This is a genomic window from Sorangium sp. So ce375 (genome assembly GCF_051473855.1).
Taxonomy (GTDB): Bacteria; Myxococcota_A; Polyangia; order Polyangiales; family Polyangiaceae; genus Sorangium.
This window is the reverse complement of the sequence record NZ_CP150335.1, coordinates 7,274,235-7,735,607: the sequence shown is the minus strand read 5'-3', so window position 1 is coordinate 7,735,607 and position 461,373 is coordinate 7,274,235. Positions and strand designations below refer to the sequence as shown.

Sequence of the window (461,373 nt, the reverse complement as noted above, 5' to 3'; positions counted from 1 at the left end):
AGATCGCGATCCGCGTGGCTGAGGGCTGGTGAGGTGCGGCGGGGAGCGCCGGGATGCCGGCGGGAGAGAGCGGGCGAGCGCTCTCGCGACCGCCGCCCGCCGCCCGCACCGCGCTACTTCGTCTGGATCCGGCGCGCGGACAGGAGGCGCCGGAGCGAGGGCACCTCGAAGGGCAGGAGCCGTCTGGCGAAGGCGCCGAGCGCCCGATACTCCGCGTCTGCGACGAGCGCCAGCTCGACGCTGATCATGAACGCGGCGAACGTGCCGAGCCCCATCATGACGGCGATGCCACCGTGAAACAGGAACGCGCCGGCGAGCGCCAGCCTGCGTGTGTGCCGGTTCATGGCGAACAGGAACGGGAAGCTGAGCTGGAACGCGACCGTCGCGTAGGTCAGCGCCGTCACCACCGCCACGCTGCGGGAGAGGCTCTCGCTGTGGCCGGGCCACGTGAACTCGCCGACGCGGGTGATGTAATAAAGGGCCGTCCCGTTCTGCCACAGCTCCCCCTGCACCTTGTACAGCCCGGCGATTCCATAGACCAGGCACACCTGGACGGCGCAGGCGAGGATCGCCGCGTTGTGGACCATCCCCTTGATCCGCTGGAGGTCTCCGCCGCGCTCCCGCTGCGCGCGGAGGCGGTCGGCGTCGAGCGAGAAGTAGGCGCCGAGCTCGGCGAAGATGCCGTAGAAGAGCGCGAGCCGGACGATGTTGTCGCCGCCGTCGAGCAGGACGGGGTTCCGCTGGTGCAAGGACCAGAGCCCGACGTACGTGAGCAGCGACATGAGCCGCGTGCGGAAGCCGATCACCCACAGCGCCGTGAACAGCATCGCGAGATGGAAGACGACCTCGAAGTAGAGCGGCGATCTGCTGAGCAGGTAAATCGAGAACGCGCCGGTATTGTGGGCTTCCTCGAGCGACCGCGCGAAGGGCCACACCCCCTCGGGGCCATAGAGGTAATGGCGCTGGAAGTAGTTTGCCAGGTAGAGGTGGAGGATGGTCAACCCGGCGACGATCCGGAAGAGGCTGGACCCGATGAGGCAGCGCTCGCGGCTCGCGTGCTCCACAAAGCGTTGCCAGCGTGCGTTCAGCTTGCTCAGCATGGCGTCACCTCCCCTCCGCGACGGCTGCCCGACGGGCCACGGGCGCCTGGAGGTTGTCCTTTGTCGCCGGGTCCAGCGGCGCCACCCGTTGATACGGAGCCCAGTCGAAATCGTAGTACGTCAACTCACCCTTCGAGTCAGGCAGGTCGCGCCGCGAGAAGCGCGGGAACTTCAGCACCGCCAGGCGCATCCGCACGGCGTCGGTGCGGTTCGGGCCGTACAGGCTGTCGCAGTGCGCGGAGCCGGCCCGCTCCAGGACGCTCTTGCCGAGCTGAAAGCCGGCGTCCTGCTCCTTCTTCACCTCGCTCCGGAGCGTGTCGACAACCTGCGCTTCGGCGGTCTCCGGGCTGCCTCCGCCCGCCTCGGCGCGGACTCGATGCTGATCGAGCTTCTTCGCCATCTGCAGCGACGTCGGATCGACGGTGTAGATCATGCGCGCCGCGCCCGTCACCGATCGTCCGAGGCGCGTCGCGGGGCCGAGCCGGTTCTCCAGGTGGCCTTCCCAGTAGGGGGTCGTGATATCGGTCCACCCGGTCTCGGCCGTGCTCCCGTCCGGCTCGTGCAGGCGGCAGGAGACCATCAGGAGGCGTGTGTCGGTGATGGGATCGGGGGCGAAGAGGTGCCAGTTCTGCTGGAAGAACGGGTTCATGTACCCGCTGATGAGCCGCGCGAAGCGGAGCTGGAGCGGGTTCTGCGGCGTCAGATACGCCGCCGTCATGGCGAAATGAAAACAGAGCGCCGCGGCGAGCAGCGCGGGCGCGGACGTCGAGAGCACACGGAGGAAATGGCGCATGGGTTCGTCCATCCCGGGTTCGGGGTCGTCAAAGAGAAGGCCGCGCGCGGCCGGAGCGCCGCGCGCGGCCCGTGGATGGTCCGGCCTCGGCGGGCCGGCCGGGGCCGCTTGCGGCCTCCGGGGTGCGGAGTGGGGCGGAGCCCCGGTGAAACCCAAGCAAGGGCCGCCCGCGCGAAGCCGCCGCGAAGCGGCGCAGAGGTCCGGCCATCTCTGGCCGGACCTCTGGCGGGCGGAGCTAGTTGTCGAAGAGGATGTCTGCTTGACCGGACGCGGGCGCGTCGTTCATCGCCACCCTCCTCCAGCCTCCGTGACCGTAGCCGTGGCCGCGGCCGCCGAAGCCCCCTGCGTTCGCCGCCGCGACACCGATGTTGCCGTACCCGCCAGCCTGGGCGACCGACGACTGGGCGACGGTCCCCGAGGTCCCGATCGCGATGCCTGCGATGCCGATGTTCGTCGACGTCGCCACGTTGGCCCCCGGGTACCCGTAGAAGGACGCTACCCTCTCGGGCGCCCCGGCGCTCGCGTCGGCCTGAAGAACAGAGCGAGGCTTCAGGCTCGACGATGCGGGCGTCGCCGCGTGCGCCATCGCCACGCCGACGAACAACGACATACAAGTGACCGCCGTGATGATCTTTCGTGTCATGTTCTTCCTCTTTCGTTCGATCTTGTGATGGTTAGGGTGGCAGGCATGCCAGCTGCGGTTGTCGAGCGCGCGGAGCCTCGCAGTCGAGGAGCTCCGCAGGACTCGGTGCATCAACCCAGCTCGCCGGTGATCTGCCGTTGCCCGACCGAAGAGCACTCGTCGTGCCAGCCGCTCTCTCCGTCGGCCCGGCACGCGCTCCGCGCCCTCACCGCGGAGATGTCCTGGCCGCGTCCGCTCGGCGGCGCCCTAGGCTGGCGGGCGGCTTGCGTGTTCGAGCAAACCACCGCGCGCAACCGTTTGCTCGGATTGTCTCGTTTGAAGCCGAGAGGGCGCCGCCTGCGGTGGTGACGCGGCGTGACCGCCGAGCTCAGCCAGCGCAGCCAGGCTGGCTCCGCCGTCCGAACACCGCGGACGCACGCGGGGCAGCGCTCCTGTACCCGCCGCGGCGCCGCGATCTCGGCCGCGGGCTGCGCGGCTCGGCACGCCGCGTGCCTCGGGCCTCGGCGATCAATGATGCCCATTCATGGAAGCATCGTTGGCCAGGAGGAGTGAAGATGCGCGGTACGATGTTATCGGTGTTCGTGTTGTCGATGCTGCCCGTTTCCACGGCGCTCCCGACGAGCGTGAGCAGGTGGGTCGTGGACGGCAGCGAGGCGGCGTCTATCGACGCGAGTGAGCCTGGACCGTCGTACGCCAGCGGCGATGATGTCGCGGCGGGCGACGACGACTCGATGGCCTCGTGCGTCGCCAGCTGCCCGAAGGGCAACAAAGTCCTCACCTGCCCAGATGGAGTGTGTGAATGCTACTGTGATGCGAAGGGCAACCCCGTCTGCAAGTGCGGTTGATCGCGCGGCTCGGCGTGTTCATGGCGAGGTGTAGGTTCGTGTGATACGGGCTCATCCGCGAGGCAGGCGAGCGAGGCGTAGGAACGTCCGCCGCAGCGAGCTTCACTCTGCGGGTGAGCCCGTAACGCACGAAGAAACCCTGGAGCGTTCGCGCCTTCTGCCGGCGCGCGGCTCCTACCGGCGGCTCCCCTTCTGGTACGTGCCCACCAGCTCGACGCGCGCGAGGACGTGGCCAGTCATCGCCTTCTCGAGCTCCACCTTGGTGAGCCCGTCCCGCGGGGGGAGCACCGTGTCGAGCGCATACAATTTGAAGAAGTAACGGTGCTTGCCGATCGGCGGGCACGGGCCGCCGTAGCCGGCGCGCTTCCAGTCGTTCTTTCCCTCGAGCGTGCCCGCCGGCAGATCGGCCTTGCGCGCGCCCTCGGGCAACCCGTGGGCGTCGGGCGGGATGTTGTAGAGCACCCAGTGGACCCACGTCGCCTTGGGGGCGCGCGGATCGGGCGCGTCCGGGTCGTCGACGATGAGCGCGAGGCTCTTCGTGCCCCCAGGGACACCCGACCAGGAGAGCGCGGGCGGCGCGTCCTTGCCCTCGCAGGTGTGCACGATCGGGATCACGTCGCCATTGTGGAAGTCGGGAGATTGTAACGAGAGCATCGTATCACCTGGCCTTCCGAGCCTCCCTGAGGCCCATGCTTGATGTCCACCTCCGCGCGGACCGCCCGCGCCAGCCGTCCCTCAGGGCACGACGCCGAGCTCGTCCAGCGCGGCGCCGAGCTCCGCAGGGTCGCGGTATACCCGGTACGCGCCCGCAGCGAGCAGCTCGTCCTGCCCGTAGCCGCCGGAGAGCAACCCGACGCCGAACATGCGGGCGCGGCGCGCGGCGAGCAGGTCCCACACGGAGTCACCGACGACGTAGCAGTCCTCGGCCGCCACACCGAGGCGCTGCTGGCACGCGAAGAAGAGATCGGGCGCCGGCTTCGCGCGGTTCACGTCGCCGCGAGCGACAACGACCATGTCCGGCGGGAGCTCGAGCGCCGCGAGCGAGGCGTCGATCTCCGGCCGCCGCCCCGAGGTGGCGATCCCGTGCGGCACGCCCGCCTCGCGCAGCTGACGGAGCAGCGCGACCGCCCCCGGGAGCGCGCGTCGCTCCGGCAGGATCTGCCGGAAGATCTCGCCGTGGCGCTCCTGGACGAAGCGCGCCTGTTCGGCCGCGAGCGGATAGCCGACCTCGCGCGCCACCGCGCGAGCGAAGAGCCCGCCGCTCATCCCGATGCGCCGGTGGACCCGCCAGGCATCGATCGGCATGCCCGCCTCGGCGAACGCGCGCTGCCACGACAGCACGTGGGCATAGACCGTGTCCACCAAGGTCCCGTCGAGATCGAAGAGCATCGCGTGCACAGCGCTCCCTCGGTTCAATGGATTCACCTCCTCCGGCGCCGCGGTGCCCGCGCGCCCAGCGCGCTTCGCGCCGAGCGCTCCGCGCCGCCGGCGTCACACGCCGGAGGGATAGGTCTCCGGCGGCTCCTTCTCGGCCCGCGGCGCGAGGTGCAGAGGCCGGACGGCCTGCGACTCGTCCACGAACATCAGCGCGTCGTAGCGGCGCGGCAGCGCCGTCGGCACGTAGTTGCCGTACCAGTCGTACTCGGGGTGATAGACGACGCCGACGGCGCGGTGGCCGCGCCAGGCCAGCGACTCCTGCGGCAGCCGCCCCGGGTCGAAGATCAGGAGCCGGTCGTGCTCGCCCGCGTCGTGCAGCAGGTCCTCCCAGCTCTCGGGTCGCCCGACCGGCAAGCGCATCACCTCCATCGGCGCGTCCCACTCCCGGGCGGCGACCACCGCGCCGCGGTGGGTGCCGAAGGCGACGAGCACGACGCGCTCCTCTCCGTAGCGCTCGCGCGCGAGCTGGCCGAGGTTCACCTCACCCCGCTCTGCCATGTCGGTGAATCGCGCGTCGCCGATATGCGTGTTGTGCGCCCAGACGATCGCGCGGGCGCGCGGTCCGTGGCGCTCGAGCAGCCGATCGAGCGTCTCGGCCATGTGCTGATCACGGACGTTCCACGACTCCGCGTTGCTGCGCACCATCGCCCGGTAGTAGGCCTCGGCGTTCTTGACGACGAGCGCGTTCTGCTCGGCGACGAAGTGCCCGTCGCGCCCGTCGGCGCCGAACCCAGGCGCTCTCTTGCGCACCTCGGCGAGCAGCTTGACGGCCTCCGCCTGGCACGACTCCGGCACGAGCACCGTCGCTCGGGCGTACTCCTGGGCATCGTCGGCGTACGGCTCGAAGCAGCGCAGCGCGCGTCTCGCAGCCGGCAGCGCGTCGGGGGCGGCCCGATCGAGGTAGCTCATGACCTCGCGGAGCGAGCCCCAGAGGCTGTAGACGTCCAGCCCGTAGAAGCCGACCCGCTGCCCCTCGGGCCGACCCTCGTTGTGCCTGCGCAGCCACTCGACCAGGTCGGCGACCTCCTCGTTGGCCCACATCCACGTGGGCCAGCGGTCGAAGGCGCGCAGCACAGCGCGTGCGCTGCTCCCCGCGTCCGCGTAGCCCTTCACATAGCGGTTGACGCGGTAGCAGTCCGGCCAGTCGCCCTCGACGACGATGAAGGAGGCGCCCTTCTCGACGATGAGCCGCCTGGAGAGCTCTGCGCGCCACGTGTAGAACTCGTGCGTCCCGTGCGTCGCCTCCCCTAGGAGCACGCAGCGCGCGTCGCCGATGCGCTCTATCAAGGGGTCGAGATCGGCCGCGGAGCGCAGCGGCCGAGCCAGCGCGCGGAGCTCGGACACGAGCTCGGGCGTCGCGCGTGTCCCCGGCTCGATGAGGCGTCGCAGGCGAGCCATGATGGGATCCTCCTGGGGCGCGGCGGCGGAACGGCAAGCTCGCGCGGGGTAAGGGCGAGTGTGCGGGCCGCCTGGCGGCGGAGGAAGGGGCGCGCCGTGCCGCTGAGCCCGTGCCTCCGCGGGCACATCGCCGCCGGAGTCCGGTTCGTCGTCCGACGACGAGCAGGCGACCAAACTCCACGTGAACGCGACGCGACAAAAAACGTCTCGCTACAAAGTGTCGCGTCCTCGGATCTCCCGCAGGTGCGAGCTTTCGTAAGGTGTTCCCGGAGACGATCCGGAGGGGTCACCTCGACTACAAACTCGTTGAACATTTGCATGCCAGCCAAACGCCGCCCGCTCCGTTGTACGATTCCCAGCGATAAGCGTGATCGAACCGCCCTCGGCTGGGAATGCTCATCTGACGATGTCGCTCCGGCCGACCCTCTCCAAACCTCTCCCCCTAACGGCCCTCCTCCCCCTGTTCGTCGCGTGCGGCCCCAGCGATGGCGGCATCACAGTAGATGAGGATGACACCACCAGCACCGGCAGCCCGACCAGCGGCGCTTCGGCGGCTGGCGCCACGCCGTCCGTGGTCGGCACCCGCGGCGGTAGCACCAGCGCTGTGACCTCGGGAACAGACGGTTTCTCGACGAGCGGTGCGGGCGCCGGCGGCTCGGACCCGACGGGCGGCGGGGACACGACGCTGGCCGGGGTCGAGACCCGGGGCGCGGACTGTCCCGTGCCGGACATGTCCGCCTTCAGCGAGCTGAAGGCGTATGACAAGCCGCACGATCCCTTCACCATGATGGATGGTGCGAAGGTGACGATCCGGGCGCCCCGGGAGCGCCGTCCTCATAGCTCGGTTTACGGGTCCTCGGCTTGACGGCGAACGGATCGCACCGCACCCTGAAATTTCTCGTTCACGTGCCATTGGCATGGTCACAACGCAACTTCGCACGCGTTACGAAAGCAGCGTCACCAAAGCGAAAAACGCACTAACTTTCCTATCGTTTTCTATAAGTACGGCGGTTTTTTACGTGTCACGTACTACGTGTCACGCGCCGCGTGTCGCATTTTGACTGCCCTCGAAACATGGAGGCCTTCATGTCTGTCCGTTCTCGTGCCTCGCACAAATTAACCGCTCTCGCGATTCCCGTCCTCGCCCTCTTGAACCTCCCTGGCTGCGCTTCTGAAGTAGGATCCGGCGGTACCGGGGGGGATGCTTCGGGCGCAGGCGGCGGGACAACGAGCGGGAGCGGGGGAGTCACCACGGGGGCAGGCTCTGCGACCGGCGGTGCTTCCGCGACCAGCGGAGCCGCCAGCACGGGCGGCGGTGCTCCGACGAGCGGAGCCGGCACGGGCGGCTCCCCGACTGGCGGGTCTGGTGGGGCTGGCGGGACCGGCGGGACTGGCGGGAGTGGCGGCGGCGACTTCACGTGTACCCTGCCCACGTTGCCTGAGCCGAGCGCTCTGACCAAGGTAAACGAGAAGCTCCCGGATCCGTTCACGTTCTTCAACGGAACGAAGGTCACCACCAAAGAACAGTGGGAGTGCCGCCGCAAGGAAATCCTGGCAATGGCGGCCAAGTACCTTTACGGTCCGGTCCCCTCCGAGCCGGATGAGGTGACCGGAACCGTTTCCGGAGGTAACGTTTCGATCACTGCCAAGGTAGGTGGAAAATCCGAGACCTTCTCGGCGACCATCAGCGGATCCGGCAGTGTGATCGCCCTCAAGTTGTCGGGTGGGATCTTCCCGTCAGCTACTAAAACGCTGTCGTTTGGGAGCGGCTTTGAAGGCAAGATAAGAAACCTCTTCGGCTTGTCCGAGGTCAACACCAATATCGCCAACGGCTGGATGATCGACCGGGTGATGGACGTGTTGGAGCAGAACCCGGGCAGCGGGCATGATCCCACGAAGGTGATGGTGTCGGGGTGCTCCGGGTGTGGAAAAGGTGCTTACCTGGCGGGTGTCTTCAGCCGTGCACCGGTGGTTGTCATCGTGGAGTCGGGCGGCGGTGGTGTATCCAACCTGCGTCAGGCAGAGTGGTTCAGGCACGGTGAAGGTGGTTCTACTTGGCAGTGCTCGGACGCCAAACCTCAGAGCATCGACAACCTCGAGGACAACGGTATCTGCGGACCCTGGGTGACCGGCGCGGCCCGTTGGCTCCGAAGCGACCCCTCGAAGGTATACAACCTCCCCATTGATACGCATTTGATCCTGGCGACCATCGCTCCACGGCATTTGGTGCACTTCACAAATGCCAATGGCACGAACTCATGGTGCCACCTGGGTGGGACCTGTGAAGCGCTCTCCTCGTGGGCAGCAAAATCGGTATGGAGAGCGCTCGGCGTTCCAGAGCGCATGGGTTTCCAGATGTACAGCGCGAACCACTGCGGCGCATCGGGCACTCAGACGGCCCTCGCAGGCGAGATGTTTAAGCGAGCATTCGAAGGCAATGCCAGCGCAAACACCGACGTGATGAACATCATGGACAACGGCGTCCAGCAGCCGGTCAGCGAATGGAAAGACATGTGGATTGACTGGGATATGGAGACAGTGCTGAAGTAGTGATGCCCTCGGGGGGCATGAAGGCCATTCTGGCCTCGCCCCCCGTTCGGCGTAACTCCCGGGCGTCGGTCAGCCGCCGTCCAGGCCCGCGACGAGCGTTTCGGGGGCGGCGGCTCGGACCCGACGGGCGGCGGGGAGACGACGCTGGTCGGGGTCGAGGCCCCCGGTCCGGTCAGCCGACCGGCGGGGGTCCGGTCGACGCGCCGGCGAGGAAAAGCGGAGACGAGGCTCGTTCACTCCCAGCCGGAGCTGCTTGCAGCGCCCAGGATCGCGCTCACGCCGTAGACCTGGCCGTCGCGCATCTTGAACATGTGCATGTCGGTGTTCCCCATGAACATGGTGAACCCGACCCCGAGGCCCCGCTCGACGTCGGCGAAGATGAGGCGAGGATTCAACGCGGGCGACCCCGAGCCCGGCTGGCCTGGATCGCAGCTCGCGCCGGCGCTGCACGTGAACGACCCGCCGCCGTTCTCGATGCGCTTGCAGTTGCTGACCGTGTTGCAGACGCCGCGCGGGAACATCCAGTAGTATTTCTCCATCCAGCCCTCGAGCTCGTCCCGCGAATTGCGCTCGTCCTCCGGAACGGGCTCCTCCCACTCGACGGTATCCCCGCTCGCGATGAGGGCGCCGGTGTTCGAGGCGAAATTTTGCCCGGAGACCTTGTAATCACCCGGCCGCACCGCGATGGTCTCGATCTCGGTGATCTTCTGGCCCTGGAGCTTGAGGCGGAGAGCGACCGGGATGTCCATGCTGCCGTCTGGCACCACGGCCTGGCTCGCCGAGCTACAGGTATCGGTGTCGAGCGCGCTGTGAGCGTATTTGAGCGCTCCGGCGGTCTTCCAGAGTCCTTTCTCACCGAGCGCCAGGGCTTCGCCGTTCTCCGTGAATTTTACGTTGTCGGCGAGGGGCAACGTCGACGGATCGTGCGCCGCGAGCGCCTTGAAATAGGCATCGATTGTGCCCTCCAGGAGCTCGCGCGTACAAGGCGCCGAATTCCCACCTCCCCCTGTCCCGGCGGTCGCGCTGGCACCCCCGCCGCCAGCGGACGATCCTCCCCCACCGGTCCCGCTGGCCGACGACTGACCGGCTCCGCCGCTGCCCGTCGTGCCGACGCTCTCACCGGTTGACGTCGTTCCCATGCCGCTGCTGCTGCTGCTGCCGCTTGTTTCCGGCGACGCCGGCGTGTTATCGCCGTCTCCGCCGCAGGCGATGAGCGCGAGCAGCGGGAGGCAGCCTAGGAGGGAGCGACGCGCAGAGAGCGTGAATCTCATGCCGTGGTCATCCATATCCTCGGCTACATCTCCCGCGCCGGCACGTCAAGGCTATCTTGTCCCTATTGCCCCGGCGCAACTTTCGAATGCTCATTCGAGAGACAGAAAAATATCGTCACGGCGTGCCCGTCATCGCGGCGGGCCGTGGGCCAGATGGTCCTCTCGATGGCCGCCGAGGACTCGACGCTCGCCGGCACGGCGACATCGAGCGTCCGCGGCCCGTGACCCTCCGCCAGCGTGAGCAGGATCCTCCCAGCGGTACGCCGAAGCTCAAACGCTAGTTGCCTTCGAACGGTCCGGGGATGTTCGGACCGGGCGCAAGCAGCTGGCTGCCATCCATCAGCCACACGGCCATCAGGTTCTGTCCGGCATTGTTCCAGAGCACGTCCGCCATGCCGTCGGCGTTGAAGTCGGCAGCGCCCGGCGCGGCCACCCACCCATCGCCGATCGGCCCGGGGATGCTCGGACCGGGCGCAAGCAGCTGGCTGCCGTCCATCAGCCACACGGCCGCCAGATCCTGTCTGGCGTTATGCCACAGCACGTCCGCCATACCGTCGGCGTTGAAGTCGAACCCCGTGATGTTGACCCACCCGTCTCCGATCGGTCCGAGGATGCTCGGCCCCGGCGCGAGCAGCCGCGTGCCGTTCATCAGCCATACGGCCATCAGGTTCTGTCCGGCATTGTTCCAGAGCACGTCCGCCATACCGTCGGCGTTGAAGTCGGCCGTTGACGTGGCGATCCATCCGTCTCCGAGCGGTCCTGGGATGACCGGCCCCGGCGCGAGCAGCTGGGTACCGTCCATCAGCCAGACGGTCATCACATTCCGGCGGGGATTGTTCAAGACCACGTCATTCATTCCGTCAGAGTTGAAGTCGGCAGCGCTCGTTACAGCCACCCACCCGTCTCCGATCGGTCCGGGGATGGCCGGCCCCGGCGCAAGGAGCTGGCTGCCGTTCATCAGCCATATCGCTACCAGGTTCTGCGGGCTGTTGTACCAGAACACGTCCGCCATGTGGTCGTAATTGAAATCGCCAGCCGAGATCGCCACCCATCCATCGCCGCTCGGTCCGGGGATGACCGGCCCAGGTGCAAGGAGCTGGCTGCCGTTCATCCGCCACACGGCCATCAGGTTCGGGCGGGTGTGCTGCCAGAGCACGTCCACCATGCCGTCTTGATTGAAATCGGCTGGGTAGATGGTCTTCCACCCGTTGGCGTCCGACCGCGGCGCCGCCTCGTCGGGCGATGGACTCCGGCCTTCGGAATGCGGACAACTGGTTTCGCGCTCGGCGCCGAACGTGCAGGCCCACAGGGCAGACAGTACAGGGATCACACCCAAGAGATTGGCCACCATGACGAGTCGCATGCCCCCGCCTTCCTTTTTGCGTTCGTGCACTGGCTCCACGCTGTCCATGGTTGCCAGAATAGCCGACGCGCAAAGATAACGTCGTCGCTCCCCTGGCGAGCGCTGTGCGTCGCGGTGACCACGCAATCATCTCTCACCTGCGACCACTCGTGCCGAGCGGTGCGCTACAACGGTATCAGCAAATATGGTGCAACGCGGCCGGCAGCGCCACTTGAACCTCATTGCGGTGCGCAAGCAACATGGCGAAGAGTCACGCCCTTTAAGGTCATCACGACGACCTCGTGACCCTCCTCGGCTTCGGTGGCCACCCCCGAAGGCACCCGGTGATCCTGGGGCCGTACGATGGCAGTTGGCACGGCGCCGCCGCGCGCCAGGGCCCGCGACGGCGGCCGCGGGTCAATGCCGCCGCTTGTTCTGAACGCGCGACTGCGGCAGTCCGGCGCGGTCCTTCTGGAGGTAGCAGATCTCGACGAGCGTCGGCCACAGCTCGAGCGAGCCCTTGAACTGGCTGATCACGTCGTCGACGATGCGGACGAGGTTCTGCTGAAAGAAATCGGGCTCGAACCCATAAAAGGTCTTCTCCAGGGTCACGCCGAAGCGGCGCAGCGCGTCGGCGCGCTCGTGGCTCACGGTCGCCGCTGCCGCGCCCAGCACCCGCGCATGGAGCGCGGTGATCCGCCCGAGGATCCGGTCGCAGTCCTCCGCGGTCACCTCGCCGCCGTAGTCGAAGCTGATGCTGAGATCCTCGATCTTCGAGAGGGTCGACTTGATCTTCAGCTTGAGGAGGTTCGACACCTCCTCGTTGAACACCTCCGCGGCGAGAGGGCTCCGCATGTAGTTGTTCTTGATGTGCGTCTGGGCGGCGTCGACGTGGGCGGCGGCCACGCCTTCCTGCTGGATCCAGAGCCGGTAGATGTAGTCCTCGAACCGGAGCCGCGTCGGGAAGAACGGCGGCAGACCGAAGCTGTTATCATAGCCGGCCACGCCGCAGTCGATGCGCCAGTTCTTGTTGGTGACCGCGGGGCGGAAGTTGACGAGGACGTAGACGTCGCTCAGCTCGTCGAGCTCCACCTGCCCCTCGTCGTCGAGGAACATCTCCACGTAATCGATCGCGTCGATGTCGTTCGTCCCGGACCGGAACGTCTGCGCGACCTTGACCACGGCATCCTCGAGCACGTCGCCCGAGTCGAGGAGCAGCGAGTTCTCGCGGACGAGGCCCTGCGTGGCGTTGGTCTCGAGGTCCATGGCGCTGTCGCGGAGCAGCTCGCCGCGCGCGTGGTTGGCCGGGACGTCCGCGACGCGCCTGCCCAGCACGTCGAGGAACGCGGCCAGGATATCGAACGACTTGCGGGTGAAGCCCCCGCCGCTCGCCTTCAGCAGCTTGCCCCGGCAGATTTCGCCTTTCTCGAGCGACTCCGGACTGTCCTCGACCAGCGCGTAGGGGCGCATATCGTCGTCGGCGCTCAGCATGCGGCTACCCAGCGTGTACATCAGGGTAGTGTTGCGGTTCCCGCCGTAGCTCGGCCGGAACAGGTTCTTGACGAGCGGCTCGAGCTTGCGGTCGCGGAGCCGCTGGTTCAGGTACGCGATGAACGCCTCCTTCTCACGCGGACCGACGTAATAGAGGTCGTTGTAGGTCGCCGTCTCCTCGAGCAGCGCGTAGTATTTCTGCTGGTTGTGGACGTTCGAATCGTCGAAGACGATCAGCGGGATCGCATGTCCGTTTCGCCAGAAGTGCTCATCGTAGAGGCGGATGGTCTCGCCCACGTCGCGAAGCCGGTACGTGGGGATGACGAAGAGTGGTGGCCTGTTCTGCATGACGCGCCCAAAGCTAGGGGCGCCGGCGTCAAGAAACCGTCGAGAGTCGCGCGGGCGGCGTCAAGAAATCCTCAAGCAGAGGGCGCTCGCGGGCTCGGCAGCGGCCAGGGACGCGAGGCGCGCGCGGGCGCACGAGCACCGGTGTCCCGGCGGCGGCCGGGATGCCTGGGCGGTCTCATTGATGTCGTCTTTACCTGCGGAGGGTGCGCCCTGACCACATCTTGACACGGGGAGGGTTACAGTGTCTCTATCGCCGGTTGGCGTTCACCACGGAGCGCGCCATGGAATCGCCGATCACCTCCCTCTCCACCCCTTTCAGGGTGCGTGCTGAAGACGACCCGTCGACCTCGGGGGAGCCACCCCGGACCGACGCGGACCTCACCGCCGTCTTCGCGCTCACGTGGCTCACCTGCGTGATCACGACGATCTCGGCGATCGCGCGGGGCGAGGCGCCCGGGGCCGGCAGCGCGCTGCCGGCGCTCGTCGTGTTCCTCATTCCCTACCTGCTCCGAGACTGGCTGAGACCGCAGGCCCGCCCCAGGGCTCGCTCCTGAACGGCACGTGGGCCGACGCCGACGTTGAGGACACCCTCCGAGCCACGCGGCACGAGGCCCTCCGCTCGGACCTGGAAACCAGAGTTTCTCGCAGGTCGGCATGAAGCGAAGACGGCCCCTTCGATGCGTGTGCAAGTTGTCAACAGCATCGTTTTCCAACAAGGGCGGATGAGGCAAAAGCATGTTTTCGACCCGGAGCAGGTCGTGGTGGAGGGCTTGACGTTTTCGAGACGTTTGGATTTCCTCCTCTCTCATGAACAATAGGGATTCAGCCGCCGGAGCTGCCGGCGAAGGCGTGAGAACCCGGGGGTCGATTCGAGCGTGGCTCGGTCGACTGACGCTGATGGCCGCTGTGTCGTCGTTCGTCGCGTGCGGTTCGGGCGATGGGCACAGCGCAAGCGCGGGCGAGGCGGTCACGGGGGGCTCGGGCGGCGGGGCGAGCGAGGCCTCCAGCAATGCGTCGGGAGGTCCGGGCGGAGGCAGCGACGGCGGCGGGACGGGGGAGGGCGGCCCGGGCGGAGACACGGACCCTGGCGCAACGTCAGGGGCTTCCGCTGGGGGCGCGGGGGGGTCGGGAGAAGGCGGCGCCGGAGAGTGCGAGAGGGGCCCGGAGGCGCTCGAAGGGAGCGTCCATGAAGGCGATCTGCTCATCGCGTCGGACGCGGATGCCCTTGCAGCGCGCGCTTACTCTGCGGTCCATGGAACGATCACGGTCAGCCCCGCGTTCGCCGGAACGCTCGACTTGCCGAGCTTGCTCGAAGTCGGCGGCATCCAAGCCGAGGGCGATGCCTCGGGCGGAGAGCTGAGCGAGGCGAAGATGACAGCGATCCGCATGCCAAACCTGGTGCGAGTTCGCGGCACGTTGTGGATCTATCTCGCGTTTGGCCTGCTGGAGGCCGATTTTCGCAAGCTCGAGACGGTCGACCAGCGGCTCTGGATCCATCGAAATATAAAGCTCGAGACGCTGCGGCTCGATGCGTTGCGCACCGTCGGCGAGGACACACAGATCTCCGGCGACACGGCGCTCCCGGCTTGCCCTCTCGAGATCATCGAAGCCAACCTGATCGCCGGGGGCAATACCGACCTTTTCATCATGCCAGGCTTCCAGGAGACCGACTGTGAGTGCACGCTCGTCTGCGGGCAGGGGCTCTGCTTGTAACGAGCGTCGAGCCGTGGCCGGCCGCGTGGCAGGTCAGGTGAACGACGTGCCGTGAAAGCGCTCGCCGTAGAGGTGGGCGGCGCGAAGAGAACAGCCGGGCGCGCAGCGGCGTCGCCCGGCTGTCGTCCCCTCGATCGCTCGACTCAGCGAATCCAGCGATTGACGATGTTTTCGTACAGCTCTTGCTGACCGCTCGTGAGCTTGACCTCACCGCCGGCGTTGCCGATCTCGGCCAGCTGCTCCAGCGTCAGCTTGCCCTGCTCGAACTCGGCGCCCTTGCCGCCGTCGAAGGACGCGTAGCGCGCCTTGCGCATCGACTCGAGCGGCGACTTGCGGATCAGGTCATCGGCGATGAGCAGCGAGCGAGCGAACACATCCATGCCGCCGATGTGTCCGTGGAAGGTGTCGATGAGATCGCTCGAGTTGCGGCGACGCTTGGCGTCGAAGTTGACGCCGCCGCCCTGGAACCCACCGCTGCGGAGCAGGATGAGCATCATCTCGACCGTCTCGTTGATGTTGTAGGGGAACTGGTCGGTGTCCCACGCGTTCTGATAGTCGCCGCGGTTGGCGTCGATGCTGCCGAGCATGCCGGCGTCCGCGGCCACCTGCATCTCGTGGTCCATGGTGTGGCCCGCGAGCGTCGCGTGGTTCGTCTCCAGGTTGAGCTTGAAGTCCTTGTCCAGGCCGTGCTGACGCAGGAACCCGATCACGGTCTCGGCGTCGAAGTCATACTGGTGCTTGGAGGGCTCCATCGGCTTGGGCTCGATGAAGAAGACGCCCTTGAAGCCGCGCGAGCGCGCGTAGTCGCGCGCCATGGTCAGGAAGCGAGCGAAGTGGGCCTTCTCGCGCTTCATGTCCGTGTTCAGCAGGCTCATGTACCCTTCGCGGCCGCCCCAGAACACATAGTTCTCGCCGTTCAACGCGATGGTGGCGTCGAGGGCGTCCTTGAGCTGAGCGCCGGCGTAGGCCAGCACGGAGAAATCCGGGTTCGTGGAGGCGCCGTTCATGTAACGGGGGTTGGAGAACAGGTTCGCCGTGCCCCACAGGAGCTTGATGCCCGACTGCGCCTGCTTCTGCTTGGCGTACTCGACGATGCTCTGGAGACGACGGGACGTCTCGGCGCGGTTCTCGCCCTCTTCGACAAGGTCGATGTCGTGGAAACAGTAGTGCGTCGCGCCCAGCTTGGTGATGAACTCGAAGTTCGCGTCCATCTTCATGCGAGCACGCGCCAGCGCGTCCTTGCCCTCATCCCACGGAAAGCTGATCGTCCCCGGACCGAACGGATCGTGCCCACGCCCGCAGAACGTGTGCCAGTAACACACCGCAAACTTGAAGTGATCCTTCATCGCCTTGCCGGCAACGACGCGGTTGGCGTCGTACCACTTGAAGGCGAGGGGGTTGTCGGACTCAGGCCCCTCGTAGGGGATCTTGCCAACACCCGGGAAGTACTCTCTGTCTCCAGTTACAACGGTCATAAACGGGATCTCCAGCTCGTGGTTTGCGTGTGCCTTAGTTCTGAGGGCGCCTTCGACAACCGTGTCAGCGAGGTAACCCAGGGCTCTGGCCTCGGGCCAGCGAGGAGCCAGCATCTCCACGCCCAGGTTGGGCTTTCCAGGCACGTTGAGTTTGTTGTGGCTCCAGCTCTCCTCAAGTCAAGTGAACCGCCGACGCGCGTCGATTGCGCTCGTGGTGGAATCGGCTGCTAGCTAATAACATGGTGACCGTGCGGAGGCTAGGGCGGCCCTCCCTCGCCGGCGTCTCGGACCGCTCGCTCTACCCAGCTGAGCCGCGCCGACATCCCCCGGATGGACGGGCGCGACGTTACCGCGGGATCCATCGAGCGGCTCGTGCTGCCGCGCCCTGCGGCGCCGGTCGTGCTGCCCGCGCTTGTCTACGTCGGCTGCGGTGTACTTACAGCGGCGTAGTATTTTAGCGCGTGGTGGCGGAACATCGACGCGGGCGACGCGCAGGTGGGACCCATCCTTGTGCGTCCGTCGCCTCGCGAGGCAAGTGCTCACCCGCATGTTTCGTCGCCAACCGTGTTCGCGTGGACGCTAGGCTGACCTACCAGGTCACCGCGTGCGTGTCAACGATGGCAGACGCCCGGGTCTGCGCCTCCCGAGCTTCCGCTCGTTCACCTGTTCACCGGGAGGTCTCCTCTGCTCGCGGCGCGACCGCGGCGACGGTAGCGTGGCGAGATGCCAAGACGATACATGCGAGTCCTCTGCTCCTTGGTTCTAGTCACCTTGCCCCCGGGCTGCGTGGGCGAGTCCGGCGGCAGCGCATCGAGCGCGAGCGGCGGCGGCGCATCGAGCGCCAGCGGCGGCGGCGCATCGAGCGCCAGCGGCGGCGGCGCATCGGCCGCCAGCGGCGCCGGCGCATCGAGCGCGAGCGGCGGCGGAGCGTCGAGCGCGAGCGGCGGCAGCGCATCGAGCGCCAGCGGCGGCACATCGAGCGCGAGCGGCGTCGGCGCGTCGAGCGCGAGCGGCGGCGGTGGCGCGGGCGGGGATCCGGGCCCGGGCGCGTGTGGCGTCACCCGGGACCGCGTCCGCATCACCGAGGTCGACGTCGGGCGCCGCGTGATCAACAACGAGGACGAGGCCGCGCTGAAGCCGCTCGTCATCTCGCCGATACCGTCCGGCGGGTCGCGGCTGGCATGGATGAGCGACGATGGACAGGTCCACGTCCTCCAGCTCGACGCCGACGACAAGGCCGTGGGGTCCTCGTTCGGCTTGCCGGCGAACGACTTCGCCGACCTGTACGCGGACGACAGCGGCGGCGTGCTGCTGCTCACCCGCGACGCGGAGGGCGGCGGGACGCTGAATTGCGGCGCGCCCTCGAACCTGTGCGGCACGCCGCCGTCGCCTCCGGTCCCGTGTCACGACATGTACATGGTCCGCTTCGACGGCGCGCGCGAGACCTGGGCGACGAAGCTCACGAGCTCGAGCGCCGCGCTGCCGCCCTACTCGACCGGACCCACCGGGCCCGCGGTTTACATGATCTGGTGGTACGCGCACCATGGGCGCATCGCCTTCGACGGCTCGCGCTACGCGGGCTATTTCGGCGCCGCGATCAGCGTCTCTCAAGGCGGGTGCATCAACATCCACCAGGGCGATCGCATGAAGGTCGTCGACGCGGACGGGGAGCTGCAGAAGGACGGCTTCGACTGGGGCTGCAGCCACAGCGGCTACGAGCGCATCCTCTGGGACGACAGCGCGAGGCGGTTCGTGACGGTGTGCAAGACCGACAACAACAACCGCATCGCGTTCGCGCCGAATTATACGACCATCTATCCGCTCGATCTCGCCTACTCGAACCTTGGAAACCTCGTCACGGCGGCCGGCGGCGGCTACTGGCTCACGGCGAGCGATATCCGCGCGGGCCAGCCGGCGGGCTCGAACGGGCTCGCGGACGTGCGGCTGCTCCACTTCACCGACGGCGCCGCGGACAGGGACATCACGATCGCCAGCGACGAGGGCCTGAACCACCGCGCGCCGCACCTGGCCGCGTACGGCCGCTCGCGCATGCTCGCCGCCTGGGAGACCACGACGAGGGCCGGCGACATCGCCCGCAACGACGCGGCGCGCGCGCTGTACCTGCAGACGCGCGATCGCGCCACCGGCGAGGCCGAGGGCGAGCCGCTCGAGGTCGACGTGCTCGGGAATCGTTACCAGGACTTCGTCGCGTTCCCCGACGGGAGCGTGGCGTTCGCCGCGCCCGGCAGCTCGAACACCACGATTCAGGTGCTGCGCATCTTGCCTTGCGAGTAGCGCGCTCCCGCGGCGCGCGCGCGCGCGCGCCGAATGAGCGATTCGTCACCTCCCGGCGGGCGCAGCGACGCCTTCGGCCGTCGACGGCGGGGCCGCGAGCCGGCCGACCGGCCTCGGGAGACAGGCAGATCGACCTTGACAGACCTGTGCTCCATCGCGCTTTCTGGACCACCTCGCCGCGCGTCGTGACGGCGGATCGAGCAAGACCCGTATGCGCCATGGACCGGAACTCTTTGCGACATTGCAGCAGATCGTGCGACGGGCCATGGGGATCGCGCCGCGGGCGCCGCGCGGCGGCCTGCTCCTGTGCGAGGGCCGCCGCCTCGTCTACAGGGTGCTCGAGGGGTTCGACTCGCTCGCTCCGCGAGGGGTGAGCCTCCCAACCGACGCGGGCCTCGCCGGCGAGAGCGGCCCGCGCGCCCCGAGCGCTGCGCCCGACGCGGCGCGCGGGATGTGCGTTGTCCGTGCACACGCGTGGTATGGATCGCACCTGCCTCTCGCGATCGCGGCAGAGGGGGCCGTGCCCGCCGACGCAGGTGTGCTGGTCGCGCCCGTCGTCGTCCGGGGAGCACCTGCCGGCTACCTCGCCCTGGAGCAGGCGACGCTCGCGCCTCCGGAGGGCGAGCGCCGGGCGACGCTCGAGGTGCTCCTGGACGCCGCGGGGGCGGCGCTGGAGCGGAACAGGCTCTATGACGAGAAGGCGAGGTTGGCGCAGGAGATTCGCCTGCTCGAGCAGGTGCTGAACGCGGTAGGCACCACGGTGAAGCCGCACAACCTGGTCGAGACGCTCGCCTACGGCATCAAGAGCGTGCAGATCGACCAGCAATGGACCTCGGTGGAGCTGTGGCTCGTCGAGGACGCGGGCGGCGGGGAGGGCGCTGCCGCCGGAGGCGATCTGGACGGCCGGGTGTTCCGCGCCCCGCGGACGTCTCCAACGACGTACTTCCATAACCTGTGTGACGGCGCGGTCGACGCGGCGCGCGGCCTGGGCCTCTCCGTGGATTTCCGGGTCGGACCCGTCGATGGCCCGGGGTGCCAGCGCGAGATCCTCGAGGACGGCATCCGCCGGGGCGTGAGCGGCATCATCATCGCTCCCGGCGACCCCGAGGCCGCGGAAGAGGGGTTCCGGCGGGCGGCGGAGGCGGGGATTCCGGTGGTCGTCGTCGACACGCCGCCGGCGCCGGGCAGCCGGGCGCCGCTTTACATCGGCACGGACAACGCGGCGGCGGGCAGGCTGGCGGGCGAGGTGATGCGGCGGCTGCTGCCGGGCGGCGGGGTCGTGGCGCCGCAGCGGCCCACGAAGCACGCGATCAACACGCGGGAGCGCGTCGAGGGCTTCTGCGCGGCGATGGAGGGGCCGGGCATCACCGTGCTGCCGTCCTACGAGGACTGCGACTACGACCAGGAGCTCGGGACAGAGCTCGCGCGAGCGGCCCTCCGGCAGCGGCCGGACATCGCTGGCGCCTTCGGGGTGGCGGGCGGCAACGGGCCGGCCTGGGGCCGCGCCGCGCGGGAGATCGGCAGGGGCGGAGAGCTCAAGATCGTCGCGTTCGATCTCTTCTCCGAGACGGTCGCGCTGCTCCGACGGGGCATGATCCACGCCACGATCGTGCAGCGCGAATACGACATGGGGTATCGCGCCGCCGAGATCATCCACCGGATGATCACCCAGGGCGTCGAGCCGACGCTCGCGGGGCTGCCGGCCTCGCGCATCATCCATACCGGCGTCGATTGCATCACCCTCGAGTACACGCCGTGGTCCACGACGCTCAGCGATCACCTCGAGCGCGACACGGCCCGCCGGGTCGCGAGCCGGCGGCTCGATGTCGCCGCGGCCGACGGCCCCGAGAGCGATGTGCTGTTGATCGGCCTCTCGGCGCGCAGGGAGTCCGCCATCGAGGAGCGCGCGACCATTCCGTCGCGCTCGCTGGTGGGCCGTGTGCTCGATGCCGGCCGCCCGCTCGCCGTCGATCCGGCCGGGTACGACGGGCGCGAGGACGCCTCCCTCCTCCGTGGCCACGCCGGCGCGCGGACGATCCTCGGCGTGCCGCTGCGGGCCCGGGGCAACGTGGTCGGCGTCCTCGTCCTGAGCAGCGAGCGCGAGGACGCTTGCGGGAGCGACGACGTGGCGTTCCTGGAGCGCGTGGCCGGCACCGCGGCGGTCGCCATCGAGAATGCCCGGCTGTTCGGCCGGATCTCCGAGCGGACAATCGAGCTCGAGCGCGCCAACCAGCTCCAGGAGTCGATGCTCCGGACGATCAACGAGCTGTCGAGCCCCGTGGTGCCGATCGCGGATGGAATCCTGGTCATGCCCGTGGTGGGCACGATGGATGCCCAGCGATCGAGCCGCTTCATCGCGTCGTTGCTCGAGGAGATCCACGAGCACGACGCGCAGGTGGTGTTGATCGACGTCACGGGGATGGCGGTGGTCGACGCCGAGGCGGCGAACCAGCTCGTCCGGGCGGCGCAGGCGGCCGCGCTCCTCGGCGCGGAGGCGGTGCTTGTCGGCGTGACCGCGGGGGCGGCGCAGATGATGGTCGCCCAGGGCCTCGACCTCGGCGCGATGGTCACGCACGTCAACCTGGCGCGCGGCTTCCGGTACGCCCTGGCGAAGACGGGCGGCCGCATCCTGTATCAGGGCTGAAGCACCCCCTCGCGCCGGGTGGGCGGCTCAAGCCGCGCTCTCGACCGGACTGAGCTTGCTCCGCTCCGCGCCGGCGCTCGCGGCGCCGCCCGCGTGGACGCGCGCGGCGAGCATCGGGCGGAACGCGGCGCGGTACGCGAAGGCGAGGTAGAGCTCGAGGGCGAGGATGAACCACGCGACCGGGTTCCCCGGCGCGAGGAAGGTGTGGAAGGCGACGATGTTCACGATGATGGGCGCGAGGAGCGCCAGCGCGAGCGGGACGTAGCGGTTCGAGAGCAACAGCGCGCCTGCGACGACCTCGGTCCCCTTGATGAGCGGGAACATGTACCCTGTCGCCGCGAGCGCCCCCGCGAAGCTGGCCGCGGCCTCCGGCGCCGGGGGCTGGGGCAGGAACTGCAAGAAGCCGTTGAGCCCGAACACGAAGAACACGAGCCCTTGCAGGGTGCGGGCGACGGCCGGGGCGAAACGCTTGACGTTGTTCATGATGAGCCTCGCTGAGGTGTCGCGGGCTCTCCCGATCGGAGCGCCCACGCCTCTCCTAATGCGCGCTCGCGAGGCACGGTGCTATCGTGCAACGGCTCAACTCAGCGTTGCGTTGGTGCAACCTGGCGCGAGCCCTCCGACCGGCGGAGGTACGCCGCGGCGAGCTTCACTCTGCGGATGGGCCCGTAGCGCGCGAACCTGCTCCCCGCTAGAGTGAGGTCCTCGCATGCCCCGCCCTCGCGCGCCAGCCCGGGCGCCCCAGCTCGATGAGATCGCCGCGTTCGCCAGGGTGGCGGAGCTGGGCTCGTTCACCGCCGCGGCGGCGCAGCTCGGGGTCCCGAAGTCGACGGTGAGCCGCGCGGTGACGCGGCTGGAGGACGGCCTGAAGGTGCGGCTCCTCCAGCGATCGCCGCGCGCCGTGGCGCTGACCGAGGCGGGCCATCGCTTCTTCGGCGACGTCGCGCCCCACATCGCCGGTCTCCGCGACGCGGCGCAGGCGCTGGACGCGTATCAGGGGCAGCCTCAGGGCATGATACGGCTGAGCGCGCCCCCGGATGGAGGGGAGTCTTTCCTCGGAGAGATGCTCGTCGAGTTCGGCGCGCGTTACCCGCTGCTCTCGGTCGAGGTCGACATGTCCAATCGCCGGGTGGACCTCCTGCGCGAGGGCTTCGACGTGGCGCTCCGGGCGACGCGCGAGCTCCCGGACTCCTCGCTGGTCGTGCGCAAGCTGCTCGACTCCTACGTGCAGCTCTTCGCTGCTCCGGCGTACCTCGCGCGCCGCGGCCTGCCCCGCGCGTTCGACGAGCTCGCCGACCACGAGCGGGTGGTGTTCCTTCCCAGCGCCCGGCGCGGCCAGCAGCCAGTCGATGGCGCCCGCTCGGAGCGCGACGCGATGGCGACGGGGCGCATCGCGACCGGCGATTTTCAGCTCATCCGCTCGGTGCTCCGGGCGGGGGGTGGTATCGGACCGCTCCCGCGCGTCCTCGCCGCGCCCGAGCTGGCGAGCGGGCGCCTCGTCCACGTGCTGCCGGAGTGGTCGCAGCGCGCCGGGACGCTGTACATCGTGTATCCGAGCGCGCGGCACGTGCCGCGGAACGTGGCGGTGTTCCGCGACTTCGTCCTTGCCTGGGTGAAGCGGCTCGCGTGAGCGGGCGCCGGCATGGGCCTTCTCCCGATCTTCATGTGCGCCCGGGCGCGGTCGGCTCGCGCCGCGCGCCGCCGTCGTTCGCCCCGGGGCGGCCGCGCGCCTCGCCTCGCGCGGCTCGCCTCGGCGGGAGCGCTCAGGGGCTCGATGCCTGGTTGTCGATCACCTTCTGGAGGGTCGCCGCGATCTCGATCAGATCGGCGTCCGCGCCCGTGGTGTTCGCGGCGAGGGCGGTCTCCCGGGCGGCCGAGAGCGCGCTCGCGCGCCCTCCTGCGTCGAGCTCGACGAGCTGCTTGAGGGCCTCGGCATAGGCGATGATCGCCGCGGCCTTCGTGAGGTTGCCGTCGTCGATCCCGAGCCCTCCGAGCGTCGTTTGCTGCACGGCCTCCCTGGCCTCGCCGGTCGCAGCGTCATGCCAGGTGACGCGGACCCGATAGGGGTCGTTCGCGCTCGGCAGCGACGGGTCGCACGGGTGGAGGATCTGATACAGCATCATCGAGTCGTTCGGCGCGAGGTGCTGCGTGCGCACCTTCGTCGGATCAGGCGAGTATTCCTCGCCGTAGAACTTCTGGATCCCGAAGTACGGCGGGAGCGTCAGCTCGATCCTGACGTCGCGCGCGGCGACGAGGAGCGTCTCGGCGAAGCGGTCGACGAAGACGCGCCTCGCCTCGTCGGCGCTGTCGAGATAGACATACGCGCCGCGGCCGGCGTCGGTGACCACGTCCATGAGCGTGTCGTTCACGCCGTCGCCGACGCCGACGCCGACGAGGTAGATGCCCTCTCCGTCGGCGTCCTCGGCGTTCCCTCCGATGAGCTCTTCCTGGGTCACCCCCACGTTGGCCTGTCCATCGCTGATCAGCACGACGCGGTTGATGCCGCCCGCCGTCCTGTGCGCGTTGGCGAGCGCGTAGCCCGCGGCGAGGCCGCTGTTCAGGTCGGTGCCTCCGTCGGCGCCGATCGCGCTCGCGACCTCGAGCACCACGGGGTCGTCCGGGCCCGAGGCGACGTGGCCTTCGAGCACGGGGCTCTGCCCCGTATTCCACGTGACGGCGTTCACGACGTCGCCTTCGATGAGCGTCGATGCGATGGCCCGGACGGCCGCCCTCTCGAGCTCGATCGGCTCTCCCGACATCGATCCTGACGTGTCGAGCACGAGCGTGATCGTCATGGGCTCGCGCGCGGCGGGCGCCCGGCTCGACTGCACCGCGATCTGGAGCGCGAGATCGCCCGAGAGCACGCAGGAGCCGAGCTGCGACACGATCGACAGCTCCCCCGGCTCGGCCGGCGCGAACGAATACCGGTAGTAGTTGAGGAACTCGTGCGTGCGGACGACATAGGGATCGACCTGTGCCGCGCCGCGCTCGATCTGGCGGCGGACGATGACCGGAGAGGCCATCGAGTTCGAGTCGTCGGAAGAGAGGTACAGCGTGAGCGGCGTGGAGAGATCGACCCCCGCGCACGAGCCGCCGCTGGCCTGCGGGGCGAGCCGGGGCCCCGCGCGCCGCGAGCTCCCGGCGCCGCTGTCCGCTGCCGCCCCGCCGACGCCGGTCGAGCCGCTTCCGGCCGTTCCCGCGCCACCGCCCGCCGATCCGCTGCTGCCGCCCTCGTCACCGCACCCGCCGGTGTCGTCGCCGGCCCCGCCGGCGCCGCCTGCCCCGCTCTCGGCGCACCCGCCCCCGGTGCCGCTGCCCCCGGCGCCTCCTTCCCCCACGGGCGGCTCACCCGGCAAGTCGGGGGTGGGGGTCGAGGAGCCCCCGCTCGAGCCCGCGCCGGTGCCGATCCCGCTCGAGCCCGCGCCCGTGCTGCCCCCGCCCGCCACCGGATCGCGGCCGGAGCCGTCCCCCTCGCGGGTCGCGCCGCCGCCGCAGATCGCGGCCGGCGCCTCGCCCAGCTGGAGCGGCTCGTGCGGTGGTGCCTCGCCCGAGGAAGAGCAGGCGATCGACAACGAGGCGGGGATGAGGAGAGCGAGCGCTGTACGCTGAAACTGTGCCATGAACACCTCCACGGGCCAGGCGCTCTCGCACGGGGGATGCCAGGAAAATCATCAATCATTCCGAAGATGACACCTCGTTGCGCCACGGTGTTCGGCGCATCTTGGCCTGAATCGGTTCGAGGTGTGCCAATGTGCGAGGGCGCGTCGGCGGTGCGCGGGCGATGGCGGCGCGCCGGAGCGTCCTCATGGCTCCGGGCCACGCGGATGAGCCATGCGGTCGGAGATCGCGCTCGAGAAGCGCACGGCGATGACCGTGAGGCCGCCGCGGACGGTGGCGCGGTGTACCCTCCCGCGCCGTGCGTGTGTTCGAGAGTGCCGTGCTCCACCCGCGCTGGCTTGCGGCCGTCGCCGTCCTTGCCGGTGTCCTTCCTGGGGCACCTTTCTTGGGCTCTGTCGCGGCGCGCGTAGCGAAGGCGCAGTCGAGCGGCGCCGAGAGTCCGAGGCGCCTGATCGTGTTGTTCACGCACTTTGGCTGCCTGACGAACCGATGGTTTCCGGCGAAGTCCCATGGCCAGTTGACCGCCGCCGATTACGAGGCGACGACGCTCAAGCACCTTGCCCCCTTCGCGTCCAAGCTCCTGATGCCCCGCGGCATCCGGGCGCGCAGCTCTGGATCGCCGGGGGGCGACAGGGGTGTCGGCGCGGGCCTTGGACAGGTAGCGGGCCAGGCTCATCGCCCCGGGCCCCTCCCGAGCGGTGCGAGGAGAGCGGGCGCGGCGTCGTGGCGCGGCCCGGCGACGGGATCTCCCGGCGGCTTGAGCAGCGGCACCTCCGCGCGTAAGGTTCGCCGATGAAGCTCCCGTTCGACAACACCTACGCGCGCCTCCCCGACCGCTTCCACGCGCGCGTCTCCCCGGCCCGGGTCCGCTCGCCGCGCGTCGTGAAGGTCAACCGCGCGCTCGCGGAGGTGCTCGGGCTCGACGCGGAGCAGCTCGCCTCGGCGGAGGGGGCGGAGGCGCTCGCGGGCAACACGCTGCCCGAGGGCGCGGAGCCGATCGCGCTCGCGTACGCGGGGCACCAATTCGGCAGCTTCGTGACCCAGCTCGGGGACGGCCGGGCCATCCTGCTCGGCGAGATCGTGGGCAGGGACGGCAAGCGGCGCGACCTGCAGCTCAAGGGCGCGGGGCGGACGCCGTTCTCGCGGGGCGGAGACGGGCGCGCCGCGCTCGGGCCGGTGCTGCGGGAGTACGTCGTGAGCGAGGCGATGGCGGCGCTCGGCGTGCCGACGACGCGCGCGCTCGCCGCGGTGACGACGGGCGAGCCGGTCTATCGCGAGGAGGTGCTCCCCGGCGCGGTGCTCACGCGAGTCGCCGCGAGCCACATCCGCGTGGGCACGTTCCAGTTCTTCGCCGCGCGGGACGACCGCGAGGCGCTGGCCACGCTCGCTTCGTACGCGCTCTCCCGGCACTACCCCGACGCAATGGGCAGCGGCAACGACGCGCTGGCGCTGCTCGAGCGCGTCGTCGAGGCGCAGGCGAGCCTGGTCGCGTGCTGGCTCGGCGTCGGCTTCGTGCACGGCGTGATGAACACCGACAACACGTCGATCTCCGGGGAGACCATCGATTACGGGCCGTGCGCGTTCCTCGACGAGTACGATCCCGCGAAGAAGTTCAGCTCGATCGATCGGGGCGGCCGTTACGCCTTCGGGAACCAGCCGCGCATCGCCCAGTGGAACATGGCGCGGCTCGCCGAGGCGCTCCTGCCGCTCCTGGCCGAGGGCGAGGAGGAGGCCGTCCGCCTCGCGACCGAGCGCGTGGAGCGCTTCTCGGCGCTCTTCGTCGCGGCGCACGGGCGCGTCCTGCGCGCGAAGCTCGGGCTCGCGCGCGAGGAGGAGGGGGATCTCGCGCTCGCCGCGGATCTGCTGGAGCGCCTCGCGTCGAACGGCGTCGATTACACGGTCTTCTTTCGCCGGCTCTGCGCGTCAGCGGCCGATCCAGCGGCCGACGCGCAGGTGGCCGCCCTGTTCGCGGAGCCCGGCGCCTTCCGCGACTGGGCCGAGGCGTGGCGCCGGCGGCTCGCCCGGGAGGAGCTCGATCCCGAGGCGCGTGCGAGCGCGATGCGGCTCGTCAACCCCGCGTTCATCCCGCGCAATCACCGGATCGAGGAGCTCATCCAGGCGGCCGTCCTTCGCGACGACTTCGAGCCGTTCGAGACGCTGGTGCGGGTGCTCGAGCGGCCGTACGACGATCAGCCGGAGAACGCCCATCTGAGCGAGCCCCCGCAGCTTGACGAGCGCGTGCAATACACGTTCTGCGGTACCTGACTGCCCTTGAGCACCGATCTCGTCGGAGTTCCGAGGAAATCAACAGAAGGGAAGAGAAACCGCAAGGGCGCAAGGGACGCAAGGGAAGGAAAGAAAATATCTCGTCTCTGATCCTTGCGCCCCTTGCGCCCTTGCGGTTTCTCTCTTCAAGGAGTCGGTCGTAATCTATCGTCGACGAGGGGAGGTCTGGCGGACATTTCGGCCGTGTGATAAACCATCATTTCTTCGAGCGCTCGGGCGGCAATCACGCTCCAGGAACCGGCCACCATGAGTCAGAGGAAAGGCAAGCCGCGCCCCGCGTCAGGGAAAAAGGGCCGGCGGGACGCCCGCAAGGACGGCGCGGGTCGCGTGCATCTCACGGTCCTTCGCGACCCCGCGAGCGGCAATGAGCGCGTGGCGCTCAGGAGCCCGGTGTTCCGGGAGGCGTGGCAGAACGACATCGCGGCGGCCGCGGCCAACACGGCCTATGCCGTCCTGCGCGGGGAGCCGAGCGTGGACGCCGCGGTCGAGCTGGCGCGGGACGCGATGGCGGCCACGTCGCGGCTCGCGGCGGGGCTGCTGGCGCGCGCGCCCGATGGCGCGGTGGCGTGCAGGGCGGGCTGCGATCACTGTTGTTATCACTCGGTCGGGGTCACGCCGCCGGAGGCGCTCGCGATCGCCGACCACCTCAGGGCGACGCTGTCGGACGCCGAGCTCGCGCGCGTGGCTCAGCACGTGTCCGGGTGTCACGACAGGACGCGGGGCCTGACGTCCGCAGAGCGGTTTTCGCCGGATCACCCATGCCCCTTCCTGCGGTCGGGGCGGTGCTCGATCTACGAGGTTCGACCGCTCTCCTGTCGAGGAATGAACTCGCTCGACGCCGGGGAGTGCGCGACCAGGCTGCGCGACCCCGAGGCGCGCGCCGCGTTCCTGGCGCGCGGCGTGGGGGGCCGTTCGTTCATGGAGCCCATTCGCGCCGTCCACGCCATCAGCGCCGGCCTGCAGCTCAGCCTCTCCGAGCTCTTCCGGCTCGACATGCGCCCCCTGGAGCTGACGGCGGCCGTGCACCTGCTCCTGAACGGACCGGACTCGCTCGCCGACGCGTGGATCCGCGGGGAGCGCCCGTTCGAGTCGGCGCGCGGCGCCGACCAGGCGACGGATCCCGGCCAGAGCGAGCTCCTCGAAGCGGTGGGTCTCGCGCCCGGCCGGGATCCGTGAACGCTCAGGCCTTGAGCGCGGTGATCTCTCCCGGCTTTGTGATGCCGGCCTGAGCGTCCCTGCTGTCGAGTTTGCCAAACTCCGTGACGGGCCCACCGTCTGCCGCCTTGCACCCGACGGCGTTCATCAGCGTCACGTAGAGCTTGTTGATCGGGACGTTGCCGGTGTTCGAGCCCGTGCCGAAGCCGACGCTCGTGTCGCCGCCCGTGCAGTCCGCCTCGCTGTTGCCGGTGCCGAGCTTCCCCCCATCGACGTTCACGACCTGGCCCTGCTTGAGGTAACCCCCCGCGCTGCCCGCGATCACGATCGGCAGGTTGTTCGTGTTGTGGGCGTTGCCGTCGGCCAGCTCCGGGAGCCACATCGTGGCGGTGTTGTCGAGCAGCGTGCGATCGCCCTCCGAGATGCTGTCGAGCAGGGTGACGAGCCGCACGTACTTGGCCGCGTACCAGGCGTCGATCTGCGCGATCATGTCGAGCACCCCGTTCTTGCACGTCCCGCCCACCGCGAACGAGCCGTTCCGGTGCGAGAGGCCGTGGTGGTCGGCGTCGTGGTTGATGCCGTCCCAGTCGAAGGTCACGTAGCCGGGATACACGAGGATCATCGACCGGTTCATGTCGCAGATCATGCTCAGCGCCATGAGGTTCATCATCATGTCCCCGCCGGCCGTGAACGAGGTGGCCAGGCCCGCGCCGAACCCGCCGCCCGCGCTCGCCGCGTCGACCTCCGCGGCCGTGACGCCGACCTTGGCCGCGGTCGCGTCGTTGCACGCCGTGGGCGCGACGCTCTGCTCCGTGCTGCGGAGCAGATCGAGCCAGTCGCTGATCCGGCGCTGGTCGGACTTGCTCATGTTGAGCCGCTGGTAGCTCTGGAGGTCGTCCTTGACGAGATCGATGGCGCTCTGCCCGCGCTTGACGCGGTAGTCGGCCTCCGTCTCCTGCCCGCCCCCGAACAGCCCGGTGAGCTGCTGGTACACCGTCTTGGGGTTGACGACGGCCGGGAAGGCGGTGTTGGGCGCCGAGAAGGACAGCACCTCCTTGATGCTGCTGCTCGACGGGCCGACCGAGAGCACCAGCGGGCTCGCCTTGTTAGGGTTGATCTGCTTCGCGATCTCGTGGTCGAGCGAGTGGGACGTCGCGTACCGCGTCTTGTCGTCGCTGATCAGCGCGCAGGTGAGCTTGCCCCCCATCGCCTGATCGTGCGGGTCGATGCTCTGGATCTCCGCGTAGGAGTTGAACATCTTCAGGCCGCGCGGGAACAGCAGCTTCGACACGAACGGCGTCAGCCCCGCCAGCGTGGTGCCCTTGATGTGCTCGGCCGTGAGGGCGCCGCTCTCGATGGTGGGGAACCACCGGTTGGTGAGGCACCCGTTGTGCGTGTAGAAGATCACGAGGCGCCGGGGCGGCGACGACTGGGGCGCGGACTGCGCCTTGACCTCCCTCTCGTGGACGGAGCTCAGGAACGGAGCCGCGAGAGCGGCGCCAGCGACACCCTTCAGGAAGACTCTGCGCTTCATTCGCTTACTCCAGTTCGATGGCTCGGGTTCGGAACGACGGAGACTGTGTGAGGTCCGTGACGAGATTGAGGACCGTGTATCCCCCGGCCGTGATCTTCGCGCTCAGGTCCCTCACCGTGCACGAGTCCAGCGGGTGGCCGTCGCGCTCGTAGGCGTACGAGACCCACTTCTGCGCGTACTGGCGCTGCGCGCTCGAGGAGACCGCGAGCTTCGCCATCAGGTCGGCCGGGCTCGTGACCCTCACGGGCTGCCCGTCGTCGATGTGCACGTCCGCGACCGTGTCGATGAGCGCGCCGGTCAACGCCTCTTTCGTCTGCCACGTCCCCACGGCGTCGAACGCCTCCATCACGAAGCCCGGCGGGTTGATGAAGTTGTGGTGGCACCCCGCGCAGCTGGCGCCCGCCGTCTGCGCGTCCACGCGCTTTCGGTTCGTGTCGAGATCGTCCCCTTCGGGCAGCGGCGTCTCGAGCGCGCCGGGAGGTGGGGTGCCCGGGTCGATGCCGAGCACGTCCTTGGTGATGAACACACCCCGGAGGATCGGCGAGGTGCGGTTGTACGACGAGTACGCGTTGAGGAAGCCCACCCGCGTCAGGAACCCCGGCCGCTGCGCCGGGTCGAGGGACACCTCCTCGAGCTCGGTCCCGAACTGGGCGGCATCGAGCCCGTAGAGCGGCGCGGTCGCCGCGTTCACGAAGGCGACCGGGCTGGTGAGGAACTCCTGGAACGTCCCGCCGCGCGTGAAGACCAGATGATCGAAGAAGCGCTCGGTCTCCTCCGCCATGATCGGAATGAGCGCGCGATCGAACATGGGGAACACGGTCGTGTCCCGCTGCGCCGAGTCCCAGCGCGTGTTCGGCCCCAGCTCCAGGTAGTATCGATGGAAGGCGCCCACCATCTGCCGGGCCCTCGGGTCCTCCAGCATCCGCTTGGCCTGCGTCAGGACCTGCTCTGCGGTCGACAGCTTTCCCTGATCGGCGGCCTGGTTCAGCGCATCGTCGGGGATCGTTCCCCAGAGCATGTAAGATAGGCGCGACGCGACCTCGTGGTTCGAGAGGGTGAACCCGTCGGCGCCGTCGGACGTCTCCGTGATCTCCGCGCGCTGGATGAACGTGGGGGAGATCAGGAACATGAACAGCAGCGCCTCCGCGACCTCCTCCGGAGCTCCGCTTGCGGTGATCTCCCGCCCCTTGGACACGATCGTGTCGAACCTCGCCACCTCCGCCTCCGTCAGCGGCCGGCGGAAGGCGCGCCGCCCGAACTCGACGATCGTGTCGTGCAAACACGCGGCGCCGTCGCCGCTGGGCGTGCACTTCAGGAAGTTTTTCTTGAGCGCGGGGTCCGCCATCACCTGGGCGGCGACCATCTCGGCCACGGACCTGTAGGCGCTCCAGCCCAGATCCGTGAGGCTCCCTGCCTGGTCCGTCGCCAGCAGCGTCGACGGCGCCACGTTGCCTGAGGCCGTCAGCGCCGTGACGCCCAGCAGATCGCGGACCGTCCTGTCGTACTGCGCGTTCGTCAGGCGCCGGATCTGCGACGTCGGCGCGATCCCGGGCTTGCACGCGCCGATTCCACCTGGGCCGTTCGGCGTACCGTCCGTGCCCCCGGTGGGGTTCTGCCCTCCTTCCGAGTCGGTCGGATCACCTCCTACGGAGCCCACACAGCCAGCCGCGAACGCGGTGGCGACGATGATGCCGCTCCTCCACGTGTGCATCGCAATCACCTCAGGTGTTATGTTCTAGCTCAAAGAACCCAGGTAGCGGCAGCGAGGGCGTCTTTTGCGGCCGACATGCGAAGGTCGGTTGATGCCCTGCTCCCCGCGTCCACATCCTCTCATGTAGATTGGATGAGGTGCAATGCTGTGTTCACGAGGACTCTCATTTTTCTGCGATTGCTGCTCTAATTTTTCATCAAAGGCACGCGAGAACATTTTGATGTTCACCGTGCGCGCCCCGCGGCGCCTCGCGTCAGCGTCAAAACACGCCGCCGCCTATCGGCTGTGGCCGCGTTAGGCAGCGGCCGGAACGGAAGGCTCGCGGCGAGTCGCCATGTCCAGCTTGGTGATAGCGTGCTTGTCGAGCTGTACAGCTGCGCCGCCGCCCCCCGGGGGCATAGGCGTTAACCAAGCTCGTTCGGTCACGCTCAGGGCACGAAGCCCCCCCTTCATCCTCATCGGCCATCAATGTGATCGTTCACATGGCCATATTCGTGCTCGTGAGCGTTCACATACCACCGTTGATGACCATGATTATGGTCATGTGAGCGTTCACGTTGTCGTTCGGGTGCAAGAGAACGCGGCGCGAAGCTTTGTTGACGCGTACGCCCTCCGGGGGAGGGGGCTCCCTTACCGCCCGAGCCAGCGCGCCGTGTCACGCGCGAGGCGCGCGACGGCCGCCCAGTCGATCGGCGCCGCTGCTCGCCGTTCGGGGGCGGGCGAAGCCTTGTTTTCCCACATGTCCGTGGCGCCGAAGAGCACCTCGATCACGGCCGGATCCTCGTCCCACGTCACGGGTACGAGGTCGTCGAGGCACGTCGTGTCGATGGGAGCCTCGGGGGCCGCGATGAATCCCGCCATCATCTGTGTACCGCACGGCGCCGCGCCGGCGGTCTTCACCGGGGATTCGAACGCGACGCCGTGCGAGCTCCAGGGCACCGCCACGAACGTCCGATGGGGCGCGGTGAGCCTGTCGGCCGAGAGCTCCGCCAGGCCGATGGGCGTCTGCGGGTCGAGCTGGCCGTTCATCGCCAGGATGGGCACGGTGGAGGTCGGCCATCCGCTCCAGAACCGGTCGTGAGGATAACGCGGCCAGGCCTCGTAGAGAGGGCCGAGCGCCTGCGCCTCCCGCGGGCAGAAGCGCTGCGCATCGCAGCGCGCCTGGAGCTCGGCCGGGGTAGGGGCCGGCTCTTCCCACAGCTCGGAGAGGGCCACGTGGGTGCCCAGGATGACCGAGCTCCGCGGCTCGCCTCCGCCGGTCTGCGACAGCAGGTCGAGCAGCGTCTGCATGTAATGGCCGACCACCTCCACGTCGGCCGGCTCGCAGCGGTCGATGCGGTAGGCGAGCGGGAAGAGGTGCGCCCGCAGGCTGCGGGCTTGCACGAAGAGCGGCGCGACGGACGCGAACAGCGCGACGTCGGCGCCGAGCTGCGCGCAGTGGCCTGCCGTGAGCTTGCCGAAGAGCGCGTCGAGCTTCGCCCAGGGCTCGGGGCCGAGCTTCGCCCCGCACACCGGATCGGCCGCGCAGACCTCGGACAGATCCCTCGCTACCGGATCGAACTGCGTATCGTACCGAGACAGGTACTGCGCGCCCGGCGACGCGACCGAGTCGAGGATGACGGCGTCGGCCCCGCCGGGGTGCGCCTGCAGGAAGCGCAGCGCGCGCGTCGTCCCGTAGGAGACGCCGTACACGACGACCTTCTTTCCGGGCTCACGCGTCCGATCCCTGTGTTCCCGCTCGTCCGGCGTCCGCTCAAAGCCGGTCTCGTTTTCGGTGGGAGTGGACGACTCGCCGCGCGGATCGCGGCGGCGGTCCGTTCGGAGCGGGGTCAAGCGACAGGCGCGGGAGCGGCGTGCGCCTGAGGCCCAGGCTGGAGCGTCACGAGGGGCTTGATGACGGAGCCGTTTGAGCTCGAACAACCGCGCGCCATAGCTCGCTCTCGTGGACGAGGCTCACGGCAAAGCGCTCCTCGTCCAGCTCCACGAGGATGGGGTCGGACTCGTCCCAGCTCGCGCCGGCGAGGACGGCGGCCACGCAGCCGGCAGCGAGCTCGCTGCGGCCTGGATCCCTGAGCGCAGAGACCCTGGCCCGAGCCCAGCCGGTCCGAGCATCGAGCAGCAGGGCGACCGCCGCGGCCGGGAACGCGCGCTCGAGGTGGGGGAGCGCTCGATGGGCGGCTGACGGATCGCCTCCAGGTGTGGCGATCAGGACGAAGAGCTCAATGGCGTGGGAGTCGCCCTGGAGCGCCGCGGTGTATCGAAAGAACTGGGCGCCGTGCTCGACGCCTGGGACCGGGAGCATGACGAAGCGGCCCGGCGTGATCTCACCCGCTCCCGGATGTCCGGGCGGAACGAGGAACCCGTCCTCGATCGGCTTCACCTGGACCGACACGCCATGCTGGCGCGCCGCGGCCGGCGTCACTCCGGGCCCCGCAGCGCTTCGACGAGCGCCTCGACCAGCGCGCTCACCGGCAGAGAGGGCGACCGCTCGCCCAGCAGCTCGAGCACGTCCTCGTCGTCCTCGCCGCACGAGAGCTGTACGGCCGCGACCACGGCCCCATCGCGCTCGACCGCCAGGTCGAAGATCCCCTCCTCGTCGCTCACCGGCACGCCGAGCAGCGCAGTCAGCCGGCGGCCCAGGAGCTCGGCCAGCGGCTCATCCCCGCCGAGGCCCGCCTCGTCGGGCTCGATCGTGGCCTGGACCGCGCGCGCCGGCCCCGCGCTCACCTCGGCCCCCTCGCGATCGAGCCGAAAACGAAAGCCACGTGCCTCGAAGAACCCCGTCGTCACGCGCTCGATGAAGCACGCCGCGGGCGCGCCGGCAAGCGGGTCGGGTATCGAGTGACAGGAGCAGCGGCGTGTCCTCTCATCGCCGACCTCAAATCACCTTGTCGTCCGGACTCCCGGAGGGCGCGTCCGGCGTGGCGCCCGCGCTGTCGGTCGGCGCCTCCGCCGGCCGTGCCTTCTGCTCCACGAGAAAGAGGACCACATCCACCGCACCCCCCACGGCGCGGTTGACGAGGCGGATCGCCCCGTGGACGCCGGACAGCGTCGTATCGTGGATGAGCCGGATCCCCCTCACGGGCGCCTTGATCGGGGGAATCTGCTCCAGCAGGTCGAAGGGCAGCTTCGCCGCGTGCTTCTGGAGGCGCTCCACGCTCCGGGAGCCGTGCTCGACCGCGTCCTGCACGAGGTCCTTCAAGCCGCGCCACCTGTCCATCACACCGCCTCCTCGCACCACGCGCGGATCTGCGCGTAGACGCCCGGGTCGTGGGCCAGGCGCAGGTGTCCGAGCGACGGCATGATCCGCGCGTGCTCTTGAGGGAAGGGCGAGCACCGGTCCTCGGCGACCGCCCGCCCCGTGGCGCTCCGCAGCGAGACCATCGCGTCCCCGAACAGGAGGGAGAGCCTCGGGTCGGCCGTGAGCGCGCCGGCGATGAGATGATGGCGAATGTGGGGGAGCAGGGGCACGGGATGGCGGCGATTCTGGAGCAGGGCGTTCGCGCTGGCGCCCTCCCAGTCCTCACGGCGGAGATAGGCATAGGCGAGGTCCTTCATCCCACCGCTGCGGAGGTTGACGATGTCGGCGATGAGCTTCGTATACGGATTGTCGATGCTCGCGAGCGCCCACGTGACCACGTTGCCAAAGCGCTCCAGCGGGGCGCCGAGGTGCGGTGTGCCGAGATAGAAGGCCCGCTTGACGAGGGGCAGCCACCTTCGATCCTTGTCGCTCGCCGCGTGCGCGGCGCTGCGCGCGACGAGGCCGCCCATGCTGTGGCCGATGAGGACCAGCTCCTCCACGGCAACAGGATAGGCGCAGACGAGCTGCTCGAGGAGGACATCCAGGGCTTCGCCGTTCTCGGAGATACGGAGGCCGCTGTTGTACCGCACATAGAGCGGCGTGTACCCGAGGTCGCGCGCAAGGAGCGAGCCGTACGTCTCGCCGTCCGGCATCGTCCAGACGGCCTCGGTGCTCATCAGCCCGTGCACGAGCACGACGACGCGGGGCATGGCCTGGGCAGAGGCGGCCTCGGGAAATGCCCTGGCAAGCGGCACGGGGCGCCCGTCGCGGACGAACTGCATCGCGGTCGCAAGGCCGTTGCTGGTCCGCTTCAGGTAGTCCCCGAGGACCCCGTTGAGCACGCCGACGACCAGCTCCAGGTGGTTTCCCATGCGACGATCCGGCCGCATCCTGGCACGGATCGGCGCCGGAGGCGACGCCGGGCCGCGCTGCGCCGGACGGCGGCCCTCGTCACGGAGCGCCGGGGAGATAGCCGAGTGAACACGACAGCCTCCGATCCGGCTGCGCGATCCAGGCGTCGACCGCGGCCACGCGCGCGAGATGCTGCTCGCGCTCGTGTCGCGCGTGCTCAGCAACCGGCCTGGTCAGTAATCGCGGACGAGCAGCCACCAGAACGCGGGAGGCGGAAATGCCTTTGCATACTCCTCGATCTCCGCGGGGCTCGCCCCGCCTCCGTAGCTCGCCTCGGCGATCGACGAGGCCTCGGAGGCCGAGAGATCCGTCCAGCAGTCCATACCGACCTGGCTGCGATCCGGCGCGCGGCCGAGGATGTGGTGGGCCCGAGCGAGCGTCCCACGCATGCCGAGCCAGCGGCTGCACACCATCGTGCCGAGCCGCGGGTCGAAGATGTACAGCGTGACGTCACTGGCCATGGCGCTCCTCGGCGTAGAAGAGCGTTATCAGGACGCTGTCGGACGCGAAGATCTCGTTGAGCTCCGCCAGCAGCTCCTGCCTACTCTCGGGGTCCTCCTCCTGCGCGACGAGCCGCTCGGCCTCGTCGCGGCGCACACGGCCCCAGGAGACGATGTACGGGCTCTCGAAGTCTGGCGGCCGCTGCATGGCGCTGCGGGCGTCGGCAAGGTGCACGGCGATCTCCAGACTGTGGACGACCGTGCGGCTCTCGCAATCGACGGCAGCCATCTGAGCGAACGGCTTCATGGCTCGCGTCGTCCTTGCCTGCACAGCGCACGATCGAGCGGCGCGCCGCGTCGTTGAACACCGGTCGTGCCGTCTCCACGCATCAGCGCAGACGAAGATGACGGGGGAAATGCGCAGACCGCGGCAAGGCGCCGGTGCGGATGGGCTACGTCAGTCGTCGGACACCGACCATGGCAAGCGCGCCGCCAATCGCGATGGGGAGAAGAAGTTGCCATGTGAACTCTGGACGTGTCTCCCTCGTGGCGTTGATATAGAACGCTATGCCGGCAATCAAGGTGATGACACCCCCGAGGATCAGGCAGAAGTAGGCACCAAGCCTCTGCCAGATGGAGAGGCTCGGCTTGGGCGCAGTGGCCGCCGGCGTGAGCTGGGGTAGCGCCAGACGCCGCAAGGCGACGAACGCGGCCGGAGCTCCGACCCACAGGAGATCGAACTCTCCCAAGAGCGGTATCCGAGAGAGCGCGCCAGCCACCGCGAGCCCGAGGAGCGCCGCAGGCACATCCCAGAAGTGGAGCGTCGGGTTCCTTGGGTTTCCGCTCGCCATGTCGCTCTCCCTGCCACATGTCATTCGGTTACGAAAGCTCGATCTGGAGCCGGTAGCCAGGGAGTGGTGCCGACGGCATCAACTCGCCCACGGAGCACGGGGCGATGCCGGAACCGAGCGCCTCGCGGCGCAGGTGAGAGGGCGTCGGCCCAGCCCGCGCTCGCCGCGTCAGCCGCCTGTGCCACGGAGCCCCGCCTCGGTGACGGCCCGCTCCACGCGGTCGGGCGACCACGCGCCGGCGTGGCGCGTGAAGAGCGTCCGCCCCTTGAACGCGCGGCCCGCGAGCTCCGCGGGCATGTCGGGCCAGCGCGCGACGAAACTCCCCTTCGGCGCCCCCTTGCGCGCGGCGACCCAGGGAGGAGCCCCGCCCTCGTTCGTGAACCAGTCGATCACGCGCTCCACGTCCTGGGCCGCCTCGAGCCGCCCGATCAGCTTCGTGCTCGTGTTGCCGAACACGTTGTAATCCACCGATCGAGGGCTCTGGGTGCACAGCAGGCAGCCCACTCCGTACTTCCGGCCCTGGGTGAAGAGCCGGATGAGCGGCTGCTTCGCGGGCGGCTTGCTGCCGCCGGCCGGGATCCAGTCGCGCGCCTCGTCGATGTAGAAGAGCAGGTTCACGCCGCCGGAGGTCGCGTCCACGGTCGTGATCATCCAGCGGTACAGCTCCGTCGCGAGGGCCGCGAGGAAGAAGTGCTTCTCGTCGTCGTTGCTGAGCGCGTTCAGGTAAACGATGTTGAGCGGCACGCGCCCCGGCTTCGAGGGCCGCAGCAGCTCGGTGAAGTCGAGGCGCGTCCCCCCCGAGAAGAGCCGCGCGGACGGGCCCTGCACGAACGTGTTGAGCTTTCGCGCGAGCCGCTCGCGCTCGGACTTGCGGATCAGGCTGTCGACGTCGTCGATGCCCAGATCCTCGGGCGCGGTGACGGCGGCCACGATGTCCCTCAGCCGGACCGGCGCCGCGCGCGGCAGGTGCCGCAGCACCTGGTAGAGGAACGTGCGCTGCGACTCCTCCTCGCCGCCGCACGCGCACAGGCTGACGAGGTTGGCCGCCACGGCCACGAGCAGGCCCTCCTCCTCCTCGGCGCGCAGCGCGGGGTTTGCGATGTGCGAGAGCTCGCCCGCGCTCGGGAGCCGCAGGGGGTCGAGGCAGAGCCGCTGGCCGTGCGAGGACCCGGGCGTGAGGATGCGCGGCTCCACGCGCTCCCTCAGCTCTTCCCACGCGCGGCGCAGCTCCGCCGGCACGTCGGAGGGCGGGCGCGCCTCGATCATCTGGACGAGATCGCCCTGGGGGTCGATCGCGACGACGGGGACGCCGGCGCGCAGCGCCTCCTCGGCGATGATCTTCGCCATCCACGTCTTGCCGCTCCCCGCCGCGCCGACGACCGAGACGTGCGTCCGCAGCACCGCGGGGTCCACGCAGACGGGCGAGCCGCCGTCGTCGAAGCCGAGCAGCATGCCGGTGACGTCCGCGGTGCGGGCCTCTTTCGGGCTCGCTCCCGCGTCGAGCGCCGCGGGGCTCGGGCGCTCGCCGCCTGGCGGCGCCTCCGCGGGCGCCTTTCGCCCGCGGCCCCGCGCTCGCGCCGGCGCCGGCTTCGGGCGCTCGCCGACCGGTTTCACGACCGCCAGCGCCTCGTCGAGCTCGGGATCGTCCTCCACCATCGGCTCGTCCGCCGTCGCCTCGCCCGCCGCCGGCGCGCTGCCCGCGGCGCGCTCGCGCCCCTCCGGCGCGTCGCCGCCGCGCGTCGCCTCGAGCGCCGTCCAGCGCCGGTCCCACGCGCCCATGTCCTTGTGGCCGAGCTGCGCCACGCAGGCCCCGGAGCGCTCGTGCTTGCAGCCGCCGCAGTACGCGCGGTCGCCCGGCGGCGGGAGCCCGCCCGCGCCCGCCGCGTGATCGGACCAGGCCACCATGCTGGCGATGAGCTCGTAGACCTTGCCGCGCTTCGCCTCGATCTCCTCCCAGCGCGCCTCCCGGACGCTGCGCGTGGGGTGCAGGTAGAACACCGCCACGTCCGGCCGGGTGCCGTGCTGGTGGTGGTGCATCAGCGCGTACGTGAAGACCTGGAAGAGATCGCTGTTCGGGGAGGTCGCGGGCGTGAGCTTGTAGTCCACGATGCGGTGCTTCCCGAGCCGCGGATCGAAGTACACGTAGTCGATCGCCCCGGTCACGTGGACGTGGACGTCCTCCCCCACGTGGAACGTCACGTCGACCCGCTTGCGCGAGTCCCCGAAGAGCTGCGCGCGGAGCTCCGCCGCGGGAAGGCCCTCCGCCCTCGCGTGCGCCGCGAGCCGCGCGAGCTCCTCCATGTAGAGCTGCACCGCGGAGATGAAGCCCCGCCGGAGCGGCACCGGGCGCGCCGCGAGCGCGTCGAGGTTCAGGCAGGACGCGTTGAACCAGCGCATCAGCGCCTGCTGGAGGCCCGCGGGGTCGCCGGCGGCCTCCAGCGCCGCGAGCACCTCGTCCGAGCCCCTCGCGGCGGCGTTGAAGCGCTCCACCGCGGTGTGGAACAGCGCGCCGCAGCCGGGCGCCTCCCCGCCCTTGCGCCAGATGCGGCTCACGACCGTGCGCCCGTCCTGCCGCTCGGCCGTGGCGCGCGCGTCGAACCAGTGGAGCCTCGGGCACGTCGCCGCGACGCGCAGCTGGGTCACGTTGACGTGGACGAGCCTCACTTCCTGCTCCGCAGCTGGACGAAGAGATCGTCGTCGGTCGCCGTCGCGTGGACGTGGCCCTCCTCGTGGAGCACCTGCGCCGTCTTCTTGATGTGCGACCACACCTCCGGGAAGCGCTTCTCCTGCAGCTTCTTCCGGCTCGCGAAGATCTGCGCGAGCTCCTTCGCCATCAGGCCGAGGCGCCACGAGAGCTCGGCCATGATGTGCTCCCGCGTCTGCTGCGGATCCCACGGCGGCGGAGGCGTCGAGTCCCCGCCTCCCTTCACGATCTCCTCCGTGAGCAGCTCCCGCAGCAGCGGGTGCGCGAGGAGCAGGCTCTGGCGCTCGAAGGACGCCATCACCTCGGCCTCGGTCACCTTGCGGTACTGGCCGCGCGGGTGCTCGATCTCGAGATCGTGGCTCCTCGCGGCGCCGAGGAGCCCCACCAGCGAGTCGAGCTCCGCGTGGCCGGCGAAGTCGAGGTGGAGGTGGAGGAAGCGCTGGCGGCCCAGCTTGCAGAGCGCGTCGTACGCGGCCTTGCCGGCGCCGCCGAGCCGCAGCGGCCGTCGCTCCTCGTCGGTGACCAGGATGCGCTTGTCCGTGTGCTTCGTGTCCTCGACCATGCGCTGGAGCGGCAGGCGCGCGCCGTGCCCGCTCGGCGCGCAGAGGAACGTCACGCCGGTGGTCACGATCACGCCGTCCGCGCGCTTCTCCCTGGCCACGAGGTGGTGCGCCGGGACCTTGCCGCGCTTCTTCGCGGTGGCGTGCTCGACGCTCAGGAGCGTCGAGCCGCCCTTGCCGGCGCACCTGGCGAGCAGGTGGTGCGTCAGGCTCGCGAGGTTGTCCTCGTCGGGCGGCAGCGACGCCTGCTGCAGCCGCCGGCGGGTCGTGCCCTCGACGAGCTTCTTCTTCACCTCGGCGTCGATGACGTCCTCCAGCTTCACCGGCGGCGGCGTCGGCCCGCCCTCGGGGCCAGGCCACTCCTTGAGCCAGCGCTTGCCGCCGACGGCCGCGAGCCGATCCTGCTGCGCCTCCCAGCGGTCGCGCGCCCAGAGGATCGCGTCCCGCGGCCGGAGCTCCTGCACCCCGTCGAGGCGCCGCTCGAGCCACGCGCTGCCGAGCGGGAAGAGCCGATCGCGCTTGCGCGCGGCGATGACCTCCTCGATCTCCTTCTCCTCGAAGCCGGAGAGCGCGGCGTCGAGCCGCCCCTCGAGGATGGCGCGGGCCTCCTCCGGCGAGACCATGTGCAGCTCGAGGATCCGCTCGGCGATGCGGTCCCACGCGGCCGCCGGGATCACCTCGCCGGTGCGCAGCGACAGCATCGACTGCTTCACGCCGGACACGATGACGACGAGGTGCTTCGCCCGGTCGAGCAGCGCGTGCGCGTACGACATCAGGGCGCGCACGGCGTCGGGATCGAGGTTGTCGATCTGGTCGAGGCAGAGCACGAGCGGGAGCTCGGCGAGGGCGCACAGGTGCGAGAGGACGTGGAGGACGCGCTCCACCGCGGCGTCGTCCGCGAGGGCGAGGCCGTCCTCTCCGGCCGCCTGGTCGAGCAGGCGCGCCTCCTCGGGCCCGAGCGTCTCGCCCGAGAGCCAGAGCACCGCCGCCTGGGCGCGCTTCTCGGCGCCGGCGTCGCCGAGGCTCGCGAGCGACGTCCCGGTGAGGAACGCGTTGAGCACGGGGATCACCGCGTTCTGCGGGTCGATCTTGGCGCCGAGGCGGGCCAGCGCCTCCTTTCGTGCGTCGATCTCCCGGGGCCCGGTCATCATCCTGCGGCCCTTGAGCGCGCCCGTCCTGATGACGGCGCGGTTGAGGACGGTGTAGAGCCGCGACTGCGTGTAATCGCTCCCGCGGTGCCCTGCGAGGTCGCTGACGGTCGCGTTGAGCACGTACCGGAGCATCCGCTCGGGCGAGGCGAGGATGTTGTGCAGGTAGACGACCGTCGCCTTGTCTTCCCCGGCCCACTGGAACAGCCGCGCGAGCAGGTGGCTCTTCCCGACGCCGGGCGCGCCGATGAGCAGCGCGCCGATGCTGGTGGGCTCCTTCGCGGCGTCCTGCACGACGCGCACGAGCTTCGTGAAGGCGTTCTTGTGGATCGACTCGACCGTGGCCTCGCCGCCCCCGACGTCGGTGATGCGGTGGCTGCGGAACGGGTTGGTGCCTCGGACCGCGGCGAGGAAGCGCTCGAACGTCGGCTCCTCGCTCATGCGTCGTCCCTCCGCGCCACGTAGACGAGCAGGTTGCCGGCCTCCATGATGCCGGCGTCGCGCTCCGCCTCGGCCATCTGGTGGTGGCGCCCGTCGGACGGGTCGAGCGAGTAGCGCCGCTGCCGCCGGAGCGCGGCGAGCTCCGCGTCGAAGGCGGCGCGCGGGACGTCCGGCAGCGCGGCGCGGAGCGCGTGGAGGGTGACGTAGTTGAGGCGGCCGGAGGCGCGATCGAGCGAGGAGAAGGCGGCGTCGAAGCGATCGGCGAAGGAGATGGCCGGCGCGCCGGCGCCGCTGGGGGCCGCGTTGCCGTGGCCGTCGGAGGTCGCGTTGCCGTGGCCGTCGGAGGTCGCGTTGCCGTGGCCGTCGGGGGCCGTGCGGCGGGCGGCGCCGTCGGTCGCGGCCGCGGCGGGCCGCGCCGGCGCGCCGGCGGCGGGGAGGACGGCGTCTTCGAGGAAGAAGAACAGCGGCTTCTTCCCGGGCAAGGCGCCGATGGTGCGGGGGAGGCGGCGCTCGGCGATGCGCTGATGGAGCGCCGCCTTGAACGCGCGGCCGATGGCAGGCACGAGGCCCTTGGGGAGCTGCGCCAGATCGACCGCGGGAGCGTCGGGCTTCCGCGCTGACCGGAGCTGCACCTCCAGGAGCCGATCGGACTGCGCGGCCGCCTGGAGGTCCTCCGTGAGCAGCACCAGCGTGGTTTCAGGCGCTGGCTTCTTCTTGCCCCCCGCCGCGCGGGAGAGCAGCACGCGCCCCTTCGCTTCCTTGGTATTGAGCGCCTTGCTCGTCACCGCGAGCGTGTCACCGGTCAGCTCCGTCAGCCGATCGAGCGTCGGCGGGTACGACGCGCCGCCGAGCTGCTTCTGGGACTCCAGGACGCCGAGGAGCTTGGGCACCGGCGACGGCGGCGGCTCCTTCTTCTTGCGCGCCGCGCCCTTCTGCCTCGCGGGAGCCTTCGGCGCGGCGGCCTTACGCGGCGCGGCGGCCTTCTTCGGCTCCTCGGCGCTGCTCTTCCTCGCTGCAGTGGTCTTCGTGGTCGTCGCCCGCGAGCGCGGACTCGATGTGCTGTTCCGGTTCGTGGCCCACCTCCCGAGTGGCCGAGATTACCCCCGTATCCAGCCATGGGAAGGGGCTCCACGCCGCCGCGCCGCCTTTCTCTATCCGATTGACGCGCAGCTCGATTCCGCGTGACGTAGACTCGGGGCCTCGTGCTGCAGAGGCGACGGAACTGGCGCGTAGGGCTGCCGATCGCCGCTCACCTCGAGGCCCCTGGAGGAGCACCATGAAGCACATCTTCTGGGTGCGGTCCGCGATCGGGGCCGCCGTATGTCTCACCTTGCTCACTGTCGTTCTGGGGAGCACGGCCATGGGCACGGGCGCCGGGCGCTGGACCGTCTATGGCAACGATTTGGCCAACACCCACTACGCGCGCGACGAGCACGACATCGCGCCATCGAACGTCGCATCACTCTCCGTGAAGTGGGCCTTCACCACGACCGGCATCGTCCCCGCGACGCCGGCCGTCGACCACGGCGCGGTCTACTTTCCGGACGGGGGCGGCAAGCTGTACAAGCTCGACGCCAGGACCGGGCACCCGATCTGGACGCGCACGATCGCCGACCTCACGGGCACGGCCGGCGCCGTCTCGCGCACGACCCCCGCGCTCCACGGCCACACGCTGTTCCTCGGCACCCTGGCCGGCGCGCACATGATCGCCGTGGACACCCGCACCGGGGCGCTCCTGTGGAAGAGGCAGCTCGACCCGCACCCCGCGGCGATCATCACGCAGTCTCCCGTCGTGCACGGCGGCCGCGTGTACGTGGGTGTCTCCTCGCGCGAGGAGCTCTTCGCGGCGGACAACGCCTATCCGTGCTGCAGCTTCCGCGGCAGCGTGGTCGCGCTCGACGCGGGGACCGGGGCGGTGCTCTGGAAGCGCTACACGGTGCCCGCCGGCTACACCGGCGGCGCCGTCTGGGGCGGCGCGCCCGCGCTCGACCTCAAGCGCCGCGCGCTGTACGTGACCACCGGCAACAACTACACCGTGCCGCCGTCCGTCTCGGCGTGCGTGGAGGCCGCCGGCGACGACACCCTCGCGGCCGAGGCCTGCCTTGCGCCGGACGACTATATCGACGCCGTCCTCGCGCTCGACCTCCGCACCGGCGCGCTGAAGTGGGCGCGGCGGCTCCAGGGCTTCGACACCTGGACGGGAGCCTGCTACTTCGGCGGCGACTGGTGCCCCGATCCGGCGGGCCCGGATTACGACTTCGGCACGGGCGCCACGCTCTTCACGGCCGGCGAGGGGGCGGAGCGCCGCGATCTGGTCGGCGCCGGCCAGAAGAGCGGTATCTTCTGGACGCTCGACAGGGACGACGGGAGCGTTGTGTGGAGCACGCTGGTCGGTCCCGGCGGGGAGCTGGGCGGCATCATGTGGGGAGTCGCCGTCGACGAGGACAGGATTTACGTGCCGATCGGCAACAACGGCCAGGTCGACTACACGCTGCAGCCCTCCGGGGAGGTCATCAACTGGGGTTCGTGGAGCGCGCTCGACGCGGCCACGGGCGACATCCTATGGCAGACGCCCGATCCCACGCAGGGCGCGCAGACCAGGGGGCCGCTGACGGTCGCGAACGGCGTTGTCTACGGCGGCTCGATGAGCGGCGACGTCCACGCGCTCGACGCCGCCACGGGCGACGTCCTCTGGAGCCATCCGGCCGACGGCTCCGTCAACGCCGGGCCGGCGGTGACGCGCGGTATGGTGTTCTGGGGGAGCGGCTACGAGAGCTTCGGCATCGGCACGCCGGGCAACACGCTCTTCGCGTTCGGCTTGCCGTAGCGCTGCCCGCCGCCGGACGGCGGACGCCGGAGCCCGACCGTGCCGTGGTGCCAGGCGCGGGCGCCGGTGGCCGTCAGTCCGCCACGAAGCCTTTCCACCTCCGCAGGTACCCGGCGAAGGTCTCGGAGACGCCGCGCTCGTACAGCTCGGCGCGCGTGAGCGGCGGCCGCCGCGGTTGCCAGGCGGGGTCGGCGATCCGCTGCGGCCAGTCGGGGTTGGTGATGGCGGCGCGCCCCAGCGCGACCGCGGTGGCGCCCTTGTCGAGGAGCGCCTCGGCCTCGGCGCGCGTCCAGACGCCGCCGGCGACCACGAGCGGCAGGCCCGCCCCCGCCGCCTCGCGGAACAGCGGCAGCGGGTGTGTGTCCCCGCGCTTCTGCGAGGGCTTGCTCGAGTCCCACAGCGAGAGGTGGAGGAAGTCGGCGCCGTCCTCGGCCAGCCAGCGCGCGAGCGTCAGGTTCTCGTCGAGGTCGAGCCCCCTGGCCTGGCCCCAGTCCTCGGGCGACAGGCGCACGCCGACCACGAAGGACGCCGGCACGGCGGCCCGGACCGCCCGGAGGGTCTCGCGCAGGAGGCTAGCCCTATTCTCCCACGCGCCGCCCCAGCGATCCGTGCGGCGGTTCTGGGTGGCGGACAGGAACTGGCCGAGGAGGTAGCCGTGGGCGCCGTGCAGCTCCACGCCCGCGAAGCCGGCGGAGAGCGCCCGCGTCGCGGCGTCGCGGAAGCGGTCTATCACGGCGAGGATGTCTTCCTCGGTGGCGGCGCGAGGGACGGGGAGGTCCGGCTCGGCGACCGCGCTGGCGCTCCACGTGGGCAGGCCGGAGACCTGAGGATTGGCGCGGAGGCCGCCGTGAAAGAGCTGGACGAGGCCGAGCGCGCCCGGGGCGGCGATCTCGGTCGCGAGCCGGCGCAGGCCGGGCACGAGCCGGTCGGCGAAGATGCCGAGCTCGCCCTTCCAGCCCTGGCCGTCCTCGGCCACGTGGGCGGCGCAGGTCTCGACGACGCCGAAGCCGCCGCGCGCGCGGTAGGAGAGCCAGCGGAGCTCGTCATCGCCAAGGGCGCCATCGTCGTGGCTTTGCCCGTTCGTGAGCGGGGCGAGCCAGACGCGGTTCCTGGCGGTGAGGCCGTTCGGGAAAGAGAAAGGAGCGAGCAGCGGTGAGGTCACGGGGCGATGATTAGCATGCACCAGGCCACGCGCGCTGCGCGCCGCGCGCGGACGCGACGGTGCTCGCCGGATGCTGCGCGCCGGGCAGGAATTCCGCACCCTGCTGCGGCCGCAGCAACGCGCGCCTGCCGCTCCCGCGAATCCCGTGCCCCGCGCCCGCCTACTCGTCCTCTTCGTCCTCGTCTTCTTCGTCTGCGTCCGTGGTCTCTGGGGCCTCGCGCTCGAGCTGCTCGGTGATGGTCTGCACCTGGATCTCCGCGGCGTGGATCTTCTGGCGGCAGAGCGTCACCAGATCCGCGGCCTCCTTCACGAGCGCGGAGAGCTCATCGATGTCGACCTGGCCTTCCTCGATGTTCTGCAAGATCTCCTCGAGGCGCAGCGACGCCGCGCCGTAGGAGACCTCCTTTGTGGCGCGCTGCGGGCCTGTCGTGTCCTCGGCCGACGGCTCTTTCGTCGCGCGCTTCAGCTTTGCCATGACCTTATGTCTCCTCCGATCCGTCCGAGCGAAGCCGCAGCACGCCCCGCTTCAGCTCGGCGATGAGCGTCGTCCCCTGGGGCGCGCGCGCCGCGTCGGTGAGCACCGCGCCCTCTTGCGTGCGCAGGATCGCGTATCCCCGCTCCACGACGCGCCGCGGATCGAGGAGGCGCAGGCGCCGCCCGCGCGACTCGAGGCGCTCGGACTCGAGCGCGAGCCTCCGGGAGGAGCGCGGCCCGAGGAGCGAGGCCATCTCGTCGACGCGCTGCGAGGCGGCGTCGAGATCGCGCCGCGCGCCCTGCCGGAGCTGGCGGGCCGCTTCCTGGAGCTGGCCCGCTCGGCGCGCGATGAGCAGCGACGCGGAGCGCGGGACCCGGGCCGCCCGGCGGGTGAGATCCGACGAGGCGGACCGGAGGACCCGCCGGCTCTGGTCGAGGATGCTCAGGAGCGACGATTCGACCGCATCCCTCGCGTCCGAGACCCGCTGGACGAGCGATGCGGCCGCGGCGGTCGGGGTCTTTTCGCGAAAGCCCACGAAGTCGAGCGCGGAGATGTCCTTCTCGTGGCCGATCCCGACGACCACGGGGAGCGGGAATGTGGCGACGGCCCGGGCGATCGGCTCCGAGTCGAACCAGGCGAGGTCGGTGCGCGAGCCGCCGCCGCGGCATATCAGCAGCACGTCGAAGTCCGCGGCGCGCGCCCGGAACCAGTCGAGCGCGTTCAGGACTGATGGCTCGGTCTGCCGTCCCTGGACGCGCACCCCGTGGGCCACGACGCGGAACGCGAACCCTGACTCCTTGAGCGTGCTGAGCACGTCGTTGTAGGCGTCCGAGCCCAGGCTTGTCACGAGGCCCACGCGGAGCGGCAGCGCGGGGAAGGGGAGGGAGCGGTTCCGCTCGAGGAGCCCTTCCTCGGCGAGCCGGCGGCAGATCTCCTCTCTCCGCCGGGCGGCCTCGCCGAGCGTGTAGCCCACGTCGAGGTCCTCGATCAGGAACCGGTACGAGCCCCAGGGGACGTAGAGCTCCACGCGCCCGCGCACGCGGATCTGGATCTCGTCCTCGATCTGGAACGGGTTGTCCGCCGCGGCGAGGCGCCGCTCGATCTCGGCGCGCGCGCTCTCGAAGAGGGTCGTCTTGATCTGGGCGAGCTCCTTTCCCTGGGCGTCGCGCTCGACGAGCTCGAAGCCGACGATGCTCTTGTGGGCGGCCCGGTTGTACCCGCAGACCTCTCCCACCAGCCAGATCGAGGCCGGAAACGCCGCCTCGAGCGCGGCGCGGACCTTTCCGTTGAGCTGAGAGACGGTGAAGTCGGACGCGGCCGCCGGCCTCGGCCGTGCATCCGCCTCGCGCGGCTCCTCGGAGCGGACGCGCTCCAGGGGGCGGACCGGCGTGACGCCCGCTTCGTCGAGGGCGAGCGCTCCGCCGCGTTCCCGGTAGAGGCGCTGCGTCACCTCGCAGAAGCCGAACCCCTCGGGGTGCAGCACCTCCACGACCGCGACCACGTGCGTCTCCGGGACGCGCCAGGTCTTCTGTTCGGGATTCCAGCGGCGGGACGGGAGCGACTTCACGACCTCCACAAGCCTTCGATCAAAGGCAAAGTGGATCTGGAGGGACCCGGTCCCGTCGCTGGCGACGCGGCGGCTCATCGCGCCACTCTATCATCCATCCCGGGCGGGCATCGCGGGCGGGCATCGCTCGCTCGGCCGTGCGTCGCGTGAGAAGGCCGCGACGTGGCGCCCAGGGGCGTTGGCGAGGTGGGCGTCTTCGCCGCGAGGCGGCCGAGCGTGCGTTGCCCCGCGATCCGGCGGGAGGTCATCGCCGCGAGGTCGCTGGGCCGCTCGTCGACGAGCCCTCTGCGCCGCAGCGGCGGGCCCCCGCTCGCTTGCTTTACGGCTTGGCGCCAGATCGTTGTTCTCCGGGCGGTGACACCAACCTGGGCCGGGTGGTCCGGCGTCCGCTGGTATCGTTTACCGGCCGATTAACTCGAGGAACGTCCTGGAGTCGGTGCTCACGCCGCCTCGGTCTCGCGATCGAGCGCATCGAGGGCGCGTTGGATACGCGCAACCTCTGCCGATTCGAAGTAGGGCTCGCCGCACTGCTCGCACACCCATGCGGGGACCGCGTCCCAGCGCACGTGATATCCGTTGCGGTCCACGCTGAACGGAGCATGGGAGCGCTTCATCTCGCCTTTACAATGCATGCACTGCATGATCACTTCCTCTGTTTGAAGTCGGCGGACCACTGATCGGGGTGGGGGATGTAGGCCGTGATGATGGCCAGGTAATCCGGCTTCGGTGCGCACACGACGTGGATGGGACGACCGCTGTCCCCAGATCCTAGGAGCAGGCAGCTGTGGCCGCGCACGTCCTCGGGGTAGTCTTCAATCAGCTCGCCGGCCGCGATCGCGGCGTTGATCTCGGCGGGCGAGATCATCCGACTGGCCGGCTCATCTGCCGCACCGGGTGGGGGAGGAAGAGGACCTTCTTCGCCGCCGCCGCCCGGACTTGGTCGAGAACGCTTGCCGCCATCGAGCTTGACCGTTTCCTGCGGCAGTATGCCCGAAACCTCGCTCAAGCTCCACGCCCACGCCGCTCGGCGCCTTCACGCTGCACACGGTCGACCGCCCGGATGCGTGCCGGGACGGACGCGCTGATCGCGGCGCGCTATGTCAGGCGTGGACGGGGCCCGGGGCGGGTCGCCGGGCCGGGGCAGGGCGGGCGTGTCCGCCGCAGGTGCCATCCAGCGCGCGAGCCCGGGCGAGTCGTGCGCGCTCGGGCCGGATCGCGCGGCGGTGTGTCGAGGGGAGAGGCCGCACCGTGGATACCAGGCGCCCAGGCGCGGCGAGCGCCTGCGCCACCAGGCGGCCGAGCGTGTCAAGCCTTGAGGCTGGCGAACGCCTGGGAGATGCGCGGGGCCGCGTGCGGGCGGGCGTACATCCGCTCCGTGTAGGCCAGCAGCGTCGGGAAGTCGTCCAGGAGATGGGCTTCGTTGGCCCAGTCGAGCGTGTAGGCCATCACGAAATCGGCGACCGTCACGCGGTCGCCGACGACGAACTGCCGCTGCTCCATGTGCTTCGCCAGCACCTCTGCCATGGCCTTGAAGTCCTGGCCGGCGAGGGCGATGTCGCCGGGCAGGCGCTTGTCCTCCGGATACAGGAACTTGTGACGCGCGATGCGCCACAGCGGCTGCTCCAGCTCGGTCGCCGCGAACAGCAGCCATTGGTTGACCTTGGCCCGCTCCCCGGGGGCCGTGGGGAGGAGACCCTTCTCGGGGTACTTCTCGGCCAGGTAGAGCACGATGGCGACGGACTCGGTGAGCACGAGGTCGCCGTCGACGAGCACGGGGAGCTTGCCGGCAGGGTTGATCTTGAGGAACTCGGGGCGGCGGTGCTCGCCGGCCCCGAGGTTGACCTGGATGGCTTCGAACTCCACGCCCAGCTCCTGGAGCGTCCAGCGCACACGGATCGAGCGGGTAGGAGCGAACTCGTACAACTTCATCGATGCCTCCCTCGTCAGCCGCGCTGCGGCCGATGGTGTTGCTTCTATTTACTTACGCCCGAACGGCCGTGCTCTGAAAGGTCGATGGCGGCCAGCGGGCGAGCATCTAACGGCGCCTCGCGACGAGTGTCAATGGACGTGCACGGCGAGGGATGGCCTCTGCTCGGCTCTTCGGGCGGCTTGGAGGTGGGCTCAGCCGGCGCCCGGCGCTCCTGCCACGCCCTGGCCAGAGGCAGCGCGCGCATTCTTCAGCAGGAGGAAAGAGACGATGCAAAGGATCAACTCCGAGATCGCCTCGGAGGCCCAGATACCTGTCAGGGAGAACAGGCGGGACGCCAGCAGCAGCACCGGCAGCTTGACCAGGAGGATGCCCCCGAGGGTGAGCAGCAGCGCCTCCCTGGCACGGCCGACCGACTGAAACGAGGCCGCCGTGACCATGGCCACGCCGGTCAGGGGACAGGAGAGCGAAAGCAGCCGCAACGCGGTCTGCCCTTCAGCGATGATCGCGCTCTCCTTGGAGAGCAGGGCGATCAGCGCGGCCGGAATCAACAGGCAGACGCCGCAGACGAGCGATCCGTACGCGACCGCGGCGCCAAGGGAGAGCCGGATGGCCTCGCGCACCCGCTCGAGCTTCCTCTGGCCGAAGTTGTACCCCACGAGCGGTTGCATCCCCTGGACGATGCCGGTCTGCGGCGCGATCAGCCCGGAGTAGAGCCGGCCCACGATCGCGAACACGCTCAGGGCGCTGTCGCCGCCGATCCGCCGGAGCAGGTTGTTTGTGACGATGGCGATCAGGCTGACGCTGGCGCTCTTGATGAGCGAGGGGGACCCGATCGTCAGCACCTCGATGATGATGGGCCAGTCCGGCTTGAAATAGGACGCCTTGATGCGATAGGAGCGGTCCTCTCTGAAAAAGAAGAAGTGGACGCCCATGCCGGCCGAGGTGGCCTGGCAACAGACCGTCGCCAGGGCGGCCCCGGCGACGCCCATCTGCAAAATGATGATGAAGAGCCAGCACAGGAGGATGTTGACGCAGATGGGGATGATCCACATGGCGGTCGAGTACCTGGCGTTGCCGTCCGCCCTGACGATGGCCGAGTAGCCGGTGCTGGCGATGGCGCCGAGGAAGATGATCCGCCCGTACTCGATGGCGTAGGGGGCGATGCTGTCGGTGGCCCCGAGCAGATAGACGATGGGCTCGATGAAGATCGAGCCCAGGACCGTGAGTGTGATCGCCGCCGTCCAGAAGATCAGGAAGGTGTTTGCCACCGTCCGGGAGGCCTTCTCCACGTTCTGCTCGCCGAGGGCCCTGGAGACCACCGAGGCGCCGCCGGCCCCGACGGTCGTCGCGACGGCGCCGAAGGCGATCTGGACCGGCGCGATGATCGAGGCCGCGGCAGCGGCCAGCGAGTGGACGCCCACGGAGAGAAAGTAGATGTCCGTGAGGCTGTAGACGGAATAGGCGAGCAGCGAGAGCGTGGTCTGGGAAGACATCTCGAGCAGCAGCTTCCCGACCCGCTCGGTCCCCAGACTCTCAACCCTGGAGCGCTCGCCCATGAGCGCTCAGCTCGCTTTCAGCCAGCCCATGTGTTCGCCCATCCACTGCCTGGAGAGGTTGTAGACGAAATCGGTGTCGTAGTTGCGGTAATGACACTCCGTGTTCATGACAAGGGCGAGGTGCAGCGAGTAGAGGCGGCACCTTCGTTCTTCTTCGAAGGTGAAGGAGGTCTTGCCATAGCCGCGCATGCTGCTGGTGATGCTCTCGGAGGAGAGCAGCCGGAACTGGGCCTCCATCAAGGGATCGGCCCAGAGCGCCCTCTCGAAGTCGATGATGCCGGCGACCCTGCCTTCCTTGACGAAGACATTGGGGTTCCAGACGTCCCAGTGGACGAGGCGGGGCGTGGTGACCTCGTCGAGCGCGGGGGCGTGCCTGAGGACGGCGGCGCGGATCTCGTCGTGGCCGTGGTCGTACGCCACGCCTTTCCGGGCGCCGTCTTCCAGCACCGAATCCATGATCTTTGTGAACGCCTCTCTCCAGGTGCTCGCGCGGAGGTCCGGGTTCCCGTCGTAACCGAAATAGGCGCCGGTGAAGCCGTTGATCTCCCGGACGATCTCGCCGATGTGCAGGCCGATGGACGCCTGCGTTTCGGGGGCAAGGCTCGCGCTCACGTGCTCGAGGTTGTCCGCGGCGATCTTCTCCATGAAGAAGTAATCCGAGTCGCACAGATCGTGGGCGCTGTCGAAGGAGTAGACCTCGGGCACCGGAATGGCCGGGTTCTGCCGGACCAGGCGCATGGCGGCGACCTCGGTGGCCATGATGTTCTTTTCATAGAGCATGACCTCCGCGTCTCTCGGCGGCGCGATCTTGAGGATGACCTGCCGGCCGTCGGCGAGCCGGATGTCGTAGGCCGCGTTGAACCAGCCGTCTTTCAGCTCGAGCACGGCGTCTTCGCCGTCGGCGAGCGCCACGCCGCCAAAGGCCCTGGCAGCCATGGCCGCGATCTGCGGGCGTGTCTTTTGGTTCTTGGTCTTGCTTTCCACGGTCTTCCTTCGTCGAACGGCCGCTTTTGTGACGAGCGAAATAGCGCCCATTGTGCCGGATCCCGGGGAGCTGTCAAGTCGCGGCCCGGAGTGCGCGGGGCTCGGAGCGAGAGGGGACCAGGGTAGCGGGCGGGGGGCGATTCGGGTTATCGTGTTGTCCTTCGCGCTGTGCCGCCCTACGATCCCGAGGAGAGCTGGAGTCGCAAGGTGATCACCACGCCCATCAAGAGGCCTTTCGCTCGCCGCATCTTCTGCGGTTCGTTCGTGCTCGCATCCGCCCTCGCGGCGGGCCACGTCCTCACGGGCTGTGGCGGGAGCGCGCCCGGATCGAGCGCGGCGCTCGGACCGGCGCCGGCGAGGCCGGCGGAGCCCAAGCCGGGTGAAGGCCGGCGGACGTTCGCCGAGCGGGCGCCTGCCCGGACGCGCTTGCTCGCGCAGATCGAGCCGAAGGCTCTGCCCGCCGGCGAGCTCGGCGCCGTGCTCGGGTGGGGCGCCCAGCGGTGCGGCGTGGACGTCGAGCGGAGCATTTCGCGCGTTCAGATCGCGGTCGCCGAGCCGGCGGAGCTCCGCGCCGACATCCTCGGCTCACTCACGGTCGAGGACGTGGGCTGCCTCCTGGAGGCCGAGCCCGACGGCGACAAGCTCCGCATAGGTCAGCTCGAGATCGTCCCGCTGCCTGGTGGCGGCGTGCGCGTCGCGACGCCGGGCGCCCTCGCTGACGGCCCAGGTGCGAGGGAAGCGCTCGCGCGGCGGCTCTCCCAGGCGCTCTCCGGCAGCGGCGCCGCGGTGGTCGCCGATCTCGGGCCGGCCGACGCCGCGATCGAGCTCGTCGTGACCGCGACCGAGCACCTGGAGGCGAGGTTATCGTCCCCCGGTCGCTCCGACGCGTCGCTCGCAGGCGCGCGGTTCGCCGAGGCGCTGGCCGCTGCCCGGCAGAGCGGGGCGGCGGGCCTGGAGCGGCTCGAGGTCGCGGCCGCTCCTCCCGACGGCTTCGTCATGAGGGTCGAGAGCACGACGGACGCCGCGCTCGCCGCGAGCACGGCGAGCGCCCTGCGGCGGCACGTGATCGAGTCCTTCAAGGTGCCCTCCGCGAGCATGAGCCCGACCGTGATACCAGGCGACCACCTCTTCGTGCTGAAAGACAGGCCCGGCGAGCGGGCCGGACGCGGCGACGTCATCGTGTTCCGCTCCCCCGCGAACCCGAGCCAGCGCTTCATCAAGCGGATCATCGCCACCGGCGGAGATCGCGTTCAGATCGATGATCGAGGTCTACGGATCAACGGTCGCCAGGTGCCTTCGGAGCTCGCCGGCGCAGCGCAAGGCCTCCCGGGAGAAGACGGACAGCTCAATGAGCTGTGGCAAGAGACCCTCGATGGAAGGCGCTATCCCATCTTGCGCACCCCCGGCGTCCCCCCGTCGAGCGCGCCGATCGACGTGAAGGTGCCTCGGGGGAGCGTCTACGTCGTCGGGGATAACCGGGACAACTCGCACGACTCGCGGCATTTTGGCCCGGTGTCCGTCGAGGCCATCGAGGGGATCGCCGCCGTGATCTACCTGTCCATCGACGCGAACGGCCTGGCCCGCTGGGGGCGCACCGGGCTCGCGGTACGATAGGGGTCATTCGCTCTCGAACTCGAGGCAGGCGGAATTGATGCAGAAGCGCTCGCCCGTCGGCGCTGGCCCGTCGTCGAAGACGTGCCCCAGATGTCCATCACAGCGGGCGCACACGACCTCCACCCGATCGAGACCGTGCTTCCGGTCGGCCCGACGCTCGATCCGCTCCTCGTCGAGGACCGCGCTGAAGCTGGGCCAGCCGGTCCCGGAGTCGAACTTCGTCTGCGACGAAAAGAGTCGGGTGCCGCAGCCGGCACATCGATAGGCGCCCTTCCCGTGGTGGTCCCAGTACTGCCCCGTGAACGGACGTTCGGTGTTGCCGTAGCGGAGCATCCTGTAGCGGTGCGGCCCGAGCCGCAGGAGCCACTCGGGTTCGGTCTTGGAGATCTTTTTCTCTGCCATCGCTCGAGCCCGCCGTTGGATCCTGGCGTCGCGCGCGCTCGGGTCGACCCGGCGTCGGCGGCGCGCATGGATCCTAGGCTATCCGCCCGCGCGCCGCGAGCGCGACGACCATCACGGAGCCCGCAGGTGCAGCGGCGGCCAACGCGACCGTGGCCGCCCGTCGCGTCCGCTCTGGAACCCGGCGCGCATCGAGCTGTCGGGCTGCCCATGGGGCTGCCGGAGAGGGGCGCGAAATTTTTTCGAGCGACCGATGATTTCTCCTCGGGCGGGGGGTCCATGGAGCAAAAGGAGGACAATTTCATGTCCCACAAGCTCTTCGTCAGCCTGCCCATCAAGGACCTCGATCGCACCATGGCGTTCTTCAAGGCCCTCGGCTTCACGTTCAAGTTCACGGACGAGAAGGCCGCCTGCATGCTCATCGGCGAGCACGCCTACGCGATGCTGCTCGTCGAGCCGTTCTTCAAGACGCTCACAAAGAAGGCGATCTGCGACACCGCGACGCACGTGGAGGGGGCCTTCGGGCTCTCGTGCGAGAGCCGCGCCGAGGTGGACGCGCTGGTGGCGAAGGCGCTCGCCGGCGGCGGCAAGGAGGCGGGGCCGCCGGAGGACCACGGGTTCATGTACACCCGGAGCTTCGAGGACATCGACGGGCACCACTGGGAGGTGGTGTGGATGGCTCCAACGCCCGCGCAGTAAGCCGCACGGATCTCGGCGGAGAGAGGGTTTCGAACACGTGGCGCGGGCGGCGGAGGGCGCCGGCGGTTTCCGCCATGGCCGTCGTCCGCGCCTCGTTCCATGACGCCGTGCGTCCGTCGATCTTCTTGATCGCGTCTCCCGCAATCTTCACGCGCGTGCTCAGAATTCGAGGAGGAAGCGATCCTCCCCTTCAACGTCGCGGAGCGCGTGTCCGGCCAGGGGGAGCGTGCAACCAAGTCTCGGCATCACGACGGCGCATCAGCCGGCGGTCACGGTCGTCGCTCGCTTCTGGACTGCGGCGGCGCCCAGGGCGCGGACGAGCGCTCGGGCGATCTTCAAGCCACCGGCGCCCGACGGCTCGATGGCGTTCGCGAAGTCCCCCGCATCCGAGCAAACGAGGCGGAGGTCGACGACGTCGAGCGCGCGCGAGAAAGCTTGACGAAGGATGACGTCATTGAACATCATCAAGGCGATGCGCGCTAGCTTGGCTTCACCGGGCGCGAGGTTGCCGTTGTAGATCGTGCAGACCGTGGTCGGTCGACTGAGCGCGACGACAGCCTCGAGCGCCCACGCGTAGGATTGCTCGAACGCATCCACGCGTTCGCAGAATGTGTCCAGCGCCTCGGCCGTCGACCGGACAGGCAGCCCGAGAATGTCAGCGTTCATGAGCGCGTCGTTTCCGCCGAGCGAGAGGAGGACGTGGGTCGCGTCCTTCGGCGCTCGATCGAGCTGGTGTCCGATATCAGAAGTGGTCGTACCGTCGACCGCGCACAGGGTGACTCGCCAGGAGGGTAAGAGAGCGCGGAGGTGCGAGGCGACGTCGGGCTCGCCGTTTGTATACGAACCATTGTCGAAGATTGAATCGCCCAAGAGAACGACAGACGACATGACTCTCTCCCGTGAAATGAGCGGTAGTGGTTGGTTCGGCGGTCGGTCGGGTCGCTCGAGCGCGGCGTCATCATGGCGATCGATGACGTTGCCGGCCGCACGGTCACTGTTCGTGCAGCACCGCCTCCAGCCGGTGGCCGTCCGGGTCGCGAACGAACGAAGCGTAGTAGCCGGGATCGTAGTTCTCGCGAATGCCGGGCGGTCCTTCATCGACACCGCCCTTGCGGAGGGCCTCCGCATGGAAACGATCGACCGCCTCGCGACTCGGGGCGACAAAGGCGAGGTGGGAGCCTCGACCCGGAGGCCTTGCGTCAGGACCGGACGCGACGATGGCGAAGGGCGGCTCCGCTTTGTACCCCTCGGGCCCGTACCCCACGCTACGGGCGTTTTGCTCGAGCCGGACATAACCGAGCGGCGCCAGGCAGGCGTCGTAGAACTCCGCAGCACGCTCGAGGTTTTCGACACCGACCGAAACGTGGTCGAACACGAAGACTCTGGCGTCCTTGGGCATCGATCCGGGGTACCTCTTGCGGTCGTCCGAGGCAAGCGAGAAGGCGCGGTAGCCCTATAGGTCAGGGAAGCTGTCGCCTTCTCAGGTCGGCAGTCCCGCCTGAGGAGCTCAGGAGGTCGGCACCGCCCCGCTGGACCGCTCTCGCTGACCTGTGCCTTCCTTACGCCCGATGTCGGCGCCGGAATCGCGCGACCACGGCGCCGGGCTCAACGCCGGCCGCTGTCCAGGCCGCTCTCCTCGGTCAGCTCCGCCTTCTGCGCGCGCGCCGACGGCACCTCGAGCCCTGCCGCGCGGGCCAGCCCCATCACCCCCTCGACGGCCGCCGCGATGTATCCGAACGGGTTCGCCCCATCGATGGCCGTGATGTGCACCTCTCCCATCTGCTGCTGGAACGCGGCGGCGAGCGCCGGCATCTGCTGCGCGACCGTCAACCGGATGACCTCCGGCGACACGGTGTTCTCGATCTCCCGGAGCGCCCGCGCGCGGTCGAGCTCGATCTCCTGCGTGAGCCGCGCCTTCCTCGCCTCGATCTCGGCGATGGCGAGCTCGGCCTCGGCCACGAGCCGGCGCGCGCCCGCGATCGCCGCGCGCTGCCTGAGCAGGTCGATCTCGTGGGCGCTCGCGGCCATCTTCGCCGCGTGGCGCGCCGCCGCCGCCTCCGCCTCGAGCGTCGTCTTCTCGATCTCGGCCCTCAGCGTGAGCGCCGCGATCTGCTGCTCGTGGGCCAGCCGCGTCTCCTTCAGCCGCGCCTCGGCCGCGAGCTCCTCGAGCTTGCCCTGCTCGCTCGTCGCCTGTCGCTGCTGCTTGAGGCTGACGTCGGCCGCGAGCTTCCTGAGCTCGATCTCGCTGTCGAGCGTGATCTGCCGCTCCCGGGCCGCCCGCTCGGACACGAGCTTCGCCTCCGCCACCCGCGCCTCGGAGGCCAGCTCCTCGAGACGGGCCTTCTCGCTGGTCTCCTGGCGTCGCGTGCGCAGCTCGACCTCGGCGGAGAGCTTTGTCAGCTCGATCGCGCGCTGCGCCTCGGCCTCGCCCTGCCGGACCGCGCGCTCGGTGAGCAGCGACGCCTCCCTGGCCTTCCGCTCCTGCTCCTGGCGATAGTGCGCCTGCAGGTTGCCGAACACCGCCGGAGAGAGGATACGCACGTCCTGGATCTCAATGGTATCGATGAGGACGCCCCACCCCTTGTCGGTGGCGTCCTCGGCGCTGCCGCGCCCGGAGACGACGGGCACGATCTCTCGTATCAGCTCGCTGGCGAGCCCTTCCTTCCGTCGCGTCAGGCACTCTTCGACGGAGAGGTTCGCGACAAGCCGGCGCACGGCGCCGGCGAACATGTCCACGAGGAGCTCCTCGAGCTTCTCCTGCGCGCGCTCCGGGAACGAGAAGTTCAGCATCCGGAACGCGATGAGCGGCTCCACGATGCGGTAGACGGCGAGCCCCGTGACCTCCACGCCGACCTTCTCGAGGGTGACCTGGTCGGCCGTGAACTGGAGCTTCTGGACCGTGGTCGGCACGACGGCGACGCTGTCGCCCGGGAGCTTGAAGCACGAGGCGCCCTGACCGGAGGTGGGCCGGAGGCTACCCCGCCGCATGTGAATCAGGTACTCGCTCGGCTTCGCGCTGATACGGCCCCACTTCTTGAGCTTCTCTGGATCTTCGGCCGGCTTGCCGGCGCGCCAGCCCTGACCGTACCGCCCGCGACCGGCCGCCCCGGTCCCGTGATCGTCCGCGTGGAGGACCGCCGCGGCGCCGCCCGGAACGCCGCCCTCGTGGATGATGACCCTGCGCTGCTCGATGTGCGTCATGACCTCTACCTCGCGAGAACGGCTTTCGCAGGAACCAGGCCAGGCAGGCGACACGGCGAAGGAGGCGTTCCGAGGCCGCGCCGCGCGCCGGCGACCCGCGATAGGCGAGGCGCCGATCCGGAATGGATCGCAGCGCCGATCCGGAATGGAGCGCAGCGCCGGTCCAGGAGGGAGCGAAGTCGCCCGACCGCTGCGCTGGCCACCCTCTCCTGCCGAGAGGCATCACGCCGATCTCGGCCACCCGCCACCACGGTCCGGCCCGCCAGATAGCGGCGGACAGTCCGGGCGATTTTCGTGATCCGCTCGGGGTCGCGCGCTTCGTGCGGTGGCCCGAGCGCCGCGTTACAACCAGGGAATTACTCGGCGGTGCTGTACGAGCTCACCATAAACCACGCGCGCCGACTCGGCGGGTTGCGTGCAGATCCAGAGGACGTTCTTTGCGGCGTCCGCTGGCGACTGCGCCGACGACATGTCGTCGAACCACGGGCGCGACGCGTCGGTGTCCACGAGCCCGGGGCAGAGCGCCGCGATGGTGAGCCCGCGCCGTGTGGCCTCGGCCTGTCGCTGGCGCGCATAGATTTTCATCGAGGCGACCTGCGCGATCTTGGACGGGATATTGATCCACGCCGGCCAGTGGTGGGCCTCTGCTTCGCCGCGCTCGACCAGCTCGACGTACTCGTCCATGACGCGCTCGATGTCCTCGAGAGATCGCGTGGCGGGGTCGAAGCGGTGGTGGAGCCGCGGATCCAGCTTGCTGAGGGAGCCGAAGGAGCTCGCGACGACGAGGAACCGCCCGCCGTCGCGCAGCAGGTGCCCGAAGGCGCGGATCATCCGGTAGGTGCCGTGGTTGTTCGTGTCGATGAAGGTGCGGACCTGGACCGCCTGCGGCAGGTCCTTCACGATGCGCGCGGCCGCGTTCGAGAGCACGATATCTATCCCGCCGTGACGGCGCGCCACCGTCTCGGCCAGGGCCTCGACGCTGGCGTCGTCGGTCACGTCCAGCCGGGCCAGCGACGGCTGCAGCCCTTGCTCGCGCAGGCGCGCCACGGCCGCCTCGCCGCGCTCCGGATCCCGTGCCCCCAGGTACACGGTGCTGCCCGGCGGCAGCTCCTGGCACAGACGGGCCACCATCGCGTAACCGAGGCCCTGGTTCGCGCCTGTAACGAGTGCGATTCTCGACATCGATCCCTCCTTACCCTCGCGCCACGAAGACGTGGTGTTTGAGAAGTGCTACCCCAGCCTGGCTCGGGGCGCGACGATCGTCGTTCACGGCGCGCACGATCCGTTCGACGCGCTCGAGCTCGAAGAGGACGGCATGGCCGCGGAGGTGCGGGCGCAGTTGAATCCGTCTCGAGGTCCGTCGCTACCCCGGGTCGCTCTACCGCTCTCCCCAGATCCAATCGTTCAGCTTTTTCCATTTGCGCTTGCTCTCCACCGCCTTTCTCGCATTGAGCGCCGCGACACGGGCGCGCTCGGCCTCGGCCTCGGCGTGGTTCCGGGCCTCCTCCATCTTCCGCAGCATCTGCTCGACCCGCCGTTGCTCGGTCTCGCTGTGCTGCCGCGCCCTCTCCGCCGCGCTCTTCTCCGCCTCCACGCGGGCACGCTCGGCCTCGACGTTGGCGCGTTTCCGGGCCTCCAGCGCGTCGCGAAGCCTCAGCTCGGTCTCGTTGAGCTGCGCCGCGACCACCTGGTACTCTAGGGTCACCATCACGAGCCCTGTCCCCGAGACCACCAGCAGCGACAGCGCCGCGATGACCCCGGTGACGAACCCGCGCCGCCGGCGCTGCTTGTGGTCGGCCAGCCGCAGCACCGCCTCCAGGAAGAGCCGCTCTCGCTGCGGCAGCTGCCCCCGGTAACGCTTGCGAAAGCCGCGCGCCTCCTCAGCCACCTTGCCGCGCCAGAGCATGTCCGCGGCGCGGTCGCTCGCATCCCACAGCCTCGCCGCCGCGCGCAGCCGATCCAGGAACACCGCGTCCTCCTGGCTCTCGTCGAGCCAGCGCTTGAGCGTCGGCCACCGCTCGATCAGCGACTCGTGCACGATCTCCACCGTGCTGCCGGCGCGGTCGCTCCCCGTCTCGATATCCAGGAGCCGCCCGTCGGCGAGCAGGCTCACCACCCGCTCGATAGCGCCTGGATCCCCGGGCAGCTCGCAGAGCTCGCCCAGGGTGGCCACGGCGCACGTCCGCTCCGGCGTCACCAGGCGCACCAGGACCGCCCGCGCCAGCTTCGCCTGGCGCTCGCTCATTCCGGCCAGGAGCGTGTCGGCGTGGCTGGCCAGCGCGCCGGCCACGCCGCCGAGCGCCTCATAGCTCGCCCGCGTGAGCAGCCGGCGCTTGCGATCGCGCATCTCCCACAGCCTGGCCGCCGTGAACTGGAGCAGCGGCAGCGCGCCGTGCGTCGTCTCCAGCGCGTCGAGGATGCCCTCGACCATCGCCGGATCCTCGATCTCGTGCCGAGCCGCCTCGATCGGCCTCACCAGCGCCTCGCGCAGCCCCTCGCGCCCCATCGGCCGGAGGAACACAAGACCGCGGGTCATCGCTGCCATGAAACGCTCATGCTCGGCCAGCCGCTCGATGAAATCCGGCCGCACGGACAGGACGACCCGCAGCGGCGACGACGCATCGTCGGCGATGCCCTCGAGGCACGCGAGGAACGCCGCGCGCTCGTCGGCCGGGGCGCCGAGCGTGAACAGCTCCTCGAACTGATCGAGGAACACAACGAGGCGCTTCTGCGCGCGGACGGCCCACCCGCGGAGGGTGGCGCCGAGGAGACCCGGCTCGGCGCGCAGCCGCAGGGCCAGCGCCGCGCGTGCCTGCGCGGCGCCATGCGGGGCGAGCCCCTGCATGGCGGCGCTCAGGGGCACGGCCGGGCTCGTGAAGAGCTCCGCGAGCGCCGCCATCGGCTCACGCCCGGGCCGCACGACGAGCGCCTCCCAGCCCTCGCCGGAGCGCTTGAGGGCCGGCATCACCCCGGCCCGCACGAGCGATGACTTCCCCACGCCCGACGCGCCTGCGATCGCGAGCAGCGGCTGGCTCCTGAGTCGCGCGACAACGCCCGCGATATCCTGCGCGCGGCCGAAGAAGCGGTCGGCGTCGGCCTCCTGGAACGAAGAGAGGCCGGCGAACGGGCTCTCGTCGGCGCCGAGGTGGAGCTCCCGACGCCCGGGCATCAGGGGCAAGAGCTCGGCCAGGAGATCCGCGGCGGAGGTGTAGCGCTCGGCTTTGCTCTTCTTCAGGCAGCGATCGATGATCCCCCCGAGCGGGCCGATCTCGGGGTGACGCGCGGCGACCTCAGGCATCGGCTCGTCGAGGACCGGCACGCTGAGGAGGTCCGCCCTGCTGCACGGCGCGAGCGGGTGCGCGCCGAGCACGAGCTCGTGCAACAGGATGCCCATCGCCCAGACATCGCTGGACGGGTCGATCTCCCTTCCTCGCCACTGCTCGGGGGACATGTACGGCAGCGTGCCGATGATCCCGCCGTCACGGGTGAGGCGCGTGTCTCCGGCCTTCGAGTCCCTGGTCGCGCGGCTCGCCTCGTCGTCGCGCAGCTTGGCGATGCCGAAATCGACCACTTTGATCGCGCCCGACGCGTCCAGCATAATATTCTCGGGCTTGAGGTCGCGGTGGACGATGCCGGACGCGTGCGCGCTCGCGAGCGCGCGCACGACGGGAACCATCATGTCAACCGCCAGGCTGGGCGGCAGTGGCGCTGTCGACACCTCCTCGCCGGCGTCCACGGGCCTGCGCTGATCCATCCAGCTGCGGAGGCTCTGGCCCTCGATGTACTCGAGCACCATGTACGGGTATCCGTCGTGCTCGTTCACGTCGTAGATCGTCACGATGTGCTCGTGCTTGCATCGCGCGGTGGCCCGCGCCTCGACGAGGAAGCGCTGTACCCCGCCGCTGCTCAGCCGGGTGAGGAGCTTGATCGCGACGAGGCGAGCGAGCCGCGTGTCGCGCGCGAGGAACACCACGCCCATGCCGCCCTGGCCGAGCTCGCGCAGGAGCTCGTAATGGCCGATGCGGGCGCCGGTCGAAGGCGGCGGCCTGGTCTGCGACAGCAGCGAGGACGACGTGGCGACCGCCGCGGTCATCGCGAGGTCATTCCTCTCGCGAGCGCCCGCGGCCACGCTGCCGGGCCTGACCAGCGCGCTGTGGGGCAGCGTGGCGCTGGAGGGCGCCGCGGCGACAATCATCGTGCTCGCGCAGGCTGCGTCCTTGCGCAATTCGCTGCTCATCGTTGAACCTCCCGCGATCGTGCTCGACCGCGTATATCGTCGACGGAGCGGCTTCCCGGTGGCCAGCGTGGTGGACATTTACCCTCCTCCTATGAAATACAACGCGCTGATCGACGTTCGATTCGCCCCTTCGAAGCAGAAAAATAAAAATAGACCATTGGTGTGCGATGATGTTCGGGCATGATCCTGCGCGTGCCCGCCGCTGGCCCCGAGCGCGAGGAGGTGAGTTGGATGAAGGCGCAAATTGACGCTGGCTCCTCTTCATGACCGACGAGGAGCCAGCTTCAGGAGAATGGCAGATCGGGAGGATGGAGGTGCATTCCCCTGCGCGGTCCGGCCAGCGCATATGATCGAGGCAAACAGCGCCTTTGCTTGTCCACGCCGCCTCGAACCCGTAGCCCCGTCTCCGCGGTCCCTCCCTGTTGACTTTCGCGGTGTCCCATACGTTGACGCGGGTGTTATCCTTCGTGGCACCGGTGCCGTCGCCACAATAATCTGCGCGCGCCATGCGCACACAGCCAGCATGCAGCTCGGACATGGGTTTGCCGGGCTCGGACGCGAAGCTATCGCTTAGGCCATTGGGGCCCCAGTAAAACTCAATGAGTAAACATCGGGTCCATACCTGGTCTCGCTTGTCGAGCATCTCCACGTCGGCGACCCCATCGCGCCTCATCGCGTTGGCGGAGCCGCTGGGAAACGCAGCGTCGGGGGGGCACCAGCCTCTCCCGACCCGGGGTCGATGCGGGTGCACCCCTGACTCGATCCCAGCGACGGCCAGAGGAGCAAACCAGCTATGGAATAGAACCATGGCCGGGTCGGTCGACTTCCATGGGCGGCTTGTCCAGCCACCGAGGAGCCATCCCATCGATGTCGACGAGCGTTCAGTGAAGACAATGAACTCATGCTCCCTCCAGCCTCCAAGACCGTGAAAGAGACCTCATGTCCAGGCTCACGGTGACCCGAACGTCGAGCAGCGTCGCGATCCATCGATCGGGGCCCCCTTTGAGCACGGCCTCGAGGCGAGCGGTTCTCCCCCCGGGCGTCCACGGCGGCACCGCACGGCTTATGAAGCCGCCGTCGCCCACCCAGCGGCGCTCGACACCCCGAAGAGTTTGCAAGTGGCGTGCCGCTCTCCTTGCGCGCGCATCGTGCGAGTTGTTGCGTACACACCGCTCGCATGGCCCACGCCCGCATCACGGCGGATGGCGACGTTGCAGTAGGCAGACTTTGCCGTGGTCCTGCTGGCAGCATCGGCCTTCCCGGCAAGGATTGCCGTAGGCATCACGGCCACGAGGCGCCCGTCCGGCGTCGCAGCCCGTGCGACGACCTCCGCGCCTGCGTCGTTGCGCACCTGGGCCGCCCAATCACGCCCGAGCGCCCTGCTGCGCTCATCCCGCTGACAACTCCCCCGGTGCGTCGTTCCGTGACGAGAGAAGAGACGTCGCGTCCGGGATCACGGTGTCCCGGGCGTCGCGCAGAGCCGAGCTCCGACGAAGGGATCCCGATAGGCAGCGCCAACAGGGTGGCGGTTCTCTCCCTGCGCTTCCACAGCCGACTGGAGGGCGCTCCCTCCGCGCACCACGGGCTCGCGGGGATCCACGATCGACGAGGTCAACCCCCATACATTGCCGGCCATGTCGTGAACTCGGAGCGGACTGTCGGAGGCGCGGTGCGAGCCCACCTCGTCGGGGCCGAAGCCGAGGGGGGTGCGACCATAGGTCACGGTGATCGCGCTCGTAGAGCGCATCGCCGAGCACATAACGCCATCGATCTCCCCAGACTCCGAGCGGGAAGCGCGGACATCCATCCCCGTCCGAGGTCGCGCACGGAGGCCATCGACATCAAGGGACGGCCGCCCGCGCGACGAAGCTTCTGGAAAGCGTTTGGGAGCGGCTTCCGCCCTCACGTGGACCGCTTCCCCGCCCGCGCGGAGATGCCGTATTGCTTGAGCTTGGACGTGAAGGTGCGGATGGGCATCCCGAGGAGCGCTGCCGCCCGTGTCTGGATGCCGTCCGCGGCGTCGAGCGCCTGACGGATGCGCGTGCACTCGAGATCTCGGAGCTCCTCGGCGATGGGCCGGAAGCGGGCGGGCGCCGCGGCGGCGGGCGCCGGGGTGTCGGCCGCGGGCCGCGGCGGGACATCGAGCCCGACGATGCGCTCGGGCAGGCTCCACGGATCGAGCACCGGGCCGTCCGCGGTGGCGGCGGCGTACTCCATCGCGTTCTTGAGCTCGCGCACGTTGCCGGGGAACGGGTGCGCGAAGAGCGCGGCGAGCGCGGCTTCGGAGAGCTCGATCGCCGGCCGCCCGGTCCGGGCGCACGCCTCCGCGAGGAACAGGCGGGCCAGGATCGGCAGCTCGCGCCGCCTGTGCCGGAGCGGGGGCAGCTCGACCACGGCGGCGCTCAGGCGGAAGAGCAGGTCTTGCCGAAAGCGGCCGGCGCGGACCTCAGCCTCGAGATCGCGGTTCGTGGCGGCGACGATGCGGATGTCCACCTCGCGATCGCGCACGTCGCCGAGGCGCGTGATCCGCTTCGCCTCGAGCGCGCGGAGCAGCTTGGCCTGCACCCCGAGGGGCAGCTCGCCGATCTCGTCGAGGAACATCGTGCCGCCGTGCGCCCGCTCGAGCAGGCCGGGCTTGGGCGCCCGCGCGTCCGAGAACGCGCCCTTCTCGTAGCCGAAGAGCTCGCTCTCCACGAGCGTCTCGGGGAGCGCGGCGCAGTTGAGCGTGATCAGCGGCTTTGGGGCCCGCGCAGACCAGTGGTGCACGGCGGCGGCGGCGTTCTCCTTGCCGGCCCCCGTCTCTCCGAGGACGAGCACGGGCAGATCGCTCGCCGCGAGGCGCCGTATCAGCTCGAACAGCCGGATCATGGCCGCGTCGGCAACCAGGATGGTGCGCTCGCCGATGATGTGGCGCACGGCGGTCTCCGAGGCGGAGGCGATGGCCCCCGGGGCTGCGATCGACGCGGCGGTCCGCGCGCCCGCGAGGAGAGTATCGGTGTCGCCGCCGTCGAACGGGTACGAGGCGAGGCCGGCGCGCGCCTCGGGGGCTAGCGGTGCGATCGCCTCGAGCACCTGGAGCACCGCGGCGCGCGCCGACTCGCCGCCGAGCTCGGGGAACCCGATGGCCAGGAGAGAGGCGCCGTGCCAGGCGACGAGATCCACGAGCCGGAGCACCGAGAGCGCCCGCTGCACGAGCGCCGCGCGACTCTGCGCGGAGCCGATTGATACGACGGCCAGGCCGAACGGTCGCGCGAAGTCGGCGGCGCGCTCGATCTCCTCCTCGACGCGCCGGCGCAGCCGGCCCATGTCGACGAGAGCGCTGCCCCTGGACGGCGACTCGCGCCGGAGGATCAGCGTGGCGTCGCCGATGGTGATGACGTCACCCGAATCGAGCGTGCGCGAGCCTTCGATGCGCTCGCCATTGACGAGCGTCCCATTGTGACTGCCGAGATCGGTGATCCCAATCTCGCCGCCAGAGGCGATGAGCTTCGCGTGCCGCCGAGAGACCGCGGTGGTGTCGATCCTAACGTCCGCCTCGTCGCTGCGCCCCACGATGAGCACGCCGTCGTCGGGGAGGGCGCGCCGGTACGACGACGAAGCGCCGATGACGAGGAGGTACGAGCAGGTTTTCGGGCTGTCCGGTGACTCCCGCAGATCGAAGGTTTGAGTCGTCGGCGGCACGTGCGCGGCGGGGCTCACGAACCTGAGGTTATCATCCAACTCCTCGCGATGGCAAGCTATGAGCCTCTCGCTTCAGTGGAGGAATATCCAGCGTGCAAGGAGGTATCCCGGAGGAACAGGGCCTCCGGGTGATCATCCACCTTCTTGACGAGTTCGTCGATGCTCGCGCGCTCGCTTTGAGGTGAAGTTCTCGGGGATCTGATTCCAGACATGTTTGATGGAGCTTTACGAACTCGCGGCTGCCGCCCCGTCGCCTTGCACAGCACTCTGCAAGCCCCGCAGGTCCTCAGCAGGAGACGATCCGGCGCAGGGCACGCGCGAGGACGTCCACTTCCTCGAAGCTGCTGTAGTGGTGCGCCGAGGCGCGTACCGCTCTGCTGATACCCCGTCCAGCGAGGTACACCGGCGTGTGGCTGCCTTGGATGAGCCAGGTGTTGACGCGTGCCTCGGACAGCTCGTGAACGATACGCTCGGCGGGCAGCACGTCGTGGACGAAGCTGACGATGCCCGAGTGCCGCGAGCCTGGCGCGATCACCTTCACGCCGGGAATATGTGCGATGGCGGATCGCAGCGCCTCGTATAAAGGCCGCTGCGCTCGGCGGTCGACGCCGCGATGATACTGCACCGCTGCGTTCAATCCCACGACGCCTGCCATGCCGCGCTCGCCACCCATCGTTCCTTGGAGGCACGTCCACCGGGAGACGGGCCTGCGTGCCACGCACGGGGTGCAGGGCGGCGGGCGCGCAAGGGGCCGGAGGATCAGGGCCAGATGGCCGAGTCCAAGGAGAGCGTCGCCACGAACGTTCGTCTACGGGGGCCCCGCGAGCCGGACATGGCCCTCAGCGCGCCGCGAGGTGGGTCTCGAGCAGGTGCGCGAGCACGCGCCGCCGCTCGTACATCGACGCGTGCGACGGAAAGGATCTCCCCGACTGGGCCAGCGGACGAAGCTGCGCGTAGACGGCGTCCTTGGCTATCGGCTCGGCCTTGAACGCCGAGCTCGTGGCCGGCAGCAGGTAGCGCGGCACCGCGTTCGGCCCGGCGTCCTTGGAGATGAGCAGATCGCGCAGCACGTCGTCGCGGGTGATGAACTCCGCCCACGCGGCGGCCGCGGCATTGCAGGCCGCGTCGCCGGAGCACCCCTTTCGCCGAACGAAGGCGTCGGTGAAGAGGAGGGGCGTGGCGCTGGTACCGAGCGGGATCGTCGACACACGCAGCCCCTCGACGGGCACGCCCTCCGCCTTCATGAGCGTGACCGTCCGGTGCAGGCGCTCGCTGTATCCCCAGTACCCGATCGCGCTGCCCTTCACGAGCTCCTCGGCCGGATCTTCCCGCGCCTCGTCGTACGTGCCGTCGACGCAAGGGTTCTTGTCACCCCGTCGACAGAGCGCGGCAAGCTGCTCGAGCGCCGCTGCGCTGTCGGCGTGAAGGGGTGGATTCACGGCATTGCTCAGGGCCGGTAGGTTCGTGGCATCGAGCCCGTTGTCGACTCGTGCGTCCAGGTAGAGGGCGGGTAGATCCCAGCTGCTCGCGAAGCTCCCGAGGAGGGGCTTCCCGCTCTCGCGCGCGGCCTTCACGAGGCCGACGATGTTGGAGGCGGCATGGAGCTTCTCGGATCTCGTGACCAGAAAGAACCCGCAGGTGAGGTGGGGTACACCCCACCAGACAGGCTTGCCACTCCGGTCGATCTCGGTGCTGCTTGATCTGGCCGCGGCAAGGTAGTCGCGCTCGGGCACGGAAGGCCACGGCTCGAGGACGTCGGCGTCGATCAGGTCCCCTAGCAGCACGGAGTCGATCTCGACGAGATCGTAGCGACCGGACGCGAGCCATCCGGCGAGGCGTGTCGGATTGTGGTAGCTGTCATCGGACTTGATGAGGCGCAGCTCGAGATCGATCGCGGCGTGCTGCGACTCGAACCCTTCCTCGAGCATCCTTCGCAGGGACGCGAAGCCATCGCCGGCGGCGTCCGGAATCCAGGGGACGAGGGCCACGCTGAGCTTCGTGCGGCCAGGCTTGCCGGCGGAGTCGACCGGCGAGGCCGCCGAAGGCGGTGTGGGGGGTGGGCAGGGCAACTTGGCGGCGGAGGCGCCCGCCACGCCGCCGCAACCGGCAGCGGAGAGCGCGAGCACGGCCGTCCGCAGAAAGGCGCTCCGTCGTCGGATCATGGTCATGTTGTCCATGGACGGAGGCGCTGGCATGGCCTCGCGCGTGCGTGAAATGAAACCGTTCAGGGTTTGGCCTGGGTCGCACGGATCTCTTGTACGAGCAGCTCGATCGTGAATCTCGCGTCGTCCCACGACCTGTCCATTCGGCTGAGCTCGGGGATCCGGTCCAGGAGCTCGCTCATCTGAGGCAGCAGCGGGGACGCACCCTGACCAAGGGCGGTGACCGCGCGCAGCCAGCCCTCGATCCGGTAGGCAGCAAGCCGAGCGTCGAGCCGTGGACGCGACGCCGCGAGGACCGGCGCCAGCGGGTTTTCATCGCCGCTGCGCGCGAGCGCCTCCACCGCCAGCCAGCGCACGGTGAACAGCGCGTCGGCGAGAGCACGACGGAGCGCCGGAGCCTGCTCGGGACACGGCGCAGCCCGCGCGAGCACGCGGGCCGCGGCGAGCCGCACGACCGGCTCCTCGCTCGCGAGCGCATCCGCGACCGCACCCAGAGCGGGCTTCGCGGCTGCCCTGGCCTTCTCCAGGGCGGAGAGGGCGACTCGCTGGACGTTTGGATTGGGCGCGGCCACCCAGCGCGCCACGCTCTTCACACCACGCTCGGTCGGGTCGATCGGCGGCAGCCGCCTCCCGATCCCTGCCCGACACGGCACCGGGCGGCCCCACGCGCCGGCCAGCGCGAGCAGGAACCGCTCGGGCTTCGGCTCTTCCCCCGAGAGGCGCTCGATCGCCGCCTCGATCCGCGCCCGGTCCTGGGAAAGCGCCTCCTTGAAGGCCTTGTCCGGGTCGTGAGGGGAAGCGTTCATCCTACCTCCTGACTACCTCCTGAAGAACGACGCCTGCTGAAAGCGCAGGCCGGCCAGGATCTGCTCCACCCGTGCGTCGGACAGCGACCCGATCCGCTCGCCCAGGCGGCTCTTCTCGACCGAGGAGACCTGCGACACCACCACGACGCTCTGCTTCGGAAGGTTCCCCTCGCCGACATCGAGCAGGACGTTCCCAGGCTCGTGCGCCCGGTGCAAGTTCGATGTCAGCGCGCACACGACCACGGTCGTGATGCGCGAGTGGTTGAAGACGTCGTCCTGAACCACCACGTGTGGATGGGAGTAGCTCGGGACAGGCCCCCGCGAGTCGTCCGGCCCTATCCAGAACACGTCACCGCGATCGATCCGCGCCGGGGGTGTGCCTGTCGGTTCTCCTGCGTCCGTGTTCATGTGCGCTCGCGAGCCGGCCAGAAGGATGGCCCGTGGCGCACCTCGGCGCAACTCGCTCGTGCTGCTCAACCTCCCCGGCACACCGCGACCTCTGGCAAGGAGGCGCAGGCACATCGCCCCCGCCGGGCCATCGGCCGCGCCGCCACCGGCGCCTCCCGGCCTGCCCGCGGGTTCTGCGTTCGGCCCATCTTGGCACATTCTGCTCCAGACTCACGAATTGAACGCGCTTCCGCAGGGCAAACGTGCGATCTTCGGCGCATATGCACTATGGCACGCAGTCTGCAAAACCCCGCATCATGCGAACATCAATTATCTTGGCGACCGTTCTCATGTCGGCTCTGGTGGGGTGCAGCTCGAACGACGGGGGCGGCACCGGCGGGGGCGGCCCGGACCAGGGTGAGGGCGGATCGGGCCATGGAGGGGGCGGCTCGACGGTCGAGTGCTTCGAGGCGAAGCCTGGCTGCGTGCTGCCCTCGGACACGACGCGGATCCTGGATCCGGTCGTCTCGGAGGAGGATCAGGCGTCGCTCTCGCGCAACAACGCGAGCTTCGCGCTCGATCTCGGCCGCGCGCTCCACAGCGCGACGAAGAACGTCGTCTACTCGCCCTACAGCATCTCGACGGCGCTCGCCATGACCTACGCGGGCGCGCGGACCACCACGGAGCAGGCGATCGCGACGGCGATGCGGTTCGAGCTCCCCCAGGAGCGGCTGCACCCGGCGTTCAACTGGGTGGACCTCGAGCTCAAGAACCGCGCCGAGAGCCCGAGCAACGTCAAGGGAGGCGGGTTCCGTCTCCACACGGCCAACGCGATCTGGTCGCAGATCGATCTCGGGATGGCGCCTTCGTTCCTGAAGGTGCTCGGCGAGAGCTACGGGGCCGGCGTGCGGCTCGCGGACTTCTCCGCGCCGAAGGAGGCCGAGGACCTCATCAACACGTGGGTGAAGGACCAGACCGAGGGCATGATTCCGAAGCTCCTCAACAACAACGTGGACCCGGACACGCTGGCCGTCCTCGTCAACGCCATCTACTTCGATGCCGCGTGGCACACGCCGTTCAACGAGGAGGCGACGAAGCCCGGGGCGTTCCACCGCGGCGACGACACGAGCGTCACCGCCGACATGATGCACGGCGTACAGGACACGCGCTACAGCGCCGGCGACGGCTGGGAAGCGGTGGAGATCCCTTACGCGGGCACGCCCGTCTCGATGGTCCTCGTCCTGCCTGCCGAGGGGACCGCGGACGCGTTCGAGGAGTCGCTCGACGGCGCGGGGCTCGAGGAGATCGTCGCCTTGATGCAGGGCCGGTCCGTCGATATCACGATGCCGAAGTTCTCCTTCGGCACGTCGACCTCTCTCAAAGACGCGCTGACGGGGCTCGGCATGGGCAGCGCCTTCGTTCCCGGCGCCGACTTCTCGGGCATGATCCCGGACTCAGCGGGCGGAGATATCCATATCCAGGACGTCATCCACAAGGCGGTGATCGACGTGGACGAGGCCGGGACCAAGGCCGCGGCGGCGACCGCGGTCCTCATCGGCTCCACGGGCGCGGGCGGCCCCACCGAGGGCGCGACGATCGTCCTGGACCGCCCGTTCTTCTTCTTCATCCGCGACCTGCCCACGGGGGCGCTCCTCTTCTCGGGGCGCGTCAACGATCCGACGGCGCACTGACGAGGCGTGAGGCAGAGGGGACCTGGCCCGCGTGGCACGTCAGCCAGGTCTTTCCAACCGTCGTCGGATCGGTAGGATCCTGACCCGCGAGGATGCCCCATCGAGCGAGACGATCGCGCCGCGGTCGAGCTCCTCGGCGTACTGGTGCAGGAGGCCAACGACATCGGCTCCGATGGCGCTCGGGAGCAGGTTGAGCGTTCGGACCTGCAGGACGCTCGGGCCGATGGCGCCTGTGGTGGCAATGAGGATGCTGAAGTCGAGATCGTGTGTGAAAACGATGTATCCGCGCTCGCGAGCCCACTCCATCAGCTCTCGATCCGGTGCTCGCGGGTCGCCCATTTCGGACCAGTGGACAGATTCGAACCCGGCGTCGACGAGAAACGACACCCACGTCGGCGACAGGTTCATATCCACCAGAATCTTCATGACGCCTTCAGTGGAAGCTCGACCTCCTCGGTGCGCCAGGCTGCATACGTGAGCGCCGCGAGCACATCGTCCTTCTCGAGGTATGGGTAGAGTTCGAGCACCTTCTCCACGGAGTGTCCGGCCGCCAGCAGTCCCAGGATCGTGCCCACCGTGACCCTCATCCCCCGGATGCACGGGCGGCCTCCCATCACTGCAGCGTCCTGAGTGATCCTTGCGAGCAGTTCCGTCGCCATGCCCTGGAGGTTACCCTATCCTCGGACACATGGCACCGGCCCAGCTCAGCCCGTCTGGTAGTGGTCAATGACGAGAGGAGAGCGAGCCGCGCCTACCCCCTCGTGAAGGCCGAGAGGCGGCGCAGCAGCCCCGAGAGCTGCGGATACATGTCCCTGTAGATCCCCAGCAGCGCCGCGTAGCGCTCGCGGCGCCCGGCGTCGGGGTGGAACGTCGCCGTGGCGGTCCCGCGCATCGCCCTCGCGGCCGCCTCGATGCTCCCGGCCAGCCCGGCGCCGGCGGCCGCGCACATGGCGGCGCCCAGGCAGGCCGCCTCGACCGTCTCGGACCGCTCGATGGCGACGCCCGTCACGTCGGCCATCACGGCGCACCAGAGATCGCTCGCGGCCACGCCGCCGACCGCGGCGAACTCCGCGACCTCGATCCCCGCCTCACCGCGCATCAGGTCGAGCACCAGCGCCTGCTCCAGCGCCACACCCTCGATCAGCGCGCGGTAGACGTGCCCGCGCCCGTGCGCGTCCGTGAGGCCCAGGATCGCGCCGCGGGCGTCGGGATCCCAGTGGGGGTTCATGGCGCCCTCCCAGTAGGGCAGGAGCAGCAGGCCGCCGCTGCCGGGCGGGAGCGACGCCGCCTCCGCCTCGATCGAGGCCATCGCGGCGCCGTCGCGCGGATCCACGCCCAGCTGGCGGCGCAGGTACCAGTCCGAGAGCAGCGCCCCGCTGCGCAGGCTGCTCTCCAGCACGTAGCCGCGGCCGGAGGCGCTGGTCATGGTCCGCCACGCCGGGCTCTGCCGTGGCTCGTGGCTGAAGACCCCGAAGACCACCGCCGTGCCGAGGTTCAGGTAGGCACGCCGCGGGTCCAGGGCGTCGACGCCGAGCCCGGCCATCTGGCCATCGCCGCCGCCCGCGAGCACCGGCGTGCCCGCGCGCAGCCCGGTGGCGGCCGCGGCGGCCTCCGAGACCACCCCGAGCGGCGCGCCGGGAGGGAGCGCCTCCGGCAGGCGGTCGGGCGTGATGCCGACGGCGGCGCAGAGCTCGTCCGACCAGCGGCGCGCGCCGATGTCGAAGAGCGCGAGCGGGTCGGCGCTCGCCCAGCTGGTGCGGGCGCGCCCGGTCAGGGCTTGCACGAGGTAGGCCTGCACGTCGCAGAAGAGCGCGGTGCGGCGGTGGATCTCCGGCTCCTCGCTCGCCAGCCAGGCGATCTTGGGCAGCGCCGGGCCGAAGTCCGCGGCCTTCCCGGAGAGCGCCCTCAGGCGGTCTTGCCCGATGCGGCCGACGACCGCGCCGAGGTGCCCCCGCGCGCGCCCGTCGAGCCACAGCATGGCGGGGCGGAGCGGCTCGCCGTCGGGGCCGAGGCAGGCGAAGGTCTCGCGCTGGTGCGCGATGGCGAGGCCCGCGATGCGGCCCGGATCCACCGCCGCCGTGACGTCGGCGAGCGCCCGGCGCAGGGCGCCCCACCAGTCCCGGGGATCCTGCTCGAACCGGTCAGGGGCCGGCCGCGCCAGCGCGAGCGGCGCCCGGCCAGCGGCGTGCAGGCGCCCCTGCGCGTCGAAGGCCGCCGCCTTGGCGGCGGTGGTGCTCAGGTCGACACCGAGGACGAGGTCGGTCTGCACGGCGCCGTCAGCGGCCCGGAAGGTGGGATTGACAGGCGATCATGGGCGGAGACTACAGTAGGGAATCGCGCCGGCACAACCGTCCGGCGCGGCGCTGCCGGAGCACCGGCGAAGCGGCGAAAGGGAGTCTGGAATCGTGCGCGCAACCTTCATTCATGGCATCCGAGATGTCCGCCTCGGCGACGTCGAGCCTCCGCGACCGCGCGAGGGCATGGTGACGATCCAGGTCGCAGGCTGCGGGATCTGCGGCAGCGACCTGCACTATTACCTGGAGGGCGGGATCGGCGCGGCGCAGGTCCGGGATCCCTTCGTGCCAGGGCACGAGTTCGCCGGCTGGGTCGTCGAGGATCACCCGGAGCTCGGCCTTTCGAGGGGGCAGCTCGTCGCCGTCGACCCCGCGCACGCCTGCGGCCGCTGCGAGTGGTGCCAGCGCGGCCACGTGAACCTGTGCCCGCACGTGGAGTTCCTGGGCGCGCCGCCGCTCCACGGCGGCATGACGGAGCGGCTGGCGGTGCACCCCGAGCAGGTCGTGCCGCTCCCCGGCGGCTTCTCGGTGCGAAAGGCCGTGATGCTGGAGCCGCTGGGCGTCGCGGTCCACGCGATCGATCTGGCGCGGCCCCACCTGCAGGAGACGGTGGTGGTGCTGGGCTGCGGGCCGATCGGCCTGTGCCTCGTGCAGCTCGCGCGCCTCTCCGGCGCAACCCGCGTCTTCGCGGTCGACCCCGTCGCGTACCGGGCCGAGGCCGCGCGCCGGCTGGGCGCGCACGACGTGGCGCCGACGTTCGCGGCCGTCGCGGAGTGGACGGGCGGCCGGGGCGTCGACCTCGTGCTCGAGGCGACGAACTCGCCCGATGGCTTCCACCACGCGGCCGAGGCCGCGCGCATCGGGGGGCGGATCCTCTTGGCCGGCATCCCCGACGGCGACCGCTATTCGCTGCCGGCGGCGCTGTGCCGCCGCAAGGGGCTGAAGATCAAGCTCTCCCGGCGCATGGGGCACGTGTACCCGCGGGCGATCCGCCTCGTCGCCGAGGGGGCGGTGGACGTCGAGTCCATCGTCACCCACAAATTCGACCTGTCGGACGCCGAGAGGGGCTTCCGCCTCCAGGCGGACTGCCAGGACGGGGCGCTGAAGTCGATCATCGTCCCCGAGGAAGGTGATACGGCGTTCTGAGCCGGGCCTCCCAGCAGATCGCACGCTCGTCGACAGCGGTGCTCCCGAGTGTCTCGCCGCTGCTGACGAGCGACTGCTGAATGCCGTGTTCAGCGCGCGCCCTAGCGGCCGACGCACGCCCGAACCGACGGCGCGTCCTCCGCGCTGTACGCAGCGACCCAGACGGACATGCTCATGAGCCGGTAGGTAGGCGTGAACCGCCTGGGAGAGACGGGACGGGTTATGGATGGGACGTGCGGGCGTCCGACGCCGATGTTCACGGGGCGTCGCTTCTCCACGTGACGTTCAGGCCAACAACGCTGCTCGGCGCGGCGTGCGCTCAGGCGCTCGAAATCCGTGTGTTCCCTGGCGTGCTGCATGGAAGACACCTTGGACATCTGACCGTTTCGGCGGACGCAGAGCGTCAATGCAGCGGATAGGAAGGTGGCGGCGACGTTTCGCGCGCAGCGCGAACTCCCATTTTCATTCGACCCAGGGAGCCTCGCGCGCTACGGGTCTGGAGAGGAGGGAGAGTGGCCGTCATGATCGAGGCTACCACCATACCTGTCTGGGTCGGACAGATCATCGCCGGGAAGTACCGGGTCGAGCGCGTGCTCGGCGCCGGCGCCATGGGCGTCGTCGTGGCGGCAATGCACCTCGACCTGCACGAGCTGCGGGCCATCAAGGTCATGCTCCCGACCGCCCTTTCGGGCGCAGAGGGCATCGAGCGCTTCCTCCGAGAGGCCCGCGCCGCGGCGCGCCTCAAGAGCGACTACGTGGCCAAGATCCACGACGTCGGCCGGCTCGAGACCGGCGTGCCGTACATCGTGCTGGAGATGCTCTACGGCATCGATCTGAAGACCGTCCTTGACCGGGAGGTGGTCCTGCCGGTCGATCGCGCTGCGCGCTATATCGCGCAAGCGTGCGACGCCATCGGCGAGGCAAACGCGATCGGCATCGTTCACCGCGACCTCAAGCCGGCGAACCTGTTCCTGGCCAGCGGCCCGCGCGGGGATGAGCGCGTGAAAGTGCTGGACTTCGGCATCGCGAAGGTCGCCGACCCAGCCTTCGACGGCGTGGAAGCGACGCGGACCAACACTGTCCTCGGGACTCCACTTTACATGTCGCCCGAGCAGATGCGCGGGGCGCGCAACGCTGATGCACGCAGTGACGTGTGGGCGCTAGGCGTGATCCTGTATCGGATGCTTTCGGGCCGCGTCCCGTTCTCGGGCAGCACGATCACGGAGGTCTGCTCGGCGGTGCTCGCTGACAGCCCCGATTCGCTGCGAGCTGTGCGGCCCGATGTGCCGCCGGGCCTCGAGGCCCTGATCCTGCGGTGTCTCGAGAAGAGCCCGGCGGCCCGCTTCGCGGATGCCAACGAGCTCGGGGTGGCGCTCGCCCCGTTCGCGGCCGGCACGGCCACGGTCGGGGCGCGGTTCCCCCACGACTCCACGAAGATCGCCGACGCACCTGCGGCAGGCGTGGCCGCGCTGCCCTCGAGCAGCGCCCAGGCCCCCCGGCCACCGGCGCCGTGGCAGGGGTCGATGCCCGAGCTGGCACCCGCGCCACCGGTGGCCTTCTTGCCGTCGCCTGCACCGACAAAAGCGCCCGCTGGGCAGCCCGCACCGGTGCTCACGCCGTACGGGGCGAGCGCCGCTCCTCCGACGGAGTCGATTCGGACGGTGACCGCGTCATGGACCAGCGCCCCTGACGCTCCGAGTACGACCGATCGGCCGCTCACGACGATGTCGCGAGCAGCCCTGGTGATCGGCGTGGCAGCGCTCCTGACGTTGGCCGGCGGGGGCTGGGTTGCTTCGCAGCGGCTCAGGGCCGCGGTCGACACGGCCGCTCCGAGAAGCTCAGAATCCGCGCAGCAGGCGTCCTCTTCGGCTTACACGGTGCAGCTCGCCGAGCCGGCGGCGGACGCCTCCGTGATGGAACCGCCGGCGGTGAACACCACGGCCGCCGTGCCCGCACCCGTGAGCAGCGCCAGCGCCCCGGCCGCGGCGTCACGGCCATCCTCACCGCCGGCGAGCGCCATGGCCGCGACGCCACAGCCGCCCCCGGCGCGAAGCACGAGGTCTCGCGCCGCCGGGGCGGCAGGCAGAGGGGGCGATGAGGACGTGTTTGGTCGGGGCCGGCAATGAATCAGAGCGATGGAAGGCGGGGGCAAGATGAAAGCGAGTCGAACGCGACACCTCTACGGGCACCTCACGGCGTGCATCGCCCTGGCAATCACGGTCCAGGCGGCGCCTTCAGCGGCGCAGCGCTCGCCCCCCGCGGCACCTGCGGGCGCGCAGGCGTCGCCCCATGTGGCGGAGGCGCAGGCGTTGTTCGACGAGGCCCGCGCCTTGATGAAGAACGGCAAGTACGCCGACGCGTGCCCCATGCTGAAGAAGAGCCATGAGCTCGACCCAGGAATGGCGACCCAGTACCGCCTCGCGGAATGTTATGAGTCGATCGGACTCACCGGCAGTGCGTGGTCCCTCTTCCTGGAAGTCGCCGAGAGCGCCAGGGCGGCCGGCCGCAGCGACCGCGAAGCGCGAGCGAAGGAGCGCGCCGAGGCGTTGAAGCCGAAGGTGCCGATGTTGATCTTGACGGTCCCCGCGGAGATCGCGAACCTTGGAGGTCTGCGGGTGGAGCGCGACGGCGCAGACGTCGACCCCGGCACGTGGAACGTGCCTGCCGCGATCGATCCCGGGGAGCACACGATCCGGGTGACGGCCCCGGGCAAGAAGGCGTGGGAGCGGACGGCGCAGGTCCTCGCGGGAGCGACCTTGGAGGTCCGCGTGCCTCTCCTGAAGAACGACGCCGGCGTCGCGCCTGCCGCTGCTGCACCGGCACCGATGCCGGTGCCCGCACCGGCACCGGCTGGACCCGGAATGAGCGGGTTTCATATCGGCGCCATCGCTGCAGGTTCCGTGGGTCTTGTCGGGATCGGCCTTGGCGCTGGCTTCGGATTCAAGACGCTCTCGCAATGGGACGACGCGTTGTCGCACTGCAAGGATCGCGATAAAAACCGGTGCGATGACAAGGGGATCGCCCTCGGCGAGGACGCGCGCACCTCGGCCGCGATATCGACGGCAGGGTTCGTCGTGGGCGGCGTCGGCGTCGCCGCGGTCGCGATCCTCCTGAAGCTGGCCCCGAAGAGCGGCCCGGCCGAGAATGGCAAGGCGGGATTGCGGGTGACGCCGGTGATCGGGCAGGACGGGATGAAGGCGGTCCTCCGAGGGAGTTTCTGAGATGCACGCGAAGGCCGACCTCGGTGCTGCGTATTCCGGGCCGACGCGACGGCCGATCCCGAGCGCACGTGACGGCTCGTTCCAGCGGGACGTGACGGGTCGTTAGCGGATCAGCGCCTCTTTCTCGGACGATATCCCTGCGGATTCGCCGATGCCCTGCACATCCTGAACAATGCGATGTTGATCACGGGCTTGTAGTCCAGCACCGTGGCCGCAGTCCGGGCGCCCGCCTCGGTGCGGTTCGCCGGGGCCACGAGCGTGCAGGGCGATGTTCCTTGGGGGCGCTCGAGCTTCGTTCCATGGATGACCAGGATTGTCATGCTACAATAATATTCGTGCTCCTCGCCTGCTCTCTCAGCATACGCTCCGCACGTTGAGCGTGTCGATCTGATTCGACCGATCCTTGGTCGGCCGCCAGAGAAACGGTCGTGAACGCTGGCGTAGATCCGATGGGGTGCCCACGCAGGGGCCCCAGATGGTCGTAGGGCTGAGCCAGCGTGGACGCCGGAGCGCAGCGCAGGTGCTTGAGCTCAATCAACCACGAACCTCGCAGCGGTAGGACGGCTCGGCGACCGCGGCACTGCGCGGATGTGGCTGCTCGGTGACTGGACGAGTTCCGCATGTCGTAAGATGCCTGTTTGCCTAGACGGCTGTGATCCCGGATGCCGTTCACGTCTCATTCGAGCTGAATGTCAGGTCATGGTCTTGCTGCCGGTGTGGATATTGTGTTCCGAACGTTGGGGGGGATGCCATGGTAACGGTGGATGAACGATTTGTTTTTATGTGGTTGTTCGCTGCGGCGCTCATTGCAGGCGCGGGGTGCGATCGCATTGCTGGCATTTCTGACCTGCCACGTGACTCTGGCGAGGGTACAGACGGGCGGGGAGACGTCGGCGCAGGCGGAGCCACGACCGGCGGAGGCACCGGCGGCGGCGCGACGATGGCGGTTTACGCGTGGGGAGCCAATCTTGACGGCCAGATCGGTGATGGCTCTACGGTGAACCGTGCGAGCCCTGTCGAGATCACCGTATCACCATCGGCGGACGTGAAAGTGAAGGCGGTCTCTGCGGGGGCGAGTCACAGCCTGGCCTTGTTGACCGACGGGACCGTGATGGCTTGGGGAAACAACAAGTATGGTCAGCTGGGCGTCGATTCCACCGCTGTTCCGGTTCCAATGGTTGTTAGAGGTCTCGTTGATGTCAAGGCCATCGCCGCTGGAGGGTATATCAGCATGGCCCTCGATAACAATGGAAAAGTTTGGGTGTGGGGGAATAATAGTTATGGTGAGTTGGGCAACGACTCAAGCGGCGAGTTGTCACATTCGAAGCCGACCATGGCATATATAGAAGATGTGTCGGCCATCGCGGCGGGGCAACATCATTGCCTCGCGCTCAAGAAGGACGGCACGGTGTGGGCTTGGGGGAGTAATAGTTTTGGTGAGCTTGGCGATGGGACCATGACCGATCGCCACATGCCCGTTCAGGTCACCGCGCTCTCCGATATTTTCATTGATGAGATTGCGTGTGGCTCATTGCATAGCATGGCCCTTGGGAAAGGAGTCGGTGTTTATGCTTGGGGTCATAACGATAGTGGGCAGGTGGGCAATGGGACAGACGCGCCGAATGTCCTGCTGCCCTCGCTGGTGCGGGACTTGGAGGGGGCCGAGGTGATCCACGTTGCTGACGGAGGGTTCCATGGGTTGGCGCTGTATTCCAATGGCAGGGTGATGGCATGGGGATACAATGGTTCCGGGCAGATTGGGAGTCGTGATGTGAATGATAATAAGAGTCTCGCGGCGGTCGAGGTTCAGATGCCAATCACTGTCAAAATCAAAGCTCTCGCCGGAGGAGCCTACCAGGGCATGGCGCTGGCAGAGGACGCTACAATTTGGAGCTGGGGGGATGGCGGGGCCGGTGCGCTGGGAAGCGGTGAATTTGCGAATTCGTCGGTCCCGATTCAGATTCCAGATTTTCGCGGCGTGAGCAGCATCGTCGCACACGGCGGCCAGCACGTGCTCGCCCTCGTCGCTCGCTAGTACGACAAATCAGTTTTCTGCCTGACGACCCGGCGCGACCAATCCAAGCCTCGGGCAGGTCGACGTCGGGCTTGGTAGGACGGTGGGCACCCGGGCCCCGCAGCTTGCGCCAGATTCGTGTGAAACTACAGCGTGACTTGAGCTCAATCAACCACGAGAACCTCGCAGCGGTAGGGCGACTCGACGACATCGGAATCGCGCGGAGGTGGCTGCTCGGTGACTGGACGATTTTCGCATGTCGTAAGGTGCCGGTTTGCGTAGACGGCCGTGATCTTAGGTGCCGTTTGCGTATCATTGGAAGTGCATGTGAGGTCGTGGTTTTGTCGATGATGTGAGTATTGTGTTCTGAACGTTGGGGGTGGATGCGATGGTGAAGGTGGATGATCGATTTGTTCTTTGGGGCTTGTTCGCGGCAGCGCTCGTTGCCGGAGCGGGGTGTGGTCGCATCGCTGGCATTTCTGACCTGAGTGGTGGCTCTGGCGGGGGCACAGATGGCCTGGGAAACGCAGGTGCAGGCGGAGCCACGACCGGTGGAGCCACCGGTGGAGCCACCGGTGGCGGCACCGGTGGAGGCACCGGCGGAAGCATCGGCGGAGGTACCGACGGCGGCGCGACCATGGCGGTTTACGCGTGGGGAGGCAATCAGAACGGCCAGCTCGGTGATGGCTCCACGGTGAACCGCGCGAGCCCTGTCGAGATCACTGTATCACCAACGGCGGACGTGAAGGTGAAGGCGGTCTCTGCGGGGCCGAGTCACAGCCTGGCCTTATTGACCGACGGGACCGTGATGGCTTGGGGCAACAACCGATACGGTAAATTGGGCGTCGATTCCCCTGTGTCTGATATTCCGGTTCCAATGGTTGTCAGAGGTGTCGTTGATGTCAAGGCCATCGCCGCTGGAGAGTATTTCAGTATGGCGCTCGATAACAACGGCAAGGTCTGGGTGTGGGGAGATAACAGTTTTGGTGAGTTCGGTAACGAGTCGGTCGGCAATGAGTCGCACTCGAGGCCAACCATGGCATATATAGACGATGTGTCCGCCATCGCGGCGGGGCGACATCATTGTCTCGCGATCAAGAAGGACGGTACGGTGTGGGCATGGGGGAGCAATGTCGCTGGTGCGCTCGGCGACGGGACCCAGAACGATAGCCACATTCCCATTCAGGTTACCGCGCTATCCGGAATTTCTATTGACGAGATCGGGTGTGGTTCCTCGTATAGCATGGCGCTCGCGAAAGGAGTCGGCGTCTATGCGTGGGGGCACAACGACTTCGGGCAGGTGGGCAATGGGACAGACTCGTTGAATGTTCTGCTTCCCACGCTGGTGCGGGGGCTGGAGGGTGCCGAGGTGATCCATATTGCTGCCGGAGGGTTCCATGGGCTGGCGCTATATTCCAGTGGCAGGGTGATGGCATGGGGATACGGTCCTTCCGGCCAGCTTGGGGTTGATGGTGTAGATGGCAATAGGAGCCTCACGGCGGTCGAGGCTCGGGTGCCAATCAATGTCAAAATCAATGCCCTCGCCGGAGGGGCATACCATACCGTGGCACTGGCGGATGACGCTACAGTCTGGAGCTGGGGATATGGCGAGTCCGGCGCGCTGGGCAACGGTGAATTCGCGAGCTCATCAATTCCGATTCAGATTCCAGATTTTCGCGGCGTGAGCAGCGTCGTCGCGCACGGCGGCCTTCACGTGCTCGCCCTCGTCGCTCGCTAGGACTACATTTGCAGTTTGCTGCCCGGCGAACCGGCGGCGCCATCCATGCGTCGGGAAGCTCGACGTCGGGCTCGGCGGGACGGTGGGCACCCGGGCTCTGCATCTCGCGCCAGATTCGCGCGGAACCACATGGCGGACGAGGTCCTCCGGCGAGCGCGGTCGCCCGGCCATCGCGACCCCACGGCGAGGACCGGCGTGATCCCGTCGGGCGGGTCCATCATGCCCGATTATGAACTTTTAGTTCATAAAGCATCAACGTTTTGGCGCATTTTATTCACTCTCGGGATGCTGCATCTTCGGTCGTGCGAGGGGCGCAACCCCTCGACCACGAAGAGGAGATCCCCATGGAAACGAGCGAGAACAAGCGGGTGTGGTTCATCACGGGAGCATCGCGCGGCATCGGCGCGGAGATCGCGAACGCGGCGCTCGCCGCCGGCGATCGGGTGGTCGCCACCGCGCGCGATCCCAGGAGCATCACGGACCGCTTCGGGGGGCCTGAGGCGCTCCTCCCCGTCGCGCTCGACGTGACGGACGAGGCCTCCATCGCCGCCGCGGTCGAGGCGGCCGTCGCTCGGTTCGGCCGGATCGATGTGCTTGTGAACAACGCCGGCTACGGCGTCGTCGGCGCGATCGAGGAGACCCAGGGCGACGAGGTGCGGCGCGTCTTCGAGACGAACGTCTTCGGCCTCCTCGCGGTGACGCGCGCCGTGCTCCCGCAGCTCCGGAAGCAGCGCGCCGGCCTGATCTTGAACCTCTCGTCCGTGGGCGGCTACCGGTCGGGCGCCGGGTTCGGGGTTTACTGCTCGACGAAGTTCGCCGTCGAGGGGATCTCGGAGGCGCTCCACGCCGAGCTCGCGCCGCTCGGCATCGCGGTGACGGTCGTCGAGCCGGGCTACTTCCGAACGGAGTTCCTGGAGGCGAAGTCCGTCGTGGCCACCGGAAACGTCATCGCCGACTATGCGGAGACGGCAGGCAAGGTCCGGAGCTACGCGAAGGAGGTCAGCCTCCAGCAGCCTGGCGACCCGGTGCGGCTCGCCCGCGTCGTCGTCGAGCTCGCCCGCGCGAAGAACCCGCCGCTCCGTCTCCCGCTCGGCACCGACACCATCGCCGCGATCGAGGCGAAGAACGCGCACGTGGCGCAAGAGCTCGCCACGTGGCGCGCCGTCTCGGCGTCGACGGACTTTCCGAGATGAAGCCCGCGCGCCCGAGCGGCGCCGGGAGGGCCTTTCTTCGCTTCGCCCCCTGTCACATGAGCTAGACCCACGTCGTCTCGCCGGTGAGCGCGGGGGCGCTGGAGCAACGCGCCGGCGCCTCGCGTGACCTGTCGGCGTGAACTGACGCCCCCGAGGTGACGCACGTTGCGCCGCCGCCGCGTTCCTGCATGATCCGAGCAGCGAGCCGGCTCCGCGGCGCGGCGTTGCCGAGAGGCAGGAGCGGCGCGGCGTCGCCGAGAGGCAGGAGAGGACGATCCATGAAACTGTACTTCAGCCGAAACTTGAATCCACGGGTTGCCGTCGCCGTGGCGCGCTACCTCGATGCACCCGTGGAGTTCGTCCACGCGGCTCCTCTCGACCCGTCACAGCAGGAGAAGTTTCGAGCGCTGAACCCGAACCTGCGCGTGCCCATCCTTGTCGAGGGGGACAAGTCGCTCTGGGAGACGGACGCGATCGCGTGCCGCCTCTCGCTGCTCATGGGCTCGGACTTCTGGCGCACGGGCGCCGCACAACCGGAGATGATCCGGTGGCTGAGCTGGGGGACGCACAACTTCGTTATCGCGTGCGACAAGGTTCACTTCGAGCGCGTGACGAAGCAGCGCTACGGGCTCGGTCCCATCCGCGACGATCTCGTGGCGGAGGGGCTTTCGGCGTTTGCCGAAGCGGCGACGCTGCTCGATCAGGTCCTGACCGGCAGGGACTGGCTGGTCGGGAGCGCGGTCTCGTATGCAGACTTTCGCATGGCGTCGGTGCTCCCGTTCGCGGATCTCGCCGGGCTGCCGCTCTCGGACTACCCGCACGTCGCGGCCTGGCACGCGCGCCTGTGGCAGCTCGACGCGTGGCGCGATCCGTTCGCGGGGCTCGAAGCCCCGGAGCTGCCGGAGGTCCCTGGCCTGACGTAATGCGCCAGAGTGAGCTGTCGGTCGTATCGCCGCGAGGCGTTGTCAACGTCGTCCGAGCGGCTTCACGACGAGCACCCCGGTCTTGACATAGCGCTCGTAGACGACACGCAGCTCCGCGTCGCTGAGCCCCTGCTCGTCGGCGATGATGTAGACCCCGCGCTCCGGGTCGCGGTAGACGTTCGCCCTGAACTCCTCCCAGCTCATGATTTCGTCCCCGTTCGGCGCGGAGTTGTCAGCCTCGGATGAAGAGGAGGGCTCCGTGCCGCCGCAACCGGTGAGGGCGAGCGCCACCACGGGCGCGCAGAGAAGGACAGACAGGGAGCCCCCGATGCGGCTCCTGGACAGACGCCCCGAAGACAATTTTTGATTCATTGAAGTACCTTTCGCGGTCGAGCCACACGTTGTTCGCAACCAAGAGAGTCTTGCCGACGGCGATTCGACATCCAGAGCCGCCAGCATCTGGCATATTTACACAGGAATCGAGGAACATGGAAGTCCCATGCGGGGGCTGCACCGCGTCTTGGTTGCCGCCGGCGGGGGATACGGCCCCAGCGACGACCGCGCCTGCGAGCCAGGTGCAGAAAGAGGAGCCGCACCGCACCTGCCACGGGTCGTGCAGATCGAACGAACCCGGCGCGCCTAGGCTACCTCGGCTCCATCATGGCGCGCGGCGGGGGGCCGCCCCCGCTCCGGCGCTTTCCCATGCGTAGGAGGGGGTCGACTTCGCTCCGGGGTGTGGGGGGTGGTGAGAGGGTGATTTTCACCCGCTTCCTCTGTACCCTCTTCCTTCGCGGGGAGGTCTTCTCAGGATGCTGTCGCTGCTCATCGTACCTGGCTACAGCGGCTCCGGCCTGCGCCACTGGCAGACGCTCTGGGAGCAGAGGCTCTCTTCCGCGCGCCGCGTGGAGATGCCCGACTGGGATCACCCAGACCGACGCGCATGGGTCGAGGCGCTCGACCGGGCGGTCGCCGCCAGCGCCGAGCCCCCGGTGCTTGTCGCGCACAGCTGCGGCGTCAGCACGGTGGTCCACTGGGCGGCCCTGCGCGCGCGGCCCGTGCGCGCCGCGCTGCTCGTCGCGCCGGCCGACACCGAATCGCCGAGCTACCCGCCTGACGCGTCGACGTTCCATCCGTTGCCCAGCGTCAGGCTCCCGTTCCCGTCCACGGTCGTCGCCAGCTCGAACGATCCATACTGCACCCCGGAGCGCGCCGAGGCCTTTGCGCGCGCCTGGGGGAGCCGCTTCCTCCTCGCGGGGCCGTGCGGGCACATCAACGTCGACGCTGGCTATGGGCCCTGGCCTGAGGGCGAGCGTCTCCTCGCAGGGCTGATCGGCGAGCCCCTCTCACGGGTGTTTCGCGCTTGAGAAGGCGAGCGCCGTCTCAGCGATTCTCGGCCCTGGCCTGGACCTCGACGCGCAACGCCCACGCCTCGTACGCCGGCACGCCCAGCGCGGCGAGCGAGGGGAGGATCACGCGGTCGATCCGCTCGTAGAAGGCGCGCGCCGCGGCCGGGCGCGAGGGGATCCCGAGGTTCGGGCCGGCGGGCGGGGGCGCCTCGGGCAACGGTTCGCCGTCGGCCCGCGAGGAGCCGGCGTGGATGCGGTCGTAGTGGGCGAGCGAGAACGCCAGATCGGCGGCGAGCCAGTCGCGCTCGTCCTCGGTGAGGCGCGGAAAGACGAGGCGCGCGAGCGCCCAGCCGAAGCGGTCGTGGAGGATCTCGTCCCGCAGGAGGGTGCCGACGACGACCTGCAGGCAAGGATCGGTGGTGTGCTGCCGGAGGACGTCGAGGATGCCGACGGACGCGGATTCACCCACGCAGAACATCGATGCGGTCCACCGGGCAACGAAGAGATGCGCCGGGAGGCCGTTCCGCGGGAGCTGGAGATCCGAGGGGGCGAGCGCCGCTCCGTGGTTGCCGCCGAGCGCCTCTGCGGCGCGCGCGCACAGCTCGGTGTGGCGAGCCTCGTCCTGGAGGAGACGCGAGGCCGCGGTCGTGACCTCCAGGGGCAAACGCATCTCGGCGAAGCGGGCGATGAGCTCGCCGAAGACGATCATGGACCGGTATTCGGCGACGGCGCGCGCTGCCCACGCCTGACGGGCGATCTCGACGTCGGCCGGCGGGAGCGCCGCCGGGTCGAGGCGCTCCCAGGGCGGGGCGGGGTAATGGCGATCGAGGAAGCGGCGGTGGAGCGTCGCGAAGAGCCGCTCGGTGGTGCCGAGAGGGAACGCGGTGTTCATGAGGGGATACTCCGCCGTCGCTGACCGAGGCGGGCGGGGATTGCCGCTCGCGTCACGGTTTCGTGCGCGACGGCGTGTTGATGTGCAGCGGCGACGTCGGCGGGGGTTGGCCGGGCGGAGGACGACCCACGGTCGCGGAGGACGACGCGGGGGGCGCCGTCGGCGGCACCGGCGGGGGCGTGTTCACGTCCACCGGCGCCGTCGGCGGTGCGTCGGTCGGATTGGCCGGCGGAGCTTCCGGCGGGGTCGCGGAGGCGGAGGGCGACTCGGAGGGCGCCGCGGTCGGCGTCGGCGGGACGTGGTCGACGGGAGCCCGCTCGTTGATCGTGTGGTCGGGCGCGGAGGTCCCCCCGCACCCGGTGACGAGCGCGGCGGCCGCCAGGAAATGGGCGCGAACACGGGCGAGGCGCTGCGGGTCGAGGGACATCCGGCGAGACTACCGGGGCACGGGGGGGTTGGGAAGCGCAGAGACCGTGGCGAAGCGGGCGCGCTGCCGCTCGCCACGGGGTCGTGCGGATCGAAAGGCTGAAGCCGCGCGCAGCCGGTCTCTCCCGATGTGAAAGCGGGTGATCAGAAGCTGACGAGGAGCTCGCCGCCGGCCGTGGCGTTGTTGCCCTCGAGGAGCTCGGGGACCTCGCCGTAGGCGTCCACGATGGCCCCGAGCGTGTAGGTATCCACGGGGACGTAGGTGTCAGCGGGGACGAGGAGGCTCTCGCACTGGCCGACGTCGAGGCCCGGCACCCAGGCGCCCCCGGCGAGGAAGTCGGCTGTCGTGATCGTCGCGTCGGTCGAGAGCCGGACCTCCACCATGGTGCCGTAGCTCGGGGCCGTCCCCTTGTTGCAGACGGTGATGGAGGCGTCGAAGAGGCTGCCTGGCGTGGCGCTGGGCGGGCCGCTCACCGTCGAGACGATGAGATCGGGGCCGTAGCCGATGGCCATCAGCTCGCCGGCGGTGGCGTTGTTTGTCTCGATGAGCTCCTGGACCGGGCCGTTCAGATCCACGATCACGCCGAGGTGGTAGGCGCCGTCAGGCGCGTAGGCGCCGGCGGGCACGGTGATGTCTTCGCACTGGCCAGGGCTCAGCCCGGGGACATAGCCGTTGCCGGCATGGATATCGGAGGGGGTGACCGTCCGGTCTGACGACAGCAGCACATCGACGCTCGTGCCGCCGCTCGGGGTCGTGCCCTGGTTGCACACGGTGACGACGGCATCGAAGCCGCTGCCCGGCGCGGCGGTCGATGGGCCGCTCACGGACGCGATGAGATCCGGCCGATTGCCGACGCCGAACACGCGGCTCGCGCTTGTGTTGTTCGTTTCGATGAGCTCCTGCGTCCACGCGTAGGGGTCCACGATGGCGCCGAGGTGATAGGCGCCGTCGGGGGCCGCCAAGTAGGCGGGGATGGTCACGACGGTGCACTGGCCAGGATCCAGGTACGGCACCGGCGCGCCTCCGACGTAGAAACCGGTGTCGGACGCCTGGTCGTCGGCCGAAAGGCGCAGCTCCACGTCGCTGCCGTAGCTCGGCTGTGTGCCCTGGTTGCAGACGGTGACCTCGGCGTCGAAGCTGCTGCCTGGCAGGGCGCTGGGCGGGCCCTCCACCGCGGAGACGATGAGGTCCGGTCGATAGCCGACGCCGAGCACGCTGCCAGCAGCGGTGTTGTTCGTCTCGATGAGCTCGGGAGTCCAGCCGTTCGGATCGACGATCGCGCCCAGGTGGTAGGCGCCTTCAGGCACGTACACGTTCGCCGGGAAGGTCACGGTAGTGCACTGGCCCGGCGCCAGGTACGGCACCGGCCCGTTGCCGGCCAGGAAGTCGGCCGTCGTGATCGTCGCGTCCGAGGAGAGGCGCAGCTCGATGTCGCCGCCGTAACCCGGCTGCGTGCCCTGGTTGCAGACGGTGACCTCGGCGTCGAAGTGAGCGCCCGGGGCGACGCTCGGCGGTCCGCTCACGGCGGAGATGATGAAATCCGGCCCGAAGCCGACGCCGAGCACGCTGCCAGCAGCGGTGTTGTTTGTCTCGATGAGCTCGGCGAGCGATTCTCCCGGGTCCACGATCGCCCCGAGGCGGTGCGCGCCGTCGGGCGCATTGGCGTTCGCGAAGACGAGCACGGAGGTGCACTGTCCAGGGCTCAGGCCGGGCACATACCCGCTCCCGGCGAGCATGTCCGAGGGAGAGATCGCGTCGTCGCTCGACAGGAGCAGCTCGACGTTGGCGCCATAGCTCGGGGTCGTGCCCTGGTTGCAGACGGTGACGGAAGCGTCGAACCCGCTGCCCGGCGGGGCGCTGGGCGGGCCGCTGACCGCCGAGACGACGAGGTCGGGCTGGAAGCCCACGCCGATGAGGTCGCCCGAGGCGGCGTTGTTGGACTCGATCAGCTCTTCCTGCCAGTCGTGAGCATCGACGATCGCTCCGAGGCGATAGGCGCCATCGGGAACATAGGCGCTCGCGAAGACGACCACGGAGGTGCACTGTCCGGGTGCCAGGAAGGGGACCATGCCGCCGCCTGCGGGTGTGTCGTCTTCGGTGATCGTGGCGTCGGCGGACAGGTAGAGCTCCAGCCCGGTGCCGTAGCTCGGCTGCGTGCCCTGGTTGCAGACGGTGACGGAAGCGTCGAATCCGCTGCCCGGCAGGGCGCTGGGCGGGCCGCTGACCGCGGAGACGATGAGGTCGGGCCAGTTGCCGACGCCGATCATGGCGCTGGCCTCGGCGTTGTTCGTCTCGATGAGCTCGGGGACCCAGTTGTCCCGGTCGACGATCGCGCCCAGGTGGTATGCGCCGTCAGGCACGTACGCGCTCGCCGGGAAGGTCACGGTGGCGCACTGGCCCGGATCCAGGTACGGCACCGGGCCGTTGCCGGCGTGGGAGTCGGCCGCCGTGAGGGCCGCGTCCGCGGAGAGGAGCAGCTCCACCTGGGTGCCATAGCTCGTCTGAGTGCCCTGGTTGCAGACCGTGACCGACGCGTCGAAGCTCCCGCCAGGGATCGCGCTCGGCGGCCCGCTCACCGAAGACACGATGAGGTCCGGCGCATAGCCGACGCCGATCACGCTGCCCGCCGCGGCGTTGTTTGTCTCGATGAGCTCGTCGAGCGCGCCGCTCGGGTCCACGATCGCGCCGAGGTGGTGAGCGCCGTCAGGCACATAGGCGCTCGCGGGCACGGTGATGGAGGCGCACTGCCCTGGGTTCAACCCGGGGACATCGCCGTTCCCGGCGGGGATGTCCGAGGGCGTGATCTCCCCGTCGCTCGACAGCAGCAGCGCGACGCCGACGCCGTAGCTCGGGGTCGTGCCCTGGTTGCAGACGGTGACGGCGGCGATGAAGCCACCGCCGGGCGTGACGCTCGACGGCCCGCTCACGGCCGAGACGATGAGGTCAGGCCAGTAGCCGACGCCGATCACGCCGCCCGGCGTCGCGTTGTTTGTCTCGATGAGCTCGGGCTGCCAGCCATGCGGATCGACGATCGCGCCGAGGTGATAGGCGCCGTCGGCCACGTAGGCGCTGGCGGGGATCGTCACGGCGGCGCACTGGCCGGGATTCAGGTAAGGTGTCGGCGCGCTGCCCGCGAGCGCGTCGGTCTCCGTGATCGCGGCGTCGGCGGACAGGCGCAGCTCCACCATGCTGGAGCCCGGCGTCGTGCCCTGGTTGCAGACGGTGATCTCGGCGTCGAAGCCGCTGCCCGGCAGGACGCTGGGCGGACCGCTGGCCGCGGAGACGATGAAGTCGGGCCAGTAGCCGATGCCGATCAGATCGCCCGGCGTCGCGTTGTTTGTCTCGAGCAGCTCGGGGACCCAGCCGTACGGGTCGACGATCGCGCCGAGGTGGTAGGCGCCGTCGGGCACATAAGCGCTCGCCGGGAAGGTCACGGTGGCGCACTGGCCCGGATCCAGGTACGGCACAGGACCGCTGCCAGCGAGGAAGTCGGCGGTCGTGACCGTCGCATCCGCGGAGACGCGCAGCTCGACCTGGGTGCCGTAGCTCGTCTGCGTTCCCTGATTGCAGACGGTGATCTCTGCGTCGAAGCCGCCGCCGGGGAAGACGCTCGGCGGCCCGCTCACGGCGGAGACGATGAGGTCGGGGCCATGGCCGACGCCGATCAGGCTGCCCGCGGCCGCGTTGTTTGTCTCGATGAGCTCGAGGAGCGAGCCGCCCGGGTCCACGACGGCGCCCAGGTGATAGGCGCCGTCGGGCACGTAGGCGCTCGCGGGCACGGCGACGGAGGCGCACTGCCCGGGGCTCAGAGCGGGCACATAGCCGCTCCCGGCGGGCGCGTCGAGCGGCGTGATCGCCTGATCGGACGAGAGCACCACGGCGACCTCGCTGCCGTAGCTCTGCGTCGTGCCCTGGTTGCAGACGGTGACGGAGGCGATGAAGCCGCTGCCGGGCACGAGGGTCGGCGGCCCGCTCACGGCCGAGACGATGAGATCCGGCCGATACCCCACGCCGAGCAGCGCGCCCGACGCGGCGTTGTTTGCCTCGTTCAGCTCTTCTTGCCAGTTGTACGGGTCGACGATCGCGCCGAGGTGATAGGCGCCGTCCGGCACGTAGGCGCTCGCAGGGATCGTCACGTCGGCGCACTGTCCCGGTTCCAGGTACGGCGCCGGGGCGCCGCCGGCGGGCGGGTCGCTCCACGTGATGCTCTCGTCGGGTGACAGGCGCAGCTCCAGGGCGGCGCCGTAGCTCGGGGTCGTGCCCTGGTTGCAGACGGTGACGATGGCCTCGAATCCGCTGCCCGGCAGGGCGCTCGGCGGGCCGCTCACCGAGGAGACGATGAGATCCGGCCGGTAGCCGATGCCGACCACGGCGCCCGCTGCGGCGTTGTTGTCCTCGATGAGCTCGGGGACCCCGCCGTGCGGATCGACGATCGCGCCGAGGTGGTAGGCGCCTTCCGGCGCGTAAGCGCTCACCTGGAACGTCCGGGTGGTGCACTGTCCCGGATCGAGGTACGGCACCCACTCGCTGCCGGCGGGCACGTCTGCCGCCGTGATGACCGCGTCCGACGACAGGTACAGCTCCACGAGGCTGCCGTAGCTCCCCTGCGTGCCCTGGTTGCAGACGGTGACCGAGGCGTCGAGGAGGCCGCCTGGCGTCGCGCTGGGCGGGCCGCTGACCGCCGAGACGACGAGGTCCGGCTGGTAGCCGATGCCGATCGCGCCGCCCGCCGCGGCGTTGTTCTCCTCGATCAGCTCGACGACCCAGTCCGGGGCGTCCACGATCGCGCCCAGCGTGTACGCGCCGTCAGGCACGTACGTGTTCGCGGGTATCGTCGCGGAGAAGCACTGTCCGGGGCTCAGGTACGGCACATAGCCGTCACCGATCGGAAAATCGGCGAGCGTGATCTCGCCATCGGGTGAGAGCACGAGGTCGACATCGGCGCCGTAGGTCGGCTGCGTACCCTGGTTGCAGACGGTGACCGAGGCGTCGAACCAGCCGCCGGGCACCTGGCTCGGCGGCCCGCTGACCGCCGAGACGACGAGGTCCGGCTGGTAGCCGACGCCGAGCAGCCCGCCCGCCCGCGCGTTGTTTGACGTGATGAGCTCCGGGTTCCAGCCGCTCTGGTGCGCGATCGCGCCGAGGTGATAGGCGCCCTCGGGGACATAGGCGCTGGCGGGTACGGTCACCGACTCGCACTGGCCAGGGTCCAACCAGGGAACCGGGGCGCCGCCGAGGGGGTAATCCGGCGGTGCGATCGTGGCGTCCGGCGAGAGGAGCACATCCACGAGCCCGCTCTGGCTCGACGTCGTGCCCTGGTTGCAGACCGTGACCCGGACATCGAAGCCGCCGCCGGGGAGGGCGCTGGGCGGGCCGCTCACGGCCGAGACGATGAGATCCGGGCCGTAGCCGACGCCGATCTCGCCTGCCAGAGTCGTGTTGTTTGTCTCCGAGAGCTCGATCACCTGGTCGAGCTGGTCCACCACGACGCCGAGCGTGTACGCGCCGTCGGGCACGGCCGCCGTGGTCTCGGCGCCGACCTCGACGCATTGCCCCGGGCCGAGGTACCCGAGCGGCGCATGACCGACGGCGAGATCCGAGGGTGTGACGATGTCGTCGTCCGACAGGATCACCTCGACATGGGTGCCATAACTCGCCGAGTTGCCCTGGTTGCACACGGTGACAGACGTCGTGAAATAGCTGCCCGGCACGGCGCTCCGGGGCGCGCTCACGCTCGAGATCACGAGGTCGGGCTCGTCGCCTGTGAGCGCCCCGGTCGCGGCCCGGATCGGCTCGGGATCGTCGGGGGGGCCGCCGCTCCCGCACCCCACGGTCATCGCCAGCATGCCGAACACGAAGCACGCCCGTCGCACCAGAGATACTCTTAGGCTGAGCATAGAGAATCAGGAGAAACTGGGGGCGCGTCCACGTCAAGGGGGGGCGCGATTCTGCTGGAATTTCGCGGGATGAGGACCATGCGGCGCCATTGAGGTGGTGGGTGCCTTCGGCCTTTGTGGCGGCCACCGTCGCGCGCTCGCCTTGCGTTCGCCGCCGGAACCTGAGAGAGGAGCGACATGAACGGGAAGGTCTGCATCGTCACGGGCGGCAACACGGGTATTGGCAGGGAGACCGCCCGCGGCCTCGCGCAACGCGGCGCGAAGGTGGTGCTGGCGTGCCGCGACATGGGCAGGGCGGAGGCGGCGCGCGACGACATCGCGGGCACCACGGGCAGCAAGGACGTGGAGGTGATCGCGCTGGATCTCGGGAGCAAGGCGAGCATCCGCGCCTTCGGAGAGCGGTTCCGCGCGACGCACGAGCGCCTCGACGTCCTGGTGAACAACGCGGGGGCGTGGCTGGGCTCGCGCGGCACGACCGGGGACGGGCTCGAGGCGACGTTCGGGGTAAACCACGTGGGGACGTGGCTGCTCACGCAGGAGCTCCTCCCGCTGTTGAAGAAGAGCGCGCCGTCGCGGATCGTGGTCCTGTCCTCGGCGCTGCACTACCGCGGCCGGATGGATTGGGACGATCTTCAGTTCGAGCGGCGGAAGTACAGCACGACCGCGGCGTACAACCAGTCGAAGCTCGCGAACGTGCTCTTCACCAAGGCGCTGGCCCGGCGGCTCGAGGGCACCGGCGTCACGGTCAACGCCGTCCATCCGGGCGTGGTCGCGACGGACCTGATGCGCGATTACCCGAAGCTCCTTGTGAAGCTTTTCCACCTGTTCCTGCTCACGCCCGAGCAGGGCGCCGCGTGCTCGCTGCACGTGGCCACGGCGCCGGAGCTAGGCGGGGTGACGGGGGAGTACTTCGAGAAGAGCCGCATCAAGCCGGCTGCGACGGCGGCGCTCGACGAGGCCGCGCAGGAGCGGCTCTGGGCGCTGACCGAGGCGCTGGCGACGTAGCGCCGCGCGGCGACCGGCGGCGTAGCGCGATGCTGCGATGTCTCCTATCCGCCCGCGTAGCGAGCGCGCTCGGCCCACCGGCCCTCAGGGGCAGCTCGGTCGCCACGCGTCGTCGGCGAAGTACCTGGCGATGAGGTCGTGGAGCGGGCGATCGTAGTCGCGCAGCTCGGCCCGGGTGTCGATCTCGTTGTGGATCCCGTTCGTGGGGATCGCCTCGGTGTTGGCGTCGAACCAGGACTGGACCCCCTCGGCCCAGTATTCGTCCTTGTTCGTCGCTGCGTAGGTGTTCTCCCATTTCCCGGCCTGGAGCGCGGCGTCGAAGACGTCCTCGAGCTCGGTGTCGAACGTCGGCTCGACGAACGCGATGCCCATGATCGCGATCGCGTGCGAGAACTCGTGCACCAGGATGTCCTCGCCGAGGTACGGATCGCTCGGATAACACAGGACGTTCTCCTCGGCGCAGGAGCTCGCCGGGCGGGCGGGGGTCGCGCCGAGCCCGCGGGCCCGCGTGTCCCAGTCCGTGCCCGGGAACGCCTCGTAAAGATCGCTGTGCTCGGGGATGTCGGTTGTCACCTCCGTCTCCGCCATCACAGCGACGCGCGTGTGGTTCTCGATCATCGCCTGACGCACGTCGTCGCGACGGCCGAGCATGCGGATGACCACCGAGCACGTGCGCAGCAGCGCCGCGTCAGGCACCTTCTCGGAGCTGATGACGGGGATCCCCGCGGCGTTGACGTGCTTCTTGTAGAAAGGGTCGAATCCCAGCTCGGGCGGCACCTCCGAAACGCTCCCGCACGCGCCCTCGGGCTCTCCTCCGCCACCGCCGCCGCCGGGCCCGGCGCCCGTCGTGGCGCTGGAGGTCGCGCCTTCGGCCGCGCTCGAGCTGGCCTCCGCGGCGCCGCCGGAGCCGCCGCTTCCGGCTGGCCCGGCGCCACCTCCGCCCGCGCCGCCCTCGTCGGCCGGCGACTCCGAACAGGCGGCCAGGGCGCAGGTGAGGAGAGCGATCAACGCAACGCGTCCATGCACGCTTTCACGCATGGGCGCGATGCTACTTGAGCTCAAGCCAGCATCCAAGTCGCGCGCCGACGAATGGGCAGTTGACCGTGTGAGCGTGCGCGGCCCCCCTGGCGGTGACGGCGCAGGAGCTGGCACAGGCCGGCGCACGGCGAGCCGCGCCGTGCGGCCGAATGACTGGATTCCACGAGCTTTTTGCGCCGCGCCGGGCGCCGGTCGGCGCGGCACGCCGCGTGCTGGCGGGGCGGGCATATGACGGGAGCACACATGCCGGAGCGCTCACCCCAGGATCACTTCGCGCCTCCATGGCGCTGCGCGCGCGTGGGGGCCACCCTGTTGTTGCTCTCCATCGGCGTCGGCTGTCCGGGCAAGACGTACCATCCGCCAGGGGAGCCGCCGATGTGCGACTTCGAGCTCCCTTTGGCCGCCGCGCCTGCGCTGAGCGGCGAACTTCGCATCAACGAGGTGATGACCGGCAACGACGGCGCCTGGGTCGACGAGCTCGGCGAGACGGACGATTTCATCGAGCTGATCAACGTGGGTAAGCAAGCGCTCGCCCTCGGGGAGTACTACCTGAGCGACAAGTCCGGCAAGGCGACGCAGCTGCCGACGATGACGCTCGGACCGGGGCGAACGGTGCTGTTCTGGGCCGACGACGCGCCGGAGCAGGGCCCGCTGCACCTGCCGTTCAAGCTCTCGAACTCGGGCGCGCGCGTCGCGCTGTGGTCGGCGCCGTGCCAGCTCGCCGACCTTGTGGATGTGCCGGAGCTGCCGCGGTCCGAGAGTTATGCGCGCTTGCCCGACGGCACGGGCGAGATGTCGATCTGCCGCTACGCCACGCCCGAGCGGGAGAACGGCGAGACCTGCGATCCGCCGGATCCGCCGAACCTCGACGACGGCATCGTCTTCGCGCCTTTCCAGTGGCCCGAGCCGTACCCGGCCATCGCCGGGCCGCTGGTCATCTCCGAGCTCTCGCTGCGACCCGCGGGGTTCGTCGAGGTGCTGAACGCGAGCGACGCGCCGGTCTCGCTCGACGGCTTCGCGCTGCGCCTCGCGACGCTCTCTCCGGGGCAAGCGCTGCCCGGCGCCGCCGCGGGCGTGCTGCTCGCGTGGCCAGAGCCGTCCGCCACGCTCGCGCCCGGGGAGCGGGTGAGCGTGCCGGTGAGCGCGAGCGACACGGCCGATCTCGAGGCCTCGCCCGAGTTCGAGGGGGTGGCGACGCTCTGGCGCGCGGACCGGCCGGAGCCGAGCGATCGCATCGACTTCATGGCATGGCCCGAAGGCGCGTCGCTGGCCCGCGTGCCCGACGCTGCCGGGGCGCCGCGCTTCTGCGAAGCGGCGAGCCCCGGCGCTGCGAACGAGGGCTGCGTCGAGCTCGCGGGCCGTGAGCTCGCGAGCGGGCGCACGCACCGGCTGGAGACGGCCGGCGACTTCGCCAAGCTGGCCGAGGGCGGCACCGCGGTCGGCGAGCTCGGCGTCAAGTTCGTTGTCGATATGGCCGCGAACGACACCGTGCACCTGCTCGGCACGCGAGCGTGGGCGCTCCACTACAGCTGGGTCCGCGAGCAGATCCAGAAGGAGCCCCACCTCGATCGCTGCGACCCCGAGCAAGCCGCGGAGTTCAACCTCGGCTGGGGGCTGTTCAGCCAGAGCGAATACTACCGGGCCGAAGGCCGACGCTACCTCCTGGGCACGCTGGTGGAGCACACAAACGGCGCCAAGACCGTCGAGTTCTCGCCCGGCGACCAGATCGTCGGCGCGCAGATGCGGCGCGCGTTCTTCGCGGCCATGAAGGCGGTGCCCGACCCGGAGGCGTGGGCGATACGGCCCACCGAAGGGCGCCAGATCCTCGAGATGCGCACGATCGACGGGACCGTGCCCATGGTCGGGCCGAACGCGCCGTACAAGGGGCTCACGTTCCAGTCGCTCAACCCGGCCGAGGGCTTCGGCACGCTGACGTTCGTCCCGGCGCGCGATCTGGAGACGGCCGAGCTCGGACCGAACGTGATCGTGGTGACCGACGACGTGCCGAACGAGACGGCGTTCATGGGCGGCCTCATCACCGAGGCCTTCCAGACGCCGCTCGCGCACGTGAACGTGCTGGCGCGCGGCCGAGGAACGCCGAACATGGCCCTTCGCGGCGCGCGCGACGACGAGCGCCTCAAGGCGCTGTTCGGCAAGCTGGTGCGGCTCGAGGTGCGCGCGTCCGATTTCGACATCCGCGAGGCGACAGCGCAGGAAGCGGACGCTTATTGGGAGGCGCGCAAGCCGACCGGCGAGCGGCTCTCGCCGGCGCTCGACCTCTCCGTGCGCGGGATCGTGCCGCTCGACGCCGCGGGGTACGCCATGGCCGACAGCATCGGCTCGAAGGCCGCAGGCATGGCCGAGCTGTACCGCGTGAGCGGCGTGGGGCAGTATTGCCCGACCGACCTGCTGCCGCTGTTCGTGCCGCCCGCTGCGTTCGCGATCCCGTTCTCACACTACATGGATCATTTCCAGGCGAGCGGCGCGGCGGCGCTCCTGGCCGAGCTCGAGAAGGACCCCGAGTTCCGCGCCGATCCACACGCGCACGCCGAAGGGCTGGCGGAGGTGCGGGCGAAGATGATGGCGCACCCGGTGGATCCCGGGGTCTTGAGCCAGGTCACGGGCGCGATCGAGCAGCGCTTCGGCGGCGACCGCGTGCGCCTGCGCAGCAGCAGCAACACCGAGGACCTGGCCACGTTCAACGGCGCGGGCCTGCACACGTCGACGAGCGGCGACCTGGACGCCGAGTCGAGCTCCATCGAGGACGCGCTGCGCACGGTCTGGTCGAGCCTGTGGAACACGCGCGCTTACGACGAGCGGGAGTTCGGCCACGTCGACCAGGCGCGCGCGGCCATGGCCGTGCTGGTGCACCAGGCCTGGCAGTCGGAGCGCGCGCAGGGCGTGGCCATCAGCCGCAACGCGCTCGACGCCACCCGCGACAGCCAGTTCTACATCAACGCGCAGATCGGGGAGGCCTCGGTCACCAACCCCGCGCCGGGCGTGACCAGCGACGAGATCGTGTACACGCCGCCGCCTCGCACGATCAAGGCGGAGTACCACACGCGCTCGAGCCTGTCGCGCGGGCGCGACGTGCTGTCGTTCCCGGAGATCCAGCGCCTCGGGTGCGTGCTCGAGTCCGTCCACAATCACTACCGTCCGCTGGTGGACCCGAAGGGGGAGAACCACCTCTACGCGATGCAGATCGAGTGGAAGCTGGTCGGTCCGGAGCGCCGGCTGCTGGTCAAGCAGGCGCGGCCATACAGCTTCGGCACGCTGGAGGCGCCCGGCGACTGCCGCGAATACTAGGCTCGCCAGGCCGCTCTCATTGGAGGAAGACCGTGATCGGCTGCAAGCTCGTGGTGGTCGAGCGGTTCGCCGGGTCCGTGAAGCAGGCTGGGTGATAGATGCCGTTCTTTTCGGCGATGGGGTCGCAATAGGCGGTGCACGAGCCAAGAATACGGATCATTCCGCACGGTTGGATGGCTCCGGTCGTCTCGTCGACATGTCCGGCCGCGCACTCGCGCAGGGCCTCGCGTGAGTGTGCGTCGTTGTCTGGGACATGACAGGCATAGAGCGCCGGCGAGCTTCCATAGATATTGCCCCAGAACGCGCCTTCCTCCTTCGTGAACATGAGCAGCTCCGGCGAGTTCTGTTTGTTGATCGCCTTGGTAGGCCCGCGAGCGGAGAGCATGACGCGGATGCCGTAATAGTTTGTGCGCGCCGCGAGGCACGCCGAGACCCAACGCTGTCCGTATACATCGAGGGGATCCCACGCCCAGCTCGTCGCGAGTCCGAGCACGCCTGTGTAGATTTCGTCGTGGGCGATCCCGGAGGCGTCGGTCCAGCGGAAGCTGAACGATTGCGAGCTGTCGAGGGCGCATTCTACGGTGTACCTCAGGTGCTCGCGTGAGAGGGCGCCGTCCGGCCCCGGGTTCAGGATCGCGTCCCGCGCCGTCGGGCTGAGGGCGCTGGGGCTCAAGGCGCCGACGGCCAACGCGTTGGGGTTGAGCGCGTTGGGGTTGAGTGTGTTGGAGTTGAGCGCGGTGGAGCTGAGCGCGTTGTAGCTCAGCGCGTTGGGATTCAGCGCGTTGGGATTCAGCGCGTTGCCGGCCTCGAGCGCGTTCGCCGCTTCGCCCAAGGGCGGTTCCAGCTCCTCTACGTCCGCGCCGCATCCGGTTCCGGCCAGAACGATGAACGGTAGGAGCTCCACCATGTAAATTCGAGCCATATCAGTCCCCCACTGAAAAGGCTGCATTTTTGGTAATAGTGGCAGAGTGCACTGGCATTGTCGAGGGAGCGGGCCGAAGTACTGACGTCCCACGGACAGATGTGTGGAGTGTGAGGAGGACGTTGAGGGCAGGCTCGGTTCTGCCCCTGACTGATCTCGGGTATGTCATTGGGGACAAGGAGATCGCGCGGGGCTCGGCGCGGCTTTGGGGCGCGGCATGGGCCGGCAGCGGGCCCATGCCGACGCTGGCTCGGAGGTGCTGACGACGAGCGTTTACATGCGCGCCGTCGGCCACTAGCTTGGCGAGCAGCGAGGTGCCCATGTCCACGTCTGCCGAAGGTCCGAAGTCGAGCGAACACCTCACCCCCGTGCGATGGGGCGTCCTCGGGGCGAGCAACTTCGCGTTGAAGGTCAGCCTACCCGGCATGAAGCGGGGGCCCCTGACCCAGCTCGCCGCGCTGGCGTCGCGCGACACCAGCAAGGCGCGCGCCGCCGCGCAGTCGCTCGGGATTCCGAAGGCGTACGGCAGCTACGATGAGCTGCTCGACGATCCGGAGATCGACGCCATCTACAACCCGCTGCCCAACCACCTGCACGTGACGTGGACGGCGCGCGCGGCCCGCGCCGGCAAGCACGTCTTGTGCGAAAAGCCGATCGCGCTCAGCGCCAAGGACGCAGCGGCGCTCGTCGACGTCCAGCGCGAGACGGGCAAGCTGATCGCGGAGGCGTTCATGCTCCGCAGCCACCCCCAGTGGCAGCAGGCCAGGGACTGGGTGCGGAGCGGCCAGATCGGCGACCTTGTCGGCGTTCAGATGGCGTTCTCGTATTTCAACCGCGACGCCGAGGACATCCGCAACAGGAAGGAGGCCGGGGGCGGCGCGCTCTACGACATCGGCTGCTACGCCGTGAACACGTCGCGCTTCCTGTTCGGACGCGAGCCCGTGCGGGCGATGGCGCTCGTCGAGCGCGATCCCGAGTTCGGCACCGATCGCTTGACCTCGGGCCTGCTCGACTACGGCGGCGCGCACCTGACGTTCACGTGCAGCACGCAGGCAGTGGCCTATCAGCGCGTGATCGCGCTCGGCATCAAGGGCCGCATCGAGATCGAGATTCCGTTCAACGCTCCCGCCGATCAGCCGTGCAAGATCTTCCTCGATGACGGCTCGACGCTGAGCGGCAGCTCGGCCAAGATCACCTCGTTCCCCGTCGTCGACCAGTACCACCTGCAGAGCGAGGCGTTCTCGCGCGCCATCCGCACGGGGGGCCCCGTCGAGAATTCGATCGAGGTGGCGGTCGGCAACATGCGGGTCATCGACGCGCTCTTCCGCTCCGGCGAGAGCGGGCGCTGGGAGAGGGTCTAGAGCGCCGAACGGGTTGAAGCTTGCCTGAATTCAATGGGTTGTAAGCCCCAACCGATCTTCCAGGAAGCAAGCTCCAAGGGCAAGGAATGCGGGAAAGAGAGCAACCGCAAGGGCGCAAGGGGCGCAAGGGACCAGAGACGAGATATTTTCTTGCCTTCCCCTTGCGCCCCTCGCGCCCTTGCGGTTGCTCTTCCCTTCTGTTGATTTCCTCGGGACTCCGACGTGATCGGTGCGGTAGCGGCGCCCGGCGCGCCGAGCCGGGCGATCACCAACGTAAACGTTCGGATGTAGGAGAACGCGGCGGGAAGCCTGGTGAATGCTGATGCTGGGCGGGGAAAGGGAGGCCGCGTCAGCGCGAGACGGCGCCGAGCTCCACGAACGCCCGATCGGTCATGACCACGAAGGGGCGCTCGTCGAAGGTCAAGCCGCCCTTGCCATCGTGATCGACGATCTGCAGCTTGCCCATGCCGTAGCCCATCGGCCCTCGCGAATAGTAGTGCGCCTGCAGGGTGTAACGGCTGGCCCGTCGCTCCCGGGGCGCGCGGATGGTGAAGCACTCGGGCCCATAGCCGGTGGTCACGTCGGCGTAGAGGCGCCCGCCGCTGGGCAGCGTCGGGCTGTCGTAATAAGCGTGGCCGCCGCGATCGTCGCGGATGTGGAAGTCGACGTCGTTGGCGTCGGTCTCCCAGTTCAGCACGAAGCGGAGCGAGGGCGCGGCTTCGAGCGCGGCGCCTGCCTTCGCGAGGCGGGCCAGGACGGCTGCGCGGCGCGCAGGCTCCGCCTTGATCCACGCCGCGGCGACAAGGCCGAGATCCTCGCGCAGGATGCTCTCCACGCCCGCGAAGCGCCCCGGCGGGTAGCGGCGCGCGAGGCCCGCCGCGAGCGCGTCGAAGGCGGCGGCGTGCTCGCCCCGCTTGAGGCGGGCGAACGCGAGCAAGCGGTGGCTGGAGGGGTGGTCGGGGCGCTGCTCGCGCGCCTTCTCGTACGTGTCGACCGCCAGCTCGAGGCCGGCGCCGCCCGCGAGCCGCTCGAGGCGCGCGCCGGCGAAGCGGCGGAGGTCCGCGCGCGCCGGGAACAGATCGATGAGCGAGCCGTACGCGCGTGCGGCGCCCGGCGCGTCGCCCGCCGCCTCGAGCGCGTCGCCGAGCGCGACGAGCGCGAGCACGTCGCCGGGGGCCTCGGCGTGCCAGGCCCGCGCGTCGCGCGCCGCGGCCGGCGCGTCGCCCCGGGCGAGGGTGTCCTGGATCTGCTTGAAGCGGCCGGTATACGGATCGACTCGAGGGGGCGCGGCGTCGGGGTCGGCCGGCGCGGGCACGACGCTCGGTGGCGAAAACCGGATCGGGAACACGACGTCGACGTTGCCGCCCTCGGGCGCGGGGAAGATCACGTCGTGGAAGCCGCGGACCACGCAGGAGACGACGGTCCCGTCGGGCAGATCGGAGCCGCCGTCGCGCGCGTTCACGATCGCGCCGCGCTGGTCGATGGTGAAGCGCACGACGACGCGGCCTTGCAGGTCCGGGTCGCGCTGGAGCCCGCGCTCGTAGCAGAGGCGGAAGCGGCCGAAGTTCTGGCGGACGATGCGCTGGATCACCTCCGGCGGGAGGCGACCGCTCACCTGGGTGGCGCCCATGCGAACCATCGGCGCCGTGGTCCTGTGGGCACCGCCGAGGCGGCCGTGCCCGCTGCCGAAGCCCTGGCCGGCACCCGTGGCCGACGCGGCGATCGGCGCGGGCGCCGCGGCCCCGCTGCCGTGGCCAACGGATCCGAGTTCGCCGAGGCCGATGCCCTCGCCGCGACCGCCGCCGCCCTCGCCGACACCCGACAGCCCGAGCCCGCCGGCTCCCCCGCTGACGCCTGACAGCCCGAGCCCGCCGGTGCTCGCGCCGGCGCCCGACGCCCCGAGCGGGTCCGCGCCGAAGGCGTAGTCGACGTCCTCGCGGGCGGCAGGAGCCGGCGGCGCGGCGGCAGGGCGCCGGCCCGCGCTCGGTCTAGGCGACGCGTCGGCAGCCTGGGCGGGGGCGACGTCGGCGCGCGTGCCAGGCGAAGCGCTGGCGCTCGGGTTCGCGAGCGGCGCGTCGGCCCGCGGCTTGTCGGCCTGCGGCCGCGAGCGCCTCTGCACGGCGATGTGGCCACCCTCCACGGTCAGGATGTCCGAGAGGCCGCGCCGGGCGATGTCGAACCGCGCGTAGTCGTGCTCGGTCTCCAGCACGAGCAGCGCGGTGTACGGGCTCAGCACCCGGTGCGTGATCGAGAGGTCGACGATCTGGTCGCGGATCGTGCCCTGGTTCCCCGCGGCGGCCTCTCGGGCGAGGAGATCGTCGATCTTCGCCCGGGCCCACGCGCGCTCGAGCAGCGGGCGCTCCACGCTGCGGAGGTCGGGCGTGGTGGTGCGGCCGTCGACCGTGATCCGGACGGGCAGCTCGGCCGGCACCTCCGCGTACACGAGCGTCTCGTCGCCGGGCTGCACCCCGTTCAGGGTGCGGGGCCAGACCCACCGCGCGCCCTCGACGTTCACCGCGATCCCCGAGCGCGTGGCCGAGCCGAGCCGCCGTTCGATCTCGGCCGCACCGCGCGCGCCGTCGACCACGGCCCCGTCGCGGGGCAGGCCCGCCGCGACGAGCTGCCGGAGCGCGGCGTCGTCGCGGAGGCCGCCGAGCGCGACCGCGTCGAGCCGCTCGACCCCCGCGCCCCGCAGCGCCGCCGCGGCGCTGCGCAGCGCGCCCGGCGCGACCTCGCCCGCGGTGGCGATGCCGTCGGAGAGCACCACCACGCGCCGCTGGCCGCGGGCGCGCGCGCGTTCGCCGGCCCAGCGGAGCGCGCGCCCGAGATCCGAGGCGCCCAGCGCTTGCCGCTCGCGGATCCGCGCGATCTCCGCCTCGCCGAACGCCGACGCCGCGCCGTCGAAGAGGGGGGTGACGGCCTGGTCGTAGCAGGCGACGGCGAGCGGCGCGTCCGGGCCGCCGGCCTGGGCGACCGCCCGCGCGACGGCCGCGAGCACGCCGAGCTGCTCCTCGAGCCCGAGCGCTCGCGAGGCGCTCGTGTCCACGACGATCACCGCGGAGGCGAGCGGATCGGGCCGCGCGCGCTCCTCGAACGGCGCGCGCACGCGGGCGAGCACGAGCCCGCCGCTGCGCAGGCCGCCCCGCGCCTCGATGCGCGCGGGATCCACAACGAAATCGGCCTCGGGCGCGGCGTCGTTCCGGCGCAGCGCGTGGACGGGCGCGGCGGCGCGAGCGACGGTGGCCTCGAGATCGAGGCGGCTCACCGTGGGCAGGCCGCGCAAGGGGATGGTGAAGGGCGCGTCCGGGCCGAGCTCCTGGGAGTACGACAGCACGATGTGCTTCACGCCGCGCGCCGGGATGGGGAAGACCCGCGCGCTCACCTCGTTGCCCGCCGCCTGCTCGAGCAGCGCGGGATCCTGCTTGCGGTGGAGGAAATCCTCGTACGCCTCGCGCGCGCGCTGGCGCTCGACCACCTCGCCCTCCTGCCACCGATCGCCGATCTTCATGGCGAGGCGCCCGAGGCTCGCGCCGCGCGGCAGCGTCACGCTGAAGGTGCCCTCGAGCTCGCGATCCTCGGGGTTCTCGAAGGTGAGGTGCAGCTCGGCGAGCGCGAGCGGCGCCTCGATCACCGCGCGGCCGGTGAGCGCGACGAGGCGCAGCCCGGTGCCGTCCGCGGCGGTGAGCCGGATCGGCGCGTCCTCTGCGCGGCGCGCCGCGACGGCCGGCGCGGCGGCCAGGGGGCGCGGTGCGGCCGGCCCGGGCCCGCGTGTGAGCGCGGCGGGGGAGGTGGGCCGCGAGGGGCTGTCGGCGCAGCTGGAGAGCGCGGGGACGAGGACACCGATCGCGGCGAGCGCCGCGCGGCCGCGGAGGAGGGCTCTTAGCACAGGGGATCTCCGATCGTGGCGCGGCGGGCCGAGCCTGAGCGCGGGCCCGCCGGCGGTGGGGCAGGGCGATCGACAACCCGGGCGCGCGGGAGGTTCCCGCATCGGCGACCGCAGCCGAGCGGCGAGCCACTCGGCGCGGTCGGTGCGGCGTGCAGGGGCATGCAGGGGACTTGCATCTTTGCGGAGGAGCGAGCCATAGCGGCGCCGCGCGGGGGATCACGCCAACGCTCAGCACCAGATTGACGAAGAGCGGTCGATGCGCCGCGCTGTAGTGTGCAGCGTGCGCTTGAACTAGATTGCAGCGCTGCTTATGCAGCTCCTGAGCCTCTTACCCGCCGAGCGCACCTCGCTGCGCGCGTCGGGCGCACCGTCGCGGCGCCGCAGGATCATCCCCGTCTTCCTGCTGGCGCTGGCGGCCGCGGCGTGCGGCGGCGGTTCGCGCGGCGACCCCGAGCGCACGCTCGACGGCGGCGAGGGCGGCGCCGGTGCCAGCGGCGGCGCTGGCGGCGAAGGCGGCGCCGGCGCTCAGGGGGGAGGCGCCGGGAGCGCGGGCCAGGGCGGCGCGCTCTGCCACGACTACACGCGCTTCGAGGCCGGGCGCACCGTGGAGTTCCGGACGGAGGTGCTGCCGCTCCTGCAGCGCTCGTGCGCGACCGGTGCCGCCTGCCATGCCGACATGCGCGGCGACCCGACGCGGCCCTACCTGGGCCCGACCGCGGGCACGCCGCCCGCGCAGGTCAGCGCGACGGAGCTCGCCGCCATCCAGGCGCAGAACGTGGACGTCGACTCCGGCGAGGCGTCCGGCATGAGGCGCGTCGCTCCGGGGGATCCGGAGCACAGCTATCTCATGCACAAGATCGATGGAACGCTGGAGTGCGGGCTCGTCTCGTGCGCCGAGGGCTGTGGCCTCGGGATGCCGCCGACGCTGAAGCCGCTCTCGGCCGACGAGAAAGACACGGTCCGTCGCTGGATCGCCCATGGCGCCGTGGTCGACTGAGGGGGATACCCACGGCGATCGATGCTTTCACTGCAAAGGAGATCCGTCACGATGTCTCATAGGAAACGTTCGCTGCCGTTCACACGGTGCATTCTCGCCACGGCGAGCGTCCTGATAGCCCTGGGTTGCGGCGACGACGAGGAGATACGGCCGGTCCAGACGGCCGCCGGGTTCCGCCCGCTGCCCACCGTCCCCACGGGGGAGGCCAGGGAGCTCGATCTACCGCGGGCCCAGCCCCCGCACCCCTATCCCGACCTGCCCGAGGCGGTCAGCTCCTTCGGCGCCGTCCTCGTCGACGACACGATCTACACGTACGGGGGGAACCTTGGAGGAGGCTTCGCCGCCGAACACCAGTCGACCGCGTTCCGGCGGCTCTCCCTTGCGCAGGGCGGTGCCTGGGAGGACCTCGGGGTGGCGGGGCACCTGGAGAGCATGGCGCTCGTGGCCCACGGCGGCTTCATCTACCGTATTGGCGGCCTTCGCGTGGACAACGCCGCCGGCGAGCCCGAGGATCTCACCTCGGTGGCGACGGTCGAGCGCTACGATCCGCGCGAAGGGAAGTGGTCGGCCATGCCGGACATGCCGGAGGGGCGCTCCGGGCACGGGGCCGTGGTGGTGGGCGACCGGCTGTACGTCGTGGCGGGCTGGACGCTCGCGGGCCCCGGCGAGCTGCTGACCACAGGGGCCTCGCTCGACCTGTCGACGCCCGACGCGGCGTGGGTCCCCATGCCCGAGGCGCCGTTCGCGGTCCGCTCGCTGGGCGTCGCGAGGCGCGGTGACACGATCTATGCGCTCGGCGGCGTCGGCGAGGAGATGGCGTTCTCGAGCGAGGTCTACCAGTTCGACACGAAGACCGAGACCTGGTCGCCGGGCCCGGCGCTCCCCTCGGAGATCCCGATTGCGGGCTTCGGCGCGACGGCGTGCAACGACGAGCGGGACCTCTACGTCAACTTCGCCGACGGCCTCTTCCGGCTCAACGAGGCGGGCGACGGCTGGGAGCCCGCGGGATCCCCCGAGTTCACGCGGTATTTCAGCCCGCTGCTCTGTCCTGGCGGCGGCGAGGTGATCGTCCTCGGAGGGCGATCCACGGCGGACAACGAGCTGACCACCTCCGTCGAGTCCGTCGACGTGGCGCGGTGATCTTCCTGTGTCCCTCGGTTGGAGCCGGTTCCATTATGCTGGAGTCGTGCCCACCGCCGGACACGGGGCTGAGCGCTCTACCCTCCTCGGGTCTCGCGCGCGGCGGGGATCGTACAGGAGAACGTCGTCCCCTCGCCGAGCTCGCTGTCGACCGACATCTGTCCCCCGTGCGCCTCGACGATGCCCTTGACGATGTACAGCCCGAGCCCCGCGCCGGTGCAGCGCGTCGCCCGCGCCTGCCAGTAGCGATCGAACAGGCGCGGGAGGTCTTCGGGCCTGATCCCCATGCCCGTGTCGCTGACGGACAGGCGGACACCGGCGCCGTGGAGCTCCGCGCCGATCGTGATCTCGCGTCCTTCGGAGGTGAACTTCAGGGCGTTGCCCACGAGGTTCGACAGCACCTGGAGCATGCGGCCGCGGTCGCAGCTGAGCCGCAAGGCGCTCTCCGGCAGGACGGGGCGGAGCCGGATCTGCTTCTGCTCGGCGAGCGGCGCGAGCATCTCGACGACCTCATTGACGAGCGAGCCCACCTCGCACGGCTGGATGTCGAGCTTCAGGCCCTTCGCCTCGATGATCGCGGCGTCGAGCAGCTCGCCGAGCATCGCGATCGTGCGCTCCGCGGCGCGCTTGATCTGCTGCGCTCGACCGCGGATCGGCTGTCCCGCCGCGTCCGCCGGGGCCGATCGCTCGAGCAAGGACGCGGCCAACATGATCGACGACAGCGGGTTCCGGAGGTCGTGCGCCGCGATGGCCAGCGCCTCCTCGCGCAGCCGCCGCGCCCGCTGCTCGGCCTCATAGAGGCGCGCGCGCTCGAGGGCCTGCGCGCACTGCAGGGCGAGCGTCGTCATGAATCGCCGGTCGTCCTCGCTGATCCGACAGGCCTCGACGTACGTGACCCCGAGCACCCCGAAGGTCACGTCGCGCAGCGTCAGCGGGATGCAGATCCGCGTCTTGGCCCAGGCGCTGTTCGGCGCGTCGGGATAGGCAGCGTGAAGCGCCTCGAGCGAGTCGAAGATCAGCAGCTGTCCGGCGCGGATGCAGTCGACGACGGGCAGGCGAGCGGACATGGGAATGCGGCGCAGGAGATCGAGCATGTCCTCGGGGTAGCCGGGGGCGCGGAGGACATCGATCATGTCGTCTTCAGCGAGGAGCGCGACATACCCCGCGTCGGCGTGCAGCGCGGCGAGCCCCAGCGAGAGGACCACCTCGGCCACCTCCTGGGGCGTCACCGCGCGCGAGAGCTCCGACGTGAACGTCTGGAGGCGCGCGATGCGCGCCTCCGCCAGCTCGGCCCGGATGCGCGCGACGCGCTCGGAGGCGAGGGCCCGCTCCCGCGCCTCCTCGGCCCGCTTTCGGCGCTCGATCTCGTTCACGACCTCGACGATGTAGAGGGGCGCCCCCGCGCGATCGCGGGCGAGCGAGCGCGTGACAGCGACCCAGAGCATCGAGCCGTCCCGCCGTACGCATCGCTCCTCGGCGGTGGAGGAGGCGATCTTTCCATCACCCAGCGCATGGACGTGCCGGAGCGCTCCCTCCGCGTGGTCCGGGTGCCGGAGATCCTGGGCCCGGAGCGCCATCATCTCCCCGAGGGTGTATCCGAGCAGCTCACAGAGCTTCGGGTTCACGCGGAGCAAGCGATCGTCCAGGGAGACGTGGGCCATCCCCACCGCCGCCTGATCGAAGGTCGCGAGGAACCGCTCGTCGCTCTCGGCGCGCGCGATGCTCGCCGCGCGCGCCGAGAGCAGAGCGCGGACGGTCGTCACCAGGAGACGGCTCTCGATCGGCCATGCGCGCGAGCCGGCGCGACAGCAATCGAACGTCGCACCGAACGTCAAGCCGGACGTCGAACCGAACGTCAAGCCGGACGCCGAGCCGAACGTCAAGCCGGACGCCGAACCGAGCATCGACGTTGAATTCAACGTCGATGGCTGATCGACCGCCGCGCGGGACTGGCTCGTGTGCAGCACCGGGGTGGCTGCCGTGCCCAGCGCCTCCTGGACGCGCTGGCAGAGCTCGCACCGCTCGCCGTCCGGAAGATCGATGTTGAGGAGCACCAGGTCCGGCCGTTCTCGGGCTCCTCGCAAGCTCTCCGCGATCGTCGCCCCCAGCTCGACCCGCAGCCCTGCGGCCTCGAGCGTGCGGCGTATCTCCTCTCGTTGGGCATCGTCATGATCTACGATCAGGACGGTAGGTGCCTGCATATGGGTCGCGCTCTTCTTTGGGAGGATGGAGAATTGAAATAGCTCACTTCCTCGCAGCTCGCCCCTCGACGGATCTCGAGGGTACACACCATGGAAGATCCCCGGGCGCAGGATCACGGACGGCGGACGCGACCGCGCGCTCGAACGAGAGGTGGGCTCATGGTAGCGTGGCTAGAGTCAGCGCTCGAGGCAGGACGCCTCTACCGCTCGATCGGCGCCCTGAGCACGGAGCAGCTGCGTCCCCATGTGCACCGCGCCTGGGTGCGCTCTCATGGGGGAGGGGCCGATCCGCGCCGTCCCAAGGCCGAGTTCCTGAGCGCGCTCGACACCGAGCGCCTGCGCGAGCAGCACCGAGAGCTAATCCTCGCTGCCGGGCCCTACTTGCACGCGCTCAGCCGGGCCTCCGGCGACGAGCGCCATGCGATCATGGTGGGGGACGCACAAGCGGTTCTCCTGGATATCCACGGTGACGAGCAGACCATCCACGGTCCCGAGCGGGTGCCCGGTCCTGGGGCGCTGCTCGAGGAGAGCGCCTGCGGCGCCAACGGCGTCGGCACGGCGCTCGCCGAAGAGGGGTATACGGAGCTCGTGGGGCCGGAGCATTTCATTCAGGGATTCCACGCCTTCACGTGCCACGGGCTCCCGCTCCGGGACGGCGATGGGGCGGTGGTCGGCGTGCTCAGCATCTCGGTCAGGAGACCCGAGATTGGCTGGCGTCTCCGCGAAATTTTCCTTTGCGCCGCGCACGCCATCGAGATGGAGCTCGTCGCCGTACGGCTCGAGCGGGACATGGATCGTGTGCTCACCGCGCGGGAGGTGCCCATGGAGGACCTGAGGCGGCTGCTCCAGGACATCCTCCAGGCGCGCGCGGCCGCGCGCCTCAGGGTGGAGATCGCCGCGGATCAGCTCGCCGGGAGCCTGCTCACCCAGACGCGCGATCTGCTCCACCTGGCGGCGGCCGTGCTGCGCCGCTTTCGGCGCTGCGCCGCGCTGTGGCGAGCGCTCGCGCTGGACGGGGCGAGCGCGCCGCGCCCGGTGGCGCTCGACGCGTTGATCCGGGACCTCGCGGACCTGCTCGAGGTCGAGTCGGCCGTCTGCGACGTCACGACAAACGTCCAGGAGCTCGAGCCCATGATCGTCGAGGCAGACCACAACACCCTGGCGCGCGACCTCTTTCGCGTCCTGCTGAGCGCCATCCGCGCGGCGCGCCACGGCGCCGTGCACCTCACGCTCCGCGCGAGGCCGGCGGGCGGGGAGCTGTGCCTCACGCTCTCGCCCGGCGCGGGGGTCGCCGCGCGCGCGCCGCCCCCGGTGCGGATGGTGGTGCCGGCACACCCGGGAGCCTCGGAGCGCTCGCCGAGCGATCTCGCGGCGTGGGGGGCCTGAGCCGGCGGGCCCGCGCGCGGTGGCGGGAGCCGCGTCGAGATCGGCTCCACGGAGCTCGGGAGCTGCTGTTGAGCGGGGCGCTCGCCGTCAGCCGTCGGGGGCGCCCGGGCAGATCCCGTCGCGGATCGCGCCGGGCGGCGCCCCTCCGCCGGATCAGCGGGGGATGAGGTTGCGGCAGCCGCTGCCGCAGGCGTCCCCGTCGCGGTTGTTGCCGTCGTCGCACTCTTCCACGGCCTGGACGACGCCATCGCCGCAGTACTCGCCGAGCTTGCAGTCCTGCGCGCACTCGCCGTAGCCGCCGTCGTTCACCCCGTCGTCGCACTCCTCGCCCAGGCTGACGACGCCGTCGCCGCAGATCGGCTTGCACTCGCTGCGCGCCGTCGCAAAGCCTTGCAGCGTGAGCTTGAACGTCGACGCCGCGGTCTGGCGCTCGGCGTGGAACACGGCGATCTGGTAGACGCCGCCGTCCGTGAGGCCGAGGTCGACGTTCCGCGGCTGGATGTTGTCGTTCTCCTCCGTGGCGTAGGTGACCCTGCCGCCCCCGTTGGCGTTGATGACGAGGCGCCCGTTGACGGCGCTGTGGATGCCGCCGACGTCGACCGCGAGGCGATCGTTGATGAACACCCACACGTCGTCGTCGCCGGTGAAGTCGAGCTCGTACTGCTCGCCCGAGTTGTACTGGAACCAGTAGCGGATCTCGCTCGTGAAATGGAAGTTGTGCTTCGGGCTGCCCTGCTCCTTCAGCCAGTTGCCGCCGCCGTAGCTCGGGAAGATGTCGGCCGCGACGCGCTCGGCCGCCGGGGTGAACGGATCGTCGTCGACCGGGAAGAACAGCGGGTTGCCGTCGTAGGTCTCCTCGATATACCTCGCCCAGTAGACCCCGCCGCGCACCTCGCAGCTGTGGAACTCCTCGCTGTGGATGTCGCCGCACTGCGGGGTGGCCTGGGCCGACGAGGTGCACTCCTCGTCGTTCACCTCGTTGCCCACGTTGCCGCAATAGTGCTGGCTCTCCTGGGACAGCAGGGTCCACTGCTCGCCGTCCTCGCCCCAGCGGTTCACGAAGCGGCCGTCGCCGGTATCCCAGAGCGTGAGGGTGGTGACCGTGGTGCTGTTGGTGCCGGGCACGTCGTGGTACCACTGGCCGAAGGTCTGCGCGCTATTGACCAGGCTGTTTGCGGTGGTCATGTACGTCGGCTTCTTCTCGGCGTCGAGCCGCTGCGCGACCATGTTGAAGACCGGCGTGCTGCGGCCGGGACCATCCGGCTCGAAGTCGGGGTGTGCCTCCTTGAAATCGCGGAAGACGACCGGCACGGCCATCGATCCCGAGGGCTGGGGAACGGTGCAGGTGTAGCCCGGCTCCTGCGTGCACGTCGCGGAGCAGCCGTCGCCGTCGATGTTGTTGCCGTCGTCGCACTCCTCGCCGAGCACGAGCCCATCGCCGCAGCGGGACGCGCAGGAGCCAGCGGAGCAATCGGGCTCGGCCTGGCAGCTCGAGGAGCAGCCGTCGAACGGCATCGTGTTGCCGTCTTCGCAGCTCTCCGCGCCCTCCTGCGTCTTGTCGCCGCAGGTCGTCGGCGTGCAGGTGCTCGGGCTGCCGCTGCACTTGAAGCCCACCTCCACCTTGCAGCTCGGCGAGCAGCCGTCGCCCGCGCCGGTGTTGCCGTCGTCGCAGAGCTCCGGGAACACCACGGCGCCATCACCGCAGCGGGCGATGCGCGTGCAGGCGACCCCGGGCAGCGGGCACGACCAGCCGAGCTCGACCGAGCGGCAATCCGCCGCACAGCCGTCCTCGCCCACGGCGTTTCCGTCGTCACACGCCTCGTCGTTTGTCAGGCTCCCGTCGCCGCAACGGAAGACGTCGTCGCCGATGCCGATGTCCGATCCGCTCCCCGTCGTGTCACCGTCGCCGAGATCGCCGCCGGTGCTGGTGGTGGGATTGTCCCCGTCGCTCGGGCGAGCGCCTCCGGCGGGGCGCTCGTTGCTCGCAGAGCAGCTCGCCGCCAGGGCGGCGCAGCTCGTGATGAAGATCGTCGAACCAAGCCACGAAGATCGAGGACGCATGACCTGCTCCTTCCGGTTGCCCGGGACCTCTCGGGATGCGTGAATTGGCGACAGTCTCCCACGCTGGTGCCCTGAATTCGAGCGCTTCCTGCGCGAGCCGCCGCCTCCAGGGCTGTTGGATAAAGGCGACTCTCCTCGGCGCGAACAAATCCTGATACAGCGTCTCTTTCCCCCGAGAGCGGACCGCGTGAGGGACGTAGACTCGCGCGCCGGCCGGCTCGCTCTTCCTCGCAGCGCGGCCGGCCCGTCACCGGACCTGGAGTGCGTGCTGCGATCGTCTGACTCGACCCGATGAACGCCGGAGCAGCGCGTCGACGCGTCGACGCATCGCGTGCTCCAGTGACAGGCATCCTGGCGAGTCGCGGCCTCTCAACAGGCCTCTCCCATTGACGAGCTCCGATGATGGCCCGTCTCGTCGCATTTGACGCTGTGCGCCTGGTGTATGACGCTTCGCGCCCATCGAATGACGCTGTGCGCCTGGCAAATGACGCCTCGCGTGTGGTGGGCGCACGGTGCGTCCGGGCAGCTCGACGATTCAGGCGCCATTTGAAAGTCAAGCGTCTCGTGGAGGTGGTCGTATCGTGCAGCGTTCCTGCAGGATCCCGTTGGAGGAGAGCGCCTCCTTCGATCCACCGTCGTGGGAAAAACACCGCCATATCGATAATCGGTCCAGGCACCGCGGGTGCGTCTCGTCTTGACCCTCTGTTTGGCGGCGGGTAACATGCGGGCCCGGTTGGCAACCCGTCGGTGTTGCTTGATTGCGAATTCTGCGCAGGGTCGACTGTCGAGCGCGACCAACCGTTGATCTGGCTTTGATTGTCTTAAGGACGGGCCTTGGGGGTTGTCGCTCGAAGCAGTGCGCCGTGCTCTGAAGTCGTGCTTAACGAAAGAACGAACCTATGAGAATCCGAAGAAGCCATATCTTCTTGTGTTCCTTCGCCGCCCTCGGTCTGATGGGCATCGCCTGCGGCGGTGACGGCTCGAGCGCGACGGGCGGGGAGGGGCTTTCGGGCTCCGGCGGCGCCAGCAGCGGCAACGGCAGCGGCGCAAGCAGCGGCAACGGCAGCGGCGCAAGCAGCGGCAACGGCAGCGGCAACGGCAGCGGAAATGGCAGCGGCAACGGCAGCGGCGCGGGCAGCTCGACGGGCAGCAGCGACACCACCAGCGGCGCGGGCGCTGGAATCCCGAGCGGCGCCGGCAGCGGCAACCCGGACCACAATCCCACGCCGGAGACCGATGGCTCGCCGAACGGTAGGTTCCGGATCAATACAAAGAACGGCCGCCTGACGGACGGCGGCGCCGAGTTCCAGGTTCGCGGCGGCAACTGGTTCGGGCTCGAGGGACAAGACGATCTCGAGCGTCCCGGCGCCATGGAGCTCTTCATCGGGTCGATGTGGTGGGCGAACGCCAGCGCCCCGCGCACCATCAAGCAGACGATGCAGGAGCTCACGAGCTCCAACCTCAAGTTCAACACGATCCGGCTCCCCATCGCGCCGCAGACCCTGATCGCCAACCACCCGGACGGCGACTACAGCATCGAGACGCCCCGCATCAAGAACAACAACCCGGACGTCTACCCGTACGCCAACGCCTACGAGGCGCTCGAGGACTTCCTCAAGCAGGCCAACGAGGCCAAGCTGAACGTCATCATCGGCATCCACTCCTGCTCGAACCACATCGGGTGGCGCAAGGGCAGGCTCGACGATGCGCCGCCGTACGTGGACAGCAACCGCGAGAACTACGATTACAAGGCGGACGACTACAACTGCAAAGAGGGCGAGGACGCCTACAACTACGACAAGTGGCTCGCGGACATCCGTAAGATCGCGCAGCTGCCCAAGAAGCTCGGGATCAACAACATCCTCGGCATCGATTGCTTCAACGAGCCGTGGAAGTACAGCTGGCCCGAGTGGGCGGACATGGCCAAGGCCTGCTACGACGTCATCGCCGAGGAGAATGACGACATGATCGCGGTCGTCCAGGGCGTGTCCGGCAGCCACCAGCCCGCGGGCGCCAGCGGCCTGACGCTGGAGCCGGAGCCCCACGGCGACACCGAGCTCAACCCGAACTGGGGTGAGAACCTGTACGGACAGCGGGACTACCCGATCCAGGTCCCCAAGAATCGGCTCTGCTTCTCGCCCCACACCTACGGGCCTGCAGTGTACGTTCAGAAGCAGCACGTCGATCAGTCCAAGCCCGAGTGCAAGGGGCTCGAGGACGAGGAGGCCGCCAAGGCCAAGTGCGGCCTGATCCTGGAGCGGAGCAACGCCGAGGCTGTCGCGAAGATGGAAGCGCAGTGGGACGAGCACTTCGGGTACCTGCACGACGAAGGGTTCTGCGTGCTCACCGGCGAGTTCGGCGGCGTGAAGGACTGGCCGAAGAACGAGATGGACCCGGGGCTGGCCACCATGTGGGCGCACTTGCCTGCCGGCAAGCGCTACGACTGGGAGTGGCAGAACATGTACGTGGACTACCTCATCAAGAAGAAGATGACGGACTTCACGTACTGGTCCATCAACCCCGAGTCGGGTGATACGGGTGGTATCTACGGCCACAAGTACACGGACGCCGACAAGTCGGGCTGGGGCACCTGGACCGAGCTCGACAAGGAGAAGGTCGACATGCTCGCCCGCCTCAAGTAGGCCGAGCCGCTGATCTGGAAGACCGCCCGCAGGCCTGGACCTGCGGGCGGTTCTCTTTTGTGACCTCGGCTCGGTGACCCCAGCGCGCCACGGCGGGGTTGGCCCGGGTCGTGGGTCAATCGCAGCTGTTGTCGCGCGCGTTCACCAGCGTGAGGTCGCGGAAGGTGCTGTTCTCGGCGCAGGGGTTCTCGTTGACGGCCGTGTCCGTGATCGTGAGGTTCTGGATCGTGATGTCCGAGGAGTTCGGGAACTCGGTGCGTGCGGCGAGCCGGATGTCGCCGCCGCCGTCGACGGTCCCGGACTCGGCGGCGATGTTCACGTTGTGGCAGTTCTCGAGGAGGATCGAGTTGTTGCCCGTGTCGGCGAGATCGATGCGGTCGATCGTGACGCCCCCGCTCTCGGACACGCAGAAGATCCCGCGCCCGCCGCCGCGGGCGATGACCTGGCCAACGTGGATGTTGGTCGGGTAGCCGCTGCCGATGCGCCCCGCGCGGTTGGCGAGGCGGAACGCGGCGTAGCCGGTGCCAGCGCCCGCGTTCACGGCGTCGACCGTCCCGACCTCGGCGTTTGTCGTGTCGTTGAGGAGCAGGCCGCACTCCCCGGTGTCGCGCGCGATGACGGTGCCGATGCGGATGTCGTCGACCCCGTAGGTCTCGACGCCGTGAGAGCTGGTCCCCTCGGCGTAGACATGGTCGATCTCGATGTTCTTCACCTTGTTGGCGCGGTCCGAGCGCCCATGGTTGTCGATGCGGACGCCGAGGCCGCTCGAGACGCGCAGCTCGACGTGGCCGAGGCGCAGGTTCTCGACGTCGCGGAAGAACATGGCGTAGAGCGGGGTGCCGCTGATCGTGACGTTCGGGATCTCGATGTCGGTCCGGCCGCGCGCGTAGATGGGCGCATTGTCGCCGGAGCCGCCGCCGGTGACGTCGATCGTGCCGCAGACGTTGAGCACGGTGTAGCTGGGCACGTTCAGCCGCGAGCTCGCGGCGACGGTCCCCGAGCCCTGGACGAGGACGCTCTCCTTGCTGGTGCGGCCGGAGCTCAAGCTGTCGAGCGCGGCTTGCATCGCGGCCCGCATGTCGCCGCCGCTGTAGACGTTGCGAGCGCCGTTCCGCGCGCTCCAGTCGGAGCCGGAGCGGGTCACCACGGCGTTGTAGCCGCTCGTGTCTCCGTCGCACGGATACGCCGCGTCGCCGCCGCCGCCGCCGCCCGTTCCCGCCCCTCCGGCGCCGTTTCCTCCGGTGCCGGCCGCGCCGGAGCCTGCGCCGCCGCCCGCGTCCCCGCCGGTGCTCGCCGTACCGGGGTCCGCGCCTCCAGCGCCGGTGCCGCTCGTGGCGGCTGAGCCTCCCGAGCCAGCCGCGCCGGCGCCCGACGTCCCGCCGCTCGTGACGCCGCCGCCCACGCCCGGGCCACCGCTCGCGGGCGTGCCCCCGGTCGCCGACCCGCCGCCGCTGCCGTCATGGTCGCTGTCGGCGTCCGATCCGCAGGCCGCGACCACGAGCAACCCGATGAGGGTCGCGGGAATCGCTGAGATGGTGCGTATTCGAGTCTTCATCCTAAGCTCCGAAACGTGAGGGAGAGACCTGGCGGCCCCTGGTCCACGCTCGCCCCGCAGCTCGGGGCGCGGGCCCCTGAGGGGCAGCGTCGAGCGATGACAGACCGCCGTCGCCGGGAGGGTGTCGGCGTGGGGGCAAAACCAATCACGGCTCTCGACCAGCGACGATGTGTTCGCCTGCGAGCGCACGATTGCAGCGCTATGCCTCGACGGCTCGATGCTCGAAGGGGGCGATCCACTGCGGCGCATCAAGCGGCCTATCGTCTTGCCGGTGTGCCGCCCTGGGAAGGATTCCTCTGTCCGGGCCGATTACCCACCCTCGCGCTCGTCTCCTCAGCTCACCTGGCGACATGCCTGTATTCCGTGCTCTCCGCCGGTGCGACGAGAGCTGCCCCACCGCGCTCCGGGCGGATCGGCGGCGCGCACGCCGATCGGCGGCAGCGGCGCACTGCCGTGTTCCGCGGCGGTCCCGGCTTGGCTACGCTTCCTCACGAGCTCGCCCGTCTCGCGCGTGGATCCGGCGCCGAGCGCGCTGCTCTCCGAAGCCCCGCACCCGCCATGTACCGAACCGCCGCTCCCCTGCCTCCCGAGCCGCCCCGCGAGTGGCAGCTCATCGTCGAGGCCTTCCTGTACGAGCACCTCTCCGTGCCCGAGGCGTGGCTCGCGCGCGCCGGGGGCACCGTCGCGCTGCTCGTCGGCGCGCGGATGCTCGCGCCCGAGCACCACGGGGAGAACCGCGCCTGGCTGTTCGGCGATCTGCGGCGGATGGAGGGCCAGCGGCCGCCGCTCCTCGCCCCCGCCTCGTTCGGGCTGGAGCGCGTGTGCGCGCCGGGCGACGCGGAGGCCGTCCCGCGGCACGTCGCCGTGTGCCCCTGGCCCGACGCCGCGGGGATGACGCTGGCGGGCATCGCGCGCTACCTTCCGGGCTCGCGCTTCGAGATCGGCGCCGCGGCGGAGGTCGCGGCGCAGCTCGCGCGCGTGCGGCTCGCCGTGCCGCACGCGCGCTTCACGTACGCGCGCGTCATCGTCTTCGAGAGCGGCGAGGTGCGGGTCGCGCCGCCCCTCCCCGAGACGGAGCGCTCGGCCGCGCCGAGCACGACGGGGCTCGAGTACCTCGACGATCTGGGAATCAGGGCCTCCCAGCCCCACGACCCCAAGGACGTGGAGCCAGGCCTCGGCGTCGCGTCGGCGCTCTTCGAGCTCGTCGCGGGCTTCGGTGAGGCGGGCGGCGTGGCGAAGCGCCAGTTCCTCCACGCCGCGGTCACGGCGCAGCCCGCTCATCCGCTGCCGTCGGACTTCGGGGTGCGCAGCCGCGAGGTCGACGCCCTCGTCGCGCGCGGCACGTCGGGCGAGGCGTCGCTCCCCGAGCTCGCGCAGGCGCTCGCGGCGCTCAGCCAGGCGCTCGACGGCGCAGCCGCGCTCGGGCGCGCGGTGCGCGCGAGCGTCGCCGCGGCCGCGCCTTCACCGCCCCACCGGCAGACGTGGGATGGAAAGCGTATTTACATGGTCTTCCCCGACGTGCAGGCGCTCCCCGTCGGCGCAGGCTGGCCGGGGCCCGAGCCATGACCCGAGCCGTGAAGGGACCGCGCCGCCGCGGCGCCTCGCGCGTCTCTCGTGGGGTGGCCGCGGCTAGCCGCAGCCGGGCACTTCGTCGAAGCTAAAGAAGATCTGCTTCCCCATGGAGCGGGACAGCTCGACCATCTCGTCGGCGCCCTTCGAGGGGCCGCCGATCCGCAGACAAGCGTCGCAGCGCGCGACGAGCCGGCGGGCGACGGGGTGGAAGATCTCGTTCCAGATCTCGTCCCCGATCTGCCGCGACCCGGCGTGCTCGATGAGCGGCAGCGCGAACCATTCCCCGAGGACGGGGAGGTGGCCGGCCCGGAACAGGCGCACGGCCATGTCGTTCATCGCGCGAACGTTGGCCGCGATCAGGGCGGGATCATCCCCTGTGCCGGAGCGATAGGGCCCGGCGACGAGGATCATGAGGGGCTGGGCGGGCTGCATCGTCTGCCGTCACGCCGGGGCTTGCAGGTCGCGATCGGCGCTCGGGAACCAGCGCGTCGCGATGCGGACCGCGTTGGTGGCCGCGCCGAGCCGAAGGTTGTCCCCGACCACGGTAATGCACACGCTCTTCCGGTCGCGATCCCGGGGATCGGGGCGGATGCGACCCACAAGCGCGAGGTCTCGGTCCTGCACGCAGTGGAGCGCGCTCAGGCCCTCGCCGGCGGCGCCGGGGAGGTGCTTCACGAAGGGCGACAGCGCCGGATCGCCCAGGATGCTCGCGACCCGATCGAGGTCGACCGGGCGATCGAAGGTGACCCACGCGTTCTCGTAGTGGCCCACCGCGACGCCGACCCGGCAGCACTGCGCGGAGACGCCGAGCTCCGGCATGCTCAGGATCTTGCGGCTCTCGAAGATGAGCTTCCGCTCTTCCGAGGAGAAGCCGCTCTCGTCGGTGCCGCCGTTGTGCGGGACGGTGTTGGCGGCGTAGCCCGACGGCTTGAACGGCTGGCCCAGCCGATCGAGGGCCTGGAAGCCGTCGCGCGCGTCGGCGAGGAACGCGTCCAGCGCGGCGATGCCGGCGCCGCTGACCGCCTGGTAGGTGCTCACCGTGACCGCGCTCAGCCCGAACTCCCGGCGCAGGGGCGAGAGCGCGAGCATCAGCGGGATGGTCGTGCAGTTCGGATTGGCCACGAGCTGGACCGAGTCGTCGACGATGCTGGAGTTCACCCCGGCGACGACGAGCGGCACCTTCGGATCGGCGCGGTAGGTGTTGCTCTTGTCGATCACGCGGTACCCGAGCTCCACGAGCCGCGGGACGTACCGCTTGCTGTGATCGTCATCCAGGGCCACGAACGCGAGGTCACCGCGGGGGGCGTCCTGCGCCTCGAGGCGCGACGCGCCGAGCACCTCGTACGACTTGCCGTCGAGGGTGAGCTCCTGGTCCCGGCTCGCGAACAGCGCGAGCGTCGCGCTGGGCCAGGCCCGCGCGATGAGGGTGATGGTTTCGCGGCCGACAAGGCCCGTGGCGCCGAGGATGCAGATTCGCATAAGGGCGCTCTTTACCAGACTGGGGCCCTGCCGACGAGGGGCGAGTGGGTGGGCGCCGCAGCGACGTTCTACCTTCCGACGCTTCCCGCGCTTCCCGCGCTTCCCGCGCTCCCCGCGCGGCGCGTCACCTCCGCCCGCGCGCCCGGCCGCCGCCCCCGCGGCGGCGGCTTCGGGGCGCGCCGCGCTCAGATGACCGTGCCCGGCGGGACGACGGCGTTCTTCGGGACGACCACGATGCCCTCCCGGGCCGCGTAGTACGGGGCGTCGGTGTCCGGCCGGTCGGGGATGTTGCGGATGACCACCCCATCGCCGATGCGCGCGTTCTTGTCGATGATCGCGCCGTCGATCGTGCACCCCCGGCCGATGCCGATGGGCGGGAGACCCCGCGTGCTCTCGGGGCCGTGGGCCTGGAACAGGGACTCGTAGTCGGCGCCCATCATGACCGTGTTCGACATGCTGACGTGGGGCCCGATCGAGGAGAGTTGCCCGACGACCGACCGGGAGATCTTCGACTCGATGATCCGGCTCCCCTCGGCGAGGAGCACCTGGTCGAGGACCGAGCCGGCCGTGACGTGGGCCGGGGGGAAGAACTGCGGGCGGGTGTAGATCGGCCGCTGCGGGTCGTAGAACGAGAACGGAGGATCGGAGTCGGTGAGCGCGAGGCTGGCCTCGTAGTAGCTGCGGATCGTGCCGATGTCCTCCCAGTACCCGTCGAACGTGTAGGTCATCATCCGGTGGGTGTCGAGCGCCCGGGGGAGGATGTGGCTGCCGAAGTCGGAGGCGTTGTCTCGCTCGAGCATCTCGTAGAGCGCCTTCGCGCTGAAGATGTAGACGCCCATCGAGGCCAGCCACGGGTTCGCCGGATCGGGCAGCTGCCGCACGTTGTCGAGCAGCTTCATGTCCTTCGGCTTCTCGACGAACTTGACCACCCGCCCGGTGTCGTCGGTGTCCACGATGCCGAGGCGCGACACCTCGGCCGTCGGGACGGGGCGAACGGCGAGCGTGACGTCGGCCCGGGTCTCGCGGTGGTGCTCGAGGAAGGGCTCGTAGTCCATGCGGTAGAGGTGATCGCCCGAGAGGATCATGACGTCCCGCGGGTTCGGCGACTTGACCTCCACGAGCTGCTTGCGGACCGCGTCGGCGGTGCCCTGGTACCAGTCGCTGTGGGTCGGCGTCTGCTCGGCGGCGAGGATCTGCACCGCGCCCGCGGAGAAGACGTCGAATCGATACGTCTGCGTGATGTGGTTGTGGAGCGAGACCGAGTTGAACTGCGTGAGGATGTGGATGCGGTTGAAGCCCGAGTTGAGGCAGTTGCTGATCGGGATGTCGACCAGCCGGTACTTGCCGCCGGTCGGGACGGCTGGCTTCGAGCGCAGCTTGGTGAGCGGGTAGAGGCGGCTTCCTACGCCTCCGCCGAGGATCAAAACCACCACGTCGTTGTGCTTCAAGCGGATCTCCGCGATGTGAGGGGGACGGTTCGACGCCCGGGACGAGTTGGGCGGCGGCTACACTAGCAGGTGTGGCGCGGCGACCGGGGCCGCAGAATGAGCTCAGCGGCAGCGCGCCGGGCGATCGCTCGGGCGGGGGCCTTCCCGGGCGATCGCCCCCGTCTGCTCGTCCACGCTGAGCGAGGTGATCCGCGGGTCCGGCGAGGTGTCCACACGCACGGTCACCGAGAGCGCGCCGCGCTCGCAGCGCAGGCCGAAGCGCGCCGACGTGGCGCTCTCGACCGTGGAGGAGCCGTCGAGCGCGCATGCCCCCACACGCGCGCCGGCGTCGCGCAGCGTCCTTCGCAGCGACGCGAGGTGAGCCTCCGGGAACCAGCCAGGCCGGAGCCTGCGATCGAGCGCCTCGGTGCGCGCGCGGCCGATGACCGACGCGACCGCCTCGGCCGCGCGGCGCACGGGCGGGGAGGGTGGGACGACGCGCGCCACCATGGCGCCGGTCGCCGCGAGCCGGCCGAGCACCTCCGCGTTGAGCGACTCGAGATCGGCCCCGGCCACGTTGGTGAGCGCGACGATGCCGACGCCCCGCTGCGGGAGGAGCACCACCGACGCGGAGTATCCGTCGATCAGGCCGTTGTGGAAGACCACGTGGCCGAGGTCGCAGTCCTCGCGCACGTGCCAGCCGAGCCCGGGGCCGCCGTCGTCGCCGGCGGCCGCGAACGCCGAGCCGTTGCGCGCCATCATGTGCGACTCGCGCACGGTGCTCCGCCGCAGGGCGCCCGTCTCGGGCGCGTCGCGCGCGGGCCAGGCGGCGAGCTGGAACCCGACGAAGCGACCCATGTCGGCGAGGCTGGCGTAGAGGCCCGCGGTGGCCTCGGAGTCCCCGAGCCGCCAGGGCTGGATCGGCGTCACGGCGCCGCCCTCGCCGCGCGCGTGCGGCGACGCGAGCGCGCCGGGCGGCACCTGGGACGCGTCCCAGGCGGCGTCGCGCATGCCGAGCGGACCGAGCAGCGCGTCGCTCATGTAGCGCCTGTACGGCGCGCCGGCGGTGCGCGCGATGAGCAGCCCGAGCAGCGAGTAGCCGAGGTTCGAGTAGGACGTCTCGGTGCCCGGCGCGCTCTCGAGCCCGAAGCCGTCGAGCGTGGCCAGGATCTCCCGCTCGGTGACGTCGCGCGACGTCGAGGCGGGGGAGAACACGCCGAGCCTTGGCAGGCCGGAGCTGTGCGTGAGCAGGTCGCGGACCGTGATCTGCCGCGCGTCGCGCGTCGGGTACACGACGCCGGCGAGCGCGGGCAGGTAGCGCGCCGCCGGGGCGTCGATCGACAGCCGCCCTTCGTCGCGGAGCCGCAGTATCGCCGCCGCGGTCAGCGGCTTCGTGACGGAGCCGATGCGGAAGCGCGTGTGCTCGTCGACCGCCCCGCCCGCCGCGACGTCCCGCACGCCGAGCAGCGCCCGGATCGCGAGCCCCTCGTCGATGACGACGCCGAGCGCGAGCGCCGGCAGGCGCTCCCTCTCCGCGCCGCGCTGCGCGATCGCCTGCACGTCGGCCGCCGCCGCGCGCAGCTTCAGCCCGCGCTCCGGATCGGGGAAGCTCGGCGTCGGCGCGGGCTCGCTGGCGAAGCGCTGGCCGAGCGGCGCCGCGGCCACCTGCCCGAGGGCCCGCGGTGCGGGCGCGGCCTGCGTGCACCCGCAGAGGAGCGGGGGCGATGCGGAGAAGACGGCCGCGGCGAGGAGCGCGGCGAGCCTGTCGTCGATCGTCCTCAAGTCGGAGCCACGACTCTCGCTCTTCGATCGCGACCCGACAATTCGAAATGGACCGGGCGGCGGGGGGCGCTCTCGATTTTCTCGGTGGAGGTAGGCGGGGAGCGCGACCTCTGCGCAGGTCGCGCGGGGCTCCCACCGTGTGATCCGCGCGCGCCACCCGTGATGCCGTGGCGGCGCGCGGCGCGCGGCACGCGGCATCGCCGGCGCCGGCGGCCGTGCGCGCCTACGCCCGCGCGAACCGCTCGACGAAGGCCTTGTAGTTCGGCCGATCGTCGCCCCGGTCGTACACCGCGAACACGACGCGCGAGAACACGCCGCGGAAGCGCGGGCCCTCGAGACACCTGGCGAAGACGTCGGCGACCTCGCGCGGATCGTTGCGGAAGACGCCGCACCCCCACGCCCCGAGGACGAGGCACCGGTGCCCGTGCGCGCCCGCGGCCGCGAGCACCATGTCCGCGCGGCGCTCCAGGGCGGCGCGGATCTCCTGGTCCGTGGCGTCGTCGCGCTGAAATGCCTCCCCCGCGTTCGGCGCCGGCGCGGTGATGATCGACAGCGCGAACGGCCGGTCCAGGAGGGCGTGCTGCTCGTCGCGGAAGAACGGCACGTCCGGCGAGTAGATGAGGTGGTCGGTATAGATGAAGCTCCCGCAGGCGCGGTTCTGGTCGTAGTAGTCGCGCTGTTCGACCAGGCACGCGTACAGCGCGGAGCACCTGGCGAGGTCCTCCTCCTGGGCCTTGGCTCCGCGCAGGAACCCGCCCCCGGGGTTCTTGGCGGACGCGAAGTTGAGGGCCATGACGCGGGCCTCGCCCTCCTGCTCGACGAGCCGCCGCCCCGCCGCCCCCGTGGTCTCGCCCGTGACCTCGATCACCGCCGGCCGATCGAGGCGCTCCTTCGGCTCCCAGGCGTCGAGTGAGCCGGGCCGGTAAAGCACGGTCCCCTTCACCGCGCCGAGCACGCGGTCGCGGATACGGACCGTCGCGCCCGAGGGCGCGATGTACTCGCCCCGACTCGCAACCTGCACGGTCTCGGCGGCGATGCTGGTCAGCTTCATGCGCACAAGGATTGGCGAGCCGCGGCCGCTCGTCCAGCGAAACGCGCCCCCGCGGCGGCGGAGCGCGGCGTCACGCCGATGGAGGCGCAGGCGAGCCGGCGATTTCCTCCGCGCGCCACCCCCGCGCTCCGGCGCCGCGTCAGCGGCGGACGGCGAATAGCGCCCACTGCCCGTCGCGCGCGACCAGATGGATCCGCTCGTCGGCGAGCAGCGCGGGGGAGGGCGAGCGCAGGAACGCTGGCCAGCGCGAGGACGGCGAACGCGCTCGGGACGCGGTACCTGGCGGTCGGCGACTCGGGCGACGCCGCGGCCTGCGCGATCCACCCAGCGCGAACGCAGGACGACGCACCGGTCGATGCGACCCCTCGAGCCCGGCGCGGCGGAGCGCGCTGCGCGCTCCGCGTCGGCCTCGATGCGCAAGGCCTTGCACCGGTGCGCAAGCTCCCGCTGCCACGCGCAGACTCCATTGCTGCCTGATCGACCGTTGGACGGCAAAGTCACGCCATCGCCCGTGCGGCACGTCGCTTGCCAATAACCGACGTCGAACCCGGACACCATCCGCATCAAGGCCAGCAGTCGAGTCGTCCGGAGCCGCCGTGGGAGCCTCTGCCGCCCGGCGGAGCTCACTGCGGCGCTGCGCGCCCTCGCCCGACCCGAGAGGGACAGGCATGAACGAGAGGTATTCATATGATGAGTCATCCGTCTCTGGAGTCTCGTCTCCTTCTTGGAACTCTTTGTCTCGTCGTCTTATCGCTCGCGCCGGTCGGGTGCGCCGCCGGCGCGCCGGCCGGAGGGGAGATCTCCGAGGAGGTCGGTGATACGGAGGTGAGCTTCGACGAGCTCGTGGCTCGCACCTATCGGGAGCCGGACAGCGGTATTTACATCGTCGATGGCGACATTCCCATCGAGAGCCTCGACGGGCTCGAGCGCTTCTATGAGCGCCACGTCCAGCGCGGCGCGCTCGTCGTCGACCAGGACCATGGCAGGGACGTGAGGTGGAGCGACAAGGAGAAGCTGAAGCTGAGCTACTGCGTGAGCGAGGCGTTCGGCGAGGATCATGGCGCGGTGGTCTCCGCGCTGGGGAGCGCCGCCGCGGCCTGGGAGGGGGTCGCGAACGTCCGCTTCGTTCACCGCGCGGACCAGGACGCCGCGTGTGATGCGCGGAACAAGCGGGTCGTCTTCGACGTGCGCCCGGTGAACGGGCAGCCTTACTACGCGCGCGCGTTCTTCCCCGACAGCTCGCGCCGCGCGCGCAATCTCCTCATCGACTCGACCGCCCTCGGCCCGCTCGATCTCTGGACGCTCACGGGCGTCCTGCGGCACGAGCTCGGCCACGCGCTCGGCTTCCGGCACGAGCACACGCGGCCCGAGTCGGGCGCGTGCTTCGAGGACGACGGATGGCGCGCCCTGAGGCCGTACGACGCGGGCTCGGTGATGCACTATCCGTGGTGCAACGGCACGAACTGGGGCGACCTCGACCTGACGGACGACGACGCGCGCGGCGCCGCGGCCCTGTACGGTCCGCCCTGCCGGTGAGCTCAGCGCCGCGGCGCGTGCGGCGCGCCGCGCCCGCGCAAGCGCGGGGAGCCCGAGGGACCATGGCGCGGGCGCGCCGCGCGTGAGATCATGGCGCGCCGTGGACGAGGTCGAGCTCAGCGTCCAGCGAACCTCGGCCGAGGTGGCCGCGACCGGCACGCGCGCCACCTGGGCTCACGGCTACGAGCGGCGCGCGGGCGTCGGCTCGTCGTCGGGCAGGCCCGCGATCGCGCTCGGCGTCGCGAACACCCCCTGGACGTCGTCGGCCGGCGCCCAGTGCCCCGCGCACATCAGCGAGCCCCCGGTGATCTCGGGCTGCGGCGACAGGCGCGCCTGCACGTCGTCCGCGTGTACGCACACGTTGACGTGCAGGCGCGGGTCCGCTTCCGGCCGCTGGGCCAGCGCCCGGTGTACGGCGGTCGCGAGCTCGAGCGCCGCGCGCCTTTCCTGTAGCTCCTCGTCCGCGTTTCCCGTGAGGATGCGCACGCCGAGCACCTCGTTGCCGGTGATCGACGCCAGGATGAACCCCGCCCGCGAGAGCTGCGACTCGGCGATGTCGAGCACCCGACCGATGTCGAAGGTCAGCGCGTCGTCGAGCTCGCCGGCGTCGCCGCGCGTCCGGACCTCCAGATAGACCGCCACCGCAGGGTGCGTCGGGTCGGGCACGCTCTGCAGGCCCGACGCGGGCCCGCCGATGGCCTCCCTGAGGGCGCGCATCAGCTCCTCGACCGAGCCGAAGCGCCGCTCCCGCCGCTTCTCCATGCACCGCAGCACCACCGCGTCGACCTCGATGGGCAGCGGGACCCGCAGGCTCGGGGGCAGCGGCGGCTCCTCCAAGTGCTTCCGCACCATCTCATCCATGTCGTGTGTGTGGAACGGCAACCGGCCCACCAGCATGCGATGAAGGAGGACGCCGAGCGCATAGACGTCCACCCGTGCATCGATGGGACCGCCGAGTATCTGCTCTGGGGCCATGATGGATGGCGTCCCGGGCATACGTCCGGCGGTGGTGAGCCAGGTCGACCCCTCCTCGGGCGCCATCATCTTCGCAATGCCGAAATCCAGCAGTTTCACGGTACGCGGCGGGCCCGAGCAGATGAAGATGTTGCTCGCCTTCACATCCCGGTGAACGATGCCCGCTGTGTGCGCGGATGCTAATGCAGCACACACAGGCTCCATCAACTCCAGCGTCTCACGCGGCGTGAGGCGCGTCTCGGATCGGATCAGCGCGTCGAGCGTCTGGCCTTCGAGGCGCTCCATGACATAGAACGGCTGATAGTTGTTCAGCTCACCTACTCCGTAGATTTCCACGATGTTGGGGTGGGATATCGACCGCAGCACCTCGATCTCGCGCGCGAACCGATCGACCACGCGGCGAGAGTGGGCTACCGCCTCGCTCAGCACCTTGACCGCGGCGGGTCTGCCCGATCGGACGTGCCTCGCCCCGTAGACCACTCCGCAGCCGCCACGCGCGATGAATCCTTCGAGGATGTACTCGCCCGCCAGGGTACCCGGCGGGAACTCGCCGCGCGCGGCCGACCTCTCGAAGTCCGAAAACGGCCTGGTCTCGTCCTCTTCGTCGCTCATCTGCCCCTCCGCGCCGTGCGTCGCGATGCGTCGCGGTGCGTTACAGCCCTGCCGTCAACGTGTTCTCCCGATCGAACGCAACCTTTACTAAAGCGCTATGCAGAAGCATTTCGAAATGGTAACTTAAACTTTGCGGCTACTCGACCTTAAACGCCAAATCGCGGCGATGAAAAGGGGGACCGTCATGGTTCTTTGCTGTGCACGACGTGTTGCGGTCTTCGCATTACCTCTGCTTACCGCTGCCTGCATCGGCGCCGAGCTCGACGAGCAGGCGGAGGAGCTCGGCGGAGAAGAGGAGCTCGTTGGAGAAGCCGACAGTGAGATCACCAGTGTCAACGGTGCCTTATTGAATTCGCTGGGCGCGAACTCGCTGCGGCTGAACTCGCTGCGGCTGAACGGGTTGCCGATGGGCGCGCTGCAGCCGAACTATCTGGATCCGAACGCTCGTTCGGCCATCAAGGACCCGGGACCGAACGGCACCCTGGCGAGGGAGGTTGTGCGCTACGTCGTGAGCTGCGCGCTCCGCCCGGACCAGTCGTTCTCGTTCTCGTGGACCGACAGCGGCGGGGTCGTTCACCCGGAAGTGTATCACGGCGAGCTCGGGATCGCGCACTGGTGGGCGTATGGACCTATCTCCAATGATCAATTCCCACAGCGTCACGTCACGGCCTGCCTCGCCGCGCGGACGAACTGGTACGGCACCTCGGTGATGGTCTCCCTGCGCAACACGGAACCCTCGATGGATTCGACAGCGTCGGAGATCTCGACCTATAGCGTGAGGGAGGGCGCGTTCTGGGGAAACATTTTTGCCTCGACGCCCTATGTGCGCGCCTGCTACTCGCCAGCTGGCGTCACCCGCGCGCGCCAAGCGCTGCGTGAGTGCGCGGCCGGTCACGTCAGCGTTGACCCCGCGACCGGCGCCACGACCACCCAGGGGTGTGGTCCTATCGTGATCCTAGGCTCATGTGATACGCTGTGCAACGGGGTGGACGCGGTCAAGGGGTTCTACCGGGGGTGCCTCGAGGATCCATCGATCTGGCCATTCGTGCGCACGGATCAGGTTGTCACGTCGTTCTTGACCCCGTAGGGGGGAGTGGATGCGTTCGGAAGCCTTGCGAGGCGAGGAGCCGGGCGGCGCGCTCCAGGAAGCCGCGCGCTGCCCGGCATGCGGTCGGCGGAACCGGGGCTCGTGCCCCGAGTGCGCGCAGTCTGATCGGCCGTTGCCCGACGACTCGAGCGCGCCGGACATCACCGAGGCGGTCCCCGTCGCGCTGCCGCGGTTCGCCGGCTACTGGACCCGCAGGGTCCTCGGGCAGGGCGGCTTTGGCTCCGTCTTCGAGGCCGAGCCCGAGGACGGCGGCGCGCCGGTGGCCATCAAGCTCGCCCGCGCCGACCGCCGCGGCGCGGGCGTCCACCTCCAGCGCGAGATCGAGGCGCTCTCCGCGGTCGGCACCCCGCATGCGCCGGCCGTGTACGCGTCGGGCACGCTGGACGACGGCTCCCCGTACGCGGTGATCGAGCGGATCGCGGCGCCCACGATCGCGGCGCGCCTCGCGTCGCGCCCTGCGCTGCACGTAGAGGAGGCAGCGCGGCTCGGGCTCGCGACGCTCGCAGCCCTGGAGGCCGTGCATGCCCGCGGCTACGTGCACTGCGACCTGAAGCCCGAGAACCTGTTCGTCGATGGCGCGGGGCGAGCGTCGATCATCGACTTCGGCATCGCCCGGGTGGTGGGGCGGCGCGACGAGGCGGAGGACGACGATCTGGCGCTGGGGACGGCGGAGTACATGGCGCCGGAGCAGTCCGCTGGTCGGACGGACCTCGACGCGCGTGCGGACATCTACGCGATGGGCGTCATTCTCTACGAGCTGTTCGCAGGCCGGCCGCCGTTCTGGGGGCCGCGCGCGGCCGTGCTGGAGGACCACAGGAGCCGCAGGCCTCCGCGGCTGTCGGCGCGCGCGGCGGTGCCGCAGGCGATCGAGGATGTGGTGCATCGCTGCCTGGCCAAGGATCGGAGCGAGCGGTTCGCGAGCGCGACCGAGCTGCGTGTCGCGCTGGAGCGAGCGCTCGGGGACGACACCGCGCCGAGCGAGCGAGGCGGACCGCTCGCGGCGAGCGGCGTCGAGCGACGCGCGGCCGGTCTGCTGTTCTTCGAGGGCGCGGCCGATCGCATGGTGGTCCAGCGCCGGATCCGGGCGCTCGGCGGCGAGCTCGCGCACGCATCGGGCTCCCGTTATGTGGCGGTCTTTGGCTATGGAGGCGCGGCGAACCCAGCGCGGCATGCGCAGCGGGCGGCAGACGAGCTCCTGCGGGGAGGGCTGTGCGAGCGGGTGCTGATCGACCTGGCGCCCGTGTCGGTCCAGAGCCGACCGGACGGGGCGCAGCGCTTCCTCAGCCCGCTCTTCTCGCGCGCCGAGCGGTGGCCGTCCGCTTCCGGTCCGCGGGGGCCCTTCCTCACGCCCGCGGCGGCGGCCGCGCTCCCCGAGGCACCCTCAGCGCTCGCGGAAGAAGCGCCGTCTTCCTCCGTGCAAGGCGATGCGGCGGCCGGCGCCAGCGACAGGCCTCACGAGCAGACGAGCCCCGACGCGTTCGTGGGCCGCCGTGACGTCCTCGACCAGCTGTTGCACAGCGCCGAGGAGGCGCTTCGCCTCAAGCAGCCCACGATCGTGTCCGTGGTCGGCGAGCCTGGTTATGGCAAGAGCCGCCTGTTCGTCGAGCTGGGCAAGCAGCTCAGAGCGCGCCTGCCGCACGCCAGGCTGATCGACCTGCGCGGGCAGGAGCCGACGAGCGGCGTCTCGGACGCGACGCTGCACGAGCTCGTGCGCGGGGTGCTCGACGTGCCTGACGCGCCGCCGAAGAGCGGCGTCCGCGAGGCGCTCACCGGGCAGCTCGGCCCTGTGCTCGGCGAGGTGCTCGGCTCGGGCCTGGCGATGGCGCTCGGCTGGGTGGACGAGCGGACGGGCAGCGATCTCTACCCCGAGCTCAAGGCGCTCCAGTCCGCGCCGGGCGCGCTGCGCTCGGCGCGGGTGCGGGCGGCGGGCGAGTGCCTGCGCTGGCGCGCCGTGTCCTCGCCCCTGATCGTGATCCTCGACGACGCGCAGTTCGCCCACGACGCGACGCTCGCGGCGCTCGAGTACGCGGCGCTCGAGGACTCGGCCTCGCCGCTGTGGATCTGCGCCATGGGGCGCTCCGCTTTCGTGGAGGCGCACCCTTCCTGGGGCGAGCGCGCCGCGCGGCGGGAGAGCATCCGGCTAGGTCCGCTCGACGCCGAGAGCGCGCGGGCGCTGTGCCGGCGGTTGCTCCTGCCAGCCCGCGACGTGCCGGAGCCGGCGATCGAGCGCTTGCTTGAGCGCTCGCAGGGGGTGCCGCTGCTGCTCGTCGAGCTCGTGCACGGGCTCAAGCGCGAGGGGATCCTGCGGCGGCACCCGCGGGGCGAAGCGTGGTACCTGGCGACCGATGAGCTCGATCGCTTGCCGATGCTGCCGCATATCGACCCGCTGGCGCAGGGCGAGCTCACGGCGCTCGGGCCGGCGCTGGGGGCGCACGCACGGCTCGTCGCGCTGCTCGGCGCCGAGGTGTCGATCGACGAGATCGCGGGCGTGTTGAGCCACCTGGATCGGAGCGGCCATGGCGCGGCCTTTCCGCTCGACGCGCGTGTCGGGACCGAGCGGCTGCTCGAGGCAGGCATGCTGGCCACCCACACGAAGGGCCGGCTGTGCTTCCGGCATGCGCTGGTGCGGGAGGCGATCGCGCGGGGCATCGACGAGGCGGAACGGCGGCGGATCCACCGGGCGGCATACGAGCACCATCGCGAGGCGACCCACGAGAGCCGGGAGCAGCGGCGGTTCAAGCTCGCGTACCACGCGGCCGAGGCGGGGCTCGCAGAGGTCGCGGAGGAGGCCTACCTGGAGCTGGCCGAGCGGGCGCGGGCGCGGCACGCCTACGTGGAGGCGGAGCTCCACTACAGCCGCGCGCTCGCGCAGCCGGTCGAGGAGCGCGGCGTTCAGCGGAGGGCGGCGTATCGGGGTCGGGGGCTCATGCGCTACCGGCTGGGGCGCTACCACGATGCGCTCGGCGATCTCGACCGCGCGCGCGCGATGGCGGTCGAGGGGGGCGATGACCTCGAGTCGATCGAGATCCTGCTCGACGAGGCCACGGTGCTCGACTGGATGAACGACTATGCGCGATCGAAGGGGCGGGTGGAGCAGGCGAGCGCGCTCGCGCGGAGCAACCTGCCGCCGGCGCTCACGGCGCGCCTCTCGATGGGGGTGGCGCGCTCGGTGCACCGCGAGAGCCGCGACAAGGAGGCGGTGCCGCTGCTCGAGGTCGCGGCGGCGCAGGCCGAGGCGGTCGGCGACGAGGGATACGAGACGCTGCTGGTGTCGCTGCTCCTGCTGGGCTCCATCTATCAGGAGATCGGAAAGCTGGACGAGGCAGGGTCTGCGCTGGATCGGGTGGTGCGGATGTGTGAAGCGCGCGGCGACCTCGTGCACCTCGGGCCGGCGATCAACAACCGAGCGCTGCTGCGCGCGTGCCTCGGTGACAACGAGGGGATGATCCTGGACCTGTGCCGCCTCCTCTCCATCTCGCGGGAGCTAGGGCTCTGGACCATGGAGGTCGTGGGGGAGTTCAACCTCGGCGAGTACCTCTATCTGATGGGCAATCTGGACATGGCGATGCCGCACGTGGAGCGGGCCGTGTCGCTGGAACGCCATCAGCAGGGGGAGCTGGCGCGGCCGGTGGTGCAGCTCCTCCTGGCGAGGGTGCTCCTGTACCGGGGAGAAGAGAGCAAGGCGCGCGAGATCATCGAGGCGATCCGGGTCCAGCAGGCGAAGGCAGCGGCGGAGGGGCGCGAGGGCATGGAGATGGCGCCTCGGGAGGAGGTGCAGTGGTCGATGATCGACCTGGCGACGCGGGATGCAAGCGCCGAAGAGTGGGACGAGCTCGAGGAGCGGCCAGCGAAGTTCTTCGTGGGGCAGGAGCACATCGAGGTCATCGAGGCGCGCGCGCGGGCCCTCTCGCGGCGTGGCCGCCACGCGGAGGCGGAGGCGGCCCTCGAGCGGGCGATCGAGGTGGCCGGGAGGATCCCCAACGTCATGCGGGAGCGGCTCGAGCGGCAGCGGCGCAACTAGCCCGGGTGCTCGGTGAGCCGCCCGCGCAGCGCCGTCTTCACCGCGGGACAGCCGCCGCGGCGCGGCGCGGCGGGTCCTCGCGGTGGGAACCGCCCGTGACGCCGCCCTTCGCGCCCGAGTGAGCGGCAGGGTCGCCCGTCGGGTCGAACAGGGCCAGCGCCCTCGTGTAATCGAGCGCCGCTCCCGCGGTGTCGCCCCGCTCGCAGCGCAGGTCGGCGCGCGCGCGGAGCACCGCAGCCTGGCCCGCGCTGTCCCCGAGCTCCTCGAGGAGCCGCAGCGCATCCTCGTAGTCGCGCTGCGCGCCCGGGAGCGCGCCCCTCTGGCGACGCAGGTCGCCGCGGGCCTTGAGCACGGCGGCCTCGCCCCGGCGATCGCCGCTGTCCCGGTACAGGAGGATCGCATTGCCATAGTCGCGCGTCGCGAGCGCCGTCTGCCGCTCTCGCAGGCGCAGATCGCCGCGGGCCTGCCATGTGCGCGCATGGGTCTGCTCGCACCCGAGCGCCCGGAGCAGATCGGGCTGCGGGAGCACCTCGCGCGCGGCGCGGGCGCGCGCGCCGCGACGCTCGTCGCCGCTGCTCGGCGGGGGCGAGCGGAGCTGGCCCAGGACGCGCTCCTCCACGCCCTCGAGGATGTACAGCGCCCGGTCGTAGGCGCGCGCGGCGCCCGCGAGATCGCCCTCCCTGAAGCACAGATCGCCCTGCGCCTTCAGCACGTTCGCCTCGCCCAGGCGATCGCGGCAGGCCCTGAGCAGCGTGAGCGCGTACGCGTAATCGCTCGCCGCCCCCGCCAGCTCGTCCTGGTCGAGCCGGAGGTTGCCGCGCGCCAGCAGCCCTATCGCCTCTCCGGTCCGGTCGGCCGTTGCCCTGAACAGCGACAGCGCGCGCTCGTGATCGCGCGACGCGGCCGCGAGATCCCCCTGCCGCCGGTGCACCTCGCCGCGGAGCAGGAGCGCCGTCGCCTGGCCACGCCCGCTCACGGCCGCCTCGAACGCAGCGAGCGCTTCGCTGTAGTCCGCGGCGGCGGCCTCGAGCGCGCCCTCACCGAGGTGCCGATTGCCGCGCGCGAGCAGCTCCTTTGCGCTGCGGACGACCTCGTCATCCACCGGCGGCGAGATCCGCGCCGCCGCTCGCTGCGCGCTCGCGCGCACCGCCTTGCGGAGGACGTCGCGGTGACCCGGTCGGCCGCGCTCGCGGGCGGCCGGCGTCGCACGGAGCGTGCCGAAGGTGCCCCGCCGCTTGCTCGTGAGCTCGGCGCGACGCGCGCTCTCGAGCGCCGCGAGCGCGCGCTCGCGCAGCTCGGGGAGCGCGTCGCCCGAGAGGCGCGCCGCCTCGCCGAGCAAGCGCTGCTGGACCTCGGCCGGCAGCCCGAGATCGAGCACCGTGCAGGCGTCGACGAGCACGCGCGCCAGCACCTCGGCGCCGCGCCCGCCATCCCGGAACGGCGCGATGTCGAGGGCCGCGAGGAGCTCGCCGGCGACGCGTCGGCGCATCGCCGCCTCCGGCCGCCCCTCGACCGCGGCGGTCCAGAAGAGGAGCGCCTGCATCGCGTCCGCCGACCCCCGGTGGAGCGCATCCCAGCGCGTCGCGTCGACCGCCGCGTCCTCGCGGGCCACGGCGCGCACGAGCGGCGTCGTCGTGAAGGTCTGCGAGCCCTGATCGAGCGACACAACCCGGCCATGCACGAGCAGCTGGAGCGGCCGCGCAGCGGAAGGCGCGGGCTTCCCCACCGCGGCCGCGACCACCTCCAGCGGAACGCCCGCCGCGGGCAGCACGGCGAGCGCATGCACCACCCGGCGCGCCTCCTCGCCGAGCGACTCCAGCGCATCGCCGAGCACCACGCCCACGATCTCGTCCTCGGGCCCCCCGGGATCCAGCTGCGCTGCGTTCTTCCGCAGATACGCCTCGGCCGACATGCCTGTCCGCCGCAGCGTCGCTGCGGCGATCTCGATCGCGGCTGGCAGATACCCCAGCGCAGCGACGAGCGCATAGGCCCACTGGACCTCCGCAGCGGGCGGCGCGTCCGTCCCCCATGAACCTTGGGAGAGGACGGACATCGCAGCGGATACGGAGAGCGCCGAGACGCTGACCTCGGCCGTCTTCCGATCTCCGGACGTGGAGCGGAACCTCAACATATCGCCTCTGTCATTCCAGAAGACCTGGTTGGCCGCGCAGGCGCCGTCGGGCTCTCAGCCCCTGGCGACATGCCTGCTGGCCCCATGACCCTGGAGATTGCTGTGTCGAAGCCTGTGGCGGGGAGCTTAGCGCGGCGCGCGACAGGCTCAACGGCCTTCCCGGTTTTCATTCGATCCACGCGGCGAATTCGCGGCGACACAGCCCGCGCTGGCACACGTCCGGCAACGGCTCGCCCTTCATGGGAAAGCGTGTTCGACGACATGGAACGGCGGGATCCTGCGCCGGACGCCCGCTCTCGGTCGCCGGCTGGTATGTCCCGCGGTCGGGTCGAAGAGAGAAGAACCTGCCCATTTCCACGGGCGCCGCGGAGAGGCGGGCTGCGCGGGCGGAAGGCCGAGGGCGGGAGATCCGGGTCGGGAGCGAGATCGTTTATGTGACCGAGACGGGCTCCGGCAAGCCCGCGGTGCTTCTGCCCAGCATGCTGATCGGAGGCACGCCGTACCAGCCAGCGGTCGAGGCGATGGCGCGCCGTGCGCGGGTGCTCGTCCTGGAGCTGCCCGGCTCGGGCCGCGGCTCGCGGCTCGGCGCGCCGTGGACCCTGGAGCGGTATGCGCGCTGCGTCGCCGGCGCCTTGCGGGCTTTGCGCCTCGAGCGCGTCACGCTGATCGGCCACTCGCTGTCTGGCGCCGTGGCGCTGGTCGCCGCGGCGCGGTACCCCGAGCGGATATCCGGGCTCGTGCTCGTGGATTCCATCGGATTCGACCCGCCGGGCTCGGTCCTGGCGATCGTCCTCGTGCGCGCGGCCGACGCGCTGCGGTCGCCTCGCTTCATCGCGTGGGGGGTGCCCGCTCTCCTCCACAACCTGCTCTTCCATACGCGGAGCGCGCTGAGCCTCCTGCGGATCGCCGCGACCGCCGATTTGTGCCGCTATGCCGCGCGCGTGCGCGTGAGGACGCTGCTGGCGTGGGGCGCGCGCGATCTCACCGCGCCGCTCGGCTCGGCCCTCGCCCTCCAACGCTCGATGCCCGACTCGACCCTTGTCGTCTCCCCGAAGGGGAGCCACAACTGGATCGTGGAGCGACCCGCCGAGTTCGCGGACGCGGTGGCAGGGTTCATGGATCGCAGCGGCTGAGCAGGGGGTATCGTGGAGCGCCGGGTTGCGCTACCCTCGTCCTGCGTTCTTCGGGGTGAACCTCAGGGAGCAGGGCGCGCGGCGCGAGCCGCGCCGCCATTGCAGGGAGCGGGGCTTGACTGGTTTGTGGCGCCTGCTGGCACAGGGCGCGAGGTGGGCGCGGCTCGCGACCCCGCTCCTCGCGCTGCTCGCGACGATGGCGCTGTGCCGCCCCGCGCGCGGTGAGGCGGCGGCCCCCGCGACCGGCGCGGCCACCCCCGCGCCGCCGGGCCCGCGGCCGCTCCCGACGATCCCCGTCGCGGGGAAGGTCACGGTGGTCGCGATCTCCGGGACGATCGATCTCGGCCTCTCACCCTTCCTGGAGCGCGTCGTCGCCGCCCAGGGGGAGGGCGACCTCCTCGTGCTCGACATCAGCACGCTCGGCGGCCGCATCGACGCCGCGCTCGCCATCCGGGACGCGCTGCTCCGGGCGCGCGTCCGCACGGTGTGCTGGGTCAACCCGCGCGCGATCTCGGCCGGAGCGCTCATCTCGCTCGCCTGCGATGTCATCGCGGTCGCCCCCGGCGCCACCCTTGGCGCGGCGACGCCCGTGCAGATCGGCGAGGGCGGCGAGATGAAGCCCGTCGCCGAGAAGGTCGTGTCGTACATGCGGAAGGAGATGCGCGCGACCGCCGAGGCGAAGGGGCGGCGCGGCGACATCGCCGAGGCCATGGTCGACGCGGACGTGGAGGTCCCCGGCCTCGACGAGAAAGGGAAGCTGCTCACGCTGGACGGCGCGCAGGCGCTCGCGTGGGGCGTCGCCGAGGTGCAGGCCGGCAGCGAGGCCGACCTCTTCGGCGCCTTGGGCCGCCCGCCGCCCGCCGAGATCGTCCGTCCGCGCCCCAGCTTCGCCGAGGAGCTCGCGCGTTTCCTCTCCGATCCGACGCTCTCCGGCATCCTCATGACGCTCGGGATGCTCGGTATCCTCCTCGAGCTCTATGCGCCGGGCCACGGCGTCTCGCTCGCCGTCGGGCTCTCGTGCCTCGCGCTGTTCTTCTTCGGACACCACGTCGTCAAGCTCGCCGGCTGGGAGGAGCTCGCGCTCTTCGCTGTCGGCGCCCTCCTCATCGCGGTGGAGCTCCTCGTGCCGGGGCACATCGTGCCCGGCGTCGCGGGCGCCGCGTGTGTGGCGAGCGCCCTGCTCCTCTCGCTCCTCGATCTCGAGCGCGTGCCGGTCGACGTCGCCTGGCACGCCGGCTGGCTGCCGCGCGCGCTGGCCTCGGTGTGCGGCTCCCTCGCGGCGACGGCGGCGCTCGCCGTGGGCGCCGCCCGCGTCGCGCCGAGGACGCGCCTCGGGCGGCGCTTCGTTCTGGACACGGCGATCCGCGGCGTCGCCGTCGGTGGACCTCCCGGGAGCTCGGCGGCGCTCGCGTCGCTCGTCGACCAGCTCGGCACGGCCGCGACGGATCTGCGCCCCTCGGGCAAGGTCGCGCTCGACGGCCGCCGTATGGAGGCGCTCTCGGAGCTCGGTTACATCGAGGCAGGCGCCCGCGTGCGCGTCATCCGCGCGGAGGGGGGCCGTGTGGTCGTGAGGGCGATCTCGGGCAGCGCGGACGAGGAGCGCGGAGCGTGACGCCGGCGCTGCTCGTCATCGCGTTGCTCGTGGCGGGTCTCGTGCTGCTCGCCATCGAGGTGCTCGTCATCCCCGGCGTCGGCCTCGTCGGGGTCCTCGGCGGCGCCGCCGTGCTCGGGGCGGTCGCGCTCGCGTGGGCGACCCTCGGGATCGGCTACGGCCTGCTCGCCCTGGGCGCCGGCGTCTTCGCGACGGGACTCCTGTTCTGGGCTGTCCCGAGGACGCGGGTGGGCCGCAAGATGGTGCTGCTCGAGACCCAGCGGAGCGGGCGCGGCCCGGACGCGCGGCTCGCCGCGCTGGCCGGCAAGGAGGGCAGGGCGCTCACGCCGCTCCGTCCCGCCGGCACGGTCGAGATCGACGATCGCGCGGTCGATGTCGTGACCGACGGCCTCTATGTGGAGGCCGGGACGCGGGTGCGCGTGGCGAGCGTGGAGGGGAACCGGGTCGTCGTCGAGCCGCGCAAGACCTAGGGAGCGCGGGAGAGGCGGCCCTTCACGGACAGGGACGGGTGGAGAGGGTTATGGAGATCATCTCGGTCATCGTGATCGGCGGGCTCGTGCTCGTCGCCATCGTCGCGACGCTGTACATGGTGCCGCTCCGGCTGTGGGTCGCCGCGCAGGCGTCGGGCGCCGGGGTCTCGATGCTCACGCTCATCGCGATGCGCCTGCGCCGGGTGCCGCCCGATCAGATCGTCAACGCGCGGATCAGCGCTGTAAAGGCGGGCCTCGAGGGGGTGTCCGTCGACATGCTCGAGGCCCATTACCTGGCCCGCGGGCGGGTCGAGGCGGTCGTCAACGCGCTCATCTCGGCGGGCAAGGCGGGGATGGAGCTCGATTTCTCTCGCGCGGCCGCGATCGACCTCGCCGGCCGCAACGTGCTCGAGGCGGTGGCGATGTCGGTGAACCCGCGCGTCATCGAGACCCCGAAGGTGTCGGCCGTGGCCAAGGATGGCATCCAGCTGCTCGCGATCGCGCGCGTGACGGTGCGCGCCAACATCGAACGCCTCGTCGGCGGCGCGGGCGAGCAGACGGTGCTGGCTCGCGTCGGCGAGGGCGTCGTCTCGACCATCGGCTCCGCCGACGACTACAAACACGTCCTCGAGAACCCCGACACCATCTCGAAGAACGTGCTCAAGAAGGGCCTCGACGCGGGGACGGCCTTCGAGATCCTCTCCATCGACATCGCCGACGTCGACGTCGGCTCCAACATCGGCGCGAAGCTCCAGACGGAGCAGGCCGAGGCGGACAAGCAGGTAGCGCAGGCCAAGGCGGAGTCGCGTCGCGCGCTGGCGGTCGCGCAGGAGCAGGAGATGAAGGCCAAGACGCAGGAGATGCGCGCGAAGCTCGTCGAGGCGGAGTCGACGATCCCGCTCGCCGTCGCGGAGGCGCTCCGCACGGGCAAGCTCGGCGTCATGGATTACTACAACATGCGCAACGTCATCGCCGACACCGAGATGCGCCAGGGGATCGCCGGCACCACGGGGGGCAAGCCCGATCCCGTCGGGGAGTCGTGAGGTGCCGCCGCGCGTTCCACCGAGCCCGCTCCTCGCGTGGCTCGGCCGCCGCGACGCGCTCGTGCGGCGCTTCGTGCTGGCCGAGGTGCTCGGCCCGCCCCGGGCGCTGTCGCCGCGCCCCGCGCGGCCGGAGGGCCGCGCGGCCGGCGAGCCGCGCCCCGACGACGCTGGACGGGCGCCATGGATGACCTCGAGAAATACGTCACCGTCCTCGTCGGAGTGAGCTGGCTGCTCGTCAAGATCGCGATCGCGTACAGGAGCTTGCAAGCCAAGCGCGCCGCGCATGCCGCCGCGCGGCCACGCGGCGCGGCCGTCCCGCGGAGCGACACGCCGCCCGTCGATGTCGCGCCGCCGAGCGCTGCGCCGTGGGCGGCGACGCCGTTCGGCGCTCCGCGCGCGCTCGACGCCGACCGGCTGCGCATGGTGCTCCTGCGGCTCGCCGAGATCGAGCGGAGCGCCGCGGCGCTCGGCGAGGCGGTGCGCCACGAACGGGCGAGCCGGCGCTTCGCGGACGTGCTCATCGGGGCCGTCCCGCACGAGATCGGGCGCCTGCGCGCGGCCGTCGACGCGGGCTACACGGCGCGCGCCGCGGAGGTCGCGGCGGACCGCATCGAGCTCGTTGTGAGCGAGATCGCGGTGCTCGTGCGGCAGCGCCGCGACCCTTCGCTCCTGCCCGAGCTCGGCGACGCGGACGCCCTCGCCGACGCCTGTTACGCCCCCGTGATCGCGTTCGCGCGGGCGGAGGGGCTGCCGCTCCGGAGCGGATCGCCGGCCACGCAGCTCACGGAGTTCGATCTCGCGATCTGGACGGGCTTCATCCCCACGTCGATCGCGCCCATCTTCCTCCCTGTCGACTTCTTCTCGACCCCGCTGCGCTGGCCGGCGCTCGCGCACGAGATAGGCCACGATTTCCTGGCCTCGGTCGACGGTCTAGAGCTGGCCTTGCGCCGCGAGCTCGGCCTGGCGGACGTGGGTGAACGGGCGCGGCTGCTCGCTCAAGACGGCGATCGCATCGGGGCTCCCGAGCTCCGGCGGGCGTTCGGCGCGTGGTTCGAGGAGATCTTCTGCGACGTCTTCGGCACGCTCATGTTCGGCCCCGCCTACGTGATCACGATGAGCGAGCTGTTCTTCCAGGAGGACGAGCCGTACGCGTCGCTCGCCGTCGAGACGGACGTGACCGGCGCGCGTTATGACGAGCACCCTCCGCCGCACCTGCGCGTGCTCATCGGGTGCATGGTCCTGGAGCGGGGAGGCCTCACCGAGGACGCGCGCGTCCTGAGGGAGGCGTGGGCGCGCCGCCACGCCGACGTGAGCCTCGATGACCTGCTCCTGCCCGCGAGGGGAGCGTGGCGCCCGGTCCCGCTGTCGCCCTTCGCGGACATGGCCGCGTGGATCGTGGAGCGCCTCTATGCCGGCCCTCTCACCGCCCTGGCCGGGTTTGGTCTGCAGGACATCAGCGGGCTCGACTACGGTCCACACGAGCGTCAGGAGGCGACGCGCGCGCGCGACGCGCTGCTCGCCGGCCGGGTCCCCGCCGTCCGAGACGCGCGGGCGCTCCTCGCGGGCGCGGTGCTGGCGGCGCACCAGGCGCCAGAGCAGTCGCTGTCGATCCTGATCAGGGCGCGCGCCGCGATCCCCGCGCTCGGCACGAGCGAGCGGAGGCCCGACGCGTTTGCGCCCGGCCTGGGCGCGTCCAGCGTTGCGCTGGACCGCCGCGCCGTGACCGAGGCGCTGCTCTTCCGGGAGGTCCTGCTGCCACCGCGAGCGCTTCGTGCCCGCCGCCGCGCGCGCCTCTAGATAGAGCGACGGTCTCCCGCTTCGGATACGGGCCCACCTCGACGTTTTCGGTGCTCAGCGCACAGGAGTGCGCTTGCGCGCCGAAAACGCCGATCTGGGCCCGTCTCCTGTGCGGGAGACCGCCGCTCTGTCGGCATGTGGCAGAGGCGGGCGGAAACCGCCGTGGAGCGGGGCGCCGCTCGGATCAGATGGCGTCGAGCTCGGCGGCCGCCTGGGTGGGGGACGCGGAGTGGATTACGGGCGCCCGCGGCGCGGCGAGGCTGCCCGCCGTGAGGACGGGCAACGACGCCCGCGACACGGCGGCGCCCTCCGAGCGGAGCTTCATGAGCTCCTCGCGCTGGTGCTTCCACACGGTCCGGTAGCGGAAGAACGGCACGGCCGGGTAGAGGTGATGGATCAGGTGATACGTCTGCCCGAAGAGCAGCACGTTGAAGAGCGCGCTGTCGACCGCGCGCGTCGCGCTGTACCGGTTCTGCGCCGCCGTGATCTCGTGGGGGTAGTGAGGCAGGTAGTCGAAGGCGAACGCGAGGAAGAAGATCGCAAGCCGCGCCGGCAGGATCCAGTAGACGAGCGCGAGCTCGCCATAACCGAGCACGAACGCGAGCGCCACGAGCGCGAGCATGGCCGCGAGCGTCGCGACCGTCTCGATCCGCTCAGCGCGCTTCTGCGCGTGGTAGGAGCGCAAAAATAGATAGTAGTAGTGGAGATCCTGTGTCGCCCAGCGGAGCGGGAGGAGATACCACGGGCCGCGCCCACTCCAGTAGTCGGGATCCCGATCCGCCTCGTTCGTGTGCTTGTGATGCTCGAGGTGGAAGTGACGCACCGCCAGGAACGGCGCGACGAGCAGCACCCCGGACAGCCGCCCGATCACGCCGTTCAGCAGCGCGGAGCGAGCGAGCGACCGGTGCGAGGCCTCGTGCATCGGCGTGAAGGAGGCATACGCGGCCACCGCCGCCGCGAGAACGGCGGGCACGGTCGACAGGAAGCCCGAGACGCCTGCGTAGACGGCCGTCGCCCAGAGGGCGTACGACCCCGCGAAGAGCGCCAGCGTCGGCCACTCGATCGTCCGGGTCTGCAGCAGGCCGCTGTCGAGCGGCAGGACGCTCCAGAGCGCCGGCCGCCCGGAAGGTCTCCCCGACGGCCTTCCCGAGGGCCGTCCGGACGGCCTCGCCAAGGGCCGCCCCGAGTGGCGACTCGGGCAATTCTCGTCGTCGTTCGTCGTGAAACTCAGGACCGCTTGCCGCCCCGATGGACGACTGAGTCGATTCTCGTCGTTGTTCATGGCGCTCAACACTCCCCGGGGAAGCTTCGGATCTTCACGTTGGTGACAGCCGACGGTGGACGCCGGATCAAGCGCAAACGAACGTTCGACCACTCGGGACCGTGTTCCAGGGATCGCACCGAGAGGCCGTCACGGGCCAGCGACCTCCAGAGCGAGGCCGTCCACGGCCGTTCCCCCGGACGAACAGAGGAGCGCCACGGGCGGTTCCACTGCGAGTGAAGACGGGAGACGCTCGCAGACGAGCACGAATTCAATCTAGCAGCCTAGCAACAGGAGCACAACGGGACTTTCGGAGCGTTGCGTTGGTCTTCCTGGTTTGCTGGGGCTGGTTTGCTGGGGCTGGTTTGCTGGGTCTGGTTTGCTGGATTCCAGAAGTGCCGTCGTTTGTTGCTGCTGGCGTTGGTTGGGGTCAGCGCGCGGTCGTTGCATGGGTTGCGCGGGTTGCATGGGTCGTGACGGTTTCGTCCGCTGGCGTGGGCTTGCGCTGGCGCGGCACCCGATGTCCGAGGAACAGGCCCACTGGCGCAACGTCGACGTCACGGGGCGCGTCAAAATAGTGCGCTCGGCCCGTTCCCCTAGGCATGGCCGTGCGTCGAAGCTGTGCCGTCCCGCAGCATTGCGCTCACTTCGTGGGCACAACCCCATGCCAACGTGTATCCCGAACCACCGTGACCGTAGTTGTGGATCACGTGGCCTTCACGCTCGAGCCGCACGGTGCTCCGATAGGGGCGCAGCCCGGCGCGCGCGCCGAGCAAGCGGCCCGGTCTGAGCCCCGCCACGCGTGCCCGCTGAAGCATTGCGTCAGTAAGCTCGGGGTCAGGCGTCAACGGGCGGTCATCGGGTGACGGGAAGAAACAACCGCCAATCACGATCTCCCGACGCCTTGGGATGACATAGACAAGCGCCGATTCGTCCCTTTCATCACCCAGTGCGACATCTGTGTGGATCTCGCCTGGCTCGACGATCGCTACCTGGCCGTAGAAGGCGAGGAGCTCGCCGTCGCCGGTGAGCGCGCGCGCCCCGAGCCCGGTGCAATTCACGACGCAGTCGCCCTCGACCTCGGCGAGCGACCGCACGCGCTCGGTGCGCACCGGAGAATCGAGCTGCGCCTCCAGCCAGGGCAGGTGCAACGATGGCTCGATGCGCGGCGCCGTGAATCGCAAGCTGTACGGGGCGCCCAGCGGGTGGGGTCCAGGCTCGATCGCGAGGTCCGGGATGCTCTGAGCCCACCACGGCAGGCGTGTGTCATCCGCCGCCTCGCGAGCGGTCAGGAGATCCACACCCGCTTCTGGGTGGTCGTTCGCGATGCGCGTGAGCTCCTCGAGGCTCTCCATCGACCAGGCGTTGACGCGCTCGGGCGGGTTCGCCAGGAAAGGGTGCCACAGCGCGGCCGCGACCGCGGACGTCGTGCGCTCGCCGCGCTCCGCCGCGATCACCTGCACACGGTGGCCGTCGCGCTGGAGGACGACCGCCGTGGTCAACCCGATCACCCCTGCGCCCACGACGGTGATCTGCTGCGCCTGAGCTCGATTCCTCGACGACGCCACGACCGCGGGCTCTAGCACGCCGCGCTTCAGCGTCGACATCGCACACCACGCCCGGCGTCGAATTCGGTCCTCTGGATGTCCAGCGACGTCCCGCGGTGTCTAGCGGCGCGCCGAGACGTCCAGTGACGTGCCAAGACGTCCGGCGACGTCCAGCGACGTTCCGAGGCTCCCGGCGACGTCCAGCGCAGCGTCGAGCCGCTCCGCGCTGTCCTCCACGGCGCGCGGCCGCCTGCGCCCGACCGGGGAGGGAGCCTGCGCAGACCGAGCCGCCTGTGTCGATCGCCCGAGCTCGAGCGCCGCCGGATCACAAGCGCGGCGCTCCTCGGCGGCCCGGCGGCCGCGCTCGATCGCGGCGCTCCGGGCCCAGATGTCCCGCGCGCAGCGAGCGCCGATGTTGTCGGCGCGATCGGTGGGATAGCTGTAGTCGCGGTTGGCCGCGCGCACGTCCGTCGCGGTCGAGGCCGCCATTCGTCGTACCGCTGCTTCGCGCGGCGCGTTGGCCTCGTTCGCGCGGCGCGGCGGCTGGACGGCGCCTTTCGCTACTTGCGCGGCGCGGCGGCAGGCGCGGTCGCCGCCGGGGCATCCCCGGCGCGCCCGCTCGGCTCGATCTGGCTGACGTCGCGGACAGCGCCCTTGGCGGCGCTCGTGGCCATCAGCGCGTAAGCCCGCAGGGCAGGGGAGACCTTGCGATCGCGGTTCGGTCTGAACGCGTCTGCGCCCCGCGCCTCGGCGGCGCGGCGGCGGCGATCGAGCTCCGCTTCGCTGACCAGGACATCGATCGTCCGGGCAGGGATGTCGATGCGGATGCGATCGCCCTCCTCGATGAGCCCGATGGCCCCGCCTTCGGCGGCCTCCGGCGAGACGTGCCCGATGCTCAGGCCCGACGTCCCGCCGCTGAACCGGCCGTCGGTGATGAGGGCGCACGCCTTCCCGAGGCCCTTCCCCTTCAGGAACGACGTCGGATAGAGCATCTCCTGCATGCCGGGCCCGCCCTTCGGACCCTCGTAGACGATCACGACCACGTCGCCCGAGCGGATCTGGTTGTCCCAGATCGCGTCGCACGCCGCCTCCTGCGAGTGGAACACCCGCGCGGGCCCCTCGAACTTCCAGATCTCGGGATCGACGCCCGCGGTCTTCACGATGCAGCCGTCCACCGCGATGTTGCCGTAGAGCACGGCGAGCCCGCCCTCGCGGCTGTACGCGTGATCGACGTCGCGAATGCAGCCCTTCTGGGCGTCATCGTCGGTGTCGGCGAAGTACTTGTCCTGCGAGAACGCGACCGTGGTCGGCACGCCGCCCGGCGCGGCGAGCGAGCGCCTCTTCGCGGCGGCCGTCGCCGTGGGGCGGCGGATGTCGTTCTCGTCGATGGCCTCGCCCAGCGTGCCCGCGTGGACCGTGCCCACCTGCCGGTGGACGAGCCCGGCGCGGTCGAGCTCGCCGAGGATCGTCAGCACGCCGCCCGCGCGGTGCACGTCCTCGACGTGGTGGTGCGACGACGGCGCGACCTTGCAGATGTTCGGCACCTTCCGCGACATCCGGTCGATGTCCGACATGTTGAAGTCCACCTGCGCCTCGCGGGCGATCGCCAGGAGGTGGAGCACCGTGTTCGTCGAGCCGCCCATCGCGATGTCGAGCGCCATCGCGTTCTCGAACGCCTCGAACGTCGCGATGCTCCGCGGCAGCACCGAGGCGTCGCCGTCGACGTAGTGCCGCTGCGCGAGCGCGACGACGCGCTTCGCCGCCGCCTCGAAGAGGTCCCAGCGCGCCGCGTGCGTCGCGAGCAGCGTGCCGTTGCCGGGCAGCGCGAGGCCGAGCGCCTCGTTGAGGCAGTTCATGCTGTTGGCCGTGAACATGCCGGAGCACGAGCCGCAGGTCGGGCACGCGGACCGCTCCATCGCGGCCAGATCCGCGTCGGTCACCTTGTCGTCGCTCGCGGCGATCATCGGATCGATGAGGTCGAGCTTCCGGATGAGCGGCTTGCCGTCGCGGTCGTGCGTCCCGACGATCTTGCCCGCCTCCATCGGACCGCCCGAGACGAAGACGGTCGGGATGTTGAGCCGCATGGCGGCGAGGAGCATGCCGGGCGTGATCTTGTCGCAGTTCGAGATGCACAGGAGCGCGTCGGCGCAGTGCGCGTTCACCATGTACTCGACGCTGTCGGCGATGAGCTCCCGGCTCGGCAGCGAGTACAGCATGCCGGCGTGGCCCATCGCGATGCCGTCGTCGATGGCGATGGTGTTGAACTCGACGCCCCACCCCCCCGCGGCGTCGATGACCTTCTTCGCCCGCTGCCCCACGTCGTGGAGGTGGACGTGCCCCGGAACGAACTGCGTGAAGCTGTTGGCGATGGCGACGATCGGCTTCTCGAAGTCCGCGTCCTTCATGCCGGTGGCGCGCCACAGCGCGCGCGCCCCTGCCATGTTGCGCCCTTGGGTGGATGTACGACTGCGGTATCCGGCCATGCCGGGAACCTACTCCGTTCCGGCCTTCGCGCCTAGCCGGCAGGCGTGGCCGGCGAGAACGGCCCGCCGCGCCCGCTGCGACTCCGGGCGTCACGGCAGCCCGGGGCCGGCCCTTGGGTCATCGGCCTCGCGGCTTGGACCACCGATCCACGGCGACCATCGCGGCGCCGAGCCCGTCGATGTAGGTGCCGTGCCGGAACGTCGCGCGCTTGAGCGCAACGACCAGCGTGGCCAGGAGCTGGCGCGCCTCGTCTCGTTCTCGCCGCAGGTCCTGGACCTCATCCCGCGACGGCCGGTTGACGACCGCAGCTTGCCCGGCGTCGTTCGTGCCTGTCTGACTCGCTCTCTCGGACATGGGTCACATCCTCCCATATCAAGTTAGCGCTGCGTCGCCCGCGCCATCAACCTCCATGAGAGGTATTTAAATGGGTGTTCGTATCCCGGCCCACTTCAGCTCCGGAGCGCGCGGCGAGGGTGACGACGCCGCGCGCGATCTCGCGATGGATGACGCGGAGTCCGGCCGCGTCGAGCCTGTCGCAGACCCAATCGGGGGAGAGGCGCAGCTTGCGATAGAAGCTCGCTGACAGCGTCCACCGGCCGTCCTCCCGGCTGCGCGTGTGAACGAGGTCGTGCACCTTGACGGTCTCGGGTTCGTACTCGAGGAAACACGTCATGATCACATCGGCGGAGTCGTGTACTGGGATGAACCGATCGACGCCTTCGAGCTCGCGGGTGAGGTCGCGGAACGTGAGCACGAGATGTCCGCCGGGCGCGAGTCGCCGGGCGCAGCCGGCGAACATCCGCTCCACGTCCGACTTGCTGCCCAGGTGGGGGAGCGTGTCGCCCATGCACACGACGAGCTCGCAGGGCGGCCCGGAGCGCTCCAGCGCCTCGAGGAGATCCTCTCTCTCGATCTCGACGGCGAGCGGCCCGCGGCGCGCGGCGAGCTCGGCGAGGAGCCTGTCCGAGGTGTCGACCGCCGTCACCCTGAACCCGAGCTGCGCCAGCGCGACGGACTGAAAGCCGGAGCCGCAGCCGAGGTCGATGGCCTCGGGCGCGCCGCCGGACGCGCCCGCGCGCAGGCCGAGGCGCTCGAACAGCGCTCGCTGCTCGGCGACCTTGGCGTCGTAATCCCCGAACATCCTCGAATAGTGCTCGGCGAGGAGCTTGTCGTAGTGATCGGCGACCGTGGGCATGGGCTCTGTTCCTCCGGGGCCATCCTACAGCCGGGGGGCCCGCCGGGGCACACCTGCGCCGGCACGAAAGGAAAGAGGCGCACACCTGCGCCGGCACGAAAGGAAAAAGGAAAGAGGCGCACACCTGCGCCGGCACACATGGACGCACGGGGGCGCACCAGAATCATCTACGTTCGAAAATTTCTGCTCTGCTTTGACGAAGACATGATATCTTTGTTGAAACGCGACTCTTACTCCGACATCGATTTTCGGGTCGGCGGTGTTGGATGGCACTGGGAAGGTTCCCGGAGCGATGTTGGAGGAGGGAGAGGTCGCGTTGCTGTGCGCAGCTGGTTTCGTCGGACGGGTGAGAATGAGGTACGGCGGGCTTGGACCGAGCCAGCCGGTCGCTCGCGCGGGTGGTTCGCTCCTGGGGAGAGCCCGCCTCGCGCGAAGCGCGCTGATGGACCCGTCAGAGAGCCAGCGAGGCGAGCCGGAGAGCCCAGGCAAGCGGTCAAGCCGGGCAACCAGGCAGCCGGAACGACGGGCGAGCCAGAACGACAGGCAAGCCAGATGACCAGGTGAGCTCGGGCGAGCCGCGTCGCACTCCTGCGTGCGCCGCGCAGCCGGAGCCCGGTCGGCCTCGCCGAGGCGGCCAGCACCGGAATCTGGCGATGCGCGCGAGGCACGCAATGCGCGCGATGCGCGCGATGCGCGCGATGCGCGCCCAGGCGTCCAGGGCGATGAGAACCTCACGAGCGGCGCACGATGGCCGATGACCGACGGCCGATGGACGATGAAGGTGAAGCTGCGCGGCGCGTCGAAGAGGCCATACCCGGGCTCGCGCCGGGAACACTCGCGACGATGCTGATGACATAAGCGATCAATGTGACTCATGGCACCTGACCGAAAAAACACCCGTCGCGAGAGCCCGTCGCGAGAGCCCGTCGACCGAGAGCGAGAAATGAGTTGCGGAAGGTGTCAGTCTGGGTCACGATGAGAAGTTTTGTGATTGCGGTGTTTGCGAGCCTGCGGAGTTCACGCGGGTCGTGGGATCACGTCGAAGAAGCGAAGGAGCATGGCGCATGAAGACGGTCGGTGATTGGCTCTCCAGGTGCTCGCGGTCGCTCGTCGCCGCGGGCGCGGCCGCGCTCCTCTCCGCCACGCCAACCGCGGCCTCGGCCGAGCAGCCCGCCACGCCGCGGCAGGCCGCGCCGGCGGCGGCACCCGGCGCTGAGGGCGCGCCTCCGGCGGAGCCCGCCTCGGCTTCTTCGGCGGGCGAGTGGGAGAGCTTCTCCGTGGAGGTCTACGGCAGGCTGGTCTCGCGCGCAGGGAAGGTCGCGACGCTGCTGCCGCTCGTCTCCACGACCGAGAAGCCTGTCGCCGCGGGGACCAAGGCGGTGCTCTTCCGCAAGGTCGAGGACGCCGAGGGGCCGAGATCCACGAAATGGGTCGAGATCGCCCGGGTGACCATGAAGAAGATCGAGTCGACCGGCAACATGCAGCTCACCATCGACTCGGAGCAGCAGGCGCCTGCCGGCGAGAAGGGCAAGAAGCCGGGCCACTTCGTGAAGGGCGCCCGCGTCAAGCTCGCGATCCAGTAGCCCGGCGCCGCGTCGCTGCAGAGCTCGCCGCGGGCGTGAGCCGGGTCGCGCCGCTCCTCCGAGGAGGGACCGGCGCGGTCGCCGCGCGTCGCCGCGAGCACGTGGGGGACGCGCCACATGTGGGTCGTGGGCGCGAGCGGGGGACGGTGGGCGGGAGTCGGCGCGGGGGTCGCGGGGCGCCGGTGGCCGTCGCCGAATGTCGCCGCCGTCGCACGACATTTTGAAACGCGGCGCCTCATCGTTGATAGAGTCGGCTTGCGGAGACGAGCGACGACGATGAACGCCCTTCGATCCTGGCTTTCGCAGCTGAACCGCCCCGAGGTGACGGAGTTCGCCGTGGCCACCGGGCGCATGCCCAGCGTCAAAGTCTCGGGTGCCTTCCAGGCCGTCGATCCCGGCGCCCTCACCACGGAGGACATCCTCATGCTCCTCAGCGCGCTCGGCGGCGGCCGCTACCTCGAAGCCCTGGGCGCGAAGCCCTCGCAGTGGCACATCCGCATCGAGGGCATCGGCGCCATCTCCGTCGTCGCCGCGCGCCAGGGCGATCTCGTGCACGCCCGCATGACGCGGATGAACCCGTCGTCCGCCGCCTCGGGGACGGCGCCCGCCGCGCCTCTCGCCCGCCCATCGCAGCAGCTCTCCATGCGGGAGCACCTTGCTCCCGAGGAGGGGCAGCGCCCACCTCCGCGCGATCCGGAGGCGATGCGCGCGAGCTCCTCCGATGTCGCGCTCGACCTCCGCGGCTCGGCGCCGCCCCCCGAGCCCCGGGGCAGCCGGCCCTCGGTGGCCCGCTTCGATGCGCGCGCCGACGATGCGCCGCCCGCCGCCCCGCCCGCCGCGCCGCCCGCCCGTCCGGCAGCGCCGCCCCAGGAGCCCCGCGCCGCCGCGCGAGCGGCCGCACCGGGCGGGCGCGCGCGGCCCTCATCCGCCGAGATGCCTGCGTCCGCGCTCGACGGGCTGCTCGCCATGGCGCGCGATCAGGGCGCGAGCGATCTCCACCTCGTCGCCGGCCGCCCGCCGCTCCTGCGGCTCGCGGGCGAGCTCATCCCGCACGGCGAGCCGCTCGACCCGGCTGCCGTCGAGTCCCTCCTCTTGCCGCGTGTCCCCGCGCGCCTCTCGCCGGTGCTCGCGGCCGAGGGCTCCTGCGACTTCGCCCTGGAGCTCAGCGTGCTCGGCCGCTTCCGGGTGAACATCGCGCGCCACCGGCAGGGGTACAAGGGCTCCTTCCGGCTGATAGCGCGCAGCATCCCGACCCTCGCGTCGCTCGGCCTGCCCGACGCCATCGGGCTCGCCACCCGTCATCACCAGGGCCTCATCGTGCTGACCGGGCCGACGGGCCACGGCAAGACCACGACGCTCACCGCGATCGTCGATATCCTGAACCGCGAGACCAGCCATCACATCATCACGGTCGAGGATCCCGTCGAGTTCGTGCATTCGCGCGGCAAGGCGATGATCAGCCAGCGCGAGGTCGGCACGCACACCCGCTCGTTCGAGAACGCCCTCAAGGCCTCGCTGCGCGAGGACCCCGACGTCATCGTCGTCGGCGAGCTCAGGGACACGGCGACGGTCCGCATGGCGCTGTCCGCGAGCGAGACTGGCCACCTCGTCCTCGGCACGATGAACACCCCGAGCGCGGCGAAGACCATCGATCGGCTGATAGACCTCTTCCCGCCCGGCGATCAGCAGCAGGTCCGGGTCACCCTCGCGGGCGGCCTCCGGCTCATCGTCAGCCAGCGGCTCCTGCCGAGCGAGGACGGCAAGCGCATGGTCGCCGCCGCCGAGGTCCTGCCCGGATCGGTCCCGCTCTGGAACCTCATCCGCGACTCCAAGACGTTCCAGATACCGAGCCTCCAGCAGCGGGGGAAGGGCCTCGGGATCATCCGCCTCGACGACTCGCTGGCCGAGCTCGTCCGCGCGGGCAAGACCACGCTGGAGGCCGCGCTCAGGGTGGCGGAGGCGCCCGACGAGCTCGAGGCCGTCCTCGCCGGCAGGCGGCAGCCCATGCTCACGCCGGACAGGAGGCCGCCCGCCCCCTCGCCCGACGCGTCGAAGCCCGCCCCCGTCGAGGCGGGCAAGGGCCTCTTCGAGCGCGCGGGCGCGCTCTTCGGGAAGAAGGGAACGTAACGTGGCCCGGATCGACCGCCTCTTCGACGAGCTGCTCTCCAGGAAGGGCAGCGATCTGCACCTCGGCATCGGTTATCCGCCGCTCGTGCGCGCCCGCGGCGAGCTCATCGCCCTGCGCGACACGCCGCTCGACGCCGCCGAGATGGAGGCGCTCCTCTTCGAGATCACGACCCCCGAGGAGGCGCGGCGGATCGTCGACGATCTCGACCTCGACTTCGCCTATTCCTACGCGGACAAGGCCCGTTTTCGCGCCAACTACTTCTACAAGACGACCGGGCTCGCGGCCGTCTTCCGCACCATCCCGAGCAAGATCCTCTCGCTCGACGACCTCGGCTGCCCCGAGATCGTCCGCCGGCTGTCCGAGCGGACGAGCGGCCTCATCTTGATCACGGGGCCGACCGGCTCCGGCAAGTCCACGACGCTCGCGGCGATGATCGATCACATCAACCGCTCGCGCGCCTGCCATGTCCTCACGATCGAGGATCCGGTCGAGTTCGTGCACAGCCCGATCAAGGCCCAGATCACGCACCGCGAGGTCGGCCCCGACGCGGGCAGCTTCGCGAGCGCGATCCGCAGCGCCGGGCGCGAGGACGCCGACGTGATCCTGATCGGCGAGCTCAGGACCAACGAGACCATGAAGCTCGCCTTGCAGCTCGCGAGCTTCGGTGTCCTCGTCTTCGGCACCGTCCACACGAACAGCGCCGCCGCGACGATCGACCGTATCATCAACGCCTTTCCCGCCGACGAGCAGCTCCAGGTCCGCGGCATGCTCGCCGAGAGCCTCGCCGCGATCATCGCCCAGCAGCTGCTCCGCACGAAGGACGGCACGGGCCGCGTCGCCGCGCACGAGATCCTCGTCGGATCGAGCGCGCTGTCCGCGATGATCCGCGAGGGCAAGACGTTCCAGATCACGAACCTGATGCAGGCAGGGCGCTCCGCCGGCATGCAGACGATGGACATGGCGCTGGAGCGCCTCGTCAAGAAGGACATCATCTCGGCCCAGGCGGCGCTGGAGAAGGCGATCGACAAGGACAGCTTCCAGAAGCTCTTCCCCGACGCGCAGGGGGCGTGACGCGGAGTCGAGCCGCGGAGGCACCCGGGGGAGTGAATCGCTCGTCGTCGCCCTCTGGGCGCCCTGGCGCGCCGTCTCGCTAGGACGCGACACCTCCGCTCCTCGGCGAGCCATCCGAGGGAGATGACGTGGCGCCGTTCCGCGGCAGATCCACCGTAAAGCAGGCGCCCTTGTCCTTCTCGCTCGACACCTGGATCGTGCCCCCGTGTGCCCGGACGATCTCGTTCGCGATGTAGAGCCCGAGCCCGAGCCCGCCGTAAGACCTCGACGAGACCGCCCGCTCGAACCGCTTGAAGATGCGCTCCCTGTCCTCCGGTGCGATGCCGGGCCCGTGATCGCGCACGGCGATCCGCGCCGTGTCGCCGCGCTCGGCGACGGTCACCTCGATGAGCCCGCCCCTGCCGAACTTGATCGCGTTGTCGAGCAGGCTCCTCAGGACCTGCGCGACGCGGATCCGATCGAAGCGGCCGAGCACCGGGCGCCCAGCCGCGATCTCGATCCGGCAGTCCGCCCGCGACAAGGGCTCGCGGAGCTCGCTCACGACGTCGCGGGCCAGCGCGGAGAGGTCGACCTCCGCGAGATCGAGGTCGAGCTCATGGCGTGCAATCTGGTTCACGTCGAGGAGGCTCTCGATGAGCCGCTCGAGCCGCTCGACCTGCCCCAGGCTCGTCGCGACCATGCGCTCGAGAGAGGGGTTCGCGATCTCGGTCGCGAGCTTCTTCTGCATCAGCGAGAGCTTCAGCCTGAGCGGCGTGAGCGGCGTGCGGAGCTCGTGGGACGCGACGGCGAGGAACTCCTCGCGGATCTGGACCGCCTGCTGCGCCTCGCGGTAAAGGCGCGCCTTGTCGAGCGCCATCGCGGCGCGGCGCGCGAGCTCCTCGATGAGCGGCGCGTCGGCCCGAGTATAGCGCGGCGTCGCTCCGGTCCGCATCAGCGAGAGCACGCCGAGACAGCCGCCGCGCGTCACGAGCGGCGCGTTCATGTACGCCGCGGGCGCGAGCTCGAAGAGCGCCTCGGGGCGCGCTGCGCCCGCGGCCCAGCGCCGCATCAGGCCGTCGTCCACGAGGCAGAGCTCGGCGCGATCCGCGCCGAGGACACGGAGGGGATCCCCGGGCGCGCCCGGGGACGCCGCGGGGTCGCCGGCGGGCGCGGCGAGCTCGCGCAGGCGCGCGGCCTTGGCCGGGGAGTCCGCAGCGACGGCCGCCGGCTGGAGCGCGCCCGCGTCGTCGAGCACGTAGAGCACGGCGCCCTCGGCGAGCTCGGGCACCGCGACCTCTGCGATCGCGTCCAGCGTCGCCTCGTAGCCGAGATCGGCCGCGAGCCGCCCGCTCGCCTCCGCCAGGAAGCGCTCGGCCATCTCCGCCCGCTTGCGCTCGGTGATGTCTGTCGAGATGCCGCAGACGGCATAGACCGCTCCGGCGGCGTCGTGCAGGGTGAATTTGAGGGACAGGTACGTGCGCGGCTCGTCGTCCACGAGGACGATCTCCTCCAGGTCCATCGGCCTGTCCGCCTCGAGCGCCTTACGGTCGTACGCGGCGAACGCGTCCGCCGCCTCCGGCGGGAAGAGCTCGTGATCTCTCTTGCCGATCACCTGCGCTCTCGACAGATGAACGAGCTGCTCGTACCGCCGGTTGACCAGGAGCAGGCGGCCTTCCAGGTCTTTGACGTAGATGGCGGCCGGCGAGCTGTCGATGATGCTCTGGAGCATCTCTTCGCTCTTCTGAAGCGCTGCGTAGAGCGACGCGTTCTCGAGCGAGATGGCCGCCTGCGACGCGAGCAGCTCGAGCACCGCGAGCGTGTCCTGGGTGAACGCGCCGCGCATCGCGGCGTTCTCCAGGTAGAGGATCGCGTCGACCCCGGGGCGCCTCGCGATCGGCATGCACAGGACCGATCTCGGCCGGGCCAGCGCGATGTACTCGTCCGCTGAGAACCGCGTCTCCGCCGCGTCGTCGAGGAGGACCGGCTCGCCCGTCCGGACGACGTAGTTGACGACCGACAGCGGCAGCGTGGCGGAGGACGCGGGCGCCCGCGCCTCGACGGCGAGCGACTCCACGAACGGCTTTCCTCCCTCGATCCTCGCCCTCGCCCGGATCGACGCGGCGCCGCGGCGAGCCTCCAGCAGGTAGCCCTTCTGCGCGCCCGCGTGCGCAAGGACGACCCTGAGCAGCGCCTCTTCGAGCCGGGGTATCAGGATCTCGCCCGAGAGGCTCTGAGACGCCCTCACGATCGCCAGCCGATCGAGCTCCTCGGCCGGTATCGTGACCGTGCTCGTCGCGGCGAGCGGGCGCGCCGCGAGGTGCGGAAAGAGCTTGTCGAGCTGCTTCACCTTCCCGTCGGCGCCCCAGCGGGCGTAGCGGCTGCGGGCCGCGCGGAGGTAGGCGTCAGCGATCAGGTCGAAGCCGCGATCACGGTAGAACGCGGCGGCGAGCTCCTGGCCCAGCGCCTCGCCATGGACGAAGCCGCTCGCGCGCGAGGCCCGGATGGCCTGCTCGTAGAGGCGCATCGCGGAGGGCTCGTCGCCCGCGATGCGCGCGATCTCGGCCGACACGAGCGCGTGGCGGTCTGCCTGGTTCGCGGGCTGGACCTCGGCCCAGCGGCGAAGATCCGCCTCGTGCGCCCTCAGGGCGGGGAGGAGCTCTCTTCGCTGCTCCTCTGGCAGGGCGCGGGCATGGCACGAGAGCGCGAGCGCGGCGACGTAGGCTTGCGTGCTGACGTGGAACTGGTCTGTCATGGTACCCAGCAGCTCGCCCGCCGCGCGCGACGCGGCCACGGCTTCGCCATGGCGACCGAACAGGAGCGCCGCCTGGGCGGCGTAGAGGCGCCCGTGGAAGCGCGTGATCCGCTCGGCCGCCCCGCGCGGCGGTCCCTCGATGTCATCGGCGCGCTCGCTCGCCCAGCCCGGATCGCGCCCGCGCAAGCGCTCCACGAACCGATGCACGACGGCCAAGGACTCGTGGACGACGTCGTACCGGGCCCGGCGCGCGACGTCCATGTGGCGCTCGGCCTCGGCGGCGACGTCCGCCAGCGGATCGCCCGCGGCGAGGCGCAGCGTCACGCCCTGAAACGAGCAATACGACGCGTAGAGCAGCGCGCCGGTCTCGACGGCCTCGTCAAATGCCTTGTAGAAGAGGCCGACCACGTCCTGCCAGGGGCGGATCCAGGGGTCGATGAAGGTGCTGATCATATGGAGGATCTGCGCCCGGTTCCCGGCCCGGCCGCTGGTCTCCAGCAGCGCGCGGGCGAGCTCGCCGAAGCGGTAGCTCTCCCTGTAAAAGCCGAGGACGCGGCCGATGGTTCCGCCGAACGCGACGTATCCAGGCGGAGAAGCGTCCGAGTTGCCCGCGCGGAGGCTGAGCTGGACGATGCGGCACGCGATGAGGCTGTAGAGGTGCGGATCCGAGAAATAGGCTGATGGGAGCGCCGTCGACAGGGTGGTCACCACGGCCAGCATGTCCGGATCGACCATGCGCGGCAGGCCGACGAGCTCCTCGATGCGGCGGTCGCACACCTCGCCCCAGACCTCGCGCGCCGCGCGCTCCACCGCGTCGCGCGTCGGGTGGAGCGGGATGTCGACGTCGAAGCGGCGCACGCAGGAGAGGGCGCTCCGCGCCGCTCGCTCGAAATCGGCCCGGGTCGTGTGGAGGACGATCTCGATGCCGTGGACCTCCGAGAGCTCGATCCGGCTCCGGGCGCGCTTCAGGAGCAGGTCGACGAGCCGCTCGGAGGCGGCGAAGTCGCCGCTCAGGAAGGCGCAGCGCGCGCTCTCGCAGTGGAGGTCGAGCGCGAGCGCGCGCTCCTTGTCCCAGGCGTCGTCCCCGAGCAGCGCGATGCCTGCCGCGAGGTAGCTGGCCGCGGCTGCGTAGGCTGCAGAGGCCTTGGCTCGCCGTCCCGCCACCAGGTTGAGCCTGGCGATCCGGTCCTTCTCGTGCCGGTCGGTCACGAGGGCGGCGCCCAGGTTGAGGTGGCCGGCGATCTCGAAGACGCGCGCCTCGGCCGCGTCGGGAGGCGCGTGGGCGGCGAGCAGCCGCCCGATGCAGAGGTGCACCGCCCCCAGCTCCGCCTCCGGAATGAGCGCGTGAGCCGCCTGCTGGACACGGTCGTGGAGGAACCGGTACGTGTCGCCGGACCTGAGGAGCAGCCCCTCGCGCACGAGCTCCCGGTGGTCCTCGTGAATGGCGTCCTCGGACCGATCGCGGATGACGGCGAGGGTGCCGGCATCGACGGTATTCCCTACGCAGGCGGCCAGCGTGAGCGCCTTCTGGGCCGACGGGGAGAGGCGCTTGATCTTCGCGATCATGAGATCGACCACGTTCTCGGCGAGGCCCTTGCCGCGGATCGCGTCGATATCCCACCTGAAGGCGCCTGCGCGCAGATCGACCTCGAGCAGGCCCTCTTTGTGGAGCATGGTCAAGAACTGGGTGGCGAAGAACGGATTGCCGGCGGTCTTCTCGTGGACGAGGCGCGCGAGCGGGGCGGCGTGCGTTCCGCTCGTATGGACCGTATCGGCGACGAGCCGCCGCACATCCCCCTCGGACAGCCGAGAGAGCTCGACCTTGAGGAGCCTGGTGCCGGCGCCGCGCGCGCGCTCGAGCATGCGCGTCAGCGGGTGGAGCAGGTTCACCTCGTCAGCACGGTAGGCGCCGATGGCGAGCAGGCGCTGCGTCTCGGGGTGGGTGACGAGCTGCTCGAGGAGCGCGAGGCTCGCCGGGTCTGCCCACTGGAGGTCGTCGAGGAAGAGGCAGAGTGGGCGCTCCTCGCGGCAGAAGGCGCCGACGAAGTGCCGGAACACCATCGCGAACCGGTTCTCTGTCTCGGTCAGCGGCAGCTCGGGGACGGGCGGCTGCTCGCCGAGGATGAGCTCCACCTCCGGGAGGACATCGATGATGAGCTGCGCGTTCTTGCCGAGGGCCGCGGAGAGCCGCCTCCGCCACGCGTCCACGACAGGCTCGCTTCCGCTCAGGAGCTCGCGGACGAGCTCGCGGAGCGCCTGGACGATCGTGGCGTAGGGTACGTGTCGGCGCTGCTGGTCGAATTTGCCCGAGGCGAAGAGGCCCCGTTCCCGGACCGCCTTCCGGTAGAGCTCCTGCACCAGCGACGTCTTGCCGACGCCGGCGTCGCCGGAGATGAGGAGAAACTCGGGGGCTCCGCGCAGCGCCACGCGCTCGAAGGCGGCGAGGAGGGCGCGGAGCTCGCGCTCGCGGCCGTAGAGCTTCTTCGGGATCTGGAAGAGGCCAGAGAAATCGCGCTCTCCGAGCGGAAATGGGTCGATGCGCGCGCGCGTCGTGAGCCCCTCGAGGCATCGCTCGAGATCGAGCGTGAGGCCGCGCGCGCTCTGGTACCGGTCCTCGGGGGCCTTGGCCAGGAGCTTCATGACGAGATCGGACACGGGCGAAGGGAGACCCGGGACGAGCTCCGACGGAGGCCGGGGCAGCACCGCGGCGTGAAGGTGGACCCACTCCAGGGCATCGTTGGCCGAGAAAGGCAGGACACCGGTGAGCATCTCGTAGAGCGTGACGCCAAGCGAGTAGAGGTCGGTGCGGAGATCGACCGCCCGGCTCGTGCGCCCTGTCTGCTCGGGCGACATATAGGCGAGGGTCCCCTCGATGACGCCCGGGCTCCGCGCGCCGCCGTGGTTCTCGGGGAGGAGGGAGGCGAGATCGAAGTCCGCGATCTTCACCTCTCCAGACAGAGAATCGACGAGGATGTTCTGCGGCTTGATGTCCCTATGGACGACCCCCTTCGCGTGGATGTCCGAGAGGGCCGCCGAGATGCCTGAGGCGATCGTCAAGAACCGTCCGAGATCCATCGGTGCGCCCAGCTCCCGATCGAGCGAGCGTCCGCCGAAGTCTTCCAGGACGAGCGCCGGCCGATCGCGGTACGTGGTGAGCTCACAGGGCCTGATCGCGGACCGGCCGTTGAGCCTCCGCCCGATCTCGAGCTCGTGGCGCAGGCGCGCCGCGTCCCGGTGATCGAGGGGCTCCGCCCGGGGGATCTTGAGCATGACCGGACAAGCGTCCTCGCTCCGGAGGCCGCGATAGACGACGAACCCGTTCCCCTCGCGGAGGATCTCCGTCACGGTATAGCGGTCAGGCGCGAGCATGTCGTTCGACCGGCGGCGACCAGGCCGCGCCGGGCGTGCTGCCCAGTCCGCCGCCGCTCGGTGTGATGATCATCCCGGCGCTCCACGGACCGACTTTGCTCAGAGAGCCATCGAGCGATCTCCGCAGCGATCACATGGAGCGGCCCAGCGCAGCCTGCATTGGTTCGATGGCTCTGCTCCACCGTCTTCAATGTGCTGACCGGCGCGTTGACGGTCAAGCGAGGGACCGGCGTATCGAGGTCTGCGAGCCCGCGCTCCGGAGGACGCGACGGCCCGCGCGTGGTGGCGGCGAAATGCGGGATGGTGCCTCGTGATGTGGCCGTGGTTGCTCCGGCGTGAGAGGACGGCGTCGCGCCGGCCGCCCGGGCATCGTCGAGGAGCTTCCGTCTGGCGCCGCTCGTCCTGACAGGCGTATCCTTGCTGCACCGACCCAATGCAAGCTTTGACACAGGACAGTGCTCCGCTCGACCTCGACGCTTACCTCGCGCGCATCGGCTACCGCGGCGCGCTCGCCGCCAATCGGGAGGTGCTCGACGCGCTCCACGCCGCGCACGTCCACTCCATCCCGTTCGAGAACCTCGACGTCCTGCTCGGCCGCCCGATCCGCCTCGATCTGGCCAGCGTCCAGGCGAAGCTCGTCGGGGCGCGCCGCGGCGGCTATTGCTTCGAGCACAACACCCTCTTCGTCGCGGCGCTGCGCCGGCTCGGATTCAAGCTCACGACGCTCATCGCGCGGGTGCGGTTTCAGCGAACCGAGACGGGCCCTCGGAGTCACATGCTGTCGCTTGTCGAGCTGCCCGAGGGGCCGTTCATCGCGGACGTCGGCTTCGGCGGACCGGGGCTCACGCAGCCGATCCCGCTCATCGAGGGCGAGGGCCACGCGCGGGTGCTCGACGTGATCGGCCTGCGCCGGGAGGGCTCGTCATGGGTGCTCGCCTCCAGGGCGGGCGAGGCGTGGCAGGACATCTATGCGTTCACGCTCGAGGAGCACCTCCCGATCGATTACGAGGTGGCGAACCATTACACGTCCACGCACCCGAGCTCGCTGTTCGTCAACAACCTGATCGTGGCGCTCCCGTCGCCGGAGGGCCGGGTGACGCTGCGCAACCGCGAGCTGGGGATATGGCGGGAGGGCGGCGTCGAGCGCGTCTTGCTGCGCGACGACGCGCTCCTCGACGTCTTGAAGGAGCGCTTCGGGCTGGAGCTCCCGACCGGGACGCGGCTCTCCTGCGCAGGCCTCGACCGCTGAAGCGCCGTCGCGTCCTCCTCGTCACCTGTCCCAGCCCAGCGGGCGCCGCTCGCCCGCCGCCGCGCGGCCCCCGTCGGCAAGTTTCCGCCGCGCGGTCTCTCCGCTCTTTCTCCGAGCTCAAATACCTCCGTCAGCGGAGCTCTCCCGCACAGGAGACGGGCCCAGATCGGCGTTTTCGGCGCGGAGGCGTACTCCTGTACGCCGAGCACCGAAAACGTCGAGATGGGCCCGTATCCGAAGCGGGAGAGCTCCTCAGGATGAGGACCAGCGCGGGCCGCGGGGGGTATCTTCGAGCACGACCCCTGCCTCGGCCAGCAGGTTGCGGATGGCGTCCGCCTTGGCGAAATCCTTCGCCTTCCGAGCGGCCTGCCGCATCGCGATAAGCCGGTCGATCGCGGCGTCGCCCCCGCGCCCAGCCGCGCCCTCGGCAGGGGCGAGCGCGTAGTCCGGAAGGAGCTCCGGATAGAGCGCCGGCTCGGCGATCTCCACCCCGAACACCGCAAGGTGACGCACGATGGCGCGGTAGACCGCGAGCATCGAGGGGCGGTCCTCGCACCGCTCGATCCCCGCCGAATAGAGCGCGCTCACGTAGTCGAAGAACGCAGCCACGGCGTTCGGCGTGTTCAGATCGTCGTCCATCGCCTCGATGAAGCGCGCGATGAACCGCTCGGTGTGCTCCCCGAATTGGCCGTGAACGTACTGGTGGCGCATCCTCGGGAATCGCTCCTCGTCGGGCCGCTGCGACGCGTACGCGCCCGGGGCGAGGGGCTCGCCCGTCGCGCCGCGCAGCTTCTCGGCGAGGACCGTCGCGAGCTTCTTGATGCGCGCGTAACCCTGGGCCGATTGCTGGAGCAGCTCCCAGCCGAACGGGAGCTTGCACCGGTAATGCTGCGTCACGAAGAACCACCGCGCCTCGTCGTGCCCGTGCCTCGACAAGAGCTCCTCGACGGAGATGACGTTCCCGAGGCTCTTCGACATCTTCGTGTCCTTGAGATCGAGGTGCTCGGGGTGCAGCCAGTAGCGCACCCAGGGCCTCCCGCAGAGCGGCTCGCTCTGCGCGATCTCGTTCTCGTGGTGAGGGAACATGTTGTCGATGCCGCCCCCGTGGACGTCGAAATGGTCGCCCAGGAGCGCCGTGCTCATCGCCGAGCACTCGATGTGCCAGCCGGGGCGCCCCGTCGGCCACCCCTCCTCGCCGGTGCGCCAGCTCGGCTGGCCCGCGCCGGTCGGCTTCCAGAGGCTGAAATCCGCCGGGTGCCTCTTTCTCCCGAAGTCCTCCTCGACGCGGCCGCTCGCCCCGACCTCCTGCTCGTCGACCTTGCGCCCCGAGAGCTCGCCGTAGGACGCCCACGTGCCGACTTCGTAGAAGACCTCGCCGTTCACCGTGTAGGCGTGGCCCTTCTCGATCAGGCGCTTCACCATGTCGACCTGCTCGTCGACGAAGTCGGTGGCGCGCGTGTAGACGGCGTAGTCCTTGATGTGGAGCTTGCGGCAGTCGCGCCGGAACGACGCGATGTTCCGCTCGGCGACGTCGACGGCGCCCTCGCGCTCGTTCGCGCGCTGCATGATGCGATCGTCGATGTCCGTGTAATTGATGATGCTCAGCACGTGATAGCCGCGGTACTCGAGGTAGCGGCGGAAGACGTCCCAGAAGCAGTAGGTGCGCGCATGGCCGATGTGCATCGGCGCGTAGACCGTGAGACCGCACGTATAGATGCGTACGACCTTCGGCCGGGCGGAGACGAAAGGCTCCTTCTTCCTCGTGAGCGTGTTATGAACCTTGAGCGGCATCGGCCACCTGCGTGAGTGTGCGAGCACCCCCCGGGACCGCGTACGCTACCCTGGCCCCGCCGCCTGGTCAACGCGGAACCTTGTTGGTTTCCCTCGTACTCTCGGAGGGTTCCCGCGTCTTCCCGTTGTATTCCCTGGAATGCGTTCCCTGGAATGCGGCGGTTGAAGCGCTGGATACCAAGGCCGCGCCGGGATGAGCCCACACCGGCGCGCCTCGACGGACAGGGCTCCTCGCGCGGCATCGACCGCGGCGGACGCTTGCGGCCGTCCTCCCTCCGGTCTACGCAGCCGTGCATGCACATCACTTCAAGGACCTTGCTGTTCGTTCTCGCCGGCGCCATCTCCGCCTGTGCGGGGAGCTCTCCGCCCGTCGAGAGCGCCCCGCCGCCCCCGACGCAGGCTCCGCCGGCCGCGGCGCCGGCCGCGCAGCCCGAGGCCGCGGCGCCGCCCAAGGCGGACCCGGAAGCGGAGAAGAAGCAGGCTGAGCTCGCCAAGCTCGCCGAGGACACGAAGGCCATGGAGGCCAAGGCCGACACGGAGGCGGCGCGGTTCGACGACGCGCTCAAGGCCGAGGTGAAGGCGCTCGTCGCGGCCAATTACCCGAGCGCGGGCGCCGCGCTGCGGGCGGCGCTCAAGGGGAAGCATCGCGCCCCGGGCAACGCCGAGCGCGACGCCGCACGGCACCCCGTCGAGAACCTGGAGTTCTTCGGCCTCAAGCAGACGAGCACGGTCGTCGAGCTCGGGGCCGGCGAGGGCTGGTACACCGAGCTGCTCGCGCCGGTGCTCGCGAAGAAGGGCAAGCTCATCATCACGTCCTTCGACCCGAACGGCCCCGCGGACTCGCGCAGCACGCTCTACGGAAAGCGGGTGAAGCGCATGCTCGAGAAGTCGCCCGAGCTGTTCGGCAAGGTCGATGTCATCGTGATCGATCGCGACAACCCGAAGCTCGGGATCGAGGGCAAGGCCGATCTCGTCATCGCGATTCGCGAGGCGCACAACTGGCACCGGAACGGCAAGTTCGACGCCTACGTCGCCGAGGCGTTCAAGGCGCTCAAGCCGGGCGGCGTCTTCGGCATCGTGGCGCACCGCGCCAAGCCCGACGCGAACCCCGATGAGAGCGCGAAGCAGGGATACCTCCCGGAAGCGTGGGTGATCCAGAAGGTCGAGTCGGCGGGCTTCAAGCTCGGCGGCAAGTCCGAGGTCAACGCCAATCCGAAGGACACGAAAGACTACCCGGAAGGGGTCTGGACGCTGCCGCCGAGCTTCCGCCTCGGCGACAAGGACCGCGCGCGCTACGCCGCGATCGGCGAGAGCGACCGCATGACCCTCAAGTTCGTCAAGCCCGCCCGCTGACCTGTCCTGCGGCTGGACCCCGCGGCCCCGCTCTACGCGGGCGCCGCGTTGCGGCCCGGCGGCCGTATGAACACGCGGCGCATCGGGATCGTCGCGCCGGCGGCCGCCGAGACCCGGTGTGCCAGGAAGGCGACGCCGTCGAGCATGGCCGGCGACGCGTACACGCCGGGTCCCGCCGTCTCCGGGAGGCATGACGAGAGCTCGAGGAGGCTGCCGCCCACCGGGGCGCCGTCCTCGGTGAGCACCACGTCGCCGGCGTGGAGGCAGAAGCGGACGTTGATCGCGGGATCGCGCCGGCCCGGCCGGGCGAGCCGCGTGTGCAGCGCGATCGCGGCCGCGATCGCGCGGTGGCGGTCATCCTCGGCCCCGCGCTCGTCGCGCCGAAAGGGCGCCGCGAGCAGCACGCTGGTGCTCGTGACCGCGAGCGGCGAGAACCCCGAGGGCGCGAGCGCGGCCACCGCGTCCGGGACCACGGCTTCGAAATCGGCCAGGAAGGCGTCGGTCGGCGCCTCGAGCGCGCGGCTCTCGGCGAGGACCTCGACGAGCAGCCCGATCGCGAGGCGCCTGATGTGCCCCGCCTCGACCGCGCCGGTCCGCGCGATCCGCGCCGTCGCGGCCCGCACGTCGTGGAGGAACGCGGCGACGTCCGGGTGGCGGCCCGCGGGATCCTTGCTCATCGCCCGCACGACGATATCGTCGAACGCCGGGTCGACCGGCGCGTGCAGGCTCGGGCGGGGCGGGGCCTGGTGCAGGTGCAGGTGGCGCAGCACCGGGTACGTGGTCGCGACGAACGGCATGGATCCCGCGATCATCGTGTAGAGCAGCGCGCCGAGCGCGTAGACGTCGGTCCGCATGTCGACGGGCTGGTTGAGGAGCTGCTCGGGCGACATGAACGCCGGCGTCCCCACGACGTGCCGCGACGACGTGAGCGAGAGATCCGTCGCGCCGAGCAGCTTCGCGATGCCGAAGTCGAGCAGCACGACCCTGAGCCCCCCGCCTTGCTCGCACAGGATCACGTTCGAGGGCTTCACGTCGCGGTGGATGATCCCGAGCGCGTGGACCGCGGCGAGCGCGCTGCAGAGCGGATCGAGGATCGCGAGCGCCTCGTCCGCCGGGAGCCTGCCGCGCGCGAACAGGTGCTGCTCGAGGCTCCTGCCCTGCAGCAGCTCCATCGCGTAGTAGGGCCTCCCGTCGTCGAGCCGCCCGACGTCGAGGATCTCGACGACGTTCGGGTGCCGGATCCGCCCGATCGTGTCGACCTCGCGCTGGAAGCGGAGCACCACGTCGGCGCGCGAGATCAGGTCGGCGTGCACGACCTTGACCGCCGCCGGCGCCCTGCTCGTCGCGTGCACCGCGCGGTAGACGACGCCGAACCCGCCCTCGGCGATGACGCCGTCGAGGAGGTACTCGCCCGCCCGCAGCGCCGCGGCGCGCGGGGCGCCCGCGCCTGCGCCGTCGCGCGTGCCGGGCGTGCGCTGGCTCCATGTCGGCGGCGCGCCGATCGGCGGCTCGCCCGGAGGGGCGTCGGCCGGCGGCGCGACGGGGGACGGCTCATCGTGCTGGCAGCGGTTCTTCATATGATATCTGACAGCCGCTTACTTCCCGGATGGCGACGGCTGAGCCCGCGCACTACAGTATGCGTAAGCCGGTATCGAATGCGACCCCCGGCTGCCGGCAAAGAGCCGAATCATGCACCGTTGCTCCGTATGTCACGGGCGGCTCGCCGCTGACGCTCGGTGCGTCAGAGATGGCTTTTCGCCGCCGCCCGGCGAGCAAGACACCGTGGAGCGCGCGGCGCCCGCAATCGAGGGTTTCTCGCTGCTCGGGCCGCTCGGTCGCGGCGGCTTCTCCGATGTCTGGGCCGCGCAGCAGGACAGCGACGGAGCGCCGGTCGCCATCAAGGTTGGGCGGCACGCGGCGTGGAACCTGCGTGAGCGGTTCCGGCGCGAGGCCGCGCTCCTCGAGCGCGTCGGTGTGCCGCACGTCCCGCAGCCGATCGCTTGCGGCGAGCTCCCCGGCGGGCGGCCCTATCTCGTCATGGAGCGGCTCTTTGGCCGGACCCTCGCCGAAGAGCTGGCGGCGCTGCGCGCGCCGCTCGATCCGGACCGCGCCGCCGGGCGCGCGGACGCGATCCTCGCCGCGGTCGAGGCTGCGCACGCCCGGGGCGTCATCCATCGCGATCTCAAGCCGGAGAACATCTTCTTTCTCAGCTCGAGCGACCGCGCTGTGCTGCTCGATTTCGGCCTGGCGAAGCCGGCCTCCGAGGGCGATCCGGCAGCTTTGCCCGCCGGTGTGACGCGCGCCGGCGACATCCTGGGGACGCCGGAGTACATGGCTCCGGAGCAGCTCCGGGGCGACGCCGCGTCGATCGACGCGCGCGCCGACATCTATGCGTTCGGCGTGATCCTGTTCGAGCTGCTCACGCTTCGTCCGCCGTTCGTCGGCGGCGAGACGGCCGTCGAGCACGGCCACCTGGCGCTGCGCCCGCCGCGCCCGAGCGATCTCGCGGAGGTCCCCGAGGAGCTCGAGGCGCTGACGCTCGCCTGCCTCGCGAAGGACCCGTGCCGCCGCCCCGACAGCGCCGCCGCGCTCCGGCGCACCCTGCACGCCCTGCGCGCGCGGCCTCGCGCCGATTCCATCCCGCCTCCGTCGGCGCCGCGATCGCAGCGGCAGGACGACGGCGCCGCGACGGCCGTCGCCGAGGGGCGGCAGCCGGTCGCGCTGCTCTTCGCGGAGGGCGGCGCGGGGCCGGTGATCGCGGCGGTCGGCAGCCGCCGGGGGTTCGTCGCGCGGCAGCGCGGGCAGCGCTGCCTCGCCGTGTTCTCCGCGAGGGACGTCGACGACCCGGCCCGCGCCGCGCTCGCCGCCGCGCGCGATCTGGCGCTGAGCGGCGGCGTGCGCGTGGCGCTGCACCTCGCCAGCGTGCGCCTGCGCCGGATCGCCGGCGGGCTGCACGCCGCCTACGGCGCGCCGGTGGAGCGCCCCGAGGCGTGGTTGCCGGCCGAGCCCTGGGGTGGCCTCGCGATGACCGAGGAGTTCGAGCGCGCGATGCCCGACGATGAGGTCGCGCCCACGCCGCCGGACGGCCCGGAGAGCCTGCGCGAGCCGCCGCTGCTCGGCCGCGACGACGTGCTCTCGGCGCTCGCGGCCAGCGCGGCCGACGCCTTCGACGGGACGTGCCCCGGCCTGTTCACGCTCATGGGCGACGCCGGCCTGGGCAAGACGCGCCTCGCGGCCGAGGCGGCCACCCTCGCCGGCGCGCCGGTCCCCGGGGCGCGCGTGGTCGCCGTGCGCGCGCTCCACCCCATCCACGGCGGCGCCGCGCAGGCCGTGCGCGCGCTCCTCTGCGTCGCGCTCGACGCGCCCCGGGAGAGCCCCGGAGACCCGCGGGCGTTCTGCGTGGAGCGGCTCGGAGAGGCGCTCGGCGGCGCGACCTGGGAGGCCGTCGCCGCGGCGCTCGGCTGGGCCGGACCTCGCGGGGGGCGCCTCTCCGGGGAGGCCCGCCAAGGGCTGATGCTGGCGCTCGCCGAGGCGCTCCGCCGCGGGGCGCGCCGCGGCCCCCTCGCCGTGATCCTCGACGACGCCGACCAGGCGGACGACGTGCTGCTCGACGCCCTCGAGTACGCGACGCTCGACGGCGAGGGCACCCCCCTCTGGGTGGTCGTGGCCGCGCGCCCTCGCTTCGAGCAGGCCCGTCCCAGCTGGGGCCAGCGCAACCAGCGCCACACCCGCGTGACGCTCGCGCCCCTCGCGGAGGACGCGGCGATGGATCTCGCGTCGCGCCTGCTGTTGCCGGCCGAGTACCCGCCGGCGGAGGTCCTCCGCCGGCTGTCCGACTGGGCGGGGGGCAACCCGGATTGCCTGCGGCAGATCGTCCGCTCTCTCAAGCGCGCTGGCGTCGTGCGCCGGCGCGCCGGTGGCGGCTCGTACGTGGCGACCGCGGAGATCGAGGCGCTGCCGCCCGCGCCGGCGTGGCAATGGCTCGCCGCCCAGAAGCTCGACGATCTGCCGCCGGAGCTCGCGACGTGCGCCCGGGTCTGCTCGGCGCTCGGCACGTCGTTCGATCGCGCCGAGCTCGAGGCGGTGCTGGACGGCCTGGAGCGCGCGGGCGGCGCCGGATCGATGGTCGACGCGGGCTTCGGGCTCGCGGCCCTGGTCGAGCGGCGGATCCTGCTGCGCGACGGCGAGGGCCGCCGCGACGGCGGCGTGGACGACCGGCACGCGTTCCAGAACGCGGTCCTCCAGGAGGCGGTCTACGAGATGCTCGACCCGGCGCACCGGGCCGCGATCCACCGGAGCGCGCTCGCGTACTGGCGGGCGCAGGTGGCGGCCGGCTCGACGGACGGCCTCCGCGCGCTCGCGCGCCACGCGGCCGTGTGCGGCGAGCGCGCCGAGGCGGCCGACGCCTGCCTCGCCCTCGGCGATCTCGCGTCGGCGCGGCACGATGCCGTCGAGGCGGATCAGCGCTACGACGCCGCGCTCCAGATCGCCGAGCAGGGCGACGCGCGCCGGCGGGTGCGCGCGCTCGCGGGCCGCGGCAGGAGCCGGTACCGCATGTGCCGCGTCCGAGAGGCGCGCGGCGATTTCGGCGACGCGCTGGCGCTGGCCGAGGCGCTCGGCGACGCGCGGGCGAGGGCGAGCCTCCTGCTCGAGGACGCGACGGCGCTCGACTGGGCCTTCGAGTTCGCGGCGTCGGCGCGCCGGGTGGAGGAGGCGCGGCCGCTCGTCGACGCGCAGGGCTCGCCCGAGCTCGCGCTGCGCCTCCGGGTCGCCGAGGCCCGCACCTCGTGGCGGCGGGGGCGGCTCGAGGAGGCGATCGTGGAGCTCGCCGCGTGCGCCGAGCGCGCCGCGGCGGCTGGGGATTACGACGCGCGCGTCCCTGCCCTGAACATGCTGTCCTTCCAGCTCGCGTCTGCGGGGCGCCGCGAGGATGCCGAGCGCGCCTCCGGGGACCTGATCGCGCTGGTCACGGCGGCGGGCGACCGATTTCACCTCTGCGGGGCGTACATCAACCGCATCGCGCTGTGGGGCTGGCGGTGGTCTCTGCCGGGCGCGGTCGACGACCTGCGCCGCGCCGTCGATCTCGCGCGCGAGATCGGCAATCCATGGCTGGAGAAGATGGCCTCGTACAACGTCGCCGTGCTGCTCCACTGGAGCGACAGGCAGCGCGAGGCGCTCGCGCTCGCGCGGCGCGCCCGGTGGCTGGAAGAGCAGGCCTCCGAGCGCCCGATGCCCCAGACGGCGATGCTGCTCGCGCAGATCCACCTCGCGCTCGACGAGTACGAGCAGGCCAGCCAGCTCGCCCTGTGGATCCAGCGATCCTGCGCCCTCGAGCCGGGCGACCTCGCGGAGTACGGCTTGCTCGAGCTCGTGCTCTCCGAGATGGGGCTCCGGCCGGCGCCGCAGCCCTCGCTCTCGTGGGGCGAGGCGATCCGGCTGGCGAAAGACCAGTCGATCGCCGAGCAGACGCTCATGTTCCTGTACTGGCGTGCGCGCATGGCGCTCCGTCGTGGACACCTGCGCGAGGCGGAGGAGGCGCTCGCGAGCGCGCGGGAGCACCGCGGGGAGAGCCCTCTATGGCTGTCCCGCTTCGTCGAGCTGGCGCGCGGGTTGGCCGAGAGGTCGTGGGCTCCGGACGTTCGTTCGCCCGTGCCGGACTGATTCGAGCCTGTTGCGATACGGTTTATTCCGTGTCGTATTCGGGCGAGTCCGTACTTTCACGCGACCACCGTGTACCGATTTTCAGCATTGCGCGCCTTCCTGGAAGGTGGGAGACTGCCAATTTAAGAAAGATCGATATTGCTGGTCGATGTCTGATCCTGGCCCTGCGCCAGGCTGCGCGACCACCTCAGAGGAGAGCCGAATGCCATCGATCCGTTTCATTGCGGTTGGTCTCCTGGGCGCCGGTGTGTTTACGGCGGGGTGCGTCGCCTCGTCGGACACCGAGCACGACGCCCTGTCCGACACCGACCCCGTCGAGACGGCGGAGCTGCCAATACGGCGCGACGCGGTGCCCATCGGATGTAACGGCCTGCTCCCCAGCGACTTCTGGGCGCCGGCGAACCGCACCGCGTTTCGGGCGCTCGGCCAGGCCGCGCTCGCCGGCGCCAACAAAGTCGTGGCCCCGACGGCGCTGCTCGGCACCTCTGGCGGAAAGAGCGTGCTCGACTACACCGTGCGCTGCGCGCTGTCCTCGGATCAGGTCGTTTACGGTCCGGACGGCCGTCCATTCTACGGCCACTTCGGGTTCGCGCCGGAATGGACGGAGCGCGCTCTCCTCACCTCGGAGCAGCGCTGGGTCTCGGCGTGCATCTTCCAGCATCTGAACGGCACCGGCGAGCATGTGGAGATCTTGCTGAATGGCAGCCACCCGGCCCTCGACTTCTCTCATGACGAGGAGCCCTTCGCGGATTTCGTCGTCCACGACGCCACGATGTACGGCAACGCGTTCCTTTCCGGGACCATCGCCGGGTATGCCTGCATCGATCCGGATCTCACCGGGGAGCTCTCGTCGCTCTCGCTGAGCTGCCCGCTCGATCTCAGCCTCCTCTCGCTGGAGCGGCTCTGTGGCCACGTACCGACGTGCGGTATCGCCTTCCTCGGACTCTGCGATCTGACCTGCGTGAAGGACGCCGCCGGCGACCAGACGTGCAACAACGTCCCGCTGCTCGGGACGCTCCTGGGGCCGCTGCTCGGGCCGAGCTTCCAGCGCTACTCCGAGACGATCCGGACCGACGTGCGCGACAGCGATCTCCTGCCGCTCTACGACGGCTGCGGCCTGCTCTGAGCGCGCCTCCGTGGCGAGGTCCCGCGGATAAAGAGGCCCGCCGTGTGCGCGCCCGTCACGTCCCGAGGCGCGTCTTCAGCTGCTGAATCGCGTCGGCGAGCGCCTTGTCGTCGCGGAAGCAGCACGGATCGCTCCTCCTGCACCGCGCGCCGTGCAGCACCTGGAGCTCGAAGAGCATGCGCTCGTCGCCCTCGGCCGCGGCGCGGCTGAAGAGCGCCCGCTTTCCGCCGCAGCTGGCCCTGCGGAACGCGAAGATGACGCGGAGCGCGGGGGTCGCGCGCGCCATCACGTCCGGCCGGGCGAGGATCTCGCTGGCGCGCCGGGCCGCCTTGGTGCCCCCCCGCGCGCGCACGAGGTCGAGCAGCACGTCGAGGCCGCCGCTGCCGAGCCGGTTCGTGAGCAGGTCGAAGACCTCGTCCGCCGCCGGGTTGTCCTCCTCGAACCCGATGCCCGCCACGGTGGAGAGCACCTCTTCGCGCAGGCCCCTGCTCAGGGCGAGCTCCGGATCGGCCTCCGCGAGGGCCAGCAGCGACCGCGCCCCGAGCACCCAGTTCCTCGTCGCCACCGCCCGGCTGAGCTGCGCGCGCGGGCTCGTGGCGCCGCGCGCGTCGTCCTCGGGCGCCGCGCTCGCCGGCGCCGGAGGGGGCGGCGCTGCCGGAGCCGGCGGGGGCTCCACGGAGGCGACCGCGGACGCCTCCGTGGGCGCCTCGGGCCGCCGGACGACGATCCAGAGCGCGACGCCGATCGCGAGCGCCGCCAGGGCCGAGAGCGCCGCCGCGAAGGGCACCCAGGCCGCCGAGGCTGCGGGCCGGCGGTGCGCGCGCGCGAGCAACGTTTTCCGGGGCCCCGGCCAGGCAGACGGGGCCTGCGCTCTGGGCGCCGCCACCGCGGCCTGCTCGGTGGCCGCGCCTGCCGTGGGGTCGCCCGCGGCGGTGGCCCGACCCGCCGCGGCGGCGCTGGCAGCCGCGGTGATCCCGCCCGCCGCAGCGGCCCCGCCCGCCGCAGCGGCCCCGCCCGCGGTGTCCTGGCCCGTCGCGGTGATCCCGCCGCCTGAAGCCGGCGACGGCGGCGCCGCCGCGCGTGTGATCGCCGCGAGCCCCTCATCGAGCGCCGCGATGGCGTCGGCCGCCGTCTGGAAGCGGAACGACGGATCCTGCTCTATGAGGCGCATCACGGCCTGCTCGACGGGGTAGGGCACCTCCAGATCCGGAGCGCGCACGCGGAGGGCCGGCGGACCTTCCGGCCCCTGTTGCTTGAGCCGCTCCACCACGTTCTTCGTGTCGAAGGGGTGCTGTCCGGTGAGCATCTCGTAGAGCACGAGCCCGAGCGCATACAGATCCGCGCGCGCGTCCACCGCATCCATCCCGCGCAGCGCTTCCGGCGCGAGGTACGCGAGCGTGCCGAACACCTCGCCGGCGCTGGTCAGGGCGGGGGTCGGCGCCGCCGTCTTGCGGCTCTGGCTGGACAGGAGATCGACGTTCACCTTCGCGAGGCCGAAATCGATGAGCCTGACCTGATCGTGCGCGTCGAGCAGGACGTTCAGGGGCTTCACGTCGCGATGGACGATGCCCTTCTCGTGCGCCGCCCCGAGCGCCGACGCGATCTGGCGCGCGATGCGGAGCGCCCGCGCGGGCGGGAGCCGTCCCCTCGCGATCGCGTCCTTGAGCGGCGTGCCCTCGACGTACTCGAGGACGAGGAAGTACGACGCGTCGTCCAGCTGACCGAAGTCGATGGCCGCGACGACGTTCGGGTGCCGGATGTGCGCGCCCGCGACGGCCTCCCGCTCGAACCGCGCCACGAGCTCCGGCATCCGCCGGGCGAGGGGCCGGAGCAGCTTGATCGCCACCTGCTTGCGGAGGTGCACCTGCTCGCCGCGGTAGACGGCGCCCATCCCACCCTCGCCGATGAGCTCGTGGACGCGGTAGCGCCCCGAGATCAGGCTCCCGATCAGCGCGTCGCCGCCCGCGCCCCCGGCCGCGGCCGCCGCCTCGATCGCCTCGATGTCCTCGGTGAGCGCCGAGCTCGAGAGCTCCTCCATGGGCTGCGCGGCCGGCGCGCCGAGCCTCGGCACCGTGAGGTCCTCCTCGACGAAGGCCGAGCCGAGCGTCTCTTCGGATCGCGGCGTCTCCGGCATGCGGTGCAGGATATCAGGTCGGCCGGCGCCGCGGGGGAGCGGGGAGCAGGCGTTTTACAAACCGGGGGGCGGGGGAGCGCGCGCCGTCCGGCGGCGGCGCTCCCATCACAGGAGGAACGACACGCCCAGCGAGAACGCAGGATATCCGAGTCGCATCGTGAGCGTCACATTCTCCGTGAAGTGGAAGCGCCCGCCGACGAACAGGGCCGGTGAGACCCCGAAGGCCGCACGGCGCCCCAGGTCTCCGAGGTAGAGCGACAGCCCCGGCTCGCCGAAGACCGACCACTTCCGGTGAAGCCAGAAGTTCCACTGCATCACGACCGAGCCGAACACGTAGTTCGACGGCGCCCCGTACCCGTCGACCTCGGTGCAGATACGCGTGCCCGCGGGCCCGTTCTCGAAGCGGGTGCAGACGCCGCGGTAGTCCGGGTCGCCGCCGTAGTGGACGCCGTCGAGGCCGAAGCCGATGCCCACCGAGTCGTTGATGCGCTTGATGAAGCCGTCGGGCGCGATGTCGATGGTGGCGCGGAACCCGGCGCCGATGCCGCTCCCCGAGCCGGGGCCGAGCGGCTCGAACGGCGTGATGAGGAGGTGCGGCTCCAGCTCGACCTTGTAATCCGGGCGATCGCCGGGGCGCTTGATCGTCATCTGCGCTTCACCGACCTCGGCCCACCCGATCGTCAGCGCCGCGAACGAGAGCGCGGCGGCCAGGAGGCGCGGCGCGCGAAGCTGCGATGTCATCGCTCTCTGCATCGGTCTCGGTCTCCTCAGCATCCGCCGCACGCGCGCGAGCCGTTCGGGCACACGACCGCGGCCTCGCCGCCTGGGCAGGTGACGCGGCACTCGCCGCCCACGTCGTCGCAGAACACCTGGCACGAGCCCCGGCACTCGACCTCGCAGGTCGACACGTTCCGGCAGGTCACGACGCTGTCCGATCCGACGCTGACGCCGCACCGGCTCGTGTCGTGGCACTCGTACCGGCAGTCGCGGTCGCAGATGGCCCCGCACGCCACCGTGTTATGGCAGTTGAGATCGCAGTGGTCCCCGCAGGAGGACGAGCACTCGTCGACGTCGAAGCACTCGAACGAGCACCCGTGCTCGCAGACGGCGCCGCAGCGGTGCATCTGGAAGCAGCGCTGGTCGCAGTTGTCCCCGTCGCAGCCGAGGTAACACTGGTCGCCTTGGGAGCACTCGCACGCGTCTCCCTCCACGCAGCCACCGTTGTTCCAGCAGCTCGCCAGGCAGAGGCTCGCGAAGAGCGTCAGCAAAGTCAGTGCATAAAAGCGCATGGCCGCGGCAGCATACCCGAGCCGCCTGGAAATTGTCACCAAATCCGCGGAGGTACGCGCGGAGGTACGCCTGAGGCCCGCCTCACCACCGTGTCCAGCGAGAGATTCGCCGCACCCGGGTATAGCGCGTCTGGTCGTTCGCGAGCCCGACCCGCTCCGCGATGTGTGTGCCGAGGTGGGGACCCCAGCCGCCGTCGTCGAGCGGTGCGTCCCCGTCCGCGCCGAGGTTGTATTCCCAGCACTGCGCGTAGTGCTGCGTGACGTTCAGGGATGCGTCCGCGCAGTTGTTATCCGGCGCAGTGTCACCGTCGTGGTCGCGCGACGACCATCCCGAGAGAAACTGTGCGAAGAAGACATTGGCGTCCCCGGAGCGCTGCACGGGGTCGAGGAACTTCATGGTCGTCGTGTCGATGCCTTTGACGGTCGCGCGCATGACCTCCGCGACGGTCCCCGCGACGTCCTCGATCTCGTCGCGGTACTCTCGGCCGACGAGGTAGAGCGAGCCCCTGTAGAAGTTCCGATCGAGCGCCGGCTCGCCCTTGGTCCCGAGCCGCTCGGCGTACGGGATGTCCCAGAACGACAGCGTCTTTCCCGCCGCCGAACCGACGCTGTTGTAGACGAGCGCCCACCCTCCTCCGCCCGCCTCCAGATCGCACACCACGGGGAACTCCGGGTCTCCCCCGGGCCCGTCCAGATCGAGGGTGTACACCCCGGTCGGCAGGCCGCTGGGGACGTCGGCGCACCGGGCATAGGCGCACCCCTGGTTGACCGCGCCGTCGCAGTCCTCGTCCTCGGCGGTGTCGCAGCGCTCGGGCGCGGGCAGGGCCTGTCCGGCGCACGGGCCGTACCCGTTCCCTTCCTCGTCGCAGGTCTTCACGCCGGCGCGGCAGGGGCCGCGGTTCAACGTGTCCGGCCGCCCTTCGTAACAGGCTTCCTGGCGCCTGGGCTCGCACGCGCGCCCGCCGCTCGACGCCGAGCCACCCCCGCCGGCGCTGGAGGCCGAGCCGCCCTCGCCGGCGCTGGAAGCCGAGGCGCTCCCGCCGCCTCCGGCGTCGCCGTCACCGAATCTCCGCACCCTCGTCGAGCAGGCCGACACGGCCGTGAGCAACACGATGGCTGCGCAGCAGGCTCCTGCGACCGAACCTTGGCCGAGCAACATGCGACCTCCAGGGACACGAACACACGCCACGCGGCCTTATACACCAGCCGGCCGGACGCGTGCATCCGCCCCGCGCGGCGTTCGGCTTCGCCGGGGGGCGCCGGCGCTCCCCGGCGAAGCCGGCGCTCTTTTTATTGGGGGAGGATCCGGGGCGCGCCCTGGTCGCCTTGCAACGCGAAGGCGATGGCGCTCTGGAGGGTGCTCTTTGTCACGATGCCCGCCAGGTCGAGCGAGAGCCCGACGAGCGTCTGCGCGACCGCCGGCCGGATGCCGGTCAGGATCGTCCTTGCGCCGAGCAGCTGAAGGGCCTTCGCGGTGTCGACGAGCCCGGAGGCGACCCGCGTGTCGATCTCCTTGAGCCCTGTCACGTCGAGGATGACCACCTGAGCCTGGGTGGACTGGACTCCAGCGAGCGCGACCGACATCACCTGCTCGATCCGCTCCGAGTCCATCTGGCCCACGAGGGGCATGACCGTGATGCGATCGGTGATCGGGATGAGCGGCGTCGACATCGCGTGCATCGTGTCGCGGAGCCGCGCGAGCGTCCGCTCGAGCTTCTCGAGCAGCTCCCTGTACGACGTGACGTCGTGGGCGGTGCCATAGACGAGGCGGCGCGACGGATCCTCGGCCGCGTCCATGTGTGCGGTCCACGCGAGCCACCTGTAGGAGCCGTCTTTGCACGCGTACCGGTTGTCGAACCGGATGGTCGTGTGGCCCTGGAAGAGCGCGGAGGCCTCGGCGAGCGTCGCCTCGCGGTCGTCGGGGTGGACGAACTCGATGAACGGCTTCGAGATCATCTCCGAGGGGGACCAGCCGAGGGTCCGCTCCCAGGCCGGGTTGGCGTGGCGGAAGAACCCGTCTGCGTCCAGGGTCACGAGGAGGCCCACGGAGACGCGGAACAGCTTCTCGTAGACCGTCGTCAGCTGCGCCACCTGCGCGAGCTGCGCCGCCCGCTCCCGGTCGCTCGTCAGGTCGAGCGCCGTGGCGACCGCGAGGCGCTCGGAGGGCGCGTCGTCCATGTCCACACAAGCGGTCCAGCCGAACCACCGGTACGAGCCGTCCTTGCACAAATAGCGATTGTCGAACCGGCCGTTCGTACGACCCTCGAAGAGGGCGGTGGCCTCGGCGAGCGTCGCCTCGCGGTCGTCGGGGTGGACGAGCTCGATGTACGGCCTGGCCTTGAGCTCGTCGAGGGACCATCCGAGGGTCCGCTCCCACGCGGAGCTCAGATCATGGAAGTAGCCACGCGCGTCCGCGGTGGCCAGGAGTCCTGACGAGACCTGGAGAAGTCGTTCGTAGCTCAAGCCCATATCGTCCCCTTTACGGCGCCCGCGCTCCCCTCGTCGCGGCCGCCCGCCATCAGCGATTCCCCCGTCCGGACGCAGGCGATCGCCTCCCGCGCCGCCTGGCCAGCGCGCGCGAGCGCGATAGTCCAGGCAGCGCGACGTCGACCACACGGCGCGTCGAAGCCTGCTTGTCCACGAGAACGGTTTATGTGTCAAGGGCATCGGGAGGCTCTTTAGCGGGCGCGCAGAGCCAGCAGCGGCAGGGGCGGCCGGGCCGGGAGTGCGTCCGCGCACGGACGGCGCCCGCTGTCATGCCGCCGAGGTTGCCAGCCCACGATGAGGCGGGTAGGGTCCGCGCCCCCAAAGGAGTAGATCATGACCGTCTCTGCGATTTTCAACCCGGCGCGCTGGCGTGAGGTCGACGGGTTCTCGTTCGAGGATCTCACCTATCACCGCGCCGTCGACCAGGGCACCGTGCGCATTGCGTTCAACCGGCCCGAGGTGCGCAACGCGTTTCGTCCCCGCACCGTCGATGAGCTGTACACCGCGCTCGAGCACGCGCGCACGACCTCGGACGTGGGTTGTGTGCTGATCACCGGCAACGGGCCCTCTCCGAAGGACGGCGGGTGGGCGTTCTGCTCCGGCGGCGATCAGCGCATTCGCGGGAAGGACGGGTACAAATACGAGGGCGAGAGCGCGGGGCAGGCGGACCCGGCGCGGCTCGGGCGGCTCCATATCCTGGAGGTGCAGCGGCTCATCCGGTTCATGCCCAAGGTCGTCATCGCGGTCGTGCCCGGCTGGGCGGCGGGCGGAGGCCACAGCCTTCACGTGGTCTGCGACATGACGCTGGCGAGCCGCGAGCACGCGATGTTCAAGCAGACGGACCCGGACGTGGCGAGCTTCGACAGCGGGTATGGCTCGGCGCTGCTCGCGCGGCAGGTCGGGCAGAAGAAGGCGCGGGAGATCTTCTTCCTCGGGCTCGATTACACGGCGGAGCAAGCGGCGGCGATGGGGATGGTCAACGCGGTCGTCCCTCACGCCGAGCTCGAGGAGGAGGCGCTGCGGTGGGGCGCGATCATCAACTCGAAGAGCCCGACCGCGATGAGGATGCTGAAGTACGGGTTCAACCTGCCTGACGAGGGGCTCGTCGGACAGCAGCTCTTCGCCGGCGAGGCGACGCGGCTCGCCTACGGTACGGAGGAGGCGAAGGAGGGCCGAGACGCTTTCCTGGAGAAGCGTCGTCCGGACTTCACGCGTTATCCCTGGCACTACTGACGACGCTCCGCCGCTCCCGGGCCAGCAGGCGCCCGCTCCCGCGCCAGCAGGCCGCCTCCACGCTTGACACCTGCGTCGACTCCGCCGATGGTGGCGCCGTCGTAAGTTTCCGCGCGAACCATCTTTGTCGCGCGGCTCTCAACTTCACCTGGAGATATGCACAATGCTTTGTCTTTTTGCTGGGAAGTCGGCTCATCGGGAGCGTTCATGGCTGTCGCTGGGAGGGTCGCTCCTTCTCGCGCTCGCGGGCGGCCTCGCCGCCGTTGGCTGCGGCGGCAACGACAGCGATAGCTCCTCGGGCGGCACGGGCGGCGCGGGGGCTTCGGGCGGCGGGGGGTCTTCGAGCGGCGCGGGGGCTTCGGGCGGCGCCGGGGGCGAGGCGCCGATCGAGACGGTGCCGCCGTCGGGCACCGAGCTGATCCGCGTCAACCAGGTCGGGTACCTGCCGGCCGCCGCCAAGGTCGCCACGGTCGTGGCGGCGGCGGACAAGCCGCATGCGTGGGAGCTCGTCGACGCCGGCGGCGCCGTGGTCGACAGCGGGGCGACCCGGGTCGTGGGCGACGACGCGAGCTCCGGAGAGCACGTTCACACAATCGATTTCAGCGGTTTCACCACCGCCGGCGAGGGGTACACGCTCCGTATCGGGGAGGTGTCGAGCCACCCGTTCGACGTGAGCCCGACCATCTACTCTCAGATGAAGTACGACGCGCTCGCGTACTTCTATCACAACCGTTCCGGCATCGAGATCCTGGAGGAGTACGTCGGTCCGGACTACGCGCGCCCCGCCGGGCACCTGCCGGACGAGGCGCCTTGCGGCGCGGATCTCGGCTGCACGTACACGCTCGACGTCACCGGCGGGTGGTATGACGCCGGCGATCACGGCAAATACGTGGTCAACGGCGGTATCTCCGCCTGGACGCTGCTGAACCAGTACGAGCGCTTCGTCGCGCTCGGGTCCACGGCGGACGACTTCGGCGACGGCAAGCTCAAGATCCCCGAGAACGCGAACCAGATCCCCGACCTCCTCGACGAGGCCCGGTGGGAGATCGCGTTCTTGCTCGCGATGCAGGTGCCGGAAGGCCAGCCCAACGCGGGCATGGTGCACCACAAGGTGCACGACCTGGAGTGGACCGGCCTGCCCATGCCGCCGAACGAGGATCCGCAGCCGCGCTTCCTCCGCCCGGTCAGCACGGCGGCGACGCTCAACCTGGCCGCCACCGCGGCCCAGGCCGCGCGCATCTGGCGCGAGCTCGATCCCGAGTTCTCGGCGGAGTGCCTCGAGGCCGCGACGCGGGCGTGGACCGCGGCGAAGGCGAACCCGAAGGTCATCCCCGACGAGAGCAAGGTCGTGGGCGGCGGCGCCTACGGTGACGGCGAGCTGAGCGACGAGTTCTACTGGGCGGCCGCCGAGCTCTTCCTCACCACGGAGGACGCCGCGTATCAGGCCGAGCTCGCGGCGTCGCCCTACAGCGAGGAGCTCGCGGGCGTGGACGGCACGTTCAGCGCCATGACGTGGGGGCAGGTCGACGGGCTGGGCGCCATCTCGCTCGCCGTGGTCGAGGCCCAGCACGCCGCGGCGGAGCGCGAGGCGGCCCGGACCCAGCTGATCGCCATCGCCGACAAGTACCTCGAGATCACCGGGGCGGAGGGGTACCGGGTGCCCTTCAAGGCGAACGAGAAAGGGTATCCCTGGGGCTCCAACTCCTTCGTGCTCAACAACATGCTGGTCCTGGCCCTGGCCCACGACTTCACCGGCGAGCAGAAGTACTTCGACGGCGTGGCGTCGGGCGCGGATTACGTCCTCGGGCGCAACCCGATGGACAAGTCCTATGTCTCCGGCTACGGCGAGAACCCGCTCAAGAACCCGCATCATCGCTTCTGGGCGCACCAGCTGGACGAGTCGTTCCCGTCCGCTCCGCCGGGCGCGGTCTCCGGCGGGCCGAACTCCGGGCTGGAGGATGACGTGGCGAAGGAGGCGCTCGGCGCGACCGAAGGCCGCGCGAAGTGCGCCGCGCAGAAGTGCTACATCGACGACATCGAGGCGTGGTCGGTCAACGAGATCACGATCAACTGGAACAGCCCGCTCGCGTGGACGGTGGCCTGGCTCGACGAGAAGGCCAAGGCGAGCGCTCAGTGACCAGAGCGCGTTGGTGAGGCCCCTTGACTAAGGTGGGGCCTGTCGAACCACCAAGCCGCCGAGATGCCACGAGAATCCCAGTAATATCGGCGCCTTGTGGCGTCTTGGCGGCATCGTCATTCCAGCCGGGCGGGGGAATTCCAGCGTCACACGGAGCGCCGTGCGGCCGCGCCGCGGGCGCGCCGCGCGCGATGAGGGCGATGAGCGCGGTGAGGGCGATTGGCCGCGACAACCGTCCAGCTTCTGCTAGGTTGCGCGGCTTTCATGAATCCAGACTCACTGCACGACGCTCTGCCCGCGCCGCTCGCGGGCGCCCTCGCCCGCCGCGGCTTCACCTCGCTCACCCCCGTCCAACAGGCCGTCCTCGCCCCCGAGCTCGCCGGGCGGGACCTCCGTATCTCCTCGCAGACCGGCTCCGGAAAGACCGTGGCCATCGGCATCGCGCTCGCCCCCCGCCTCGAGCGCGCGCTCGCCGATCGCGCCGCCGCGGCCTCGCCCGACGGCGCGCCCCGGAACGCGGCGGCTCCCGCGGCGGTGATCATCGCGCCGACGCGCGAGCTCGCCGCGCAGATCGCCGGCGAGCTCAGCTGGCTGCTCTCGCCGCTCGGCGCGCGCGTCGCGTGTGTCACCGGCGGCACGAGCTTCGGCGCCGAGGCGCGCGGGCTGCGGCGCGACCCCCTGGTCATCGCCGGGACGCCCGGCCGCCTGCTCGATCACCTGGAGCGTGGGACCCTCGATCCGCGCGGCGTCCTCGCCCTCGTGCTCGACGAGGCGGACCAGATGCTCGACCTCGGCTTCCGCGACGACCTCGAGGCGATCGTCGGCAAGATGCCCGCGGATCGCCAGACCCACCTCGTGTCGGCCACCTTCTCCCGCGAGGTCCGCGCGCTCGCCGATCGCTTCCAGCGGGACGCGGTGAGCGTCGAGGGCACGCGACCCGGCGCCGCGAACGGCGACATCGCGCACGTCGCCCACCTCGTCCTGCCGGCGGAGCGCGAAGCGGCGGTCGTGAACCTGCTGCTCCTCGCGCCCGGCGAGCGCACGCTCGTCTTCGTGCGCACGCGCGAGGGCGCCGCCGAGCTGGCCGACAAGCTCACCGCGCTCGGCCTGCCCGCGCGCGCCCTCAGCGGCGATCTCGAGCAGCGGGAGCGGACGCGCACGCTCGACGCGTTCCGCTCGGGCGCCATCACCACCCTCGTCGCGACCGACGTGGCCGCGCGCGGCATCGACGTCCCCGAGGTCGGGCGCGTCATCCACGCCGATCCCCCGGGTGATCCCGAGATCTTCACGCACCGGAGCGGCCGCACCGGCCGGGCCGGTCGCAAGGGGACGAGCGTGCTGCTCGTCGCGCCGTTCGCGCGCGAGCAAGCGCTGAGGCTGCTCCGGCGCGCGCGCGTCGAGGCCACGTTCCGGCCGGCCCCGTCGCCGGACGACGTGCTCCGCGCCGCGGACGAGCGGCTCGCCGCCGAGCTCGCCGCCGCGCGCCGGGTCGAGGCGGACGCGGGCGACGCGGCCGCGGCCGACGCGAGCGCGCGCGGCCAGCGCGAGGCGTCCGGCCCCGCGCCCGACGCGCGGCACAGGGAGCTCGCCGCGCGCCTGCTCGCGGACATGGACGCGACAGAGCTCGTCGCGGCCCTCCTCGCGCGGGCGAAGCACACAGGCCCCTGCGCCCCGCAGCCCGTCACCGCCGTCGCGCCGGCCCGGTCCGAGCCGCCTGCGTCGCGCGCCCGGCCCTCTGCGCCGCCGTGGTCCGGGGTGCCGTCGCGCGCCCGGCCCTCTGCGCCGCCGTGGTCCGGGGCGCCGTCGCGCGCCCGTCCGCCGGCGCCGCCGTGGTCCGATGCGCCGTCGCGCGCCCGGCCCGCCGCGCGTCGCGGCGACGGGGAGCAGCCCCCGCGCCTCCCGTTCGTGCCTTTCCAGGTCAACTGGGGGGAGCGCCACGGCGCGGACCCCCGGCGCCTGCTCGCCCTCGTGTGCCGCCGCGGCGGCGTGTCGAGCCAGCAGATCGGCGCGATCCGCATCGGCTCCACCGCGTCCGTCGTCGAGGTGGCCTCCCCGGCCGCGCCCGAGTTCGCGCGCGCGGTCAACCAGCCCGACGCGCGTGACGCGCGGATCCGCATCGTCCGCGCGAGCTCGATGCGCGTCGAGTAGAGCCTACTCGGGCACGGCGGACGGGGGCAGACGGCAGAGATCGCTCACAGCGGTCGGGGTTTCCTGGTTTCTCGACGACCTCGGGTTGTTGTACAACGGCCAGGTGAACCGAAGCCCGATCAACAAGCTACCCCCACGCCGCCTCGCGAGCCCGGCCGCGGTGCTCGCTGCAGTGCTCGGTCTCTCTCTCGTCGCGTGCGGCGGCTCCGTGCCTCCGCCGAACGATCAGCTCGCCTCGTCCCAGGCCGCGATCCGCGCGGCCGACGAGGTGGGCGCCGGGTCCGACCCCCAGGCCACCCTCCACCTGAAGCTCGCGCGCGAGCAGCTCGAGAAGGCCAAGCAGCAGATGCAGGCGGAGGACAACGAGTCTGCCACGCGCCTTCTCCAGCGCGCCGAGGCCGACGCCGAGCTCGCGCTGGCGCTCGCGAAGGTGCGCGCCACGCAGGCCGAGGCGCAGGAGGCGCTGAAGCAGGTCGAGAAGCTGAAGCAGGCGGGGGTCAAGTGAAGCGAGAGGTGATGATGATGGCTCCTCCGATGAAGAACCCGTCCTGGCTGGGCCGGTCCCTCGCGCTCTGCGCCGCGCTCTACGCGGCGTCGGGGTGCGGCGCGGCGGTCCCGCCGAAGGAGCTCGTCGATGCCCGCGCGAGCTACAGGCGCGCGGCGGAGGGCGCCGCGGCGAGCCTCGCGCCCGCCCAGCTCGACACGGCGAAGCAGGCGCTCTCCCGCGCCGAGGGGGCGTTCGGAGAGGACCCCGAGGCCCCGCAGACGCGCGACCTCGCGTACATCGCCGACCGCAAGGCCCGGGAGGCCGAGGCGGCGGCGGCGCTGCAGCAGGCGCAGCGCGACAAGGTCGCGGCCGAGGGCGCCTTCAAGGACCTCTCGCAGCAGCAGCTCGCCAACGCGAGGGAGGCGCTGCACAGCGGCCAGCAGCAGATCGAGCGGGAGCGGTACGCGCGCGCCCAGGCCGAGACCGCGCAGCAGCAGGCCGAGAGCGCGCGGCAGCAGGCCGAGAGCGCGCGCACCGCGGCCGAGAAGGGCCGCCAGGAGGCCGAGGCGGCGCGGCGGGAGGCCGAGCGCGTCGCGAACGCGGCGCTCGCGAGCCTCAAGGAGATCGCCGCGGTGAAGGAGGAGAAGCGCGGCGTGGTCATCACGCTCTCCGGCGCGGTCCTCTTCGCCTCGGGCAAGTCCGAGCTCCTGCCGATCGCCAAGGAGAAGCTCAGCCAGGTCGCGGCCACGCTGAAGGACCAGGGGTCGCCGCCCATCCGGATCGAGGGGCACACCGACTCGACCGGCTCCGCCCAGGCGAACCGCAAGCTCTCTCAGGAGCGCGCCGACGCCGTGAAGGCGCACCTCATCACGGCGGGGCTGCCCGCGGACAAGATCTCCACCGTCGGCCACGGGCCGGACCGCCCCGTGGCGGACAACTCGAGCGCCGAGGGCCGGGCCAACAACCGGCGCGTCGAGATCATCGTCAATCCCACCTCCCAGCAGTAGAAGCGCCTGCCCTGCGGTTGTGCCGGGGGCGCCGGCGGTGATAAGCACCGCGCGTGATCGGACGCTTTTTCCGCCGGATCTGGCAGGAGTACGTCATCGACCTGCGCGATCGGCTCGACGCCGAGGCGGCGCACCACCGGGCCACCACGCCTGCGGGCGAGGTCACCCGCCGGATTGTGTGGGTGTTCCTCACCGTGATCGGGGTGCTCATCTTCGTCCGGTTCGCGGGCAACGAGAACGAGACGCGCTGGATGGTCGACGGCCTGCGCGCCGTGGGCCTCGATGGCGCCGCGGCGAGGCTCCACGACGCGCTGAACACGTCCCCGGACCGCCGCTTTCACCAGCGGATCGTCTGGGCGGTCGGCCGCCTCACCGGCTATCTGATACCGACGCTCCTCGTTGCGAAGCTCGTGCTGCGGGCGCCGATCCGGAGCCTCGGCCTGCGCGTCCGCGGGACGGCCCGGCACACGCCAGTCTACGGCGTCCTCTTCGCCGGCCTGGCGCCGTTCCTGTTCGCCGCGTCGCTCTCGCCGGCCTTCCAGGCGAAGTATCCGTATTACAAGCTCGCCCCGGGCGAGGGCCTGTGGCCTTGGCTCTGGGCGTGGGAGGCCCTCTACGCCGCCCAGTTCGTGGCGCTCGAGTTCTTCTACCGCGGCTTCTTCCTCCACGGGATCCGCCGCGCGCTCGGCTACTCCTCGATCTTCGTCATGATGGTGCCTTACGCGATGATCCATTTCGGCAAGCCGCTGCCCGAGGCGCTCGGCTCCGTGCTCGCCGGGTTCATCCTCGGCACGGTGAGCCTGAAGAGCGACTCCATCTGGGGCGGGTGCGCCATCCACATCGCGGTCGCGACATCGATGGACCTCCTCTCCCTGGCCCACCGCGGCCTACTTTAGAGCGGCGGTCACCCGCTTCGGATACGGGCCCATCTCGACGTTTTCGGTGCTCAGCGCACAGGAGTGCGCTTCCGCGCCGAAAACGCCGATCTGGGCCCGTCTCCTGTGCGGGTGACCGCCGCTCTTATGCTCTGCATGTAGCGAGAGATGAGAGATGAGAGATGAGATGGTTTCCTGTTGAGGACGCTTGATCGCCCCGGGCGTGGGCCCGCTGCCCGGGGCGCCCCGTTCTCTTCCGAAGACGATGATTCCCGCGATGGTGGGATGTGGATGAACCGGCAGAGAGCGAGCGCTGAGCTTGACGACTCCGCTCGATCCACTCAAAGCTTGGCGCGAGTCATGAGCCACGCCCGCCACACGAGCGCCGAGATGGATGAGCTTGCCCGCGCAGCGCAGCGCGATGGGTTCTGCCTGATAAAGAACCTCATTCCGAAGAGCCTGCTGCGCTCGTGGCGTGAGGCCTTCGCGCCGCTCCTCGACGCACACATCGCGCGTGAGGGGCACCTCAAGAACCGAGGGCCGGGTCGCTATTACGTGACGCTCCCGTTCAAGGCCCCCTTCGCGGAGCCGCGCATCTACGAGGACGAGACGATCCTGGGCGTGGTGGAGCGCCTCGTCGGGGCCGACATGACCATGGTCCAGCTCGCCACCGACACCCCGCTCCTCGGGTCCGACTACCAGGAAGTCCACCGCGACGCGCCGCCGCTCTTCCCCGAGACCGGGAGAGAGACGCCTGCGTTCCAGCTCGCCGTCAACTTCCCCCTTGTCGACGTCAACGCCGAGAACGGCCCGATCGAGATCGCCCGCGGCACGCACATGCTCTCCAAGGCCGAGGGGATGCGGCGCCTCGAGCAGGGCGAGGTCGCGCTCGAGCCGATCGCCATGGCGCTCGGCGACGTCATGGTCCGCGACGTTCGCGGCCTCCACCGCGGAACCCCGAACCGCTCGCGCGAGCCGCGGCCCATGGTCGTCATCGGCTACAGCCGCCGCTGGCTCTTCCGCCCGGAGGTCTCTATCCGCGTGCCCCGCGAGAGCCTCCCCCAGTTGTCGGAGCGGGCGAAGCGCATGCTCCGCTTCAATCCCATCGTCGAATCGCTCGACGCGCCCGAGGAGAGCGAGAGCTACCAGGCCTTCGCCTACTGACGCGCGCCGCCGCTCGCCCGGACCGACCGCGGGTCCGCCCGGAGAGCGCCGGCGCGGGGAGCGTCACGCGGTGTTCATTGCCCGGCCGTCACGGCGCGGAACCGGAACGTGGGGTCGCGGTCCGTGCCGCTCGGCCTCGCGGCGTGCCACCCGAGGTGGTGCGCGTAGCTTCCCAGGTGGCCGTCCCGCTCGAGCCGCTCCTCCGCGACCGGGTCGCGGCGCTCGGCGAGCGGGCTCACGTAGAGCGCGTCGGTCGGGCAGTAGAGCTCGCACATGAAGCACGTCTGACAGTCCTGCTGGCGCGCGATGACAGGCGCCTCGCCTGGCCGCGCCTCGAAGACGTTCGTGGGGCAGACCTTGACGCAGAGGTTGCAATCGATGCAGCGGGCGTCGCTCAAGAGCTCGATCACGCGAGATCTCCTCGGTTGGAGGGCCGGTGGGAGGGGCCAAGCGGGTGCCGGCGGGGCTCGACCCAGACAGACGAGAGCCCGCCGGTGGTGAGGTGATGGGCCTGCTCGGGATCCGTGTCCGGCAGGTCCGTGCGCTGGTGCAGCCCCCGGGACTCGGCGCGCACGAGCGCGCTGCGGTAGCAGAAGCGCGCCGTCGCCAGCAGCGCGGCCGCCTCGCGCGCGCGGACCTGCGCGACGCCGGCGGCGCGCAGGCGCGCGCTCGCGTCGCGCCACGCGCCCTCGAGCCGCTCGACCGACGCCGCCAGCTGGTGACCTTGCCGGAAGAGGTTCTTGTCGAGCGGCAGCATCTCCTGCTGGACGAGGCCGATGACCTCCCCTGCGTCGAGCCCGCCCGGCGTCCCGCTGGGCCGGAGGCCGACGGTCCCGGCGGCGCGCACGGCCCTCGCCGCGGCGCGGTCCCCCAGGCCGGCCGCGAAGCGCGCCGCGGCGTGGCCAGCCCACGTGCCGCTCGAGATGGCCCACGCGGCGTTGGGGCTCCCGCCGCCGCTCGAGGCGCCGACGATGAGCTCGCGCGAGGCCGCGTCGCCCGCGGCGTAGAGCCCCGGGACGCTCGTCGCGCACTCCTCGTCGACGACGCGGATCCCGCCGCTTCCGCGCACCGTGCCCTCCGCGCGCAAGGTGACCGGGAACCGCTGCTTGAACGGGTCGATCCCGAGCCGGTCGTGCGGCAGAAAGCAGTTCGGCTGGCCGTCGCGCAGCCAGCGCTGGATCTCGGGGCCGGCGCGATCGAGCACCGCATAGACCGGCCCGCGGCGCAGCGCCCTCGCCACCGCGAGCATGCGATTGCCCCGGCTGTCGATCGGCTCGCCCGACTCGGTGGTGAAGGTCGCCCAGAAGTACGGGAGCCCCTTGGTGACCGAGGCATAAGCCGGGCTGATGCCATACTGGGCCGAGAACTCCATTCCGGAGAGCTCGGCGCCCACCTCCGCGGCCATCAGGTAGCCGTCGCCCGTGTTGACGTCGCAGCCGAGCGCCTTGCTCAGGAACGCGCAGCCGCCGCTGGCGAGCACCACGGCGCCGGCGCGGATGCGCCACGCGGCGTCCTCCTGTCGGGAGTAGCCCTGCGCGCCGGCGACCACCCCATCGCTCGCGAGCAGCTCGAGGGCGGGGGCGTGGTCGAGGATGCGGACGCCGGCGCGCCGGAGCTGCCGGCGCAGGAAGTACATGTAATCGGGGCCCCTCAGGTTGGCGCGGTACTGAAGGCCGCAGTCGTCCACGGGAAAGGGGTAGCCCCACGCCGCGAGCTGGTTGATCTGCGTCCAGGTCGCGTCGAGCACGCGCGCCATCCACTCGCGGTGCGCGAGCCCGCCGCTCCGCGCATAACGGCTCTCGATCGCGCGCTCGCGGGCGTCCCCGTCGGGTGTCACGTACCAGGCCCCGGTGTTCGCGGGCGCTGTCGCGCCCGACGTGCCGCAATAGCCCTTGTCGACGAGCACCACGCCGCGCGCGCCGCTCGCCGCGGCCCCCAGCGCGGCCCACGCGCCGGCGGGGCCGCCGCCGATCACCAGCACGTCGGCGACGTCGTCGATCTCGGAGGCGCGGGGAGGGGACAGCGTCGCAGGGGTGCTCATCGGAGATCCGCCGCTGCGGGCCCAAGCACCAACCGGGCCAGCGCTGTAGTCGGCGTGGACGGGTGGTGGGCGGCTCCGTTGCTGGCTCAGCAGCAGCCGGTGGTGATCGGGTGCTGCGGCGCGCGCAAGCCACCGGTCCGTACCCTCGGGAAAGCGGTGTCGGCGAGCCTGCGTCGTGGCCACGTGGCCTCGCGCGGGTCAGGCCACCTTCAACGAAACGGTGAAACTGTTTCGGCGTGCCGCCGCTTGTCCGCCAGGGCGCGCTCCTCAAGCATGGAGGACCACCACGACGAGGAGACAAGCATGCATCGGTTTTCCCATCTCAAGCTCAAGCTCGCGGGCCTGACCCTCGCCGCGTGCGCGGCCCTGGCCGCAGGCGCGACGGCCTGCCGTGACAGCGCCAGCCCGGCGCGGCCGCCGCGGCCCACGCTCGAGGTCTACGCTCGGCTCCACTCGACCGGCGTCGGCGGCATCACCCAGATGCCCGACGGCCGGGTCATCATCGGCTTTCACCCGTTCTACAAGCCCGAGGTGCAGGTCGCGCTGCTCAACCCAGACCGGGAGTCCACCACGCCGTACCCGAGCACGGAGTGGCAAAGCTGCAAGAACGCCGACGGCAGCTGGAAATCCGACTTCAACGCCTGCCTGGACTGGGTGCTCGGCCTGCATACGGACAAGAACGGCGTCCTCTGGCTGCTCGACTCGGCCAGATCCACGGACAAGGCGGCGGGGCGCCCCGCTGGCCTCGTGCCCAAGCTCGTTGGGTGGAACACCCATGAGAACAAGCTCGATCGCGTCATATCCATCTCACCGGAAGCCACCCTCACCGAGTCGCAGCACAACGACTTCGTGGTGGACCTGAAGCACGAGGTGATCGTGATCGCCGATGAGGCCATCGGCGAAGGCTCGGGCGGCGTCGGCGACAAGGCGGCGCTCGTGGTGGTGGACCTGTCCACCGGCGAGAGCCGGCGCCTCTTGCAAGGCCACCACAGCGTGATGCCTCTGAAGGAGCCCATCCGCTGGGACGTGGGTCGACCCACGAGCGGCGCCGTCGACCTGTACGTGGGCGTGGACGGCATCGCTCTCGACACGAACAACGAGTGGCTCTACTTCGCCCCGCTCAATGCTTACAAGATGTACCGGGTCCGGATGAGCGACCTTCTGGACACGTCGCTCACCGCCGCGCAGCTCGGGGCGAAGGTGGAGACCTACGCGGACAAGCCCTTCAACGGCGGCCTGGCCATCGACCAGGACGACAACCTGTACCTCACCGAGGTCGGCGAGCGCGCCGTGGGCGTCATCCCGTCCGACACCCGCAAATACGAGCGCCTGGTCAGCGACCCGGACATGGTCTGGCCGGACGGCGTCACCTACAACAGCGACGGCGCCATGTACACCGGCGCGGCGCAGCTGTCCCTCACCAGCGCGCTCCAGGCCGACGGAGCGGCCAGGAACAAGCCGCCCTACCTGGTCTATCGCTTCAAGCCCCTGGCGCCGGGCACACCGGGCTTCTGAGGCGAAAGGTCGCGGAGCTTCGCCGCGAGGAAGTCGACGAGGGCGCGCACCCGCGCCGGCACGAAACGATGGCTCGGCAGGATGGCGTTGAGCGGATAGTGCTCCCCCTGCCAGCCGGGCAGCAGGCGAACCAGACGGCCCTCGCGCAGATCGTGCACCAGATCCAGCTCGGATTTGTAGAGCAGGCCGGCGCCGGCGAGGGCCCATTGGTGGGCGATGGCCGCGTCGTCGGCGTCGCGGTCGCCGTCGACGCGCACCTCGGTCCATGCGCCGTCCTTCTCGAAGCGCCAGGCCACGTGCCGCTTGTGGTTGACGTGGAAGGTCAGGCAGTTGTGCTGGGCCAGGTCCTCGGGCGAGCGCGGCGGCTCGTGCCGCGCAAGGTACGCGGGGGAAGCGCAGAGCACGCGGCGCGTCGTGGAGAGCGCCCGGGCCACAAGCCGGGAATCGCTGAGCTCGCCGTAACGTAAGGCCAGGTCCACTACATCGCGCATCACGTCCTGCACGCGATCGGTCACGGACAGGGCCAGGCGCACGCCCGGATGGGCCGCCACGAACTCGTCGAGCCAGGGCAAGAGCACGCTGCGCGCGAGATCCGACGGCGCCGCCACGCGCACCGTGCCCACGAGCGAGCGGCGCTGCGACGCGAGCTGCGCCTCGCCTTCTTCCAGGAGATCGAGCGCGCGGGAGGCGTAGTCCAGAAGGATCTGGCCCTCCGGCGTCAGGCGCAGCGCGCGCGTGGACCGCTCGAACAGCCGCTCGCCCAGCTGTGTCTCCAGCCGCTTGAGCATGGCGCTGGCCGCGGCCGGCGTGACGCCCAGGACCCGCGCCGCCGCCGTCAGCGTCCCGCGGCGGGCTGTCTCCACAAGCACGCGCAGATCTTCGATGTTCTCGATGCTCACGTGGACAGTTTCGCCCGAGGAGCGTTCCAGGGCGATCGCGGCGCGACGCCGAGGACGGCCCAGCAGGAGGCGCCTTGCGGCAGCGCGGGACACGGCCGGGTCGCCCTCTCGAGACCGAACCGGACCCACGCAGGGAGCACCGGCGCCGTGACGTCGAGCCCGTCGGGTTTGATCGTTCGATCACGTGGATCGATCCGCTTGATCGAACGCGCGGAGCTCTGACCGCCGCAGCGTCCTGGGCTTGGCTGCCTCCCCGGGTCGGTGAGGGTGGCGCGGAGGTTGCCATGAAGAAGGTATCCCATGAAACGAAAGATCCCGTTCCGTATCTACATAGGTACCGGGCTCCTGGCGGGCGCTGCCACGCTGCCGGCTATTGGCTGCTCCGGTGCGGGCAGCGCCTTCGATGAAGGCAGCGACGAGGAGGTGGGCACGCCAGCCGTGCCGAAACCGGGCGCGGAGACCCCTGAACGGCCCCACGCCATCCCCTGGAGGATGGCCGACCTCCCGATCGAGGAGACGGCCGACGGGCTTGCCGAGCGGCTCCAAGGCCGTGGTATCACCATGGCTGTCTCACCCATCCAGGGGGCCGGAACCAGCGAGGACGTGGCGGCCGGCTCGAACCACACCCTGCTCCTCGTTCGTGGCACCGTCTGGGCCTGGGGTAACAATACCTATGGTCAGATCGGCACCGGCGGCTCCGGCAGCGCGCCTCAGGGATCGCCCGTCCAGGTCCCGGGATTGCCCGCGATCAAAGCGATCTCCGCCGGCGGTTACCACTCGCTGGCGCTCGACGCCTCGGGCTCCGTGTGGGCCTGGGGCCAGAACAGCTACGGTCAGATCGGGACGGGCAGCGCCAGCAGCGTGCCCCAGGCGACGCCGGTGCAGGTCCCGGGGCTGCCCCCGATCAAGGCCATCTCCGCGGGCGCGTCGCACTCGATGGCGCTCGACACGAGCGGCGTGATCTGGGTCTGGGGCGCCAGCTCCTACGGGCAGATCGGCAACGGGTCGAGCGGGATCAACCAGGTGACGCCGACGAGCGTGATCCTCCCCGGGGGCGCCGCAGCGATCTCCGCGGGCTGGCACCACTCGCTGGCCGTGAGCACGGGCGGCTCCGTGTGGTCCTGGGGGCGCAACAACTATGGGCAGATCGGGAACGGCACCTCGGGGACCACGAACCGGACGACGCCCTACCAGGTCGCTCTCGGCGGCACGGCCGCCGCGGTCGCCGCCGGCGGGGGGCACTCGCTGGCGCTGCTCTCCGACAAGACGGTCAAGGCGTGGGGGTACAATGGGCAGGGTCAGCTCGGGCTCGGCAGCACCACGTCGCAACCCTTGCCGCAGATCGTGCCGGGCCTGAGCAATGTCCAGGTGATCGCCGCAGGCGGGTACTTTTCGATGGCGATGGGGGTGAGCGACGCCGTCTGGAGCTGGGGCCAGGACACTCAGGGACAGATCGGAGACGGGGACGCGAGCTCCACCAACCGAACCAGCCCCTACGCGATCTCGAGCTTGAACGGCGTTCGGGCCATCGCCGCGGGCGCCTACCACGCCGCGGCGCTCTCCTCGGTCTGCCAGGCGTGGACCTGGGGCTCCAACAGCAATGCCCAGCTCGGCAGCGGCGGCGCGGACGCCGGCCGGCACCCGACGCCCGCGTCCGCGTACGCGTGGACACGGATCCGCTACTTTGACAGCGACATGGATGGATACGGCGACCCGTGGTCGCCCGTGACGGAGTCGTGCGCGGAACCGGTAACGCCGGGGTACGCCGCGAACGACGCCGATTGCGACGACTTCGACCCATCCATCAACCCGGGCGCCCCGGAGCTGTGCAACGGGCTCGACGACAATTGCAGCGGCGTCGCGGACGAGGGCAACCCGGAGGGGGGCGACCCGTGCGACACGGGCCATCCGGGCGAGTGCGGGTTCGGGTGGCTGACCTGCGACGGCGGCGCGCTGCAGTGCGCACAGGAGACGCCGCCCATGACCGAGATCTGCGATGGGCTCGACAATGACTGCGACATGGCTGTCGACGAGGGCGCCTGCCTGGCGGCCAACGGGACGGCCTGCGCGACCGCCGCGCAGTGCCAGAGCGGGAATTGCGTCGACGGCTACTGCTGCAACACGGCCTGCGGCGGAACCTGTCAGGCGTGCAACGTGAGCGGATCCATCGGATCCTGCGCGAGCTACGCCGCGAACACGGACCCGGCGAACGAGTGCGCCGCGGATTGCGATGGCTCCGGCGCCTGCGAGGTGATCGACGCCGGGACAATCACCTTCCCTGGGGAAAACGAGTTCACGTTCTCCGGGTTCCCGAGCGGTGCCTTCAGGGTGTGTGTGACCGACACACCCGACTGCCACGACGCACAGGGCGCTCCCCTGGGCTCGGGGACGAGGCTGATCTCCAGCGCGGTCGAGCAGCTGGAGAACGGCGTGGCAGTGCGCGGCCGCATCGACGCGCTGGACCCTTCCGCGACGATGGTTTACCACGTCATGGAGCTGGAGCTGTACACGGGGAACTTCTTTGTCCAGAATCCCGATGCGCATATCGCCATCGCGCCCAGGACGCTGCTGCCCTATGTCGTCCCCGGCACCACGACGCCGTACCACGGATATGCCCCCTTCGTGATGGACGGCCCCACCAAGAGGCCGCATGCCTACGGGAATGGAATCATCCTGGGGAAGGTGCCCTGTAACAACGGGCTCGGGGGCGTGACTCCCGCGGGGTACCAGGACGGTAACGGGGATGGCACCCGCGACGGGCACGTATTTGGAGTCGCCATCGAGCACTTTCTTGGCACCGGCGACCCCGAAAACAAGACCGCCTGCCCGGGCGCTTCGAGCCAGACGACGCTGGAGCCGTATGCGGTTTATTCCGTGAAGGTGTTCGTCAAGCAGGCGCCCTGCCCGGCACCTTCTGCGGCGCAATGCCGCTCGGTTGGCTACGCGATCCAGAGGACGGGGGCTGTCTTTGGCGCCCCGCTGCTCATCAGGGGCGGGGGAGGCGCTGCCTTCCTCGACCGCTCTCAGCCCGAGCCGTCCGGCGCTGTTTTTGGCGGCGGGTCCGCCGTCGTGCCGCGCGGCTGGAGCAGGCTGCTGGTCGCGGACCAGTCCAGCTGGTTCATCGCGCACGCGTTCACCAATCCAGGGACAGAATGGTCCTTCCAGGTCAGGAACCTTCAGCTCAGCGTGAGCAATTCGGCGCCGGCCTGGTGGACAAGTCCCTGAGGACCTAGCGTGACGACCGGCTTCCGCTCGCGCGACCGGAAGCCTGGATGCTGGGGCCGGATCAGAGGTCGCGCGCGACGGACACCAGGTCCGCGGGACGTATCCGCTACGTCGTCGCCTTCTTGACGCGGTACTCGATGGTCACCGTGTGCAGGTGCATATCGCCGGGGGTCCGCGTGGTCGGGCGCGTGAGCGGCTCGCCCTTCAGCAGGTGCTCGAAGTCCGCGGTCGTGAGCGTCACCTGGTGGTTGTGCCCCGTGAGGCCCTGGAGATCGTAGGTCTTCTCCACCTTCGCGACCATGTCCGCGGCGGTGACCACGATCTCGTGCTCATCCTTGCCGCTCGACGAGAACTTGACGACGCTCACCCACTCCGGCGGATCCTCGGCCGGGGCGCACCGCACCAGGACGTAGTGCGCGTGGCCCTGCGTCGTGCTCTTCGTCCGCACGATCTTCCCCTCCTGCAGGCTCTTCATGTCGTCGGCGGAGAGCGTCACGGCGTGGGTGTGGCCGGATTTCCCTTTCAGATCATAGGTCTTCTCCGCGCCGGCCATCACGTCGGCCAGGGTCAACGTGAGCACGTGGCCGTGATTGCGGCCCACCCTTCCGATGACCCGCGTGAACGAGACCTGCGGCGGCTCCTCCTTGGCAGGGGCCGCGGCGGCGTCGGCGCCCTCGTCCTCGGGCGGCGGAGCGCTGTTATCCGCGATCGCCGCCGGCTCCGGCGTGACGACAGCTGCCTTTTCACCGGCGGGAGGGGCCGTCCCGGTGGCGGGCGCGGGTTGCGGCGTCGGGGCGCTCGCGCCGCAGCCCGTGAGCGGCAGCGTCGTCAGGGCCGCGCCGAGCTGGAGAATCTGTCGCCTGTCCATCGTCGTCCTCACGTCGTCGAAACCACTCGATCCGAGGGAAGGGGCGCTGCTCGATTCAACGTCCAACTCGGGTCTGCGCCCGACAAGCACCATCGCCGGGCCTCCGGCCCAGCTCGGGATGCTCAGGCCAGGGTCCGGCCGCCGTTCACGGACAGCTTCTGGCCCGTGATGAACTCCGCGGCGTCGGACGCGAGGAAGGCGACGGCCTCGGCGATGTCGTCCGGCGTGCCCATGCGCCGGAGCGGGTTGCTCGCCGCGTAGGCCTCGATCGCCGCGGCGCTCGCGCCCTCCTTGATGTGGCGCTCGACGACGACCCAGCCGGGGGACACCTGGTTGACGGTGATCCCGTGGGGGCCGAGCTCCATCGCCCACGAGCGCGTGAGGCCGAGCTGCGCGCCCTTGGCCGAGACATAGCTGGAGAACTCGGGGACGCCCTGCTCGAACACCTCGGAGCCGACGTTGATGATCCGGCCCGCCCGGCGCTCCTTCATCCCCGGGACCACCGCCTTCGCGAGCAGGACCGGGCTCTTCACGAAGAACTCGAGCTGGTCGAGGCAGTGCTTCCAGGTCAGGTCCTCGAGCTTGACGAACGGCTGCGGGCCCGTCGCGTTGATCACGAGCACCTCGATGGGGCCGAGGCGGGCCTGCACCTCGCCCACGAGGCGGGCGACCTCCTGCTCGTCGCGCACGTCGGCCCGGAACGCCTCGGCCTCGCCGCCGCTCTGGCGGATGCCCTCGACCACGCGCGTCGCCTCCTCGTGGCTGCCGAAGTAGTTGACCGCCACCCGCGCGCCCGCGCCCGCGAGCTTGCGTGCGATGGCCGCTCCGAGGCCGCGGGAAGCGCCTGTGACAAGGGCGACTCGTTTGGATAGTTCGTGGGCCATTCAGGCTTCTCCAGGAGTTGGGGGGACCGCGGTTCGCTCGCCGCTGCGGAGGAGATCGGCCGCGCAGGCGCGCCTCCGGGAGCCTCCCTTCCGCGCGGATCGCTCGCCGCGCGGCAGGGTCGACCGATGGCCGAGGTCAGTCACCGCAGCTGTAAACGACCACGATCCAGCGATACAAGATTTTTCCGCGGTCGGATTTGATTAAGTGTGTTTACATTATAGTTGGAGTTTTTTGACTCAACGCGCTGCTGTGCCCAGCACATGTGGTGTATGCTGGGCCACATGAACAAGCGCACGATCCGGCAAGCTTTGCGCCTCCTGGTGATGTTCGCCATGGGGCCTGTGTTCTGCGCGGCCGTGGGGATCACGGTGATCCACGCGTGGCTCGACGTGCGGCGCAGGCCGCCGTTGCGGCGCCATTTCGCGCGTGCTGTGGCGCGGCATCGCGGCCTTCGCCCGCGCGAGCAAGCGCCGCTGTGATCGAGACGGCGCTTGCTCGGGGGATGGCGGCGCGGCTCAGCGCACGACGACGAGCCAGGCGAGCGCCGCGGCGGTCGAGGCGAGTGTCACCGGAACACCCACCTTGGCGTAAGCGCGGAAGCCGATCTCGCGCTCGGCGCCCACCGTCTCCACGACGATGATGTTGGCCACCGAGCCGAGCAGCGTGAGGTTGCCCGCGAGGGTCGACACAAGCGCCGTCGCGATCCAGGCGAGGTGCGGGTCGGGCTGGCTGCGGATGTACGAGTCCGCGAGGAGGATGAAAGGGACGTTCGAGACGATCTGGCACCCGACGAGCATCGCGATGCTCAGCCCGACGACGCCCATCGTCGGTCCCGAGGGGAGAAACGGGCTGGCAGCGCGCAGCGCGTGCTCGGGCATGCCGGTCTTCTGGAGGCCTGCCACGACGATGAAGAGGGCGCCGAAGAAGACGAGCACGGTCCACGACACCCGATCGAACAGGCCGTTCGCGTCGCGCCGGTGCAGCAGCATGACCGCGGTGGCGCCGCCGATCGCCGTCCACGCGAGGTTCGCGCCGAGCACGAACAGCGCCGACACGACCGCGATGCAGGCGAGCGGCGCCAGGGCGCTCGGCCGGGCGTGTCCCGGCGCCGCCGGCTCGGGCGCCGGCTCGGGCGTGGGCACCTGCACGGCGATGCGGCGACGGAGCAGCAGGTGCAGCGTCACGGCCGTGACGGCGAGCCCGATCAGCGCGGCGGGGCCCGCCTCCAGCAGGTAGGTGCGGTACGAGATGCCGGAGAGGTGGCCTACGAGCATGTTCTGCGGATTGCCGGCGAGCGTGAGCGCGCTGCCGGCGTTGGCGCCCATCGCGAGCGCGAGGAGGTACGGTACCCGGTCGAGCCCGGCGCGCCGGGCGGTCCGGTCGACGAGGGGCGCCATCATCACGCAGACCGAGTCGTTCAGCAGCACCGCGGAGGCGAGCCCGGCGCCCACCGTGACGAGGTAGAGCAGGCGGACCGGCGACAGGTTCCGCCGCGCGACCCACGCGGCGGCGCGCTCGAACACCCCGGCCACGTCGAGCGACGCCGAGAGCAGCATCATGCCGAGCAGGAGGCCGATGGTGTTCGGCTCGATGGCCGCGAACGCCTCGCGCGGGGTCAGGCCGGCGCCCGGCGAGATCGAGCTCAGCAAGACCATCGCGCACGCGCCCGTGAGCGCGCCGGCCGGACGTCCGATGGGCAGGATCGACAGGCGCCGCGCCCCGATGAGGATGTAGGTCGCGGCGAATACGAGGAGGACGGACCACACGGCGCGGATCTAGAGCGGTCGGGGGGGACTCTGTCAAACTGGGAAACGCCAAGGCATGGACAGGCAGCTCTCGACCCCCACCGCGATCCTCCTCGGCAGCGCCATGATCGCCGCCGCGATCTACCTCGGCCTCCGCCATGGTCCGGCCGGCGTCGCTACGGATCCACGCCCCGCCGGGGGGGCGCCCTCGCAGCCCGCCGCGGCGGCGTCCTCCGCCGGGCCGGCGCCGCGGGCGCCCGGAGCAGCCGCGCCGGCGCCGCAGCCCGCGCCGAGCGTGCCGCGCGACGAGGTCGCGAGGCAGGCCGCGCGGGCGCTCGACGCGCACCGGCCGGCCTTGATCGAGCGCTGCTACAAGCCGGCGGTCGCCGCGCAGCCGGGGCCGCGCGGGGCGAGGTACGTCTTCAACCTCACGTTCGACGCGCAAGGCCGGCAGATCGCGCGCGGCATCATCGAGGACCACGAGGCGTCGCGCCCCGAGGTCACGGCCTGCCTGGTCGCCGCGCTCCCGCCGGTGGCCGTCGCGCCGCCGGGGGCGAACGTGCGGGTCGATGTCCCGTTCTCGCTGCCGTGATCGAGGGAGAGGCCGGGCTCGCCGGCGCGGGAGCGAGCGCGGCGCCCTTGACGCACCCTCCTGAACGCCCGATGCCGGAGCGGTGACGCCCGACCAAGCCTTGAAGGAAGCGGCCACCGGCGCCCTCCGCCCGGTCTATCTCGTGCTGGGGGAGGAGCGCTGGCTTGTCGATCGCGTGGTGAGCGCGATCCGGGAAGCGGCGGCCAAGGGGGGCATCGCCGGCTTCAACGAGGACAAGTTCACCGCGGGCGACGCGCCCGTCGAGTCGATCCTCGGCGCCGCCCGCATGCTCCCGATGATGGCCCCGCGCCGCTTCGTGATGGTCCGCGGCGTCGATCGCTGGGAGAAGAAGGACGACGGCGACGACGGCGAGGGGGACGACGAGCGCGGCGGCGCGGGCGGCAAGCGGGGTGTGTCGAAGCAGCTGAGCCCGCTCGACGCGCTCGCGGAGTACGCGAAGGCGCCGTCGCCGAGCGCGGTCCTCGTGCTCGTCGCGACGAAGCTCCACGGCCAGCGCCGCCTCGTCACCGCCGCCAAGAAGGGCGATTTCCTCGTCTCGTGCGAGCCCCTGAACCGCCGCGCCCTGCCGGGCTTCATCGCGACCATGGCCCGCGAGAAGGGCAACCCCATCGCGCCCGACGTGGCCGATCAGCTCGCCGAGCTCGCCGGCCCCGAGCTCGGCTACGTGGTCGACGCGATCGAGCGGCTCTCGCTGTATGTCGGGCCGAAGCAGCCGATCACCGAGGACGCGATCGCGCAGGTGGTCATCCGCGTCCGGCAGAGCACCGTCTGGGAGCTCATCGACGCGCTCGGGAAGAGGCGCCTCGACAAGGCGCTCGCGGCGCTCGCCGACGCCTACGATCCGCGCGACGGCGGGCTGCGGCTGCTCGGGGCGGTCTCGTGGTCGGTGCGGCAGATGGTGAAGTTCGAGTCGGCGCTGGCCGCGGGCGCGAGCCAGGCCGAGGCCGCCCAGCGCGCGGGCGTGGCGCCGTTCAAGGCGAACGACGTGGCGCAGTCGGTCCGCCAGCTCCCGAAGGGCGCGCTGGCGGGCTGGATGCGCGTGCTCGCGGAGACAGATCTCGCGCTGAAGAGCAGCCGCCGCCCGGCGCAGGCGGTGCTGGAGACGATGCTGATGGAGATGTGCGCGCGCTGAGCGCGAGGGCGCGGGGGGAGGCGCCGCGCGCGCTCATTTCTCGACACGCGCCTCGGCCGCCATCGACCCGCAGCGCCTCGGCGCCGTCGTTCACGGCGGCTCGTCTCTGCATCTATCGCGCGTGCCCGCGAGGGGTATGCTGGCGGGCGTCGTGGACTGGGATGATGTGCGCCATTTCCTCGCGCTCGCTCGAACGGGCTCCGTCCGCGCGGCGGGCTCGATGCTCGGCGTGAGCCACTCGACCGTGGCGCGGCGGGTCGAGGCCCTCGAGACGCGGCTCGGCGTGAAGCTGTTCGACCGGCACCGCGACGGGTACCTGCTGACGGACGCGGGCAACGAGATGGTCTCGGGGGCGGAGCGCGTCGAGCGGGAGATGGCCGCGCTGGAGCGCGGCATCGCCGGGCAAGACGCGCGTCTCGGGGGGCCCGTGCGGGTGACCTGCACCGACCCGTTCATCGCGAAGATCCTCCTCCGCGCCCTGGCCGGCCTCTGCGAGCGGCACCCCGGCATCGAGCTCGAGCTGGACGCCGACGCCAAGAACCTGGATCTGTCGAAGCGCGAGGCCGACGTCGCGGTGCGCGCGCTCTTGCCCGGCGCGTCCCCGCCGGAGCACCTGATCGGGCGGCGGCTCGCCCCCATCACCGTCTGCAACTACGTCGCGACCGCGCACGCGGCCGAGCTCGACCCCGAGCGCGGCGCGCGCCTCGCGCGCTGGCTCGGATCCAGCGCGCACCGGATCGCCAAGGAGCTCGTCGCATCGTCGAGTTATCCCGAGGTTTCCATGTGGGGCACGTTCGAGTCGATAGCGATCATGATGGAGGCCGCACACGCGGGCCTCGGCCTCGTGATGTTACCCACGTACGCCGGCGATCCGGAGCCTGGGCTGCAGCGCCTCGCGAAGCCGGACCTGCGCCACGTCGCCGATTTCTGGCTCCTCAGCCACCGCGACCTCCGGGACAACGCGCGCCTGCGGGCCGCGCGCGAGGGCATCATCGCGGCGGTGACAGAGCGCGCAGCGTTGTTTCGCGGCGAGGCGGAGGGGTGGCGCGAAACTGCGCCCCTGCGTCACGAACTTGCACCGGGCGCGGACGCGCCGCGCGCGTAGATTCGTCGACCATGATGACCGCCGACGCCAAATTCTGGGACGACCTCGCCGAGAAGTACGCCGCCAAGCCCGTGGCGAACGTCACGGCCTTCGAGCGCAAGAAGGCCATCACCCGCGAGCACCTGCGCCCGGACTCTACGGTCCTCGAGATTGGCTGCGGCACAGGCTCGCTCGCCCTGGCGATGTCGCCGTTCGCCGGCCACATCCACGCGATGGACGTCTCGGCCGAGATGCTCCGTATCGCCAACCAGAAGAAGCAGGCCCAAGGCGTGACCAACGTCACCTTTCGCCAGGGCACGCTCGACGGACCTACCCCGTACGAGCCCGAGCGCTTCGACAGCGCGTGGGCCTACTCCATCCTCCACCTCGTCCCCGATCGGAGGCGCATCCTCAAGACACTCTTCGACCTCCTCAAGCCCGGTGGCTCGTTCATCTCGTCCAACGCTTGCCTCGGCGACAGCTGGGTACCTTACGGCGCGATCATCACGGTGATGCGCTGGTTCGGGAAGGCGCCGGTCGTCTACTCCTACGATCGCGAGACGATCCTCCGCGAGATGCGCGAGGCAGGGTTCGTCGAGATCGAGGAGAGGGAGGTTGGTGCTGGGAAGATGGTGGCGTTCGTCGTGGCGAAGAAGCCGGGGTAACGCGCAGCTCGCCGCGGCGCTCGGGCACGGGGATGGGCGAGCGAGCTCGCCTCGGCCCCGCGCGATCAGGTCTCGCTTTCAGGGGGAGGGAGGAGAGCGAGGATGCCGTCCGGTGCGATCGCGTCCTCGACGGTTGCTGGGGCGGACTCCACGACCTCGTGGGCCAGAAGAGATCGTGATTGACGTCGGGCACCTCATCCCTCATGCCACCATGGCCTGCGCCACGAGCCTCCTCGTGGGAACAGCAGTGTCCAGCAGCTCAATCCGGGGCGGATCCCCCAGAGAAGCATCGTCCGCATGGGCCGGCGCCATTTCGCCCTCTTCATCTGCGCGCTTGTCGCCGCCGCCGCCGGCCTTGCAAGGCACGTGGCCCGCGGCCGGGCCGCCACGCCGCTCGACCGGTTCCTCGCCCTGTCCACGGTGCTCACCGGGGCTTCCGACCTCGCCCGGGACCACGCGCAGATCTACCTCGACTGCCTCCTCGCACGTCCGGAGCAGGCCGCGGCGCTCGAGGACCTCTATACCAGGGCGGGGCTCGTCGGCGACGCGCCGGCCTGTCCCCTCGATGACCTGACCGCGCGGGGCGTCTTCGCCGACGAGCGCCTGCGGGCGCTCGCGGACGAGATCCTCCTGTTCTGGTACACGGGCGAATACGACGCTGCCGGCGGACGGGCGCTGGCGACCTACGAGGGCTCGCTCGCGTGGAGATCGCTCCCTTACGCCAGCGCGCCGGGCACCTGCGGCGGGGCGATGGGGTTCTGGGGAGAGCCGCCCGCGGGATGAGGCGGCGGGGCGCGCTGCCGCCGCCCGGAAGGAGCTCGGTATGGGGGACAGGCTGCACGCGGATGTGGTCATCGTCGGCGCGGGCATCGCGGGGACGCTGGCCGGCTACCGGCTCGCAAAGGCGGGCGCCAGGGTGCTCGTGCTGGAGTCGGGGCCGCGGGTCGACCGCGGCAAGGCCGCCAGCGCCTACCGAAACGCCGTGGTCAAGACGCTGGAGGTCCCCTTTCCTAGCTCCATGGCCGCGCCCGCGCCCAGCGAGAGCGCTCCGCGCGGATACTACGTGCAGGAGGGCCCGGACCTCTTCAAGAGCACGTACCTCCGCGTCGTCGGCGGGACGACCTGGCACTGGCTCGGGACCGCGCTCCGTTTCCTGCCCGACGATCTCCGGATGAAGACCCTTTATGGAGTCGGCGTCGACTGGCCCATCGCGTACGACGCGCTCGAGCCCTGGTACGTCGAGAGCGAGATCGAGATGGGCGTGGCCGGCGATGACAGCCTCGGCTCGCCGCGCAGCACGCCTTACCCGATGGCGCCCATCCCCCACAGCTACTCGGATCTGCGCATCGCCGACAAGATCTCGGCCCTCGGCTATCCGGTGACCGCCACGGCACAGGCGCGCAATAGCGCCGCGTACGACGGCCGGCCCGCGTGCTGCGGCAGCAGCTCCTGCATCCCGATCTGCCCGATCGCGGCCCGCTATGACGCCTCGGTACACGTGGAAAAGGCCGAGCTGGCCGGCGTGCGGATCGTGGAAGAGGCCATCGCCACGACCGTGGGCATCGGCCCTGACGGACGCGTGTCACGTATCCTGTTCAAGCGCCCGGACGGCACCGAGCACGAGGCCTCAGGCAAGGTCTACATCGTGGCGGCGCACGGGATCGAGACGCCCAAGCTGCTCCTGATGTCCCGGACCGACGCGCTGCCGGACGGGGTCGCGAACAGGAGCGGCCAGGTAGGGCGCAATCTTATGGATCACCCCATCCAGCTGAGCTGGGCGCTCGCCGGGGAAGCGCTCGGGCAGCCCCGCGGACCGCTCTCGACGGGGGGGATCGACGCCACGCGGAACAGCGCCTCTCGGGGGGTGCGCGCCGCGTTCCGGGTGGAGCTCGGCAACAGCGGGTGGCAGTGGCCGATCGGCGGGCCGGAGGTCGCCGCGGCCGATCTCGTGCGCAAGGGTCTACGTGGCCGGCAGCTCGCTGCCGAGCTCGCGTGGCATTGCACCCGGCAGCTCTGCGTGTCCAGCTTGATGGAGCAGCTCCCCGATCCCGACAACCGCGTCACGCCTGCGTTCGATCAGCGCGACGCGCTCGGGTTGCCGCGGCCGCGCCTTCATTACCGGATCGACCCCTATACCCGCGACGGCATGACGGCCGCGCGCGCGATCCACGACCGGATCTTCGACGCGCTCGGCGCCACGTTCCGCGAGCACCGGCTCGAGCACGAGGGCGCCGGGCACGTCATGGGCACCTACAGGATGGGCGCAGACCCGAACACCTCGGTGGTCGACCCGAACCTGCGCGCGCACGACCACGACAACCTCTACCTGCTCGGCAGCGGCGTCTTCCCCACCGGAGGCGCCGTGAACCCCACGCTCACCATCGCCGCCCTCGCGCTGCGCGCCGCGCATTCCATCGCGACCGCGCTCGGGCGCTGACCCGGGGATCGAAGCCTTCACTCCCCAACGCTGCGCCGCACCGCGAAGGCGAGGCCGCAGCCCTCGATCTGCTCGCGATGGAGCACGCCCATCGGCGAGAGCCCTTGTTCGTCGACCCGCCGGCCCACGCGCAAGAGAACCTTTTTCGCCGCAAGATCCACGAGCGAGACGCGCGCCGAGCTCGCGGACGTTTTTGTCTCGACCGGGCTTTCGGCCACGATGATCAGCACCTCTGCGCCGGCCGCCTTCTTCGCCAGCTCGATCGGAGATTGATCCAGCTCCTTGCGGTGCCTCCTTAGCGCCGCGACGTCGCGGGCCGCGCGCACCGAGCCCTCGAACGCGGGGCCGAGCACCGCGAGGCCGCGCCGCGCCTCGGCGAGCCGGCGGACGTTCGCTGTCTCCTCGTCGACCTTGGTCCCGCCGAAATACACGCCTCGCACCTTCGTGAGCAGATCATGCTCCGAGGACGAGGGCGGAGGCTGGAGGAGGCACAGGAGGAACGCATCCTTGTCGGAGCCGCGCGCGGCGTCGTCGATCCTGCGAACGTCGCCCAGCTCGGCGCGAGGAGCGCGCACGTACACCGCGGGCCGGCGGAGCAGGGCGTCGAGGGCCCCTGGAGCGCGGAGAGAAGGGTCGACGACGTCGGCGGGGTCCCCGTCGCTCGCGGCCTCGCCGATCCAGCGATCCGTCGCCTCGACGAAGGTCTCGTAGCCCGCCGGGAACCCGGCGCGGCGCTCGTCGAGCACGGTCAACAGGGCGCGCCGTTCGGCCTCGACGGCGCGGCGATCGTGGACGTACATCGCGATCGCGAGGAGCACGATGGCCGCCGCCGTCAGCAGCGTGAGCAGCCGTGCGCGCCCGATCCGCCGCTCGCTCGCGAACGTCCCCTTGATCCCGGCTCGAGCCGCGTGATGGCGCGCGCGCGCCCGGTGGCTGGCGGCCCGCTCCACGCGCGCGCGGAGCGCGGGGTTCATCCGCTCCGTCGTGAGGAACGTCGCCACCTCAGCTCTCCCCGGAGGGACCCGCGAACGCGGAGTCCCGACCTACGATGGCGAGCGCTCGGGAGGCGAGCAGGTTGCGATCGATGTTGCGATCGATGAGGCCCTCGAGCTCGCCGCGGGTCACGCCGAGCCGAGCCGCGGCCTGGGCCGCGAGCGAGGTCGCGGCCACGCCGTCGACGAACTGGTACGTGGGCTTCTGCGCCGCGTCGAGCTCCACCTGGACGAACCGGAGGTTCCTTATCGCCTTCTCCCGCTCGAGCCGCGCCGCGAACGTCAGGAAGTGCGTTGTGATGAACGCCTGCGGACGGAGCTTCTCGAGCAGCGTGACGACGAGCTCGAAGATCTCCTCCCCCTCGGACGGGTTCGTCCCCGAGCAGAGCTCGTCGAGGATCACCATCGCTCCCGGGCCGAGCTCCTCGAAGAGCGCCCGGATCCGGAGGAGCTCCATGCCGAGCCGACCCTCGCTCTGATCGAACTTCGTCTCCTGGATGAGCGACACAACGAGCCCTGGGACGCGGGCAACGCTCGCCCTGCGCGCCGGCACGAACATGCCCGCCTGCGCGAGGAGCTGCACGAGCGCCACCGACTGGAGCAGGCGAGTCTTTCCGCCCGAGTTCGGCCCCGTGACCAGGAGCGTCGTGTCGGCCCGATCGGTCACGACGTCGCACGGCACCGCCTTACCTCCGCTGGCGACGAGGAGCGGATTGAAGAGGCCGAGGAGCACGCGCTGGCCCTCCGCGTCGGACCGGAGCTCCGGCAGGCTGACCTCGAGCCCTGCCGCCTCGGCGAGATCCCGGAAGCCGAGCGCTCCCAGGTAGACCTCCATCTCTCCGACGAGCGGGACCAGCTTGACGACCTGATCCTCCACGCCCTCGAACACCGCGTCGACGAGCCTCGCCATGACCTCTCCGTCGCCAAAGCTGTACCCGCGGAAGAACATCTCGAGCTTCGCGAGCCAGCGCCGCACCGGCGACAGGACGAACGGGTTCTCCTGCCGCTCCCGGACGGTCACGACGTCGAAGCCTCGGATGCGGCCGTCGGCGCCGACGCGGATGTCCAGGCGGAGCGTCGCGAGGTGCTCGTCGTAATCGAGGAGATCAGCCATCGATCGATATCCCTCGGTCGCCCGCACCGCCTGGCCGAAATCGCGCAGCCGAGAGAGGCCCGATCGCGCGCCCTCGAACGACTCGCTCATCAGGTCGAAGACCTCTTTGACGATCGCGAGCACGTCGAGCTGCCGTCGCGTCGGATCGAACTTCTTCCCGGCAACCGCGCCCTCGAGCGCGCCCCGCAACCGGCACGAGGCGGTGTAGAGCTTCTCGAGCTGCCTGCGAAACGTGGGGGAACCCGAGAGCTCGCGGAGGATCCCCCTCCGGAGCTCGGTCACGCGCATGTCGCTCGGGGGCCGGGAGAGGACGCGGAGGATGAACCCTCGGTTGACGACGGCCTCGTGCCCCCCGACGCGGACGCGGAAGCACCGGGCCACGAGCTCCTCCAGGAACAGGTCCGGCGCGAAGCTCTTCGGATCCCACGTGGAGGGCGCGATGGGCGCCCGATCGAGCGCCTGGCCGAAGAGCCCGCCGGAGACGCCGCTGGTGAACGCGAACGAGAGGGACTGGCGCAGCTCGTCGAGATCGGTCCGCGCGGGCGGGTCCACGAAGAGCAGGCTGGGGATCGTGTCCGGGGGCGGGAGCGCGGGCGCGTAGGGCACGTCGGGCCTGCGGGGCTCGGGCGGACCGGCGATGCTCTCGGTGGGGACCTGCGCGCGGATCGGGTGCATGAGCGGACGACCCGCGCCCGCAGGAAAAGTTCCCCGCGCGGGGAACACCCTTGAAAATAGTGGTGCGTCGCGGGCTGTCGTGGTGCCATCAGGCTTGGGAGACGAGTGCTTTACAGTTCGATGTCGGTTCGCGTGCCCGGTCGTGCTCCCGAGCTCGACGCGCGATGACGCACGAACCGATGTGAGCAACACCTGGAGCCTGCAGTATGTCCGACTACCCCCAGCTGTCCTCGTTGAGCATCGTGAGCGCCCTCGATGATATCCCGGAGATATCCTACATCTACCGTGACGATGGAATGCTGGTGGCGATGAACGCCATCTGCGAGCGGCTCACCGGGGTGCCACGAGCGGCGGCGCTCGGCGCGTTCAACCTGTTCGCGAACGAGGCGGTGATGGGTTCGGTGCTGATGCAGGGCTATCGGAGAGCGTTCCGAGGAGAGACCCAGATCCTCCCTCCGGCGGAGATGCGGCTGGAGAAGCAGCGATTGGGGGAGATCGAGGTCCGCTCATTGTCGACATGGGTCGAGACGTTGCTCATCCCGCTCGAACGACGTCCGGACGGCACCGCCCCGTATGTCCTGGGGATCCAGCGCGACGTCTCGGCGCTCATCCACACGCGCGACGAGATCGAGTCGGCGAAGCAGCAGATCGACTTCCAGCGCGACACGATCGCCTCCCTCGAGGCTGCGCGGAGGGAGATCGAGGCGCAAAAGATGACGATTGATGCGCTCTCGACGCCCGTGATCGAGGTCTGGGACGGTATCGTGACGCTGCCGCTGCTGGGGCACTTCGACGCCGAACGCGTCAGCAGGATGACGTCGGAGCTGCTCGACGCGGTCGTGCGCACACAGGCCCGTTACGTCATCCTCGATCTCACCGGCATCGCCGTGATCGACACGGCCACCAGCGACCATCTGCTCCGGATCGTCGCCTCCGTGGGGCTCCTGGGTGCAACAGGGGTCCTCGTGGGCATCCGGGCCGAGGTCGCTCAGACGCTGGTCGGCCTCGGCGTCGGGCTAGAGCACCTCCGACTGTACCAGAATCTGCGGCAGGCATTGAAGGCATGTATGCGCGAGCAGGGGCTCCCGGGGACAGGACCTCTACGAACGGCGTAACGTTCGTGTCCTTGGCATTCAGGGGCCGCACGAAGCGAAGAGGGTCGAGATGACCTGACTGTCGCGGAGCTCGCCGACTCGCTCGCACGTCGAGAGCGGGAGCCGGCGGCCCTCGGCGACGCGCAGCGCCTGCTCGCCGGCGGACGGCGCCTCGTTGAGCCGAGGGCGTGCTCAGCGCGAGCGGAGCGCGTTACCCGAGGAGCGCGTCGAGCGCGCCTTTCGCCCGGAGATCGCTGAAGGCGTGGGTCGGTGCGCAGGCGGAGAGCTCCTCGAGGGGGTGGGAGCCGGTGGCGACGGCGATCGACTCGGCGCCGATCGCCTTGGCCGCCGCGATGTCCTTCGGGGTGTCGCCGATGACGACGACGCGGCACCTCTCGATCGGCGCCTCGAGGATCGCCGTCCCGCGCGCCGCGCCGATGCGCAGGAGCTCGTCGCGGAGCTCGTGATCGCAGCCGAAGCCTCCGAACGCGAACCTCTCGTAGATGCCGACCCGAGTGAGCTTCGCCTGCGCCCCTGCGCGGACGTTCCCCGTGCCGAGCCCGACGGCGCAGCTCGCTCGCCTAGCGGCGGCGTCGAGCGCCTCGAGGACGCCGTGGTGGACCCGGGTGTCGCCGGTGAGCGACATCTCCTCCGCGAGGAGCTCGACGTAGATCGCGAGGAGCGCGTCGATGGTGTCTTCGGCGACCTCGCGCCCGATCGCCACCAGCCCGGCCCGCACGATGGCCCGGTCGGTCATGCCGGCGAACGAGAACGCCTCGCACGCGTCGCGCCGGCCGGCATAGCGGGCGAACGTGCGCTCCATGGCGCGCCGGCCTGCGCCGCCGGTGGAGAGCAGCGTGCCATCGATGTCCCAGAGGAGGATGGTGGGGCGCATGCCCTCCTTGTATATCTGCGGCGTTGCCGGAGGGCGAGCGGCGAGCGGCGAGCGCGGACAGCGTGGCGGCGCGACCGCCTTGTTCGGCGCGCCTCCAGGCGATGGGGCCGCGTGTCGGCGGAGTCATCCTGGGTCGACCTTGCAGCGATCCGGCGCTCGTCGAGCGCCACGGCCCCGTGACGTGGCGGCGTTGCCGGAGGGGGCGCGACAACCCGGCGGCAGCGCACCGGTCCGCCCGATCGAGGGGCCGCCGCAACGTCGGCGCGGGGCGTCGGCCGGCTGTTTGAAGGAGATCCACGTCGCTCACGTCGCGGCAGCTCAGGCCGGGGCAGCGCACCCAGGTTGGGGATCTGGGGAGCGTCCGCACCCGGGTTGAGCAGCCGTCAGGGCACCCAGGTTGAGGAGCAGCTCCGCCAGCTCACCAGCGTCAGTTGACCCAGGTTGGGAATTGGGGCTTCGGTTGACCCAGGTTGAGGATTTTTGAGCGTCAGCTCACGACGGATGAGAATTTCCATGAGCACGATGTAATGACGCTCGTTCGCGCTGGTGTTCACCTCTGTATCGAGTGTTTCGAACGCACTGTACGGCGATCTGGGCCGCCGGGGGCCGCCAGTTGACCCAGGTTGAGAATTTTCTTTGGAATTTTTGGAGCGAAGCTCACATGGAATGAGAATTTTATGGCTGTGAATGCAATGTGTTTTGCTTGCCCTGATGTGGTCTCTTCGTGTCGTTCGCCCTGACGTCTTCTCTTCAATGGCGATCGTTTCGAGAGCAACCGTGCGGTGTTCTCTGATAGGAGAGGCGATTGAGAGCGAGAGAGCGCGTCGTCCGAGCTCCCGTGCCAGGCCCTCGCGCCTGAGCCCGAGGAGCACCGCGCCTGAGACGCCCGCGCGAGCTGCGCGAAGCGCCCTCGCTGCGCGGAGGACGCCCGGGAGACAAGACCATGCGACGCTCGCTGCACACCTCGATCCCCGCGGTCCTGCTGCTGCTCTCCTCCCCGGCGCCGGCGGTCGCAGCGCCGCTCCCGCGGCGGCCGCCGCCGACCGGGCCGGAGCGGGAGATGCTCGACGAGGCGAAGCGGCTCTTGGACGAGGGGCGGCTCGCGGACGCGCGCGACATCCACTTGACGCTGTGGGGGCTCACGAAGAGCGCCTCCGACGCGTTCCGCGTGGGGATGCTGTCGTTCAGGCTGCACGACTTCGAGAGGGCGGCGGAGTTCCTCTCGATCTACTTCGACATGGTCGGCACCCCCGACGCCCCAAAAATCTGGGTGCCGCCGGGCTTCAAGGAGAGCTACGCGCTGGCGCGCGCCAACTTCGCGGAAGCGCGGCGGCACGTCGGCGCGCTCGACGTGCGCATGAGCGAGGCCGGCGCCGCCGTGCTCGTGGACGGGCGGCAGGTCGGCGTGTCCCCGCTCTCGCGTCCCGTGTACGTCGCTCCCGGCCAGCACCGCGTGAGCGGACAGCTCGCCGGGGCGCAGCGCGAGGCCGTGGCCGCGGTCGACGCGGGCGGCGAGCGGACCGTCTGGCTGACGTTCCCGCGCGCCCGAGCCGAAGCGCCCGCGCATCCCCCGGTGAGCAAGGTGGTCTCGCGGCCCGTCGCGGCGCCGCCTCCTTCCACGCGCAGCCCCGCGCTCCGGTGGTGGACGGTGGGTGTGCTCGCGACCACGTCGGCCGCCCTCGCCACCGTCGGGGCCCTGTCGGTCTTGGAGGCTAACGACGCTGCCGAGGAGCGGGATCGCGCCTTAGCCCGGGCGCAGTGGGACGTCTTCCATTGCCGGCCGGGGCTCCCTGCCTGCGATGCGTATGCCGACGCCGACGGGCGTACGAAGACGTTCAGGGCCCTGTCCGTGGGCGCCTTCGTCGGCGCGGGTCTTTCGGCCGGCGGCGCCGTGGCCGCGGGGTTCCTGCTCGCACCACAGGCAAAGGTCCGCGTGGGGACCGTGGGGACGGCCCCGGGCGTGGGGCTCTCGTTCTCGTGGTAGCCGCTCGACCTCCGCACGAGGCTCCGCAAGAGGCGTGCTCCAGGGCAGAGAGCCGGCATCACTTTATGAAGGCGAGTTCATCCTTGGTAGAGAATTTAAAGACGTTGAACGCAATGCGACCAGAGCGCGTCGTTCGACGCCTGGCTCGGATCTCTGCGCTCCCCTGGACGAGGCGGCCTGATATCGTGGCGCGAATGTCGAAGCGGTGGCTCTGTGCCTTCGGCACGGTGTTCCTGGGCGGCTTCCTCTGGGCGGCCTGCAGCGGTGACGCCTATGTCGATGTGGAACGGGAGCGTTCGTGCGATTCAACGGCCGAGTGCGAGCCCGAGGAGACCAAGAAGCAGTGCATCGACGGGCGCTGCCAGTGCCCGGAGCCCCAGGAGGAGAGCTGCTGCAAGCCAGGCGCGAAGGAGGAGGAGGGCGATCGGTGTGAGCGGGCATGTCGGCCCATGAGCGAGTGTAACGCGACGCCCTGCGAGACGCATCGGGACTGCCCAGGGCCCGTGGACCCGCGGTGCGGCGAGGCCGTTTGCGTCGCCGGTGTCTGCAGGCTGGCGCTGCGCGAGCAGCTCGAACACCAGCTCCCCGGCGACTGTCGCATCGTCAAATGCGACGATGCGGGGGAGATCCAGAGCGAGCATTCAGGGAGCGACGTCTTCGACGACGGCAATGAATGCACGATCGATCGCTGCACGAACGGAACCAGCACGCACCTGCCTCAACCGACCGGGCCATCGCCGGAGACATCGGGATATTGCAAGGACAGCAGGTGGGTTGGTTGTCTACGAGACGAAGACTGTGGAAACCCCTCCTATGCCTGTTCCACGTCCGGCAGGTGCGTCCACGAATGGTGCGAAAATGGCGTCCTGGATTCTTCCTCCGGAGAGACGGCGCTCGACTGCGGCGGCCCCTGCGATCCCTGCGAGTCCGGACAGCCGTGCGACAGCGACGACGATTGCGTCGAGCACCTCTGCGCCGAAGACGGGACGTGCGCTCACGCGCGCTGCGGCGATCATGTGCTCAACGGCGCGGAGACGGACGTGGATTGTGGTGCCCCATCGTGCCCCGCCTGTGATCCAGGAATGAGGTGCAACTCACACGAGTCATGCCAGAGCGGCGTGTGCGAGGAGGGCGTGTGTATCGAGGCGACGTGTGGCGATGGAGTGATGAACGGCGATGAAACCGGCCTCGATTGCGGCGGCCCCTGCGCCGCATGCCCCCTGTACATCGACGCCCCGGACATCTGACACGAGGGATTATGAAGAGACTGAGAAGCTTCGCTGCGGCGCTCGCGGCGCTCACCGTCTTGTCATCCTGGACCGCTTGCTCGGACCCTCCGCCGCCTCCCTATACGCCGCCGCCGGAGTGCTGGAGCACGGCGGACTGCGCGTTGCCTTATAATGTAGACCCGAGGTGCGGGGAGGTGTCCTGCGTTGACGGCGTCTGCGAGCTCGATCTGTTCGAGACATCGAGGAGCCAGTATCGAGGCGACTGTGAGATCACGCGCTGCCATGACGGGCAACGTGTCGCCGAGCGTGACCCGGAGGATGTATGGGACGACGGGAACCCGTGCACCGAGGACGTCTGCGAGCCGACAGGGCCCGCCAATAAGTACGTGCCACCTTCCCGAGAGCCCTCCGGCGCCGGATTCTGCAATGGCAGTGGACAGATCGTTACATGTTTGTACGATGCGGACTGCAAAGATTCGGCGCTGTTCTGCTCCCTCCTAGGGAACTGTATCCCCATCGAGTGCAAGAACGGCGTGCTCGATCCTGATTTCGGGGAGACGTATATGGACTGCGGCGGTCATTGCGATCCGTGTAGGATAACGCGGCCGTGTAAAAATAAATATGACTGCATCACGGGCGTGTGCGGGCCGGACGGGACTTGCTCCGTCGACAGATGCCTTGATCACGTGCAAAACGGCAACGAGACCGACGTGGATTGTGGTTTTGGCTGCTACCCGTGCGCGGACGGGTACAAGTGTCGGTTCAACGAGAACTGCGAGAGTGGCATCTGCTTCGCTGGCACGTGTCAGCCGCGCACTTGCAGCGACGGTCGGCGGAATGGGGAGGAGGAGGACGCCGACTGCGGCGGGGACTGCCCTCCCTGCAACTGACGGGAGCTCACCGGCGGTGGCGCTGGGATCGGAGGACCTCCTGTGTGAGGAGGGCGACGCCTGTGTGCCACCTGCCCGGCGTTCCTGGTTGCGCGTCCTCCGGGCGGCCTGCAGCGGTGATGCCTACGTCCATTCGGAACACGAGGCATGGGCGGTGCAACCGTCGCTCGCAAAGACATCGGATCGTGGAGGAGTTCATGAGCAACATCGTGTGGCCGGCGTTGATGGCCGTCCTGGGCCTTTCCATGGCAGCGTGTGGTCCGGACGAGTACCGGCCCCTGGCGGAGGACGAGGCGGTCGTCATCCGGGTCTACGGATACAACGTGCCGATCGTCCGCGATGGAGTCGAGTACCTGGGCGAAGCGGAGGCCTACGTTGGGAAGGTGGACGCGGGCGGCGGGTATGGCGTCCGAGACCCCGGGGACGGGGAGTACCTCCCCGACACCTTCGTCGTGAGCAACGGCGCGGAGGAGGTGGAGCTCGTCTGCTATTGGTGGCAGGACAGCAATCCGGACGACAACCTCATCGCCGCCAGGTGCCGCGGTTACCTCAAGCAGGCCGAGCCGGGCCGCGCGATCCATGCCCGATTCAACGACCTCGACGGCTGGGAGATCGTGATGCCCGAGCTCTCGGAGCTCACGTCTCCCGAGCCGGAGACCGAGTTCAGCGTCGGCTCCGGCGACGATCTGGTGCTGGCATGGGAGCCCCTGGGCAAGGAGGACATGATGAGGTGGTCTATCGGGCCTGTCAGCTTCGATGAGCCAGGGCCTTGTCTGGATGACGTATCCTGGGACGACTCGTCGGGCGAGGTGGACGACACCGGCTCGTTCACCGTTCCCCGAGATTCGTACCCCACGGGGCTCCCCGCCGAGGGGTGTCAGGCCTTCGTGCGCTTGAGCCGCGGTCGGGACGGGACCATCGCTCCTGGCGTCCAGACGGGCGTGATGTTCGGCATGCAGACCTACAAGATGCGGATGACGCTGATGCCATAGCTCCGTCCGGCAGGCGCGCGCACGTTGGCCCCGCCAGGCTTCGCTGGCCCGTGGCCGGCGCAGCGCAGGGAAGAGCTCCTCACCATCCAGCAGCCTGCTCGGCTGAGAGCGTCGGCGCTCGCCTCCTGCTGCCGCCGATGTCATCATGGCGCTCATGCCTCCCGCGACGACGATCGAGCGACATGACCTCGTGGGCGGAGGCAGACCGATCTTTTGCCGCCAGCACCCCTCACCGACGCAGCCCGTCATGCGGGCGTGCCCGACGCCGCCCGTCATGCGGGCGTCGGTGACCCACGCCTTCGCCGCGCTGGCATTCTACACGAGCGGCTCTTCTCGGATTGAGCAGCACGGTCGATGGAACGTCGAAGCTGGAGACGTCCTCCTCGTGCCTGCCGGACAACCGCACCGCTCGATCGAGCACGCGGCCCCGGAGTGGGTCGGCCTTGGCTTCTGTGTCCCCTGCTTGGCCGCCGAGGAGGTGGGCAGCTTGCTCGAGCCGTTCGAGCGCGTGCGCGCCGGTGCGTCCCCGGTCGTTCGGCTGAGCGCGGATCGTCACGCGCACATCGAGATGCTCCTTCGCGAGCTGATGCGCGCGACGGAATCGCGCGATGGCGGCGCTCTCGAGGTCGTCCAGCGGAGCCTCCTTGTGCTCGTCCTCAACGAGGTTCGGCAGGCCGCGCGCTCGCAACACCCTGCCTCGCCGTCGCCGGGCCTCGTCGTCGATGCCCTTCGCTTCATCGAGCGAAACTGCCTTCGGCCGCTCTCCCTGAAGGACGTCGCGCGGTCTGTTGGGCGGAGCCCGGCGTACGTGACGACGGCGCTCTCCCGGGCGACGGGCCGGAGCGCGGTCGAGTGGATCGTGGCCGGGAGAATGGCGGAGGCTCGCCGCATCCTCCTCCACTCCGACGAGAGGGTCGAGATCGTCGCCGAGCGCGTCGGCTACGCGGACGCGACGCACTTCATCCGCATGTTCCGCAGAGAGCACGGGGCGACGCCGACGGCCTGGCGCGCCGAAGCGCAGAGCAAAGGCCGCTCGCTCACACGGGAGACGGTGTCCGGCCGCACACGCTGAAGACGAGATCGCCGACGAAGGTGGTACTGGCCTTCGTGTGTTCGGCGGCGAGGCGTTCTTCCAGCGTGTCCACGTCGATCTCGGCCTCCGACGCCACGCCTTGCCGCAGGATGCGCGGGAGCATCACGCGGACGATGAGCGCGAGCTGATGGCGGATCTTCGGCGTCTGCACGATGGCCTCGGCCCTCACGAGCTGCACGGTCAGGCCCGCTTCTTCGAATACGCTCGGCATCTGGAAGCCCATGTGAAGATTCGCTCCCTCACGCTCGACGGTCTGCCACATCCACTGGTGCACCTGACGGTGCAGCTCCATGGGCACAAGGCTGCCCTGGCCCATCGTCGGGTCGTTCTCCTGAAACAGGATCAAGCCGCCGGCGCGCACGGCCCCGGCCACGGCACGGACGGCAGCGACGGGATCCCGCTGGTACATGAGCACCCTCCGGCCGACGGCGGCATCGAAGCGCTCGGGGGTGGGGGAGAGCGCGCCGATGTCCCGCTCTTCGAAGGCGACCCGGCGGAGCCCCAGCTCGGCGGCTCGCTGGCGAGCGATCGCGATGGGCGCCGGATCACGGTCTACCCCGAGCACGAAACCCCCTTCGCCGACGATGCGCGCGAGCATGAAGCTCACGTCGCCTCGGCCGCACCCCACGTCGAGGACGCGCATGCCGGCAGCGATGCCGGCGTCGCGCAGAAATCGTTCGGTCATGTCGTTGACCAGGTCTGTCATCGTCGTCTCCACCAGCTCGTGTCAGCTCGCCCGGCGTTGCTGGTTTCACGCCGGGCTCGTGGCTCAGCATCCCTGCTGTCTGCGATCCCGAGGACATCGCTGCGCACCTCGATGTCCCTCCTCGGCGCAGGCGCGTTCTGGCCGGCGCCCCGCGCGCGCTCGGCGGTCGCACGCCGAGAGTGACGGCTGAGCATGCACTCTCGTCCAGTGATGTTCGTCGAGCCGCGCATCGGCGCGGCACGCCAGGAATGTACGGGCTGTCCGTCCTTTGCGGCAGTGCGTGTCTTTGCGCTGGATCGGCGGGACTTGCGATCGGTGGGCAGCGGGGGGCCGGGGCGCCCGTGGCGATCGCGGCGGTGCGCGCTGCCGGCGAGATCGGGCCGCGCGCAGCGTGCTCGCCGGCTCCCTGACGCGGCGAGGCGCAGGCCCGGCCGCGCGCAGGCCCCGCCCCGCAAGCCCGCCGCGCGCAGGCCCGGCCGCGCGCACGCCCCGCTGCGCAGCCTGTGGCCGGTGTGACGCTGCCCGGTCACCCTCGCTCGGGCCCGCGCACAGCGGCGCAAGTTGCGCTAAGCCTGCACTAGATGGTGCTCCAACCGATTCGCTTGGCCGCGCTCGCCCTGGTGGCGGGGCTTGTCTTCCTCGGATCTCCGGCCTGCAAGAAGGGCGGGGAGGCCTCGCCCGAGCAGGGGCGCAAGCCCGCGAAGCAGGGGCTCAGCTTCCCGGTCGAGGTCGTGCCCGTCGCGGCGGAGCGGGTCGAATACGCCGTATCGGCCGTCGGCGCGGTCGAGGCGTTCGAGCAGGTGCAGCTCACCGCGCGCGTCGCCGGCGTCGTCGAGGCGGTGCGGTTCATGGAGGGCGCCGAGGTCAAGGCAGGGCAGGTGCTCGTCGAGATCGACCCGGCCCGGTACAACCTCGCCGTCCGCGCGGCGCGCGCGACGCTCGAGCGGATGACCGCCACCCAGGCCGAGGCCGCCTCGGGGCTCGAGCGGCGCGAGGCCGAGGGCGCCGAGGGCGTCTTCAGCAAGGAAGACGTCGCGTCCTGGCGGTCGAGGGCGGCGACGACCGCCGCGCAGGTCGCGGAGGCGAAGGTCGCGGTCGATCAGGCGCTCCTGAACCTGCGCGACGCCTACGTGCGCGCCCCGATCGAGGGGAAGATCCAGACGCGCACCGTGCAGACCGGCCAGCACGTGCCCGTCGGCACCGTGCTCGCGACGCTCCTGCGCCGCGACCCGCTCCTGCTCCGCTTCCAGATCCCCGCCGCCGACGCCCTGCGTGTCAGGCCCGACATGGAGGCGCGCTTCACCGTGAAGGGCGACGCGCGGACCTACAGCGCCAAGCTGACGCACGTCGCGGACGCGGCGGATCCGGCGACGCGCATGGTCGCCGTGACCGGCGAGGTGCAGGGCGAGGGCAAGGAGCTGCTGCGCCCCGGCACCTTCGCCGAGGTGACCGTGCCCGTGGGCGCGAGCGGCGACGCTCCCGTCATCCCACTCACGTCCGTGCGACCGAGCGAGCGAGGGTTCCTAGCCTACGTGGTCGACGGCACCACCGCGCACGAGCGCGTGCTCTCGCTGGGGCTGCGCACGCCCGACGGGCGGGTGGAGGTCAAGTCGGGGCTCTCCGCGGGAGAGCTCCTCGTGGTGCGCGGCGCGGAGGCGCTGCGCGAGGGGGCGCAGGTCCGCATCGCGCCGCCGGGCAGCGTGCCCGGAAGCAAGGCCGCGGGGCACACCGAGGGGAGCACGGACGCGGGCGCGACGTCGCCCGCATCCCCGGGCAGCGCGTCGCCGTCCACGTCCGCGGCCGGCGCATCAGCGCCTGCACCCCCGGCCGGCGCGTCACCGCCGGCCTCCTCAGCCGGCGCGTCACCGCCTGCACCCCCGGCGGGCGCGTCACCGCCGGCCTCCTCGGCCGGCGCGTCGCCGGCGACCTCTCCCGCCAGCTCGAAGCGGAGCGTGCCGTGAGCCTCACCGAAGCCTGCCTCAGGAAGCCGGTCTTCGCCTGGATGCTGATGGCCGCGACCATCGTCTTCGGCCTCGTCGCCGTGTCGCGCATCGGCATCAGCCAGTTCCCCGACGTCGACTTCCCCACCATCACCATCTCCGCGACGCTGGAGGGCGCCGCCCCCGAGATCATGGAGCACGACGTTGTCGAGCCGCTCGAGGAGGCGGCCGTCCAGGTCGAGGGGATCCGATCGATCACGTCGACGTCGCGCCAGGGGAGCGCCTCTGTGACCATCGAGCTCGACCTGTCGCGCGACGTCGACGTCGCGCTCCAGGACGTGCAGACGAAGATCTCCCAGGCGCAGCGGCGGCTGCCGCTCGACCTCGATCCGCCCGTCGTCTCGAAGACGAACCCGGAGGATCAGCCGATCATGTGGGTCGGGCTCTCCGGCCCCTTCTCTCCCCAGCTCGTCGCCGACATCGCGCGTTACCGGCTGAAGGAGAAGCTCCAGACGGTGCCCGGCGTCGGAGAGCTCACGCTCGGCGGCTACCTCGAGCGCAACGTCCGCATCTGGATCGACGCCGATCGCCTCGCCGAGAAGGGGCTCACCGTCGCCGACGTCACCGAGGCCCTGCGCCGCCAGCACATCGAGCTCCCCGCCGGCCGCATCGAGACCCAAGGGCGGGAGCTCAACGTGCGGGTGATGGGGGAGGCCCTCGATCTCGCGACCTTCAAGAGGATCGTCCTCCGCGAGGGCAACCCCGGCGCCGCCGCTCAGCCGGGCGGCGCCGCTCCGCCGGGCGGCGCGGCCCAAACGGCGGGGCCGCCGTCGTCGGCGCGCGCCACGGTGTACCTGGAGGACGTCGCGCTCGTCGAGGACGGCTTCGAGGACGTCCGCCGGCTCGCCCGGGTGAACGGCGAGCCGGCCCAGGGCCTCGGCGTGAGGAAGCAGCGGGGCTCGAACGCGGTCGAGGTCGCCCGTGGGGTCCGGGCCGCGCTTGCGGAGGTCCAGAAGTCCCTGCCCGAGGGGATGGAGGTCGGCGTGAACTTCGACTCGACGAAGTTCATCGAGGAGTCGGTCCACGAGATCGAGCTCGAGCTCGGCATGGCCATCGCGCTCACGGCCCTCGTCTGCTGGATGTTCCTCGGCTCGCTCTCGAGCACGATCAACGTCGTCCTGGCCATCCCGATGTCGCTGCTCGGCACGGTCGCAGCGATCTACTTCCTCGGCTTCACGCTGAACACCTTCACGCTGCTCGGGCTCTCGCTCGCCGTGGGCATCGTCGTCGACGACGCGATCATGGTGCTCGAGAACATCCACCGGCACGCCGAAGGGGGGAAGGACCGCGTCCGCGCCGCCCGCGAGGGCACGGCCGAGATCACCTTCGCGGCGCTCGCCGCGACGCTGGCCGTCGTCGCGATCTTCCTCCCGATCATCTTCATGGAGGGGGTGGTCGGCCGGTTCTTCCTCCAGTTCGGCGTGACCCTCTGCATCGCCGTGCTCCTCTCGTACCTCGAGGCGATCACCCTCGCGCCCGCCCGCTGCGCGCAGATCCTCGACGTCTCCCGCGAGGGCCGGGGCCGCCTCGGGCAGCGCGTCGACCGCGGCTTCGAGGCGCTCTCCCGCGGCTATGGCTGGCTGCTCGCCCGGGCGCTCCGGTTCCCGGTCGCGGTGGTGCTGCTCGGCGCGATCCTCTTCGCGGGCGCGATCGTCGCCATGCAGCGGCTCCCGACGGAGTTCGTCCCGTCGCAGGACCAGGGGCGGCTCCTTGTCCGCCTGCAGACGGCGGTCGGCTCGGACATCGAGGAGACCGACCGGCTCTTCCGCCGCGCCGAGGCGGCGGTGAGCGCGAGCCCGGCGGTGGAGCGGGTCTTCGCCGTGGTCGGCGGCTTCGGCGGAGGGGGCGGCGTGAACACGGGCATCCTGTTCGTCACGATGAAGCCGGCGGACGAGCGGTCGCTCTCGCAGGCCGATCTCCAGGGCGTGCTCCGCAAGGAGCTGAACGGCTACCCCGGCCTGCGCGCCGTGGTCCAGGACCTCTCGCAGTCGGGCTTCACGGCGCAGCGCGGGTTTCCTGTCGAGTTCTCGATCCGCGGCCCCGACTGGGACGAGCTCACGAAGCACAGCGAGCGCATCCGGTCCGAGCTCGCGCAGAGCGGCGTCGTCGTGGATCTCGACTCCGACTACCAGCTCGGCATGCCCGAGCTCCGCATCGTACCCGACCGGGCGCGCGCGGCGGATCTCGGGGTGAGCGTCGAGGCCATCGCGACGACGCTGAACACGCTGATCGGCGGCGGGCGCGTCGCCAAGTACAACGACAACGGGCGCCGCATCGACGTCCGCGCGCGCCTGCTGGCGGAGCAGCGGAGCCGGCCCGAGGATCTCGCGCGCATCCAGGTGCGGAGCGCGTCGGGCGCGCTGGTCCCGCTGACGTCGGTCGTCACGTACGAGGAGCGCCCCGCGCTCCAGGCGATCACGCGCCGCGACCGCGAGCGTGCGATCTCGGTCTTCGGCAACGTCGCGCCGGGGCGCTCGCAGGGCGAGGCGGTGGCCCGCGTCGAGGAGCTCGGCCGGGATCTGCCGGCCGGCTACCGCCTTGTGCTGGGCGGCGCGAGCGTGACGTTCCGCGAGTCGATGGGGGGCCTCCTCTTCGCGCTGGTGCTCGGGATCCTCGTCGCTTACATGGTGCTCGCGTCGCAGTTCAACTCGTTCCTGCACCCGGTCACGGTGCTGACGATCCTGCCGCTGTCGATCGCGGGCGCTGCGTTTGCGCTGCTGCTGACGGGGCACACGCTCAACATCTTCAGCATGATCGGGATCCTCCTGCTCATGGGGATCGTGAAGAAGAACTCGATCATCCTTGTGGATCACGCGATCGAGGTGAGGCGCGACGGCGGACACACGGCCCACGAGGGCGCGGATCGCGAAGGCGCGGATGGCGATGGGGCAGGGGAGGCGATCGACGCGCGCGGGGCGATGCTCCGCGCCGGCCCGGTGCGGCTACGGCCGATCCTGATGACCTCGATCGCGACGCTGATGGCGGCGGTCCCATCGGCGCTGGCGCTCGGCCCCGGCGCCGAGATCCGGGCCCCGATGGCCGCGGCGGTGATCGGCGGTCTGGTCGTCTCGACGGCGCTGAGCCTCCTCGTGGTGCCGGCGTTCTACGTGGTCGCGGACGACGTGCAGGGGCGCGTGGCGCGGTTCCGGGCGAGGCGCCGCGAGCACCACGCGCCCGCCGGACCGGCGCACCCGGCCGCTCCCGAGCGCTAGGGCCGGTCGTTGGATGTGCGGCCAGCCGAGGGCTCGGGCACCCGCGACGATAGCGGCGAGTCGCGGAGTGTCGCCTCGAGCGCGCGGCGCAGCGGCGGAGGCCCGCGACGCTGTAGCGGTTATGGCTCTGCCCGGGAAGCAGGGCTTGGGGATAGGCGGCTAAGCAGCAACGGTCTATCTCCGCATATGCGCAGGTAGGCCGCGAACGCCGCGGCCTACCTCCGGGAATGAAGGATAGACTCTGAGGAGATGCAGCTCGTCCGAGGGAATACAAAGATGAGCCGCAGCGGCTCGCGGCCTACATGCTGGACCGTGGAGATAGGCCGTGCTTCACAGTTAACTGCGACGTTGGGCGGACCAGGAGGGGCGAAGACTGCGGCCGAAGTGCTCTCCTGACGGTTGACGGATGCGGTCCAACAAAGCGATGAATAAGGTGGGCTTCGCCCGCTGATTATCGCCAGGGCGTTAGGACTGCGCACCAACATCAGAGCGAACATGGCAACCCGCAAAGAAAACTGCATTGATTTCGTCGAGTTCCCGGCCAAGTCCGTTGCCGGACTCACACGGTCCAAACGATTTTTTGCTGAGGCTTTCGGTTGGTCCTACCAGGACTGGAGCCACAACTACGCCGACACGACCAGCAGTGGCCTGGGTAGCGGCCTCAACGCAGACCCAGAGCATCGTCCGAGTAAGCCGTTGGTGGTCATCTACACCTCCGACCTCGATGCCACGCGCGCCAGGGTGGTTACGGCCGGCGGCGAGGTTACGCGCGACATATTTTCGTTTCCAGGCGGGCGACGGTTTCATTTCAAGGACCCAAGCGGCAATGAGTTGGCCGCATGGTCGGACAAATAAGCCCCCGCAGGCCTAACAGTTCATTCAAGCCGACGCCGCTTCGCGGCGCGGCTCAATTCAGGCGTTGGGCCGGAGTGCCATGGAGCTGCCGGGTCCACCTCCGGATGACGACGAGTCGCACCTTGGCTGACGATGGGTTCCCGCCGGAGGACGACGAGCTGCACCTCGGCTGACGATAGGTTCCCGCCGGCTGACGGTGGCACCCGGCCGGCCGACGACGGGGGCCTCTCCGGCTGACGATGGCACCCGGCCGGCTGACGACGGGTTCCTCCCCGGCTGACGACGCCCTCCGCCGCGACGCCGGCGGCTTCGCCGCGCCGTCGCGATCCCCCGGCGCGCGTCTCCGCACGGTCGCCGGACCCACGGCCGACACAAGCCCTCGACATCCCGCTCCCTCGGCGCCTAGCTTGCGCCAAGGCCGGCGAGAGACACGATGACCGCTCCCCAGAACCCGCTGCTCAACGACCGCGACGTCGAGTTCCTCCTCTACGAGGTGCTCGACGCGCCGCGCCTCTGCGAGCTCCCCTATTTCGCCGATCACTCGCGCGACACGTTCGACCTCTACCTCCAGAGCTGCCGGCGGTTCGCGCGGGAGGTGCTGTTCCCGACCTACAGGCCGGTCGATGAGGCGCCGCCGCGCTTCCAGGGGGGCGCCGTCACGGTGCACCCCGCGCTCAAGCAGGTCTTCCGGCCGATGGTCGAGCTCGGGGTGCTCACCGCGGCGCGGCCGGCCGAGGTGGGGGGCCAGCAGCTGCCGCTCGTCGTCGCCACGCTCGCCGGCGTCTACCTCCAGGCGGCCAACCTGAGCGCGTGCGGCTACCTCGGCCTGACGGTCGGCGCGGCCCACCTCATCGAGACGTTCGGCGACGACGCCCTGCGGTCCACCTTCATGACCCGGATGTACGCCGGCGAGTGGACCGGGACGATGGCGCTCACCGAGCCCCAGGCCGGATCGAGCCTGGCCGACGTCCAGGCGAGCGCGGTGAGGACCGACGCGGGCCACTACCTCGTCCGCGGGTCGAAGATCTTCATCTCCGGCGGCGATCACGACCTCACCGAGAACATCGTCCACCTCACGCTCGCGCGCATCGAGGGCGCGCCTCGGGGCGTCAAGGGCGTGAGCCTGTTCGCCGTCCCCAAGCGGCGGATCGAGGGCGGACAGCTCGTCCCGAACGACGTCGAGGTCGCCGGCATGATCCACAAGATCGGCTGGCGCGGCATCCCCAGCCTGTCGCTCAGCTTCGGCGAGAACGGAGACTGCCACGGCTACCTCGTGGGCAGCCCCCACCAGGGCGTCTCCTGCATGTTCCAGATGATGAACGAGGCCCGGATCCAGGTGGGCGCCAACGCCGCGGCGACCGCCTCGGCGGCCTACCACGAGGCGCTCGCCTATGCGCTCGTCCGGCCGCAGGGCCGGCCGCTCGGCGCGAAGGACCCGGGCGCGCCGCAGGTGCCGATCATCGAGCACGCCGACGTGCGCCGGATGCTGCTCCGGCAGAAGGCCATCGTGGAGGGCAGCCTCGCGCTCATCTCCACGACCGCGCTGTACGCCGATCGCGCGGCGCACGCCGCGGACGCGGCGGAGCGGGAGCGCGCGCAGCGGCTCCTCGACCTGCTCACCCCCGTCGCCAAGACCTTCCCCGCCGAGAAGGGCTTCGAGTCGAACGCCCTCGCGGTCCAGGTCCACGGGGGCTACGGCTACTCGAGCGAGTACCTCCCGGAAGCATGGCTCCGCGATCAGAAGCTCAACTCGATCCACGAGGGCACGACGGGGATCCAGGGCCTCGATCTCCTCGGCCGGAAGGTCGTGGCCGGAAACGGCGCCGCGCTCATCGCGCTGGGCGGCGAGATCCAGCAGACGATGGGCCGGGCGCAGCGGGCCGGCGTCGAGCCCGCGTGGTGCGAGCGCCTCGGCGCGGCGATCGCGCTGCTCGGCGACGTGACGGTGCACCTCGCCGAGGCGGGGATGCGCGGCGATGCCGAGCGGATGCTGCGGCACAGCGCCGACTACATGGAGCTCGTCTCCGTGGTCGTGGTGGCCTGGCAATGGCTCGCGATGGCCGCGGCCGCCCGGGAAGGGCTCGCCAGGGGCTCCGCTCCGGCCGGCTTCTACGAAGGCAAGCTCTGCGCGGCGCAGTACTGGCTCTCGACGGAGCTGCCCCGGGTCGAGGCGCTCGCCGCGCTCTGCCGCTCCGGCGAGGACTCGTACGCCAGGATGCAACCCGGCTGGTTCTGAGGCGCGCGCGGCGGCCTCCGGCCTCTCCGGCGCCCCGACGGTCCGCCGGCGCCTCGATGGTTGGTTGGCTCACCGCCGATGCCCCGTCGCCCCGGCGCCGAAGCTGATCGGCTGCTGCGGGTATGTCCTTGGAGCAACAACTTGGAGAGCTTACCTTGTTCCTGCCAGGTGCTTACGCTACCTGATTGACGCCACCTTCAGGGGTGGCCGGACAAGGGCAGGGTAGCGGGCAACCCAGGCGCGCTCCTTGCTTGACACGCGACCCAGATTTCCTCCACCAGGAGAGCGAGATGCACGTCCCGACGACGGCGATCCGGCCTCAGCTCGATATTCGCGCCCAGGCGCCCGTGCCCACGAAGCACGGCGTCTTTCAGATGTTGGTGTTCCACTTCGGTGGGGCGACGAGCCCCGACCAGGGGCTATCGCCCGATCACGTTGCGCTCGTCATGGGCGACGTGCGCGGCAAGTCGGACGTGACGCTGCGCGTCCACTCCGAGTGCCTCACGAGCGAGGTGTTCGGCTCCCTCAAGTGCGACTGCCGCGAGCAGCTCGAGGCGGCCCAGGCCGAGATCGGGCGCCGTGGGCTCGGCGTCGTGCTCTACCTGCGGCAGGAGGGGCGCGGCATCGGGCTCGCCAACAAGATCCGGGCGTACCAGCTCCAGGCGTTCGGCCACGACACGGTCGACGCGAACCGCATCCTCGGGCTGCCCGACGACGCCCGCGGCTACGAGCCCGCGGCCGCGATGATCGAGCACCTCGGCATCGAGTCGATCCGGCTGCTCACGAACAACCCGGACAAGATCGAGGCGCTCCGAGCGCTCGGCGTCCGGATCGCGTCGCGCTCGGCGGCCATCGTCCCGGCCAACCCGTTCTCCGCGCCCTACCTCGAGGCGAAGCGCCTCCGGATGGGCCACGCCATCCCGTCGCTCCGCGACGGCGAGAGCGCCGCGGTCGGCGACGCGGAGTAGCCGCATCGCGCTCCGGTGGTGTGGTGTTCAGCCTCGCCGCAGCGCCACCGCCGCGGCGCGCTCGAGCACGCGGAAGGTGAAGCTCTCGGTGAGGAAGAGCTCGACGATCTGTCTGTCGTGCCCGTCGTAGCCGATGGATAGATCCTCCCCGACGGTCAGCTCGAAGTCGCCGCCTCGCGTGCTCAGGAGCACGCCGCCTTCGAGCGCGGGCGCCCACACGATCGGCCCGTCGATGAGCTGGCGCTCGATGTGCTTGCGGAGCGGATAGCCGTCCTCCGCGGCCGCGGCCACCTCGTCGTACGCCCTTGCGCCGAGCGCGAGCGCATAGGGACCGTCGACCCCCGCGGCGCGGAGCACCTCTTTCGCCTCCACCACGGCGCGCGGCCACGCCTCTGGCGCGGGGATTCCAACGGGCTTGTGCGGCGCGACCTCCAGGATCCCTTCGATCCCGGCGGCCGCGAGCCCGTTGAAGATGGCGCCGTCCTCGAAGCGCGCGGCGTGCTCGGCGGCGCGCACGACGTCCTCGATGTTGGGCTCCTGCGCGCCGCGCCCGACGGCGTCGAGCTCGGCGAGATCGAGGCGGATGGGCGCGCGGAGCTCGACGAGCGGCCGCACGAGGCGGACGCCGGCGCTCACCGAGGACGCCTCCTTCCGCTCGATCGGGCGCACGCGGCCCGTGTTGACGGCGCCGTATTCCCAGCCGAACGGACCGCGGAAGTCGACGAGCTTGCGGCCCGCGAGGTGCAGCTTGAGCACGCGCGTCGCCTCGTGATCGATGAGGTCCCACGCGGCGGGGAGGATGGGAGCGAGCTCCCGCTTGCGCAGATCCATGATCATGTCCCCTTCAGGCTCCCGATGCCGAGCGCGCCGCTCGGCGCCATGGCGCCGGCCTTCGCCGTGGCGCCGAGCTTCGCCGCCTCCTCGGCCGCTTCCACCTCGGTGATCGGCCCCTGGCTGTTCAGATAGATGTCGATCTTCTCCTGGAAGACGCGATCATTCCGCCGGAGCCACTCGAGGTTCATCATCGCGTGCTCCACCTCCTCCTCGAGGTGGTGGAGCAGCACGGCGCGGAGCTCCGCGTCCGTGCACGCCTCGGCGCGCTGCTGGTACCAGTCGATCGCCTCGAGCTCCTCGATCAACGAGACGATCGCGCGGTGCCGTTCCTTTGTCGCCTCCGACAGGAGCTCCGGCAGCTCGTGGTAGTTCTCGCTCGACACGTCGCGGTGCCCCTCCGCCTAGGCGCTCTTTCGCGCCGTTTGCACCTGGAACGCCACGATCTCCGGCTCGACGTTCGAGCCGCCGCAGGCCGTGCACCGGACCGTGTGCTCCCGCTTCTGGCGCTCGAACTCGGAGAGCGACGCGATCACCTCGAACTCGGCGCTGCAGTCGTTGCACTTGAACTCGTACGTCGGCATGGAGCTCCTGTCTTGCAAATGTGAACTGAATCACATACGCAGGCACAAGCGAGATCCGTGCCCTCCCAGGATTCGAGCCGATCCAGCGCGCAGCCGGGCGAGCACGGGCGCCGTCGGCGGCGCGCGAAAGTGCCCCTGTGCGGTCGCTGTCGGGGCCGAACCGCAGCGGCGGCCGGGGGCTCGGGCCGGAGCGCCGGTGCGCTCGCCGCGTGTCTCCGTCGCTGGAAGGTGTGACGTCGCCAGCTCGGCCGGTCGCCTCGCTGCCGTCCCCCACCGTGCGTGAACAGCACGGCGCCACGTCGACCTGGGTCGGGACCGCCGCTCGCGGTCCCGTGCGGTTCTCTTTTCGGGTTTCTCTGCGAGGACTTGGCGCGCTCAACGCGCGCCTGGCCCGCTACTTCTTCGCCGCGTCCTTCAGCCGCGCCTTCAGCCGCGTCGCGTAGCCTTCCTTGTTCTCCTGCTTCACCCGGCCGATCGCCAGCGCCTCGTCCGGCACGTCGCGGGTCACGGTCGTGCCCGTCGCCACGTAGGCGCCCGCGCCGATCTTCACCGGGGCCACGATCTGCGAGTCGCTGCCGATGAAGGCGCCGGCGCCGATCTCGGTCCGGTGCTTCCGGAAGCCGTCGTAGTTGCAGAAGATCGTCCCGGCGCCGACGTTCGCGCCCTCGCCGATGTCGCCGTCGCCGAGGTAGGCGAGGTGGTTCGCCTTGGCGCCCTTCCGGACCACGGTCTTCTTTGTCTCGACGAAGTTGCCGATGTGCGCGTCGGCCTCGATCTGGCTCTCCGGGCGGAGGTGCGAGAACGGCCCGATCTGCGCGCCGGCGCCGATCGACGACTGCGAGGCGACCGTGTACGGCTTCACCGAGGCGCCCGCCTCGACGACGACGTCCGTGAGGACCGAGCCCACGTCGATGCGCGCGCCCGCGCCCACGCGCGTCCCGCCCCGCAGGACCACGGCGTGCTCGATGACCGCGTCCGGCTCGACGGCCACGCCCGCGTCGACGCGGGCGCTCGTGCGGATCGTGACGCCGCTCTTGCGCAGCCGGTCGGCGATGCGGCCGTAGAGCACCTCCTCGGCGGCGGCCAGCTGCGCCCGGTCGTTGATGCCCACGAGCGAGCCGACGTCCCTGGCCACGACCGCCGCCGCGCCGCCGGCCTTCGCCGCCTGCGCGACGATGTCGGTCAGGTAGAGCTCTCCCTGCGCGTTGTCCGTCGTCAGCCCGGCCAGCGCGCGCCCGAGGAACGCGCTGCGGGCGAGGTAGACGCCGGGGTTCACCTCGGCGATCGCGCGCTCCTCGGGCGTCGCGTCCTTGTGCTCGCGGATGCCGATCACGCGGCCCGAGGCGTCGCGCAGGATCCTGCCGTATCCGGTCGGATCGGGGACCTGCGCGGTGAGCAGCGCCATCGGCGCGTCGCCCGCGCGGTCGAGCGCCCCGAGGAGCTGCGTGAGCTGCTCCGGATCGAGCAGCGGCGTGTCGCCGCACAGGATGAGGACCGCCTCGGAGGTCGCGTCGATCTGCGGCATGGCACAGCGCACCGCGTCGCCCGTGCCGCGCTGCTCGGGCTGGAGCGCGGTGCGGACCTTCTTCCCCCGGGCGCCGAACGCCCGGTCCAGGGTCGCGGAGACCTCGGCGCGGCCGTGGCCCACGACGACCACGACGTCCGAGGCGCCGGCGGCCAGCGCCGCGTCGACGACGTAGTGGAGCATCGGCCGACCGCAGAGCTCGTGGAGCACCTTCGGTCGGGCGCTCTTCATCCGAGTCCCTTGTCCGGCAGCGAGAACGACAGCGGTGAGCGGGGTGGGTTGGATCGCCATCGCTCCGCAGCCTATACCCACGAGACCGCCGCCGTCCCTGTCGCAGCGCAGTGACCCTGGAGAACGCGCGCTCCGGGGCCGCCTCCCGACGCCCCAGGAGGTACGAAGCCGCTACGCACCCGAGGTGGAATCGTATACCCTGGGGGTAACTGGGGGAGGTTGTCGTCATGCCCAGGCGTCCGCTGCGTTCCACGGCCGCTGTCGTGCTCCGCTTGGCCGCGCTCGCCGCGGCCTGCGGGGCGGTCGCTTCGTGTCACGAGCCGCTCGACACGACCCGCAAGGCGCCTCCCAGCGTGGTGGTAGGCCACGGCCTGGGCGACGACGTCTTCGGCATGCTCTGCGACCGCGTGGGCGCGTCGAGCCTCTACGAGGACCACACGGGCGCCTCGTACCAGCGCGTCTGTCACTACGACGTCGAGGGCCGGTACGAGGACGAGGTCGACACCTCGCTGCTCCCGCCGGTCTCCGGCGAGCGAGCGGAGCGGGCGCGCAGGCTCGGCGTGGCCAAGGTGGAGGCCATGGCGCGGTGGCGCGGCGACCTCGTGCGCGCCGTCAACGCCGCGGTGCCGGACGTCGAGATCGACAACGTCGCGCCCGGGGAGGGGGGCGGCAAGATCCGGCTGCACGACGCCGTCCTGAGCCTGTCGCAGACCCTGGCGCCGCTCTACGACACGAACCCCTTCGACGCGGCGGCGCCGGCGGTCCTGCCGGAGTCGACGCGGGGGATGGCGCGGCTGCTGGATGCGCTCATCCACGGCGGCGAGGACAACGCGGGCCGCTTGCAAGGCGAGCAGCGACGGCAGCGGGAGCGGGAGCCGATCGCCTGCGACCGGGCGGAGGAGCAGGACGAGCCCGTCTGCGCCCTCGCCAGCGTCTGGGGGCGCCAGGGCTACCGGCCGGCGGAGGTGGGGCTCGGCGTGGTGCGCGCCGCGCTCGGGTACACCGGCCTGCGCCCGATGACCGCGGCGGCGCTCGACGTGCTCGGCCCGGGGGGCCCGGGGGCGCCGGCGCTCCAGGCGCTGCTCGCGGCCGGCGAGCAGGGGCTGGCCACGCTGTCGCTGGAGGCGCGGGCGCCGCTCGCGATCGACGCCGCCACCGCGCAGCCGAGCCGCCCGCGCACGACCCTGGAGCTCGCCCAGGCGGCGCTGCTCGCCGAGGACCGCGAGCTCGCCTCGCCGCCGTCGAGCTTCATCGCCCGCCGCGATGGGCGCGGGTGGGTCCTCCCCCAGGGCGACGGCGTCCCCGCGCCGTTCGCCGACACGGACCGCGACGGCCTCGCCGACGTCGACGCGTCCGGCAGGTTCGTGGACCGGAGCGGCGCGCCGCTCGCGATCGAGCCGCCGTTCGCCGTCCCCGGCGTCACCTCGCCGCCGCGGGACGACTTCGGGCGCCTCTCGCCGGAGCTCTACGCCTACATCGACACCTCCCGCACCGTCCTCGGCGCGGCGCTGCGGGCGATCGTGCCGCTCGTCGACGGGACCCGGTACGCGGGCAAGGGCGATCCCGAGCCGTGGCGAACCGAGCACGAAGGGCTCATGTACGCGCTCGCCGGCGCGTACATGCTCTACGGCGACCGCGAGGAAGCCCGCTACGACTTCCGGCGCGACAGGATCGTACCGGCGGGCGAGCGGTGCGACGGCTGCCTGTCGTACCGCCGCTTCCGGGGCGAGGACTCGCCGCTCGCCGACATGGCGCACGCGCTCGGCCAGGTGCTCGCCGACAAGGACTCGGACGCCCTCCTCCTCACGCTCATCGATCTGCTCGAGAACCACGAGGCGGACCTCGCCCGCATGACCGGCGCGGCGCTGCGCATCCGCGGGATCGCCCGCGAGCACGACCGGCTGGCCGCCCAGGGCAAGGAGGCGCCCGCGCAGATCGACGGCGAGGCGCCGCTCTGGGACGAGCTCTCGGCGGCGCTCGGCAGGGCCGTCGAGCAGCCGGGGCTCGTGGCGCGCCTGATCGAGGCGCTCGGGAGCGACGCGCTCCTCGCCTCGCGCGGCCACGCGCGGCACGCGGGCGACGCGATCGCCGGGATGCTCACGACCCGCGATCGGTACGCGTACGACCCGAAGGACCTGAACGGCCCGGCGATCAACCTCACGGTCGGTGCGCCGACGATCGCCGAGCCGCGGACGCCTGTGGATCAGACGAAGCCGAAGATCGGCGACAACCGCTCGGGCATGGAGCGGCTGATGCAGCTCATGCACGACACCGCCGGCGTCAGGCAGTGCAACAAGGAGGGCGCGGTGGTCAGCGTCTTCGAGGTCACGGTGCCCTTCGTCGAGTACGCCGAGTGCGAGCTGTTCCAGATCGACAACCTGGCGGCCTTCTACCTCGACTCCCTCCTCCCGGAGGGGCACCCGAAGAAGGCAGTGCTCGAGGTCAAGCCCACGGTCCTCGCGCTCGCCGTGACGGACTCGATACTCGAGTCCTCGAGCGGCATCCACGGCCTGACGAGCCATCCCACCCCGGCCGCGCTGAACCGACTCATCTATTTCGGAGCCGACTCGGACAGGTTCCCGTCGCTGCAGGATCTGGATCCCTTCCGGACGTTATCGGACATGAACCTGACGACGAACCTGTTCATCTCGGGGACGCTCGAGCCGGCCGGCACGATCCATTGCCCGAGGAACGCGCTGGGCGTGAACGAGTGCAGCTCCCCCGAGAACCTGATCCGGGTGCGCCATCCGGGGACGGCCTTCTTGCTGGAGCAGCTCGGGCTCGGCGAGTACCTGAGCCCCATCGTGGCGGCGTTCGCCGAGGTCGCCCCGGACTCCACGGGGGAAGACCTCCTGATCGATCTCTTCAGCACGGCGTACCGTCACTGGCCGGGCAAGCAGCACGGGCCGGAGTGCGTCAAGGCCGGCTCGCCCAAGACCAACACGGCCTACTGCTCGGAGGCAGGGGCCAACTCGTACGAGCCGCTCATCGCCGACGCGCTCCGGGCCGACGACGTCCTCGCATCGTCGGTGGCGTTCGCCCGGATCGCGAGCGACCCGCTCGCGCCGGTGACGGTGCGGCGCGGCCCCGCGGCAGGTCAGACCTGGACGACGGCGGAGGCCATCGAGAAGCTCGCGCGGATCCTCTTCAGCACCCGCTACGCGGCCGGCGTGGGCATGGTCGACCGCTGGGGAAAGAGGAAGGCCACGTGGGTGGATGGTCGGGTCCAGGACCAGCTCACGGTGTTCACCCTCCTCGCCGACGCGCTGAACGCCATCGACGCTCGCTTCGCGCAGCGCCATGCGCCCGACGCCATCGAGCGAGAGGGCCAGTGGAAGCGCGGCGTGGACGAGCTCGTCGATGCGCTCCTCGCGGTCGAGGGGTCGGGGCCGGAGGCCCGGTTCAAGAACCGCGCGCTCCCGAGGATGGGCGCCCTCGTCCTGCGCGTCGTCCGGGAGCAGCTGAACGCCCACTGCCCCGATCGCGAGACGACGGGGCGGTGCGCCTGGGCGCAGAAGGAGCTCGGCGCGGCGGTGAGCGACCTCGTGAGCCACCCGCTGTTCGCCGCCTCCGTCGACGTCCTGGAAGCGGTCCGCGCGCACGAGCCGGCGCGGCGGGAGGTCGAGCGGTTCCTCACCTACCTGCTCGACGCGGACGCGGCCGGCCCACAGCTTGAGGCGCTGCTGGCGACGCTGGCCGACGGCCTCCAGCTCCTCGCCGACGACGACGCCTCGCGCCGGATCCTCCGGGTCGCGTCGACCGCGCTGACCCCGGCGGGGGGCGCCGGCGGCCCGGGCGCGGCCGACGCGGGGCTCAACGCGCTCAAGGCGCTGAACGACGATCGCTACGACAGGTACCACGCGATGGATCACGTGCTCCCCGCGCTCGTGGCGCCGATGGCGGACGGCCGGACGCCGATCGATGTGTTCCTCGACGCGTTCGCGGACGTGAACCGCACCGAGGCCGGGAGCGGCGCGCCGCTGACGGCGGAGGACTACCGGCAGCTGCTTGTCTCGGCCAGGGACTTCCTGACCGACGAGACCCGCGGCCTCGAGCAGATCTACGCCATCATCGAGCGCCGGGCGCGGGAGTGACCCCCGTGCAGAAGCCCACGATCCGCGCCGTGCTCTTCGTGGCGTCCGCCGCGGGGGCGCTCTTCCTGCCCGCGGGCGACGCCGGCGCCGCCGGGCTGTACTTCACCGATCGCGGCGTCCGCCCGTCGTCCCGCGGCGGCGCGTACATCGCCGGCGGCGACGATCTCGGGGCGATCGCCTACAACCCCGCGGGCGTCTACGAGGCCGGCGCCCAGGTCCTGCTCGACGTCGGGCTCTTCGAGTGGCGCAGCCGGCACACGCGCCAGGCGATCGTGCGGCAGGTCGATCCGAACACCGGCGAGCCGACGGGCGCGAGCTTCGTGCAAACGATGGATCCGGTCACCGGCAGCGCGCCGGTGCTGCCGATCCCCACGCTGGCGGCGTCGTTCAAGGTCGATCCGCGGTGGGTCGTGTGGGGCGGGGTTTGGGCGCCGTACGCGGCCCTCTCCAGCTATCCGGGGCAGGTGAACGGCACGCCGGCGCCCCAGCGCTACGCGCTGCTCACGCTCGAGGGCTCGGCGCTCGCGTTCCTCGGGGTCGGGGCGGCGTACGCGCCGTCGCCCGAGTGGCGTTTCGGCGCCGGGATCGGCGCGCTTGTCGGCACGTTCAACAGCCGGATGGTGGTCTCCGGCTGCCTCCCCGAGCGGATGTTCTGCGCGCCGGAAGATCCGGAGTGGGACATCCTCTCCGAGCTCAGCGTCGCGCCCATCGTGGCGCCGACGGGCCAGCTCGGGGCGCTCTTCGTCCCGACGCGGCGCTGGCGCGTCGGCCTGGCCCTGCAGCTGCCGGTCTGGGTGCGCGCGCCGGCCAAATTCAGGGCGCGGCTCCCCGCGGCGCCCGTCTTCGAGCGCGCCGTCCAGGAGGGCGAGGACGCCGACGTCGCGTTCGACCTGCCGTGGGTCCTCCGCGCCGGCGTGGAGGCGCGGGTCGGGGACGACCTGCGCGTCGAGCTCGGGGCCGGCGTCGAGGGCTGGGGCATGCACGACGACATCCTCGTCGAGCCCGACGGCGTGGTGCTCCGGAACGTGGCCGGCTTCCCCGAGGAGTTCCGCGTGCCGAAGGTCTCGTTCCCACGGCGGTTCAAGAGCTCGCTCTCGGCGAGGCTCGGGGGCGAATACTCCTTCGATCTCGCGGGCTTGCGGTGGGATCTGCGCGCCGGTGTGAGCCTCGAGCAGAGCGCCGTTCCGCCCGAGTACCTGTCGGTCCTCACGATCGACGCGACGAAGCTGACGACGGCGGCCGGCCTCGGCGTCCACCTTGGCCGGTTCCGCCTGGACGCGAGCTATGCACACGCCTTCGCAGCGGACGTGAGGGTCGATCCGAGGGACGCGCGGCTCCCGCAGGTGAGCCCGGTGCGGGCCAACCCGCCGGAGAGCCCGAACACCATCAACGGCGGAGCCTACAGCGCTCGAGCGAACGTCGTGGGGCTCGGTATCGCCTACACGTTCGAGGTGGCGGGGAGCGGCGCTATCCGGCCCGCAGCTCGCGCAGCCGCTCCGTGAGCCGGGGGCCGTCCAGCCAGCTCAGGTCCTTGTCCACGCTGGTCTCGATGTGATTACTCACCTGCTTGCTCACCGTGCCGCGGAGCAGGCCGAGGAAGTGCGGCGGCGCGACGAGCACCAGCGACTCGTAGGCGTGCTCGTTCAGCCCCTTCTCCAGCACCTCCGCGAGCTCTTGGGCGAACTTCTGCTTCTCGACCTCCTTGGGATCGGTGTCGGGGGCGGCGCCGGGGCGGCCAAGGTACTGCCCAGGGCCGCCGCCAACGGTGCCGTTCCCGCCGGAGGTGCCGTTCGGCTTGCGGCCGTGGGCATCGGCCATCAGATCCCGCACGCGCGCCCGGCTCTCGTCATGATTGTAGGACTCGAGCAGGGTGAAGCCCTTGCCCGCAGGCTCTTCGCGATAGAGCTGCGCGCGGCTTGCGTCGGAGACCAGGATCCATGTCTTCCGTGCTGCCTTTTTCGCCATAAGCCTCCACGGGGGAATCAACCCTTCCCTTTGTTTACGTTAAAGACCGATCCCACGTGGCGCAAGCGGCCAGAGAGCCAAGACCGACACGATTCAGTAGGATCGCACTCCGAGAGGCAGGCCGGAGCAGGCTCATCCACCTTTGCGCGGCCCGGATTCATGGAGAGCGAGAGGCTGCGAGCGGCGCTCGGGAGTTGGTTGACCGCGAAATACGGTGTTCGGCGTACAGGCGCTCAGCGAGCTCGTCGGCGCTCGCCGCGGCCGCGCTCGTCGACCGCCGGTCAACGGAACCGGTCGGTCGCCTCGACCAGCTCGTGCAGGATGCCGGGCTCCATCGCCGAGTGCCCTGCGTCCGCCACGATGCGCAGATCGGACTCGGGGAACGCGCGGTGGAGCGCCCACGCGCTCTCCGGCGGACAGACGACATCGTAGCGGCCCTGCACGATGACGGTCGGGATATGGCGGATCCGGTGCACGTCGTCGAGCAGCTGCGTCTCCGCCGTGAAGAACCCCTTGTTCACGAAATAGTGGCACTCGATCCGGGCGAACGCGAGGGCGAACTCTTCACCTGACGTCTTCGCGACGAGCTCGTGGTTCGTGAACAGGCAGCTCGTCCGTCCCTCCCAGACGCTCCATGCGCGCGCCGCCCGCTGCTGCACCCCGGGGTCCGGGCTCGTGAGGCGCCGGTGGTACGCCGTGAGCAGGTCGTCCCGCTCGGCCTCGGGGATGAACGCGAGGTACTCCTCCCACGCGTCGGGGAAGATGACGCTCGCGCCCCGCTGATAGAACCAGTCGAGCTCCTGCTTCCGCAGGAGGAAGATGCCGCGGAGCACGAGCTCCGTCACCCGCTCCGGGTGCCGCTCGGCGTAGGCCAGCGACAGCGTGCTCCCCCACGAGCCGCCGAACACCTGCCAGCGCTCGATCCCGAGGTGCTCGCGGAGCGCCTCCATGTCCGCGACCAGGTGCCAGGTGGTGTTCTCCTCCAGGCACGCGTACGGCGTGCTCCTGCCGCAGCCCCGCTGGTCGAAGAGCACGATCCGGTAGGCGGCCGGGTCGAAGAAGCGCCGCTGCTTCGGCTCCGTGCCGCCCCCGGGGCCGCCGTGCACGAAGACCACCGGCTTGCCGCGCGGGTTGCCCGACTCCTCGAAATAGATCTCGTGAAGATCGGACACGCGGAGCCTGCCCGCGCGGTACGGCTCGATCTCGGGATACAGCGTTCGCCTCTGGGTGCCTGTCGTCGCCATGCCGCTCCCGTTCGTCGACCGGCGCAGCGCCCGCGTCGGCGCGCCCAGCGTACGCCAAGGCGCGCCGGGAGGGGAGAGGGCGTGGACGGGGAGCGGCGGCTACGGTGGGGAGCGGCGGGGACGAACGGGAGCGGGGAGGGACGGCCGGCCGGGAGGAGCGCCGGGAGGTTCAGCTGGGCTGCGCGGCCTCGCGCGAGGCGGTCTTCCCCGCGCCGCCCGCGCCGCCGTAGAGCGCCTCGAGCGCGGACCCGTACTTCTGGAGGGCCACGCGCCGCTTCAGCTTCAGGGTCGGCGTGAGCGTCCCGTTCTCCGCCGTGAAGTCCTCGGCCGAGAGGGCGATCTGCTTGATCTTCTCGAAGGACTTGAAATCAGACGCGTACTTGTCGACCTCCGCCTGGACGCGCGCGATCACCCGCGGGTGCCTCAGCATCGCGTCCGTCGACTCGAACGAGAGCCCCTCGCCCCGCGCCCATTCCGTGAGCGCCGCCATCTCGGGCACGATCAGCGCCACATTGAAGGGGCGGTTGTCGCCGTGGACCATCGCGCCGTTGATCAGCGGGGACAGCTTGAGCTTCTCCTCGAGCGGGGCCGGCGCGACGTACTTGCCGTTCTCCAGCTTGTACTGCTCCTTGATGCGGCCCGTGACGAAGAGGTAGCCGTCGTCGTCGAGGTAGCCCAGATCGCCAGTGCGGAAGCCGCCGTCCTCCGTGAAGACGGCCTTGTTCTCCTCGTCGCGCTTGTAATAGCCCACCATGACGTTCGGGCCATAGACCACGATCTCTCCCTGCTTCGGGTCGTGCGTCTCCGACTTGTCGATGACGATCTTCACGCCCGGGATGGCCTTGCCCACGCTGCCGAGGCGGCGGGCTCCCGGGTAGTTCACGGTGGCGACGGGGGATGTCTCCGTGAGGCCGTAGCCCTCGAAGACGGTGATGCCGAGCGCGTCGACGAACTCGGCCACCTGATAGGCGAGCGCCGCCCCGCCGCTGATGGCATACCTGAGCTTGCCGCCGAACTTGGCGCGTATCTTCGAGAAGATGACGCGGTCCGCCACGGCCAGCGTGAGCCGCTCGACGAGGCCGAGGGGCTCGCCCTTCTGCTGCTTCGTCGCCGCGCGTAGCCCCGAGCGGAACAGGGCCTGGATGACAGCGGGCTTCTCCGTCATCTGCTTCTGCACGCCCTCGTAGATGCGGTTGAAGATCCGCGGGACGCTCATCAGCACGGAGGGGTGCACCTCGGCGAGGTTCGCGACGATCTTGTCGACCGACTCGCTCAGCGCCATCGACGCGCCCACCGTGATCATCACGTGGAGCTCGCCGGTGTGGCCGAACGAGTGGGCCCACGGGAGGAACGACAGGCTACGATCGCCGCTGCCGAACGGGATGAGATCCAGCACGGCGCAGACGTTGGAGGAGATGTTGCCGTGCGACAGGATCACCCCCTTGGGGTTGCCCGTCGTGCCCGACGTGTAGATGAGGCACGCCGTGTCCTTCGATGTCGGCTGGATGGCCGGGGCCGGGCTCCGCTCGCCGGCGGCGAGGAGCTCCTTGTAAGAGCTGGTCTTCGCGCCGGGGACGCCGTCTCTCGCCCCGTCGGGGTCGAACAGACAGACGACGTGCTTCAGCGAGGGCGCCTTCTCGTGGAGATCCCTGCATTTACCGTAGATCTGCGGTGTGGCGACGATCGCGGCCACGGCCTCGCAATCGTTGATGATGAACGCCCACTCGCTCGGCAGCTGCGCCTCGTACATCGGCACGACGGCGACACCCATGCTGAAGCAGGCATAAGCAGCGACCGCCCACTCGACGCGGTTGTTGGAGATGAGGGCCACCCGATCCCCCCGCTCGACGCCGAGCGACGCCAGCCCACCGCGGAACCTGGCGACGAGCTGCCCGAACTCCGCATACGTGATCCAGTCCCAGCGGCCTTCGGTCTTCGTGCCGAACAGCGGCCGGGTGCCATGACGCTCCAGTGCGCGATCGAGCAGTTCTACCAGGTTCTCCAGTTTCGCCATCGGTCTCCTCCCGAGCCCGATTGTTAACATGGTACCGCGCCGCGTCAGTGTCCTTTTGGCGGAGCGTGGCGCGCGGTGTTGTCGAGCCGACGCTGGAGCTGTGCGCGTCGTCCGGCGCGGGCTAGCGGCGCCGCGCGGTTTTGAGGATAGGCCGTGCCGCGCGGTTTCGAGGATAGAGGAGCGCGCGCGCAGCGCTGGAGGGACGGAGGGCGGCCGCGGTGGTGGAGGGGGCCGCGCGGTGCTGGAGACGGAGGGCGGCCGCGCGGCGGGGGCGGCGGCTGGAGTGGGCGAGGGGAGCGGCGTCGCGGCGTCGACCGCGGGGCGCCTGGCGCGCGAGGTGGCGGCCTCGGGCCCCTTCTGTTAGAGCGTGCGTCGCTTCGATGCCCCGGTATTCGATCACGACGTTCGGCTGCCAGATGAACGTGCACGACTCCGAGCGGATGCACGACGTGCTCCGCCGCGCCGGCTACACGGAGGCCGGCGGCCCCGACGAGGCGGACGTGCTCGTGCTCAACACGTGCAGCGTGCGCGAGAAGGCCGAGCAGAAGCTGCGGAGCGAGGTGGGTCGCCTCGCGCGCTGGAAGCGGGAGCGCGCGGACCGGGTGCTCGTCGTGGCGGGCTGCGTGGCGCAGCAGGAGGGGGAGCGCCTCCTCAAGCAGATGCGCGCGATCGACGTCGTGGTGGGGCCCGACAACATCCCGGAGCTGCCCGGCCTGCTCGGCGATCTCGCGATCGGCGGGCTGCCGATCGCGCGCACGGTGTTCGACCTCGACGCCCCCCGCTTCCTCGTGGCGTCGCCGTCGCCCGGGTCCTCCGCGTCGCGCGCCGCGCCGACGGCGTTCGTGACCATCATGAAGGGCTGCGACGAGCGCTGCTCGTTCTGCATCGTCCCCCACACCCGCGGGCCGGAGCGGTACCGGCCGAGCGACGAGATCGTCGCGGAGATCGCGGGGCTCGTGGCCGCGGGGACGCGCGAGGTCACGCTCCTCGGCCAGACGGTGAACAGCTACCGCGACCCGCTCGGCGCGCTGCCGCGGGCCCCCGGCGCGAGCGCGGACGACCCGGACGAGAGCGAGTTCGCGGCGCTGCTCCGGCGCGTCGCGGCCGACGTCCCCGGCCTCGCCCGCCTGCGCTACACGAGCCCGCACCCGCGGCACCTCACGCCCTCGCTCGTCCTCGCGCACGCCGAGCTCCCGGTGCTGCCGCGCCACGTGCACATGCCGGTGCAGTCGGGCAGCGATCGGGTCCTCCGGCGGATGATCCGCCGCTACACGCGCGCCGAGTACGTGGCGAGGACGCGGTCCCTCGTGGACGCGGTCCCGGGGCTGACGCTCTCGACCGATATCATCGTCGGCTTCCCGGGCGAGACGGAGGACGACTTCGCGGCGACGCTGTCGCTCGTGCGCGAGGTGGGGTTCAAGGGGCTGTTCGGCTTCAAGTACTCGCGCCGGCCGCACACGCCCGCGCTGAAGCTGGCGGACGACGTGCCCGAGGGCGTGAAGGGCGAGCGGCTCGCGCGCCTGTTCGAGGAGAGCGAGGCGCTGCTCGCCGCCCACCTGTCGGCCCTCGTGGGGACGACCCAGGAGGTGCTCGTCGAGGGGCGCGACAAGGAGCGTGGTGCGGGCGGTGAGCGCGGCCCGGGCGGCGCGCTCTGGTCCGGCCGGACGGGGCGCCACGAGATCGCGCACATCGAGGGCGCGGGGGAGCTCGATCTCCTCGGCGAGGTCGTCGAGGTCTCGATCGCGCGCGCGAACAAGCACTCCCTGCAGGCCGAGCTCACCGAGGCGGCGCGCGCCGCGGCCCGTCCGCGGCAGCGGGGCGGCGCGGAGGCGCGGCCCGCCCGGCGCTCGCTGCCGGTGGTCGCCGCCGAGGGCGGCTGACGTGGCGCTCGTCCTGGACCTCGGCGGGCTGTCCCCTCGGCTCGGGCGCGACGTGTTCCTCGCGCCGAACGCGACGGTGATCGGCGACGTCGAGCTCGGCGACGAGGCGAGCGTGTGGTTCGGCGCGGTGCTGCGCGGGGACATCGGCGCGATCCGGGTCGGTCCGCGGACCAACGTGCAGGATCTCGCGTGCCTGCACCTGACGGCCGGCGTCTCGCAGACGATCGTCGGCGCCGACGTGACCATCGGGCACGGCGCGATCCTGCACGGCTGCCTCGTCGGGGACGGGTGCCTGATCGGGATGGGGAGCATCGTGCTCGACAACGTCGAGATCGGCGCTTGCTCGGTGATCGCGGCCGGCGCGGTGGTGCCGCCGGGGCGGGTGATCCCGCCGCGATCGATGGTGCGCGGCAACCCGGCCCAGGTGGTGGGCGAGGTCCGGCCGGACCAGGCCGAGCTCGGCAGGCTCGGCGCTGTGAGCTACGTGGAGAACGCGCGGCGCTTCCGGGCGGCGCTCGCCGGGGCGGCCGCCGAGCCGCTGGAGGGCGCGGCGCGAGGGGTGGTGCGAGAGGTGAGGAAGCCATGAACATCACGGTGAACGGGGAAGCGCGCGAGGTGCCGGCGGCGCTCACGGTGCGGAGGCTCGTCGAGCTGCTCGGGCTGACCGAGGGCCCGGTGGCGGTGGAGCGCAACGGCCAGGTGGTGCCGCGGGCCGAGCACACGGCCGCCGAGCTCGCCGAGGGCGACGTCGTCGAGATCGTCCACTTCGTCGGCGGCGGCTAAGGCCTTCCCTTCGTCTCATGGCGTTCTTGGCGCCATGGCGGTTTTTTCTCTTCTCGACGGTCTAGCGATCTTCCAGAACGTCCGCGTTCCGGCTACCATGGCGAGCTGCCGTGGATACGAGGGCCCTCGTTCTGGTCTTGGCGCTCGGCGGTTCAGCCGGTGTGGGCGCCGCCATGGCGGTTCGCGAGGCGCTGCCGGCTTCTCCGGTGGTCCGCGGCCTCTCGGTCGGCGAGCGCTTCCTGCCGGACGGCGCCGCGCCGGCGGCCTGGCTGACGGCGCGGCGCGACGCGCTCCGCGGGCGCGTCGTCCGGCTGCGCCACGACGACGTGGAGATCACCGCGACGCTCGGCGAGGCGGGGGTCGAGGTCGCCGTCGACGAGACGCTCGCGGCGGCGCAGCTCGTCGGCCACGAGGGGCCCTGGATGCGGCGGCTCCGGGAGGCCCGGCGGGCGCGGCGCGGCGAGATCGACGTACCGCTCGTGTGGGCCGTCGACGAGCAGAAGGCCCGCGCGTTCTTCGAGCGGCTCGCTCCGCAGGTCTACCGGACGCCCGTGGACGCGCGGCTCGACCTCGCGAACCGGCGCAAGATCCCGGAGCAGGCCGGCCGGGCGCTCGACGTCGACGCCTCGATCGCGGCGCTGCGGGCCGGAGAGCACGGCGACGAGGAGCTCATCGAGCTCGCGGTCCGGCAGATCTTGCCGGAGGTCGAGGTCGCCGATCTGGTGAGCGTGGATGTCACGAAGGTCGTCGCGGCCTACGAGACAAAGTTCAAGCACCAGGGCAAGGAGGCGGGGCGCGCCCGCAACATCAGGAACGCGGCGTCCAAGATCGACGGCACCATCCTGGCTCCGGGCGACACCTTCTCGTTCAACGCCCACGTCGGCCCCCGGACGGCCAAGAACGGGTTCACCATCGCCCCCGAGATCCTGGGGGACGAGACCGTCCCCGGCTACGGCGGGGGGACGTGTCAGGTCTCGAGCACGCTCTACGCCGCGTCGCTCTTCGGCGCGCTCGACACGCCGGATCGCCAGAGCCACTCCCGCCCGAGCGCCTACATCCCCATGGGGCTCGACGCGATGGTGACCTACCCGGAGTCGGACCTGAAGATCAGGAACACGCTCCCGTTCCCGATCATGATCCACGCGTATCTCCCCGAGCCGACGGTGCTCCGCGTCGAGATCCTGGGCGGAGACCCCGTGGCCGAGGTCCAACACCACGTCTCGGCCGAGCACACCGACGACTTCATCCGGCGCATCTACGTGAAGTCCGATCTCGCCGAGGGCAAGGTGAAGCGCCACCAGAAGGGCTCGTGCGGATACGACGTGAGATCGTATGTCACCGTCCGTTACAAGGACGGGCGGGCCGCGGAGCGCAGCTATTCGAGCGAGTACAGACCCGCGCCAGAGGTCTTCTGGGTCGCGCCCGACTACGACCCGCAGGCGCTGCCGGCGCTCTCCGAGCACGCGAAGGCGGTGGAGGAGCTCCGCGAGGGGGAGTCGCCCGCCGTGGCCCCCGCCGCGGAGGGGCAGGGCAGCACGTACTCGATGTGAGGTCGGTCGAGCGCGCCGGGCCCCTCGGCGAGCGGCTCAGTGCCCCGCGGACGCGGGGCCGCCCCGGCCCTTCCCCAGCAGGAGCACCAGCGGGAGCGTGGCGAGGACCAGGATCGCCGTCACCCAGAACGTGTCGTTGAACGACATGACGGCGGCCTGCATGTTCACGATCCGATCGAGGACGTGGAGCGCCTTGTCGCGCGCGTCCGCCGGATCGAACCCCTTCGCGGCGAACCCCGCCGCGTACGCGGCGATGCGCTCCAGGGTCCTCGGGTCGCTCGCGCCCATGTCGCTCACCAGGACCGCCCGGTGGAACGCTTGCCGATCGGCGAGCACGGTGGTCAGCAGGGCGACCCCGACGCTGCCCCCGAGCTGCCGCGTCAGGCTGTAGAGGCCGGTCGCGGCGGCGATGTCCTTCTTGGGGAGCGGCCCCAGCGTGGCCATGCTCAGCGGCAGGAACATCAGCGTCGTGCCGAACGACCGGATGATCAGCGGCCAGAACAGGTCGCCCGCGCCCGTCATCGGGGTGAGCGTCTGGAGCTGGAAGAGCGCGGCGAGCAGGATGAGCCCCCCGACCACGAGGAGCACGCGCGGGTCGAAGCGGTTCAGGAGCCGCGCCACGAGCGGCATGGAGAAGGCGGAGGCCAGCGCGCCGGGGAGCAGGAGCAGGCCGGTCTGCTGCGATGTGTAGCCGAGGATCGACTGGGTGAAGATGGGCACCGCGAAGAGCGCGCCGTAGAGGCCCATGCCGATGACGGCGGACAGGAGGCTCCCCGCCCAGAGCGAGCGGTACCGGAGCACGCGCAGGTCGACGATCGGGCTCTTCGACGTCAGCTCGCGGTGGACGAACAGCACGAGGCTCACGACCGCGACAACGGAGAACGTGAGGATGAACGGCGAGTCGAACCACTCCTCGGAGTGCCCCTCCTCGAGCACCGTCTGAAGCGAGCCGATGCCGGCCGCGAGCAGGGCGATCGCGATCCAATCGACGCCGCCGCGCTCCCGCTCGCCCGCGGCGTCCGGCGGCAGGAAGGCCAGGCACATGAACACGGCCGCGATGCCGAGCGGGACGTTGATGAAGAAGATCCAGCGCCAGTCGATGTTCGTGACGATGTAGCCGCCGAGCGTCGGCCCGATCGTGGGGCCGGCGATGACGATGGCGGAGAAGAAGCCCTGCGCCATCGCCTGCTCGTGCTTCGGGAACGTCTCGAACAGGATCGACTGCGCCTTCGCGAGCAGGCCGCCGCCGCCGAGCCCCTGGAGCACGCGGGCGACGATGAGCATCGGGAGGCTGTGGGCGACGCCGCAGAGCACCGACGCCGCGGTGAAGGCGATGAGCGAGAAGACAAAGTAACGCTTCTTGCCGAAGCGGTGCCCGAGCCACGCGGTGAGCGGCAGGATGATGACGTTCGCGATGGCGTAGCTCGAGACGACCCAGCTCACCTGGGTGAGCGTGGCGCCGAGCGAGTTCTGCATCTCGGTGAGCGCCACGTTGACGATGCTCGTGTCGACGATCTCAAGGAGCGCGCCGAGGGCCACCGCCACGGCCACGAGCCACCTGTTCGCGTTGGCGGGCGCGCCGGCGTACGCCGACGGGGCCGCGATAGCCACCTCTGCCATGGCCGCCTCCTCATCCTATCTGCTCGTGTCGACCGCCAGCTCGACGCTCATCCCCGGGCGCAGCACCACGTCGGGCGGCGCGTCGTGGAGTTGGATCCGCACCGGCACCCGCTGGACGACCTTCGTGAAGTTGCCGGTCGCGTTGTCCGGCGGCAGCAGGCTGAAGCGCGCGCCGGTGGCGGCGGAGAAGCTCTCGACCTCGCCGTCCACGGTCACGCCGGGGTAGGCGTCGATCGACACGTGCGCGGGCTGCCCGACGCGCATGCGCGCGAGCTGCGTCTCCTTGAAGTTGCCGGTCACCCAGACCTGCCGCGCCGGGACCAGCACGCCCACCGCCTGGCCCGCGGAGACCATCTGCCCGACGGAGAGGGTCTTCTTCGACACGGCGCCGTCCTGCGGCGCGACGATGCGCGTGTACGAGAGCTCGAGCGCGGCCAGGTCCCGCGCGGCCTGGGCGGTCTCCACCTGGGCGCGCGCCACGCGGGCGCGGGCGCGGGCCTGCGCGATGAACGCGTCGACGTTGCTGGCCTGCTGGACCTTCGCGTTCGCCTCCTCGACCCGGCTCCACGCCTGCGTGGTCGTCGCCCGGAGCGCCGCGAGGCGCGCCTTCGCCTGCTCGAGCGACGCGCGGGCGACGTCGACGGACGCCTGCAGCTGGTCGAGCTGGGCCTGGGCGAGCGCCCCGGTCTCCACGAGCTTCCTCGCGCGATCCCGCTCGAGCGTGGCCTGCTCCAGGGTCGCCGTCGTCGAGGCGACCAGCGCCTCGCCCTCGGCGATCTGCTGCTTCGACGCGCTCGCGCTGCTCGCCGCGCCGTGCAGCGAGGCCTCGGCCACCGACTTGTTGCTGCGCGCGTTGGTCTCGGCGATGCGCTCGTCGGCGTCGGCCGCGTCGGCGCTCGCCCTGGCCGCCGAGAGGCTCGCCTCCGCTTGCGCGAGCCGCGCGCGCGCGGGCTCGGCGTCGAGCTCGGCGAGCACGTCGCCCGCCTTCACCGTCTGGTTCTCCGAGAAGAGGACCTTCACCACCACGCCCGCCGCGCGCGCCGGGACCGACACCACCTCCGCGTCGATCTGCGCGTCGTCCGTCGCCTCGATCCCCCGGTGGGCGACGTACCAACCCGCGCCCGCCGCGACGGCCAGCGCGGCCACCGCCGCCATGATGACGGCCGTCCTGCTCGGCTTCCCGGCCTTGACTGCCCCGGAGATCGCCTCCGGGTCCGCTCCCGGTTCTCGAGGGAGAGCGCTCGTCGTCGTGGACATGGTCGCCGCCTGCTCCTCGTCGCCCTCGACAGCGGCGCGTCGATCGCCACGTCGTTAAGGCAACCTGTAGTTGCGATAGTGGTACCACGGGGGCTACCAAAGACAACTGTTTGTTGCCATAGTCGGACCGCTCCACGCCTGACCTGCGTGGTCGTGGTTCAATGGAGCGCCCTCGCGATGCGGAGCGCCATGTCGGTCACCCCGAGAGAGCCGTCGCCGGCCGAGCCCGTCCCTGCGGTGGAGCGCCGTCGCACAGGCGCGCACGGCGCGCGGCGCGGCGGCCGGAGCGAGCGCGTCGTGCGCGCGGTGATGCACGCGGCCGCCGCGGAGATCGCGCGCGCCGGCTATGCGGCGCTCCGGGTGGAGGACGTGGCCGCGCGGGCGGGCGTGAACAAGACGACGATCTACCGCCGCTGGCCGACAAAGGCTGAGCTCGTCAAGGCGACGCTGCGGTCGCTCCTCGACGACGGCGAGGCGCCGCCGGACACCGGCGCGGTGCGGCTCGACCTGATCGAGCTCGTGCGGCGCTTCGTCGCCTCGGCATCGACGCCCGAGGGCCAGGGCATCTACCGCATGCTCCTCGCCGAGCTGCACGTGCCGGAGGTCGATGCGTTCGCTCGCGCGCTCCGCGACGAGCGCCTCGCCCCCTGGCGGGAGGTGCTCGAGCGCGGCGTCGCGCGCGGCGAGCTGCCGCCGGGCTCCGACCTCGACCTCCTCGTGGAGATGATCCGCGGCGTCGTGACGAACCGCCTGTTCCGTCTGCGCGCGCCCGTCGACGACGGCGTCCTGGAGGCCGTCGTCGACATCGTCGTGCTCGGCGCGAAGGGCGGCGGAGCGCTCCGCCGCGCCGCCGGCCCTCCAGCGGCGCCGCGGTCGGCCGCTCGGCCGCGCCGTCCGGCCCCGCGTTGACCCGGGCGCGCTCGCGCGGCGAGCGCAGGCGTGCAGGCCTGTCGCGACTCACCCTCTCGGCGCGCCCGTGCCACCGATGACCGCCGTGTCCCAGGTGACCTGAGGGATCAACTCTCACTCTCGAAAAGAGAGCGAATGTGGTCTGGAAATTTGTGCTGTCTCTGCCAGTTTCGGTCTGAGGGCGTCGCTCGCGCCGGCATGAAGGGGTGATCGGCGTCCCGACGGTGGTGCAATGCCGAAGGGAGAACGCCGGATGCCGGCGCGACGGCAAGGACATTGGCTGTCCGCGCGGGCCTTGGCGTCGCTTGACCCAGAGTCGTCCTCAGGGGAAACTCTATGTCCATGGCGGCTGGCGGCGCCCCTCTGTGCGGCCGAGGCGCCGAGGATCGCCTGCTGCCAGGGACGACGACGGGCGTGATCTTCGCTTAGCTTAACTTCGCTGTACGCGACGACAGACTCATCATGGTCGTCATCTTCTTCTGGCTCGCTCAGGGCGGCCGACGCGCGAGCTGGGCCATGAGGCCGAAGAGCTCGATCGGGCCCGGCAAGGCGAGCTTTCCGCCGCTGAACTCGCGGTAGAGCGTGTGCACGTTGACCGCGATCCGCTCGGCGTCGCTCCAGCTCGCGTAGTCGGCGAGCGCGATGTCGCGGGCGGCGTCCGCCGGGGGCATGCCGGCGTCGTAGCGGCGCCGGGCCTCGTCGCGGATGTACACGAGGTAGTCGCGGACCGCGCGCACACCCGCGCGATCCGTGATGGGGCCGTGTCCTGGCACGATGACGTCGACGTCGGCCGCGAGGACGACGTCGCAGGCCTTGGTCCAGTTGGCGACCGGCCCTGCCCACATGATCGGCGTCGCGTCGATGAAGAGGATGTCTCCCGTGTAGATCACCCGGTCCGCCGGCACGTGCACGAGCAGATCGCCCTTCGTGTGCGAGGGGCCCACCTCGATGAGGTGGACCTCCTTGCCCCCGACCGCGACGGTCAGCTCCCCGTCGAAGACCCTGGTCGGCGGCGTGGGGGCGATCCCGTCGAAATCGAACGCCCCGAAGCAATGGATGAGGTACTCGCCCAGCGCGCCGGCGGCGCCGCTGCGCGCCTGTCGCATCATCATGGCCAGCATCGGCGCGGGGACCTCGTCCATCTCGGCCGCGCCGGCGCGCGTGGCGATGATCGTCGCGCCCTCGACGAGGGCGTTGCCGTAGCAATGGTCGCCGTTCGCGTGGGTGTTCACGACGGTGCCTATCCGCGCCGCGGCGGGGGTCGCCGCGCGCATGGCGTCGAGCATCTCGCGCGTGCGCTTCAGGTCGAAGAGCGTGTCGACGAGGAGGGCCTCGCCGTCCGACGTGATGAGCCCCGCGTTGCTGAGCCCCCAGGTGCCGGCCGGCTGGAGATAGGCAAAGCAGCCATTGCCGACGTCGAGCAGCCCCCGTTCATACCGCCATCGGTCCATGGCCACTCCCTCGTTCCCGGGCGTCGCGAGGCGCCTCTCCGGGCCTCGAAGGCTAGGCCATCCGCTGGCCGCCAGGGAATCGAAATCCACCCCCCGCGCGCCGCCGCGAGCGAGGGGGCCCGGGCGGGGCGAGGGGATCCGTCAGGAGGCGGTCGCGGTCACGGTCACGGTCACCAAGCGTAGGCCTCCGGCGCCTCGCCGCCGGGGCCGGGGAACACCGCGTCGAGCCGCTTGAGGTGCTCCGGCGTCAGCTTGATCTCGAGGGCGCGCAGGCTCCCGTCGAGCTGCTCGATGGTGCGCGGGCCGAGGATGGGCGACGTCACGACGGGGTTCTGGAGCAGCCAGGCCACGGCCACGTCGGCGGGTCTCTCGCCGATCTCGGCGCAGAACGCCTCGTACGCCTCCAGCTTGGCGCGGTTCTTCTCGATGCGCTCCTGCGCGTCGGCGGAGGAGCGCCGGCCCTCGCGCGCCTTCTGGAGGGCGCCGCCGAGCAGCCCGCCGGCGAGCGGGCTCCAGGGAAGGACGCCGAGGCCGAACGCGCGGCACGCGGGCAGGACCTCCAGCTCGACGGTGCGTGCGTTGAGGTTGTACAGGCTCTGCTCCGAGACGAGGCCGAGGAAGTGCCGCTGCGCGGCGAGGCCGTTCGCCTGCGCGATCTGCCAGCCTGCGAAGTTGCTGCTGCCGACATAGAGGACCTTCCCCTCGCGGACGAGCTGCTCCATCGCCTGCCAGATCTCGTCCCAGGGCGTCTCGCGGTCGATGTGGTGCATCTGGTAGAGGTCGATATGGTCCGTCTGCAGGCGGCGCAGGCTCTCCTCGCAGGCGCGCCGGATGTGATAGGCCGAGAGCCTCCTGTCGTTCGGCCCTTCGCCCATGAGGCCGTAGACCTTCGTGGCGAGCACGATGCGGTCCCGGCGCCCATCGCCCTGCGCGAGCCAGCGCCCGACGATCTGCTCGGTGATCCCCTCTCCGCGCTTCCGGCCGTAGACGTTGGCCGTGTCGAAGAAATTGATCCCGTGTCCGAGCGCCCGGTCCATGATGGCAAAGCTGTCGGGCTCGCTGGTCTCCGGGCCGAAGTTCATCGTGCCGAGGCAGAGGGGGCTGACCTTCAGGCCGGTGCGTCCGAGATTGCGGTAGTTCATGGTGCCGGGGAGGGTAGCAAGGCGCTCCGCCGGCGGTCGACGCATTCACGCTGAACGCGGCGTAAGGTTTCGCCGGACTCGCGCCGTCATGAGCCGGCTCGGCGGGCGGCGGGCGGCGGATCCGAGCGCGCGAGAGGGGGCCGCTCTTCTGGTCTTGTCGCGTCTTGTCGCGATGTTGCGGCGGCGTGAATCCGGCGTGGCGGGCCGCTTCCTTGATGCGCAACGGTGCTTCACTTATGCTCGCTCGCCGGGGTGAGGAGACGACCATGTGGCAGCAAGAGGACACGGAGATCGCGCATGCCGAGAGCGTCCACGACGAGGCGCGAGGGATGCGCGGCGTCCGGTTCGTCATCGAGCTCGGGCACATCGACCCGCTCGACGCCGCCGCCGTGTGGTGGGATCAGCACGGCAGCGCGCGGGAGCTCTTCCCCGGGGCCGAGTGCGAGATGCAGTCGGGATCGTACCGTGAGCCGAGCTTCGTCCTCCGGATGAGCGTGTCTCTCCCGGGCGCCTCGCGCTTCACGCAGACGTCGCGGTTCTCTGCAGAGCGCGTCTCGCCCGAGGTCTTCGTCGTCGTCGTCGATGCGTTCGAGGAGAACATGCTGTGGACGCGAGGGCGCGCGACTCACCGCTTCTCGCCGGGCCCGGACGGGACGACGCTGCTCGAGGTGACGAGCCTGTACGCGCCCAAGGTGCCGATAGCTGTCCTGAATCAGGCGTCGCTGGCGGCGGCGCGCGCGCACCAGCGGCGCTACCTCTCGGGGCGGCGCCCGACGGACGAGGAGAGGGAGCAGTTCCTGTCGGCGATCGGAGCGGGCCCGCGGGCCGACGCCTGAGGCGCCCCGCTCGTCGCGGCAGCGGCCCCGCCTTGCGCGCCGCGGGGGGTGCTCGTTACGCGCGCTGCTTGCCGCGAGGCGATGAAGGCGTCGAGGGCGGCTCCGCGCGCGGCGTCGACGCGGCCAGCACCGCCGCCTCGTGCGCGGCGAAGCGCTGCTCCAGGAAATCGACGAACAGCCGCGCCCTCGCGGGCAGGAAGCGCCGGCTCGGGTAGATGACGTTCACGGCCGAGCCCGGCGAGGGCAGGTCGGTGAGCAGCGGGACGAGGCGCCCGGCGTCGATGTCGGCGGCGACGTCCCAGATCGACTTGAAGGCGAGGCCGTGGCCGGCCACGGCCCAGTCGCGCACCAGGTCGCCGCTGTCGGCCACGAGCCGTCCGGAGGGCCGGACGGTGTGGAGCCCCTGCTCGGTGCGGAACGTCCACGAGAGGGCGCGCATGCCCGGGCGCTGCAGCACGATGCAGTCGTGCTGGGCCAGGTCCGCGATCGTGCGCGGCCGCCCGCGGCGATCGATGTAGGCCGGCGCGCCGCAGACCACGCGGCGGCTCCGGGCGAGCCGGCGGGAGACGAGGCGCGAGTCGGCCAGCGCGCCGATGCGCACGGCCACGTCCACGCCGGCCTCGAACAGGTCCACCACGCGGTCCGACAGGCTGACGCGCACGCTGAGCCGCGGGTGCGCGGCCGCGAAGTCGGCCGCGGCCGGCCCCACCCACCGGCGGCCGAGATCCACCGGCGCCGACACGTGAAGGAGGCCGCGCGCCTCGGCCCTGCCGGCCGTCACCGCGAGCTCGGCCTCGCTCACGTCGGCGAGGATCGCCAAGCAGCGCTCGTGGTACGTCGCGCCCTCGCTGGTGAGCGTGAGGCGCCGCGAGCTCCGCTGCAGGAGGCGCACGCCGAGCGCCGATTCCAGCCGCGTCATGCGCTTGCTCGCCACCGCCGGCGAGAACCCGAGCTCACGCCCCGCCGCCGACAGGCTGCCGCTCCCGACGGCGCACACGAACAGCTGCATGTCCTCGAGCTCGACCACCGCGCGCACCCTCGCCGAACCCTCGGCAGGGTAGCCGCGCGAGGGGACATCTTCAACTTTCTCGAAAAGCTGGTTCGGACGATGCCGCCATTCTCGTTCGCAGTGGAAAGGATCAAGGTGCTCCTGTCGCCGCGCCGGGGCGGGCCTTCTGCCCGCCGTGCTCGGCGCTGCGCGCTGCCGTGCTGGCAGCGCTGCCGGTCGGCTCGCGCGGGCCACCGGCTGTCCGACATCGCCGTTCGAAGGAGACTCCTTATGAGAAAGCCCTTGTTGATCAGCGCCCTGTCTCTGTCGCTCTTCGCCGCCGCGAGCGCCTGCTACGTGCAGGGCGCCGGCGCGGAGGACCTGCCTGCGCCGCGGTCGACGGTCGTCGACGCGAGCCTGCCCAGGGCGCAGGCCGACGCGGAGATCCTCGCGGCGCGCCGCTTCTACGCGTTCTGGAGCACCGGCGACACGAGCTACCTCGACGCGGCGATCGCGCCGACGTTCACCGACCGCACCTTGCCCGAGGGGCGCCCGCAAGGCCCCGACGGCCCGGCGTTCGCGTCGAAGAGCTTCCGCGCGGCGGTGCCGGACCTGAGCTGCGAGGTGGAGCAGCTGATCGTCGCCGGCGATCGCGTGGTGGCGCACCTGCGCTTTCGAGGCCGCTTCACCGGCGCCTTCGGCGACAGGAAGGGCGCCGGGCAGGCCGTGGACTTCATCGCCACCGATATCCTGCGGGTGAAGGACGGTCGCATCACCGACAACTGGCACATCGAGGACAACCTGACGCTGCTCCAGCAGCTCGGCGTCGTGGCGCGGTGAGCGCCGAGGGGCGCGGCGCGGGTCTCAGCGATCGAGGGGCTTCCGCGCGCTGATGAGGCTCACGGGGCCGAGCTGCTCCGTGGCAGCTCGGCGGCTCGGCACCCCATCGCCCCGTTCGGCACGGTGGGCGCCAGAGCGTGCAGCGGAGCGCGCTCGGGCTCGCCGCGCGCCTCCGCCGACGGAGGCGGTGGCCGCCAGGATACCTTGGCGAGCGCGACGAACGCCCTGGCCAGCTCATCGGCCGTCTGAAACCTCAGCGCGGGATCCACCTTCAGCGCGCGCTCGAAGAAGCCATCCAGGTCCGCGGGCAGGTGGGGCGCGATCTCGGCGAGGCGGGGCGCGTGGCCATCGAAGAGCAACGCCAGGTGCTCTCCCACGGTCTTCCCCTGGAAGGGGAGCCGCCCCGACAGCGCCCGGTACAGCACGAGGCCGAGCGACCAGAGATCGGTGCGGTGATCCAGCGATTTACCGTCGAGCTGCTCCGGGCTCATGTACCAGAGCGTGCCGAGGATCTTGCCCGACGTGGAGATCGCCCCCGGGCCGAGCTCCTTCACGATGCCGAGATCCAGCAGCTTGATCCTCTCCTCTTCATCCTGGGAGGAGACGAAGATGTTCGACGGCTTGATGTCCCGGTGCACGAGCTGGATCGCGTGCGCCTTCCGCAGCGCGCAGGCGATCTGAGGCAGGAACGCGGCCACCTCCTTCACCGACAGCGTCCCGAGCCGCTGGAGCCGCGCCTCGAGATCTTCGCCGTGAAGGAGCTCCATTGCGATGTACGGCGTCGCGGCGTCGACGCCGTAATCCAGGATCCGCACGACATAGTCCGTCTCCGTGCCGAGCCGAACCGCCGCCCTCGCCTCGCGCGCGAACCGCTCGCGCGCGCCTGCGTCCGACGCATAGGTGTCCAGCATCAACTTCAGGGCCACCGGGCGCTCCATGGTGAGATCCTGAGCCTGCCAGATGGTCCCCATGCCGCCTGCCGAGATCCGCCTCTCCATCCTGTAGCGGCCGGCGACAAGGTCTGGAATCACGCTGTTACGGGTCATGGTGCCTCTCTCTCGCTCTGACGAGCGACTCGAGCCTGATGCGTGTGGTGCCGAGCCGAGCGCCTGCGCGCGCCAGGCGCAAGGAAAGCAAAGCAGCCCTCGAAGGGCGTGCGTTCCGTTCTTGAACGTGATGGCGTCGGTGCGCCTCGGCGCGCTCTCCTCCTGGCGCGGGGGCGATATCGCCACCTCTGCCCCGGAGAGCGCGCTGGGCTGGGGATGATCGTCGTGTGATGAAGCGCTGGTGATTCCGTCGCGTCGACCGGTGCGAGAGCCTCGGAGCGAGCCGGATCGGTGATCGCGGTCGAACTCTGCATTTGCAAGGCATGTGCCCCCGAGGTGCGCGCCGTGGCCGAGACCACGGTTCTGTGTACGTCGGATCCCTAGGCCGTTGAGGAGCTTCGCCGGGCGTGCGTCGGTGAGAGGATGGTGAGCGGCGGGCTGGGGTATTTCGTCACATCGTGGCAAAACCATCGTGGCACATTGGCCTTGAGCGCGACCCGGATCGCAGGGCGCAGCGGGCGATCCTCTCCGGAAGGGGCGCCACCCAGGAGTTGGCCGTCGCCGCGGGGCAGCGATGGGGTATCCGCAGCGCCCGATCCTGGAGTCGAAATCGTGCTCGATTCGGACGAGGGGAAGCTGGCCGGCCGACGGGAGCGGATCTGGATGGTATGGAGAGGCGCTCGTTCAGCGGAGCGGGCGCGCGGGGCGTGTGCTGTCGTATCGGCGGTTCACTTGGCCAGCTTGAACACCGACGCCGGCTGCTCGTCGGTGGCCCAGGTCGTCCAGTAGAGGGCGCCGCAGTCCTGGGCGAGATCCCGGATATCGGCGCTGTCGGCGAGCGGCTCTGGCGCGCCGCCCGAGGCGCGCACCCGCTGGAGCTGCCCCTCGCGGCTGTACCAGTAGACAAAGGTGGAGTCCGTCATCAGGCGCGTGGGGAAGTCCGTCGCCACGAGCGTCCCTGCCTCGGTGCCGTCCTTGTTCGCGGCGTAGATGGCGTAGCCGCTGATCCAGTAGATCCGATCGCCGACGGCGATGTCTCCGGGGAGGTCGCCGTCGTGGAGGGGCGTCGACGCGACGATCTCGGGCTCGCTCGGCTCTCCGAGCGCCATCCGCCGAACGGTGCTGTGCGTCCCGCCGGGCTCCACCTCGGTCCAGTAGAGATGGGTGGCGTCCAGCGCGAGGCCTCCGACGTACGTGTCCCGGTCGAAGACGGGAGTGCCTGTCTGATCGGTCCCGTCGGCCCGCGCCGCCCAGATGCGCTTCGGGACATCGCGCGCGTCGGGATCCTGGTCTGGGTCCGCGATCATTCCGGTGATCCAGTAGACCCAGCCGCCGCCGGCCACGGGCCGCTTGTAGCCTGCCGCTCCCTGGGCCCTGGCGACGGTCGAGACAGTGACATTCCCCGTGAGCGGCATCCGGTACACGTCCGGCTCGGTCTCGTCGGTGATGAGCAGCGAGCTCTCCGAGCGCGCGAGCAGGGTCGCGAGCGAGTCGAGGATCACCAGCGGCTCTGTCGTGCCGGAGGCCGCCTTCTCGGTCGCGAAGATCGTGCTCCCGTAGCCGCTCGCCCAGAGCACGCGCCCGTCGTCTCCGTCCCCCTCGATCACGAGGCCGATCGCCTCGTGCTCCTCATCGTTGGCCGTCGCGAGGACGACGGGGAGGCACCTGCCCTCCTCGCAGGCGCCGCCGAGGCAGCTCCTGCCGAGAACACAGCAGTTCTCCGGATCGGAGCGGTAGTCGTGCGCGTCGTCGGCGGCCTGGCACGCGCCCGGCGCGCGCCCGGTGAACGGCTCGATCGGGCACGCCGCAGCGGCCCCGCCGGCCGCGCCGACCCCGCCGGTGCCTGCGCCTGCGCCGGCGGTCGTCCCCGCGGCCCCTGTACCACCTGCGCCAGCCGCCCCGGGATCTTCGCTGGCTTCCCCGTCGGGGATCCCCCAGATCGCATTGCAGCCAAGCGCCGTGCTCAGGGCGGCGCACGCCGCCAGGCCGGTCAAGTCGGTTCGTCGCATCGTGGTACTCTAGCGCCGCGCGCCTCCGGTGGAGAAGCCGGACGCGCGCGCCCGGGCGGCTGACCGTACCGTTCGATGAAAAGTTTCGCTCCTCGCAGGAGGGCAGCGCGCCGACGGAGAGGCGCTGAACCGTGAGGAGACCGGGGGCGAGGATGGGTATCGGCGCCCGTGGATCGCCGACGGCGCGCACGCGATGAATGTGCCGTCTCACCAGCGCTCCAGGACGATGAGCGACGTGTCGCACGAGATTGCATCGCGTGCGTCCTCATGCTTTCTAGTCTCGTCGTGAGTCGCTCGCGCGGCGAACGCCGCGTGGCCAACACCATCATGCAGAGGTACCTTGCTTTATCACAACAATCCGCTTCGTTTGGTTTTTTGCCTGGCTCTCGGTCTCTCGGCGGTGGCCTGCTCCGATGACGATTCCTCGGGCACCGGCGGCGGCTCCGCCGCCAGCACGACCAGCAACGGCAGCAGCGCCAGCCAGGGCGGCGGCGGGGCTGGCGAGGGCGGCGGCGGTGCGCAGGCCGGCACCGGGGGCGATGGCGGCGGCGCGCAGGCCGGCGCCGGAGGCGAGGGCGGCAGCGGCGCGCAGGCCGGCGCCGGGGGCGAGGGCGGCGGCGCGCAGGCCGGCGCCGGGGGCGAGGGCGGCGGCGCGTCTTCGAGCGATCCCGCCTGCGGCGCGGACACCGCGGCGTTCGCCGACGTGGCACCCATCCTGACGAGGAGCTGCGCGACCCAGTACTGCCACGGCAACGCAGGCTCGCCGGCGGGCGGGCTCGATCTCCGCGCGAGCGGGGCCGCCGGCAAGCTCGTCGATCGGGACAGCGCGTCCTGCTCCCGCGAGCAGGCGCTCGTCGTGCCGTTCAAGCCGAGCAGCAGCTACCTCATGAACAAGCTGAAGGACGTCAGCCTGTGCGACCCCGACGAGAGCAGGATGCCGCCGGGCGCGCCGCTGCCAGAAGCCGATATCAAGAAGATCAACGACTGGATCTGCGCGGGCGCTCCCGACCGCTGAGCACAGGTCCGCTCAGCGCGCGTTGCTCCACGCCTCCCGGCGATCGCCAGAGCGGGGCCGGCAGCACGACCCCACTCCCGGCTCCTTGAAGCGCGAAACCCGATCTTGCAGAACCGGAATATCGGTCCTTGCGAGCCGTCGGTGGGTCCCTTCCGCTGACAGGTCGAGTCGGCGCTGGCGACCGCGGCTCGCCGGCATCTGACGAGCCGCGCATCAGGCGTAGCTGGCCACGGTGAGGCGCTCGCGCTCCGCCCACATGCCGATGATCCGCCGCGGCTGCCCGTCGGCGTAGCGGTTCGCGAACCCCCGAATCTGAACGATGGCCCGCGCGCGTGGCTCGACCTCGATCGTGAAGCGCCGCGCCGGCGCTCCCTCCCCGGCCTGGCGGCGCAGGGACCAGATGCTCGACGCGCCGCGCACGCAGCGGTCCTCGTAGCTCGCGACGCAGTGCCTGAGCGCGCGCCCCTCGACCACGAGCTCGCGGCTGCTCAAGAGCTCCACGATCGACCACGCGATCGGCGCCTCCTCGGCCTCCGGCCTCGGCGGCTCGGCGTAGTGGAAGCCTTGTAGCCTGGACGCCGCCCAGGTCCGGCCGGTGTCGCGGCGATACCCGAGCTCGGTGTGCCAGGCCTCGACGATGCGCAGGAGCGACCGAGGTGTCCGCCCGGCCAGCGAGAAATCCGGGTTCGGCGGCGGCTTTATCGCGATCCCCGCGTCGGTCGTGATCTCGGTCGTGCGGACGCACTGCGCGTAGAGGAAGTCGACGATGGTCGTGACCCCGACCGGGCCGAGGGCCTCCCAGTAGCGAACGAAGAAGCGCAAGGCCTGGCGCCACAGGTCTCCGTGGCCCAGATCGGCGGCGAGGTCGGTCGTCAGAAGGGTATCGACGAGCTCCGGCGGGCCGTCGAGGCCAAGGATCTCCGCGCGCCGCATCGCCGCCTGGAGCGGTAGGTGCGGCGGCGAGGCCAAGAGGATGTGCTCCATCCGGCGGGTCATCTGCACCGGAAGACCGGTGATCTCGCGGAACGGCCGGCCGTTCGCGTGCTCGATGAACCAGCGCTGCGGCTCCGGGTCGTCGGCGAGCCACACGGAGACGAAGCCGCGCGGGACGACATAGCGGCCGACGATGTGCTGCACCAGCGCGTGAAGCAGAGCATTCACGCCGGCGTCGCCGCCCGCCCACGTGGCCGCCGAGGCGACGTGCGCCGCGTGGTGGCGCGCGAGGTTCTTGAGCGCGCGCACGGCCGCGGCGCGCGACGCCTGGTCGCGGCCGGCGCATAGCAGCGTCGAGCGTTCGCGGACGTGACCTAGCAAAGAGGCAAAGGTGGAGCGCGCAGGGAGGTCGCCCGCGAGCTCCGAAAAGGTATCCCGGACGGCCCGATCGAGCTCGCGCCGGGCGTGGCGGTGGAAACTGATGGTGTTCGACACAAGCCGTTCTCCTCGCGTGGACCGAGCGCTCGGCCACGCCGTGCGGATTGGGAGGCGCCGAACACCGAGGGCCCCGCATTGGGCCGCTCGCCGCGCACCGGCGCTCCTTCAACACGCGCAACGCGCAACACGCGCACGCACGCCGCGTGAGACCTCGCTCGCCCGGGGCGAGGGGCAGCTCACACGGCGCGTCGTTCAGGAGAAGTGGGAGAAGAACACGAGGGCACTATGCCGGGCGCCGGCGGGAGCGTCAAGCAGCGCGCTCGCGCGGCGCTGACCGCGCCGCGCCGAGGACGAAGCCAACGTCGAGCTGGAGATTCCGTCCGAGCTCACCGGGCTCGACGAGCCATGACGCCCTCGGTCCTGAATTGGGGGGGCGGCTGCTCGATGCGGAGCTGTTCGCGACACCGCGTTACGTCGATTGGGCCGTGCCCACTATGGCGAGTTACCTGCAAGCTCGACCGCTGAGACCGCGCACCGCCATGACCGGTTCCGGGCTACGTCGGATCCTTGCAGCAGCGAAAACCGATCTCGTAGAACCGGAACATCGGTCCATGCGAGTCGTTGGTCCCGCGGCAACCCGCCCATGGCTTGGACCAGTATCCGCCCTTGAGCGACGAGCGGTGCGGCCACTCGGGCCGCGACGTCGACACCCACTCTTCCACGTTGCCGACCATGTCGACGACGCCGTACGGGCTCACGCACGCCGGATACGAGCCCGTCGGCTCGCCCTGCCAGAGCCGCTGCGTCTCGGCGGCGCGCACCGCGGGGTCGTCGGACGCGAGCCGCCGCTCGCTGATCCCTCGGTACGGCTTGCTCACGTTGCAGGCGGCCGGATCCTGGGCGTAACCGTAAGGGAAGGGGAGCGCCGACGGCCCCTCGCACGCGAGCTCCCACTCGAACTCGGTGCAGAGGCGCTTGCCCACGGCGGAGCACTCCCGCTCGGCCTCGATGAAGCGGAGCATCACGACCGGCAGCGCGCCGGCCCGGTTCGGCCACTCGTGGCGGTCCATACACGTTCGCACCGGCGTGAAGCGCGGCTCGGCGGCGAACAGGCCGGGGAAGAAGCCGAAGCAGTGGCCTCCGCGGTAGCTCGTGCAGATCCGCTGCACGTTCTCGCTGTGGGTGCCCTCGACGAGCACCATGTCGGGCGGGCAGGACGCGGCGGGTCCGGGCCGGGGCGGCGCGTCGGCCTGGGCGAGCAGCGGGGCGAGCAGGAGGTCGAGGAGCACGCGGCGGGTCTCTATCGCAAAGCGGCGCGGCGCACGAGAGGCCGCGCGGCGGCTCGCCGCGATTCGCGCCGGTCGCGCCGGCGCTGCGCTCGCGCAGCTCGCGCCGGCGCTGCGCTCGCGCTCGGGCGCCCACCTGGGGTATTCTCGCAGCCCATGGGAATTTCGCTGCTCAGGATGCGCACCGCCGCGCTCGCCGCCCTGGCCTGGGGGAGCGCTTGCGGTGGCAACGTCGTCGTCGACGGGATGCCCGACGGGTCAGGAGGCGCCGGCGCGACGAGCTCCAGCGCGATCACCGCGGGCGCGACCACCAACGGCGCTGTCGGCGTGGGCCCTGTCGGTGTCGGCGCGACCAGCGTCGGCGCTGTCGTCGGCGTCGGCGGGAGCGACGTGAGCGCTGTCGGCGTCGGCGGGAGCGACGTGAACGGCGCCGGCGGGTGGGGCCCGTCGGGAAGCTCGTCCACCGGGGTGGGCGGCAGCGCCGCCTGGTCGACGTGCGTGGGCTTCTGCGAGAGCTACCAGGAATCGTGCGGCGGGGTGGAGCCGGGCCAGTGCGGGACGATGTGTGAGATGGAGCTGAGCCGGGCGCCCCGGTGCAACGATCTGCTCGTCCCGTACTTCGACTGCCTGAACGACAACAGGTTCGACTGCAACCTGAACTCGCACCGGTGCCAGCAGTTCCTGAACCAGTACAACGCGTGCGCGAGCGGCGACCGCTGCCTGGAGCTCGAGTGCGCCGGCGATCGCGACGGGGCCTGCACGTGCAAGGGCGCGTGCCAGGGCTCGTTCTTCGCGGTCGAGTGCCGCGACCAGGGCTTCGGCAGGACCTCCTGCTCCTGCTTCGTCAACGGCGCGGAGGTGGACCGGTGCGAGGACACCGGCCCGACGTGCAACCTCGCGGAGCGCTGCTGCAGGCCGTACTTCGCCGAGTTCCGCTGAGATCGACACCCACTCTTCGACGTTGCCGACCAGGTCGATCACGCGGCACGGGCTCACCCCGATCGCGCTGGCGCCGCACTCGCGCCCGGGCGCGCACCTGGGGTACCCTCGCGGTCCATGGGAATGACGCCGCTTAGGATGCGCACCGCCGCGCTCGCTGTCCTGGCCTGGGGGGCCGCCTGCGGCGGCAACGTCGTCGTCGACGGGATGCCTGACGGATCAGGAGGCGCCGGCGCGACGAGCTCCAGCGTGACCACCACGGGCGCGCTCGGCTCCAGCGTGGTCTCCGTCGGCGTGGGCGGCCCCGGCGCGGTGACCGTCGGCGTGGGTGGCTCCAGCGCGGTCACCGCCGGCGTGGGCGGCTCCAGCGCGGTCGGCGTCGGCGTGGGCGGCTCCAGCGCGGTCAGCACCAGCGCGACCTGGATGGCCACATCGGGGACAGGGAGCGCCTCCACCGGGGCGGGCGGCGGCGATGCCTGGTCGATCTGCATGAATTTCTGCGAGACCTATACGGATGCGTGCATGGGGCCAGGTCAGTGCGAGGGGTTCTGTAAGGAGTCTCTGAGCCAGGCGCCCCAGTGCAATGAGGTGTTCGCCCTGTTCTTCGACTGCGCGACGAGCGGCAGCATCGACTGCTCCTTCGTCCTGGAACGGTGCCAGCCGTTCCTGGCCAAGTACGACGAGTGCCGGGCCAACGGCCGCTGCACGCCGCTCGAGTGCTTCGCCGCTAGCGACCGGGCCTGCTCCTGCAAGGGCTCGTGCCCGAACGCGGTGTTCACGGTCGAGTGCGTTCCCTACAGGGGCGGCGCGACCCTCTGCTACTGCCTCGTCAACGGCGAGCAGCGGGCTGCGTGCCAGGAATTCGGCCAGGCGTGCGATCTCGCCGTTGGCTGTTGTGAGCCGATCTTCGACGATTTTCGCTGAAGGGGCACGCGCGGCGTTCGCCATGGAGGACCACCCGAGGAGCGCGGCGCAGGGCGGGGCGCTCGCCGAGGCGCTCGCGCGCTGCGTGGGGGCGCGGATCGACGCGGCGCACGCGAATCCGGCGACGGGGCTCGTCGCGCTCGCCGTCTACGACGGGACGCGGCGCTTGCTCGGCGCCGGCATCGGGCCGCGCGTTTCGGGGGCAGGGATCCTGCCGCGGTTGCCGCGGCTCCGCGCCGGCGCGTCGCACCCGCTCGTCGCCGCGATGAGGGCGCACCTGGTCGGCCGCCGCGTGCTGGCGATCGAGGTGCGGGGCGACGGCATCGTGGTGGTCGCGGGCGACGGCGATGCGATGGTAGTGGAAAATGGCCGAGAGGGTGCGGAAGGCGCACCCGGGTTGGGGCCGGCAGCGGCCGCACCCGGGTTGGGGCCGGCGGCGGCCGCACCCGGGTTGGAGCCGGCGGCGGCCGCACCCGGGTTGGGGCTGGCGGCGGCCGCACCCGGGTTGGGGCCGGCAGCGGCGGCACCCGGGTTGGAGCCCGCGGTGCCCGCACCCGGGTTGGGGTTGCCCCCAGGAGCGCGGCTGGAGCTCACCCCGGGACGCCGCGGCGAGGCGCGCCTTCTCGATGCCGCCGGCAACCTGATCCTCCGCTGGCCGCCCCACGGGAGCGCCCCGCCCGCGGCGATCGCCTACCCGGCGGATCCGCTGGCCGCCGGCGCGGCGCTGGTCGACGCGAGCGACGACGCCGCCGCCGGGCAGGAGAAGGCGGCGCTCGCGCGCGCGGTGAAGGCGCGGCGCGCGGCGCTCGAGCGCAGGGCCGAGGCGGTGCGCGGCGATCTCGGGCGGCTGGGGAGCGTCGCGCGCCTGCAGAAGACGGGGCAGCTCCTGCTCGCGCAGGGCGCCCGCGTGCCGCGGGGCGCCGCGAAGGCGCTCCTCGACGACTGGGAGACCGGCGGCACGATCGAGGTCGCCCTCGACCCGGCGCGCCCCGCGAAGGCGCAGGCCGAGGCCTTCTTCGCCAAGGCGCGGCGCTACCAGCGCGGCGAGGCGGTGATGCGCGCGCGCCTCGCCGAGACCGAGCGCGCGCTCTCGGCGATCGCCGCGCTCGAGGCGGACGTCGCCGCGGCGGAGGCGCGGCCCGAGGCGCTCGATCCGCTCGCGCAGCGCGCCCGCTCCCTCGGCGTCTCCCGCGCGGAGCTCGCCGGCGCCGGCGAGCCCGCACCGTCCGGCGCCCGCGCCCCCGGGGCCGGACGGCCCGCGCCGAGGCGGCCGTTCCACGCCTACCGGAGCGCGTCCGGCGCGGCGATCCTCGTCGGCCGGGGCGCCGAGGACAACGACGCGCTGACGACGAAGCACGCGCGGCCGCACGACCTCTGGCTGCACGCGAAGGGCGTCGTGGGCTCGCACGTCGTCGTGCCGCTCGCGAAGGGGGCGAGCTGCCCCGCCGACGTGCTCGTCGACGCTGCGACCCTGGCGGCGCACTTCAGCGACGCGCGCGGCGAGGCGGTGTGCGAGGTGAGCTACGTCCAGCGCCGCTACGTGCGCAAGCCGCGCGGCGCGGCCCCGGGCGCGGTGGTCTTCGACCGGGAGAAGGTCATCGCCGTCCGCATCGAGGGCGGCCGCCTCTCGCGGCTGCTCGCGACAAAGGAAGAGGGCTGACGCCGCGCAGGGCTTGGCGGAGGCCGCGCACTGCCGGCGGAGGTCTTCGTCCGTCGGCGGCGCCCGCGGTCGGCCGCGGAGCCCGCCGTCAGGCGGCGAACGCCGCCCGGACCTGCTCGTTCAGGAGATCGAGCCGGCGCGCGGGGAGCTCGGCCGCGCGGGCGAGCGACTCGATGACCGCGCGCTCCGCGTCGGAGATCCCCTCGCTCGCGTGGGCGACCGCCAGCGCGACGATGATGCCCTCCTCCACCGCGTCGCAATCCATGAGGATCTCCGCGAGCAGCCGTATCCGGGGCTCGACGCCCGCCGCCGCGATCACCTTCAGGCTCGCCTCGATGAGGTAGCGGACGAGCTCGACGTTGAGCTGGGCGCCGAGCATCGGCTCGATCAGCTGGCGCAGGGCGTCGATCTCCTCGGCGTCGACGGTGCCGTCGGCGTTGGCCACGAGCGCGCCGAGGTCGACGATCGGGGTCGGGTTGTACTCGTTGAGATCGAAGCGGGCGCGGAGCAAGCCCGCCGCCTGCTGGACCAACTCGGGAGGCTTCATGTCTGCACCGCCCCGGCGACTCGCCTCATGACTCACCACCTTTCGGGCCGCGGCGCCGCACCGCCTCGGATTCGCTGAGGCCGAGGCAGAGCTGCGCCCGGAGCGCGCGCAGCCCCGCGAGCACCTCGGCGGAGGCCGACTCGGCCTCGGCCCGCTCGATCGTCGCGTCGAGCGTCGCGAGCCTGCCTGTCTGGAGCGCCTTGAGCGAGTAGGTCATCTGCACGAACGTGTCGAACAGGTCCCCGAGCTCATCGCCCTTCCGCAGCCCCTCTCCGATGGTGAGCCGCGTCGTGCCGACCTGGCGGCAGAGGCGCTTCATCTGGTGGACCGGCCCGACGATGCGCTGGGTGATGAAGACCCCGAGCACGCCGAGGACGGCGAGCAGGAACGCGCCGCCGCCGACGAGGATGGCGAGGAGGCGACCCTGCAGCGCCTCGACGTCGGCTCGCCGCTTCGCGACCTCTGCCAGGTTGCGCTCGTACTCGCGGTTCGTCTTCTCGAGCTCCTCGTCGAGGGTGTTGCCGAGCTCGTTGCCGTCGCCGCCGAGGGCGGCGGTGCTCATCTTGAGGATCTTCGCGCTGTTCGCCGCCTCTTTGAGCGCGAGCTCCGCCTGGGTCGCCGCGTAACGCGCCTGTTCGTTCGCGACGCTCGCGGTCTGCCAGATGACGAGTCCGAGCGCCACCATGACGGCGAGCACCACAGAGGCGAGGAGCCCGGTGTACTTGAGCTGGAATCGCGGGTTCAGGAGCAGCTTGCGGCGGGCAGCCGGGCGGGCCGTGGCGCGATCCTGAGCGGAAGAGGTCATGAGGGCTCGTCAGAGGACATACGACATCACCGCATGCCCAAGATAGACCAGGAGCGGGCCGCGCCGGTGCGACCCCCCACGAAAACGCACTGCGGTCTCCGTGGTACCGCATTCCGTGCGCCGGTCGCAAGGGCCAATTCCTCAGGGTCTTCGGTTGGGACGGGCTGCGTCGCGTGTACGGCTGTCTTGTTCACATCGATCTCCTCGGTCTCCTCGATGGCAGGATCTGGATCCAGCGACGGGACCGAGCACGGCATGGCGCGCGAGCTGATCCGCGAAGGCGTCGCGCCCGAGCGCATCGTGCTGGCCTTCCACCGGCCGGCGCGCGGCCGTACTCCGAGTTCCAGGCGGCCTGAGCTCTCCGAGGGGGCTCGGGCGACGCGGGAGGGGGCTCGGGAGACGGGGCCCCCGCAGGGGCACACGGGCCGCTGGGGTCGGTGGACGGGATCCTCCGAGCCGGAGGGCGTCTCCCCCGGGTCCGAGAGCGAGCGCCCCGCGGGGAGTGAGGCCGGCGAGGTGGGGACTGACCGCGGCGAGCCGGGGGGTGAGATGGCGGGAGGCGGGGAGGCGACGGGCCGAGGTGGGGGACGTGCACGGCGAGCCGGGGCCGGCAGCGCCGGAGGCGGGGACACGAGAGCCGGAGGCGGGGGATGAGGCGGCAAGGCGGCCTGCCAGAGCGGCAGGGCTGGAGGGGCGGTGGAGGACAGCCGCAACGCACAAAATGGAAGACCGCTCAAGGCGAAGCTTTCACGAGCCATGATCGGCTGTATGCTCTCGGGCATGAAGGACCCGAAGCACCTGCCCCGACCCGAGGGCCAGGCTCATGGCTGGTGAATCCTGCGGCATCTGCGGTGGCGACGGCCGCATCGCCAACTCGTTCTCCGGCACCACCGCCACCTGCCCGGGCTGCCACGGCACGGGCCGGCGCTCGGACGACACCGGCTTCCGCGACGTCACCAAGACAAAGCCTTCCCACTACCGGCAGCCGAACAAGCCGGCGGCCGTCGAGAAGCAGCAGGGACCTGTGTCGCTGGAAGGCATCCAACTCGCCAGGGAGGTGAACGCGGCTGCACATCTCTCCAGCGGGACGAAGGCCAAGCTCACGCTCGAGATCATGGAGCATGAGGGCACCCACGGAAAGTGCACCCAGACCTTCATCAAGAAGGTCCGCAAGCAGCTCCGTCCGCCCGGATCGTGAGCGGCGAAGGGCAGCCTCCACGACGCGATTGCAGCGTGACAACGGTCGGGCATAGCCTTCCGCATCGGCTACGTGCGAGGCTTCGGTCGTTCGCGCGAGCGTTCGAAAAGGAGCAGAGCGTGAAGCATCTTTCCGTCCTCGGATTGGCCTTGTCGGTGGGGGCATTCGTCGCGTGCAACAACGGCGAGGAGCCGACACCCCCGGCCGGAGGGGAGGGGGGAGATGGCGGCAACGAGGGTGCGTGCGCAACCGACGGCAACGGCACGGTCACCATCGAGGTGACCGGGCTACCGCCGGGGGTGGACGGCCGCGTCGAGGTCAAGCGCCGCGACTCGCTGCAGGCTGTGACCGAGACCGCGACGCTGATGGATCAAGGGGCGGGCACCTACGTGGTGACGGCGATGCGTGTCACCGACGACGATCCGATCGTCCGCACCGTCTACAAGCCGACGGTCTGGGAGGGCTTGTTCTGTCTCGAGCCGGACGTCGGCCACACCGTGACCGTGGAGTACGAGGCGATTCCGAGCAGCAACAAGCTCTGGACCAGCAATCTTCGAGGCTTTGCCTCCGCCCAGCTCGGCGCCAGCGGGGACGCGGACCCGAGCGTCGTCGGCGACGCGCCCATCGGCAAGGACGTGGCGTTCGACCGCGATGGCAACCTGTGGTCGCTCGGCGCGACGCTGGCGGAGAAGATGCTCGTGCGCATTCCCGCGCAGAACCTCGCGGCCTCGGGCAACAACACGTTCGATCGCGAGATCGACGTGCCCCAGATCGAGTGCATACCGGCGCTCAAGTCGATGGCGTTCGACCGCGATGGCAATCTCTGGCTCGGCGCGTGCGGCGGGAACATCCTCGAGATCCCGGCGGCGGCGCTCGCCGGCTCGGGCGATGCGACGGCCGGCACCGTGATTTCCGGCGTGAGCGACAGCGCGGATCTGGCCTTCGACGCGGCAGGGAACCTGTGGGTCGCGACGGGCGACGCCATCCTGCGCTACGACGCCGGGCGACTCGCCGCCTCGACCAGTGACGGCGCGGATCTCACGCTCACGCCGCGCGACGCGGAGGACAGCCGCGATCTCGGCACGACGGGGCTCGCCTTCGACGCCGAGGGGGACCTGTGGGGCTTCGACTTCGGCAGCAATTCGATCTTCGAGCTGGGCGCGCCCGATCTCGAGGGCACCGGCAGTCAGACGGTGACCTCGCGCGTGAGCTTCGTTGTCGGCGTGCTCTCGCTGCTCGACCGAGGCGCCTTCGACGAAGGTGGCGGGCTCTGGATCAGCTATGCGACGGACCAGATTGCGCGGCTCAGCCCCGCCCAGCTCGGGGAGAGCAGCGGCACGGGCGATCCGGTCGCTCCCGAGCTCATCGTCACGAGCGACGCGCTCGACAGCGGGCTCAGGGTGGCGTTCTTTCCGGCGCCCGAGGCGCTGCCCCTCTACCACACGGCCCTCAGTGGGCGGAAACCGCTCTAGAGGCAACCGCAAGCGAGCGAGCCTTCGCGCACCGAAAAGCCGTCGGCGTCGGCGTCGTCGGTCCAGAAGAACGGCTTGACGCCGCCGCTGCACTCCGCGTCCGGCGCGAGCGCGATGCCTTCGTTGTTGGAGTCCGGCAGCCCGCTGGGGTGCGTGAAACGCCGCTCCAACACGAAGCGCCCGAGCGCGTCGTCGATACCGAACACGGCGAATTGGTTGTCGCACGTGTCGTCGCAGGATGCCCACAAGCTCCCGGTGTCACGGTCGAGCTCGAGCCCCATCACGCCCGCGAGCGGCGTCGAGATGCTGGCCACCAGGGTGGCCGCGCCGCTCTGGTGGTTCAGCGCGAAAGCGTACACCTTGCCTGTCTCTTCGACGCCCACCAGAAACAGGCCGGCGCCGTGCTCGCCGTAGTCGCTCGGGACGTACGCTCGGGCCTTGCTCTCGTCGAAGAAGTGGTGCGCCGTGAGCAGGCTGTCAGCCACCCAGGTGATCGCTTCCAGACCCGCGTTCGCGCCGACCTCGGGCAAGAGGGCGGTGAGGTTCCACTCGTGGGTCGCGGTCAGCGTCGCTCCGGCGGCCGTCACGTCGTAGCGCAACACGGACAGCCGGCTCACGGACGGATCGTCCGTGTCGCGCTCGGTGCACACGTAGACGCCCGCCGCGCTCGTGGCGGCGAGCGTGACTCCCTCCGCGTCGGGCGTGCCGTTGCCGTTCGGGTAACGTAGCCGTTTACCGGAGGCCCAGCCATTGGACGTGTCCGGCGCGTAGCGCCCTCCGCTCTTCAGCAACCGAAACAGCTTGGCGGAGAGGTTGTCGGTCGCCCACAGCACTCCGGGCGGCTCGTAGGTCAGCCCGCTCAGATCGCTCTCGAACGCGTCCTCGCTGTCGAGCGTGTGCACCTCGGCCTTGCCGGGCCACGGCGACAGCTGCGTCGAGCCCTCCGGGCACGCGTCGGCACCGCCCGCCCCGGCGCTCGCGCCACCGGCTCCGGCGCCGTCGGCGCCGCCAGCGTTCGAAGTGCCGGCCACGCCGGTCGAGCCCGCGACAGCCGCAGCGCCGCCGCCCGCTCCGGCAGCGCCTCCTTGTGCAGCGCTCCCGCTCGAGCCTCCTGCCACGGACGAGGCGCCGGCCGCCGACGTACCGCCTGCCCCGCCCGACGGCGCAGGCGGAGGCGGCTCGCTCGAGCCGCTGCCGCACGCGGCCAGCCATGCCATCGCGGCGACGGTCGCGTAAGACCGGAGGTTCATCGCGCTCGCGGTGCTTTGCCAACCGGTCGCAGGCACCAAGCAACGATAGCGCTCGAGCGCGCCACGCCACAACGGGTTGTGTTCGAGATCCTCCGCGCGAGCGTCAGCAGACGTCGCGCGCGGTCGTGCTGGAGCGCGCGACGCCGTGATCACTGCTCCAGGACGAGGCGAAGCGGGGGCAAACCATGGCTGCACCTCGACATCGCCGCCCCTCCAGCGATCTCCGATGCAGCTTCCTCGCGCTCGCCCTGCGCCCGCCTCGCACGCTGGCGAAGGCAATGCGCCCCGCGTGCCAGGGCCGCTGTCGGGATGTTGGATACCCAGGAAAATTGTGATCCGCCCCAGCTCGAAGCTGGGATACGATCGCCCTGAGAGGGTGATGGACGCGCAGAACACCGTGGCGCTCGAGGCGGAGCTGGACGCATTGCAGAAGGAAGTGCAGCGCCTGCGCTCCCGCATCGCCGAGCTGGAGGAGGCCGACCGCAGCCCCCCGGAGCGCTTGCTCGACGCGCTGCCCAGCCTCGTTTACGTGCTCGATCTCGATGAGGGGCGGTACATCTACGGGAACCGGGAGCTCGCCGATCTCGCCCGAGGGGGTGGCGGAGCCGCGGCAGGCCCGCTCCGCGGCGGCGGCCTGTCCCCCCTGTTCCATCCAGACGATATCGGGCGCGTCGAGGAGTACCGGGCTCGCGTGGCGGCCTCGGAGAGCGGGGAGCAGGCGACGGTGGAGTACCGCGCGCGCGGTCGCGACGGCGGCTGGCGCTGGTTCCTCGAGCGAGGCGTCGCCCTCGGCCGCGATCCGGAGGGATCGGGGCGCCGGATGCTCGGCTCGGCGCTCGACATCACCGCGCGCAAACACACGGAGCAGATGCTCGAGCGGAGCGAGAGCCTGCTCCACGCGTTCCTCGAATACACGCCGTCCATGATGGTCGCGGTGGACGCGGAGGGCCGGCTCCTCCTCGTGAACCGCGAAATCGAGTCCTTCTACAGGAGGAGCCGCGAGGAATTGCTCGGACGGGTCGTCTACGACATGCTCCCGGCGCCGGCGGCCGCCTCGATACGAAAGGCCAATGAAGAGGTGGCTGCCGCCGGGCGCTCCGGCACATCCGAGCACGTGCTCGTCTTCCCGAACGGTCCGCGCGATTACCTGTCGACAAAGTTCCCCATCCGCGACGCCGAGGGGAAGGTCTACGCGGTCGGGACGGTCTCGGTGGACATCAGCCGCACCAAGCAGGCCGAGGCCGAGCGCGCGGACATGCAGCGGCAGCTCATCGAGATGCAGCAGAAGACGATCCAGGAGCTCATCACGCCGCTCTTGCCGCTGGCGCACGGCGTCGTCGCGATGCCGATCGTCGGGAGCGTCGACCCCGCGCGCGCCGAGCAGATCCTGACGACATTGCTCGAAGGGATCGCCGCCCGACAAGCCAAGATCGCCATCCTCGACATCACCGGGGTGAAGGTCGTCGACGAGCGGGTGGCGCGGTCCTTCGTCGACGCGGCCCGGGCCGCGGGGCTGCTCGGCACCCGGGTCGTGCTCACCGGGATCAAGCCGCAAATCGCGCAGACGCTCACGACGATAGGCGCCGATCTGAGCGGCGTCGTGACCAAAGGAACCCTGGAGAGCGGCATCGCCTATGCGCTAGGACGCCGGCTCCGCTGGTGACCGAGCGCGCTCCCACCGAGAGGCCGGGTGTACGCGCGTGCGCACAAGGCGTCCGCGGCATTGGAGCAGCCCGCGAGTATCGCGGGAGAGCAGTATCCTGGCGCCCCTGACGGTGTATCATGTTGATGACATGCGCCCGCGCCCATCGCTGGAGCGCGGGGCGCTGTCGGTACAACGAGCGATGGTACCCAGGAGGTTGTCCATGAAGCCTGGAGTGATGCCGTTACGTGGCGCGATCGTGGTGACGATGGTTATCAGCCTGATCGGAGGCGCGGCGCTGGCCCGCGGCGTGCCGATGCTGCAGAGTTACGATCCGGTGCCCGGTCCCTCGCCGTGGGGCCCTGACGACGAGGCGGGCGCCTCCAATACGCAGACGCCGGACAAGGTCCTCGAGGGCAAGCGCCTGATCAAAGAGGGCAAGGTCTATCGACTGGGGCACGTCTACGAGCCGGGTATGCCGGCGTTCCCGGGCAACCAGGGGCTCTCCCTGGAGGCCGGGCCGACCACGGTGATCCAGCAGCAGGTCACGAACTCCGAGGTGATGCACGGGGAGTTCGGCCAGATGGGGACGGAGTTCGATGCGCTGGGCCATTTCGGCTACATCCCGCCCGGGAGCTCGGACCCCGCCGACGCGCTCTTCTACAACCAGTTCACCGGCGCCGAGGTCCTCACGGAAGACGGGCTCGCGCACCTCGGCGTCGAGCACGTGAAGCCGATCGTCACGCGCGGCGTCCTCCTCGACGTCAAGCGCTACGCGAACGGCGGGAAGACGCTCGCGTTTGGCCAGGAGATCACGCTGGCCATGGTGATGAAGACGCTGCGCGCGCAGAAAATGGACGAGCGCGACATCGGCGCCGGCGACGTCGTGCTGATCTTCACGGGCTGGGAGGAGAACTGGGAGCTCGGCACCGAGGGGTATTACACGCAGCCGGGCGTGGGGCTGGCCCAGCCGGGGATCGGGATCGAGGTCGCGATGTGGCTCTCCTCGAAGGGAATCGCCTGCGTGGGGTCGGACAACTTCGGCATCGAGGTCACCCCGCCCAAGGCTCCGGTGGCGCCGGGGGTGGTCTTCCCGGTGCACCATCACCTGCTGGTGAAGAGCGGAATCTTCATGCACGAGGTGATGGTGCTCTCGGAGCTGGCGGCGGATCTGGCCGCAGAGCTCAAGGAGCGGCCGCACGGACACAAGAGCCCGTACGAGTTCTTCTACGTGTACAGCCCGCTGCCCCTCCGGGGCGCGTCCGGATCGCCGGGGATCCCGCTCGCGATCCGGTGAGCGGATCGGCGCTGCGTCGGATGGGATGCTGACACCAGGGCGCCGGTGAAAGAGCTGGCCAAGGATCGTCTGGTCGGCGGTGGGATGCATCGGTCTGCGGGGAGGCGGGCTGGGAAGCGAACCGCCGAAGCGAAAAGGGCGCCAAGAAACCAGGGGAGCAGGAGGGGAATCAGGTGCTCTCCATCTCGGCTGTTCATCAATGATGTGGAGATGAAGGCGCCGTAACTTCCGCGGTGACAGCGTGAGCCGCGTCTCCTCCTCCTGGCTTGCCCCTCGCTGGTCTTTTCGCGGCGATGGTGATACCGTCGGCCAGTCTTGCGCCCGCCGCCGGCGCAGAAATCGCCGCGACGGCTCATCATGCCCGCGTGGGCGATCCAGGGCAGGCGACCCTAGGGACCATGGGAACGATCCTGCTCATCGAAGACGACACCGCGCTCGCCGATGTGCTCTCGCTCGCCTTCGAGGACGCCGGGCACGCGGTCCTCCGGGCGTGTGACGGCGTGGAGGGGCTCCGACGGATCGAGGGGTCTGGGCCGGATCTCGTGATCAGCGACGTGAACATGCCCCGGCTCGATGGCTTTAGCCTCTGCCGTCGCCTGCGCGAGGCCAAGAACCTCGTGCCCCTCATCCTGCTCACCTCGCGCGACACCGAGATCGACCAGGCGCTCGGCCTGGAGCTCGGCGCCGACGACTACGTGGTCAAGCCCTTCAGCACCCGGGTGCTCCTCGCTCGTGTGCACGCCCTCCTCCGGCGACAGGAGATCCGCGCGGGCGCCTCGAAGGCGGGCTGCGTCGTCGCCCTCGGCGCGCTGCAGCTCGACCCGGAGCGGCTCGAGGTGCGCTACCGCGGCGCGCCGGTCACGGTGACGCTCACCGAGTTCCGGCTCCTCGAGGCGCTCGCGGCGCGGCCAGGCGTGGTGTTCTCGCGCAACCAGCTCCTCGATCTCGCGCGCAACGACGACTCCACCGTCGACGCGCGCCTCGTCGATACTTATGTTCGGCGCCTGCGCCGCAAGATGGAGGCGGTCGATCCGGCCTTCGAGCGCATCGAGACCGTCATCGGCGCAGGCTATCGGTGGCGGGATCGTGGCGCGTAGCAGGGGCTCGCTACGCCGTCAGGCATACGCCGTGATCCTGACCGTGGTGGCGGTGCCCGTCGTCGCGATCGCCTTCACATCGCTTGTTATCGACAGCGGCGACGATGCGACCCGACGGACCCAGCGTTGGGCGCTGCGTGGCGCCGAGGCAGCCCAGGCCGCCGTGGAGACGGACGCTGGCGACGATCTCGCGCTTCGCGAGGCGCTCGAGGAGGTATCCCTGCGCAACGGCGTGCGCGTCCGGGTGATCGACGGTGACGGCCGCGTGATCGCGGACGGCGACCGTGAGCCCACCGCCTCGTTGCGTGACCGGATCGGCGAGCTCTTCTGGGGCCCGGCAGGCCCCCCGACCCTGCACGCCCACGAGGAGACAGCCCCGCCGCTCGCCGAGCGCACGGAGATCCGGCGGGCGTTCGCGGAGGGCCGTGACGAGGCGTGCGAGCGCGTGTTCGGTGGCTCGCTGCTCGTCTGCCATGTTGCCGTCAGGACGACATGGCGAGGGGGGACCTTCGTGGTGCTCTCGCAGAAGAGCGTGCGCCTCGCGTTCCTGGCGCTCTACGACGTGCGCTATCCGGTGCTCAAGCTGACCCTCTGCATGCTTCTGGTCGGCTTCCTGCTCGCGACGTGGCTCATCCGGCGCATGCTGGCGCCGATCCAGGAGCTGCGGGAGCAGGTGCTCTCGCGCAAGCGCGCGCCGCTCTCGGGCGACGCCATCCCCGTGGGCGCACCCGTGGAGATCGCCGAGCTCGCCGGTGCTTTCAATACGCTCCTCGCCGCGATCGCCGAGCGAACTCGCCAGAACCATGCCTTCATGACCGACCTCGTGCACGAGCTCAAGAGCCCGGTCGCCGTGGTGCTCACGGCTGCAGAGGTGATGCGCGGCGAGGGGACGCTCCCTGCGCCGCGCGCAGAGCGCCTGGGCAGGGCATTGCTCACGAGCGGGCGCAGGCTCGACACGCTGGTGACTCAGTTCCTCGACCTCGCGCGCGCCGAGGCGGGCTTGCCTGACGAGGAGCGCGCCGAGATCGACGCCGCGGAGCTCGTCCGTGGGCTTGTCGATTCCATGCGAACCGAGGAGCGGCACGCCGGCGTGCGCTTCGAGGTGGACGCGGTGCCCGTGAAGGTCCTGGTCATCTCCGGCCGGATCGAGGTCGCGATCCGCAATGTGCTCGACAATGCGGCCTCCTTCGCCGGAGGGGAAGGCGCCGTGCTGATCCGGGTGAGCGCCGTCGAGGGTGGGTGCGCAATCGAGGTGAGCGACACCGGGCCCGGGATCGCTCCGGAGAACCTGCCCCGGGTCTTCGACCGGTTCTTCACCGACCGGCCCGGCGGCAAGGGCACTGGCCTCGGCCTCGCGCTCGCGAAGGCCATCGTCGAGGCGCACGGGGGATCCATCGCCGTCGTCTCGCCGCCGGGGCAGGGAGCGGTGTTCACCCTCCGCCTTCCGCCCGTTTCACACGGTATACACAGCGAGACCATCGACGTTTCACCCGGCGAATAGGCTGGATTTCAAGCCCGACGTGCAACCTCTCCTGCGTCAACGATGTGGCGCACGGCGAGTCGTTCCGTGCGCCGAGGAGCTTCTCATGAACGCCACCAAGCCTGCGCTCAACCGATTCCACGCTCAACCGGAGATTCACAGGGTCGAAATCCTGGCACGGCGAGCTGCGCTCGTCGCGATCATGCTCGCCGCCGCGGCGTGCGTCGAGATAGAGGACCGATCGTGCACGGACGACGATCCCGCGTGTTCGCCCGTCGCCAAGGAGCTTATTCGGTTCACAGCTCCCACGATCCAGTGCATCGAGGGAAGCAGCGACGCGTTCATCGAGTTCTCCAGCTACACCGGCCACGCGTCCTATCAGCCAGCCGCCGATCAGTGGGTCAAGATCATGGACGCATCGGGTGCGCTGGTGTCGCCCTACGTGAGCCCGGGCGATCCGTACATCACCCCGGTGTACACGTCGCCGCCGCTGTCGCTGACGCCGGGTGCGACGTACACGGTCGAGATCGTGATGGGCACCGGCGTGCATGCCTATCCGGGCATAGACCCAGACTTTCCCTATACGAATGCGACCCTGACCGCGCCGGACTGCGCGCCTGATAGCGGCACGCCCGATAGCGGCAAGGGGATGACGTGGGGCAAGTACGGCGCCGACCCGATCACGGGCGTGCTCCAGGTCGGTTGCCAGCCAGGCAGCTTCGATTGCGATCCTTACCACGGCGACACGTCGTGCTCGACGCCACTGCCAGTTTTGTGCAAAAATCCGCTGGCGCTCCCTGAACCGGCGACGTTCACCGTGTCACCGGACGCCAAGCACGTCTGGTCAGGCAACGTGGTGGCGACGACGCCGGCGGTGGCGCCTGCGGCGGCCGGCCTGAACAGCCGAGCGGCGGTGAACGCGTACTGCGCGGCGGAGTTCGGCGCGGGATGGGAAGTGGCCGAGTTTCACGACGGCTGGGGCTGGAACTTCACGGCGTACGGCAACGTCGGCACCGCGCCGCGCTTCTGGGTCGACATCAACAATCAGCCTGACGGCAACTGCTGGTGAGCTCCGCGCCGCTCGCGCTGAGCATCGTCCGGCGCTGCTCGTAGAGCATCTGCAATGAAGGCGGCCCCCTCGACGCATAGACAGAGTTATTGAACCAGCGTCGATTTCCCAGGGGGCCGGATCGCATCCAAAATATTCTGTCACTACAGCGCAGGTCCCGCAGTTCGGGCTTGACGACTCCGAAGCGTGTGGGATCTCCCCTCAGGGGCATACCGCGCTCGCGACAGATCGCTGCTCCGACCCGCGGAAGCCCACGAGGGCGCCACGAGCTCGCGGACAGGCCGAGGCGCCCGCATCTCCTTAACACTGTGTCCGCTCCTGGAGAACACCGATGTTCAACCTGACCCGTCATCCCATCTCGCTGCTCGCGCTGCTCGGCTCGCTGGCCCTGCCGTCGCTCGCGTGCGAGGTCCCCGCAGAGGATGCCCTCGCATTGGACGAGGCGCAGAGCGAGCTCGCCGCCAAGGGCGATCTCGGCGCGGTGGCCGCGGCCGAGATCGCCGTCGCCGACTATTTCATCGTGACCCGCCCTGACTACCGCAAGTGCATCGCACCGATCTGCGGCGGTCATTTCGTCGCCCGCGTCAATACAAGCGTGACTCGCTGCGCTGATGGGACATGGCAAGAAGAATGCCATATGTTCGAGCTTGATCTAGCGAGGCTCGGGCTCGATCCGTCGACGGAGGCCAAGGCCAAGGAGGCGTTCGGCGCGGGGACGGCGCTGGTCCGTGGCGAGCTGACGCTCGTCGCGAGCCGCGGGCTGCGGCCAGCCGACGTGCTCGTCGCCAGCGAGATCTGGCTTGGGGCGACTGGCAACACGCCGAAAGGGCACTTCTCTCGAGTCGATGACGCCCGGACCGTCTGCAAGACGTACCCATGCCCCTACTTCTCCGAGCAGAGCCTGAATACCAGCGTGAGCGGCCCGCTCGACGGCATCGATCTGTCCGTGTCGGGGGCCACTCCGGAGCAGGTCGCCAGCGGCATGAAGGAGCTCTCCGCGAGCGGTCTGCTGGTGGCCGGTCAACACACGGTGGTCACCGGTCCGTCCGGCTCGATGAACCGCCTCGAGGCGGCGGAGTTCTACCAGCACCTGCAATGAGGCTGGCCGGTATGCCCTGAGGGAGCCCGTACGGCCTTCTCTTCCCCGAGTGAACGAGCGCCGCGCTCAAAGATCGAACAGCGTCCCCTGCCGGCTCGGCCGCCGGAAGGTCGAGCGCTCTTCCGCCTCGTCGGCCGCGTCGCCCACGCGCGCCCGGTTCAGCCCGAGCCGCTGGCAGTGGACCTCGAACAGCCGCTGGATGGCCGCCCAGCGCGGCCCCGCGCCCTGGAAGCGCGCCCCGAAGGCGGCCTCGTTCATCTTGCCGCCCCGCATCTCCTGGATACCGCGGCGGACCTTGGCGGCGCGGTCCGGGAAGGCCTCCTCCAGGCGCTCGTCGAAGACCGGGAGCACCTCGCGCGGCAGGCGCAGCGGCATCATGAACGCGCTCTCTGCGCCGGCGTCCCGCGCGCGCTCCAGGAGCTCGGGGACATCGCTGTCGTTCAGGCCAGGGATCATCGGCGACAGCGAGATCCCCGTCGGTACGCCAGCGTCGGAGAGCGCCCGCATCGCGGCGAAGCGCAGCGACGAGCGGCTCGCATACGGCTCCATCTTGCGCGCCACCGCGTCGTCGGCGAACGGGATGCTGAAGTGGACCCGGGCGCGCGCCCGGCGCGCGAGCTCGCCAAGCAACACGGCGTCGCGCCGCACCAGCGCGCCCTTCGTGATGAGCCCGACCGGGTTCCTGAACGCAAGGCACACCTCGAGGCAACGGCGGGTGAGCTCATAGCTCGCCTCGAGCGGCTGGTAGCAATCGACATTGCCGGAGAACACGATCGTGTCTCCCTGCCAGCTCGGCTTGTTGAGCTCCTTCTCGAGCAGCTCGGGCGCATTCGACTTGACCACGATCTTGCGGTCGAAATCCGTTCCGGCGCCCCACCCGAGGTACTGGTGCGACGGCCGGGCATAACAGTAGGCGCACGCGTGAAGGCAGCCCCGGTACGGGTTGACGCTGTACCGGAATGGAAGATCGGGGCTGTCGTTCGCGGTCACGATGGAGCGGGCCTGCTCCTCGAAGATCTGCAGCGTCGCCGGGGGCGCCTCTTCGAGGTACTCGACCTGCGTCGACGACCACGGGTTCGGAGGGTTGTTCACGGGGCGCGGCATGGTGCGGAGTGCTCCGGGCGAAGAGGCGGGCGCGGCGCGCGCAGTGTAGCGCGTCCCGGTCGGGATGGGAGCGTTTGTTCAGTAGAGCCCGGCGGGCTCGCTCGGGGCGCCTGGGACGCACCGGTCGCGTCGGCGGGGGCGACGGTGGGAAGAGCGGATTGACGCGGTGCGGGAGCCCTGCTGGCATGGACGCCCTCAGTCGAGACGGGGGAGGGAAAGATGGCCGAGCCGAGACAGCCTGGGTTCGATCTCCGCAGCACGTACCTGCACCTCGCGGACGGGGGGGATGCGCTGCAGATCGATGTGAAGCCGACGTTCTGGCAAGAGCTCATGTCCGACGAGACGACGGCCGCCGACATCCGGCGGGTCAAGCACGTGGACGGCTGGCTCGTGACGAGGTTTCACATGGCCGAGGACACGCCCCGGTGGGAGATGCACCCGGCCGGGGACGAGATCCTGTACCTCCTCTCGGGCACGATCGACGTGGTGCTGCAGGACCAGGGCAGCGAGCGGGTCGTCGCGCTGCGCGCAGGGACGGCGTGCACGGTCCCGCAAGGGGTGTGGCACCGGATGATCGTCCACGAGCCGGGGGATTTCGTGGCGATCACGTACGGCAAGGGGACGCAGCACCGAGCGGCGTAGCCGCCCCACGGCGAGGCCGCGTCCGACCTCCCGGCGCCGAGCCTCGCGGCGCTGCCTCGGAACGAGGTGGATGGGAGGCGCGGAGGAGGTCGATGTCCTCGACGACGTTCGGCGCCTCAGCCCCGCCCTGCGTGGCGGCGGTGCTCGACCATCAGGCAGCGGTCTTGCACGACCAGGATGCCGGCCTCGACCAGCCGCTCGGCCACCTGGTCGTTCCGGATGCCGCTCTGCAGCCAGACGGCGCGCGGCCTCGCGGCGAGCAGGTCGTCGAGGTGCGCGGCGACGTCCTGACCCCGCCGGAAGACATCGACGATGTCGATGGGGCCCGGGACGTCGGCCACCCGGCGATAGACCTGCTGGCCGAGGATGGTCTTCACGTCAGGGTAATAGACAGGGACCGGGATCACCTCGACTCCCGCGCCCTGCAGGTAGCTCGGCACGTAGAACGCTGGCTGATCCGACTGCGCCTCGGTCTTGATGCCGAGCACGGCGACGCGCCGCGCTGAGCGCACCAGCTCTGCCACCCGGGCCTCGTCGTCGCTGAGTTCGCGAATGTCGTCCATGGAGGGAGTCTACGCCCCCGGGCGCCGCTCGGCGACCGATCGCCGCGCTCGGGTCGTGGCGGAGTTGTGGCAGACTCGGCCGCGTGAACCTCGACCGGCTCCCCGCGCTCTGGGCCGACCTCATCCGCGCTCCCGCTTCGTTGCCCGTCGCGCTGGCGATCTCGGCCTCCGTCCTCGCGCTCGGCTTCTTCGTCTACCGCCTGGTCTTCGCCTCGCTCTCGCGCCTCGCGGGCGCCACGCAGACGTCGCTCGACGACCTCCTCGTCCGCCGCATGCGGCTGCCGGCGCGCATGCTCGTCGCGCTGCTCGCGATGCACGCGTTCATCTCCCTTCGCGGGGGAGAGCTGCCCATGCTCCACAAGGGCGTGCTCCTCCTGGAGCTCGCCCTCGCGTCGTACCTCGCCATCGAGATCGCCGAGACGCTGATCATCGACTACTGGCTCGCCGAGCGCCGGAAGGTGCAGCTCCCCGCGCTCGTCCGGCACCTCTTGCTCACGATCCTCTACCTGGTCGCCGGGCTGTCGATCGTCGGCGCGGTCACCGGGGTCGACCTCGTGCCGCTGCTCGCGACCTCGACCGTCATCACGGTGGTCCTCGGCCTCGCGCTGCAGGACACCCTGGGCAACCTCTTCGCCGGGCTCGCCCTGCACTCCGAGCGGTCGTTCGGCGTCGGCGACTGGATCCTCGTCGACGGGGTCGAGGGGCAGGTGATCTACGTGGGATGGCGCTCCACGCGCCTCAGGACGTTCTCCGGAGACGTCGTTATCCTGCCGAACTCGATCATCGCCAAGGCGCGCGTGCAGAACTTCTGCGCGCCGGACCGGAACTGCGCGCGCAACATCGAGATGCTCGTCGCGCTCGCCGCCTCCCCCGAGGCGGTGGAGCGCGCGGCCCGGCGCGCCTGCGCGGAGGTGCCCGAGGTGCTCCGCGAGCCCGCGCCCAGGCTCTGGCTCGCCGCCGTCACGCCGCTCTTCCAGCGCTATGTCATCAAGTTCTGGATCGCCGACTTCGAGCGCCACGATCTGCTGGAGTCCGAGGTCATGAAGGCGTTCTTCCGCGCGTGCCGCGACGAGGGCGTGGCGCTCAGCCCCGCCACGGCGCAGCCGGCCCTCGCCGTCGAGATAGGGCCCCCAGCGTTCGCCGCGGGGCCCGCCGCGGGCGTCGCCGGCGCCGCAGGGCCCGCCGCCGACCCGAAGGCGGCGCCGCTGGTCCTGCCGGCGATCGTCGTGGCGCCGGCCGCCCCGCCGCCGGGCGGCCACCGCTGAGCCCGCGCGGCTCTGCGGCCCGAATTGCCTTGGTTCAGCCGCCTCCCTGCGGTACCCGGGCGGTATGCCTGAACACCGGTCGGTCTCTCCCAGCAAGGTCGCGATCGTGGGCGCTGGCAGCGTCGGCGCGACGATCGCCTATGCGTGCCTGCTCCGCGGCGCGGCGGAGCAGGTCGCCCTCTTCGATGTGAACCGGGCCAAGGTCGACGCCGAGGTGCTCGACCTCAACCATGGGCTGCAGTTCGTGCCGGCGGCCGCGCTCGAGGGCAGCGATGACGTCGAGGTCTGCCGCGGGGCGGACGTCGTCGTCATCACCGCCGGCGCGAAGCAGAAGCCGGGGCAGAGCCGGATGGACCTCGCCACCGCGAACGTCGCGATATGCCGCGAGCTCCTGCCGAGGCTCCAGGCCGTCGCGCCCGACGCGCTCTATCTGCTCGTCACGAACCCGGTCGACGTGATCACGTATGTCACGCTCAAGCTGACCGGCCTCCCGCCCGCCCGCGTGATCGGCAGCGGCACGGTGCTCGACAGCAGCCGGTTCAGGTTCCTTATCGCGAGGCGGCTCGACGTGGCCGTGCAGAACGTCCACGCGTACATCGCGGGCGAGCACGGGGACAGCGAGGTGCCGCTGTGGAGCAGCGCGAGCGTCGCGAACATCCCGCTCGACGCGTGGTCCGTGCCCGGCCACGCCGCGCTCGGCGCGAGCGACCGGGCCGAGATCTTCTCCAACGTGAAGAACGCCGCCGCCCAGGTGATATCAGGCAAGGGCGCGACGAACTACGCTATCGGCCTCGCGACCGCCAAGATCCTCGAAGCCCTGCTCCGCGACGAGAACCGGGTGCTGCCCGTCAGCAGCCTGCTGAGCGGCTATCGCGGGATCGACGATGTCTGCCTGAGCGTGCCGTGCATCGTGAACCGGTCCGGCGTCGCGTCGCGGCTGCCCATCCCCATGAGCCCCGAGGAGGAGGCCGGCGTCCGGGCCAGCGCGGACACGATCCGCAAGGCGATCCGATCGCTCGGGTTCTGACGCGACCCCGTGCGGCCGGGGCGCCGCGCGACGCCAGCCCGCGCGCGACGTCGACAGACAGCGCGCGCGTAACGTTCGGGACACGGCACCTCGATCTCTACGCAGTTCCACGACTCCGCTGGTCGTGGAGGCGCGCTGTGATAGCACTCAAGCCCTTGGACACCGCGGGGGGCGCGGGCCGTCCGCCGTGGAGCGGCCCGCGCAAGTCCGCCTGTCGGGCGGGGGCGAGGTGCGAAAATGACCGTCGAACTTTCGATCCTCTTCGGGCTCGGCACGCTCGGCTGCGGCGCCGGCATGGCATGGCTGGCGGCGCGGACGGCCGCGCTGAGAGGACAGCTGCGCGACACAGCCCAGCAGGGAGAGGCCCTCCGTCGCGCCACCGCGGAGCTCGACCATCTGCGGGCGGAGCTCGCCTATGACCGGGAGTCGCTCGGGCGCGTCCAGAGCGAAGAGCGCCAGAAGGTCGAGTGGCTCGACGCCCAGCAGCGCGAGATCGACTGGCTGAGGCGGGAGCTGGACGTCCGGCCCAAGCTCACGCAGAAGCGGTACAGGATCCTGACGCTCGGCATCAAAGGGACCGGAAAGACGTCGCTCACGCTGAAGTGGGCCAATCCCCTCGTCGATCTCGGCAAGCTGCAAGGGACGAAGATCGAGCGTTACGAGCGGACCGTGAGCCACGTGTCCAACAAAGACGAGCTGACCGAGCACATCTTCGAGATCGGCGACTGGGGCGGAGAGCACCTCGTGGAGGCCCAGCACGAGCTCGTGATGGAAGAGGTCCATGGCCTCCTCCTCGTGGTCGATCTCGCGGCCAACGACGGGCGGCAGGTGGATCTGGCCCGGATAGAGGAGCAGATACGGGAGTTCCAGCCGCAGTCGCTCCGCTATTTCTTCGGCTCGAAGACGCTGGCCGCGTGCAAGGCCGTCGTCCTGTTCATCAACAAGTCGGACGTCCTCGCCGGGACGCCGGCCGAGATCGACGCCGAGGCGCGCAAGCTCTATCGGCCGCTGATCGACGGGATCGAGCGGTTCAAGAACCACGTGGACACGCGGGTGCTCGTGGGGTCCGCGAGCTACGGCCACGGCACACACCACCTGTTCTCGCACCTCGTCGAGCGCATCCTGCCGAAGCACGCCTACGACGGCCAGCTCCTCCAGCGGATCAAGCAGGACGTCTCCGCGCCGGCCGTGGTGTCGCAGGCGGCGCGGCTTGCGGCCCCGCGGGTCGAGCTCAATGGGCAGGAGTGACGGAGCCGCCGCGGGCTACGAGCCCCTGCGCTACCGCGCCGACGACGACGCGCCGTGGTATCACGTGCTCCACGGGAACGTCCCGGAGCACCAGATCGACTTCATGTACGGCCCCGAGGTGCCCCAGGGGGCCCTGACGCCGACGCACTTCAGCCACCTCGCGCGGCTGATGAAGTACATCGAGCCGCAGACGAGCGGCGCGCACGCGTTCGCGATCGGCAACCTCTCGCGCGACGATACCCAGCACGAGGCGGGGCACGGCGCGATCGCGCTGATCTTCGCGTTCCGGATCGGCGGCGCGACGGACCACGCGGGGAGGGGGCACCCGCCGTTCGCGCACGGGATCCTCGCGATCGATCGCGAGGTGCGGCGCGCGTCGCTGCTCGAGGCGATCACCTCGTTCCACCGGCGCGCCACGGGCGGCGGAGAGGCGGGCTCGCCCGCGGAGGCGTTCTACCGGGCGTACGTGCGCGCCGTCCTGGAGCGCCCGGACGGCGCGCGCGGCGAGGTGGAGCGGTATGTGGATGCGTTTCGCGATCTCCCGCGCCTCCCGCGGAGCGACCTGCCGTGGGCGTGGGTCGCGGGCGCGGAGCCGAGGCGGATTGTGATCGTCCATGGCGACGCCGAGCCGTTCGGATCCATCGCGAGCGTGGCTTCGCGGCTGGCGGCGGTGCTCTTCCGGTCGAACATCCGGTGGACCGCGATCACCACGGGTCGAGAGGCGGATATCCCGGGCGGGCTGTCGGTGCGGCTCGTGGCCGAGCGCGACGTCGCGCCGGAGGATCACAAGGGCCGGCTCCTGCGCATCGAGCAGGTGCCCGAGGACGAGGCGGACGTCGCCCGCGCCGTGTTCGGCGCGAGGCCCTACGGCGTGGAGGCGCCGCGGGCCGTGGGCTGGCGGGAGCGGTATGCGGCGCGGCTCGCGCCGGTTCCCGGTGCGAGCGCGGGCGCGGCGTGTGCGGGACCGGAGACCCGGGCCGAGCAGGGTGGGCAGGCGCTGGCCGAGCAGAGCGAGGGGGCGCGGGCCGAGGGGCGCGGGGAAGCCGCGGCCGGCACGGCGCAGGCGGGCACGCGAGCGGTGGCGGCGGAGAGCGAGCGGGACGAGCGCCGGCGTGCGGCGGAGACGCCGCGACCGCGGAGGTGGGTCAGGAGGGCAGCGGTCCTCGGCGCCGGCGCGGCGCTGGCCGCGGTGGGGTCGTTGCTCGGCACCATGCCGGAGGCCTCGCGCGAGGCGGAGCGGAGAGCGGATGTCGCGGCGCCGCGAGGCGTGGTGATGGGGAGTGCGCCGGCCCTCGCAGCGCCCGCGCCGGCGGCCTCGAGCCCGCCGGAGGCGTCGCCGGCGGACGCGGGCTCTTCACGAGCGGCGCTGCGCGAGGGGCCGCCGCGGGCGCCAGCGCGGTCGAGACAACGCAGGACGCCGCCGAAGGCCGTTGGGACCTCGGAGCCCACGGTGTTCGACAGCGCGCCCGTGTTCGAATAGGCCTCCTTCGAGGGACGTGGCGTGGCGGCGGCGCTCCTACCGCGGGCAGATCGAGCTCGTCTGGAAGCTCCAGCACGCGGCGTCGACGCCGGCGTGGCCAGGCCTCGATGAATGCCCAGGTCCCCCCAGACCGCCTTCACCCGCAGGTCCATGGGTGACGGCGTTCAACGGCGGCGCGGCGTCCGGGGCAGCGTCGTATGCAATGCCGATCGCGTGTCCGCCGGCCCCGCCGCCGCCCGGTCCGCCGTTGCCGCCGGGACCGCCGTTCCCTCCCTTGCCCGCATAAGGCACATCCGGCTCGAATTCGTTGACGCCGGCCGCTGCGCCTTGCCCTCCTGGCCCGCCGAGCTGCCCAGCTGCTCCCTTTCCCCCCGCGCCGCCGCGCCCAACGACGATATTGACCTCGGCCAAGACGAGCTGCGTCCCCAGGCTCACGATTCCGATGCTGGAGCCTCCGGCCTTCCCCCCGGCGCCGCCATTGCCGCCGCACCCGCCTGCGCCGCCTCCGCCGCCGCTCGCGCCAGCGCCGATCACCGGAGGGGCCCCGAATCGCGGGACGGACTCCAGGAATTTTGAGCCGGCTCCGCCTCCGCCCCCGCGGCCCGGCGTCCCCGGTTTGCCTGAATCGCCATCGCGCCCCGTGATCCCTGTCAGGCGGAGCCGCCCGTGCGCTCCGCCGTCGCCGGCGAGCCCGATGTCGCCGGCAGCGCCGTCGAAGCCATTGCGGCCGTATCCCGCGCTGTCGACGTCGCCCCCGTTGTCGTCCGCCACGGCATCCGAGCTCGGTTTGCCGGGTTCGCCTGGACTCCCCATGCTGTCCGACGTGTTGAATGACGGCACCCCGCCACGCCCGCCCGCGCCGCCGTCGGTGATCACATGGCCGCACGTGTTCCCTCCGGGCTCACCGCCTCGCGGCACATCTGCCCAGGCGTTCGTCGGTGCGCTCGGGCCCTCTGTCGGCGCGCCCCCGCCGGCGGTCGCCGGGAGCTCCTCCCGCTCGCTGTCCGCGCCGGGCATCCCGTCGCCGGCCATGACGTCGATCTGCTTCAGCTGCGCCGCGACGTCCGCCACTGCGACCGCGATGGACGACCCGCCGCGCTCCGTCGCGCTCGCCGCGGAGATCGCGAATCCTTGCACCGTCGCCCCGCCGGCCTCGGCCGTCAGCGTCAGCGCGATCTGTCCAGCCGGCCCCTCGATCGTGCTCTTCGTATCCGCGCTCCGCGTCCACTCCCCATCACACGTGTAATCCCCGCGCACATCGATCCCCGTCCGAAGCGTCACCGCCTCGGTGAACGCCTGGCCGGCGCACGCGCACACCTTCCTGCCTTGCGCGGCGTCGATCGCGTCTTGCAGGCGCGCGAACGGATCGCCGCTCGTCCCGGTGCCCGGAGACGCGGCGCGCGCGCTCGCGAACACGCCACATCCGTCTACCGCCTCCGGGACGGGCGCCGGATCCGGATCCCCGCAGTGCACACACTCCGGCGCCTCCTGGCACGCGGTCGCGCGCAGCGCCGCGGCGATCACCGCGGCGGACCGCAGCCGACGAGCCTCGTTCAACAGCCCATGTCGCATGATGCCACTCCTCGACGTCACCACCGCATGTTCAGCGAGATCCCTGCTCCTGGCGCCAGCGCCACGGGAGCGGCCGTCACCCACGGTTTCCCGTCGGTGCGCGATGATCCGTACAGCGCATAGCCCACGGTCGCCGCGCCGAGCACGCCGGCTGCCGCGAAGATCCCGGTCGAGGCGTTGTAGAGGCGCGCGGCATCGGTCCGGTGCCGGTGCACCTCGCGGCACCGCGTGCCGCCGAGCGACTCGGGCTCGCTCGCATAGCAGGAGTCCGCGCCCGGCACCGCGGCCTCGCTGCCCGATCGCGCGCGCCCATCGGCGATGACCCTCAAGACGACGGCGGTTCCCAGGGCGAGCCCCGTGGCCGCGCCGCCGGCGGCGAGGATCACCATGCTCGGCCCGACGTGCTCGCGCGCCTGAGCCGGGGACGGGCGCCGTGGCTGCGTCCGGGCTTGCGGCTGCGTCGGGGGTTGAGTCGCCGCCGCTGCGCGCTCCGCGAACCGGAGCTCCACGGTCTGCGAGGCCCCCGCCCCGAGCACCACCGAGGCCCTGGCCGTGCGCTCTCCCTGGAGCTGCGCCTCGATCGTCCTCGCCCCAGGCTCGACGTACACTTCTCGCGAGAGCGGCGAGATCCCCGCGGGGGCGCCGTCGACGAGCACGGTGGCCCCCGGTCGGCTCACGGCGAGCGTGAGCGTGGCGATCTGTGCCTTGGCCTCGTCGAGCATCTGCCGTGCTCGCGCGCGGTCGAGCTCGCTCATGCCCCCTGCCTCGCGCAGAAAGAACGCGATGTGCTCCGCGGCGTCGCGGTATTTCCCCAGCTTGAGCTCTGCCCGCGCGAGGTTCGCCGCGATCTGGAAGTGCTGCTTGAGCTTCCACGCCTCGAGGTAAGCCGCATAGGCGTCCTGCCAGCGATCCTCCCTCGCTGCCGCGACGCCGGCGCTGTAGATGCGCGCCGCGCGTGCGCTGTCGTCGTGCGGCGCCCCGGTCGCCTCGTGGGGTCCTGCGAAGGCGACCGTCTCCGCGCTCGCCGCGCAGAGGATCGCGCCCAGCGCCGCTCCGGCCGCGCGCCGGCCAGAGGTCAGAACACGCATCATGGTGTACCTCCTGCACGTCGATGACATGGGTTCATGACGGTGTGCGGGCGGCGCGGGGGGGGGCGCCGCGTCTCGTTCATCTCGCCGCGGCGCGGGCCCTTGCGGTGCGGCAGGTCAGGGGTGTCTGTCAAAGCGTTGGGCTCTGGAGCTCGCCGTGCCTCATCGCCGCGGCTTCTGGGGGCTGCGCTCTCGCGCTGCGGTGGCGAGACAGATGCTCTGCAAAAGCCCCATCTCTCCCGCGCAGGGATTGGCCTTCGGCCGTCGGGACGAGGGCCGGCGCGGCGAGGGGGGCGTCCGCGCGCTCGTGCCGGCGGACGGCGCGGGCGCACGCTGATTGGATGTCGGCGCCGGCGCCGGCGGTTCAGGCGCAAGGCTCGCTCCATCCACCGTTGTCCCCCTGGGGCCTTCGCCGGCGTGGGCGGGCTCCGCCGGGATCGCCCCGGCCGGGCTTGCGGCCGCCCCGCCGGATTCAGGCGGGCGCGGCGATGCCGGCGCCGGCGAGCTGGAGCTCTCGAGCGCCGGTGCCGCGGCGCGAGGCGCGCACGTCTGCGATACGGCCAACCCCATGGCGATGAGCGCGCCCACCGCGAGCGCCGGTGCCGTGGCGACGACCCTGGGGTGCCGCCTCGGGCGCTCGCTGCGCCTCGCAGGCTCGGGCGTCCCGGGTGAGGCGTCGTGGCTGGCGAGGTTCGCCGCGGAGGAGCTCGTGATCACCGGTGTCGTCGAGCTCACGGCGTCCCCCCGGCGGCCCGGCGCGGCCTTTCCCGTGCCTGCGGCGTCTGCTGCGCTGCCCGCTCTCGCGGCGCTGCCCGCTCTCGAGGTCTGCGAGCGGTGCGGCCTTTGCGCGGCGGCCTTTGGCGGCGCCGCCTCGGTCACCTCGTGTGTCTTCCCGGGCGTGGCGGGGAGCGCTCGTCTTGCGGTCGCGATCTCGTCGAGCAGCTTGGCCACCTCTGCTGCTGTCGCGAACCGTTCCTCGCGGTCTCGCTTCATGCAGCGGGCGACGATGTCCACGAGCCGCCCGTCCACGCGCCAGAGCGTCCGCGCCAGGGTAGGGATCTCGCCGGTCAGGATGGCGCTGAAGATCTCGGTGGGGCTCCCGCCGAACGGCCGCTCTCCGGTGAGCATCTCGAAGAGCACGACGCCGAGCGTCCAGATATCGGTGCGATGGTCGATATCGCTGTCCGCCCTGGCCTGTTCCGGGCTCATGTAGAGCGGGGACCCGACCGCCCCGCCTGGCATGGTGTGGAGTCCGTCGTTGATCGAGAGGTTCTTGGCGACGCCGAAGTCGAGCACCTTGACGACCCACCCGTCCGCGCCGGGCTCTCGGTGCAGGAAGATGTTCGAGGGCTTCAGATCTCGGTGGACGATGTGGAGCGCGTGTGCTGCTGCGAGGCCTCTCGCGACGTCCCTGCCGATGGCCGCCCCGAGCTCCGGCTCGACGCGGCGCCTGCGCGAAAGGAGCTCGGCCAGCGTCTCTCCCGAGAGCAGCTGCATCACCAGGAACGGCTCGCCGGCGGCCGTCTCGGCCATGTCGTAGACATCGACGACGTTCCGGTGCTGGAGCGCGCCGCAGCTCCGCGCCTCCCGCTCGAGCCGTCGCCGGAGCTCCGGCTCCGCGCGGATCAGCCGTTTGACCGCCACCTCTCGTCCGGTGGCGACGTTGATCGCCGACCAGACGGAGCCCATGGCCCCCTCGCCGATCTTCGCGACGAGCCTGTACTTCCCGTCGATCGTCCCGTCCGCGTCGACGGGCCCCTGCGTCTTCAAGTTCGACATGCGCCCCTCTCGCGACGGAGCCAGCGTGCCGTGAACGGACCGCATCGACCCGCCCTCGCCGGACGCAGCTCGACGTCCAGCGCTGTCGATCCCCAGAAGGTCTCTCGCGAACGATTGCTCTCCGGTGACACTCTCGCCGCGGTGCAGACATTGTGCGTGCCACGAACAGCCGTGCAACGCCATCGCACCTTCGCGAACGTCGAGGGCGTCTAAGCTCCGATCGAACGACTCATCTCTTTTGGGCCGGTCAGTTCAGCAAAGCCCCCACACCGCGCGCGAGAATCAGCCCAGCAATGCCTACCCGCCAGCCGTCCCCTGCTCGGAGTCCCCCCACGCCACCATGACCGCGCTCGTGTTGTGGAACCCCTCGACGCTCCCCCCGAACTTCGCGATCTGCCCGTAACACGCCATCCCGAACATCGGGTGCGACGCTGCCGCGTTGGGCGAGAGGAACGCCCGCACCTCCTCGCGGTACCGCTCCCCCAGCATCCGGAACCGCGCGGCGCAGTCGAACACCAGCGCACCCGCCACCGCGGGCAGCGCCCCGAGCACCTTCGTCGACAGGCTCTTCGCCGCCTGGAGCACCGCGTCGGTCGCCGCATTCACGACGCGCACCACCTGCCCCCGCGCCAGCCCCCCGGTCAGCACCACCGCGCCGTCCCCCCGGATCGCGATCGGCGACCGGACCTTCAGCGCCTCGCCGAACGGCGTCTTCGCCCCCAGCGCGTGCTTCGCCATCGTCTGGAGCAGCCCCTCGCCGCTCGACCGGAAGCCGAGCCGCGACAGCTCCTCCTCGTACACCCGCGCCGCCGGCTGCCCGTCCAGCGTCCTGAGCACGTTCCGCTCGATGTCGGTGATCGTGAAATCGCGCCCGCCCTCGGCCGCGCGGAACCCGTGCACCACGTCGATGTTCACCCGGGGCCGGTGCGTCAGGCGCACGAGGACCGCCGCGTCCGTCAGCGCCTTGTGGCCAAGGAACACACGCGCCCCCTCGAACGTCCACCCGTCGCCCGCCGTCCCGCCGAAGACGCGCGTGTGCGGCGGCACGCCCTGGCGGAGCGCGGCCACCAGATCGTCGCCGTCGCACGCGAACGCGTCCGCCAGCACCAGGATCGAGCTCGTCGCCCCGCTGCGCCCGCTGCCGCTCGAGACGGCCTCGTCCATGTCGCTCAGCGCCGCCCTGATGCTCTTGCCGTGATCCGCGCGCAGCTCGCGCGCCGCCGTGCACGCCACGTCGACGTTCGCTCCCCCGAGGAACGCGCACGTCACCCCGCTCCTGCTGAAGCCGCGCTCCGTGAACGACGCCCCGCCGGTTGTGGCTCCGACCACCGGAACGCCCGTCGCGTCCTCGACCGCGGCGAGGTACTCCTCGTGCTTCGTCCCGCTCGGCAAGGCCACGATCGCGAGCCGCGCGGGCTCCTTCCACTCCGCGACCGTGCGCTCGATCTTCCGGCCGAGCAGCCACGCGTTCCCGTCAAAGGGTCCGAGGGTCATCATCTTCATGCGCTGAAGCTCCTGCGTGCCCGGCGCCGGAGCGCGGGCTCCGGATCCAGGCCATCGCCGACGATACGCGTCGGCACGGTGATATCACGCACGAGGGAGGCCCCTCTACTCCTCATATCGACGCCCGCCGCGCTCGATCGCCCGCTCGGTCGCGGGGACGAGCGCCGTGCAGCGTCGGCTCAGCTCGGGTGCTGTGTTCGGGTCGCATACCTCCGCGCTGGAGCACCTCGCCGTGCTCTACCCTGCGCGCGCGAGCGCGCGGCGTCGCCGATGGAGCGCGCGCGCGGCATCACCCGTGGAGCGCGCGCGCGCCGTCTCCGTGGGCTCCCTCACGCCCCGAGCAGCATCGGCTCCCGCTGTCGCACGAACCCCTCCACGAGCTCCCGCTGCTCGCCCGAGAGCCGCACGAAGCGCGCACCGAACCCGGGCGGGCCCTCCTCCTCCGCCTCGCGCGTCCACTCGACCACCGCCACCGCCTCGATCTCACCGCCCTCCGCGAACGGGATCTTGAGCGCCACGGTCGTCCCGCGCGCCGGCGGCGGACGGAACGTCGGCACGAAGATGCCGCCGTTGTCCACGACGTCGGCCGCGGGCGCCGTCCGGTAGAAGTTCGCCGGCGACGCGGCCCCGATCCGCGCCTCGAAGCGCGGCGGCGGCGGCTGGCTCTGCGGGCGCGCCGCCGCGCGGACCTTGTCCTCGAGCGACCGGAGCCCCTGCGCCAGCTCCGAGACCTGCGCCTCGATCGCCCGGATGCCGAACGCGCTCTGCGTCGTCGCCTTCGCGAGCGGCGCCACGAGCCGCTCCACGAGCGACAGGTGGTGCCCCACGAACTCCGACACCGAGCGGTCCGTCTCGACCTTCACGTCGACCCTCGGCTGCGCCACCCCCTTGAGCGCCGCGGAGAGCCGCTCCATCTCTGGCGCGAGCCACTGCTTCATCTCCCGCGCCCGCGCGTCCCCCGCCTGCGCCACCGCGGCCGCCTTCCCGATCGCCCCGCGGATGCCCTCCAGCTGCTCGCCCAGCATCGACAGCGTTCCGGTCACGCGCACGACCGGGTCGTCCTCCTTGCCGCCCATGCGCTTGATGCGCACGAAGCCCTTCTTGATCTCGTCCCACCGCGCCGCCTGCTCCGGCGTCATCCGGCCGCGCAGCTCGGCGAGCTTGAGGAGGTTCTGCTCGGCGCCCGTCGTCAGCGTCTGCGACTCGCTCACGTAGTGATCGTCGATGAGCCGGTCGACCTCCTCGGGCGTGTGCGCCGCCACGACCTTCTCGGCCAGCTTGTTCATGTTCCGGTAGCTGCCCTGCAGCTTGAACGGCGGCTCCGTCCGGAAGGCGTCGTCCTGCGACGCGCTCCGGATGTACTCGAGGTTCACGGACAGGAGCACCTTCTGCACCCGGAAGAGCCGCTCGAACACGGCGACCATCTCCGAGACCTCCGCCGCGGAGTAGGCGTGCTCGAGCTCCGTCGCGGCGATGGCCTCGCCCTGCGCCATCCGGATGAGCTTGTGTGTGTCGCCCGGCGCCCGCCCGGAGAGCGGCGCGAGCGTCGGGTTCGAGGTGAGCGCGTTCTCCAGGTAGCTCAGCGCGAACAGCGCCTCCTTGCCGTCGAGGATGTCGCCGAGGTTGTACGTGTCGGCCCGGTTCGACAGCATGTCCGGGATCTGGAACCGCGCGCCCGACTCCGTGTACGGGTTGCCCGCCATCACCACGCAGAACTTCTTGCCGCGCAGGTCGTACGTCCTCGTCCTGCCCCGCCACACGCCCTCGATCCGGCGCTGCCCGTCGCAGAGCGAGATGAACTTCTGGAGCAGCTCCGTGTTCGTGTGCTGGATGTCGTCCAGGTACAGCATCACGTTGTTGCCCATCTCGAACGCCAGGTTGATCTTCTCGACCTCCTGGCGCGCGGTCGCGTTCGGGGCCTCGGCCGGGTCGAGCGACGTCACCTCGTGGCCGAGCGACGGCCCGTTCACCTTCATGAACACGAGGCCGAGCTTGCTCGCGACGTACTCCATCAGCGTCGTCTTGCCGTAGCCCGGCGGCGAGATGAGCAGCAGCATGCCCATCAGATCGGTGCGCTTCCCGTCGCCCGCGGCGCCGAGCTGCTTCGCGAGGTTCGCGCCGACGAGCGGCAGGTACACCTCGTCGATGAGCCGGTTGCGCACGAACGACGTGAGCACCCGCGGCGCGAACTCCTCGAGCCGCAGCCGCTTCCGCTCCCGCTCCGCGATCTCGCTCCGCACCTTCCTGTAGGCGCGGTAGCGCGGCGCCCTCTCGTGCAGGAAGTCCTCGATCCTGCTCAGGAATTCGTCGAGCCGGAGCGCGATCGCCCGCTCCTTGATGCGCGGGTGCTGCCCGAGCAGCCCCTCCACGCGCGCCTCGGTCACGGCCCCGCTCGGCTCCCGCTCGATCTGCCGCTCCGTCACGACGATCACCGCCGCCTCCAGGGCGAGGTGGGCCTGCGCTGGGGTCTTCGAAGCGAAGCCCTTTAGCCACGCGAGCGCGAGCTCCAGCCGCTCGGCCGGGTGCTTCTCGAGCTGCCGGAGGTCGTCCTCGAACGCCGCGCGGCCCCCCTCGAGGTCGAGGCGCGCGAGCAGCGCGTCGCGCAGCGAGAGCGCGTCGTCGCTCGTCACGAACCGGGGGCGCTCCGCGGCGAGCTCCTCCACGAGGTACCGCCCCGCGACCCGCACGTCCGCCGCGCTGCTCACGTCCGCCGTGAGCCGGTGCGCCGCCGCCGCCGCGACCACGAGCTGCGCGAGCTCGGCCGCGAGCGACGCCCGCGCCTCGCCCTCGCCGAGCTGCGCCGCGAGCCGGCCGAGGCTCCGCGCCCGCCGGTGCGCGAGGTCCCGGGCGCGCGCGTCGAGCCCCGCCCAGGTCAGGCACGCGAGGGCCCGCGGCGCGCTGCCGAAGCGCAGGAGCCCCGCCGTGGACCGCAGCGCGAGCAGCTTCTCCAGGAGCAGCGCCGCGTCCGCGTCGTGGACGCCGCGCTCGTAGCCCTCGTCGTGCCGGCCCTCCGCGTACGCGCGCACCGCGCCGAGCAGCCCGCCCGGGCCGAGCGACGCCTCGCGCAGCCGCTCGATCGACAGCCCGCCGCGCCCCGCCTCCGCGTCCGCGAGCATCGAGCCCGCGAGGAGCTCGCCCCGGTAGACCTCGGGGGTCTCGCTCGCGAGCTCCTGGCCCCAGAGGTCGCGCGCGCTCTCGAGCGCCGGGTCCTCGATCGGCTCGAAGAAGTCGGTCCCGGTGAGGTGCAGCGCGAGCCCGTCGCCGCGCGGGACGAGCGTGAGCTCCAGGGCCTGCGTGCTCACGTTGAAGCGGTGGCGGCCCAGCTTGATGACGTCGCCGCCGCCCTCGAACAGGTCCTCGCGGTCGCGCAGCGCCCGGAGCGCGTCCTGCCGCGCCGACTTGAGCCGCGCCTCGACCTCGTCCCCCTTCACGCTGTCGCCGAGCGCGTGGAGATCGGCCGCGAGATCGCGGAGCTTCGCGACCATGGCGTCGGACGCGAAGTACGTGTTGAGCTCGTCCACGCCCGCGAAGGTGCGCGCCCGCCGCGCCACCCCCTGGACGATCCGGTCCGCCGCCGCGACGAGGTTCGAGACGCGCCGCTGCCGCTCGTCGAGCAGCGCCTGCCGGCGCGCCGCGATCGCGTCGTTCACCTCCTCGCGCTTGGCCGCGAGCTCGCCCAGGAACTCGTCGAACTCGCCGAACTTGCCCTCGAGCTCCTCGAGCTGGACGAGCAGCTTCGACAGCTCGGCGTCGCAGCGCTCGGGCGTGTCGCACACCGCGAGCGCGCTCGAGACGCTCTGGCCGAACACCTTGAACTGCGCGCCGAACTCGGCGCGCCCCTCGGCGCCCCGGAGGTCCCTGCCGCGGGCGCTCAGCGTCGCGCGCGCGCGGTTCAGCTGCGCGTAGACCTCGCTGATCCCCTCCAGGATCCGGGTCCGCGCCGTGGGGTCGTCGACCTTGAGGCTCGCCACGATCTCGGCGAGGACCGAGAGCCCCTCGTTCACCGCGTCGAGGTCCGCGGCGAACGGCGCGAGCTCGGGCGACTTCGCGACCGCCTCGATCTTCGCGATGAGCCCCGCGAGCCGGTCGGCCAGCGGGCGGAACGCCTGCTCGCCGAGGAGGAACGTCACGCACGCGCGGCTCACCTCGTCGCCGCGCGCGACGATCTCGGCCTCGAGCGCGTCGACGCGGCCGAGGTCCATGTACTTGAGCTCGCGGAGCGTGATGAGGTGCCCCCGCTGCCGCCGCAGCGCGGTCAGGGCGCTCAGGAACGCGTCGACGCTCGCCGCGTCCTCGGGCCGCACCCCGGAGAGCAGCTGCCGCTGCGCCGCCTCGGTCTCGGCGAGCGCGGCCGCCGCGCGCGCCTTGATGCCCTCGACCTTCTCGAACTCGTCGACGATGCTCTCGGAGACGCCCCGGAGCTCGCTCACGATCGACAGGAGATCGCCCGCCTCGGCGTGGCCGAGCCAGTAGTAGGCGTCGGTCATCCGCTCGGCGGTCTTGATGAGATCCTCGTACGTCTGGCGGGTCGGCGACCCGTCCAGCGCCGCGCGCCGCATGCTGAGCGCGTCGGAGATCCCCCGCACGAGGTCGGCGTTGCCCACCTTCGCGAGGTACGAGCCGTCGGTCGGCGCCGACGCCGCGAACTCCGCCGTCATGAACGGCGTCTGCCAGATCTGCATCGGGTGGACGCGGGTCGCCTCTTCGCCCGACGTCCGGAAGATGATCATCTTGCCGTCGTCGAAGAGGCTGTACCCGTGGCACTGGATCGGCGTCGCGATCTCCTTGCGGATCAGGTTGTACGGGAAGAGCACGTAGCGCCCCTCCACGACGTGGTGGAACACGTAGAGCACGTCTTCCCCGTTCGGCGAGCGGAGGACCCGCTCGAAGACGAGGCTCTCGGTGCTGCCCTCGAAGCGCTTCGTCTCGCCCGTGATGAGGTAGTAGCCGTTCGGGAAGACGATCCCCTGGTCCTCGGGGAGGCTCAGGCAAGCGAGGCCGATCGCGTCGATGCGCGTGACCTTCCGGGTGCGGCCGTTGTAGACGAGGTAGCGGTACGAGGGCTCCCGGAACGGCTTGATCTTGAGCAGGATGAGCGGCCCGAGCCGGGCGTACTGGATGTCCGCGTCGTCGAGCGCCTGGCCCGCGTCGTCGACCGGCTCGCGGTAGATGCCGAGCCCCGTGGTCGTGTTGTTCTCGATCTTGACGGTGAGGTCGCCGCCGACCGTCTCGACGAAGATCTCGCCGAGGATGGCGACGTGCGGGTGCTTGCCCTGCACGTGGTCGTCGCGCGTGGCCTGCGTCCAGGCGAAGTCGTGGGCGCGCGGCCGGACGTTGTCCTCGTCGCCGCGCGCGTCGAGGTACCGGACGCGCCCGGTCGCGTCGATGCTCCAGCGGAACACCTTTGTGTCGCGCTCGGTCGCGCCGACCTGGAAGATGGCGAGCAGCCGCGTGTCGCTGCGCCGCAGCTGGAGCAGCCGGGGCTCCTTGACGTAGCGGTGGAGGTCCTTGAACTCCTTGACGAAATTGGGGTCGCCGAGGAACGCGTCCCCCTCGTCGAGCGGCGCGGGGGACAGGTCGAAGGCGCCGCCGTCCTTCGCGAAGCGGTGGAGGCTGAAGACGTCGCCGACGTTCACCTCCTTGAGCCCCATGAACACGAAGTAGCCGACGAGCAGCTTGCCCCGGATGCTCACGACGTCGCGCGGCAGGCAGTTGTTCTCGGTCCTGACGCGGGCGTTCTCGAGGAGCGCGAGGTCGGTGCCGCCGAACACCTGCTTTCGCCGCGCGTTGAGCGCGTCGGCGCGGCGGCCGAGCTCCTCGGCGCGCTCGACGAGCCGCCGCCGGATGACCTCGTAATTGCCCCCATCCAGCGGCTCCGCCGCCTGCGGGGGGGGAGCCCCCGCCGTTCGGGCCGCGCCGTCCAAGGCCCCTGTCGACACCATGCATGCTCCGTGTGGTCAGCCCAGAGGCCCGCCCCCGCTCGAATCCGCGCGGGTCTCCGCTTGCCCGCGGCCAGGTTACAGCCGTTCGCCGCGTCCGGGGGGCGAGATGGCGACGGCGCAGCGGGGTGAGGCAGGGCGCGGCGCGGGGGCCGGGATGTCAAGCCCGAGCGCCGCCGTCTTTCACGTGCCGCTGTGCCGCCGCGACGCCGCGCCGTTCACGGATCCCGTCGCTCCTCGATGAGCGGCGTGTCGGGATCCCGCTACAGCGTGAAATTCGCTTGCTCCACGGAGGCGGTTGCGGTGCGATGATGTAGGAACGAGGGCGACCCACATGTCGATGCGCACGCGTGCCTGTGGGACGTGGGCGCACGCTATCTCCGAAGGTGCACCTCGTCGGTCGAGGCGCCTCGCGGCGTGGCTTGGACAGCGTGACGCTCTTCTGAAGCGAGTTGGGATGGTGGCGTCGATGGGCTTTGGAAACAGACTTACTTACGTGCTCCTCGTCGCGCTCGCCGGTCCGCTCGTCGCTTGCGGGGGCGATGACGGCGGCGAGGGCGGCGCAGGGAGCGGCGTTGGCGGCGAGGGCGGGGCGGGCGGCGGCGAGGCTGCGGGCACCGGCGGATCGGACAGCTCCGGGGGCCTCGGCGGGTTCCTTACCGTCGGATCGGGTGGGGCTGGGGGCGGCGGGGGCGATCCCTGCGAATCGCCGGATCCTCCGCCGGAGTGCGACGCGGTGGAGCCGGCGTGCGGCGACGGCGAGATCAACCAGGGGAGCGAGGCGTGCGACGACGGGAACAGCCTCCCCGGGGACTGCTGCTCTGGCGCCTGCAAGGTGGAGCCGTACTGCGTTTGCGAGCCGGGGGAGCTCTGTCACACGACGATCGCCTGTGGCAACGGCGCGGTGGAGCCTGGCGAGAGCTGCGAGGACGGGAACACGGCCTCGGGCGACGGCTGTGACGATCGCTGCCAGCGGGAGCCGGGCGACTGGATCTGCCGGAAGCCGGGGGAGCCGTGTTACCGGCTCCACTCGTGCGGTGACGCGCGTGTCTCGGGCGGGGAGACCTGCGACGACGGAAACGCGGTGTCCGGAGACGGGTGCTCCGAGGTCTGCGCGCTGGAGGACCCCGGCAGCATCACGTGCCCTGTCCCGGGGCAGCCTTGCAAGCCTGTCGAGCGCTGCGGCGACGGCCGCCTGCGGCCGTCCGAGCGGTGCGACGACGGGAACACGGAGCCGGGCGACGGCTGCTCGCCGAGCTGCCTTGTGGAGGCCGGCTGGATATGCCCGGACGGCGTGCGCTGCACGTTCACCGTGGTGTGCGGCGACGGCCAGATCGGCGTGGGCGAGGCGTGCGACGACCGCAACAAGATCTCGGGCGACGGCTGCTCGTCGACCTGCGGGATCGAGGCCGGGTTCGACTGCGCGCGCGCGGGGAGCCGCTGCACGGCGGTCTGCGGCGACGGGCGGGTCGTCGCGGGCGAGGACTGCGACGATGGCAATTCGACCCTGGGCGACGGGTGCGACGCCGCCTGCAAGTGGGAGCCTGGCCTCGTGTGCCAGCCCGCGCCCGGCGGCTACACCTGCCGCGCCACCGTCTGCAACGACGGGAAGCGGGAGGGCTCCGAGCCGTGCGACGACGGCAATGCCAACCTGGGCGACGGCTGCACGCCGTTCTGCCAGGTCGAGCCGGACTGCGGCGACAGCGGGTGCACGTCGGCCTGCGGCGACGGGCTGCGCCTCGGCGGCGAGGAGTGCGACGACGGCAACACGAGGAGCGGCGACGGCTGCTCGAGCGCGTGCACGATCGAGCCGGGGTACAGCTGCAGGAACGATTCGACCCTGGGCGACGAGCTCCGTGTGCCGATCGTGTACCGCGACTTCAAGGCAGGTCAGCCGAACTTCGAGCCTGGCACCAATCCGCCGGTCGACGATATCGTCCCGGGCATCGTGCAGCCGCTCCTGGGCGCCGACGACAAGCCCCAGTTCGCCGCGGCGCGACCGAACGCCTTCCTCACGAACGCGGCCGATTTCAACGGCTGGTACAACGACTCGTCCCTCTCGAAGACGGTCTTGGACTGGCTCCCGCTCCAGCGCGTCGGGACGTCGAACGTGTTCCTGTTCGAGGATCACGGGTTCTTCCCGCTCGACGGCAGGGGCTGGCAGGCCGCGTCGGTGCCGGCGGCGCAGCGCGAGGCGAGCCGCGAGGCGCGCGATCCGTTCAACGACTGGGCCGTGGCCGGCAATCACAACTTCTACTTCACGAGCGAGGTCCGCACCTGGTTCGAGTACCACGGCGGGGAGCGGCTCGACTTCTACGGGGACGACGACGTCTGGGTGTTCATCAACAACCGGCTCCGCATCGACCTCGGCGGCATTCACACCCCGATGGGGACCGGCGAGATCGACGGCGTGGAGGACGATCGCGGGACGGTGCTCATGGATGACCTCGGCCTCACGAAGGGGCGTGTCTACGAGGTCGTCGTGTTCCAGGCGGAGCGCCACACCACGGCGTCCAGCTACAAGCTGACGCTCGGCGGCTTCAACGCGGCCTCGTCCGTCTGCGAGCCCGTGTGCGGCGACGGCATCGTCACGCCCGACGAGCAGTGCGACGACGGGGGCGAGAACGGCCCCGGGTACGGGAACTGCTCGACGAGCTGCACGCTGGGGCTCTACTGCGGCGACGGGGTGACGACCTCGCCGTACGAGATCTGCGACGACGGCACCAACCTGGGCGGCTACGGCTCGGAGGCTTGCGCGCCGGGCTGCGTGGCGGCTCCCCGCTGCGGCGACGAGGAGATCGACAGCCAGTTCGGCGAGGAGTGCGACGACGGCGTGAACGACGGCCGCTACGGCGGGTGCACGTCGGAGTGCCTGATCGGGCCGCGGTGCGGCGACGCGGTCGTCCAGGCGCCGGACGAGACGTGCGACGACGGCGTGAACGACGGCCGCTACGGCGGCTGCACGCCGGAGTGCCGCGACGCGGCGAACTGCGGCGACGGGATCACCCAGGAGGAGTGGGGCGAGGAGTGCGACGACCGGGTGAACGACGGCAGCATGGGCTGCCTCGGGTGCCGGATCGGCGCGGTCTGCGGCGACGGGCGCGTGCAGCGGGAGCTCGGCGAGGAGTGCGACGACGGGGAGAACGACGGCGGCTACGGCGAGTGCGCGCCGGGCTGCGTGTACGGCCCGCGCTGCGGCGACGGCGTGACCCAGGCGCCGGACGAGAAGTGCGACGACGGGGAGAACGACGGCGGCTACGGCGAGTGCGCTCAGGGCTGCGTGTTCGGCCCGCACTGCGGCGACGGTGTGCAGCAGATGGCGTTCGAGGAGTGCGACGACGGCAACACCGCGAGCGGCGACGACTGCAGCGCCACGTGCCACAACGAGGTCCACTGAGCCAGGGCGAGGCCTGACGGGGTCGGAGCGCGGCGGCTCGCCTGGGCCGCCGCGCTGCCGTCTCGACGGCTCAGTTCACGTTGCCCGAGGCGCCCGCCGAGCCCACGTTGCCCGGGGAGGTGCCGCCCGTGCCCCCCGAGCCGTGCGCGACGACGTTGCCCGTGAGCACCACCGAGGTGCTGACGCGGTAGACGCCGTACGAGATGCCGCCCGCGCCGCCCCCGCCATGGCCGCCCCTGCCGCCGCCGCCGCCGGTGCCGCCGTTGCCGCCGGCGCCGACCTCGTCGGTGCACAGCGTCGCGCCCGCGCCGCCGGTGCCTCCGGCGCCGCCGTTGCCCCCGGTGCCGCCCCTGCCGCCGGCGCCGCCGTTGCCGCTGGAGATCTGGTTGGCGACGAGCCGGAAGCCCGTCGAGTTCACGAGGAAGAGGCCGAACGACCCGCCGCCCGCGCCGCCGCCGGCGCCCGCGAGGCCGCCGCAGCCGCCCGCGCCGCCGCCGCCCCCGCCGTTGCCGGCGCCGTCGACGACGGAGAGGCCGCCCTGCGCGCCGCCGCCGCCGCCGCCGCCGGCCCCGTGGCCGTGGGTGCCGGCCACGCCGGCGACGCCCGCTCGGCCCTGCCAGAGGCCGCCGGTGACGGTCCCCCCGGTGCTGCCTGACGCGCCGTTCAGGCCGGCCGTCCCGCCGGCGCCGTTCTGACCCGGGTTGCCGTCCCGTCCGGCGGAGTCGCTCCCGGCTGCGCCTCCGCTGCCGCCGGGCGCTCCTCCGCTGCCATTGCTGCCCGGGAGGCCGGCGTGTGTCCCCTGCGCGCCGCCGTTGCCGCCGTTGCCGCCGTTGCGGCTGACGGAATCGCAGGTCGAGGTTCCCCCCGCGCCGCCGGTGCGGACGCCGGTGCCGTCGCAGGAGCCCACGGCGCCGTTGCCGCCGCCTCCGCCCGCCGTCCCGCTCGCGCCGTTCGCGCCCGTCGCGCCCGGTCCCGCCGCCCCGGCCTCCAGCCGGCTGTTCCTCAGCGTCACCGCGGTGCAGTTGACGCATCGCATGGCGTAGCTCGACAGGCCGGCCCAGCTCGTGTTCGTGGTCTGGATCGTCAGCCGGTCGATCGTCGTGGGCGCGTTGATGTTCTGGCCCTCGACCGCCGCGACGTAGCCCCCCACCGTGCTCCCCGAGCGCACCACGGCGATGGCGGTGGCCGAGCGCGCCCAGCCGAGCGCCGCGCTGTAGCCGCCGTAGAGCGACACGCCGCTCGAGAGCGTGACGCGGCCGACGTAGTCCCCCTCCGAGAGGTAGACCTGCGTCTTCCCGGTCAGCAGCGCTCCGTTGATGCCCCCCATGACCGTGGCCTTCGGCGCGAGCCGCGTGCCCGCGTTGGCGTCGTTCCCCCCGTTCGCCACGAAGATCGCGAGGCTCGCGTCGCCGTCGATCCCGTCGCAGTTCGCGTCGACGAAGGCGTCGTCGGGAAGGTCCTCGGCGCTCACGAAGGTGCACGCGTACTCGCAGCCGTTCGCGAGCGACCCGTCGAGATTGTAGAACCCCGGCAGGCAGCCCCCGAACGTGCACGTCCTCGCGCTGCACCCGACGACCGCGTTCGGGATCGCGTCGGCGCAGTCCGCGCCGCAGGCGCCGCAGTTCGCGGGATCGGCCGCGGTGCCGATCTCGCACCCGTCGGACGCGACGCCGTTGCAGTCCGTGAACCCCGCGTTGCAGGCCTCGAGCACGCAGGCGCCGTCGACGCACGCCTCCGAGGCGTTCGCGAGGGCGCACGCCGCGCCGCAGGCGCCGCAGTGCGCGAGGCTCGTGCGCGTGTCGACCTCGCAGCCGTTCGCCGCGCTCCCGTCGCAGCTCGCGAACCCCTCGTCGCACGCGCCGAGCACGCAGGTGCCGCCGAGGCACGCCTCGGCGGCGTTCGGGAGAGCGCAGGCGATGTTGCAGCCGCCGCAGTTCGCGAGGCTGGTGCGCGTGTCGACCTCGCAGCCGTTCGCCGTGCTCCCGTCGCAGCTCGCGAACCCCTCGTCGCACGCGCCCATCACGCACGTCCCGCCGAGGCACGACTCGGCGGCGTTCGCGATGGCGCACACGACGCCGCAGCCGCCGCAGCTCGCGGCGCTGCGGTTCGTGTCGACCTCGCAGCCGTTCTCCGCCACGCCGTCGCAGTCGGCGTACCCCGCGTTGCAGGCGTCGAGCACGCAGGCGCCGTCGACGCACGACTCCGCGGCGTTCGCGAGGGCGCACGCCGCGCCGCAGGCGCCGCAGTGCGCGAGGCTGGTGCGCGTGTCGACCTCGCAGCCGTTCGCCGCGCTCCCGTCGCAGCTCGCGTGCCCGTCGTCGCAGGCGTCGAGCACGCAGGTGCCGCCGCGGCACGACTCGGCGGCGTTCGGGAGGGCGCAGGCGATGTTGCAGCCGCCGCAGCTCGCGAGGCTCGTGCGCGTGTCGATTTCGCAGCCGTTCGCCGCGTCTCCGTCGCAGCTCGCGAACCCCTCGTCGCACGCGCCCATGACGCACCTCCCTCCGAGGCACGACTCGGCGGCGTTCGCGATGGCGCACGCGACGCCGCAGCCGCCGCAGTTGGCGAGGCTGGCCCTGAGGTCTGCCTCGCAGCCGTTCGTCAGGTCGTCGTCGCAGTCGGCGTAGCCGTCGTCGCACGCCCCGAACTCGCACGCGCCCGCCGCGCACGCCTCGCTCGCGTGGGCGAGGTCGCAGGCGATGTTGCAGCCGCCGCAGTGGGCGGCGCTGGTCAGGAGGTCGGTCTCGCAGCCGGTCAGCGCGTCGAGATCGCAGTCGGCGTGGTCCGGCGCGCAGCCGATGATGTTGCAGTTGCCCCCGTTGCAGAACGACTCGGTGTGCTCCTTGCGGCAGTCGGTCCCGCACGCCCCGCACCGCGCCACGTCGGTCAGCAGGTTGGCCTCGCAGCCGTTCGTGGCGTTCCCGTCGCAGTCCGCGTGGTTCTCGGTGCACGAGGACACGGTGCATATCCCGTCGATGCAGCCGGTGGTCCCGTTGGGCGAGACGCACAGCTGGCCGCACGCGCCGCAATGGGCCGCGCTGGTCAGGAGATCGGTCTCGCAGCCGTTGTCCGGCTCGTCGTCGCAGGCGCCGGTCCCCACCGGGCAGCTGTTCGATCGGCCGATGACGGGCACCACGACGTCCGGCGTGCTGGTGCTGCCGATCTCGGCCTCCACGATCACCCGATCGGCGGGCAGCGGCCCCGCGACGCCCGTCGAGGTGAACGTCACCTCGAAATAGAGCGCGCCGCCCGGCTCGCTCAGCGCCGGAAGCGCCGCGGCGGCGCGGGTCCAGGCGCCCGGGCTCGCCGCATCGGGCTCATAACGCACCGCCTCGACGGCGAAGTCCGCGCTGGCGACGGAGGTCTCGGTGAAGACGACGTCCCCTGCGGTCTGGTTCTCTATGCGGAACAGGCGTGTCCGCTGCTTCCCGGCCGGCACCGCCTCGAAGTCGAGGACCTCCGGGCTCGCGCACGCGCCCGTCGGGCCTCCGTCGTTGAGCACGCAGAGCTCGAGCTTCCCGCTCCCGGCGCTGCCCCCGCCGCTGCCGCCCGCGCCGCCGCTGCCGCCCGCGCCGCCGCTGCCGCTCGCGCCGCCGGCGCCGGACGGCCCCGCGGTCGGGACCTCCGAGCCGTCCGCACAGCCGGTCGCTGCGAGCGAGGCGACGAGCGCCAGCAAGGGGACGATGGGCGTTATCCGGACGAACAGCGAGGCGAACCGAGGACGCAGAAGATTCCTGTCGTGCGCCATAAGAGAAGTGGAGCCCAGGGGCTTAACGGCGTCTACAGCCCTCGTATCCGCTGCAAAGCCGCTGTGTCCTGGGTGTCGCGATGTGAGTGCCTCGCTGTGTCCTGGATGTATCGAGCTCGAGGCCGCGGGATAGGGGAGCGCCGCGCAGCGTCACCCGCCGGCCGTGCTGGCGCCCACGCCGGTGGACAGCCGTCTATCGCGTCGATACCGCGTCGCGCCCACCGCCGTCGGTCCGCCCCGGGAACCCTTTGGCCCGTGCTGAGGTCTCTCCCCGTCTCCAGGCACCTGTGCTGGGAAGATGAACCGTGTTACTGTAATCGTGTGATTGTGCCGGTCGGTGCCTGGCGAGCCCTGCCGTGTGGCGGCGAGGCATTTGTGCTCTCGGCGGCGCGTCGGTGCGACGGGGGCTATTGAACGCGACGACGGCTATTGAAGAGGAGTTACATGCGAAATTCGACATCTGGCGTGCTCACCTTGCTCGCGCTCTCGCCGGGGTTCCTTCTGGGGTGCTCCCGCGAGGAAGCGCCGGGCTCGACGGCGGCCTCGCCGACGTTCCATCGAGACGTCGAGCCGCTGCTCCAGGAGCACTGCATGAGCTGCCATTCCCCCGGCAACATCGCCCCGTTCAGCCTGACGGAGTACGACTCCGCGCGCAGCGTGGCCAGCCTGCTCGCGCGCTCGGCGCGAGAGCGCACGATGCCGCCGTGGGGGGCGATGGAGACGGATGAGTGCCAGCCTCCTCTCGGCTGGAAGGACGATCTCCGGCTGACGGAGGAGGAGATAGCGACCCTCGAGTCGTGGGCCGCCGCGGGGGCTCCCGAGGGGGACCCGGCGGACGCGCCGCCCCCGTTCGTGGCCGAGGCGCCGGGGCTGCCCGGCGTCGAGCTGGAGATCGCGCCGAAGGAGCCGTTCGTCGCGAGCGGCGACGCCGATCAGTTCCGGTGTTTCGTGATGGACCCTGGGCTCACGGAGACGCGGTACATCAACGGCGTGCACCTCGTGCCGGGCAACAGCAAGGTAGTGCACCACGCGCTCGTGTACCTCGACAAGGAGGGGGCGTCCGACGCGCTCGCGGACGAGCACGGCGGATACGACTGCTTCGGCGGCTCCGGGTTCTCGGGCGAGCTCGTCGCCGCGTGGGCGCCGGGGGGCGTCCCGTTGGCGCTCGAGCCGAACATCGGCGCTGAGCTCCCCGCGGGCGCGCGGCTGGTGATGCAGGTCCACTACCACCCTGCCGGGACGACGGCCGAGCCCGACTCGACGCGCCTCCAGCTGCGCTTCACGCAGGGCGTGCCGGAGTGGCTCATGGGCATCGCGCTGATCGGCAACTTCGAGTCTCCGTTCGCGCAGGGGCGCGGCCTCCTCCCTGGGCCGAACGACACGGATGGCGCCGAGTTCCGGATCCCCGCCGGCGCGAAGGACCATGTCGAGACGATGCAGTTCAGGCTGCCCGCCACGGTGTCTCTCGCGGAGACGTACCTCTATGGCGCCGGCACGCACATGCACTATGTCGGCACGGACATGAAGGTCACCCTCGAGCGCGACGAGGCCGCCGCCGGCGAGCCGGCGGAGCAGTGCCTGGTGCAGACGCCGAGGTGGGACTTCTCGTGGCAGCGCGGCTTTTACTACGACGCTCCCGTCGAGGAGCTCCCGCGGCTCCTCGGCGGCGATCTGCTGACGATGCGCTGCACTTACGACAACTCGAACAGCAATCCATTCCTCGCGAAGGCGCTGAAGGAGCAGCACCTCCCCGCCCCGGTGGACGTGCGCCTCGGCGAGAGCACCCTCGACGAGATGTGCCTCGCCGCCGTGATCCACGTGACGAGGAACAAGTAGAGATCATGATGCGATGACAGCGGGAGATCGGTAGCGGTCGGCGAGAAGCTTGCTCTCGCGGCGGCCGGGCGCGCCGTCCCTCGGGCGAGCTGCCGCGGCTCTCGGAGGCGGCCGTCGGCGACGCGCGCCGGCGTGCAGCGCCGCGTGGGGGGACGCGCGCCGGCGTGCAGCGCCGCGTGGGGGGACGCGCGCCGGCGTGCAGCGCCGCGTCGCCGACGCGCCCCGGGGAGCCGCCGCCGCGTCGCCGACGCGCCCCGGGGAGCCGCCGCCGCGTCGCCGACGCGCCTCGAGGACACGGCAACGGCGGGGGGACCGCCGCCGCGTCGTCACGGCGCGGTCGAGCACGTGGAGGCACTGCGCGCGGGTTGCGATCGGCAGTCCCATCGCCGAGCATGCCCGCATGGCGCGAACTGCCCCGTTTCCCAACGCAGCGGTGATCCCCGGCATGAACCCCGGCGTCTTCATCCTCGGAGGTGGCGGAGGCGGCGGAGGCGGCAACGGCCGGGGTGGAAACGGCCGCGGCGACGGCCAGGGCGGCGATGGGAAGAACGGCGGCAACGGCGCGCGCGGCGGCGGCAAGGACGCCGGGAGCTGCGGGCCCGGCAGCGGCGGCGGCTGCCCCAACCCCACGCACGGCAGCGGCGGCGGCACACATGCGGGCGATCCGGTCGATCCCATCACGGGGCGCGTCTACACGGTGGCCGTCGTCGATCTCGCGCTGCCCGGCGCGATCCCGCTCGTGATCAAGCGCAGCTACAGCTCCGCGCTCGCCGAGGAGGACTGCGGCCTAGGCTTCGGCTGGACGCACTCGCTCGCGTGGCAGGTCGAGGAGCGGCGCCGTGGCCTGCGCGTGCTGGAGCCGCACGCGGCGGCGACGGAGCTGCCGCGGAAGCTCGAGCCGGGCGAGTCGGCGCGGCTGCCGTGCGGGGTGCTGACTCGGTACGCGTGGGGCTACGCGCTCGCGGCCGAGGGGCTCGCGTATCTATTCGCGGAGCCGCGGGGCAGCGGCTGGCTGCTGAGCCGGATCGTCGACGTCCACGACAACGCCATCGCGCTCGCCTACGACGACGGCCGCCTGGTGCAGGTCATCGACAGCGTGGGCCGCGTCGTGCGCGTGCGGCGGCACGCCGACGGGCACATTGCCGCGTTCGAGGTCAAGAACGCCTTCGCGCACGGTCGATGGGAGACACGGCGGCGGTACGCGTTCGACGCGAACGGCGACCTCGTCGCAGCGGAAGACGCCGCCGGGCACGCGCACCGCTTCGCGTACGACGAGGACCATCGCCTGGTGCGGCGGGAGGAGCCCGGCGGGCTCGTGGCGGAGTTTCGCTACAAGGACAGGCGCTGCACCGAGGCGTGGTGCCATCGCGAGGGCAACGACGCGCTCGACGACGGCGTGCCGGGGACCTTGAGCGACGGTTCTCCTGCGAAGGGGTTCCTGCACGTCAAGATCGACCACCACGAAGGCGCGCTCACGGAGGTGATCACCTCGCGCGCCATCCGGCGGATCGACGGCAACGCCCTCGGCAAGCTCGACAGGATGGTCTGGGGCGCCGGCGGCGGCGTACACGTGTTCGGCTACGACGACACCGGCGCGCTGCGCTCGTACCAGGACGCGCTCGGGCAGGCCTTCCGCTGGGAGCGCGACGCCGAAGGGCGGCTCCTGGCCGAGATCGATCCGATGGCGAGCAGGACCGTCTACGAACACGACGCGCGTGGGTTCGTGTCCGCCATGACCGACGCGCTCGGCGGCACGGCGCGCTACGAGCGCGACGCGCGTGGCGATGTGGTGGCCGTATACGACGATATGGGCTTCGTCGTCGGATTCGCCTACGACACGCGCGGCCTGCTGATCGGCGCGACCCTGCCGAACGGCGGCGAGACGCGCATGGAGTACGACGCGCTCGCGAACCGCGTCCGCGTCATCGAGCCCGACGGCGCCGAGCGACGCATCCGTTACGACTTTCTCGGCCGGGTGATGGGCTTCACCGACGAGCGTGGGCACCAGACCCGCTTCGCTTATGACGCCTGTGGCAGGCTCGCGGCCGTGTTCGCGCCGGGCGGGGCCGTGACGCGCTACGACTTCGACGTCGACGGCAACCTGGCGAGGATCAGCGACGCCGACGGGCGCACGACCACGCTGCGCTGGGGCGGCTTTCACGTCGTCACCGAGCTCCTCCGTCCCGACGGGAGCACGGTGCGGTATCGCTACGATCGCGAGCAGGATCTGGTGCGCATCGTCAACGAGGCCGGCGACGAGCACCGGATCGAACGCGACGCCGAGGGACGTATTACCGGCGAGCGGACCTTCGATGGGCGGGCGATCCGGTACAAGCTCGACCTGCTGGGCAGGATCGTCCGGAGGGAGTGCGGTCTCGATCGCGTCGACCTCGAGTACGATCCGCTCGGCAGGCTCGTGAAGCGGATCACCTCCGATGGGCGCGAGGATGTGTTCGAGTACGATCCGCTCGGCAGGCTCGATCGCGCGCTCAGCGGCGACATCGAGTGCGAGTACACCTACGACCGGCGGGGGCGGGTGACGACCGAGGTAACGCGGCGGGGTGCCGAGGTGCTCGCGGCGTTCGCGTGGACCTACGACGCCATGGGCAAGGCCACCTCTGTGCGCGGACCGGGCGGCGAGATGAGCGTGCAGCGCGACCTCAGAGGACGGCCCGTCGCCGTGCAGATGGGCGGGCAGAGCGAGCCGCTGCGCTTGGCCTACGACGCGCGCGGATTCGAGGTCGAGCGGCTCTTGCCAGGCGGTGGCACGATCGCGACCGAGGTCAATGCGGAGGGGTTGATGCAGCGGCAGCGCGTGCTCGGCAAACCCATGGCGCCGCGCGTCCGTCCGGGAGAGCCTGCCTGGGTTGGACCGCTGCCGTCGCGCGAGACGTGGCGCAAGACGTACGCGTGGTCGCCCGCGGGGCTGCTCCGCGCCGACGGGGATCTCGGTGGTGAGATGGGAGAGCTGCTGCGCGATGCGAACGGTCGCGTCGTCGAGCGGCGCAAGGCAAGCAGAGTCGCGGAGCGGTTCCGCTTCACCGCGACGGGAGAGATGGAGCGGGCGGACGAGCGGCGGACGTACGCGCCTGGGGGGCGGTTGACGGCGCGCGCCACAGGACAAGAAACCGTGCAGTACGAGTACAGCGAGCGCGGTGATGTGGTGCGGAAGCGCGTGAGCAAGCTGGACGGCCAAGGGGAGGTGCGACGCGAGCTCGTATGGACCTATGACTGGAGCGGCGATGGGCGGCTCATGGAGGCGCAGACCCCGGAGGGGAGGACCATCGCGTTCGCGTATGACGCCTTCGGTCGCAGGATCGAGAAGCGTGTGGCGCGGCTAGGGCAGGTTGAGAGCGTGACCCGGTATGCCTTTCGGGGCGACGTGATGGTGCACGAGCGCACGGAGCGCGCGCGGGATGGGGCGCCGCCCGTCGTGGAAGAGCGGAGTTACGTCACGCTGCCCGAGAGCGCGCTGCCGCTCGCCCAGAGGGACGGCGCGGCGGGGGCGCTCAGGTACTTCGTGCATGGAGTGAACGGGTTTCCGGTGACGCTGTTCGAAGGAGACGGGAGCGTCGCAGCCGAGATGGAGGCCGGGCTGTACGGAGACGTGCACGCCCAGCAGGCAGGGCTCACGCCGCTCAGGCTTCCAGGGCAGTACGCCGACGAAGAGACAGGGATCCACTACAACGGGCACAGGTACTACGACCCGGAGATCGGGGGGTACCTCAGCCCGGAACCGATCGGGATCGAGGGAGGGCTCAAGGCGTATGCGTATGTTGACAATTGCCCGGCGGATTGGGTCGACCTCAACGGCCTTGCGCGGATGGAGTGCGCCATCACGCGGACGGATGGATCTACGATAACGGCGCTAAGCCGCGGGCGGCGCCGGAGCGATCTCCACCCTGCGGTTCAGGCGGCGCTGCCCCCCTCGAACGCTCGCGGCCACGATGCGAACGTCCAGCCACAGGACTGCGCTGAGCCGGCGGCGCTGAGCGCTCATCTAGAGGATTGGGAGAACAGAACTGGTCTATCGTGTCGACCAGGCGACCCAAACTGGAGGCAGCACCTGGGGAAAGCGATGCGTGAGATCAACCAGACCGACGGTATCGCCTCATCCATGGCCGGAGTCCCACGCGCGTCGTGCCCCAATTGCTCACAGACGATCCCCCGCCTTTACGCGCTCGCCGGGATGAACCCGCCGAATGGCGTGATCGCGCCAGGGTACGAGAGTCAGGAACGCAGTGGGACTCAGACAAGGACCACCAGACCCGGAAGCGGCTTCCTCTCCGACCACGGCAACCGTACTGCCTCCAGCTTCAACGATCCACGCAACCGCGGCGGGACTCCAGGACAAACGCCCGGACGCAGTGGGCTCGGCACCTGGACATACGACGAAGAGCGCGGATTCTGGCACCGTCATTAAACCGCTGCGCGCCCTCGGCGCTCATTCACAACGGCTCTGAGGAACCTATGCCATGGCAGACCCTAGCATGAGAGCAGAGCATCGAGACCCACTCCCTGCGGGAGCATTCGAACTCAACCTGGTTGAGCCGAGCACCTCTCAGCACGCAACGCTGCGCATTCTCGGCCACACCTTCGAGCAGAGCCTCTCGGGTGGCGGAATTCATGGAACCAAGCATCACGTATACGACAGCGCGATCGCGGCGGTGACGGTGTTCGAGCATCACGTAACGAAGCTCCTCGCATCAGGCTTCCGCCATGCCCTGCCGCCTCCTTCATCCTACACTGACGTCGAGTTGCTCATCGACGACGAGCCTGAAGAGCCCACAGGTTACCTGCTTCTCGCGGAGCTGCTCCGCGCATCAGGAGACCCACGGGGAGAACTCATTGAAATTGAAGCGGCACGCCTTCGAGCGGACACGCCGGATCTGCGCAAGCGTGAGGAGGACCTACTCCGGGCGCACGGAGGCCGCCTCTTTGGTGCCCTCGAGGATGTCCAGCACGCCCTTCCAGGCACCTTCTCGTATGAGCATTTCCTCGGGTTCGTTCGCGAGGCGGCCGTGGCGGACGCTGACGCTGTTGCCCTTGCGGACGGATTTGAACCACCGCTGCTGCGCACCGAGCCGCGCGACCTCGGCTTCGATCCCCGCGTCAATCGTCCAGCCCCCCACACTTACGCCATCCACGCGCTTCGCCGCTTGCTGCACCATCCTGCCGGACGCTTCCTCCGTCGTCTGCGCATCGAGGTCCACGCGCAGCTCGAGCCGTTCCTTTCTCTCCTCATGGAGCACGGCCGTGTCGACCGCGTCTCGCACCTGACCGTTACCTCGCGAGCCGGAGGCGCGCTCGGACCCTCGTGGCCTGGATTGCTGGCCCTTGCCTGCTACGCCCGATCGCTCGGCGGCTGGACCGCATCGCCGCTGCCCCAGCTCGAGCGTGTCACGGTCCGCTGGGAAGCGGCGGGATTGTCCTCGGTTCTGGCTGCACTCAGCCCTGACCGCCTCCCGGCGCTTCAGCACCTCGCCTTGTGGGACGCTCCGCTCGACGCGAAGTCAACGAGCGCCATGGTCGACGAGCCGATCCTGGCACAGATCGGGAGCCTCGATCTCTGGTCGCAAGTCGCGCCCCAACGGGGCATGTATGAGGCGTTGCTCGCGAGGCGCAGCGATCTTGCTCATTTGGAGCGGCTCGTCCTCGCGCGCCACGGCGCACCCGCCGATCTCGTCGCTCAGTTTGCCGACTGGCCGGCCGTGATCTGGACGGACCGGACCCGCGCTGGTCTCGAAGAGGCGGATCGAGAGGCGATCGCCGGCTTCCCTCTCGGAGGATTTCTCTTTTAGCTTCGTGAGACCACGATGACCTCGAGAAGCTCGGTCCACCGTGGCCTCGACATCATCAGGCTACCAGCCAGCCTTGCGCTGCGGCTTGACCGCCGCGACGAGCACGTCGAGTTGCGCATCGACGGCGCCCGCATCACCGAGCGCCCGACCGGGCGAGGCCGCGGCGCGTCGTTCGACCAGAGCTTTCCCAGGGCGCACATCGCCGAAATCGTCTTCGAGCACCGGCTCGCGAGGCTTCATGCCGACGGATTCACCGCTGGCGCACAACCATTCGCCAGCATGCACCCCCAGGAAGACATGCTCGCCGCAGCTCACCTGATCGGCACACAGCTCGAGCGGCGTGGCGATCCGACGGGAACCCTGATCGCGTTTCAGGTCGAGCGGCTTCGTCATGATGGGGACGATGCACGTGCCATGGCTCGGGAGCTCCTCGAGTCGATGAAGGAGATGACCTTCGGCCCGATCCCCGACTTCCGCGAACCACTGGCGTGCGTCGACGACGGTCACGATGGCCTCGTCGGGTGGGTCTACGACGACGACGCCGCCACCGTCGATGAGGAGATCCGGCCGGAGCTCGAGCGCGTCGGCCGCGACTCGCTCGGCTTCTCGCCGGACGACCCCGGCATCTCGCTCGGCGTCGTCGGCCTGCACCGCTTACGTAGGCTCCTGGCGAGCCCCGCCGGACGTTCGCTCCGGTCTCTTCGCCTCATGACCTTCGGCGCGCTCGGTCCGTTCCTCGACCTGCTCAACAAGTACGGGGGCGCATCGGTCGTCGCATCGCTCGTCGCCCGCGGGTCCAGCGCGGCCATCGGCGCCGCGCTCCCCGATCTCCGCGGGCTGGGCGCACCGGAGCGGACCCTCGGGGCGTTGCTCGCTCCGCCCGCGCCGGCTCTGCGTTATCTGACGGTGTTTCGTGGCGACGATGACGTCCGGGGAGCCCTCGCGCCGCTCGGTCTAGGAAAGCTTCCAGCGCTCGAGCACCTCGGGCTCTGGTATCGCCCCACGCGCCCTGACGGGCTCCGTGTGCTCGCAGCACATCCTCTCATCCAACGACTTCAATCGCTTGAGATCTGGTCGACGGATGACGCCAGGAGATTTCCGTTCGATGTTCTCCTCGCGCTGCGCCCATCCCTCTCTCACCTCGCGCGGATCCTTCTAGGAGGACACCTCGTTCCCTCGCACGTTCGGGAGCGATTCGCCGATTGGCCCGCCGTCGAATTTGTGAGCCACGACCGCCGTGAGGTCATCGCGCTCGACATCGCCGCCCACGGCTGGGCACGGGCGCTCCGCTGATTTCCAATTGGGTCAATCCTGCGACTCCAGCACGTCGAGCACCGAAGTCGTCGAGGCGAGCCCGCCTCCGAAGCGCGAGCGCGCCGTTCAGGTGCGCGGGGTGCGCGACTTGACGAGCTCGTCGATGCCGAGCTCACGCGCCTTCTGGGCCAGCGCCTCGATCTTCTTCTTCCCGTCGGCGTCGGCGCTCGGCAGGAGCGACGTCAGCATCCCCGACAGCGTGCCCTCCGAGGGCCTCCCCGCGGGCGTGACGAGCTGCTTCAGGTCGTCCGGGAAGCTCGCGTTGCCGTTCAGGTAGTCGCCGGCCAGAGCGCGCACCGTCGCGCTCTGGTCGACCAGCCCGTCGACCGACTGGCCCAGGGTGACCGCCTTGACGAAGCGATCGAAGAACGCCCCGTCGCCGCCGACGATGTTGATCTTCGCGTGCTCGAACGCCCCGTGCAGGATCTCGGCCTGCGCCTTGGCGATCTCGGCCCGGATGCGCAGCGACTCGAGCTCCACCGCCCGCTCCTTCTCGAGCCGGAGGCGGAACTCCTCGTGCTCGCGCCCGACGCCGTCGAGCGCCTTCATCGCCGCCGCCTTCTCCGCCGTGCCGGCCGCCTCGGCCAGGAGCCGCTGCTTGATCGCGGTCGCCTCGGCGAGGCCCGTCTTCTCGAGCGCGAGCGCCTCGGCCTCGCGCGTCCGCGCGGCCGCGAGCCCCTTCTGCTCGATGCCCGTCGCCTCGGCGAGGAGCCGCTCCTTCGCGACCAGCGCCTCGGCGCGCCCCTGCTTCTCGATCGCCATCGCCTCGGCCTCCTTGACCATCACCCGCGCGAGGCCCTGCTTCTCCTCGCCGGCGGCGGCGGCGTTCATCTTCTCGAGCGTCACGCGCGCCTCGGCGAAGCCCTGCTTCTCGATCGCCTGCGCGTCGGCCTCCTTCACCCGGATGCGCGCCAGCCCCTCGGCCGCGGACTCGGCCTGCAGGCCCTCGGCGAGGCGGATCTTCGCGCGCGCGGCCTTGTCGCTCGCCTCGAGCTCGGCGTCGGCCGTGACGAGCCTCTCGCGCGCCCGGAACTTCGCCGCCTCCTCGCTCGCCTCCGCGCTCTTGAGCTGCTTGACGAGCTGCTCCTGCGCCTCGGCCTCCGCGTTGATGCGCGTCACGTCCTTGAGCCGCGTCGCCTCGGCCACGGCGCGCACGTCCTTGATGCGCTCCTCCTCCTCGGCCACCGTCTTGTCGACCGCGATCCTCGCCCGGACCACGTCGGCGATGTCCTTCTTCTGGAGCTCGATCTCCTTCTCGCGCGCGATCTGCTGGAGCGTCACGTCGCGCTCGCGGCTCACGATCTCGAGCTGCCGCGCCTTCTCGACGCGCTCGGTCTCGACCGCGACCTCCCGCTCCTTGTTCTTCTGGGCGACCGAGACGCCGCGCTCCTTCGCCTCGCGGGCGACGAAGGCCTCCTCGTCGTTCTTCTCCTGGAGGAGCACCGTCTTCTTGCGCTCGTCGCTCGTGATGCGGGCGGCCTCGTTCTGCTCGCGCGCCTGCGCCACCGAGATCTCCTTGTTCTTCTTCGCCTCGGCCTCGGCCCTGCGCTGATCGAAGCGGAAGATCGCCTCGTCGGAGTTCAGGTTCTGGCTGCCGATCTCCATCCGCTCCTTCTGGCGGAGCTCGTTCGTCAGCACGTTCTGCACGACCGTGAGCTCGGTGATCTTCCGGATGCCCTCGGCATCCATGATGTTGTCCTTGTCGAGCAGCTCGATGGGCGTCTGCTCCAGGTAGTCGATCGCCGCGTCGGCCAGCACGAAGCCGCTCAGGTCCTTGCCGATGACGTCGATGATGTCGTCCTTGAACTTCTGCCGCTCCTTGTAGAGGTCCTCGAAGTTCAGGCGCTTGCCGACCGTCTTGAGCGCCTCGGAGAACTTCGCGGCGAAGAGCTGCTCGAGCGTCTGCGGGTTCGAGGCGCGGACGCAGCCGATGGTCCGCCCGACCGTGCGCACGTCGTCCTGCGTCTTGTTCACCTGCACGAAGAAGGTGACCTTGATGTCCGCGCGGATGTTGTCCTTGCAGATGAGGCCTTCCTTGCCGCGCCGGTCGATCTCGATCGTCTTGACCGAGATATCCATGTACTCGGCGCGGTGGATGATCGGCAGGACCAGCGTCCCCGTGAAGGTGACGATGGGGTCCTGGCCTCTCGTGTTGATGATCAGCGCCTTGCCCTGATCCACCTGACGGTAGAACTTGGCGTACATCACCAGCATCCCGAGGGCGACGAAGGCGAGGACGCCGACGAGGACGATGATTAAGGGGACGGTCACAGGGGGCACGCGGAGCTCCTTCGCGTTTCGGTGGAGGGGAGGACGCCGGCCCCCGCGTTCACGTCAGCGAGGATCGGACGCCCGGACCCGCTCCGAGCCGGATGGGGGGCCTCACGACACCCCCTCAGGGACGAGCGTACACGAAAGCGCGCGCCCGGCAGCGGCGTTCAGCCGCGGGGCCGACGCCGGCGTTCAGCCGCGGTGCCGGCGCTCGTCCGCTGCGCGCGCCGCGGGCGCGTCGTCCTCGTGGATGGCGTCCGGGCGTGCTTCGGCGTGGGACGCACGCCGCTCCGCCAGGGGAGGGGGAGGGCCCAGGAGCGTGTCGAGCGGCTCGACGCTGAAGACCTCTCGGTCCGGGTCCCAGCTGACGAGCAGCGCGCGGTCGCCCCGGCGGAGGGCGCCGGGCGTGTCGCTCCGGACGTCGAGGATGTGGCTCGCCCCGCCCTCGTCGATCGTGGCCTGACCGAAGCGCTCGTCGACGCGCCCCGTGGAGATGACGCACACGCGGCCCACGAGATCCTTCTTCGACTGGGCGTGCCGGGTCACGAACAGCGGGCCGAGCGGCCGCACCGAGAGCGAGGTCAAGAGGACGGCCGCGACGAACGAGCCCGCGAGCACCGCGAGGCCGAGCGTCCAGCGCGGCAGCCCCCACCCGAGCCAGAGCGGCCCGAGGAGCACCGTCGACAGGGCGCTCGTGAACCAGCCGAACGCCGCGATCAGCGTGAGCGTCACGGTCGCCGGCACGCGGTGCAGCTCCAGGGCCGCGAGCAGCGAGCCGACGCCGTCCGCGCCGTCGGCTCCGTCGACCCCGTCGGCCAGCCCCTCCGCGGCGCCCTTGGCGGCGCCCTCGAGCGCGCCCTTGGTTGCGCCCTCGAGCGCGCCCTTGGCGGCGCCTTCGAGCGCTCCCTTGGCGGCGCCTTCGAGCCCCCCGAGGTCGGGCGCGGCGTCGCCGTGGGCGCCGCCGAGCAGATCGAGGTCGAGCGCGCCCAGGAGGACGAACAGCCAGTAGATGAGCGCGAGCGCGAGCAAGACCGTGAAGATCACGGCAGGGAACGCGAGCGAAGCGGCGAGCACCTCGGCCATAGGCAGACGCGGGCAGGGCGCAGGGGAACGGCGCGCGATGCGGCGGCCGCGACCGGCGTCTCCCGATTGGATCACAAGGAGGGGAGGGATGGGGCCAAATTCGGCCGGCCGGCGCGCCGCCGAAAAGACTTGACATGCGTGGGCACGCGCCGACCGTGCGCTGCTGCGATCGGGGCCATCGGCGCGCGGGAGGAGACGCGGGGACGAGAGGAACGCGCGTCGCACGGAAGAGGAAAGCTTCCAGCTCCTCTGTGGCGGCGCACCTCGATCGTTCAGAGGCGCTCCTCCATCCGAGGGGCGGTGGAGACCGACGGCGTGGAGATGGACTGGTGCTTCTTTCCCGCGATGAGGACGTACGGCTTCGAGGGGACACAATCGCTGACGCTCGCCCACGCCAGCGTGTCACCGGCGTCGACGCTGTTCGTGATGTACAAGAGGCCGCGCAGGCCGCTCGCGTCGCTCACCCACACGGCGAAGCTGCTGTCGAAGTTGCCCGTCCAGCTCGGGTTGTTCCACTCGGGTTGGCCGATCTCGAAATACGTCATCGTAGGCTCGTTCACGATGGTGACGGCGGGCACCGGCAAGAGCTGACTGTACGCGATGCAACCGGGCACGGCGCTCACGTACAGGCCACTGACGCTGGCCGTAGCTCGGCTGAGCTGGACCGCATCGCCCGAGAGATCGCCCTTGTAGAGGCGTTCGACCCGGTCCGCCTGGCTTCCGGTGAAATAGAGCGCCTGGCTATCCGGGGACCAGCTCTGCTTCTGCACGGACTCGAAATCACCAGCGTGCTGCTTGATGGGCACCGTCGGCGCGCTCGTGTCCGACGCGAACTGGGCCGAGCGGAGCGGCGGGCCGGCGAGCTCTGCGTGGAAAGCCACGCGACGGCCGTCGGGAGACCACACGCCGTCGGAGGACCAGTACCTCTCGTCGAACGTGCTCAGGAGCACGCTTTCCTTCGGTGCTTCCGCGCTCATGTCCACGAGGTACAGGCGGAACTCGGTCTCACTCGTCGCCAGGTCGACGTGCTGGAAGTAGTACTGCAGCGAGTCGCCTGACGGCGACCACTGAAAGGTGGGGACGCTGGAGGTCGCGTCCAGAGGAATGGTGAACGGCACCGCGGGGCCCACGTCGTCTCTTGTCGCTATGGAGTAGGCTCGAAGCCAAGGGCCGTCCGGGCTCGTCGCTGAGAGCGCTACGTGCTCGCTGTCTGGCGCCCAGTCGAACCAGGCCGGAACGGCGCCCCGCTCGAGCGTGTGGCTGAGCACGGGGGTGCGCTCGGGAGCTTCGAGATCCAGGAGCCAGGCCTGGTGGAGCCCCGCCTCGTACCTCGCGAAAGCGACCCAGCGCGCGTCCGGCGACGGGCGCGTGAGATAGAGTGTCCGAGGCGCCATGTCCGCAGGATCGGTGACGTACAGGGGTTCACGGGTGCCGCTCTGGACGTCCAAGAGCTCGATGCTCCGGTCCGTGGTGACGACAAGGCGACTCGCGTCCAGCCACGAGAATTCATTCGGAACGCTCTCCGTAGCGAGCGCACGCGGCTCGGGCGGCCAGGCGTCGACAACGAAGAGCCCTTGAGTGTCAATGTACGCAAAGCGTGCGCCGTCAGGCGAAAATGCGCTCCAGGACCCGCTCTGCGTGAGTTCGAAGGGCCCTCGCTCGGCGACTCGTGGAGCCACCAGGGCGAGCGCGGTCTCGTCCGCTCGTTGAATGTAGGTGGACACGGTGGGCTCGGGCAGCCGCCCGACGGGCACCGGTTCGGGATCTTCGGTCGGAGGAAGCGTGGGGTCGTCTTCTGAAGGATCGGGTACGTCGTCCGGAGGATCCGGGACGTCGGTGCCCGCTCCGGCCCCGGTAGCGATCGGAGAGCCGCCCGCTCCGGAGTCAGCGAGCACAGGCGCTTCGAGGCCCGTTCGACCACAACCCGCGGCGACGACGCACGCGACGAGCAAGCCAGTGCGGAGAAGCATCGAGCGAACCAACTATCATGGCGCACGCGCGCCCGCACGCCACCTCGTGGACGACGACAACGACCACCCCGTCCTCCACGGCGCGCCGGGCTCGCGCTCGAGCCCGGCGCTGCACGACGGAGGCGCGATCAGCGCTCGCGCTTGACGCGCATGCCCCCACCGAAGCTGACCGTCCACATCTCGTCGAGGTCGTACGGGTTCCAGAACACCCGCACCGGCTGCTGGAACGGGTACCCCTTGTCGCGGAAGAACGTCGGCGCATCGTCGTTCAGGTTCTCGGTGATCCAGAGCCCGTCCCGCTCGGTCGTCATGTACATGCGGTCCGGGTCGCGCGGGTCGATCGCGCACGACTCGACGCGGACCTTATCGCTGATGCGCTGCCAGGTCACGCCGCGATCCCGGGTGCGGTACAGCCCGCCGAAGAAGCGATCGTCGTGGCTGAACACCGCCACGTACCACGTGCTCTCGGTGCGGTCGTTCGGATCGATGACGACGTCTTTCGTCCAATAGTGCATCTCCGGCGAGGAGCGGTCTTCCCACGCCGACGCGCCGGCTGGCAGGAGGAACACGCCCGATCGATCGGTGAACGTCCGGGTGTTGCCCGGCTGGTGGCCGGAGTAGGTCGCGACGATGCTCCCGTCGTTCAGCACGTGGACGTTGAACGCGTGCCCCTGCGTCCGCGGCGGGGCCGGGAGCGGCTCGGGCGCCGCGCCGGGCGCGCTCAGATCGAGGTGGACGATGCCGCCCCTGCTGCTGTTCACCGTGCTGGCATAGAGCTGGTCCGGATCGTTCGGATCGAGCGCCAGCCAGATGACGGGGCGGCCCAGATCGGCGACGAGCGACCACGTGGCGCCCTTGTCCTCGGAGATCATGATTCCCCCTCTGGCCGGGCGTGTCGGCGTGCCGTCGATGCGGGCGTCGCGCATCCAAGGGCTCTGGTAGATGTCGTGGACGCTGCCGGTGGCCGCGTAGAGCGCTCCCGTGATCGGGTGCTGGACGGCGTGGTACGTGGTGTTCAGGGTCAGCCCGTTCGCGCCGTCGCGGGCCCAGGACCTGCCGGCATCCTCGCTGTAGGCGCTCCGGATATCCGTGAGCGACGCGAAGATCGTGTCCTTGTCGGGGAACGTCAGCCACCAGCCCGACGTCTGCTCGACGCCGCTCGTGTGGTAGAAGCGCGACTTCGGGGTATCCGCGCCCCTCCGGTTGTCGTCCGCTCGCTCCACGTACGCCTGCTGGAAGCTCCTGCCGCCATCGTCGCTGACGTGGACGAACCCGAGATCGGTGATGGCGACGCGGCGGGAGTCGGTGGGCGACACGGAGAGGCCGAGCGCGTACTCGCCGAACTCCCAGCTCATGTCGCCTCCGAACCCGCTCCAGCCGGTGACGATGTTGGCGTTGTGATCGGTCCGGAACACGTGCCGCCAGCTCGCCCCGTCGTCGACCGTCTTCAGCACGACGGGCGCGAGCGTCTCGCGGTCGCCGCCGGCGACGTACGCGACGCCGGGGTCCTCCGCGGAGGTGGCGACGAACGCCAGCTTGTCGTTCGGGCCGAGCCCGATCGTCGCCGAGACCCAGCTCTTCTTGCCGGGTTTCAGCCGGTAGAGGCCGGCGTAGGCGTCGAGCTCCCCGCCGGTCGTGTCCGCGGTGACGAGGAGGTTGCCGTCGCTGTCCGCGGAGGAGAAGGTGACCGCGAAGAAGCGGGTCCGCCTGCCGTGCCCGGCCCCCGCGAACGAGACGATCTTCTCGCCCTGCGGGATGCCGCCGATCGAGGTATCCAGGGCGAAGCTCGCGCCGCCGTCATGCGAGACGAGCAGCCCGTCGCTCGTGCCAGCATAGATGTCGTCGCCGTCCCAGTGCACGCCGCCGACCAGGAGGCCGCCCGGCCAGTCCGTCGTGTGGACCGGGTGGAAGCTGCTGCCGCCGTCGAGCGATGCGAAGAGCTGGCTCGTGTCGGAGAAGAGCAGCCGCTCCGTGTCGCAGGGGTCCACGAACAGGTAGTGAGCGTCTCCGGGCGCCCCCGGGGTGGTGACGGGCGTGTCCCACGTGGCTCCCCCGTCGGTGCTCTTGGCCAGCGTCGCCGTATCATAGATGATGTTCTCGGGGCCTCTGTAGCTCACGGCGTAGAGGACGTCTGGATCGGCGGTGAACCGGAACTGCGAGAGGACGCCGCCCTGGATGTTGCGGAAGTCGAGGTTCGTCCATTCCCTGCCGAAATCCCTCGTGTGGTAGACGCCCCGCATGTCGCTGGCCATGAAGATCTCGCGGCCGTCGTGGGGGTTGATCGACGGCGAGAAGAGGGCTCCTCCGCCGCCCACGCCGCGTGATCGCCACCTGCCGCGCGCGGCGCCGCTCCCGTGACCGTGGCGCTCCCCCGGCCGATGAGCGCCGAGCGCGGACGACGCGAGGCGGGCGCTCCCCAGGGCCGCCGGCTCGCCGATCGCCGCCTCCTCGGCGCAGCCTCCTGCGAGCAGCCCTGCGCCGAGGGCCAGCAAGCTCGTCATCCATCTCAAGCACGCAACGCCGCCAACCTCGATTCTCATGCTCTCTCCTTCCGCGCGGACGCCCCGGGGTTCACCGGATCCCGGGGCGAAGACCTGGCGCACAGGCTCCTTGCGCTCGTGATGCGACGATGAGCACAGGACGAAATGGAAGCGAGCACACCACAGGATCTCGATGAAATAAATCCAATCAACCGTCGTAATCGTGCGCACCGTGAGCAGCGTGCGCAGCGGTGCCCGCGACGAATGTGTGCAGCTGTGCTGGCAGCAATTCTATACGGTGACAGCGGTCTTGTTCACGCTGGCGCCATTTTTATCGGTCTGCTCCAGGGACCGATGTGAAGCGGCTGTGCCCGGCGCGGCAGGGCGCCGCGCCGGAGCGGCGCTCAGATGTTGGTGCTCTGCGGGATCTGCGATGGCATGAGGGCGACGTACGGGACGCGCTGGAGGTTGCGCTTACCGATCGTCGTCTCGATCTCGATCAGCGCGCGCTGGAACGCCTCGAGGGGCTCGTGGACCCGCGCGCCGGTGAAATAGGTGCCAGGGATGTTCCGGTCGTGGTCGCCGAGCCGCGCATTGCTGGCAATCCTGATGGTGGTCAGAGAGGTCCATCAGGGATAGACATACGGCGCGTCCAGCCCGAGCGGGAACCCGAGCTGCCAGTAGGCGAGGAGGAACAGCGTCCACGCGACGAGGAACGCCACCGAGTAAGGGACCATCAGCGCGACAAGCGTGCCGATTCCCGTGCCCTTCACGAACTTCTGGCAGAAGACCACGACGAGCGGGAAATACACCATCAGCGGCGAGATGATGTTCGTTGTCGAGTCCCCGATCCGGTACGCCGCCTGCGTGAGCTCCGGCGAGATGCCGATCGACATGAGCATGGGCACGAGGATCGGGGCGAGCAGCGCCCATTTCGCCGACGCGGACCCGATGAGGACGTCGGTGATCGCCGTGAGCAGGATGACGCCCACGATGGTCACCGCGCTCGGGAGCGCCATCGCCTGCAGCGCCGCGGCGCCCTTCAGCGCGAGGAGCGCGCCGAGGTTCGAGCGATTGAAGAGGTAGATGAACTGCGCCGCGAAGAAGGCCATGACCAGGTAATAGGCCATGGTGCTCATCGTCTTGCTCATGCCGTCGATCACGTCGCGGTGGCTCGTGAACGTCCCGGACGCGTAGCCATAGACGAGCCCCGGGATGAGGAAGAAGAGGAAGATGAGGGGCACGATCGCGCCCATGAGCGGCGCGCCGCTGACCGTGAGCTGCCCGCTCGGCGCGCGCAGCGGCGATGAGGCCGGCGCGCCCGCCGCGACGAGCAGCGCGACGCCGGCCGCCATCGACGCGAGGGCCAGCCAGAGCGCGCGCGCCTCGCGCGGCGTGAGCGCCGCCGTCATGCGCTGCTCCGGATCGGGCGCGGCGTCCACGGGCGTTCGCGCGACGCGCGGCTCGATCACGCGGTCGGTGATGTACCAACCGACCGCGACGATGACGAGGCAGGAGGCGCCGCAGAAGAACCAGTTGCAGAGCGGGTTCACGGTGCGCTTCGGGTCGAGGATGCTCGCGCCGGCCTGCGTGAGGCCCTGCAGCAGCGGGTCGAGGCTCGACGGGATGAAGTTCGCGCTGAAGCCGCCCGACACGCCCGCGAACGCCGCGGCGATGCCCGCGAGCGGGTGCCGGCCGGCGGCCTGGAAGATGACGCCGCCGAGCGGGATGACGAGCACGTACCCCGCGTCCGCCGCGGTGTGGCTCGCGATGGCCACGAGGATCAGCATCGGCGTGAGCAGCACCCTCGGCGTGACCGCGAGGACCTTCTTCAGGCCGGCGTCGATGAACCCCGAGCGCTCCGCGATGCCGACCCCGAGCAGGGCCACGAGCACCACGCCGAGCGGCGGGAAGCTCGTGAAGGTCTGCACCATGGTCGCGAGGAACTCGGTGATCGCCTTGCCCGAGAGCTGGCTGTGGACCACGAGCGGCTGCTTCGTGCGCGGGTCGATCTCGCTGAACTGGAGCGTGGCGAGCCCCGCCGAGAGGACCACGACCACCGCGGCCAGCAGGACGAAGAGGACGGCCGGATCAGGCAGCTTGTTGCCCGCGCGTTCCAGCGCGTCGAGGATGCGGCTCGCCCCGCGGATCTCGTCGCGGGGCAGGGGAAGGGTTTGCTCGCGTTGCTCGCTGGACATGCGCTCATCTTAAAGCGATCACCCCGTGCAGCGTGAAGCGGCAAACAGTTGCCGCCGGCTTCGGGCGGACACCGGTTGTGCTCGTGCAGGAGCAACGGATCGCCACCGGCTGTTGCTGGGGCAGCAATGGGCGTGTCGAGCGTCGCCCACGATGAGGGATGTAAAGAGCGAATCTCCGCGCCCATTTCAGAGGTTTCGCTCGCTGGATCGTAATTCTCAGCCGTCCTGATGGTGGCGGGGGGCCGCCATGAGCATGTGCCGTCGACACGGCAGCAAGCGGCTCACTCTGGCACAGAATCGTCGTTTCACACTTAGAAATACGTACTTTGCGCTGGCACATCACTTGCTGAAGGGGCGGCATGAAGACCTTTGTCCAATGGTTGGTTCCCGTCGCGTTGCTTCATGCTTTCGCTTGCTCCGACACGGTCGAGAAGCCTTCCGGTGACGGTTCGGCGGGCGGCACGCCCGATGAGACGATGTCCTCCAGCGTATCGAGCGGTACCGGCGGCACCCCCGAAGAGACCACGTCGTCCAGCGCGTCGACCGGCGGCAACACCCCCGTGGCGTGTCAGCTCGGAGACGGCGCTCCGCCGGGAGCGCCGTGCGCGGAGGAGGGCGAGCTATGCGACTACGCGTGCTCCAACTGCTTGGTCGAATGCACCGGCGGCGTGTGGGTCGAGCGCTGTTATAAGTGTCCCTCGTCGCCGCCTCGGGACGGAGAGGACTGCAGCACCTATGACAGCGTGGGACCGTGCAGCTATGGGCTCCAGTGCGGCACATCGATCGCCGTGTGCGATGAATCGACGAGGTTGTGGGTGGTCACCTGCGGTAACCAGCGAAACGGGAGCGGCGGGGGCGGAGGCGGAGGCGGCGAGGAAGGTGGCGGCGACGCCGAGAGCGGCGGTGGCGGCAGCGACGACCACGAGGGCGGCTGCGGCTAGAACGCCGATCGCGTTGAAACACGGAGAATTTTCACAGGGAGGCAGGGAGGCGGGGAGGAAGAGAGAAAATGAATTTCTCCCTCTTGCCGTCTCTCGCTCCCCGCCTCCCCGCCTCCCTGTGAATTCCTATTTTTTTTTCTCGGCGTAGGCGACGCCGAGAACGGCGCATTCCGCGGAAGGACTTCTGGCGGGCGGAGCTCAGGAGGCGTTCCGGCGTGACTCGTTGTTCTTCGTCTCCGGGGGAGACGTCGCGCCGACGGAGGTCGAGGTGCCCGCCGTCGCGCCGGTCGTCCCCGCGGCGCCGCGCTCGCTCGACAGCTGCCCGGTGCTCGTCCTCGCCTCGCTCGGCTGCTGCTCGCGGTAGAGCCGGATCTCGTTCCGCACGTCGGTCACGCCCGAGACCCGCTCGGCGAGCGCCTCGAGCTGGTGCTTGAAGCGGCGCTCGCGGACGGTCCCGGAGAGGATGACCTCGCCGTTCTGTACCTTCACCTCGACGTCGCCCGCGTCGAGGTCCGGCTGATCGGAGATCTGGTCGCAGATATCCTCGCGGATCCGCTCGTCCGAGCGCTTGTACCCCTTGGGCGGGCGGCCGCGCGAGCCGCTGAGCCCGCCGCCCAGTCGAGCGGTCTGGAAGCTGGGGCCGCCTGAGGCCTGTCCGCCGAATCCCTGTCCGCGGGAGGGGTGAGGGTAAAGGCCTTGATCGCCGCCGGAGGACGACTGGTGGCCTTCGTACCCGCGCTGCTGTCCTGGCCGCTCGCTCCAGCCGCGCTCGTCATCGGCCCACTGCCGGAGGCCTCCGCGGGCTCCGTAGTCGTCGTGCTGACCTCCGCCCAGCCCTCCCTGACGACCGAAGCCGCCCTGGCCGCCACCAGATCCACCCTGGCCACCGAATCCACCCTGGCCGCCGAAGCCGCCCTGGCCGCCCTGGCCACCGAATCCACCCTGGCTGCCGAAGCTACCCTGGCTGCCGAAGCTACCCTGGCTGCCGAAGCCGCCCTGGCCGCCGAAGCCGCCCTGGCCGCCCTGGCCGCCGCCGAATCCACCCTGTCCGCCGAGGCTGCCCTGGCCGGCGCCATAACCGCCCTGGTTGCTATCGAATCCACCCTGTCCGCCGAAGCGGCCCTGTACGCCCTCGCCGCCAAAGGCGCCCTGTCCACCGCCGAAGCCGCGGTGGCTGCCGCCGAATCCCTGGCCGCCGTAGCCGCCGAGTCCACCCTGACCACCGAAGCCGCCCTGGCCGCCACCGAAGCCGCCCTGGCCGCCGCCGACTCCGCCCTGGCCGCCGCCGTAACCGCCTTGGCCGCCGCCGAAGCCGCCTTGGCCGCCGTAGCCGCCCTGGCCGCCGCCGAAGTGACCTTGGCCGCCGTAACCGCCCTGGCCGCCACCGAAGCCGCCCTGGCGGCCGCCGAAGCCGCCTTCGCCGCCGCCGCTGCCGCGCCTGGCGTCAAAATCGTCGCGACCTCCTCGCTGGAAGTCATCACGCTGGCCGGCCCAGGCCTCGTGCTGGGCGTCTTCGCGCTGCCCAGCGCCGTGGCCTTGTCGGGTCTCCCAGCCGCGTCCGCCGTAGCCGCGCCAGCTCGTGTCGCCCTCGCCCTGGTAGCCGCGTCCGCCGGACTCGCGCTGATCGGAGCCGCCGCGGAGGTCATCGTGACCGCCGCGCGAATGGCCTCGATCGTCTCGCTGGAGGACTTGCTCATAGTTGCCACGGTGCCCGTAACTAGCATCCCCGGTCGCTCCGCGCTCGCCTCGATATCGCTCGTCCCCACGTTGACCCCGGATCCCCCCGAATCTCTCGTCATCGCGCCCCGGTCCGTCGTTATGTTCCTCGTCGATCCATCCCTGACGATTCCGCATGACTCCTCCGCCTTTCTTGGGAGGCAAGCGACACGGCAGCGAAACTGCGCCGCTCCTCTCCGGTGATCCAGCCGACGCTCGGTCGACGCGCGAGAGCGCGGAAGACAGCCGTTTCGGGCCGCCTCTCGTGCGCGCCTGTCCGGCGCCACGTGGCCTGAAGAACCAAGGCCCTGACGCCCCGGTGCGGTCCGTCATCGCAAGGGGTATTCCAGGACCAGCGGAGCGGTGTTTCGCTCCATTTTCAGGAAGATTACGTCCCGCAACGCGCGAGCCGAGGTGCAAAGCGCCCCAGGTCAGAGCGACAAATCGTCCCATCGAGACGTCATGCCACAGTGACGACATCGTGAATTAGGGCGTCCCCTGAGAATGCCTCGGGGACCGACGGACGAGCTCCGGCGCACTCAGGGCGCTTTACACGACTCCTAAAAGGCCCATGGGCAAAAGACGTTGGATCAGGTGCCCTGGACGTCGGTCGTACGGTTGTGCTCGGCGCGGAGCCATTCCGCTCCGCTCGGTTCGGCCGGTCCCTTGGCAGGCTCATCCGGTGCCGCGGAGAGCCATGTCACGACGCTCCAAACGATCGAGGGGACGGAGCCGGGGGGTGGACCTCTCGGGTCGGGCCAGCGCGATCCGCTCGGCGGGGTCGGCCTGCGGCCGCTCACTGCGGCGCGCGCAGCGCCTCGAGGATCCTGTCCAGTCGCTCGACGATCGCCTGGCTCTCGCTTTCCGCTCCCTTCGGCGTGCCGAGCGCGGAGGTCGCGAGCGTCGGGCCGAACGTCATCACGAAGGACGCGATCGCCTTCCCCGGAGCGGTGCGCGCGAAGACGTCGGCGTAGCCGACGGACAGGCAGGTCGAGATGAACAAAAGGGCGTCGACGAAGCTCGCGCACCGCGGGTTCTCGTCGTGCTCGGCCAGGTAGAAGAGGTACGAGCAGCCGAGGATCATCACCGCGAGCGAGTCGATCGGATCGCGCGTCATCGCGCTCCGGAAGCGCTGCTTCAGCTGGTCGTACGAGAGCTCGCCCGCCCCACCCGCGGCGAGGCCCATCGCGACCAGGGCGACCGCGCCGCGCACCCTCTCGTCCGGACCGACCGACGGGGCCGCCCGACCGGCCGAAGAGGGCGCGCCCACGACATCTTCCAGGATCTTCCTTGCGGCGAGTGGTGACGTGTCTCCCAAGGCGCGCCCTCCTGCCCGCGCCGCAGGCCGCGGCGCAGAATCCATGTCTCGCACGGACTCAGGCGGAAGGGAACCGGCCGCGCGCCTCACCGAAAATCCATTCGCGCGGAAGGCACCCGCGATTACCCTCGCGCCTTCCTCGGAGCTCCTATGCCGTCCCAGCGAAGCGTGACGAGATGGCTCGAACGAGCCCCTGCGCCGGTGTTCACGGCCTTCGCCGTGATCGCCGCGTTCGCGACCTACTTTTGCATGTACGCCTTCCGCAAGCCGTTCGCGGTCGGCTCCTTCAAGGGGACGGTCGCGCTGCCGCTGCTCCCCGCGCTCGACCTGAAGAGCCTCTACATCATCGCCCAGGTGCTCGGGTACTGCGCCTCCAAGTTCCTCGGCATCAAGATCGTCTCCGAGATGCCGCCCGAGCGGCGCGCGCTCGCCATCCTCGCCTGCATCGGGGCGAGCGAGGCCGCGCTCGTCCTGTTCGGGCTCGCCCCGGCCCCGTACGCCGCCCTCTTCCTGGTGCTGAACGGCCTGCCCCTCGGCATGGTCTGGGGGCTCGTCTTCGGCTTCCTCGAGGGGCGCCGCGTGAGCGATCTGCTCGGCGCCGGCCTCTGCGCCAGCTTCATCGTCGCGAGCGGCTTCGTAAAGACGGTTGGTAAACTCACGCTCGGCTGGGGGGTCCCGGAGGTCTGGATGCCCGCCGTGACGGGCGCCCTCTTCTTCCCGCCGCTGCTCCTCTCGGTGTGGATGCTCGCGCAGATCCCTCCGCCGTCCGCGGACGACGAGGCGCTCCGGACCCGGCGCGCGCCGATGGACCGCGCCGCGCGGCGCGCGTTCGTCCTGGCGAACGCGGGCGGGCTCGCGGCCCTGGTCCTCGGCTACGTCGTCCTCACGGCCTACCGCGATTTCCGGGACAACTTCGCCCGCGAGATCTGGGACGCGATCGGCTACGCCGATCAGCCGGCCATCCTGACGACGGCCGAGATCCCGGTGGCCATCGGCGCGCTCCTCTCTGTCGCGGCGATGATCGGCATCCGCAACAACCGCACGGCGCTCGCCGCGATCCACGGCGTCATGGTCGCCGGGGCGGCGCTCGCGGGGGTGAGCACCGCGCTCTACCAGGCGGGCGTCATCGGCCCTGTCGCCTGGATGATCAGCGTCGGGCTCGGGCTCTACGTGGGGTACGTCCCGTACAACTGCGTCCTCTTCGACAGGCTCATCGCGGCCGTCGGCTCGGTGGCGACGGCGGGCTTCCTGATCACGGCGGCCGACGCCTTCGGCTACCTCGGGAGCGTGGCGCTGCTGCTCTACAAGAGCTTTGGCCAGGCGAAGCGCTCGTGGATCGAGTTCTTCCTCGGCTTCAGCTACGCGACCGCGTTCGTCTGCGGGGCCCTCTTCGCCGCATCCGCGGCGTACTTCTGGCTGCGCACCCGCGGCCCGTCCGCCGCCGTGCGGCCCGCGGCGCTCGACGCCTGAGCGCGCCGCTCCCGGCCACGCGGCGGCGCGGCCGCCGGCTCCTCCCAGGTAGGGCGGCCGCGCCGGAGCGGCCCACCCCGGGATCTCGCGGGGCGCGGGCGCGCGTGACGGGGTGGGCTCAGCTGTCCGTGTCGGTCTCGCAGCCGACCTGGAGCTGGACCTGCCCGCCCGCCTGGGCGCGGGCGCAGGTCGCGGGGCACATCACGATCTTCGTCGGCGTGCCGCCGGTCGCGGGGTCGGCGTCGTAGTACCAGCCGCCGGCGGTCGCATCGCAGCGCGCCTCGCTGGCCACGTAGAGGATGGTCGACGGGTCGGTGCCCTCCGGCGGCGTGTGCCTCACGTTGAGCATCCCGTAATCGAGCGTCTGCCCGGAGGACGGCGCCGGGACCTGGTACTCGCACGCGAGGCTCGTCCCACGGATCGCGTCGAGCGCGTCGAGGAGCGCCTGCCTCACGTCGGAGCTCGTGTCGATGGAGTAGGCGGACTTCGTCCCGCCGCCCTCGGCGATGCGGTTCATCGTGGCCTGGGCGCCCACGTCGTCCCCATCGAAGACGCCGATGACGAAGGTCGAGATGCTCGGCGAGCCGCTGAGCCCCTCCGCCGCGATCTCCGCGATGCCGTCGGCGGACAGGGGATCGCACTCGGTGGGCATCCCGTCGGTGGCGAGCACGGCGACGACTCGGTGGGTCGGGTTCGCCTGGGCGTGGGCCCGGGCCTGAGCGATCGCGCCGGACAGGGCGCCGGCGGTGGGCGTGCCCCCCTCGGGCATCTTCTGAGCGATCGACCCGATGAGCTCGCCGGCCCAGGCGGCGTCGAGCGGCGCGATCGAGACGGCGGGCGTCGCGTAGTCCTCGGTGACGCACGAGTACGGATGCGCGCAGGTGCTCCGGGACACCCGGACGCACATGCCATCGCGGTCGGCGCACTGCTCGCCCACGCCGGTGCAGGGGTCACCGGTCCTGGAGCACGCGCCGAGATCCATGCACTCGTCGCCTTCCGAGCAGTCCGTGTCGGTGACGCAGATCTCGACGGTCGTCGCCAGCGAGCTGCGGCAGACCCGGAGCGCGCACGGCCCGTTGTCGCCGCACTGCTCGTTGTTCGTGCAGGTCGTGGGCACGTCGTCGGCCATCTGAGGGAAGTACTGGAGCCCGACGCCGAGCCCCTCCGACTGAGGGTCGGTGAAGAAGTCCTCGAGCGCCTGGGTGACGGCGCGCCACTTGGTGCCGCCCGTCGCGAGCAGCTCCTCCATCGACCCTGACGCGTCGAGCATGATGTAGAGGTCGAGCGGCGTGGGCTCCGCCGCGCGCGTCTCCCCCACGCACGATGCACCGCCGCCGGCGCCCTCTCCCGCGCTGCTGCTGGGCCCGCCGCCGGTCCCTCCGTGCCCGCCGGTGCCAGATGCCGAGCCCGTCTCCCCACCCATCCCCGAGCCCGCCCCCGAGCCCGTCTCCCCGCCCGTCCCCGAGCCCGTGCTGGCCTCGCCACCCGCTCCGCCGGCTCCGCTGCCGAAGACCAAGGGCTCGACCCCACTGCACGCCGCGAAGATCACGCTGATCCCCGTCGCGGCGAGCGCCACCCTCGTGGACCGGCTCGTCATGAGGAGAATCGAAACATCTTGGAAGCGCTTTGTCGAGATCGCCGACGCGAGCGCTCCGTCTCGGTTCTGGTCCGATGGGGGGAGGGGGTCAGTTGATCGGCGGGATCTCGGTCTTGCAACCGACCTGGAGCTGGACTTGCCCGCCCGACTGGAAGCGGGTGCAGGTCGCGGGGCACATCACGATCTTCGTCGGCGTGCCGCCGGTCGCGGGATCGACGTCGTAGTACCAGCCGCCGGCGGTCGCGTCGCAGCGCGCCTCGCTGGTCACGTAGAAGATGGTCGACGGGTCGCTGGCCTCCGGCGGCGTGTGCTGGACGTTGAGCGTCCCGTAATCGAGCGTCTGTCCGGCGGACGGCGCCGGGACCTGGTACTCGCACGCGAGGCTCGCCCCGCGGATGGCGCTGAGCGCGTCGAGGAACGCCTGCGTCACATCGGAGCTCGTGTCGATGAAGAAGGCCGACGTCGTCCCGCCGCCCTCGGCGATGCGGTTCATCGTGTCCTGGGCGCCGTCGTCGTTCCCGTCGAAGACGCCGATGACGAAGGTCGAGATGCTCGGCGAGCCGCTCAGCCCCGCGGCTGCGATCTCCCCGATGCCGTCAGCGGACTTGGGATCGCACTGGGTGGGCATCCCGTCGGTGGCGAGCACGGCGACGACCCGGTGGGTGGGGTTCGCCTCGGCGTGGGCTCGAGCCTGGGCGATCGCGCCGGACAGGGCGCCCGCGGTGGGCGTGCCCCCGTCGGGCTCTTTCCGGTCGATCGACCCGATGAGCTTGTCGGCCCATGCCGCGTCGAGCGGCGCGATCGAGACGGCGGGCGTCGCGTAGTCCTCGGTGACGCACGAGTACGGGTTCGCGCAGGTGCTCCGGGACAGCTTGGCGCACGTGCCACCGTTCCCAGGACACCGCGTGCCCACGCTGTTGCAGAGCTCGCCGTTCCGGGGGCACACGCCGAGATCCGTGCACGCGTCGCCTTCCGCGCAGTCCGCGTCGGTGACGCAGACCTGGAGGGTCCTGACGAACGCGTCGCGGCAGACCCGGAGCGCGCACGGCCCGTTGTCGCCGCACTGCGCGTCGTTCGTGCAGCTCATGGGCACGTCGTCGTCCATCTGGGGGAAGTACTGGAGCCCGACGCCGAGCCCCTCCGACTGAGGATCGGTGAAGAAGGCCTCGAGCGCCTGGGTCACGGCGCGCCACTTGGTGCCGCCCGTCGCGAGCTGCTCATCCATCGACCCCGACGCGTCGAGCATGATGTAGAGGTCGAGCGGCACGAGCTCCGCCGTCGTGGTCTCCCCTGCGCACGACGTACCGCCGCCGGTGCCCTCTCCCGAGCCCGCGCCGCTGCTGGGCCCGCCGGTGATGTCTCCAGGGTCGCCGGTGCCGTACCCCGAGCTCGTCGTCGAGCCCGTCCCCGAGCCCGCGCCCGAGCCCGTCTCCGTGCTCGTGCCGGCCCCGGCGCCCGCTCCGCCGGCTCCGTCGCCGAAGACCGAGCCATCGCCCCCACCGCACGCCGCGAAGATCACGCTGAGCCCCGTCGCGGCGAGCGCCACCCTCGTTGACCGGTTCTTCATGAGAGAATCGAAACACCCTGGAAGCGCTTTGTCGAGCGCGTTGACTCGAGCGCTCCGTCGCGATGCTGGCCCGATGTGGGACGGGGTGAGACGCCTGAAGGCAGAGAAGGCGATAACCGCGCTCCTCGTGTGCTTGTGGGCACAGGATCGCTCTGAAGCACAGGATTGTTCGGGAGCGTGAGGTGCTTTGGAGCACAGGGCTGCTCCGGCGCGTAGGGCCCCGCCGGAGCGCAGGGTGCTTTGGAGTACAGGGGGGCTCCGGCGCGCGGGCAGCGCCGAGCTCAGGGATGCTTCTTCGGACCCACGAGGCTGCGGAGCACGGCGCGGGCGACCTCGGCTCCCGTCGCGTCGCGCAGGCTCACCGGGATCTCGTACTCCCTCCGCTCGCTCGTCTCGGGCAGAGGGCACTCGCAGACGGCGCGGATCGTCCCGCGGGCCTTCTTCAGGTACTCGATCGAGAGGCCCGCGACGATGAACCGGGCGTCGTCGGGCAGCGCATAGGAGAGCGCCGTGTTGCCGGTGAGCTCGGCGAGGTTGACGAGCGCGACGGCGTGCACCGAGCGGAGGTGGTTGCGCAGCCCCGGACGGTCGCGCATCGACACCTCCGCGCGCCCGCGCTCGAGGACCTCGATCTCGGCGCGGATCGTCGCCGTGTACGGGGCCATCGCGCCGATGAGCCTGCTGAACAGGCGCTTGCCCCCCGGCAAGGGGCTCAGCTTGTCCCAGACGTCGCGGACGGTGTTGCGGCGCGAGGTCGCCGCGATCGATGCGAAGGTGAAGTCGTTGAGCTTCATGCGCTTGGATCCGCGTGGAGGGCGGCAGCCTGCCTCAAGTCGCCGGCGCGCGCACCCGGAATCCCCGGCGAGCCCGAGCGTCCCGAGGTCTCCTCCAGATGCAACCCGGGTGCAGAAAGATTCATTCTCCGGGTGAATTGTGTGCCTGGATGCTATTCGATGTTCGGATGGTTCCGGAACGCCCGGGATCCCCGTTCTCGCGAGGATGCCGCGGCATTTCCGGCGTCCGGACGCCCGCGAGCGGCCGTTCGGCCCCAGGTCCACCGCGGGGGGCCTGCGCGGTGAGGCAATCCCCTCTCCGTGCCCGGAACTGGACTTGTGTATGACAAGACCTCGCCGCCCGGGCCAAGGTGGTCCAACCGAGAAAGAGCGCGCCTTCGAGCTGCTCTTTCGTGAGAAAACATCCTCGCTCGTCTCGCGCTGGCTGACGGGCCTCGGGGTGCCCCTGCGCGACCGCAAAGACCTCACGCAGGAGGTCCTGTTCGCGGCGTTCCTCAGCTTCAACAAATACAATCCCGAGATCTCCCGGCCAGAGCGCTGGCTGAACAGGATCACGGTCCACACGGCCTCGCACTACCTGCAGCGGGCCCAGCACCGCTACGAAGAGCTCACGCCCGACGACGAGCTCCCGCCCCTCGTCGACCCCTCCAAGACGTCGGAAGAGCTGATGATCTCGGACCAGGAGCGGCTCGTCGTGCTGGAGCTCATGCAACAGCTCGACGTCGACGCGCACTGGATCCTGGTCGGGCACGACCTCCACAGCATCCCGATGGCGGATCTCGCGCAGCAGCGCGGCATCCCGCTGTCCACGGCGTACAAGTGGCGCGCGCGCGCCATCCGCCTGTTCCAGGACATCGTCGTGAAGCGCCGGCGCGAGGACCGGAAGAGGGAGGGCTCGCGCTTGGTGCTGCCCCTGGATCTGGCGGCGCTGCTCGCCACCGCGCGGATCTCGCCGCGCGTGCCTGACGACGTCCGGATCTCGATCTTCCGCGGCGTGCAGGAGGCGGTGGGGGCGCTCAAGGCGGGCGGCGCCGGGCAAGCCGTCGGAGGCGTCGGCCAGGCGCTGAGCGACGCTGCGGCGTGGCTCAAGGGCCTCGTGAAGCTCGTCCAGCTGCCGACCCTGGGCGCCGCGCGCCTCGTCGCCGCGCCCGCCGCGGCCACGGCAGCGGCGGCCACGGGGGCGGTCTGGCTCGCGCTCCAGCCCCCGGAGCCGCCGCCGCCGGAGGTGAAGCACGTCGTGCCCGCCCTCGCCGCCGCCATGCCGCCGCGTCGGCCCTCGCCGCCGGCGCCGCCCGTCGAGGCGCCGGAGGCCCCGGCGCATGTCGAGGCGCCGGCGCCGCCCGTCGAGCCGCCGGCTGTCCCGGCGGTTATCGAGGCGCCGCGGCGGAGCGCCTCGGTCCAGCGGCGAGCGAGCGCCCCGGCGCCCGCGCGGGGGGAGCGCGCGCCGGCGCCGGTCGCCGTCGAGACGATCGAGAAGCTCGCGATCGAGCTCGACGGGCCCGGCAGCAACCGCGACATCGCCCTGTTCGAGGCGGCCAGCGCGGCGGTGAATACGCGCGATCCGGCCCGGGCGTTCGCGGAGCTCCAGCGCTACGAGCGCGAGATGCCGAGGAGCCTCTTCGCGTCGGAGCGCAAGGTGCTCTGGATCCGGGCGCTCCTGATCGCGAGGCGCTACCCCGAGGCGCGCGCCCTGCTCAAGGAGGCGCGGCTCGATACCTCGATCGAGGTGGGGTTGCTCAACGAGCTGGACGAGATCCTGAAGCGTCGGTGAGCGGGCGATCGGGCCGCCGCGCGCGCCTCGCGGCGCGGCGGCTCAGTCGCCGGCGTAGGTGCCGAAGCTCGCCCTGCCGCTCGTGGAGACCTGCGGGGCGGCCTGGCCCACCTGCACGACCGCGGACAGGAACGCGGCCGGCTTGAGCCCCTCGTCGGGCCCCGACTCGTTGGTGATGTACTCCAGCCCGAGCCCCGCCAGAAAGCCGAACGACGTCGTGTTGCCGCCCGTGCCGAGGATCGGGACCGTCGGCGCGACGCCGACGTAGCCGAGGAGGCCGACCCGCCCTTCGCCGAGCGTCTGCACGAAGCCGCCGAGCTGCGCCGCGATCGGGAAGGCGCGGCGCTCCACCGGGTCGTAGCGGTCGACCGCGAGCGCGACGCCGACGGCGCTGAGCACGCTCCGCGTGACGAGGGGCTTCTCGACCCACGGCGCGCGGGTGACCTGCAGCGTCGCCAGCATCGCCGGGACGGTGAGGTAGGCGCGGAAGCACGTCCCCGCGGCCTCGAGCGTCTCGAAGTTGTCCTCGCCGCACAGCGGGACGGAGTGGATCGCCACCGACCCCACGAGGCGCCGGGCGCGCTCCGGATCGCCGGGCTCGTTCGAGCGCAGCGAGCTCGCGACGCGGCCCGCGTCGGAGACGAGCACCACCTTGCCCTGCGGGCTCAGCGGATCGCTGTAGACGGCCAGCCGGAGGCGCGCGTCCCCGTCGAAGTCCTCCGCGAGCGGCGGGAGCGGGAACTCCGCGCTGCTCGGCGTGACGATCCAGGTGCCGTTCTGGAGGAGCTCGATCGGCGCGCCGCCCCGCATCAGGTCGGTGCGCGTGAGCGAGACGTGGAGCGCGAGCGGGGCCACGAGCCGGTGCTTCGCCTGGCCCGTCAGCCGGATCCGGCAGTTGCCCAGCCGGAGCGGCGACGGCGAGATGACGACCGCGCCGTGCGCGAGCGGCTGCGGCCCGGGGCGCGACGGATCCACGTCGGGCGCCCGGAGAGGGGGCGGCGGGGCCGGCGCTGGCGGCTGGGCCTGCGCCGGACCGGCCTGCGCCCCCGTCGGGAGCCGCTGGCCGGCCGCTGCGCCGCCCTGGAGCTGTCCCGCGGCGCGCGGAGGTGTCCGGCCCCCTGGCGGGGCGGCGCCAGGCGCGCGGGGGCCGGGCGGGCGGACGGCTCCGGGCGGCGGGGTGCTCCCGGCGTTCGTGCGGGGCGCGATGGGCGTGGGGCCGCAGTCGACCTTCAGGTCGTCGGCGAGCGGATCGGGGAAGAGGAGCCGGGCGGGGTTCGACTCGACAAGGTTCTCGAGCGGCGGGATGGTGACCCGGTACGTCGCGTTGACGACGTTGGCCGCCGCGGGCGCGTGGAGGTTGAAGGCGGTGACGCGGAGCCAGCCGCCGCCCGGGAAGACGCGGAGGACCTTGCCGTCGGCGCGCCCGCAGCCGCCCGAGGCGACCTCGAGGACCGGCACGGTGAAGGTGCGCTGAAACGGCTGCACCCGGGCGTTGCCGCAGCTGTCGACGATGGCGAGGTAGTGGAAGTCGGCCATCTCCGATTGCTTTGGCCACTGCATGCCCAGCGTGAGCTCGCCCGCGTCGGCCGGCGGCGGCTCGGGCCGGCCGTCGCGGCAGACGTCCACCCGCTCGGGAGACGGCGCGGCTGGCGCGGCCGCCGCGCCCGACGGAGACCTCGGGGCATCGGCGACCGGGCGGTAGGCGCAGACGTGCCGGTACGAGCGGCGGCCGAGGAGCACCGGGTCGAAGTCGAGGAGGCGCTGGCCGTCCTCGGTGAGCCGCCCCCACACCGTGAGCGGCAGGGGCAGCGTCGGGGTCTGGAGCTTGATCGACCGCAGCATCTGGTCGCCGATCGGGCTCTGCCCGGGGTCCCCGGTCTGCGCGGCGCAGCCGCCGCCGCTGCACAGCCAGCGGCCGCCGCGGCGCGCGGCCTCGATCGGGACAGGATCGGCGTCGCGGACGCTCATCCAGACGCGGCGCGCATCCGGGAAGATCTCGGGCCCGCCGGTCGACGACGCGGCGGTGCTGGCCGTGCCCGGCGGCGCGCGCACGACCTGCAGGCTGCCTCCGAAGTCGGCGGGGACGGCCATCGGCGAAGCGTCGCTCGGACGCCTCAAGGTGGTCGGCGTGGCCGGCTCGGGCGTGTCCTCGTCTTCGGTCTCTCCGTCGCCCGTGTCGGGGTCGTCCTGCGCCGGCGCGGTGGAGGGCGCGGCGAGCGCGATCGCGAGCGCCACGGCCGACAGGAACATCGCGGATCTGCGTGCGCTCACGGCGAGCCCCCCTCTCCCGATCCCGGCTCTGGCTCCGGCTCCGTGTCCGTATCGGCTCCCGGCTCTGGCTCCGGCGTGACCGTGATGGGCTCGGAGGAGCACTCCGGGCTCGCGAGCAGGCGGGGCGTCACACGGAGCGTCGTCGTCCCCGGCGCGACCGCGACGCCCTGGATGATCGTCGCCTCGCTGTCCTCGCCTCGCAGGGTCACGGACGCCTCGCCGAGCGCGATCACCGTGTCGTCGTCGACGGTCAGATCGACGGGGACGGCGATGCGCACGCGCTCGGCGTTGTAGGCGCTCACCTCGAAGAGATCGCCGGGCGTCCCCGCGGCGACGGAGCTCCGGAGGGCGCGCACGCGGAGCAGGCGCGGCTCGGGATCGACGGTGAGCGAGGGGATCGGCTCGAGCGCCTTCTGCCCCGAGCTGACGGCGATCTTCACCTCGCCGCCGAGGTCGCTGAAGCACAGGGTGAAGGGCGGGCTCTCCCCGGTCGCGCCGAGCAGCACGCGCAGGCGCGAGGTCCGCTCGCGGCAGTCGGGGGTGAGCGAGAGGGCGGCCTCGCTGTGCAGCGACTCGATGATCACGGGCGCGTGCTCCACGACGCCAGGCGCGTCCAGCGGGGGCGACGCGCGGACGCGCGCCTCGCGCGCCCGGATCGCGCCCGGCCGCCAGGTGGCGCCGAGATCGTCCGGCAGGGGGCCGAGCGTGCACATGAGGGGGAGGTAGGTCGCGAGCACGCGGTCGCTGTCGCCGAGGCCCCCCGCGATGAGCGCGAAGTTTGTGGCGTCCTCGGGCAAGCCGGCGGGGAGCACCGTGATCGGGAGCTCCTCGGTGCGGTTGGCCCACGAGACGACGAGCCGCGCCTCGCCGGACCAATCGCCCTCGGAGGAGGCGGTGAAGCGGGCGTAGCCCTGGGTCCCCGCGGTGCACCGGAACGCGCCGTCCTTCACGCCGCACGAGGCCCCGTCGCCCTGCTCGCCGTCCGCCGGGTGCAGCGCGAGCGCCTCGCTCGGGACCGCGCGGACCTCGACGTAGGCGCCGTACGCCGGCTCGCTCGTCTCGGTGAGCTTGAGCGAGACCGCCGTCTGCCAGGGGCTCTGGCGGGGCAGCACCGGCTTGCCCGCGTCGTCGAGCGTATCGGCGGCGAACAGCGGCCCGGCGACGTCGGCGCGGAGCTCGACCTGCCCGCTCTCCGCGAGGGGGTAACCGCGCTCGATGCAGGCGGCGAGGAGGAGCGCGCCGGTCGCCGCCGCGAGGAGCGGCGCTCCCGGTCGGCGCCGGCGAGCTCGGGCGCGGGGCGCGTGGGGCGCGCGCGGGCAGGGGAGGGGCACGGCCGGTCGGGGCGCGCTCACTTCTGGTAGATCTCGGTGTACTCGGTCCCGAGCGGGTGGCGGTGCCAGGCGTAGGCGCTCTGGGGGAACCCGCTCTCGTCGGTGTAGTCGCACGGGCCGAGCTCCCACTCGGTGTGCCAGACGCTGGCGCCCGTCGCGGGGTCGACGGACATCCCGTGGGCGGTCACGTCGCTCTCCGGCTCGGCGGGGTCGTGCACGACGCGCGTGGCCTCGTCGAGGTAGCGCTCGAGGACCGCGACGGGGATGCGCGCCACGCGTTTGCCGGGCATCGGGATGAGAAACACGTCGCTCTTGTCAACGGTGCTGGTCATGGAGCTCTCTCCTGGCGAGCCGCGGAGGGCGGCCTTCCGGGCCGCGGGACGCCGGCGTTTCGGCCGCGCGCCGCGCGCCGCGTGGGAGCGCGGGCTCTCGATGGTGCTCTGCGCCGTCCCTCCACGCGGCGTCGAGCATACCCGCTTCGCGCGGCGCGAGGGAGCGCTTCGCGCGGCGCGAGGGAGCGCTTCGCGCGGCGCGAGGCGCCCAGGGCCTTCGTGGTCCCAGCCTCTCGGCACGGGACGCGCCGCGACCGGCCCGCCGTGGCGAGGGAAGGCGTCATTGGATGATCTCGTCGAGCAAGGATGTCAGCGGCGCTGGAGTGGACATCGCCTGTCCAGTGGCGCCGACCACCAGCGCGATCGCGTTGTTCGATGTCATGGACATGCCCTCTTCCTTCCGCGGAGTTCGCCCCGTGGACGCAGCCCGCGAGCGCCTCGCGCCGAAGCATCCGCGCTGAAACATCGAGACAAAACGGAAGCCGCCGACGGCGGGGCGTGGGCGCCCCCTGTGGTAAGCTGCCGGCGCCGTAGCCCCCCGAGCTCGTTCCGGTCGCGGCCGCCTCATGCTCTCCACGGATCGCCCGCTCGTCCTTGGTGGTCGCTACCGTCTCCTGAGCGAGATCGGCCGCGGCGGCGCGGGCGTTGTGTACGTGGCCGACGACCTCGACGGAGGCGGCCATGTCGCGGTGAAGGTCCTGCTCCGGACGCACGCGCCCGGCTCGGCGGCGGCTTCCCGGTTCGAGCGCGAGATCCGGGCCATGCGGCTGCTGGACGCGCCCGGGTTCGTGCGCATGCTCGACGCGGGCGTCGCCCGGGAGCTCGACGACGCGCCCTTCCTGGTGATGGAGCTGCTCCGGGGCCAAGACCTCGAGCAGCTCGTCACCACCCAGGGCAAGCGCTCGCCGGGCGAGGTGCAGCGCTGGCTCGGCGAGGTCGCCGAGAGCCTCGAGCTCGCCCACGCGCGAGGCTTCTCCCACCGCGATCTCAAGCCCGCGAATCTCTTCCTCGCGACCGGCGACGACGGGCGGGAGCGCGTGAAGATCCTCGACCTCGGCCTGGTCAAGGCGGTCGACCCGGGCGCGCTCGGCGCGTCGGGCGGCATCACCGCCACGGGCACGGCGATCGGCACGCCCATCTACATGGCCCCCGAGCAGGCGCGCGGGCGATCGGACCAGATCGGCCCCGCGGCGGACGTGTGGGCGATAGGCCTGATCGCCGTCCGTCTCCTGACCGGCGACCTCTACTGGACCGCGAACAGCATGGCCGAGCTGATGGTGGCGCTGCTCGTGATGCGGCTCTACCCGCCGTCGACGCGCTGGCGGTGGCTCCCTCCCGCGTTCGACGCGTGGTTCTTGAGGTCGTGCGACCGCGATCCGGCCGCGCGCTTCCCTTCGATCCGCCAGCAGAGCCTCGCGTTGCGCGCCGCGCTCGAGGGCTCCTCGGAGCCCACCGAGCCGCCCGGCTCGGGCGGCCCGGGGTCGCGCGGGGGCCGCGTGCCCGCGGACATGCTCAGCACCGATACCATCGAGCTCGCAGGCACGGTCGAAGCCACGCCCCCTCCGCTCGCCGGCGGCGTGCACCGCGACACCGACCGCTTCTTGCCGCCGCCCGGCCTCTCCAGCCCTCCGCCGCCCGGCCTCTCCAGCCCTCCGCCGCCCGGCTCCTACGGGACGCCGCCGCTCGGCGCCTCGCCGCCGCCCGGCCTGTTCTCCTCGCCGCCGCTCGGCCTCTTCGCCTCGCCGGAGGCCGAGCGGCCGCGCCACAACCTGCCGGTCCAGCGCACGCCGTTCGAGGGCCGCGCCCGCGAGCGCGCCGAGATCGCCGCGCTCCTGCTCGAGCCGAAGGCCGGCCTGCTCACGCTCACCGGCGTCGGCGGCACCGGCAAGACCCGGCTCGCGCTCCAGGTCGCCGAGGAGCTGGTCGCCGCGTTCCCCGGCGGCGTCTGCTTCGTGCCCCTCGCGTCGCTGCGCGAGCCAGCGCTTGTGCCCTCGGCGATCGCACAGGCGCTGTGCCTCGGCGAGGGCGGCGCGCGGCCTGAGCTGGAGCGCGTGGTCCAGTTCCTCCGCGACCGCCGCCTGCTGCTCCTGCTCGACAACCTCGAGCACCTGACGGCCGCGGCGCCGTCGATAGCGCACCTCGCCGCGAGCTGCCCGCACCTGTCGCTCCTCGTGACGAGCCGCGCCGCGCTGAACCTCTCGGGCGAGCGGCGCTATGTCGTGCCGCCGCTGGAGCTGCCGGACCCGCGCGAGGTCACCGTCGACGCCGCGCTGGCGAGCTCGGCGGTGAGCCTGTTCTGCCGCCGGGCGGCCGCGATCAAGCCGGGCTTCCAGCTCGGCCCCGACAACGCCGCCGAGGTCGTGGAGATCTGTGCGCGCCTCGACGGCCTGCCGCTCGCGATCGAGCTCGCCGCCTCGCGCCTGCGGGTCCTCACGCCCGCGGCGCTGCTCTCGCGCTTCGGCGACCGCGGGGCCGCCGGGCGCGCCTCCGCGGCCGCGGGCTCGTTCCGCTTGCTCACGGGCGGCGCGCGCGATCTGCCCGAGCGGCAGCAGACCATGCGCGCAGCCATCGACTGGAGCTACGGCCTCCTCGAGCGGGAGGAGCAGCTCGCCTTCCGCACGCTGGCCGTGTTCGCGGGCGGCTTCTCGCTGGCGATGGCGGACCAGATGTGCGCCTTCCGCGACCCGGCGCTCGACGCGCTCGGGATCCTCGAGTCGCTTGTCGACAAGAGCCTGGTGCTCCCGGTCGCGGGCGAGGAGCCGCGGTTCCAGATGCTCACGATCCTGCGCGAGTATGGCCTCGATCGGCTCGCGGAGGAGGGCGCCGCCGCGGCGTGCAACCGGCGCTTCGTGGAGCTCTCGCTGGAGCTCGCCGAGCGCGGCGCCGAGGCGCTCCGCGGGCCCGAGCAGGCCGCATGGCTCGCGGCGCTCGATCTGGAGCACGACAACCTCCGCCTCGCCCTGGAGCTCGCCATTGAGGGCGCCGATGCGGGCGCCGCGGTGCGCCTGGCCGCCGCGCTGTCGCGGTTCTGGTACATCCACGGGCACTACCAGGAGGGCCGCGCGTGGCTCGGCCGGGCGCTCGCGGGCGCCTCGGGCGCCGCGGGCGTCGCGTCCGAGCACGTGGCCGCGGCGCTCCGGGGCGCGGGCACGCTGGCGCTCCTCCAGTGCGACTACCGCGAGGCGCGCGCGCTGCTCGAGCGGGGCGCGGCGCTCTACCGCGAGCTCGGGGACGAGAGGGGGCTCGCCTTGGTGATCCAGACGCTCGGGAGCGTCGCGCGCGAGCAGGGCGACTACGAGCGCGCGCTCTCGCTGCACGGCGAGAGCCTCGCGCTTGCCACGCGTCGCGGCGACACGCTCGAGGCGGCGCGCGCGCTCGGCTACTCGGGCTTCGCCGCGTGGCTCTCGGGCGACACCGCGCGCGCGGAGGGCGCGTGCCGCCTCGCGCTGCCGGAGCTCCGCCGCGCGGGCGATCGCGAGGGGACCGCGACGGCGCTGCTCTACCTCGGCTGCGCGGCGCTCTACCGCGGGGAGCTCGGCGAGGCCGTCCGGCTCTGCGAGGAGAGCGAGGGCCTGTCGCGGCAGGTCAAATTCAAGGAGGGGCTCGCCTGGACGAGCAACATCCTGGGCCTCGTCGCCATCGAGCGCGGCGATCTCGCCCTGGCGGAGCGGCGCCTCAGGGCGAGCCTGCGGCTGCACCGGGAGCTCGGCGATCTCTGGCGCTCCGCGAGCGTGCTGGAGGCGCTGGCGCGCGCGGCGGTGCGGGCGGGGAAGGCGGAGCGCGGCGCCCGGCTGCTCGGCGGCGCGGCGGCGCTGCGCGACGCCATCGGCACGCCGGTGCCGCCCATCGAGCGGCCGGCCCTCACCGAGTGCGCCGCGGCCGCGCGCACGGCGCTGGGGGGAGCGGTCCACGAGGCGCGCCTCCTCGAGGGCCGGGGCGCCGGGCTCGACGCGACGATGGCGGCGGCGCTCTCGGAGTGAGGCCGTTCGCGTCGCGTGAATGAACAGGACTTCAACGTGAGTGAACGAGGTGGATTGAGCACGAATTCGCGTCTTGGAAGCAGCGCGGTTCGCTTCCGGCGTCGAGCGCGCTGTGATTCATAGGGGAGATGAAGGGCACACGATGGTTGTTTGCAGGGTTGCTCGGGATGACGTTGGCATTCCCCGCATGCTCGGATGACACGCAGGAAGGTTCTGGCGGCAGCAGCGGGGAGGGAGGCGACAGCAGCAGCGGGGAGGGAGGCGACAGCAGCAGCGGGGAGGGAGGCGGCGGCAGCAGCGGGGAGGGAGGCGGCAGCAGCGGGGAGGGAGGCGGCGGGACGGGGGGATTCACGTTCAGCGGGCCGATCACCGGAGAGACGGTCCCGGAGGACGCCACGGTGGTCGTCATCTGGCCGGTGAGCTCAAGCAGCCCCGATTACGCCGTCAGCTTCGGCAAGGGGAGCGTCTCCGGCGCGACGTTCACCGTCGGCTTCGGGTCGGCGCCGCCGCGCGTGGCGCTCAACCGTAGCGGCGTCGGCGTCGGCATCGTCGCGCTCCTTCCGCCGGGCACCCAGCTGCCCGAGGGCAAGCTCGACCCCGAAACGGTCGATATAACGCTGCTCGGGGTGAGCCCGCGACACGCGGTCATCTGGCGCGACGCCTCCGGCGAGGGCCTCGGCTGGTCCGACAGCTTCCCGGACGGGTTCGCGTGCGGCAAGTGCGTTGACTCGCCGCCAGGCGAGGGGTTCGACTTCTACGAGCCGGTCGACTGCTCTCAGGTGGAAGTCCAGACCACCTCGGACGCGGATTCGCTCGACGGCTGCAACTGGACCTGACGTCGCGGCTTGCTGACGGCGCGCGCTTCGCCGCCGGCAGATGCCATCTCTTCAGGAGGCCTTGAGCTCCGCTGGCTCGTGCGCCTCGAACTCCATTTGCATGGGCGCATCGCGCCGGGACATCGACGCAGAGCGGAGTCCGCCGACGGCGGGGCGCCGGCGCCCCCTGTGGTAAGCTGCCCGCCCCGTGGCCCCTCCCGAGCTCGTTCCGGTCGCGGTCACCTCATGTTCTCCCCGAATCGCCCGCTCGTCCTTGGTGGCCGTTACCGTCTCCTGAGCGAGATCGGCCGCGGCGGCGCGAGCGTTGTGTACCTGGCCGACGATCTCGACGGAGGCGGCCAGGTCGCGGTGAAGGTCCTGCTCCGGACGCACGTTGCCGGCTCGGCGGCGGCTTCCCGGTTCGAGCGCGAGATCCGGGCCATGCGGCTGCTGGACGCGCCCGGGTTCGTGCGCATGCTCGACGCGGGCGTCGCTCGGGAGCTCGACGACGCGCCCTTCCTTGTGATGGAGCTGCTCCGGGGCCAAGACCTCGAGCAGCTCGTCACCACCCAGGGCAAGCGCTCGCCGGGCGAGGTGCAGCGCTGGCTCGGCGAGGTCGCCGAGAGCCTCGAGCTCGCCCACGCGCGAGGCTTCTCCCACCGCGATCTCAAGCCCGCGAATCTCTTCCTCGCGACCGGCGACGACGGGCGGGAGCGCGTGAAGATCCTCGACCTCGGCCTGGTCAAGGAGGTCGGTCCCGGCGCGCTCGGCGCGTCGGGCGGTATCACCGCCACGGGCACGGCGGTCGGCACGCCCATCTACATGGCCCCCGAGCAGGCGCGCTGTCTCTCTTACCAGATCGGCCCCGCGGCGGACGTGTGGGCGATAGGCCTGATCGCCGTCCGCCTCCTGACCGGCGACCTCTACTGGGCCGCGAACAGCATGGCCGAGCTGATGGTGGCGCTGCTCGTGATGCGGCTCTACCCGCCGTCGACGCGCTGGCGGTGGCTCCCGCCCGCGTTCGACGCGTGGTTCTTGAGGTCGTGCGACCGCGATCCGGCCGCGCGCTTCCCTTCGGTCCGCCAGCAGAGCCTCGCGCTGCGCGCCGCGCTCGAGGGCTCCTCGGAGCCCACCGAGCCGCCCGGCTCGGGCGGCTCGGGGTCGCGCGGGGGCCGCGTACCCCGCGGGGGCCGCGTACCCACGGACATGCACAGCACCGCCACCATGGAGCTCGCGGGCATCGTCGAAGCCCCGTCCCAGGGGCCCGCCGGCGGCGCGCCCCGCGACACCGACCGCTTCTCGCCGCCGCCCGGCCTCTCCAGCCCTGCGCCGCCCGGCTCCCACGGGACGCCGCCGCTCGGCGCCTCGCCGCCGCCAGGGCTCTCCGCCTCGCTGCCGCCCGGCATGTTCTCCTCGCCGCCGCTCGGCCTCTTCGCTTCGCCGGAGGCCGAGCGGCCGCGCCACAACCTGCCGGTCCAGCGCACGCCGTTCGAGGGCCGCGCCCGCGAGCGCGCCGAGATCGCCGCGCTCCTGCTCGAGCCGAAGGCCGGCCTGCTCACGCTCACCGGCGTCGGCGGCACCGGCAAGACCCGGCTCGCGCTCCAGGTCGCCGAGGAGCTGGTCGCCGCGTTCCCCGGCGGCGTCTGCTTCGTGCCCCTCGCGTCGCTGCGCGAGCCAGCGCTTGTGCCCTCGGCGATCGCGCAGGCGCTGTGCCTCGGCGAGGGCGGCGCGCGACCCGATCTGGAGCGCGTGGTCCAGTTCCTCCGCGACCGCCGCCTGTTGCTCCTGCTCGACAACCTCGAGCACCTGACGGCCGCGGCGCCTGCGATAGCGCACCTCGCCGCGAGCTGCCCGCACCTGTCGCTCCTCGTGACGAGCCGCGCCGCGCTGAACCTCTCGGGCGAGCGGCGCTATGTCGTGCCGCCGCTGGAGCTGCCGGACCCGCGCGAGGTCACCGTCGACGCCGCGCTGGCGAGCTCGGCGGTGAGCCTGTTCTGCCGCCGGGCGGCCGCGATCAAGCCGGGCTTCCAGCTCGGCCCCGACAACGCCGCCGAGGTCGTGGAGATCTGCGCGCGCCTCGACGGCCTGCCGCTCGCGATCGAGCTCGCCGCCTCGCGCCTGCGGGCCCTCACGCCCGCGGCGCTGCTCTCGCGCTTCGGCGACCGCGGGGCCGCCGGGCGCACCTCCGCGGCCGCGGGCTCGTTCCACCTGCTCACGGGCGGCGCGTGTGATCTGCCCGAGCGGCAGCAGACCATGCGTGCCGCCATCGACTGGAGCTACCACCTCCTTTTGCCGGAGGAGCAGCTCGCCTTCCGCACGCTGGCCGTGTTCGCGGGCGGCTTCTCGCTCGCGATGGCGGACCAGATGTGCGCCTTCCGCGACCCGGCGCTCGACGCGCTCGGCATTCTCGAGTCGCTTGTCGACAAGAGCCTGGTGCTCCCGCTCGCGGGCGAGGAGCCGCGGTTCCAGATGCTCACGATCCTGCGCGAGTACGGCCTCGATCGGCTCGCGGAGGAGGGCGCCGCCGCGGCGTGCAACCGGCGCTTCGTGGAGCTCTCGCTGGAGCTCGCCGAGCGCGCGGCCGAGGCGCTCCGCGGGCCCGAGCAGGCCGCGTGGCTCGCGGCGCTCGATCTGGAGCACGACAACCTCCGCCTCGCCCTGGAGCTCGCGCTCGAGGGCGACGACGCGGGCGCCGGGGTGCGCCTCGCCGCCGCGCTGTCGCGGTTCTGGTACACCCACGGGCACTACCAGGAGGGCCGCGCGTGGCTCGGCCGGGCGCTCGCGGGCGCCGCGGGCGTCGCGTCCGAGCACGTGGCCGCGGCGCTCCGGGGCGCGGGCACGCTGGCGCTCCTCCAGTGCGACTACCGCGAGGCGCGGGCGCTGCTCGAGCGGGGCGCGGCGCTCTACCGCGAGCTCGGGGACGAGAGGGGGCTCGCCTCGGTGATCCAGATCCTCGGGAGCGTCGCGCGCGAGCAGGGCGACTACGAGCGGGCGTTCTCGCTGCACGGCGAGAGCCTGGCGCTCGCCACGCGCCGCGGCGACACGCTCGAGGCGTCGCGCGCGCTCGGCTACACGGGCCTCGCCGCGTGGCTCTCGGGCGACACCGCGCGCGCGGAGGGCGCGTGCCGCCTCGCGCTGCCGGAGCTCCGCCGCGCGGACGATCGCGAGGGGACCGCGACGGTGCTGCTCTACCTCGGCTGCGCGGCGCTCTACCGCGGGGAGCTCGGCGAGGCCGTCCGGCTCTGCGAGGAGAGCGAGGGCCTGTCGCGGCAGGTCAAATTCAAGGAGGGGCTCGCCTGGACGAGCAACATCCTGGGCCTCGTCGCCATCGAGCGCGGCGATCTCGCCCTGGCGGAGCGGCGCCTCAGGGCGAGCCTGCGGCTGCACCGGGAGCTCGGCGACCTCTGGCGCTCCGCGAGCGTGCTGGAGGCGCTGGCGCGCGCGGCGGTGCGGGCGGGGAAGGCGGAGCGCGGGGCCCGCCTGCTCGGCGGCGCGGCGGCGCTGCGCGACGCCATCGGCACGCCGGTGCCGCCCATCGAGCGGCCGGCCCTCACCGAGTGCGCCGCGGCCGCGCGCACGGCGCTGGGGGGAGCGGTCTACGAGGCGCGCCTCCTCGAGGGCCGGGGCGCCGGGCTCGACGCAACGATGGCGGCGGCGCTCTCGCAGTGAGCGCGATTTCGCGTCACGAGCGGACAGGACCTCGAGCGGCGTGAGCGGACGCGACGTCGCAGCGCACTTCCGCCTGGCGGCGCACCGCTGGTCATTCGGTCACGGCGTTCAGCGCGTTGACCCTGCCCGCGCCATAGGCGTCGTCGTTGCCCGGTTTGCCGAGGTCGTCGCTGCTCGCGCGGAGGGTGCGCTCGACGTCCTCGGGCGACGTCGGACCGCCGGCGCTGCTGACGATCAGCGCGGCGACGCCGGAAGCGTGCGCCGCGGCCATGCTGGTGCCCGCGGCCCAGCCCCAGCCTTCGCTGAAGGTGCTGAAGACCAGGTCGAAGATCGAACAGAGGTTGGTCACGCCGGCGACAGTGCAGGATTCGGTCCCGGGGTAGACGAAATCACCGCCAGGGGCCGCGAAATCGATGACGGATTGGCCGAAGTTCGAGTAAGAGGCCAGGCGATCGAGGTTGGCGCCGACCGGATCCAGGGCCCAACCGACGGGGCCTGTGGCCGAGATGGCGGTCACCCCGGGGAGCTGCGCGGGGACCACGACGAGCGCGGCGTCATGGTCGAGGTCGCGGGCGTCGTTGCCAGCGGCCGCGATGACCGTGGAGCCGAGCCTGCGGGCATACCGGGTGGCACGGCTGAAGGCGACGATGATCTCGGTGCAGTCGCGCGTGGGGAGGGAAACACCGCCGAACGTGCAGTTGTTGCGCGGTATGTAGGCGCCGAGGCTCATGTTGATGATGTCGGCGCCGGTCTCGGCGGCGTAGACGATCCCCTGGAGGATGCCGCTGACGGTACCGGTGGTGGTGCGCTCGGAGAGGACCTTGACGGCGAAGATCTCGGCCTCGGGGGCGACGCCGATGACGCCAACGCCGTTGTCGGCGGCGGCGATGATCCCCGCGACGTGCGTGCCGTGGTGGAAGTAGGCGCCGGGCGCGATATTCCAGTCCTCGCCGGGAACGAAGGAGCGTGACAGATCCGGCCTGAGGTTGGGAGCGAGGTCGGGGTGCTCGGCGTCGATGCCGCTGTCGACCACGGCGACGAGCGCGCCGGCGCCGCGGACGCCCGTCGCCCAGGCGTCGACGGTCCGCAGGGCGGTGTGGCCCCATTGAAGGTCGAAGTACTCATCGTCGTCGCCGGTGAACGGTGGGCTTGCGAGCTCGGCGACGGGGTTTGCGGCGACGGGCGCCCGGAGCGGAGGAGGTTGGAGCTGGACCTCGATATCTGCGGCGACGGAGCGTACGCTTGGAACGGCCCCTGTCCTGGCGCGGAAGCCGGGGTCGTTCGAGACGACCATGGCGACACCGATGTTGGGAAGGATGGCGGTGAGTCGACCTCCAGCAGCGGTGATTCGTCGCTGGAAGTCTGCGTCGAAATCGTGGTGCGCCAGGACGATGTAGGAGGCTGCCTGGACGGTGGCAGGCGCCGCGACGGTGGTGAGAACGCCTGCCGCCAGGCAGGCTCGTCGGAACTTGGTGAACATGAGTCCCCCCGGCTGGCGTTCTCGTCGAAACGCCAGCATGAATGACGGACCGTCTCGCTCCGCGAGGAACACAACCATTGCTCACGGCTGTCGCAGGCGAATGAGACAGGCGTGGATTGAAGAAAGGCTAGCAGTTGACCGTAGTCGCCACAAATCGAAAGTGTCTCCCGACAGGGAGCTTGGCTCCGAGACCCCCCCGATAGCGCTCCTCGGCGCGAGCTCGCCACGCGCGATCCTCTGAGGCCCCGACCACCTCGGACGTGGATTCGCTCGATGGGTGCAACTGGAGCTGCCGTCGCGGCCCGCGCACGGCGCGCGCTTCTCTGCCCGCGGATTCCATCTCTTCAGGAGGCCTCTTGCCCGCGCAGGCACGGCACGGCGACTCCGGTCTTTCACCGCGCGCCTGGATCCGCCGCCGCGCCCCGCCCCGCGGCCCGGCCGAGGCGCTCGGCCAGGCGGCGGAGCTGCTCGATGAGCTCCGCTGGCTCGTGCACCTCGAACTCGAACCCCATGAACCCGAGGTGGAACGCGAGCGCATCGAGGCTCCCGCCGCCCGTGTGGACCACGCAGCGGTCGGGCGTCAGCGCCTCGATGCGCCCCGCCACGCCCGACAGCCGCTCCGAGACGGCCTGCGCGGGGGCGTGCACCGTCACGCGCGCCCGGAGCGGGTACGCGTCGGTGGAGACCGACTTCGACACGTACTCGGCCACGTCCTCCGCGGGCAGCGGGCGCGGCTTGAAGCGCCCCGCCGTCTTCGGCCTGCCCTGGATGCGATCGACGCGGAACGTCCGCCATGCGCCTCGATCGAGATCGTACGCGAGCAGGTACCATCGGCGGCTCGTGTGCACGAGCCGGTACGGCTCGACGGCGCGCGCGCTCGCGGCGCCGCTGTGGCTGCGGTAGTCGAAGCGCAGGACCTCGGCGTCCCGGCACGCGTTCGCCATCGCGGCGAGCGCGTCCGCGTCGACGGTGGGGCCGCCGTCGCCCAGCCGCACGCTCACGGCGTCGAGCGCGCTCACCTTGCGCCGGAGCCGCTTGGGGAGCACCTGCTCCAGCTTCCCGAGCGCGCGGACCGACGCCTCCTCCAGCCCCCTCACCGGTCCGGTCGCCGCCGCGCGCAGCCCCACGGCGACGGCGACGGCCTCGTCGTCCTCGAGCGGCAGCGGCGGCAGCTCCTTCCCGGCGCCGAGCTGGTAGCCGCCGCCGATGCCGGTGGCCGCGTGGACGGGGTACCCCAAGCTCCGGAGCCGGTCCACGTCGCGCCGGACGCTGCGCTCGGTGATCTCGAGCTCGCGGGCCAGCTCCGCGCCCGTCCAGAAGCGCCGGGATTGCAGCAGCGACAGCAGCTTCAGCAGCCGCGCGGAGGTCTGGACCACGTACCACCTGTCTCCTTGCGGACCGAATCTGTCCGCAATCCAGTGTAGCTTCCTCTCATCCCTCGGGCGAGGCGTCCGAAGGCGCCCCGCCCCCATCCCTGGAGCTACCGCCCATGAGCAACGCTGCTTCCTCGCACACCACGACGACCCCCGGCCCCCGGACCTACAAGGGCAGCTGCGCTTGCCGCGCTGTCCGCTTCGAGGCCGACTTCGACCCGAGCGCCGGGACGACGCAGTGCAACTGCACGATCTGCAGGAAGACAAGGTGGTGGGGCATCATCGTGAAGCCCAGCGCCTTCCGCCTGCTCTCCGGCGAGGAGGTCCTCGGCGACCACTCGCGATCGGAGGCCGGCCATGCTCGGTTCTGCAAGACCTGCGGTATCCGCGTCTTCGGGCACGGGCACCTCCCGATGCTCGGCGGCGATTACTGCTCGGTGAACCTGAACTGCCTCGACGACGCGGACCTCACCGGCGTTCCGGTGGTGTACCTCGACGGGCTCCACAACACGTGGGCGCCGATCGGCTCCACGACGTACGTCGATCCGTTCTCCGCCGCAAAGGGGGCTTGAGCCGGAGCGCACCGCGGCTCGGCCTCGCCGCCACGATGGCGACGGCGCCCTCGGCGTGAGCGGCGCTCAGCGCCCGCCGGCGTCGTCCGGGAGCCCGTCGAGCAGCGGAACGAGCACCCTGGCGTCGATCGGCTTGACAAGGTGCAGCCGGAAGCCCGCTGCGTCGCTGCTGCGCTTGTCGCTGTCCTGACCGTAACCGCTCAGGGCGATCAGGATCGGCGGGGCGTCGTGGAGGCGCGTGTGGAGCTCTCGCCCGAGCGTGTAGCCGTCCATCACGGGCAAGCCGATGTCGAGGATGGCTATTTGAGGGCGAAAGGCGTCCACGATCGACAGCGCGCGTGACGCGTCGTGCGCGATGCGCACCTCGTGGCCGCTCTTGCTCAACATCTCCGCGATCAGCTCGGCGCCGTCTCGGTTGTCGTCCACGACCAGGACGCGCCGGCGCGGCGCCTGCGGCGGCCGCGGCTCGGGCGGGCGGGCCTCGGGGGCCGCCGAGGGCGGGGCCGCCGCCGCGGGAAGACGCACCGTGAACTCGCTGCCTCGACCGACGCCGGCGCTCTTCGCGCTCACGACGCCCCCGTGCATCATCGTGAGCGTTCGCACAAGGGACAGCCCGAGGCCGAGCCCGCCCAGGGCCCGGTCCGAGCCGCGTTCCCCCTGCACGAACATCTCGAACACGTGGGGCAGCAGGCTCGGATCGATGCCCTCGCCGTCGTCCCGGACGCGCAGCACGACCTCGCCGCCCTCGCGGCCGGCCGTCACCTCGATGTGGCCTCCGGGCGGGGTATAACGCGCCGCGTTCGTGAGCAGGTTGTTGACCACCTGGGTGAGGCGGACCTCGTCGCCCTCGATCGCGAGGCCCTCGGCGGGCACCGACAAGGTGAGCTCGTGCCGCCGCTGCGCCAGGAGCGGCTCCGTCGCCTCGACCGCCTGCTCGACGACCCTCGCCAGCTCGATCCACTTCTTCGAGAGCATGACCTTGCCGCGCGCCACCCGCGCGACGTCGAGCAGGTCGTCGACGAGCCGTATCAGGTGCTGCGCCTGGCGCGCGATCACCTCGCGTTCGCGCGGCGTCGCGACGTTGCCGCGCAGCTCCATCAGCTGGACCGCCGTGAGGATGGGAGCGAGCGGATTGCGGAGCTCGTGGGACAGGAGCGCCAGGAACTCGTCCTTCTGGCGCGCCACCTCGTGGAGCTGAGCCTCTGTCTCCTTGAGCCGCGTCACGTCGACGAGCGCGCTGATCGCGCCGCGCGGCTCGCCGCTCGGCTCGCGCAGCGTCACCGCCCCGCCGTACAGGTGGATCGCGCGCCTGTCCGGGAACTCGAGCACGACCTCGTGGGGCCTCACCTCGTCGCCCCGCGCCGCCTTCTGGAGGGGCAGCTCCCCCGGGGGCACGTTCACGCCGTCGATCAGCACCTTGAACCCGCGGTCGTCTCCCGCGCCCAGGGCCGTATGTGCCAGGTTCTGCCCCGGATCGCTCCCGAGGAGCGCGTGCAAGGCGCGGTTGCCGTGCAGCTCCTGGCAGCCAGCGTCGCGGGCGACGAGCACCGCGGCCGGGACGGCATCCATCAGCACCGCGAGCTCATCCGCGCGCGCTCGCGCGAGCGCTTCCGCCTCCTTTCGATCGTGGATGTCGAACGCGGCGGCCACCCATCGCGTGACCTTGCCGTCGTCGCCCCGAATTGGCGCCACCCGGCAGAGGTGCAAGCGATAGACACCCGCCCGGGTGCGGAGCCGGTACTCCATCTCGCACGTGGTAGAGGCGGAGAGGGCCGCGGCGAAGCACTGCTGCACGTGCGCTCGATCATCGGGGTGCATGGCGGCGAGCGCGCCCTTGTCCCGGAGCGACTCCTCGCGACCGAGGCCGGTGAGCTCCGTCCATCGATCGTTGACCCAATCCAGGCGTCCCTCGGCGTCGCACGTCCAGATGATCTGAGGGAGCGCGTTGGCGAGCTTCCTGTAGTCCCCTTGGTCGCCGTCGTCAGAGCTCATATTCCCTCGACGGGTGGGACCGGCCTTTCGCGCCCTGAACGCCTCCGACCAGGACAATCTCGGGGGGCTTGGTCGGCGCGCGGACAGGCATGGAAAGACCACTTATCATTTGCGGAACTCACAGACAATCATTGCACCTTCGAAGTTCGCCCCGGCGAAGGAGCGGGCGCGCAGGGGCTCGAGTGCGAGCGCGCCCGGGGGCGGCGCTGCTGTCGCTGCGGTCAATCCCCTCGCCCCGGCGCAGAATGGCGCGCATCGGGGGCATCGACGCATTTCGGCTCAATGGTTCCGGATACTTGGGAGTGCGATGGCGCCGCCGGCCATGGGGGCAGCCCGCTCGGATCGTAAGCCAGACGTCGCCCCGCGGCTGCGCGAGCGGGCGCGCGCCGGAGCGAGGCGAGCTCTGCAAGGGGTTATGGGATGGCGCCTTGGGCGGATTTGCCGCGCTCGACGTGCCGGCGGAGGGCGGCGGCGGAGCGGCGAGCCACCGCGAGCTCCGCGGGGAGCACGCGGTCGCGACGGCTCGCTGCCGCCTTTGATTACGGGGAGGTCGCTTTGACGACAGCGTTGATGATCGCGTCCAGGTCGACCGCGTTCGCCATCGCCTCGTAGCCCGCGTCGTTCGGGTGCAGCTTGTCCGCGTCGTAGGCCGGGAGCAGGCGGCTCGGATCGGCCGGATCGCGCAGCGCCTTGTCGAAATCGATCACCCCGTCGAAGGCGGCGCTCGTGCGGATCCAGGTGTTCAGCTTCTGCCGCTCCTGCTCGCCTTTCGCGGTTCCATAGTCGCCCTTGTAGGTGCCGTTCGAGCCGGCGAACGGCACCAGGGTGCCACCGTAGATCTTGAGCCCGGCGGCGTGGGCAGACTGGATGAGCTGCTGGACTGCGGGGATCAGATCCGCGGCCTTGGCGGAGCGGTCGCCGATGTCGTTGATGCCTGCGAGAAGGATGATCGCGCGGGCGCCGGGCTGGGTCAGCACGTCGCGCGCCAGGCGGGCCGGGACGGGATACCCGAACTGGAGCTGGGGACGTACGGTGAGCAGCTCGTTCCCGATGATCCCGGCGTTCGCCACGGAGAGGGTCGGGCCCTTGCGGCGGGCCAGGAGCTGCGCGAGGTAATCCGGGTAGCGATGGTTGTCGTTCTTCGTCGACAGATATCCATCCGTGATCGAATCGCCGAGCGTGATCAGGGTGCCGACGACGTCCGGAGTGGCCTTGACGTCGACGCCCGACACGGCCATCCAGCACGAGATCTTCCGCGAGAACTGCTTGTCGGCGCCGTTCCCGGTCTGGTTGCCCGAGGCGAGGAAGTTGTCCTGTGCCGCAAAGTAGTGTTGCGTGATCGGCCCGGTCTTGACAGGCAGGTAGACGTTCACCGCCAGCGTCTGCAGCGGCTGGACCTTCAGCGCCACGGGGTCGCTCACCGCGTCGCCGCCCGCGGCGATGGTGATCGAGGCCTGACCTCCGAAGCGCAGCGGCAGCGCGCTCCCCGCGACCGTGGCCGCTCCACCCGCCGAGAGCGCGACCGACGCCGCGCCCACCTTGAGCGGCTCGCTGCCGCCGGCGTTGGATATCCGAATGCGCACCGAGCTCCCGCCCGCGCTCACCCGGACGATGTTCCGGACCGTCTGGCCGGCGAGGCCGACGTCCGAGGGACAATCCTGCGAGTTGAACGTGCCGCCGGGCGTCGGGCTGCTGTGCCATCCAACGACCCAGCGCCCCTCAGGCGCCTTGTCCGCGGCCAGCGCGGGGCCCCCCAGCGCGCTGGTGATCAGCGCGACCACCGCGGCGATGAAGGGAGCGCGCGGCGGGCGACCGAGCCTCGCCGCTTTCGGATGGAGCAAGGAGCTCAGTGCGCTGCGGCGCCCTGAGGTGATTCCGTGAGGTCGCTGTGTGTTTGCCATCGGTCCTCTCCGAGTGGTTCGCGCGGAGCGCGGAAAAATCCCCTGGCTCCTCTGGGCTGCACGCTCACGTCGACCGGATCTGTCCGCAAATCTCCACAAGCTGCGTCGGAGCTGTCGGCATGGGCGCGCCCGGGGGTAGGATGCCAGCGCGGGGGGAAGGAGATGCAAACGCCTCGGGGGCGTCAAGCCCGAGCTGCGCGCTGCTCCGCGCAGGTCGAGGAATGTGCCGCGGCGCATTTGCGTTGAATTTGCCGTGGCGCGGTGCGGTAATCGTCCGAGGAGCCCTCCGGATGCTCGGGCGGTGTGGCTCGCGGGCATCACCATGGACAGGGACGCGTGACGGGCGGACGAGACAGCGGCGGGGACCATCCGGCGGGCGAGAGCGTCCCGCCCGCGCCCGTCGAGGCGAGCGGCGCCGAAGGCGCGCCCGCGGCCGAGCTGCGGTCGGTCGCGGCGGGCGGCGCCACGCTCTGGCTCACGCAGGCGCCCGGGTTCTCGCTGTGGCGGGGCGAGGTGGCCGCGCCGGATCGGCTGCGGATCGAGGGGCGCGACGGCTACCTCCACGAGCTCCGGCTCGAGCCGGTCGGCGTGCTGCGGCTCGGCCGCGTGGAGCGCGTGGGCGACGAGCGCAACGATCTCGTCTACCCCGACGTCGCGTCGCGGCTCGCGGCCGCGCTGCGCCACGACGGCGTTCGCTGGTGGCTGCGCCGCCGCGAGGAGTGCAGCGTGCCCGTGCAGGTCGGCGCGCGGCACCTGGCGCGCGGGGAGGAGTCGCCGCTCGTCCACGGCACCTTCGTCTGCGTCGGCGGCATGCGCGCGACGTTCTTCGACCGCCGCTACGCCGCGCTGTCGGTCCCTGCCGGGGCGGTGGACCCGGCGACGGGCCTGCTCGCGCGCGCCGGCCTGGAGCAGGAGTGCGCGTCGCTCCTCGCGCGCAAGGGCCAGGGCGCGCTCGTGCTGCTGCGGCCGCTCCAGGCGGGCGCGCCCTCGCGCGCGGCGGCTGCGCTGGTCGCCGTGCACCGGCTGTGGCCGGATCTGCCGGTCGGCGACGCGGACGGCACGGCGGTCCTGCTCGTGCGGGGCGGCGCCGCCGAGGCGGCCGCCGCGGCCCGGCGCGCCCTGGAGGCCGCGGAGGCCGCCGGGCTCGGGGAGTTCGCGTGCGGCTACTTCACGGTCGCCGGCGAGGCGGACGTCGCCGGCCGCGAGGTCGAGCTCGGCCTGCATGCGATCGCGTCGCTCGCGGCGGAGCGCGAGCGGGGCGCGTCGCTCGCGGCGGAGCGCGAGCGGGGCGCGCCGGGGGCGTCCACCCCCGTGACGGAGCTCCGCGACGGCGCGGCGAGCGCGCGCTTCGCCGCGCCGTTCGAGGTGATCGAGGCGTCGCGGAGCGGGCGCAAGGCGACCGTCCTGTTCGGCATCGAGGAGCAGAGCGCGCTCGGAGGCGTCGGGCCGCACGTCATCGGGGCGCTCGCGCAGGAGCTCGCGGCGGTCGTCGCGAGCCACGCGGGCGCCGGCGCCCTGATCGCGCCGCTCGCGCCCGGCGTGGTCGCCGCGTGTGTGCCCCGCAAGGCGGATCCGGCGGTGATGGCGAGCGCGGTGCAGTGCGACTGGCACGGCCGGCCGCCCATCCTGGACGGGAGGGTCGAGCACGCGCGGACCCTCTCGTGGGAGCTCCTGCACGACGCCGACGCGGGCGCGCGGGCGGCGGAGATCTCGCGCGAGTGCGGCGATCCGCACGGGGTGCTCTCGGCGCTGAGCGGCGGCCTGCCCTATCCCATCGCGGGGCGGGTGCGGGCGGCGATCGGGGCGTCGAGCGCGATCGAGCGGGTGAAGATGCTGTTCGACGTGCTCGAGGGCACGTGGCGCTTCATCGCGACGGTGCTCGTCTCGGCCTTCTTCAGCGGCGGCAGCGCGCCCCCGACCTCGGCGCGCGGCGCCGCGGGCGGCGGGGCGGGCGGGGCGCCTCCCGGGTGGAGCGCGCTGCTCGACTTCCACGGCCGCACGCGCACGCGCGACGGCCTGGCGCTCGGCGCGTGGCGCGAGCTCGCGCGCACGGCGGCGCGGGCGTTCGGCGATCGCGACGATCCGATCGGCTCGATGGCGAGGGAGGTGCTCGACGTCAAGCTGTCGCACAACCAGACGTTCGAGACGCTCTCGAACCTGATGCAGGCCGAGCGCAACCAGTTCGCGCACGGCCACTACACCGAGGCGCGGGCGGCCGCGGATCTACCCGACTTCGAGCAGATGACGCGCGCGCTCCTGCGGGCGCAGCGGCCGCTCTGCGCGTGGACGCTGGTGACGGTCGAGAAGACGGAGCCGGATCTCTACGGCGATCTCCAGACGGTGGAGTTCATCGATCACACGGGCCCGTATGCGTCCGGGACGCGGCGGCGCATCGGGCTGAACTCCCCTGTCCGCCTGTCGAACGTCGTCTATCTGGCCCGCTTCCGCGAGGGGTTGATGCTGCCGCTCGAGCCGATGGTGCGGCGGCTCGCGCCGGACGACCGGTTCGATCTCTACTGGATGGATCACCTGCCGCGCCCGGGGACGTGCCATATGAGCGCGGTCGTCGCGGGCCGGGCGGTGAAGGCGCCCTGCGATCCGCGGCGCACGCCGCCGTTCCTGCGAGCGATGCTGGACGCCGCCGGCGGATGATGGGCTGAGCGCAGGGCGGTCGCGCAGCGGGCTCGCGATTGGCCGTCTCATGTCCCCACGACGCAGCCATCGAGATCGATGGTGCAGAGGGAGGCGCGCCGCCCCCGGCCCGGTCCACCGTGCAGCGTCTTGCGGGATCCGGCAAAACCATGACGCAGCAGGGCGCGCGCGCCGCCGCCGGATCGCGGAGGGGTGCCGGACAGCGCATGGCACATGCGGTGCTTCCAGCCGGCGCAGGGGGCTCCATCAGCGACGACGCCGCCCCGAGCTCCCGTCGCCCACGCGGGACCGCGGCGCTCGTCTTATGATGTCGATTCATTCTTGAACGAGGAGGGACCATGGCTCAGCGGTTTGACACACACGCACGCGTGTGTGGGTCGATGGTCATCGCACTGGCGATGGCCGCTCCCGCGTGCGACGCGGGCAACGAGGGGTCTGCCGCAGGAGACCCCGAGACGAACGGGATCATCCGGGCGGCGCTCTCGGTCGGAGGCGCCCGACACGACGTCACGGCCGTCCGTTACAAGGTCGTCGGCGCCGCCAGCTCATGCAGCGATCCGGCCGTCGCCGAGACCACCAGCGCCTTGGAAGACGAGGCGCTCCCCGGCGGCGCGCTCCCCCCGGGCGCGGGGATCCACGCAGGCGCCGACGGCCTGCTCGTCGTGCCGCCGGGCGACTACCGCGTCTGCGCGACGCCGATGAGCGACGCCGGCCCCTCGGCCTGGTGCGCGCCCACCGAGGGGATCGCGTCCGTCGTCGCCGAGGCCACGACCGAGATCGTCCTCGTGTCCCAGTGCCTCGGGGAAGGGAACGGAGGGCTCGATACGGTCGTCGCGCTGAACGATCCTCCGGCGTTCCAGGATCTCGATATCGCGCCGAGCAAGTTCATCACCCAGTGCGAGACGGCCACGATCTCCGCCTTCGCGGAGGATCCCGACGGCGACGCGATCACCTACGTGTGGGAGCTGGCCGCAGGCGCAGGCTCGCTGTCCGGCGATGGCGGTGTCGCGACGTTCGTCCCGGAGGGCCCTGGCGACGTTACCGTGCGGGCGACCGCGATGGACGCCGCGGGCGGGAGCTGCTCGCTGACGTTCCCCATCCACGTCTCGGCCGCGGATTGCGGTTCGCCGGACTGCGAGGTCTTCGGCGTCGACGAGTTCGGGTACGTCGGCTGCTCGCGCGTCGAGGAGATCCCGTCGTGCGACGATATCTCGCTCACCGGGAGCCCGGCCTGCGGCGGAGAAGACTGCGTGACGACCGTGGAGCTCCCCTTCGCGTTCGAGTTCTACGGGACCCCGCGGGCCGCGGTGGACATCGTATCGAACGGCAAGCTCGGCTTCCCGGGTACTTCGTTCTGGGACAACAGCTGTTCTCTCGAGCCGCAGACGATCGCGCCGTTCTGGGACGATCTCCTCCCGCCCGCCGGGGGGGCCGTCCGGTACGAGACGCTGGGCGCGGCGCCGGCGCGCCGCTTCGTCGTGCAGTGGAGCGCCCCGCACGTCACGGGGGGTACGGCCTTCGACGTCCGCGCGGTGCTGTTCGAGGGCTCGAACGACATCCGCTTCTGCTACGCGGACACCACGGTGGACAACCCCGTCGTCGACCACGGCGCCAGCGCGACGGCCGGGATCGCGGGGGACACGAGCGGCCTCGTGTACTCGTGTGAGGCGCCGCGGCTGACGGACGGCCTGGCGCTGGAGTTCACCTATCCCGGGAGCCCCGGCTCGTGCAGCGATGGGCTCCAGAACCAGGGAGAGGCGGGCGTCGACTGCGGCGGTCCGTGCGCGCCCTGCTCCGGCGGCGTATCCGAGTTCGCCGAGGCGTTCACGGAGGGCCAGCCGTCGCCCGACCAGTGCGTCGCCTGGGACGCGTTCCGCGCCTCGCTCACCGGCGTGTACACCGCGGTCACGATCCGGGGCAGCCTGGACACCGACGGCGTGACCTGCACGGGCGCGGCCGCGAACACGCTCTGCCAGGCGCTCCACAGCGGCACGCCGACGCCGCCGATCGCGTGCGACGGTCGGACCTGGGTGGTCGGCACGGACTGCGGTCCGAGCGGCGTTGTCGAGATCAGCGCGAGCGGCGAGTCGTGCTCGTGCAGCGGCGGGCCCGTCGTGCGGCCGTGCATCGGCAACGAGCACTGGGGCGGCGTGGTCGACACCTGCTTCCCGCAGAGCCAGACGATCTCCGTTGTGTGCGAGGGCGGAGGCGAGGGCGGCCCCACGTGCAGCGACGGGCTCCAGAACCAGGGAGAGGCGGGCGTCGACTGCGGAGGTCCGTGCGCGCCGTGCGGCGGCAGCGGCTCGTGTGATCCGGCGACCGAGGTCGAGCTCGACGGGCGCTGCTATTACCTCGACGGCTCGGGGGGCAGGTGCGACGCCGGGTACACGCTCGCCCCGCAGAGCGCGCTGAGCAGCATCGCGCCCGCGTTCGCGGGCAAGAATTACAAGCACCAGCCGTCGGCCAACTGCTGCATCTCCCATCGCGATCAGGCGTCCGACCTGCAGGACTGGGGGATGGACGCCGTGGATTGCAACGCATCGGGGCCGTTCCAGATAGGCCCCCTGCCGGGGGGCGCCGGCTGCATCGACGCCGATATGCAGGGGCCGAACCAGCTCACATTGTGCATGAGCCTGTGAGCGGAGGGTGACCGGCTGACGCGCGGCGCGGCGGCAGGTGCGCGCGGGCTCCGACGCTGCCAGATGCTGAGCGTGAAGGTGCGGCGGCCGCTGCACCTTCACGCTCGTTCTCTCTCTCTGTCGCTCCCCAGCCGCTGGCCAACCTGAGCGACGCCGCACGGCGGCGCTCGTTGTATCTGGTCTAGCGGGGCCGGAAGGGCGAATGGATCAAACGGATCGATCCATCGGCTCGAACGATCACTCCTTCAACCCGCGTGACGTATCCCCTCCAGGTTTGCCGCCGAGGCAGGCAGTAGCCTCCCGCGGCGCGATGGGGCGCAAAACGAGCCGGATCGATGGTCGAGGCGCCGCGCCGGCCGCGCCGCTCGCCCGAAGAGCTGACCTGATCTGCCGATGGCACCGCTCGTGCTTTGACGGAATGCCGAGCGCGACGGCGACTGGGCCGCTCGAGCCGGAGCTCCGGCGAGCGGCGCTCACGCCCGTGCGCACCGGAATCCGCCGGAGCTGATCACCCATCTCACCTGATCTCAAGGAGAACTCATCATGAAGAACCATGGAATGGTCTCGGTCCTTTTTGCTTCGCTGGCGATCCTCGGGGCCTCGACGGGCTGTGCGCTCTCGTCGTCCGTCCCTGAGTCGGATACGGACTCCGAGGCGAGCGGCGAGACGTTCGTCGTGAACGAGGAGAGCCAGTCTGCGCTCCCCGGCGCGGAGCTGACCATCGAGCGCGGCGCCGGCGAGTCGAGCTTCTCGCTGGTGAGGGGCGCGGGCTGGAAGAGCGTGGCGCAGGGGGTGTGGGAGCTGCCGTCCGAGGACGGGAATGCGGAGCGCATCGTCGTCGGCGAGGAGGGGCACCGGTGGCTGCTCGAGCAGGCGGACGCCGAGCTGGACGAGCTGGTCGCAGAGCGAGAGCTCGGGGAGGCGAGGGACGATCTCCTCCAGCGGATCGCGGCGGCCGAGGAGCGGCGTGCGGCCGTCGAGCGGTCGATCCACGCCAGCGCCACCACGTCCGCCGCGGCGGCGGTGAGCTGCAACATCTCCCGCTACACGGGGGCGAGCAGCCTCGTGACCAGCCCGCCCATCTTCGGCGCCGCGGCGCTCGCGCAGATCGTGTGCACCGGCGGCTGTGTGACGTTCACGGTGTCGTCGCAGGCGTGCTGCTCGAGCGGGTGCTCCAGCGCCCCGGCGGCCACGAGGACGGTCTGCTCGACGCCGTGGACGGCGGGCACGATCCGGGAGGGCTCCGGCATCGGATACGCGTCCGTGAACGTGACGCCGCCGAACATCACGCAGACGAGCTCGAGCTTCGTCTGCAATTGAAGCCAGCCTGACGCCTCCTTCGCCCCCTTCGCCTCGCGCGGCCTCCGAGGTTTGCGCGCCCTGAGGTGCAACCAGCACAGGTCTCCGGGAGCAATGACTCCTCCGGACGGCCACAGCTCCGCCAATCCCTACGTACGGCCTCCATCGGGAACGCGCGCGGCACTTCGCGCGCGGGCGACGCTCGTTCTCCCGCTCCCTCTTGCTCTCCAGCCGCTGGTCCGCCCGAGCGATGCGACACCGCTGCGCTCGTGGTACCCTCTGCGAAGGCATGTCAGCCATCGAGCCCACGGTCCGCCCGCCCGCTGCGCCTCGCGAACGGGTGCGGGCGCACGTCTACAGCCGCCCGCCCGAGCCGGTGTACTTCCCGGAGAGCGAAGAAGCGCCTGTGACGAACCGTCACCTGGAGCTCCGCACGGCGCTGTACCTGATCCTCAAGCGCGAGCTCGCGCATACGGCGACCCTCGGCTCCGACCAGTTCGTCTACTGGGACCCGAGGACCTCGAAGAAGCGCCTCGCCCCCGACGCCTTCGTCCGGCTGGGCGTGCCTCACCGGACCTTCCGAACCTGGAAGACGTGGCTGCATGGGGCGCCCGACCTCGCGGTCGAGATCGTGAGCGAGTCGGACGAGGGCGAGCCCGACTGGGACGAGAAGCTCGCGCGCTATCGCGCCTCGGGGATCCGCGAGGTGGTGCGCTTCCATCCCGACGATCGGGAGCGGCCCATCCGCGTCTGGGACGCGCACGACGGCGATCTCGTGGAGCGGGCGCCCGACGACCCGGCGCTCCGCGCGTGCGAGGCGCTGGGGCTCTGGTGGACCGTCGTGGAGGACCCGTCGGTCGGGGCGATGCTCCGGCTGGCGCGCGACCGCGAGGGCCGCGAGCTGCTGCCAACGCCCGACGAGGCCGAGGCCAAGGCGCGCGAGGTCGAGGCGAGGGCGCGCGAGGCCGAGGCCAAGGCGCGCGAGAGCGAGGCCAAGGCGCGCGAGAGCGAGGCCAAGGCGCGCGAGAGCGAGGCCAAGGCGCGCGAGAGCGAGGCCAAGGCCCGCGAGGCGAACAAGAAGCTGGAAGCCGAGATGGAGGCCCTAAGGGCTGAGCTCGCGCAGGCCAAGGGGAAGCGGCGGACGCGGCGACGCTCCCAGGGATGACGCGTTCGCCCGGCCCGGCGTGGTCTGGGACCGTCCCGGAAGCTCGCCGGACTTCGCCGGAGGTGGTCTGGGACCGTCCCGGAAGCTCGCCGTACTTCGCTGGAGGTGGCCGAGCGCCTCCCCGCCAGCGCGCCGAGCTCCGCCGGAGGCGGTGAACCACGTTCCCTCTGCATCGAGGGCTATCACGGTGGCGGCGGCTTCCCCGGGCCCTCGTGAAGCGCCGCTCAGCGGCCCTTCAGCCTCTCGCAGCTGACGAGGAGCGCGCACCCGGCCGCATGCGCAGCGCCGTTTCTCACTTTGCGCAAATCATTAGCTCAGTTTGCGCATCGCTTGTGTAACAGCCCCTCTCCGCAGCCGGGGAGTCGCCGGTAGACGCGCCTCCCTCGGTCCTCCGCTCGCTGAACAATCCGCGTTTTCCCCGAGGATTTCGCCTCCTCTCCCGTGACGCGCGCCTCGCGCGCCCCGCGTCCAGGGCCCGCGGCGACCCCTGGTACGGCACGTGCGATATCTCCCTGTCGAACGGACGACGCCGCCCTCACGAGGGTTCCGGCGAGCGCTCACGAGGAGCCCATCCTCGAGGGCGCTCGCCGACGGCCAGCGTGGGTCCTGATTGCCACTCATGAACTCATGATCGGCAGTCCGGCCAGCGAGCGGATCGCCCGCGGAAACCCATGCAACAGCAGCCCTGCGGCTGCGCGATGGAGAGGTGCGATCATGGCTCGTCACAACCTGAAGTCTCTCGGTCTGTCTTCGCTCTTCTTCGCTGCGCTCGCCTCGATGCTGTCCACGTCCGCGTGTGTCGCGTCGAGCGAGGACAGCCCCTGCGTGCTCGGCGATGCGGCCGACAGCGAGCATGGCGAGGGCGCATGTGAAGATGAGGGCGCGGAGGCGAGCGCGGACGTGGAGGCGTCCGACGAGGAGGACGCCCCGGCGCTGAAGGCGCCCGCGCTCGAGCCGCAGTGGATGTGCGCGCCGATCTGCGATCGGCCGTGACGCTGGGGGCGAGGCCGGTACGCGCGCGCCGCCGCGATCAGGGGGACAGCTGCGACCGCAACCACGTCGCGCAGGCCTGCTCCCACTGCTCTGACGGCGCGCGCGTCTCCAGCGACGCGCGCGCCGCGGCGTGCTTGCCGGCCATCCGGTAGGCGAGCGCGCGCTGGAGCGCCTCCGTGAACGACCCCGGGGCGTCCACCCGGCCGAGCCAGTCCACCGCGGCGTCGGGATCCGTCCACAGGTACACGCCGGCCACCGCGGTGGCCAGGTGCGGGTTCTTCGCCGCGCCCTCCTGGAACTGCCGCTCCAGCACGGCGAGGCGCTGCCTCCGCTGGGCGTCGTCCGGCTCCTCCCCCTTCTGCCGGGCGATGCGCAGGAGCCCCCGGAGCGAGGCGGCCTCGAACGGCCTGTCGGCCTTCGCCCCTGTGTCGGCGCTCAGCTCCTCCTCGAGCTCCCTCCGCGCGTCGTCCAGCCGATCCTTTCGCAGCAGGACCGCCGCGCGGAGCAGGTGGGCGCCCGGCTCCGGCAAGATGCCCATTCGCCGGCTGATGCCGCGCGCTCCGAGCGTCTGCTGCTCCTTTTCGAAGGCGAGCAGCCGCTCCGACACCCGCTCTGCGACCTCCAACCTGTCCTCTTGCACGGCGAGCATGACGCGATGTCGCAGGACCCTCCCCGACAGGCTGCGATCCAGCTCGATCGCCTGCTCGGCGACCTGGTCGACCAGCTCGTTCTGGCAGGTGTCGTCGTAGAGGCGCGCGAACACGAGGAGCACGTCCGCCGACCCGGGATCGGCGTGGCGCGCCGCCTCGCAAGCGTCGAAGGCGGCCTTGTTGTCGGCGTCCGTCGCGTGGTCCTGGGCCTGGCGCTTCAGCTGGAGGACGCGGCAGCGCATGACCAGCGCCTGCGCGTCGTCCGGCGCGCGCGAGAGGGCGCGATCCAGGTCGCCGAGCGCCGACGCGTACAGCGAGGGCTCGCCCTGCGCGTACGCGCGCCACGAGCGGAGGTACGCCCGCTCCGCGAGCGCCGGCACATAGCCAGGATCGGCGGCGAGCGCCTCGTCGAGCAGGCGCGCGCCCTCCGCGTGGTGCTGAGGGCGCGGCGCTGGGCCGATCAGCTGGTAGTACTGGAGCAGCCTCGCCCTTGCCGTGGCGTCGCTCGTCCCGCGGACGGCGCGATCCCGGCGGTGATGGTCTCGCCAGACCAGCCGGACCTCGTCGATGGCGCGGTCCCGCAGCGCCTCGAGCAGCCGCGGCAGCTCGCCCGGGTCGCCGTCGATCTCGATCGGCTCTCCCGCGACCGGGCCGTCGGTCGCTCGCAGCTGCGCCGAGAGGCGGACGCTCGTCCCCACGCGCTGGAGGGTGCCCGTGAGGACCCAGGCCGCGCCGCGCCGCGCCGCCTCGGCCGCCGGATCGCCGGCCCGCGCCGAGTCGAGCGCGCGCACCTGCGGCAGGGTGCGGAGGCCGCCGAGGATCGCCTCCGCCGCCCCCTGGCCGAGCCCGTCCCAGGCGGCGTCCTCGGTCAGGTTGTCGAAGGGCACCACCGCGATCGAGATGCGGCGGTCCTCGGAAGGTGCGGGAGGGGCCCAGCGCGCGTCCTGCACCTGCTCCTCGGGCGGGGCGACCTGAGGGGTGGCCGCGTGCCCGCCGCCGGCTGCACGCCAGGCGACGGCGGCGAGCCCGAGCACCGATGCCGCCGCGACGGCCGCGCTCCACCGCCGCCGCCAGGGCGGCAGCGACGTCCGGCCGCCGGAGGGCGCCGCCTCCATCGCCGCAGGCAGCGGCAGCGGGACGCCTGGAGTCGTCGAGTCCAGCGTGGTCGAGAGCAAACTCCGGCCGTCCGGGGACGTCGTGTCCATCGCGCCGCCCGGCACCGACGGGCCGCGGCTCGGGGGCGTCTCGCCCGCCGCAGCGGCCCTGTCGCTCGCGCCGTCCAGATCGGCGATGACCGCCGCGAGCGCGGCCTCGAAGCTGACAGCCGAGGGGAAGCGCTCGTCCGGCCGCTTGGCCATGGCGCGCGCGAGCAACGCGTCGAGCGCGCGGACGGCGGCCGCCGGCAGCGCCGGCACCTCGAGGGGCTGCGGCGGATCGTGCAGGATGGCGCACGCGATCACGAGGGGAGCGCCGCTGCCGAACGGGGAGCGACCGGTGAGCAGCTCGAAGCCGAAGAGGCCGAGCGAGAAGATGTCGCTGGCCGGGCTGAGCGGCTCTCCGCGCAGCTGCTCCGGGGACATGTACGCGGGCGTGCCGGCGATGCTGTCGACGGTCGACGCCTGGGCGAGCGCGCCCCGCGCGAGGCCGAAATCCGCGACGATCGCTCGCCCGTCGCGCCGCACCAGCACGTTCTCCGGCTTGAGATCGCGGTGGATGATCCCCTGCTCGTGCACCGCGGCGAGCCCGCTCGCCACCTCGTGGAGGATCGAGAGCGCCCTCCGCGGATCGAGCGCGCGCTCCAGGAGGACGGCCCGCAGCGTCTTGCCCTCGACGAGCTCCATGGTCAGGAAGCGCAGCCCGTCGGCCTCGCCCAGGTCGAAGACACGGCAGACGTTGGGGTGGGAGATCTTGCGCGCGAGCTTCAGCTCACGGCGGAAGCGCGCCACCATGACCGGCTTGTTCGACCCGTCGGCGAGGAGGATCTTGATGGCGATCTCCTCCTCTTCCAGCTCGCGATCCAGGGCGCGCCACACCGAGCCCATGCCGCCCGCGCCGAGCTTGGAGCGGATCTCGTACCGGCCGGCGATGACGTGGCCCGGCTCGAGGTCGGCGCCGATGGGCGCGCGCAGGACGGGCGGCGCGTGGGGGGAAGTCGACGCGCTGAGGACCGGGGGGGCGCCGGGCGCCGTCGGGATCTCGAGCGACTCGTGCTGCGTCATGGTCAACAACGCAGACTACCCGAAAAGTGAGCTGGACCGACAATCGTCGCGTGGCGCAGAGCCGCCGTGAAGCAGGCGAGATGGGGGGAGGAGAGGTGAGGGGAGGAGCGGTGGGGCGGGCTGATGAACCCGGATCCATCGCTCCCCTGGGAGCGAAAGGTGTGAGATCGGGGGCCGACCGGCCGGCGCCGCTGCACCGGTGCGTGGCCTGGAAGGGCCGGCCGCGGCGCCGGGCCGGCGCGCCGATGGATCGGATGGATCAACCTGCTTGATCAATGGATCAACCTGCTTGATCAAACGATCAACTCCGGCATCCCGCGCGGGGCGACACCGCGGCGCGGCAGCGAGACCCGGCGCGCGCCAACTCCCGTGAAGCCCGGCAAACGCGCGGCGCACGCAGGCGGCTCCCCGGGCCACTCCGCCGCGAAGGCCGGCGCGTCCGCGCTGGCATGGCCGTTGCGAAGGTGGCGTGGCTGGACGCCGACGCGCGACGCTCACGCGCATGTCGGCAGCAGCCGCGGCGCACCGCGCGACCGCGGGCTATCACCGCCCCACGCAGGCCTGACAGCGATGGTGATCCCGCCGCCTCGTCCCGGCGCGATCGACGTCGACGCCAGGCTGCGCCCCCGCGCCGAGCACGCAGAAGGATGGATGATCCGATGAAGTTCAGGTGGTTTTCTCTCGGGCTTTCGCTCCTGGTCTCCGCCGGAGCGATGACGACGATCGGGTGCATGTCGCCCGCGGGCTCGCACGACGAGCCGTCGATCGGGACGGTCAGCCTGCCGCTCGTGACGTCGGCGGGGGGCGAGTTCCGCCTCCACAACGCCGTGTTTGCCATCCACTCGACGAACGGCGTCCACGCCGCCACGCTCGACTCCGAGAGCGATCCGGGCGCGGAGACGCTGACGGCGACGCTGTTCCAGGGGCCTTACACGGTCCGCCTCGCGGACGGCTGGGAGCTCGCCAGGCTCGGGCCGGACGGCGCGGAGTCTCCCGTCTCCGCGGCCCTGCTCTCGCCGAATCCCCAGTCGTTCGAGGTCGGCGCGTCCGCGACGACGGATATCTCGTTCACGTTCACGACCGGACAGGGCACGATCACGCTCGGCGACGGCTCGGTCGGCATTCGCTTCGATGTCGCTCCGAACGAGGGTCTGGGGGCGTGCAACCTGGTCTCTTCCTACTATTACAACACCTGCCCATCGGGGCAGACGTGCCTCCTCGCGGACTCGAGCGGCCGTACCTTCTGTGCGTCCCCGGGATCGCTGCCGGTGGGCTCGCCGTGCACCTCGGATCAGTGCGTCGCAGGCGCCCAGTGCCTCAGGGTGGATCAGGCCAACCCGGAGCAAGGCTCGTGCGTCAGGTTCTGCCGCGTGAGCGAGGCGAGGTTTGGCGTCAACTGCCTGAGCCTCGGCCTCCCGGACAGCGACATCGGCTTCGAGGGGCCGGCGCCCGAGGGGACGTGCGATCTCTTGGCCCAGGCGGGCTGCGCCGCGGGCGAAGCGTGCCAGTACGCCGGGGGCAGCTTCGCGACCTGCGGTCTCCCGGGCTCGACACCCGCGGGCGGGGCCTGCACCGGGGAGACCTGCGGGGCCGGCTACCAGTGTTATGACGGCAGGTGCGCGAAGATCTGCGACGCGCGTTTGGGCTACATCGGCCAGCCGGACTGCTACTACTGTTATAACGTCGGGACGGGCAACGCAGGGCGCTGTTACAACTACTGACCTCCTCGGCGCTGCTCCGCGCCCGTCGGTCCGCTGCGGACGAGCGCCCTCGGCGCGCCACGCGGGGCGGCTCGTCGCCGGACGGCGGCGGCGGGAGGGCCTTGGCGCGTCCGGGCTATCGGGCGCGTGCGCGCTATCGGGCGCGAGCGCGCCTTCACCCCAGGTCGTTGCGCCGCTCCACGATCGTAGATGACAATGCGCCGAGCTCCCTCGCCCATGCCCTACCTCGTCGTCCGCGAACCCGGCCAGGTGTCGTACACGCTCCCGCTCCAGGAGGACCTGCGCCTCGGCAGGAGCGAGCAGAACGACGTCGTGCTCGACGATCACCAGGTCTCGCGCTTCCAAGCCCGGTTTACCCGATCGGAGCAGGGCTGGTCCGTCGAGGATCTCGGGTCGATGCACGGCACGCTTGTCAACACCGTCAGGATCACGACGCACCTCCTCAAGGTCGGCGACCGCATCCAGGTCGGCAACACCCTGCTCGTGTTCCGTGAGGACGCAGAGCCGGAGCTCGCCCACCAGCAGGCCACAGCGGCCTTCGCGCCCCTGCGCGACGACAGCGACCGCCGCCTCCAGCTCGTCTACGAGCTGAGCCGCGCCGCGTTCGACCTCGCGGAGCGCGACGATCTGCTCGGCAGGGTGCTCCAGTCCCTCCTCGACGCGCTCGGCTGCGAGCGCGCCCTCGTCGGCCTCGCAGAGCCGGGCGCGCGCGGCTTCCGCCGCCTCGCGCGGACGCGTGAGGGCGGCCCCGGGGCCGACGACATCGCCGTGAGCCGCACCCTGCTCGAGGCGGTCACGGTGCGGCGCGAGAGCGTCATCTTCCACAACACCGGGGAGCGCGGCGCGCCGAAGACCCTCGTACGGGAGGGGATCCTGACGGCGATGGCGGTCCCGCTCCACGCGGGCTCGCTCCTCCTCGGCTTCCTCTACGTCGACGCGCGGCAGCGGCCGGCGCTCTTCACGCCGCAGGATCTCGATTTTCTCACGGCGATCGGGCACCTTGTGGCGGCGGCGCTCGAGAGCGGGCAGCGCTACCGGCGGATGGAAGCGCTCACCGAGGCGCTCGGGCCGGGCGGCACGGCCAGCGAGCTGATCGGCGCGAGCGAGCCGATGCTGCGGCTCAAGCGCCAGATCCAGAGGTACGGCGCGTCCGCGGCCCACGTGTTCATCCAGGGCGAGAGCGGGACGGGGAAGGAGCTCGTCGCGCGCGCTCTCCACGGCGTGTCCCCGCGCGCGGCGGGCCCGTTCGTGACGCTGAACTGCGCCGCGATCCCGGAGTCGATGGTCGAGAGCGAGCTCTTCGGCCACGAGAGGGGCGCGTTCACGGGCGCCGTCGGGAGGAGGCGCGGCAAGTTCGTGATGGCCGACGGCGGGACGCTGTTCCTCGACGAGATCGGCGATCTCCACCTCTCGGCGCAGGCCACGCTGCTCCGCGCGCTCCAGGAGGGGGAGATCCATCCGCTCGGCGCCGAGAGGCCGGTGCGCGTCAGCGTGCGCGTCGTGTCGGCCACGCACAAGGACCTGGCAGAGGAGATCGAGAACAGGCGTTTCCGCGAGGACCTCTACTACCGGCTCAACGTGGTGGAGCTGTCGGTGCCCCCGCTGCGCGAGCGCGGCGACGACATCGAGCTCCTGGCGCGGGCGCTGCTCCGGGCGGCGGCGTCGAGCATGGGCAAGCGAGAGATGGAGTTCACGCCGGCCGCCCTCGCGGCCCTGAAGGCCTACGGCTGGCCTGGCAACGTCCGGGAGCTCCGCAACGAGATGGAGCGCGCGGCCATCGACGCCGAGCTCCCGATCGTGGACCTGCACAACCTGAGCTCGCGGATCTGCAAAGGGTCGAGGGAGGCGCCGGCGGCGCGCGAAGGCATGTCGCTCGCCGAGCAGTTCGCGGCGCTCGACTCGACGGAGCGGCGGCTCATCGAGGAGGCGCTCAAGGCGGCGCGGGGCAACCTGTCCGAGGCGGCGCGGCAGCTCGGGATCACCCGGGTCATGATCAAGCGGCGAATCGACCGGTTCGGGCTCGGCTTCCGCGACGAGTGACCCGAGCGGTCACTCGAGGTTCGGCGGCGTCCACGTCATCCACCGGCCGAGGTCGGCCTTCGCCCCGTCGCTCTCGAGCAGGTTGGTGTCGTCGGTGCCGCCCCCGACAAGGAACTTCCTTACGTACGCCTCCAGGATCGCCCTCTGCTGCGCGGGGAACTGGCAATGCTCATGGCCGCCGAGCTGCGAGTAGGCCATCCGGTCGGGCACGCCGAGCCCCTCCCAGATCGCGTGGGCGATGGACCCGGCCGTGAAGGTGCTGTCGATGCCGAGCCAATCGATGCGATTGTCGACGACGAGCAGCGCGCGCGGAGCGACGAGGCCCATGACCATGTGATGATCGAACGGGAGGGTCGTCACCTTGTTGCCGAAGTTCGAGCCGAAGCTCTCGCGGAACCACGGCTGCTCGCCGGCCGCGCTGGACAGGGTCTGCACGTTCTCCCCGCCGTCCTTCCCTGCCTGTGAGACGCGCCAGCTCGCCGAGCCTCCGGCGCCCGACTCCTGCGGGATCGTCAGCACGATGCGCTCGTCGAACGCTCCCGCGGTGAGAGCACCCTTTCCATCCCGCGAGCAACCCGTCACGGCGATGCGCTTCGGATCGATGTTGGCCGCCGGGGTCTTCTCCAGCGCGTCGATGATCCGGCTGACACCCCAGGCCCACGCGATCATCGAGCTGGCCGGGTGATCCTTGCCGTAGAGGTCATAGAAGATCCCCGTCCCACGCGTGCCGCCGCCGCCCTGGGCGCCCATGTCGTTGTTGTTGAAGATGGCCGTCGCGACGCCGTTCTGGCTGAACACGCTCGCGTCCAGGGTCACGCTGCCAAAGCCGTAGAGGCTGATGAGCAGTGGAATCGGAGCGGAAGGCGCCCCGGCAGGCCGGTTGATGTCGATGGAGAAGGAGACGCTCTTCGCGCCCTCGCTGACGCCGACCGTCAGCTTGTTCCCTGAGAACGCCCCCGTCACGTCATCTTTGGACACCGCGGGCTTCGGTCCGGACTCGTACTCCTCGACCTGCGCCTTGATCTCCGCGCGTCGACACGCCCATTCCGACTTCTTCGTGATGCGCGATCCGTCCAGCATCGTGAACGGATCGTGATGCGTCTCGTAGACGGGGAGAGACGCCGCGGCAGGCAACGTCGGCTCCGGGCAGCTCGCGCCGCTGTCTTCGACGCCGCCTGGGCCGCCCGTGCCGGTGGATCCACTCCCACCCCCTCCTGAGACCGACGAGCTGCCGGAGGAGCCCGCTCCTCCGCTGTTGTCGCCGCCGCTCGACGTCGTGGTGCTCGACGTCGTCGTGTCGGAGGGGTCATCACCGCAGCCGGGGATCGACAGGATCAGCAGAGCCAGAAGAATTTTTCTCATTGTCCTCGATGCCCGAAAGTTGGTTTGGTTTGCGACCGCTCGAATCGCTCAGCGGAGCAGCGCCGAGAGCGTGTCCGGCCGCTCCTGCGCAGGCGTGGTCCGGTTCGCGCGAAGAGCGCATTGGGTCGCGTGGCGCTGTCCGCTGTACGTCGCTGTTCATGTGAACGTTCACAACATCATGCCACTTTCACGCAATAATTTCTGTATCACAAGAGAAGTCGAAATTCTACTCACGCGCCTCGCCCCGGCGCCTTGCAAACCAGCGGATTTGCCGGGCGAAAGCAAACTTGCGCCAAGACGAAAATACGAGAAAACTCGTGATCTGCGGCCCACGACAAGGCATCCTGTGTCTGGGCGATGCGCTAGGTAAGAGCCCCTCGGACGAGGTGAGTCCTATGAACACGTGGGCGAGACGGTTCATCGTTCCTGTGCTGCTCACGTCGAGTTACGCAGCCATGGGCGGTTGCACCGCGATGATCGGCGGCGGCGATGACCCGGAGGCGAGCAGCGGATCTGGCGACGGGCCTGGGAGCGGCTCTGGCAACGGCTCTGGCAACGGCTCTGGAAGCGGAGACGGCGCCGGCGGAGGCGGCTCGGCGGGCGGCGACCCCGGCGTCGAGCCGACGATGTGTGTGCCGGGCATCCCGCGGACATCGGCGCTGCCACGTCTGACGAGGGCGCAGTACGACAACACGATTCGCGATCTGGTCGGCATCGACAACCAGCCGTCGTCGATGCTCGCGCCGGACGGCGTCGGGAGCGTCGATCAGCGCGCGTGGGACGGGTACAAGACCGCCGCAGCGACGGTGGCGGCGGCGGTGATGGCGGACGCCAGGGCGCGAGCCAAGACCATCCCCTGCGCGCCGGAAGGCGACGGCACCGCGTGCGCGCACCAGCTCATCGATACGCTGGGACGGCGCGCCTTCCGGCGCCCGCTCACCGAGGAGGAGAGGGGGCTCTTCCAGGCCCTCTACACCCGCCGTCAGGCGCTCACGCCGACCGGCTCGTTCAACGACGGCGCCCAGCTGATCATCGAAGCGTTCCTGCTGTCGCCCTCCTTCCTGATGCGCGCGGAGATCAGCGAGAAGCCCGAGGGCGAGTACTTCGTGCTGAACAGCCACGAAGTGGCGTCGCGCCTCTCGTATCTCATCTGGGGAACCATGCCGGACGACGAGCTGTTCGCCGCAGCGGACGCCGACGCGCTGCTCACGCAGGAGCAGATCCTCGCCCAGGCACAGCGGATGCTGGCGGATCCCAAGAGCCGCGGGATGGTCAAGGCCTTCCACGAGCTCTACCTCCACATGGGGCCCGGCACGCGCTGGTCGAACATCCAGCGTGATCCGGCTGCCTTCCCGGACTTCAAGGAGTCGATGATCCCCTTGCTGTCGGAGGAGACCGAGCGCTTCATCGAGCACGTGGTCTTCGATCAGGCCGGTACGTTCCAGGATCTGGTCACCACGCCGGTGGGCTTCGTCAACGCCTCGCTGGCGCCGCTCTATGACCTGGATCCTGCGGAGTTCAACGGCGCGGAGCTCGTGCCGGTCGAGCTCGACCCGACGAAGCGCTCTGGCCTCTTCACCCGCCTGGGCTTCCTGGTGTCGCACTCTGGGTACGACCGGACGTCGCCCATCCTGCGCGGCGCGTTCTTGCAGAAGGAGATCCTCTGCGCGGACATCCCGCCGCCTCCACCGATGGTGGAAGGGACGCCGCTGCCCACGGATGCCAACCTCACGACCAACCGTGCTCGGGTCGACGCCCAGACGGCGGGAGACGCCTGCAAGTTCTGCCATCACACGTACATCAACCCGACGGGCTTCGCGCTCGAGGCGTACGACGCCGTGGGGGCGTACCAGCAGACCGAGTCGTTCTCGGGCGCGCCCATCGACACGCGGGTGAGCATCGACATGGGCGAGGACGCCGTGGAGCTCGACGGCCCGGTGGCGCTCTCCGAGGCCATCGCGAGCTCCCCGGAAGCGCACAAGTGCTACGTGCGAAAGTGGGTCTCGTTCGCTTACCAGCGCGAGCTCAACAACGAGGATTCCTGCACCGTGGACGAGCTGACCGCCAAGCTCACCCAGGGCGGCTACACGGTGCTCGACCTGATCGCAGATCTCACACAGAGTCAATCGTTCCGAGTTCGTGCGCTGCAGGCGGAGGTGGAGCCGTGAACCGAAGAAACTTCCTGCGCGGAATTGGTGGCGTGGCGCTCGCGGTGCCCTTCTTGAATTCGCTCGGTAACTCCGCGCGAGCGCAGGAAGCGCCTTCGCCCCGCCGCCTGGTGATCTTCTACACCAACAACGGTTGCCTGACGAACCGCTGGTTTCCGACGATCGAGAACGGGGCCGGAGCGGTCACCGCGGCGTCCCTGGAGACGGTGCAGGCGGACGGGAAGCCCCGGACCCTCGCCCCGCTCGCGCCCTTCGCGGCGAAGCTGCTCTTCCCGCGCGGGCTCGCGATGCCGCTGAACGGCTTCAACAACAAGGTGGACGGCACGGTCCATTTCGATCCCCACGATCAGGGCATGGGCAGCAAGCTGACGTGCGCGCCGCTCGATCCCGCCGGAGATCACTGGGCGCTGTCGCACTCGCTCGACCACGAGATCGCGCAGCGCTTCAACCAGGGAACCAACAAGATCCCGCTCGTGCTCTCCGTCGGCAATGCGTTCACGAACGTCAAGGGCATCGTGTCGTACTCGGCGTCGAAGACGCCGTACGCGCCCGTGACCAACGCGCGCACGGTGTACACAAGCCTGACAGGGCTCTTCGCGACCAGCTCCGGGACCGAGGCGGATCACCGCGTGGCGCGCGGCGAGAGCATCATCGATCTGGTGAGCCACGATCTGAACGCCTTCAAGGGCCGCAAGATGAGCGGCGCCGATCGGAAGAAGATCGACGACTGGCTCGCCCTGCTCCGCGAGACGGAGCAGCGGGTCATCCCCTCTGCTTGCACCGCGGAGTCGGCCGCCGCTCTCGGCGTCACGGACGCCGCCCTCACCGAGGCGGGATATCCCGCTCGCGGCGGCGGCTTCCCCAACAACGAGAAGGTGTACACCCTGGGCAGCGAGATGATGATCCGCCTCATCGCCCTCACGATGATGTGCGACAACAACCGATCGATCGTGCTCCAGTGGCCGGGCTTCGTGACGTTCAATTGGGACGGCATCACCCACACGCACGATCATCACGGGCTCTCGCACCGCAACGGGAGCAACGCCACCGGCGGCCAGTGCGTGAGCGGCGTCCTCGAGCAGATCCACGAGATCGACCGCTGGTACGCGGGGCGCTTCGCCAAGCTGGTCAAGACCATCGACAGCATCGAGGAGGGGGGCGGCACCATGCTCGACAACTCCGCGGTCATGTGGCTGCCGGAGCTCGCCGATGGCAACGCGCACAACAACAACAACCTGCCCATCGTGATCGCCGGAAGCGCCGGCGGGTACCTCAAGCAGGGCGTCTCGGTGAACGTCGCAGGTGGGAAGATCGAGGCGGGCAACAGCGAGGCGACCTGCGGGAGCGGGGCGGAGGGCGAGAACAACAGCGGCAACACCGGCTCGTCGGGCGGAACCGTCCCGTTGAACAAGCTCTACACGACCTTGATCAACGCGCTCGGCGCCGGGCTGCCCGAGTGGGCTCCTGTCGATCGCTTCGGCGTCTCGGATGCGGTCGCGGTTGGCTTCGGTGGCACCGCTCCGTCGTTCACCACCGATGGCGCGGGCAACGTCGTCGACGGGCCTGGCATCAGCAATCCGGGGGAGCTCGACGCCATCAAGGCGTGAGGCGACGAAGGGCCCTCCCGCGCCGCCAGGCCGTCGAGGAGAGCCCACCTCGAACCTAGGGCGTCTGTTTTGGTTTTCGTGGCCTCGGAAGGCCGTACTCCTGGATCCGCGATACCAGCGTTCGCCGCGAGATCCCGAGCAGCTTCGCGGCGTACGTCTGGTTCCCCACGCACTTCTCGAGCGCCTCGATGATGCGCTGCTTCTCGCTCGCGTCCGCTTGGCGCAGGGGCGGCGTGTTCGCCTCGGCTCCGCGCGGGGCCGCGGGCTCCGGGCGCTCGCTCGACGGTGCGGCGGCGCGGCCCGCCTGCGAGGGAGGGGGAGGGGCGCCGGCCGTCATCTTGGCCGGCAGGTGCTCCGGGAGCAGCACGTCGCCTGTGCAGAGCATGACGGCGCGCTCGATCACGTTGCGCAGCTCGCGGATGTTGCCGGGCCACCGGTAGCGCTCGAGCAAGGAGAGGGCTTCGGGCGACACGGCGGGGACGCGCGGCCGCTCGAACGACTGGCTCGCTTTGGTCGCGAAGAGCTGGACCAGAGGCGCGATGTCCAGCGCGCGCTCGCGCAGCGGCGGGATCGTGAGCGTGACGCCGTTGAGCCGGAAATACAGGTCCTGCCGGAACTCCCCCCGCGCGACCTCGGCCTCCAGATCGCGGTGGGTGGCCGACAGGAAGCGGACATCGATGCTGCGCGGGACCCGGCCGCCGACGCGGAGCACCTGGCGCTCCTCGAGCACGCGCAGCAGCTTGGCCTGGGTGACCTTGGACAGCTCGCCCACCTCGTCGAGGAACACCGTGCCCCCGTCGGCCGACTCGAACAGGCCCGGCTTCGCCTGCAGCGCCCCGGTGAAGGCGCCCTTCTCGTGCCCGAAGAGCTCGCTCTCCAGGAGCGACTCCGACAGGGCCGCGCAGTTGAGCCCGAGGAAGGGCCCCCGCGCGCGGGCGGCGGAAGAGCGGCGGTGGATGGCCCGGGCCAGCACTTCCTTGCCCGTGCCCGTCTCGCCCAGCAAAAGGACGCTGATGAGGCCCGGAGCGGCGAGGTAGGCTTGCTCGTAGAGCGCTCGCATCGCCGGGTCCCGGACGACGAGGTCGCCTCCGTCCGGCGGCGCGGAGGGGCGACCTCGGCCGTCCGGAGGCGCGCTCAAGGCCGCCTCGGCCAGGCGGACGACGATCAGCGCGGAGCCGAGGGTGATGCAGTCGCCCGGCGCGATCTCGATGGCTTGCCTGGAGACCTGCCGCATGTCCTCCGTCTTCCCCGGCTCGACGAGCGCGCGCGCCTGGTCTGCACGCGAGGCGCGCACGGTGATCGCGTTGGTGCCGCCGAGATCTTCGATCCGCAGCGGTGGATCGAGGTGCAGGACGGCGTGCCTTCGCGAGACGGATGCGTGGTTGATGCGGATGTCGTTCTCGGCGGAGCGGCCGATCGAGACCGAGCCGCTCGGCGGCAGGGGATGGACGACGACCGCGTCGCCGGCAAAGACCGTGAGCTCCAGCGCCGCAGGAGGGCGCGGGGGCCCGCCCGCGGAGCCACCGCCTGCAGGCGCGGCGCCTGCCGGGGATTGACGGCCTGATCGAGCGGAGGTCACAGGGTCGTTCTACACCTGGACGGCGCGCTGGGGCCAGGGCGTGATCCCGGGCGAGAGGCGACGTCGGCGCCCTCTGACCTCCAAGATCGGCTCGAGCGTAACCGCCCGACCTTCACCTCGCCGGCGGGCGCGCGCGGGCTGGCCCCGAGGACAGCGGCGCGCCGACCCCGGTCGAGTGCCCGGCACGGCGGAGCGCATAGGCGATGCCGCTCTGAAGGGTGCCCATGGTGACGATGGATTTCATCTCGATGTCCAGGCCCACCATCGCCTGGGCGACCTCGGCGCGCGTGCCGGTGAGCACGGCCTCCGTGCCGAGCAGCCGCAGCGCATTGGCGGTCCCCACGAGGGTCTGCGCGATCTGGGTGTCGATGTGCTTCATCCCGGTGATGTCGAGGATCACGACGCTCGCCTGGTGCCGCTGGGCGCCGTCGAGCGCGACCTCCAGCACCTGGGATGCCCGCGCGGCATCCATGGTGCCGATGAGCGGCATCACCATGATCCGGTCGGTGATCGGGATGAGCGGCGTCGAGAGCTCCGACAGCCTCGCCTGCTGCGCCTCGAACATCTGCCGCTGCAGCGCGGCCCGCTCCCGCTCCGCCAGCTCGCGCTGCGCGAGCTCGATCTTCAGCCGCTCGTTGCTCGCGCTGAGCTGCGCGTTGGAGCGCTGGAGCTCATCGGTGCGCTGCGCGACCTCGGCCTCGAGCCGCCGGTTGGCGTGCTGGACCTGCTCCTTCGCCACCCGCATGCCCGAGAGGAGCAGCGCGTTCTCGATGGATATCGCGGCCTGGGACGACAGGAGGCCGAGGAGCTCCACGCGGCTCGCGTTGAACGCCCTGCTCGCGGCGTTGTTCTCCAGGTAAAGGACGCCGCTCATGCGGCCCTGATGGAGCAGCGGCAGGCACAGGACGGATCGCGTGCCCTGCCCGAGGATGCAGGGATCGTCGGAGAACCGGGCATCGGCGCTGGCGTCGTCGAGGACGAGCGGCTCGCGGGTGCGAGCGACGAACAGCGCCACCTTGTGCGGCAGGTCGGCGCGCGCATCGAGCGGCTCGCTCGGCCCGAGCGCGAGCGTCCCGGGCTCGACCCCGAAGGTCGCCTCGACGAAGAGCCGCCCGTCCCGCTCCAGGACCAGCGCCCCCCGCTGGGCGCCCGAGTTCCCGAGCACGAGCGTCACCAGGCGCTCGATCACCCGCTCGAGCTCCGTCTCGCCGGCGATGCCCTGCACGGCGCGCACGATCAGCGCAGCGTCCCGAAGGTTGCCGACCGTCGTCCGGCCGAGGATCGTCCCCGCGTGCGCCGGGCCCGACGTCGCCGAGGGGATGGAAGAGATCGGCACGCTGTCGCTCGACGAGGGCAGCAGCGCGGCGTGATCGCGCGCGAGCGCGTCCGCCTTGGCCGTCGCTCCCCAGTGCCGGTAGCCGAGGTACGCGTCGACCATGTACGCGCGCGCCACCTTCGTCCTGCCGTGGTGGAGGTGGAGCCTCGCGCACAGCTCGTTCGCGAGCGCCTCGTCGTGAGGAAACTTGTTCTCCCGGGCCAGGGAGATCGCCCGGTCGTAAAGGCCCATGGCCTCGACCTGATCGCCGGCGACGCGCGCCTCCTCGGCGTGGATGAGCAGCAGCAGGTGCTCGAAGTTCATGGGGGCGCTCGCGGCGAGGCCCGCGATCCGCTCCTTGTGGCGGGCGACGGTCTGCGCGCGGCGCTCCGCCTCTCCGGGCGAGGCCGCGGCGGGCAGCGCGAGGAACGCCATGCACGTGTAGAAAGGGAGCTTCGTCGGTTGATACAAACCGAGCATGCCCGCGCCGTAGGCCTCGGCGTCCGCGGCGTTCGCCGCCGCCCTCTCGCAATCGCCGTACAGATAGGGCAGCTGCAGCTTGAGCAGCGCGTAAAAGAAGAGGCCCGCGATCAGGTCCTTCTCTTTGAGGCGCGCGACAAACTCGTCCTCATCGAATTGGTCGTCGCTCAGGCTGTCGGGGGCCCGCGTCCGCCCCAGCAGGCTCGCGATAGCCTGCCTCATGAGCGTCAACACGGTCGTGCCGACGACGTCCCCGGTTCGCCGGAACACGACGAGGCCTCGCTCCACCTCCTCGCGCAGCTCCTCGAGCGGATGGCCCGCTGTGAACATGTTGCTGACCACGCAGGTCCATGCGTTGCTGAGATGGGCGAAGTCGCCTGATTCCAGCAGTCCTTGGCGCGCGCTCAGGAACCGAGAAATCCCGTCGCGCACGTCGTGGAACAGGTGGGAGTACGTGGCGAAGACGTAGTTCACCCTGGCGGCCAGGGCGGCGTTCGAGAACTTGTCGCTCAAGGTGATGGCGAGGCGGCCGAACGCGTGGCCATCGGCGGGCCGCCCTTGCAAGACCGCGAGCAGGAATCCGTACGAGGTGTACGCGAGGGCGGACACGTCGGAGTGGCCGTACCGCAGGGAGATGTTGACCTGCTTGAGGACGATCAGCGGGTAGAGCTCGGGCCTCAGGCAGAAGAGCGGCCCCATCATATCGCTGATGAGCTGCACCAACGCCCTTTGCTCCGGGTTGTCCATCGCCGGCGCGTCGATCAGGTCTTCTATGCGGCGGCCCGCCAGGTTCGCGTCCAGCGCTGCGAGCTCGGCCTCGATGCGCGCCTGCAGCTCCGCCCCGTCGCTCGGCAGCGTGAAGCCGAGCGTGCTGACGCCCTCGCCGCCCAGGCGCACCGCGTCCGCGAAGTTCCCCAGCGTCACGTGGAGCAGCACGCGGAGGCTGTAGATCTGCGCCCGCTCGACGTTCGACCTCGCTCGGGGCATGAGGGACGTGAAGAGCGCCTCGGCCCGCTCGGGCGCGCCGCCCAGGTACACGCACTCCGCGTTCTCGCGGCTGAGCGCGAAGCAGAGCTCCTCGTGGCGCGCCCAGCGCGCGTCCCCGAGGAGCTCGAGCCCCGCGCTGAAGTGGTCCGCGGCCGCCTGATAGGCTGTCCTGACCTTGGCCGCCCTGCCCGCCCGCTGGTTGAGCCGGGCCAGGGCCAGCCGCCCGGCCTCGTCGGCGATGCCCCGCGCGCCCAGGTTCAGGTGGCGAACGATCTCGATCAGGTCTTCGTCCGGCGGCGTTTCGCCGGCGCGCGCCCAGAGCAGACGGCCGATCGCCAGGTGCAGCGCTTCCCTGTGCGAAGGCTCGACGAGCGAGTACGCTGCGTGGCGCACCCGGTCGTGCAGGAACCGGTACGATACCTTGATCTCGTGGGGGGCCGAGGGCTCCGTGTCCGCGCTCTCGTCGAAGAAGCGATAATCGCTGTCGCGCGGCACGATGAGGCCCCCGCGCAGCGCGTCCCACAGGTCGGCGGCCGTCGCGGCGGGCGATTTCTCGTGGACGGCCGCCAGCGTGGTGAGATCGAACGTGTGGCCCAGGCACGCGGCGAGCTTCAGCGCGCGCTGCGTCGCCGGCGGGAGCCGGTGCATCCTGTCGAGCATGAGGTCGACCACGTTGTCGGCGGCGACCGCCTCCCGGACGCGCGCCACGTCCCACGCCCAGGCTTCCGAGGGCGCATCGAACCACAGCGCCCCCGCGTGGTGGAGCACGCCGAGGAGCTGGCCCAGGAAGAACGGGTTGCCCTCGGTCTTCTCGAAGACCAGCGCGGCGAGCGGCGCGACCGCGTGCGGGCGCGCGCTCAGCGTGTCGGCGACGATCTGCGTGACCGTGGGCATGTCGAGGGGCTTGAGCGTGAGCTCGGCGATCGCCACGCCCGCCTTGCGGAGCTCACCCAGCGTCGCGTGCAGCGGATGGGCGGCGTCCACCTCGTTGTCCCGATAGGCGCCGACGATCAGGAGGTGGTTGCCCTCCACGTCCGTGAGGAGGCGCTCGAGGATCCTGAGCGACGCCGGATCGGCCCACTGCAGATCATCGAGGAAGAGGGTCAGCGGGTGCGTCGGGCCAGCGAAGACCCGCACGAAGCGCTGCACCAGCAGGTCGAAGCGGTTCCTGGCCTCGGTCGGCCCGAGCTCCGGTACGTCCGGCTGGGGCCCGAGGATCAGCTCGAGCTCCGGGATCAGCTCCATGAGGAGCTGCCCGTTCGCGCCGACCGCGGCGAGCAGCTTGCGTCTCCACTCCTCGACGGCAGCCGCCGACTCCGTCAGGACCTGACGTATGAGCTCGCGGAAGGCCTGCGCCACCGACGCGAGCGCGACATCGCGGTTGATCGGATCGAACTTCCCTTTCGCGAAATACCCCCCATGACGGGCGATGGGCTTGTGGATCTCGTTGACCAGCGTGGTCTTGCCGACGCCGGAGTAGCCCGAGATGAGCACGAGCCCCGCCGCGCCCCGGCGAGCTCGCTGAAAGGCGGACAGGAGCGCGTTCACCTCGTGATCCCGGCCATAGAGGCGCTGGGGAACGCGCAGATCCAGCGGCCGGTCGTGCTGGCCCAGCGGAAACGGATCGGCGTGGCCCGTCGCCTCCCACCGCCGGAGGCACTCCTCCAGGTCGAGCTTGACCCCGCGGGCGCTCTGGTACCGGTCCTCCGGCATCTTGGCCAGGAGCTTCACGATCACCTCCGACAGCGCGCGGGGCACCCCCGGCGCGCGCTCGTGCGGCGGCGTCGGCATGCGCGCCATATGGCTGTGAATGAGCGCGGTGGGGTCGCCCTCCTGGAACGGGAGGGCGCCTGTCAGCATCTCGTAGAGCGTGACGCCGAACGAGTAGAGATCGGCGCGCAGATCCACGCTCCGGTTCATGCGGCCAGTCTGCTCAGGGGCGATATACGACAACGTGCCTTCGAGCGCGTCCGGCGGGACCGTCTCGGGTGTCTCCCTCGAGAGGCGCGCCGCGATGCCGAAGTCGACGAGCCGCGGGCTGTGCGTCTCCTCGTCGATCAGGATATTGTGCGGCTTGATGTCCTTGTGAATGATCCGGAGCCCGTGGAGCGTGTCGAGGGTGCCCGCGAGCGCGATGGCGGTGCGGAGCGCCGTGCCCACGTCGAGCCTGCGCGCCTTCAGCACGGCGTGCAGCGAGGAGGGGCCGAGATCCTCCATGATGAGCGCGAGGCCTCTGCCGCACTTCTCGATGGCGTGCGCCTTGACGACGCCGGCCACCTCGCCTGCGTCCCGCAGGATGGCGAACTCGCGCCGCAGCCGCGCGAGATCCCTGGCGGTCGGGAACTCGGACCGAGGCACCTTGACCGCGACCGGCGCGCCGTCCTCGTCCCGGCGGCCGCGGTACAGCACGCTCTCGGAGCCTTCGTATACCCTCTCGAACAGCGTATGACCTGACAGATCGATCATGGCAGCAAGTCCCCGTATTCCGTGGCAGCGATCCAAAGGAGCATGCTGCCCCCCACATGTCATCCCGAGTATCCGTCGTCGCCCTGTCGGACAGAGACTCGCCCGCCGGCAGATTACCCGGCAAGGCATGGAAGTCCAGCCTTGCGGCGCCGAGCGCTCCTCGGGATCTCGCGCGGCACCCTCGGGGCGTCTCCTCGGAGATTCCGTGCTGCAATGGAGCGAATTGGCGCGCTTGGGGCCATGACGGTTTTCCTCCTGAACCGGGGTGAATTCCCGCAGCAGCGGCCGTGGACCGGTTCGAGGTGGTGTCACTGAAACCGCAGATTCAGGGGAAGGCCGCCGAGCGACGTGCCTCCCCGGTACACGTCGCGATCACGAGGGCTGGGTTCAGGTGCTCCGATGCGCGCTCGAGCGCGCGGCGCTCTTCCGGCGAGAGCTTCGGCCGCGGTGCGGCTTCTCTCATGTTCCCATGTGCGGCAGTGTCGCGGGCCGGGCTGCAGAGGTCCACGCGCAGCCGGGCGAACCGCCGCGGCGGCGCGCGGCGCGGTGAGCGGGACCGTCCACCTCGCGCCGCGCCGGTGATACTTTCGTCCCGCGATGGACCGCACGCTCGTCGACGAGGGCAGCTCCTCCCGCGATCCGGGCCCGGTGCCCATGCCCGCGGGCGCGCTCGCGCACGCCCCCGGAGACGTGCTCGATCGCCGCTACCGGCTCCGCGTGCGCCTCGGCCGCGGTGGCTTCGGCGACGTGTGGCGCGCCGAGGAGCTCCTGCCCGACGGCGCGCCGTTCCGCGAGGTCGCCCTCAAGCTCCTCGTCTCGGACTTCGCCGACGCCGCCGACTGGGCCGACGAGGCCAAGCTCCTCGCCTCGTTCCGCCACCCGTCGCTCGTCACCATCTACGCCGCAGGCATCCTCCACGGCGCCCCGAAGACCCCGTTCGTCTCGATGGAGCTGCTCGAGGGCCGGAACCTCGCCGACCTGATCCGCTTCCGCCGCCGCATCCCCTGGCGCCGCGTCGTCGCCTGGGCCCGCGACGTCGCCGGCGCGCTCGACGTCATCCACGCGCGCAGCGTCGTCCACCTCGACCTCAAGCCCGCCAACCTGTTCCTCACGCAGGACGGCGCCCTCAAGGTCCTCGACTTCGGCATCTCGCGGCGCGCAGGCGCCCCGCTCTCCCGCGCCCCCGCCGTCGCGATCGGCGGCGGCCAGGACAGCGGCGGCGACCTCGGCACCGCCGCCTTCCTCGCCGAGCGCGACGTCTACGCCTCCACCCGCCGCGCCTTCGTCGGCGCAGACAGCCCCGCCGCGGCGCGCAACGTCATCGGCACCCCCGGCTTCATGGCCCCGGAGGTCCTCGAGATGGCCGAGCCGACCGCCGCCACCGACGCCTACGCGCTCGCCGTCTGCATCGCGCAGCTCGCCACCGGGCGCCTCCCGCACGCCGTGCCCGACGAGCCGGACGACTGCTCCGACCCCGCGAGCGTCTCCGCGTGGTGGACCGAGCTCCGCGCCGCGACCCTGCGCGGCACCATGCGCGACCTCGAGCGCGATCCCGCGCGGCTGCCGCGCGGCCTCGTCGCGCTGCTCAAGCGCCTCCTGTCCGTCGATCCAGCGCACAGGCGCGTCACGCCAGGGCGGCTGACGCAGCTGCTCGACGAGGTCTGGGAGCGACCCCACGGCGTCCCGGACCAGCCGTACAGGGGCCTCACGCCGCTCTCCTCCACCGACGAGGGGCTCCTGTTCGGGCGCGACGACGACACCGCGCGCCTCGGGCGCGAGCTCGAGTTCGAGCCGTGCATCGTCCTCCAGGGGCCGCGCGGATCCGGCAAGACCTCGCTCGCCTCCGCGGGGCTCGTGCCCCACCTCGCGCGCCGCCACGTCGACCAGAAGGACGACTGGATCGAGGCGCGGCTCACCCCCGAAGGCGATCCCGACGGCGCCCTCGCCCGCGCGCTCGCCGCCGTCTCGCCGGAGCTCGCGTCCGCGGACCTCGACGCCCTCACCAGGTTCTGCATGGCGTCCGCCGTCGGCGTCGCGCTCGTCGTCGACCCCATCGCGGCCCTCGGCGACGGGCGCCTCGCCGCCCTCGTGGGCGAGCTCGCGACGGGCGAGCCGCGGCGGGGCCTCCGGCTCATCGGCGTGCTCGACGAGGCCGACGAGCGCGCCGCCGCGCTCCTCGCCACCCCGGCCGGCGAGGGGCTCCGGGCCGCGCTGCGCTACGTGGGCCTGCCCGCCGCGGCCGCCGTGAAGGACCTCGTCGCGGGCCCGGCGAAGCTCGCCGGCGCCGAGGTGCGCGGCCTCGCCCAGGTCGCGGCCGAGGCGCAGCGCGAGCTCCGGAGCGGCGGCGCGGCGCTCTCGTTCGTGGCGCTCGCCCTCGCCGACTGGTGGCGCGCGCGCGATCCACGCGGCGCGCTGAGCGGCGAGGCCTGGCAGGCGCTCGGCGGCGTGCGCGGCGCCCTCGCGCGGCACGCCGACGCCGCGATCGCCGCCCTCACGCCGGAAGACCGCGCGCTCGCCGACGAGGCGCTGCTCCGGCTCGGCGCCATGGATGGGTCGCGTGTCCGCTGGGCCGAGGCAGAGCTCGTCGAGGCCGTCGCCGCCCCGCCCGCCGACGTCGACAGGGTCCTCGGCGCGCTCGAGCGCGCGCGCCTCCTCGTCCGCCGCGACAGGTCCGTGGAGCTCGCCCACGAGTCGCTCGTCTCGAGCTGGCCGCACGCCGCCGCCACCCGCGCGCTGCACATGGAGCGGCTCATCCTGCTCGAGCGGCTCCGCGAGGCCGCCGACGTGTGGGATCGCTCCGGCGAGAGCCGCGATCTCCTGCTGCGGCGCGATCTGCTCGATCAGGCGAGCAGGAGCGCGGCCTTCGTCTCGCGGCTGCCGCGGCGCGAGCAGGCGCTCGTGCGCGAGAGCCTGCGGCGCGCCCGCGCCCAGCTCGCCAAGAAGATCGGCGCGATCGCGGCGCTCGGGCTCACCGTCGGCGCGGCGTTCGCGGCCGAGCGGTGGGCCGCGGCGCGCCAGGCGCAGACCGAGGCCAAGGCGCGCGAGGCCGAGGAGCGCGCCGAGCTCGCGGAGCTCATCGGCAAGGCGCGCCGCACGGAGGACCCGTACCACCGCGCCGCGTGGATCGCCGCGGCCCTCGCGCGGCGCTCGGACGACGCGGCGCTGCCGCTCGATCTCGCGGCCGCCGCCGTGGGCCTGCCGCGCGCGCGCTTCCTGACCGTCGACAGCGTGGTGGGGCCGGCCTTGCCGTGGGACGATCGGTGGGTCATCGCCGGCGGCCCCGGGGGCTCGCTGCTCGTCGCCGATCTGCGCCCGCCCGACCCGGAGGTCATCGACGACGTGGCGCTCGACGCCGACCCCGAGAGCGCCCCGCGCGCCAAGTCGCCGCGCGTGATCGCGCTGCTGCCGCACGAGGCCCCGCACGTGGAGCGCGTGCCGTTCGCGTTCGACACCGCGCTCGCGACGCGCTCGGTCACAGGGGAGGTCCGCGTCTTCCGGCTGCGGGAGGGCGGCACCGTCGCGCTGGCCGCGGTCGCTCCGGTGCGCTGCAGCAGCGCCGTCCACGCGGCGGAGGCGGCGCCCGTCCTCGCCTGCTCGACCGACGGCGGGATCGCGCGCTGGGACATGCGGCGCGGCGGCGGCGCCGAGGCGGTCGATCGGCACCCGTTCCGCGGCAACGTGCTCGGCGTCTCGCCCGACGGCGCGCACGTGGCCGCGGTGCTCGGGCGCAGGGCGCTGCTCTGGGGGCCAGGCGACGGGGCGGGCGCCGAGATCACCCTGAGCGCGCCCGCCGTGCTCGGTCGCTTCAGCCCGCGCGATCCCGTGATCGCGCTCGTGCAGCAGAGCAGGACGTCGATCTACGCCCTCGACCGTCCTGCCGCGCCGCTCTTCGAGCTCGACACGGACCCGGCGCCCGCGTCGGCGCGCTGGGACGCGGGCGGGCTCGATCTGGGCGTGTGCGGCAGCGGCGGCAGCGTCTGGCACTACCTCCGGAAGGGCGGGCGCGCCGCGGGCGATCCGCCGCCCGAGGGCTCGCCGTGCGAGGCGCCCCCGGGCAAGGGCGCGCCGCGGCCGCTGCGCGCGCGCGGCGAGGTGGCCGACATCGCCGAGCGCGACGTCGGCCCGCACGCGCTCCTCGGCGCGTGGCGGCTCCCGGACCGGCGCGTGCTCACGCGCGATCTCGTCCTGTTCAGCCCGGGTCCGCCGGCCGCGGAGCGCCTCCTCGGGTTCGCAGGGCTCGACCCGACGGGCGGGCCGGAGAGCCGCGACGCGGCCGCCTCGGCCGCCGCCGCGCTGCGGCGTGGCGGCGTCGTGGCCTTCGAGATCGGCGGTGAGGTGCGCGTGTACGACGAGGGCTCGCGGCAGCGCACGGCCGCGCGGCGGGGCCACCTGCTGCGCGCCTGCGACGACGGCCGGCTCATGGCGTACCGCCGGGATGAGGGGGTGTGGACGCTGTTCGACGCGACGACCGGCGCGACGGTGGAGGTGGTGCCGAGGGCGCCGGCGCTCGTGCTCGGCGTCGACGCCGCCTGCCGGACGCTGTTCACGCAGGAGCTCGACGGCAACCTCGTCGCGACGTCGCTCCGCGACCTGTCGTCGCGCACCATCGCGGTGACCGACGGTTATGTCTACGAGGCGCGCCCGAGCGCCGCGCGCGGCGACGTCGGGCCCGGGCTGTGGCTCGCGTTCAGCTCGGGCGCGCTCGCGCGCATCGACGAGGCGCGGGGCGAGGTGCGGGTCCTCGGGTACGCCACGCCGCGGGCGACCGCGATCGCGGACGGCCCCCTGCCGGGCGACGCGGCCTTCGCGGACGCCACGGGCGTCGTCGTGATCCGCCGCGCCGGCCTCGCGGAGCGGGTGCTCGAGGGCGTGAGCGGGGCGGAGTGGGAGGACATCGCCGCCGCGCCCGACGGCAAGACGTTGCTGCTCTCGTCGGCGGACCGGATCGCGGCGCTCGACCTGGAGCGGCACGAGATCGTCGGCGCCATGCCGTCCGACGGCCGCGAGCGGCTCGCGCCGTGGGACACCGACGGCTCGGTGCTCTCATGGTCGTTCGGCCGCGTGGGCGGGCCGACCGGCCTCGTGGTACCCCGGGGGCTGCCGCTCGCGCAGCGCGTGGGAGAGGCGGTATCGAACCTGAGGGCCGAGGGCAAGCGGCTGGTCGCGCGGCAGTGAGCCGCGCGCCCCGGGGAGCAGCACGGCAGTGAGCCGCGCGCCCGGGGGAGCAGCACGGCAGTGAGCCGCGCGCCCGGGGGAGCAGCACGGCAGTGAGCCGCGCGCCCGGGGGAGCAGCGCGGCAGTGAGCCGCGCGCCCCCGGGAGCAGCGCGGCAGTGAGCCGCGCGCCCGGGAAGCAGCGCGGCAGTGAGCCGCGCGCCCCATGCCCATGAACGACCGCTCCGCGCCGCATTGTAGGGCGCGCGCTCACCTGCGCGATCACGAGAGAGCGGAAGCCGTTGGCTCCGCTGCGGGAACGCCGTACGCTGCGGCAATCGTGCCCGCGTCCGAACCGAGCCTGACGGCGTCGCTGTTCTTGTGCATCACGTTCTTCCCGAGCGACCGCATGGCGACCGCGGTGCTGCGGCTCGTGTCCAGTTTCTGCGGAATGGTCCTGGACGACGCGAATGTGAGCTCGCGGTTCTACATGGCCGCGCACGAGCTCGCCGAGAACATCACCAAGTATTCGACGGGCCCCAAGGTCAGCCTGGAGCTCGCGCTGGAGGAGGCCGAGAGCTCAACTATCCTGAAGATCCGTGCGCGCAACGAGGCCTCTCCCGAGCGGCTACGCGAGGTGGAGAGGCGGCTGCTCGAGCTGAAGACGACGAGCGATCCGGTGAAGCACTACGACGAGCTTATCCATGAGACGGCGATGGTAGAAGGGGTGTCAGGGCTCGGCCTCGCGCGGGTGCGCGCGGAGGGCGGGCTCGACGTGGACTACAAGATCGAGGGGAACGAGCTGACGATCATCGCGCACGCGCCGGTTGGGAGATGGAGGGTAGATGAGCAGCTTAAGGGTTGAGCCCGTCGTCACGGACAGCTTCGGGATCGAGCCGACCCTGAGGGAGGACACCCTCAGCGTCAAGCTCACCGGCACGGGCGACATGGCGGCGGCCGCGCCGCTCGGCTCCTATTGCAAGGCCCTCCAGGCGGAGGTGGCGCGGCTCTCCGTGACCGCGGTCGAGTTCGACGTGAGGGCCCTCTATTTCCTGAACTCGAGCTGCCTGAAGGCGTTCATCAGCTTCATCTGCGGGCTCGCGGGCCAGGGGATGCGGTGTAAGGTGCGGTTCGTCACGGACGCGAGGCTGGGGTGGCAGCGGCGGAGCCTGACGGCGCTCGAGCGCATGTCCCCCGAGCTGGTCTCCATCGCCGACACCTGAAGCGAGGACCGCAGGATACGATGAAGAAGCGCCGGACGATCGCCCTCCTGATGGACTACGTACGAGGCGAGTACCAGTCCGAGGTGCGTTTCGGGGTCGAGCGCGCCGCCGAGGCGCACGACGTCAATCTCGTGATCGCCTTCGGAGAGACGCTCGCTCTACCCGGGTCGGCCAGCAGGGCCCAGAACAGCATGTATCACCTCATCGGCGCGGAGACGGTCGACGGCATCATCGTCGCCTCGACGACGCTCTGCCATCACGTCGGCACCGAGGGGATGAAGCGGTTCTGCCGGTCCTACGCGCCGCTGCCCATCGTCAGCATCGGGATGGCGATCGACGGCATCCCGAGCCTCGTCGTCGACAACGGCCTCGGGCTCGAGCTCTCGGTCGGGCACATCGTCGACGTCCACGGGTGCCGGCGCGTCGCGTACATCGGCGGGCCGCCGAGCAACGAGGAGGCGGTCGTCCGCGCCGACGCTTACAGGAGGGCGCTCGCGGACCGCTCGCTCCCCTTCGACGAGCGCCTCGTCGCGTGGGGCGGGTTCACGATCGACACCGGGCGCGCCGCGATGCGAGAGATCCTCGGGCGCGGCGCCGCGTTCGACGCCGTGATCGCCGCCAACGACAACATGGCCCTCGGGGCCGTCGAGGAGCTCAAGGCGCACGGCCTGAGCGTCCCGAGGGATCTCCCCGTGTGCGGCTTCGACGACGCCGTCATCGCGCGCTTCGCGAAGCCGTCGCTGTCCACCATCCGCCAGCCCATCAAGCGCATCGGCGCGCGCGCCGTGGACATGCTCGTGCGCATGATCGAGGGCGAGCCGGTCCCCGAGTACAACCTGTTTCCCGTCGAGCTCACGCTGCGCGAGTCCTGCGGCTGCGGATACCAGGTGGACCCCGTGGGCGCGCCCTCGAGCAAGGCGTGGCGCGCGCAGCTGCCGCCCGCAGGCCAGCAGGCCGACCTGGAGCGCCTCCTCGAGAAGAGCGTCGCGATCCCCGCCGGCTCGCTCGACGGCTGGGCTGGTCAGCTCCTGTCGGCGCTGGACGAGGAGCTCGCGGGGAGCGAGGGCCGCTTCCTGCGCGCGATCGAGGCGCTCCTCGAGGCGGCGGGGCGCGAAGGCGCGATCCTCGAGCACTTCCAGAGCGTGATCTCGCTGCTCCGCGAGCGGTTCCGCCGGGGCTACGGGGCGCTCCGGGACGGGGCCGTCGACGAGGCGCTCGAGCGGATCTGGCACGCCTCGCGCATCGTCATCGGGAGCGCGTCCGTGCGCGCCGAGGGGCAGCAGCGGCTCAACGTGGAGCTCGCGTCGCTCTACCTGAGCTGGAGCGCGCGGAGCTTCTCGACCTGCCTGAGCCTGCCCATCCTGCGGCGCATGATGGCGTCGGAGCTGCCGCGGATGCAGTTCTCGCGGGTCGCGGTGTCGCTCTATGACACCACGCACGACCCGCAGCGGACCACCATGAAGGCGCTCTTCCTGATGGAGGACGGCCGCGAGCTGGAGCCGCCGGCGGCGAGCTTCCCGGCGAACCGCCTCGCGCCCGAGGGGTTCTTGCGCGGTGAAGAGCGCAGGAGCGTGATCGCGCTCCCCGTCGCGTTCGGCGACGAGGAGAAATTCGGCGTCGCGGTGCTCAACAGCGGCGCGAACGAGATGGTCTATGACGCGCTCCGCCTCCAGATCGGCTCTGCCGTCAAGGCCGCGGCGCTGCACTGGGAGGTCGTGCGGCAGGTGGAGCTGCGCGAGCGGCTGGAGCAGGAGAAGGTCCGTCAGGAGACGGTCGTCGCGGCGCGCATCCAGACGACGCTGGTGCCCGCGCAGCTCTCGGTCGAGGGCCTCGAGCTCTCCGCCGTCATGAAGCCGGCCGCCGAGGTCGGCGGCGACTACTACGACGTGCTCGCGACGGACGACGGCGGGTGGCTCGGCATCGGCGACGTCGCGGGCCACGGGCTCGCCGCGGGGCTCGTGATGCTCATGATCCAGAGCATGATCTCGGCCCTGACGCGCAACGACCCCCGCTCCAGTCCGGGCGACATCCTCTCCGCGGTGAACGGGGCGGTGTACGAGAACGTCCGCAGCCGGCTGAAGCGGGACGAGCACGCGACGCTGATCCTGCTCCGCTACGAGCGGAGCGGGCTGGTGACGTTCGCGGGGGCGCACGACGACATCATCGTGTGCCGCGCGCGCACCCGCCGCTGCGTGTGCATCCCGAGCTCGGGCGTCTGGATCGGCGCCCTGCCCGCCATTGACGCGATGACGCGAGACGCCGAGTTCGTCCTGGAGGACGGCGACATCCTCGTGCTCTACAGCGACGGTGTGACGGAGGCGCGCAACCCGCACCATGAGCAGTTCGGCCTCGAGCGGCTGTGCTCCACCATCGAGTCCTCCCAGGACGCGTCCGCCGAGGCGATCCGGGACCGGATCCTCGCCGACGTCGAGGGCTGGTGCCCGAGCCCCGATGACGACATCACGGTCCTCGTGGCGAGGTACAGCGCGCCTCGATGACTGTAACTGTGGCAACTGTGGCCCGAGACCGCCCGCTTTCCTACATGAGCGCTATCTCCGGTGTCAGAAGAAGGGCATTGGATCCAGATTGAGAACCACGTACGCTGCGCCAATCGTGTCAGTGTCCGAACCGAGTCCGAGCGGGTCACTGTTCCTATGCATCTCGTTCCACCCGAGCGAACGTATGGCCAACAGCGTGCTTCGGCTGGTGTCCAGCTTCTGCAGCATGGTGCTGGACGACGCGAACGTGAGCTCGCGATTTTACATGGCCGCGCACGAGCTCGCCGAGAACATCATCAAGTACTCCTCGGGCCCCAAGGTCAGCCTGGAGCTCGCGCTGGAGGAGCGCGAGAGTGCTTGCGTCATGAAGATCAGCGCGCGGAACGAGGCGTCGCCTGAGCGGCTGCGCGAGGTGGAGAGGCGGCTCTTCGAGCTGAAGACGGCGAGCGATCCGGTGAAGCATTATGACGAGCTCATCTGTGAGACGGCGATGGTAGAAGGGGTGTCGGGGCTCGGCCTCGCGCGGGTGCGCGCGGAGGGCGGGCTCGACGTGGACTACACGATCGAGGGCAACGAGCTGACGATCATCGCGCACGCGCCGGTGGGGAGGTGGAGGGTCGATGGGCAGCTTAAGGGTTGAGCCCCTTGTCACGGACAGCTTCGGGATCGAGCCGGTCCTGAGGGAGGACATCCTCAGCGTCAAGCTCACCGGCACGGGCGACATGGCGGCGGTCGCGCCCCTCGGATCCATCCTCAAGGACCTCCACGCCGAGGCGGCGCGCCTCCGCGTGAGCGCTATCGAGTTCGACGTGAGGACCCTCTACTTCCTGAACTCGAGCTGCCTGAAGGCGTTCATCAGCTTCATCGCCAGCCTCGCGAGCCAGGGGCCGAAGTGCAAGGTGGAGTTCCTCACGGACGCGAGGCTGGGCTGGCAGCGGCGGAGCCTGATGGCCATCGAGCGCATGTCTCCGGAGCTGGTCTCCATCGCCGACGCCTGACCCGAGAGTCGCAGGCCATGAGCGAGAAGCGCCGGACGATCGCCTTCCTGATGGACTATGTGGGAGGAGACTACCAGTCCGAGGTGCGCTTCGGGATCGAGCGCGCGGCGGGGGAGCACGACGTCAATCTCGTGATCGCCTTCGGAGAGACGCTCGCGCTGCCCGGCGCGGGGGAGGCGGCGCAGAACAGCATCTATCAACTCATCGGCCCGGAGACGGTCGACGGCATCATCGTCGCGTCGGCGACCCTCTGCCACCACATCGGGATCGAGGGGATGCGGGAGTTCTTCCGGGCTTACGCGCCGCTGCCCATCGTCAGCATCGGGATGGCGGTCGACGGTATCCCGAGCCTCATCGTGAACAACGGCCTCGGGATCGATCTCTCGGTCGGGCACATGCTCGACGTCCACGGGCGCCGGAGCATCGCGTATGTCGGCGGGCCGGCCAACAACGAGGAGGCGAAGGCGCGCGCCGACGCCTACTGGGGGGCGCTCGCGGCGCGCGGCCTCCCGCTCGATGAGCGCCTCTTCGCTGTCGGCGCGTTCACCATCGACAGCGGCCGCGCCGCGATACGCGACATCCTGGATCGCGGGGTCGAGGTCGACGCCGTGGTCGCCGCCAACGACAAGATGGCCCTCGGGGTGATCGAGCTGCTCGCGGAGCGGGGGATCCGCGTCCCGCAGGACATCCTCTTGTCCGGCTTCGACGACGCCTTCATCGCGCGCTTCTCCAAGCCGTCGCTGACCACCGTGCGCCAGCCGATGAAGCGGCTCGGGGCCCAGGCGCTGGACACGATGATGCGCATGCTCGACGGCGAGGAGGTCGAGGACGTGGCGCTCCTCGACGTCGAGCTCACGTGCCGTGAGTCGTGCGGATGCCGGGTCCAGGCGAGCGCCTCGCTCGCGCCGTCGGCCTCTGCCACGCGGGACGGGGCGTCGCTGGTCGCGGCGCGGCGGGAGTCGCTGGAGAGCGCGCTCCGGAGGAGCGTGGCCATACCGACCGGCTCGCTCGATGGCTGGCCTGGCGAGCTCCTGTCGGCGCTGGAGGAGGAGCTCGCCGGGCGGGAAGGCCGCTTCCGGCAGGCGCTCGAGGCGCTCCTCGACGCGGCGGGGCGCGCGGGAGCGACCCTCGATCACTTCCAGGGCGTGATCGACGTGCTCCGGGAGCGGCTCGTCCGGCCGCCGTCGGGCGGTGGGGATGGTGGCCTCTACGATGCTCTCGAGCGGCTCTGGCACGTGTCGCGCATCGTCATCTCGAGCGCGTCGATGCGCCTCGAGGGCGAGCGGCGGCTGAGCGTGGAGCTCGCGGCGACGTACCTCAGCTGGAGCGGGCGGAGCTTCTCGACGTGCTTGAGCCTGCCCAGCCTGAGGCGCGTGCTCGCGTTGGAGCTCCCGGCCCTCGGGCTGTCGCACGCCGCCGTGTCGCTGTATGACGACGCCCCCGAGGCGCAGCGAGGCGCCATGAGGGCGCTCTTCCTGATGGAGGACGGCCGCGAGGTGGAGCCGCCGGCGGCGAGCTTCCCGGCGCGGTGCCTCGCGCCCCAGGGGTTCCTGAAGCGCCGAGAGCGCACGACCCTGATCGCGCTCCCCGTCGCGTTCGGCGACGCGGAGAAGTTCGGCGTCGCGGTGTGCAGCAGCGGCGCGCACGAGCTGATCTACGACGCGCTCCGCCTCCAGATCGGCTCGGCGGTCAAGGCCGCGGCGCTGCACCGGGAGATGGTCCGTCAGGTGGAGATGCGCGAGCGGCTGGAGCAGGAGCGCGTCCGTCAGGAGAGCGTCGTCGCGGCGCGCATCCAGACGACGCTGGTCCCGGAGCGGCTCTCGGTCGCGGGGCTCTCGCTCTGCGCCGCCATGAAGCCGGCCGCCGAGGTGGGCGGCGACTATTACGACGTGCTCGCGACCGCCGAGGGCGGGTGGCTCGGGATCGGCGACGTCGCGGGGCACGGGCTCGCGGCGGGGCTCGTGATGCTGATGATCCAGAGCATGGTCGCGGCGCTGACGCGGAGGGACCCGAGGGCGAGCCCCGCGAGGGTCATCTCGGCGATCAACGCGGCGCTGTACGAGAACGTCCGCGGCCGCTTGATGCGGGACGAGCACGCGACGCTGCTCCTGCTCCGGTACGAGCGGAGCGGGCGGGTGACGTTCGCCGGGGCGCACGACGACATCCTCGTGTGCCGGGCGAAGACACGCCGCTGCGTGTGCATCCCGAGCACAGGGGTGTGGGTCGGCACGCTGCCTTCCATCGAGGCGATGACGCGAGACGCCGAGTTCGCCCTGGAGGACGGGGACATCCTCGTGCTCTACAGCGATGGAGTGACCGAGGCGCGCGACGTCCACCATGAGCAGTTCGGTCTCGAGCGGCTCTGCACCACCATCGAGGCCGCCCAGACCGAGACGGTCGCGGCCATTCGCGATCGGATCCTGAAAGAGGTCGAGGGCTGGTGCCCGAGCCCCGACGACGACATCACGGTCGTCGTGGCGAGGTACCGCGCCCCCCAGCAGCCCTGATCGCCCGACGAGGCGAGTTGGCAGCGCGACGAGCTCTGCACCACCATCGAGGCCGCCCAGACCGAGTCCGTCGTGGTCATTCGCGAGCGGATCCTGAGGGAGATCGAGGGCTGGTGCCCGAGCCCTGACGACGACATCACGGTCGCCGTGGCGAGGCACCGCGCCCCCGGCAGCGCCGAGCGATCGTCGTGGCGAGGCGCCGCGCCCCCAGCAGCGCTGACGCACCGGTCGAGGCGTGGCGGCTGCGCTTGGCGGAGCGGCGAGCGCCGCGGTCGTGATGCACGTCGTGAGCGGCGCGCCGGCGCGCTCGAGATCGTTTGCTCGCCTACACGACCGCATGGCCGGCCAAGAGGGATTGGATCCGGTAGAAGAATTACGTACTCTGCCCGAACCGTGTTAGCTTCCGGACTGAGCCAGGACGCTTCACCGTTCTTGTGCATCACGTTTTTCCCGAGTGAACGGATGGCTAGCTCGGTGTTGCGGCTGGTGTCCAGCTTCTGTGGGATGGTGCTGGACGATGAGAGTGACAGCTCTCGGTTCTACATGGCCGCGCACGAGCTCGTCGAGAACCTCATCAAGCACTCGTCCGGACCGGAGGTCAGCCTCGAGCTTGCGCTGGAGGAGGGAGACGGCGCGCGCGTCCTCGCCATCCGCGCGCGGAACGAGGCGTCGCCGGAGCGGCTGCGCGACGTGGAGCGGCGGCTCTCCGCGCTGAGGTCAGCGAGCGATCCTGTGAAGCACTATGATGAGCTCATCCGCGAGACCGCGATGGTAGAAGGGGTGTCGGGGCTCGGCCTCGCGCGGGTGCGCGCGGAGGGCGGGCTCGACGTGGACTACACGATCGAGGGGAACAAGCTGACGATCATCGCGCACGCGCCGGTGGCGAGGTGGAGGGTAGATGAGCAGCTTAAGGGTTGAGCCCGTCGTCACGGACAGCTTCGGGATCGAGCCCACCCTGAGGGACGACACCCTCGGCGTCAAGCTCACCGGTACGGGCGACATGGCGGCGGCGCCGCCGCTGGGCCTCTGTCTCAAGGCCCTCCAGGCGGAGGTCCTGCGCCTCTCAATCTCCGCCGTGCAGTTTGACGTAAGGTCTCTTTACTTTCTCAACTCCAGCTGCCTGAAGGCGTTCATCAGCTTCATCTGCGGGCTCGCGGGCCATGGGGTGAAGTGCAAGGTGCAGTTCCGCACGGACGCGCGGCTAGGATGGCAAAGACGCAGCTTGGTGGCGCTCGAGCGCATGTCTCCGGAGCTGGTCTCGATCGAGGACACCTGACCGGAGAGCCGCAGGACAAGATGAAGAAGCGTCGGACGATCGCCCTCGTGATGGATTATGTGCGCGGCGAGTACCAATCCGCGGTGCGGATCGGGGTCGAGCGCGCCGCCGAGGCGCACGACGTCAACCTCGTGATCGCCGTCGGGGAGACGCTCTCCGCGCACGGCCCCTCCGAGGCTGCCCAGAACAGCATCTATCGCCTCGTCAGCGCGGAGGCGGTCGACGGCATCGTGATCGCGTCGGCGACGCTCTGCAATTTCGTCGGCGCAGAGGGGGTGCAGCGCTTCTGCCAGGGCTACGCGCCGATGCCGATGTGCAGCATCGGGATCCCGCTGGAGGGCATCCCGAGCATCCTCGTGGACAACGGCCTCGGGATCGAGATGGCGGCCGGCCACCTGTTCGACGATCACGCGTGCCGGCGCGTCGCGTACATCGGCGGGCCGGTCAACAACGGCGAGGCGAGGATCCGCGCGGACGCGTTCCGCAAGGCGCTCGCCGCGCGCAAGATCCCGTACGACGAGCGCCTCGTCGCGAGCGGCCAGTTCACGATCGACACGGGCCGCTCCGCGATGGCCGAGATCCTGGACCGCGGGGTCGAGATCGACGCCGTGGTCGCGGCCAACGACAACATGGCGCTCGGCGCGATCGAGCTGCTGAAGGCGCGGGGCCGCCACGTGCCGAAGGACGTCCTTGTGTGCGGCTTCGACGACGTGGGCGTGGCGCGCTACGCGAAGCCGTCCCTGACCACGGTTCGCCAGCCGATCAAGCGGCTCGGGGAGATCGCGCTCGAGACGGTCCTGCGCATGCTGGACGGCGAGGCCGTCCCCGAGCGGAGCATGCAGCAGATCGAGCTGACGCGGCGCGAGTCCTGCGGCTGCGCGTACCAGGCGGTCGTGATGCGGCCGGTCACGAGCCCGCCGCCGCGCCTCGGGGCGATGTCGCTCGGCGGCCGACGCGACGAGCTGGAGGGCCTGCTCGAGCACGCCGTGGGCCTCCCGGCCGCATCGCTCGACGGCTGGGCCAGCGGGCTCCTGTCGGCGCTGGAGGAGGAGCTCGAGGGGCACGAGGGGCGCTTCCTGCACGTGCTGGAGCAGGTCCTCGACACGGCGGGGCGCGAGGGGGTGTTCCTCGATCTGTTCCAGGGCGTGGTGACGCTCCTGCGCGCGCGGCTCCGGCGGCCGGCCGAGGACCCCGCCGGGGCCGCTGTGAACGAGGCGCTGGAGCGGCTGTGGCACGCGTGCCGCATCGTCATCGGGAGCGCGTCCGTGCGCGTCGAGGGGCGGCAGCGCCTCGACGTGGAGGTCGCCTCGATCGACCTGAGCTGGAGCGGGCGATGGTTCTCGACGTGCCTGAGCTTGCCGCTCTTCAAGCGCATGCTGGCCTCGGAGATGCCCAGGCTGCACTTCACGCGCGCCGCCGTTTCGCTCTACGACGACGCCCAGCGTGCCACCTTGAAGACGCTCTTCCTGATGGAGGATGGCCACGAGGTGACGCCGCCCTCCGAGAGCTTTCCTTCGCACTTCCTGGCCCCTCCCGGGTTCCTGAGCTCGAGCGAGCGCGGGAGCGTCGTCGTGATGCCGCTCACGTTCGGCGACACGGACTATTTCGGGGTGATGGCGCTCAACAGCGGCGCGAACGAGATGGTCTACGACGCGCTGCGGCTCCAGATCGGCTCGGCGGTGAAGACGGTGGCGCTCCACCGGGAGATGGTGCGGCAGGTGGAGCTGCGCGAGCGGCTGGAGCAGGAGAGCGAGCGGCAGGAGACGGTCCTCGCGGCGCGCCTCCAGACGACGCTGGTGCCCGAGCAGCTCGAGGTCGAGGGGCTCGAGCTCTCTGCGATCATGACGCCGGCCACCGAGGTGGGCGGCGACTACTACGACGTCATCGCGACGCCCGAGGGGGGGTGGCTCGGGATCGGCGACGTCGCGGGTCACGGGCTCGCTGCGGGGCTCGTGATGCTGATGATCCAGAGCATGGTGTCGGCGTTGACGAGCAGGGATCCGGGCGCGAGCCCGAGCGAGCTGCTCGCGGCGCTCAACAAGGCCCTCTACAAGAACGTGCGCGGCCGCCTGAAGCGGGACGAGCACGCGACGCTGCTCCTGCTCCGGTACGAGCGGAGCGGGCGGGTGACGTTCGCGGGGGCGCACGACGACATCATCGTGTGCTCCGCGCGCACGCGGCGGTGCGTGTGCATCCCGAGCTCGGGCGTCTGGATCGGCGTGTTGCCCGTCATCGACGAGGTGACGCGGGACGCCGATTTCGTCCTGGAGGACGGGGACGTCCTCGTGCTCTACAGCGACGGCGTGACGGAGGCGCGCAACGCGCACCGCGAGCAGTTCGGGCTGGAGCGGCTCTGCACCGCCATCGAGGCCGTGCAGACCGCGCCGGTCGACGCGATCCGCGACAGGATCCTGAGGGAGGTCGAGGGCTGGTGCCCGAGCCCGGACGACGACATCACGGTCGTCGTGGCGCGGTACCGCGCGCCGGCGTAGCGGCGTGGCGCGCGGGGCTGCGCCTCGGCGTCGCGCTGTCCCAGCAGGCGGCGCTCGATGACACTTCTGCGGAGGAACGGCGGCGTTCTGTCCTCGCCGGCGCTCTCCCTGTGCGGGGCGCTGGACGGGCCTTTCACGCGGTGCTGGACTCACCGACGCGCGGCGCGTCGCGGCGCGCTGCAGCGGGCGCGAGGATCCGCGCACCGGAGGCCAGAGATCGCGCCATGGTTTATCCCGATCCGCAGGTCGTCGAGCGCTCACTCGCCGCCGTCGAGGCGCTGCGTGCGAGCGTCAGCGAGCACGAGCAGCGAAACCGGCACCTGATCGACGCGGTGCACGCGAAGCACCGGGCGGGAGCGATGAACCTGCTCCACTACCTCGCTGTCCGGCAGCAGGACATCCGTGAGCTGCAGCGGCAGCTCGCCTCGCTCGGGCTGAGCTCTCTGGGGCGCCTGGAGCGCTGCACGCTGGCCTCCCTCGACGCCGTGCGCGGCGCGCTCGACGCGCTCGCGCGGCGCCCCGAGGTGCGGCCCCCCGGCGAGTCGCCCACCACGTTCGTGTCGGGGGGCGCGCTGCTCGAGGAGCACGCGCGGGCGCTGCTCGGCGAGGGGCGGACGGGGCGAAAGACGCGGGTGATGGTGACGCTGCCCGGGGACGCGCGGAAGGGGGAGCTGAGGCGGCTGCTCGAGGGAGGCATGGACGTCGCGCGGATCAACTGCGCGAAGGAGGACGCGGGCGCGTGGGCCGAGCTCATCGAGCGGCTCCGGGCGGCGGGAGAGGAGACCGGGGTGCGATGCAAGGTCCTCTGCGACATCGCCGGGCCCAACCCGCGCGTGAGCGAGATCGACGGGGGTTCGTCGCGGATCACGCTGTCCGAGTCGGGCGAGCGACCCAGGTTCTGGCTCTGCAAGGACGTGAGGCAGGCGCGCCCCTCGGAGGGCGGCGCCGGCCCTGGGGAGGCGCTCGCCGTCGGCTGCACGATCCCGGTGATCGTCGACGACCTGCGGCCCGGGCACCGGGTGTTCTACGACGATGGGCGGCTCGGCGGCACGGTCAAGCGCGTGACCGGAGGCGCAGCGCTCGTGGAGGTGGATTTCGCGCGCCAAGGCTCGGTGAAGCTGAAGCCGGGAAAGGGCCTTAACTTTCCCGATACCGAGCTCGGGATCCCGTCGCTCACGGCGAAGGATCTCGAGGATCTCGACTTCATCGCGCGTCACGCGGACATGGTGGGGCTGTCGTTCGTTCGGTCTCCTTCCGATGTGGAGCGGCTCCAGGAGGAGCTCGCCGCGCGGGAGGCTGCTCACATCGGGATCGTCCTTAAGATCGAGACGACGCCGGCGTTCGCGCGGTTTCCGCGGCTCGTGCTCACGGCGATGCGCAGCGAGAACGTGGGGGTGATGCTCGCGCGCGGCGACATGGCGGTCGAGATGGGGTTCATGCGGCTGGCGGAGGTCCAGGAGGAGCTCCTGTGGCTCTGCGAGGCGGCGCTGGTGCCGGCGATCTGGGCGACGCAGGTGCTCGAGAGCCTGAACAAGACCGGCGTGCCGACCCGCGGGGAGGTGACGGACGCGGCGATGAGCTCGCGCGCCGAGTGCGTGATGCTCAACCAAGGTGAGAACGTCGTCGCGACGGTCGCCTTCGTGGTCGACGTCCTCCGGCGCATGCACGAGCACCAGGACAAGAAGCGGGCGCTGATGCGTCCGCTCGGCGTCTCACGCCTGGACTGAGGCGTCGACCCGACCCGGGTTGCGTCGACCCGGCCCAATCCGACCCAAGCCGACCCAGGTTGGGCGAGGTTGGGCGTCGTCGACCCGACCCGGGTTGGGCGTCGACCCGACCCGGGTTGGGCCGTTATCTGTCATCCACCCGGGCCATCCGACCCGGGTTGAGCAGCTCTGACCCGACCCGGGTTGGGCTCTGACCCGACCCGGGTTGGGCTGTTGGCCCTGGGGGGCTCCGGGTGACCCAATCTCCGGGTGACCCAACCTGGGTCGGAGGAAGGGAGCAGCGCAACCTGGGTCGGAGGAAGCACTGGCGCAGCCCGGCGTTGGCGCCGTGCATGCTTGCAGAAGCCGTGCCGGCTCAGTCGACCGAGGGCACCGTGGCGTCAACCCGGGTTGGAAGCCCGCGCGCGCCTGCCGGCGCGCGGAACGCCGCGCCGGACAGCTCCCGCCGCATGCACGTGGCCGCCTCGTCGTAGCGGGGGTCGGACGCGCTCCCGATGATCGTCGGCACCACGATATAGCCCTCGGCGTCGACGTTGAACTCCACCCGGACGGCGTCGGGCGGCAGCAGGCTCCCGCCCGGGCCCCGGCAGCGCTGCACAAGGTCCCAGTAGAGCTGCGCCCGCGCCGCCTTCTCGATCGCAGGGCTCGACATGTTGGCCTGCACCAGCGGCGCGCCGATCTCTACGCGCGAGCGGGGGGCGGGCGCGGGCGCGGTCGTCGGCTCAGGCGGGGGCGCGGAGGGCGCCGGGAGGCCGGTGCTCGTGCCGATCTTGGCGACGCTCACGCCATCGGCCGGCCGGGGGGCGGCCTCCCGCGCGGCGGCGAGGATCTCCTCGAGCGCGTCCGGCTCGGCGGAGCCCACCGCCCGCGCGCCGTCCGTCCGGAGCCGGGCCCCGCGGTCGTCCAGCGACGCGGCGACGCCGCGCGTCCAGGGGGTGAGCGGCCCCGCATCGGCCCCTGCCGGCGGCGCGGGCGGCGGGCGCTCGCAGGCCGCGAGCAGCGGGAGCAGGACCACGAGCGCGGTGCGCACGAGGAGAGGGTCGATCGAATGCGCGTCGCGCGCAACGGCGTCGGCGGTGTACCGTGGCATCGCACGTCGATGCGCGCGCTCCTCGCGATCCTGCGGATCGGTCTTCGCTCGCTGCACGAGGCGCGCGTGTCGCACATGTCGCCCGGATCGGGAGGCCTGCGCGGCGGCTCGTCCAGCGCCGCGCGCCTCGCCCTCGTCGTGGCGCTGTCGTCGCTCGCGGGCGCGCTGTCCGGCCTGCTCCCGGCGATGGCCGGCGTGGCCCTCGGCGCCGTCGCCGGGCGCGAGGCGCCGCCCCCGGGCGGCGCTGGCGGCGCGCTCGCCCGGCTGCTCGCCGGCGCGCCGCCGCTGGCCGTGGTCCTCGCCGCGCTCGGCGCCACGCTCGCGTCCGCCTTCGTGGCGGTCCTGTCGGGCCGGAAGAGCTCGGAGCTCGGCGGCGACCTCACCGCCGCGCTTCGCATCGCGCTCTTCCGGGCCGCGCTCTCCGCCTCGCCCCGCGACGTGGACGCCGCAGGGCGCACGCTCATCGCGGCGCATGCGGCGGGGCCCGCGCCGCGGCCGCCGGGCGCCGGGCCCGCGCCGCCCGTCCGAGGCGCGGAGGTCGTGCGGCTCGCGATCGCGCGGGATACCGGCCTCGTCGCCGATTTCGCGATCGCCGTCGCGACCGGCCTGCCCCAGGCGCTCGCGACGCTCGCGGTCCTCGCCGGCTCGCTGGTCTCGAGCGGCATGGCGCTCGTCCTCGCGGGAGGCGCGGCGCTGTTCGTGGCCTCGCGCCTCGCGGCGGACCGGGCCTCGGGCCGCGTAGCGCGCGCTATGCGGGAAATGCAGCACGCCGACACGGCCGTCTTCGGCGCGGTCGGCGAGGCGCTGGCAGGCGCGGAGGACCTTCGCCTTCTCGGCGCCCGCGCTCAGGCCGAGGGAGAGCTCGCCGTGGCCGCGCGGCGGGTCGCGGACGCGCGCCGCCGCTTCGGTCAGGCGCTCGCCGTCTCCGGCCAGATCAAGGGCGCGCTCGCCGCGCTCTCGCCGCTCGTCATCGTCGCCGCGATCGCGGCGTCCCGCGGGGGCGCCGGCGCGGGCGAGGTCGGCGAGCTCCTGCTCATGGTGCCGCTGCTGATGGCGCGCCTCGAGGCGCTCGACGCCCTCCGCGCCGGCTTCATCGAGCGTGCCCCCCTGCTGCGCGCGACGCTCTCGCTGCTGCTCCTGCCCGAGCATCCGCCGCGTCCCTCCGGCGGCCCCGCGGTCCGCCTGGACGGTGAGGCGAGGCGCCCCCTGTCGATCGACTTCGAGGGGGTCACGTTCACCCCGCCGGGCGCGAGCCGCCCCGTCCTCGACGGCGTGTCGCTCTCGATCCCCGCCGGAGCGGTGGTCGGCATCTGCGGTCGCTCCGGCAGCGGAAAGTCGATGCTCCTGCGCTTGCTGCTGCGCCTCGACGAGCCGTCGTCGGGCGCGATCGCGGTGGGCGGCGTGGAGCTTCAGCAGATCCCGCCCGAGGAGCTCCCGCGGCTGTTCGGGGTGGTGGGGCAATCGGCGCGGCTGTTCGAGCGGAGCATCGCGGACAACCTGGCGCTCGGCCTCGATCCAGCGCCCACGGAGGAGCGCATGCGCGAGGCGCTCCGCCGGGTGGAGCTCGACGAGCTCGCGGGCGCGCCGCCGATGGAGGGCGGGACAGCGCCCGCGCGCGGCCTCACGACAGAGGTGCGCGCGTCGCCGCCGAGCCTCTCGGGCGGTGAGGCGCGGCGGCTGCTGCTGGCGCGGGTGTTGCTGCGCGAGCCGCGGATCTTCGTGCTGGACGAGCCGGAGGCGGGCCTGCCGGGCGCGACCGCCGAGGCGGTCCTCCGCACGGCGTGCGCGGTCGCCGCCGGACGCACGGCCATCGTGGTGACCCACGCGCCGCACCTCCTCAGGTCGACGTTCAACGTGCTGCTCGACGGTGGTCGGGTCGCGGCGGTCGGCACGCACGAGGCTCTGTGCGAGAGCTCGCCGCTCTACCGATCGCTCCTGGCCGAGGCGCTGCAGCGTGCGCCTGCTCCTGCGAGGCTGACGGCGGGCTGATGGTGGTCGCGGGTTCGACGCTGCCGGCTGCTCCGCCCGGGACGGCCACGCTGATTGCGTCGCGTCTGCCCACCGGCGTGGATGACCGGGAGCTGCAGCGATCTTGAGCCCCTGCCGGAATGCGCCTTGCCTGCTCGTCATTCATTGACGCGCGCATCATACGAAATCGCCTGAACACTGCCGGGCGATTTTGTTAAAGTGCCGGCCGGGATCGACCTGCGCAGCGCAACGCCAATGCACGGAGTGAACGCTCATGAACCAGTCGCCGACGGAGTTCTATACCGACTCTTTGCCGGAAGAGATCATGATGCAGATGTTGGAGTCCTTCGATGCCCGTGGCTTGGAGAACTTCTCCGATTTTTTGGTGCGCAACCGCAGGTCCAATGTGGTTCATAGCTACATCTCGAAGCTCGTCAAAAGCAAACGACTGGTCCTCTCCAAGCAGGGCGAGATGACGAGATTGAGTTATCAGGTGCTCGGGGAGGCAGGCTTATCGATGAGTTTGAGCGACTACGGTGGTATCGATTTCATGACGCCCGAGGATATTCTTAAGAAGTGGATCAATGGCGAAATAACCAAGCTGTGATGGCGGCGGCGGGCTGAGGCGTGGATAGGCCAGGTGCCGGGGCTGCGTTCTTCCCCGGCCTTGCTGGCTCTCCCAGATGGCCACAGGTGAGACCGCGACGCGGGGCAGCTCACGGCAACCTCGCGCCGTGTCTCACGACCTCACCGCGCGCCGCTCGGGTATTGCGATTCTGTCGCCGTCCGCTCGCGCGGACCACTCATGAGTCGAGCGGGCCGCCCGCGCGCGCGGGGCTGCGGGGGACCTCGTCCGTCGCGACGAGGCGGCGAGCGGCCTCCTCCGGCACCTCAGGCGACAGGCCGAGCGGGCGGCCGGCGAGCCCCCGCGCGAGGCAGACGAGGATGGATGCGGCCCCCCAGGCGAGGGCGAAGGCGACGCCCGCGTCGACGATCGCGCGGTAGGGCGGCGGCATCTGCCGCACGAGCAGGATGAGCGCCACGATGCCCGCGACGAGCGCCCACGTCGCGATCAGCCGGCGGCGCGTCGCGTGGAAGAGCGCCATGCAGTAGAGCGGCGCCAGCGCCACGTGGAGGGGCCGCCGGTGCTCGGCGAGGTGGAGAGCGCGCGCGACGACCCGCGGCGAGAAGCGCTGCTGAAAGCCGCGGTACCCCTCGAAGTAGGCGATCGCGACCGTCCAGGCCGCGAGCAGGACGAGCTGGCCCGCCGTGAGCGTGTGTACCGTCAGGATGCGCGCCGCCGTCGCGGCGAGCCGGCAGATCGCCTCGACCAGGACGGCCACGACACCGAGGACACCCCACAGGATGACGGCGAGGCGGCGCCGCCCCTCGCGGACGGGCGGGCTCATCGCGTCCGCGCCCGATCGAGGGGCCTCGCGGCCGTGGACCGCGCCCGATCGGCCGCGCGTGCGGATGAACGCTTCGGACGGTGCGCCGGGCAGCCGAATCGCCGCATGTCGCTGCATGCTAGGAGGTGAGCGGGGCACGTCAACCGGATCCCACGGGCTTCATGGCGGTTCGCTCTGGCGCGGTCCGGCGGTAGCATCGGCGGCCCATGCCGCTCGCCGACCGCTCCGCGCCGGGTGTTCCGCCCGCCCCGGCGTGGGCCCGCCCGCCCCATCCCCACGCGCTGCGTTCGCCGCTCGCACCCTTCACGGCGCGCCTCCGCGACCTGCTCTCGACCGTCGAGTCGGCGGCGCTCCTCGGCGCGGTGGAGGCGCGCGTGCGCGGGCTCGGGGAGCACCTCCGCTTCGCGTGCCTCGCGGTGCCGTGCTCGGAGGCGCTCGTCGCGCTCGAGATGGAAGCGCTCGGGCGGCTGACGGTCCCCGTCGTCGCTGACGCGATCGGCTTCCGAAGCCCAGGCGTGGAGCTGCCGCCGAGCGGCACCCCGTTCGCGTACCTGCTCGGCGGCGGCGGCGGGCACGCGGTGGAGCTCTCCGACGGCGATCCGATGATCGCGCCGCTCCGGCCGCTCCTGGCCGCCGCGCCCGCGTCCGCGATCTTCGTGCCGATCCGCGTCGGCGCGGCGACCGTGGGCGGCGCCGCGCTGTTCTCGCACGAGGCCCCGCTCGGAGGGCGGGAGCTCGACCTGGCCGAGCGGCTCGCCGAGGTCCTCGCGCTCACCGTGGAGTCGTTCCGCACCGAGCGGGTCGTCTTCGAGCTCTTCGCGCGCGCGATGCCCGACCTGCTCGCGCAGGCGCAAAGCCAGCCGGCGGCGGCAGGTCGGCGGGCAGCGCCGGGCGCGGAACCTCCGATCCCCGAAGGATCGGCCCCGCCGCCGACCTCGCTCCGTGCCGCGCTGGAGCGGCACATCCACGCGCTCCGCCTCACGCCCGAGTACCGCCGCCGCCTGGAGCTCGCTGCAGTGGTGGGGAGGCTCGCCGAGCGCGGCGAGGCCGAGGCCCGCCTGGCCCTCGATCTCCTCGCGCGGATCGACGCCTACGCGAGCGGCGCCGGCGGTGCAGGGGAGCCAGATGCAGCAGGGGAGGGGAGCTCCGCATGACCACGGCCTCTCCGGCACGACCAGGCGGCGAGCTCCACGGCGCGCCGCGCCCGGGCGCGCGAAGCGGCGCCGGCGTGCGCGTCGCGCTGATCGACTCCGGCGTCGACGCGTCGCACCCCGCGCTGCGCGCGGCGGCGCTGCGGCACGTCGCCCTGGTCCAGCGCGGCGCTGGCGGTGGCGCGCACGAGGTCGCGCCGTGCGCTCCCGGAGACCTCAGCGGGCACGGGACGGCGTGCGCGGGCATCGTCCACCGCATGGCGCCTGCTGCCGAGATCACGAGCGTCCGCGCCCTCGGCGACGACGGGCGGTGCTCGCGCGACGGGCTCATCGCCGCGCTGCGCTTCTGCGTCCGCGAGCGCTTCTCCGTGGTCAACCTGAGCCTCGGCATCGACATCCCGAAGAACGCGCCGCTCCGCCCCGGCGACTACCGCTCGCTCGTCGAGCTCTACGAGGTCGCGGACGCCGCGTACACCGCGGAGGTCGTGCTCGTGGCCGCCGGCCCGAACGCGGCGGCGTTCCGCACCTATCCGGGGCGCTTCAAGTCGTTGATCGGGGTCGGCAGAGGGGCTTTCCATGATCCTGAGGCGCTCCGGAGCGAGCTCACGCTCGACCACGAGATCCTCGCGCCCGGCGACGACGTGCTCGCGCCCGCGCCCGGCGGCGGCGAGCGGCGCTGGACCGGTACGTCGTTCGCGGCGCCCCACGTGACCGCGCAAGTCGCGCGGATCCGCGCCGCCTGGCCGGAGCTCTCGATCGAGGCGGTGAAGGCGGCGCTGCACGGGCTCGCGCGCGGGACAGGCAAGAGCGCGGAGGAGGTCGCGGCGGAAGCGGAGAGCGCCGCGGGGGCGGGGGACGCCGCCGCGGCGGTGCGATCCGCGCCGTCGGGCACGGGCGCAACGCCGGCTGGTCCGCGCGGCGATGGAGTGGAGGAGCGCGGTGCTCCCGCTTGATTCGATCGACAGCGTGTCGCCGCTGTCGCGGCTGTTGCGGAGCGCGCCGGGCGCAGAGGTCCGCGCCGAGCTCGATCGCGTCGAGGCGCTCGTCGGCATCGGCGGCGATCCTGCGGCAGCGTTTCACGGCGGCCCGCTCGTCGCGGCGGCGCTCGGCTTCGGGCGCGGTGCGCTCGCGCTGCGCGAGGGAGCGCTGGACACCGCCGTCCTCCATCTCGAGGGCGCCGCCTCCGCGTTTGACCGCGAGGGGGCCGCCGAGGCTCGGGACCTCGCGCGATGCGAGGCGGCGCTCGCCCGCCTGCGTCGCGACGCGCGAGCCGCCTGCGCGTCCGCCATCGCGGAGCTCGACGCCGTCGCGGCCGCGGGCGATCCGGGCCGCCGCGCCGCCGTCGTCGCCACCCACTACCGCGGCACGGCCGAGCGGCTCCTCGGCGACGCGGCGGCTGCGCAGCGCACGCTGCTGTCGGCGCTGCGCCGTTCGGAGCCGTTCCTCGGTGAGCGCGCGCAGATCCTGAACTCGCTCGGCACGCTCTACGTGACCCTTGGCGCCCACGGTGCGGCCGAGGCGCTGCTCGAGCACGCGGCCGAGCTCCATCGCCGCCGCGGCGACGCCGTGGGCGAGGCGATCGCCTGTGGCCAGCTTGGCGCGGCGGCGCTCGGCCTCGGCGCCCTGGAGCGCGCCCGAGCCCCGCTCCAGCGACAGGAGTGGTTGTGCGCGCGCCTCGGCGACGCGTTCGGCCGCGCGCGCGCCCTCACGTTCCTCTCGGAGCTCGCGCTCGAGCTCGGCCGCGCCGACGACGCCCTCGCGCTCGCGACCTCCGCCCGCGACGTCGCGCAGCAGGCTGCGCCGCCACTCCGAACCTGGGTCGCTTATGCTGCGCGGGCGATCGGGCGCGCGCGGCGGGACCTGGGCGATCCGGGCGCCGCGGCGGCGCTCGACGAGGCGGGCGCACTCTTCCGCGCGCTCGGCCTTCCGCTTGGGGAAGCGCTTGCTGCCTGGGATCGCGCTTCGGCCGAGGCGCTCGCGCTCGTGGGGCCGGTGGACTGGTTCTCCGCCGCCTGGTCGCTTGGCTCCCTGGGTCTGTCGTCACGGGTGGCGCAGCTCCTCCGGGAGCGCCTGGAAATCGAGGAAGCAGCGCCACTCCCGGAGAAGGGCGAGCCAGCGCTGGACGGCGAGGCCCGGGAGCGGGCGCTCGCCGCGGCGGCGCAGACCGCGCCGCACGTGGCGGTGCAGCGAGAGGTCGAGCTCGTTTACGATCAGCCTGACCACCTTGCCGCGATCGCCGCCCGCCGGACGGCGGCACAGCGCAACCTCGGTCGACTTGCGGCGTTGACGCTCGCCAGGCCGGGGCTCGTCATCGCTGCGATCGCGGCATCGCGGCTCGGTGCCTGCGGCCGCGCGCTCCCGTCCGAGCGCGCAACGGCGGTCTGCGTGGCCGACCTACCCGGGTTCACGGTTTGGATCTGGCCGGCGGCCACCACCCCAGCGGTCATCGCCTACGACCTGGCCGCGCTGCGGGCGGCGCTGTGCGAGCCGCTGCGCGCAGCACTGGCGCTCGCGCCGGCAGGGCGCGTCCTGAGTCCGCCGTTCGCGGGCGAGACCGGCGCGGAGCTCGATGCGGTCGAGCTTGTTAACCTGATGGCGCAGCCCGCCGTGCTCGCGCCAGGCGAGTTACGCTTGGATCCGCAGCTCGGCTGGGACGGCGAGGTCCGCGCGAGCGTGGAGGCGCTGGGGTTCGTTGTTACAAGCGATTCGTGCCACCCAGATTGACCCACGCGACGCGACGCGCGCGCGCGCGACCTCACCCGGGTTGCTCCCTACCCTCGAAAGTACCTACACGGTAAGCACGACGCTGACCACGTTTGCGCCGTGGAACGTGCGCATCCACCACGTCCCTGCCGGGAATATCACGCTGCGCACACCAGCACGCCACCGATCGAGCGCTGCGCGGTACGAGGTGCGAAACGCCCATACAGCAGCGCGAGCCGCTCGCCATGCGTCGCCCTGCATGCGGCCCACCGCAAACGTTGGATTGCGATCGCGCGGCGGTTCGAGGCTGGTGATGCGCTCATAAGGAGAGATCTTGCCGGCTTGCTCGGCGCCAAGGAAGCGGCGCTGTTGTCGTTGCACCTCGGCATGCGCCTGCGCCTCCTGCCGCTCGAGCTCGGCGGCGATCGCATGGCGAAAGTCCTCTGCGCTGTCATGCTCGATGGTCGGCGGCAGCGCGAGCGAGAGCGTTGCTTCCTCGGGCCACTGTGGGTTCTTGGGATCGAAGTAAGCTGCAGGACGAGCCGCGCACAACACGCCCCGGCCGATCTCACCCACCTCGACCTTGGCGCCCGGCCACTCATGCGCATGCGGGACAAGTCCGGCGGCTACAGGGTTTGCGAGGACATACGCGATCTTCTCCACGACCGCGGCGCGTGTCAGCAGCCGCACCGTGCTTGTGGCCTGATGGTCCCATACCGGCCCTTCCCAGGCGCGGAGCACCTTCGTGCCGAGCGCGACAATGCGATGAAAGAACTGCAGGAAGCGCGGCAGAGCGCCCTTCGTGTCGGTAACGACGAGGTGTAGGTGCGTCGACATTGCGCAGAGCGCATGGACCTCGATGCTATAGCGGCGGGTCGAGACTGCGAGGGCGTAGACCAAGAGCTGAGTGATGGCCGCATCGGGGCGGAAGAGGAGATGCCGGCGCAGGACGCGACGGGTGATCAGGTAGGTTGCGCCGGGCGTGATCTCGCGGGGCTGGCTCATGGCTGGTCAGATCTACAAGCGCCGTGCCGGCGGTCGCCGTGAACGATCTCAAGGACTTGCCAGCGCCAGCGGGTCGCGGAGGGTGGCGGCCGCCAGGCGGATCATCCTCCGCCATCCCTGCGGGTCGGCGGGTCAAGTCAACCCGGGTCGGGTCAACCTCGGGTCAACCTGCGGGGTCGGGTCCGTGGTTGGTCCGATCCGGGTCAACCTGGTCGGGTCGGTCAATCGGGGTCAACTTGGTTAGGTCGGGGCCTCGGGGCCTTGGTTAGGTCGGCGCCTGTTGGGTCGGAGCCTCGTGCCCGCGCGGATCGCCTTGCTGAGCCAGGAGCGCAGCCAGCGATGGCCCGGATCGTCGTGCGCGCGCTCGTGCCAGACAGCCGAAGTGCGGTCCAACCCAAGCTCGACGGGGGGCCGGACCGCGCGCAAGCCGAAGGGCGTCGAAAATGCCGCGACAGTCGCTGGACACGTCACCACGAGGTCCGAGGCCGCGATCAGGAAAGGCACCGTCACGAAGTGCTGGACCTGCGCGACGATCCGCCGGCGCCGCCCATGGGCTTCCAGCGCGCGGTCGACCAGGCTGCCCGGCATTCCGTGCGGAGCGATCAGCACGTGCCCGAGCTCCAGATAGCGATCCAGGGTCAGCCGCTGTGACGCAGCGGGATGATTCCTGCGCATCAGCGTGACGAAGCGCTCCTCCGGCAAGCGCAGCTGTCGCGACGACGGCGGCACGAGGAACTCCGGGACGAACGCCAAATCCGCCGTTCCTCGCTCGAGCCGCCTCACGAAGTCGGCTTCGGCGCGGTCGACCTGCACCGTGATGTACGGCGCCTCGCGTGCCAGCACGGGCAAGAGCCGCGGCAGCGCGGCCGCCTCGAGCAAGTCGTTGCCGAGCAGCACGAAGCGGCGCTCGGACGTCGCGGGGTCGAACGGTGCGCCGGCCTGGACCGCCGCTCGCAAGCTCGCGAGCGCCTGAGCCAGCGGATCGACGAGCGCCTCGGCGCGCGGCGTGAGCGCGAGCAGCGGCCGCCCCGGCGCAAGCAGCGCATCGCCGAAGAACTCGCGCAGTCGTCCGAGCCGCTGGCTCGCAGCCGACTGCGTGATGCCGAGCCGCTTCGCCGCGCGTGTCACGTGCCGCTCGCGGAGCAGCACGTCGAGCGCGAGCAGGAGATTCAGGTCGTCAGGGAGAGCATCGTGCATTAGCCGTTCTAATATAATATATTAGATTCATCGATTGTACTAATCTATCGATTCGCCTCAATCTATGCGCGTGGCCGTCGCTCGCGGAGCCCGGTCAGACGTCCTCTGGACGATGGAGCGCATCATGGAGAGGGAGCTCAAGGTCTCGCGGCGGCGCCTGATGGGAGGCGTCGCGACGCTCGCCGTGGCCGCCGGAGCGAGCTGGTACGCGGCCGGCCGGGGTGTGTTCGACGATCGGACGGGCGAGCCGTTCGCGCCCTGGACCGCGTTCCGCGGGCAGCGCGGCGAGGGGCTCGCTGAGCTCGTGCGCGCGGCGGTGCTCGCCGCGAGCCCGCACAACACGCAACCCTGGCTGTTCGAGCTCCACCCGGATCGCATCGACGTGTTCTCCGATAGATCTCGATCGCTCGGCACCATGGATCCGTTCCTGCGCGAGATGCACATCGGGCTCGGCTGCGCGATCGAGAACCTGTCGCTCGCGGCAGGCTCGATGGGTTGGGAGCCCCGCGTGGAATTTGAGACGGGTCATCTGCTGGGCTCGGACCCGGGGCGACCTCGCGCTGCGGATCGCGCGGCGTCGCGGGCGAGCCGGGTGGCGAGCGTCCGGATCGAGCCAGGAGCGGCGGAGTCCCCTCTCGCGGAGGCCATCGCACGGCGACATACGAACCGCGGCCCGTACGGGGCGCAGCGCGTGCCCGTCTCAGCGCTCCAGGAGCTCTCGCGGCTGAACGGAGAGGACTCAGATGTAGAGATCGTCTGGCTGGAGCACCCGAACCAGCGCGAGAGCTTCGCCGCCCACACCTTGCGCGCCACCGAGACCATCGTCCGCGATGCGGCGATGGTGCGGGACAGCGACGCGTGGTTCAGGCTGGCGCCCGAGGCGGTACCGGCCCATCGGGACGGGCTGATCCTCGATGTGATGGGGCTCGGACCCCTGCTCACCGCGGCGGTCAAGCTGCTGCCGCGTCCGTCCGCAGAACAGATGCATGACGATTGGCTCCGCGTCACGCGCGAGGTCCATCTCGCCGGCGATCCCGCCGTCGGTGTCATCGTGAGCCGCGACCGCTATGATCTGGGCGCGACCCTCCGCGCTGGGCGCCTGTGGCAACGCCTGCATCTCTGGGCGACCACGCGTGGCATCGCGATGCACCCGCTGAACCAGGTGCCGGAGGTCATCGACCGAGAGCGCGTGCTCGGACGATCGCCGGTGATGGAGCGTTCGTTCAACGAGGCGCTCGGCCTCCGCGACTGGCAGCCCACCTTCGCGTTCCGGTTGGGCTTCCCGGTGCAAGAGGCCGTGGGCGGCCCGCGCCGCGCCGCGGAGGCGGTGATTCGCGCCGCGTGAGCGCCGCGCGCCTGCTGCTGCGCAAACGCGGGCGCGCGCGACGAAGGCGGCGCAGCTAACGTGCGTCCTCTCGTAACGCGTGGCGGAGCGGCAGACGCCCTTGAGGAGCCCCCGAGAGGCCGTGGCAGGGTGCCACGCCAGGTGACGCAGCGCTGGACGCGTCACTCAGGAGAAGGACGACCCTCACCGCACTACGATGCCCTGGGCGCCGCCGCCGGGCGTCAATCCTCCGGCTTCGCCGCGTGGGATCAGGGCGCCGTCGCGGCTCACCTGGAATGCCGCGATTGTCCCGGCGCCGGCGTTGAGGGTGTACAGAAACTGGCCGTCGCGCGTCATCGTGAGGTCGATCGGCGCCGTTCCGGTGGGGAACGAGGCGGACACGCCGTCGTCGAGCAGCGTTAGCGCACCCCGCGCGTCGACCTGGAGTCCGGAGAGCGTGTTGCTGCCCGTGTTGGCCGTGAAGACATAGCGGCTCCCAGGGGCGCCGGCGATCCAGCAGGTCGCCCGCTGGAAGGTGTCGACAGTGTCGCTGATGACAGCAAGGCTCCCGTCGGCCCCGATTCCATACGAGGACACAACGCTCGTGTCGCCGGTCGCCGGTATGCCGTCGCCGCCGACCTCCGCCACGATCAGGTGGCCGCGCCGATCGAAGGCGAAATCAAAGGGTACAAGGCCCCTGGAGATCGTCGTGACCGGCGCGTTACTGGGCAGGCCGCGGCGGCTCATCGGGAACACGTGGATCTGATTGGACCCCTTGCCCGCCACGACCAGCGCCTCGCCGTCGGGAGAGAAGCCGATCTGACCCGGTGTCGCGCCGAGCGACGGCGGCGTCGTGCCGCCGAGGCCGAGACCGCGGATCGACCCGTCGAGCGGGACGAGCTCGCCGCACGGGTTCACTTCGAAGCCGGCGATGTTGCCGTCTCCACCCACGTTGAGGACATAGAGCAGATCGCCGTGGGAGGCGACGCTCACCGGGAAATCGCCGCCCGAGTCGACCACATCGAGCAACGTCAGGCCGTGGGGGGCGACGCGGAACATCGACACCTCGCTGCTGCCCGCGTTCACGGCGAACAGGAGCTTCCCGTCCTCGCTAAGGACGAGCGAGCCCTGGGATCCGAGCGCGTTGATCGGCCGGGTCGGCGCGCCGAGCCCTCCGGTCGCGTACGTGCCGGCGTACGAGAGCGAGCCGTCCGCCGCGCGATCATATGCCACCACGGCATTGCCGTCCCCGGCGTTGGTCATGGCGAAGACCTGGCCGCGCCGGTGGGCGCTGGGGCCGTGTGCCATGGCGTCGCCGGGCGCGCTCGCCGCGAAGAGACCCAAGCACAGGGCCGTGATGCTCATCGTGCTGCGAAACATGAGAAAGCTCCTGGGATTGGCGCCGCGAACCCAGCGGCGCGGGCTTGTCGGTGGGGTCGATCGTCGAGGCGCACCTCGGTCGTGACGACCGGCACGGCGCGCCCCGATCTCGAGCGCGCCGCTCTGCGCGCTCCGTCGAGCGGGTTCATCCGCTCCTACGCGGAAACCCCTCTGCGGTTTCGCGGCCGCGTCGCCCGTCCTGCTCCGGCGCACCTCAGCCCCTCATCCGGGCGTGGATCCGCCGGGGTCGACCTGGCCGGCACGCGCGCGTGGCCGTGCCTCGCACGACGAGGGACGGGCGGCCTCTCCGCTGGGTGGGTCGCCGTCCTGCCAACCTGGGTCGGGTCGCCGCCGCCAACCTGGGTCGGGTCGCCGCCCTGCCAACCTCCGCCCTGCCAACCTGGGTCGGGTCGCCGCCCTGCCAACCTGGGTCGGGTCGCCGCCCTGCCAACCTGGGCCGGGTCGCCGCCCCGCCCCGCCCTGCCAACCTGGGTCGGGTCGCAACCCGGGTCGGGTCGCCCGCTGCCATGGCAACCTGAGTCGGGTCGCCGCTCCGCTCCGCTGGCCAACCTGGGTCGGGCCACCGGGTCGGGTCGCCGCCTTTGCTCGCCGCGGCTCCTTGCGTACCTGAGCAACCGTTCGTCGTGCGCCACGGCACACCCGGCCTCGGCAGCTCGGATCCCATGCCCGGCGTCCGCGAAATCGCGCTCCTCCGTGGGCGATGACGCGTGGCATCGCCGATGCTTTGGCTGCACCCACGAAAAGCCGCCCACTCCAACGGAAGTTGAATCATGTCCGTCTCGAACGCTCCTCTCCCTGGAACCCCCGAAGCACGTCGGCCCGCCCGCGCCTCCGAGCCCGCCCGCGCCTCCGAGCACGACGCGGGCGCCGGCGTTCGGGACGAGTTCCTCACGCTCGCATCGCACGAGCTCATGACGCCGCTGACCTCGCTCACGCTGCAGGTGCAGCGGATGAAGCGGCTGAGCGAGCGGCGGGTGGAGGACGCGCCAACGTGGGTCGCCTCGCTCGAGGTCGTCGGCCGGCAAGTCAACCGGCTCACCCGGCTCTGCGAGGACATGCTCCAGGCGATCAGGCTCCGATCGGATCCGCTCGATCCCAAGCGCGAGAGCGTCGATCTCGGAGCGTTCGCCCGAGAGGTGGTCGCCGGGCTCCCCGTGGAGCTCTGCTCCCCGTCCTCCACGATCTCCATCGACGCGCCGGAGGTCGTCGTCGGCCGCTGGGACCGTGAGCAGCTGGGGAGCCTCGTGTTCCACCTCGTCAAGAACGCCATCCAGTTCGGCGAGGGCCGGCCGATATCCATCGAGGTGAAGGCCTGCCCCGCCGGTGCGGTGCTCCTCGTCCGCGATCAAGGCGTCGGCATCGCGGAGGAGGACCAGGCGCGCATCTTCCGGTGCTTCGAGCGCGCGAGCGGCGTGGTGAACTTCGGTGGCCTCGGTCTCGGGCTCTACATCGCGCGCGAGATCGTGCGCGCTCACGGCGGAACGATCGGTGTGGAGAGCTCGCCGGGCCACGGCTCGACGTTCACGGTCCAGCTCCCCCTCGACCTCGATCCTACCAGCCGGTCCAGCCTCGCGCGCGCTCCCTGACAGCGTCGCTCCCTTCGGCGCCCGTCGAGGCGCCGTCGCTCTCTCCATCCCCTCGATCCCCTCCATCCCCTCGTGAATCGCCCGCGGGCACCGCGCGGCGCCACGCATCTCTCACAACCAACGTCAGCTCACCGGTCGCAGGCGGCACGTCCGACCCCGGCCGCCAGGCGACGTCCACCGCGCTCCCTCGCGAGCCCTCGAGAGCGGCTCGCCGCGAGATCTCGTGATCTCCCTCCTCGCCGAGGGCGCCATCACCCGTCGCCCACGCGACGCGCCGCCTCTGGCGCGCAATCCCTTGCTCGATCGCGTAGCGGCCCGCGCGCTCCTCCTCGCTCACGCGGCCACCGCGCCGATCTCCCGGTGAATTTGCGTGGGGGCGGCCGGCACGAGGTGTGCTCTGGCCCACGCCGGCAACGGCGAGATAGGCAATCCGCATTCGACGAATGCTCGGTCGAAGCGGAGCCGATAGCGCGACGGGGCGTCGTCTGGGCGCGCGCGTCGCAGCGGAGAACCATGAAGATCGAAGCGACCATCGAAGCGACCAGCGACCCCATCAGCGCTGTGTTCAGCCACCGTCACCCCCTCATCCTCTCGGAGGGCGCGAAGAACACCAAGGCTCACAGCGCGCGTCATCCCATGAGAGCGCGACCCGCCGGCGGCGCGGCAGCGCCGGGCCGCGGCTCGACCGACCCCACGCCGATCGACGAGGAGGCCGATGGACGCGGCGCCGCCCCTCGTTACCAGAGCGCCGTGACCCAGCCGGCCGCCGCCCTCGCGAAGGCGCCGGAGCTCCTCGCGGCGAAGCGGCGCGTGCTGTCCGGCGACAGGCTACCTGCGGCCTCGGTCCGCTTCGCCGGGCCTGCCGAGATCGATGTCTTCCTCGGTGAGCTCGATCAGGCGATCCGCCCTTTCGAGGACTCCTTGCGCAAGGCAGGGGCCCGACACGGCGACAGGGCCGCTCAGCTCAAGGCCATCATCAAGAAGGCCTCGATCCAGACGAGCAAGACCCGGTTCGAGGACCCTCGGGACATGGCGGAGTTCGACGCCCGGATCGAGCGGGTGGCGCGCTCGGGTGAGCCGGTGGTGCTGGCCATGCCGGAGGGCGGCGGCAAGGTGCCAGTGCCGCTCAAGACGGGCAGGTTCGGCAGGTGGCCTGATTTCGCGGAGTTCCTCGGCATCAAGATGCGAGCGGCGCTGGCGCGCGTCCTGCGCGAGTTCCACCCCGGCGGCGCCCACGTGGTGGTCGTGCCGGACACGTGCCTTCACACCCGCGACATGGGCTTCTGCGCGGACGAGACCCGCAGCCACCTCGAGCAGCTCTGGCGCGATCTACCCCGCCTCGGCGTCCGTGACGAGGTGATCGTGGCCGATACCCTGGCGTACCTCCCCGCGGACTGGGACCGCGTCATCGAGCGCAGCGTCGCGGAGGTCGTCGCCTCGATCGCGGCGGATGAAGCGGTGAGGGCGGCGGCCGCCGCCCAGTCGAGCTCGCTGATGTTCATCAAGGACTGCGGCCTCTCCGACGAGGACGAGGCGATCCTGTTCTATGCCGCCGTGGCCGGGCACTCGGACGGGATCCCCGCCGGGCTCGCCGCCCAGGCCAGGGCTTTCCAGGAGGCGACAGACCAGGTGACGCCGCTCTACATGGCCATCAACCACCATGGCATCCGGGGCCTCGGCCTGATCGAGCGGGTCGTCGAGGGGCTCGGCTTCTCGAGCGAGAGCTATCTCCGCGCGAGCGTCCACGCCAAGCCCGGCTGCCCGCGGCCCGCCCTCAGCGTCTTCCATTCCCTGGCGCCGGTCGCCCTCCTGCCGATGCACGCCCTCGGCGTGCGCGTGATCGACGAGACGCCTCGCTGGGGGCTCTCGTTCGATGTCGTCGGGCGGATGCGCGGCTGGCAGGCCGTCTGCGAGGCGACCACCGGGCGCTTCCTGTTCTATGAAACGACGCAGGAAGGCGCGGAGATGGGCGGCGCCTCTGCCGAGCGGGCGGCCGCGTGAAGGCGCCGGCGAGGCCGGCGTCCCCGCCGGCCTCACCCCCTGTCCAGGAACCGAGGAGGAACCGCGTGCAAGAGCTCGATACGATCGTCGTCGGCGCCGGCATCACCGGCCTCTACTGCAGCTATCGCCTCGCCCAGCGGGACCCCCGCCGCAAGGTAGGGCTCTTCGAAGCCTCGGAGCGGTTCGGTGGCCGGATCGAGACGGTCGACCTGGATGGGTTCCTCGCCGAGTGCGGCCCCATGCGCTTCGAGAAGCGCCGGCAGCGTCTGTTGATGGGCCTGCTCGACGAGCTCGGCCTGAAGACCCGGCCCTTCACCCCTTATGCGGCCGAGCCCGTCCAGGGGCCGCGGTCCTCCCTCGCCCCCGACGAGGCCGGACCGGCCCATCGCCCCCACACGACGCTCGAGCTGATGAAGCTCGGTATTCTCCGGATCTTGAAGGATACGCCCTGGGCGAGCCCCGGCGACCCGGACGACCCTCGGGACGAGAAGCACCGCGACTGGTTGAGGAGCCTCGCTGAGGACGACTACGCCAGCATGCGCCGCGGCGCCAGGCTGGGCGGCGCTCTCCTCTACGAACAGGGGTTCTGGAACGCGCTCAGCGACGTCCTCAGCCACGGCGCCGTGCTCGCGATCCGGGATCAGGGCACCTTCTTCCACCTGATTCCGGAGAACCCCAACGCCATGGACTGGATCGTCTTCTGGCTGCGCGCGCTGTCCAGCGAGGGCGAGGGGGACGCCTCGCTCGTCAGCATCGAAGGCGGCTCCCGGGCGCTGCCCCTCGCCCTGGTGCGGGAGCTCGAGCGGCGCCCGGAGCAGGTCTCCATCCACCTTCGCCACGCGCTCACGTCGCTCGCGGCGGCGGAAGGAGGGAAGGTCCGCCTGCAGTTCTCTCGCGGCGAAGAGACCGTCGAGGCCGTCGCGAGGCACGTGATCCTCGCCTTGCCCCGAAGCCCTCTGATGCGGCTCGCCGGCTGCTTCTCCCGGGAGATCCGGCGGGATCTCGATGCGGTCTTCGGATTCCCGCTCCTGAAGTGCTTCCTGGTCACGGACGCGCCGTGGTGGACGGGGCGCACGCCGCCCCACAGGAACGCGTCGCTGATGCCCGCCAGGGAGGTCCACACGACCTACCGCGAGAGCGACGGCAAGGGCATGATCATGCTCTACACCGATCGACCGGCCACGGAGTTCTGGAAGGTCTATGTGCAGGGCGAGGTCCACGATCGCGCGGAGATCGATGGCAGCGAGGCGCTGAAGCGACAGCTCGTGAAGTACCTCGGCGTGGACCTCCAGGACCCGGCCGGCCGGCAGCGCGCGGCCGGGACCGTGACGACCTGGGCCATCCGGGACTGGAGCAGGGAACCGTATGGGGCCGGGGCCCATACCTGGCGGCCAGGCGTCAGGTCGTGGGAGGTCCTCGAGAGGCTGAAGGCGTTCGACCTCCCCGGCAGCGCCGCGCCCGCCGGCAGCGTCCATGTCTGTGGCGAGGCTTATTGCGATTACCAGGGGATCGAGGGAGCGCTCCGCTCGGCCGAGAGCGCGCTTCGAACCGTGCCCTGATCCGCGACGCCGCGCGGGGGCGGCGAGGGCCATGACCCGCGCGCACCCGCGCATGGAAGCCATCGAAGGCAGAGCGGCCAGCCAGCGCGGCTGGCCGCGCCCGAGCCGCGCGCTACGGCTCCCGGGGCGGCGCGTACCCGAGCCGCTTGATGCCGAGCGTCTTGAGCTTGTACACGAGCGTGCGCAGCGGCATCCCCAGCGCGCGCGCCGCCTCCGTCTGGTTCCCGCTCGCCTTGCGGAGCGCCTCCACGATCAGCTCGGCCTCGCAGCGCTGCAGCCGCGTCTTCAGGTAGTCCCCGCCCGGAGGCGTGGCGGCGGAATCGCCGACCTGGTACGGCAGCTCCGCCTCCGCCTCCGCCGCCGGCTCGGACGTGGGCGCCGCCCGGGCGCGCTCAGGCAAGTCCTCCTCCGCGATCCACTCGCCCTCGGCGATGACCACGGCCCGCTCGATCGCGTTCCGCAGCTCCCGCGCGTTCCCCGGCCAGGAGTACGCCCGGAGCCGCGCGAGCGACGCGGCGTCGAAGCCGCGGATCGACCGACCGTTCGCCTGGTTCGCCTGGTCGAGGAAGCGCAGCGCGAGCGGCTCGATGTCCTCCGGGCGCGCCCGGAGCGGCGGGATCGTCATCGTCATCGTGTTCAGGCGGTAGAGCAGATCGCTGCGAAACGCGCCGGACGCGCACATCGACTCGACGTCGCGGTGGGTCGCCGCGACGACGCGCGCGTCGACGTCGATCGTCTTGTTCGAGCCGACGCGGGTCACCTGCCGGGTCTCGAGGACGCGCAGGAGCGCGGCCTGCACCGCGGCCGGCAGCTCGCCGATCTCGTCGAGGAAGACCGTCCCGCCGTCCGCCGCCTCGAACACCCCTCGCTGCTGCTGCCACGCGCCGGTGAACGCGCCGCGCTCGTGGCCGAAGAGCGTGCTCTCGACGAGCTGCTGCGGGATCGCCCCGCAGTTGACGCACACCATCGGCTTTCCGCTCCGCGGGCCGCTGTCGTGGATCGCGCGCGCCACGACCTCCTTTCCCGTCCCCGTCTCGCCCAGCAAGAGGACCGGGATCGACGAGCGCGCGACCCGCTTGACGTCCTCGAACACGCGGCGCATCGCGGGGCTCACGACGACCGGCTCGACGCGACAGGTGCCCGGACCGCTCTTCCACGTCCCGCCCGGCGCCGAGCGTACCGGCTGCTCCACCGTCGCGCTGCGCACGGCGCTCCAGCACCGATCGAGCAGCTCCTCGGCCACGGTCCCCGCGTCGGGGAACGTCGCGAACCCCGCGAGCACGGCGGGCGACCCGACCCCGGGCGGCGCCGCGAGCGCCCGCGCCACGTCGAGCGCCTTCTCGGCCCCGGCCTCGAGGAGCAGCGCCGCCACCACGTCCGAGCTGTAGAGCGCGATCCGGTCCACGGGGCGCAGCAGCGCCCGCACGCGCGGGAACAGGTGGCTCACGTGGGCGCCCGGCTGGCGGGCGACCCGGGCCATCACGACGGCGAAGGTCCGCCCGAAGTACCGCGCGCGCTTCACCTCCTCCTCGAGCGCGACGCGGAGCTGCTCGTGGCTCATCAGCCCTGGCAGCTCGTCCTCGGCCGCCGTGATCGAGCGGACGGCGACCACCACCTTGCCGAGGATCACCTCCTCGCCTGGCTTCACCTCGCCCCGCGCGACGCGCTCGCCGCCTAGCCAGGTGCCGTTGGTCGAGCGCAGGTCCTCGATGACGACCCTGTCGCCGGACTGGGTGAAGCGGGCGTGCTCGCGCGAGAGGCTGACGTCGCCGATCTGGACCTGCGACGGCGGCGCGCGGCCGATCACGACCGGCACGCCCGGGCTCAGCACGGCGCGCTCGGCGCCGTCGCGGTGGTAGACGAGCAGGGCGACGCGTCGATCGTCCTGCCTGACACCCTGGATCGCATCGATGAAGCTGCTGGACAGCGGCGTTGTCTCCGGGCCGATGTCCGTCTCGCGAATGACTGCCACGCTGCTCACCCCCTTCTCACACGACCTCGCCCCCGGGCTCGCGTCCGGCAGAGCGCGCGCGCCCGCGCGCTCTCGGGGGCGTGCGCCGGCGAGCCCGCCCGCCCGCGCCGCGGGCGAGCGCTCGCTGACGCTGAATTGCGCACCAGTACGGGCGTCTCCGGCAGGCCGCGACGCACCAGCTCGTCCATCAGGGTCCGGTGTTCATGAAGCGCATCCCACGCACCCCGCGCCTCCAACGCGTCCAACGCACCCGACGCATCTTGCAATTCGAGCACCACCTGCGTCGAGCCCGGTGGTGACGCCGCGCTCGACGGCGAGGTTTTCCGCGCCGACCGGCCCGCCTCGTTCGTGGAGCGTTTGGACAGAGCGGCTGTCGATCTCGTCAGCACACTCCAGGGTGTAACTCAGCCGCAGTCCGTCGAGCTCGACCGGAGTCGAGCGCTCTAGGCGAAGAGACCCTGGAAAGCCCTCGCGGCCGGTCGGCTCCGTGGAGATCGGCTTCGGGGCGTCCGGGCGGGCGCTCTCGAGCGCGCCTGCGCTGGGCGACGGCCGAGCTCCGCTCGTGTGTTCGAACTGGCTAAAATAATCTATCTTGGCTGCTGCCTCGGCGACCGCGCAAGGCGTTGCGAACAGCAGCGAATTGACCTCTGGCACGGCCGGTGAGAGGGCGGTGGCGCGGACTTCGTCGGCGCTTGGCGCTCGAGGGGAGCCGCGAGCGCCCCTCGGGCGGTGAGCGACGATCCAATGCTTTTCAATCCTTTGTGGAAGGAGCACGAAATATGCTGAGGCAACTGGCGACGAACCTCGTTTTGCTCGCGCTCGCGGCGGCGGGTCCGGTCGCGTGCGCCGGCTCGGGTGACAGCCCCGCGGAAGCCGGCGCCAGCAGCGTCACCAGCGGGAGCGGCGGCGCGGCGGCTTCCGGCGGACACACCTCGGGAGGCGGCGCGGCCGGCGGAGACGGCGGAGCGGGAGGCGACGCGCCGGGGAACGGCGGCGCGGGCGCGGGCGAAGCGGGCACGGGCGGCGCGGGCACCGGCGGAGCAGGCGGCGCGGGCACGGGCGGCGCGGGCACTGGCGGCGCGGGCGGCGCGGGCAACGGCTGCGTGGGGACGGGGGGAATCACGTACACGCTCGCGACGGTCCCCGCGCCGACGGCAGAGCAGCAGTCTGCCTACGACAAGATCACGAGCGCGATGGATGAGGCGCTGTCGTACTACAACTGTCACACGAGCATCGAGAAGCACCTGTCGGTGTCCTACGTGCCATCGGTCGCGACGGCCGACGGCAACGTCAACGGATCCATCAGGTTCGGCGCGACGAGCTCGATGAACTACATCACCGCCATGCACGAGATCGGTCACACCGTGGGGGTCGGCAGCTTCGAGTTCGGCGCGCTCGTGGTGGACGGCGTCTTCACGGGCGAAGCGGCGACGCGCCAGCTCAGGGCCATCACGGGCAACGAGAGCGACGTCGTGCACGCGGACACCCAGCACTTCTGGCCGTATGGTCTCAACTACACGACCGAGGTCAAGACGACCGACGATCTCGTGAACCACTGCAAGATCGTGGTCGCGATCCGCGAGGACATCGGCTTCTGAGGGCGCCCCGCGCCGCCAGGGCGGACTTCGCGGCGCGGCGTCGCGGAGGGGGCCGGCGCCGCCTGTCTGGCGCCCGCCGGCGCGGGATCACTCGAGGTATGCGGCCAGGCCGAGCTTCTGATCGCGGACGGCTCCGGCCATGAGCTTCGCGATCTGCTCCGCGCCGGAACGCGAGAAGTGCGTGTGATCGTCACAGAAGAAGTCGCCGACGGGGCCGCTGGTCGTCGCGCTCACGTCGCCCCCGGGGACGGGGCAGAAGCCCAGGGTGCCGTAGAGCGCGACGCTGAGCTCGTGCAGGTCGATCACCGGCGCGCCGTACGCCGCGCCCGCCTCGTGGGTCGCTGTCACATAGCCGCCGCGCGTCCCTCGGGCCGCGCTGCCGTTGCAGGCGATCGCGCTCACGGGGGTCACGAACACGGGCTGGGCGCCTCGCTCCTTTGCGGCGCGGGCCATCATCCCGTAGCTCGACTTGAAGGCGTCGAGCCCCACGTGCCGATCGCACGTGCTCGATCCGTCGTTGATGCCGAACTGGATGAACAGGTAATCGCCCGGCTTCATGCCGTCGAGCATCTGAACCCACCTGGCCTGCAGCTTGGGCTCGCCGCTCGAGTCGCGCTCGAGCTCGCACTCGCCCGCGCTATCCATGGTCTTCTGCACGTTGTAGAGCCACGTGCGCACGCTGCGGCCGCCGACGGCGCTGTTCACCACGGTGACCCGCTCGTCGAAGAGCGCCGCGAACTGGCCGCCCCAGCCCGCCGGGCAGGGGGTCTGGCCGTTGGCGACCGTGGAGTCCCCCGCGATCCAGATCGTGATGTCCGGCAGCGGCCCCGCGCCGCCCGTCCCCGCGCCGCCGCTGCCGCTCGGCCCACCTGAAGAGCCCGCGGAGCCCCCGGACCCGGCGGGCGCGTCGCCACCAGCCCCTGCACTTCCCGAGGAGCCCGCCGAGACGGAGGAGCCCGCCGAGACCGCGGCGCCGCCCGCGCCTCCGCTCGAGCTGCTCCCTTCTGGCTGCGAGCTCCCGCCCGTTCCGCCCGTCCCCCCGCCGGCGTCGCCCGGGGCCGTCTCCGGATCGGCGCAGCAGGCGACGGTGAGCAGCGCGAGACACGACACCCGGGCGACCATCAGGCGCGCGGCAGATCGAACGTTCCAGTCCATGAACATGCCTTTCCTCCAGTCACGACATCCGCATCGGGCCCATCCACACCGGATGGAGCTGGCCCTTCGTCTCCAGGTCCCGCAAGCCGCCGGGGCACGTCCGGTCGAGGTGCCGAGCCGGCGGCACGACGAGCGCGCACCGCCGCGGGCGCAGGGCGGCGCCGCGAGCGCGAAGGCAGCGCCGACGAGGCCAGCGGTGGGGGCGACGGGGAGCGAGCATGGCTCGCGACACTGTTGCGGGAGCGCCTCCCAACCAGTCACGGACAGGCGCTTTTTTTTCGGAGCGGCTCGCCGGAGCGCGCTCCGGAGCATGTCCATCGAAATTCTGAAACAGCAGCAAAATCGAGGGCCGCGCGGGCGTCGGCGCCCGCGGACGTCGCTCGCGGGCGCGGCGCTCGACGCCCGCGCCGGCGGCGCCGCCCCGGGACGCGCCGGTGATCGTGAGTCGGTCGTCTGAACATGGCGTGTCTGTCTCGTGTCGGGGCTCGGCGCTCGAGGGGCGCGCCCATCCACCACCGCGCCGGCACCACGCGCGTGGAGAGGAGACGTGCGCGGCGTTTCGTTCACGACGCACGGCGATGTCCGGGGACGAACTGGCCAGTTGCCGGGCAACAGAGCAATCACGCGAGGAGCAAGCAGGACGAGAGCGGAAGGTGGACGGAAATCCTTGGTTGGTGATGTGGTGTGGAGGGTATTGTTATGCCGTTGACTGACACAAACTTTGTCACGTATGTTTATCAACAGGCGACGCGGGGGAGGGATGGCGTCGCGACAGACGTGCAGGCGTGCAGACTTGACAGATGGCACGGAACAGCCACGCGTGCTCTCGTCCGCCCGCGACGCAGCGGCGCGAGACTCGGGCGCGCGATGGCCACATGGAGACGGCGCTTGTGTCGGTGCCCTTAACAGCTCATCCCAAGCTCTCGGACTGTCGTGGCGACGGCGACGCCGGCCCGATGGTGCAGAGAAGGTATCGAGTGCTCCTCGTCGGCGGCGGCGACAGGAGAGCCGCGCCGCTCGCGAGGGCCGAAACGCGAGGAACGGCATGAACAGCTGGGATCCTTTGGGCGCAGCGGAGCAGGCCGCGGTCGCGGACGAGATCTTGGCCGTGCTGCGTCACGACCTGCGCAACCGCTTCGCGATCGTCCGCAATGCGTCGTTTTATATCAAGCGAAAGGTCGCGCGCGACGCGGCCTACACGGCGGATCCGAGGATCGAGGAGTTCTTCGGGATCATCGACGAGGAGGTGATCGCGGCGAGCGCGCGGCTCGAGGAGTCCGTCGACGCCGCGAGGCTCTTCACCCGCACGAGCGTGCGCGTGAGCGCGGCGGGCTGCGTGCAGCGCGCGGCGGCGTGCGCGCGCATCGGCGCCTCCGGGGCCCGCATCGTCCTCTCGGCCCAGGACGGCGACGTCGAGGCGGACCCGATCGAGCTCGCCGTCGCGGTGCGGTGCCTGATCGAGAACGCCGTGGAGTCGTTGCCGGGGGACGGTGTGGTCTCGGTCCATGGCACGGCGAGCGGCGCGCGGTACTTCATCGAGGTCACGGACTCGGGGGCTGTCCCTTGCGAGGTGGACACCGAGGCGCTCCTGCGGCCGTTCTACTCCACGAAGCCGGGTCACTTCGGCCTGGGGCTGAACATCGCGAGGCGGGTCGCCCGGCGCTACAGCGGTACGCTCGCGGTCGAGCCGCGGGCGCACGGCACGTCGGCCGTCATCGCGCTGCCGCTCGCCTCGACGCCGGCGCCCGGCGACGCTGGATCGGAGCTCGCGCCGTGAGCGTGCACGGCCAGCCCGCGGGGCGCGCGCGACGCGCGCAGGCGGCCCGCTCCGCGGCGCGGCGCGCGGGGCCCGGGGCCTCGCTGATCTCGCTCCTGGTCGCGTCGACGGCGGCCGCGCCCCCGGAGCAGGAGCAGGCAGAGGCAGCGGACGAGCCGGCGAAGCCGCCGGTCGAGGAGCTCTTCCTCGGCGAGGCGGCCTTTCCGCAGGAGGCGCTCGAGCTGCAGATCACGAGCGCGCCGACGTGGGAACACGACGGGCGCCGGGTCGGCTTCAGCGTCCCGCTGCTGCTGGAGCTCGGCATCACCGATCGTCTACAGCTCGGGGGAGAGCTTCCCCTGGAGCTCGCGCGCGGAGACAGCGGCGTCGTGGCCGGCCTCGGCGCTGTCGAGGTGGAGGCCCTGTACAACGTCGTCAACGATCGGTGGCTCGGGCTCGTCGTGTCCGCGGGGCTCGGGGCCGAGCTCCCGGCTGGCTCGCGCGAGCTCGGCGCCCCGGGCTACGCGCTGGAGCCGTTCGTGAGCCTCGACAAGGCGATCGGGGGCGTCCACGTGGGCATCTCCGCGTCGGCCGAGATCCGGCTGCCGGCCGCGCGGCGCGACGAAACGGAGCTCAGCCCCGGCGCCGCGCTGGGCGTGATCTTGCCGCTAGGCGACGTGGTTCCGACGGTGGAGCTCGCCGCCGAGCTCGAAGACACCCTGTCGCTGCTCCTCGCGCCCGGCGTGCTCTGGCACCCGGCGAGCGGCCTGGAGCTCGGCGCCGCGCTCGAGATCGGCCTCGCGGGGGAGACGCCCGACGCCGGGCTCATGCTCCTCGTTACGACCGAGATCGAGCTCGCGGGCGACGGCGACGACCACGTGAAGCACGCAAGCAGGAGCCGCGCCCCATGAGCATTCGAGCCACACTGGCCTGCATCTTCGGCGTCGCGCTGGCGGCGGTCCTCGTCGCGGGCGGCGCCTTCTACTTCGCCATCGCGGAGATGCTCGTCTTTCAGCGGCGCGCCGAGGCGTCCTACGACGACCTGAAGCAGCACGTCGCCCTCGCGAGCGACGTCAGCCGCTACATGAACGAGGCGGTCAAGTCGGTGCTCCACGGCAACGCAAGCGCGGAGCTCTCGAGCGCGGCCGAGGCCACGGTGCGCGATCTCGACGCCATCGAGGCGCGGAAGAGGGCGATGATCGCCGACGAGGAGATCAGGGAGAGCGACGAGGAATCGACGGAGGAGATCGAGCACATCAGCTTCATGCGAGCGAGCTTCGAGCGCATCGTCGAGGGCGTGGCGAGTACGATCCATGTCGAGCGCGAGCGCACGAACGAGCGACACGAGCTGCTCGTGCAGCTCTCCGACCGCGAGTACAGGGCGGGGTTCCTCCCGCACATCAACGCGGCCGTGCACGACGCGGAGCGCGACGTCGCGCGGATCCTCGACGATGAGCGTCTCCTCCGGACGCGGGTAGCGGTGCTCGGCGCGGCGGCGACCGGCGGCGCGCTGATCGTCCTCGTCGTGCTGCTCGGGCGGCTCCTCCGCTCGGTGGATCGCGGCTTCAACGCGCTGATCGACGGCTCCCGGCGGATCGCCCAGGGGGATCTCGAGCTGCGCCTCTCCGTGCTCGATGATCACGAGTTCGGCCGTATGAGCGCCGCGTTCAACCACATGGCGTCCAGCCTCCGCTCCGCGCAGGAGGCCAGGACGCGCATGGAGAAGCTCGCCGCGGTGGGGCAGCTCGCGGCGAGCGTCGGGCACGACCTGAGGAACCCGCTCGGCGCCGTCCGGAACGCGAACCATTACCTCAAGAAGCGCCTCGTGGGGACCGAGGTCGGCGCGGAGCCCCGCGTCGCGCAGTTCCTCTCGATCATCGAGAAAGAGCTCGCGGCGTGCACCAAGATCATCGGCAATCTGCTCGACTTCGCGCGCGAGCGGCGGCCGCGCTTCGCCGCGTGCGCGCTGAGGCCCCTCGTGGACGACGCCCTCTCGGTCATCGAGATCCCGCCGCGCGTGCGCGTCGACAACGACGTGCCGGACACGCTCCCTATCGTGGAGCTCGACAAGGATCAGTTCCGCCAGGTGCTCGTGAACCTGATCCAGAACGCGGCCGAGGCGATCCCGGCCGAGCGCGAGGGGCGCGTGCGGATCTCCGCAGAGCGGACGGGCGACGGGCTGGCGCTCTCGGTCGCCGACGACGGGACGGGCATCTCCGAGGAGACGCTAGCGCGGATCTTCGAGCCGCTGTTCAGCACCAAGCTGAAGGGGACGGGCCTCGGCCTGGCGATCAGCGCCGGGATCGTCGAGCGGCACGGCGGAAAGATCGAGGCGACGAGCGCGCTCGGCAGCGGCACGACCTTCGTGGTCCGGCTGCCGGTGCACGATGGACCGGAGGCCGCGGAGCCTTCCCTTCCGCCGACCGGAACACAGGGAGCATGACGGGGGATCGAGCCATGCAGGTGCAGGAGGACACGCAACGAAGCAAGCGGGTGCTCGTGATCGACGACGAGGAGGGCATGCGCATCACGCTCGCCGCCAGCCTCGAGCTCGAGGGCTACGAGGTGGTGGAGGCGAGGGACGGCGCCCATGCGCTCGAGCTCGTCCGACAGCAGGAGTTCACGCTGGTCATCAGCGACATCCGCATGCCCGGGCTCAACGGCGTCGAGACGTTCCGGGAGCTCAAGAGGATCCAGCCGGAGCTTACCGTCGTGCTGATGACGGGGTTCGCGCTCGAGAAGCTCATCGAGGAGGCGATCGCCGAGGGCGTGTACACGGTGATCCACAAGCCGTTCTCGATGGATCACCTCGCGCGCATCGTCGCTCGCGCGGTCGACTCGCCGGCCGTCCTCGTGGTGGACGACATCCCGAAGGTCGCCGACTCGATCGTCGCGGTGCTCCGGGCCGCGGGGCTGTCGGCCCACGCCGTGCACGACGGGCGGGCCGCGGTCCAGCACGTCCTCGAGCGGGGCATCGATGTCTGCGTGCTCGATCTCGTCATGCCCGATCAGGACGGCGTCACCACGTGCGCGCAGATGCGGGGGCTCAAGAAGCGCGTCACGGTGATCGCCATGACCGGCCACGCGGTCCCGGAGATGGTCAGCGCGATCCTGAGCAAGGGCGGGTACGCGTGCCTGCACAAGCCGTTCGACGCGCGCGAGCTCATCCACACGATCGCCCGCGCGCGTGGGGACGTGGCGCACGGATGAATGGATGAATGGAGGAGCCGTCCTTCGCCTGCGCGTGAGCCCTACAAGGGCAGGTGCCGAGCCGGGGAGGGGCCTTCCACGAGCCACGCGCGGGCGAGCGCGAGCGTGTGGGCGTTGGCGGACACGTTCTCGAGAAAGCTCTTTCTGAACAAGGGATCGCCGATCTTGCCGGCGCCGGTGAGCAGCTCGTCGCGCGCCTCGCGGATGACCGTGCGGGCCGCCTCGACGTCGCCGCTCGCGTGGAGCGACTCTGCATAGAGCGCGGCGAGCCCCTTCTGACGAGGCACGAAGACCGCGCCGGCGCGCCGGTCCCATGCGAGCGCCTCGCGGGCGAGCGCGGCGGCTTCCTCCGGATACCCCTGCCGGAGCCGGATCTCGGCCATCAAGGCCAGGTGCGTCGTCCGGACCAGCGGCACCAGCGTGGCTGGATCCCCCACCGCGCGGAGCTCCTCCTCCGCGTCGGCGAGCTCGCCCCGGAGGCAGTGGGCCTCGACGCGGAGCAGGCGCGTCGTCGCGCGCCGGCTCGTGGCCATGTGCAGCGAGGCTTCCTGCCGCAGCGCTGCGTCGGTCTGTTCGAGCGCCTCCGTCAGCCTTCGCCGCTCGAGGAGCGAGGCGATCCGGAACGTCATCGCGCCGCGCAGGGCGAAGGCGGGCGCGCCTTCGGTGGCGAGCACGCGCTCGACGTGCACCTCGGCGGCGTCGAAGGCGCCGAGCCACACGCAGGCCATGGCCGCGCGCACCGACGCGATGAGCGCATGGAAGCGATGGCCGGCGGCATCGAGGTTCCGTACCGCGGCGAGGTGAGCGTTGAGCGCTCCCCACGGGTCTCGCGCCACCTGGCACAGCCAAATGCCGCGGGCGAACTGGGCGCAGGTCTCGACGTAGGGATCGGCGTGCGGCGCTCTCTCGATATCGCTCTCGAGCCGGCGGAGGTAGCGCTGTGCCAGCTCTGGCTTCCCTTCCCACAGCAGCGTGATGATGAGCCGGCAAGCGAGCTCTGCCCCGTGGGCGTCGACGGGGAGATCCGCTGGTTCGAGCCATGGGAGCAGCGCATCGAGCGCCCGTCGGTTGTCGGAGTGCGCGATGCAGCTCAGCGCGCCGGTCAGGGCGCGCCGATGGCTGGGGCAACCGGGCGCCGAGGCCTCGAGCGCCCGGAGCGCGGCCTCGTAGGCCTCGTCGTGGGCGTCGCTCCAGATGAGTCCGTCCATCCGGCGGACGTGGAGAGCGGCCAGCGTCTCCCCAGCGGCCCCGCAGTCGAGCCCCTTCTGCGCGCGCGCGAGCACCGCGGGCATGTCGGCGCCGCGCAGGGCCTGCTCGGCAGCGCGCAGGTACTGCTCCGCGGCGCGCGCTCGGTCCTCGCCCCGCGCGAAGTGCTCGGCCAGCACCATCGGATCCTGCTCGCCGGCCTCGAGCAGCCACTCGCCGGCGAGCCGGTGGCCGAGCGCCCGGTCGCGATCGGTGAGCATCGCATAGGCCCCCTCCCGCAAGAGCGCATGGCAGAAGGCGATCTCCTCCTCGCCCGCGAACTGAGAGCTCGGCCGGCGCTCGATGATCTCGCGCTGGGCCAGCTCGGCCCACGCGTCGCGCTCGCTCGTCCCCGGCGACGGGGCGCCCAGCAGCGCGCGCACGCCGCCCATCCAGGCGACCTCCCCGAAGACGCTCGCCGCCCGCAGCTGCCGCCGCGCCTCGAGCCCGAGCGCCGCGAGGCGCGCTTCCACCATGCCCAGCACCGTCTCCGGCAACGCGCCGCCGCGACCTTCCGCCAAGGCCCGGATGAGCTCCTCGAGATAGAAGGCGTTGCCCCCGGCCCGCTGCACGAGCGCGGAGACCTCCTCGGGCGCGAGCGAGGCGCCGAGCGCGCTCCGCACGAGCTGCTCGGCCGCGCGGGCGGGCAGCTCGCGCAGCCGGAGCTCCGAGAGGCCCCGCTCTGCCCAGAGCCGCGGGAAGACCGCGTGAACCTCGGGCCGGGCGAAGGCGAGCAGCGCGTACGGCCGATCGCCGAGCTCCCGCAGCGCCCTGTCGAAGATCCCCATCGAGGGCGCGTCTCCCCAGTGGAGATCCTCGAGCACGACGAGCATGGGGCGCACGCCCGTCACGGCCCGCGCGTAGTCGAGGTACGCTCGCTGGATCCCCTCGGCCATCAGCGCCGGGCTGTGCCGCGCGGCCCGCAGCGCCGGCAGAGCGTCGTCGGGGAGGGGGGCGACGCCGAGGAGCTCGCCAAGGAACCCGGCCACCCGTAGCCCGTCCTCGCGCGAGAAGAGCGGCGCGAGCGCCTGGGTGAGCCTCCGCCGCCGCGCGTCGACGGCCTCGCCCGCGGCGATCCCGAGCGCGCCCCGCAGCGATCCGGCGAGCATCGCGAACGTGGCGCCCGTGCCGATCGAGTCGCCGCGGACGACGCTCAGGCTCACCTCGGGGTGACGCTGGCGCAGCACCTCCATGGCCTCGTGGCGCAGGCGCGATTTGCCCATGCCCGCCGCCGCGGTCACCAGCGCCACCGCGGCGCGCCGCTCGGCGAAGCTCTCGTCGACGAGATCGATCAGGTGGCGCAGCTCCCGCTCGCGCCCGACGTGAGGGCTCGGCTTGCCCAGGAGCTTGCGCGCCCCCTCGCCGATCTCGCGCTCCGCCTTGAGCCAGCAGCGCCCGCCCCGCTCCACCACCTCGAAGCGCACGTCGAGCAGGGCCCGCGTCACCGCGTCGATGTGGACGCCCTCGCGCGGGCTGTCCGCGCCGCCGAGCGCGGCGGCCTCGTCGAGCAGGGCGGCCGCCCGGTCCAGCACCTCGCTGAGCGGCGATCGCCCCGCCGGCTCTCCCCACCCCGTCACCAGCACGACCGCCGCGCTGGGCAGCTGCGCGCGGATCTGCAGCGCGCAGCGCGCCACGAGCGCCGCCTGATCGGTCGCGCTGCCCGCGCTCGTCGCGATGGTCACCACCATCCCATCGCCGAGCTCCTCCACCTGCGCGCTCAGCGGCGAGGCCGCGCGGCGCACCACGGCGAGCGTGTTCGGCGCTGACGTGTGCAGCTCCAGCGACTCGGTCGACTCGAAATACGAGGCTTGCGCCGGCCGGACCGCCACGATCGAGACCAGGCGCTTCTCCCCCGTGGTGATGACCCCGCCGGGAGCGGGGACCGAGGGCGCCTTGCTCCCCTCGTGCGCGCTGAGCGCATCCAGATAATGCGCCACGGCCGCGCCGTCCTCGGGCCGCGCCGCGGGATCCTTGGCCAGCATCCGCGCGAGCAGCTCGTCGAGCGCCTGGGGCACCTCGGGCCGCAGCTCGCTCGCCCTCGGAGGCTCCTCCAGGAGCAGCTTCCAGACGAGCGCCATCGGGTGTTGCCCGCGAAACGCTCGCTGCCCGGTCAGGCACTCGAACAGCACGCAGCCGAGCGAGAAGATGTCGGCGCGCGCGTCGAGCGCATCGAGCTCTCCCCGCGCCTGCTCCGGCGCCATGTAGCCCAGCGTGCCCACCACGGCGGATGTCTGCGTCAGCCGCGACGTCGCGTCCGACACCTGCGCGACGCCGAAGTCGAGCAGCTTGACCCGATCGAGCGCGCCGCCGACAAGGAAGATGTTGCTGGGCTTGATGTCGCGGTGCACGATCCCGCAGGCGTGCGCCACGCCGAGCGCGTCCGCCACGGTCCTCGCGAGGGCGACACACTCGTCGATGCGCAGCTCCTGCCGCGACAGCCGATCTGAGAGGCTCTCACCGGAGAGCCACTCCATCGCGAGGTACGGTTCCCCCGTCGGCGTCACGCCGTGGGTGGCATAACGCACGACGTGTGGGTGCTCCAGCCGGGCCAGCGTCTGCGCCTCGCGGACGAAGCGCGCTTGCGCGCGCGCGTCCACCTTGCGGAGCAGCTTGACGGCGACGACCGCCCCGTTCGAGCGATCGATGGCTCGGTAAACAGTGCCCATCCCTCCGGATCCAGCGATCTCCGCTAGCTCGAAGCGGCCGTCCAGCAGCCTGAAGGGCAGCATGCGCGTGCAGGATGCACCCTCACCGGAGCGCGAGGCAAGGCGGACGAACGGCGTGAATGTGCCGTGGCGCCTCGGTGGGCGATGGCGGGCTCGACCGGTGCAAGGGCTCGTTGGCGTGAACGCCGATCACGTCATCGAGCTTCGAATCGGCACGTTCCAATCTCACGCGGTGCTCACGCGGCGAGCCCTCTCATGGCGGCTCGCTCCACCCCAAAAAGGCCGTTCGCGGAGGCGCTCACTCCGCTCAACGGGTCAATCGCGGCGGAGACCGACGTCGACAGGAGACTTTACGGAGCGCCGTCGCCGCGCTCGAGATCGAGCCGCATGGCGCAGCGCCGCGCCGGGTCGAGGCCTTGGCGCGCCTCGTTCTCGAGGATGGCCGTGAGCCGCTGGGAGGCCTCGGCGGGCGACAGCTCGCGGAAGCCCATGGATGCGTAGAACGGCCCGTTCCAGGGGACGGTCCGGAAGGTGGTCAGGGTCAGCGCCTTCAGCCTTGCGGCCCGCGCCCACGCGATGACGTGGCCGAGCAGGCGTCGACCCAGCCCTTGCCCCTGGCGGTCGAGGGCGACGTCGAGCTCGCGGATGTGGAGCTCGTCGCCGGCCGCCTCGGCGCCCAGGAACGCGATGGGCTCGCCGGTGCCGTCGTCGATCACCCAGAGCGTCCCGGCCCGGAGCGCGGCGCGCCAGCCCTCCGCCGGCGTCACGTTCGTCAGGGCCTCGAGGTCGAGGTCTGTGCTCCTGAAGGCGTCGCTCGCCGAGCGCTCGATCTCGGGTAGGCGAGGCAGGTCGGACTCCGAGGCAAGCCGTACGAACGTCGATGTCATCCGGGGCTGCGAAGGCTAGGCGGCGGCGGGCGCACCCGCAAGATCGAGGCGCGGCGGCGCCTCGGGGGAGGGCGCCTCGACGCCGTGGCTCCTCCGGGCCATCCATCGCGAACGGAAGAGCGCCGTCGATTGAACGTTCTGCGAGGGTCCGGGAACCGAGGTCCATCCGGTCACGCAGCGGCGCCCCCACGGAGGGAGGCCTGCGGCGTGCTCGCAAGGAGCCACAGATGCCGCTCGTCCCCTGGGCCCGCGCGCCGCGATCCGCCTGGCGCCGGCTCGCGAAGCCGCTGCTCGGCCTCGCGGTCTTCGCCGCGCTCTTCGTCGTCCTCGCGTGGCGACTCGACTGGCCCTCTGCGGCCGCCGGGCCGCTCGACGCGGCCGCCGCGAACCCTCTCGGCCAGCTCTCCCGCGCCGCCGCCGACCGCGCGCCCCTCGCCGGCGTCATCGAGGAGCGACTCTCGGCCGGGTCGTACACCTATGTCGCCGTGCGCGCGGGCGAGACCCTCACATGGGCTGTCACGGTCGGCGACGCGCCGCCGCCCGGCACCCCGGTGCAGGTGCGGAGCATGGGTCGCAAGACGAATTTCCACTCACGCCGCCTCGCGCGGACGTTCCCGGACCTCGTCTTCGGGATCGTCTCGCGCGCTGACTGAGCCCCCGGCAACGCACAGAGCAGAGAGGACCAGGACCATGATGACACGTAGATTCCACAAGATGTCGAGCGCGACGATCGAGCTCTCCTCGCGCGCGCTCGCCGCTTCCGTCTTGGCGGCGCTCGGCGTGACGCTGTCCGCGTGCAACTCCGACTCGGGGACGAAGACGCCCGACGCTCCCCCCGCCGAGTGCGCGGGAGGCGTGCTCGAAGCCGATCTGGAGGCGGCCCCGCTGAGCGGGCCTGGCGTCGATCCGGACACCGGGAAGCTCCGGCCGCCTCCGGAGGGGTCGTCGTACGCCGTCAGCGCGACGTACGGGGTCCCGCGGCGGGGCGACGAGGCCGTGATGGAGCGATACCTGCAGATCTTCGGGGCGATCCAGGCGCAGCTCGCGTCGCAGCCCGGCCTCGTGGCCATCCAGCTGGGCCAGTCGCCCTCCTGCGGCTCCGGGCGCACGCTGGCTGTGTGGGCCTCGCCCGACGCCATGTACGATTTCGTCATGAGCCCGGCCCACCTCGCGGCGATCGACGCGGTGAACGAGCTGCTCGAGCCCACCTATGTGGTCACCCACTGGGAGGCGGCCGAGACCGACGGCATCACGCTCGCAGACTCGGTCCGTCGCATCCAGGCGCTCGGCGACCCGGCGCGATGAGCCGACGCCGCAGCGTCCGCGCCGTGCGCGCGCCGCGGCGCCTGCCGTGCGCGCGCCGGCGGGTCGCGCGCCGGCTCAGCGGCCGGCCGCGCGCGCCGCGCTGAGCCGGCTCATCGCGTAGGCGAGCCCGCTCTGGAGCGTGCCCTGCGTGGTGATCCGGCCGAAGTCGATGCCCAGCCCTACCAGCGTCCTGGCGATGTCCGGGCCGATGCCCACCATCACGCTCCGGCAGCCCAGCAGCTCCGCCGCTTGCACGGCGCGCACCAGGTGGCGCGCCACGGAGGAGTCGATCACCGGCACGCCGGTGATGTCGAGGATCACGAACTCGGCGCGCCGCTGCCCGATGGCCGCGAGCAGGCTCTCCAGCGCCTGGGCGGCGCGCCGATCGTTGAGCTCGCCGACCAGCGGGATGAGCAGGATCCCCTCCCAGACCTGGATGACCGGCATGGCCACGCGATCGAGCAGCTCCGCCTGCATCTGGATGATGGCGCGCTGCTCCCGGTTCTCGGCCGCGATCCGCTCGGCCTCCATGTGCCGCTGCTTCAGGTCGGTGATGTCCGTGATGAGCCCGCAAAGGCCGACCACCTCCCCCTGCGCGCTCTTCATGGGGAACTTGCGGGTCCAAATCGTGCGCGTCACCCCGTCCGACCCCGTGGCGCTCTCCTCGTTCTCGCTCGGCTCACCCGAGTTGAAGACGATGTCGTCGTAGCTCCAGAAGATGTCGGCCTGCTCCTTCGGCCAGTAATCCGGATCGCTGCGGCCGATCAGGTCGTCGTAGCGCTGCCCGATCAACCTGCAGAAGCCCGGGTTGCAGGCGATCCAGCGATGTCGCCGATCCTTGACGAAGATGGGATCCGGGATGGTGTCGATCACGAGCTGGAGCAGCCCGAAGGTCTTCCAGTCCGAGACGTCGATGCAGGGGAGTGTGAACGCCATGCAGCCAGGCCCATCTCCCCCCCGACGCCGACCAGTCACCCCTTATCAGCCATCGTGGGTGGCCGTGCAAGGACAGAAACGCACAGGAACACGCGTGGAGACCCGGAGACGTGGTGCTGCACGCAGTTGGCGTGTGGCGTGCGCGCGTGCACGCGCGCACGCGCGCACGCCACACGCCACGGAGTGTCCAGTTGTGCCTGGCCTTGCTAACTGCCGCTACACCGTGACACGGGGGATGGAACGTAGATGTGCGCGAAATCCGTGTTTATTTCTGCGCTTGTTGTGCGGCCGACGGGCGCCCCGGCGGCGCTCCACGCGCGCTCGCGTCGAGCGGCCCAGGGGCGAGGTCGGACCGCCTTCGCCACGCGCCCCACGAGGTCGCGCACGGAGCAGATGTTCCCGTGATCGGTGCGAAGACCCGTGCGCAGCTCGACGACGCGCCCGGCGCCCTCCACCGGCCGCTGCCGAGGCACGGGCGCCGGGTCGTCGGCGAGCGGGCGGCCTCCGTCCAGATTCGACCTCGCGGCGTGATCACTCCGCCGCGGTCCGGGAATTCATCGGGGCCCTATGGCAAGCCTCTTTCCAAAGGAGGCCACAACCTATAGAGCTGGCCACCTCGCCGATCTGTTTCCTGCGCTCTGCAGACGATCGAGCGACGGCCCGCCGAGGCAGGTGTCACTGCCCGCAGGGATGCCTTTTGTCGAGGCACGTTGGTCCTCTGGGGGGCCCGTGGAGTCCCGTCCCGCATGAGAATCGTCGATATCCGCGCCACCACCGTCACCGTGCCGCTGGAGGCGCCTTTGCGCCACGCCAACGGCTGTCACTGGGGTCGCTTCGTGCGCACGATCGTCGAGATCGAGGCGGACAACGGGCTGATCGGCCTCGGTGAGATGGGCGGCGGCGGCGAGTCGGCCGAGGCCGTGTTCCGCGCGATGAAAGGCTACCTCGTCGGCCACGACCCTGCCCGTCTCGAGGAGATGCGGTTCAAGATCGCGAACCCGACGGCCTCTCTTTACAACAACCGCACCCAGGTCCTCGCCGCGCTGGAGTTCGCGTGCCTCGACCTGCTCGGACAGGCCTTCGGCGTGCCGGTCCACGATCTCCTCGGCGGCAAGCTGCAGGACGAGGTGCCGTTCGCGTCCTACCTCTTCTTCCGCTACCCGAACGCCGACGGGTCTGGCGAGGTGCGCACGCCAAAGCAGCTCGTCGAGCAGGCGAAGGAGCTGAAGAAGAAGTTCGGGTTCACCTCTCACAAGCTCAAGGGCGGGGTGTTCCACCCGGACTACGAGCTCGAGTGCTACCGCGCGGTCGCCGACGCCGTCGGCGAGGATCGCGTCCGCTTCGATCCGAACGCGGTCTGGTCGACGGAGCAAGGTATCCGCTTCGGCCAGGCGATCGAGGACCTGAACAACGACTACCTGGAGGACCCCGTCTTCGGCCTCCACGCGATGCGGCGCACCCGCGAGAAGGTGCGGATGCCGCTCGCGACGAACACCGTCGTCGTGGGCTTCGAGCAGCTCGCCGCCAACGTCCTCGACACGGCGGTGGACGTCATCCTGCTCGACACGACGTTCTGGGGCGGCATCCGGCCGTGCGTGAAGGCGGCGGGGATCTGCGAGACGTTCGGCCTCGGCGTCGCGGTCCACTCCTCGGGTGAGCTCGGCGTGCAGCTCGCGACGATGCTGCACCTCGGCGCCGTCATCCCGAACCTCTCGTTCGCCGCCGACGCTCACTATCACCACCTTCGAGACGACGTCATCCAGGGAGGCCCGCTCCCCTACCGGAACGGCCGAATCCGCGTCCCCTCCGGCCCCGGGCTGGGTGTCCGCCTCGATCGCGAGAAGCTCGCCCACTACGCGGAGGAGTACCGCCGGCTCGGCTCCTATCCCTACGACAAGGACCCGCTGCGCCCGGCCTGGTGCGCCACCGTGCCGAACGACCGCTGGGCCGATCCAAAGGACGAACGAATCCCCGAGGTGCCGAGATGACCCTCGCCGAGCGCGTGTCCGCGGCCGTCAACGCCGCTCCCATCATCGATCTCCACACCCACCTCTTCGCGCCGCAGTTCCCTGCGCTGAACCTGTGGGGCGTCGACGAGCTCCTGACCTACCATTACCTCGTCGCCGAGGCGCTGCGCGCCGAGCCGAAGGTCACGCCAGAGGCGTTCTTCGCGCTCGACAAGGAGGCGCAGGCCGATCTCGTGTGGGCGTCGCTGTTCGTGCGCCGATCGCCGCTGTCCGAGGCCACCGCAGGCGTCGTGACGGTGCTCCATGCGTTCGGGCTCGACCCCGCCGCGCCGGATCTGCGCGAGGCCCGCGCCTTCTTCGCCGCGCGCCGGGTCGAGGATCACCTGGAAGACGTGCTGCGGCTCTCGGGGGTCAGCGCGCTCGCGATGACGAACGATCCGACCGACCCGGTGGAGCGCGCGGTCTGGGAGTCGGGCGCCACGCCCGATCCGCGGTTTTACACGGCGCTGCGCCTCGATCGGCTCATCCACACGAACGATCTCGCGTCGGAGCTCGATCGGTGGATCGCCCGCATGCGGCCGCGCTACCTGGCGATCTCGGTCAACGAGGTCTCGGCCCCGCCCCGGGCCGTGCTGGACGCGTGCCGCGATCACGGGCTGCCGTTCGCCATGATGATCGGCGTCCGGCGTGCGGTGAACCCCCGCCTCGGCGTGGCCGGCGACGGGGTGAGCACGGTCGACCTGACCCCGCTCGAGCGGCTCGCCAGCGAGAACCCCGACGTGCGCTTCCTCGTCACGACGCTCGCCCGCGAGAACACGCACAGCCTCTGCGTCGTGGCGCGCAAGTTCGCCAACGTCCTGCCGTTCGGCTGCTGGTGGTTCATGAACAACCCGAGCCTCATCGAGGAGACGACGAGCATGCGCCTGGAGATGCTCGGGCCGACCTTCGTGCCGCAGCACTCCGACGCGCGCGTCCTCGATCAGCTGATCTACAAATGGCGCCACTCGCGGAGGGCGATCGCGAACGTGCTGACGCGGCGGTACGCGGCGATGCCGGTCGCGCCGACCGACGCGCAGATAGAGCGCGACGCGCGGGCGCTCCTCGGGGGCATCGCGAAGGACTGGCTGGGAGCATGACGAAGCTCTTCGACATCTCGGGCCGCACGGCCGTCGTGGTCGGTGGCACCTCCGGTATCGGGCGCGCGATCGCCCTGGGCCTCGCCGAGGCGGGCGCCCACACCGTCGCCTCGGGCACGCGCGCGGATCGCGTGCAGGCGGTCGCCGCCGAGATCCGCGAGCGGGGCGTCCGCTCGATCGAGGCGACGTGTGACGTCGGCGATCGGGCGACGCTCGACGCCCTGCGCGACCGCGTGATCGAGGCGTTCGGCCGCGTCGACATCCTCGTCAACTGCGCCGGTCGGACCTTCCGGAAGCCCACCGCCGACGTCGGAGAGGCCGAGTGGGGCAGCCTGCTCGACACGAACGTCACCGGCATGCTGCGCGCTTGCCAGGCCTTCCACGGCCCCTTGAGAGACAGCGGCCGGGGCCGCATCGTCAACATCGCCTCGCTGTCGAGCTTCGTCGCGTTCCACGAGGTCGCGGCCTACGGCGCGTCGAAGGCGGCCGTGCTGGCGCTCACCCGGAGCCTCGGCGCCGAGTGGGCGAAGCACGGTATCCGGACGAACGCGCTCGTGCCGGGCGTGTTCGTGACCGATCTCAACCGCGCCCTCCTCAACGGTACGCCGCGCGGGCAAGAGCTGCTCGCCCGCACGCCCCTCGGCCGCTTCGGCGACACGCAGGAGCTGGTCGGCGCGGCGCTCTTCCTCTGCTCTGACGCGGTGAGCTTCATCACTGGCACGAGCATCGCAGTCGACGGCGGATTCCTCGCCTCCGGGGTGAACCAATGACCGCAGCGTCTCCCCTGGCTCCGGCGACCGCCGGCGTCATGACCCGCACGCGCTGGACCATCTGCGCGCTCCTCTTCTTCGCGACGACGATCAACTACCTCGATCGGCAGCTGTTCTCCCTGCTGATCCCGTTCTTCGAGAGCGAGCTGCGCCTCGGGCCGACGGACCTCGCGCTCATCAACGTGAGCTTCCTGCTCGCCTACGGCTTCGGCATGGTGTTCGTCGGTCGCTGGATCGACCGCGTCGGGCCGCGCAAGGGGCTCAGCGTGACGTTCCTGATCTGGAACATCGCCTCGGCCGGCCACGCCATCGTCGGCAGCTTCGCCGGCTTCGCCGGGATCCGCTTCCTGCTCGGGGTCGGCGAGGCCGGCAACTTCCCGGCCGCCGTCCGCACCGTCGCCGAGTGGTTCCCCAAGAAGGAGAGGGCGCTCGCGACCGGGCTGTTCAACTGCGGGTCGAACGTGGGCGCCATCCTGGCCCCGCTCCTCGCGGTGCGCATCGCGGAGTCGTACGGGTGGCGGACCTGCTTCCTCCTTCTGGGCGGCGTCGGCGTCGTGTGGATCTTCTTCTGGACGCGCCTCTACCGGCGGCCCGAGGAGCACCCGAAGGTATCGCCCGAGGAGCTCGCGCACATCCGCTCCGACCCGAAAGAGGCGACCGAGTCCCTCGGCGTCGGCGAGGTGTTCGGGATGCGGCCCGTCTACGCGGTCGCCGCGGCGAAGTTCTTCACCGACGCGCCGTGGTGGTTCTACCTCACCTGGCTGCCGAAGTTCCTTGTCACCGAGTTCAACCTCAAGCCGACCTTCATGGCCTACGCGATCCCGGTCGTGTTCCTCGTGGCCGACGGCGGCGCGATCGGCGGCGGCTGGCTGTCCTCGAGGCTCATCGCGAGCGGCCGCTCGGTCGGTACGGCGCGGAAGCTCGCGATGCTGGCGTGTGCGCTCTCCGCGGTGCCCGTCATGTCCGTCGGGCTGCTCGTCGATGTCCCGAGCGTCGCGGGTATCCCCACGATCTTTGTCGCGGTCGCGATCCTGTCGCTCGCCGCGGCGGCGCACCAGGGCTGGAGCAGCAATCTCTACACGCTCGTCTCGGATGCCCTCCCGCGCCCCGCCATGGCCACGGTGGTCGGCGTCATGACCGCGTTCGGCGTCGTCGGCGGAGCGCTCTTCCAGATCTTCGTCGGCTGGGCGCTCACGGCCACCGGCTCGTACGTCCTGCCGTTCCTGCTCGCGGGGACGCTGTACCTCGTCGGCCTGCTCGCGCTGCACCTCATCTTGCCGCGCGTCGAGCCGGTCGCGCCCAAGCGACGCGTGCCGAACGCTGCGATCTTCGCTGGCGGCCTGGTGATGCTCGCCAGCATCGCGGGGCTGCAGTTCGCCCTCAACCGCCCTGCGTACACCTCCATCGACCAGTACCGCGCGACGCGGCCGGCCCAGCTGAAAGCGACGGGCGCGCCGGTCGAGGGCCCCGCCGCCCACGTGGGCTGGATGGACGCGCGCTGGTACCTCTGGCCGACGGCCGCGGGGACCAAGGCGGAGCTCGTCAAGCTCGACCGCGATGGGCGGCCCATCATCGAGGGGAAGGGCGCCGCCGCCAAGGGGTATGCCGGCCCGTCCGCGGCGGAGGTCGAGGCCGCGCGAGCGCCAGGAGGCGATCGGTGAGCACCGCCATCGGCGAGCCTCATCGCATCTCCGCGATCACGGCGGCCACGTAAACCCTGCTCGTCCTCCAGCGCTTCCTTCACGCGACCCGCACCACAGCAAGCAATCCATGTCCCTCACGTTCCGTGATCCTTCCACCTGCCGCTGGGACATCGTCTCCCTCGGCGAGGTCATGCTGCGCCTCGATCCCGGTGACGGTCGGATCTCGACCGCCCGCAGCTTCCACGCCTGGGAGGGCGGCGGCGAGTACAACGTCGCCCGCGGCCTTCGCCGCTGTTTCCGGCTCAGGTCGGCCATCGTGACCGCCCTCGCGGACAACCCCGTCGGCCGCCTGCTCGAAGATCTGATGATGCAGGGCGGCGTGGACCTCACGCACGTCCACTGGAGGACCCACGACGGCGTGGGGCGCCTCGTGCGCAACGGCCTGAACTTCACCGAGCGGGGCTTCGGCATCCGGGGGGCGGTCGGCCTCTCGGACCGTGGTCACACCGCCGCGTCTCAGCTGAAGGCCGGCGACATCGACTGGGACGCCATCTTCGGCGCCGAGGGGACGAGGTGGTTCCATACCGGCGGTATCTTCGCCGCGCTCTCCGAGACCACGCCTGGCGTGGCGAAGGAGGCGATGGAGGCCGCCAGGCGGCACGGGGTCGTCGTCTCGTACGATCTCAACTACCGCCCGTCGCTCTGGAAATCGATCGGGGGCCAGGCCCGCGCGCAGGAGGTCAACCGCGCGCTCGCGCCCTACGTCGATGTGATGCTGGGCAACGAGGAGGATTTCACGGCTGCCCTGGGCTTCGAGGTCGAGGGCGTCGACGAGGGGCACGCCAACCTGCGCGTCGGCGCGTTCCAGAGCATGATCGAGCGCGTCGTCGCGGTGTTTCCGAACATCCAGGCCGTGGCGACGACCCTCCGTGTTGCGACCTCGGCGACGCGCAACGACTGGAGCGCGGTGCTCTATGAGGGCGGCCAGCTCTACAAGGCGCCCGAGCGAAAGGACCTGGAGATCTTCGATCGCGTGGGCGGCGGCGACTCGTTCGCTTCCGGCCTGATCTACGGGTTCCTGACGGGCAAGGGACCGCAGTGGGCGGTCGATTGCGGCGCGGCGCACGGGGCGCTCGCGATGACGACGCCGGGCGACACGACGATGGCGACCGTCGACGAGGTCCTCAAGGCGATGAAGTTGGGCACGGCCCGGGTGGACCGATGAACAAGCAATCTGTGCTCGAGTGGATCGCGCGAACGCGCATCGTCCCTGTGGTGCGCGCGGGCTCGGCCGAGGAGGCGCTGCAGGCGGCCGAGGCCCTCCTCGAGGGGGGGATCGACGTGCTCGAGATCACGATGACCGTCCCCGGCGCGGTGGACGTCGTGCGCGAGGTCGCCGCGCGCCACGGCGAGCGGGCGCTCGTCGGCGCGGGCACGGTGCTCGATGCCCGCACCGCCGAGGCGTGTGTCGAGGCCGGGGCGCGCTTCGTCGTGAGCCCCGCGCTCGACGAGGCGACGGTGAAGGCCTGCGTCGCGATGAACATCGTCCACGCCCCCGGCGCGCTCACGCCCACCGAGGTCGTGGCGGCGCACCGGGCGGGCGGAGACGTCGTGAAGGTGTTCCCCTGCGACGCCCTCGGCGGCGCCTCGTACCTCAAATCGCTCAAGGCGCCTCTGCCCCATATCCCGCTCATGCCCACGGGCGGCGTGACGCTGCAGAACGTGGGCGCCTTCCTCGCGGCGGGCGCGGTGGCGGTCGGCGTCGGCGGCAACCTCGTGGATCTCAAGCTCCTGCGCGACGGCCGGCGCGACGAGCTCGTCGCGCGCGCCCGAGCGTTCCGCGACGCTGGCCGCGCGCCTTGAGGGAGCGCGCGAGAGGCACAAACGCCGTTCGCCGCCTCGATCTCGGCCGCTCCGCCGGGGAGACGGACATGGCGTCCGGACCGCGATCTGCGCGGTTGTGACGTAGAGCTGGTTGAACTCACCATTTGCGGCGTGTGCAGGGGATTCCCGGCGCCATGGATACTCCAGGGGCTTCGAACATGAATCAATCGAAGGTTGCGAACCTAGTCGGTGCGTCGATTTTCTTCGTGGCGGCGGTCGCGCGCGCCCAGACCCCCCCGCCGGCGGCGCCGGACGCGGCCGCTCCGCAGGCAGCTGCGCCGGCCTCGCCGGCGGACGCGCAGGCGCCGGCCGCGCCGCCTGCGGCTGCTGCCGCTGCTCCGGCGGCTCCGCCGGCGGAGGTCGCCAAGCCGGCCTCCAAGGATCCTGTTCCGGTGACTTCCAAGTGGAAGGCCACCATCTACGGGATGGCGGAGTTCGACATCATGCACGACTCCACCCAAAGCTTCGGCGAATCGGTGGGGGCCACGGTGATCCAGCGCGAGGACACCTACGCCGGCTCGCACGGCCGCACGCACTTCACGGCGCGGAACTCGAGGTTCGGCGTCAAGGTGACCGCGCCCGAGGTGTCCGGGATCAAGGCCACGGCGATGCTGGAGCTCGACTTCTTCGGCAATCAGCCGCCCACCGTCTCCGAAGCCTCGCTGGTGAGCAGCGGCACCTTCCGTCTGCGTCAGGCGAACATCAAGGTCGAGACGGACTACGTCGATCTGTTGATCGGACAGGGCTATCACCTCTTCGGGTGGCAGCCGTACTTCTTCCCCGCCACGACGTCCTTCTTCCCGGTGATGAACCAGGTGTTCGGGCGGATGCCGCAGCTGCGCGTCGGCCACAACTTTAAGTCGGACGCCGCCAACGTGGAGATCGCTGCTGCCGCCGTCAAGCCGCCGCAGCGCGACTCCGAGGTGCCGGACGTGCAGGCGGGCTTGCGCGTCGGCTTCAACGGCTGGAAGGGGATCCACACGCTCGGCGCCGGCGGGATGTTGCACGACCCGCTGACGATCGGCGTCTCGGGTGTGTTCCGTCGTTTCAGGGTCAACGATTACGCCGCCATCCCGGAGGCGTCGAGCTCGGCGAACGGCTACGGGCTCTCCGTCGATGCGCTGCTCCCGATCATCCCGGCCAAGGCGCTGGACGACGCCGGGAACGCGCTGACGTTGACCGGCTCGTTCTTCACTGGCACGGGCGTCTCGGATCTGGCCGGCGTCGCGAACAATATCAAGGTGCAGCACCCGGCGGCCCCGGCGTTGCCTGACGCAGCGGTCTATACCCCGAACATCGACCTCGGCCTCGTGACGTACGACGCGAACAACAAGCTGAAGACGATCGGCTGGACGGGGTTCATGGTCGGGCTCCAGTACTACCTGCCTCCGTCGGGGCGCTTCTCCGTCTCTGGCAACTACACCCAGGGCTCGAACGACCGGGTGACGGAGGAGAACGGCTATGGCACGCTCCGCACGGCGTACCACAAATCGCGCTACATCGACGGGAACCTGTTCGCCGACATCACGCCGGCCGTCCGCCTGGGCCTCTCGTTCCAGCGCTCGGAGCAGACCTTCGCGGACGACGTGACCGCGACCAACGAGCGCATCAAGCTGTCCCTCTACAGCTTCTTCTGAGCGACGGCGGTGGGCGACCCGGGTCGCGCTGGATCCGCACGCTCCCGCGCGACGCCTTCGCGAGCCAGGTCGCGGAGGCGGCGCTCGCGCTGCTCGACCCCGATAACGTCGCCTCGACGTCGCGCCACCCGCGCATAGCGACGCCGGAATGCCATTTGCAACGAATGGCTTGACTTCCGCGACATGGTGGCCGAAGGGGGAGGTGCATGAGTACTGTACATTTTGTGGGCGGCGAGAAGGGTGGCGTCGGCAAGAGCGTGGTCGCTCGACTGCTGGCGCAGCTATTCATTGACCGAGCGCTTCCGTTCGTGGCGCTCGACGCGGATCTGTCGCATGGCGCGCTCCGCCGTTACTACGCGGACTACACGCAGCGCGTGGATCTCGAGCAGCTCGATAGCGCCGATCAGATCCTGGACAGCGCGCTCGGCGGCGATCGCGTGGTCCTCGTCGACCTGCCTGCGCAGAGCCATCGGGCTCTCGAGCGCTGGATCGAGTCGACCGACGTCCTCAACTACGCGCGGGAAATGGGCGTCCAGCTCGTGTCCTGGCACGTCACCGACGGCGGCTTCGATTCGGTGTCCCACCTCGAGCAGGTCCTCGCGGCGCCGGGCGAAGCGCTGCAGCATATCGTGGTGAAGAACCAGGGTCGCTCGAGGGACTTCAGCCAGCTCGACGCGTCACCCGCGTACCAACGCCTGCTGGAGCGCGGCGGGAAGACCGTGACATTGCCCGAGCTCGACTCGTCGGTGATGTACAAGATCGACCGTTTCGGTTCGAGCTTCTGGGCCGCCATCAACACGAGCGAGGGGCCGAAAGCGCTGTCCGTCCTGGAGCGTCGCCGCGCCAAGCTCTGGTTGGAACGCGCGCAGGCTGCGCTGGAGGCAGCGGGCGACTGGCGGCCAGCGACGGAGCGCGCATCTGCCGTGGTCGTGCCGCAACATCCCGAGTCGGCGCAACAGCAGCTCGAATCGACCGCGAGCAACGAACCGATCGCGACCTGACCAAGGCGAGGGGGCTTGCTCCCGCTCGCGAGATTGCTTCGGATGGGGCGCTCGGGAGCGTACACTCGGCTCCGACCCATCATGGACGCCGCCACCACGACGTACGAGGTCTTCGCCGCTGCGCAGTGGGGCTGCCTGCGCGCGGCCACGCCGCTCACCCTCACCGAGGCCGACCTCGTGGTCTTGCGGGGCCTCAATGATCGGCTCTCGCTCGACGAGGTCGCGACGATTTACTTGCCGCTCTCGAGGCTGCTCAACCTGCACGTGGGCGCGGCGCAGCAGCTCCGCCGCGTGAAGGACACCTTCCTTGGCCGCCCCATCGCGCGGCGGCCTTTCGTGATCGGCATTGCCGGGTCGGTCGCGGTGGGCAAGAGCACGACCGCGCGCGTGCTGCAGGCGCTGCTCGCGCGGTGGCCCGACCACCCACGGGTGGATCTGGTGACCACCGACGGCTTCCTGTACCCCAACGCGGTGCTCGCCTCGCGCGGTGGCCTGCACCGCAAGGGCTTTCCCGAGAGCTACGATCTGCGGCGGCTCGTGAGGTTCCTCGCCGACCTGGAGGCCGGCGTCGACGCGATCGACGTGCCGGTGTACTCGCACGCCACCTACGACGTGGTCGCCGGGAAGGTGCAGACCGTGAGGCAGCCCGATATCGTGATCCTCGAGGGGCTGAACGTCCTGCAGGGCCCCGACCGCGCCGCGGCGATCGCCGTGAGCGACTTCTTCGACATCGGGATCTACGTCCACGCGGACGAGGCCGACATCGAACGATGGTACATCGAGCGCTTCCTCGCGCTGCGGGCCACGGCGTTTCACGACCCCTCCTCCTATTTCCACCGCTATGCCGCGATGGGCGACGACGAGGCGCGCGCGTTCGCGCTCAAGATCTGGCGCACGATCAACGGCCCCAACCTCACGGAGAACATCCTGCCGACGCGCGCGCGCGCCGACGTCGTGATCGAGAAGGGGCCTGACCACGCGGTGCGCGCCGTACAGCTCCGCCGGCTCTGATGCAAGAAATGGAGTGGTGTTGCTATGGACTGGAAAGAGAGATGTCGCGCACGCCTCCCTGAACATCTCGACGTGCACGGAGACATCGCTCCTCCATGGGAGCGCTTCCCCGACTACGAGCGCTACACGCTCGGCTGGCGGATGGGCTCCGGTGAAGACTGGTTGGGTCTGTGGGGCGTCTTTCTCGAGCAACTCGCGCCGGATCGCGAAACACGCATCGCCTACCTGCGACGCCACCCTCCCGCGCCGATCAGCTGGGCCGGGGCCGTTCACAAGGTGTTGCACCCCACGGGTAGGGCAGATGGCGAGGACGAAGGCGAGGAAGGTGACGAAGACGAAGACGAAGGCGACGAAGACGACCCGATCGCGGCGGCCTCGCGTCGCTCGGCGCTCCTGGACGAGGGGCTCATCGCGAGCGACGTCTCCTTCACCATATGGCTCGGCCAGCAGGACGGCGTGTGTTGGCCATGGGAATCGTACGAGACGCCCGAGGAGGCGGCGCGCTACAACACCCGCGAGTTCTGGTTCTGGTCGCGCCAGGTCGCCGCGCTCCGAAGAGGCGACGGATGGACGCCTCCCGCCGTGCCGGAGGGCTGGGGCGCGTGCGCGTCCGCGCTCGCGAGCGGCGACGCAGGTCCGATCGAGCCTCGCGACGGGCTCCTGTCGCTGGCTCGACTGCTCTGCGCCGGGTACGTCAAGGCGCCTTGGCAGCTCGGCTTGGAGCTCACCGACTTCGCCGATTCTTTCGAGGACGACATGGGTTATGTCGATGCGTTCCGCCTGTGGGGAATGTCCGCCTTCGATGACGCCCACCAGCTGCGCCGCTACCTCGAGGCCACCCGAGTCCCGCCGGGCTGGGAGGCCTGGATCGCGGAGCACTTCCCGGTGGATTGAGCCGCGCAGAGATCTTCTCGGTCCCGCCCACGCGCATGAGCTTCCGGCTCGCTATTTCGGCGCCTCGCTCAGCCGGGCCGCCTGCGTCGCCAGGTAGTTCTGCTCCGGGATGCTCGTCGTGCGGCTGGCCGCTCTCCTGTAGTGCGCGATCGCCGCCTCGCGATCTCCGGTCCGCTCCAGGAGGTGCGCGCGGACGGCGTCGAGGCGGTGATGACCCGAGAGGCGCGCGTCGGCGTCGAGCGTCTTCAGCAGATCGAGCCCTGCCTGAGGGCCGTGCACCATGGCGGTCGCGATCGCGTGGCTGAGCGCCACCATCGGGTTGTCGGACATCCGCATCAGCACGTCGTACAGCGCCAGGATCTGCGGCCAGTCGGTGTCCTCGGCCCGCGCCGCCTCGTCGTGCACCGCCGCGATCGCGGCTTGCAGCTGGTACGCGCCGATCGAGCCCCTGGACAGCGCCGCCGTGACGAGCGCGACGCCCTCGGCGATCGCGCGCTGGTCCCACAGGCGTCGATCCTGCTCCGCGAGCGGGATCAGCTCGCCCTGTGGCCCGGTCCGCGCCGCGCGCCGCGCGTCGGTCAGGAGCATGAGCGCGAGGAGGCCCGCGACCTCGCCGTCGTCCGGAAGGAGCGCGTGCACGGCGCGCGTCAGGCGGATCGCCTCGCCCGACAGATCGTCGCGGTGCAGCTCGGGGCCGGAGCTCGAGGTGTAGCCCTCGTTGAAGATCAGGTAGAGCACGTGCAGGACGGCGCCGAGCCGCTCCGCGCGCGCCTCGGGCGTGGGCCGCTCGAACGGCACGCCGGACGCCTTGATGCTCTGCTTCGCCCGGCTGATCCGCTGCGCCATGGTCGCCTCCGGCACCAGGAACGCCCTTGCGATCTCGGCCGTCGTCAGGCCGCCGACCGCGCGCAGCGTCAGCGCGATGGCGGACGGCGAGGACAGCGCGGGGTGGCAGCACATGAAGAGCAAGGCGAGCGTGTCGTCCTCCATCACCGCGTCGTCGCTGTCCGCGGCGAGGGCGATCTGCAGCTCGGGCGGCACGAGGCTGACCACGAGCTCCTCGCGGCGGCGGCGCGCGGCCTCGCTCCGGACGTGATCGGCGATGCGGCGCGACGCCACGTGGATGAGCCAGGCGCGCGGCTCGTCGGGGACGCCCTCGCGCGGCCACTGGGTGGCCGCCGCGATCAGCGCCTCCTGGACCGCGTCCTCTGCGGCGCCGAAGTCGCGGAATCGCCGCATGACGGCGCCGAGCACCTGCGGCGCGAGATCGCGCAGCAGGCGCTCGGCCCTGGCGTCCTGAGACGGAGAGGTCACTAGAGATCGCTGGGCGGCCCGCTCATCACCTCTCGCACCTCGATCCCCATGTTGAGCGGCGCGCCGCCGGGGCCGGGCGCGGCGGACGCTTGCGCGGCGATCTCGTACGCGCGCTCGGGGCTCTCGACGTCCACGATCCAGTACCCCGCGAGGAACTCCTTTGTCTCCGGGAACACCCCGTCCGTGATCGGCTTGCCGTCCTTGCCGGCGCGCACGAGCTTGGCCTGGTCGGGCCCCGCCAGGCCCTCGGCCGCCACGAGCTCACCCGACTCGCTGAGCTTCCTGTGGAAGCTCTTCATGAACGCGATGTGCGCCTGGAAGTCCTTCTGCTGCCAGTTGGCGACCTGGTACGGCCCCCCGCTCGGCGTGTTCATCATCAGGATGTACTTCACGATCGGCTCCTTCTCTTCGCTGTCGCCCGGGGATCGGGCGCGCGTTCACGGGGTTGTCGGAGCCGAGGGCAGGTCCTCGACATCCCGGGCGACGATAGCGAAGAAATCCGAGAGCCGACACAAAGGACGGCGGTGCGTTGATGTGGTTGTGTCTGCGGCGCCCGCCGGGTGTGAACCTCTGTCGTCGCGAGCGTCTGTCCCCCGCGGCGTGATGTGCGCTGTGGTCGCAGGTGGTCGGTGCAGGAGGGGTCATGTGCTCTGTCTTCGCAGGCCGACGATGGCCGGGTTGCCCATCACGGGCGGATTCCGCAGATGACGTCCGGCGCGCCCCGCGCGGCCTCTCTGCTGACGGAGCGCCTGGGCGTCGCGATTCCTCGCATCGCCGGCCGCTCACTGGGGTGAGGCGCGCTCCGGTGGATCGCCCTGCGAGTCGACTCCTCGGTTCGGGCGCGGGACATGCACCCTCGCGCTCGGATTCTCACGGATGCAGGAACCAGGAGGAGCGTCGATGGAGAAGCGTGCTGCGCAAGGGAAACTTGGACGCCGACAATTCGCCGGCGGCGCGATGGCCACCGCCGGTGTCTCGCTGCTCGCCACACCGAGCCTCGCGCTCCCCGACAAGAGCGCCGCGCTCTGCGAGTCGATCGGGCCGCTCGCCCTCCCGGAAGGCGCCGCCTACACGCCCGGCATCGCGGTCGACCGGCGCGCGAGGAAGCCGATCTTCCTGCCCGGCCCGGGCGCCGGCTATGCGGCGCACGCCGTCTCGGAGGTCCTCTTCTGGACGGACATCATGATGGAACATGCGATGTTCATCTCGTTGCTCATGCCCGGCGACCACCTCCGCGGGCCGCGGAGCGAGGCGCGGCGGTTCCAGGACCTCTTCGCCAGGCACTTCCTCTCGGCGCGCGACAGCGGTTATGCCGATTACGGGATCTCTCCGCTCCTCTCCTCGACGCGGTCGAGCGTCCAGCGGTTCATCGAGTACAAGCGCCGCATGCAGCGCGCGCAGGAGAGCGGCTCGCTCCGGAGCCTCGTCTGGCCGCTCTTCTTCGACCACATCGCGCGCGAGGCCGAGCGCTTCGTCGTTCGGCTCGATCGGCTCGCGTACGGCGACACCGCGCTCCAGAGCGACGAGGTCTCGGCGTTCTGGACGAGGATCATGGCGGATCACCTCGAGTTCATCGCGCACCTCTTGGACCCGCAGGAGCGCGCGCTCGTCGACCAGGCGGTGGAGCGCGCCGGGCAGCTGTACGAGGCGCACGCGTTCCGCGTCGACAGCGGGCAGCTCGCGACGCTGGCCGATGAGGTCATCGACTTCAAGACGGCCGCGGAACAGGGCATCGAGACGGGACAGATCAAGAGCATCATCGATCCAGCGCTCGCCGATCACGTGCTCCGCGAGGCGGTGAGGTTCTCCGACGAGGTCCGGCGCGCCCAGTGACGCCCTGGGCGCCGCGCCGCGGGGGCGAGCCCGGCCCCCGGGCCGGCTCTCCACGCGGCGCCTGTACAGGGGCCGCTTGGCGAGGTTACCCTGGGCGCGGGTCGAGCGGACCTCTCCGCCGAGCCCGCGGCGCAGGGATCGTGTCGGAGGGAAGCCATGGAGTTGCCGGTGGTCGACGAGCGCGGGGTTCAGTTCGTGGAAGGGCCGCCGGACCAGGCGCTCATGTCGAGCGCCCGCGACGTCGACCTCGTGATCGAGGCCTGTTTTTCGGGCGGCGTCCATTGTGCCCTCCTCTACGCGGCGAACATGACGGCGGCCTTCTTCGATCTCAGCTCGGGAGAGGCAGGGGCGATCCTGCAGAAGCTAAGGAACTACTGGATCCGGCTCGCGGTGGTGTGCCCTCCGGGGGCCGCCGACTTCAGCAGCCGGTTCGGCGAGATGGTGGCCGAAGAGCTCCGCGGCCAGCATTTCGGGGTGTTCGAGGCGCGCCACGACGCGATCGAGTGGCTCCGCCGGGCGTAGCCATGGCGCGCTGGCCGACGGCGCCTTTCCCGTGAAGGAGGCGTCACTCGCCGCGACCGAGGAAATCCATCAGCCAGGCCATGGCAGGCCGCATCGATTCACAGGGAGGCGGGGAGCCGGGGAGTGAAATCCCACCGAATCTCCCCATCTCCCTGTTCAACTTTCGCTAAAATGCCAACACGATGGATCCGTCAGCATACCGACCACTCGCAAGCTGGACGATCGTGGCCGGCGACCCTTGGAGCGGGAGAGCCGATCGCTGCGCGAGCCGGAACCGGCGCGATTCCCTCAGCGAGGAGGCGGAGTGCAGGTGAAACACCCGCCGCACTCGTGGTGCGACGTCTTGGTGCCCCACGCGATCCGGTTGTTGCAGCAGTCGCGGCCGTACTGGCCGACGACCGTCGTGTGGCTCTCGTCGCTGTAGTAGGTGCAGTTTTCCCCGGGCGCCGCCTCGCTCGAGGGGGCAAACAGGGCAGCGGTTCCCAACATCGCTGTACCTGCCGTCAGGGCAGCGAGGAAATACCGAAAGCGGGCAGCAGGGCCGAGACGACGCATGGACGATGCTCCTCTTGCAATGGAGGCCTATCTCGGCCTCCGAAGTTATGCGAGACAGCTTAGACCGGTTGTTCGGCTCGGGCAAGCGCTCCGGCCGGAGTGGCCTTTGCGGAAATCTGTAAATATCCATTCGGCGGGTCTGCGACGCCCAGAAGAGCTCGTCGATCCGGTCATGTGACGAGGCGACGAGCCCGTGAGCTCGGTTCACGAGGCAGCAGCATCCCCCTGTCCCGCCCTGTGTGGAGTGAGCGGGGCGTCAAGGAGAATTGCGCGTCCGGATGGTGCTGGGCCGGCGTATCTACGCGGCGAGCATCGAGAGGATCGTTGAGGCGAGCGGACGACCGTACCCACCGTGGCGGCGGTGAGATGGCTGGACTCGGCCGTGGTAAAAAAGCAGGTGTTCGCCATGACGAGACGGCGCACCGGCCAGCGCGACCGGGTCGAGGAGCGGACCGGCACGGGTCGCGTCGACGCGGTGAGCGCCGGGACTCCGCCGGATCTGGCTGGCGGCGCCCTCTCGGGCGGCGGGGAGATGGGGGCGCTGATACGCTCGATCGACTGGTCGCGGACGGCGCTGGGCCCGGTCGAGGCATGGCCTCAGTCGCTGCGGACAGCGCTGTCCATCCTGCTCTCGTCCGAACATCCCATGTTCCTCTGGTGGGGGCGGGAGCTGACCCAGTTTTACAACGACGCCTACCGCCCCATCCTCGGATCCAAGAAGCACCCAGCCGCCATGGGCCAAGCGGGCCGCGCGTGCTGGAAGGAGATCTGGGAGATCATGGAGCCGATGATCGAGAAGGTCTTCGCGGGAGGGGCCACCTACGTCCGCGATGGCCTGCTCGTCCTCGATCGGCACGGCTTCATGGAGGAGTGCTACTTCAGCTACGGCCAGTGCCCCATCCGAGACGAGAGCGGCGCTGTCGCGGGCATCCTCGTCGCGTGCTCCGAGGGCACAGCGTATATCCTCGGACAGCGACGGCTGCAGCTCCTCGGGACGCTGGCTGCAAGGGCGGCTGACGCCAGGAGCGTTCAGGACGTCTGTCGGGTGATGATGGATACCGTGGCGGAGGCCGGGCGCGACGTGCCGTTCGCCCTGCTCTATCTCGTCGACGACGACGGCGTGAAGGTCCGCCTCGCGGGGACCGCCGGGCTCGACCCGGGCCACCCCGCGGCGCCGGCGACGGTGGGCCTCGGCGCGGCGGCCGGCGCGGTGTGGCCGCTGCACCGCGCTCTGCGCGCGGACGTGGAGGTGGATCTGTCGAAGCTGCCCGCGCGCGTCGGCCCCCTTCCGGGAGGGCCGTGGCCGGACGCCGCTCGCCAGGCGGTGGTGCTGCCGCTGCCACGCGCCGGCGCCGGCGCCGGAGGCCGGCCGGCCGGGTTCCTCGTCGCGGGCGCCAGCCCCCGGCTGGTGCTGGACGACGACTACCGCCGCTTCCTGCGGCTCCTGGCCGGCCACGGCGCTGCGGCCCTCCAGAACGCCAGGGCGAGCGAGGAGGAGCGGCAGCGGCTGGAGGCGCTCGCCGAGCTCGATCACGCCAAGACGTTGTTCTTCAGCAACATCAGCCACGAGTTCCGCACGCCGCTCACGCTGATCCTGGGGCCCGTCGAGGACGGCCTCTCGGACGCCGCGCACCCGTTGCCCGCGCCGCAGCGCGACCGCTTCGCGCTCGTCTACCGCAACAGCCTCCGGCTCCTCCGGCTTGTCAACACGCTGCTCGACTTCTCGCGCATCGAGGCGGGCCGCCTCAAGGCCAGCTATCAGCCCACGGATCTCGGCTCCTTCACCGCGGAGCTCGCGAGCTCGTTCCGCTCGCTCATGGATCGGGCCGGCCTGGCCCTCACCGTCGAGTGTCCGCCCCTCTCCGAGCCCGCCTACGTCGACCGCGAGCTCTGGGAGAAGATCGTGCTCAACCTCGTCTCGAACGCCTTCAAGTTCACGTTGTCGGGGGGCGTCCGGGTCTCGCTGGAGGAGGCCGGCGGGCGGGTCGTCCTGTCGGTCGAGGACACGGGCACCGGCATCCCGGAGGCGGAGCTGCCGCGCGTGTTCGAGCGGTTCTACCGCGTCGAGGGGGCCAGGGGCCGCAGCTTCGAGGGCAGCGGCATCGGCCTCGCCCTGGTGCGGGAGCTCGCGAAGCTCCACGGCGGCAGCGTCGCCGTGGAGAGCCGCCTCGGCGTCGGCAGCCGCTTCTCGGTCGCCATCCCGCTCGGGAAGGCGCACCTGCCCGCCGATCGCATCGACCTCGCCCCCGCGCCGGCCGCGGAGGGGCGCGGCGCGGCGCCCTTCCTCGACGAGGCCGCGCAGTGGGGCCGCGACGAGCGGGCGCCGGACGCCCCGCCGGCGGAGGAGCAGCCGGCCCCGAGGCGGCCGGGGCACATCCTCGTCGCGGACGACAACGCGGACATGCGCGACTACGTGCAGCGGCTGCTCCTCGCCGAGCGGTGGACGGTGGAGGCCGTGGCCGACGGTCAGGACGCGCTGGAGAGCGCCCGCGCCCACGTCCCGGACCTCGTGCTCACCGACGTGATGATGCCGCGGCTCGACGGCTTCGGCCTGCTCAGGGCGCTGCGCGCCGACGAGCGCACCCGCGGCGTCGCCGTGATGATGCTCTCCGCGCGCGCCGGCGAGGAGGTGCGCGTCGACAGCCTCGGGGCCGGCGCCGACGACTTCCTCGTGAAGCCGTTCTCCGCGAAGGAGCTCCTCGCGCGGGTCCGCATCCACGTGGAGCTCGCGCGCCGGCGGCGGGAAGCCGAGGGGCAGCGCCAGTACCTGAACGACCTCTTCATGCAGGCCCCGGGGCCGATCGCGATCCTCCGCGGGCCCGAGCACATCTTCGAGGTGGTCAATCCGCTCTACCAGCAGCTCGTCGGCGGACGAGCGCAAGTGGGCAAGCCGATCCTGGCCGCCCTGCCCGAGCTCGAGGGGCAATCCATCCCGGATCTCCTGGATACCGTGATCCGCACCGGCGAGCCTTTCGTGGGGAAGGAGCTCGCCGTGCGGCTCGACCGCCAGGGCAATGGCACGACGGAGGAGTGCTTCTTCAACTTCGTCTTCCAGCCGATGCGCGACCGCGACGGGGCGATCGAGGGCATCTTCGTGTTCGCCTTCGAGGTGACCGACCAGGTGAGCGCCCGCCGGCGCGTGGAGGCGCTCGTCGAGGCGCTGAGGCTCGCCGATCAGCGCAAGGACGAGTTCCTCGCCATGCTCGCGCACGAGCTCCGGAACCCCCTGGCCGCCATCAGCCTGTCGCTCACGCTGCTCGGCGATCTGGCGGGCGAGGCGCCCAGGTCGGCGCGCTACCGCGAGATCGCCCGGCGGCAGGTGGGCAACCTGGTGCGCCTCGTCGACGATCTCCTCGACGTGTCGCGCATCACGCGCGGCACGGTGGAGCTGCGCCTCGAGGACGTCGATCTCGCGGCGGCGGTGCGGGGCGCCGTCGCCGCGGTGAGCCCGGCCGTCGAGGCGCGGCGCCACGCGCTCTCGGTCGAGGTCGGGCCGGGGGCCTTCGGCATGCGGGCCGACGCCACGCGGCTGGAGCAGGTGGTCACGAACCTCCTGACGAACGCCGCGAAGTACACGCCGCCCGGGGGCGCGATCTCGGTGCGCCTCACCCGCGAGGCGGCGGGCGGCGCGCCCGAGGCCGTGCTGCGGGTGCGCGACACGGGCCGCGGCATCCCGGCCGCGATGCTCGAGAAGGTGTTCGATCTCTTCACGCAGGTCGATCAGAGCATCGACCGCAGCACGGGCGGGCTGGGCCTCGGGCTCACGCTGGTGCGGCGGCTCGTGGAGATGCACGGCGGCAGCGTCGTCGCGGAGAGCGCCGGGCCGGGCCAGGGCAGCGAGTTCATCGTGCGCCTTCCGCTCGGCCGGGGCGCGGCGCCGCCGCTCGCGCCCGGCGCGGAGCCGCCGCTCGCGCCCGGCGCGGAGCCGCCGCTCGCGCCCGGCACGGAGCCGTCCGCCGCCCCGCTGCCGGCGGAGGAGGCCGAACGGCGCCGGGTGCTCGTCGTGGAGGACGGGGAGGACGTGCGCCGGGTGATGTGCGGGTTCATCGAGGCCCTGGGGCACGAGGTGATCGTGGCGGTGGACGGCCTGGACGGCGTGACGAAGCTCCTGGAGCTGCGCCCCGAGGTGGCCTTCATCGACGTCGGTCTGCCCGGCATCGACGGCCATGAGGTCGCCCGCCGGGCGCGGGCCGCGCCCGGGGGCGAGGCGCTCTACCTTGTGGCGATCTCGGGCTACGGTGGACCGGAGGACCAGGCCAGGTCCAGGCAGGCCGGCTTCGACCTGCACCTCACGAAGCCCGTGGGCGGCGTGACGCTGAGGCGGGTGCTCGCCGAGCGGCGCGCGTGAGCGAGCGCGGGCCGGCTGGGCCGCGCCCGCTCACCGCGGGCCAGCCCGGCTCATCGCTGCTGCAGCTGCGCGACCAGAGCCTCGAGGCGGTCGTAGCTGATGCCCGCGCCCTTGGGCATCCCGGACGCGAGGACCATGTCGCGCACCTCCTTCGACGGATAGCGCACCGTGGCCGTGAGCCGCGTCTTCGTGCCCTCGTCGGTGTAGACCGCCGTCACCACCGAGACCGTGTCCGGAAACGGCTCGAAGATCTCGGTGAACACGAGCCGGCTCGGCGGCGTGATCTCCTGGTTCTCGCCGTGGAACGCGGCCTCGCCACCCGGGTGGTGGTTCACGAAGCGCCACCTGCCGCCCGGCCGGAGGTCCATCTCGCAGACCGGCACCGAGTAACCCTCGCCCAGACAGCCCCACCATCGCTTGATGTGCTCGGGCCTCGTCATCGCGTCGAACACGAGGTGCCTCGGCGCGTCGAACAGGCGCGTCATGCGGACCTCATTCTCCGACGGGGTCGTGACCTGGAAGCTATCGCTGTTTGCTACGTGGCTCTCGACCATGGCTCTCCTCCTCCTCTCCTTCGTCGAGGCGCCGGCTACGACTGGATCGCCGAGGGATCCATCCAGACGACCTCCCAGTGGTGACCGTCGATGTCGTAGAAGCTCCAGCCGTACATGAAGCCGTGATCCTGCGGATCCATCGCGTGCGACCCGCCCGCCGCGATCGCCTTCTTCACGATCTCGTCGACCTCGGCCCGGCTGCTGCACGAGAGCGCGAACATCCCCTCCGTGTGCGTGCTCGTGTTGCAGATCTCCCTCTTCGTGAACCCCTTGAAGAACGGCTCCATGAGGAGCATCACGAACGCCTCCTGGCTGATGATCATGCAGGCGGCCTTGTCGTCCGTGAACTGCGGGTTGAACTCGAAGCCGAGCTTGGAGAAGAACTCCATCGACCGCTTCAGGTCGCGGACGGCCAGGTTGACGAAGATCTTGCGAGCGCTGTTCGTTGTCATGGTCCTCTTCTCCTGTTCGAGCATGGACGCCGGGTGATGCCGGCCACGATCGCGGCCATCGGGGCCATCGCGCCGGAGTTCACCCCCCTAGACCCCGGCGCACGCCGGGACTCATCGGTCGACCGGAAAAAAATGTCGCCCCGACCCGGCCGGGCGCGGGGGCTACGCGGGGAGCTCGAGAGGCAGGCCGAACCGCGGGAAGATCGTCTCGGTGTCGAGGAAGGACGTCATCCCGGCGATGCGGTCCCCCGCGAGCTCGAGCACGATGAGCGCCCAGGCCCGGTGGCCGCCCTCCGGCGCGGGGCGGTACTGGCCGAACGCCGGGGAGCCGCAGGCGGCCGTCGGCACGAGCCGCGACCCGCGGCAGCCCGCGCCCCGGCCCAGCAGCCACGCGCGGATGGCGTCGTGGCCGCGGAGCCAGAGGGTGTAAGGCGGCATACACAGGGTCGCGTCCTCGTGCAGCAGCGCCGCGAGCGCGTCCACGTCGTACTGCTCGAAGGCGGTGACGTAGCGGTCGACAAGCGCGGCCTTTGGCTCCGGCAGCGTGGCGCGCACGTCGCCGAGATCGCGGCTCGCGAGCGTCGCCCGCGCTCGCTGGAGCGCGCTGTTGATCGCGGCGACCGAGGTGCTGAGGCTGTCGGCGACCTCTGCAGCGGACCACCCGAGCACCTCCGTGAGCAGCAGCGCGGCGCGCTGCTTCGGCGGCAGGTGCTGGAGCGCCGCGACGAACGCGAGGCGGATGCTCTGGCGGAGCACGGCCCGCTCCGCGGCGTCGATGTCGGCCGGAAGGGCGTGCGCGTCGGGGACGGGCTCCAGCCAGTGTGTGCGCGGGCGTGTCTGGAGCTCGTCGTCCACGGCGCCGACCGGGCCCTCCTCGATGGGGCGCGCCCGGCGCGCGCGATCGGCCCGAGCGTCGAGGCAGACGTTCGTCGCGATGCGGTACAGCCAGGTGCGCAGCGACGACCGCCCGTCGAACTTGTCGAGGCTACGCCAGGCGCGCACCATGGTCTCCTGGACGGCGTCGTCGGCGTCGACCATGGATCCGAGCATCCGGTAGCAGTGCCCGGTGAGCGCCGCGCGGTGTTCCTCGAGTTGGTCCACGCTCCCCGACATGCTCCCCGACATCGCGGCGACCCTACCATCGGCTTCCCGGCAGATCTACGGTCACGCTCCCTCGCCGCGCGGCACGCGCGCCGAGGGCAGGGCGCTGGTCTCGACTCGGGCACTTTTTGTGGGCCTGGCCGGCCTGCGGCCGCGCTCGGCCGGCGACGCACCCGGGACGGCACGCCGAGTGTCGCGCGGTCACGACGACGTCGCGCGGTCACGACGTGACGGCCAATCGGCTAGGATGGGCGAAGGTCAGGGCGGTGCGGGTGCGCCGCGAGGACTTCGTTCTCCGTTCTCCGTTCTTCGTTTAGCAAATTAGCAAACCTGATACCGGATATGGACGACCAGGAACTGCAGCGCAGAGTCGGCACAGTGTTGTGCGGGAAGTGGACGATCGAGCGGTTGTTGGGCGCGGGCGGTATGGCCGCCGTCTACGTCGGGGTGCACAAGATCGGGCGGCGAGATGCCATCAAGATCCTCCACCCCGAGATCGCGCGCATGCCCGAGCTGCGTGCGCGGTTCGATCAGGAAGCGCAAGCTGTCAATCGATTCGTGCACCCCGGCGCGGTGGAAATACGCGATATCGACACGACCGCGGACGGCTGCCCGTTCCTCGTCATGGAGCTGCTCGACGGTGAGTCGCTCGCCTCGTACGGAAGGCGCGTGGGCAGGATGGACATGGCCGAGCTGCTGGCCATGGTCGACGGGCTGCTGGACGTGCTGGCAGCGGCCCATGCGCACGGCATCATCCACCGCGACATCAAGCCAGACAACCTGTTCCGCCTGCGCGACGGGCGCCTGAAGGTGCTCGACTTCGGCGTCGCCCGTGTCAGGCAGGCCGCGACCGACTACGTTCGGACGCGCACTGGAACGACGCTTGGAACGGTCGCCTACATGCCGCCGGAGCAGGTCAGAGGCGACGAGATCGATGCGCGCGCCGACGTGTTCGCGGTCGGAGCGACGATGTTTCGTCTGATCACCAAGAGGCGCATCCATGAGGCGGGCTCGGACACCGATCTGGTCGTCAAGATGGCTACGCTGCCTGCGCCGCCGCTCGCGAGCGTCGCTCCGGAGGCCCCGCAGGCAGTGTGCGCCGTCGTCGATCGCGCGCTCGCGTTCGATCGAGGCGAGCGCTACCCGAGCGCGACGGTCATGCAGCAGGACGTGCGCGCGGTCCTGGCCGGTCAACCGCCCGCTTTTGCCCTGCGGCTCGCCGCGTCCGGGACCCACGCCCGCGCTGCAGATGCGCTCAGCACCGCGACGACGGTGTGGGTGCCGCAGGGGCTCGTCCCCTCGTCGGCCGTACCGGTGCGCGCCTCGGGCGCCGGTGGTCTGCGTCCCGCCCCGCCGCCGGCAGGCGACATGGGGAGTGTCAACCGCGAGTTCTCCTTCGGCAGCGCCCCGAATACTCCGAGCGCGCAGGGCGCCCCGGGCGGCGGATCGGCCGTCGCTCCGGCTCGCGCCCCCTCACCGGCCGCATCGGCGTTCACCCAGGCGACGCAGTGGACGGCGACCACGGTCCGTGGACGGAGACTCCGATGGGCCGTGCTGGCGTTCCCGCTGCTCGCCGCAGGCGTGCTCGCCGCGGTGTATTTCCGTGCGGTGCACGTCGAGCCCGACGCGAAATCGCCGAAGGCGACCGGCGCGCAGAGGCCGGCGGCCCCACCGCCCGCCAAGGTTCCCGGCGGTCCGGCGGCGGATCGCCTCCTGGCAAAGGCTTCGGATCCCAGCCCCGAGAAGAAGGGCGACACGAGAGCTCGCCTCCCTGGCTCACCGAGCCGCGGCCCCGAGGAGGGGCCTTCTGTGTCGCAGCGGACCAGCTGTCTGCTGACGAACGACTGCCACCACGTGTGTGATGAAGCGTGCCAGATTGCTTGTCAGGACGGAAGCGTCTGCGACATCGGAGCGCGCCGGGACGCGCTGGTAAATTGCATGGGATCGGGGATGCACAAGATCTGGTGCGAAGGCGATTGCTCGGTCAATTGCATGACGAGCGCTCCATGTCTGGTGTACTGCACGCCTGGGTCCGATTGCGTCATCGGCACGTGTCTCGGGCAGATAGAAGCCTGTCCGGGGAACGTCGTGGCGTGCGGAGCCCCATGCCCCGACTGATCGTGATCGTCGCATCGCGCCCACGCGCTGCGCTCATTGCGTCTGCGAGGAGGGCGCCGCGGCACGCGCGCTCAGCCTGCATCGCGGAGAATATGGATGGATATGGACCGGTTCGGCCGTCGTGACGACCTCGCGTCCCCCTCGCAGCGCGGCGAGGAGCCCCGCCGTGACGATGCGGAGGTGAAGGAGCCAGCGACACAGCTATGGGTGCGCGCGCCGCAGGCCAGCCCGCAGATCCCCGAAGAGAGGGCTCGCCAGGCCGAACCGGAGCGACCGACGCTGCCGTGGTCGCCACCGCCCGGGGACGGCGTCCCAAGGCCGTCGCCGGCCTCCGCGCAGCCGACCGTACAAGGCGCGCTGCCGGCGCGACGGCTCGCGCGGGCCGCTTCTCGGATCGCATCGGCGCTACGTGCTCTGGCGAGCGCGCTCCACCGCGCCGTCGCCGTCCGCCGGGCGCGGGAGCAAGGGGACCCGCGCCGGCGAAAGGTCCAGTGGAAGCGACGCTTGCGGCGATGGACGTGGCGCATCGTGATGGCCGCTTCGACGCTGCTGGGCCTCGGTCTGCTGGGGTTTTCGGCGCTCCTCTGGTACTACGGCCACGACCTGCCGCGGACCTCGGAGCTGAGGAGCTATCATCCGCCGGAGGTCACGCGAATCCTCGCGCGCGACGGGACACCGCTCGCGGAGCTCTTCGTCGAGCGACGCACCGTCGTCCCGATCTCGGTGGTGCCGAAGAGCATGAAGCTCGCCCTTTTGGCCGCGGAGGACGCAAACTTCTACAAGCACGAGGGGCTGAACTACCTCGGCATCCTGCGGGCGCTCCTCGTGAACCTTCGGTCCGCGCAGGCCCGCCAGGGAGGCAGCACGATCACCCAACAAGTGGTCAAGAACGTGCTCCTCACGCCGGAGCGCACCTTCGCGCGCAAGATCCGTGAGCTCATCCTCGCGCGCCGCATCGAACAGGAGCTCACGAAGGACGAGATCCTGGAGCTTTATCTCAACGACATCTACTTCGGGCACGGGCGCTACGGCGTCGAGGAGGCCGCGCGGTACTACTTCGGAAAGAGTATTCGAGACGTGCAGCTCGCCGAAGCAGCCCTGCTCGCAGGTCTGGTCAAGGGTCCCAGCGTCTACTCTCCGCGCGTGGACCTCGCCCGCGCCGAGGAGCGGCGCAGCTACGTGCTCCAGCAGCTGGGCGACAAAGGGTTCGCGTCGCGCGCCGACGTGGACGCCGCCGCTCGCCAGAAGATCGTCCTGGCCCCTCCGCCGGAGCTCGCCGCCGAGCTGGCGCCCGAGGTCGTCGCCGAGGTCGAGCGCGCGCTGGTCGCCGCGGTCGGCCCGCAAGCCAGCCGCGGCGGGTACACCGTGACGACGACGATCGATCCGCAGCTGCAGAGGGCCGCGAGAGCGGCGGTGCGCAGCAATCTCGACGCGTACGCCGCGCGGCGCGGGCTCGTCGCTCCGCTGAAGCGTGGCAAGGCAGATCCGGCCGCCTTCGAGGGAACGCCCACGCAGGGCAGCGAGCGCGTCTACCAGGGCGTGGTCACGAAGGCCGACGACGCGGCGGGCACGCTCACCGTGCGCGTGGGTACGGCGCAAGGCGTCGTGAAGCTGGAGAGAGCGGCGCGCTACAATCCACGCAATCTGCCCCCGAGCCAGTTCGCCGAGATCGGCAAGGTCGTGCGCGTCACCTTTGCCGGCGGCGATCCGCGCAGCGGACGGCTGGAGCTCGCGCTCGGGCCCCAGAGCGCGCTCGTCGCCCTCGACGTCCGAACGGCCGAAGTGCTCGCGGTCGTCGGCGGCTACGATGCGGTGCGCGGCGCCCTCAATCGGGCAAGGTCGGCGCGCCGCCAGCCCGCCTCGACGTTCAAGCCGATCGTGTACAGCTACGGGATCCAGACGCGGGCATTCACCGCGGCGTCCATCCTCGAGACCCATCCGACCGCTCTCGGAGGGAAATACAGGCCCGACAACTACGACGAGAGCGAAGGACAGGCGCCGCGCCGGCTGCGCGAGGCGCTCGCCCAGAGCGTCAATGTCGCCGCGGTATGGGTCCTCGATCAGCTCGGGCCGGCCAAGGTCGTCGAGTGGGCGCGAGCGCTCGGGATTGCGTCGAAGCTCGGCGCGGATCTGTCGTTGGCGCTCGGCGCTTATGAGGTGACGCCGTTCGAGATGGTCGCTGCGTTCAACGTGTTCGCCGCAGGCGGCTCGTACCGTGAGCCGGTGCTCATTCGCGGCATCATCGGCCCGGGCGGCCAGCCGCTGCCGCTGCCCAACGCGGCGCCAGCGCGCCGGGTGATGGGCGAAGCCGAGGCGTACATCACGACGAGCCTCTTGCGTTCAGTCGTCGACTCGGGGACAGCCAAGCGCGCGCGATCCATGAGCACACCGGTCGCCGGCAAGACGGGCACCTCGAACGCCGCGAAAGACGCGTGGTTCGTGGGCTACTCGACCGACATCGCGTGCGCCGTCTGGACGGGCTACGATGACGCCTCTCCGCTCGGCGCCGGCGAGACGGGCGGTGCGACCTCTCTGCCGGCCTTCATCGCGTTCATGCAGGACGCGCACAAGGCGAGGCCGCGCACCGACTTCGCCGCGCCGCCGGACGGGCTCGCGCGCGTGCTGATCGACGCGACGACCGGTCAACTCGCGCTGCCGGGCGCCGCGGGGGCGATCGAGGAGGTGTTCCTTGCAGGCACGGAGCCGACGGCGTACGCCGAGCTTCCGTCGAGCGGCGAAGCTCCTCGCATCATGTGGCCATTTTGATCCGCATCCTCCGTGCGATCACCGAGCGCGCCACGAGCACGAAGATCCTCGAGCACCTCGGGATGCCGGTGGATCCTCGATCGGTCAAGCGAGGGCGAGACCCACGAGGAGCGAGGCCCCGCGCGGGCTGTCATCCTGGCCGGGTGGCCTTTCGCGATCGCTCCTGGTGAACGGGATGGTACCATCCGCCCGCTCGATGGACGACGAGGAGCTCGCGGCGCGGCGCATCGGCACCCAGATCGGGACCTGGACGGTGGAGCGCGTGCTCGGTGGCGGCGGGATGGCGAGCGTCTTCCTCGGCCGGCGCGCCGACGGCCAGGTCGCGGCGCTGAAGGTCCTGCACCCGTCGCTGAGCCAGATCGAGGAGCTCCGGAAGCGCTTCCTGCGCGAGGGCCCGATCGGCAGCGCCCTGGCGGCTGTCGGCCCGCTCTGCGAGGGGCTGCCGCTCGTGCTGGAGTCGGGCATCGCGGACGACGGCGCCGCTTACCTTGCGATGGAGGTGCTCGAGGGCGAGACGGTCTTCGACCGCATGGCCCGCCTGGGGACGCTCGCGGTGGGCGAGGTGCTGGCGCTCGCCGAGCGGGTCCTCGATGTGCTGGTCGTGGCGCACACATACGGCGTCGTTCACCGGGACATCAAGCCTGAGAACCTGCATATCGGGAGCGATGGGCGGGTGAAGGTGCTCGATTTCGGGATCGCCCGCGTGCTCGATCCGCTTCCTTTCGGGATGGGGGAGCTGCCGGAGAAGACGGCCACGAAGACGGGCGTGGCGCTCGGCACGAGCGAGTACATGGCGCCAGAGCAGGCGACGGGGATGGTCCGCGAGATCGACGGCCGGACCGACGTCTTCGGCCTGGGCGCCACGATGTTTCGGCTGCTCTCCGGTCGCGCGATCCACGGTCACGTGGCCGATGCGCGCCTGCTCATCGCCGCGGCGACGGAGCGGGCGCCGTCGCTCGCGCAGTGCGCGCCGGCCGTGCCCTCGGAGGTGTGCGACGTCGTGGATCGTGCCCTCGCGTTCCACAAGGTCGAGCGTTACCCCGACGCGGCGACGATGCGCGCCGACGTCCGCGCGGTGCGGGCGGGCCGCCTGCCGCCGTACGTCGTGGCCGTCGAGGAAGGGCGGATCCCGGCGGGGGCCCCGCTCCCTCGTCGCTGAGGGAGCCCACCTCGCGGAGGGCGCCCCGCGCGGCCGTGGCGCGCGTCAGCGGCGGGGGCGCAGCGGGGCTGGCCGTCGTCGTTCTCGATGTCTCCTCTGCACCTCCTGCCGTCGAGCGACGAGCCTGCTCCCTCGATGGGGCCTTATTTGAGTCTCTGTCAGCTGAGCAGGATGGCGATCAAGAGCACGACGCTGAGCAAGAGCGATACGACGATGGACGCAATGAGCCACGGCCGCATCGTCGGCGAGCTCCACCTGGACGCGAGCGATGTCGCGCTCGTCTGGTGCCCCGGAGCCCCGGAGTGCATCGCAACGGTCGGCTCGAGCTGCCTCGGCGCGCCCTCCATCGCCGCAATGGCCCCGTCGATGGCCGCGATCACGTCGGTAGCCGTCGGATAGCGTTGGATTGGGTCTCGCTGGACGAGCCGCATCACGATCGCCTCCACTTCGGGGCGGATACCTAATCCCGGAGCACGCTGGCGGAGCGGGGGCGCATCCTCGAGGAGCCGCTGCCGGAAGGAAGATTGGCCGTCGCTCGCGTCGAACGGGCTTCTCCCGGACAGCATCTGGTACAAAATGATCCCGAGCGCATAAAGATCTGCGCGAGCGTCGACGGCATCCATGCCGCGCACGGCCTCCGGCGCGAGATAACTGAGCGTGCCGAGGACTTGGTCGGCAGCGGTGAGGTCCTGGCCTTTGCGCGCGGCCTCGCGGCTTTCGGTGGACAGGAGCTCTACGTTCACCTTGGCGAGGCCGAAATCGATGAGCTTCACCTGATCACGGGCGCCGAGGAGGATGTTCTGCGGCTTCACATCGCGGTGCACGATCCCCTTCGCGTGCACCGCCTCCAGAGCAGACGCGATCTGCCTCGCGATGTGGAGCGCGCGCCGCGCGGGGAGCGGCGCCGAGGCGAGCACGTCCTGGAGCGGGGTGCCGTCGACATACTCGAGGACGAGAAAATGCGACCGATCCGCGAGCTGACCAAAGTCGCTCGCCGAGACCACGTTCGGATGCTGGATATGCGCCCCCGCGATCGCCTCGCGCTCGAACCGCGCCACGATCTGGGGGAGGTTCCGGGCGCCCGGCTGGAGGACCTTGATCGCGACCTGCTTGCGGAGGTGCACCTGCTCGCCGCGGTACACGGCTCCCATGCCGCCCTCCCCGATGAGCTCGTGGACGCGGTACCGCTCCGAGATCAAGCTCCCGATCAGCGCTGGCGCTCTGTCGTCCGAGCGCACCAACGTGGGTGCGTCGTCCGACCACGGCCGCGCCGCAGTCTCGATTTCTTCCACCAGCGCCGAGCTTGTGAGCTCAACGACGGATGCGTCGCGTCGTTTCCCGGGCATCTGCACCGTGACGTCGTCGGTGCTCGAGCGCCCCGTGGGTGGGATTGTCCCTGGCATGCCGAGGAGTGTACACGCACAAAGGTGCTGAGAGCGGAGGAACCGCACCGCCGTCCGAGTGAGCATCAGGCTCAATCCACCCACCGCACGGAAAAGCTGTGCAGTTCCGGGATGTTCGTAGATCTGGCCCGTGCGCGGACATCAGCCTACAAGGATGTCCACAGTGCATCGAGCTGTAGCTCGCTGGTCGCTGCCCGCACCGCCGGAACCTCCAGCCCCGCCCCGAAGGCGCGATGAGGACATCGAGGGCGGGCGATCGAAGAGCTGGGCGGCGGCGTGCTCTTCGGCGTGCCGGCACCGCACAAGGCAAGGCCGCCGCTCCTCACAGAGCTATTGCCATTGAAGCTCGGAGGGGTGGTAGGCTTTGAGGCCGTCAATCGGGATGGGCCCATCGGGGGTGCCGCTGCACACTTTGACGCCCTCGTCGTTCGTGCGTACTGGATAGGCCTGTTTCAGCTTCGACGTGACGCAAAATGGATATTTCCCGTCTTTGATGAGGAGGCGATACTTGCCATCGGAGGCGGGCCGGCGCGTCGATGGGGGGGCAGCGGTCGAGGATGGCGTGGATGGCGTGCTGGTAGTGGAAGACGTGGCCATCGTGCGAGAGCTGCCGCTCGCCTTGTCCTCTTGCGATGTCTCATCGTCCGCGCTCTCACGAGTGTCTCCGGCAGGGGCTCGCGAACGAACAACGAAGAAGACGGCGGCGAGGCAAACGGCGACGGCAAACGAGCCAATCACTGCGATCATCAAGAATGGCGAATTCGAGCTCGCTCGCGGGCTGGTGGCAGTAGATCGAGGCGGCACGGATACGACCATCGGTGCCTGCATCGCCTGGCCGAGAGCAGGAGCCGCCATCGTCGGGGCATCGACGCTGATTGGAGACGACACGTCGGCTCGGATCGACACCGGGGCTGGCGCGTGAGGGGCGGCACTGGTGCCCAAAGCTCGCTCAATGTCTTCGCGCATGGCGCGGGCCGTCCTATAGCGGCGCGATAGATCGAAAGCGAGCGCGCGATCGACGATGGCGCAGACCTCTGGGCTGACAGAGGGGGCAACGGTGCGCAGGGCCGGCGCATGCTGCGTCGCCATTTTGATGAGGAGGTCGCTTTCCGTGGATCCCTCGTGCACATGGCGTTTTGCCAGGATTCGAAACATCGTCGCGCCAACGGCGAAGACGTCGGCCCGCCCGTCGATCTGGCCACCAGTGATTTGTTCGGGCGACATGTAAGGTGTAGTCCCGAGCACCGCGCCAGTGCGTGTATGAACATTGGAGCCGCCCTGTTTCATTCGAGCGATCCCGAAGTCGAGGACCTTGACGCCGCCTGAAGAGGTCAAGAACAGATTGTCAGGCTTGATGTCTCGATGGACGATGCCGAGCCCGTGCGCGACCTCGAGCACTTCGAGCACGGTCGAGACAACGCGGAGCAGCTCGCGCTCCCCGATGCCGCCGGAGCCGCGGGCGCGCTTGCCGAGCGATTCACCATCGAGCAACTCCATCACCAGGAACGGCGAGCCATCCTCGCTCGTGTCGATGTCGAGGACATTGACGGCCGCGGGGTGACCGAGCTGGTTTACCGCGAGCGCCTCTTGCTCGAACCTGGCTCGAAGCTCCTTCGAGACCGCGATTTCCGGATGGAGGATTTTGATCGCGCAGCGCCGGCCGATCCTGTGTGTCGCCTCGTAAACCGCAGCCATCCCGCCGACGCCGATGAGCGAATCGATGCGCCATTTGCCCCGGAGGACCGCTCCGATTCGTGCTGTACAGTGTTCTAGCTGGGGATCGTCACTCATCGAGGTTCAGGCTCCAATGTATACCGGAGGCGAGGAGCTGAACAACATGCTCGGCGTGGCCACGGGGAGCGCCGGCGCACGCCCTCGCGCTTGCCTCCCCGGCACAGGCCTGCTGTCGACAACACGTTGCCGGAGGCCTCCGGGGCGCTTCGGCACGCAGCCACTGCGCACGGGCGATCTCAGCAGAGCTCGCGGGCGCTGGAGCGACAAAGCTCCGGCATCGAGTCGACCCGCGCGGCGGGCTCGACGTTCGGCCCAAGCTTGGCAAGCGCCCGCGCCGGCCGCTTCCCACGCCCGGCGGTCCGGGCGAGCATCGCTCCATGAGCATCGACCGCGCCGTGCTGGAGCAGCTCGATCGGGTCGGCGCCCGCCTCTCCGAGGGCAGGGCGCTCCGGCTGCTCGAGGACATCGCCTGGCCGCGCGAGGTCGAGGAGCGCTTCTTCGCCGCCGGCGAGGATCGCCTCCCCGAGGTCGAGCACCGCGTGGATCGCGACGGGCTCGCGCGGCGCGTCGCCGAGCTGCGCGAGCTCCTCGGATCCATCGACGGCGACGCGCCCGCGCTCGACTGGCTGCGGGACAACGTCCGCGCGCAGATCCAGGCCGCGGAGCTGCTCGAGGCGGCGGGCACCCGCGAGTTCTCCGAGCGGTCGCGCGCGCTCTACGGCGGCGCGCGCTCGCGGTTCTTCGGGGGCGAGCTCCGCAACATCGACCTCGCCGAGCACCTCACCGCGCGCCTGCGCGTCCACGGCTGGGACGAGGCCAGCGATCCCGACGAGGAGCCGCTCGACGCCGGCGCGCTCCGGGATCTGCTCGCCGCCCGCGTCGCCGCGCGGACGCCGCCGCTCGACATCGAGATCGCCCTCGACCCGCGGATCACGGCCAAGGTGGTGGCCGGCATGAGCCGCGTCCGCATCCGCCCGGAGGCCACGTTCGCGTCCTGGGAGGCCGAGGGGCTGTGGCACCACGAGGTGGAGACGCACGCGCTCACCGCGCACAACGGCGCCGCGCAGCCGCGGTGCGCGTTCCTGCGGTCCGGCGGCCCCCGCACGACGCGTACGCAGGAGGGGCTCGCCATCTTCGCCGAGCTGTACAGCCGCTCGCTCTCCATCGGCCGCCTCACCCGGCTCGCCGAGCGGGTGCGGCTCGTGGACATGGCCGAGCAGGGCGCGAGCTTCCTCGATCTCTACCGGTACCTGCGCGAGCGCGGCGCCGGGCGCCGCGACGCCTACTTCGACGCCCAGCGCGTCTGCCGCGGCGGGCTCGTCGAGGGCGGCGCGCCCTTCACGAAGGACGCCTGCTACCTGGCCGGCCTGCTCGAGGTCTACGCCTTCCTGGCCGCGGTCCTGCGCGGCGGCCTGCGCGACGAGGTGGAGCTGCTCGTCTGCGGCCGGATCGCGCTCGACGACATCGCGGTGCTGGCGGAGCTGCGCGCGGCCGGCGTGCTGGAGCGGCCGCGCTACCTGCCGGGCTGGCTGCGCGCCTGGCAGACGCTGCTGCCCTATTTCGCGTTCACCTCGTTCATGGATGGCATCGACCTCGGCCCGGTGGAGCGGCACTTCCAGGAGCTGCTCCGCGTGGCCGGCGACGCGCGGCCGGCCGGGGAGGGGAGACAGCGCCGCGACCGGCCGCGGGAGGGGTGAGCGCGCCGCGATCGCGAGCGCACGCCGGGCGAGCGGGACGCGACGGATGTCCCTGCGCGACGGTTGAGGTATGCCGCCCGCTGATGGGACGAATCCATTCCCGTGTCGCGCATCCCCCCGCGCCGCCGGCGCGCGTGTCTTCCGCGGCCGCGGTGCGCCGCCGCCTCGTCGCGTGGGCGCTCGCCCTTGCCGGCGCGGTGCTCGCGTCGAGCGCGGCCGCGCAGGCGCCGGCGGAGGGCGCGGACCGCGCGCCGCCCCCGCAACTCGCGCCCTCCGCGCCCCCTGCCGCGCCGGCCGTGGAGGGGCTCCCGCCGGAGGCGATGTGGGAGGCGACGGTCGCCGCGTACGAGGCGAGGATCGCGGCGCTCAAGTACGAGGCGGACGCCGTCCACGATTTTGTCGACTCCGAGGACGTGCGAGACGCCCAAGGGCGCCAGATCGAGCTGGAGATCGAGGCGACGAAGCGAGCGCTCCGCGACTTCGTGGAGCGGACGACCGAGCGGAACAGCACGGTCATGATGGTCTCGGGGATCGTCGTCGCGAGCCTCGGAGCAGCCGCCCTCGTCACCGGCGCCATGCTGATCACCGTGAACCACGACGAGGACGCCACGAAGCACCGTGACACGTACACGGCGGCCCTGGCGACGGCGGCCGGGGGCGTGGCCGCCGTTGGCGTCGGCCTGCCGCTCTACGTGATCGGCAAGAAGCGGGTGCTGCGGAAAGGACTCGACCCGCGCGGGCCGGCCGCCGCGCGCCTCCTCGTCGGTCCGGGCGCCGTCGCCGCGCCGTCTGGCGTCGTCCCCCTCGGCGTGGGGCTGCGCGTCGCGTTCTGAGCTGCGCCCCGGCGCGTCCGCGCGAGCTCCCGGGGCTCGTGAGCGTGAGGTGGAGAAGAAGCGGAAGCGGAATCGGAAGCAAAAGAGGACACGAACGCTCCGCGAGGACAGCGCGAGATCACCCCGCGCACAGCGCTCCTCCAGAGACGCAGAAAGTGCTGGGCGATCTCTGGCGCCAGTGCTAGCGTTGCTGTCGACGCGTCGCCCGCGTCAATCATGGACACTCCCTGCTGACACCACCGCTCCGTCACGCGGCCCCGAGGGGTGAGCGCCTGTTGC

Annotated in this window: 327 protein-coding genes and 1 pseudogene (1 of these 328 cut by a window edge); 169 read left to right on the top strand and 159 right to left on the bottom strand. The window is 70.9% G+C overall.

Going from position 1 to position 461,373, the window contains the following annotated elements:
• Nucleotides 1-32, top strand: the final stretch of a protein-coding gene (locus WME90_RS28575; protein ID WP_437275183.1) for a quinone oxidoreductase family protein. 964 nt of this gene lie to the left of the window's left edge; only the last 32 of its 996 coding nucleotides appear in the window; the start codon falls outside the window, past its left edge; it ends in the stop codon at nt 30-32.
• Between the two features lie 81 nt (nt 33-113).
• Here WME90_RS28575 and WME90_RS28570 read toward each other — a convergent pair whose 3' ends face one another.
• From WME90_RS28570 to WME90_RS28560, 3 genes are all read right to left on the bottom strand, one after another.
• The gene (locus WME90_RS28570; RefSeq protein ID WP_437275182.1) at nt 114-1,100 is read right to left on the bottom strand and encodes an HTTM domain-containing protein; all 987 of its coding nucleotides are present in this window, start codon (nt 1,098-1,100) and stop codon (nt 114-116) included.
• 4 nt (nt 1,101-1,104) lie between these two features.
• Entirely contained in the window at nt 1,105-1,893 is a 789-nt protein-coding gene (locus tag WME90_RS28565) for a DUF5819 family protein (protein ID WP_437275181.1), read from the bottom strand.
• A gap of 235 nt (nt 1,894-2,128) precedes the next feature.
• Nucleotides 2,129-2,536, bottom strand: coding sequence for a hypothetical protein (locus WME90_RS28560; RefSeq protein ID WP_437275180.1), 408 nt, complete (start codon nt 2,534-2,536; stop codon nt 2,129-2,131).
• A gap of 554 nt (nt 2,537-3,090) precedes the next feature.
• Here WME90_RS28560 and WME90_RS28555 point away from each other — a divergent pair.
• Nucleotides 3,091-3,381, top strand: a complete 291-nt coding sequence (locus tag WME90_RS28555) for a hypothetical protein (protein WP_437275179.1) — start codon at nt 3,091-3,093, stop codon at nt 3,379-3,381.
• 174 nt (nt 3,382-3,555) lie between these two features.
• Here WME90_RS28555 and WME90_RS28550 read toward each other — a convergent pair whose 3' ends face one another.
• The 3 genes from WME90_RS28550 to WME90_RS28540 all read right to left on the bottom strand — a co-directional run bounded on the left by WME90_RS28550 (nt 3,556) and on the right by WME90_RS28540 (nt 6,216).
• Nucleotides 3,556-4,035: a YbhB/YbcL family Raf kinase inhibitor-like protein gene (locus WME90_RS28550; protein WP_437275178.1), complete on the bottom strand. Its 480-nt coding sequence runs from the start codon at nt 4,033-4,035 to the stop codon at nt 3,556-3,558.
• Between the two features lie 81 nt (nt 4,036-4,116).
• On the bottom strand, nt 4,117-4,797 hold the full coding sequence (locus WME90_RS28545) for an HAD family hydrolase (protein WP_437275177.1): 681 nt from the start codon (nt 4,795-4,797) through the stop codon (nt 4,117-4,119).
• A 75-nt stretch (nt 4,798-4,872) separates the two neighbouring features.
• A complete protein-coding gene (locus tag WME90_RS28540) occupies nt 4,873-6,216 on the bottom strand; it encodes an erythromycin esterase family protein (RefSeq protein ID WP_437275176.1) in 1,344 nt (447 codons plus the stop codon).
• 367 nt (nt 6,217-6,583) lie between these two features.
• Between WME90_RS28540 and WME90_RS28535 the strand changes: the two genes are divergently transcribed.
• Both WME90_RS28535 and WME90_RS28530 read left to right on the top strand, forming a co-directional pair.
• Nucleotides 6,584-7,081: a hypothetical protein gene (locus tag WME90_RS28535; protein WP_437275175.1), complete on the top strand. Its 498-nt coding sequence runs from the start codon at nt 6,584-6,586 to the stop codon at nt 7,079-7,081.
• Between the two features lie 569 nt (nt 7,082-7,650).
• The gene (locus tag WME90_RS28530; protein ID WP_437275174.1) at nt 7,651-8,766 is read left to right on the top strand and encodes a glucuronyl esterase domain-containing protein; all 1,116 of its coding nucleotides are present in this window, start codon (nt 7,651-7,653) and stop codon (nt 8,764-8,766) included.
• A 233-nt stretch (nt 8,767-8,999) separates the two neighbouring features.
• On the opposite strand, the gene WME90_RS28525 is transcribed toward WME90_RS28530, so the two are convergent.
• From WME90_RS28525 to WME90_RS28515, 3 genes are all read right to left on the bottom strand, one after another.
• The gene (locus WME90_RS28525) at nt 9,000-10,037 is read right to left on the bottom strand and encodes a hypothetical protein (RefSeq protein WP_437275173.1); all 1,038 of its coding nucleotides are present in this window, start codon (nt 10,035-10,037) and stop codon (nt 9,000-9,002) included.
• A gap of 277 nt (nt 10,038-10,314) precedes the next feature.
• On the bottom strand, nt 10,315-11,400 hold the full coding sequence (locus WME90_RS28520; RefSeq protein WP_437275172.1) for an FG-GAP repeat domain-containing protein: 1,086 nt from the start codon (nt 11,398-11,400) through the stop codon (nt 10,315-10,317).
• A 396-nt stretch (nt 11,401-11,796) separates the two neighbouring features.
• Complete coding sequence (locus tag WME90_RS28515; protein ID WP_437275171.1) at nt 11,797-13,218, bottom strand: hypothetical protein; 1,422 nt, start codon at nt 13,216-13,218, stop codon at nt 11,797-11,799.
• Between the two features lie 281 nt (nt 13,219-13,499).
• On the opposite strand from WME90_RS28515, the gene WME90_RS28510 reads away from it, so the two are divergent.
• Together WME90_RS28510 and WME90_RS28505 are read left to right on the top strand one after the other, a co-directional pair.
• Nucleotides 13,500-13,772 carry a hypothetical protein gene (locus WME90_RS28510; RefSeq protein WP_437275170.1) on the top strand — a complete coding sequence of 91 codons (273 nt, stop codon included), beginning with the start codon at nt 13,500-13,502 and terminating at the stop codon, nt 13,770-13,772.
• Nucleotides 13,773-14,514: 742 nt separating this feature from the next.
• Nucleotides 14,515-14,931, top strand: coding sequence for a hypothetical protein (locus WME90_RS28505; RefSeq protein WP_437275169.1), 417 nt, complete (start codon nt 14,515-14,517; stop codon nt 14,929-14,931).
• 143 nt (nt 14,932-15,074) lie between these two features.
• On the opposite strand, the gene xylA is transcribed toward WME90_RS28505, so the two are convergent.
• Together xylA and WME90_RS28495 are read right to left on the bottom strand one after the other, a co-directional pair.
• Nucleotides 15,075-16,406 (bottom strand): xylose isomerase, encoded by a 1,332-nt coding sequence (xylA, locus tag WME90_RS28500; protein WP_437283671.1) that lies wholly within the window; start codon nt 16,404-16,406, stop codon nt 15,075-15,077.
• Nucleotides 16,407-17,065: 659 nt separating this feature from the next.
• The gene (locus tag WME90_RS28495) at nt 17,066-17,554 is read right to left on the bottom strand and encodes a hypothetical protein (protein WP_437275168.1); all 489 of its coding nucleotides are present in this window, start codon (nt 17,552-17,554) and stop codon (nt 17,066-17,068) included.
• Between the two features lie 37 nt (nt 17,555-17,591).
• On the opposite strand from WME90_RS28495, the gene WME90_RS28490 reads away from it, so the two are divergent.
• Both WME90_RS28490 and WME90_RS28485 read left to right on the top strand, forming a co-directional pair.
• On the top strand, nt 17,592-18,701 hold the full coding sequence (locus WME90_RS28490) for a hypothetical protein (RefSeq protein ID WP_437275167.1): 1,110 nt from the start codon (nt 17,592-17,594) through the stop codon (nt 18,699-18,701).
• 253 nt (nt 18,702-18,954) lie between these two features.
• Entirely contained in the window at nt 18,955-21,345 is a 2,391-nt protein-coding gene (locus WME90_RS28485) for a substrate-binding domain-containing protein (protein WP_437275166.1), read from the top strand.
• Between the two features lie 27 nt (nt 21,346-21,372).
• Here WME90_RS28485 and WME90_RS28480 read toward each other — a convergent pair whose 3' ends face one another.
• Complete coding sequence (locus tag WME90_RS28480; RefSeq protein ID WP_437275165.1) at nt 21,373-21,828, bottom strand: DoxX family protein; 456 nt, start codon at nt 21,826-21,828, stop codon at nt 21,373-21,375.
• Nucleotides 21,829-22,054: 226 nt separating this feature from the next.
• On the opposite strand from WME90_RS28480, the gene WME90_RS28475 reads away from it, so the two are divergent.
• Complete coding sequence (locus WME90_RS28475) at nt 22,055-22,975, top strand: LysR family transcriptional regulator (RefSeq protein WP_437275164.1); 921 nt, start codon at nt 22,055-22,057, stop codon at nt 22,973-22,975.
• Nucleotides 22,976-23,108: 133 nt separating this feature from the next.
• On the opposite strand, the gene WME90_RS28470 is transcribed toward WME90_RS28475, so the two are convergent.
• Complete coding sequence (locus WME90_RS28470) at nt 23,109-24,965, bottom strand: vWA domain-containing protein (RefSeq protein WP_437275163.1); 1,857 nt, start codon at nt 24,963-24,965, stop codon at nt 23,109-23,111.
• Between the two features lie 296 nt (nt 24,966-25,261).
• On the opposite strand from WME90_RS28470, the gene WME90_RS28465 reads away from it, so the two are divergent.
• From WME90_RS28465 to WME90_RS28455, 3 genes are all read left to right on the top strand, one after another.
• Nucleotides 25,262-25,759 (top strand): DUF1552 domain-containing protein, encoded by a 498-nt coding sequence (locus WME90_RS28465; RefSeq protein ID WP_437275162.1) that lies wholly within the window; start codon nt 25,262-25,264, stop codon nt 25,757-25,759.
• Entirely contained in the window at nt 25,756-27,228 is a 1,473-nt protein-coding gene (locus WME90_RS28460) for a protein adenylyltransferase SelO (protein ID WP_437275161.1), read from the top strand. The genes WME90_RS28465 and WME90_RS28460 overlap by 4 nt, the downstream gene beginning before the upstream one ends.
• Nucleotides 27,229-27,495: 267 nt before the next feature.
• Nucleotides 27,496-28,425: a YkgJ family cysteine cluster protein gene (locus WME90_RS28455; RefSeq protein WP_437275160.1), complete on the top strand. Its 930-nt coding sequence runs from the start codon at nt 27,496-27,498 to the stop codon at nt 28,423-28,425.
• 4 nt (nt 28,426-28,429) lie between these two features.
• Here WME90_RS28455 and WME90_RS28450 read toward each other — a convergent pair whose 3' ends face one another.
• The 13 genes from WME90_RS28450 to WME90_RS28390 form a co-directional block, all read right to left on the bottom strand.
• The gene (locus WME90_RS28450) at nt 28,430-29,938 is read right to left on the bottom strand and encodes a DUF1552 domain-containing protein (protein ID WP_437275159.1); all 1,509 of its coding nucleotides are present in this window, start codon (nt 29,936-29,938) and stop codon (nt 28,430-28,432) included.
• Nucleotides 29,939-29,942: 4 nt separating this feature from the next.
• Nucleotides 29,943-31,649 carry a DUF1592 domain-containing protein gene (locus tag WME90_RS28445; protein ID WP_437275158.1) on the bottom strand — a complete coding sequence of 569 codons (1,707 nt, stop codon included), beginning with the start codon at nt 31,647-31,649 and terminating at the stop codon, nt 29,943-29,945.
• Nucleotides 31,650-32,279: 630 nt separating this feature from the next.
• The gene (locus WME90_RS28440) at nt 32,280-33,341 is read right to left on the bottom strand and encodes an alpha/beta fold hydrolase (protein WP_437275157.1); all 1,062 of its coding nucleotides are present in this window, start codon (nt 33,339-33,341) and stop codon (nt 32,280-32,282) included.
• A 187-nt stretch (nt 33,342-33,528) separates the two neighbouring features.
• Nucleotides 33,529-34,041, bottom strand: coding sequence for a hypothetical protein (locus WME90_RS28435; protein WP_437275156.1), 513 nt, complete (start codon nt 34,039-34,041; stop codon nt 33,529-33,531).
• A 26-nt stretch (nt 34,042-34,067) separates the two neighbouring features.
• The gene (locus WME90_RS28430) at nt 34,068-34,439 is read right to left on the bottom strand and encodes a hypothetical protein (RefSeq protein ID WP_437275155.1); all 372 of its coding nucleotides are present in this window, start codon (nt 34,437-34,439) and stop codon (nt 34,068-34,070) included.
• 88 nt (nt 34,440-34,527) lie between these two features.
• On the bottom strand, nt 34,528-34,869 hold the full coding sequence (locus tag WME90_RS28425) for a hypothetical protein (RefSeq protein WP_437275154.1): 342 nt from the start codon (nt 34,867-34,869) through the stop codon (nt 34,528-34,530).
• A complete protein-coding gene (locus WME90_RS28420) occupies nt 34,869-35,822 on the bottom strand; it encodes a lipase family alpha/beta hydrolase (protein ID WP_437275153.1) in 954 nt (317 codons plus the stop codon). Before WME90_RS28420 ends, WME90_RS28425 begins: the two co-directional genes overlap by 1 nt.
• 213 nt (nt 35,823-36,035) lie before the next feature.
• Nucleotides 36,036-36,323: a hypothetical protein gene (locus WME90_RS28415; protein WP_437275152.1), complete on the bottom strand. Its 288-nt coding sequence runs from the start codon at nt 36,321-36,323 to the stop codon at nt 36,036-36,038.
• Nucleotides 36,313-36,609 (bottom strand): hypothetical protein, encoded by a 297-nt coding sequence (locus tag WME90_RS28410; protein WP_437275151.1) that lies wholly within the window; start codon nt 36,607-36,609, stop codon nt 36,313-36,315. The genes WME90_RS28415 and WME90_RS28410 overlap by 11 nt, the downstream gene beginning before the upstream one ends.
• Before the next feature lie 145 nt (nt 36,610-36,754).
• The gene (locus WME90_RS28405) at nt 36,755-37,153 is read right to left on the bottom strand and encodes a hypothetical protein (protein ID WP_437275150.1); all 399 of its coding nucleotides are present in this window, start codon (nt 37,151-37,153) and stop codon (nt 36,755-36,757) included.
• Between the two features lie 168 nt (nt 37,154-37,321).
• Entirely contained in the window at nt 37,322-39,817 is a 2,496-nt protein-coding gene (locus WME90_RS28400; RefSeq protein WP_437275149.1) for a helicase HerA-like domain-containing protein, read from the bottom strand.
• A complete protein-coding gene (locus WME90_RS28395) occupies nt 39,814-42,006 on the bottom strand; it encodes a hypothetical protein (protein ID WP_437275148.1) in 2,193 nt (730 codons plus the stop codon). The genes WME90_RS28400 and WME90_RS28395 overlap by 4 nt, the downstream gene beginning before the upstream one ends.
• Nucleotides 42,003-42,896: a hypothetical protein gene (locus tag WME90_RS28390; RefSeq protein ID WP_437275147.1), complete on the bottom strand. Its 894-nt coding sequence runs from the start codon at nt 42,894-42,896 to the stop codon at nt 42,003-42,005. The genes WME90_RS28395 and WME90_RS28390 overlap by 4 nt, the downstream gene beginning before the upstream one ends.
• Between WME90_RS28390 and WME90_RS28385 the strand changes: the two genes are divergently transcribed.
• On the top strand, nt 42,889-43,191 hold the full coding sequence (locus tag WME90_RS28385; RefSeq protein ID WP_437275146.1) for a hypothetical protein: 303 nt from the start codon (nt 42,889-42,891) through the stop codon (nt 43,189-43,191). The genes WME90_RS28390 and WME90_RS28385 overlap by 8 nt on opposite strands.
• A 91-nt stretch (nt 43,192-43,282) precedes the next feature.
• The gene (locus WME90_RS28380) at nt 43,283-44,833 is read left to right on the top strand and encodes an outer membrane protein assembly factor BamB family protein (RefSeq protein WP_437275145.1); all 1,551 of its coding nucleotides are present in this window, start codon (nt 43,283-43,285) and stop codon (nt 44,831-44,833) included.
• 73 nt (nt 44,834-44,906) lie between these two features.
• Here WME90_RS28380 and WME90_RS28375 read toward each other — a convergent pair whose 3' ends face one another.
• The 8 genes from WME90_RS28375 to WME90_RS28340 all read right to left on the bottom strand — a co-directional run bounded on the left by WME90_RS28375 (nt 44,907) and on the right by WME90_RS28340 (nt 52,507).
• A complete protein-coding gene (locus WME90_RS28375) occupies nt 44,907-45,995 on the bottom strand; it encodes a HisA/HisF-related TIM barrel protein (RefSeq protein ID WP_437275144.1) in 1,089 nt (362 codons plus the stop codon).
• Nucleotides 45,996-46,155: 160 nt separating this feature from the next.
• A complete protein-coding gene (gene xseB / locus WME90_RS28370; RefSeq protein ID WP_437275143.1) occupies nt 46,156-46,470 on the bottom strand; it encodes an exodeoxyribonuclease VII small subunit in 315 nt (104 codons plus the stop codon).
• Between the two features lie 4 nt (nt 46,471-46,474).
• Nucleotides 46,475-48,115 (bottom strand): exodeoxyribonuclease VII large subunit, encoded by a 1,641-nt coding sequence (gene xseA / locus WME90_RS28365; RefSeq protein ID WP_437275142.1) that lies wholly within the window; start codon nt 48,113-48,115, stop codon nt 46,475-46,477.
• A gap of 362 nt (nt 48,116-48,477) precedes the next feature.
• Nucleotides 48,478-48,678, bottom strand: coding sequence for a YgiT-type zinc finger protein (locus WME90_RS28360; protein ID WP_437275141.1), 201 nt, complete (start codon nt 48,676-48,678; stop codon nt 48,478-48,480).
• A 2-nt stretch (nt 48,679-48,680) separates the two neighbouring features.
• Nucleotides 48,681-49,043, bottom strand: a complete 363-nt coding sequence (locus tag WME90_RS28355; RefSeq protein WP_437275140.1) for a DUF4258 domain-containing protein — start codon at nt 49,041-49,043, stop codon at nt 48,681-48,683.
• A 299-nt stretch (nt 49,044-49,342) separates the two neighbouring features.
• Entirely contained in the window at nt 49,343-49,966 is a 624-nt protein-coding gene (locus WME90_RS28350) for a glutathione S-transferase family protein (protein ID WP_437275139.1), read from the bottom strand.
• Between the two features lie 192 nt (nt 49,967-50,158).
• Complete coding sequence (locus tag WME90_RS28345) at nt 50,159-51,460, bottom strand: MATE family efflux transporter (RefSeq protein ID WP_437275138.1); 1,302 nt, start codon at nt 51,458-51,460, stop codon at nt 50,159-50,161.
• Between the two features lie 69 nt (nt 51,461-51,529).
• On the bottom strand, nt 51,530-52,507 hold the full coding sequence (locus tag WME90_RS28340; RefSeq protein ID WP_437275137.1) for a phosphotransferase family protein: 978 nt from the start codon (nt 52,505-52,507) through the stop codon (nt 51,530-51,532).
• A 207-nt stretch (nt 52,508-52,714) separates the two neighbouring features.
• Here WME90_RS28340 and lepB point away from each other — a divergent pair, with 207 nt between their 5' ends.
• Nucleotides 52,715-54,121: a signal peptidase I gene (gene lepB / locus WME90_RS28335; protein ID WP_437275136.1), complete on the top strand. Its 1,407-nt coding sequence runs from the start codon at nt 52,715-52,717 to the stop codon at nt 54,119-54,121.
• A gap of 3 nt (nt 54,122-54,124) precedes the next feature.
• Here the strand turns inward: lepB and msrB are convergent, their stop codons facing one another.
• The gene (gene msrB / locus WME90_RS28330; protein ID WP_437275135.1) at nt 54,125-54,523 is read right to left on the bottom strand and encodes a peptide-methionine (R)-S-oxide reductase MsrB; all 399 of its coding nucleotides are present in this window, start codon (nt 54,521-54,523) and stop codon (nt 54,125-54,127) included.
• A 300-nt stretch (nt 54,524-54,823) separates the two neighbouring features.
• On the opposite strand from msrB, the gene WME90_RS28325 reads away from it, so the two are divergent.
• Nucleotides 54,824-55,219, top strand: a complete 396-nt coding sequence (locus WME90_RS28325; RefSeq protein WP_437275134.1) for a VOC family protein — start codon at nt 54,824-54,826, stop codon at nt 55,217-55,219.
• A 258-nt stretch (nt 55,220-55,477) separates the two neighbouring features.
• Here WME90_RS28325 and WME90_RS28320 read toward each other — a convergent pair whose 3' ends face one another.
• The 5 genes from WME90_RS28320 to WME90_RS28300 all read right to left on the bottom strand — a co-directional run bounded on the left by WME90_RS28320 (nt 55,478) and on the right by WME90_RS28300 (nt 62,513).
• On the bottom strand, nt 55,478-56,107 hold the full coding sequence (locus WME90_RS28320) for an SGNH/GDSL hydrolase family protein (protein ID WP_437283670.1): 630 nt from the start codon (nt 56,105-56,107) through the stop codon (nt 55,478-55,480).
• 103 nt (nt 56,108-56,210) lie between these two features.
• A complete protein-coding gene (locus WME90_RS28315) occupies nt 56,211-56,594 on the bottom strand; it encodes a VOC family protein (RefSeq protein WP_437283669.1) in 384 nt (127 codons plus the stop codon).
• Nucleotides 56,595-56,824: 230 nt separating this feature from the next.
• Complete coding sequence (locus WME90_RS28310; protein ID WP_437275133.1) at nt 56,825-58,420, bottom strand: SPFH domain-containing protein; 1,596 nt, start codon at nt 58,418-58,420, stop codon at nt 56,825-56,827.
• A gap of 342 nt (nt 58,421-58,762) precedes the next feature.
• Nucleotides 58,763-59,602, bottom strand: coding sequence for an SDR family NAD(P)-dependent oxidoreductase (locus WME90_RS28305; RefSeq protein WP_437275132.1), 840 nt, complete (start codon nt 59,600-59,602; stop codon nt 58,763-58,765).
• Nucleotides 59,603-59,798: 196 nt separating this feature from the next.
• Nucleotides 59,799-62,513 (bottom strand): nSTAND1 domain-containing NTPase, encoded by a 2,715-nt coding sequence (locus WME90_RS28300; protein WP_437275131.1) that lies wholly within the window; start codon nt 62,511-62,513, stop codon nt 59,799-59,801.
• Here WME90_RS28300 and WME90_RS28295 point away from each other — a divergent pair.
• Nucleotides 62,494-62,841, top strand: a complete 348-nt coding sequence (locus WME90_RS28295; RefSeq protein ID WP_437283764.1) for a hypothetical protein — start codon at nt 62,494-62,496, stop codon at nt 62,839-62,841. The two genes, WME90_RS28300 and WME90_RS28295, sit on opposite strands and share 20 nt — an antisense overlap.
• A gap of 165 nt (nt 62,842-63,006) precedes the next feature.
• Here the strand turns inward: WME90_RS28295 and WME90_RS28290 are convergent.
• The 7 genes and pseudogenes from WME90_RS28290 to WME90_RS28260 form a co-directional block, all read right to left on the bottom strand.
• Nucleotides 63,007-63,195: pseudogene (locus WME90_RS28290) on the bottom strand (ADYC domain-containing protein); the annotation flags it as partial.
• Between the two features lie 915 nt (nt 63,196-64,110).
• Nucleotides 64,111-64,404 carry a hypothetical protein gene (locus tag WME90_RS28285; protein ID WP_437275130.1) on the bottom strand — a complete coding sequence of 98 codons (294 nt, stop codon included), beginning with the start codon at nt 64,402-64,404 and terminating at the stop codon, nt 64,111-64,113.
• A gap of 155 nt (nt 64,405-64,559) precedes the next feature.
• Nucleotides 64,560-66,356, bottom strand: a complete 1,797-nt coding sequence (locus WME90_RS28280) for a sigma 54-interacting transcriptional regulator (RefSeq protein WP_437275129.1) — start codon at nt 66,354-66,356, stop codon at nt 64,560-64,562.
• 268 nt (nt 66,357-66,624) lie between these two features.
• Complete coding sequence (locus tag WME90_RS28275; RefSeq protein ID WP_437275128.1) at nt 66,625-67,011, bottom strand: aminotransferase class V-fold PLP-dependent enzyme; 387 nt, start codon at nt 67,009-67,011, stop codon at nt 66,625-66,627.
• Nucleotides 67,012-67,177: 166 nt separating this feature from the next.
• The gene (locus WME90_RS28270; RefSeq protein WP_437275127.1) at nt 67,178-68,500 is read right to left on the bottom strand and encodes a hypothetical protein; all 1,323 of its coding nucleotides are present in this window, start codon (nt 68,498-68,500) and stop codon (nt 67,178-67,180) included.
• 62 nt (nt 68,501-68,562) lie between these two features.
• Nucleotides 68,563-69,306, bottom strand: a complete 744-nt coding sequence (locus WME90_RS28265; protein ID WP_437275126.1) for a HEAT repeat domain-containing protein — start codon at nt 69,304-69,306, stop codon at nt 68,563-68,565.
• Between the two features lie 12 nt (nt 69,307-69,318).
• On the bottom strand, nt 69,319-69,714 hold the full coding sequence (locus WME90_RS28260; RefSeq protein ID WP_437275125.1) for a type II toxin-antitoxin system PemK/MazF family toxin: 396 nt from the start codon (nt 69,712-69,714) through the stop codon (nt 69,319-69,321).
• A gap of 329 nt (nt 69,715-70,043) precedes the next feature.
• Between WME90_RS28260 and WME90_RS28255 the strand changes: the two genes are divergently transcribed.
• A complete protein-coding gene (locus WME90_RS28255; RefSeq protein ID WP_437275124.1) occupies nt 70,044-71,384 on the top strand; it encodes a serpin family protein in 1,341 nt (446 codons plus the stop codon).
• Nucleotides 71,385-71,423: 39 nt separating this feature from the next.
• Here WME90_RS28255 and WME90_RS28250 read toward each other — a convergent pair whose 3' ends face one another.
• The 3 genes from WME90_RS28250 to WME90_RS28240 all read right to left on the bottom strand — a co-directional run bounded on the left by WME90_RS28250 (nt 71,424) and on the right by WME90_RS28240 (nt 73,653).
• Nucleotides 71,424-71,810: a DUF5615 family PIN-like protein gene (locus tag WME90_RS28250; RefSeq protein WP_437275123.1), complete on the bottom strand. Its 387-nt coding sequence runs from the start codon at nt 71,808-71,810 to the stop codon at nt 71,424-71,426.
• Nucleotides 71,807-72,043 carry a DUF433 domain-containing protein gene (locus WME90_RS28245; RefSeq protein ID WP_437275122.1) on the bottom strand — a complete coding sequence of 79 codons (237 nt, stop codon included), beginning with the start codon at nt 72,041-72,043 and terminating at the stop codon, nt 71,807-71,809. Before WME90_RS28245 ends, WME90_RS28250 begins: the two co-directional genes overlap by 4 nt.
• Before the next feature lie 92 nt (nt 72,044-72,135).
• Entirely contained in the window at nt 72,136-73,653 is a 1,518-nt protein-coding gene (locus WME90_RS28240; protein WP_437275121.1) for a xylulokinase, read from the bottom strand.
• Between the two features lie 136 nt (nt 73,654-73,789).
• Between WME90_RS28240 and WME90_RS28235 the strand changes: the two genes are divergently transcribed.
• The 6 genes from WME90_RS28235 (at nt 73,790) to WME90_RS28210 (ending at nt 82,990) form a co-directional block, all read left to right on the top strand.
• Nucleotides 73,790-74,824, top strand: coding sequence for a zinc-dependent alcohol dehydrogenase (locus WME90_RS28235; RefSeq protein WP_437275120.1), 1,035 nt, complete (start codon nt 73,790-73,792; stop codon nt 74,822-74,824).
• Nucleotides 74,825-75,345: 521 nt separating this feature from the next.
• Nucleotides 75,346-76,950: a protein kinase domain-containing protein gene (locus WME90_RS28230; RefSeq protein ID WP_437275119.1), complete on the top strand. Its 1,605-nt coding sequence runs from the start codon at nt 75,346-75,348 to the stop codon at nt 76,948-76,950.
• A 27-nt stretch (nt 76,951-76,977) separates the two neighbouring features.
• A complete protein-coding gene (locus tag WME90_RS28225) occupies nt 76,978-78,045 on the top strand; it encodes a tetratricopeptide repeat protein (RefSeq protein ID WP_437275118.1) in 1,068 nt (355 codons plus the stop codon).
• A gap of 751 nt (nt 78,046-78,796) precedes the next feature.
• Nucleotides 78,797-80,080 carry an RCC1 domain-containing protein gene (locus WME90_RS28220; RefSeq protein ID WP_437275117.1) on the top strand — a complete coding sequence of 428 codons (1,284 nt, stop codon included), beginning with the start codon at nt 78,797-78,799 and terminating at the stop codon, nt 80,078-80,080.
• A gap of 367 nt (nt 80,081-80,447) precedes the next feature.
• Nucleotides 80,448-81,797 (top strand): RCC1 domain-containing protein, encoded by a 1,350-nt coding sequence (locus WME90_RS28215; protein ID WP_437275116.1) that lies wholly within the window; start codon nt 80,448-80,450, stop codon nt 81,795-81,797.
• Between the two features lie 344 nt (nt 81,798-82,141).
• Nucleotides 82,142-82,990: an oxidoreductase gene (locus tag WME90_RS28210; RefSeq protein WP_437275115.1), complete on the top strand. Its 849-nt coding sequence runs from the start codon at nt 82,142-82,144 to the stop codon at nt 82,988-82,990.
• A gap of 61 nt (nt 82,991-83,051) precedes the next feature.
• On the opposite strand, the gene WME90_RS28205 is transcribed toward WME90_RS28210, so the two are convergent.
• Entirely contained in the window at nt 83,052-83,270 is a 219-nt protein-coding gene (locus WME90_RS28205; protein WP_437275114.1) for a hypothetical protein, read from the bottom strand.
• Here WME90_RS28205 and WME90_RS28200 point away from each other — a divergent pair.
• On the top strand, nt 83,269-83,913 hold the full coding sequence (locus WME90_RS28200) for a glutathione S-transferase family protein (RefSeq protein WP_437275113.1): 645 nt from the start codon (nt 83,269-83,271) through the stop codon (nt 83,911-83,913). The two genes, WME90_RS28205 and WME90_RS28200, sit on opposite strands and share 2 nt — an antisense overlap.
• Before the next feature lie 42 nt (nt 83,914-83,955).
• On the opposite strand, the gene WME90_RS28195 is transcribed toward WME90_RS28200, so the two are convergent.
• Nucleotides 83,956-84,117 (bottom strand): hypothetical protein, encoded by a 162-nt coding sequence (locus WME90_RS28195; protein WP_437275112.1) that lies wholly within the window; start codon nt 84,115-84,117, stop codon nt 83,956-83,958.
• Nucleotides 84,118-84,722: 605 nt separating this feature from the next.
• Here WME90_RS28195 and WME90_RS28190 point away from each other — a divergent pair.
• A complete protein-coding gene (locus tag WME90_RS28190) occupies nt 84,723-85,277 on the top strand; it encodes an RBBP9/YdeN family alpha/beta hydrolase (RefSeq protein ID WP_437275111.1) in 555 nt (184 codons plus the stop codon).
• A 16-nt stretch (nt 85,278-85,293) separates the two neighbouring features.
• Here the strand turns inward: WME90_RS28190 and WME90_RS28185 are convergent, their stop codons facing one another.
• The 3 genes from WME90_RS28185 to WME90_RS28175 all read right to left on the bottom strand — a co-directional run bounded on the left by WME90_RS28185 (nt 85,294) and on the right by WME90_RS28175 (nt 92,451).
• The gene (locus WME90_RS28185; RefSeq protein WP_437275110.1) at nt 85,294-86,151 is read right to left on the bottom strand and encodes a hypothetical protein; all 858 of its coding nucleotides are present in this window, start codon (nt 86,149-86,151) and stop codon (nt 85,294-85,296) included.
• A gap of 52 nt (nt 86,152-86,203) precedes the next feature.
• Nucleotides 86,204-86,578: a hypothetical protein gene (locus tag WME90_RS28180; RefSeq protein ID WP_437275109.1), complete on the bottom strand. Its 375-nt coding sequence runs from the start codon at nt 86,576-86,578 to the stop codon at nt 86,204-86,206.
• A 143-nt stretch (nt 86,579-86,721) separates the two neighbouring features.
• Nucleotides 86,722-92,451, bottom strand: a complete 5,730-nt coding sequence (locus WME90_RS28175) for a CARDB domain-containing protein (RefSeq protein WP_437275108.1) — start codon at nt 92,449-92,451, stop codon at nt 86,722-86,724.
• Nucleotides 92,452-92,652: 201 nt separating this feature from the next.
• Between WME90_RS28175 and WME90_RS28170 the strand changes: the two genes are divergently transcribed.
• Entirely contained in the window at nt 92,653-93,480 is an 828-nt protein-coding gene (locus tag WME90_RS28170; RefSeq protein WP_437275107.1) for an SDR family oxidoreductase, read from the top strand.
• Between the two features lie 84 nt (nt 93,481-93,564).
• Here WME90_RS28170 and WME90_RS28165 read toward each other — a convergent pair whose 3' ends face one another.
• Nucleotides 93,565-94,488: a hypothetical protein gene (locus tag WME90_RS28165; RefSeq protein WP_437275106.1), complete on the bottom strand. Its 924-nt coding sequence runs from the start codon at nt 94,486-94,488 to the stop codon at nt 93,565-93,567.
• 273 nt (nt 94,489-94,761) lie between these two features.
• Here WME90_RS28165 and WME90_RS28160 point away from each other — a divergent pair, with 273 nt between their 5' ends.
• On the top strand, nt 94,762-97,824 hold the full coding sequence (locus tag WME90_RS28160) for a PEP/pyruvate-binding domain-containing protein (RefSeq protein ID WP_437275105.1): 3,063 nt from the start codon (nt 94,762-94,764) through the stop codon (nt 97,822-97,824).
• Nucleotides 97,825-97,840: 16 nt separating this feature from the next.
• On the opposite strand, the gene WME90_RS28155 is transcribed toward WME90_RS28160, so the two are convergent.
• Nucleotides 97,841-98,731 carry a hypothetical protein gene (locus tag WME90_RS28155; protein WP_437275104.1) on the bottom strand — a complete coding sequence of 297 codons (891 nt, stop codon included), beginning with the start codon at nt 98,729-98,731 and terminating at the stop codon, nt 97,841-97,843.
• Between the two features lie 335 nt (nt 98,732-99,066).
• Between WME90_RS28155 and WME90_RS28150 the strand changes: the two genes are divergently transcribed.
• Entirely contained in the window at nt 99,067-100,107 is a 1,041-nt protein-coding gene (locus WME90_RS28150) for a Gfo/Idh/MocA family protein (RefSeq protein ID WP_437275103.1), read from the top strand.
• A 349-nt stretch (nt 100,108-100,456) separates the two neighbouring features.
• On the opposite strand, the gene WME90_RS28145 is transcribed toward WME90_RS28150, so the two are convergent.
• Nucleotides 100,457-103,993: an AgmX/PglI C-terminal domain-containing protein gene (locus WME90_RS28145; RefSeq protein WP_437275102.1), complete on the bottom strand. Its 3,537-nt coding sequence runs from the start codon at nt 103,991-103,993 to the stop codon at nt 100,457-100,459.
• Between the two features lie 310 nt (nt 103,994-104,303).
• Between WME90_RS28145 and WME90_RS28140 the strand changes: the two genes are divergently transcribed.
• Together WME90_RS28140 and WME90_RS28135 are read left to right on the top strand one after the other, a co-directional pair.
• On the top strand, nt 104,304-104,990 hold the full coding sequence (locus WME90_RS28140) for a hypothetical protein (RefSeq protein WP_437275101.1): 687 nt from the start codon (nt 104,304-104,306) through the stop codon (nt 104,988-104,990).
• Between the two features lie 51 nt (nt 104,991-105,041).
• Nucleotides 105,042-106,130 carry a Kelch repeat-containing protein gene (locus tag WME90_RS28135; protein WP_437275100.1) on the top strand — a complete coding sequence of 363 codons (1,089 nt, stop codon included), beginning with the start codon at nt 105,042-105,044 and terminating at the stop codon, nt 106,128-106,130.
• Nucleotides 106,131-106,207: 77 nt separating this feature from the next.
• Here the strand turns inward: WME90_RS28135 and WME90_RS28130 are convergent, their stop codons facing one another.
• Nucleotides 106,208-108,331, bottom strand: coding sequence for an ATP-binding protein (locus tag WME90_RS28130; RefSeq protein ID WP_437275099.1), 2,124 nt, complete (start codon nt 108,329-108,331; stop codon nt 106,208-106,210).
• A gap of 159 nt (nt 108,332-108,490) precedes the next feature.
• On the opposite strand from WME90_RS28130, the gene WME90_RS28125 reads away from it, so the two are divergent.
• On the top strand, nt 108,491-109,717 hold the full coding sequence (locus tag WME90_RS28125) for a sigma-54-dependent Fis family transcriptional regulator (RefSeq protein ID WP_437275098.1): 1,227 nt from the start codon (nt 108,491-108,493) through the stop codon (nt 109,715-109,717).
• A gap of 153 nt (nt 109,718-109,870) precedes the next feature.
• Here the strand turns inward: WME90_RS28125 and WME90_RS28120 are convergent, their stop codons facing one another.
• On the bottom strand, nt 109,871-111,778 hold the full coding sequence (locus tag WME90_RS28120; protein WP_437275097.1) for a DUF4215 domain-containing protein: 1,908 nt from the start codon (nt 111,776-111,778) through the stop codon (nt 109,871-109,873).
• An 899-nt stretch (nt 111,779-112,677) separates the two neighbouring features.
• Here WME90_RS28120 and WME90_RS28115 point away from each other — a divergent pair.
• Nucleotides 112,678-114,420 (top strand): glycoside hydrolase family 5 protein, encoded by a 1,743-nt coding sequence (locus tag WME90_RS28115; protein ID WP_437275096.1) that lies wholly within the window; start codon nt 112,678-112,680, stop codon nt 114,418-114,420.
• A 115-nt stretch (nt 114,421-114,535) separates the two neighbouring features.
• On the opposite strand, the gene WME90_RS28110 is transcribed toward WME90_RS28115, so the two are convergent.
• The gene (locus WME90_RS28110; protein WP_437275095.1) at nt 114,536-115,975 is read right to left on the bottom strand and encodes a right-handed parallel beta-helix repeat-containing protein; all 1,440 of its coding nucleotides are present in this window, start codon (nt 115,973-115,975) and stop codon (nt 114,536-114,538) included.
• Nucleotides 115,976-116,533: 558 nt separating this feature from the next.
• Here WME90_RS28110 and WME90_RS28105 point away from each other — a divergent pair.
• Entirely contained in the window at nt 116,534-117,541 is a 1,008-nt protein-coding gene (locus WME90_RS28105) for a hypothetical protein (protein ID WP_437275094.1), read from the top strand.
• Nucleotides 117,542-117,604: 63 nt separating this feature from the next.
• Here WME90_RS28105 and WME90_RS28100 read toward each other — a convergent pair whose 3' ends face one another.
• The 5 genes from WME90_RS28100 to WME90_RS28080 form a co-directional block, all read right to left on the bottom strand.
• Nucleotides 117,605-117,979: a DUF4406 domain-containing protein gene (locus WME90_RS28100; protein WP_437275093.1), complete on the bottom strand. Its 375-nt coding sequence runs from the start codon at nt 117,977-117,979 to the stop codon at nt 117,605-117,607.
• Nucleotides 117,980-117,988: 9 nt separating this feature from the next.
• Nucleotides 117,989-119,026 (bottom strand): aspartate-semialdehyde dehydrogenase, encoded by a 1,038-nt coding sequence (locus tag WME90_RS28095; protein WP_437275092.1) that lies wholly within the window; start codon nt 119,024-119,026, stop codon nt 117,989-117,991.
• A gap of 185 nt (nt 119,027-119,211) precedes the next feature.
• Nucleotides 119,212-120,474, bottom strand: coding sequence for a glucose-1-phosphate adenylyltransferase (glgC, locus tag WME90_RS28090; protein ID WP_437275091.1), 1,263 nt, complete (start codon nt 120,472-120,474; stop codon nt 119,212-119,214).
• Nucleotides 120,475-120,576: 102 nt separating this feature from the next.
• Nucleotides 120,577-122,235, bottom strand: a complete 1,659-nt coding sequence (locus tag WME90_RS28085) for a serine hydrolase domain-containing protein (RefSeq protein WP_437275090.1) — start codon at nt 122,233-122,235, stop codon at nt 120,577-120,579.
• A 223-nt stretch (nt 122,236-122,458) separates the two neighbouring features.
• Complete coding sequence (locus tag WME90_RS28080) at nt 122,459-123,286, bottom strand: TIGR02452 family protein (protein WP_437275089.1); 828 nt, start codon at nt 123,284-123,286, stop codon at nt 122,459-122,461.
• Nucleotides 123,287-123,973: 687 nt separating this feature from the next.
• Between WME90_RS28080 and WME90_RS28075 the strand changes: the two genes are divergently transcribed.
• Complete coding sequence (locus WME90_RS28075; RefSeq protein ID WP_437275088.1) at nt 123,974-124,822, top strand: hypothetical protein; 849 nt, start codon at nt 123,974-123,976, stop codon at nt 124,820-124,822.
• Between the two features lie 180 nt (nt 124,823-125,002).
• Here WME90_RS28075 and WME90_RS28070 read toward each other — a convergent pair whose 3' ends face one another.
• Nucleotides 125,003-126,409 (bottom strand): serine/threonine protein kinase, encoded by a 1,407-nt coding sequence (locus WME90_RS28070; protein WP_437275087.1) that lies wholly within the window; start codon nt 126,407-126,409, stop codon nt 125,003-125,005.
• 184 nt (nt 126,410-126,593) lie between these two features.
• On the opposite strand from WME90_RS28070, the gene WME90_RS28065 reads away from it, so the two are divergent.
• The gene (locus tag WME90_RS28065; protein WP_437275086.1) at nt 126,594-127,496 is read left to right on the top strand and encodes a hypothetical protein; all 903 of its coding nucleotides are present in this window, start codon (nt 126,594-126,596) and stop codon (nt 127,494-127,496) included.
• 10 nt (nt 127,497-127,506) lie between these two features.
• The gene (locus WME90_RS28060) at nt 127,507-131,538 is read left to right on the top strand and encodes a serine/threonine-protein kinase (protein ID WP_437275085.1); all 4,032 of its coding nucleotides are present in this window, start codon (nt 127,507-127,509) and stop codon (nt 131,536-131,538) included.
• Nucleotides 131,539-131,575: 37 nt separating this feature from the next.
• Here the strand turns inward: WME90_RS28060 and WME90_RS28055 are convergent, their stop codons facing one another.
• Nucleotides 131,576-133,669, bottom strand: a complete 2,094-nt coding sequence (locus WME90_RS28055) for a hypothetical protein (protein ID WP_437275084.1) — start codon at nt 133,667-133,669, stop codon at nt 131,576-131,578.
• Between the two features lie 239 nt (nt 133,670-133,908).
• On the opposite strand from WME90_RS28055, the gene WME90_RS28050 reads away from it, so the two are divergent.
• Genes WME90_RS28050 through WME90_RS28025 form a run of 6 tightly spaced genes read left to right on the top strand, consistent with a single transcriptional unit; the run spans nt 133,909 to nt 139,724 of the window.
• Nucleotides 133,909-134,802 (top strand): alpha/beta fold hydrolase, encoded by an 894-nt coding sequence (locus WME90_RS28050; protein WP_437275083.1) that lies wholly within the window; start codon nt 133,909-133,911, stop codon nt 134,800-134,802.
• Between the two features lie 25 nt (nt 134,803-134,827).
• Complete coding sequence (locus tag WME90_RS28045) at nt 134,828-136,414, top strand: NfeD family protein (RefSeq protein ID WP_437275082.1); 1,587 nt, start codon at nt 134,828-134,830, stop codon at nt 136,412-136,414.
• The gene (locus WME90_RS28040; RefSeq protein WP_437275081.1) at nt 136,411-136,884 is read left to right on the top strand and encodes an NfeD family protein; all 474 of its coding nucleotides are present in this window, start codon (nt 136,411-136,413) and stop codon (nt 136,882-136,884) included. Before WME90_RS28045 ends, WME90_RS28040 begins: the two co-directional genes overlap by 4 nt.
• Before the next feature lie 50 nt (nt 136,885-136,934).
• The gene (floA, locus tag WME90_RS28035) at nt 136,935-137,927 is read left to right on the top strand and encodes a flotillin-like protein FloA (RefSeq protein ID WP_437275080.1); all 993 of its coding nucleotides are present in this window, start codon (nt 136,935-136,937) and stop codon (nt 137,925-137,927) included.
• Between the two features lies 1 nt (nt 137,928).
• A complete protein-coding gene (locus WME90_RS28030) occupies nt 137,929-138,150 on the top strand; it encodes a hypothetical protein (RefSeq protein WP_437275079.1) in 222 nt (73 codons plus the stop codon).
• Nucleotides 138,108-139,724 (top strand): hypothetical protein, encoded by a 1,617-nt coding sequence (locus WME90_RS28025; protein ID WP_437275078.1) that lies wholly within the window; start codon nt 138,108-138,110, stop codon nt 139,722-139,724. The genes WME90_RS28030 and WME90_RS28025 overlap by 43 nt, the downstream gene beginning before the upstream one ends.
• 184 nt (nt 139,725-139,908) lie before the next feature.
• On the opposite strand, the gene WME90_RS28020 is transcribed toward WME90_RS28025, so the two are convergent.
• From WME90_RS28020 to WME90_RS27995, 6 genes are all read right to left on the bottom strand, one after another.
• On the bottom strand, nt 139,909-140,898 hold the full coding sequence (locus WME90_RS28020; RefSeq protein ID WP_437275077.1) for a fatty acid desaturase: 990 nt from the start codon (nt 140,896-140,898) through the stop codon (nt 139,909-139,911).
• 683 nt (nt 140,899-141,581) lie between these two features.
• Nucleotides 141,582-142,592 (bottom strand): FAD-dependent oxidoreductase, encoded by a 1,011-nt coding sequence (locus WME90_RS28015; protein WP_437275076.1) that lies wholly within the window; start codon nt 142,590-142,592, stop codon nt 141,582-141,584.
• 60 nt (nt 142,593-142,652) lie between these two features.
• Entirely contained in the window at nt 142,653-143,021 is a 369-nt protein-coding gene (locus WME90_RS28010; protein ID WP_437275075.1) for a hypothetical protein, read from the bottom strand.
• 71 nt (nt 143,022-143,092) lie between these two features.
• Complete coding sequence (gene ilvD / locus WME90_RS28005) at nt 143,093-145,015, bottom strand: dihydroxy-acid dehydratase (RefSeq protein ID WP_437275074.1); 1,923 nt, start codon at nt 145,013-145,015, stop codon at nt 143,093-143,095.
• Between the two features lie 118 nt (nt 145,016-145,133).
• Nucleotides 145,134-145,370, bottom strand: coding sequence for a hypothetical protein (locus WME90_RS28000; RefSeq protein ID WP_012237958.1), 237 nt, complete (start codon nt 145,368-145,370; stop codon nt 145,134-145,136).
• Between the two features lie 46 nt (nt 145,371-145,416).
• A complete protein-coding gene (locus WME90_RS27995) occupies nt 145,417-146,211 on the bottom strand; it encodes a class I SAM-dependent methyltransferase (protein ID WP_437275073.1) in 795 nt (264 codons plus the stop codon).
• 1,064 nt (nt 146,212-147,275) lie between these two features.
• Here WME90_RS27995 and WME90_RS27990 point away from each other — a divergent pair.
• The 3 genes from WME90_RS27990 (at nt 147,276) to WME90_RS27980 (ending at nt 150,993) form a co-directional block, all read left to right on the top strand.
• Nucleotides 147,276-147,794, top strand: coding sequence for a hypothetical protein (locus tag WME90_RS27990; protein ID WP_437275072.1), 519 nt, complete (start codon nt 147,276-147,278; stop codon nt 147,792-147,794).
• Between the two features lie 276 nt (nt 147,795-148,070).
• Complete coding sequence (locus tag WME90_RS27985) at nt 148,071-149,921, top strand: type IV pilus twitching motility protein PilT (RefSeq protein ID WP_437275071.1); 1,851 nt, start codon at nt 148,071-148,073, stop codon at nt 149,919-149,921.
• Between the two features lies 1 nt (nt 149,922).
• Nucleotides 149,923-150,993 carry a type IV pilus twitching motility protein PilT gene (locus WME90_RS27980; protein ID WP_437275070.1) on the top strand — a complete coding sequence of 357 codons (1,071 nt, stop codon included), beginning with the start codon at nt 149,923-149,925 and terminating at the stop codon, nt 150,991-150,993.
• A 79-nt stretch (nt 150,994-151,072) separates the two neighbouring features.
• Here the strand turns inward: WME90_RS27980 and WME90_RS27975 are convergent, their stop codons facing one another.
• Nucleotides 151,073-157,093: an AAA family ATPase gene (locus WME90_RS27975; protein WP_437275069.1), complete on the bottom strand. Its 6,021-nt coding sequence runs from the start codon at nt 157,091-157,093 to the stop codon at nt 151,073-151,075.
• 433 nt (nt 157,094-157,526) lie between these two features.
• On the opposite strand from WME90_RS27975, the gene WME90_RS27970 reads away from it, so the two are divergent.
• Nucleotides 157,527-158,342, top strand: coding sequence for an arylamine N-acetyltransferase family protein (locus WME90_RS27970; RefSeq protein WP_437275068.1), 816 nt, complete (start codon nt 157,527-157,529; stop codon nt 158,340-158,342).
• A gap of 252 nt (nt 158,343-158,594) precedes the next feature.
• Here WME90_RS27970 and cysS read toward each other — a convergent pair whose 3' ends face one another.
• The gene (gene cysS, locus WME90_RS27965; protein ID WP_437275067.1) at nt 158,595-160,133 is read right to left on the bottom strand and encodes a cysteine--tRNA ligase; all 1,539 of its coding nucleotides are present in this window, start codon (nt 160,131-160,133) and stop codon (nt 158,595-158,597) included.
• Nucleotides 160,134-160,427: 294 nt separating this feature from the next.
• On the opposite strand from cysS, the gene WME90_RS27960 reads away from it, so the two are divergent.
• On the top strand, nt 160,428-161,486 hold the full coding sequence (locus tag WME90_RS27960; protein ID WP_437275066.1) for a class I SAM-dependent methyltransferase: 1,059 nt from the start codon (nt 160,428-160,430) through the stop codon (nt 161,484-161,486).
• A 32-nt stretch (nt 161,487-161,518) separates the two neighbouring features.
• Here the strand turns inward: WME90_RS27960 and WME90_RS27955 are convergent, their stop codons facing one another.
• A complete protein-coding gene (locus WME90_RS27955; RefSeq protein ID WP_437275065.1) occupies nt 161,519-163,063 on the bottom strand; it encodes a serine/threonine-protein kinase in 1,545 nt (514 codons plus the stop codon).
• A 112-nt stretch (nt 163,064-163,175) separates the two neighbouring features.
• On the opposite strand from WME90_RS27955, the gene WME90_RS27950 reads away from it, so the two are divergent.
• Together WME90_RS27950 and WME90_RS27945 are read left to right on the top strand one after the other, a co-directional pair.
• Nucleotides 163,176-167,147 (top strand): protein kinase domain-containing protein, encoded by a 3,972-nt coding sequence (locus WME90_RS27950; RefSeq protein ID WP_437275064.1) that lies wholly within the window; start codon nt 163,176-163,178, stop codon nt 167,145-167,147.
• A gap of 202 nt (nt 167,148-167,349) precedes the next feature.
• Nucleotides 167,350-168,273: a hypothetical protein gene (locus tag WME90_RS27945; RefSeq protein ID WP_437275063.1), complete on the top strand. Its 924-nt coding sequence runs from the start codon at nt 167,350-167,352 to the stop codon at nt 168,271-168,273.
• A 55-nt stretch (nt 168,274-168,328) separates the two neighbouring features.
• On the opposite strand, the gene WME90_RS27940 is transcribed toward WME90_RS27945, so the two are convergent.
• From WME90_RS27940 to WME90_RS27920, 5 genes are all read right to left on the bottom strand, one after another.
• Complete coding sequence (locus WME90_RS27940; RefSeq protein WP_437275062.1) at nt 168,329-170,407, bottom strand: protein kinase domain-containing protein; 2,079 nt, start codon at nt 170,405-170,407, stop codon at nt 168,329-168,331.
• A gap of 105 nt (nt 170,408-170,512) precedes the next feature.
• Nucleotides 170,513-171,148 carry a hypothetical protein gene (locus tag WME90_RS27935; RefSeq protein WP_437275061.1) on the bottom strand — a complete coding sequence of 212 codons (636 nt, stop codon included), beginning with the start codon at nt 171,146-171,148 and terminating at the stop codon, nt 170,513-170,515.
• A 26-nt stretch (nt 171,149-171,174) separates the two neighbouring features.
• The gene (locus WME90_RS27930) at nt 171,175-171,696 is read right to left on the bottom strand and encodes a hypothetical protein (RefSeq protein ID WP_437275060.1); all 522 of its coding nucleotides are present in this window, start codon (nt 171,694-171,696) and stop codon (nt 171,175-171,177) included.
• An 82-nt stretch (nt 171,697-171,778) separates the two neighbouring features.
• Nucleotides 171,779-172,807, bottom strand: a complete 1,029-nt coding sequence (locus WME90_RS27925; RefSeq protein ID WP_437275059.1) for a fibrinogen-like YCDxxxxGGGW domain-containing protein — start codon at nt 172,805-172,807, stop codon at nt 171,779-171,781.
• 179 nt (nt 172,808-172,986) lie between these two features.
• Nucleotides 172,987-174,159, bottom strand: a complete 1,173-nt coding sequence (locus WME90_RS27920; protein WP_437275058.1) for a PAS domain-containing protein — start codon at nt 174,157-174,159, stop codon at nt 172,987-172,989.
• Nucleotides 174,160-174,516: 357 nt separating this feature from the next.
• Here WME90_RS27920 and WME90_RS27915 point away from each other — a divergent pair, with 357 nt between their 5' ends.
• The 7 genes from WME90_RS27915 (at nt 174,517) to WME90_RS27885 (ending at nt 183,234) form a co-directional block, all read left to right on the top strand.
• Nucleotides 174,517-175,416 (top strand): 1,4-dihydroxy-2-naphthoyl-CoA synthase, encoded by a 900-nt coding sequence (locus tag WME90_RS27915; RefSeq protein ID WP_012237941.1) that lies wholly within the window; start codon nt 174,517-174,519, stop codon nt 175,414-175,416.
• A 163-nt stretch (nt 175,417-175,579) separates the two neighbouring features.
• On the top strand, nt 175,580-177,553 hold the full coding sequence (locus WME90_RS27910; protein ID WP_437275057.1) for a glycoside hydrolase family 9 protein: 1,974 nt from the start codon (nt 175,580-175,582) through the stop codon (nt 177,551-177,553).
• 264 nt (nt 177,554-177,817) lie between these two features.
• Nucleotides 177,818-179,701 (top strand): DEAD/DEAH box helicase, encoded by a 1,884-nt coding sequence (locus tag WME90_RS27905; protein WP_437275056.1) that lies wholly within the window; start codon nt 177,818-177,820, stop codon nt 179,699-179,701.
• 103 nt (nt 179,702-179,804) lie between these two features.
• Complete coding sequence (locus WME90_RS27900; RefSeq protein ID WP_437275055.1) at nt 179,805-180,206, top strand: DUF4398 domain-containing protein; 402 nt, start codon at nt 179,805-179,807, stop codon at nt 180,204-180,206.
• A 29-nt stretch (nt 180,207-180,235) separates the two neighbouring features.
• On the top strand, nt 180,236-181,195 hold the full coding sequence (locus WME90_RS27895) for an OmpA family protein (RefSeq protein ID WP_437275054.1): 960 nt from the start codon (nt 180,236-180,238) through the stop codon (nt 181,193-181,195).
• A 53-nt stretch (nt 181,196-181,248) separates the two neighbouring features.
• Nucleotides 181,249-182,091 (top strand): CPBP family glutamic-type intramembrane protease, encoded by an 843-nt coding sequence (locus WME90_RS27890; protein WP_437275053.1) that lies wholly within the window; start codon nt 181,249-181,251, stop codon nt 182,089-182,091.
• Nucleotides 182,092-182,430: 339 nt separating this feature from the next.
• The gene (locus WME90_RS27885) at nt 182,431-183,234 is read left to right on the top strand and encodes a phytanoyl-CoA dioxygenase family protein (RefSeq protein ID WP_437275052.1); all 804 of its coding nucleotides are present in this window, start codon (nt 182,431-182,433) and stop codon (nt 183,232-183,234) included.
• A 74-nt stretch (nt 183,235-183,308) separates the two neighbouring features.
• Here the strand turns inward: WME90_RS27885 and WME90_RS27880 are convergent, their stop codons facing one another.
• On the bottom strand, nt 183,309-183,644 hold the full coding sequence (locus WME90_RS27880) for a 4Fe-4S binding protein (protein WP_437275051.1): 336 nt from the start codon (nt 183,642-183,644) through the stop codon (nt 183,309-183,311).
• Complete coding sequence (locus tag WME90_RS27875; RefSeq protein ID WP_437275050.1) at nt 183,641-185,275, bottom strand: FAD-binding protein; 1,635 nt, start codon at nt 185,273-185,275, stop codon at nt 183,641-183,643. The genes WME90_RS27880 and WME90_RS27875 overlap by 4 nt, the downstream gene beginning before the upstream one ends.
• Before the next feature lie 303 nt (nt 185,276-185,578).
• On the opposite strand from WME90_RS27875, the gene WME90_RS27870 reads away from it, so the two are divergent.
• Nucleotides 185,579-186,790 (top strand): L-dopachrome tautomerase-related protein, encoded by a 1,212-nt coding sequence (locus tag WME90_RS27870; RefSeq protein WP_437275049.1) that lies wholly within the window; start codon nt 185,579-185,581, stop codon nt 186,788-186,790.
• Here the strand turns inward: WME90_RS27870 and WME90_RS27865 are convergent.
• Nucleotides 186,748-187,689 (bottom strand): LysR family transcriptional regulator, encoded by a 942-nt coding sequence (locus WME90_RS27865; RefSeq protein ID WP_437275048.1) that lies wholly within the window; start codon nt 187,687-187,689, stop codon nt 186,748-186,750. The genes WME90_RS27870 and WME90_RS27865 overlap by 43 nt on opposite strands.
• Before the next feature lie 300 nt (nt 187,690-187,989).
• Between WME90_RS27865 and WME90_RS27860 the strand changes: the two genes are divergently transcribed.
• Nucleotides 187,990-190,914, top strand: a complete 2,925-nt coding sequence (locus WME90_RS27860) for a MopE-related protein (protein WP_437275047.1) — start codon at nt 187,990-187,992, stop codon at nt 190,912-190,914.
• A gap of 106 nt (nt 190,915-191,020) precedes the next feature.
• Here the strand turns inward: WME90_RS27860 and WME90_RS27855 are convergent, their stop codons facing one another.
• Together WME90_RS27855 and WME90_RS27850 are read right to left on the bottom strand one after the other, a co-directional pair.
• Nucleotides 191,021-191,782, bottom strand: coding sequence for a hypothetical protein (locus tag WME90_RS27855; RefSeq protein WP_437275046.1), 762 nt, complete (start codon nt 191,780-191,782; stop codon nt 191,021-191,023).
• 122 nt (nt 191,783-191,904) lie between these two features.
• Nucleotides 191,905-192,666 (bottom strand): SDR family oxidoreductase, encoded by a 762-nt coding sequence (locus WME90_RS27850; protein ID WP_437275045.1) that lies wholly within the window; start codon nt 192,664-192,666, stop codon nt 191,905-191,907.
• A gap of 282 nt (nt 192,667-192,948) precedes the next feature.
• On the opposite strand from WME90_RS27850, the gene WME90_RS27845 reads away from it, so the two are divergent.
• Nucleotides 192,949-193,146 carry a hypothetical protein gene (locus WME90_RS27845; protein WP_437275044.1) on the top strand — a complete coding sequence of 66 codons (198 nt, stop codon included), beginning with the start codon at nt 192,949-192,951 and terminating at the stop codon, nt 193,144-193,146.
• A 36-nt stretch (nt 193,147-193,182) separates the two neighbouring features.
• On the opposite strand, the gene WME90_RS27840 is transcribed toward WME90_RS27845, so the two are convergent.
• Nucleotides 193,183-194,433: an SLC13 family permease gene (locus tag WME90_RS27840; RefSeq protein ID WP_437275043.1), complete on the bottom strand. Its 1,251-nt coding sequence runs from the start codon at nt 194,431-194,433 to the stop codon at nt 193,183-193,185.
• 55 nt (nt 194,434-194,488) lie between these two features.
• Here WME90_RS27840 and WME90_RS27835 point away from each other — a divergent pair, with 55 nt between their 5' ends.
• The 6 genes from WME90_RS27835 (at nt 194,489) to WME90_RS27810 (ending at nt 200,343) form a co-directional block, all read left to right on the top strand.
• Entirely contained in the window at nt 194,489-195,004 is a 516-nt protein-coding gene (locus WME90_RS27835) for a hypothetical protein (RefSeq protein ID WP_437275042.1), read from the top strand.
• Between the two features lie 82 nt (nt 195,005-195,086).
• Nucleotides 195,087-196,157: a DNA polymerase III subunit delta gene (gene holA, locus WME90_RS27830; RefSeq protein ID WP_437275041.1), complete on the top strand. Its 1,071-nt coding sequence runs from the start codon at nt 195,087-195,089 to the stop codon at nt 196,155-196,157.
• Nucleotides 196,158-196,308: 151 nt separating this feature from the next.
• A complete protein-coding gene (locus WME90_RS27825) occupies nt 196,309-197,262 on the top strand; it encodes a LysR family transcriptional regulator (RefSeq protein WP_437275040.1) in 954 nt (317 codons plus the stop codon).
• Between the two features lie 11 nt (nt 197,263-197,273).
• Entirely contained in the window at nt 197,274-197,906 is a 633-nt protein-coding gene (locus WME90_RS27820) for a class I SAM-dependent methyltransferase (protein WP_437275039.1), read from the top strand.
• Between the two features lie 297 nt (nt 197,907-198,203).
• Nucleotides 198,204-198,689 carry a sugar dehydrogenase complex small subunit gene (locus WME90_RS27815; protein ID WP_437275038.1) on the top strand — a complete coding sequence of 162 codons (486 nt, stop codon included), beginning with the start codon at nt 198,204-198,206 and terminating at the stop codon, nt 198,687-198,689.
• A 40-nt stretch (nt 198,690-198,729) separates the two neighbouring features.
• Complete coding sequence (locus tag WME90_RS27810; RefSeq protein WP_437275037.1) at nt 198,730-200,343, top strand: GMC family oxidoreductase; 1,614 nt, start codon at nt 198,730-198,732, stop codon at nt 200,341-200,343.
• 17 nt (nt 200,344-200,360) lie between these two features.
• On the opposite strand, the gene WME90_RS27805 is transcribed toward WME90_RS27810, so the two are convergent.
• Together WME90_RS27805 and WME90_RS27800 are read right to left on the bottom strand one after the other, a co-directional pair.
• Nucleotides 200,361-201,344: a hypothetical protein gene (locus tag WME90_RS27805; protein ID WP_437275036.1), complete on the bottom strand. Its 984-nt coding sequence runs from the start codon at nt 201,342-201,344 to the stop codon at nt 200,361-200,363.
• 1 nt (nt 201,345) lies between these two features.
• Nucleotides 201,346-203,124, bottom strand: a complete 1,779-nt coding sequence (locus WME90_RS27800) for a MutS-related protein (RefSeq protein ID WP_437275035.1) — start codon at nt 203,122-203,124, stop codon at nt 201,346-201,348.
• A 206-nt stretch (nt 203,125-203,330) separates the two neighbouring features.
• On the opposite strand from WME90_RS27800, the gene WME90_RS27795 reads away from it, so the two are divergent.
• Complete coding sequence (locus WME90_RS27795; protein WP_437275034.1) at nt 203,331-204,239, top strand: STAS domain-containing protein; 909 nt, start codon at nt 203,331-203,333, stop codon at nt 204,237-204,239.
• A gap of 190 nt (nt 204,240-204,429) precedes the next feature.
• Here the strand turns inward: WME90_RS27795 and WME90_RS27790 are convergent, their stop codons facing one another.
• The gene (locus tag WME90_RS27790) at nt 204,430-205,113 is read right to left on the bottom strand and encodes an HAD family hydrolase (protein WP_437275033.1); all 684 of its coding nucleotides are present in this window, start codon (nt 205,111-205,113) and stop codon (nt 204,430-204,432) included.
• A 943-nt stretch (nt 205,114-206,056) separates the two neighbouring features.
• Here WME90_RS27790 and WME90_RS27785 point away from each other — a divergent pair.
• The 4 genes from WME90_RS27785 to WME90_RS27770 all read left to right on the top strand — a co-directional run bounded on the left by WME90_RS27785 (nt 206,057) and on the right by WME90_RS27770 (nt 211,280).
• Nucleotides 206,057-207,097, top strand: a complete 1,041-nt coding sequence (locus tag WME90_RS27785; RefSeq protein ID WP_437275032.1) for a hypothetical protein — start codon at nt 206,057-206,059, stop codon at nt 207,095-207,097.
• Nucleotides 207,098-207,291: 194 nt separating this feature from the next.
• Complete coding sequence (locus WME90_RS27780) at nt 207,292-208,344, top strand: hypothetical protein (RefSeq protein WP_437275031.1); 1,053 nt, start codon at nt 207,292-207,294, stop codon at nt 208,342-208,344.
• 1,069 nt (nt 208,345-209,413) lie between these two features.
• Nucleotides 209,414-210,208 (top strand): hypothetical protein, encoded by a 795-nt coding sequence (locus WME90_RS27775; RefSeq protein ID WP_437275030.1) that lies wholly within the window; start codon nt 209,414-209,416, stop codon nt 210,206-210,208.
• 145 nt (nt 210,209-210,353) lie between these two features.
• Nucleotides 210,354-211,280, top strand: a complete 927-nt coding sequence (locus tag WME90_RS27770; protein WP_437275029.1) for a helix-turn-helix domain-containing protein — start codon at nt 210,354-210,356, stop codon at nt 211,278-211,280.
• Here WME90_RS27770 and WME90_RS27765 read toward each other — a convergent pair.
• Complete coding sequence (locus WME90_RS27765; protein ID WP_437275028.1) at nt 211,246-212,007, bottom strand: class I SAM-dependent methyltransferase; 762 nt, start codon at nt 212,005-212,007, stop codon at nt 211,246-211,248. The two genes, WME90_RS27770 and WME90_RS27765, sit on opposite strands and share 35 nt — an antisense overlap.
• Nucleotides 212,008-212,588: 581 nt before the next feature.
• Here WME90_RS27765 and WME90_RS27760 point away from each other — a divergent pair.
• The 5 genes from WME90_RS27760 to ribA all read left to right on the top strand — a co-directional run bounded on the left by WME90_RS27760 (nt 212,589) and on the right by ribA (nt 221,278).
• Nucleotides 212,589-213,968, top strand: coding sequence for an efflux RND transporter periplasmic adaptor subunit (locus WME90_RS27760; RefSeq protein ID WP_437275027.1), 1,380 nt, complete (start codon nt 212,589-212,591; stop codon nt 213,966-213,968).
• The gene (locus WME90_RS27755; protein ID WP_437275026.1) at nt 213,965-217,219 is read left to right on the top strand and encodes an efflux RND transporter permease subunit; all 3,255 of its coding nucleotides are present in this window, start codon (nt 213,965-213,967) and stop codon (nt 217,217-217,219) included. Before WME90_RS27760 ends, WME90_RS27755 begins: the two co-directional genes overlap by 4 nt.
• A 495-nt stretch (nt 217,220-217,714) precedes the next feature.
• Nucleotides 217,715-218,074, top strand: a complete 360-nt coding sequence (locus WME90_RS27750) for a VOC family protein (protein WP_437275025.1) — start codon at nt 217,715-217,717, stop codon at nt 218,072-218,074.
• Nucleotides 218,075-218,507: 433 nt separating this feature from the next.
• Entirely contained in the window at nt 218,508-220,310 is a 1,803-nt protein-coding gene (locus WME90_RS27745; RefSeq protein WP_437275024.1) for an acyl-CoA dehydrogenase, read from the top strand.
• Nucleotides 220,311-220,600: 290 nt separating this feature from the next.
• On the top strand, nt 220,601-221,278 hold the full coding sequence (gene ribA, locus WME90_RS27740; protein WP_437275023.1) for a GTP cyclohydrolase II: 678 nt from the start codon (nt 220,601-220,603) through the stop codon (nt 221,276-221,278).
• Between the two features lie 27 nt (nt 221,279-221,305).
• On the opposite strand, the gene WME90_RS27735 is transcribed toward ribA, so the two are convergent.
• The 4 genes from WME90_RS27735 to glmU all read right to left on the bottom strand — a co-directional run bounded on the left by WME90_RS27735 (nt 221,306) and on the right by glmU (nt 224,509).
• Complete coding sequence (locus WME90_RS27735; protein ID WP_437275022.1) at nt 221,306-222,109, bottom strand: family 1 encapsulin nanocompartment shell protein; 804 nt, start codon at nt 222,107-222,109, stop codon at nt 221,306-221,308.
• A gap of 2 nt (nt 222,110-222,111) precedes the next feature.
• Nucleotides 222,112-222,495 carry an encapsulin-associated ferritin-like protein gene (locus WME90_RS27730; RefSeq protein WP_437275021.1) on the bottom strand — a complete coding sequence of 128 codons (384 nt, stop codon included), beginning with the start codon at nt 222,493-222,495 and terminating at the stop codon, nt 222,112-222,114.
• 18 nt (nt 222,496-222,513) lie between these two features.
• Nucleotides 222,514-222,693, bottom strand: coding sequence for an FmdB family zinc ribbon protein (locus WME90_RS27725; RefSeq protein WP_437275020.1), 180 nt, complete (start codon nt 222,691-222,693; stop codon nt 222,514-222,516).
• Between the two features lie 394 nt (nt 222,694-223,087).
• On the bottom strand, nt 223,088-224,509 hold the full coding sequence (gene glmU, locus WME90_RS27720) for a bifunctional UDP-N-acetylglucosamine diphosphorylase/glucosamine-1-phosphate N-acetyltransferase GlmU (RefSeq protein WP_437275019.1): 1,422 nt from the start codon (nt 224,507-224,509) through the stop codon (nt 223,088-223,090).
• Nucleotides 224,510-224,676: 167 nt separating this feature from the next.
• Here glmU and WME90_RS27715 point away from each other — a divergent pair, with 167 nt between their 5' ends.
• Nucleotides 224,677-228,543, top strand: coding sequence for a hypothetical protein (locus WME90_RS27715; protein ID WP_437275018.1), 3,867 nt, complete (start codon nt 224,677-224,679; stop codon nt 228,541-228,543).
• Nucleotides 228,544-228,548: 5 nt separating this feature from the next.
• On the top strand, nt 228,549-230,045 hold the full coding sequence (locus WME90_RS27710) for an OmpP1/FadL family transporter (RefSeq protein ID WP_437275017.1): 1,497 nt from the start codon (nt 228,549-228,551) through the stop codon (nt 230,043-230,045).
• Here WME90_RS27710 and WME90_RS27705 read toward each other — a convergent pair.
• The 3 genes from WME90_RS27705 to WME90_RS27695 form a co-directional block, all read right to left on the bottom strand.
• Nucleotides 230,011-230,508, bottom strand: a complete 498-nt coding sequence (locus WME90_RS27705; RefSeq protein ID WP_437275016.1) for a host attachment protein — start codon at nt 230,506-230,508, stop codon at nt 230,011-230,013. The genes WME90_RS27710 and WME90_RS27705 overlap by 35 nt on opposite strands.
• Before the next feature lie 281 nt (nt 230,509-230,789).
• Nucleotides 230,790-231,752 carry a prolyl aminopeptidase gene (gene pip / locus WME90_RS27700; RefSeq protein ID WP_437275015.1) on the bottom strand — a complete coding sequence of 321 codons (963 nt, stop codon included), beginning with the start codon at nt 231,750-231,752 and terminating at the stop codon, nt 230,790-230,792.
• Between the two features lie 169 nt (nt 231,753-231,921).
• Nucleotides 231,922-233,766 carry an AMP-dependent synthetase/ligase gene (locus WME90_RS27695; RefSeq protein ID WP_437275014.1) on the bottom strand — a complete coding sequence of 615 codons (1,845 nt, stop codon included), beginning with the start codon at nt 233,764-233,766 and terminating at the stop codon, nt 231,922-231,924.
• A gap of 380 nt (nt 233,767-234,146) precedes the next feature.
• Between WME90_RS27695 and miaB the strand changes: the two genes are divergently transcribed.
• The 4 genes from miaB (at nt 234,147) to WME90_RS27675 (ending at nt 237,979) form a co-directional block, all read left to right on the top strand.
• Complete coding sequence (miaB, locus tag WME90_RS27690; protein WP_437275013.1) at nt 234,147-235,646, top strand: tRNA (N6-isopentenyl adenosine(37)-C2)-methylthiotransferase MiaB; 1,500 nt, start codon at nt 234,147-234,149, stop codon at nt 235,644-235,646.
• Nucleotide 235,647: 1 nt separating this feature from the next.
• Complete coding sequence (locus WME90_RS27685; protein ID WP_437275012.1) at nt 235,648-236,232, top strand: gamma carbonic anhydrase family protein; 585 nt, start codon at nt 235,648-235,650, stop codon at nt 236,230-236,232.
• A complete protein-coding gene (gene thiS / locus WME90_RS27680) occupies nt 236,229-236,429 on the top strand; it encodes a sulfur carrier protein ThiS (RefSeq protein WP_437275011.1) in 201 nt (66 codons plus the stop codon). The genes WME90_RS27685 and thiS overlap by 4 nt, the downstream gene beginning before the upstream one ends.
• Nucleotides 236,430-236,602: 173 nt before the next feature.
• Nucleotides 236,603-237,979, top strand: a complete 1,377-nt coding sequence (locus WME90_RS27675; RefSeq protein WP_437275010.1) for a VanW family protein — start codon at nt 236,603-236,605, stop codon at nt 237,977-237,979.
• 36 nt (nt 237,980-238,015) lie between these two features.
• Here the strand turns inward: WME90_RS27675 and WME90_RS27670 are convergent, their stop codons facing one another.
• Together WME90_RS27670 and WME90_RS27665 are read right to left on the bottom strand one after the other, a co-directional pair.
• On the bottom strand, nt 238,016-239,599 hold the full coding sequence (locus WME90_RS27670; protein WP_437275009.1) for a DHA2 family efflux MFS transporter permease subunit: 1,584 nt from the start codon (nt 239,597-239,599) through the stop codon (nt 238,016-238,018).
• A 15-nt stretch (nt 239,600-239,614) separates the two neighbouring features.
• Entirely contained in the window at nt 239,615-240,856 is a 1,242-nt protein-coding gene (locus tag WME90_RS27665) for an HlyD family secretion protein (protein WP_437275008.1), read from the bottom strand.
• 189 nt (nt 240,857-241,045) lie between these two features.
• Between WME90_RS27665 and WME90_RS27660 the strand changes: the two genes are divergently transcribed.
• Nucleotides 241,046-241,765, top strand: a complete 720-nt coding sequence (locus tag WME90_RS27660; RefSeq protein WP_437275007.1) for a TetR/AcrR family transcriptional regulator — start codon at nt 241,046-241,048, stop codon at nt 241,763-241,765.
• 488 nt (nt 241,766-242,253) lie between these two features.
• Here the strand turns inward: WME90_RS27660 and WME90_RS27655 are convergent, their stop codons facing one another.
• Nucleotides 242,254-243,216: an MBL fold metallo-hydrolase gene (locus WME90_RS27655; RefSeq protein ID WP_437275006.1), complete on the bottom strand. Its 963-nt coding sequence runs from the start codon at nt 243,214-243,216 to the stop codon at nt 242,254-242,256.
• 170 nt (nt 243,217-243,386) lie between these two features.
• Nucleotides 243,387-244,358 carry an aldo/keto reductase gene (locus WME90_RS27650; protein ID WP_437275005.1) on the bottom strand — a complete coding sequence of 324 codons (972 nt, stop codon included), beginning with the start codon at nt 244,356-244,358 and terminating at the stop codon, nt 243,387-243,389.
• Nucleotides 244,359-244,624: 266 nt separating this feature from the next.
• Between WME90_RS27650 and WME90_RS27645 the strand changes: the two genes are divergently transcribed.
• Nucleotides 244,625-245,194, top strand: coding sequence for a hypothetical protein (locus tag WME90_RS27645; protein ID WP_437275004.1), 570 nt, complete (start codon nt 244,625-244,627; stop codon nt 245,192-245,194).
• A 55-nt stretch (nt 245,195-245,249) separates the two neighbouring features.
• Here the strand turns inward: WME90_RS27645 and WME90_RS27640 are convergent, their stop codons facing one another.
• Nucleotides 245,250-246,230, bottom strand: coding sequence for a LysR family transcriptional regulator (locus WME90_RS27640; protein ID WP_437275003.1), 981 nt, complete (start codon nt 246,228-246,230; stop codon nt 245,250-245,252).
• 243 nt (nt 246,231-246,473) lie between these two features.
• Here WME90_RS27640 and WME90_RS27635 point away from each other — a divergent pair, with 243 nt between their 5' ends.
• The gene (locus WME90_RS27635) at nt 246,474-247,022 is read left to right on the top strand and encodes an ester cyclase (protein WP_437275002.1); all 549 of its coding nucleotides are present in this window, start codon (nt 246,474-246,476) and stop codon (nt 247,020-247,022) included.
• A gap of 59 nt (nt 247,023-247,081) precedes the next feature.
• On the opposite strand, the gene WME90_RS27630 is transcribed toward WME90_RS27635, so the two are convergent.
• Together WME90_RS27630 and WME90_RS27625 are read right to left on the bottom strand one after the other, a co-directional pair.
• Nucleotides 247,082-248,068, bottom strand: coding sequence for a serine/threonine-protein kinase (locus WME90_RS27630; RefSeq protein WP_437275001.1), 987 nt, complete (start codon nt 248,066-248,068; stop codon nt 247,082-247,084).
• Nucleotides 248,069-248,796: 728 nt separating this feature from the next.
• A complete protein-coding gene (locus WME90_RS27625; protein ID WP_437275000.1) occupies nt 248,797-250,077 on the bottom strand; it encodes a hypothetical protein in 1,281 nt (426 codons plus the stop codon).
• Between the two features lie 400 nt (nt 250,078-250,477).
• On the opposite strand from WME90_RS27625, the gene WME90_RS27620 reads away from it, so the two are divergent.
• Nucleotides 250,478-251,092: a hypothetical protein gene (locus WME90_RS27620; RefSeq protein ID WP_437274999.1), complete on the top strand. Its 615-nt coding sequence runs from the start codon at nt 250,478-250,480 to the stop codon at nt 251,090-251,092.
• A gap of 213 nt (nt 251,093-251,305) precedes the next feature.
• Here WME90_RS27620 and WME90_RS27615 read toward each other — a convergent pair whose 3' ends face one another.
• Both WME90_RS27615 and WME90_RS27610 read right to left on the bottom strand, forming a co-directional pair.
• Nucleotides 251,306-252,520, bottom strand: coding sequence for a PcfJ domain-containing protein (locus tag WME90_RS27615; RefSeq protein WP_437274998.1), 1,215 nt, complete (start codon nt 252,518-252,520; stop codon nt 251,306-251,308).
• Between the two features lie 497 nt (nt 252,521-253,017).
• On the bottom strand, nt 253,018-253,752 hold the full coding sequence (locus WME90_RS27610) for a formylglycine-generating enzyme family protein (protein WP_437274997.1): 735 nt from the start codon (nt 253,750-253,752) through the stop codon (nt 253,018-253,020).
• A gap of 153 nt (nt 253,753-253,905) precedes the next feature.
• Between WME90_RS27610 and WME90_RS27605 the strand changes: the two genes are divergently transcribed.
• From WME90_RS27605 to WME90_RS27595, 3 genes are all read left to right on the top strand, one after another.
• A complete protein-coding gene (locus WME90_RS27605; protein ID WP_437274996.1) occupies nt 253,906-254,688 on the top strand; it encodes a hypothetical protein in 783 nt (260 codons plus the stop codon).
• 138 nt (nt 254,689-254,826) lie between these two features.
• Entirely contained in the window at nt 254,827-255,612 is a 786-nt protein-coding gene (locus WME90_RS27600) for a hypothetical protein (protein WP_437274995.1), read from the top strand.
• Nucleotides 255,613-255,634: 22 nt separating this feature from the next.
• Nucleotides 255,635-257,272, top strand: coding sequence for an NFACT RNA binding domain-containing protein (locus WME90_RS27595; RefSeq protein ID WP_437274994.1), 1,638 nt, complete (start codon nt 255,635-255,637; stop codon nt 257,270-257,272).
• Nucleotides 257,273-257,360: 88 nt separating this feature from the next.
• Here the strand turns inward: WME90_RS27595 and WME90_RS27590 are convergent, their stop codons facing one another.
• Together WME90_RS27590 and WME90_RS27585 are read right to left on the bottom strand one after the other, a co-directional pair.
• The gene (locus WME90_RS27590) at nt 257,361-257,819 is read right to left on the bottom strand and encodes a tellurite resistance TerB family protein (protein ID WP_437274993.1); all 459 of its coding nucleotides are present in this window, start codon (nt 257,817-257,819) and stop codon (nt 257,361-257,363) included.
• A 25-nt stretch (nt 257,820-257,844) separates the two neighbouring features.
• Complete coding sequence (locus WME90_RS27585) at nt 257,845-258,624, bottom strand: HAMP domain-containing protein (RefSeq protein WP_437274992.1); 780 nt, start codon at nt 258,622-258,624, stop codon at nt 257,845-257,847.
• Nucleotides 258,625-259,447: 823 nt separating this feature from the next.
• Between WME90_RS27585 and WME90_RS27580 the strand changes: the two genes are divergently transcribed.
• Together WME90_RS27580 and WME90_RS27575 are read left to right on the top strand one after the other, a co-directional pair.
• Nucleotides 259,448-259,822: a molecular chaperone DnaJ gene (locus WME90_RS27580; RefSeq protein WP_437274991.1), complete on the top strand. Its 375-nt coding sequence runs from the start codon at nt 259,448-259,450 to the stop codon at nt 259,820-259,822.
• Between the two features lie 119 nt (nt 259,823-259,941).
• Nucleotides 259,942-261,294: a hypothetical protein gene (locus WME90_RS27575; protein WP_437274990.1), complete on the top strand. Its 1,353-nt coding sequence runs from the start codon at nt 259,942-259,944 to the stop codon at nt 261,292-261,294.
• Here the strand turns inward: WME90_RS27575 and WME90_RS27570 are convergent.
• On the bottom strand, nt 261,291-262,544 hold the full coding sequence (locus WME90_RS27570; protein WP_437274989.1) for a lamin tail domain-containing protein: 1,254 nt from the start codon (nt 262,542-262,544) through the stop codon (nt 261,291-261,293). The genes WME90_RS27575 and WME90_RS27570 overlap by 4 nt on opposite strands.
• Nucleotides 262,545-262,923: 379 nt before the next feature.
• Here WME90_RS27570 and WME90_RS27565 point away from each other — a divergent pair, with 379 nt between their 5' ends.
• The 6 genes from WME90_RS27565 to WME90_RS27540 all read left to right on the top strand — a co-directional run bounded on the left by WME90_RS27565 (nt 262,924) and on the right by WME90_RS27540 (nt 270,228).
• On the top strand, nt 262,924-264,207 hold the full coding sequence (locus WME90_RS27565; RefSeq protein ID WP_437283668.1) for a PAS domain-containing protein: 1,284 nt from the start codon (nt 262,924-262,926) through the stop codon (nt 264,205-264,207).
• A gap of 202 nt (nt 264,208-264,409) precedes the next feature.
• Nucleotides 264,410-265,483, top strand: coding sequence for a cyclase family protein (locus WME90_RS27560; protein WP_437274988.1), 1,074 nt, complete (start codon nt 264,410-264,412; stop codon nt 265,481-265,483).
• 398 nt (nt 265,484-265,881) lie between these two features.
• A complete protein-coding gene (locus WME90_RS27555) occupies nt 265,882-266,580 on the top strand; it encodes a response regulator transcription factor (RefSeq protein ID WP_437274987.1) in 699 nt (232 codons plus the stop codon).
• Nucleotides 266,477-268,081 (top strand): HAMP domain-containing sensor histidine kinase, encoded by a 1,605-nt coding sequence (locus WME90_RS27550; protein WP_437274986.1) that lies wholly within the window; start codon nt 266,477-266,479, stop codon nt 268,079-268,081. The genes WME90_RS27555 and WME90_RS27550 overlap by 104 nt, the downstream gene beginning before the upstream one ends.
• 85 nt (nt 268,082-268,166) lie before the next feature.
• Nucleotides 268,167-269,129 (top strand): hypothetical protein, encoded by a 963-nt coding sequence (locus WME90_RS27545; RefSeq protein ID WP_437274985.1) that lies wholly within the window; start codon nt 268,167-268,169, stop codon nt 269,127-269,129.
• A gap of 331 nt (nt 269,130-269,460) precedes the next feature.
• Nucleotides 269,461-270,228 (top strand): DUF6748 domain-containing protein, encoded by a 768-nt coding sequence (locus tag WME90_RS27540; protein WP_437274984.1) that lies wholly within the window; start codon nt 269,461-269,463, stop codon nt 270,226-270,228.
• Between the two features lie 66 nt (nt 270,229-270,294).
• Here the strand turns inward: WME90_RS27540 and WME90_RS27535 are convergent, their stop codons facing one another.
• Nucleotides 270,295-271,332, bottom strand: coding sequence for a PA0069 family radical SAM protein (locus tag WME90_RS27535; protein WP_437274983.1), 1,038 nt, complete (start codon nt 271,330-271,332; stop codon nt 270,295-270,297).
• A 219-nt stretch (nt 271,333-271,551) separates the two neighbouring features.
• Here WME90_RS27535 and WME90_RS27530 point away from each other — a divergent pair, with 219 nt between their 5' ends.
• Nucleotides 271,552-271,974 carry a cupin domain-containing protein gene (locus WME90_RS27530; RefSeq protein ID WP_437274982.1) on the top strand — a complete coding sequence of 141 codons (423 nt, stop codon included), beginning with the start codon at nt 271,552-271,554 and terminating at the stop codon, nt 271,972-271,974.
• 116 nt (nt 271,975-272,090) lie between these two features.
• Here the strand turns inward: WME90_RS27530 and WME90_RS27525 are convergent, their stop codons facing one another.
• A complete protein-coding gene (locus WME90_RS27525) occupies nt 272,091-272,537 on the bottom strand; it encodes a CoA-binding protein (protein ID WP_437274981.1) in 447 nt (148 codons plus the stop codon).
• An 83-nt stretch (nt 272,538-272,620) separates the two neighbouring features.
• Here WME90_RS27525 and WME90_RS27520 point away from each other — a divergent pair, with 83 nt between their 5' ends.
• From WME90_RS27520 to WME90_RS27505, 4 genes are all read left to right on the top strand, one after another.
• Entirely contained in the window at nt 272,621-273,802 is a 1,182-nt protein-coding gene (locus WME90_RS27520) for a mechanosensitive ion channel family protein (protein ID WP_437274980.1), read from the top strand.
• A gap of 64 nt (nt 273,803-273,866) precedes the next feature.
• Nucleotides 273,867-274,829 (top strand): L-lactate dehydrogenase, encoded by a 963-nt coding sequence (locus tag WME90_RS27515; protein ID WP_437274979.1) that lies wholly within the window; start codon nt 273,867-273,869, stop codon nt 274,827-274,829.
• A 237-nt stretch (nt 274,830-275,066) separates the two neighbouring features.
• Nucleotides 275,067-276,077, top strand: coding sequence for an ADP-ribosylation factor-like protein (locus tag WME90_RS27510; protein ID WP_437274978.1), 1,011 nt, complete (start codon nt 275,067-275,069; stop codon nt 276,075-276,077).
• The gene (locus WME90_RS27505) at nt 276,064-277,557 is read left to right on the top strand and encodes a hypothetical protein (protein ID WP_437274977.1); all 1,494 of its coding nucleotides are present in this window, start codon (nt 276,064-276,066) and stop codon (nt 277,555-277,557) included. The genes WME90_RS27510 and WME90_RS27505 overlap by 14 nt, the downstream gene beginning before the upstream one ends.
• Before the next feature lie 36 nt (nt 277,558-277,593).
• On the opposite strand, the gene WME90_RS27500 is transcribed toward WME90_RS27505, so the two are convergent.
• The 5 genes from WME90_RS27500 to WME90_RS27480 all read right to left on the bottom strand — a co-directional run bounded on the left by WME90_RS27500 (nt 277,594) and on the right by WME90_RS27480 (nt 289,441).
• Nucleotides 277,594-279,129 (bottom strand): hypothetical protein, encoded by a 1,536-nt coding sequence (locus WME90_RS27500; RefSeq protein ID WP_437274976.1) that lies wholly within the window; start codon nt 279,127-279,129, stop codon nt 277,594-277,596.
• A 17-nt stretch (nt 279,130-279,146) separates the two neighbouring features.
• Nucleotides 279,147-280,220, bottom strand: a complete 1,074-nt coding sequence (locus tag WME90_RS27495; RefSeq protein ID WP_437274975.1) for a hypothetical protein — start codon at nt 280,218-280,220, stop codon at nt 279,147-279,149.
• Nucleotides 280,221-280,379: 159 nt separating this feature from the next.
• A complete protein-coding gene (locus WME90_RS27490; RefSeq protein WP_437274974.1) occupies nt 280,380-281,996 on the bottom strand; it encodes a serine/threonine-protein kinase in 1,617 nt (538 codons plus the stop codon).
• Between the two features lie 297 nt (nt 281,997-282,293).
• Nucleotides 282,294-283,499 (bottom strand): FIST signal transduction protein, encoded by a 1,206-nt coding sequence (locus WME90_RS27485; RefSeq protein WP_437274973.1) that lies wholly within the window; start codon nt 283,497-283,499, stop codon nt 282,294-282,296.
• 329 nt (nt 283,500-283,828) lie between these two features.
• Nucleotides 283,829-289,441 carry a DNA repair ATPase gene (locus tag WME90_RS27480; protein ID WP_437274972.1) on the bottom strand — a complete coding sequence of 1,871 codons (5,613 nt, stop codon included), beginning with the start codon at nt 289,439-289,441 and terminating at the stop codon, nt 283,829-283,831.
• Nucleotides 289,442-289,907: 466 nt separating this feature from the next.
• On the opposite strand from WME90_RS27480, the gene WME90_RS27475 reads away from it, so the two are divergent.
• Nucleotides 289,908-292,835 (top strand): DUF4215 domain-containing protein, encoded by a 2,928-nt coding sequence (locus WME90_RS27475; RefSeq protein ID WP_437274971.1) that lies wholly within the window; start codon nt 289,908-289,910, stop codon nt 292,833-292,835.
• Between the two features lie 70 nt (nt 292,836-292,905).
• Here the strand turns inward: WME90_RS27475 and WME90_RS27470 are convergent, their stop codons facing one another.
• Nucleotides 292,906-296,580, bottom strand: coding sequence for a hypothetical protein (locus WME90_RS27470; RefSeq protein WP_437274970.1), 3,675 nt, complete (start codon nt 296,578-296,580; stop codon nt 292,906-292,908).
• Between the two features lie 444 nt (nt 296,581-297,024).
• Between WME90_RS27470 and WME90_RS27465 the strand changes: the two genes are divergently transcribed.
• From WME90_RS27465 to WME90_RS27455, 3 genes are all read left to right on the top strand, one after another.
• Nucleotides 297,025-298,416 (top strand): hypothetical protein, encoded by a 1,392-nt coding sequence (locus tag WME90_RS27465; protein WP_437274969.1) that lies wholly within the window; start codon nt 297,025-297,027, stop codon nt 298,414-298,416.
• Nucleotides 298,417-298,816: 400 nt separating this feature from the next.
• Nucleotides 298,817-302,839: an RHS repeat-associated core domain-containing protein gene (locus tag WME90_RS27460; protein WP_437274968.1), complete on the top strand. Its 4,023-nt coding sequence runs from the start codon at nt 298,817-298,819 to the stop codon at nt 302,837-302,839.
• 67 nt (nt 302,840-302,906) lie between these two features.
• Nucleotides 302,907-304,217 (top strand): hypothetical protein, encoded by a 1,311-nt coding sequence (locus WME90_RS27455; RefSeq protein WP_437274967.1) that lies wholly within the window; start codon nt 302,907-302,909, stop codon nt 304,215-304,217.
• A gap of 60 nt (nt 304,218-304,277) precedes the next feature.
• Here the strand turns inward: WME90_RS27455 and WME90_RS27450 are convergent, their stop codons facing one another.
• Nucleotides 304,278-304,610: a hypothetical protein gene (locus WME90_RS27450; protein WP_437274966.1), complete on the bottom strand. Its 333-nt coding sequence runs from the start codon at nt 304,608-304,610 to the stop codon at nt 304,278-304,280.
• Nucleotides 304,611-304,631: 21 nt separating this feature from the next.
• Here WME90_RS27450 and WME90_RS27445 point away from each other — a divergent pair, with 21 nt between their 5' ends.
• Nucleotides 304,632-305,510 (top strand): hypothetical protein, encoded by an 879-nt coding sequence (locus WME90_RS27445; RefSeq protein WP_437274965.1) that lies wholly within the window; start codon nt 304,632-304,634, stop codon nt 305,508-305,510.
• An 87-nt stretch (nt 305,511-305,597) separates the two neighbouring features.
• On the opposite strand, the gene WME90_RS27440 is transcribed toward WME90_RS27445, so the two are convergent.
• The 5 genes from WME90_RS27440 to WME90_RS27420 all read right to left on the bottom strand — a co-directional run bounded on the left by WME90_RS27440 (nt 305,598) and on the right by WME90_RS27420 (nt 315,533).
• Nucleotides 305,598-307,811 (bottom strand): hypothetical protein, encoded by a 2,214-nt coding sequence (locus tag WME90_RS27440; RefSeq protein ID WP_437274964.1) that lies wholly within the window; start codon nt 307,809-307,811, stop codon nt 305,598-305,600.
• A gap of 183 nt (nt 307,812-307,994) precedes the next feature.
• Nucleotides 307,995-308,885, bottom strand: coding sequence for a glycine zipper family protein (locus WME90_RS27435; protein WP_437274963.1), 891 nt, complete (start codon nt 308,883-308,885; stop codon nt 307,995-307,997).
• A gap of 272 nt (nt 308,886-309,157) precedes the next feature.
• On the bottom strand, nt 309,158-310,279 hold the full coding sequence (locus WME90_RS27430; protein ID WP_437274962.1) for a hypothetical protein: 1,122 nt from the start codon (nt 310,277-310,279) through the stop codon (nt 309,158-309,160).
• A gap of 704 nt (nt 310,280-310,983) precedes the next feature.
• Nucleotides 310,984-313,395 carry a hypothetical protein gene (locus WME90_RS27425; RefSeq protein WP_437274961.1) on the bottom strand — a complete coding sequence of 804 codons (2,412 nt, stop codon included), beginning with the start codon at nt 313,393-313,395 and terminating at the stop codon, nt 310,984-310,986.
• 569 nt (nt 313,396-313,964) lie between these two features.
• Entirely contained in the window at nt 313,965-315,533 is a 1,569-nt protein-coding gene (locus tag WME90_RS27420) for an AbgT family transporter (protein ID WP_437274960.1), read from the bottom strand.
• Between the two features lie 476 nt (nt 315,534-316,009).
• Between WME90_RS27420 and WME90_RS27415 the strand changes: the two genes are divergently transcribed.
• Nucleotides 316,010-316,474: a hypothetical protein gene (locus WME90_RS27415; RefSeq protein WP_437274959.1), complete on the top strand. Its 465-nt coding sequence runs from the start codon at nt 316,010-316,012 to the stop codon at nt 316,472-316,474.
• A gap of 198 nt (nt 316,475-316,672) precedes the next feature.
• On the opposite strand, the gene WME90_RS27410 is transcribed toward WME90_RS27415, so the two are convergent.
• Complete coding sequence (locus tag WME90_RS27410) at nt 316,673-317,026, bottom strand: BON domain-containing protein (RefSeq protein ID WP_437283667.1); 354 nt, start codon at nt 317,024-317,026, stop codon at nt 316,673-316,675.
• Nucleotides 317,027-317,170: 144 nt separating this feature from the next.
• Here WME90_RS27410 and WME90_RS27405 point away from each other — a divergent pair, with 144 nt between their 5' ends.
• Nucleotides 317,171-318,394: a hypothetical protein gene (locus WME90_RS27405; protein WP_437283763.1), complete on the top strand. Its 1,224-nt coding sequence runs from the start codon at nt 317,171-317,173 to the stop codon at nt 318,392-318,394.
• A 592-nt stretch (nt 318,395-318,986) separates the two neighbouring features.
• On the opposite strand, the gene WME90_RS27400 is transcribed toward WME90_RS27405, so the two are convergent.
• Entirely contained in the window at nt 318,987-319,460 is a 474-nt protein-coding gene (locus WME90_RS27400; protein ID WP_437274958.1) for an ion channel, read from the bottom strand.
• Nucleotides 319,461-319,658: 198 nt separating this feature from the next.
• Here WME90_RS27400 and WME90_RS27395 point away from each other — a divergent pair, with 198 nt between their 5' ends.
• Complete coding sequence (locus tag WME90_RS27395) at nt 319,659-320,978, top strand: DUF5690 family protein (protein WP_437274957.1); 1,320 nt, start codon at nt 319,659-319,661, stop codon at nt 320,976-320,978.
• 118 nt (nt 320,979-321,096) lie between these two features.
• Here the strand turns inward: WME90_RS27395 and WME90_RS27390 are convergent, their stop codons facing one another.
• The 3 genes from WME90_RS27390 to WME90_RS27380 form a co-directional block, all read right to left on the bottom strand.
• A complete protein-coding gene (locus WME90_RS27390; RefSeq protein ID WP_437274956.1) occupies nt 321,097-322,575 on the bottom strand; it encodes a hypothetical protein in 1,479 nt (492 codons plus the stop codon).
• A gap of 88 nt (nt 322,576-322,663) precedes the next feature.
• Complete coding sequence (locus WME90_RS27385; protein ID WP_437274955.1) at nt 322,664-324,142, bottom strand: hypothetical protein; 1,479 nt, start codon at nt 324,140-324,142, stop codon at nt 322,664-322,666.
• A 281-nt stretch (nt 324,143-324,423) separates the two neighbouring features.
• A complete protein-coding gene (locus WME90_RS27380) occupies nt 324,424-324,936 on the bottom strand; it encodes a hotdog fold domain-containing protein (RefSeq protein WP_437274954.1) in 513 nt (170 codons plus the stop codon).
• A 322-nt stretch (nt 324,937-325,258) separates the two neighbouring features.
• Here WME90_RS27380 and WME90_RS27375 point away from each other — a divergent pair, with 322 nt between their 5' ends.
• The gene (locus tag WME90_RS27375) at nt 325,259-326,707 is read left to right on the top strand and encodes an RNA polymerase sigma factor (protein ID WP_437274953.1); all 1,449 of its coding nucleotides are present in this window, start codon (nt 325,259-325,261) and stop codon (nt 326,705-326,707) included.
• Nucleotides 326,708-326,749: 42 nt separating this feature from the next.
• On the opposite strand, the gene WME90_RS27370 is transcribed toward WME90_RS27375, so the two are convergent.
• The 3 genes from WME90_RS27370 to WME90_RS27360 are packed head-to-tail and all read right to left on the bottom strand — an operon-like array spanning nt 326,750 to nt 330,641.
• Complete coding sequence (locus WME90_RS27370; RefSeq protein ID WP_437274952.1) at nt 326,750-328,978, bottom strand: hypothetical protein; 2,229 nt, start codon at nt 328,976-328,978, stop codon at nt 326,750-326,752.
• Entirely contained in the window at nt 328,975-330,330 is a 1,356-nt protein-coding gene (locus tag WME90_RS27365; protein WP_437274951.1) for a hypothetical protein, read from the bottom strand. The genes WME90_RS27370 and WME90_RS27365 overlap by 4 nt, the downstream gene beginning before the upstream one ends.
• Nucleotides 330,327-330,641: a hypothetical protein gene (locus WME90_RS27360; RefSeq protein ID WP_012237857.1), complete on the bottom strand. Its 315-nt coding sequence runs from the start codon at nt 330,639-330,641 to the stop codon at nt 330,327-330,329. The genes WME90_RS27365 and WME90_RS27360 overlap by 4 nt, the downstream gene beginning before the upstream one ends.
• A 566-nt stretch (nt 330,642-331,207) precedes the next feature.
• Between WME90_RS27360 and WME90_RS27355 the strand changes: the two genes are divergently transcribed.
• The 3 genes from WME90_RS27355 (at nt 331,208) to WME90_RS27345 (ending at nt 339,105) form a co-directional block, all read left to right on the top strand.
• Nucleotides 331,208-334,621 (top strand): protein kinase domain-containing protein, encoded by a 3,414-nt coding sequence (locus WME90_RS27355; protein WP_437274950.1) that lies wholly within the window; start codon nt 331,208-331,210, stop codon nt 334,619-334,621.
• 167 nt (nt 334,622-334,788) lie between these two features.
• On the top strand, nt 334,789-335,457 hold the full coding sequence (locus WME90_RS27350; protein ID WP_437274949.1) for a hypothetical protein: 669 nt from the start codon (nt 334,789-334,791) through the stop codon (nt 335,455-335,457).
• A 225-nt stretch (nt 335,458-335,682) separates the two neighbouring features.
• Complete coding sequence (locus WME90_RS27345) at nt 335,683-339,105, top strand: protein kinase domain-containing protein (protein WP_437274948.1); 3,423 nt, start codon at nt 335,683-335,685, stop codon at nt 339,103-339,105.
• Between the two features lie 91 nt (nt 339,106-339,196).
• On the opposite strand, the gene WME90_RS27340 is transcribed toward WME90_RS27345, so the two are convergent.
• Both WME90_RS27340 and WME90_RS27335 read right to left on the bottom strand, forming a co-directional pair.
• A complete protein-coding gene (locus WME90_RS27340) occupies nt 339,197-340,585 on the bottom strand; it encodes a S8 family serine peptidase (protein WP_437274947.1) in 1,389 nt (462 codons plus the stop codon).
• Nucleotides 340,586-340,977: 392 nt separating this feature from the next.
• Nucleotides 340,978-341,961 (bottom strand): helix-turn-helix transcriptional regulator, encoded by a 984-nt coding sequence (locus WME90_RS27335; RefSeq protein WP_437274946.1) that lies wholly within the window; start codon nt 341,959-341,961, stop codon nt 340,978-340,980.
• Between the two features lie 113 nt (nt 341,962-342,074).
• Between WME90_RS27335 and WME90_RS27330 the strand changes: the two genes are divergently transcribed.
• A complete protein-coding gene (locus WME90_RS27330; RefSeq protein ID WP_437274945.1) occupies nt 342,075-342,530 on the top strand; it encodes a GFA family protein in 456 nt (151 codons plus the stop codon).
• Between the two features lie 66 nt (nt 342,531-342,596).
• Here the strand turns inward: WME90_RS27330 and WME90_RS27325 are convergent, their stop codons facing one another.
• Together WME90_RS27325 and WME90_RS27320 are read right to left on the bottom strand one after the other, a co-directional pair.
• Nucleotides 342,597-344,522, bottom strand: coding sequence for a PAS domain-containing hybrid sensor histidine kinase/response regulator (locus tag WME90_RS27325; RefSeq protein WP_437274944.1), 1,926 nt, complete (start codon nt 344,520-344,522; stop codon nt 342,597-342,599).
• A gap of 539 nt (nt 344,523-345,061) precedes the next feature.
• Nucleotides 345,062-346,363, bottom strand: coding sequence for an SGNH/GDSL hydrolase family protein (locus WME90_RS27320; RefSeq protein ID WP_437274943.1), 1,302 nt, complete (start codon nt 346,361-346,363; stop codon nt 345,062-345,064).
• Nucleotides 346,364-346,759: 396 nt separating this feature from the next.
• Between WME90_RS27320 and WME90_RS27315 the strand changes: the two genes are divergently transcribed.
• From WME90_RS27315 to WME90_RS27295, 5 genes are all read left to right on the top strand, one after another.
• Nucleotides 346,760-349,075 (top strand): hypothetical protein, encoded by a 2,316-nt coding sequence (locus WME90_RS27315; RefSeq protein ID WP_437274942.1) that lies wholly within the window; start codon nt 346,760-346,762, stop codon nt 349,073-349,075.
• Nucleotides 349,076-349,455: 380 nt separating this feature from the next.
• A complete protein-coding gene (locus WME90_RS27310) occupies nt 349,456-351,714 on the top strand; it encodes a PKD domain-containing protein (RefSeq protein WP_437274941.1) in 2,259 nt (752 codons plus the stop codon).
• A gap of 543 nt (nt 351,715-352,257) precedes the next feature.
• Nucleotides 352,258-353,034 (top strand): hypothetical protein, encoded by a 777-nt coding sequence (locus WME90_RS27305; protein ID WP_437274940.1) that lies wholly within the window; start codon nt 352,258-352,260, stop codon nt 353,032-353,034.
• A 268-nt stretch (nt 353,035-353,302) separates the two neighbouring features.
• Nucleotides 353,303-354,178: a Uma2 family endonuclease gene (locus WME90_RS27300; RefSeq protein WP_437274939.1), complete on the top strand. Its 876-nt coding sequence runs from the start codon at nt 353,303-353,305 to the stop codon at nt 354,176-354,178.
• A 714-nt stretch (nt 354,179-354,892) separates the two neighbouring features.
• Nucleotides 354,893-355,171 carry a hypothetical protein gene (locus WME90_RS27295; RefSeq protein ID WP_437274938.1) on the top strand — a complete coding sequence of 93 codons (279 nt, stop codon included), beginning with the start codon at nt 354,893-354,895 and terminating at the stop codon, nt 355,169-355,171.
• 37 nt (nt 355,172-355,208) lie between these two features.
• On the opposite strand, the gene WME90_RS27290 is transcribed toward WME90_RS27295, so the two are convergent.
• Complete coding sequence (locus tag WME90_RS27290) at nt 355,209-358,040, bottom strand: protein kinase domain-containing protein (protein ID WP_437274937.1); 2,832 nt, start codon at nt 358,038-358,040, stop codon at nt 355,209-355,211.
• A gap of 659 nt (nt 358,041-358,699) precedes the next feature.
• Here WME90_RS27290 and WME90_RS27285 point away from each other — a divergent pair.
• Both WME90_RS27285 and WME90_RS27280 read left to right on the top strand, forming a co-directional pair.
• A complete protein-coding gene (locus WME90_RS27285) occupies nt 358,700-359,761 on the top strand; it encodes a hypothetical protein (protein ID WP_437274936.1) in 1,062 nt (353 codons plus the stop codon).
• Nucleotides 359,762-359,950: 189 nt separating this feature from the next.
• Nucleotides 359,951-361,801: a sigma 54-interacting transcriptional regulator gene (locus WME90_RS27280; RefSeq protein ID WP_437274935.1), complete on the top strand. Its 1,851-nt coding sequence runs from the start codon at nt 359,951-359,953 to the stop codon at nt 361,799-361,801.
• Between the two features lie 9 nt (nt 361,802-361,810).
• On the opposite strand, the gene WME90_RS27275 is transcribed toward WME90_RS27280, so the two are convergent.
• Nucleotides 361,811-363,163 carry a glucuronyl esterase domain-containing protein gene (locus tag WME90_RS27275; protein WP_437274934.1) on the bottom strand — a complete coding sequence of 451 codons (1,353 nt, stop codon included), beginning with the start codon at nt 363,161-363,163 and terminating at the stop codon, nt 361,811-361,813.
• Nucleotides 363,164-363,558: 395 nt separating this feature from the next.
• Here WME90_RS27275 and WME90_RS27270 point away from each other — a divergent pair, with 395 nt between their 5' ends.
• Nucleotides 363,559-365,331 (top strand): DUF1592 domain-containing protein, encoded by a 1,773-nt coding sequence (locus tag WME90_RS27270; RefSeq protein WP_437274933.1) that lies wholly within the window; start codon nt 363,559-363,561, stop codon nt 365,329-365,331.
• Nucleotides 365,328-366,938 carry a DUF1552 domain-containing protein gene (locus WME90_RS27265; RefSeq protein ID WP_437274932.1) on the top strand — a complete coding sequence of 537 codons (1,611 nt, stop codon included), beginning with the start codon at nt 365,328-365,330 and terminating at the stop codon, nt 366,936-366,938. Before WME90_RS27270 ends, WME90_RS27265 begins: the two co-directional genes overlap by 4 nt.
• Nucleotides 366,939-366,993: 55 nt before the next feature.
• On the opposite strand, the gene WME90_RS27260 is transcribed toward WME90_RS27265, so the two are convergent.
• Complete coding sequence (locus tag WME90_RS27260; protein WP_437274931.1) at nt 366,994-368,517, bottom strand: sigma 54-interacting transcriptional regulator; 1,524 nt, start codon at nt 368,515-368,517, stop codon at nt 366,994-366,996.
• Nucleotides 368,518-368,629: 112 nt separating this feature from the next.
• Nucleotides 368,630-373,765 carry an AAA family ATPase gene (locus WME90_RS27255; protein WP_437274930.1) on the bottom strand — a complete coding sequence of 1,712 codons (5,136 nt, stop codon included), beginning with the start codon at nt 373,763-373,765 and terminating at the stop codon, nt 368,630-368,632.
• 597 nt (nt 373,766-374,362) lie between these two features.
• Here WME90_RS27255 and WME90_RS27250 point away from each other — a divergent pair.
• The 11 genes from WME90_RS27250 to WME90_RS27200 all read left to right on the top strand — a co-directional run bounded on the left by WME90_RS27250 (nt 374,363) and on the right by WME90_RS27200 (nt 391,638).
• Complete coding sequence (locus WME90_RS27250; RefSeq protein WP_437274929.1) at nt 374,363-378,940, top strand: nSTAND1 domain-containing NTPase; 4,578 nt, start codon at nt 374,363-374,365, stop codon at nt 378,938-378,940.
• A gap of 317 nt (nt 378,941-379,257) precedes the next feature.
• On the top strand, nt 379,258-379,782 hold the full coding sequence (locus WME90_RS27245) for a hypothetical protein (RefSeq protein ID WP_437274928.1): 525 nt from the start codon (nt 379,258-379,260) through the stop codon (nt 379,780-379,782).
• A complete protein-coding gene (locus WME90_RS27240; RefSeq protein WP_437274927.1) occupies nt 379,763-380,140 on the top strand; it encodes a hypothetical protein in 378 nt (125 codons plus the stop codon). The genes WME90_RS27245 and WME90_RS27240 overlap by 20 nt, the downstream gene beginning before the upstream one ends.
• Nucleotides 380,141-380,160: 20 nt before the next feature.
• Nucleotides 380,161-382,638, top strand: a complete 2,478-nt coding sequence (locus WME90_RS27235) for a SpoIIE family protein phosphatase (RefSeq protein WP_437274926.1) — start codon at nt 380,161-380,163, stop codon at nt 382,636-382,638.
• Between the two features lie 184 nt (nt 382,639-382,822).
• Nucleotides 382,823-383,278 (top strand): hypothetical protein, encoded by a 456-nt coding sequence (locus WME90_RS27230; protein ID WP_437274925.1) that lies wholly within the window; start codon nt 382,823-382,825, stop codon nt 383,276-383,278.
• Nucleotides 383,259-383,636 carry a hypothetical protein gene (locus tag WME90_RS27225; RefSeq protein ID WP_437274924.1) on the top strand — a complete coding sequence of 126 codons (378 nt, stop codon included), beginning with the start codon at nt 383,259-383,261 and terminating at the stop codon, nt 383,634-383,636. The genes WME90_RS27230 and WME90_RS27225 overlap by 20 nt, the downstream gene beginning before the upstream one ends.
• Nucleotides 383,637-383,653: 17 nt before the next feature.
• The gene (locus WME90_RS27220) at nt 383,654-386,143 is read left to right on the top strand and encodes a SpoIIE family protein phosphatase (RefSeq protein WP_437274923.1); all 2,490 of its coding nucleotides are present in this window, start codon (nt 383,654-383,656) and stop codon (nt 386,141-386,143) included.
• Between the two features lie 462 nt (nt 386,144-386,605).
• Complete coding sequence (locus WME90_RS27215; RefSeq protein WP_437274922.1) at nt 386,606-387,061, top strand: hypothetical protein; 456 nt, start codon at nt 386,606-386,608, stop codon at nt 387,059-387,061.
• Entirely contained in the window at nt 387,042-387,419 is a 378-nt protein-coding gene (locus tag WME90_RS27210; RefSeq protein ID WP_437274921.1) for a hypothetical protein, read from the top strand. Before WME90_RS27215 ends, WME90_RS27210 begins: the two co-directional genes overlap by 20 nt.
• Nucleotides 387,420-387,439: 20 nt before the next feature.
• Nucleotides 387,440-389,911, top strand: coding sequence for a SpoIIE family protein phosphatase (locus WME90_RS27205; protein WP_437274920.1), 2,472 nt, complete (start codon nt 387,440-387,442; stop codon nt 389,909-389,911).
• A 224-nt stretch (nt 389,912-390,135) separates the two neighbouring features.
• Entirely contained in the window at nt 390,136-391,638 is a 1,503-nt protein-coding gene (locus tag WME90_RS27200; protein WP_437274919.1) for a pyruvate kinase, read from the top strand.
• Between the two features lie 355 nt (nt 391,639-391,993).
• Here the strand turns inward: WME90_RS27200 and WME90_RS27195 are convergent, their stop codons facing one another.
• Entirely contained in the window at nt 391,994-392,728 is a 735-nt protein-coding gene (locus tag WME90_RS27195) for a hypothetical protein (RefSeq protein ID WP_437274918.1), read from the bottom strand.
• A gap of 9 nt (nt 392,729-392,737) precedes the next feature.
• On the opposite strand from WME90_RS27195, the gene WME90_RS27190 reads away from it, so the two are divergent.
• Nucleotides 392,738-394,717: an ATP-binding cassette domain-containing protein gene (locus WME90_RS27190; RefSeq protein ID WP_437274917.1), complete on the top strand. Its 1,980-nt coding sequence runs from the start codon at nt 392,738-392,740 to the stop codon at nt 394,715-394,717.
• Between the two features lie 253 nt (nt 394,718-394,970).
• Entirely contained in the window at nt 394,971-395,303 is a 333-nt protein-coding gene (locus tag WME90_RS27185) for a hypothetical protein (RefSeq protein WP_437274916.1), read from the top strand.
• A gap of 196 nt (nt 395,304-395,499) precedes the next feature.
• Here WME90_RS27185 and WME90_RS27180 read toward each other — a convergent pair whose 3' ends face one another.
• Nucleotides 395,500-396,105 carry a hypothetical protein gene (locus tag WME90_RS27180; protein WP_437274915.1) on the bottom strand — a complete coding sequence of 202 codons (606 nt, stop codon included), beginning with the start codon at nt 396,103-396,105 and terminating at the stop codon, nt 395,500-395,502.
• A 206-nt stretch (nt 396,106-396,311) separates the two neighbouring features.
• On the opposite strand from WME90_RS27180, the gene WME90_RS27175 reads away from it, so the two are divergent.
• From WME90_RS27175 to WME90_RS27165, 3 genes are read left to right on the top strand one after another with little or no spacing between them, the layout of a single operon-like run.
• Nucleotides 396,312-397,259 carry a hypothetical protein gene (locus WME90_RS27175; protein WP_437274914.1) on the top strand — a complete coding sequence of 316 codons (948 nt, stop codon included), beginning with the start codon at nt 396,312-396,314 and terminating at the stop codon, nt 397,257-397,259.
• Nucleotides 397,256-398,209 (top strand): S8 family peptidase, encoded by a 954-nt coding sequence (locus WME90_RS27170; RefSeq protein WP_437274913.1) that lies wholly within the window; start codon nt 397,256-397,258, stop codon nt 398,207-398,209. The genes WME90_RS27175 and WME90_RS27170 overlap by 4 nt, the downstream gene beginning before the upstream one ends.
• Complete coding sequence (locus tag WME90_RS27165; RefSeq protein ID WP_437274912.1) at nt 398,196-399,980, top strand: hypothetical protein; 1,785 nt, start codon at nt 398,196-398,198, stop codon at nt 399,978-399,980. Before WME90_RS27170 ends, WME90_RS27165 begins: the two co-directional genes overlap by 14 nt.
• 63 nt (nt 399,981-400,043) lie before the next feature.
• On the opposite strand, the gene WME90_RS27160 is transcribed toward WME90_RS27165, so the two are convergent.
• Together WME90_RS27160 and WME90_RS27155 are read right to left on the bottom strand one after the other, a co-directional pair.
• On the bottom strand, nt 400,044-400,964 hold the full coding sequence (locus WME90_RS27160) for a transposase (protein WP_437274911.1): 921 nt from the start codon (nt 400,962-400,964) through the stop codon (nt 400,044-400,046).
• A 240-nt stretch (nt 400,965-401,204) separates the two neighbouring features.
• Nucleotides 401,205-402,161 carry a LysR family transcriptional regulator gene (locus tag WME90_RS27155; RefSeq protein WP_437274910.1) on the bottom strand — a complete coding sequence of 319 codons (957 nt, stop codon included), beginning with the start codon at nt 402,159-402,161 and terminating at the stop codon, nt 401,205-401,207.
• 124 nt (nt 402,162-402,285) lie between these two features.
• Here WME90_RS27155 and WME90_RS27150 point away from each other — a divergent pair, with 124 nt between their 5' ends.
• Nucleotides 402,286-403,506: an Acg family FMN-binding oxidoreductase gene (locus WME90_RS27150; protein ID WP_437274909.1), complete on the top strand. Its 1,221-nt coding sequence runs from the start codon at nt 402,286-402,288 to the stop codon at nt 403,504-403,506.
• 183 nt (nt 403,507-403,689) lie between these two features.
• Here the strand turns inward: WME90_RS27150 and WME90_RS27145 are convergent, their stop codons facing one another.
• Nucleotides 403,690-404,865, bottom strand: a complete 1,176-nt coding sequence (locus WME90_RS27145; protein ID WP_437274908.1) for a lactonase family protein — start codon at nt 404,863-404,865, stop codon at nt 403,690-403,692.
• 791 nt (nt 404,866-405,656) lie between these two features.
• Between WME90_RS27145 and WME90_RS27140 the strand changes: the two genes are divergently transcribed.
• From WME90_RS27140 to WME90_RS27130, 3 genes are all read left to right on the top strand, one after another.
• The gene (locus WME90_RS27140) at nt 405,657-406,472 is read left to right on the top strand and encodes a sensor histidine kinase (protein WP_437274907.1); all 816 of its coding nucleotides are present in this window, start codon (nt 405,657-405,659) and stop codon (nt 406,470-406,472) included.
• A 513-nt stretch (nt 406,473-406,985) separates the two neighbouring features.
• Nucleotides 406,986-408,473: a hypothetical protein gene (locus WME90_RS27135; RefSeq protein WP_437274906.1), complete on the top strand. Its 1,488-nt coding sequence runs from the start codon at nt 406,986-406,988 to the stop codon at nt 408,471-408,473.
• Nucleotides 408,474-408,538: 65 nt separating this feature from the next.
• On the top strand, nt 408,539-410,032 hold the full coding sequence (locus tag WME90_RS27130; RefSeq protein WP_437274905.1) for a flavin monoamine oxidase family protein: 1,494 nt from the start codon (nt 408,539-408,541) through the stop codon (nt 410,030-410,032).
• Nucleotides 410,033-410,144: 112 nt separating this feature from the next.
• On the opposite strand, the gene WME90_RS27125 is transcribed toward WME90_RS27130, so the two are convergent.
• The gene (locus tag WME90_RS27125) at nt 410,145-412,004 is read right to left on the bottom strand and encodes a sigma 54-interacting transcriptional regulator (protein WP_437274904.1); all 1,860 of its coding nucleotides are present in this window, start codon (nt 412,002-412,004) and stop codon (nt 410,145-410,147) included.
• 779 nt (nt 412,005-412,783) lie between these two features.
• Here WME90_RS27125 and WME90_RS27120 point away from each other — a divergent pair.
• Nucleotides 412,784-413,602 (top strand): hypothetical protein, encoded by an 819-nt coding sequence (locus WME90_RS27120; RefSeq protein WP_437274903.1) that lies wholly within the window; start codon nt 412,784-412,786, stop codon nt 413,600-413,602.
• Between the two features lie 87 nt (nt 413,603-413,689).
• Here WME90_RS27120 and WME90_RS27115 read toward each other — a convergent pair whose 3' ends face one another.
• The gene (locus tag WME90_RS27115; protein WP_437274902.1) at nt 413,690-414,757 is read right to left on the bottom strand and encodes a GDSL-type esterase/lipase family protein; all 1,068 of its coding nucleotides are present in this window, start codon (nt 414,755-414,757) and stop codon (nt 413,690-413,692) included.
• 1,045 nt (nt 414,758-415,802) lie between these two features.
• Here WME90_RS27115 and WME90_RS27110 point away from each other — a divergent pair.
• Genes WME90_RS27110 through WME90_RS27095 form a run of 4 tightly spaced genes read left to right on the top strand, consistent with a single transcriptional unit; the run spans nt 415,803 to nt 419,723 of the window.
• Entirely contained in the window at nt 415,803-416,534 is a 732-nt protein-coding gene (locus WME90_RS27110) for a sensor histidine kinase (protein WP_437274901.1), read from the top strand.
• Nucleotides 416,531-417,424, top strand: a complete 894-nt coding sequence (locus WME90_RS27105) for a hypothetical protein (protein WP_437274900.1) — start codon at nt 416,531-416,533, stop codon at nt 417,422-417,424. The genes WME90_RS27110 and WME90_RS27105 overlap by 4 nt, the downstream gene beginning before the upstream one ends.
• The gene (locus WME90_RS27100) at nt 417,421-418,956 is read left to right on the top strand and encodes a sensor histidine kinase (RefSeq protein WP_437274899.1); all 1,536 of its coding nucleotides are present in this window, start codon (nt 417,421-417,423) and stop codon (nt 418,954-418,956) included. Before WME90_RS27105 ends, WME90_RS27100 begins: the two co-directional genes overlap by 4 nt.
• The gene (locus WME90_RS27095) at nt 418,953-419,723 is read left to right on the top strand and encodes a response regulator (protein WP_437274898.1); all 771 of its coding nucleotides are present in this window, start codon (nt 418,953-418,955) and stop codon (nt 419,721-419,723) included. The genes WME90_RS27100 and WME90_RS27095 overlap by 4 nt, the downstream gene beginning before the upstream one ends.
• Nucleotides 419,724-419,764: 41 nt before the next feature.
• Here the strand turns inward: WME90_RS27095 and WME90_RS27090 are convergent, their stop codons facing one another.
• Entirely contained in the window at nt 419,765-423,697 is a 3,933-nt protein-coding gene (locus WME90_RS27090) for a protein kinase domain-containing protein (protein WP_437274897.1), read from the bottom strand.
• A gap of 287 nt (nt 423,698-423,984) precedes the next feature.
• Nucleotides 423,985-424,521: a GNAT family N-acetyltransferase gene (locus tag WME90_RS27085; RefSeq protein WP_437274896.1), complete on the bottom strand. Its 537-nt coding sequence runs from the start codon at nt 424,519-424,521 to the stop codon at nt 423,985-423,987.
• 227 nt (nt 424,522-424,748) lie between these two features.
• On the opposite strand from WME90_RS27085, the gene WME90_RS27080 reads away from it, so the two are divergent.
• Together WME90_RS27080 and WME90_RS27075 are read left to right on the top strand one after the other, a co-directional pair.
• On the top strand, nt 424,749-425,174 hold the full coding sequence (locus WME90_RS27080; protein ID WP_437274895.1) for a hypothetical protein: 426 nt from the start codon (nt 424,749-424,751) through the stop codon (nt 425,172-425,174).
• Nucleotides 425,175-425,211: 37 nt separating this feature from the next.
• Complete coding sequence (locus tag WME90_RS27075; protein ID WP_437274894.1) at nt 425,212-425,826, top strand: antibiotic biosynthesis monooxygenase family protein; 615 nt, start codon at nt 425,212-425,214, stop codon at nt 425,824-425,826.
• 75 nt (nt 425,827-425,901) lie between these two features.
• Here the strand turns inward: WME90_RS27075 and WME90_RS27070 are convergent, their stop codons facing one another.
• The gene (locus tag WME90_RS27070) at nt 425,902-426,762 is read right to left on the bottom strand and encodes a PAS domain-containing protein (protein WP_437274893.1); all 861 of its coding nucleotides are present in this window, start codon (nt 426,760-426,762) and stop codon (nt 425,902-425,904) included.
• A 746-nt stretch (nt 426,763-427,508) separates the two neighbouring features.
• Here WME90_RS27070 and WME90_RS27065 point away from each other — a divergent pair.
• From WME90_RS27065 to WME90_RS27020, 10 genes are all read left to right on the top strand, one after another.
• Nucleotides 427,509-428,750, top strand: a complete 1,242-nt coding sequence (locus WME90_RS27065; protein WP_437274892.1) for an enolase C-terminal domain-like protein — start codon at nt 427,509-427,511, stop codon at nt 428,748-428,750.
• Nucleotides 428,747-429,865 carry a hypothetical protein gene (locus tag WME90_RS27060; protein ID WP_437274891.1) on the top strand — a complete coding sequence of 373 codons (1,119 nt, stop codon included), beginning with the start codon at nt 428,747-428,749 and terminating at the stop codon, nt 429,863-429,865. Before WME90_RS27065 ends, WME90_RS27060 begins: the two co-directional genes overlap by 4 nt.
• A complete protein-coding gene (locus tag WME90_RS27055) occupies nt 429,862-430,635 on the top strand; it encodes an SDR family NAD(P)-dependent oxidoreductase (RefSeq protein WP_437274890.1) in 774 nt (257 codons plus the stop codon). Before WME90_RS27060 ends, WME90_RS27055 begins: the two co-directional genes overlap by 4 nt.
• Complete coding sequence (locus WME90_RS27050) at nt 430,632-432,296, top strand: MFS transporter (RefSeq protein WP_437274889.1); 1,665 nt, start codon at nt 430,632-430,634, stop codon at nt 432,294-432,296. The genes WME90_RS27055 and WME90_RS27050 overlap by 4 nt, the downstream gene beginning before the upstream one ends.
• A gap of 109 nt (nt 432,297-432,405) precedes the next feature.
• Nucleotides 432,406-433,503: a PfkB family carbohydrate kinase gene (locus WME90_RS27045; protein WP_437274888.1), complete on the top strand. Its 1,098-nt coding sequence runs from the start codon at nt 432,406-432,408 to the stop codon at nt 433,501-433,503.
• Nucleotides 433,500-434,141, top strand: a complete 642-nt coding sequence (locus tag WME90_RS27040; protein ID WP_437274887.1) for a bifunctional 4-hydroxy-2-oxoglutarate aldolase/2-dehydro-3-deoxy-phosphogluconate aldolase — start codon at nt 433,500-433,502, stop codon at nt 434,139-434,141. The genes WME90_RS27045 and WME90_RS27040 overlap by 4 nt, the downstream gene beginning before the upstream one ends.
• Before the next feature lie 179 nt (nt 434,142-434,320).
• Entirely contained in the window at nt 434,321-435,799 is a 1,479-nt protein-coding gene (locus WME90_RS27035) for a hypothetical protein (protein ID WP_437274886.1), read from the top strand.
• A gap of 206 nt (nt 435,800-436,005) precedes the next feature.
• Complete coding sequence (locus WME90_RS27030) at nt 436,006-436,800, top strand: mobilization protein (RefSeq protein ID WP_437274885.1); 795 nt, start codon at nt 436,006-436,008, stop codon at nt 436,798-436,800.
• 81 nt (nt 436,801-436,881) lie between these two features.
• Complete coding sequence (gene coaA, locus WME90_RS27025; protein ID WP_437274884.1) at nt 436,882-437,811, top strand: type I pantothenate kinase; 930 nt, start codon at nt 436,882-436,884, stop codon at nt 437,809-437,811.
• Nucleotides 437,812-437,883: 72 nt separating this feature from the next.
• Nucleotides 437,884-438,705, top strand: a complete 822-nt coding sequence (locus WME90_RS27020) for a hypothetical protein (protein WP_437274883.1) — start codon at nt 437,884-437,886, stop codon at nt 438,703-438,705.
• Between the two features lie 51 nt (nt 438,706-438,756).
• Here WME90_RS27020 and WME90_RS27015 read toward each other — a convergent pair whose 3' ends face one another.
• On the bottom strand, nt 438,757-440,019 hold the full coding sequence (locus WME90_RS27015; RefSeq protein ID WP_437274882.1) for an RNA polymerase sigma factor: 1,263 nt from the start codon (nt 440,017-440,019) through the stop codon (nt 438,757-438,759).
• Nucleotides 440,019-440,411, bottom strand: a complete 393-nt coding sequence (locus WME90_RS27010; protein ID WP_437274881.1) for a YciI family protein — start codon at nt 440,409-440,411, stop codon at nt 440,019-440,021. Before WME90_RS27010 ends, WME90_RS27015 begins: the two co-directional genes overlap by 1 nt.
• A gap of 508 nt (nt 440,412-440,919) precedes the next feature.
• Here WME90_RS27010 and WME90_RS27005 point away from each other — a divergent pair.
• Both WME90_RS27005 and WME90_RS27000 read left to right on the top strand, forming a co-directional pair.
• Nucleotides 440,920-441,852: a DUF2935 domain-containing protein gene (locus WME90_RS27005; RefSeq protein WP_437274880.1), complete on the top strand. Its 933-nt coding sequence runs from the start codon at nt 440,920-440,922 to the stop codon at nt 441,850-441,852.
• A gap of 156 nt (nt 441,853-442,008) precedes the next feature.
• Nucleotides 442,009-442,374: a DUF4180 domain-containing protein gene (locus WME90_RS27000; protein WP_437274879.1), complete on the top strand. Its 366-nt coding sequence runs from the start codon at nt 442,009-442,011 to the stop codon at nt 442,372-442,374.
• 288 nt (nt 442,375-442,662) lie between these two features.
• Here WME90_RS27000 and WME90_RS26995 read toward each other — a convergent pair whose 3' ends face one another.
• Entirely contained in the window at nt 442,663-442,863 is a 201-nt protein-coding gene (locus WME90_RS26995) for a DUF6289 family protein (RefSeq protein WP_437274878.1), read from the bottom strand.
• A gap of 472 nt (nt 442,864-443,335) precedes the next feature.
• Here WME90_RS26995 and WME90_RS26990 point away from each other — a divergent pair, with 472 nt between their 5' ends.
• Nucleotides 443,336-447,277, top strand: a complete 3,942-nt coding sequence (locus tag WME90_RS26990; RefSeq protein WP_437274877.1) for an ATP-binding protein — start codon at nt 443,336-443,338, stop codon at nt 447,275-447,277.
• 50 nt (nt 447,278-447,327) lie between these two features.
• Here WME90_RS26990 and WME90_RS26985 read toward each other — a convergent pair whose 3' ends face one another.
• From WME90_RS26985 to WME90_RS26975, 3 genes are all read right to left on the bottom strand, one after another.
• The gene (locus WME90_RS26985; protein WP_437274876.1) at nt 447,328-447,831 is read right to left on the bottom strand and encodes an SRPBCC family protein; all 504 of its coding nucleotides are present in this window, start codon (nt 447,829-447,831) and stop codon (nt 447,328-447,330) included.
• 35 nt (nt 447,832-447,866) lie between these two features.
• A complete protein-coding gene (locus WME90_RS26980) occupies nt 447,867-448,283 on the bottom strand; it encodes a VOC family protein (protein WP_437274875.1) in 417 nt (138 codons plus the stop codon).
• Nucleotides 448,284-448,445: 162 nt separating this feature from the next.
• Nucleotides 448,446-449,396: a sigma-70 family RNA polymerase sigma factor gene (locus WME90_RS26975; RefSeq protein WP_437283666.1), complete on the bottom strand. Its 951-nt coding sequence runs from the start codon at nt 449,394-449,396 to the stop codon at nt 448,446-448,448.
• A gap of 330 nt (nt 449,397-449,726) precedes the next feature.
• On the opposite strand from WME90_RS26975, the gene WME90_RS26970 reads away from it, so the two are divergent.
• The 3 genes from WME90_RS26970 to WME90_RS26960 all read left to right on the top strand — a co-directional run bounded on the left by WME90_RS26970 (nt 449,727) and on the right by WME90_RS26960 (nt 455,427).
• On the top strand, nt 449,727-451,502 hold the full coding sequence (locus tag WME90_RS26970) for a serine/threonine protein kinase (RefSeq protein ID WP_437274874.1): 1,776 nt from the start codon (nt 449,727-449,729) through the stop codon (nt 451,500-451,502).
• Between the two features lie 531 nt (nt 451,503-452,033).
• Nucleotides 452,034-454,268, top strand: a complete 2,235-nt coding sequence (locus WME90_RS26965) for a penicillin-binding protein 1A (RefSeq protein WP_437274873.1) — start codon at nt 452,034-452,036, stop codon at nt 454,266-454,268.
• Between the two features lie 175 nt (nt 454,269-454,443).
• Entirely contained in the window at nt 454,444-455,427 is a 984-nt protein-coding gene (locus WME90_RS26960; protein WP_437274872.1) for a serine/threonine-protein kinase, read from the top strand.
• 158 nt (nt 455,428-455,585) lie between these two features.
• Here the strand turns inward: WME90_RS26960 and WME90_RS26955 are convergent, their stop codons facing one another.
• Both WME90_RS26955 and WME90_RS26950 read right to left on the bottom strand, forming a co-directional pair.
• Nucleotides 455,586-456,626, bottom strand: coding sequence for a serine/threonine-protein kinase (locus WME90_RS26955; RefSeq protein ID WP_437274871.1), 1,041 nt, complete (start codon nt 456,624-456,626; stop codon nt 455,586-455,588).
• 534 nt (nt 456,627-457,160) lie between these two features.
• Entirely contained in the window at nt 457,161-458,621 is a 1,461-nt protein-coding gene (locus WME90_RS26950) for a serine/threonine protein kinase (RefSeq protein WP_437274870.1), read from the bottom strand.
• A gap of 320 nt (nt 458,622-458,941) precedes the next feature.
• Here WME90_RS26950 and WME90_RS26945 point away from each other — a divergent pair, with 320 nt between their 5' ends.
• Both WME90_RS26945 and WME90_RS26940 read left to right on the top strand, forming a co-directional pair.
• Complete coding sequence (locus WME90_RS26945) at nt 458,942-460,261, top strand: flavohemoglobin expression-modulating QEGLA motif protein (RefSeq protein ID WP_437274869.1); 1,320 nt, start codon at nt 458,942-458,944, stop codon at nt 460,259-460,261.
• A gap of 83 nt (nt 460,262-460,344) precedes the next feature.
• Nucleotides 460,345-461,094, top strand: a complete 750-nt coding sequence (locus WME90_RS26940) for a hypothetical protein (RefSeq protein ID WP_437274868.1) — start codon at nt 460,345-460,347, stop codon at nt 461,092-461,094.
• Nucleotides 461,095-461,373 lie beyond the last annotated feature (279 nt).

Coding starts and splice junctions, on each gene's coding strand:
- WME90_RS27635 (WP_437275002.1), top strand. CDS start 246,474: ATGAGAAAGCCCTTGTTGATCAGCGCCCTGTCTCTGTCGCTCTTCGCC.
- WME90_RS27500 (WP_437274976.1), bottom strand. CDS start 279,129: ATGCGACATGGGCTGTTGAACGAGGCTCGTCGGCTGCGGTCCGCCGCG.
- WME90_RS27990 (WP_437275072.1), top strand. CDS start 147,276: ATGAAGACGGTCGGTGATTGGCTCTCCAGGTGCTCGCGGTCGCTCGTC.
- WME90_RS28270 (WP_437275127.1), bottom strand. CDS start 68,500: ATGATCCGACGACGGAGCGCCTTTCTGCGGACGGCCGTGCTCGCGCTC.
- WME90_RS27295 (WP_437274938.1), top strand. CDS start 354,893: ATGGCTCGTCACAACCTGAAGTCTCTCGGTCTGTCTTCGCTCTTCTTC.
- WME90_RS28525 (WP_437275173.1), bottom strand. CDS start 10,037: ATGAGATTCACGCTCTCTGCGCGTCGCTCCCTCCTAGGCTGCCTCCCG.
- WME90_RS27495 (WP_437274975.1), bottom strand. CDS start 280,220: ATGATGCGTGTTCTGACCTCTGGCCGGCGCGCGGCCGGAGCGGCGCTG.
- WME90_RS28125 (WP_437275098.1), top strand. CDS start 108,491: ATGGTAGCGTGGCTAGAGTCAGCGCTCGAGGCAGGACGCCTCTACCGC.
- WME90_RS28010 (WP_437275075.1), bottom strand. CDS start 143,021: ATGGCGGCCTCGACCGCGACGGACGTGCGCGCGGCCAACCGCGACTAC.
- WME90_RS27505 (WP_437274977.1), top strand. CDS start 276,064: ATGGGCAGGAGTGACGGAGCCGCCGCGGGCTACGAGCCCCTGCGCTAC.
- WME90_RS27425 (WP_437274961.1), bottom strand. CDS start 313,395: ATGAGAATCGAGGTTGGCGGCGTTGCGTGCTTGAGATGGATGACGAGC.
- WME90_RS28075 (WP_437275088.1), top strand. CDS start 123,974: ATGATGAGTCATCCGTCTCTGGAGTCTCGTCTCCTTCTTGGAACTCTT.
- WME90_RS28055 (WP_437275084.1), bottom strand. CDS start 133,669: ATGTTGAGGTTCCGCTCCACGTCCGGAGATCGGAAGACGGCCGAGGTC.
- WME90_RS27140 (WP_437274907.1), top strand. CDS start 405,657: ATGTCCGTCTCGAACGCTCCTCTCCCTGGAACCCCCGAAGCACGTCGG.
- xseA (WP_437275142.1), bottom strand. CDS start 48,115: ATGAGCCGCCGCGTCGCCAGCGACGGGACCGGGTCCCTCCAGATCCAC.
- WME90_RS27360 (WP_012237857.1), bottom strand. CDS start 330,641: ATGACCAGCACCGTTGACAAGAGCGACGTGTTTCTCATCCCGATGCCC.
- thiS (WP_437275011.1), top strand. CDS start 236,229: ATGAACATCACGGTGAACGGGGAAGCGCGCGAGGTGCCGGCGGCGCTC.
- WME90_RS28470 (WP_437275163.1), bottom strand. CDS start 24,965: ATGGCACAGTTTCAGCGTACAGCGCTCGCTCTCCTCATCCCCGCCTCG.
- WME90_RS27115 (WP_437274902.1), bottom strand. CDS start 414,757: ATGGACTGGAACGTTCGATCTGCCGCGCGCCTGATGGTCGCCCGGGTG.
- WME90_RS28420 (WP_437275153.1), bottom strand. CDS start 35,822: ATGGGAAACCACCTGGAGCTGGTCGTCGGCGTGCTCAACGGGGTCCTC.
- WME90_RS27760 (WP_437275027.1), top strand. CDS start 212,589: ATGGTGCTCCAACCGATTCGCTTGGCCGCGCTCGCCCTGGTGGCGGGG.
- WME90_RS27560 (WP_437274988.1), top strand. CDS start 264,410: ATGAAGCCTGGAGTGATGCCGTTACGTGGCGCGATCGTGGTGACGATG.
- WME90_RS27705 (WP_437275016.1), bottom strand. CDS start 230,508: ATGGCGAAAAAGGCAGCACGGAAGACATGGATCCTGGTCTCCGACGCA.
- WME90_RS27535 (WP_437274983.1), bottom strand. CDS start 271,332: ATGCCGCGCCCCGTGAACAACCCTCCGAACCCGTGGTCGTCGACGCAG.
- WME90_RS26995 (WP_437274878.1), bottom strand. CDS start 442,863: ATGTTGGGAACCGCTGCCCTGTTTGCCCCCTCGAGCGAGGCGGCGCCC.
- WME90_RS27160 (WP_437274911.1), bottom strand. CDS start 400,964: ATGAGCCAGCCCCGCGAGATCACGCCCGGCGCAACCTACCTGATCACC.
- WME90_RS28000 (WP_012237958.1), bottom strand. CDS start 145,370: ATGTCCGAGAGAGCGAGTCAGACAGGCACGAACGACGCCGGGCAAGCT.
- WME90_RS27045 (WP_437274888.1), top strand. CDS start 432,406: ATGTCCCTCACGTTCCGTGATCCTTCCACCTGCCGCTGGGACATCGTC.
- WME90_RS28140 (WP_437275101.1), top strand. CDS start 104,304: ATGCAGCTCCTGAGCCTCTTACCCGCCGAGCGCACCTCGCTGCGCGCG.
- WME90_RS27885 (WP_437275052.1), top strand. CDS start 182,431: ATGAGCCACGCCCGCCACACGAGCGCCGAGATGGATGAGCTTGCCCGC.
- WME90_RS27325 (WP_437274944.1), bottom strand. CDS start 344,522: ATGAGCTCTGACGACGGCGACCAAGGGGACTACAGGAAGCTCGCCAAC.
- WME90_RS27415 (WP_437274959.1), top strand. CDS start 316,010: ATGTCCTCCAGCGTATCGAGCGGTACCGGCGGCACCCCCGAAGAGACC.
- WME90_RS27065 (WP_437274892.1), top strand. CDS start 427,509: ATGAGAATCGTCGATATCCGCGCCACCACCGTCACCGTGCCGCTGGAG.
- WME90_RS28250 (WP_437275123.1), bottom strand. CDS start 71,810: ATGAAGATTCTGGTGGATATGAACCTGTCGCCGACGTGGGTGTCGTTT.
- WME90_RS28515 (WP_437275171.1), bottom strand. CDS start 13,218: ATGCAGAACAGGCCACCACTCTTCGTCATCCCCACGTACCGGCTTCGC.
- WME90_RS27735 (WP_437275022.1), bottom strand. CDS start 222,109: ATGGATCTGCGCAAGCGGGAGCTCGCTCCCATCCTCCCCGCCGCGTGG.
- WME90_RS28180 (WP_437275109.1), bottom strand. CDS start 86,578: ATGTCCCTCGACCCGCAGCGCCTCGCCCGTGTTCGCGCCCATTTCCTG.
- WME90_RS28060 (WP_437275085.1), top strand. CDS start 127,507: ATGCGTTCGGAAGCCTTGCGAGGCGAGGAGCCGGGCGGCGCGCTCCAG.
- WME90_RS27290 (WP_437274937.1), bottom strand. CDS start 358,040: ATGACGCAGCACGAGTCGCTCGAGATCCCGACGGCGCCCGGCGCCCCC.
- WME90_RS27935 (WP_437275061.1), bottom strand. CDS start 171,148: ATGACATCGCAGCTTCGCGCGCCGCGCCTCCTGGCCGCCGCGCTCTCG.
- WME90_RS27460 (WP_437274968.1), top strand. CDS start 298,817: ATGGCGCGAACTGCCCCGTTTCCCAACGCAGCGGTGATCCCCGGCATG.
- WME90_RS28265 (WP_437275126.1), bottom strand. CDS start 69,306: ATGAACGCTTCCCCTCACGACCCGGACAAGGCCTTCAAGGAGGCGCTT.
- WME90_RS27035 (WP_437274886.1), top strand. CDS start 434,321: ATGAATCAATCGAAGGTTGCGAACCTAGTCGGTGCGTCGATTTTCTTC.
- WME90_RS27670 (WP_437275009.1), bottom strand. CDS start 239,599: ATGGCAGAGGTGGCTATCGCGGCCCCGTCGGCGTACGCCGGCGCGCCC.
- WME90_RS27955 (WP_437275065.1), bottom strand. CDS start 163,063: ATGAAGAACCGCTGCCAGCACGATGAGCCGTCCCCCGTCGCGCCGCCG.
- WME90_RS27455 (WP_437274967.1), top strand. CDS start 302,907: ATGAGAGCAGAGCATCGAGACCCACTCCCTGCGGGAGCATTCGAACTC.
- WME90_RS27345 (WP_437274948.1), top strand. CDS start 335,683: ATGTTCTCCCCGAATCGCCCGCTCGTCCTTGGTGGCCGTTACCGTCTC.
- WME90_RS27220 (WP_437274923.1), top strand. CDS start 383,654: ATGAGCGAGAAGCGCCGGACGATCGCCTTCCTGATGGACTATGTGGGA.
- WME90_RS27905 (WP_437275056.1), top strand. CDS start 177,818: ATGAATCCAGACTCACTGCACGACGCTCTGCCCGCGCCGCTCGCGGGC.
- WME90_RS27380 (WP_437274954.1), bottom strand. CDS start 324,936: ATGAAGCTCAACGACTTCACCTTCGCATCGATCGCGGCGACCTCGCGC.
- WME90_RS27340 (WP_437274947.1), bottom strand. CDS start 340,585: ATGTTCACCAAGTTCCGACGAGCCTGCCTGGCGGCAGGCGTTCTCACC.
- WME90_RS28230 (WP_437275119.1), top strand. CDS start 75,346: ATGATCGAGGCTACCACCATACCTGTCTGGGTCGGACAGATCATCGCC.
- WME90_RS27660 (WP_437275007.1), top strand. CDS start 241,046: ATGTCGGTCACCCCGAGAGAGCCGTCGCCGGCCGAGCCCGTCCCTGCG.
- WME90_RS27795 (WP_437275034.1), top strand. CDS start 203,331: ATGTCCGACTACCCCCAGCTGTCCTCGTTGAGCATCGTGAGCGCCCTC.
- WME90_RS28285 (WP_437275130.1), bottom strand. CDS start 64,404: ATGCGCTCTACGAGCGCGATCACCGTGACCTATGGTCGCACCCCCCTC.
- WME90_RS28160 (WP_437275105.1), top strand. CDS start 94,762: ATGCCGGAGCGCTCACCCCAGGATCACTTCGCGCCTCCATGGCGCTGC.
- WME90_RS27175 (WP_437274914.1), top strand. CDS start 396,312: ATGCCGCTCGCCGACCGCTCCGCGCCGGGTGTTCCGCCCGCCCCGGCG.
- WME90_RS27305 (WP_437274940.1), top strand. CDS start 352,258: ATGAAGAACCATGGAATGGTCTCGGTCCTTTTTGCTTCGCTGGCGATC.
- WME90_RS28245 (WP_437275122.1), bottom strand. CDS start 72,043: ATGGCGACGGAACTGCTCGCAAGGATCACTCAGGACGCTGCAGTGATG.
- WME90_RS27470 (WP_437274970.1), bottom strand. CDS start 296,580: ATGGCGCACGACAGGAATCTTCTGCGTCCTCGGTTCGCCTCGCTGTTC.
- WME90_RS28520 (WP_437275172.1), bottom strand. CDS start 11,400: ATGCGACTCGTCATGGTGGCCAATCTCTTGGGTGTGATCCCTGTACTG.
- WME90_RS28255 (WP_437275124.1), top strand. CDS start 70,044: ATGTCGGCTCTGGTGGGGTGCAGCTCGAACGACGGGGGCGGCACCGGC.
- WME90_RS28215 (WP_437275116.1), top strand. CDS start 80,448: ATGGTGAAGGTGGATGATCGATTTGTTCTTTGGGGCTTGTTCGCGGCA.
- WME90_RS28260 (WP_437275125.1), bottom strand. CDS start 69,714: ATGAACACGGACGCAGGAGAACCGACAGGCACACCCCCGGCGCGGATC.
- WME90_RS27030 (WP_437274885.1), top strand. CDS start 436,006: ATGAGTACTGTACATTTTGTGGGCGGCGAGAAGGGTGGCGTCGGCAAG.
- WME90_RS28475 (WP_437275164.1), top strand. CDS start 22,055: ATGCCCCGCCCTCGCGCGCCAGCCCGGGCGCCCCAGCTCGATGAGATC.
- WME90_RS27005 (WP_437274880.1), top strand. CDS start 440,920: ATGGAGAAGCGTGCTGCGCAAGGGAAACTTGGACGCCGACAATTCGCC.
- WME90_RS27815 (WP_437275038.1), top strand. CDS start 198,204: ATGGGCCGGCGCCATTTCGCCCTCTTCATCTGCGCGCTTGTCGCCGCC.
- WME90_RS27145 (WP_437274908.1), bottom strand. CDS start 404,865: ATGTTTCGCAGCACGATGAGCATCACGGCCCTGTGCTTGGGTCTCTTC.
- WME90_RS27855 (WP_437275046.1), bottom strand. CDS start 191,782: ATGGACAGGCGACAGATTCTCCAGCTCGGCGCGGCCCTGACGACGCTG.
- ribA (WP_437275023.1), top strand. CDS start 220,601: ATGCACGTCCCGACGACGGCGATCCGGCCTCAGCTCGATATTCGCGCC.
- WME90_RS27985 (WP_437275071.1), top strand. CDS start 148,071: ATGAACGCCCTTCGATCCTGGCTTTCGCAGCTGAACCGCCCCGAGGTG.
- WME90_RS28195 (WP_437275112.1), bottom strand. CDS start 84,117: ATGAGCTGGGAGGAGTTCAGGGCGAACGTCTACCGCGACCCGGAGCGC.
- WME90_RS27895 (WP_437275054.1), top strand. CDS start 180,236: ATGAAGAACCCGTCCTGGCTGGGCCGGTCCCTCGCGCTCTGCGCCGCG.
- WME90_RS27790 (WP_437275033.1), bottom strand. CDS start 205,113: ATGCGCCCCACCATCCTCCTCTGGGACATCGATGGCACGCTGCTCTCC.
- WME90_RS27385 (WP_437274955.1), bottom strand. CDS start 324,142: ATGAAGAACCGGTCAACGAGGGTGGCGCTCGCCGCGACGGGGCTCAGC.
- WME90_RS28115 (WP_437275096.1), top strand. CDS start 112,678: ATGAGAATCCGAAGAAGCCATATCTTCTTGTGTTCCTTCGCCGCCCTC.
- WME90_RS28565 (WP_437275181.1), bottom strand. CDS start 1,893: ATGCGCCATTTCCTCCGTGTGCTCTCGACGTCCGCGCCCGCGCTGCTC.
- miaB (WP_437275013.1), top strand. CDS start 234,147: ATGCCCCGGTATTCGATCACGACGTTCGGCTGCCAGATGAACGTGCAC.
- WME90_RS27285 (WP_437274936.1), top strand. CDS start 358,700: ATGAAGTTCAGGTGGTTTTCTCTCGGGCTTTCGCTCCTGGTCTCCGCC.
- WME90_RS27300 (WP_437274939.1), top strand. CDS start 353,303: ATGTCAGCCATCGAGCCCACGGTCCGCCCGCCCGCTGCGCCTCGCGAA.
- WME90_RS27185 (WP_437274916.1), top strand. CDS start 394,971: ATGAACCAGTCGCCGACGGAGTTCTATACCGACTCTTTGCCGGAAGAG.
- WME90_RS27580 (WP_437274991.1), top strand. CDS start 259,448: ATGGCTGGTGAATCCTGCGGCATCTGCGGTGGCGACGGCCGCATCGCC.
- WME90_RS28095 (WP_437275092.1), bottom strand. CDS start 119,026: ATGCGAATCTGCATCCTCGGCGCCACGGGCCTTGTCGGCCGCGAAACC.
- WME90_RS27570 (WP_437274989.1), bottom strand. CDS start 262,544: ATGAACCTCCGGTCTTACGCGACCGTCGCCGCGATGGCATGGCTGGCC.
- WME90_RS27215 (WP_437274922.1), top strand. CDS start 386,606: ATGGCTAGCTCGGTGTTGCGGCTGGTGTCCAGCTTCTGTGGGATGGTG.
- WME90_RS28405 (WP_437275150.1), bottom strand. CDS start 37,153: ATGGCGAGCGGAAACCCAAGGAACCCGACGCTCCACTTCTGGGATGTG.
- WME90_RS28105 (WP_437275094.1), top strand. CDS start 116,534: ATGTACCGAACCGCCGCTCCCCTGCCTCCCGAGCCGCCCCGCGAGTGG.
- WME90_RS28050 (WP_437275083.1), top strand. CDS start 133,909: ATGGGAAAGCGTGTTCGACGACATGGAACGGCGGGATCCTGCGCCGGA.
- WME90_RS28170 (WP_437275107.1), top strand. CDS start 92,653: ATGAACGGGAAGGTCTGCATCGTCACGGGCGGCAACACGGGTATTGGC.
- WME90_RS27555 (WP_437274987.1), top strand. CDS start 265,882: ATGGGAACGATCCTGCTCATCGAAGACGACACCGCGCTCGCCGATGTG.
- xylA (WP_437283671.1), bottom strand. CDS start 16,406: ATGACCGTTGTAACTGGAGACAGAGAGTACTTCCCGGGTGTTGGCAAG.
- WME90_RS28510 (WP_437275170.1), top strand. CDS start 13,500: ATGGAATCGCCGATCACCTCCCTCTCCACCCCTTTCAGGGTGCGTGCT.
- WME90_RS27915 (WP_012237941.1), top strand. CDS start 174,517: ATGACCGTCTCTGCGATTTTCAACCCGGCGCGCTGGCGTGAGGTCGAC.
- WME90_RS27270 (WP_437274933.1), top strand. CDS start 363,559: ATGAACACGTGGGCGAGACGGTTCATCGTTCCTGTGCTGCTCACGTCG.
- WME90_RS28210 (WP_437275115.1), top strand. CDS start 82,142: ATGGAAACGAGCGAGAACAAGCGGGTGTGGTTCATCACGGGAGCATCG.
- WME90_RS26945 (WP_437274869.1), top strand. CDS start 458,942: ATGAGCATCGACCGCGCCGTGCTGGAGCAGCTCGATCGGGTCGGCGCC.
- WME90_RS27750 (WP_437275025.1), top strand. CDS start 217,715: ATGGCAACCCGCAAAGAAAACTGCATTGATTTCGTCGAGTTCCCGGCC.
- WME90_RS26990 (WP_437274877.1), top strand. CDS start 443,336: ATGACGAGACGGCGCACCGGCCAGCGCGACCGGGTCGAGGAGCGGACC.
- WME90_RS27930 (WP_437275060.1), bottom strand. CDS start 171,696: ATGCGCTTTTATGCACTGACTTTGCTGACGCTCTTCGCGAGCCTCTGC.
- WME90_RS27780 (WP_437275031.1), top strand. CDS start 207,292: ATGTCGAAGCGGTGGCTCTGTGCCTTCGGCACGGTGTTCCTGGGCGGC.
- WME90_RS28080 (WP_437275089.1), bottom strand. CDS start 123,286: ATGAAGCTGACCAGCATCGCCGCCGAGACCGTGCAGGTTGCGAGTCGG.
- WME90_RS28200 (WP_437275113.1), top strand. CDS start 83,269: ATGAAACTGTACTTCAGCCGAAACTTGAATCCACGGGTTGCCGTCGCC.
- WME90_RS27775 (WP_437275030.1), top strand. CDS start 209,414: ATGAGCAACATCGTGTGGCCGGCGTTGATGGCCGTCCTGGGCCTTTCC.
- WME90_RS27330 (WP_437274945.1), top strand. CDS start 342,075: ATGAGCAACGCTGCTTCCTCGCACACCACGACGACCCCCGGCCCCCGG.
- WME90_RS27120 (WP_437274903.1), top strand. CDS start 412,784: ATGCTGAGGCAACTGGCGACGAACCTCGTTTTGCTCGCGCTCGCGGCG.
- WME90_RS28110 (WP_437275095.1), bottom strand. CDS start 115,975: ATGAAGACTCGAATACGCACCATCTCAGCGATTCCCGCGACCCTCATC.
- WME90_RS27000 (WP_437274879.1), top strand. CDS start 442,009: ATGGAGTTGCCGGTGGTCGACGAGCGCGGGGTTCAGTTCGTGGAAGGG.
- WME90_RS28350 (WP_437275139.1), bottom strand. CDS start 49,966: ATGAAGTTGTACGAGTTCGCTCCTACCCGCTCGATCCGTGTGCGCTGG.
- WME90_RS27785 (WP_437275032.1), top strand. CDS start 206,057: ATGCGACGCTCGCTGCACACCTCGATCCCCGCGGTCCTGCTGCTGCTC.
- xseB (WP_437275143.1), bottom strand. CDS start 46,470: ATGGCAAAGCTGAAGCGCGCGACGAAAGAGCCGTCGGCCGAGGACACG.
- WME90_RS27150 (WP_437274909.1), top strand. CDS start 402,286: ATGGAGAGGGAGCTCAAGGTCTCGCGGCGGCGCCTGATGGGAGGCGTC.
- WME90_RS27875 (WP_437275050.1), bottom strand. CDS start 185,275: ATGAGCACCCCTGCGACGCTGTCCCCTCCCCGCGCCTCCGAGATCGAC.
- WME90_RS27845 (WP_437275044.1), top strand. CDS start 192,949: ATGAACAAGCGCACGATCCGGCAAGCTTTGCGCCTCCTGGTGATGTTC.
- WME90_RS27445 (WP_437274965.1), top strand. CDS start 304,632: ATGGCTCGGGAGCTCCTCGAGTCGATGAAGGAGATGACCTTCGGCCCG.
- WME90_RS27695 (WP_437275014.1), bottom strand. CDS start 233,766: ATGGCGAAACTGGAGAACCTGGTAGAACTGCTCGATCGCGCACTGGAG.
- WME90_RS28380 (WP_437275145.1), top strand. CDS start 43,283: ATGAAGCACATCTTCTGGGTGCGGTCCGCGATCGGGGCCGCCGTATGT.
- WME90_RS26985 (WP_437274876.1), bottom strand. CDS start 447,831: ATGGTCGAGAGCCACGTAGCAAACAGCGATAGCTTCCAGGTCACGACC.
- WME90_RS26950 (WP_437274870.1), bottom strand. CDS start 458,621: ATGAGTGACGATCCCCAGCTAGAACACTGTACAGCACGAATCGGAGCG.
- WME90_RS27395 (WP_437274957.1), top strand. CDS start 319,659: ATGCCGTCCCAGCGAAGCGTGACGAGATGGCTCGAACGAGCCCCTGCG.
- WME90_RS27525 (WP_437274981.1), bottom strand. CDS start 272,537: ATGGACGACATTCGCGAACTCAGCGACGACGAGGCCCGGGTGGCAGAG.
- WME90_RS28395 (WP_437275148.1), bottom strand. CDS start 42,006: ATGAGCGAGGAGCCGACGTTCGAGCGCTTCCTCGCCGCGGTCCGAGGC.
- WME90_RS26965 (WP_437274873.1), top strand. CDS start 452,034: ATGGCCGCTTCGACGCTGCTGGGCCTCGGTCTGCTGGGGTTTTCGGCG.
- WME90_RS27050 (WP_437274889.1), top strand. CDS start 430,632: ATGACCGCAGCGTCTCCCCTGGCTCCGGCGACCGCCGGCGTCATGACC.
- WME90_RS27070 (WP_437274893.1), bottom strand. CDS start 426,762: ATGGCGTTCACACTCCCCTGCATCGACGTCTCGGACTGGAAGACCTTC.
- WME90_RS27135 (WP_437274906.1), top strand. CDS start 406,986: ATGAAGATCGAAGCGACCATCGAAGCGACCAGCGACCCCATCAGCGCT.
- WME90_RS27850 (WP_437275045.1), bottom strand. CDS start 192,666: ATGGCCCACGAACTATCCAAACGAGTCGCCCTTGTCACAGGCGCTTCC.
- WME90_RS27350 (WP_437274949.1), top strand. CDS start 334,789: ATGACGTTGGCATTCCCCGCATGCTCGGATGACACGCAGGAAGGTTCT.
- WME90_RS27565 (WP_437283668.1), top strand. CDS start 262,924: ATGGACGCGCAGAACACCGTGGCGCTCGAGGCGGAGCTGGACGCATTG.
- WME90_RS27530 (WP_437274982.1), top strand. CDS start 271,552: ATGGCCGAGCCGAGACAGCCTGGGTTCGATCTCCGCAGCACGTACCTG.
- WME90_RS26980 (WP_437274875.1), bottom strand. CDS start 448,283: ATGACAACGAACAGCGCTCGCAAGATCTTCGTCAACCTGGCCGTCCGC.
- WME90_RS27080 (WP_437274895.1), top strand. CDS start 424,749: ATGCCGCTCGTCCCCTGGGCCCGCGCGCCGCGATCCGCCTGGCGCCGG.
- WME90_RS28555 (WP_437275179.1), top strand. CDS start 3,091: ATGCGCGGTACGATGTTATCGGTGTTCGTGTTGTCGATGCTGCCCGTT.
- WME90_RS28065 (WP_437275086.1), top strand. CDS start 126,594: ATGGTTCTTTGCTGTGCACGACGTGTTGCGGTCTTCGCATTACCTCTG.
- WME90_RS27645 (WP_437275004.1), top strand. CDS start 244,625: ATGTGGCAGCAAGAGGACACGGAGATCGCGCATGCCGAGAGCGTCCAC.
- WME90_RS27485 (WP_437274973.1), bottom strand. CDS start 283,499: ATGAAGATGATGACCCTCGGACCCTTTGACGGGAACGCGTGGCTGCTC.
- WME90_RS26960 (WP_437274872.1), top strand. CDS start 454,444: ATGGTACCATCCGCCCGCTCGATGGACGACGAGGAGCTCGCGGCGCGG.
- WME90_RS27945 (WP_437275063.1), top strand. CDS start 167,350: ATGCCATCGATCCGTTTCATTGCGGTTGGTCTCCTGGGCGCCGGTGTG.
- WME90_RS28325 (WP_437275134.1), top strand. CDS start 54,824: ATGTCCCACAAGCTCTTCGTCAGCCTGCCCATCAAGGACCTCGATCGC.
- WME90_RS27390 (WP_437274956.1), bottom strand. CDS start 322,575: ATGACGAGCCGGTCCACGAGGGTGGCGCTCGCCGCGACGGGGATCAGC.
- WME90_RS28345 (WP_437275138.1), bottom strand. CDS start 51,460: ATGTCTTCCCAGACCACGCTCTCGCTGCTCGCCTATTCCGTCTACAGC.
- msrB (WP_437275135.1), bottom strand. CDS start 54,523: ATGGCAGAGAAAAAGATCTCCAAGACCGAACCCGAGTGGCTCCTGCGG.
- WME90_RS27225 (WP_437274924.1), top strand. CDS start 383,259: ATGGGCAGCTTAAGGGTTGAGCCCCTTGTCACGGACAGCTTCGGGATC.
- WME90_RS27600 (WP_437274995.1), top strand. CDS start 254,827: ATGCGCACCGCCGCGCTCGCTGTCCTGGCCTGGGGGGCCGCCTGCGGC.
- WME90_RS27090 (WP_437274897.1), bottom strand. CDS start 423,697: ATGCTGCCCTTCAGGCTGCTGGACGGCCGCTTCGAGCTAGCGGAGATC.
- WME90_RS27545 (WP_437274985.1), top strand. CDS start 268,167: ATGAACGCCACCAAGCCTGCGCTCAACCGATTCCACGCTCAACCGGAG.
- WME90_RS27550 (WP_437274986.1), top strand. CDS start 266,477: ATGTTCGGCGCCTGCGCCGCAAGATGGAGGCGGTCGATCCGGCCTTCG.
- ilvD (WP_437275074.1), bottom strand. CDS start 145,015: ATGGCCGGATACCGCAGTCGTACATCCACCCAAGGGCGCAACATGGCA.
- WME90_RS27190 (WP_437274917.1), top strand. CDS start 392,738: ATGCGCGCGCTCCTCGCGATCCTGCGGATCGGTCTTCGCTCGCTGCAC.
- WME90_RS28300 (WP_437275131.1), bottom strand. CDS start 62,513: ATGACCGCGGCGGTCGCCACGTCGTCCTCGCTGCTGTCGCAGACCAGG.
- WME90_RS27155 (WP_437274910.1), bottom strand. CDS start 402,161: ATGCACGATGCTCTCCCTGACGACCTGAATCTCCTGCTCGCGCTCGAC.
- WME90_RS27085 (WP_437274896.1), bottom strand. CDS start 424,521: ATGACATCGACGTTCGTACGGCTTGCCTCGGAGTCCGACCTGCCTCGC.
- WME90_RS28445 (WP_437275158.1), bottom strand. CDS start 31,649: ATGCACACGTGGAGGAGCGGCATCATCGTCGCCACCGCGTTCGCGGCT.
- WME90_RS27940 (WP_437275062.1), bottom strand. CDS start 170,407: ATGCCGGAGACGCCGCGATCCGAAGAGACGCTCGGCTCGGCCTTCGTC.
- WME90_RS27630 (WP_437275001.1), bottom strand. CDS start 248,068: ATGACCCGTAACAGCGTGATTCCAGACCTTGTCGCCGGCCGCTACAGG.
- WME90_RS27870 (WP_437275049.1), top strand. CDS start 185,579: ATGCATCGGTTTTCCCATCTCAAGCTCAAGCTCGCGGGCCTGACCCTC.
- WME90_RS27255 (WP_437274930.1), bottom strand. CDS start 373,765: ATGATCGATCTGTCAGGTCATACGCTGTTCGAGAGGGTATACGAAGGC.
- WME90_RS27275 (WP_437274934.1), bottom strand. CDS start 363,163: ATGAGAAAAATTCTTCTGGCTCTGCTGATCCTGTCGATCCCCGGCTGC.
- coaA (WP_437274884.1), top strand. CDS start 436,882: ATGGACGCCGCCACCACGACGTACGAGGTCTTCGCCGCTGCGCAGTGG.
- pip (WP_437275015.1), bottom strand. CDS start 231,752: ATGGCGACGACAGGCACCCAGAGGCGAACGCTGTATCCCGAGATCGAG.
- WME90_RS26940 (WP_437274868.1), top strand. CDS start 460,345: ATGGGACGAATCCATTCCCGTGTCGCGCATCCCCCCGCGCCGCCGGCG.
- WME90_RS27810 (WP_437275037.1), top strand. CDS start 198,730: ATGGGGGACAGGCTGCACGCGGATGTGGTCATCGTCGGCGCGGGCATC.
- WME90_RS26975 (WP_437283666.1), bottom strand. CDS start 449,396: ATGTCGGGGAGCGTGGACCAACTCGAGGAACACCGCGCGGCGCTCACC.
- WME90_RS27480 (WP_437274972.1), bottom strand. CDS start 289,441: ATGGTGTCGACAGGGGCCTTGGACGGCGCGGCCCGAACGGCGGGGGCT.
- WME90_RS27770 (WP_437275029.1), top strand. CDS start 210,354: ATGGCGCTCATGCCTCCCGCGACGACGATCGAGCGACATGACCTCGTG.
- WME90_RS27170 (WP_437274913.1), top strand. CDS start 397,256: ATGACCACGGCCTCTCCGGCACGACCAGGCGGCGAGCTCCACGGCGCG.
- WME90_RS28570 (WP_437275182.1), bottom strand. CDS start 1,100: ATGCTGAGCAAGCTGAACGCACGCTGGCAACGCTTTGTGGAGCACGCG.
- WME90_RS27960 (WP_437275066.1), top strand. CDS start 160,428: ATGCACATCACTTCAAGGACCTTGCTGTTCGTTCTCGCCGGCGCCATC.
- WME90_RS27665 (WP_437275008.1), bottom strand. CDS start 240,856: ATGTCCACGACGACGAGCGCTCTCCCTCGAGAACCGGGAGCGGACCCG.
- WME90_RS27355 (WP_437274950.1), top strand. CDS start 331,208: ATGCTCTCCACGGATCGCCCGCTCGTCCTTGGTGGTCGCTACCGTCTC.
- WME90_RS27475 (WP_437274971.1), top strand. CDS start 289,908: ATGGGCTTTGGAAACAGACTTACTTACGTGCTCCTCGTCGCGCTCGCC.
- WME90_RS27100 (WP_437274899.1), top strand. CDS start 417,421: ATGAGCATTCGAGCCACACTGGCCTGCATCTTCGGCGTCGCGCTGGCG.
- WME90_RS27675 (WP_437275010.1), top strand. CDS start 236,603: ATGGCGGTTCGCGAGGCGCTGCCGGCTTCTCCGGTGGTCCGCGGCCTC.
- WME90_RS27950 (WP_437275064.1), top strand. CDS start 163,176: ATGCACCGTTGCTCCGTATGTCACGGGCGGCTCGCCGCTGACGCTCGG.
- WME90_RS27585 (WP_437274992.1), bottom strand. CDS start 258,624: ATGACCTCTTCCGCTCAGGATCGCGCCACGGCCCGCCCGGCTGCCCGC.
- WME90_RS27250 (WP_437274929.1), top strand. CDS start 374,363: ATGGACCGCACGCTCGTCGACGAGGGCAGCTCCTCCCGCGATCCGGGC.
- WME90_RS27430 (WP_437274962.1), bottom strand. CDS start 310,279: ATGGCGCCTCGGACACTCTATCTCACGCGCCCGTCGCCGGACGCGCGC.
- WME90_RS27975 (WP_437275069.1), bottom strand. CDS start 157,093: ATGCTCGCGCCTGACCGCTATACCGTGACGGAGATCCTCCGCGAGGGG.
- WME90_RS27995 (WP_437275073.1), bottom strand. CDS start 146,211: ATGCCCACGGTCGCCGATCACTACGACAAGCTCCTCGCCGAGCACTAT.
- WME90_RS27210 (WP_437274921.1), top strand. CDS start 387,042: ATGAGCAGCTTAAGGGTTGAGCCCGTCGTCACGGACAGCTTCGGGATC.
- WME90_RS28205 (WP_437275114.1), bottom strand. CDS start 83,270: ATGGATCGTCCTCTCCTGCCTCTCGGCGACGCCGCGCCGCTCCTGCCT.
- WME90_RS27605 (WP_437274996.1), top strand. CDS start 253,906: ATGGGAATTTCGCTGCTCAGGATGCGCACCGCCGCGCTCGCCGCCCTG.
- WME90_RS28495 (WP_437275168.1), bottom strand. CDS start 17,554: ATGACGAGCGGCTTCAGCGCGGCCTCGTCCTCGTTGTTGATCACGCGG.
- WME90_RS28015 (WP_437275076.1), bottom strand. CDS start 142,592: ATGTCGACGCTGAAGCGCGGCGTGCTAGAGCCCGCGGTCGTGGCGTCG.
- WME90_RS28490 (WP_437275167.1), top strand. CDS start 17,592: ATGAGCGACGATGGACAGGTCCACGTCCTCCAGCTCGACGCCGACGAC.
- WME90_RS27420 (WP_437274960.1), bottom strand. CDS start 315,533: ATGTCCAGCGAGCAACGCGAGCAAACCCTTCCCCTGCCCCGCGACGAG.
- cysS (WP_437275067.1), bottom strand. CDS start 160,133: ATGCCGCTCAAGGTTCATAACACGCTCACGAGGAAGAAGGAGCCTTTC.
- WME90_RS28415 (WP_437275152.1), bottom strand. CDS start 36,323: ATGGCCAGTGACGTCACGCTGTACATCTTCGACCCGCGGCTCGGCACG.
- WME90_RS27310 (WP_437274941.1), top strand. CDS start 349,456: ATGGTCATCGCACTGGCGATGGCCGCTCCCGCGTGCGACGCGGGCAAC.
- WME90_RS28310 (WP_437275133.1), bottom strand. CDS start 58,420: ATGACGCACATCGAGCAGCGCAGGGTCATCATCCACGAGGGCGGCGTT.
- WME90_RS28450 (WP_437275159.1), bottom strand. CDS start 29,938: ATGAAGCGCAGAGTCTTCCTGAAGGGTGTCGCTGGCGCCGCTCTCGCG.
- WME90_RS28275 (WP_437275128.1), bottom strand. CDS start 67,011: ATGGGTGGCGAGCGCGGCATGGCAGGCGTCGTGGGATTGAACGCAGCG.
- WME90_RS27715 (WP_437275018.1), top strand. CDS start 224,677: ATGCCCAGGCGTCCGCTGCGTTCCACGGCCGCTGTCGTGCTCCGCTTG.
- WME90_RS28480 (WP_437275165.1), bottom strand. CDS start 21,828: ATGAACAACGTCAAGCGTTTCGCCCCGGCCGTCGCCCGCACCCTGCAA.
- WME90_RS27515 (WP_437274979.1), top strand. CDS start 273,867: ATGCCTGAACACCGGTCGGTCTCTCCCAGCAAGGTCGCGATCGTGGGC.
- WME90_RS28460 (WP_437275161.1), top strand. CDS start 25,756: ATGAAGCTCCCGTTCGACAACACCTACGCGCGCCTCCCCGACCGCTTC.
- WME90_RS27200 (WP_437274919.1), top strand. CDS start 390,136: ATGGTTTATCCCGATCCGCAGGTCGTCGAGCGCTCACTCGCCGCCGTC.
- WME90_RS27180 (WP_437274915.1), bottom strand. CDS start 396,105: ATGAGCCCGCCCGTCCGCGAGGGGCGGCGCCGCCTCGCCGTCATCCTG.
- floA (WP_437275080.1), top strand. CDS start 136,935: ATGGAGATCATCTCGGTCATCGTGATCGGCGGGCTCGTGCTCGTCGCC.
- WME90_RS27195 (WP_437274918.1), bottom strand. CDS start 392,728: ATGCCACGGTACACCGCCGACGCCGTTGCGCGCGACGCGCATTCGATC.
- WME90_RS28155 (WP_437275104.1), bottom strand. CDS start 98,731: ATGGTGGAGCTCCTACCGTTCATCGTTCTGGCCGGAACCGGATGCGGC.
- WME90_RS27595 (WP_437274994.1), top strand. CDS start 255,635: ATGGAGGACCACCCGAGGAGCGCGGCGCAGGGCGGGGCGCTCGCCGAG.
- WME90_RS28135 (WP_437275100.1), top strand. CDS start 105,042: ATGTCTCATAGGAAACGTTCGCTGCCGTTCACACGGTGCATTCTCGCC.
- WME90_RS27490 (WP_437274974.1), bottom strand. CDS start 281,996: ATGTCGAACTTGAAGACGCAGGGGCCCGTCGACGCGGACGGGACGATC.
- WME90_RS28455 (WP_437275160.1), top strand. CDS start 27,496: ATGAGTCAGAGGAAAGGCAAGCCGCGCCCCGCGTCAGGGAAAAAGGGC.
- WME90_RS27095 (WP_437274898.1), top strand. CDS start 418,953: ATGACGGGGGATCGAGCCATGCAGGTGCAGGAGGACACGCAACGAAGC.
- WME90_RS28150 (WP_437275103.1), top strand. CDS start 99,067: ATGTCCACGTCTGCCGAAGGTCCGAAGTCGAGCGAACACCTCACCCCC.
- WME90_RS27820 (WP_437275039.1), top strand. CDS start 197,274: ATGATGACCGCCGACGCCAAATTCTGGGACGACCTCGCCGAGAAGTAC.
- WME90_RS27435 (WP_437274963.1), bottom strand. CDS start 308,885: ATGGCCGAGGTGCTCGCCGCTTCGCTCGCGTTCCCTGCCGTGATCTTC.
- WME90_RS27055 (WP_437274890.1), top strand. CDS start 429,862: ATGACGAAGCTCTTCGACATCTCGGGCCGCACGGCCGTCGTGGTCGGT.
- WME90_RS27040 (WP_437274887.1), top strand. CDS start 433,500: ATGAACAAGCAATCTGTGCTCGAGTGGATCGCGCGAACGCGCATCGTC.
- WME90_RS27450 (WP_437274966.1), bottom strand. CDS start 304,610: ATGACGAAGCCGCTCGACCTGAAACGCGATCAGGGTTCCCGTCGGATC.
- WME90_RS27240 (WP_437274927.1), top strand. CDS start 379,763: ATGAGCAGCTTAAGGGTTGAGCCCGTCGTCACGGACAGCTTCGGGATC.
- WME90_RS28425 (WP_437275154.1), bottom strand. CDS start 34,869: ATGGACAGGTGGCGCGGCTTGAAGGACCTCGTGCAGGACGCGGTCGAG.
- WME90_RS28540 (WP_437275176.1), bottom strand. CDS start 6,216: ATGGCTCGCCTGCGACGCCTCATCGAGCCGGGGACACGCGCGACGCCC.
- WME90_RS27745 (WP_437275024.1), top strand. CDS start 218,508: ATGACCGCTCCCCAGAACCCGCTGCTCAACGACCGCGACGTCGAGTTC.
- WME90_RS28360 (WP_437275141.1), bottom strand. CDS start 48,678: ATGCAGTGCATGCATTGTAAAGGCGAGATGAAGCGCTCCCATGCTCCG.
- WME90_RS27205 (WP_437274920.1), top strand. CDS start 387,440: ATGAAGAAGCGTCGGACGATCGCCCTCGTGATGGATTATGTGCGCGGC.
- WME90_RS28120 (WP_437275097.1), bottom strand. CDS start 111,778: ATGCGTCCTCGATCTTCGTGGCTTGGTTCGACGATCTTCATCACGAGC.
- WME90_RS27235 (WP_437274926.1), top strand. CDS start 380,161: ATGAAGAAGCGCCGGACGATCGCCCTCCTGATGGACTACGTACGAGGC.
- WME90_RS27725 (WP_437275020.1), bottom strand. CDS start 222,693: ATGCCGACGTACGAGTTCAAGTGCAACGACTGCAGCGCCGAGTTCGAG.
- WME90_RS27465 (WP_437274969.1), top strand. CDS start 297,025: ATGCGAAATTCGACATCTGGCGTGCTCACCTTGCTCGCGCTCTCGCCG.
- WME90_RS27060 (WP_437274891.1), top strand. CDS start 428,747: ATGACCCTCGCCGAGCGCGTGTCCGCGGCCGTCAACGCCGCTCCCATC.
- WME90_RS27540 (WP_437274984.1), top strand. CDS start 269,461: ATGTTCAACCTGACCCGTCATCCCATCTCGCTGCTCGCGCTGCTCGGC.
- WME90_RS28410 (WP_437275151.1), bottom strand. CDS start 36,609: ATGAAGCCGTTCGCTCAGATGGCTGCCGTCGATTGCGAGAGCCGCACG.
- WME90_RS28100 (WP_437275093.1), bottom strand. CDS start 117,979: ATGCAGCCCGCCCAGCCCCTCATGATCCTCGTCGCCGGGCCCTATCGC.
- WME90_RS27510 (WP_437274978.1), top strand. CDS start 275,067: ATGACCGTCGAACTTTCGATCCTCTTCGGGCTCGGCACGCTCGGCTGC.
- WME90_RS28320 (WP_437283670.1), bottom strand. CDS start 56,107: ATGTCGTCTGTCGTTCTCTTGGGCGATTCAATCTTCGACAATGGTTCG.
- WME90_RS28185 (WP_437275110.1), bottom strand. CDS start 86,151: ATGAACACCGCGTTCCCTCTCGGCACCACCGAGCGGCTCTTCGCGACG.
- WME90_RS28190 (WP_437275111.1), top strand. CDS start 84,723: ATGCTGTCGCTGCTCATCGTACCTGGCTACAGCGGCTCCGGCCTGCGC.
- WME90_RS28070 (WP_437275087.1), bottom strand. CDS start 126,409: ATGAGCGACGAAGAGGACGAGACCAGGCCGTTTTCGGACTTCGAGAGG.
- WME90_RS28130 (WP_437275099.1), bottom strand. CDS start 108,331: ATGCAGGCACCTACCGTCCTGATCGTAGATCATGACGATGCCCAACGA.
- WME90_RS27375 (WP_437274953.1), top strand. CDS start 325,259: ATGACAAGACCTCGCCGCCCGGGCCAAGGTGGTCCAACCGAGAAAGAG.
- WME90_RS28305 (WP_437275132.1), bottom strand. CDS start 59,602: ATGTCGAGAATCGCACTCGTTACAGGCGCGAACCAGGGCCTCGGTTAC.
- WME90_RS27075 (WP_437274894.1), top strand. CDS start 425,212: ATGATGACACGTAGATTCCACAAGATGTCGAGCGCGACGATCGAGCTC.
- WME90_RS27970 (WP_437275068.1), top strand. CDS start 157,527: ATGCAAGCTTTGACACAGGACAGTGCTCCGCTCGACCTCGACGCTTAC.
- WME90_RS27860 (WP_437275047.1), top strand. CDS start 187,990: ATGAAACGAAAGATCCCGTTCCGTATCTACATAGGTACCGGGCTCCTG.
- WME90_RS28225 (WP_437275118.1), top strand. CDS start 76,978: ATGAAAGCGAGTCGAACGCGACACCTCTACGGGCACCTCACGGCGTGC.
- WME90_RS27280 (WP_437274935.1), top strand. CDS start 359,951: ATGACAATGCGCCGAGCTCCCTCGCCCATGCCCTACCTCGTCGTCCGC.
- WME90_RS27590 (WP_437274993.1), bottom strand. CDS start 257,819: ATGAAGCCTCCCGAGTTGGTCCAGCAGGCGGCGGGCTTGCTCCGCGCC.
- glmU (WP_437275019.1), bottom strand. CDS start 224,509: ATGGCGATCCAACCCACCCCGCTCACCGCTGTCGTTCTCGCTGCCGGA.
- WME90_RS27835 (WP_437275042.1), top strand. CDS start 194,489: ATGGACAGGCAGCTCTCGACCCCCACCGCGATCCTCCTCGGCAGCGCC.
- WME90_RS27230 (WP_437274925.1), top strand. CDS start 382,823: ATGGCCAACAGCGTGCTTCGGCTGGTGTCCAGCTTCTGCAGCATGGTG.
- WME90_RS26970 (WP_437274874.1), top strand. CDS start 449,727: ATGGACGACCAGGAACTGCAGCGCAGAGTCGGCACAGTGTTGTGCGGG.
- WME90_RS27765 (WP_437275028.1), bottom strand. CDS start 212,007: ATGACAGACCTGGTCAACGACATGACCGAACGATTTCTGCGCGACGCC.
- WME90_RS27110 (WP_437274901.1), top strand. CDS start 415,803: ATGAACAGCTGGGATCCTTTGGGCGCAGCGGAGCAGGCCGCGGTCGCG.
- WME90_RS28550 (WP_437275178.1), bottom strand. CDS start 4,035: ATGCTCTCGTTACAATCTCCCGACTTCCACAATGGCGACGTGATCCCG.
- WME90_RS27800 (WP_437275035.1), bottom strand. CDS start 203,124: ATGCACCCGATCCGCGCGCAGGTCCCCACCGAGAGCATCGCCGGTCCG.
- WME90_RS28025 (WP_437275078.1), top strand. CDS start 138,108: ATGGATGACCTCGAGAAATACGTCACCGTCCTCGTCGGAGTGAGCTGG.
- WME90_RS27650 (WP_437275005.1), bottom strand. CDS start 244,358: ATGAACTACCGCAATCTCGGACGCACCGGCCTGAAGGTCAGCCCCCTC.
- WME90_RS28220 (WP_437275117.1), top strand. CDS start 78,797: ATGGTAACGGTGGATGAACGATTTGTTTTTATGTGGTTGTTCGCTGCG.
- WME90_RS28560 (WP_437275180.1), bottom strand. CDS start 2,536: ATGACACGAAAGATCATCACGGCGGTCACTTGTATGTCGTTGTTCGTC.
- WME90_RS27625 (WP_437275000.1), bottom strand. CDS start 250,077: ATGCGACGAACCGACTTGACCGGCCTGGCGGCGTGCGCCGCCCTGAGC.
- WME90_RS27910 (WP_437275057.1), top strand. CDS start 175,580: ATGCTTTGTCTTTTTGCTGGGAAGTCGGCTCATCGGGAGCGTTCATGG.
- WME90_RS27655 (WP_437275006.1), bottom strand. CDS start 243,216: ATGGACCGATGGCGGTATGAACGGGGGCTGCTCGACGTCGGCAATGGC.